General features: G+C 70.9%; 298 protein-coding genes, 3 tRNA genes and 4 pseudogenes (1 of these 305 cut by a window edge). 179 read left to right on the plus strand and 126 right to left on the minus strand.

Annotated features, from left to right (window positions below):
• Positions 1-1,026: the 3' portion of a 3-hydroxyacyl-CoA dehydrogenase family protein gene (locus tag OIE47_RS19315; protein ID WP_326562876.1), read on the plus strand. Its footprint begins 651 nt before the window's first position; the window shows 1,026 of its 1,677 coding nt (coding positions 652-1,677); its start codon lies off the left edge, out of view; the stop codon is at positions 1,024-1,026.
• Here the strand turns inward: OIE47_RS19315 and OIE47_RS19320 are convergent.
• Together OIE47_RS19320 and OIE47_RS19325 are read right to left on the minus strand one after the other, a co-directional pair.
• Positions 1,016-2,110, minus strand: coding sequence for an Ig-like domain-containing protein (locus OIE47_RS19320; RefSeq protein ID WP_326562877.1), 1,095 nt, complete (start codon positions 2,108-2,110; stop codon positions 1,016-1,018). The genes OIE47_RS19315 and OIE47_RS19320 overlap by 11 nt on opposite strands.
• A gap of 296 nt (positions 2,111-2,406) precedes the next feature.
• Positions 2,407-3,522, minus strand: a complete 1,116-nt coding sequence (locus OIE47_RS19325; RefSeq protein WP_326562878.1) for an FG-GAP-like repeat-containing protein — start codon at positions 3,520-3,522, stop codon at positions 2,407-2,409.
• Positions 3,523-3,702: 180 nt separating this feature from the next.
• Here OIE47_RS19325 and OIE47_RS19330 point away from each other — a divergent pair, with 180 nt between their 5' ends.
• Together OIE47_RS19330 and OIE47_RS19335 are read left to right on the plus strand one after the other, a co-directional pair.
• Entirely contained in the window at positions 3,703-4,029 is a 327-nt protein-coding gene (locus tag OIE47_RS19330) for a hypothetical protein (protein WP_326562879.1), read from the plus strand.
• Positions 4,030-4,110: 81 nt separating this feature from the next.
• Positions 4,111-4,932 carry an alpha/beta hydrolase gene (locus OIE47_RS19335; RefSeq protein WP_326562880.1) on the plus strand — a complete coding sequence of 274 codons (822 nt, stop codon included), beginning with the start codon at positions 4,111-4,113 and terminating at the stop codon, positions 4,930-4,932.
• A gap of 36 nt (positions 4,933-4,968) precedes the next feature.
• Here the strand turns inward: OIE47_RS19335 and OIE47_RS19340 are convergent, their stop codons facing one another.
• The 6 genes from OIE47_RS19340 to OIE47_RS19365 form a co-directional block, all read right to left on the minus strand.
• Positions 4,969-5,931 carry a glycosyltransferase family 2 protein gene (locus OIE47_RS19340; protein ID WP_326562881.1) on the minus strand — a complete coding sequence of 321 codons (963 nt, stop codon included), beginning with the start codon at positions 5,929-5,931 and terminating at the stop codon, positions 4,969-4,971.
• On the minus strand, positions 5,928-6,770 hold the full coding sequence (locus tag OIE47_RS19345; protein ID WP_326562882.1) for a glycosyltransferase family 2 protein: 843 nt from the start codon (positions 6,768-6,770) through the stop codon (positions 5,928-5,930). The genes OIE47_RS19340 and OIE47_RS19345 overlap by 4 nt, the downstream gene beginning before the upstream one ends.
• Positions 6,767-7,609, minus strand: coding sequence for a glycosyltransferase (locus OIE47_RS19350; RefSeq protein WP_326562883.1), 843 nt, complete (start codon positions 7,607-7,609; stop codon positions 6,767-6,769). The genes OIE47_RS19345 and OIE47_RS19350 overlap by 4 nt, the downstream gene beginning before the upstream one ends.
• Positions 7,610-7,634: 25 nt before the next feature.
• Complete coding sequence (locus tag OIE47_RS19355; protein WP_326562884.1) at positions 7,635-8,987, minus strand: O-antigen ligase family protein; 1,353 nt, start codon at positions 8,985-8,987, stop codon at positions 7,635-7,637.
• A gap of 35 nt (positions 8,988-9,022) precedes the next feature.
• A complete protein-coding gene (locus tag OIE47_RS19360; RefSeq protein WP_326562885.1) occupies positions 9,023-9,925 on the minus strand; it encodes a Wzz/FepE/Etk N-terminal domain-containing protein in 903 nt (300 codons plus the stop codon).
• 61 nt (positions 9,926-9,986) lie between these two features.
• A complete protein-coding gene (locus tag OIE47_RS19365) occupies positions 9,987-11,276 on the minus strand; it encodes a glycosyltransferase family 4 protein (protein ID WP_326562886.1) in 1,290 nt (429 codons plus the stop codon).
• A gap of 459 nt (positions 11,277-11,735) precedes the next feature.
• Between OIE47_RS19365 and OIE47_RS19370 the strand changes: the two genes are divergently transcribed.
• The gene (locus OIE47_RS19370; protein WP_326562887.1) at positions 11,736-15,419 is read left to right on the plus strand and encodes a PQQ-dependent sugar dehydrogenase; all 3,684 of its coding nucleotides are present in this window, start codon (positions 11,736-11,738) and stop codon (positions 15,417-15,419) included.
• A 576-nt stretch (positions 15,420-15,995) separates the two neighbouring features.
• Positions 15,996-19,679 carry a PQQ-dependent sugar dehydrogenase gene (locus OIE47_RS19375; RefSeq protein WP_326562888.1) on the plus strand — a complete coding sequence of 1,228 codons (3,684 nt, stop codon included), beginning with the start codon at positions 15,996-15,998 and terminating at the stop codon, positions 19,677-19,679.
• A gap of 66 nt (positions 19,680-19,745) precedes the next feature.
• Here OIE47_RS19375 and OIE47_RS19380 read toward each other — a convergent pair whose 3' ends face one another.
• The 5 genes from OIE47_RS19380 to OIE47_RS19400 all read right to left on the minus strand — a co-directional run bounded on the left by OIE47_RS19380 (position 19,746) and on the right by OIE47_RS19400 (position 25,063).
• Positions 19,746-20,222 (minus strand): HIT family protein, encoded by a 477-nt coding sequence (locus tag OIE47_RS19380; RefSeq protein ID WP_326562889.1) that lies wholly within the window; start codon positions 20,220-20,222, stop codon positions 19,746-19,748.
• Positions 20,223-20,371: 149 nt separating this feature from the next.
• Positions 20,372-21,883 (minus strand): lipopolysaccharide biosynthesis protein, encoded by a 1,512-nt coding sequence (locus OIE47_RS19385; protein ID WP_326562890.1) that lies wholly within the window; start codon positions 21,881-21,883, stop codon positions 20,372-20,374.
• On the minus strand, positions 21,883-22,797 hold the full coding sequence (locus tag OIE47_RS19390) for a glycosyltransferase family 2 protein (protein WP_326562891.1): 915 nt from the start codon (positions 22,795-22,797) through the stop codon (positions 21,883-21,885). Before OIE47_RS19390 ends, OIE47_RS19385 begins: the two co-directional genes overlap by 1 nt.
• Positions 22,798-22,856: 59 nt before the next feature.
• Positions 22,857-24,026 carry a methyltransferase domain-containing protein gene (locus OIE47_RS19395; RefSeq protein WP_326562892.1) on the minus strand — a complete coding sequence of 390 codons (1,170 nt, stop codon included), beginning with the start codon at positions 24,024-24,026 and terminating at the stop codon, positions 22,857-22,859.
• Positions 24,023-25,063 carry an NAD-dependent epimerase/dehydratase family protein gene (locus OIE47_RS19400; RefSeq protein WP_326562893.1) on the minus strand — a complete coding sequence of 347 codons (1,041 nt, stop codon included), beginning with the start codon at positions 25,061-25,063 and terminating at the stop codon, positions 24,023-24,025. The genes OIE47_RS19395 and OIE47_RS19400 overlap by 4 nt, the downstream gene beginning before the upstream one ends.
• A gap of 178 nt (positions 25,064-25,241) precedes the next feature.
• Here OIE47_RS19400 and OIE47_RS19405 point away from each other — a divergent pair, with 178 nt between their 5' ends.
• The 5 genes from OIE47_RS19405 to OIE47_RS19425 are packed head-to-tail and all read left to right on the plus strand — an operon-like array spanning position 25,242 to position 30,669.
• Positions 25,242-26,549 (plus strand): class I SAM-dependent methyltransferase, encoded by a 1,308-nt coding sequence (locus OIE47_RS19405; RefSeq protein ID WP_326562894.1) that lies wholly within the window; start codon positions 25,242-25,244, stop codon positions 26,547-26,549.
• A complete protein-coding gene (locus OIE47_RS19410; protein WP_326562895.1) occupies positions 26,549-27,421 on the plus strand; it encodes a sugar phosphate nucleotidyltransferase in 873 nt (290 codons plus the stop codon). The genes OIE47_RS19405 and OIE47_RS19410 overlap by 1 nt, the downstream gene beginning before the upstream one ends.
• Complete coding sequence (locus tag OIE47_RS19415) at positions 27,421-28,059, plus strand: PIG-L deacetylase family protein (protein ID WP_326562896.1); 639 nt, start codon at positions 27,421-27,423, stop codon at positions 28,057-28,059. Before OIE47_RS19410 ends, OIE47_RS19415 begins: the two co-directional genes overlap by 1 nt.
• A 22-nt stretch (positions 28,060-28,081) precedes the next feature.
• On the plus strand, positions 28,082-29,383 hold the full coding sequence (locus tag OIE47_RS19420) for a polysaccharide pyruvyl transferase family protein (protein WP_326562897.1): 1,302 nt from the start codon (positions 28,082-28,084) through the stop codon (positions 29,381-29,383).
• Positions 29,380-30,669 (plus strand): Coenzyme F420 hydrogenase/dehydrogenase, beta subunit C-terminal domain, encoded by a 1,290-nt coding sequence (locus tag OIE47_RS19425; RefSeq protein WP_326562898.1) that lies wholly within the window; start codon positions 29,380-29,382, stop codon positions 30,667-30,669. Before OIE47_RS19420 ends, OIE47_RS19425 begins: the two co-directional genes overlap by 4 nt.
• 9 nt (positions 30,670-30,678) lie before the next feature.
• Here the strand turns inward: OIE47_RS19425 and OIE47_RS19430 are convergent, their stop codons facing one another.
• From OIE47_RS19430 to OIE47_RS19455, 6 genes are all read right to left on the minus strand, one after another.
• Positions 30,679-32,007 (minus strand): hypothetical protein, encoded by a 1,329-nt coding sequence (locus OIE47_RS19430; RefSeq protein WP_326562899.1) that lies wholly within the window; start codon positions 32,005-32,007, stop codon positions 30,679-30,681.
• Between the two features lie 117 nt (positions 32,008-32,124).
• Complete coding sequence (locus OIE47_RS19435) at positions 32,125-33,144, minus strand: AI-2E family transporter (protein WP_442792171.1); 1,020 nt, start codon at positions 33,142-33,144, stop codon at positions 32,125-32,127.
• A 179-nt stretch (positions 33,145-33,323) separates the two neighbouring features.
• Entirely contained in the window at positions 33,324-34,508 is a 1,185-nt protein-coding gene (locus tag OIE47_RS19440) for a low temperature requirement protein A (RefSeq protein ID WP_326562901.1), read from the minus strand.
• 12 nt (positions 34,509-34,520) lie between these two features.
• Positions 34,521-36,761 (minus strand): hypothetical protein, encoded by a 2,241-nt coding sequence (locus tag OIE47_RS19445; RefSeq protein WP_326562902.1) that lies wholly within the window; start codon positions 36,759-36,761, stop codon positions 34,521-34,523.
• Positions 36,762-37,043: 282 nt separating this feature from the next.
• Positions 37,044-38,291: a cell division protein DivIVA gene (locus OIE47_RS19450; RefSeq protein WP_326562903.1), complete on the minus strand. Its 1,248-nt coding sequence runs from the start codon at positions 38,289-38,291 to the stop codon at positions 37,044-37,046.
• A gap of 356 nt (positions 38,292-38,647) precedes the next feature.
• Positions 38,648-39,628: a TIGR03621 family F420-dependent LLM class oxidoreductase gene (locus OIE47_RS19455; RefSeq protein WP_326562904.1), complete on the minus strand. Its 981-nt coding sequence runs from the start codon at positions 39,626-39,628 to the stop codon at positions 38,648-38,650.
• A gap of 170 nt (positions 39,629-39,798) precedes the next feature.
• On the opposite strand from OIE47_RS19455, the gene OIE47_RS19460 reads away from it, so the two are divergent.
• Positions 39,799-40,680 carry a hypothetical protein gene (locus OIE47_RS19460; RefSeq protein ID WP_326562905.1) on the plus strand — a complete coding sequence of 294 codons (882 nt, stop codon included), beginning with the start codon at positions 39,799-39,801 and terminating at the stop codon, positions 40,678-40,680.
• Positions 40,681-40,746: 66 nt separating this feature from the next.
• On the opposite strand, the gene mce is transcribed toward OIE47_RS19460, so the two are convergent.
• Entirely contained in the window at positions 40,747-41,217 is a 471-nt protein-coding gene (gene mce / locus OIE47_RS19465) for a methylmalonyl-CoA epimerase (RefSeq protein WP_326562906.1), read from the minus strand.
• A 65-nt stretch (positions 41,218-41,282) separates the two neighbouring features.
• Here mce and OIE47_RS19470 point away from each other — a divergent pair, with 65 nt between their 5' ends.
• From OIE47_RS19470 to OIE47_RS19515, 10 genes and pseudogenes are all read left to right on the plus strand, one after another.
• On the plus strand, positions 41,283-42,482 hold the full coding sequence (locus tag OIE47_RS19470) for an acetyl-CoA C-acetyltransferase (protein ID WP_326562907.1): 1,200 nt from the start codon (positions 41,283-41,285) through the stop codon (positions 42,480-42,482).
• A 2-nt stretch (positions 42,483-42,484) separates the two neighbouring features.
• Complete coding sequence (meaB, locus tag OIE47_RS19475; protein ID WP_326562908.1) at positions 42,485-43,456, plus strand: methylmalonyl Co-A mutase-associated GTPase MeaB; 972 nt, start codon at positions 42,485-42,487, stop codon at positions 43,454-43,456.
• A gap of 57 nt (positions 43,457-43,513) precedes the next feature.
• A complete protein-coding gene (locus tag OIE47_RS19480) occupies positions 43,514-44,203 on the plus strand; it encodes an ABC transporter ATP-binding protein (RefSeq protein WP_326562909.1) in 690 nt (229 codons plus the stop codon).
• A gap of 160 nt (positions 44,204-44,363) precedes the next feature.
• Complete coding sequence (locus tag OIE47_RS19485) at positions 44,364-44,816, plus strand: Asp23/Gls24 family envelope stress response protein (RefSeq protein ID WP_326562910.1); 453 nt, start codon at positions 44,364-44,366, stop codon at positions 44,814-44,816.
• Positions 44,817-45,020: 204 nt separating this feature from the next.
• A complete protein-coding gene (locus tag OIE47_RS19490; protein WP_326562911.1) occupies positions 45,021-46,709 on the plus strand; it encodes an acyl-CoA mutase large subunit family protein in 1,689 nt (562 codons plus the stop codon).
• 46 nt (positions 46,710-46,755) lie between these two features.
• A complete protein-coding gene (locus OIE47_RS19495) occupies positions 46,756-47,622 on the plus strand; it encodes an ABC transporter ATP-binding protein (protein WP_326562912.1) in 867 nt (288 codons plus the stop codon).
• Between the two features lie 119 nt (positions 47,623-47,741).
• Positions 47,742-50,876 (plus strand): FtsX-like permease family protein, encoded by a 3,135-nt coding sequence (locus OIE47_RS19500; protein ID WP_326562913.1) that lies wholly within the window; start codon positions 47,742-47,744, stop codon positions 50,874-50,876.
• On the plus strand, positions 50,873-53,875 hold the full coding sequence (locus OIE47_RS19505; RefSeq protein ID WP_326562914.1) for an FtsX-like permease family protein: 3,003 nt from the start codon (positions 50,873-50,875) through the stop codon (positions 53,873-53,875). Before OIE47_RS19500 ends, OIE47_RS19505 begins: the two co-directional genes overlap by 4 nt.
• 6 nt (positions 53,876-53,881) lie before the next feature.
• Positions 53,882-54,811, plus strand: a complete 930-nt coding sequence (locus tag OIE47_RS19510) for a tetratricopeptide repeat protein (RefSeq protein ID WP_326562915.1) — start codon at positions 53,882-53,884, stop codon at positions 54,809-54,811.
• Between the two features lie 199 nt (positions 54,812-55,010).
• Positions 55,011-55,926: pseudogene (locus OIE47_RS19515) on the plus strand (arginase family protein); the annotation flags it as partial.
• A gap of 1,092 nt (positions 55,927-57,018) precedes the next feature.
• Here the strand turns inward: OIE47_RS19515 and OIE47_RS19520 are convergent.
• Positions 57,019-58,983, minus strand: a complete 1,965-nt coding sequence (locus OIE47_RS19520; RefSeq protein WP_326562916.1) for a penicillin-binding transpeptidase domain-containing protein — start codon at positions 58,981-58,983, stop codon at positions 57,019-57,021.
• 294 nt (positions 58,984-59,277) lie between these two features.
• On the opposite strand from OIE47_RS19520, the gene OIE47_RS19525 reads away from it, so the two are divergent.
• From OIE47_RS19525 to OIE47_RS19535, 3 genes are all read left to right on the plus strand, one after another.
• Positions 59,278-64,347 (plus strand): NAD-glutamate dehydrogenase, encoded by a 5,070-nt coding sequence (locus OIE47_RS19525; protein ID WP_326562917.1) that lies wholly within the window; start codon positions 59,278-59,280, stop codon positions 64,345-64,347.
• Positions 64,348-64,511: 164 nt separating this feature from the next.
• Positions 64,512-65,468: a cyclase family protein gene (locus OIE47_RS19530; RefSeq protein ID WP_326562918.1), complete on the plus strand. Its 957-nt coding sequence runs from the start codon at positions 64,512-64,514 to the stop codon at positions 65,466-65,468.
• A gap of 256 nt (positions 65,469-65,724) precedes the next feature.
• Positions 65,725-66,351 (plus strand): hypothetical protein, encoded by a 627-nt coding sequence (locus OIE47_RS19535; RefSeq protein ID WP_326562919.1) that lies wholly within the window; start codon positions 65,725-65,727, stop codon positions 66,349-66,351.
• Positions 66,352-66,418: 67 nt separating this feature from the next.
• Here OIE47_RS19535 and OIE47_RS19540 read toward each other — a convergent pair whose 3' ends face one another.
• The 3 genes from OIE47_RS19540 to OIE47_RS19550 form a co-directional block, all read right to left on the minus strand.
• Positions 66,419-68,722, minus strand: coding sequence for an esterase-like activity of phytase family protein (locus tag OIE47_RS19540; RefSeq protein ID WP_326562920.1), 2,304 nt, complete (start codon positions 68,720-68,722; stop codon positions 66,419-66,421).
• 100 nt (positions 68,723-68,822) lie between these two features.
• Positions 68,823-69,545, minus strand: coding sequence for a class F sortase (locus OIE47_RS19545; protein ID WP_326562921.1), 723 nt, complete (start codon positions 69,543-69,545; stop codon positions 68,823-68,825).
• Positions 69,529-70,299 carry a hypothetical protein gene (locus tag OIE47_RS19550; protein ID WP_326562922.1) on the minus strand — a complete coding sequence of 257 codons (771 nt, stop codon included), beginning with the start codon at positions 70,297-70,299 and terminating at the stop codon, positions 69,529-69,531. Before OIE47_RS19550 ends, OIE47_RS19545 begins: the two co-directional genes overlap by 17 nt.
• 542 nt (positions 70,300-70,841) lie before the next feature.
• Here OIE47_RS19550 and OIE47_RS19555 point away from each other — a divergent pair.
• Positions 70,842-72,641 carry a glycoside hydrolase family 6 protein gene (locus tag OIE47_RS19555; protein WP_326562923.1) on the plus strand — a complete coding sequence of 600 codons (1,800 nt, stop codon included), beginning with the start codon at positions 70,842-70,844 and terminating at the stop codon, positions 72,639-72,641.
• Between the two features lie 80 nt (positions 72,642-72,721).
• Here the strand turns inward: OIE47_RS19555 and OIE47_RS19560 are convergent, their stop codons facing one another.
• The 3 genes from OIE47_RS19560 to OIE47_RS19570 form a co-directional block, all read right to left on the minus strand.
• A complete protein-coding gene (locus OIE47_RS19560; protein ID WP_326562924.1) occupies positions 72,722-73,087 on the minus strand; it encodes a hypothetical protein in 366 nt (121 codons plus the stop codon).
• A gap of 101 nt (positions 73,088-73,188) precedes the next feature.
• The gene (locus OIE47_RS19565; protein ID WP_326562925.1) at positions 73,189-74,031 is read right to left on the minus strand and encodes a hypothetical protein; all 843 of its coding nucleotides are present in this window, start codon (positions 74,029-74,031) and stop codon (positions 73,189-73,191) included.
• Positions 74,032-74,044: 13 nt separating this feature from the next.
• A complete protein-coding gene (locus tag OIE47_RS19570; RefSeq protein WP_326562926.1) occupies positions 74,045-74,722 on the minus strand; it encodes a hypothetical protein in 678 nt (225 codons plus the stop codon).
• Between the two features lie 334 nt (positions 74,723-75,056).
• On the opposite strand from OIE47_RS19570, the gene OIE47_RS19575 reads away from it, so the two are divergent.
• From OIE47_RS19575 to OIE47_RS19595, 5 genes are all read left to right on the plus strand, one after another.
• Positions 75,057-76,547, plus strand: coding sequence for a catalase (locus tag OIE47_RS19575; RefSeq protein WP_326562927.1), 1,491 nt, complete (start codon positions 75,057-75,059; stop codon positions 76,545-76,547).
• Positions 76,548-76,989: 442 nt separating this feature from the next.
• Complete coding sequence (locus OIE47_RS19580) at positions 76,990-79,641, plus strand: sensor histidine kinase (protein ID WP_326562928.1); 2,652 nt, start codon at positions 76,990-76,992, stop codon at positions 79,639-79,641.
• Positions 79,641-80,060, plus strand: coding sequence for a roadblock/LC7 domain-containing protein (locus OIE47_RS19585; protein WP_326562929.1), 420 nt, complete (start codon positions 79,641-79,643; stop codon positions 80,058-80,060). Before OIE47_RS19580 ends, OIE47_RS19585 begins: the two co-directional genes overlap by 1 nt.
• Complete coding sequence (locus OIE47_RS19590) at positions 80,050-80,439, plus strand: DUF742 domain-containing protein (protein WP_326562930.1); 390 nt, start codon at positions 80,050-80,052, stop codon at positions 80,437-80,439. The genes OIE47_RS19585 and OIE47_RS19590 overlap by 11 nt, the downstream gene beginning before the upstream one ends.
• Positions 80,420-81,022, plus strand: a complete 603-nt coding sequence (locus OIE47_RS19595) for a GTP-binding protein (RefSeq protein ID WP_326562931.1) — start codon at positions 80,420-80,422, stop codon at positions 81,020-81,022. Before OIE47_RS19590 ends, OIE47_RS19595 begins: the two co-directional genes overlap by 20 nt.
• Before the next feature lie 13 nt (positions 81,023-81,035).
• On the opposite strand, the gene OIE47_RS19600 is transcribed toward OIE47_RS19595, so the two are convergent.
• The 4 genes from OIE47_RS19600 to OIE47_RS19615 all read right to left on the minus strand — a co-directional run bounded on the left by OIE47_RS19600 (position 81,036) and on the right by OIE47_RS19615 (position 84,851).
• On the minus strand, positions 81,036-81,698 hold the full coding sequence (locus OIE47_RS19600; protein ID WP_326562932.1) for a LutC/YkgG family protein: 663 nt from the start codon (positions 81,696-81,698) through the stop codon (positions 81,036-81,038).
• An 18-nt stretch (positions 81,699-81,716) separates the two neighbouring features.
• Complete coding sequence (locus tag OIE47_RS19605) at positions 81,717-83,162, minus strand: LutB/LldF family L-lactate oxidation iron-sulfur protein (protein WP_326562933.1); 1,446 nt, start codon at positions 83,160-83,162, stop codon at positions 81,717-81,719.
• Positions 83,163-83,237: 75 nt separating this feature from the next.
• Positions 83,238-84,023, minus strand: coding sequence for a (Fe-S)-binding protein (locus tag OIE47_RS19610; RefSeq protein WP_326562934.1), 786 nt, complete (start codon positions 84,021-84,023; stop codon positions 83,238-83,240).
• Positions 84,024-84,164: 141 nt separating this feature from the next.
• Entirely contained in the window at positions 84,165-84,851 is a 687-nt protein-coding gene (locus tag OIE47_RS19615) for a GntR family transcriptional regulator (protein WP_326562935.1), read from the minus strand.
• Between the two features lie 186 nt (positions 84,852-85,037).
• Here OIE47_RS19615 and OIE47_RS19620 point away from each other — a divergent pair, with 186 nt between their 5' ends.
• The 3 genes from OIE47_RS19620 (at position 85,038) to OIE47_RS19630 (ending at position 89,876) form a co-directional block, all read left to right on the plus strand.
• The gene (locus OIE47_RS19620) at positions 85,038-86,102 is read left to right on the plus strand and encodes a lactonase family protein (RefSeq protein WP_326562936.1); all 1,065 of its coding nucleotides are present in this window, start codon (positions 85,038-85,040) and stop codon (positions 86,100-86,102) included.
• 303 nt (positions 86,103-86,405) lie between these two features.
• Positions 86,406-88,109: a VWA domain-containing protein gene (locus OIE47_RS19625; RefSeq protein WP_442792119.1), complete on the plus strand. Its 1,704-nt coding sequence runs from the start codon at positions 86,406-86,408 to the stop codon at positions 88,107-88,109.
• Positions 88,110-88,391: 282 nt separating this feature from the next.
• Positions 88,392-89,876: a sugar transferase gene (locus tag OIE47_RS19630; RefSeq protein WP_442792120.1), complete on the plus strand. Its 1,485-nt coding sequence runs from the start codon at positions 88,392-88,394 to the stop codon at positions 89,874-89,876.
• A gap of 101 nt (positions 89,877-89,977) precedes the next feature.
• Here OIE47_RS19630 and OIE47_RS19635 read toward each other — a convergent pair whose 3' ends face one another.
• Complete coding sequence (locus OIE47_RS19635) at positions 89,978-91,318, minus strand: ROK family transcriptional regulator (protein ID WP_326562938.1); 1,341 nt, start codon at positions 91,316-91,318, stop codon at positions 89,978-89,980.
• A 74-nt stretch (positions 91,319-91,392) separates the two neighbouring features.
• On the opposite strand from OIE47_RS19635, the gene xylA reads away from it, so the two are divergent.
• A complete protein-coding gene (gene xylA / locus OIE47_RS19640) occupies positions 91,393-92,580 on the plus strand; it encodes a xylose isomerase (protein ID WP_326562939.1) in 1,188 nt (395 codons plus the stop codon).
• Between the two features lie 76 nt (positions 92,581-92,656).
• Positions 92,657-94,114 carry a xylulokinase gene (gene xylB / locus OIE47_RS19645; protein ID WP_326562940.1) on the plus strand — a complete coding sequence of 486 codons (1,458 nt, stop codon included), beginning with the start codon at positions 92,657-92,659 and terminating at the stop codon, positions 94,112-94,114.
• An 87-nt stretch (positions 94,115-94,201) separates the two neighbouring features.
• On the opposite strand, the gene OIE47_RS19650 is transcribed toward xylB, so the two are convergent.
• From OIE47_RS19650 to OIE47_RS19665, 4 genes are all read right to left on the minus strand, one after another.
• Entirely contained in the window at positions 94,202-95,425 is a 1,224-nt protein-coding gene (locus OIE47_RS19650) for a TolB family protein (RefSeq protein WP_326562941.1), read from the minus strand.
• Positions 95,422-95,946, minus strand: a complete 525-nt coding sequence (locus tag OIE47_RS19655) for a SigE family RNA polymerase sigma factor (RefSeq protein WP_326562942.1) — start codon at positions 95,944-95,946, stop codon at positions 95,422-95,424. The genes OIE47_RS19650 and OIE47_RS19655 overlap by 4 nt, the downstream gene beginning before the upstream one ends.
• Before the next feature lie 158 nt (positions 95,947-96,104).
• Entirely contained in the window at positions 96,105-96,293 is a 189-nt protein-coding gene (locus tag OIE47_RS19660; RefSeq protein WP_326562943.1) for a DUF397 domain-containing protein, read from the minus strand.
• Complete coding sequence (locus tag OIE47_RS19665) at positions 96,284-96,823, minus strand: DUF5753 domain-containing protein (RefSeq protein WP_326562944.1); 540 nt, start codon at positions 96,821-96,823, stop codon at positions 96,284-96,286. Before OIE47_RS19665 ends, OIE47_RS19660 begins: the two co-directional genes overlap by 10 nt.
• A 106-nt stretch (positions 96,824-96,929) precedes the next feature.
• Here OIE47_RS19665 and OIE47_RS19670 point away from each other — a divergent pair, with 106 nt between their 5' ends.
• Positions 96,930-97,073 (plus strand): hypothetical protein, encoded by a 144-nt coding sequence (locus OIE47_RS19670; RefSeq protein ID WP_326562945.1) that lies wholly within the window; start codon positions 96,930-96,932, stop codon positions 97,071-97,073.
• A gap of 190 nt (positions 97,074-97,263) precedes the next feature.
• Positions 97,264-98,730: an MFS transporter gene (locus OIE47_RS19675; protein WP_326562946.1), complete on the plus strand. Its 1,467-nt coding sequence runs from the start codon at positions 97,264-97,266 to the stop codon at positions 98,728-98,730.
• 112 nt (positions 98,731-98,842) lie between these two features.
• Here the strand turns inward: OIE47_RS19675 and OIE47_RS19680 are convergent, their stop codons facing one another.
• The 9 genes and pseudogenes from OIE47_RS19680 to OIE47_RS19720 form a co-directional block, all read right to left on the minus strand.
• Positions 98,843-100,447 carry a glycoside hydrolase family 13 protein gene (locus tag OIE47_RS19680; protein WP_326563163.1) on the minus strand — a complete coding sequence of 535 codons (1,605 nt, stop codon included), beginning with the start codon at positions 100,445-100,447 and terminating at the stop codon, positions 98,843-98,845.
• A 254-nt stretch (positions 100,448-100,701) separates the two neighbouring features.
• On the minus strand, positions 100,702-101,724 hold the full coding sequence (locus OIE47_RS19685) for a LacI family DNA-binding transcriptional regulator (RefSeq protein ID WP_326562947.1): 1,023 nt from the start codon (positions 101,722-101,724) through the stop codon (positions 100,702-100,704).
• Between the two features lie 67 nt (positions 101,725-101,791).
• Positions 101,792-102,757 carry a carbohydrate ABC transporter permease gene (locus OIE47_RS19690; RefSeq protein ID WP_326556018.1) on the minus strand — a complete coding sequence of 322 codons (966 nt, stop codon included), beginning with the start codon at positions 102,755-102,757 and terminating at the stop codon, positions 101,792-101,794.
• Between the two features lies 1 nt (position 102,758).
• A complete protein-coding gene (locus OIE47_RS19695) occupies positions 102,759-103,835 on the minus strand; it encodes a carbohydrate ABC transporter permease (RefSeq protein ID WP_326556019.1) in 1,077 nt (358 codons plus the stop codon).
• Positions 103,836-103,906: 71 nt separating this feature from the next.
• A complete protein-coding gene (locus tag OIE47_RS19700) occupies positions 103,907-105,253 on the minus strand; it encodes an ABC transporter substrate-binding protein (protein WP_326556020.1) in 1,347 nt (448 codons plus the stop codon).
• 473 nt (positions 105,254-105,726) lie between these two features.
• Positions 105,727-105,870 carry a GPGG-motif small membrane protein gene (locus OIE47_RS19705; protein WP_170208550.1) on the minus strand — a complete coding sequence of 48 codons (144 nt, stop codon included), beginning with the start codon at positions 105,868-105,870 and terminating at the stop codon, positions 105,727-105,729.
• Positions 105,861-106,637 carry a metallophosphoesterase family protein gene (locus OIE47_RS19710; RefSeq protein WP_326556021.1) on the minus strand — a complete coding sequence of 259 codons (777 nt, stop codon included), beginning with the start codon at positions 106,635-106,637 and terminating at the stop codon, positions 105,861-105,863. The genes OIE47_RS19705 and OIE47_RS19710 overlap by 10 nt, the downstream gene beginning before the upstream one ends.
• Before the next feature lie 10 nt (positions 106,638-106,647).
• A complete protein-coding gene (locus OIE47_RS19715; protein ID WP_326556022.1) occupies positions 106,648-106,923 on the minus strand; it encodes a hypothetical protein in 276 nt (91 codons plus the stop codon).
• 98 nt (positions 106,924-107,021) lie between these two features.
• A pseudogene (locus OIE47_RS19720) lies at positions 107,022-107,579 on the minus strand (nucleotidyltransferase family protein); the annotation flags it as partial.
• A gap of 226 nt (positions 107,580-107,805) precedes the next feature.
• On the opposite strand from OIE47_RS19720, the gene OIE47_RS19725 reads away from it, so the two are divergent.
• From OIE47_RS19725 to OIE47_RS19740, 4 genes are all read left to right on the plus strand, one after another.
• Positions 107,806-108,555 (plus strand): dTMP kinase, encoded by a 750-nt coding sequence (locus OIE47_RS19725; RefSeq protein ID WP_326556023.1) that lies wholly within the window; start codon positions 107,806-107,808, stop codon positions 108,553-108,555.
• Positions 108,556-108,690: 135 nt separating this feature from the next.
• Positions 108,691-109,704 carry an NAD-dependent epimerase/dehydratase family protein gene (locus OIE47_RS19730; protein WP_326556024.1) on the plus strand — a complete coding sequence of 338 codons (1,014 nt, stop codon included), beginning with the start codon at positions 108,691-108,693 and terminating at the stop codon, positions 109,702-109,704.
• Positions 109,705-109,796: 92 nt separating this feature from the next.
• Positions 109,797-110,723 carry a MurR/RpiR family transcriptional regulator gene (locus tag OIE47_RS19735; RefSeq protein ID WP_326556025.1) on the plus strand — a complete coding sequence of 309 codons (927 nt, stop codon included), beginning with the start codon at positions 109,797-109,799 and terminating at the stop codon, positions 110,721-110,723.
• A gap of 395 nt (positions 110,724-111,118) precedes the next feature.
• Entirely contained in the window at positions 111,119-112,108 is a 990-nt protein-coding gene (locus OIE47_RS19740; protein WP_326563164.1) for a sigma-70 family RNA polymerase sigma factor, read from the plus strand.
• 100 nt (positions 112,109-112,208) lie between these two features.
• Here the strand turns inward: OIE47_RS19740 and OIE47_RS19745 are convergent, their stop codons facing one another.
• Entirely contained in the window at positions 112,209-112,883 is a 675-nt protein-coding gene (locus OIE47_RS19745) for a hypothetical protein (RefSeq protein ID WP_326556026.1), read from the minus strand.
• Between the two features lie 9 nt (positions 112,884-112,892).
• Positions 112,893-113,855 carry a C40 family peptidase gene (locus OIE47_RS19750; protein ID WP_326556027.1) on the minus strand — a complete coding sequence of 321 codons (963 nt, stop codon included), beginning with the start codon at positions 113,853-113,855 and terminating at the stop codon, positions 112,893-112,895.
• Positions 113,856-114,561: 706 nt separating this feature from the next.
• On the opposite strand from OIE47_RS19750, the gene OIE47_RS19755 reads away from it, so the two are divergent.
• Positions 114,562-115,110 carry a DUF6232 family protein gene (locus OIE47_RS19755; RefSeq protein ID WP_326556028.1) on the plus strand — a complete coding sequence of 183 codons (549 nt, stop codon included), beginning with the start codon at positions 114,562-114,564 and terminating at the stop codon, positions 115,108-115,110.
• Positions 115,111-115,155: 45 nt separating this feature from the next.
• Here the strand turns inward: OIE47_RS19755 and OIE47_RS19760 are convergent, their stop codons facing one another.
• Positions 115,156-116,019, minus strand: a complete 864-nt coding sequence (locus OIE47_RS19760) for a helix-turn-helix domain-containing protein (RefSeq protein WP_326556029.1) — start codon at positions 116,017-116,019, stop codon at positions 115,156-115,158.
• 304 nt (positions 116,020-116,323) lie between these two features.
• On the opposite strand from OIE47_RS19760, the gene OIE47_RS19765 reads away from it, so the two are divergent.
• Positions 116,324-116,524 carry a DUF397 domain-containing protein gene (locus OIE47_RS19765; RefSeq protein ID WP_326556030.1) on the plus strand — a complete coding sequence of 67 codons (201 nt, stop codon included), beginning with the start codon at positions 116,324-116,326 and terminating at the stop codon, positions 116,522-116,524.
• Positions 116,525-116,801: 277 nt separating this feature from the next.
• Here the strand turns inward: OIE47_RS19765 and OIE47_RS19770 are convergent, their stop codons facing one another.
• Both OIE47_RS19770 and OIE47_RS19775 read right to left on the minus strand, forming a co-directional pair.
• Positions 116,802-117,137 (minus strand): DUF3817 domain-containing protein, encoded by a 336-nt coding sequence (locus OIE47_RS19770; protein ID WP_326556031.1) that lies wholly within the window; start codon positions 117,135-117,137, stop codon positions 116,802-116,804.
• Between the two features lie 16 nt (positions 117,138-117,153).
• A complete protein-coding gene (locus tag OIE47_RS19775) occupies positions 117,154-117,567 on the minus strand; it encodes a hypothetical protein (protein WP_326556032.1) in 414 nt (137 codons plus the stop codon).
• A 134-nt stretch (positions 117,568-117,701) separates the two neighbouring features.
• On the opposite strand from OIE47_RS19775, the gene OIE47_RS19780 reads away from it, so the two are divergent.
• The 3 genes from OIE47_RS19780 to OIE47_RS19790 are packed head-to-tail and all read left to right on the plus strand — an operon-like array spanning position 117,702 to position 119,010.
• The gene (locus OIE47_RS19780) at positions 117,702-118,055 is read left to right on the plus strand and encodes a DUF6158 family protein (protein ID WP_442792172.1); all 354 of its coding nucleotides are present in this window, start codon (positions 117,702-117,704) and stop codon (positions 118,053-118,055) included.
• A 25-nt stretch (positions 118,056-118,080) separates the two neighbouring features.
• Positions 118,081-118,392, plus strand: coding sequence for a hypothetical protein (locus OIE47_RS19785; RefSeq protein ID WP_326556034.1), 312 nt, complete (start codon positions 118,081-118,083; stop codon positions 118,390-118,392).
• A 60-nt stretch (positions 118,393-118,452) separates the two neighbouring features.
• Entirely contained in the window at positions 118,453-119,010 is a 558-nt protein-coding gene (locus OIE47_RS19790) for a DUF1360 domain-containing protein (RefSeq protein WP_326556035.1), read from the plus strand.
• 58 nt (positions 119,011-119,068) lie between these two features.
• Here OIE47_RS19790 and OIE47_RS19795 read toward each other — a convergent pair whose 3' ends face one another.
• Together OIE47_RS19795 and OIE47_RS19800 are read right to left on the minus strand one after the other, a co-directional pair.
• Positions 119,069-119,275: a hypothetical protein gene (locus OIE47_RS19795; protein ID WP_326556036.1), complete on the minus strand. Its 207-nt coding sequence runs from the start codon at positions 119,273-119,275 to the stop codon at positions 119,069-119,071.
• A 393-nt stretch (positions 119,276-119,668) separates the two neighbouring features.
• Complete coding sequence (locus OIE47_RS19800; RefSeq protein WP_326556037.1) at positions 119,669-122,071, minus strand: penicillin-binding protein; 2,403 nt, start codon at positions 122,069-122,071, stop codon at positions 119,669-119,671.
• Between the two features lie 229 nt (positions 122,072-122,300).
• On the opposite strand from OIE47_RS19800, the gene OIE47_RS19805 reads away from it, so the two are divergent.
• Both OIE47_RS19805 and OIE47_RS19810 read left to right on the plus strand, forming a co-directional pair.
• A complete protein-coding gene (locus OIE47_RS19805) occupies positions 122,301-123,593 on the plus strand; it encodes a M16 family metallopeptidase (protein WP_326556038.1) in 1,293 nt (430 codons plus the stop codon).
• Entirely contained in the window at positions 123,590-124,936 is a 1,347-nt protein-coding gene (locus OIE47_RS19810) for a M16 family metallopeptidase (RefSeq protein ID WP_326556039.1), read from the plus strand. Before OIE47_RS19805 ends, OIE47_RS19810 begins: the two co-directional genes overlap by 4 nt.
• 27 nt (positions 124,937-124,963) lie before the next feature.
• On the opposite strand, the gene OIE47_RS19815 is transcribed toward OIE47_RS19810, so the two are convergent.
• Entirely contained in the window at positions 124,964-126,199 is a 1,236-nt protein-coding gene (locus OIE47_RS19815) for a phosphatase PAP2 family protein (protein WP_442791969.1), read from the minus strand.
• A 117-nt stretch (positions 126,200-126,316) separates the two neighbouring features.
• Here OIE47_RS19815 and OIE47_RS19820 point away from each other — a divergent pair, with 117 nt between their 5' ends.
• From OIE47_RS19820 to OIE47_RS19850, 7 genes are all read left to right on the plus strand, one after another.
• A complete protein-coding gene (locus OIE47_RS19820) occupies positions 126,317-126,757 on the plus strand; it encodes a hypothetical protein (protein ID WP_326556040.1) in 441 nt (146 codons plus the stop codon).
• Positions 126,754-127,857, plus strand: coding sequence for an MFS transporter permease (locus OIE47_RS19825; protein WP_326556041.1), 1,104 nt, complete (start codon positions 126,754-126,756; stop codon positions 127,855-127,857). The genes OIE47_RS19820 and OIE47_RS19825 overlap by 4 nt, the downstream gene beginning before the upstream one ends.
• A gap of 38 nt (positions 127,858-127,895) precedes the next feature.
• Positions 127,896-128,921 carry an aspartate-semialdehyde dehydrogenase gene (locus OIE47_RS19830; protein ID WP_326556042.1) on the plus strand — a complete coding sequence of 342 codons (1,026 nt, stop codon included), beginning with the start codon at positions 127,896-127,898 and terminating at the stop codon, positions 128,919-128,921.
• A 64-nt stretch (positions 128,922-128,985) separates the two neighbouring features.
• Positions 128,986-129,426, plus strand: a complete 441-nt coding sequence (locus OIE47_RS19835; RefSeq protein WP_326556043.1) for a PPOX class F420-dependent oxidoreductase — start codon at positions 128,986-128,988, stop codon at positions 129,424-129,426.
• 125 nt (positions 129,427-129,551) lie between these two features.
• On the plus strand, positions 129,552-130,877 hold the full coding sequence (locus OIE47_RS19840) for a M20 family metallopeptidase (RefSeq protein ID WP_326556044.1): 1,326 nt from the start codon (positions 129,552-129,554) through the stop codon (positions 130,875-130,877).
• Between the two features lie 205 nt (positions 130,878-131,082).
• Positions 131,083-132,231 carry a carboxylate-amine ligase gene (locus tag OIE47_RS19845; RefSeq protein ID WP_326556045.1) on the plus strand — a complete coding sequence of 383 codons (1,149 nt, stop codon included), beginning with the start codon at positions 131,083-131,085 and terminating at the stop codon, positions 132,229-132,231.
• A gap of 76 nt (positions 132,232-132,307) precedes the next feature.
• A complete protein-coding gene (locus OIE47_RS19850; RefSeq protein WP_442791970.1) occupies positions 132,308-132,970 on the plus strand; it encodes a nitroreductase family protein in 663 nt (220 codons plus the stop codon).
• 6 nt (positions 132,971-132,976) lie between these two features.
• Here OIE47_RS19850 and OIE47_RS19855 read toward each other — a convergent pair whose 3' ends face one another.
• Positions 132,977-134,620 carry an NAD(P)-binding domain-containing protein gene (locus OIE47_RS19855; protein ID WP_326556046.1) on the minus strand — a complete coding sequence of 548 codons (1,644 nt, stop codon included), beginning with the start codon at positions 134,618-134,620 and terminating at the stop codon, positions 132,977-132,979.
• A gap of 153 nt (positions 134,621-134,773) precedes the next feature.
• Here OIE47_RS19855 and OIE47_RS19860 point away from each other — a divergent pair, with 153 nt between their 5' ends.
• From OIE47_RS19860 to OIE47_RS19875, 4 genes are all read left to right on the plus strand, one after another.
• Positions 134,774-135,844 (plus strand): Gfo/Idh/MocA family oxidoreductase, encoded by a 1,071-nt coding sequence (locus tag OIE47_RS19860; protein ID WP_326556047.1) that lies wholly within the window; start codon positions 134,774-134,776, stop codon positions 135,842-135,844.
• Between the two features lie 81 nt (positions 135,845-135,925).
• Positions 135,926-136,342: a CBS domain-containing protein gene (locus tag OIE47_RS19865; protein ID WP_326556048.1), complete on the plus strand. Its 417-nt coding sequence runs from the start codon at positions 135,926-135,928 to the stop codon at positions 136,340-136,342.
• A gap of 298 nt (positions 136,343-136,640) precedes the next feature.
• On the plus strand, positions 136,641-137,015 hold the full coding sequence (locus OIE47_RS19870; protein ID WP_326556049.1) for an SCP2 sterol-binding domain-containing protein: 375 nt from the start codon (positions 136,641-136,643) through the stop codon (positions 137,013-137,015).
• Positions 137,012-139,129, plus strand: coding sequence for an amylo-alpha-1,6-glucosidase (locus OIE47_RS19875; protein ID WP_326556050.1), 2,118 nt, complete (start codon positions 137,012-137,014; stop codon positions 139,127-139,129). Before OIE47_RS19870 ends, OIE47_RS19875 begins: the two co-directional genes overlap by 4 nt.
• A gap of 27 nt (positions 139,130-139,156) precedes the next feature.
• Here the strand turns inward: OIE47_RS19875 and OIE47_RS19880 are convergent, their stop codons facing one another.
• The 8 genes from OIE47_RS19880 to OIE47_RS19915 form a co-directional block, all read right to left on the minus strand.
• Positions 139,157-139,429 (minus strand): flavin reductase, encoded by a 273-nt coding sequence (locus OIE47_RS19880; protein WP_326556051.1) that lies wholly within the window; start codon positions 139,427-139,429, stop codon positions 139,157-139,159.
• Positions 139,422-139,739 carry a DivIVA domain-containing protein gene (locus tag OIE47_RS19885; RefSeq protein ID WP_326556052.1) on the minus strand — a complete coding sequence of 106 codons (318 nt, stop codon included), beginning with the start codon at positions 139,737-139,739 and terminating at the stop codon, positions 139,422-139,424. Before OIE47_RS19885 ends, OIE47_RS19880 begins: the two co-directional genes overlap by 8 nt.
• Positions 139,740-139,855: 116 nt before the next feature.
• Entirely contained in the window at positions 139,856-141,937 is a 2,082-nt protein-coding gene (locus OIE47_RS19890; protein ID WP_326556053.1) for an amylo-alpha-1,6-glucosidase, read from the minus strand.
• On the minus strand, positions 141,934-142,308 hold the full coding sequence (locus tag OIE47_RS19895; RefSeq protein WP_326556054.1) for an SCP2 sterol-binding domain-containing protein: 375 nt from the start codon (positions 142,306-142,308) through the stop codon (positions 141,934-141,936). The genes OIE47_RS19890 and OIE47_RS19895 overlap by 4 nt, the downstream gene beginning before the upstream one ends.
• A gap of 54 nt (positions 142,309-142,362) precedes the next feature.
• Positions 142,363-143,616 carry an MFS transporter gene (locus OIE47_RS19900; protein ID WP_326556055.1) on the minus strand — a complete coding sequence of 418 codons (1,254 nt, stop codon included), beginning with the start codon at positions 143,614-143,616 and terminating at the stop codon, positions 142,363-142,365.
• Between the two features lie 187 nt (positions 143,617-143,803).
• Positions 143,804-144,496 (minus strand): ABC transporter permease, encoded by a 693-nt coding sequence (locus OIE47_RS19905; RefSeq protein ID WP_326556056.1) that lies wholly within the window; start codon positions 144,494-144,496, stop codon positions 143,804-143,806.
• A gap of 100 nt (positions 144,497-144,596) precedes the next feature.
• Positions 144,597-145,442, minus strand: a complete 846-nt coding sequence (locus OIE47_RS19910) for an ATP-binding cassette domain-containing protein (RefSeq protein ID WP_326556057.1) — start codon at positions 145,440-145,442, stop codon at positions 144,597-144,599.
• On the minus strand, positions 145,439-145,777 hold the full coding sequence (locus tag OIE47_RS19915; RefSeq protein ID WP_326556058.1) for a PadR family transcriptional regulator: 339 nt from the start codon (positions 145,775-145,777) through the stop codon (positions 145,439-145,441). The genes OIE47_RS19910 and OIE47_RS19915 overlap by 4 nt, the downstream gene beginning before the upstream one ends.
• Before the next feature lie 263 nt (positions 145,778-146,040).
• Here OIE47_RS19915 and OIE47_RS19920 point away from each other — a divergent pair, with 263 nt between their 5' ends.
• From OIE47_RS19920 to OIE47_RS19930, 3 genes are read left to right on the plus strand one after another with little or no spacing between them, the layout of a single operon-like run.
• Complete coding sequence (locus OIE47_RS19920; protein ID WP_326556059.1) at positions 146,041-146,622, plus strand: hypothetical protein; 582 nt, start codon at positions 146,041-146,043, stop codon at positions 146,620-146,622.
• Positions 146,615-147,430 carry an alpha/beta fold hydrolase gene (locus tag OIE47_RS19925; protein ID WP_326556060.1) on the plus strand — a complete coding sequence of 272 codons (816 nt, stop codon included), beginning with the start codon at positions 146,615-146,617 and terminating at the stop codon, positions 147,428-147,430. The genes OIE47_RS19920 and OIE47_RS19925 overlap by 8 nt, the downstream gene beginning before the upstream one ends.
• A 35-nt stretch (positions 147,431-147,465) precedes the next feature.
• On the plus strand, positions 147,466-148,245 hold the full coding sequence (locus OIE47_RS19930) for a lysophospholipid acyltransferase family protein (protein WP_326556061.1): 780 nt from the start codon (positions 147,466-147,468) through the stop codon (positions 148,243-148,245).
• A 16-nt stretch (positions 148,246-148,261) separates the two neighbouring features.
• On the opposite strand, the gene OIE47_RS19935 is transcribed toward OIE47_RS19930, so the two are convergent.
• On the minus strand, positions 148,262-148,660 hold the full coding sequence (locus tag OIE47_RS19935) for a VOC family protein (RefSeq protein ID WP_326556062.1): 399 nt from the start codon (positions 148,658-148,660) through the stop codon (positions 148,262-148,264).
• 113 nt (positions 148,661-148,773) lie between these two features.
• On the opposite strand from OIE47_RS19935, the gene OIE47_RS19940 reads away from it, so the two are divergent.
• The 10 genes and pseudogenes from OIE47_RS19940 (at position 148,774) to hpnH (ending at position 160,298) form a co-directional block, all read left to right on the plus strand.
• A complete protein-coding gene (locus OIE47_RS19940; protein ID WP_326556063.1) occupies positions 148,774-150,150 on the plus strand; it encodes a glycosyltransferase in 1,377 nt (458 codons plus the stop codon).
• Positions 150,151-150,180: 30 nt separating this feature from the next.
• The gene (locus tag OIE47_RS19945; protein WP_326556064.1) at positions 150,181-151,023 is read left to right on the plus strand and encodes a DMT family transporter; all 843 of its coding nucleotides are present in this window, start codon (positions 150,181-150,183) and stop codon (positions 151,021-151,023) included.
• A 170-nt stretch (positions 151,024-151,193) separates the two neighbouring features.
• Positions 151,194-152,333 carry a squalene/phytoene synthase family protein gene (locus OIE47_RS19950; RefSeq protein ID WP_326556065.1) on the plus strand — a complete coding sequence of 380 codons (1,140 nt, stop codon included), beginning with the start codon at positions 151,194-151,196 and terminating at the stop codon, positions 152,331-152,333.
• Positions 152,330-153,223 carry a squalene/phytoene synthase family protein gene (locus OIE47_RS19955; RefSeq protein WP_326556066.1) on the plus strand — a complete coding sequence of 298 codons (894 nt, stop codon included), beginning with the start codon at positions 152,330-152,332 and terminating at the stop codon, positions 153,221-153,223. Before OIE47_RS19950 ends, OIE47_RS19955 begins: the two co-directional genes overlap by 4 nt.
• On the plus strand, positions 153,220-154,569 hold the full coding sequence (gene hpnE / locus OIE47_RS19960; RefSeq protein WP_326556067.1) for a hydroxysqualene dehydroxylase HpnE: 1,350 nt from the start codon (positions 153,220-153,222) through the stop codon (positions 154,567-154,569). Before OIE47_RS19955 ends, hpnE begins: the two co-directional genes overlap by 4 nt.
• A complete protein-coding gene (locus OIE47_RS19965; RefSeq protein ID WP_326556068.1) occupies positions 154,566-155,615 on the plus strand; it encodes a polyprenyl synthetase family protein in 1,050 nt (349 codons plus the stop codon). The genes hpnE and OIE47_RS19965 overlap by 4 nt, the downstream gene beginning before the upstream one ends.
• Positions 155,615-157,759: a squalene--hopene cyclase gene (gene shc, locus OIE47_RS19970; protein ID WP_326556069.1), complete on the plus strand. Its 2,145-nt coding sequence runs from the start codon at positions 155,615-155,617 to the stop codon at positions 157,757-157,759. The genes OIE47_RS19965 and shc overlap by 1 nt, the downstream gene beginning before the upstream one ends.
• A 59-nt stretch (positions 157,760-157,818) precedes the next feature.
• A pseudogene (locus OIE47_RS19975) lies at positions 157,819-158,250 on the plus strand (5'-methylthioadenosine/S-adenosylhomocysteine nucleosidase family protein); the annotation flags it as partial.
• 87 nt (positions 158,251-158,337) lie between these two features.
• A complete protein-coding gene (ispH, locus tag OIE47_RS19980) occupies positions 158,338-159,294 on the plus strand; it encodes a 4-hydroxy-3-methylbut-2-enyl diphosphate reductase (RefSeq protein ID WP_326563167.1) in 957 nt (318 codons plus the stop codon).
• Positions 159,291-160,298, plus strand: coding sequence for an adenosyl-hopene transferase HpnH (gene hpnH, locus OIE47_RS19985; protein WP_326556070.1), 1,008 nt, complete (start codon positions 159,291-159,293; stop codon positions 160,296-160,298). The genes ispH and hpnH overlap by 4 nt, the downstream gene beginning before the upstream one ends.
• A gap of 18 nt (positions 160,299-160,316) precedes the next feature.
• Here the strand turns inward: hpnH and OIE47_RS19990 are convergent, their stop codons facing one another.
• A complete protein-coding gene (locus OIE47_RS19990; RefSeq protein ID WP_326556071.1) occupies positions 160,317-161,078 on the minus strand; it encodes an SDR family NAD(P)-dependent oxidoreductase in 762 nt (253 codons plus the stop codon).
• Positions 161,079-161,393: 315 nt separating this feature from the next.
• Between OIE47_RS19990 and OIE47_RS19995 the strand changes: the two genes are divergently transcribed.
• From OIE47_RS19995 to OIE47_RS20030, 8 genes are all read left to right on the plus strand, one after another.
• Positions 161,394-162,668 (plus strand): sensor histidine kinase, encoded by a 1,275-nt coding sequence (locus tag OIE47_RS19995; RefSeq protein WP_326556072.1) that lies wholly within the window; start codon positions 161,394-161,396, stop codon positions 162,666-162,668.
• The gene (locus tag OIE47_RS20000; protein WP_326556073.1) at positions 162,652-163,113 is read left to right on the plus strand and encodes a roadblock/LC7 domain-containing protein; all 462 of its coding nucleotides are present in this window, start codon (positions 162,652-162,654) and stop codon (positions 163,111-163,113) included. Before OIE47_RS19995 ends, OIE47_RS20000 begins: the two co-directional genes overlap by 17 nt.
• Before the next feature lie 57 nt (positions 163,114-163,170).
• On the plus strand, positions 163,171-163,515 hold the full coding sequence (locus OIE47_RS20005; RefSeq protein WP_326556074.1) for a DUF742 domain-containing protein: 345 nt from the start codon (positions 163,171-163,173) through the stop codon (positions 163,513-163,515).
• Positions 163,493-164,122: a GTP-binding protein gene (locus OIE47_RS20010; protein WP_326556075.1), complete on the plus strand. Its 630-nt coding sequence runs from the start codon at positions 163,493-163,495 to the stop codon at positions 164,120-164,122. The genes OIE47_RS20005 and OIE47_RS20010 overlap by 23 nt, the downstream gene beginning before the upstream one ends.
• Positions 164,123-164,148: 26 nt before the next feature.
• Positions 164,149-165,384, plus strand: coding sequence for a styrene monooxygenase/indole monooxygenase family protein (locus OIE47_RS20015; protein ID WP_326556076.1), 1,236 nt, complete (start codon positions 164,149-164,151; stop codon positions 165,382-165,384).
• Positions 165,385-165,499: 115 nt separating this feature from the next.
• Positions 165,500-166,003 carry a DinB family protein gene (locus OIE47_RS20020; RefSeq protein ID WP_326556077.1) on the plus strand — a complete coding sequence of 168 codons (504 nt, stop codon included), beginning with the start codon at positions 165,500-165,502 and terminating at the stop codon, positions 166,001-166,003.
• Positions 166,004-166,096: 93 nt separating this feature from the next.
• Positions 166,097-167,056, plus strand: coding sequence for a VOC family protein (locus OIE47_RS20025; RefSeq protein ID WP_326556078.1), 960 nt, complete (start codon positions 166,097-166,099; stop codon positions 167,054-167,056).
• Positions 167,057-167,103: 47 nt separating this feature from the next.
• Positions 167,104-167,856 carry a class I SAM-dependent methyltransferase gene (locus OIE47_RS20030; protein WP_326556079.1) on the plus strand — a complete coding sequence of 251 codons (753 nt, stop codon included), beginning with the start codon at positions 167,104-167,106 and terminating at the stop codon, positions 167,854-167,856.
• A gap of 6 nt (positions 167,857-167,862) precedes the next feature.
• Here OIE47_RS20030 and OIE47_RS20035 read toward each other — a convergent pair whose 3' ends face one another.
• Positions 167,863-169,143 carry an MFS transporter gene (locus tag OIE47_RS20035; RefSeq protein WP_326556080.1) on the minus strand — a complete coding sequence of 427 codons (1,281 nt, stop codon included), beginning with the start codon at positions 169,141-169,143 and terminating at the stop codon, positions 167,863-167,865.
• A 118-nt stretch (positions 169,144-169,261) separates the two neighbouring features.
• Here OIE47_RS20035 and OIE47_RS20040 point away from each other — a divergent pair, with 118 nt between their 5' ends.
• The 3 genes from OIE47_RS20040 (at position 169,262) to OIE47_RS20050 (ending at position 171,621) form a co-directional block, all read left to right on the plus strand.
• Positions 169,262-170,167 (plus strand): LysR family transcriptional regulator, encoded by a 906-nt coding sequence (locus OIE47_RS20040; RefSeq protein ID WP_326556081.1) that lies wholly within the window; start codon positions 169,262-169,264, stop codon positions 170,165-170,167.
• A gap of 336 nt (positions 170,168-170,503) precedes the next feature.
• On the plus strand, positions 170,504-171,109 hold the full coding sequence (locus OIE47_RS20045; protein ID WP_442792173.1) for a hypothetical protein: 606 nt from the start codon (positions 170,504-170,506) through the stop codon (positions 171,107-171,109).
• A gap of 167 nt (positions 171,110-171,276) precedes the next feature.
• Positions 171,277-171,621 carry a hypothetical protein gene (locus tag OIE47_RS20050; RefSeq protein ID WP_326556083.1) on the plus strand — a complete coding sequence of 115 codons (345 nt, stop codon included), beginning with the start codon at positions 171,277-171,279 and terminating at the stop codon, positions 171,619-171,621.
• A 75-nt stretch (positions 171,622-171,696) separates the two neighbouring features.
• On the opposite strand, the gene OIE47_RS20055 is transcribed toward OIE47_RS20050, so the two are convergent.
• Positions 171,697-172,158, minus strand: a complete 462-nt coding sequence (locus OIE47_RS20055) for a nitroreductase/quinone reductase family protein (protein ID WP_326556084.1) — start codon at positions 172,156-172,158, stop codon at positions 171,697-171,699.
• Complete coding sequence (locus OIE47_RS20060; protein ID WP_326556085.1) at positions 172,155-172,616, minus strand: VOC family protein; 462 nt, start codon at positions 172,614-172,616, stop codon at positions 172,155-172,157. The genes OIE47_RS20055 and OIE47_RS20060 overlap by 4 nt, the downstream gene beginning before the upstream one ends.
• Before the next feature lie 92 nt (positions 172,617-172,708).
• Here OIE47_RS20060 and OIE47_RS20065 point away from each other — a divergent pair, with 92 nt between their 5' ends.
• Both OIE47_RS20065 and OIE47_RS20070 read left to right on the plus strand, forming a co-directional pair.
• The gene (locus OIE47_RS20065; protein WP_326556086.1) at positions 172,709-173,482 is read left to right on the plus strand and encodes a TetR/AcrR family transcriptional regulator; all 774 of its coding nucleotides are present in this window, start codon (positions 172,709-172,711) and stop codon (positions 173,480-173,482) included.
• Between the two features lie 302 nt (positions 173,483-173,784).
• Positions 173,785-174,390 (plus strand): hypothetical protein, encoded by a 606-nt coding sequence (locus tag OIE47_RS20070; RefSeq protein ID WP_442792174.1) that lies wholly within the window; start codon positions 173,785-173,787, stop codon positions 174,388-174,390.
• 86 nt (positions 174,391-174,476) lie between these two features.
• On the opposite strand, the gene OIE47_RS20075 is transcribed toward OIE47_RS20070, so the two are convergent.
• Both OIE47_RS20075 and OIE47_RS20080 read right to left on the minus strand, forming a co-directional pair.
• Positions 174,477-175,163, minus strand: coding sequence for an alpha/beta fold hydrolase (locus OIE47_RS20075; RefSeq protein WP_326556088.1), 687 nt, complete (start codon positions 175,161-175,163; stop codon positions 174,477-174,479).
• 41 nt (positions 175,164-175,204) lie between these two features.
• A complete protein-coding gene (locus tag OIE47_RS20080; protein WP_326556089.1) occupies positions 175,205-175,870 on the minus strand; it encodes a lysophospholipid acyltransferase family protein in 666 nt (221 codons plus the stop codon).
• Between the two features lie 99 nt (positions 175,871-175,969).
• On the opposite strand from OIE47_RS20080, the gene OIE47_RS20085 reads away from it, so the two are divergent.
• From OIE47_RS20085 to OIE47_RS20105, 5 genes are all read left to right on the plus strand, one after another.
• Positions 175,970-176,638 (plus strand): TetR/AcrR family transcriptional regulator, encoded by a 669-nt coding sequence (locus OIE47_RS20085; RefSeq protein ID WP_326556090.1) that lies wholly within the window; start codon positions 175,970-175,972, stop codon positions 176,636-176,638.
• A gap of 411 nt (positions 176,639-177,049) precedes the next feature.
• Positions 177,050-177,655, plus strand: a complete 606-nt coding sequence (locus OIE47_RS20090; RefSeq protein WP_442792175.1) for a hypothetical protein — start codon at positions 177,050-177,052, stop codon at positions 177,653-177,655.
• 121 nt (positions 177,656-177,776) lie between these two features.
• Entirely contained in the window at positions 177,777-178,946 is a 1,170-nt protein-coding gene (locus OIE47_RS20095) for a sensor histidine kinase (protein WP_326556092.1), read from the plus strand.
• Positions 178,947-178,948: 2 nt separating this feature from the next.
• On the plus strand, positions 178,949-179,596 hold the full coding sequence (locus tag OIE47_RS20100; protein ID WP_326563168.1) for a response regulator transcription factor: 648 nt from the start codon (positions 178,949-178,951) through the stop codon (positions 179,594-179,596).
• 66 nt (positions 179,597-179,662) lie between these two features.
• Positions 179,663-181,057 carry a nitrilase-related carbon-nitrogen hydrolase gene (locus tag OIE47_RS20105; RefSeq protein ID WP_326556093.1) on the plus strand — a complete coding sequence of 465 codons (1,395 nt, stop codon included), beginning with the start codon at positions 179,663-179,665 and terminating at the stop codon, positions 181,055-181,057.
• Here the strand turns inward: OIE47_RS20105 and treZ are convergent.
• The 4 genes from treZ to OIE47_RS20125 all read right to left on the minus strand — a co-directional run bounded on the left by treZ (position 181,041) and on the right by OIE47_RS20125 (position 188,373).
• The gene (gene treZ, locus OIE47_RS20110) at positions 181,041-182,774 is read right to left on the minus strand and encodes a malto-oligosyltrehalose trehalohydrolase (protein ID WP_326556094.1); all 1,734 of its coding nucleotides are present in this window, start codon (positions 182,772-182,774) and stop codon (positions 181,041-181,043) included. The two genes, OIE47_RS20105 and treZ, sit on opposite strands and share 17 nt — an antisense overlap.
• Positions 182,771-185,080, minus strand: a complete 2,310-nt coding sequence (treY, locus tag OIE47_RS20115; RefSeq protein WP_326556095.1) for a malto-oligosyltrehalose synthase — start codon at positions 185,078-185,080, stop codon at positions 182,771-182,773. The genes treZ and treY overlap by 4 nt, the downstream gene beginning before the upstream one ends.
• Before the next feature lies 1 nt (position 185,081).
• Positions 185,082-187,199, minus strand: coding sequence for a glycogen debranching protein GlgX (gene glgX, locus OIE47_RS20120; RefSeq protein WP_326556096.1), 2,118 nt, complete (start codon positions 187,197-187,199; stop codon positions 185,082-185,084).
• Between the two features lie 133 nt (positions 187,200-187,332).
• Positions 187,333-188,373 (minus strand): sigma-70 family RNA polymerase sigma factor, encoded by a 1,041-nt coding sequence (locus OIE47_RS20125; RefSeq protein ID WP_326563169.1) that lies wholly within the window; start codon positions 188,371-188,373, stop codon positions 187,333-187,335.
• 82 nt (positions 188,374-188,455) lie between these two features.
• Here OIE47_RS20125 and OIE47_RS20130 point away from each other — a divergent pair, with 82 nt between their 5' ends.
• Complete coding sequence (locus OIE47_RS20130; protein WP_326556097.1) at positions 188,456-188,818, plus strand: VOC family protein; 363 nt, start codon at positions 188,456-188,458, stop codon at positions 188,816-188,818.
• 2 nt (positions 188,819-188,820) lie between these two features.
• Positions 188,821-189,441 (plus strand): DinB family protein, encoded by a 621-nt coding sequence (locus OIE47_RS20135; protein ID WP_326563170.1) that lies wholly within the window; start codon positions 188,821-188,823, stop codon positions 189,439-189,441.
• A gap of 256 nt (positions 189,442-189,697) precedes the next feature.
• On the opposite strand, the gene OIE47_RS20140 is transcribed toward OIE47_RS20135, so the two are convergent.
• Genes OIE47_RS20140 through OIE47_RS20150 form a run of 3 tightly spaced genes read right to left on the minus strand, consistent with a single transcriptional unit; the run spans position 189,698 to position 192,167 of the window.
• Entirely contained in the window at positions 189,698-190,114 is a 417-nt protein-coding gene (locus OIE47_RS20140; protein WP_326556098.1) for a hypothetical protein, read from the minus strand.
• Between the two features lie 31 nt (positions 190,115-190,145).
• Positions 190,146-191,450 carry an MFS transporter gene (locus OIE47_RS20145; RefSeq protein ID WP_326556099.1) on the minus strand — a complete coding sequence of 435 codons (1,305 nt, stop codon included), beginning with the start codon at positions 191,448-191,450 and terminating at the stop codon, positions 190,146-190,148.
• Positions 191,451-191,510: 60 nt separating this feature from the next.
• Positions 191,511-192,167: a hypothetical protein gene (locus tag OIE47_RS20150; protein WP_326556100.1), complete on the minus strand. Its 657-nt coding sequence runs from the start codon at positions 192,165-192,167 to the stop codon at positions 191,511-191,513.
• 380 nt (positions 192,168-192,547) lie between these two features.
• Between OIE47_RS20150 and OIE47_RS20155 the strand changes: the two genes are divergently transcribed.
• From OIE47_RS20155 to OIE47_RS20190, 8 genes are all read left to right on the plus strand, one after another.
• Positions 192,548-194,464, plus strand: coding sequence for a sigma-70 family RNA polymerase sigma factor (locus OIE47_RS20155; RefSeq protein WP_326556101.1), 1,917 nt, complete (start codon positions 192,548-192,550; stop codon positions 194,462-194,464).
• A 323-nt stretch (positions 194,465-194,787) separates the two neighbouring features.
• Complete coding sequence (locus tag OIE47_RS20160; RefSeq protein ID WP_326556102.1) at positions 194,788-195,831, plus strand: glycoside hydrolase family protein; 1,044 nt, start codon at positions 194,788-194,790, stop codon at positions 195,829-195,831.
• A gap of 48 nt (positions 195,832-195,879) precedes the next feature.
• A complete protein-coding gene (locus OIE47_RS20165; RefSeq protein ID WP_326556103.1) occupies positions 195,880-196,527 on the plus strand; it encodes a DUF305 domain-containing protein in 648 nt (215 codons plus the stop codon).
• Between the two features lie 108 nt (positions 196,528-196,635).
• Positions 196,636-197,154: a hypothetical protein gene (locus OIE47_RS20170; RefSeq protein ID WP_326556104.1), complete on the plus strand. Its 519-nt coding sequence runs from the start codon at positions 196,636-196,638 to the stop codon at positions 197,152-197,154.
• 146 nt (positions 197,155-197,300) lie between these two features.
• Entirely contained in the window at positions 197,301-197,768 is a 468-nt protein-coding gene (locus OIE47_RS20175; RefSeq protein WP_326556105.1) for a MarR family winged helix-turn-helix transcriptional regulator, read from the plus strand.
• A 111-nt stretch (positions 197,769-197,879) separates the two neighbouring features.
• A complete protein-coding gene (locus OIE47_RS20180; protein WP_326556106.1) occupies positions 197,880-198,152 on the plus strand; it encodes a hypothetical protein in 273 nt (90 codons plus the stop codon).
• Between the two features lie 146 nt (positions 198,153-198,298).
• On the plus strand, positions 198,299-199,129 hold the full coding sequence (locus OIE47_RS20185) for an FkbM family methyltransferase (RefSeq protein WP_326556107.1): 831 nt from the start codon (positions 198,299-198,301) through the stop codon (positions 199,127-199,129).
• Between the two features lie 43 nt (positions 199,130-199,172).
• The gene (locus OIE47_RS20190; protein ID WP_326556108.1) at positions 199,173-199,748 is read left to right on the plus strand and encodes an NUDIX hydrolase; all 576 of its coding nucleotides are present in this window, start codon (positions 199,173-199,175) and stop codon (positions 199,746-199,748) included.
• Between the two features lie 25 nt (positions 199,749-199,773).
• On the opposite strand, the gene OIE47_RS20195 is transcribed toward OIE47_RS20190, so the two are convergent.
• From OIE47_RS20195 to OIE47_RS20205, 3 genes are all read right to left on the minus strand, one after another.
• Entirely contained in the window at positions 199,774-200,535 is a 762-nt protein-coding gene (locus OIE47_RS20195; RefSeq protein WP_326556109.1) for a hypothetical protein, read from the minus strand.
• The gene (locus OIE47_RS20200) at positions 200,522-201,439 is read right to left on the minus strand and encodes a DNA-processing protein DprA (RefSeq protein ID WP_326556110.1); all 918 of its coding nucleotides are present in this window, start codon (positions 201,437-201,439) and stop codon (positions 200,522-200,524) included. The genes OIE47_RS20195 and OIE47_RS20200 overlap by 14 nt, the downstream gene beginning before the upstream one ends.
• 325 nt (positions 201,440-201,764) lie before the next feature.
• Positions 201,765-201,837 (minus strand) — tRNA-Arg (locus OIE47_RS20205).
• Between the two features lie 101 nt (positions 201,838-201,938).
• Between OIE47_RS20205 and OIE47_RS20210 the strand changes: the two genes are divergently transcribed.
• The gene (locus OIE47_RS20210) at positions 201,939-203,087 is read left to right on the plus strand and encodes a DUF1444 family protein (protein ID WP_326556111.1); all 1,149 of its coding nucleotides are present in this window, start codon (positions 201,939-201,941) and stop codon (positions 203,085-203,087) included.
• Here the strand turns inward: OIE47_RS20210 and OIE47_RS20215 are convergent.
• Positions 202,993-203,991 (minus strand): alpha/beta hydrolase, encoded by a 999-nt coding sequence (locus OIE47_RS20215; RefSeq protein ID WP_326556112.1) that lies wholly within the window; start codon positions 203,989-203,991, stop codon positions 202,993-202,995. The genes OIE47_RS20210 and OIE47_RS20215 overlap by 95 nt on opposite strands.
• 179 nt (positions 203,992-204,170) lie before the next feature.
• Here OIE47_RS20215 and ssb point away from each other — a divergent pair, with 179 nt between their 5' ends.
• On the plus strand, positions 204,171-205,073 hold the full coding sequence (gene ssb, locus OIE47_RS20220) for a single-stranded DNA-binding protein (RefSeq protein WP_326556113.1): 903 nt from the start codon (positions 204,171-204,173) through the stop codon (positions 205,071-205,073).
• A gap of 192 nt (positions 205,074-205,265) precedes the next feature.
• On the plus strand, positions 205,266-205,910 hold the full coding sequence (locus tag OIE47_RS20225) for a dihydrofolate reductase family protein (RefSeq protein ID WP_326556114.1): 645 nt from the start codon (positions 205,266-205,268) through the stop codon (positions 205,908-205,910).
• A 7-nt stretch (positions 205,911-205,917) separates the two neighbouring features.
• Here the strand turns inward: OIE47_RS20225 and OIE47_RS20230 are convergent, their stop codons facing one another.
• On the minus strand, positions 205,918-206,703 hold the full coding sequence (locus OIE47_RS20230; RefSeq protein WP_326556115.1) for a class I SAM-dependent methyltransferase: 786 nt from the start codon (positions 206,701-206,703) through the stop codon (positions 205,918-205,920).
• Positions 206,704-206,750: 47 nt separating this feature from the next.
• Here OIE47_RS20230 and OIE47_RS20235 point away from each other — a divergent pair, with 47 nt between their 5' ends.
• The 10 genes from OIE47_RS20235 to OIE47_RS20280 all read left to right on the plus strand — a co-directional run bounded on the left by OIE47_RS20235 (position 206,751) and on the right by OIE47_RS20280 (position 217,543).
• Complete coding sequence (locus tag OIE47_RS20235) at positions 206,751-207,317, plus strand: helix-turn-helix transcriptional regulator (RefSeq protein ID WP_326556116.1); 567 nt, start codon at positions 206,751-206,753, stop codon at positions 207,315-207,317.
• 365 nt (positions 207,318-207,682) lie between these two features.
• Positions 207,683-208,264 (plus strand): hypothetical protein, encoded by a 582-nt coding sequence (locus OIE47_RS20240; protein WP_326556117.1) that lies wholly within the window; start codon positions 207,683-207,685, stop codon positions 208,262-208,264.
• A 292-nt stretch (positions 208,265-208,556) separates the two neighbouring features.
• Complete coding sequence (locus tag OIE47_RS20245) at positions 208,557-209,162, plus strand: lytic polysaccharide monooxygenase auxiliary activity family 9 protein (RefSeq protein ID WP_326556118.1); 606 nt, start codon at positions 208,557-208,559, stop codon at positions 209,160-209,162.
• A 312-nt stretch (positions 209,163-209,474) separates the two neighbouring features.
• Complete coding sequence (locus OIE47_RS20250; protein ID WP_326563171.1) at positions 209,475-210,464, plus strand: cobalamin biosynthesis protein; 990 nt, start codon at positions 209,475-209,477, stop codon at positions 210,462-210,464.
• Entirely contained in the window at positions 210,461-212,044 is a 1,584-nt protein-coding gene (locus OIE47_RS20255; RefSeq protein WP_326556119.1) for a cobyric acid synthase, read from the plus strand. The genes OIE47_RS20250 and OIE47_RS20255 overlap by 4 nt, the downstream gene beginning before the upstream one ends.
• A 173-nt stretch (positions 212,045-212,217) precedes the next feature.
• Complete coding sequence (locus tag OIE47_RS20260) at positions 212,218-212,838, plus strand: uridine kinase family protein (RefSeq protein ID WP_326563172.1); 621 nt, start codon at positions 212,218-212,220, stop codon at positions 212,836-212,838.
• 85 nt (positions 212,839-212,923) lie between these two features.
• The gene (locus OIE47_RS20265) at positions 212,924-214,078 is read left to right on the plus strand and encodes a M48 family metallopeptidase (protein WP_326556120.1); all 1,155 of its coding nucleotides are present in this window, start codon (positions 212,924-212,926) and stop codon (positions 214,076-214,078) included.
• 21 nt (positions 214,079-214,099) lie between these two features.
• On the plus strand, positions 214,100-215,467 hold the full coding sequence (locus OIE47_RS20270; protein WP_326556121.1) for a dipeptidase: 1,368 nt from the start codon (positions 214,100-214,102) through the stop codon (positions 215,465-215,467).
• A 110-nt stretch (positions 215,468-215,577) separates the two neighbouring features.
• The gene (locus tag OIE47_RS20275) at positions 215,578-215,784 is read left to right on the plus strand and encodes a hypothetical protein (RefSeq protein WP_326556122.1); all 207 of its coding nucleotides are present in this window, start codon (positions 215,578-215,580) and stop codon (positions 215,782-215,784) included.
• A 43-nt stretch (positions 215,785-215,827) separates the two neighbouring features.
• On the plus strand, positions 215,828-217,543 hold the full coding sequence (locus OIE47_RS20280; protein ID WP_326556123.1) for an ATP-dependent DNA ligase: 1,716 nt from the start codon (positions 215,828-215,830) through the stop codon (positions 217,541-217,543).
• A 16-nt stretch (positions 217,544-217,559) separates the two neighbouring features.
• On the opposite strand, the gene OIE47_RS20285 is transcribed toward OIE47_RS20280, so the two are convergent.
• Positions 217,560-218,381, minus strand: coding sequence for an SURF1 family cytochrome oxidase biogenesis protein (locus tag OIE47_RS20285; RefSeq protein WP_326556124.1), 822 nt, complete (start codon positions 218,379-218,381; stop codon positions 217,560-217,562).
• Positions 218,382-218,601: 220 nt separating this feature from the next.
• Here OIE47_RS20285 and OIE47_RS20290 point away from each other — a divergent pair, with 220 nt between their 5' ends.
• Together OIE47_RS20290 and OIE47_RS20295 are read left to right on the plus strand one after the other, a co-directional pair.
• Complete coding sequence (locus tag OIE47_RS20290) at positions 218,602-220,224, plus strand: cobyrinate a,c-diamide synthase (protein WP_326556125.1); 1,623 nt, start codon at positions 218,602-218,604, stop codon at positions 220,222-220,224.
• Positions 220,221-220,790: a GNAT family N-acetyltransferase gene (locus OIE47_RS20295; protein WP_326556126.1), complete on the plus strand. Its 570-nt coding sequence runs from the start codon at positions 220,221-220,223 to the stop codon at positions 220,788-220,790. The genes OIE47_RS20290 and OIE47_RS20295 overlap by 4 nt, the downstream gene beginning before the upstream one ends.
• Here OIE47_RS20295 and OIE47_RS20300 read toward each other — a convergent pair.
• The gene (locus OIE47_RS20300; RefSeq protein WP_326556127.1) at positions 220,787-222,952 is read right to left on the minus strand and encodes a transglycosylase domain-containing protein; all 2,166 of its coding nucleotides are present in this window, start codon (positions 222,950-222,952) and stop codon (positions 220,787-220,789) included. The genes OIE47_RS20295 and OIE47_RS20300 overlap by 4 nt on opposite strands.
• Positions 222,953-223,075: 123 nt before the next feature.
• Here OIE47_RS20300 and cobC point away from each other — a divergent pair, with 123 nt between their 5' ends.
• From cobC to cobA, 3 genes are read left to right on the plus strand one after another with little or no spacing between them, the layout of a single operon-like run.
• Positions 223,076-224,170, plus strand: a complete 1,095-nt coding sequence (gene cobC, locus OIE47_RS20305) for an Rv2231c family pyridoxal phosphate-dependent protein CobC (RefSeq protein ID WP_326556128.1) — start codon at positions 223,076-223,078, stop codon at positions 224,168-224,170.
• Positions 224,170-225,399 carry a nicotinate-nucleotide--dimethylbenzimidazole phosphoribosyltransferase gene (locus OIE47_RS38030; RefSeq protein ID WP_442792176.1) on the plus strand — a complete coding sequence of 410 codons (1,230 nt, stop codon included), beginning with the start codon at positions 224,170-224,172 and terminating at the stop codon, positions 225,397-225,399. Before cobC ends, OIE47_RS38030 begins: the two co-directional genes overlap by 1 nt.
• 8 nt (positions 225,400-225,407) lie before the next feature.
• On the plus strand, positions 225,408-226,667 hold the full coding sequence (gene cobA, locus OIE47_RS20320; RefSeq protein ID WP_326563173.1) for a uroporphyrinogen-III C-methyltransferase: 1,260 nt from the start codon (positions 225,408-225,410) through the stop codon (positions 226,665-226,667).
• Positions 226,668-226,706: 39 nt separating this feature from the next.
• Here the strand turns inward: cobA and OIE47_RS20325 are convergent, their stop codons facing one another.
• A complete protein-coding gene (locus OIE47_RS20325) occupies positions 226,707-227,303 on the minus strand; it encodes a TetR/AcrR family transcriptional regulator (protein ID WP_326556129.1) in 597 nt (198 codons plus the stop codon).
• A 126-nt stretch (positions 227,304-227,429) separates the two neighbouring features.
• On the opposite strand from OIE47_RS20325, the gene OIE47_RS20330 reads away from it, so the two are divergent.
• A complete protein-coding gene (locus OIE47_RS20330) occupies positions 227,430-228,629 on the plus strand; it encodes a macrolide family glycosyltransferase (protein ID WP_442792177.1) in 1,200 nt (399 codons plus the stop codon).
• A 210-nt stretch (positions 228,630-228,839) separates the two neighbouring features.
• Here the strand turns inward: OIE47_RS20330 and otsB are convergent, their stop codons facing one another.
• A complete protein-coding gene (otsB, locus tag OIE47_RS20335; protein WP_326563174.1) occupies positions 228,840-231,410 on the minus strand; it encodes a trehalose-phosphatase in 2,571 nt (856 codons plus the stop codon).
• Between the two features lie 26 nt (positions 231,411-231,436).
• Positions 231,437-232,837, minus strand: coding sequence for an alpha,alpha-trehalose-phosphate synthase (UDP-forming) (locus tag OIE47_RS20340; RefSeq protein ID WP_326556131.1), 1,401 nt, complete (start codon positions 232,835-232,837; stop codon positions 231,437-231,439).
• A 311-nt stretch (positions 232,838-233,148) separates the two neighbouring features.
• Between OIE47_RS20340 and ettA the strand changes: the two genes are divergently transcribed.
• The 4 genes from ettA (at position 233,149) to OIE47_RS20360 (ending at position 236,786) form a co-directional block, all read left to right on the plus strand.
• Positions 233,149-234,825, plus strand: a complete 1,677-nt coding sequence (gene ettA, locus OIE47_RS20345; RefSeq protein WP_326556132.1) for an energy-dependent translational throttle protein EttA — start codon at positions 233,149-233,151, stop codon at positions 234,823-234,825.
• Between the two features lie 7 nt (positions 234,826-234,832).
• On the plus strand, positions 234,833-235,282 hold the full coding sequence (locus OIE47_RS20350) for an acyl-CoA thioesterase (RefSeq protein WP_326556133.1): 450 nt from the start codon (positions 234,833-234,835) through the stop codon (positions 235,280-235,282).
• Positions 235,279-236,034, plus strand: a complete 756-nt coding sequence (locus OIE47_RS20355; RefSeq protein ID WP_326556134.1) for a hypothetical protein — start codon at positions 235,279-235,281, stop codon at positions 236,032-236,034. The genes OIE47_RS20350 and OIE47_RS20355 overlap by 4 nt, the downstream gene beginning before the upstream one ends.
• Positions 236,035-236,183: 149 nt before the next feature.
• Positions 236,184-236,786 carry a YbjN domain-containing protein gene (locus OIE47_RS20360; protein WP_326563175.1) on the plus strand — a complete coding sequence of 201 codons (603 nt, stop codon included), beginning with the start codon at positions 236,184-236,186 and terminating at the stop codon, positions 236,784-236,786.
• Between the two features lie 23 nt (positions 236,787-236,809).
• On the opposite strand, the gene OIE47_RS20365 is transcribed toward OIE47_RS20360, so the two are convergent.
• The 3 genes from OIE47_RS20365 to OIE47_RS20375 all read right to left on the minus strand — a co-directional run bounded on the left by OIE47_RS20365 (position 236,810) and on the right by OIE47_RS20375 (position 240,024).
• Positions 236,810-237,274, minus strand: coding sequence for a globin (locus tag OIE47_RS20365; RefSeq protein ID WP_326556135.1), 465 nt, complete (start codon positions 237,272-237,274; stop codon positions 236,810-236,812).
• A gap of 33 nt (positions 237,275-237,307) precedes the next feature.
• The gene (locus OIE47_RS20370) at positions 237,308-238,702 is read right to left on the minus strand and encodes an MFS transporter (RefSeq protein WP_326556136.1); all 1,395 of its coding nucleotides are present in this window, start codon (positions 238,700-238,702) and stop codon (positions 237,308-237,310) included.
• Between the two features lie 272 nt (positions 238,703-238,974).
• Complete coding sequence (locus tag OIE47_RS20375) at positions 238,975-240,024, minus strand: mechanosensitive ion channel family protein (RefSeq protein ID WP_442792178.1); 1,050 nt, start codon at positions 240,022-240,024, stop codon at positions 238,975-238,977.
• Positions 240,025-240,364: 340 nt separating this feature from the next.
• Here OIE47_RS20375 and OIE47_RS20380 point away from each other — a divergent pair, with 340 nt between their 5' ends.
• Positions 240,365-240,901, plus strand: coding sequence for an HNH endonuclease (locus OIE47_RS20380; protein WP_326556138.1), 537 nt, complete (start codon positions 240,365-240,367; stop codon positions 240,899-240,901).
• A gap of 25 nt (positions 240,902-240,926) precedes the next feature.
• On the opposite strand, the gene OIE47_RS20385 is transcribed toward OIE47_RS20380, so the two are convergent.
• The 3 genes from OIE47_RS20385 to OIE47_RS20395 form a co-directional block, all read right to left on the minus strand.
• Complete coding sequence (locus OIE47_RS20385; RefSeq protein ID WP_326556139.1) at positions 240,927-241,784, minus strand: class F sortase; 858 nt, start codon at positions 241,782-241,784, stop codon at positions 240,927-240,929.
• Positions 241,785-241,797: 13 nt separating this feature from the next.
• Positions 241,798-242,325 carry a hypothetical protein gene (locus OIE47_RS20390; RefSeq protein ID WP_442791971.1) on the minus strand — a complete coding sequence of 176 codons (528 nt, stop codon included), beginning with the start codon at positions 242,323-242,325 and terminating at the stop codon, positions 241,798-241,800.
• A gap of 125 nt (positions 242,326-242,450) precedes the next feature.
• Complete coding sequence (locus OIE47_RS20395) at positions 242,451-242,903, minus strand: Lrp/AsnC family transcriptional regulator (RefSeq protein WP_326556140.1); 453 nt, start codon at positions 242,901-242,903, stop codon at positions 242,451-242,453.
• A gap of 167 nt (positions 242,904-243,070) precedes the next feature.
• Between OIE47_RS20395 and OIE47_RS20400 the strand changes: the two genes are divergently transcribed.
• The 4 genes from OIE47_RS20400 (at position 243,071) to OIE47_RS20415 (ending at position 246,332) form a co-directional block, all read left to right on the plus strand.
• Positions 243,071-244,000: a tryptophan 2,3-dioxygenase gene (locus tag OIE47_RS20400; protein ID WP_326556141.1), complete on the plus strand. Its 930-nt coding sequence runs from the start codon at positions 243,071-243,073 to the stop codon at positions 243,998-244,000.
• A 56-nt stretch (positions 244,001-244,056) separates the two neighbouring features.
• Positions 244,057-245,328, plus strand: a complete 1,272-nt coding sequence (gene kynU / locus OIE47_RS20405; protein ID WP_326556142.1) for a kynureninase — start codon at positions 244,057-244,059, stop codon at positions 245,326-245,328.
• Between the two features lie 271 nt (positions 245,329-245,599).
• On the plus strand, positions 245,600-245,914 hold the full coding sequence (gene ctaJ, locus OIE47_RS20410) for an aa3-type cytochrome oxidase subunit CtaJ (protein ID WP_442791972.1): 315 nt from the start codon (positions 245,600-245,602) through the stop codon (positions 245,912-245,914).
• A 7-nt stretch (positions 245,915-245,921) separates the two neighbouring features.
• A complete protein-coding gene (locus OIE47_RS20415; RefSeq protein ID WP_326563178.1) occupies positions 245,922-246,332 on the plus strand; it encodes a DUF5130 family protein in 411 nt (136 codons plus the stop codon).
• A gap of 83 nt (positions 246,333-246,415) precedes the next feature.
• Here the strand turns inward: OIE47_RS20415 and pepN are convergent, their stop codons facing one another.
• Positions 246,416-248,965, minus strand: coding sequence for an aminopeptidase N (pepN, locus tag OIE47_RS20420; protein ID WP_326556143.1), 2,550 nt, complete (start codon positions 248,963-248,965; stop codon positions 246,416-246,418).
• Positions 248,966-249,205: 240 nt separating this feature from the next.
• On the opposite strand from pepN, the gene OIE47_RS20425 reads away from it, so the two are divergent.
• The 6 genes from OIE47_RS20425 to OIE47_RS20450 all read left to right on the plus strand — a co-directional run bounded on the left by OIE47_RS20425 (position 249,206) and on the right by OIE47_RS20450 (position 255,592).
• On the plus strand, positions 249,206-249,811 hold the full coding sequence (locus OIE47_RS20425) for a DsbA family protein (protein ID WP_326563179.1): 606 nt from the start codon (positions 249,206-249,208) through the stop codon (positions 249,809-249,811).
• A 139-nt stretch (positions 249,812-249,950) separates the two neighbouring features.
• The gene (locus tag OIE47_RS20430; RefSeq protein WP_326556144.1) at positions 249,951-250,199 is read left to right on the plus strand and encodes a hypothetical protein; all 249 of its coding nucleotides are present in this window, start codon (positions 249,951-249,953) and stop codon (positions 250,197-250,199) included.
• Positions 250,200-250,273: 74 nt separating this feature from the next.
• Positions 250,274-251,473 carry a DUF1015 family protein gene (locus OIE47_RS20435; protein WP_326556145.1) on the plus strand — a complete coding sequence of 400 codons (1,200 nt, stop codon included), beginning with the start codon at positions 250,274-250,276 and terminating at the stop codon, positions 251,471-251,473.
• Between the two features lie 84 nt (positions 251,474-251,557).
• Complete coding sequence (locus tag OIE47_RS20440) at positions 251,558-252,028, plus strand: ribose-5-phosphate isomerase (RefSeq protein WP_326556146.1); 471 nt, start codon at positions 251,558-251,560, stop codon at positions 252,026-252,028.
• A 180-nt stretch (positions 252,029-252,208) separates the two neighbouring features.
• Positions 252,209-253,057: an ABC transporter ATP-binding protein gene (locus tag OIE47_RS20445; RefSeq protein WP_326556147.1), complete on the plus strand. Its 849-nt coding sequence runs from the start codon at positions 252,209-252,211 to the stop codon at positions 253,055-253,057.
• 3 nt (positions 253,058-253,060) lie between these two features.
• Complete coding sequence (locus OIE47_RS20450; RefSeq protein ID WP_326556148.1) at positions 253,061-255,592, plus strand: FtsX-like permease family protein; 2,532 nt, start codon at positions 253,061-253,063, stop codon at positions 255,590-255,592.
• Between the two features lie 13 nt (positions 255,593-255,605).
• On the opposite strand, the gene OIE47_RS20455 is transcribed toward OIE47_RS20450, so the two are convergent.
• The gene (locus tag OIE47_RS20455; protein WP_442792179.1) at positions 255,606-259,562 is read right to left on the minus strand and encodes a S8 family serine peptidase; all 3,957 of its coding nucleotides are present in this window, start codon (positions 259,560-259,562) and stop codon (positions 255,606-255,608) included.
• Positions 259,563-260,246: 684 nt separating this feature from the next.
• Positions 260,247-260,696 (minus strand): hypothetical protein, encoded by a 450-nt coding sequence (locus OIE47_RS38035; protein WP_442791973.1) that lies wholly within the window; start codon positions 260,694-260,696, stop codon positions 260,247-260,249.
• Positions 260,697-260,919: 223 nt separating this feature from the next.
• Between OIE47_RS38035 and OIE47_RS20465 the strand changes: the two genes are divergently transcribed.
• Positions 260,920-261,459 (plus strand): hypothetical protein, encoded by a 540-nt coding sequence (locus tag OIE47_RS20465; protein WP_326556150.1) that lies wholly within the window; start codon positions 260,920-260,922, stop codon positions 261,457-261,459.
• A gap of 66 nt (positions 261,460-261,525) precedes the next feature.
• Here OIE47_RS20465 and OIE47_RS20470 read toward each other — a convergent pair whose 3' ends face one another.
• Positions 261,526-262,011 carry a RidA family protein gene (locus OIE47_RS20470; RefSeq protein ID WP_326556151.1) on the minus strand — a complete coding sequence of 162 codons (486 nt, stop codon included), beginning with the start codon at positions 262,009-262,011 and terminating at the stop codon, positions 261,526-261,528.
• Positions 262,012-262,300: 289 nt separating this feature from the next.
• On the opposite strand from OIE47_RS20470, the gene OIE47_RS20475 reads away from it, so the two are divergent.
• Complete coding sequence (locus OIE47_RS20475; protein ID WP_326556152.1) at positions 262,301-263,446, plus strand: glycosyltransferase family 2 protein; 1,146 nt, start codon at positions 262,301-262,303, stop codon at positions 263,444-263,446.
• Here OIE47_RS20475 and OIE47_RS20480 read toward each other — a convergent pair.
• The 4 genes from OIE47_RS20480 to OIE47_RS20495 form a co-directional block, all read right to left on the minus strand.
• On the minus strand, positions 263,412-264,242 hold the full coding sequence (locus OIE47_RS20480; RefSeq protein ID WP_326556153.1) for a polysaccharide deacetylase family protein: 831 nt from the start codon (positions 264,240-264,242) through the stop codon (positions 263,412-263,414). The genes OIE47_RS20475 and OIE47_RS20480 overlap by 35 nt on opposite strands.
• Positions 264,243-264,453: 211 nt before the next feature.
• Positions 264,454-265,848: a PepSY-associated TM helix domain-containing protein gene (locus tag OIE47_RS20485; RefSeq protein WP_326556154.1), complete on the minus strand. Its 1,395-nt coding sequence runs from the start codon at positions 265,846-265,848 to the stop codon at positions 264,454-264,456.
• 432 nt (positions 265,849-266,280) lie between these two features.
• Positions 266,281-266,532 (minus strand): type B 50S ribosomal protein L31, encoded by a 252-nt coding sequence (locus tag OIE47_RS20490; RefSeq protein ID WP_326556155.1) that lies wholly within the window; start codon positions 266,530-266,532, stop codon positions 266,281-266,283.
• Positions 266,529-267,827, minus strand: coding sequence for a CobW family GTP-binding protein (locus OIE47_RS20495; protein WP_326556156.1), 1,299 nt, complete (start codon positions 267,825-267,827; stop codon positions 266,529-266,531). The genes OIE47_RS20490 and OIE47_RS20495 overlap by 4 nt, the downstream gene beginning before the upstream one ends.
• 126 nt (positions 267,828-267,953) lie before the next feature.
• Between OIE47_RS20495 and rpmB the strand changes: the two genes are divergently transcribed.
• From rpmB to OIE47_RS20530, 7 genes are read left to right on the plus strand one after another with little or no spacing between them, the layout of a single operon-like run.
• Positions 267,954-268,190 (plus strand): 50S ribosomal protein L28, encoded by a 237-nt coding sequence (gene rpmB, locus OIE47_RS20500; protein WP_326556157.1) that lies wholly within the window; start codon positions 267,954-267,956, stop codon positions 268,188-268,190.
• A complete protein-coding gene (gene rpmG / locus OIE47_RS20505; RefSeq protein WP_326556158.1) occupies positions 268,190-268,357 on the plus strand; it encodes a 50S ribosomal protein L33 in 168 nt (55 codons plus the stop codon). The genes rpmB and rpmG overlap by 1 nt, the downstream gene beginning before the upstream one ends.
• Positions 268,357-268,662, plus strand: a complete 306-nt coding sequence (gene rpsN / locus OIE47_RS20510; protein WP_326556159.1) for a 30S ribosomal protein S14 — start codon at positions 268,357-268,359, stop codon at positions 268,660-268,662. Before rpmG ends, rpsN begins: the two co-directional genes overlap by 1 nt.
• A gap of 28 nt (positions 268,663-268,690) precedes the next feature.
• Positions 268,691-270,253: an anchored repeat ABC transporter, substrate-binding protein gene (locus OIE47_RS20515; RefSeq protein ID WP_326556160.1), complete on the plus strand. Its 1,563-nt coding sequence runs from the start codon at positions 268,691-268,693 to the stop codon at positions 270,251-270,253.
• Positions 270,254-270,294: 41 nt separating this feature from the next.
• Positions 270,295-271,314: a choice-of-anchor M domain-containing protein gene (locus OIE47_RS20520; protein WP_326556161.1), complete on the plus strand. Its 1,020-nt coding sequence runs from the start codon at positions 270,295-270,297 to the stop codon at positions 271,312-271,314.
• A gap of 29 nt (positions 271,315-271,343) precedes the next feature.
• Positions 271,344-272,081: an anchored repeat-type ABC transporter ATP-binding subunit gene (locus OIE47_RS20525; protein ID WP_326563180.1), complete on the plus strand. Its 738-nt coding sequence runs from the start codon at positions 271,344-271,346 to the stop codon at positions 272,079-272,081.
• A gap of 1 nt (position 272,082) precedes the next feature.
• Positions 272,083-272,931: an anchored repeat-type ABC transporter permease subunit gene (locus OIE47_RS20530; RefSeq protein WP_326556162.1), complete on the plus strand. Its 849-nt coding sequence runs from the start codon at positions 272,083-272,085 to the stop codon at positions 272,929-272,931.
• Positions 272,932-273,022: 91 nt separating this feature from the next.
• Here the strand turns inward: OIE47_RS20530 and OIE47_RS20535 are convergent, their stop codons facing one another.
• The 3 genes from OIE47_RS20535 to OIE47_RS20545 form a co-directional block, all read right to left on the minus strand.
• Positions 273,023-274,945 carry a TIGR03773 family transporter-associated surface protein gene (locus tag OIE47_RS20535; protein ID WP_326556163.1) on the minus strand — a complete coding sequence of 641 codons (1,923 nt, stop codon included), beginning with the start codon at positions 274,943-274,945 and terminating at the stop codon, positions 273,023-273,025.
• A gap of 124 nt (positions 274,946-275,069) precedes the next feature.
• Positions 275,070-275,723: a choice-of-anchor M domain-containing protein gene (locus tag OIE47_RS20540; protein ID WP_326556164.1), complete on the minus strand. Its 654-nt coding sequence runs from the start codon at positions 275,721-275,723 to the stop codon at positions 275,070-275,072.
• Positions 275,724-275,776: 53 nt separating this feature from the next.
• A complete protein-coding gene (locus OIE47_RS20545) occupies positions 275,777-276,433 on the minus strand; it encodes a choice-of-anchor M domain-containing protein (protein WP_326556165.1) in 657 nt (218 codons plus the stop codon).
• A 164-nt stretch (positions 276,434-276,597) separates the two neighbouring features.
• Here OIE47_RS20545 and OIE47_RS20550 point away from each other — a divergent pair, with 164 nt between their 5' ends.
• Positions 276,598-276,999, plus strand: a complete 402-nt coding sequence (locus tag OIE47_RS20550; protein ID WP_326563181.1) for a Fur family transcriptional regulator — start codon at positions 276,598-276,600, stop codon at positions 276,997-276,999.
• A 7-nt stretch (positions 277,000-277,006) separates the two neighbouring features.
• The gene (locus tag OIE47_RS20555; RefSeq protein WP_326556166.1) at positions 277,007-277,876 is read left to right on the plus strand and encodes a TIGR02452 family protein; all 870 of its coding nucleotides are present in this window, start codon (positions 277,007-277,009) and stop codon (positions 277,874-277,876) included.
• Here OIE47_RS20555 and OIE47_RS20560 read toward each other — a convergent pair.
• The 4 genes from OIE47_RS20560 to OIE47_RS20575 form a co-directional block, all read right to left on the minus strand.
• Entirely contained in the window at positions 277,836-278,690 is an 855-nt protein-coding gene (locus OIE47_RS20560; protein WP_326556167.1) for a helix-turn-helix domain-containing protein, read from the minus strand. The genes OIE47_RS20555 and OIE47_RS20560 overlap by 41 nt on opposite strands.
• 220 nt (positions 278,691-278,910) lie before the next feature.
• Positions 278,911-279,114 carry a hypothetical protein gene (locus OIE47_RS20565; protein WP_121156554.1) on the minus strand — a complete coding sequence of 68 codons (204 nt, stop codon included), beginning with the start codon at positions 279,112-279,114 and terminating at the stop codon, positions 278,911-278,913.
• 212 nt (positions 279,115-279,326) lie between these two features.
• The gene (locus tag OIE47_RS20570) at positions 279,327-280,376 is read right to left on the minus strand and encodes an SMP-30/gluconolactonase/LRE family protein (protein ID WP_326556168.1); all 1,050 of its coding nucleotides are present in this window, start codon (positions 280,374-280,376) and stop codon (positions 279,327-279,329) included.
• Between the two features lie 97 nt (positions 280,377-280,473).
• Entirely contained in the window at positions 280,474-280,938 is a 465-nt protein-coding gene (locus OIE47_RS20575) for a MarR family winged helix-turn-helix transcriptional regulator (protein ID WP_326556169.1), read from the minus strand.
• A gap of 80 nt (positions 280,939-281,018) precedes the next feature.
• Here OIE47_RS20575 and OIE47_RS20580 point away from each other — a divergent pair, with 80 nt between their 5' ends.
• The 3 genes from OIE47_RS20580 to OIE47_RS20590 all read left to right on the plus strand — a co-directional run bounded on the left by OIE47_RS20580 (position 281,019) and on the right by OIE47_RS20590 (position 284,736).
• Positions 281,019-281,543 carry a hemerythrin domain-containing protein gene (locus tag OIE47_RS20580; RefSeq protein ID WP_326556170.1) on the plus strand — a complete coding sequence of 175 codons (525 nt, stop codon included), beginning with the start codon at positions 281,019-281,021 and terminating at the stop codon, positions 281,541-281,543.
• A 28-nt stretch (positions 281,544-281,571) separates the two neighbouring features.
• The gene (locus OIE47_RS20585; RefSeq protein WP_326556171.1) at positions 281,572-282,234 is read left to right on the plus strand and encodes a hemerythrin domain-containing protein; all 663 of its coding nucleotides are present in this window, start codon (positions 281,572-281,574) and stop codon (positions 282,232-282,234) included.
• Between the two features lie 228 nt (positions 282,235-282,462).
• Complete coding sequence (locus OIE47_RS20590) at positions 282,463-284,736, plus strand: discoidin domain-containing protein (protein WP_326556172.1); 2,274 nt, start codon at positions 282,463-282,465, stop codon at positions 284,734-284,736.
• Between the two features lie 101 nt (positions 284,737-284,837).
• On the opposite strand, the gene OIE47_RS20595 is transcribed toward OIE47_RS20590, so the two are convergent.
• Complete coding sequence (locus tag OIE47_RS20595) at positions 284,838-285,497, minus strand: hypothetical protein (RefSeq protein WP_326556173.1); 660 nt, start codon at positions 285,495-285,497, stop codon at positions 284,838-284,840.
• Positions 285,498-285,532: 35 nt separating this feature from the next.
• Complete coding sequence (locus OIE47_RS20600; protein WP_326556174.1) at positions 285,533-286,090, minus strand: TetR/AcrR family transcriptional regulator; 558 nt, start codon at positions 286,088-286,090, stop codon at positions 285,533-285,535.
• A 159-nt stretch (positions 286,091-286,249) separates the two neighbouring features.
• Here OIE47_RS20600 and OIE47_RS20605 point away from each other — a divergent pair, with 159 nt between their 5' ends.
• Genes OIE47_RS20605 through OIE47_RS20615 form a run of 3 tightly spaced genes read left to right on the plus strand, consistent with a single transcriptional unit; the run spans position 286,250 to position 288,527 of the window.
• Positions 286,250-286,639, plus strand: a complete 390-nt coding sequence (locus OIE47_RS20605) for a GntR family transcriptional regulator (RefSeq protein ID WP_326563182.1) — start codon at positions 286,250-286,252, stop codon at positions 286,637-286,639.
• Positions 286,636-287,526: an ABC transporter ATP-binding protein gene (locus tag OIE47_RS20610; protein ID WP_326556175.1), complete on the plus strand. Its 891-nt coding sequence runs from the start codon at positions 286,636-286,638 to the stop codon at positions 287,524-287,526. The genes OIE47_RS20605 and OIE47_RS20610 overlap by 4 nt, the downstream gene beginning before the upstream one ends.
• Positions 287,523-288,527, plus strand: a complete 1,005-nt coding sequence (locus tag OIE47_RS20615; RefSeq protein ID WP_326556176.1) for an ABC transporter permease subunit — start codon at positions 287,523-287,525, stop codon at positions 288,525-288,527. Before OIE47_RS20610 ends, OIE47_RS20615 begins: the two co-directional genes overlap by 4 nt.
• 55 nt (positions 288,528-288,582) lie before the next feature.
• Here the strand turns inward: OIE47_RS20615 and OIE47_RS20620 are convergent, their stop codons facing one another.
• From OIE47_RS20620 to OIE47_RS20640, 5 genes are all read right to left on the minus strand, one after another.
• Positions 288,583-288,858 (minus strand): hypothetical protein, encoded by a 276-nt coding sequence (locus OIE47_RS20620; RefSeq protein ID WP_326556177.1) that lies wholly within the window; start codon positions 288,856-288,858, stop codon positions 288,583-288,585.
• Between the two features lie 40 nt (positions 288,859-288,898).
• Positions 288,899-289,126 carry a hypothetical protein gene (locus tag OIE47_RS20625; protein WP_326556178.1) on the minus strand — a complete coding sequence of 76 codons (228 nt, stop codon included), beginning with the start codon at positions 289,124-289,126 and terminating at the stop codon, positions 288,899-288,901.
• Between the two features lie 50 nt (positions 289,127-289,176).
• Positions 289,177-289,422 carry a hypothetical protein gene (locus tag OIE47_RS20630; protein ID WP_326556179.1) on the minus strand — a complete coding sequence of 82 codons (246 nt, stop codon included), beginning with the start codon at positions 289,420-289,422 and terminating at the stop codon, positions 289,177-289,179.
• 83 nt (positions 289,423-289,505) lie between these two features.
• On the minus strand, positions 289,506-289,784 hold the full coding sequence (locus OIE47_RS20635) for a hypothetical protein (RefSeq protein ID WP_326556180.1): 279 nt from the start codon (positions 289,782-289,784) through the stop codon (positions 289,506-289,508).
• Positions 289,785-290,009: 225 nt separating this feature from the next.
• Positions 290,010-290,618: a GrpB family protein gene (locus OIE47_RS20640; protein ID WP_326556181.1), complete on the minus strand. Its 609-nt coding sequence runs from the start codon at positions 290,616-290,618 to the stop codon at positions 290,010-290,012.
• Positions 290,619-290,696: 78 nt separating this feature from the next.
• Between OIE47_RS20640 and OIE47_RS20645 the strand changes: the two genes are divergently transcribed.
• Positions 290,697-291,041: a VOC family protein gene (locus tag OIE47_RS20645; protein ID WP_326556182.1), complete on the plus strand. Its 345-nt coding sequence runs from the start codon at positions 290,697-290,699 to the stop codon at positions 291,039-291,041.
• Between the two features lie 184 nt (positions 291,042-291,225).
• Positions 291,226-291,621, plus strand: coding sequence for a GNAT family N-acetyltransferase (locus OIE47_RS20650; protein WP_326556183.1), 396 nt, complete (start codon positions 291,226-291,228; stop codon positions 291,619-291,621).
• Between the two features lie 40 nt (positions 291,622-291,661).
• Here the strand turns inward: OIE47_RS20650 and OIE47_RS20655 are convergent, their stop codons facing one another.
• On the minus strand, positions 291,662-292,678 hold the full coding sequence (locus OIE47_RS20655) for a glycosyltransferase (protein WP_326556184.1): 1,017 nt from the start codon (positions 292,676-292,678) through the stop codon (positions 291,662-291,664).
• A gap of 53 nt (positions 292,679-292,731) precedes the next feature.
• Positions 292,732-293,910, minus strand: a complete 1,179-nt coding sequence (locus OIE47_RS20660; protein WP_326556185.1) for an ice-binding family protein — start codon at positions 293,908-293,910, stop codon at positions 292,732-292,734.
• 287 nt (positions 293,911-294,197) lie between these two features.
• Between OIE47_RS20660 and OIE47_RS20665 the strand changes: the two genes are divergently transcribed.
• On the plus strand, positions 294,198-296,447 hold the full coding sequence (locus OIE47_RS20665) for an MMPL family transporter (RefSeq protein ID WP_326556186.1): 2,250 nt from the start codon (positions 294,198-294,200) through the stop codon (positions 296,445-296,447).
• 96 nt (positions 296,448-296,543) lie between these two features.
• Here OIE47_RS20665 and OIE47_RS20670 read toward each other — a convergent pair whose 3' ends face one another.
• Positions 296,544-297,359 (minus strand): DedA family protein, encoded by an 816-nt coding sequence (locus OIE47_RS20670; protein WP_326563183.1) that lies wholly within the window; start codon positions 297,357-297,359, stop codon positions 296,544-296,546.
• A 181-nt stretch (positions 297,360-297,540) separates the two neighbouring features.
• Positions 297,541-297,906 carry a winged helix-turn-helix transcriptional regulator gene (locus OIE47_RS20675; RefSeq protein WP_326556187.1) on the minus strand — a complete coding sequence of 122 codons (366 nt, stop codon included), beginning with the start codon at positions 297,904-297,906 and terminating at the stop codon, positions 297,541-297,543.
• Between the two features lie 130 nt (positions 297,907-298,036).
• Here OIE47_RS20675 and OIE47_RS20680 point away from each other — a divergent pair, with 130 nt between their 5' ends.
• The 4 genes from OIE47_RS20680 (at position 298,037) to OIE47_RS20695 (ending at position 302,803) form a co-directional block, all read left to right on the plus strand.
• Entirely contained in the window at positions 298,037-298,969 is a 933-nt protein-coding gene (locus tag OIE47_RS20680) for an alpha/beta hydrolase (protein WP_326556188.1), read from the plus strand.
• 111 nt (positions 298,970-299,080) lie between these two features.
• Positions 299,081-299,563 carry a (2Fe-2S)-binding protein gene (locus OIE47_RS20685; protein ID WP_326563184.1) on the plus strand — a complete coding sequence of 161 codons (483 nt, stop codon included), beginning with the start codon at positions 299,081-299,083 and terminating at the stop codon, positions 299,561-299,563.
• Entirely contained in the window at positions 299,550-300,569 is a 1,020-nt protein-coding gene (locus tag OIE47_RS20690; RefSeq protein ID WP_326556189.1) for an FAD binding domain-containing protein, read from the plus strand. The genes OIE47_RS20685 and OIE47_RS20690 overlap by 14 nt, the downstream gene beginning before the upstream one ends.
• Positions 300,566-302,803, plus strand: a complete 2,238-nt coding sequence (locus OIE47_RS20695) for a xanthine dehydrogenase family protein molybdopterin-binding subunit (protein ID WP_326556190.1) — start codon at positions 300,566-300,568, stop codon at positions 302,801-302,803. Before OIE47_RS20690 ends, OIE47_RS20695 begins: the two co-directional genes overlap by 4 nt.
• Positions 302,804-302,812: 9 nt before the next feature.
• On the opposite strand, the gene OIE47_RS20700 is transcribed toward OIE47_RS20695, so the two are convergent.
• On the minus strand, positions 302,813-303,388 hold the full coding sequence (locus OIE47_RS20700) for a MarR family winged helix-turn-helix transcriptional regulator (RefSeq protein ID WP_326556191.1): 576 nt from the start codon (positions 303,386-303,388) through the stop codon (positions 302,813-302,815).
• Positions 303,389-303,544: 156 nt separating this feature from the next.
• Here OIE47_RS20700 and OIE47_RS20705 point away from each other — a divergent pair, with 156 nt between their 5' ends.
• Positions 303,545-304,204: an FMN-dependent NADH-azoreductase gene (locus OIE47_RS20705; protein ID WP_326556192.1), complete on the plus strand. Its 660-nt coding sequence runs from the start codon at positions 303,545-303,547 to the stop codon at positions 304,202-304,204.
• A 96-nt stretch (positions 304,205-304,300) separates the two neighbouring features.
• Here the strand turns inward: OIE47_RS20705 and OIE47_RS20710 are convergent, their stop codons facing one another.
• On the minus strand, positions 304,301-305,500 hold the full coding sequence (locus tag OIE47_RS20710; protein WP_326556193.1) for a low temperature requirement protein A: 1,200 nt from the start codon (positions 305,498-305,500) through the stop codon (positions 304,301-304,303).
• Between the two features lie 195 nt (positions 305,501-305,695).
• On the opposite strand from OIE47_RS20710, the gene OIE47_RS20715 reads away from it, so the two are divergent.
• The 3 genes from OIE47_RS20715 to OIE47_RS20725 all read left to right on the plus strand — a co-directional run bounded on the left by OIE47_RS20715 (position 305,696) and on the right by OIE47_RS20725 (position 308,139).
• On the plus strand, positions 305,696-306,400 hold the full coding sequence (locus OIE47_RS20715; protein WP_326556194.1) for a TetR/AcrR family transcriptional regulator: 705 nt from the start codon (positions 305,696-305,698) through the stop codon (positions 306,398-306,400).
• 85 nt (positions 306,401-306,485) lie between these two features.
• Positions 306,486-307,073, plus strand: a complete 588-nt coding sequence (locus OIE47_RS20720; RefSeq protein ID WP_326556195.1) for a SigE family RNA polymerase sigma factor — start codon at positions 306,486-306,488, stop codon at positions 307,071-307,073.
• Positions 307,003-308,139 (plus strand): hypothetical protein, encoded by a 1,137-nt coding sequence (locus OIE47_RS20725; protein ID WP_326556196.1) that lies wholly within the window; start codon positions 307,003-307,005, stop codon positions 308,137-308,139. Before OIE47_RS20720 ends, OIE47_RS20725 begins: the two co-directional genes overlap by 71 nt.
• Positions 308,140-308,266: 127 nt before the next feature.
• On the opposite strand, the gene OIE47_RS20730 is transcribed toward OIE47_RS20725, so the two are convergent.
• From OIE47_RS20730 to OIE47_RS20740, 3 genes are all read right to left on the minus strand, one after another.
• Complete coding sequence (locus tag OIE47_RS20730) at positions 308,267-309,502, minus strand: acyltransferase family protein (protein WP_326556197.1); 1,236 nt, start codon at positions 309,500-309,502, stop codon at positions 308,267-308,269.
• Positions 309,503-309,675: 173 nt separating this feature from the next.
• Positions 309,676-311,082, minus strand: coding sequence for a glycosyl hydrolase family 18 protein (locus OIE47_RS20735; protein WP_326556198.1), 1,407 nt, complete (start codon positions 311,080-311,082; stop codon positions 309,676-309,678).
• A 449-nt stretch (positions 311,083-311,531) separates the two neighbouring features.
• Positions 311,532-311,729, minus strand: coding sequence for a CsbD family protein (locus tag OIE47_RS20740; protein WP_326556199.1), 198 nt, complete (start codon positions 311,727-311,729; stop codon positions 311,532-311,534).
• Between the two features lie 187 nt (positions 311,730-311,916).
• Here OIE47_RS20740 and OIE47_RS20745 point away from each other — a divergent pair, with 187 nt between their 5' ends.
• Positions 311,917-312,690 carry an MBL fold metallo-hydrolase gene (locus OIE47_RS20745; protein ID WP_326556200.1) on the plus strand — a complete coding sequence of 258 codons (774 nt, stop codon included), beginning with the start codon at positions 311,917-311,919 and terminating at the stop codon, positions 312,688-312,690.
• Positions 312,687-313,244, plus strand: coding sequence for a DedA family protein (locus OIE47_RS38040; protein ID WP_442791974.1), 558 nt, complete (start codon positions 312,687-312,689; stop codon positions 313,242-313,244). The genes OIE47_RS20745 and OIE47_RS38040 overlap by 4 nt, the downstream gene beginning before the upstream one ends.
• 951 nt (positions 313,245-314,195) lie before the next feature.
• Here OIE47_RS38040 and OIE47_RS38045 read toward each other — a convergent pair.
• Positions 314,196-315,404, minus strand: a pseudogene (locus OIE47_RS38045) (alkaline phosphatase family protein); the annotation flags it as partial.
• A gap of 442 nt (positions 315,405-315,846) precedes the next feature.
• Here OIE47_RS38045 and OIE47_RS20760 point away from each other — a divergent pair.
• The 6 genes from OIE47_RS20760 to OIE47_RS20785 all read left to right on the plus strand — a co-directional run bounded on the left by OIE47_RS20760 (position 315,847) and on the right by OIE47_RS20785 (position 318,486).
• Positions 315,847-316,659 carry an MEDS domain-containing protein gene (locus tag OIE47_RS20760; protein ID WP_326556202.1) on the plus strand — a complete coding sequence of 271 codons (813 nt, stop codon included), beginning with the start codon at positions 315,847-315,849 and terminating at the stop codon, positions 316,657-316,659.
• Complete coding sequence (locus tag OIE47_RS20765) at positions 316,656-317,096, plus strand: ATP-binding protein (protein ID WP_326556203.1); 441 nt, start codon at positions 316,656-316,658, stop codon at positions 317,094-317,096. The genes OIE47_RS20760 and OIE47_RS20765 overlap by 4 nt, the downstream gene beginning before the upstream one ends.
• A gap of 23 nt (positions 317,097-317,119) precedes the next feature.
• Positions 317,120-317,287 carry a hypothetical protein gene (locus tag OIE47_RS20770; RefSeq protein WP_326556204.1) on the plus strand — a complete coding sequence of 56 codons (168 nt, stop codon included), beginning with the start codon at positions 317,120-317,122 and terminating at the stop codon, positions 317,285-317,287.
• Positions 317,288-317,363: 76 nt separating this feature from the next.
• Entirely contained in the window at positions 317,364-317,684 is a 321-nt protein-coding gene (locus tag OIE47_RS20775; protein WP_326556205.1) for an ArsR/SmtB family transcription factor, read from the plus strand.
• Positions 317,681-318,214, plus strand: coding sequence for an SRPBCC domain-containing protein (locus OIE47_RS20780; RefSeq protein WP_326556206.1), 534 nt, complete (start codon positions 317,681-317,683; stop codon positions 318,212-318,214). Before OIE47_RS20775 ends, OIE47_RS20780 begins: the two co-directional genes overlap by 4 nt.
• A gap of 77 nt (positions 318,215-318,291) precedes the next feature.
• On the plus strand, positions 318,292-318,486 hold the full coding sequence (locus tag OIE47_RS20785) for a hypothetical protein (protein ID WP_326556207.1): 195 nt from the start codon (positions 318,292-318,294) through the stop codon (positions 318,484-318,486).
• 17 nt (positions 318,487-318,503) lie between these two features.
• On the opposite strand, the gene OIE47_RS20790 is transcribed toward OIE47_RS20785, so the two are convergent.
• The gene (locus tag OIE47_RS20790; protein ID WP_326556208.1) at positions 318,504-319,181 is read right to left on the minus strand and encodes a hypothetical protein; all 678 of its coding nucleotides are present in this window, start codon (positions 319,179-319,181) and stop codon (positions 318,504-318,506) included.
• Positions 319,182-319,376: 195 nt separating this feature from the next.
• On the opposite strand from OIE47_RS20790, the gene OIE47_RS20795 reads away from it, so the two are divergent.
• The 3 genes from OIE47_RS20795 (at position 319,377) to OIE47_RS20805 (ending at position 321,575) form a co-directional block, all read left to right on the plus strand.
• A complete protein-coding gene (locus OIE47_RS20795; RefSeq protein WP_326556209.1) occupies positions 319,377-320,099 on the plus strand; it encodes a transporter substrate-binding domain-containing protein in 723 nt (240 codons plus the stop codon).
• 216 nt (positions 320,100-320,315) lie between these two features.
• Positions 320,316-320,621 carry a hypothetical protein gene (locus tag OIE47_RS20800; protein WP_326556210.1) on the plus strand — a complete coding sequence of 102 codons (306 nt, stop codon included), beginning with the start codon at positions 320,316-320,318 and terminating at the stop codon, positions 320,619-320,621.
• Between the two features lie 27 nt (positions 320,622-320,648).
• Positions 320,649-321,575: an acyltransferase family protein gene (locus OIE47_RS20805; protein ID WP_326556211.1), complete on the plus strand. Its 927-nt coding sequence runs from the start codon at positions 320,649-320,651 to the stop codon at positions 321,573-321,575.
• A gap of 110 nt (positions 321,576-321,685) precedes the next feature.
• Here OIE47_RS20805 and OIE47_RS20810 read toward each other — a convergent pair.
• Positions 321,686-321,759 (minus strand) — tRNA-Gly (locus OIE47_RS20810).
• Positions 321,760-321,985: 226 nt separating this feature from the next.
• Here OIE47_RS20810 and OIE47_RS20815 point away from each other — a divergent pair.
• The 6 genes from OIE47_RS20815 to OIE47_RS20840 all read left to right on the plus strand — a co-directional run bounded on the left by OIE47_RS20815 (position 321,986) and on the right by OIE47_RS20840 (position 327,359).
• A tRNA-Pro gene (locus tag OIE47_RS20815) sits at positions 321,986-322,059 on the plus strand.
• A 115-nt stretch (positions 322,060-322,174) separates the two neighbouring features.
• Positions 322,175-323,527, plus strand: coding sequence for a trigger factor (gene tig, locus OIE47_RS20820; RefSeq protein WP_326556212.1), 1,353 nt, complete (start codon positions 322,175-322,177; stop codon positions 323,525-323,527).
• A gap of 172 nt (positions 323,528-323,699) precedes the next feature.
• The gene (locus tag OIE47_RS20825; RefSeq protein WP_326556213.1) at positions 323,700-324,341 is read left to right on the plus strand and encodes an ATP-dependent Clp protease proteolytic subunit; all 642 of its coding nucleotides are present in this window, start codon (positions 323,700-323,702) and stop codon (positions 324,339-324,341) included.
• An 11-nt stretch (positions 324,342-324,352) separates the two neighbouring features.
• Positions 324,353-325,015, plus strand: coding sequence for an ATP-dependent Clp protease proteolytic subunit (locus tag OIE47_RS20830; protein WP_121156500.1), 663 nt, complete (start codon positions 324,353-324,355; stop codon positions 325,013-325,015).
• Between the two features lie 208 nt (positions 325,016-325,223).
• Complete coding sequence (gene clpX, locus OIE47_RS20835) at positions 325,224-326,516, plus strand: ATP-dependent Clp protease ATP-binding subunit ClpX (RefSeq protein ID WP_326556214.1); 1,293 nt, start codon at positions 325,224-325,226, stop codon at positions 326,514-326,516.
• 45 nt (positions 326,517-326,561) lie between these two features.
• Positions 326,562-327,359, plus strand: coding sequence for a carbon-nitrogen hydrolase family protein (locus OIE47_RS20840; protein WP_326556215.1), 798 nt, complete (start codon positions 326,562-326,564; stop codon positions 327,357-327,359).
• The last annotated feature ends 6 nt before the right edge of the window (positions 327,360-327,365 follow it).

A 327,365-nucleotide genomic window follows, 5' to 3' on the forward strand; every position in this document is an offset into this window, starting at 1 on the left:
GCGGCGATGCGGCTCGGCTGCGGGCTGCCGATGGGGCCACTGGCCCTGCTGGACCTGATCGGCCTCGACACCGCGTACGAGATCCTGGACACGATGTACCGGCGCGGGGGTCGGGACCGCCGGCACGCACCCGTACCGCTGATCCGGCAGATGGTCACCGCCGGGCTGCTCGGCCGCAAGTCCGGCCGGGGGTTCTACACCTATGAGCGGCCGGGCTCGGCTGCGGTCGTACCCGATGACCTGACGCCGGTGGCGGTCGAGCCGGTGGCCGGCGTCGACGCGCCGGGCACCGTCGGCCTGGTCGGCCCCGGTCCGCTCGCCACCGCCCTGGCCGAGGTCTTCGCCGCGGCCGGCTACCGGGTGGTGGTCGTGTCCGGCGACGACGATCCGGACCTGGCCCGACTGGCCGAGGTCGACCTGGTGGTCGAGGCGATCGACGGCGACCTCGCCGACCGGCGGGCGCTCTTCGCCCGGCTCGACAAGGTCTGTCGGCCGGGGGCGGTGCTCGCCACCACCGCCGCCACCGGCCCGGTGATCGACCTCGCGATGGCCACCGGGCGCCCGGCCGACGTGATCGGGTTGCACTTCCCGCACCCGGCGCCGGACCGGCAACTGGTGGAGATCGTCCGTACCGTCCGCACCTCGGCGGGGACCGTCGCCGCCGGGCGGGGGGTCGCGGTGGCGCTCGGCCGGACCGGTGTGGTCAGCGACGACCGGGCCGGCTTCGTGGTCGACGCGCTGCTGTTCCCGTACCTGAACGACGCGGTGAAGATGCTGGAGGCGTCGTACGCGACCGCCGAGGACATCGACCACGCGATGCGGCTCGGATGCGCGTACCCGGTCGGCCCGTTCGAACTGCTCGACCGGGTGGGGCTGGACGTGGCGCTGGAGATCCAGCGGGGCGTCTACCGGGCGGCACGGGAGCCGGGGCTGGCCCCCGCGCCGCTGCTGGAGCAGCTGGTGACCGCCGGTCACCTCGGCCGGGGGACCGGCCGGGGCTTCCGGGAGGGGACTGTCAGCTCTTGACCCGGATCGTCACCCCGGCGACGTCGCTCTTGCCGTCGGCGGTGAGCCGGTAGACGAACCTGTCGGCCTGCGTGTGCTGGCCGTTCGGGGTGTAGAGGACCGTACGACGGCTGGTGATCTGGAGCTTGCCGTACTTCGGCTGGGTCACGATGGTGATCTTCGCGGCGTTGGTGGCGAGATCGTTCGCCAGCACCGGAATGTCGACCTTCTTGGTGCCCTTGGTCGAGGCCACGTCGTCGTCGGCGAGCGGTGCCGCGCCGAAGCCGCCCCGACCGTTGCCGATGAAGTGGGTGACCTCGCCGGTGGTGACGTCGGTGGTCCGTACGTCCGGGATGCCGTCGCCGTTGGCGTCGAGCACCGCGACGCCCCAGTAGGAGTCGCCCACGGGGTCCCCCTCGAGGTCGACCACCGCGCCGTTGTCCAGGACCACGACCACCCCGGTCTCGTACTCGCAGCCCCCGGCGTAGCTGATCACCACGTCGGTTGCGCCGTTTCGGTTGAAGTCGGCCAGCACGTAGTCGGGGTCCCAGCCGCAGGGCCACTTCACCGGACCGGGCACGAGTTGGCCGGAGGCGGTGTTGAGGTAGGTCAGGAATCCGTCGCCCTGGTCGGTCCACTCGTAGACGTCCTGGCGGCCGTCGCCGTTGAAGTCCGCCAGCCCGATGTAGCTGGGCTGGTAGATCGCGTCGAATCCGGCGACCGGCTGGTAGTCGCGCAGCACCAGCAGGTCGCTGTCCACCCCCGGTGGTCGGCCGTCGAACCAGGCCAGCACCAGTTCCACCGTGCCGTCTCCGCCGAGGTCGACGACAACCCCCATGTCCGGGCAGTGGTCGTATTCGTTGTCGGGGTTGTCATAGAGGTGGGTGGTGGCGGTGCCGTACCCGCCCGAACCGTTGCCGAGCGCCACCTGGACACCGCACTGCCCGGGACCGCCACCGGTCAGGACCGCCCGATCGACGATGCCGTCGCCGTTCAGGTCGCCGTAGAGCGGTTCACCCTGATAACCGGCGATTGCCGCCGGTGCCGCACCCACCAAGGCCATCGCCACCGCGACCGCCAGTACCGTGATCCGCTTCCTCCACATGAGGTTGCCTCCGCGCTTCGTGCCGGCCCCGCAGACCGGCTGGTTCCCCGAGATGCCGGTCCGTGACCGGCTGCTCACAGACGATGCCGGTTCGGGTGCCGATTAGGTACGCGTTGACGGTGATCTGTCTTTCAACCTGACCGGCCGGTCAGCCCGGCATCATCCGGTGCGCCGATCGGGACCGGCCGCGTCCGGGCAGACCGGCAACGGGTACGGGGTCAGGTGCCCCGTACCCGTCCCGTACCCGGCCCCGGTGAGCCGGGCGCCCGGCCGTGCCGGATCGATCCGTGACCGGCTCAGTGGGTGATCCTGACTGAGACCGCGGCCTCGGAACTGCGGCCCTGGTCGGTCAGCCGGTAGACGAACCGATCGGTCTTGCCGGTCTTGCTGTTCGGGGTGAAGACCACGGTCCGGTCGCTGGTGACCCGTACCGTGCCGTACCTCGGCGCGGTGACGATCGTGATCTTCGCCTGCCTGCTGGCGGCGTCGTTGGTGAGCACCTGGATGCTGGTCTTCTTCCGGTTGCTCACGCTGACCTTGTCCGCGGCCGCCTTGGGGGTCTTGACGAAACTGCCGTCGCCGTTGCCGACGAAGTACGTGACCTCACCGGTCGCGGTGTCCCTGGTCACCACGTCGGGGATGCGGTCGCCGTTGGTGTTCTGCACCCTGACTGTCCACGAGTGGTCCCCGTACGGGTCGCCCTGCAGGTGCCAGGCCACCCCGTCGTCACGGATCGCCACCACCCCGGAGAAGTAGTCCGCGCAGCCCTCCACGTAGGCGATGACCACGTCCATCGCCCCGTTGCCGTTGAAGTCGGCGAGGGTGTACTGCGGGCGGCCGGAGCACCAGGCGATCGGGCCCGGGGTCAGCCCGCCGTCGGGGGTGTTCAGGTAGGTGCTGAACCCGTCGCCCTGGTCGGTCCACTGGTAGACGTCCTGGCGGCCGTCGCCGTTGAAGTCGGCCAGTCCGATGAAGCTGGGCTGGAAGATCGCGTCGAAGCCGGCCGAGGGTTTGAAGTTCTCCAGGATCAGCAGGTCGTGCTCGATCGGATGGGGACGGCCCCCGAACCAGGCGAGGACGAGTTCGATGCTGTCGTTCCCGCCGAGGTCCACGGCCACCCCCAGGTCGGGGCAGTTGGCCTCCGCCCCGTCCAGGGTGAGGTACGGGTACTGCTTCGGCGGCAGGTACCCGCCGCCGGACTTGCCCAGGCGTACCGAGACCGTGCAGTCGAGCAACGGGGCGCGACTGAGTGACGGAGCGCTCTCCAACATGGCCTGGTCGACCAACCCGTCGTGGTTGAGGTCCCCGATCATGGGTTCACCCTGACCCCCGGCCCACGCGGCGGGTGCCACCCCACCCACGGCGGCCATGGCCGCCGCGATGGCCACCACCGCTAAGCGCTTTCCCCACATGAAGATCTCCTCGCCACACCGGTCAACCCCCGCAGAGCCGACCTCTATCTAGGACGTTAGGCGTCAATGGGTATAAGCGGTACTTTCTGACCTTGATCTGACATTCACCTTGTCTAGTGAATAGGGTGCATAACACCGCATAATGCCGGTCCCGCCGGAAGCCCCGTACTCTTGGTCAACGTGAGCCCCCGTCGTAATCGACCCCGCGCCGAGGACCCCGCCCCACTGGACGGCGAGCGAGCCCGGCGTGGCGTCGAGGCAGTGCAGAGCTGGCGTGACGGCGACTGGCAGGTACGTTCCATCACCGCCGGTGGCGCAGTCAAAACCTACCGTTGCCCCGGCTGCCAGCAGGAGATAGTGCCCGGCACGGCGCACCTGGTGGCCTGGCCGGCTGACGGTCGCGGCGACCTCACCGACCGCCGGCACTGGCACAGCGGCTGCTGGCGGGCACGCGAGCGGCGGGCCCCCACCGTCGAACGCTCGCGCAGCGCTCCCAGGTACGGCTGATCCCGGTACCGATCGGGGATCTTCGTCACGCTCCACCCGTCCCGGCTGACGTGATCGTCCCGATCGAGCGAGACTTGACCGGTGAGCACAGCGATCCGCGCGTCGTCCATCCTGCCCGCGCGGCGGGAAGAGATCGAACTGCACACCGCCGACGGGCTGCGCCTGGTCGGCGAGCTGGCCCTGCCGGCCGACCGGCCACCGGTGGCCACCCTGGTCTGTCTGCACCCGCTGCCCACCCACGGCGGGATGATGGACAGCCACGTGCTGCGCAAGGCCGCCTGGCGGCTGCCCGCCCTGGCCGACCTGGCCGTGCTCCGGTTCAACACCCGGGGCACCGGCAGCGTGCAGGGCACCAGCGAGGGCACCTTCGACAACGGCGTCGCGGAACGGTACGACGTCGCCGCCGCGATCGAGTACGCGGAGTTCGCCGAACTGCCCGACATCTGGCTCCTCGGCTGGTCCTTCGGCACCGACCTGACCCTCAGGTACGGCTGCGACCCGGGGGTGACCGGGGCGATCCTGCTCTCCCCGCCGCTGCGCTTCTCCTCCCCTGCGGACCTGACCGTCTGGGCCGAGTCCGGCAAGCCGCTCACCGCCCTGGTCCCCGAGTTCGACGACTACCTCCGCCCGGACGAGGCACGCCGCCGGTTCGGGGTGATTCCGCAGGCCGAGGTGGTCGGGGTCCCCGGAGCCAAGCACCTCTGGGTCGGCGACGCCGAGACCGTACTCGACGAGGTGGTCCGACGGGTCAACCCGGCCGTACCGGTCCCGCTGCCGTCGAGTTGGGACGGTCCGATGACCTCCGGCGACGCCAGCGCGTACGCCGACCGTACGGTGGCGGCCTTCGGTGAGCGGCCGGTGGGACCGCGCCCGACCGACCAGACTCCGGGTGCGGCGGGCTGAGCCGAACCGGGGGTATGCCGGTAGCGGTCGTCCGGGTCAGTTTGCGCTGGCCCGAGGCTCGACGACCTCCACCGCGGGCAGTTCCGCCCCGGCCGGCCAGCCGGCCAACCAGGTACGCCGCTCGGCCCAGACCTCGCGCCAGTAACCCGCCCGTCCGGTGAGCCGGGCACCGGCGGCGCGTACCGCCACCCCGGTGGCCAGCAGCGCCCGTCCGACCGCCGCCCGCCGCCGTGGCCAGCGCAGCCGCAGGTACGTGGTCTTGCCGCGGAGCAGCATCACCCGCTTGCCGACGCCGGTCGAGGACGCCCCGCCGACGTGCACCACCCGGGCACCGGGCACCAGGACCGGGGACGCCCCGAGCAGGGTGGCCCGGTGGCACAGGTCGATGTCCTCGCTGTACATGAAGTAGTCCGGGAGGAAGCCGCCCAGTTCGGCGAAGAGCGAGCGCTGCAACAGCAGCAGGCAGCCGGACGCCGCCGGAACCGGTGCGGGCACCGAGCGGTCCAGTCCGGGCAACTCCTCCGGATTGAACAGCCGGGACCGGCGGAACACGGTGGAGAGCCCGGTCGCGAAGCAGACGTAGCCCCAGAGCGAGGGCAGGGCGAACGCCGAGCGGCCGTCGTCGGTGTGGTCTTCGTGCAGCGTACGGCCGGTGTAGACGCGGTGCTCCGGGTGCGCGCGGGCGTACGCGACGAACTCGCCGATGACGTCGCCGACCGGCTCGGTGTCGGGGTTGAGCAGCAGGATCCAGGTGCCCCGGGCACGGGCCGCGCCGACGTTCACCGCCCGGCCGAAGCCGACGTTGCGGGCCAGTCGGACCACCCGTACCTCGGGAAACTCCGCCGTCACCGCGTCCGCCGAACCGTCGGTCGACGCGTTGTCGACCACGACCACCTCGTACGACCCGGACGGGCTCGCCGTACGGAGGGTGGCCAACGCACGCAGGATCAGGTCACGGGTCTGGTACGAGACGATGACAACACTGACCGCCGGGCTCATCGGGAGGTTCCTTCCACCGGGGTGCGACTGGACTCGTCCCGTCCCCAGCCCTGTTGGGTGGCGTTTCGTCGGCCGGCGATCCCGGCCAGGACGGTCAGCGCCGCGTAACAGACCCCGGCCGGCAGCAGCCACGGGCGCGGCAGCACCACGTCGACCAGCCAGGAGGCGCGCCTGGCCCGGCGTACCCGGTTGTCGGTGGCCCGCATGGCGGCGTTGCCGGCGCGGACCCGGCCGAGCCGGCGGAGCAGGTCCCGGGTCTGCCGCGGGGTGGCCACCACCGTGGTCACCGCCCCGATCTCCCGCTTCTCGCCCACCTCGAAGAGCGAGTCCAGGAAGAGGTCGTCCGCGACCAGGCCGGGGAACCGGTCGAACCGGGCCCGACCGGCGGCGGAGAGGACGATGGCGCCACGACCGAAGAGCGCGTCCCGGAACGCGGGCAGCCGCGAGTTGATCGCGTAGTAGCCGCGTACCGCCAGCGGGCGGCCGGACACGTCCAACCGCCGGGCCGGGGCGGCGGCCAGCAGGGTATCGGCGGTGACCGCCGAGGCGAGGGTCCGGGCACCGGCCGCGGAGAGTTCGATGTCCGCGTCGAGGTAGATCCGGGGAAACCGGGTGGCGGCCTCGTCGCCGGCGTTCAGCGCCGCCGCCTTGGACGCCTCGACCAGTTCCACGACCTGTACGCCGGGCACCGACCGGGCCGCCTCGGCGGTCGCGTCGGTGCAGCCGTTGGCCACCACGAGCACCTCGAACTCACCCGGCGCTGCACCGTCGAGCAGCCGGCGCAGGCACCGGGGAAGCACCGCCGCCTCGTTGTGTGCGGCGATCACCACGCTGGTCACCAGGGTGCCCGTCCGGTCAGGGCGAGCCGGATCCGGCGGGTGACCGTACGCCGTCGCCGCCGCCACCCCTGGTATTCCCGCAGGTCGAGCGGGGCGGCCTGGACCACCCGGGCGGAGTGGCGCATCTGCTCGGTCCACTCGGCAACCGTCGTGACCCCGGTCCGCTTCGCCGACAGGGGGCGGCGGGCCATGAAGTCGGCGTCGGTCAGGTAGATGGTGTGCGGGCTGCGCGGATCGTCCATGTGGTCCTCGGGCAGGAACGGGTGGTACCAGCCGTTGACCCAGCCGAGCCGGGCGGCGCGCAGGCACCAGGTGGTGAAGGTGTCCTGCTCGGCCAGCGGACCCACCTGGCGGATCACCTCGCGCTTGAGCAGGTAACCGCTGCCCTGCACCCAGTGGTTGCGCAGCAGCCGGTGCCCGCCCGGGTACTCGGCCAGCTTCGCGGCGACCAGGCTGTCGTCCACGTCCTCGTCCGGGAACCGCCAGGTGCCGATCACCCCGAACTGCGGTACGTCGTCGTGCGCCCGGCGCAGGGTCGAGATCCAGGTCGGGTCGGGCAGGCAGTCGTCGTCCACCTTGCTCAGGTAGTCGCCGGTCGCCTCCCGCCAGAGCCAGTTGGTCGGCTCACGCAGCCCGGCGTTGACCTCGCTGTGGTGGAACCGGTGCACCCTCGGGTGGTGGCGCAGCTCCTCGACCGCGTCGAGGGTCGCCCGGTCGGTGCCGTTGTGCCAGAGCCAGACCCGGGCGTCCGGGGGGCAGGTGCCGAGCAGGTGCGGCAGCGAGAGCCGGACGTACTCCGGCCGGTCGTACGTGATCATGAGAATGTCGATACCGGTCACGCGTACACCTCGGTGGTTCGCTCGGTCATGACGCCCCGCTGGAGTTGATGCGTTCGGCCCTGGTCAGCCGCCACAGCGCCCCGGCGAGGCCGAGCAGCAGATGCACCGTGATGAAGTAGGTCGTGAAGTAGAGGGCGTCGAAGGTGAAGGCGGAGACCGCCGCCACGCCGATCGTCACCGCCAGGACGGCGGCCAGGTCCCGGTCCCGCTCGCTGGCGGCGAACCGGCGTACCCGGCCGGCGACCACGATGCCGACCAGGAAGAACATCGCCAACCCGGCCACCCCGACGATGCCGGTGCTGACCAGGGTGACCAGCCACTGGTTGTCGAGCAACTGGTACAGCTCGGGTAACCAGGTGCCGACGCCCCGGCCGAACCACGGCCGTTCCTTGATGTACGGCGCGACGAACGCGTAGTCCTCCAGCCGGCCCTGCACGCTCGGGTCGTTCTCACCGGCGAACAGCAGTGCGCGCAGGGTGGCGAGCAGACCCGGCTTGCCGACCTGGATCAGCGCCGCGAGGAAAAACCCGATCACCAGTACGTTGAACGTGGTGCGCAGCGGCCAGACCAGGATGAACAGCAGGATCGCGGCGCCGAGGGCGAGCACCCCGGTACGGGACAGCGAGATCGGGATGACCGCCGCCTGGATCATGGCGAGGGTGCCGTAGATCTGCCGGCCGCGCCGGTTGTCGGAGAAGCGGGCGTAGTGGATCGCGACCACCAGCCCGATCACCATCAGCACGCTGAACTCGATGTAGTGCCCGGCCGTACCGGCGACCCGGACCAGCCCGCCGCCACCGCGGGCGTCGAAGCCGATCAGGTCCTTCTGGAAGGTCAGCAGCGGTGGCAGCTTGAGATAGGTGGTGAAGTCCACCCGGAGGATGAACTGGGCCAGCGCGAAGAGCGCCATCACCGTCGAGCCCCAGGCCAGCGCCCGGAGCACGTGGTCGATCCGCTCCCGGGTGAGGACCCCGTCGGCCGCCGCGAGCATCACACCCGCCCCGGCCAACGCCATCAGGATGGTCCGGTCCGCGCTGTTCGCCTCCAGCACCGACATGCCCCGCGCCTCGCCCGCGATGTACGACACACCCATCGTGGCCAGGTAGAACGCCAGAGCCCAGCGCATCGGCTGCTGGCCCCGGGTGACCAGGGTGGGGTGCAGCCGGGTCAGGCCCCACCAGACGATCAGGAAGAACCCGATGATGACGCCCGGCCGACCGAGCGTGGTCAGCGGCGGGAAGATCAGCCGGGCGGGCAGCAGGTAGGCGAGCAGGACGGAGGCGATCAGTACGGCGGTCGCGTCCGGGAAGTGGCGTACGCCCGGAGTGACGCCGTCGTACACCGTGGCGGATCGTCGCGAGGAAAGGTACGTGGGCACGTCATCCGCTCCGTCGGTACGTCATCGGGGCGTGGTTATTTGCCCGTGTCGTCGGCGGGACGGCGGACCGCTGTGAGCAGGATGGTGTCGTCGGACTGCGGTGCGCGGACGAAGTCCGCCGAGATGTGCGGCGCGCCGCTGGACCGGTCACCGGTGCCGGAGGTCGGCGCCGGGGCGCCGAGGTTGCCCACCACCTGCGTGGCGTCGCTGGAGTCCATGCTGCCCTTCGGCCCGGGGATCGGCCGTCGGGCGCCGCCGACCGTCGCCTGCCCGGCGTTCCAGGCCATCGACGGGCGCGTACCGTGCCGGTCGTCGCGCCGGGCGCGCTCCCGGCGGCGGACGATCGCGTCGTAACCGACGGCCGCCGCGGCGGCGAGCAGGAGGCCGATCGCGATCACCACGATCTGGGCGCGGAGCACGTTGGACCGGGACTGGACGATGTTCAGGCCCGGGTCGAGCACCTGGGTGGTGATCTGCTCGCCGGCCTTGGGCTTGTACTCGGCCTGCTTGCCGGCGACCTCGTCGCCGACCAGCTTGGTCACCGCGGTGACCGTGGCCAGCGCCTCGCCGTGGCTGGCGGCGGTCACGTCGATGGTCAGGATGGGACTGCGGTTGACCAGCCCGACCTCGTACTCGCTGTTGCCGCCGGCCGCCTCGACCTTGGCCCGGGCCTCGTGTGCGGAGATCGAGATCTGGACCGCCTGGGCCATCGCGTTCTCGCCGACCCGCAGCCACGGGTTACCCGGCTGGGGGCTGGCGTTCGGTGCGGGCGCGGCGGGGCTGGTCGTCGGTGGGACGAGCAGGACCGCGGCCGAGGTTTTGTATTCGGGTTGGATCACGACGCTGAGGGTGAATGCAGCCGCGAGGGTCAGGACCACGACCGGTGTCGTGACATACCATCGCCGAAACATGAGTTTCAGCAGGTCGAGAAGGTCCATCGATCGACCCCTTTGGGTGCGCGAACGGATGCGTCAGAGAAATGGCGAGGTTGGTCCGGACTCACGGGACCGCCTCTTTCGTACCATGTTGGGGCCCGGTCTGGCGTGCGGCATCCGTCCCGATTTTGGGTGAAACCGAGTTGTAACTCGCCGGGTTGCGCCGAAGCAACCGATCCCAGAGCCGGATGTACGCCTTCGCCTGATGGTCCCAGGCTAGCTGCTCGGTGAACCGACGCCGGGCAACCACGCTCATCGCGGCGCGGGCCGAGTCGTCGCCGAGTAGCTGGTCAAGGGCCTTGGCGAGCTCGTCGGGGGAGCCCGTGGGCACGTAGGTGGCCGCGCCCTCGGCGGTGCGCCGCGTCTCCAGCAGGTCCACCGCGACCACCGGAAGGCCGCGGGCGACGTATTCCACGGTTTTCGCCATCGTCGACAATTCAGCCATTCGGGTGGGTGGGTCCGGCTGAATGGCGATCGAAGCCGACCGCAGTAGTGCGTCGACCTCGTCGGCCTCCAGCCATCCGGTGAACCGGACCACATCGGAGATACCGCGTTGGCTGACCAGCTGGCGCAGTTCGGGGAGGCTGTCGCCGTCGCCGGCCACCACCATCCGCCAGTCCTCGGTGCCGCGCAGTCCGACCAGTCGCTCGGCGGCCAGCACCGCCGCGTCAACGTGATCCTGCGGGTTGATGACGCCGAGGTAGACGATGGTGTGCCGGTCCGGCGCGCCGGTCGCCGGATCCGTGGCGGCCGGTCCGACCTCGGCCACGGTGGGTCCATTGCGGACCACCACCACCCGCTCCGGATCGCACCCGCCCCGGCTGATCGCGAGTTCCCGGTACGACTCGTTGGTCGAGACCACGGCCGAGGCGCAGCGCCAGGAGAGCTTCTCGAACAGTCGCAGGACCCGCAGCACGGCCGGCCGGGGCGAGCCCGGCTTGCACTCGTACAACTCGGGGCTCAGGTCGTGGTGGTCGAAGACGAACGGCCGGCCGAGGGCCCGCATCAGGAGGGCGACCGGCCAGAACACGTCCGGCGGGTTGCACGCCTGCACGGCGTCAACCCGCTCGCGCAGCATGATCCCGAGCAGTCGGGTGGTGACCGCGATCAGGGCCCAGGCGAACTCGGCGGCGAAGGAGAGCACCCCGGAACCGGCCAGCGGTTGGGGGAAGGACCGGATCGCGGTGCTCGCGGATCCGGGTAAATGGGTCAACCGCCCTGGGCCGCGTGGGCAGATCACGGTGACCCGGTAACCGGCGGCTTCCAGCGCCAGGCACTCCCGGATCACTCGGCGGTCCCGTTCCACGGGCAGGTTGACCACCACGATGACGACATGTGGACGTGGGTTGGCCATCCCCGACTCCGATCCGCGCAGCTCGGACGACGTTTCCGATGGACGGTCGCGGCGTACGGACGCCGCGACCGGGTGGCCCCCGGGTACCGGGAGACTGTTCTACCGAAAGATTTCCCTACTGGCGCAGGATGGGCAAGCAGCGGCGATTCGCGAGTGATGTCGACTTAATTACAAGGCGGAGGCCGATCGGCCGATTGCTCTTTCATGCGTTCATCCGGACTTCATCAGTACGTACGGGTTACGTCGGCACTGGCAATCACCTGCCGTTTCCCGGCCGGCCTGCTGAAACATCCATCCGGTCGAAAGGGCCGCTCAGTCGGCTTGAGTCGGGAGTCGGAAGAGGGCATTTGTAAATGTTGATGTGATGGCTACCCTGTGCCTGCGGTCGTCCGGCTGGCACCGGCGGCCGTACGCGGTACGCGGCCCGCGTACTCCGGTGGGGGTGTGGGGAGGGGTGCGATGACGCGTCTGCGTCGAGTCATGCGACTGGCCCTGGTGGGGGCTCTGCTGGGCAGCGTGCTGGCACCGTTGCGGGCAACCGTGGCGGAGGCGGTCACGCTGCCCAGCGGATTCCAGGAACAGATCGTCTTCAGTGGGCTCAATCAGCCGACGAACATCGAGTTCGCCCCGGACGGGCGGATCTTCGTGGCGGAGAAGGGTGGGCGGATCAAGGTCTTCGACGACCTGGCCGACCCGACCGCGACCGTGTTCGCCGACCTCTCCACGAACGTGCACAACCAGTGGGACCGGGGCCTGCTCGGGCTGGCACTGCCGCCGGACTTCCCGACGACCCCGTGGGTGTACGTGCTCTACACGTACGACGCGCCGCCCGGGCAGACCGCCCCGGTCTGGAACGACACCTGCGGTGACGCCAACAACGGCCGCTGCATCGTCACCGGCCGGCTGTCCCGTCTCCAGGCCAGCGGCAACGTGATGACCGGCACCGAGCAGGTGCTGATCCACGACTGGTGCCAGCAGTACCCCAGCCACTCGGTCGGCGACCTGCGCTTCGGTGCCGACGGCATGCTCTACGCCAGCGCGGGTGACGGCGCCAGCTTCAGCGCCACCGACTACGGGCAGCTCGGCAGCCCGGCCAACCCGTGCGGTGATCCGCCGGGTGGGGCGATGACCCCGCCGACCGCACAGGGCGGCGCGCTGCGCGCCCAGGACGTACGGACCACCGGCGACCCGACCGGCCTGGACGGCGCGGTGCTGCGGCTGAACCCGGCCACCGGCGCCGCCGCGGCAGGCAACCCGCTGATCGCCTCGCCCGACCTCAACGCCCGCCGGATCGTCGGGCAGGGGATGCGGAACCCGTTCCGGTTCACCATGCGTCCCGGCACCAACGAGGTGTGGCTCGGCGACGTCGGCTGGAACGTCTGGGAGGAGATCGACCGGCTGGTCAGCCCGACCGGTGGGGTGACCAACTTCGGCTGGCCCTGTTACGAGGGCGCCGCGCGGATGTCGAGCTACGACAACGCCAACCTCAACCTCTGCGAGACGCTCTACAGCGGCGCCGGCCAGACCGCGCCCTTCTACACGTACAACCACAGCGCGGCGGTGGTGCCGGGGGAGAACTGCGCCGCCGGTGGCGACGCGATCTCCGGCCTGGCGTTCTACCCGACCAGCGGCGGCAACTACCCGGCGTCGTACGCCGGTGCGCTGTTCTTCGCCGACTACTCGCGCAACTGCATCTACGCGATGCGCCCGACCACCCCGGGTGGGCTGCCCAGCCCGACCAACATCGAGGCGTTCGGTCAGGCCGCGGCGAACCCGACCGACCTGGCCATCGGTCCGGGCGACGAGCTCTACTACGTCGACCTGGGCGGCGGTACGGTCCGGCGGATCCGCTACTTCCCCGGCAACCAGCCCCCGACCGCCGTGATCTCCGCCCAGCCCACCTCGGGCACCGCCCCGCTGACGGTCACCTTCGACGGCACCGGCTCCGGCGACCCGGACCCGGCGGACGAGGGCCGGCTGACGTACAGGTGGGACTTCACCGACGACGGCACGGTCGACGCCACCACCCCGACCGCCAGCTTCACCTACACCGGCACCGGGACCCACACCGCGCGGCTGACCGTCACCGACACGCTGGGCGTCTCGGCCAGCACGACCGTGACCATCCAGCCGGGCAACAGCGCACCGACCGCGGTGCTGGACTCCCCGACCGCGGGGACGACCTGGAAGGTTGGCGACACGCTCGGCTTCGCCGGCCACGCCACCGACCCGCAGCAGGGCTCGGTGCCGGCGGCGGGGCTGCGGTGGCGGCTGCAGATGGAGCACTGCGAGTCGGTGGGCAACTGCCACACCCACCAGCTCCAGGAGTGGACCGGGGTGACGTCCGGCTCGTTCGTGGCACCGGATCACGAGTACCCCTCGTACCTGGAGTTGGAACTCACCGCCACGGACGCCGACGGGCTGTCCAGCACGGTGGTCCGCCGGCTCGACCCGCAGACCGTGGACCTGACCTTCGCCAGCAACCCGGCCGGGCTCCAGCTCAGCGTCGGGCCGACGGCCGGGACCACCCCGTTCACCCGTACGGTGATCGTCGGCTCGACGAACACGGTCAGCGCGCCCAGCCCGCAGAGCGCCAACTCGCAGACGCACACGTTCGCGAGCTGGTCCGACGGCGGGGCGGCGACGCACGTGATCACCGCGCCGGCCGGTGCGGCCACCTACACGGCGGCGTACACCAGCATCGAGGGATGCGCCGACAGCTTCGGCTACACCTGCGCCACGACCACCACCCGACCGTTCGAGCCGGCCGACGACACGGTGCTCCCGCTCACCGGCGACGAGGGCGTCGCCCAGGTCAACCTGCCGTTCGGCTTCCCGCTCTACGGGGAGACGCACGGCACCGCCTGGGTGTCGATCAACGGTTTCCTCTCCTTCGCCGATCCGGCGTCGGGGGCCCCGGTGAACGGTCCGGTGCCGAGCGCCGATCCGCCGAACGCGGCGATCTACCCGTTCTGGGACGACCTCGTGCAACGGGCCGACTCCACCGTCCGTACCGCGGTCCTCGGTACGGCGCCGAACCGGCGGTTCGTGGTCGAGTGGCGCAACAGTGGCCTGTACGGCTCCTCCTCGGCCCGGATCACCTTCGAGGCGGTGCTCACCGAGCAGGGTGAGATCACCTTCAGCTACGCGGACCTGGCCGGGAACGGGCGGGAGCAGGGCGACTCGGCGACCGTGGCGATCGAGGACGGCGCCGGTGCGGTGGCGCTGAGCCACTCCACCAACCAGCCGGTGCTGCGCAACGGCACCTCGGTGGTCTTCACCCCGCCGGGTGTCACCCCGCCACCGACCACCGGCACCCTGTCCGGGGTGGTGACGGCGCTCGGCACCGGTCTGCCGGTGGCCGGGGCGACGGTCACCCTCACGCCCGGCGGGCGGACGGCGACGACCGGGGTGAACGGCTCCTACAGCCTGGCCGGGCTGGCACCGGGTGCCTACACCGTCTCCGGTTCGGCTCTCGGCGGGCTGCTCTCCGGCTCGACCCAGGTCACCGTCACGGCCGGCGGTACGCACACCGCCAACCTCGCGCTGACCCTGCTGGTGGGGGAGGAGGGCGGCTACGCCAAATCGACCGAGACCCGGGCGTTCGTCCCGGCGGAGGGTTCGCTGGTGCCGTTGACCGGTGACGACTCGGTGGCCCAGGTGGCGTTGCCGTTCCCGTTCACCTTCTACGGTCAGCCGTACAGCTCGGCGTGGGTGTCCAGCAACGGGTTCCTCTCGTTCACCGACCCGAGCGGCCCCCAGCCGGTCAACACGGGGGTGCCGGCGGCGGCGGTGCCGAACGCGGCGCTGTACCCGTTCTGGGACGACCTGGTGATCCGCGCGGACACCACGGTCCGTACCGCGGACATCGGTACGGGTGCGGACCGGAAGTTCGTGCTGGAGTGGCGCAACGTCGGGATGTACGGGTCGGCGTCGGCCCGGATCACGGTGGAGGCGGTTCTCTCCGTCGATGGTGAGATCGCGTTCAACTACGCGGACCTCGCCGGCACGAAACCGGCCGAGTTGGGTGGTGGCGCGACGGTGGGAATCGAGAACCCGGCCGGTACGGCAGCGGTCCAGCACTCGTTCGACCAGCCGGCGCTGGCCAACGGTACCGCCGTCGTGTTCCGTCCGGTCGACTGATTCGATACTCGGCCGACCAGGGCAGCTGACCGTTCGTTAAGTCGATCCGGTTGGCTGCCCCGGTCGGTCGGCGAACCGACAGTCCGTCGTGATTGATTCCGGTACTTCTTAGGCGGCATCATTTCGGCGGTCACCAGGTGGGCAAGGGTGTACGCCGGGCCAGGTCGGAGAAGTTACGAAGTTTCGGAAACCTCCGGACTGGATAACCCGGAAGTCACGGAAATGTGCCAACGGCAACACGGTAAGTGACGCAGGTGGTGGGGGGTGGTCCCGCACCTACCGTCCTCATTGGACGATGCCGATCGCCGATGTCGATATAGTGACGCCGGTCCGAAGTGGAGCCGCGTTTTCAGCGGGTCGACCGGACAACGTGGTTCGACTGACCGGGCGCCAATTCAGGCCGCTAAGGGGGGCGAACAGTGGATCGCCGACTGACAGTCTGACGGCGGCCCCCCAAGCGGAGGTTCGGTATCCGCCGGATGTTTCCGCGGACATTGCCGTGCCGCGCCGTGAGATAGGAGAGCAGCGATGCCGAAGCTATTCCGGCGCGCACTGTCAATGGTGTTAGCGCTGGTCATGAGTTTACCTGTGGTGACCGGGTTACTACTCGACACCGAAAAGCCCGCAGCCGCCATCCCGCCCGGTTTCACCGAGCAGGTGGTCTTCACCGGGCTGACCCGACCGACCAAAGTGGTCTTCTCGCCGGACGGGCGGATTTTCATCGCCCAGAAGAACGGCCAGATCAAGGTCTACGACAGTACCTCCGACACCACCGCCACGATCTTCGCCGACCTCCGGACGAACGTGTACGACTACGAGGACTTCGGTCTGATCGGGCTGGCCCTGCCACCGAACTTCCCGGCGGACCCGTACGTCTACGTCAGCTACAGCTACGACGGCGTGATCGGGGGCACCGCACCGAGGTACAACGACACCTGTTCGGTCACCGGCAACTGCATGTCCAGCGCCCGGGTCTCCCGGCTGCAGGCCAACGGCAACGTGATGACCGGCACCGAGCAGGTCCTCCTGCACGACTGGTGCCAGCAGATCGAGTCGCACTCGATCGGCGAGCTGAACTTCGGCCCGGACGGCGCGCTCTACGTCACCGGCGGCGAGGGCGCGTCGGCCACCTTCACCGACTACGGCCAGGCCGGCAACCCCACCAACCCGTGCGGCGACCCGCCCGCGCCGGCCGGTGGCCCGCAGACCCCGCCGACCAGCGAGGGCGGCGCCCTGCGTTCGCAGGACATCCGCACCTCCGGTGACCCGACCGGGCTCTCCGGCACCCTGATCCGGATCAACCCGGCGACCGGCGCGGCGATGCCGGACAACCCGCTGGCCAACAGCACCGACCCGAACAACCGGCGGATCCTGGCGCACGGCCTGCGCAACCCCACCCGGTGGACCTTCCGGCCCGGCACCAGCGACGTCTGGATCGGCGACGTCGGCTGGCGTACCTGGGAGGAGATCAACAAGATCCCCAACCCGGCCGCCGGACCGCTGCGCAACTACGGGTGGCCCTGCTACGAGGGGAACGCGACGCAGGGCGGCTACAACTCGGCCAACCTCACCCTCTGCGAGAGCCTCTACAGCGCCCCCGCCGGCACCGTCACCCCGCCGTACTACACGTACGCGCACAGCCAGGTGGTGGCCGCCGGAGACGGGTGCCCGACCGGTGGCTCGGCACCGTCCGGCGTCGCCTTCTACCCGGCGACCGGCGGCAACTACCCGGCGTCGTACGCCGGGGCGCTGTTCTTCGCCGACTACTCCCGCGAGTGCATCTGGGCCATGCGCGCCGGCGCCAACGGCGAGCCCGACCCGGCCAGCATCATCCCGTTCTCCAGCACCGTCTCCGGCCCCGTCGACCTGGAGGTCGGGCCGGACCAGGACCTCTACTACGTCGACCTGACCGGTGGCACGGTCCGCCGCTTCCACTACAGCTCGGGCAACCAACCCCCGGCCGCGGCGATCAACGCGACCCCGGTCTCCGGCAACGCGCCGCTGCGGGTGAACTTCGACGCGTCCGGCTCGACCGACTCCGACCCCGGTGACATCCTCAGCTACCAGTGGGACTTCACCAACGACGGGACCGTCGACTCGACCGCCACCAGGACCAGCTTCACGTACACCAGCACGGGTACGTACACCGCGCGGTTGCGGGTGTCCGACATCGGTGGCGCAAGCGACACCAAGACGATCCAGATCAGGGTCGGTACCAACGCCCCCGAGCCGGTGATCGACACGCCTCTGTCCTCGTTCAACTGGCAGGTTGGGCAGACCGTCAACTTCTCCGGGCACGCCAGCGACCCGCAGGAGGGCAACCTCGGACCGGGCGCGCTGCACTGGGAACTGATCAACCGGCACTGCTACGCGGCCGACAACTGCCATACCCACCCGGTGCAGAACCTGACCGGGGTGGCGTCCGGCTCCTTCGTGGCGCCGGATCACGAGTTCCCGTCGTACCTGGAACTGACCCTGACCGCGACCGACAGCGGCGGGCTGAGCGGAAGCACGACGGTCCGCCTCGACCCGCGTACGGTCAATCTCAACCTGGCCAGCAGCCCCAGCGGGCTGACCCTGAACGTCAACGGCGCGGACGTGACCACCCCGGCGACCCGGCAGGTCATCGTCGGCTCGACGAACACGGTGAGCGCACCGACGCCGCAGGCGGTCGGCGCCTCGACGTTCGACTTCGACCGCTGGTCGGACGGCGGGGCCCGGACGCACGTGGTGACCGCTCCGGCGACCGATACCACCTACACCGCGACCTACACGGCCGACTACGGCGACGGGGACTGCGGTGACACCTTCGGTTACACCTGCACCACCGCCACCGGCCGGGCGTTCGTCCCGGTCGACGGCGCGGTGCTGCCACTGACCGGGGACGAGGCGGTCACCCAGGTCACGTTCCCGTTCCCGATCCCGTTCTACGGGCAGAGCTACACCAGTGCCTGGGTCGACGTGAACGGCAAGATCTCGTTCACCGACCCCGGACCGTCCCCTCGGGGCATCAACTCCCCGATCCCGGAACCGGGCGTACCCAACGCCGCGATCTACCCGTTCTGGGACGACCTGTTCGCACGGGCCGACTCCACGGTGCGGACCGGTGTGGTCGGCACGGCACCGAACCGCCAGTTCGTGGTGGAGTGGCGCAACAGCGGCATGTACGGCTCCTCGTCGGCCCGGGTGACCTTCGAGGCGCTCATCTCCGAGACCGGGCAGATCACCTTCAACTACGCCGACCTGGCCGCCAGCAAACCGGCGGAACTCGGCGGTGGCGCCACGGTCGGCATCGAGAACGCCGCCGGCACCGTCGCCGTCCAGTACGGCATCAACCAGCCGTTGCTGGCCAACGGCAAGGCCGTCATCTTCACCCCGCCGAACGGCGGCCCTCCGCCGGAGCCGGAACCGCCGACCACCGGCACCGTGACCGGCACCGTCACCAGGGCCGCCGGTGGTACGGCGGTGTCGGGTGCGACAGTGACCCTGTCGCCGGGCGGCCGGTCGACGACCACCGCGGCGAACGGGTCGTACACCCTGACCGGGGTGGCGCCGGGAACGTACTCGGTTGCCGGCACGGCCACCGGTGACCTGACCGGGTCGGGTTCGGTGACCGTGGTCGCCGGCAGCACCCACACGGTCAACCTGTCGCTGGCCGCCCCGCCGGAGGAGCCACCGCCGACCGGTGACGGCGACTACACCAAGTCGACCGAGACCCGGCCGTTCGTGCCGGCGGAGGGCGCCCTGCTGCCGTTGACCGGCGACGACGCCGTGGGCGAGGTGACGTTGCCGTTCGCCTTCCCGTTCTACGGGCAGACGTACAACTCGGCCTGGGTGTCCAGCAACGGGTTCCTCTCGTTCGTCAACCCGAGCGGCGCCCAACCGGTCAACACGGCGGTACCCGACGCGGCGCCGCCGAACGGGGCGGTGTACCCGTTCTGGGACGACCTGGTGATCCGCGCGGACAGCACGATCCGTACCGCCGCGATCGGTACGGGCGCGGACCGCAGGTTCGTGGTCGAGTGGCGCAACATCGGCATGTACGGGTCGTCGTCGGCCCGGATCACGGCCGAGGCGATCCTCTCGGTCAACGGCGAGATCGCGTTCCACTACGCCGACCTGGCCACCACCAAGCCGACCGAGTTGGGCGGCGGGGCGACGGTCGGGATCGAGAACCCGGCCGGTACGGCGGCCGTGCAGCACTCGTACAACCAGCCGATCCTGGTCAACGGCACAGCGATCGTCTTCCGCCCCGAGTAGATCGTCTTCCGCCCTGAGTAGCAGAGAGGGCCCTTCCCACCGTTTCCGGGCGGGGAGGGCCCTCTCTTAGCGGCCGGCCTGACCCGCCTGACCCGACAGGTGTCCGGCCAGCGCCTCGGCCAGTTCGTCCATCCGCTCGGCGCCTACCCGTGCACCCTCGTCGGCGCCCAGTAGCCGGAACACCCCTGGCCCACGCTGGTCCGCCGGCAGGTCGGCCATCCGGGGCACCACATGGAAGTGCACGTGGCCGAACCCCTCCGCCTCGGCGAACTGGACCACGTACGTCTTCCGGCAGCCGGTCACGGCGTGCAGGGCACGGGAGAGCCGTACCTGCCACGTACCGAGGCCGGCCGCCTCGGCGTCGGTGAGATCGGCGATCGTGGTCACGTGCCGGCGGGGAAGCAGCACGAGCCAGCCCGGCAGCGCCGTGGCGAACGCGTGTGCCACCCGCCAGTGCTCGTCCGCACCGATCCGTTCCCGTACCGGCAGCGCATCGAGCCGCCGCTCGTTCCCACACGAATAGCACCCATCCCCGCCACCCATTCCCCGCCGCCTCCCACCCGCACCGCCAGAGATTCCGGGACCACTCTTGTAGAGAATGAGTGGTTTCGCAGCCCCGGATTGCCCCTCTTTCTCTACAAGAGGCGCCGCGGCGCGTGGCGCGTGGCGGCGGCGCGTGGCGCGGGTGGGGGTCAGCGGGTGGGGCGGCGGAGGCGGGTGAAGATCAGTTGGCGGGCGCGGCGGTCGGTGCTCAACAGCAGGGTGGCGGCGACCAGACCGGCGGCGGCGCCGAGGACGAACACGCCGAGCAGCGGATGGAGGTCGTTGACCCCGATCCGGTCGGTGGCCAGCGGGGTCAACGCGGCGCCGGCCGCGGCCAGCAGCGCCGGCAGGGTGGGCACGAGGAACCGGATCACCGAGGCACCGATGGCCCGGCGGACGGTGACCCAGACGGAGACGGCGTTGACCACCAGTTGCATGGCGATTCCGGCGATGGCGACCGCGCTGGCCTCGGTGACGTCGTTGCGCCCGTCGAGCAGGGTGCCGACCGCGGCCAGGGTCGCCACCCCGAGGATGCCCCGGGTCCAGAGGATCGCGGCGAGCTTCGCCGGCTGCCCGATCGCCTGCAGCGCCGGGCCGAGCAGGACGCCGTACACGTTGATCGCGCCGAAGAGGCAGAGCAGCCGGAGCGGGATCTCGGTGCCGGCCCACTCCGGGCCGAGGAAACCCACCAGCGGGTTCGCGGTGGCGGCGAGGATCCCGAGGACCGGCAGGCCGGCGATCGCGCCGAGGTGTTGCAGCTTGGTCAGGTGGACCGCGAACGCCTCCCGGTCCTCCTGCAGGCGCGACAGCGACGGGAGCGCGACCTGTTGCAGCGACCGGACCGTGACGTCGACCAGCATGTCCGGCAGTCGCGCGGCCAGCCGGTAGATGCCGGTGGCGACCGGACCGAAGAAGATGCCGGTGAAGATGATGTCGGCCTTGGAGCTGAGCATGAGGCCGAGTCCGGCGTTCGCGGAGTGGGCGGAGAAGGCCCACAGGTCGCGGATGGCCCCGAGCCGGGGCCGCCGGCTCGGTCGCCACGGGCAGACCGTCCAGAGCACGATCAGGCTGACCACGGAGGTGGCCAGTTGCTGCGCCACCAGGGCCCAGATGCCCGCGCCGGCCAGGGCGAGCGAGATACCGACGACGCCGCTGATGGCGGCGGCCAGCAGGGTACGGATGGCAACCGACCGGAACTGGAGGTCGCGGCGGAGCACCGCCTCCGGCACGATGGCCAGTCCCTGGAGCAGGACGAGCGGGGAGAGTGCGAGGCAGACCTCGGTCAACCCGTCCGGGCTGCCGTTGATGAGCGACCAGACCGGGCTGAGCGCGGCGGTGAGCGCGCCGACGCCGAGGCCGGCGAGCAGGGTCACGCCGAAGGCGGCGTCGAGGTGCTCGGGGGTGAGCTTGTCCCGCTGCACGATCGCCGAGACCAGCCCTTGCTGGATGATCGTCTGGGCGATGGTGATGAAGACCGTGGCCATCGCGACCAGCCCGAACTCGTTCGGCCCGAGCAGCTTCGCGAGCAGGAACGTGACCACGATCGAGGAACCGACCCGGCCGGCGGTGAGCAGGTATGACCAACCGATCGCCGACCGTACCCGGCCACGCGACGGGGCTGGCGGGGACTCGACGGGTGCGTCGGGCGTTGTGCTGACCACTAGGCGTTTCCCTTGGCCGTGCTGGCCCTCGATCGGCGGCTGAGCCGGCGGCGCCAGCGGCCGAGAAGCACCCGGACCCGTCGGGCCCACCAGGCGCCGAGGAAGGCGAAGGCGGAGCTGATCCGGGTACCCAGGGGGTCGTCGCCGGTCAGCAGCGTACGCAGTGTTTCCAGCAGCATCCGCTGCCGGGGTGCCCGGACCTTGCCGCTGTCCTGGGCGTACCAGGAGAGGGCGGAGGCGGGGGTGGAGTCCTTGGCCTGCCGGCTGGAGGCGCCGTGCATCCGGCGCAGGAACAGCGGCTGGTCCACCTCGTGGATCTCGCCGAGCCGGGCGACCTCGGCGACCAGGGTGTAGTCGGAGGAGAGGAACGGCCGGATCATGCCGGTACGGCGCAGGGCGGCGAGCCGGAAGACGCCGAAGTGGGCGTGGCAGAGGTTGATGTTGCTGGCCACCCCGGCGACCCGTCGCCAGGGGCGGTGATCGCGCAGGTCCAGCCGGTCGGCGTACGGACCGATCACCGAACCCTCCTCGTCGATCAGCACCGTACGAGGATAGGCGAGCACGGCCTGTGAGCCTGCGACGTCCAGCGCCGCCACGCAGGTGCTCAGGAACGTCGGCAGACAGACGTCGTCGTACGCCACCCACTTGAACAGTTCGCCCCGGGCGAGTTGGGCGACCCGGGCGTAGTTGACGTGGCCGCCGAAGTTGCGCGGGTTCTGGAAGAGCCGGAACCGTTGGTCGGCCGCGGCGTAGCGCTGGCAGATCTCCCAGGTCCGGTCGGTGGAGGCATTGTCACTCACGATGATCTCGAAGTCCTGGTAGTCCTGCGCGAGCAGCGCGTCCAGGCATCCTTCGAGGTACCGCTCGGCGTTGTAGAGGGGAACGCCGAGACTCACCCGGGGCGCTCCGTCCATCACTCTCCTCAGCTTCGAGTGATCGTGGATGAATGTCGGTGTGATCCGGTGCCCGTTGATCAGGCCACCATCAGTTCGGCCTCGACGCCGAGTTCGCGGAGCGCGGCGCCGATCTCGTTCCGGTAGGCGGGGTTGGTGATGATCACCGCACGGGTGCCCAGCTCGGTCAGGCTCGCAGGGGAGCCTACCTCGTGTCCGGTCACCGGCAGGTATCTGCCCCATTTGCGTGGGTTGACATCGACCACCGCGGCGAGCCGGCCGTCCGGGTCGGCGAGGTGCAGGAACTGCACGCCGCGCGAACCGGCGCCCCAGAGCACCGGTCGGTCACCGGCGGCGAGCAGCCGGTCGATGGTGGACCGCCAGTGCTCCCGTTCGGCGGCGTGCCGGGCGGCGAAACCGGCGATCGACTCCAGTTGCCGGTCCCGGTCCGCCGGACCGGGCAGCTCCCGCGAATCCGTGGTCGCCGGTACGTTCACCGCGATCTCCACGAACCGGAACATGCCGGAGAAGAGGGGACCGGTGTCGGTCACCTGCCACCCGGCCCGTTCGACCACCCGGCGCAGGGAGTAGGCGTCGAAGTAGGACACGTGCGGATAGATCACCTCCCACCCGGCGGTGGCGAGGTCGTAGCAGGCGTCGGGGACCTCCAGGTAGCCGCGTACCGGCCGGTCGCCGGCCAGCTCCCGGAGGCGGACCAGGAAGCCGTACGGGTCGTCCAGGTGCTCGAACCAGTGCCGGGAGGTGACGAAGTCGAAGACCGGGGTGCTGTCGTCCAGTGGTGCGTGCCCGGCGTGGAAGGTCGCGCCGGACGGGTCCGGTCCGACCGGGCCGGCGTACATCGCGTCGTAACCGTGGCCCCGGCATCCCGCCACGTGGCACAGCTCGCGGAGGAACTCACCCTGGCCGCAACCGATGTCCAGCACCGTCGCGCCGGCCAGCGGGTAGCGCTGGGCCAGGTGCTTGACCAACTCGGCGGAGAAGGTCTGGAACGCCGGGGAGTGGTGCAGGTTGGTGTCCATGGTGGTGTCGTAGACCAGCGCGGCCGGGTCGAAGGCGAGGTTGCGCACGTACGCGCACTCGGGACAGTAGGCCAGTTCCATCCCGCCCAGCGGCGAGGCGAGCGCCTCCTCCCGGCTGGCCCAGTGCACCCCGCAGAACACCGGGATCGCACCGAGGTCGGCGAACGGGACGAGGGCGGCGCCGCCGCACGCGTCGCAGGTCCGGCTCACGCGGGCACGCCGGCGGCCCAGCGCAGTTGCGCGTCCAGCCGGCCCGCGCCCTGGAGGGCCTGGATCCGGCGCAACCGCTGGTGTCGCTCGCCCCGGAACACCTCGATCGTCAGCCCGTGCCGCTGGTACGCCTCGACCAGTTCCTCGATGCCCTTGCGTACGGTCCAGCGGGGCTGGAAGCCGGGCACCTCGGCGGCGATCAGGTCGCAGCTCACCCGGTAGTTGCGGGAGTCCGTCGACGCGCCACCGGCGAACGTGACGGTGGATCCGTCGACCACCTCGGCGACCAGTTCGGCGACGTCCCGGATCAGGTAGTTCTCGGTGCTGACGCCGACGTTGTACGCCTTGCCGTGCACCTGCTCGCGAGGTGCCTCCAGCAGGGCCAGGAACGCGGCGCAGATGTCCTCGGCGTGCACCAGCGGGCGCCAGGCGGTGCCGTCGGAGAGGAGCCGGACCTCGCCGGTGAGCAGTGCGCTCGCGGTCAGGTCGTTCACCACCAGGTCGCCGCGGAGCCGGGGGGAGAAGCCGTACGCGGTGGCGTTGCGCAGGAAGACGGGGGAGAAGCTGTCGTCGGCCAGCGCGGTCAGGCCCTGCTCGGAGAGGATCTTCGACTCGCCGTACGGGGTGACCGGTGCGAAGCCGGCGTTCTCGTCCAGCGGCCGGTCGTCCAGTCCGGCGCCGTAGAGGCTGCACGACGAGGAGAAGAGGAACCGGGTCACCCCGGCGGCCTTGGCCGCCTCGGCCAGTCGGACCGTGGCCCGATGGTTGACGTCGTACGTCAGTTCGGGGTTGAGGTTGCCGATCGGGTCGTTGCAGAGGGCCGCCAGGTGGCAGACCGCGTCGAAGCCGGCCAGGTGCTCCGGCCGTACGTCGCGCAGGTCCAGCCGGAGGGACGGCACCTCGGCGGGCGCCGGGCCGAGCAGGCAGTCGGCGAACAGGTCGGTGTCGAGACCGGTGACCTGGTGGCCCGCGGCCTGGAGCAGCGGAGTCAGCACACTGCCGAGGTAGCCGTGATGACCGGTGACGAGAACGCGCACGGCAAAGCTCCCGAGGGTCCGCGGGGGTGAGAAGGCAGAGTTTATGAGGGCCGAGTGATCACCACTGAGTAGTGTCGGACTTTTTACTGAAAGCCCCGGTCGGAAAGCGCCGGAACTAGCGTGGCCGAAGCGTGCTGGCGGGCGCCGCGCGAGGTGGCGAACAATCGGGGTGGATCGCATGACCATTGCGGAATGTCGGCTCTGTGGCACGGCATTGACCGAGACGTTCGTGGACCTGGGGATGTCGCCGCTCTGCGAGAGCTACCTGACCGAGGAGCGGCTGGACAGCGCCGAGACGTTCTACCCCTTGCATGTACGGATCTGTTCCAGTTGCCTGCTCGTGCAACTGCCGGCATACGTGCCGGGAGAGGACATTTTCTCCGACTACGCCTATTTCTCCTCCTATTCCGATTCGTGGGTGGCGCACGCCAAGCGGTACGCCGACGCGATGATCGATACGCTCGGCCTCGGTCCGGAGAGTCTGGTCACCGAGGTGGCGAGCAACGACGGCTACCTGCTCCAGCACTTCGTCGCCCGGGGCGTCCCGGTGCTCGGGGTGGAGCCGGCGGCGAACATCGCCGAGGTGGCCCGCGCCAAGGGGATCCGTACCGAGGTGCACTTCCTGGGTGCCGGGACCGGTGCCGACCTGGCCGCCCGGTACGGCCGGGCCGACCTGGTCGCCGGCAACAACGTCTACGCGCACGTGCCGGACCTGATCGGGTTCACCGCCGGGCTGGCCGCGCTGGTGAAGCCGAGCGGGCTGGTGACGCTGGAGTTCCCGCACCTGCTCCGGCTGATCGAACGCCGGCAGTACGACACCATCTACCACGAGCACTACCAGTACCTCTCGCTGCTCACCGCGCAGCGTGCGCTGGCCACCGCCGGGCTGGCCGTCGCCGACGTCGAGGAACTCTCCTCGCACGGTGGCTCGCTGCGGGTGCACGCCCGGCCGGCGACCCTGTCCGCGGCCACGGCGGTCGCCGCCGAACCGGGCCGTTCCGGGGCGGTGGAGGGTTCCGCCTGGGTGCCGTCGAGCCTGGGGTGGGAACCGTCGAGCAACGTCAAGTCGGTGCTGGAGGCGGAGGCAGAGGCCGGGCTGCACACGCTCGACGGGCACCGTGGCTTCGCCGAGGCGGTCTTCACCATCAAGCGCAACCTGCTCGACTTCCTGCTCACCGCGCGGGCCGAGGGCAAGCGGGTGGTCGGGTACGGGGCGCCGGGCAAGGGCAACACCTTGCTCAACCACTGCGGTATCCGGTCGGACCTGCTGGCGTACACGGTCGACCGGAGTCCGTACAAGCAGGGCAGATTCCTTCCGGGGACGCACATCCCGATCCACGCGCCGGAACGGCTGGCGCAGGATCGTCCCGACTACGTCCTGGTCCTGCCCTGGAACCTGCGTACCGAGATCTCCACCCAGCTGGCGTACGTCCGCGAGTGGGGCGGCCGGCTCGTCTACCCCATCCCGGAGCTTGAGGTGGTCTGATGAAGGTCGTCCTGTTCTGCGGCGGACTGGGAATGCGCATGCGGGAGGGTGCCGCGTCGGCGCCCAAACCGATGGCGATGATCGGTGACCGGCCGCTGCTCTGGCACGTCATGCGATATTATGCCCACTTCGGACATACCGACTTCATTCTCTGTCTGGGGTACGGTGCCGCGGCGGTCAAGGACTACTTCCTGCACTACGACGAGACGCTCTCCAACGACTTCACCCTCACCATGGGCGGTCGGGACGTACGTCTGTTCGCCACCGACATCACCGACTGGAACATCACCTTCATCGACACCGGACTCGGCGCGACCATCGGCGAGCGGCTGATGCGGGTACGCAGGCACGTCCAGGACGAGGAGATGTTCCTGGCCAACTACGCCGACACGCTCACCGACGCGCCCCTGCCCGCGATGATCGACCGGTTCCGGGCCTCGACCGCCACGGCCAGCCTGCTCGCCGTACCGGTGCAGTCGACCCACCACGTGATCGACATCGACGAGTCCGACCAGGTACGCCGGGTCCGGCCGATCCGCGAGCTGATGCAGTGGGAGAACGGCGGCTACTTCATCCTCCGGCCGGGGATCTTCGACGAGCTGCGCGAGGGTGAGGACATGGTCCCGCACGCCTTCGACCGGCTGCTGCCGAGGCGGGGGTTGATGGCCCAGCGCCACAACGGGTTCTGGCGGGCCGCCGACACCTTCAAGGACCGGGCCGAGCTGGAGGAGCTCTACCACTCCGCCCGCTGCCCGTGGATGCTCTGGGACGCACACCGGCACGGCGGTCCGGTGAGCCCGGCCCCGTTCGACGGCCACATCGACACCCCGGCCGAGCATGCCGGTCCCGGCACCCCCGCGTTGATCCACTGATGGGGTCGCTGCGGCTGGGCGAGGTCCGATCGCTGGTCCTGGTCGGGGCGCACCCCGACGACATCGAGATCGGCGCCGGCGGGCTGCTGCTCGCGCTCGGCGCGGCCAACCCCGGCCTGCGGGTCCACTACCTGCTACTCACCGGTACGCCGGACCGGCAGGCCGAGGCGCGCTCGGCCGCCGGGGCCTTCCTGCCCACCGCCCGGATCGACTTCGACCTGCACCAACTCCCCGACGGCCGGGTGCCCGCGCACTGGGAGCAGGCAAAAGAGATCGTCAATGCGGCAGCCGCCGCGACCAGCCCCGACCTGGTGGTGGCGCCGGCCCCGGACGACGCCCACCAGGATCATCGGACCCTGGCCGAACTGGTACCCACCTCATTTCGCCGCGCGTCGGTGTTGCACTATGAAATCCCCAAGTGGGACGGTGACCTGGGCCGGCGGAACATTTACCTGCCGCTCACGGACGAGCAGGCCCGACGCAAGGTGGAGCTGCTACACACCAGTTACCCGTCCCAGAAGGACCGGGACTGGTGGGACGACGAGGTCTTCCTCGGGCTGGCCCGGCTGCGGGGCATGGAATGCCGATCCCGGTACGCCGAGGCGTTCCGGTGTGAGAAAGCGGTAATCGAGTTATGACCCAGCACAGCGAGCCGGCCCGATGAGCGGCGAGGTGCTTTCCGCCTGCCTGTTCGGCGTACCCGGATCCCACCTCAACCTCGGCGTGGGCGCGCTGCGCGCGGCCACCCTCGGCGGGTTGCTGGCCCGGGAGCCGCAGGCCGACGTCACCGTCTTCGACGACGGCTGGGGCCAGCGGTCCGGGCACGCCTTCGTCGGCGGCCGACCGGTGTCGATCTCGCTTGCCGGCGCCCGGCACTCGCGCCGGTACCACCGCCCCGAGTCGTACCTGAACATGCGGGTCAGCGCCGCCCTCGGCGGGTTCGGCAACTCCGGGGTGGCGAAGATCGACCGGGCCGACGTGGTGCTCGACGTCAGCGGCGGGGACAGCTTCAGCGACATCTACGGCGAGCACCGGTTCCGTACGGTGGCCTGGCCGAAGCGGCTCACCCTGCTGCGCCGCCGCCCACTGGTGCTGCTGCCGCAGACCTACGGGCCGTTCCGCTCGGACCGGATCCGGGCCGAGGCCGCTGCGCTCATCCGGGGGGCCGCGATGGCCTGGGCCCGCGACCCGGAGAGCTACGTCGCCCTGAGCGACCTGCTCGGAGCCGACCTGGACCCGACCCGGCACCGCGAGGGGGTCGACGTCGCCTTCGCGCTGGAGCCGCGCCAGCCGGACCAGCCCGCCCTGGACACCCTGAACCGGTGGTTCGACGCGGCCCCCGGCCCGGTGATCGGGATCAACATCAGCGGCCTGATGGCCCGCGCCGAGGGCCGGACCCAGTTCGGCCTGGCAGCGGACAGCGCCGAGGTCGCCCGCCGGCTCTGCGAACGCCTGCTCGACGAACCGGACACCCGCGTGATCATCGTGCCGCACGTGCGCAGCCCGCACGGTGCCGACGACGACACCACGGCGAGCGAGCGGCTGCATGCCGCGCTGGTCGGCAGGTACGGCGACCGGATCACGGTCAGCCCGGCCGGTCTCGACCCGCACCAGAGCAAGTGGGTGATCGCCCGGACCACCTGGTTCTGCGGGATGCGGATGCACGCCACCATCGCCGCCCTCTCCTCCTGCGTACCGGTGGCGAACATCGCGTACAGCCTGAAGGCGCGCGGGGTCTTCGCCAGCGTGGGCCAGGAGCGGCACGTGGCCGACGCCCGCAAGCTCGCCGACGACGACCTGCTCGACGCCCTCTGGAGGTCCTGGACCTCCCGCGCCGAGACCGCGGTCGAACTCACCGAATGGATCCCGGCGGCGATCGGTCGGGCCGGCGAGCAGATGGACGAGATCGTCGCCGTCGCCCGCGCCGAGCGGGCCCGGCGTACCACGGGAGCGCGACGGTGAGCCGGCCGCAGACCGTACACGACGTCGCCGCGCACAAGCTCTGCACCGGGTGCGGGGTCTGCGCGTACCTCGCCCCGGACGAGATCCGGATGGTCGACGTACTCGACCAGGGGCGCCGACCGATCCCGATCACGCCGGTCGGCGGCCCGAGCACCGGCGCCGCCGCCGCGCTGGCCTGCTGCCCCGGCGTCAAGCTGGAACACGAGGCGAGCGCGCCCGCACCGGGTGAGATCCCCGAGCTGCGGGCCGCCTGGGGCCCGGTCCGCAAGATCTGGGAGGGGTACGCCGGAGACCCGCAGATCCGGTTCGCCGGGTCCAGCGGCGGGGTGGCCACCGCGCTGGCCGCGTACTGCCTGGAGTACGAGGGGATGGCCGGGACGCTGCACATCGGCGCCCGAGCGGACGTGCCGTACCTGAACGAGACCCGGTTGTCGCGCAGCCGCGACGAACTGCTCGCCAACGCCGGCTCCCGGTACGCCCCGGCCAGCCCGGCCGACCGGCTGGAGCTGATCGAGTCGGGCGAGACCCCGTCGGTGTTCATCGGCAAGCCCTGCGACGTGGCGGCGGTACGGATGGCCCGCCGGGTCCGGCCCGCGCTGGACGCCCGGGTCGGGCTGACCATCGCCGTCTTCTGCGCCGGCACCCCGAGCACCGAGGGCACCCTGGAGATGATGCGCAAGCTCGGGGTGACCGACCCGGACCGGGCGGAGTCGGTGCACTACCGGGGCAACGGGTGGCCGGGGCTGGCCCGTACCCGGATGGTGGACGACCCGCCGGGGCAGGAGCGGACGCTCACCTACGAGCAGTCCTGGGGCGAGATCCTCCAGAAGCACCGGCAGTGGCGCTGTTACCTCTGCGCGGACCACACCGGCGAGTTCGCCGACGTGGCCGTCGGTGACCCGTGGTACAGGCCGACCGGCGACGATCCGGGGCGCTCCCTGGTGCTCGCCCGCACCGAGCGGGGCGTACGCCTGGTCGAGGCGGCCATCGCGGCCGGTGCGCTGGTGCTGGAGCCGGTGGCGGCCGAGATCCTGCCGGCTTCGCAGCCGAACCTGCTCCGGGCACGTGGTGCCGTCTGGGGACGGATGAGTACGCTGCGCGCCGCCGGCCTGATGACCCCCCGGCTGCGCCGGCTGCCGATGGCCCGGATGTGGTTCCGGCACCTCTCCACCAGGGAGAAGCTCCAGTCGACCGTCGGTACGGTGCGCCGGATCAAACGCAAGCGGCTCCGCGAACCGGCCGACCTGACCCCGTACCGGGACCAGCACCGCTCGTTGCACGACTGACCGGAAGGGTCAGCGGACCACCGGCTGTCCGCTGTCGAACCAGACGTTGCTGCCCCGGTCCCAGGTGATGCCGGCCTGTTCGGACCGGGCGATGACGCCGAAGCGGAAGTCGCGCCCGAACCGGTTGCCACGGATCACGATGTTCGACCCGACCAGGTCGTCCCTGACCCCGATCGAGTAGTTGCCGCCGTTGCAGTAGTTCTCCTCGACCAGCAGGTTGTTCACCGAGTCGCTGGTGGTCGAACCGATCATGATGCAGGCGTTCGACGGGTCCTTGGTGTTCGGGTCGTGCGGTTCCAACCGGTTGTGCCGGACCACGATGTTGCTGCCGCCGGTGGTCTGGAGGGTGTCGTTGTGCGAGTCCGGCACCCGCGACAGGTCGTGGATCCAGGAGTCGATGATGGCGGTGTTCGCACTGAGCCGGGGACCGTCGATGACGTGGTGGATGTTCACCCGGCGCAGGGTGTAGTTGGCGCAGCAGACCGCGGCCGAGTTCTTCCCCATGCCGTTGATCTCCACGTTCTCCACCACCAGGTCGCTGGCCGTGTCGTAGGTCCGGATGGAGAAGGTGGCGCTGTCACAGGTGATCCGCGAGTTCCGGATGGTCACGTTCTTCGCCCGTACGGTCACGCACCCGGTGATGTCGAGGTTGCTGATCACCACGCCCGGCTCGCGCAGGTCCAGTGAACTGGACGGCCGCAGCACCGTCCCGGCAGGTACGCCGGTGGTGTCCGGTCCCGGCCAGTAGCTCATCGGGGTGGGCGCGCCGGTGACACTCTCACCGGCGGCCGGTGGGTCGGTGCCGAAGTCCATCGGGCTGGGTGCGACGGTGGCCGGCTTGCGCTCCTCCCGGGCGAAGGGTCGACCGTTCGCGGTCGAGTCGAGGATCGTCGCGGGGGCGTCGGCGCGCTGTTCGAACGCCTGACGGCACCCGTCGACCCGGACCCGGACGGCCGAGTAGCCGCCGGGCACGATGCCGTCGGTCCGGTTGTCGGCGCAGTCGATCCGGGTGTCCTCGATGACGGTGTTGCGTACCCCGTCGCGGATCCGGACGGCGGCGGCACCGCCGGCACGGATGGTGATCCGCCGGAGGGTGACGTGGTCCGCCGCGATCTCGACCGGACGGTTGATCGTCTGTCCCCAGAGGACGGTGTTCGGCTGGTCCAGCACGAGTGGTCCGTCCCGTCCCGGCCCGGCGAGCGTGACGATCAGGTAACCGGTGCCGATGACCACGGCGAGGCAGATCCCGATGACCACCACGAGCAGGGGACCACGCCGGGGTGATCGCGGCGGCGGTTCCTCCGAGGGTGCCGGTGGTAGCGATTCGACACCGGTCATCAACGCCCCCCTCAGAGATCAAGAATGATCCTACAAGCGGGTGCGGAAGTGAAGGAATTGTTGATTCTGACAAATTGTGGACAACAATCGCGTTCGCTCACCCCGCCCGTTGCCGGGTCACCTCCGCTGCTGCCGCGGCAGCACCACCTCCCGCAGGATCAGCTGAATCGCCGCCACCGCCGGGATCGCCACCAAAGCGCCGATCACCCCGAAGAGAGCCACCCCCACCAGCGCGGCGACGATGGCCGCCACGTCGTTCACCTTGACCGAGCGCTCCATCACCTTCGGGTAGATCAGGTAATTTTCGAGTTGCTGGTAGATGACGAAGAAAACGAGACACGCGATTCCCGCCGGCAGGTCGGTGGCGAATCCGACCAGGCTGACGATGACCGCGCCGAGGGTCGCACCGATCTGCGGAACCAGGTCGCAGACGGCCACCACGACGGCCAGGGCGAACGGGTACGCCAAACCGACGATCATGGCGAAGACGAAGGTGCAGAGCCCGGCGAGTACGGCGATCGCCAGCGCACCGACCATGTACGCGCCGACCTTGGCCAGGATCTCGTCGGTGATCAGGGTGACCCGGTTCCTGCGGCTGGCCGGCACCAGGGCGTACCCGAGCGTCTTGAGCCGGTCGAAGGCGGACATGAAGTAGATGGTCAGGACCAGCACGGTCAGCACGTTGAAGATGGCGCCGAAGATGAACTGGGCGCCGCCGAACACCCCGCCGACCGCCTGGCTGATCGTTTCCGGGTTCGCCGCGGCCTGGATCCGGTCCATCAGGTCGTACCGCTCGACCAGGTCGTTGACCGTGGCGTTGCGCCGCAACTCCTCCACGTACGTCGGGACCTGTTCGAGGAACTCACCGGTCTGGGTCACCACCGGCGGGACCAGCGCGAAGATCCCACCGGCGAGCACCAGGAGCACGGTCAACGCGACCACGGTCACGGCGAGCCCGTGCGCCAGCCCCCAACGGCGCAGTCGGGCAACTGCCGGGTTGAGCCCGATGGCGAGGAAGAGCGCGATGAAGATCAGGATCAACATCGAGGCCGCACCGCGTACGGCGAGGAAGGTCGTGTACGCCACGACCAGGCCCAGGCCGCCGGTGAACCCGATCAGGAAGCTGTTGCGGCGCAGCGGTCGACCGGGCTGCCCGTACCGGCCGCCGGGGGTGTGTTCGGGTTCCCCGGGTTCGTCCGCCCGGCGCTGCTCCGGGGGCGGTGCCGCCCGTTCGACCTCCGCCGTCGGCTCTTCGACCGCCACCGGCCCCTCCCGTACTCGACCTGTCTGCCCTGGGAGGTTATCGGCCGGTTCGATCACACCGGCGGCGAGGGCTGCTCCGGCACCCGACCCCAACTGCGGGCGGTGTCCGCCGCCGCCATCCCGGCCAGCACGAGCATCGCGCCAGTGGCGATGGCCACCGGCGGCAGGAAGATCATCGCCGGGGTCATCAGGCCGAGGATCAGCAGCGCCACGATCCGGGACAGGGAGACCCGCCCGAACACCTCGTACTCGAACCGGGACCGCCCGACCAGGAACAGGACGGGCCCTCCGAGCAGCACCAGGACCATGCCCCAGCCGGTGTTCCCGACCGGGTCGTGCAGGACGATCTCGAAGCCCGCGGCGGTGACCACGATGCCGCCCACCATGGCCAGGTGGGTGTACGGCGCGACCTGGAAGAACCGTCGGGTCTCGACCACCGACCCGATGGCCAGCGGCAGCACCTCACCGGCCCGGTGGGAGTAGATCCGCCAGAGCAGCAGGGTGCTGGCGAACGAGACCACGAATCCCAGTGACCGGCCGAGGTCGAACTCGGTCCGGCTGAACGTCAGCCCGATGACCAGGATCGCGTCGCCGAGGGCGATGATGATGAACTGCTGGTACCGCTCGGCGAGGTGTTCCGCGGTGACGTTGTACTGGGTCTTCGGCAGCCGGCCGAGCAACGGCGTGGGATAACCCAGGCTGAACGCGCCGTAGTCGAGGGCCAGCGCCAGGGCCCAGAGCCCGGCCCGGCTGGTCGGGTCGTCCGCCAGCCCGCCGAGGATCCACGGTACGGCGGAGAGGGCGAACCAGAAGAAGATCCGGATCGCCCGCCCCTGCGCCTTCTGCCCGTGCAGCAGCGGCACCAGGAAGAGTCCACGACTGAAGTGGATCCCCACGTAGGCGCAGGCGAAGATCAGGCCGTACTCGGTGAAGGCGCGGGGCAGCGTGGAGGCCATCAGCAGGCTGCCCAGCATGACCGTGACCGTGATGAGCTTGATCGAGATCTGTTGCGGGTCGTACAGGTCGGTGAGGAACGCGGTGATCGACCAGACCCACCACATCGCCATCAGCAGCAGCAGCGACTGCAACGCCCCGGTCCAGGTGTGGTGCGCCGCGAGGTGACGCGAGATCAGGGCCAGCGCCACCACGTACACCAGGTCGAAGAAGAGCTCCAGCAGGCCGACCCGGCGGGATCCCTCCGGGTCGCGCTCCAGTGCCGCCTTGGTGCTGACCCTCATCTCGGTGCTGCGTTACTCGGACTCGACCGAGACCTTCTGCTCGGCGTCCACCGAAACCTTCTTCGGCTTCGCACTCCGCTCGTCCGTGGTCGGCTTGGCGGCATGGTCGTCCGTGGTCGGCTTCGCGCTGAGCTTGCCGCTGTCACCGGTGCTCGTGATCTTCGTGGCGGTCGCCTCCCGGCCACCCTCACCGGGCACCGCCGCCACCGTCGGCTCGCCGTTCACGTCGCTGGTGATCGCGTCCGCGTTGACCGGAGCCTCCGCCGGAGCGGTGGGACTGGTCCGGGGAGCCGGCCGGTCGACCGCGCTGTCCGCCGCCCGCGCCACGTCGGCGCCGGCCTCCACCACGAGCTGCTCGGCCTCCTCGGCCGACCGCTGGGTACCGGTCAACCGCTGCTGCTCGCCGGCGAGCTGCTGGTTCGCCTCGGCCAGCCGGCGCTGGATGTTGTCCGACTCCTGCCGGGACGCCACGGTCTCCTGCCGCAGGTCGGCAAGCTGCTGCTGCGCCTTCGCGATCTCCTGCATCACCTCGGCGAGCTGCTGCCGTCCGGCGGCGGCCTCCTGCTGGGTGGTGGCCAGGTGCTGCTGGGTGGTGGCGAGGTGCTGCTGCGCGGTGGCGGTGTACTCCTCGAACTGCCGCCGGGACGCCGCGGCGTGCTCCTCGGCCTCCTGCCGGGCGGTGGCGAGGTGCTCCTCGGCCTGCCGCTGCACCTGCGTGGCGTGCTCGTCGGCGGCGCGGCGGATCTCCTCGGCCTCCCGCTCCAGCTCCGCGCGCTGGGTGGCGTGCTGCTGCTCGATGTTGGTCCGCCACTGGGCGAACTCCTGCTCCGAGGCGGTACGCCGGGCGGCCAGCTCCTGCTCCGCGGCGCTCCACCGGCCGGCGATCTCCTCGTCGATGGTGGCCCGGCGCTGTTCGATCTCGTGGTCGACGCTGGCCCGCCACCCGTCCAGCTCACGCTGGGTCTGGGTACGAACCTGCTCCACGTACGCGTCGGCGTCCACCCGGGACCGCCGGACGATCTCCGTGGTCTGCTCGGTGACCCGCTGGGCCTCCGCCTGGGCCTTGGCGTGGGCGGCCTCGCCAACCTCCCGCAGCCGGGCACCCTCCTCCCGGCCCTTCGCCACCGCCGTCTCGCCGGCCTCGCGAAGCTGGGCGGCCTGGCGCTGCGCCTCGGCGAGCGCCGCCTCGCCGTCCTGCCGGGCCCGGGTGAGCAGTGTCTCGCTCTCCTGCCGGGCCTTGGCCAACTGGGCTTCACTGTCCTGCTTGGCCTTGTTCAACGCGGCTTCGCTGTCCTGCTTGGCCTTGGCCAGGGTGGCCTGGGCGGCCTCGCGGAGCCGGGTGGCCTCCTGCCGGGCCTGGGTGAGCGTGGTCTCCCCGTCCTGGCGGGCCTTGGCCAGGTGGGCCTCGCTGTCCTGCTTGGCCTTGGCCAGGGTGGCCTGGGCGACCTCCCGCAGCCGGGCCGCCTCCTGCTGAGCCTTGGCGAGCGTCGACTCGCTCGACTGGCGGGCCTTGGTCAGGGTCGCTTCGCTCTCCTGCCGGGCCTTCGCGAGCGCCGCCTCACCGTCCTGCTTGCCCTTGAGTCGGGTCGCTTCGCTCTCCTTGCGCGCCTTGGCCAGGGTCGCTTCGGCTTCCTGCCGGGCCTTCGCCAGTGCGGCCTCGCCGGCCTGGCGCAGTTGCGCGCCCTCCCGGTGCCCCTGCTCGTGCGCGGACTTCCCGGCCTCCTGGAGCCGGGCGGCCTGCTCGGTCGCGGCGGCCACCGCGGCGTCCACCTTCGCCTTCCGGGCCGCGGCGGACTGTTCCTCCTCGCGTCGGCGGGAGGAGAGGGCGAGTTCGAAGTCGCGCAGTGCGGTGGCGGCGTGGTCGCGTGCCTCGGTGAGGATCCGGTTGGCCTCGCTCCGGTGCGTCTCGGCCTCGCTCGTCGCATTCGCGAGAGTGAACTCGGCCTGCTCGTGGGCGAGGGACAGGATCTGCCCGACCACCGGGCCGACGTGCAGCAGGGACGCCTGGTCCACCGTGCCGGCCTGGCGGCGTACCTCGACGAGGTCGCGTTGCAACTGCTCGACCTGACCGGCGAGCTTGTGGATCTGGGTGAACGCCTGTTCGCGTTCGGCGGCGAGAGTGGTTATCTCGTTCTCCGCGCGGATGACGTACCGGTCCACCTGTCGTCTGTCATAGCCTCGCAGGGCCGACTCGAAGCTGGGCTCCGTAGCCACTTCCCCACCAAGGGCGAACAGTTCCTCGCCGTGCGACATGTCCCCATCCTCACATGCGGCGTGGCGCGGCGCGGCGAATACCGTCCGGCCCGATGGGATGGAAGCAGGTACTTCCTTATTGTATGGGGTGTCCGTTTCGTTGGAGTAGGCCGGGGTTGATCCGCTGACCTGTACCGGAGTCCGGACAGGCCGCAGGGCCGTACCGGCACGATCCGGTACGGCCCCGCGCACTCTCCTGCCCCGCTCGGCGGGTCCCACCCGAAAACGGGTCGGACCCGGACCGACAATCTGCCCGACGAACCCGCGTCTGACGGAACCCGGTCAGCTCGCGGCGTCGGCGGTCTTCCGCTCCTCCGCGTCGTCCGTCTTCGCGGCGGCGGCAGCGGCAGCCGGTGCCACCGGCACGATGCCGGCCAGACCGGAAAGCATCTGCCCGAGCTGCGAGGTGACCGCGTCCTTCTGCCGGGTCAGGTCCTCGACCTCGCGGCGAGCCGCCTGCGTGGTCAGGTCCGCCTCGGTACGCGCCTCGTTCAGCAGCCGGTTCGACTCCGCCCGAGCCTCGTTCAGGGTCTTGTCGGCGAGCGCCTTGGCCTTCTCCACCGTCTCGTGCGCGCTGCGCTCGGACTCGATCCTGCGCGCCTCGGCCCGCTGCTCGATCTCCTTGGCCCGCTCCTGGGCGGCCCGCGCCCGCTGCTCGGCCTCGCCGACCAGCTTCTGGGTCTGCGCCACCTGGGCGGCGTGCCGCTCGGACTCCTCGCGCTCGGACTTCTCCCGGCGCTCGGCCAACTGGAGCTCCAGCGCCTGGAGGTCCTTGTCCCGCTTGTCCCGGGCGTCGGTGAGCAGCTTGGTCGCCTCGGCGCGCTTCTCCTCGGCCTCGCGGGCCGCCTTCGCACGCTGCTGGGTGATCTCCCGCTCGGCGGTGGCGCGCAGGGTGGCGACCTCCCGCTCGACGGTGGACTTCAACTCGGCCACCTCGTGCGCGGTGACCGTACGGAGCTGCTTGGTCTCCCGGTCGGCGTCGGCGCGCAGCGTGTCCGCCTCACGGCGGGCCTGCACCCGGACCTCGGCGGCCTCACGCTCGGCGGTGGTACGGACCGTGCCCGCCTCCCGCTCCGCGTTGGCCTTCATCGCGGCGGCCTCGGCCCGCGCCTTGTCGGTGATCTCGCGCGCCTCGAGCCGGGCGGCGGAGAGGATGCCCTCTGACTCGCGCTTGGCCTCGCTGCGGTGGTCGTTCGCCTGTTCCTCGGCGAGCCGGAGGATCTGCTCGACCCGGGTGCCGAGCCCGGAGAGGGTGGGCCGGCTGTTCTCTTCGAGCTGCTTGTTGGTGTCGGTGAGCTTCTGCTCCACCGAGGTCAGCCGTTGCTCGGCCTGGCGGAGCCGACGCTGGGCGTCGTTCATCCGCTGCTCGGCCTCGGCGCGGGCCTGCTCGGACTGGGCCAGCGCCGCGGTCAGCCGCCCGAGGTGGCCGTTGACCTGCTCGCGGTCGTAGCCGCGGAGGGCCACCGTGAAGTCGGGTTGCGAGTTCGCGTTCTCGAAGAACGTAAGAGGGGAGGACTGCTGCTGGGGCATTGGGACATACTGGCAGACACACCGGGGTCCTTCGCAAGAGCTGACCGGCGTTATCACGCCCCGTTCACATGGTCAACGAGGAGTCGTCGGCCTGGCGTACCCTGGTGTGATCTTGGCAGCTCCCGGGGCCGGCGGCGGCCGTCGCGCCGCCCGCGCGACGACCGAACGCACCGGTCGTCGCTCCTTTCCCGAACGACGCGCTAACCGCTTCCCGAGTACGTCGCGACGATCGAATGGGCGCGGATCGAAGCGGACGAAAAGCAAATCCCCGTCCCTCGAAATGGTCGTCGAGGCGATGTCGTGGATAGCCCTGCGTAGCCGAACCGGTGGCGCCGACGCGGACCGGGCGGTCCCGGTCAACGGCCGGCGAGTCGCGCGACGATCGGAGCCGCGGCGTCGAGGTTGCCGCCCAGGTGCAGGTAGTTGATGCCGAACCGCTCGCGGAGCGCGAACAACCGGTCCACGCACTCCGGCACCGAACCGTGCAGCACCGACGGCGAGGCGGCCAGCGCGGACGGATCGGCGAGCGCGGCGTGACTGGAGGTGGACCGGTGCTCCACCCCCCGGTGGGTGACCCGTACGTCGAACATCCGTAGCTGGAACTCCAGTGCCGCCGGGTCCCGACCGGCCGCGACCGCCGCGTCCCGGGCCCAGGCGACCTTGCGGTCCATCCGCTCCGGACTCATCTCCGCCACCGCGGCGAGCGGATCGACGTCCGGCGCGAGCCTCGGGTTGATCCCGATGATGTCGGCGGTCCGCCCGGCCAGCTCCAGCACCCGGCGGCTGCCGCCGCCGACCAGCAACGGTGGCCGGGGCCGCTGCACCGGCTTGGGCAGCCCGTCCAACTCGGTGAGCTGGTAGTGCCGGCCCGCGAAGCTGACCGGCTTGTCGCCGAACAGACCGGTGATCACCTCGATCGCCTCGGCCAGCCGGTCGACACGTACGCCCGGCGGGTCGAACGGGAGGCCGGCGGCGTCGTGGTCGTCGCGCAACCAGCCGGCGCCCAGCCCCACCTCCACCCGCCCCCCGGAGAAGACGTCGAGGTTGGCCATCGACTTGTGCAGCAGCACCGGGTGCCGGAAGTCGTTGCAGAAGACCATGCCGAGCACCCGGAGCCGGGTGCTGGCCTCGGCCGCCACGGTCATCGCCACCAGCGGATCCATCGCCCAGCCACCGGTGAAGTGGTCGGAGACCGAGACCGAGCTGAAGCCGAGCTGCTCGATCCGGCGGATCTCGTCGCGCCACTGCGGCACCGGCCGGTTCAACGCCGGCATCGAGGCGGTGAACCGGAACGGCCGTGGCCCGGCGACGCCGGTACGGTCCGGAGGTGGGGGCATTCCTCCGACTGTAGGCGGGTCGCCGACCCGTACGCGCGGTCCGTGTGGCCAGGACCGCTACCCAGTCGGATTCTCGACAGCCGGCCCCGAGCAGCCCCGAAGTCCTTTCGGCTTCGCCCCGGTGCGGCATACCGTGACCCCCGGCTGGGATCTCTTCGCAGGAGGCCGCGATGACGGTGGTGTACTTCGATTCGCCCATGTCCGACGACGAGCGGCGGCGCAGGCTCTTCGGCGGGGACCTGTTCGTCTACTCGCCCACCCCGCACTCGATGGCCCTGGTCGCCTTCGCGCGGGAGATGGCCGAGTCGGCGTTCGCGCCGCACTTCCCGCCGGACGCCCAGCACCACCTCTCCGGGCCCGAGTACGTGCAGGTGCTGGCCGACCTCAAGCCGACCTTCATCAACCACCCGCGCAGCAAGGAACTCGTCCGGGGCATGCTCGCCGACCTGGGCGCGGACGTGGAGCAGACCTACTTCGACGTGCCCCGGCTGCGGAGCATGACCAGCGAGTACCTGAACGCCGGGCTGACCCTCCAGTTCGAGTCGCACCGGGACACCTGGTTCTCCGCGCCGATGTCGCAGCTCAACTTCTGGATGCCGGTGTACGACGTCGAGGAGGCCAACGTGATGGCCTTCCACCCGCCGTACTTCTCCAACGGGGTGCGCAACAGTTCCCGCGACTACAACTACGCGCAGTGGGTGGCGCACGGGCGTACCGCCGCGGCGCAGCAGATCGACATGGAGACCCGCAAGCAGCCCGAGGCAGAGGAGCAGATCGCGCGCGAGCCGGACATCCGGGTGATCACGCCGCCCGGGGGCGTACTGCTCTTCTCGGGGGCGCAACTGCACACCACGGTGCCGAACACCTCCGGCAGGACCCGCTTCTCCATCGACTTCCGGGCGGTCAACCGGCGTGACGTCGAGCAGCGGGTCGGCGCCGAGAACGTCGACTCCGACTGCACCGGCACCACGCTCGGTGACTTCCTGCGCGCGACCGATCTGGAGCCGCTGCCGGCCGACCTGATCGAGTCGTACGACACCGTGCCGGCCTGACCCGGTCGCGGTAACCGCCCCGGGCCGTCCGGCTCCCCCCGAACCGGCCCGGGGCGGTCTCACATCTCAGTGCCGGGCGGGCTCGACCAGTTCGACCAGTACGCCACCGGCGTCCTTGGGGTGGACGAAGTTGATCCGGGAGCCGGCGGTACCGCGCCTCGGGGTGTCGAACAGCAGGCGCATGCCGCGCTCGCGCAGCGCCGCACCGGCCGCGTCGACGTCGGTGACGGTGTACGCCACCTGCTGCACCCCCGGACCGGACCGGTCGAGGAACTTCGCGATGGTCGACTCCGGTGACAGCGGCGCCAGCAGTTGCAGGTGGCCCCCGTCGGGGGTCGGGCCGACCTGGAGCATCGCCTCGCGTACGCCCTGTTCGTTGTTGACCTCGGTGTGTACGCACCGCATCCCGAAGACCCGCTGGTAGAACTCGATCGCGGTGTCAAGGTCGGCGACCGCTATACCGACGTGGTCGATACGTTGGAGGCCGATGCCTGTGATTTTGTCCGCAGCGGTCTCGACGGGGTGCTCTTCTGCCATAGCGCTAGTCTGGCCGAACAATCGTTAAGGTGCACGATCGGCCCACCCCTCGGAGGCGGAGAGTCATGGCTTCGGTGATCGTCAGCGGTGCGCGTACCCCGATGGGGCGGCTGCTGGGCAACCTCAAGGACCTGTCGGCGAGCAAGCTCGGCGGGATCGCCATCCGGGGTGCGCTGGAGCGTTCCGGGGTCGCCGCCGACCAGGTCCAGTACGTGATCATGGGGCAGGTGCTCCAGGCGGGTGCCGGTCAGATCCCGGCCCGGCAGGCTGCCGTCGAGGCGGGCATCCCGATGTCCGTACCGGCGCTGACGATCAACAAGGTCTGCCTCTCCGGCCTCGACGCGATCGCCCTGGCCGACCAGCTCATCCGGGCCGGCGAGTTCGACATCGTGGTGGCCGGCGGGATGGAGTCGATGACCAACGCCCCGCACCTGCTGCTCAACCAGCGCACCGGCTACAAGTACGGCGACGTGACGATCAAGGATCACATGGCGCTGGACGGGCTCACCGACCCGTGGGACTGCTGCGCGATGGGGGAGTCGACCGAGCGGCACGGGGTGAAGCACGGCATCACCCGGCAGGAGCAGGACGCCTTCGCGGTGGCCAGCCACCAGCGGGCCGCCGCCGCCCAGAAGAACGGCGTCTTCGCCGACGAGATCGTCCCGGTGGAGTTGCCGCAGCGCAAGGGCGACCCGCTGGTGATCAGCGCGGACGAGGGGGTCCGCCCGGACACCACGGTCGAGACGCTGGCCCGGCTGCGCCCGGCCTTCACCCCGGACGGGACGATCACCGCGGGCAGCTCCTCGCCGATCTCCGACGGTGCCGCGGCCGTGGTCGTGATGAGCAAGACCAAGGCGATCGAGCTGGGGCTGACCTGGCTGGCCGAGGTCGGCGCGCACGGCAACGTCGCCGGACCGGACAACTCGCTGCACTCGCAGCCGTCCAACGCGATCAACCAGGCGCTGCGCAAGGCCGGGCTCGGCGTCGCCGACCTGGACCTGGTCGAGATCAACGAGGCGTTCGCCGCGGTCGGCATCAAGTCCACCCGTGACCTCGGGATCAGCAGCGAGATCGTCAACGTCAACGGTGGCGCGATCGCCCTCGGGCACCCGCTCGGCATGTCCGGGGCGCGCCTGGTCCTCACCCTCGCCCTGGAGCTGCGCCGGCGCGGCGGGGGCACCGGGGCGGCGGCACTCTGCGGTGGCGGTGGACAGGGCGACGCGCTGATCATCCACGTACCGAGCGGTGCCGGCGAGCGGGAGTGACGGTGCGACGGGGTCGGGACGTACCGCTGCTGGTCGACCGGGCCCGCGACGGTGACGCCCGCGCGGTGGCCCGGCTGATCACCCTGGTCGAGTCCGGGGACGAACTGCTGCCGCAGGTGGCCGCGGCGCTCGCGCCGTACACCGGTCGGGCGCAGGTGATCGGGCTGACCGGGGCTCCCGGGGTGGGGAAGTCGACCACGACCAACGAGCTGGTCCGGGCTCTGCGGGCCGGCGGCCACCGGGTCGGGGTGCTCGCCGTGGACCCGTCGAGCCCGTTCACCGGCGGGGCGATCCTGGGCGACAGGGTCCGGATGCAGGAGCACGCCACCGACCCGGGCGTCTACATCCGCTCCATGTCCAGCCGGGGTCACCTCGGCGGGCTGGCCTCGGCGACACCGCAGGCGGTCCGGGTGCTGGAGGGCGCCGGCTGCGACGTGGTGCTGGTCGAGACGGTGGGGGTCGGCCAGGCCGAGGTGGAGGTCGCCTCGCTGGCCGACACCACGCTGGTGCTGCTCGCACCGGGCATGGGTGACGCGATCCAGGCGGTGAAGGCCGGCATCCTGGAGATCGCCGACATCTTCGTGGTCAACAAGGCGGACCGGGACGGGGCAGACGCCACCGTCCGCGACATCCAGGGCATGATCGCCCTGGGTGAGCGGGGGCCGGGCCAGTGGCGCCCGCAGGTGCTGCGGGCGATCGCCTCGCGGGCCGAGGGGATCGACGAGATCGTCGCCGGGATCGAGCGGCACCGGGCCTGGCTGGTCGAGCACGACGAGCTGCGGCGGCGCCGGGAGGCGCGGGCCGCCGCCGAGGTCGAGGCGATCGCGTTGGGCGCGCTGCGGGCCCGGCTGGGCTCACTGCGCGACGGTACGGGGTTGGCCACGCTCGCGGCCAAGGTCGCCGCCGGTTCGCTGGATCCGTACGCCGCCGCCGGTGACCTGCTCGCGGAGCTGGACGACCGGTCCGCGGGCTAGGTCGACGGCAACCGTCGGGGGTCACGGCGCGACCGCTTCGCCGGTAACCTTCGCGGCGTGGGTACGACGGTTCGGGTCGACGGGATCACGGTCGGGTACGGCCGGGGTGAGCCGGTGCTGCGCGAGGTGTCGGTCACCGTGCGGCCGGGTGAGGTGCTCGCGGTGACCGGGCCCTCCGGCGCCGGCAAGACCACCCTGCTCTGGGCGATGGCCGGCCTGGTCCGTCCGGCGGTCGGTCGGGTCGAGGTGGACGGTGCGGCGCTGCGGGACCGGGACGACGCGGTTGCCCGCCGGGTGGTGCTGGTGCCGCAGGACAACGGCCTGGCCGAGATCCTCACCGCGGGCGAGAACCTCCAGGTGGCGTTGATCGCCGGGGGGAACTCTCCGGCCGAGGCCCGCCGGTTGACCGCGGAGTCGCTGGGCCGGCTCGGGCTGTCCGGGCAGACCGACCAGCTCGTCGAGGAGCTTTCCGGCGGGCAGCAGCAGCGCACCGCGATCGCCCGCGGGCTGGCGCTCGGCGGTGCGGTCCTGCTCGCCGACGAGGTCACCAGCGAGTTGGACGCGGGCAACCGGCAGCGGGTGATCGAACTGCTCCGGGCCGAGGCCGACCGGGGTGTGGCGGTGGTCTTCGCGACGCACGACCCGGAGGCGGCCGCCGCCTGCGACGCCGAACTGCACCTGTTGGACGGTCGCGCCGAACTGGTCCGTCCGGCTCCACCGGTGCCGACCGCCCCGGTGTCCGGCTAGCCGTTCCGGTGCGCCGAGGTTCGCCGGTCGACGACGGTTCGCCCCGCCCGTCCTGGGTGGACACTATCCGTCAGGCCATCCCGCGAACGGGTCGCGCCGAGTAGGCTCCCTCATCGCGCAGGGCGCCGGGGTCGGCGCCGAGACCAGGGGAGAAGTCAGCATGAGCGAGGTTGTGCAGAACACCGAGGGCGACGCCGCGGGCAGCGCCGTACCCGAGGCGGCAGCGGCCCCCGCGCCGGCCGCCGCACCGCGCGGAACCACCGCGGTGTCCGAGGAGGTCGTGGAGAAGATCGCCGGTACGGCGGCGCGTGAGGTGCCGGGTGTCGCCGAGCTCGGCGGCGACGTGGCGCGTTTCTTCAACAGCGTCCTGGACCGGATCGGGCTGGACGAGGTGGGTGACGCCGGCCGTGGTGTCTCGGTGGACGTGAAGGGTACGGCCGCGACCATCAACGTCGTCATCGTGCTCGAGGCCGGTCACGTGGTGGGCGAGGTGACCGAGGCGGTACGGGCCAAGGTCATCGAGGCGGTCGAGAAGTACGGCCTCCAGGTGACCCAGGTGAACGTCAAGGTCGACGACATCGAGCTGCCCGCCGCGCCGGCCGCCGGAGCCTGAGTCACCGGTCGACCGCCGGTGCCCGGTCGGCCGTGGCAGGTCGCCGGTCATCAAGCACAATTGCCGCGATTTTAGGACCTTTCGCTCCGGATCACCCTCCGATCCGGTGGCGGGAGGTCCTTGATCGTAGGCTGGCTTAGCGATCGTTCAGGAAAGCCCTCTATGCTCGACTGGCAGTCGAGGACTCGAGGAGGAGCTCTCCGGATGAACGCCGACGAGATCGATGCCGGCCGGGCCCGTTGGCAGGCCCGGTATGACGCGGCCCGCAAACGGGACGCCGACTTCACCACCCTGTCGGGCGCGCCCGTCGAACCGGTCTACGGCCCGCCACCCGGCACCGACCACCCCGGCTTCGAGCGGATCGGCTGGCCGGGGGAGTACCCGTACACCCGGGGTCTCTATCCGACCGGATACCGGGGACGGACCTGGACCATCCGGCAGTTCGCCGGCTTCGGCAACGCCCAGCAGACCAACGAGCGCTACAAGATGATCCTCGGCGCCGGTGGCGGCGGGCTCTCGGTCGCCTTCGACATGCCGACCCTGATGGGGCGCGACTCCGACGACCCGCAGTCGCTCGGCGAGGTCGGGCACTGCGGCGTGGCCATCGACTCGGCCGCCGACATGGAGACCCTCTTCGACGGCATCGGCCTGGCCGGGACCACCACCTCGATGACCATCTCCGGACCGGCCGTACCGGTCTTCTGCATGTACCTCGTCGCCGCCGAACGCCAGGGCGCCGATCTGTCCAAGCTGGACGGCACGTTGCAGACCGACATCTTCAAGGAGTACATCGCGCAGAAGGAGTGGCTCTTCGAACCCGAGCCGCACCTGCGCCTGATCGGCGACCTGATGGAGTACTGCGCCCGGGAGATCCCGCGCTACAAGCCGCTGTCGGTCTCCGGCTACCACATCCGGGAGGCCGGTTCGACCGCCGCCCAGGAGCTGGCGTACACGCTCGCGGACGGGTTCGGCTACGTCGAACTCGGCCTGTCCCGGGGACTGGACGTCAACGTCTTCGCCCCCGGACTCAGCTTCTTCTTCGACGCCCACCTCGACTTCTTCGAGGAGATCGCCAAGTTCCGGGCCGCCCGCCGGATCTGGGCCCGGTGGCTGCGCGAGGTCTACGGCGCCACCGACGAACGGGCGCTCTGGCTGCGCTTCCACACCCAGACCGCCGGCGTCTCGCTGACCGCGCAACAGCCGGTCAACAACGTCGTACGGACCGCGGTCGAGGCGCTCGCCGCCGTCCTCGGCGGCACCAACTCGCTGCACACCAACGCCCTGGACGAGACCCTCGCCCTGCCGACCGACGAATCGGCCGAGATCGCGCTGCGGACCCAACAGGTGCTGATGGAGGAGATCGGCGTCACCAACGTCGCCGACCCGCTCGGCGGCTCCTGGTACGTCGAGGCGCTCACCGACCGGATCGAGGCCGAGGCGGAGGAGATCTTCGCCCGGATCCGCCAGCTCGGCGGCGAGGGACCGCACCAGATCGGCCCGATGACCTCCGGCATCCTGCGCGGGATCGAGGACGGCTGGTTCACCGGCCACATCGCCGAGGCGGCGTTCACGTACCAGCAGGCCCTGGAGAAGGGCGAGAAGAAGATCGTCGGGGTGAACGTACACACCGGGACGACGGCCAAGGAGCTGGAGATCCTGCGCATCTCGCACGAGGTGGAGGTGGAGCAGCGCCGGGTGCTCGCCGAACGCAAGACCGGCCGGGACACCGCCGAGGTCAAGGCCGCCGTGGACCGGATGGTGGCGGTCTCGCGTACCGGGGAGAACATGATCCCGGCGATGCTCGACGCCGTACGCGCCGAAGCCACCCTCGGCGAGATCTGCGACGCCCTGCGCGCCGAATGGGGCGTCTACCGCGAACCCGCCCGCTTCTGACCGCCACGGGGTGGTTTCGCGGGTGAGCTTGTGATAGCTATCAGCGATGACTGGGTTGGCGGTGGCGTGTCGGCGGGTGGTGCACATCTACCGGGCCGAGGCGGGTGACGTGGTCGCTCTCTCCGGGGTGGACATCTCGATCAACCCCGGGGAGATGCTCGCCCTCGTCGGCCCGTCCGGGTCGGGCAAGTCGACCCTGGTCGCCCTGCTCGCCGGGCTGATGCGCCCGTCCGCCGGACGGGTCAGCGTCGGCACGTACGACCTCGGCAAGCTGAGCGACCGGGAGATCTCCCGGCTGCGCGGCACCGAGATCGGGGTGGTCCTCCAGGGTGCCGCCCGCAACCTGCTCCCGTACGCCTCGCTCCAGCGCAACGTGTGGCTGGCCCAACGCAGGGCGGCGGCCACCTCCGGCATCACCCTGGACGACCCCGAGCGGATCCTCGACCTCGTCGGCCTGCGCGGCCAGGGCGGCGTACGCATCGACACCCTCGCCCCCGGCGCCCGGCAGCGGGCCGCGCTCGCCGTCGGCATCGCCGCCTCGCCCGGGTTGCTCCTGGTCGACGAGCCGACCAGCCAGCTCGACACCCGGGGACGGGACGAGGTCCTCGACGCCCTGGAGACCGTCAACGCCGAACGCGGGACCACCATCGTGGTGGTCACCCACGACAGCGTGGTGGGCAACCGGTTCGGTCGGGCGGTGACCATCCGGGACGGTCGGGTCGGCGCCGAGGGGCGCGACGGGCAGGACTTCGCGGTGGTGGCCGGCGACGGCACCGTGCAACTGCCGCCCGAGGTGTTGGGCGAGTTCCCGCCCGGCACGCTGTTCACCGTCGACCGGACCGACGGCGTGGTGACGCTGGTGATCGGCGGCGTCGGAGTGGCGCCACCGGCGCAACGGGAGCCGGCCGGCTGAGGTGGCGGCGACCCGGCCGGTCCGATGCGCCCCGGTCCGGGTCACGGGACAGATTTTCGGTGGTCCGGGGCGATAGGGTCGGCGCTGGTCCGCATCGACGACCGTCGCCCGGAGGTGCCATGCTCGGCCTGGTCCTGAGCGCGATCCGGGTGCGCCGGGCGCAGGCCGCGATCCTCTTCGTGCTGACCGGCCTCGCCGTGGCCGCCGCCACCGCCGCCCCGTGGTACGTCATGGCCACCGCCCGTACCGTGGCGCTCGCCCAGGTCGAGGGCGCCGACCCGAGATTCCTCGCCGCCCGCGCGACCGGATCCGTGGTCAAACCACCGGCCGAGAACGTGACCGGTGAGGCACTGCTGACCGCCGCCCGGACCAACGGTGGACGGGCCCTCACCGTGCCGGGTACGAGTCCGACCGTGGCGCTGCGGTACAGCGGCAACGCCGCCGGCCCGACCGGCCGGCTCCGGCTCACCATCGCCTACCGGGACAGGGTCTGCCCCGAACTGGTGGTCGACGGGGCCTGCCCGGACGGGCCGGGGCAGGCGGTGCTGAGCCGGCGTACCGCCGAACTGCTCCAGGTGGGCATCGGGGACGAGGTCGTCTTCGAGGCCGGACTGTCGGGCGACCTGCCGGTGCGGGTGGTCGGCCTCTACGAGCTGCGCGATCCGGCGTCGGCTTACTGGGCGCTGAGCGAGCTGGGCGGTGTGACCGGCAACGAGTCGAGCGCGACCAACTCCGGCGACTCGATGTTCGTCACGGCGGAGACGATGGCAGCCCTCCCGCTGCGCGAGATCAACGCCGACTACCACCTGGAGCTGCCGGCCTCGGCCTTCCTCCGGATCGACGGGTACGACCTGGTCGCCGACATCGCCCGGCAGGGCCAGGGGGCCACCTCCTGGCGGGTGGAGACGAACGCCCGACGGCTGGCCGAGCGGGTGTACCGGGAACAGGACCTGCTCAACCTCGGGGTCACCGTCGCCGCCGTCGAGCTGCTGCTGCTCTGCTGGTTCGCCCTCTACTTCGCCGTACGGCACACCGCCGAGCAGCGCCGCGCCGACATCGGCCTGGTCAAGCTGCGCGGTGGAGCCCGGTGGCGGGTCACCGCCCTGGTGATGCTCCAGAGCGCGCTGCCGATGGTCACCGGCGCGCTGGTCGGCGTCGGGCTGGGCGTACTCGCCGCCCGCCTGCTCTCCGGCGCGATCGCCGACCCGGGACGGTCCGCGACCGCCACCGCCCTCTCCCTCGCCGCCGCCGGGACCGCGATGGCCGGGGCACTGGTCGCCGTCGTGTTCGCCGACTCGCGGGCGATCGGCTCGGGTGTGGTCGAGCTGCTGCGCCACGTACCGCCGCGCCGGCGCGGGTGGCGGGCCGACGTCGTCGACCTGGTACTCGTCGCGGTCGCCGGTGCCGGGATCTACCAGGCGGCGGTGACCGACCGGGAGCCCGGCAGCGCCACCGGGCTGGTCCTCGTCGCCCCGGCCCTGGTCGCCGTGGTGGTGGCCCTGGTGGCGGGGCGGCTGCTCGGCCCGCTCGGGGTCCGCGCCGGCCGCCGGGCGCTGCGGGCCGGTCGGCTGCCGGTCCTGCTGGCCGCCCTGCAGGTCGCCCGCCGGCCCGGCACGCACCGGATCTTCGCCCTCATGACGGTCGCGGTCGCGATCTTCACCACCGCGGTCACCGGGTGGTCCGCCAGTGGGCAGGCACGGGACCGCCGGTCGGCACAGGAACTCGGCGCCGACCGGGTGCTCACCGTCCAGGTCCGCAACCGCGCGCACCTGCTCGCCGCGGTCCGGGCCGTCGACCCCGGCGGTACGCAGGCGATGGCGGTCGTACGCAACAGCGTCAGCGGGGGCAACGGGCAGACCATGCTGGCGGTCGACTCACCCCGGTTCGCGCGGATCGCCATCGGCCAGCCGGAGTACACCCCGGCCGGCACCTCGGAACTGGTCGGCCTGCTGCGTCCGGCCGTACCCGAATCGGTGCTGGTGCCGGACGGCGCCCTGACCCTCGACCTGACCGCCGAGGCGAGCCAGGTCCCGCCCGAACCGGGTCGGGTGGCCCCGCCGCTGCTGGTGATCGCGCAACTGCTCAACCCCGCCGGTGAGCCGGTGCCGGTGCTGTTCGGCCCGGTCACCACCGGGCGGGCCGAATACACCGCGCCCGCCGCCGACTGCGGTACGGCGGCCTCGGCGGAGCCGTCCACCGCCCCGGCCGGCTGCCGCCTGGTCGGGTTCGACCTGGCCAGCCGTGACTCCTCCGGGCAGTTGATCACGGCGGCCGGGCGCAGCGTCGAACTGCACGGACTGGCCGGTCCGACCGATCCGTTGCTCACCCCGGCCGTGCTCGCCGATCCGCTGCGCTGGCGGGCCCAGGATTTCCTGGACCTGCCCGCCCCGATCGTGGCCGCCGGACCGGGCGGGCTCACCGTGACCACCCGGCCCGGGATACCGACCGGGGCGCTGCCCCTGGCACGGGCGTACGTCATCGACGCACCGGTCCCGCTGCCGGTGCTGGGGACCGGCCGGATACCGGTCGTGGTCCCGGGTGATCCGCAACTACGGCTGTTCGGCGGAACCGCCATCCCGATCCGGGTCCCTCCCTCGGCCGGGGCATTGCCACAGGTCCCGGGCACCGGGTTCCTGGTCGACCTGGAGTACGCCGACCGGCTCGCCGCCGGCGGTTTCGGTGACGAGCCACAGGTCTGGCTCGCCCCCGACGCCCCCGAGGACCTGCCCGACCGGCTCCGGGCGCAGGGACTGACCATCGTCGACACCGACTCGATGGCGTCGGTGCAGGACCGGCTGGGCCGGCAGGGGCCGCCGTCGACGCTGCGGTTCCAACTCCTCGCGGGGGTGATCGGCCTGCTGCTCGCCGCCGGTGCGTTCACCGTCGCCGCCGCCGTCGAGCGGGGCGACCGCCGGGCCGACCTGGTGGCACTGCGGGTGCAGGGTCTGCCCCCGGGCGCCGTGCGCCGGGTCGCGTACGGGGGTGACCTGCTCCTGGTCGGTTGCGCGGTGCTGCTCGGCGTCGGTGCGGCCGTGCTGGCCGGGGCGGTCCTGCGGTCCACCATGCCGCTGTTCGTGGACGGGTGGCGGCTGCTGCCGACGTCCACCGCCCCCGGTGGCCCCGCCCTGCTGCTCGCCGCGCTCGGCGGCCTGGTCGTGCTCGGCGGGGCGGCGGCGATCGCGTCGACCCAGCTGGTCCGTGCGGTCACCGCCCGAACCGCCGGTGGGGTCCGGGCACCGAGGGAGGCACCGTGATCGGGCTGGTCTGGTCGATGCTGGCGGCCCGGCGCGGGCCGGCGGTGGTGCTGCTCCTGCTGAGCATCTTCGCCACCGGTGCGGCGGTCGCCGGCCCGGTGTACCTGGCCGCCGTCGACCGGGCCAGCAGCGCCGTGGTGGTGGCGGAAGCACCCCGTCGGGAACGTACGGTCAGCCTCACGACCGTGCTCAACGAGCCGGACATCCAGGACACCCGGTTCGACTCGATGACCTCGTCGCTGCTCACCCTGCCCGGCTTCAGCCCGGTGTACTCGGCCCAGTTCGGCATCCTCGGGATCGAGGTCGGGGACGCCGAGCAGTCCTCGGTGGTGTTCCGGGAGGATGTCTGCTCGCACCTGGTCCTGGTCCGGGGCAGGTGCGCGGTGGCCAACAGCGAGTTGCTGATCGGTGAGTCGACCGGCACCCGGCGCGGGCTCGTGCCGGGGGCCGAGGTGACCGTCGTGGCCTGCATGTTCGACCCGATCCGGAACAGGTACGTCCCGATCGCCCAACCGGCGACCCTCGTGGTCGTCGGGGTCTACCGGCCGACCGATCCGGAGGAGGTCTACTGGGGACGGTCGGGCTACTTCGTGCCGGGGGCGCCGGACACGGCCCGCGAGCCGGTTTTCGTGACCCGGTCCGGGCTGGACGTGATCCCGCACCCGACCGACCTGCGGCAGGTCGACAGCATTCCGGGACCGGACGCGTTGACGCCCGACCGGCTGCCCGCACTCCGGGCCGAGTACGAGGAGCTGAAGGACGACCTGGGCGGCAGCGCCGGTGGGGCCGGGTACGCGACGATGCTGGCCGACCTCCCGGATCTGCTGGACCGGATCGAGGACTCCCGAGGGCTGGCCCGGCAGGTGGTGCCGGTGGCGGCCGTACCGCTGGTGGCGCTCTGCTGGTTCGTCATCTTCCTCGCGGTCGCGTTCGGCACCGCCGCCCGCCGGCACGAGCTGGGGCTGGTGGCGCTGCGCGGCATCCGTACGCCGACCCGGTGGTGGCTCTCCGGCGGCGAGAGTGTGCTGGCGATCCTGATCGGCGCGCCGATCGGTTTCCTGGTCGGCACGCTCGGGGTGCAGTTGATCGCCCGCTCCCGGATGGACGCCGAGTTCGGTGTCCTGCCGCCGCGATCCGCCCTGACCGCGGCCCTGGTCGCGGTCGCCGGTGCCCTGATCGCCGGCCTCCTGGCCCAGCGACGGGTGGTGGCCAGCCCGGTGGTCGACCTGCTGCGCCGGGTACCGGCCCGGTCGGTGAGCTGGCGCTCGGTCGCGGTCGAGGCGATCGCGGTGGTGCTGGCGGTGGTGGCCGCGTTCCAGTTGCGGGGTTTCGACGGTGAGCTGGTCGGGCTCTCCCTGCTGGTGCCCGGCCTGGTGGCGCTCGCGGTGGCACTGGTCGCGGCGCGGCTGCTGATGCCGCTCGCCGGTCGGCTCGGCGCGGTCGCGTTGCGCCGTGGTCGGGTCGGTCCGGCGCTGGGTCTGCTCCAACTCGCCCGCCGGCCGGGCAGTCAACGACTCTTCGTGCTGGTCACGGTCGCGGTCGCGTCGCTCTCCTTCGCCGCCGCGGCGGTCGACGTGGCGGGCCGGGCCCGCGCCGAGCGGGCCAGCGTGCAGACCGGGGCGGACCGGGCGTTGCGCGTACTGCCGGTGGACGCCGGGGTGCTGCTGGGCGCGGCCCGCGCGGTCGACCCCGCCGGGGGGTACGCGATGGCCGTCGGCGTCCTGCCGGCGCAGGACGACAACGCAACGTCGGTGCTGCTGGTGGATTCGAAGGCACTGCCACGGGTGCCGACCTGGCGGGCCGAGTTCGGGCTGCCGGCCGACCAGGCGGCGGCCCGGTTGGGCGCGCCCGTGTCGGCCCCGTTCACCCTGCGGGCGTCCCGGGCGGCGCTCACCGTGGAGGTTCCCGCGCAGCCCGAAGGGGCCGAACTGGAGGCGACCCTGGTCCTGCGGGCACTGGCCGGTGGCCCGCCGCTGCGCGTACCGCTCGGGGTGCTGGACACGGGCCGGCACGAGTATCCGGTCGACGTGCCGGGGTGCGTGTCGGGTTGCCGGGTGGTCGGGGTCCAGGCCAGGTACCAGCGCCCCGGTACGGAACCGGGCGAGTTGCTGCTGGTCGAGCTGCGGGCCCTCGACTCCGGTGAGGTGGCGGTCGGTCCGGCGGACTTCGCCGACGCCCAACGGTGGCGCGGTACGCCCGATTCGGCGCCCGACCCGGCCGGGCGGGGACTGCGGTTGCCGATCACCGGGTCGGCGTACGAGGAACTGGCCTGGGCTCTGCCGTTGGACGTACCGGTCCGGCTGCCGGCACTGGTCGCCGGAGGGCTGCCGGGCCGGCTCCCCGGACTCGACGCCGACCTGCACGAGGTGGACCCGGTCCTCGACGCCGGGGTGCTGCCCCGGGTGGGTGGTCGGGGCATCCTGCTCGACCTGGAGTACGCCGAGCGACAGTCGGTCAGCGGAACCCTGCTGCCGGCGGCCGAGGTGTGGTTGACGGCGGATGCGCCGGCGGACGTGGTCGACCGGTTGGAGGCCCAGGGGCTCCAGGTGATCGGGGAGATGACGGCGGCCGGGGAACGGGACCGGCTGGCCCGGCAGGCGCCCGCGCTCGCGGTCTGGTTCCACCTGCTCGCCGGTGGGTTCGCCATCCTGCTCGCCCTGTCCGGTCTGGTGCTGATGGTCACCGTCGACCGGCGGCGGCGGGTCGAGGACGGTCGGGCGTTGCGTCGTCAGGGTCTGCCGGCCCGGGTGGTCGGCGCCGCCGCCCGGTGGTCGTACCTACCCGTGGTGACCAGCGCGTCGCTGGCCGGGTTGCTCGCCGCCGGGGCGGCCTGGTGGCTGGCCGGTGACTATCTGCCGATCTTCGTCGACCGGGATTTCCGGCTGACCCCGCCACGCTGGCCGGATTTATTCCCGGTTTTCGGGCCATGGGCGCTGGCCGGGGTGATGTTCGTGGCCGTGGCGGTGGCTCTGGGTTACGCGTCGCGCGTGCGAGACTAGACAACCATGAGCGACCCACGGATCACCTCGTCGATCTTCACCCGCGGCGCGGTAGACCTCGGCGCGCTGCGCAGCGCCGCCCAGCCGACCGCCCGACCCGCCGGCCAGCCGCCGGCCACCCCGTCCGCACCCGCTGCCGCGCCGGCCGGCGCCGCAGGTGGAGGCGGGGTCACCGTCATCGACGTCAGCGAGGCGACGTTCCAGACGGAGGTGCTGGAGCGGTCCCTCACCACCCCAGTGGTGATCGACTTCTGGGCCGAGTGGTGCGAGCCGTGCAAGCAGCTCTCGCCGGTCCTGGAGCGGCTGGCGGTGGAGGGCGGCGGCGCCTGGGTGCTCGCCAAGATCGATGTCGACGCCAACCCGCGGATCGCCCAGATGTTCCGGGTCCAGGGCATCCCGATGGTCTACGCCGTGATCGGCGGCCAGCCGGTGGACGCCTTCTCCGGCGTGGTGCCCGAGGCGCAGTTGCGGCAGTGGCTCGACGCCGTGCTCAAGGCCGGCGGGGTGGCGGTCGACACGCCCGAGGATCCCCGGCTGGGCGAGGCCGACGAGGCGCTCATCACCGGCGACCTCGACACGGCCGAACGGGCGTACAAGAAGATCCTGTCGGACGCACCGGCGGACGCCGCGGCCGAAGCCGGCCTGGCGCACGTCGCGCTCGCCCGCCGGGTCACCGGGGTCGACCCGAACGCCGCCATCGCCGCCGCCGATGCCAACCCCGACGACGTCCCGGCCCACCTGCTGGCCGCCGACATCGAGGTGCTCTCCGGCCAGGCGGAGCAGGCGTACGCGCGCCTGGTCAACCTGATCCGGCGCAGCTCGGGCGACGACCGCGAGGGCATCCGTCGCCACCTGCTCTCCCTGTTCACCGTTGCCGGCCCGGACGACCCGGCCGTCGCCGGAGCCCGCCGGGCGCTGGCCAGCGCGCTGTTCTGACCGGTGCCCGGTCGGACGGGCGGCCGGGGTGTTCCGGGTAACGGTTGACCATGGAGCGTGAAAAGTCTGACGAGGCTAGTGCGAAATGCCTGACCCTGGGTGCGGGAAAAGTGTGATCACATGGGTTCGGAAGGCCTGACCAGGTGAGTACGAGCTGCGTACCGGTCGGCACCGGGGTCGGGAACGAGGACGGGAGCCCATGATGCGCCGGATCGCCGTCCTCGACGCACCCTCGAACCTGGGCCTGCGTCCGCCCACCGCCACGTCAGTGCCGGGGTGCGCGAAGGCCCCGGGGGCGTTGCGCGACCAGGACCTGATCGCCCGCCTCGGGGCCCGGGACGCCGGCTGCCTCACCCCGTCGCGGTACGACCCCGGCGACTGGCGCCCCGGCGACGGGGTCAGCCACGCCGGGGCGATCGGGGCGTACTCGCGATCGCTGGCCGACCGGATCGGCGCGATCATCGACCGGGGCGAGTTCCCGGTGGTCCTCGGCGGCGACTGCTCGATCGTGCTCGGCTCCGCGCTCGCCATGCACCGGCTCGGCGAGGCCGTCGGTGGCCGGATCGGGCTGGTCTACGTCGACGGCCACTCCGACTTCCGGCACCCGGGCAACGCCTCGTACGTCGGCGCCGCCGCCGGTGAGGGACTGGCCCTGGTCACCGGGCGGGGGCAGCCCGACCTCGCCTCGATCGAGGGGCGCCGGCCGTACTTCCGGGACGTCGACGTGGTGGTCCTCGGCATCCGGGCCCAGGACGAGTACCGGCTCGACCTCCAGGCGGCCGGCATCGTGACCCGGCCGGTGCCGACGCTGCGCGCCGAGGGGGCGGCCCGTACCGCCCAGTGGGCGCACGACCAGCTCGCCGACTGTGCCGGGTACTGGGTGCACATCGACGTGGACGTACTCGACCCGGCGGTGATGCCGGCGGTCGACGCGCCCGACCCGGGCGGGATCGCGTTCCCCGAGCTGGAGCTGCTGCTCGCCGGACTCGTCGACACCCCGCACTGCCTCGGCGTGGAGATCACCGTCTTCGACCCCGACTACGACCAGGACGGCGCGTACGCGGCCGAGATCGTCGCCACCCTCGCCGCCGGTCTGGCCCCGGTCGCCGCCCCGGAGACGCCTCCCGCCCGGCTGCTGCCGAACCAGTCCTCGGCGACAGGGCGTGGCGGCCTGCGCCCGGTCCGCAAGAACTCCTCCGGTACGTCGTCCGGCGCGCGGGCCTCGGCGAGCGCGTTCGGACCGGTCAGCGCCCTCGGTACGGACATGGTGAACGCCGGTACGGAACGCCACCCGTCCCGCCCGGTGAAATCGGCCAGCACACTGCGCCGGGGGCTCTCCTCGGTCGCCGGGATGGGCGTCGACGACGCGCCGGGTCCGGTCGACCCACCGGTCCAGGCAGCGCACGTGGCCGACCTGTCCCCGACCACCGACCCGTTCCCGGACGCCGACCCGACCACCGATGACGAGCCGTTCCTGGTCAGCGCCCCGACCACCGATGACGAGCCGTTCCTGATCAGCGCCCCGACCGCCGATGACGAATGGTCCCCGGTCAGCGACCCGGACGCCGTCAGTGGGCCGTTCTCGGTCGATGACCCGACCGGTGTCGGTGGGCCCTTTCCGGTCGATGATCAACCTGCCGTCAGTGAGCCGTTCCTGGTGAGCCACCCGAACGCCGTCCCGGGGTCGGTCCCGGTCGGCGAGCCGGACCCGGTCACCGACGGCGTGGTCGTCTTCGAACCCGTCGCCGCGCCAACCGAGACGATCCCGCCCGCCGATCCTCTCGGGGACCTGCCCGCCGCCCTGCAACAGTGGCGCGATGCCGGCGGCCGGGACCGGTTGGGGGGCGACGGCGACGAGCCCCGGAGCGCCGCCACCGCTGCGGCGCACTCCTGGGCACCGGAGCCGGTCGGCCCCCCACCCTCCGCCGGACCGGGCCGCCTGCGCCGCAACCCGCCCCCCGACCCGCCCTCCACACCCGAACCCCCCGGCCCCGCCGCCGCACCCGCCTGACCGCCCCACCCGCCACCCGCCACCCGCCACACGCCGCCCGCCGCCCGCCGCCCGCCACACGCCGCCCGCCCCGCTAGGCCGATACCTCGACTAATACAGAGAATGAGTGGCTATCCGAGCTGGGATAACCACTCATTCTCTGTATTAGCGCCCAGCAGCGGGCGGGAGCGGGGCGGGGCGGGCGGGGGTGGATGGGTTAGCGGGGGGACAGGTTGCGGAGGAAGCGTTCGGCGATCGGGACGGCGGTGTCGCCGCTGCCGCCGCCCTTCTCCACGAAGACCGCGAACGCGACGTCGCCCTGCCACCCGACGAACCAGGCGTGGGTGTTGGCCGGGTTGTCGTCGTACTCGGCGGTTCCGGTCTTGCCGTGGACGGGCGAGCCGGGGACGTCCTTGAGCGCGGTCGCGCTGCCGACGGTGACCACCTCGCGCATCATGGTCCGCAGCGGCTCGACCGAGGCGGCCTTGAGTTGCGGGCCGGCGGGTGCCGGTGCGCCGGGGGCGGGGTCGAGGACCAGCTTCGGCTGCTGCCACTGACCCTTGGCGACGGCGGCGGTGGCGGCGGCCATCGCGATCGGGCTGACCAGGTTGGTGCCCTGACCGAAGGTGGCGGCGGCCCGTTCGGCGGCGGAGCCCCCGGTGGAGATCTTGCCGGAGAACGCCTCCACCCCCAGATCCCACTTGGCCTCCAGGCCGAGGTTCCGGCCCGCCTCGGCCAGCCCGGTGTCACCGAGCTTCGGCGCCAGGGCCGCGAACGCGGTGTTGCAGGACTTGGCGAAGTCGGTCCGGAACGGCACCTTGCCCAGCTCGAAGTCGTTCGAGTTCTTGAACGACCGCCCGTCCACGGTGAAGTTCTTCGGGCAGTCGACCGGGCCGTCCAGGCTGACCGCGTTCAGGTCGAGCAGGCCCAGCGTGCTGACCATCTTGAAGGTCGACCCCGGCGGGACCTGGGCGGTCAGGGCCAGGTTCTCGGTGCCGCCACCGGGGCCGTTGGCGGCGGCGAGGACCGACCCGTCGCTGATCCTGATCGCCACCAGGGCGGTACGGTGCGGATCCGGGCCGAGCGCGGCGTCGGCGGCGTTCTGGGTCTTGACGTCGAGCGTGGTCTTCAGCGCCGTACCCGGCTTCGGTTCGATCCGGTACAACTCCTGGTCGGTCGGGGCGAGCTCACCCGCGGCGTTGCGCTTGCTGATCACCACGGTGCCGCCCGGTGTGCCGCGCAGCGGCTTCTCGTACTGGCCCTGTAGGCCGCCGTGGCCGACCAGGTCGCCTTCGGCGTACACGCCGGGGTTGGCGTCGAGGTCGTCCTTGAGCGCCGGGTCGACCGAGCCGAGCAGGGCGCGGGCGAACTCACGGGTGGGCGCCAACTCGCGCTGCTCCTCCCGGAACTTCGTCCCCGGCAGGTCGTAGATGCGGGGTTTGATCTGCTGGTACGCCTCTTTCCGGAGACTCACCACGTCGACGAAGGCGTCCGGTTTGGCCTCCTTCATCCGGGCCGGCAGGTCGGCGAGGTCGATCGGCGGGCTGATCGCCGGCCGGATCGCCTTGAACGCCGCGTCCAGGTTCTTGACCAGGCCCGGTACGTCGGTCACCTCGCTCGGTTGCACGCCCACCAGCACGACCGACCGGGCCGCCACGATCGGCTGGCCGGCACCGTCCAGGATCTGGCCGCGAGGTGCGGCGACCCGCCGTACGGTCAGCGTGTCGCCAGCGGTCAGCTTCTCCTGCGCCATCCGGGGTTCCCAGATGATCCGCCAGTGGTCCTCGGTGTCACGCTTGAGCCGTACCGTCGAGGGGTAGGCCCAGTGGGTGCCACCGGGCAGGGTCCAGTCGATCGTCAGGTTCGCCGTCGCGGCGTCCTCACGGACCTGCGCCTCGCCCTCCCGGCGCAGCTTCGCGGTCAGCTCGCCGGAGAGCACTTTGATCTCCTCGGCGACCTTGGCGCCGGCGACTCCCTGGCCCTGCGTGTCGACGAAGCGGAGCTGGTCGAGTTTCCCGTCCTGCCAACCGCTCAGGAAGGCGTCCACCGCCTGTTCCGGCGACTCCGATCCCGAGCAGGCGGTCAGTAGCCCGGCCACCAGGCCCAGCCCGACGAGCGCGGCGACGACGGGTCGGCGGCGGCTGATGGACGTTGCGCGGGTTCGCTGTTGGTACGGGCGCATGTGGCGGCAGCCACCTTTCGGTCGTTCGTCCCCGATTCGATCCCTGAAGGTAGTACGCCCGCGCTGCTGGTGGTGGTTGCGTGCCGGGTTCGGAGGCAACCGAGATCCAGGTGTGATGACCTGCTGAGTGGGGGTACTCAGGAACACCTGTGCTCCGTACCCACAAGGGGTGAAAGGGCGAAGTCGCGATCCGGACGTCCGGTGCGTCGGTCCGCCGATCAAGGGGCGAACCGGCAAGGCATAGGCTGGGCGCAGAGTGACCCACAACGCGGTGGGTCGAGGGGAGTGGCACCGATGGACCGGCGTCCGGCGATTAAGTTTCCGGAGTCCGATCTCCGGCAGGTCGATACCGGCCGGGACGACAACTTCGATCCCGCGAGCGACGACGACGGCCACGGCCCTCGGGTCGAGGGCGGGGTTACGGGTGCCAGCGTCGACACCCTTTACGATCTGGGACTGCCACCGGACGCGCTGACCGATGACGTCGAGGACGCGGATCTCGACGAACCGGTCCCGAACGCCGAACGGCTCGTTGCCCAGGCGGTGGCGCTGGCTGGTAACGATCATGACGTGGCCACCCTGGTCGACCGGTTCTGGCGGTTCGCGCCGGACGAGGAGCTGATCGGGTTCACCGCCGCGGAGATGCTCGCCGCCGCCCAGGCCCACCGCGACCTGGCCCAGCAGCGGGTGCCGGGCGAGCTGAAGCTGCGCATCCACGAGCCGGCACCGGAACAGCAGCACACCGTGATCGAGATCGTCACGGACGACATGCCCTTCCTGGTCGACTCGGTGACGGCCCTGCTCACCGCCCAGCACCTCGACCTGCACATGCTGATCCACCCGCTGGTCGTGGTACGCCGGGAGCCGCTCGGCCGGCTCGCCGAGGTCGCCGCCGACGTGGAGCCGGACGACGCGATCGACGGCGACGTGGTGGAGAGCTGGATGCGGATCGAGATCGATCCGGTCCGGGACGCGGGTGCCCGCGACAAACTCCGCAGCGAGCTGCAGCGGGTGCTCACCGATGTCCGCGAGGCGGTCGAAGACTGGCCGAAGATGCGGCAGCGGGCGCTCGCCCTCGCCGACGAGCTGGCCGCCGCCCGTACGTCCGAGACCCGGCCGCCGGTGCCGGAGAAGGACATCACCGACTCGGTGGAACTGCTCCGCTGGCTGGCCCACGAGCACTTCACCTTCCTCGGTTACCGGGAGTACCGGCTGGTCGACACGGACGGTGCGGACACCGCCGGTGCCGAGCAGGCGCTGGAGGCGGTGCTCGGCACCGGACTGGGCATCCTCCGGCAGGACTCGACGGCACCCCGGGCGCTCACCTCGATGACGCCGGAGGCGCACGACAAGGTGCTGGAAAAGCGCCTGTTGATCATCACGAAGGCGAACTCCCGCGCCACCGTGCACCGGTCCGCCTACCTCGACTACATCGGGTTCAAGATCTTCAACGACGCGGGTGAGGTGGTCGGCGAGCGCCGGTTCCTCGGCCTCTTCTCCACCTCGGCGTACCGGACCAGCGTCCGGGAGCTGCCGGTGGTCCGCCGTAAGGTCGCCGAGGTGCTGGACCGCTCCGGGCTGAGCCCGCGCAGCCACTCCGGCAAGGACCTGCTCCAGATCCTGGAGACGTACCCGCGCGACGAGCTGTTCCAGATCAAGACCGACGACCTGTACCACGCGGTGATCGGCGTACTGCGGATGGCGGGGCGCCGGCAACTGCGGCTGTTCCTGCGCCGGGACGGCTACGGACGGTTCATCTCCTGCCTGATCTACCTGCCCCGGGACCGGTTCACCACCCAGAACCGGCTGCGGATGCAGGAGATCCTGCTGCGCGAGCTGAACGGCATCGGGGTCGACTACACCACCCGGGTCACCGAGTCGATGCTCGCCCGGGTGCACTTCATCGTCCGTACCGATCCGTCGAACCCGCCCGGTGGGGTGGACGCGGACCTGCTCGCCGAACGGCTCGCCGACGCCACTCGGCTCTGGGACGACGACTACCGTCTCGTCCTCGAACGCAAGCTCGGCGACGAGCAGGCCAAGCGCCTGTTCAGCCGGTACTCCGACGCCTTCCCCGAGGGGTACAAGGACGACCACACGCCGTACGAGGCGATGAAGGACCTGGCCAAGCTCGAACTGCTGGAGGAGCCCGGCCAGCTGGCCATGCACATGTTCCGCAAGCAGCGCTCGCCCCGGCCGGGCAGCACCGCCGTGCCCTCCGACGAGGAGTTGGAGGTCAGGTTCAAGGTCTACCGGTACGGCGAGCCGATGGTCCTCTCCGCCGTCCTGCCCGTCCTGCACTCCCTCGGGGTGAGCGTCGTCGACGAGCACCCGTACGAGGTCGACCGGGTCGACGGCCGGATCTACCTGTACGACTTCGGCCTGCACCTCCAGGACGGCGCACGGGACCTCGCCGAGGTACGCCCACACGTGGAGAACGCGTTCTCCGCCACCTGGCGCGGCGAGGCCGAGGTGGACGGCTTCAACGAGCTGGTCCTGCGCGGCGGCCTCACCTGGCGGCAGGTGGTGGTCCTGCGGGCGTACGCGAAGTACCTCCGTCAGGCCGGGACGGTCTTCTCCCAGGAGTACATGGAGTCGACGTTCATCGCGTACCCGGAGATCGCCGGTCTGCTGGTGCAGCTCTTCGAGGTCCGGTTCTCGCCGTCGTCGCAACTCGACGCGAGCCAGCGTGAGGTGCAGAGCAAGCAGTTGGTGGAGAGCATCGGTGACGCGCTGGACGAGGTGAGCAGCCTCGACCAGGACCGGATCCTGCGCTCGTACCTGACGCTGATCCAGGCGACCCTGCGGACCAGCTTCTACCAGCGGGCCACCGACGGGCGCCCCAAGGCGTACGTGGCCTTCAAGCTCGACCCGCAGGCGATTCCGGAGCTGCCGGCACCCCGCCCGAAGTACGAGATCTTCGTCTACTCGCCCCGGTTCGAGGGTGTGCACCTGCGGTTCGGGCCGGTGGCCCGGGGCGGGTTGCGTTGGTCCGACCGGCGCGAGGACTTCCGTACCGAGGTGCTGGGCCTGGTCAAGGCGCAGATGGTGAAGAACGCGGTGATCGTGCCGGTCGGCGCCAAGGGCGGCTTCGTGTTGAAGCAGAAGCCGGGCGACCGGGACGAGGCGGTCATCTGCTACAAGGAGTTCATCTCCGCCCTGCTCGACGTCACCGACAACCTGGTCGGTGGGCAGATCGTGCCGCCGCGCGAGGTGGTCCGGCACGACGGCGACGACCCGTACCTGGTGGTCGCGGCGGACAAGGGCACCGCCACCTTCTCCGACATCGCCAACGAGATCTCGGTGTCGCACGGCTTCTGGCTGGCCGACGCGTTCGCCTCCGGCGGTTCCGCCGGTTACGACCACAAGAAGATGGGCATCACCGCGCGTGGTGCCTGGGAGTCGGTCAAGCGGCACTTCCGCGACATGGGGATCGACACCCAGACCCAGGACTTCACCGTCGTCGGCGTCGGTGACATGTCCGGTGACGTGTTCGGTAACGGGATGCTGCTCTCCGAGCACATCAGGCTGGTGGCCGCGTTCGACCACCGGCACATCATCCTCGACCCCGATCCCGATCCGGCGGCCTCGTTCGCCGAACGGCGGCGGCTGTTCGACCTACCGCGCTCGTCGTGGGAGGACTACGACACCAGCCTGATCTCCGAAGGCGGCGGCATCTTCCCGCGTACGTCGAAGACCATCCCGGTCACGCCGCAGGTCCGGGCGGTGCTCGCCCTCGACGAGGGGATCGACAGCATCTCGCCGCAGGACCTGATGAAGGCGATCCTGACCGCGCCGGTCGACCTGTTCTGGAACGGCGGCATCGGCACCTACGTCAAGGGTGCCGCCGAGTCGAACAGCCAGGTCGGCGACAAGTCCAACGACGCGATCCGGGTCGACGGCAAGGCGCTGCGGGCCAAGGTCGTCGGCGAGGGCGGCAACCTCGGTTTCACCCAGCTCGGCCGGATCGAGTACGCCCTGGCCGGCGGCCGGATGTACACCGACTTCATCGACAACGCGGCCGGGGTGGACACCTCCGACCACGAGGTCAACATCAAGATCCTGCTCGGTGCCGCGGTCGCGGACGGCGAGCTGACCGTGCCCGAGCGCGACGAACTGCTCGCCGAGATGACGGACGAGATCGCCGAGCACGTGCTCCGGGACAACTACGACCAGGCCCGCGCCATCGGTAACGCCCAGGCCCAGGCCGCGTCGCTGCTGCCGGTGCACCGCCGGATGATCAGCGACCTGGAGAAGTCCGGTGCGCTCAACCGGGAGCTGGAGGCGCTGCCGCCGGACGAGGAACTGGCGGTACGGACCGAGTCCGGACTGACCGCGCCCGAGTTCGCGGTGCTGCTCGCGTACGTGAAGATCGTGCTGGAGCGGGAGATCCTGGCCGACGGACTGCCGGACGAGCCGTGGACGGCCGAGGTGCTGGCCGGGTACTTCCCGAGCCCGCTGCGCGAGCGGTACGCCAGCCGGATGGCCGACCACCGGCTGCACCGGGACATCGTCACCACCGTGCTGGTGAACGAGGCCGTCAACCGGGGCGGGATCTCGTTCATCTACCGGGTGGTCGAGGAGACCGCCGCCTCTGCCGCGGACGTGATCCGGGCGTACGTGGTGGTCCGGGAGGTCTTCAAGCTGCGCGAGATCTGGGCCGCCGTCGAGGACCTGGACAACAAGGTCCCGACCGAGGTGCAGACCGGCGTCTACCTGGACACCCGGCGACTGCTCGACCGGGCGGTGCGCTGGCTGGTCACCAACCGGCGCTCGCCGATCGACGTACCCGCCGAGATCGCCCGGCTCCGCGACGGTGTCTCCCGGCTGCTGCCGGAGCTGGACCAGCTCTTCTGCGGCTCGGAGCGGCAGGCCCTGGACGCGCACGTCGACCTGCTGATGTCGCGCGGCATCGAGCGGGAGCTGGCCCAGCAGGTCACCCGGCTGATGTACAGCTTCGGTCTGCTCGACGTGGTGGAGACCGCGGCGACCAACGGGCGGGACGTGGGTGAGGTGGCCTCGGTCTACTTCGTCCTCTCCGACCGGTTCCGGGTCGACGCCCTCCTGTCGAAGATCTCGCTGCTGCCACGGGAGGACCGCTGGCAGACCCTGGCCCGGATGGCGCTCCGCTACGACCTGTACGCGGCGCTCGCCGCACTCACCGCCGAGGTGCTCCACTCGACCGCCGACTCGGTTCCGGCCGACCGACGGGTACGCGAGTGGGAGGAGTCGAACGCGACCTCGATCACCCGTACGCAGAAGGCGATGGGCGAGTTCGACGAGTCCCGTTCGGATCTGGCCGCACTGTCCGTACTGCTGCGTCAGATCCGTACCCTCGTCCGCACCTCCGCCGCCAGTAAGTAACGCACGGTTTCGGAGAATGAGTGGTTGTCCCGTCGTGGACAGCCACTCATTCTCAGTATCCGTGCGGTGCGTCTGATCCACCGGTCATTGCGGTCCTCGATCCGGCGGCGGGATACGCTGCCTGCGATGCCTGGAACCGCGTGACCGGAGGAGTCGATGCTGGGATGACGGCAGTGCGACCGATGCCCACCCGGGACGACGTGCTCGGGTACTTCGACACGCTGTCGAACTGGGGACGGTGGGGCGACGAGGACGAGCGCGGAACGCTGAACCACATCACCGACGACGTCCGGGTGGCGGCGGCGCGGGCCGTGCGCCACGGCAGGAGCGTGTCGTGCGCGTGGGAGGTTGGCGTACCGGGTGACATGGAGCGGTCGACGACGACGTGCCCGTGCGCCGCCGACATGCCGGGTGGCGAGAACATGCCGGTGCCCGCCTTCCACGCCGACCGGCGCTGGGGCTTCTCGTCCGAGCGGCTCGGCATCACGTTCCACGGCAACACCCTGACCCACGTCGACTCACCGTGCCATCTCTTCTGGGACGGCAAGATGTACAACGGGCGGTCGCACTCGTTGGTCGACGCCGAAACGGGGTCGGCGTGGGCGGCCGTGACGGCGGCGGCGAACGGGATCATCACGCGTGGTGTCCTGCTCGACGTCGCGAGGGCCCGCGAGGTGCCGTGGTTGGAACCGGGGGAGGGTGTGTTCCCCGAAGATCTCGAGGAGGCCGAGCGTCGCCAGGGTGTACGGGTGCGACCGGGCGATGCGGTGCTCCTGCGTACCGGCTATGGCCGTGCCCGGCACGAGGGCGGTGAGGCCAGCGGTTTCACGCAGGCCGGCTGGCACGCGTCCTGCCTGCCATGGCTGCACGAACGCGGCGTCGCGCTGATCGGGGCCGACACCCCCCAGGACGTCCAGCCGTCGGGGTACGACGACGTGTTGATGCCGGTTCACGCCGTGAGTCTCGTCGCGATGGGTTTGTGGCTGCTCGACAACTGCGACCTGGAGGCGTGCGCGACAACCGCCGCGGAACTCGGCCAGTGGGACTTCCACCTCGCAGTCGCACCGGTCCGCTTCGCCGGTACGTCCGGCAGCCCGGTCAACCCGATCGCCACCTTCTGACCCTGTACTTCATGAGCGGGTGTCAACCCGCATGTCGGGTGTGCGAGGTTTTTGGGCTTGATCAACTCTCGTCGGGGGGCCGTTCGCGGAATGCCGGCGGGCCCGGGGCGGTTATACATCGCGTACGACCGGAGCAGCGCCGGGGCAATGATCGCCTCGCCTCGTGTGTGCTGTGGCCTCGTACTTCTTTCCCCGAGCGCCAGCGCCTCCCCCTGTAGGCGCGCGTCGGGTACCCCCGATTGGAAGGTGAACCATCGTGAAGACGACTTTCACCGGTATTACTGAGACTTCGTTTGTTCGTAAGACCGCTCTGGGTGTTGCCAGCCTGGCGTTTGTTGGTGGTGCGGTGGCGGGTCCTGTGGGTCACGCGTTCGCGTCCCCGGCTGAGCATGCGGCTCCGGCGATGACCACGGTCGCCGCCGTGACCAGTGACAAGCCGGGCATGGACAAGCTGATCCCGCACGGTACTCAGGGTGCGCAGTCGAGCATTGACCTGAGCAAGGAGCAGACCGACAACGCCAAGGCCATCACGGAGACGGCGAAGAAGTTGGGTATGGGTGAGCGTGGTGCCGTGATCGCGGTTGCTACCTCGATGCAGGAGTCGAAGTTGGAGAACCTGGGTCATCTGGGTGACATGAACGACCACGACTCGCTGGGTCTGTTCCAGCAGCGCCCGTCGTCGGGTTGGGGTACGCCTGAGCAGATCACCGACCCGACCTACGCTTCGACGGCCTTCCTGAGCAACCTGAAGCAGGTTGACGGGTGGCAGGACATGCCGTTGACGGATGCGGCGCAGAAGGTTCAGGTGTCGGCGTTCCCGGATGCGTACGCGCAGTGGGAGAACCAGGCCGCGCACATCGTGCAGGACGTCTGGACCAAGTAAGCAACAGGCCGATGGCCGGGTCCCCAAACTGCGGGGACCCGGCCATCGGCGTCTGCCGAGTGGGGACCTATCGCTGGCCGAAGACCCGCTTGCTCGTACCGAGGTGCAGGAACACCGTCTCACCGGTGGCGTCCTGGACCGCGTCGTTGTCGGTGATCGCGTAGACCTGACCGTCACCGGCGACGGTCATACCCTCGAGCTTCTCCTGGGTCCAGCCGTTCGTCGCCCGCAGGTCGGGCAGCACGTCGTACGCCAGGGTCTTGGGCAGGACCCGCAGCGGACCCGGCGCCGCGGCGGTGCGCGGCAGGTCCACGGTGTAGATCCGCTTGATCCGGGCGGCCGGTCCGTTGAGCTTGTCCCGCTCGATCACCGCGAGCTTGTCGCCGACCACGGTGATCTCGGAGAGGCCGATCCAGTCACCGGGCGTGCTGGTGCTGGCCAGGCGGTATCCGAACCAGCTCCAGGTGCCCGCCGACACGTCGTACCGGCCCAGCCGGACCGTGCCGGCCGGGTCGGTGGCGACCTCCCGTTGCAGGGCGGCCCAGACCACCTCGCGACCACGCGAGTCGGTGGTCGCGGTGACGCCCTCGAAGCCCTGCTTGGCCAGGCCGGCGGCAACCTCGGCCGGCAGCTCCACCACCTGCTGGGTCACGCCCTTGCGGTCGAGCCGGACCAGCTTGTTGCCGGCACCGGTGGTGCCCTCGACGGCGAGCCAGAACCCGCCCTGCGGGCGGGCGTAGATGCCCTCCGCGTCGTAGCCGACCGGCTGGCCCGCGGCGTCCGACACGGTCAGCGCGGTGGTGATGACCGCCGGCGTACGGGTCGGGTCGACGGTGAGGATCCGGGTCGGGGTGTACGCGGCGTCGGTGACGCTGTAGAGCAGGTGCGACTTGCCGGGTACGGCCGACAGCGCGCCGAGCGCACCCCAGCCGATCGGGGCCTTCGCCTTGTCGGCGGAGACGATGGTCGGGAAGGCGGGCTTGCCCTTGCCGAGCTGGTACACGGTCACCGAGGCCCGTACGCCGACCTCGGCGTCGTCCTCCTCGCTGGAGATCGCGAGCAGGTTGCGTCCCGGAATCGGGAGCAGCCCCTCCGGTCCGTTGGTGGCCGGCAGCACCTGCTGGAAGACCGGCTTGGTCGGCCGGCTGATGTCGTAGACGGCGACGAAGTTGCTCCGCTCCGAGCCGACGAAGGCGTACCGGGTGCCGTTGTACTCGGCGACCGCGACGCCCTCGGGCTCGGTGCCCTTGTTCTCGGCCCGGTCCTCGTTGTGCAGCCCGTACGTGACGGCGAGCCGCTCGAAGGTGTTGCCCGCGTCCCAGGCCACCCGCCCGGTACGGCCGTCGAAGACGGTCCACCCACGGGTGCCGCCGTGCCAGTCGCCCTCGTTCGCGGTGGCGAGGTAGTGGTCGTCGATCCAGGCCACGGCGTCGGGCTCGCGCGGGACGTCGGTGATCGAGCCGGTCAGGTCGATCGCGCCGTCCTCGACCGTGTCGATGCCGCTGACCGAGGCGGTACCCGCGCTGAACACGCGGATGATCCGACCGGTCGGCAGGTCGACGATGGCAACGCCGTTGTTCTCCTGGAGGGTGACCGCGACCTCGTTGTCACCGTTGATGGAGACGTACTCCGGCTCGGGGTCGGTCGGTGCGGCGAAGCCGGCACCGACGAACGCGGGCAGTGCCTGGCCGTCGGCGGCGGTGAACGCCACCGGACGGGTCTTCCACCGGGTCGGGTTGTTGCCGGTCAGGTCGACGATCTGGAGGAAACCGGCCGGGGCCTGCGGCAGGTCACCCTCCTCGCCGCCGGGCGGGGCCACCTCCTCGTCCCGCTCGTTCTCGATCGCGATGGCGGCGTACCGCTTGTCCTTGCTGATCGCGATGGAGTCGGGCTGGCCGCCGAGGTCGAAGCTCGCCACCCGCTGGCGGGTGCGCAGCGCGATGACGTCCAACCGGCCGGACGGTGCGGTGAAGCTGGGGCTGGTGTTGACCACGACCAGGACGTACTGGCCGACCACGGCGACCGAGGTCGGCTCGTCTTCGGCGTCGCCGAGCTGGTCCAGGGCGAGGGTGCCCAGGCCACGGGGCTTGTCCGGGTTGGTCAGGTCGAGGAAGCCGATCCGCCGGGCCAGCGCGTCGGTGTAGATCAGCGTCCGGCCGTCCTCGCTGACCGCCGAGATCTCGGCGACGGTCGGGGTGGTCGGGTCCTCGCTCTCGGGCCGGTTCTGGAAGACCGGGTACGTGGCGGTCCGGTCGAACGACAGCGGTTGCCGGTCCGACTTCTGGTGCGCGGTGGCCGCTCCGGCACCGCTGAGGGTGCTGACGGCGACGGCCGCGACGGTGAGCGCCGTATATAGCTTTCTGGCAGGCATCAAGTCTCCGTTGCTGCTCGGGTCCCGACCATGGAAGTTCGCACGGGCAGACGAGCGGTAACGATCTCGCGGATGAACAGTGGACGAAGAAAGTTGATCCCTACCGCTTACCGGTTTCGGTGGCGGAGGCGAAGACGATGATGTTGTCCGGGTAGCTGCGTTTCTTCCGGTCGAACCTGCCACCGCAGGTGACCAGGCGCAGTCCCGCCCTGTCCGACGGTCCGTAGACCAGGTCGGTGGGAAAGGCGGTCTTCGGGTACGACTTGACGCCGTCGACGGTGAACTCGGCGACGCTTCCGTCCTTGCGGGGCACCTGGATCCTGTCCCCGGCCTTCAACGCGCCGAGATCGAAGAAGACCGCAGGTCCGGTTTCGTGGGAGTCGACGTGCCCGACGATCACCGCGTTGCCGATCTCGCCGGGGCTGGGACCGAGCCGGTACCAACCGGCGAGTTCGGCCTTGGCCAGCGGCGGCACCTCGATCATCCCGACCTTGTCGACCCCCAGCGACATCAGCTCGGCGTCAACGCCGATCTTCGGCACGGTGACCCGGACCGGTTCGGAGCGGGCCATCCCGGCCGACCGGCTCGCCGACGGGGTCGGTGCGGGCGGGGACAGGTCGGGGTCGACCGGCGAGTTGACGTACCCGGGGGCGGCTTCCGCCGCGGGCTGGGGCGGCAGTTCCGCGGTCTGGTCCTGGGCAGCGCCGAGAAGACTGGCGCCACCCAGCGAGAGTACGGCGACGAGGACGTAGCCGGCGGTACGCCGGGCGGCGACGTGTCGGCCGCCGGCCCGTCCGCTCGACCCTTCAGACGACCGAGCCATCGGTCCGACGTCGCCGCATCAGGACGATCCCGCCGATCGCCGCCGCGCCCAGCATCGCTGCTCCGCCGGTCGCGAGACCGTTGTCGCCCGCCCCACCGTCGCCGCCCTCGACCCAGCCGGTCGGTACGACCACCAGGGTTCCGAATCCGCAGGAGCCCTTGAGCTTGTAGTGCCCGGGCGTGGCGTCGGCCGGGATCTCGGTGGTGGCCCAGTAGGTGTGGGCACCGCTCTGCTCGCCGTCGGCCGGCTCCTCGACCGCTGCCGGCCCGTCCGCGTCGGCATGGCCGTCGGCATGGTCGTTCGCGTGGCTGTCGGCATGGACGTCCGGCTCGGCGATCGGCTCGGCGGTCGGCTCCACCGCCTGGGGTGCGTACTCCTCGACCGGTCCCAGGTCGGCGGCGGGCGGGGCCTCCTCGGGTGCGGGCGGGGTGTCGCCCGGTGCGGCCGGAATCCCCAGTGCCTGCGGCCTCTCGGGAGCGGGAGCGGGAGCTGCCTCTTCCGGAGCGGGCTGCGGCTCCAGTTCCAGTTTTCCGGTCACCTCGGACCAGATCCAGGGGCTCTCCTGTGCCTCCGTACAGACCTCGACGAGGGTGACTTCCTCGCCGGGCTTCGCCCACTGCGGCTTCGCCGACACCTGGCCCGGCTCGGTGGTGGGAGGGGCAGCCGCCGAGGCGATCCCGGGCGTACCGACAAGCATGCAGGCGCCACCGAGGGCGGCTCCGGCGACAACCCTGCCGAGATGTTTCCTGGGCATAACTTCCGTCACTCCTTCCCCTGTCCGCGTGGCCCGACGGCAGCCGAACCATGACCGAGGCTAACTGGTTTGTGAGCTTTGATCGGATTAATGCGCCTTTTGTTCTATCGCCCCCGTACGGGCGATGCCCTGTGCTATCCGGCCCTTGGTTGCGGTACGCGCCGTCTGTCGATCAATCGGGCCGGGGAGCCCAACCGGGCGCCAATGACGAGTTTTCCGGCAGGGTGCGAGGGGTGCGGGCAGGGGAAGGGATCGGTGGTTGTCGTTGGGGTGTTGTGGTGGAAGCGCTCCCATGCAAGAATTCATCCACTGTGTAGGGGAGCCATACCGCGCAGTGGACGTCGAGGGCATCCGGTCTCCGGACGACGTCGACCCGGCCGGGAGCTACGGCCGGCACCACCACCGTTCTTTGCTGCCCGTCCGGGCCGGGCAATCGAAGTCCCCATGGCGCCTTGTGGACCACCCCACCGGTTCACGTCCGCGAGGCCGCCGCGCGCCGGGCCCCGCCATCGCGGACCGGCTGGCCCAAGGAGATCAGTCGCATGAATTTACGGAGTAGATTGTCCGGCCGACGCAAAGCAGTGGTGCTGGCGGCCGCGAGCACGTTGGTGGCCGCCGGTCTCGTCACCCTTCCGGTCACCGTGGCCCACGCGGCCACCCAGTGCAGCGTCACGTACACCACCAGCCAGTGGCAGGGCGGCTTCAGCGCCAACCTGACCATCCGCAACATCGGCGACCCGCTGAACGGGTGGACGCTCGGCTTCACCTTCCCCAACAGCAGCCAGCGGGTGCAGCAGGGCTGGTCGGCCACCTGGACCCAGTCGGGGAGCCAGGTGACCGCGCAGAGCATGTCGTGGAACGGCTCGCTGGCCACCGGAGCCTCGACCGGCATCGGCTTCAACGGCGCCTGGAGCGGCAGCAACCCCGCCCCGACCTCGTTCACCATCAACGGCACCGTGTGCAACGGCGGTAACCCCACAACTCCGCCGACCACCCCGCCGACAACGCCGCCGACCACCCCGCCGACGACTCCGCCCACCACCACCCCGCCGCCCACCACGACCCCGCCTCCCACGACCACGCCTCCGCCGGGTGGACCTCGGGTGGACAACCCGTACGTGGGTGCCACGGGTTATGTGAACCCGGACTGGAAGGCCAAGGCCGACGCCGAGCCGGGCGGCAGCCGGATCTCGAACAACCCGACCGGCGTCTGGATGGACCGGATCGCGGCGATCAACGGTTCCGCCTCCGCCCGTGGTCTGCGCGCCCACCTCGACACCGCGCTGGCGCAGAACGCCGGCTACATCCAGATCGTCATCTACAACCTGCCCGGCCGGGACTGTTCGGCGCTGGCGTCCAATGGTGAGTTGGGGCCGACAGAGCTGGACCGGTACAAGACGGCGTACATCGACCCGATCGCGGCGATCATGGGTGAGGCCAAGTACCGCAACCTCCGGATCATCAACATCATCGAGATCGACTCGCTGCCGAACCTGGTCACCAACACGGGTAGCCGGCCCACCGCCGTCCCGGCGTGCGACGTCATGAAGGCGAACGGCAACTACGTCAACGGCGTCGGGTACGCCCTGGCGAAGCTGGGCGCGCTGCCGAACACGTACAACTACATCGACGCCGGCCACCATGGCTGGATCGGCTGGGACGACAACTTCGGCCCGTCCGCGACCCTGTTCGCCGAGGCCGCTCGGGCCTCCGGCAGCACGGTGAACAACGTGCACGGCTTCATCGTGAACACCGCCAACTACGGCGCCCTGACCGAGCCGTACTTCAACATCAACAGCGCCGTCGGCGGTACGTCGGTGCGGCAGTCCAAGTGGGTCGACTGGAACCGGTACGTGGACGAGCAGTCGTTTGCACAGGGGTTCCGTACCCAGCTCATCAGCGCCGGGTTCAACTCCAACGTCGGCATGCTGATCGACACCAGTCGTAACGGTTGGGGTGGCTCGGCCCGGCCGACCGGCCCGGGCGCGACGACCAACGTGGACACCTTCGTCGACGGCGGCCGGACCGACCGGCGGATCCACACCGGCAACTGGTGCAACCAGAGCGGTGCCGGTATCGGCGAGCGCCCCCGGGCCGCGCCGGCCACCGGCATCGACGCCTACGTGTGGATCAAGCCCCCGGGTGAGTCCGACGGCGCCAGCCGGGAGATCCCGAACGACGAGGGCAAGGGCTTCGACCGGATGTGCGACCCGACGTACGGCGGCAACGCCCGTAACGGCAACAACATGAGTGGCGCCCTGGCCAACGCCCCGCTCTCGGGACAATGGTTCTCGGCCCAGTTCCAGCAGCTCATGCAGAACGCGTACCCGCCGCTGTCGTAGTGCTCGGGTAGGCACGCCGCACCACCGCGGGATCCCTGGTCCGACCGTGACGGTCGGGCCAGGGATCCATGCGTACGGGGTCAGGGAACGGTCTTCTCGATCGCGGCCGCGCCCTGTTCCGCCAACATCCGGCGGGCTCGTTCGAGGTTGGCCGGGGTGGGGTCGGCACCCCACGCGGCCACCAGGTCCTCCGGTTCCCAGGGCTGTTCGGCCCCGGTACGCGTCTGGTCCGAACCGGGGTAGCCGCCGCCCTGTGAGTCGCCGATCAGCTCCTCGGTGGGCGGAAAGTCACCCGGTACGTCGTCCGGCCCGAGGAACTCGGGCGTGTTCGAATCCCGCCCGCCACCCGTTCTGAGCTGGGGCAGGGTGCTCTCGTCGTCGGCGGCCGAGGCCATCTCCGGGGACTCCTCCAGCGGCCGGTCCAGGCCCGGATCGCGCTCCGTCATGTTGCTGCCCTCCTGTCCGGTAGCGGCGTCGTTCCCATCGGACTCGGCTACCCGGGATCGTCGCCGCCATGCCGACCCGTACCCGGTCGGGTGGGCGGGAGTCAGCGGTCGAGCACCCGGTCGAGGAAGTCGCGGTAGCGGCGGATGCTGAGCCGGATCCGTTCGGTCTCACCGGCGTCGTCCGCGCCGGCACCGCCGTCGTGGCCGCCGTCGAGCTTGTCGCGTTGCGCGGCGAGTGCGGAGGTGAGGGACTCGACGGCCTCGCCGACCAGTTCGCGTGCCTCGCCGAGGGCGGCCTGCGGGTCGTCCACGAAGCGCAACTGCACGTCGCGCCAGCGGTCCCGAAGCCCGGCGGTGGTCTCCTGGTCGAGCAGCGGCCCGGACCCGTCCCCGTCGACCGTGGCACTCGGAGCTGCGGTACTCGGAGTGGTCGCGGCCGTACCCGGTTCGGGGGTCTGGACGTCGAACGCCTCGCCGTCGGTCTGCCCGTTGTCGGGGCCGACGGTCTCGTCCACCCGGGCGTCGAACTCGTCGGTCCGGTTTCCGCTGGCCAGCGCCGACGCGGCGACCGCGCCGCCGACCGTCGGGGCGCCGAAGGTGGTCGGCAGCGGTGCCGGCTCGTGGTACTCGGTCCGGTCCGGATCGTCGGCCCGGTCCCGGCCGTCGACCCGGTCGAGATCGTCGTCCAGCCGATCGCGGGCGAGGTCGTCGTCGAGCCGGTCCCGGTCGGGATCGTCCAGCGGGTCCCGGTCGTCGGTCCGGTCCGGGTCGTCGGTCCGGTCGAGATCGTCGACCCGCTCGGGGTCGTCGGTCCGGTCCCGGCCGTTCATCCGGTCGGCGTCGTCGGTCCGGTCCGGGTCGTCGGGCCAGTCCCGGTCGTCCACCTGTACGGGGGTGCGGGCGGTCTGCTGGTCGTCCTGGTTCTGCTGGTCGTGCTGACGCATGGGGATGTACTCCTCACCGGCTTGGCGCGTCCTGCGGCGACTGCCGCGGGGCGGGCTCTGGGGTGTGCTGAGGCTTCTGGGGCTGGGGGTCCGATTCGGTGGTCTCGGGCGGGGTGACCGGCTCGTCGGGGCGTACCGCTTCGGTTGTGGAGTCGGTGCCGAGGTCGGTGCCGAGCAGGTCGCCGAAGAGGGCCCGGTAGTGCACCAGGGCCTGACGCAGGTCCTCCGTGTCGGCTTCGCCGCGCTGGTCGCGCAGGCGGATCTCGTGGGCGTCGCGGTAGTGGGACAGGGTCCGGGCGTGCTCGACGGAGAGGGTGGCGAGCTGCTCGTCGTAGTCCCCGGTCGGGTAGCCGCGCTCGGCGATCAGGCGGGTGACCAGTTCGTCGGCCGCACCGACCGAGTCGTTGGGCGCGTCGACGAAGTTGGCCTGGATGTCCGCCCAGGTGGTGGCGTACCGCTGGCGGGACTCCTCGGAGAGCGGGGTGAGGGTCAGCTCGGCGTGCCGGCGGGTACGTTCGCGCAGTTCCCGCTCGGCCTCGCCGCGGCTCTCCCGTTCGGCGACGGCCTGGTCGTACTCCGGGCCGAACTGGCGTCGGAGCGCGGCCCGGCGGGTGACCGCCCAGATCGACGCGGCGATGACCACGACGAGTACGGCGGCCACGACAATGACGATGACCTGCGTGGGTGACATGGGATCCTCCTTCGCCCTCTGCTATTCCCGCTGCGAGGTGATCGCCAATCCCCGGTCGGGATATTTTCGTTCGATCCTCAGGCGAGTCGTGCCGTTCGTGGCGCTCTGTCTGGTATTAGGGGTGATTCGCGGCACCTCGATGGGAACCCGCCGACCCTGGTTGTTAACTTGACTCATTCCAAAAAACGCGCTTTGGTGGAGTGGTGCCGGTCGGCTCCATTGGGTTTGCGCCATCTGGGTGGGTTGACCGCTACCGGGCCGGTTCGCCGGTTTGAACCGAGATCATTTTTTGGGGCCGCCGTACGGGCTCCCAGGGATCGTCAGGAGGAGAACCATGAGCGATCTCCAGGCCGAGAAGGCAACGCTCACGACCCGTCAGGGTCACCCCGTGCACAACAACCAGCAGCAGCGCACCGTCGGGTCACGCGGCCCGGCGACCCTGGAGAACTACCACTTCCTCGAGAAGATCAGCCACTTCGACCGGGAGCGGATCCCGGAGCGGGTGGTGCACGCCCGCGGCTTCGTCGCGCACGGTGAGTTCGAGGCGTACGGCAGGATCGGTGCCGAGCCGGCCTCGACGTACACCCGGGCCAAGCTCTTCCAGGTCGAGGGCACGAAGACCCCGGTCTCGGTCCGCTTCTCCACCGTCATCGGCGGCCGGGACTCGTCCGAGGCGACCCGCGACCCGCGCGGTTTCGCGGTGAAGTTCCGCACCGAGGACGGCAACTGGGACCTCGTCGGCAACAACCTCCCGGTCTTCTTCATCCGGGACGCGATCAAGTTCCCGGACGTGATCCACTCGCTCAAGCCGGACCCGGTGACCTTCCGTCAGGAACCGAACCGGATCTTCGACTTCATGTCGAACACCCCCGAGTCGATGCACATGCTGACCTGGCTGTTCAGCCCGCGCGGCATCCCGGCCAACTACCGGACCCAGGACGGCTTCGGGGTGAACACGTACCGGATGGTCAACGCCGCCGGTGAGGGTGTGCTGGTCAAGTACCACTGGAAGTCGCGGCAGGGCATCGAGTCGCTGACCGAGGAGCAGGCCGCCGCGATCCAGGCCACCGAACTCGGCCACGCCTCGAAGGACCTCTACGAGGCGATCGAGCGCGGCGAGTACCCGCAGTGGGAGCTGAACGTCCAGATCATGAGCGACGACGAGCACCCGGAGCTGGACTTCGACCCGCTCGACGACACCAAGACCTGGCCGGAGGACATCTTCCCGCTCCGTCCGGTCGGCGTGATGACGCTCAACCGCAACGTCACCGACCACCACAACGAGAACGAGCAGATCGCGTTCGGCACCGGTGTGCTGGTCGACGGGCTGGACTTCAGCGACGACAAGATGCTCGTCGGCCGGACCTTCTCCTACTCCGACACCCAGCGCTACCGGGTCGGCCCGAACTACCTCCAACTCCCGGTGAACGCGCCGCGCGAGGACGTACGGGTGAGCACCAACCAGGGCGGCGGCCCGATGTCGTACGGGGTGGACAACCGGGGCGGCAACCCGCACATCAACTTCGAGCCGTCGTCGGTCGCCGGTCTCCGGGAGGCCGACGACTCCTACCGCGAGTACCGGCCGCACGTGTCGGGTCAGGTGCTGCGCGCACCGATCGAGCGGCAGAACAACTACGCCCAGGCCGGTGAGCGGTTCCGGACCATGCCGGAGTGGGAGCGCGACGACCTGGTGAAGAACTTCGTCAACCTGCTGGGCCAGTGCGACAAGCACATCCAGGAGAAAATGGTCTGGCACTTCGACCAGGCGGACGCGGCGTTTGGTCGCCGGGTGGCCGAGGGACTCGGCCTCACCGCCGACTCCTGATCCGATTGCTCGATGCCGGCCCCGCCATGAGCGGTCCCCGGTACGGCCCGAGTAACACCGAGTACTTGCGGGATGCCCCGGACGCATTCTCCGGGGCATCCCGTTTCTGCTGCTCTTCCCGTACGTGGTCGCTCTGCGGGGCGACGGAATGACCGGGTGTGCCGATCGCCGGCCCACCCCGTACGCCGATGGCTCACGCTTGTCCGGCAATAGCGGCGGCGTGACAGTGACAATGGCATCGGCGTGGTGGACCGATCGGGCACAGTACCGATATGGGTCGAGTTTGGACAGTGGTCGGGAAGCCCACCCGGAACGTCCGGTAGTGCATACGTCTCCGATTACGTATCCTGCCGGAGGCGCACGCTCGAATTCCGTGACCCCTCGCGAGGACACGGACCGGCCGGGCCCGGTTTTCCCTCCTGCCACCCCCGGGCGAGGTCCGATGAATAGCCGTAACTGGACGATCCGTTCAAAGATCATCGCGTTGGTCGCCGTACCGATCGCCGCGTTGTTGGCGCTGTGGATCTTCGCCACCCTGCTCACCGTCGAGCCCGCCACCCGGCTGCTCTCCGCGCAGTCCCTGCTCGACAAGATCGGCCATCCGGGCACCGCCGTGGTCGGTGAACTACAGGCCGAACGCCGGCTCTCCATTCGCTACCTCGCCGGTGGTGACCTCGCCGCCCTGAACGAGCAGCGGGCGAAGACCGACCGGTCGGTGGCCGAGATGCGGCGCCTCACCTACGGCAGCGGTCTGCTCGACTCCGGTGGCGACCAGCTCCGCGGCCGGGTCGACCAGCTCTTCGTGGCCCTGGACGCGCTCCCCTCCGGCCGGGGCTTCATCGACCGCAAGGACATGGACCGGGCCGGGGCGTTCGGCCTCTACAGCAGCACGGTCTCGCTGACCTACCGGGTCTTCGACTCGATGGCCGCGCTGGGCGTGGACGGCGTCAACGTGGAGTCCCTCAACGTGATCGCCCTCGGTCGCGCCCGCGAGGTACTCGACCAGGTCGACGCCGTACTCGCCGGGGCGTTTGTCGCCGGCCGGTTCGCCGAGGGGGAGTACCCGCAGGTGGTGCAGGCGATCGGCACCCAGCGGTTCCTCTACGAGGAGTCGGTGGCGAACCTGCCGGACGGCGACCGGGCCGCGTACCAGCGGCTGGTCGACGGTGACGACTTCATCCGGGTCCGGGCGATGATGGCCGACGTGGTCGCCAAGGGCCGGACCGGTGCCGCGGTGCCGGTCAGCGCCGAGGCGTGGCGGACCAGCTACGACAACGTCCAACGGCAGTTGCACGACTTCGAACTGGCCGCCGCGGACACGCTCACCGACCGGGCCAAGCCGGTCGCGGTCCAGGTGCTGGTCCGGCTCGGCCTCGCCGGCCTGCTCGGGCTGGCCGCGGTCATCCTCTCCATGTTCATCGCGATCCGGGTCGGCCGCTCCCTGATCGGCCGGCTGACCGGCCTGCGTACGGCAGCACTGGACCTCGCCGGCAACCGGCTGCCCGACGTCGTCGGGCGGTTGCGCCGGGGCGAGGAGGTCGACGTCGCCCGCGAGTCCCCGGACCTGGAGTACGGCCGGGACGAGATCGGCCAGGTCGGAAACGCGTTCAGCGAGGTCCAGCGCACCGCCGTACGTTCCGCGGTGGACGAGGCGGGACTGCGGCGCGGGATGAACGAGGTGTTCCTCAACATCGCCCGGCGCAGCCAGACCCTGCTGCACCGCCAGCTCGCCCTGCTCGACAAGATGGAGCGGCGGGTCACCGAGCCGGAGGAACTGGAGGACCTGTTCCGGATCGACCACATGGCCACCCGGATGCGACGGCACGCCGAGGACCTCGTCATCCTCGCCGGTGCCGCACCCGGTCGGGGTTGGCGCAACCCGGTCGCCATGGTCGACGTGATGCGCGGGGCGATCTCCGAGGTCGAGGACTACGCCCGGGTCGACGTGGCCGCCGTACAACCCGCGTCGACGGTCGGCCCGGCGGTCGGTGACGTCATCCACCTGCTGGCCGAGCTGATCGAGAACGCCACCTCGTTCTCGCCGCCGCACACCCGGGTACGGGTCACCGGTCAACTCGTCCCGAACGGGTACGCCGTCGAGGTCGAGGACCGGGGCCTGGGCATGACCCCGGAGGCGCTGGAGCTGGCGAACCAGCGGTTGGCCGAGCCACCCGAGTTCGACCCGGTGAACAGCGCCCGGCTGGGCCTGTTCGTGGTCGCCCAGCTCGGTGCCCGGCACGGGGTCAGGGTGCAGCTCCGCCCGTCCCCGTACGGCGGGGTCACCGCGGTGGTGTTGATCCCCGGTGAGCTGGTGGCACCCGGCAACGGCCCGCTCGCCCTGCCCGGACGACCGACCGAGCCGGTCAAGGCGATCGACACGGTCGAGTCCGGTGAGCTGGTGGAGCCGGGTTCCGGCCCGGCGCCCGGCGCGGTGTCGGCGACGCTCTCCGGGGCGCTGGCCGGTCGCGGCGGTGGCCCGGGTACCCGGGGCGGACTGACCGGCCGGGCCGGTTCCGCCCAACGGGCCGGCTCGGGGGCACCGGAGCGCCGGGCCCGGACCCTCGGACGGTTGACCGCGGTGCCGAGCACGGCCGACCGGGACACCCCGGACCGGACGGGCGGACCGTTCGCGGCGCCCGCCGCCGTGCCGATCGGTACGCCCGCCGAGACCCTGCCGCCGCCGCCGGCCGACCCCGCCACGGCTCCGCTGGGTGAGGACGGGCTGCCCCGCCGGATCCGGCAGACCAGCCTGGCGCCGCAGTTGCGTGAGCCGGCGCTGCCCGACGAGCCGGCCGCCCGTACCGAGGGCGCAACGGACCGGCGGACGAAGACGGCCGCCCGCTCCCCGGAGGAGGTCCGGGCGATGATGTCGGCGATGCAGGCCGGTACCGCGCGTGGCCGCCGGGACGCGGCGGGTCCGACCGACTCGCCCACCGTCCAACTGGCGACCCTCAAACCGCCCGCCCCCGCGCCGAACGCGGCTGCGGCTCCGTCCACCCCGGGGAACGACGAGCCGGTCACCGCCCCGCCGGCCAGCTCAGCCGATGCCCCGGTCACCGACCCGGGCTCCACCGATTCTGGAAGGGACGCGTAGTGGTGCACCCGACGAGGCCGGCCGATCTCGCCTGGCTCCTCGACGACCTGGTGGAGCGCGTACCGACGGCGGAACAGGCCGTGGTGCTCTCCGCGGACGGGTTGCTGATGGCCGCGTCCCGAGGGCTGTCGCAGGAGGACGCCGAGCACATGTCCGCCATGGCCGCCGGCTTCCAGAGCCTGGCCAAGGGGGCCAGCCGGCAGTTCGTCGCCGGCCCGGTACGGCAGACCGTGGTCGAGATGGAGTCGGCGTTCCTCTTCGTCACCGCCGCCGGTCAGGGTGCCTGCCTGGCCGTGCTCTGTGGCGCCGACTCCGACATCGGGCTGATCGCGTACGAGATGGCGATGCTGGTGACCCGGGTCGGCGAATACCTGAGTTCACCGAGCCGTGGTGCTGGGGTGACCGCCGATGCAAGATGACCAGCCCGGACCACACCACGACTGGCTGGATTCCGACGCCGGGCCGGTGGTCCGCCCGTACATGATGACGGGGGGTCGGGTCCGGCCGGCGATCGGCGGCTTCGACCTGGTCGCGTTCGTGGTCGCGGCCGTGCCCAGCGGTGACGGCCGGGCCGAGGCGCTCCAGCCGGAGCATCGGCAGATCCTCCGGCTGAGCCAGGAGCCGATCTCGGTCGCCGAGGTCGCCTCCTACCTCGACCTGCCGCTGGGTGTGGTCCGGATCCTCCTCGCCGACCTGCTCACGGCCGACCTGATCGCGATGTACGAGCCCTCGTCGGCGCCCAGTTTCCCCGAAGACGACATCCTCAAGGCGGTGGTCAATGGACTCCGTGCGCTCTGACCGGGACGGCTCCGCCCAGCGGATCCCGCTCGCGTTGAAGATCCTGATCGCCGGTGGCTTCGGGGCCGGCAAGACCACCCTGGTCGGTGCGGTGAGCGAGATCAAGCCGTTGCAGACCGAGGAGATCCTCACCGACGCCGGGGTGGGCACCGACGACCTGGTCGGTGTCGAGAGCAAGACGACCACCACGGTGGCGATGGACTTCGGTCGGATCTCGATCAACGAGGACCTGCAGGTCTACCTCTTCGGCACCCCCGGTCAGGACCGGTTCTGGTTCCTCTGGGACGAGTTGGCGTTCGGGGCCCTCGGCGCGGTGGTGCTGGCCGACACCCGCCGGCTCGCCGACTGTTTCCCGTCGGTGGACTACTTCGAGCGGCGGGGTACGCCGTTCGTGGTCGGGGTGAACTGCTTCGAGGGGGCGCAACAGTTCAGCCCGTCCTCGGTCCGGGTCGCACTGGATCTCGACCCGGACGTCCCGGTTGTCCTCTGCGACGCCCGCAGCCGCCAGTCCGGCAAGGGCGTACTGGTCAGCCTGGTCGAGCACGTCGCCGCGCGGCGCGGCGTACCGGTCTCGGCGAACTGATCGTCGCCGCCGGTCAGGCGGCCACGATCAGCACGTCCAGCCGGCGCGGACCGTGCACCCCCTCGACCCGGTTCAGTTCGATGTCGCTGGTCGCCGACGGCCCGGAGACCAGGGTCAGCGGCCGGGTCGGGTCGGTGAGCCGGTGCAGCGCCTGCGGCACCCCGCCGACGACCTGACCGGCCCGCACCACGCAGACGTGATGGTCGGGGACCAGGGTGAGCAGCCGTCGTCCCTGGTCGGCGCCGGTGTCGAGGATCAGGGTGCCGGTCTGGGCGATCGCCACCGCGCACCCGGTCACCACGGCGAGCCCCGGCGCGTCCAGGTCGGTCACCGTCAGGGGCCTCGGCTCGCCGTCGCGCACGACCGTCCCCGGGTACGCGGACAGCCAGCCGGCCGGCAGTCCCGCCGCCACGGCCACCGCCGGTACGCCCTCCAGCAGCCCGCCCAGCGCCTCCGCCACCCCGCCGGGGGTGCAGTGGGTGACCGTCGCCTTGTAGTCGACCAGGCGGTCCACCAGCAACTCGACCAACGCCGGATCGGTGCCACCGTCGGTGCCGGGGGCGCCCGGCCGGGCGTCGGCCGGCTCCGGGTGGACGACGTACTGCCGGGGCACGGTGACCGGGGCGATCGGTGCGACCGCCCGGAGCCGGGCCATGATCTCGTCCCGCGCGCTCATGACAGCCCCTTCATGTGTTCAGTTCCGGCCACGGCCGGCCCACCATTCGCGGAAGGTCTCCGCCGCCGGCAGTGGTGCGTCCCGGGTGGAGGTCCAGCCGGACAGCGGCCAGGGCAGGTGCCGGACCGAGGTCTGCCGGCCACCCCGGCGCAGCGGGGCGGAACCGCGCCGGGCGGCGCGCAGGGCGGCGGTGTACCGGCGACGGTCCCGCATCACCCAGGACATCGCCCGCATCGCGGTCCGTTCCGCCGACGGTCGGCCCCGTTTCGCGTCGACACCCTGCTGGCGCAGGTGCACCAGCACCTCGGGGATGTCGATCCGGACCGGGCAGGCGTCGAAGCAGGCGCCGCAGAGCGTCGAGGCGTACGGGAGGGTTCGGTTCGCGCCCGCGTCCGGCCCGGTCATCTGCGGTGACAGGATCGCGCCGATCGGGCCCGGGTAGACCGACCCGTACGCGTGCCCGCCGACCCGTTCGTAGACCGGGCAGACGTTCAGGCAGGCCGAGCAGCGGATGCAGCGCAACGCCTGTCGCCCGACCGGGTCGGCCCGGACGTCGGTACGCCCGTTGTCCACCAGCACGATGTGCACCTGCTGCGGCCCGTCGCCCTCGGTGACCCCGGTCCACATCGAGGTGTACGGGTTCATCCGCTCACCGGTCGAGGAACGGGGCAGCAGTTGCAGGAACACCTCCAGGTCGTCGAAGGTGGGCAGCAGCTTCTCGATCCCGACCACGGAGATCAGCGTCTCCGGGAGGGTGAGGCACATCCGCCCGTTGCCCTCGGACTCGACCACCACCAGGGTGCCGGTGTCGGCGATGGCGAAGTTGGCGCCGGAGACGGCGACCTTGGCGGAGAGGAACTTGGCGCGCAGGTGCCGGCGGGCGGCCTCGGCGAGCGCGGCCGGTTCGTCGGTGAGCGACGAGGCGTCCACCCCGGGCATCCGCTCGGCGAAGATGTCGCGGATCTGGTGCCGGTTGTAGTGGATCGCCGGGACCAGGATGTGTGACGGCTGGTCGTCGGCGAGCTGCACGATCAGCTCGGCCAGGTCGGTCTCCACGGCGTCGATGCCGACCGCCTCGAGCGCCTCGTTCAGCCCGATCTCCTGGGTGGCCATCGACTTGACCTTGACCACCTCGCGGGTGCCGGTCTGCTGGACCAGCCGGGTGACGACGGCGCAGGCCTCGGTCGCGTCGCGGGCCCAGTGCACGGTCGCCCCGGCCGCGGTGGCTGCGGCCTCGAACCGGTCGAGCAGTTCGGGGAGCCGGGCCAGCACGTCGTCCTTGATCGCCGCGCCGGAGACCCGGAGCGCCTCCCAGTCGGGCACCTCGCCGACCATCCGCAGCCGTTTGTCGCGGATGGTGTGGGTGGCCCGGCGCAGGTTGGCCCGCAACTGCGGGTCGGCGAGCTTGGTCCGCGCGGCGACCGGAAACGGCAGCCGCGCGACGATGTTCCCGGTGCCGGTCATCCCGTTGCCTCCACGTTCCCGGTGCCGGTCATCTCGCTGCCTCCACGTTTCCGGTGGGAGTCACCCGGTTGCCGGTCACCTGGCGCCCTCCGCCGTGCCGGCGAGTACGTCCGCGGTGCCGGCCAGGATCTCCGCGTAGTGGATGGCCCGTAACTCGGGGCGGGTGCCGCCGTCGCCGTCGGGTTGGCCGGTCCGGCGGGACAGGCCCCCGCCGATGTGCGCCAGGCAGGAGTTGTCGGCCGCGGCGACGTACCGGGCGCCGGTCGAGCAGACCGCGTCGCACTTGTCGGCCAGCATCGCGCCGGAGACCCCGGCGTTCTTGACCGCGAAGGTGCCGCCGAAGCCGCAGCACTCCTGTGCGCCCGGCAACTCGACCAGGTCGATGTCGCGTACGGCGCGGAGCAGTTGCAGCGGCCGGTCGCCGAGGCGCAGCATGCGCAGGCCGTGGCAGGTCGGGTGGTACGTGACCCGGTGCGGGAACGAGGCGCCGAGGTCGGTCACGCCGAGCACGTCGACCAGCAGTTCGGAGAGTTCGTACGTCCGTGGTGCGAGGTGTGCGACCCGCTCGGCGAGCGCCGGCTCGGAGGCGGCCAGCCGGGGGTACGACTCACGCACCATCGCCACGCACGAGCCGGACGGGGCCACCACGGCGTCGTACGCCTCGAAGGTGTCGACGAACCGACGGACCAGCGGCATCGCCTCGGCCCGGTAGCCGCTGTTGGCGTGCATCTGGCCGCAGCAGCTCTGTTCGAGGGGGAACTCGACGGTGTGGCCGAGCCGTTCCAGGATCGTCACCACCGCCTTCCCGGTGCCGGGGAACACCAGGTCGTTGACGCAGGTCACGAAGAGCGCGATGCGCACGGATTCTCCTTTCGCGGCAGGTCGGTCCGGTCCGCCACGTACGGCGGGTTGGCTGGTCGCCAGGGGTTGCCGCCCGGTCGCGGCGGGTTGGCTGGTCGCCAGGGGTTGGCTGGTGGCGGCGGCACGGCTGGGCGGGACACGTCAGGCCGTCTCGAAGAAGGGCAGGTGCCGGTCGCGGGCGGCGAGCAGGTGGGCGCGCATGGCGGCACCCGCCGCGTCCGCGTCCGCGGCGGTGACCGCGTCCACGATCCGGTGGTGTTCGCGGGCGCTGATCCCGTGGTGGGTGGCCGGGAAGTAGAGCCGGAACAGGTGCAGGTGGGACCGGAGTCGGACGATCGCGTCGTGCAGGAGCCGGTTGCCGGCCTGCTCGGCGACGAGGTGGTGGAACCGGGCGTCCTGGTTGGTGAACTCGGCGATGGCGGCGAAGCCCTCGGTGCCCGGTGCCGGGCCGGGGAGTTCGGCCGCGCCCCGGAGGGCGGCGAGTGCCTCGGCGGGTTCGGGGAGTCCGGCGATCCGGTGGGCGGCCCGTTCGGTGGCGACCGGTTCGAGGAGGAGTCGCATCTCGACCAGTTCGTCGAACTCGGCGCGGGTGAGCAGCGGGGTGGCGGTGTATCCGGCGAGGGCGCGCTTGCGGACCAGCCCGTCGGATTCGAGCCGGGCGAGCGCCTCCCGGACCGGGGTGGGGGAGACCTGCAACTGTCGGGCCAGGGCGTCGATGTTGATCCGTTCGCCGGGCGCCACCGCATGGTCCATCACCAACGTACGCACCGACTCGTAGACGTCGTCGGCGAGTGTTGTCCGTCGCGCGGGCCGCAATACCTCCACCACGATCGAAGATCCTATAGGATCGGCCACTCCGATAGGAAGGGCCCCCGTTCCACGAAAACCGGCCCGGTTCCACGGAAACCCAGGACAAGCGACTCGTCCCGCCGGGCGGAAGCGGCCGTGCTCTGGTTGGATCAAGCGGGTGCGACGGCACCGGCAACCGGGCACGGCGGCGGACGGAGCGATGCGATGACTGACGGCGGCGAGCTTGTCTACCTCGGGTGTTACACCGCGGAGGCGGACGGGCGCGGGACCGGGGTCGTCGCGGCGCGACGGGATCCGGTGACCGGGGCGCTCGAAACGCTCGGCACGGTCGCCCCGACCGAATCGCCGTCCTTCCTGGCCCGACACCCGACCCAACCGGTGCTGTACGCGGTGAACGAGCGGGCCGAGGGGACGGTCAGTGCCTGGGCCGTCGACGGCGACGCCTCCCTGCGCCCGCTCGGCACCTGGTCCACCGGTGGGGACAGCCCCTGTCACCTGGCGGTCGCACCCGACGGCAGCCACCTGTTCGCGGCCAACTACGGCAGCGGCAGTGTGTCCGTACACCCGTTGGACCTGGCGGGGGTGCCGGGTGAGCGGACCGACCTGCGGGTGCACGACGGACATGGTGTCGACCCGGACCGGCAGGAGGGTCCGCACGCCCACATGGTCTCGCCGGACCCGGACGGCGGGTCGCTGCTCGCGGTGGACCTGGGCACCGACACCCTCTACCGGTACGACCTGGACACGCTCGGCGGGCGCCTGCTGCCGCGTGAGCCGTTCACCCGGACCCGCCCCGGCACCGGTCCCCGGCATCTGGCCCGCCATCCCGACGGGCGGCGGTGTTACCTGGCCGGCGAGCTGGACGCCACGGTGACGGCGTACAGCGTGGAGGGTGACGGCACGCTGCGCGAGCGCGGGCGGGTCGCGGCGAGCGCCAGGCACGGGCTCGTCCAGCCCTCCGAGATCGCGGTACGACCGGACGGCCGTTTTCTCTACCTCGCGAACCGGGGAGTGGGCACGATCTCGGTGTTCGCGCTCGACGACGAGATCCCGAGATACGTCACCGAGGTGGCCACCGGCGGCACCTGGCCGAGGCATTTCGCATTGATCGGTACCCACCTCTATGTCGCCGACGAACGGGCCGACGTGGTGAGTGTGTTCGTGGTCGACCCGGCCGCCGGGATCCCCGAGCCGGCCGGCTCGGTCGCGGTGTCGAGTCCCACCTGCGTGCTCGGACCGCTGCCCTCGGTGGCCGTCGCGGACCGGTGAACGGTCCCGGTGATGGTGATAATTTTTACCGGGATAAATGCTAATCGGTCACACCTGTCAAATGCGCGACATGCTCCGGTTGGAAGGCATGAGCACGAAAGCTCACCCGCTGGGCGGATTACCCGACAGTTTGACGTCAATCAGCTACGCAGTGTGAAATTCGGGGTGCGATCCGTATCTCCTGCGTAACTTTCGACCGAACGTAGGTGGCATTATGCGGAGTCGTTACGCAAGATGGTCACCGTGTCGGGCCGCCATCGCATGCGTAACAGTATTCGTGGAGCAGGCGCCATCGCAGCGGCGATGGCGCTTGTCCTTGTCGTGGTGGGAGCGTGGTTCGGCTATCGGCAGTTGGCCGAGCCGGCTTGCACCGGACAACTGCGTCTGAACGTCGACGCCGCTCCCGAGATCGAACCGGCCGTCGAGGCCGCCGCCGCCCAGTGGGCGGAGAACGGCGCCGCGGCCGAGGGGGTCTGCGTCGAGGTCGCGGTAACCGCCAGCGATCCGGCCGACGTGGCCGCCATCCTCGCCGGGAAGCACGGGGTGTCGCTGTCCGGTGTGGGCCAGGCGCCCGGCACCGCGGTCGCACCGGACGTGTGGATTCCGGACTCCAGCACCTGGCTGCTGCGGTTGAGCAAGGAGGCGGCCGGTTTCGCGCCGACCAACAACGCGCCGATCGGCCGCAGCCCGGTGGTGGTCGCGATGCCGCAACCGGTGGCCGCCTCGGCGGGCTGGCCGGAGAAGAAGATCACCTGGACCGACCTGCTCAAGCAGGTCACCACCGGCACCAAACTCCGTACCGGGATCGTCGAGCCGACCCGCGACGCCGCCGGCCTGTCCGGGCTGCTCGCGCTCGGTGCCGCCGCCGGCGCGGCCGGTGGCGCGCAGGCCCAGCAGGCCACCACCTCGGCGTTGCGGGCGCTGGCGGCCGGCCGGTCCGCGGTGCGGCAGGACCTGCTGGCCAAGTTCCCGAGGGCCACCGACCCGGCGACGATCGCCTCCGCGCTCAGCGCCGCCGCGCTGTCGGAGGAGGACGTCATGGAGTACAACGCGAAGCAGCCGGCGATCCCGCTCGCCGCGGTCTACGTGGAACCGACGCCGCTGTCACTGGACTACCCGTTCGCGGTCATGCCCGGCATCGACCCGGCGCGGGTCGCCGCGGCCGAGGGCCTGTTCAAGGTGCTCACCGAGGCCAGCTTCAAGGACCGGCTCGCCAAGCAGAACCTGCGCGGACCGGACGGCACCTGGGGTGAGGGGTTCAGCGCACCGCAGGGCGCCCCCAGCCCGGCCGGTACGCCCGTGGCCACCGGTTCACCGGCCGAGGGCGGTACGGCAGCCGGCGGACCCGATCCCGCCGCCGTCACCCGCGCCCTCTCCACCTGGACCGCGATCACCCTGCCGTCCCGGATGCTCGCCGTCATCGACGTGTCCGGCTCGATGCTCGAGGTGGTGCCGACCGCCAACAACGCCACCCGCGCACAGGTCACCCTGGCCGCCGCGCAGGGCGGTCTCGACCTCTTCGACGAGTCGTGGGCGGTCGGTCTGTGGATCTTCTCCACCGAGCTGGTCGGTGCCCGGGACTACCGGGAACTGGTGCCGATCGGTCCGCTGACCAGCCAGCGTGGACAGCTCAAGTCGGCGCTCGCGGGCATCCAGCCGAAGAAGCTCGGCGACACCGGGCTGTACGACACCGTGCTCGCGGCGTACAAGGCGGTCCAGGACGGGTGGGAGCCGGGTCGGGTCAACTCGGTGGTGATGCTGACCGACGGCAAGAACGAGGACGACAACGGCATCACCCAGGCGAAGCTGCTGGCCGACCTGAAGGCGGCGGCCGACCCGGAACGACCGATCCAGGTCGTGATCATCGGTATCGGCAACGGGGTCAACCGCGGGGAACTGGACGCGATCACCAAGGTGACCGGTGGCGGCGTCTTCGTGACCGAGGACCCGGCGAAGATCGGCGACATCTTCCTGCAGGCGATCGCGCTGCGGCCGGCGCCCCGCTGACCTGAACCCCCATGGCCGGCCGGCTGAACACCGGCCGGCCATCCGGCGAAACATCCACCGTACGGCCGGACATCGGACGATTCACCGACGCGGATCGCGCGCTTCGGGGGTTAGGGTACGCCCGGCGGGTGCCCGGCCCCACGGGAAGTGACAGTAATCTGTCCGAAGCTCTCCGTAATCGGATCCGTAGGTGAAGATGTTCGAGGTGTCCCGGCACCGTCGGTCCGATGGGGAGGATCGGCGGTTGAACCGGGATTCTCCGTAAGTGCTGGGGAGGGCCGGGTGACGTCGGCAACACTGCTTAGCTCCGAGACTCTGCCTCCGGAACTGCCACCGGAGGCGTCCGCTGTCACGACCAGGTCAAGGCATCGGGCTTACCTCCGAACCACCCTCGTCTTCGACACCATCACCCTCGGGGTCGCCGTACTGGTCGGATACTTCGGCCGGTTCGGGGGGGACGATCCACGGGGCTCCGACATCTCGTACCTGATCATCGCCCCCGCGCTGGTGCTGATCTGGTTGCTCTCGCTACGCGGCATGCGCGCGTACGACGACCGGGTGCTGGGGTACGGCGCGGACGAGTACCGGCGGGTCACCGCGGCGAGCCTGAGGCTGGCCGGCGGGATCGCGATCGCCGGCTACATCGCCGACGTGGGAGTGTCCCGGGGTTTCCTCGGCATCTCCTTCGCGGTCGGCACGGTCGGCCTGGTGGTCGCCCGGTTCGCCGCCCGCAAACGACTGCACCGGGCCCGCGCCCGTGGGGTCGGGTGGGCCAGGCAGGTGCTGGTGGTCGGAGACACCCCGCACGTCCTGGAGTTGGTGCACACGCTGCGTCGGGAGCCGCACGCCGGTTACCAGGTGGTCGGTGCCTGCATCCCGGACGCCCTGCTGGCTCCGGTGCCGCAGCGGTTGGGTGACGTACCGGTGGTCGGGTCGTTGCGCGGGGTCGCGGACGCCGCGGTCGCGGTCGGTGCCGACACGGTCGCGGTGACCGCGTCCAGCGAACTCACCGCCACCCGGCTGCGTCGCCTCGGCTGGCAGCTCGAGGGGACCGGGATCGACCTGGTCCTGGCACCGGCGCTGACCGACGTGGCCGGCCCGCGCATCCACACCACACCCGTGGCCGGGCTGCCGCTGATCCACGTGGAGGCACCCGAGTTCCGGGGCGCCCGCAAGGTCGTGAAGGGTTTCGTGGACCGGGCGGCGGCCTTCGCGGCGCTCACCGTGGCCCTGCCGATCCTGGCCGTGCTGGCGCTGGCGATCAAGCTGGACAGCCGGGGGCCGGTGATCTTCCGGCAGATCCGGGTCGGCCAGGGCGGCCGGGAGTTCGGTGTCTACAAGTTCCGCACCATGGTGACCAACGCGGATGCCCTGCTGGCCGAGTTGACCGCCCGGAACGAGACCGACGGCCTGATGTTCAAGATGCGCGACGACCCCCGGGTGACCCGGGTGGGCAAGTTCCTGCGCAAGTGGTCGCTGGACGAGTTGCCGCAGCTCGCGAACGTTCTGTTCGGTCACATGAGCCTCGTGGGCCCGCGCCCGCCGCTCCCCTCCGAGGTGGCCCGCTACGACGGCGACGTGGCCCGCCGCCTGCTGGTCAAGCCCGGCATGACCGGCCTCTGGCAGGTCAGCGGCCGCTCCGACCTAACCTGGGAAGACGGCATCCGCCTGGACCTCTACTACGTAGAAAACTGGTCCCTAGCCGCCGACCTAACCATCCTCTGGAAAACCTTCGGCGCCGTAATAAACAGCCGAGGCGCCTACTAACCCCCCCAACCCCCCACCCCACCCCCGATCTTCCCGTTGATCATGAAGTTAGCGACGCGATCCGGCTCGTTGGACGTCGCTAACTTCATGATCAACGGGCTTTACGGGGTCAGCCAGGGGGCGGGGTTGGCGAGGACGGTGCGGACTATGGAGCCGGCGGCGCCTAGGACGGCGGCGTCGCGGGTGAGGAGGGACGGGCGTATGGAGACGGGGGACCAGGCGGCGGTGAGGACCCGGGTGCGGATCTCGATTTCCAGGGGTGGGCGGAGCCACTGGGCCAGTGGGGCGTAGATCCCGCCGAGCACGACGGTGTCCAGATCCAGCAGGTTGATCACCCCGGCGATAGCCACACCGAGCGCGGTGGCCGCCTCGGTCAGCGCGGCGAGCGCCGCCGGGTCGCCGGTGCCGGCCAGCTCGGCCAGCCGGGCGATCGCCGCGTCGGCGGGCAGCCCCCGGCCGGCGAGCCCGGCACCGGTCAGGATCGCCTCCTGGCCGGCGTACTGCTCCAGGCAGCCACGGGAGCCGCAGCGGCAGGGACGGCCGGTCGGGTGGACCGGCAGGTGGCCGAGTTCACCGCTCCAGCCCCTGGCCCCCCGGAACAGGGTGCCGTGCAGCACGATTCCGGCCCCGATGCCGATCTCGCCGGAGACGTACAGGAAGGTTGCCGGGCCGGGTGGCCCCGCGTGCAGCTCGCCGAGAGCGGCCAGGTTCGCCTCGTTGTCGATGGTCAACCAACCACCGTTGCCGGCCCGCCGACGCGGGTTGGCGGGGCCGGGGATCCGGGCCGCCGGCCGGGTCGGCGCCGGGATGACCGCGCCCGGTTGACCGGGTACGGACAGCCGGTGACCGGCCAGCGCCGGGTGCGTGTTGAGCCCGCCGACCAGGTCGACGTCGCGCCAACCCAGGTTCGGCGCCAGCCGTACCACGCCGGACTCGGTGACCAGCCCCGGTACGGCCAGCGCGGTCCCGGCGAGGGTCAGGCGCTGGCGAGCGGCCTCGGCGCGGGCGGTGGCGGCGAGGTCACCGAGGTCGTTGAGCACCTCGGCGGGCGAAATCGGGCGCAGGTCGACCCGGCGGACCGCCCGGTGCCGGACGGCTCCGGTCAGGTCGACCACGCAGGCGGCCAGGTAGTCGACGTTGATCTCCAGGCCGAGTCCGGCCGGCCCGTCGGTGGCCAGCACCAGGCCGAGGGCGGGTCGGCCGGCACCGGTACGGGGAGCCGGGTCGACCTCGGTCAGCAGGTGCCCGCCGATCAGGTCGTCGACCAGGGCGGAGACGGTGGCCCGGGTGAGTCCGGTGGCGGTGGCGAGATCGGCGCGCGAGGGTGGACGGGGCGCGTCGGCGATGTGCCGCAGCAGCAGGGCCAGGTTGTGCTCACGCAGGCTCGCCTGGCGTACGGCCGTGCCCGCCGTACCCACCTGGCCGTTGCCGGGTTGCGTCACGTCTTGACAATGCCACAGGCCGGTCAAATAATTCAACGGGTAAACAAATCAAAGATGTTACGTGGAGGTCATCGATGGCTGCCCAACCCACTCGCGCCGACAAGTTCTCGTTCGGACTCTGGACCGTGGGCTGGGAGGCCCGCGACCCGTTCGGTGACGCCACCCGCGCCCCGCTGGACGCGGTGGAGGCCGTGCACAAGCTCTCCGAGCTCGGTGCGTACGGCATCACCTTCCACGACGACGACCTGATCCCGTTCGGCTCCGACGACGCCAAGCGCGAGCACCACATCAGCCGCTTCCGCAAGGCGCTGGACGAGACCGGCCTGGTGGTGCCGATGGTCACCACCAACCTGTTCACCCACCCGATCTTCAAGGACGGCGGGTTCACCAGCAACGACCGCGACGTACGCCGGTTCGCCCTGCGCAAGGTCCTGCGCAACGTCGACCTCGCCGCCGAGCTGGGTGCCAAGACCTTCGTGATGTGGGGCGGCCGGGAGGGCTCGGAGTACGACGTCGCCAAGGACATCCGGGCGGCCCTGGACCGCTACCGCGAGGCGGTCAACCTGCTCTCCCAGTACGTGATCGACAAGGGCTACGACATCAAGTTCGCGATCGAGCCGAAGCCGAACGAGCCCCGGGGCGACATCCTGCTCCCGACCGTCGGCCACGCCCTGGCCTTCATCAACGAGCTGGAGCACCCGGAGCTGGTCGGCCTCAACCCGGAGACCGGGCACGAGCAGATGGCCGGCCTCAACTACGCGCACGGCATCGCGCAGGCGCTCTGGGCCGGCAAGCTGTTCCACCTCGACCTCAACGGCCAGCGCGGCATCAAGTACGACCAGGACCTGGTCTTCGGTCACGGTGACCTGATGAACTCGTTCGCCCTGGTCGACCTGCTCGAGTTCGGTGGCCCGCAGGGCGCCCCGGCGTACGAGGGGCCGAGGCACTTCGACTACAAGCCGTCCCGGACCGAGAACTTCGACGGGGTCTGGGCGTCGGCCGCCGCCAACATGCGCACCTATCTCCTGCTCAAGGAGCGGGCGGCGGCGTTCCGGGCCGACCCGGAGGTGCAGGCCGCCCTCGCCGCCAGCAAGGTCGACGAGCTGTCCACCCCGACCGTCGGTGCCGGCGAGACGTACGCCGACCTGATCGCCGACCGGACCGCGTTCGAGGACCTCGACGTGGCCGAGGTGTCGGCGCGCGGCTTCGGTTTCGTGCGCCTGAACCAGCTCGCGGTCGAGCACCTGCTCGGCGCTCGTTGATCCGTACGCCCCTTCCTATCCGTACCCCTGCCCGCTAGACCACCCACCAACCCTCAGCCAGCCACGGAGGCCGGACATGGCGCTCGTCGCCGGGGTCGACTCGTCGACCCAGTCGTGCAAGGTGATGATCCGCGACGCGGAGACCGGCGAACTCGTCCGCTCCGGACGGGCCGCCCATCCGGCCGGCACCGAGGTGGATCCGCAGGCGTGGTGGGATGCGTTGCAGGATGCCGTGGCGCAGGCCGGCGGCCTGGCGGACGTGGCTGCCGCCTCGGTCGCCGGCCAGCAGCACGGCATGGTCTGTCTCGACGAGCAGGGCGGGGTCGTCCGCCCCGCCCTGCTCTGGAACGACACCCGTTCGGCCGGTGCGGCGGTCGACCTGATCGAGGAACTCGGCGGGGCCGGTGACGGCGGCTCCGGTGGCGACCGGGTCGGTGCCCTGGTGGCCGGTCGGCACGCCTGGGCCGAGGCGGTCGGCAGCGTACCGGTGGCCAGCTTCACCGTGACCAAGCTCCGCTGGCTGGCCCGCAACGAGCCGGCGTCGGCGGAACGTACGGCGGCGGTCTGCCTGCCGCACGACTGGCTCACCTGGCGGCTGGCCGGTGCCACCGGGCTGGACGCCCTGCGTACCGACCGGGGCGACGCGAGCGGCACCGGTTACTGGTCGCCGCGCACCGGCGAGTACCGGCTCGACCTGCTGGAACAGGCGTTCGGCCGGCGACCGGTGCTCCCGGTCGTGCTCGGCCCGACCGGTCGGGCCGGCGAACTGCCCAACGGCGCCCCGCTCGGCCCCGGCACCGGCGACAACGCCGCCGCGGCGCTCGGCGTCGGCGCGCTGCCCGGTGACGTGATCGTCTCCATCGGCACCTCGGGCACCGTGTTCAGCGTGGCCGAGACACCCTCGCAGGACAGCTCCGGCGCGGTGGCCGGTTTCGCCGACGCCACCGGCCGTTTCCTGCCCCTGGTCGCCACGCTCAACGCGGCGCGGGTGCTGGACGCGGCGGCGAAGATGCTCGGCGTCGACCTCGACGAACTGGCCCGGCTGGCCCTCTCAGCGCCCTCGGGCGCGGACGGGCTGGTCATGGTGCCGTACCTGGAGGGCGAGCGGACCCCCAACCGCCCCCTGGCAACCGGCGCGGTGCACGGCCTGACCCTGCGTACGTCCACCCCCGCCCACCTGGCGCGGGCGGCGGTCGAGGGCCTGCTCTGCGGCCTCGCGGACGGCCTGGACGCGATGGTCGCCCAGGGTGCCACGGTCAACCGGGTGATCCTGGTCGGCGGCGGTGCCCGCTCCGAGGCGGTACGCCGGATCGCTCCCGAGGTGTTCGGCTGCCCGGTCCTGGTCCCCGCCCCCGGCGAGTACGTAGCCGACGGCGCCGCCCGCCAGGCCGCCTGGGTAGCCCTCGGCGGCGAAGCCCCACCCCCCTGGGCCGCCACCACCACCGAGCAGTACGACGCCCCTCCCGCCCCCCACATCCGCGACCAATACACCACCGCCCGCGACCTCTTCACCAACCGCCCCGCCCCCGCCTAACCACCCCCGGCTCACCTCGTTGATCATGAAGTTAGCGCAGGTTTGATCTCTGCTGGGCGCGCTAACTTCATGATCAACGGCAGAGGGTCAGAAGGTGGTTGCTGTGGTGGTGGGGGGGAGGGCGTTGGAGGGGCCGATGAACTGTTGTGCGGGGCGTTCGCCGGTGATGGTCGGTATCGAATTCACCACTCGTCCGGTCAGGTCGACCACGATCAGTTCGTGATTCACTTCGGCAACTGGTGTGCTGGTGGCGGCGGACGGGCCCGTTGACGGAAGCCGCCTGACGTTCGACCGGTTCAGCAGCAGGTGCTCGGTGTCGTACCAGCCGATCATCGCGTTGAAACGGGGCGTCGTCAGCGTGTGCCGTACCGCCCCGGTGGTCGGGTCGGCGATGACGATGGAGCCGGAACCGGCGCCCCCCGGTCCCATCAGGAGGGCCATGCTGTTGCCGTCGGGGGAGAAATCGGGCGGTAGGGCGACGACTCCGGGACCGGTGCTGACGTCGCGCACCAGCGCGCCGGTCAGGTCGTAGAAGCGGATGCTCGTCACCGTCGCCCTGCCCCCCTCGGCGACCAGGGTCAGCGCCAGGGCGACGTTGTTGCCATCCGGCGTCCATTCCAGACTCGGCGGGCGGTCCAGGGACGCGAGTCCGGGCAGCGGCACGAAGGTGGTTTTCAGCGTTTCCGGGTCGACCAGCGCGAAGCCGGGTTCGCCCGGTCGCGGTAACTGGGTGAAGAGGATCCGCTGCCCGTCCGGCGACCACCGGCCGTCGCCCGGATACCGCGAGCCGGCCGCGCCGGCACCGCCGAGGTCGTCGATCCACCGTACGTTCCCGCTGGCCCGGTCCATCACGCCCACCCGCCCCGGGTGGGCCGTACTGCCGTCGCCCGCGCCGACCACCACGCGGGAGCCGTCCGGTGACGGCATGACGTACCGGTAGGGCACCCGTTCGTACCGGCCGGTCTTCGGGTCGAGCAGGAGTGAGTGCCAGAACCGTGGACTCGAATCCGCGATCGTCACGTCCCGGATGCCGCTGTACGCCGTGACCACGTGCGGCTTCAGCGTGGTGCCGGCGACCGGTCCGGTGCTGTCGGGCGGGGTGGTCGTACCGCTGGTCGGGGCGACCGCAGCGACCACCCCGACCAGGGCGGCGCAGACGCCGGTGGCCACCCCGCCACCTGCCACCCGTCGGGCGACCCGTTGCCGTCGGGCGGTGAGCAGCACGGACGAGGCCAGCCCGGCCGGCGGGGAAGCCGTCTCGGCCAACTCCTCGAACGTGTTCCGGAGCGCTCCGGTGAGGTACGGATTCATCGGCTTGTCCTCTCCTTCGTACCGAGGAGGTCGAGGTCGGGGCAGAGCACACGCAGCCGGGCGAGGGCACGGGCGTGCTGGCTGCGTACCGTCGATTCGGTGCAGCTCAGGATCAGCGCGATCTCGCTGTCCGGGCGGTCCTCGAAGTAACGCAGCACCAGCACCGCCCGGTGTTTCGGGGCGAGTCGCGCCAGCGCCCGTCTGAGCGTCAGATGAAGGTCGACCGTGGCACTGTCGTCCCCCGGTGCCCGGACCTCCGGCACCCGTTCGATGCTCACCTCGCGCCGCCGCCGTACGCTGCGCCACCAGCTCGTCTGCTCGCGGTAGAGCGCGGTACGCAGGTACGCCTCGGGATTGCCGGTACGGATCCGCCCCCAGTGCCGTACGCCCCTGGCCAGCACCGTCTGGAGCAGGTCCTCGGCCTGTTGGCGGTGCCCGGTGAGGGCGAGCGCGGTGCGGAACAGCGAGTGTGAGCGCGTCTCGACGAAGTCGGTGAACTCCCGTTCGAGCTCAGCGTTCATCTAAATGCCTATCCCTCATGCCGATGACAACGCCGGACAGGGGACGGCTGCTGCTTTCCCGAAGGAGTCTTCAATCAAAGATCTGAGATCTTGGTACGGAATCGTCGTGGCGACGACGTCGCGATTCCAAGATCTCGGATCTTGCCCGGTGGTACGGGTCAGGGGTGGCGGAGGCCGGATACGAAGGTGCGCCAAGTGGCGGGCGTGAAGGTGAGGGTGCCGCCGTCCCGGTCCTTTGTGTCCCGTACCAGCACCCGGCCGGGCAGGTTGTCCGCCACCTCCACACAGGCGCCGTTGTTCGCACCGCTGCGCGTGCTGGTCCGCCACCGTGCACCGGTCAGATCCATGTCTCCGCGACCTCCATGAGCTTGTCGATCGACTGCTGGGGCGCCAGCGCCTCACCAAGTATCGCCTCCCAGACGTCGCGCACCTCGGCGATATCGGTCTCGCGGGCCACCACCTGGCCCAGCAACTGATTGTCCAGGTAGACGACCTCCTCGCCGCCGGTCACGCGGGCGATGATGAAAGGCCCGTCGAGTCCCGCGTAGGCACCGGCACTCGACGGGACCACATGGAGCCGGACCCGGGGATGTTCGGCGGCCAGATTGGCCAGGTGCAACACCTGTTCGCGCATCACCTTCGGGCCGCCGATCGGTCGGCGCAACACCGACTCGTCCAGCGTCGCGACCAGCAGGGACAGGTTTTCACCATCCAGAACCCGCTGCTGCTCCAGTCGGCGCACGACCCGCCGTTCCGCCTCCTCCGTGCTGATCCGATCGTTGCAGGCGTAGACCGCACGGACATACGCCTCGGTCTGCAGCAGGCCGGGCACCCAGCCGTGCTCGTACCAGCGCAACATGGTCGCCTCGCGCAACATCTCGGTCCGTTCACGGACCCACGGCGGTATGAGGTCCAGGTCACCCAGTTCGACCCAGAGCCGCTCGAACAGGCCGCCGTTCCTGAGTCCCCGGTCGACCGCGCGGATGTATTCAATCGTCGGTGGGCGGGTGCCGTTCTCGACCGCACTGACGTGGGACGGGGAGAAGTTGCACCTCCTGCCGAACTACTCCTGGGTCTCCTCGACCAACATCCGCGCCCGGCGGATCTCCCGTACGACGAATGCCTGAACCGATACGTCCATCTGCCGTCCAATCCCTGGATCGAGCTGCGCTGGCCAGCCATCAAGCCTAGAGATGGGGACGACTCAACGTGAACCCATGACTCCCCAGAGCTGCCCAAATCCGCCCCGTGATTCCCCACCGGGCCCGGATGCGGCCCTATCCGGGGTCGTTGCCGCATGCTGTTCGGGTGTCGGAGATGACCAAGACCGGTGGTGGAGGCAGGGTGGCCCGGGGCGGTGGCCCCGGACACCGGTTCTACAGCGTGCTGGTTTTTGTCGTGCTCGCCTCGCTGGACAACGTCGCCATCGGCCTGGTGCCACCGCTGTACGCGCCGATCAGCTCCACCCTCGGCGTCAACACCTCGGCGATCGGGCTGGTCACCGCGATCAGTTTCCTGGTCAGCGCGATAGCGGCGGTCGGCTGGGCGTACTTCGGTGATCGGACCAACCGCAAACCGCTGCTGATGATCGGCACCCTGCTGTGGGCGGTCGGTACTGCCGGCAGTGCCGCCGCCGGCAACTACCCGGACTTCTTCGGCGCCGCCGGGGGGTACCCCGCGTTCTTCCTCGCCCAGGCGGTGGCCGCGATCGGTCTCGGTGCCGTCGGCTCGGTCGGGTTCTCGGTGGTCACCGACCTCATCTCGCCCCGCCGCCGGGGACTGGTGATGAGCTTCTGGGGACTGTCGCAGGGTATCGGCACCCTCGCCGGGACCCTGCTCGGCGGCATCCTCGGCTCGACCGACTGGCGGCTGCCGTTTCTCGTACTGAGCGTTGCCGGGCTGGTCGCCACGGTTTTGTACCTGTTCACGTACGACATCCAGCGGGGGCAGAGCGAGCCGGAACTCGCGCAGGCGCTCGCCACCGGGCACGAGTACGACTACCGGATCAGCCGGGCCGACCTGCCGAGAATCCTGAACCGGCGGACCAACCGGTGGCTGATCCTCCAGGGGCTGACCGCGCAGGCGGCCTTCGGCTCACTGGTCTGGCTGCCGGTCCTGTTCCAGGAACGGGCGCAGGACCAGGGTTTCTCCAGCTCGACCGCGATCATCATCGGGAGCGTCTTCGCCACCCTGTTCCAACTCGGCGGGGTGCTCTCCATCGTCGGTGGACTCGTCGGCGACGCACTGCAGCGGCGTACGCCCAGGGGCCGGGCGTTGGTCGCGGCCGTCGGCATTCTCGCGGCCGTGCCGTTCTACCTGGTCCTGTTCTTCGTGCCGATCCGGATCGACGTCCCCGACGGCGCCGGCGCCGGTACGGTCATCAGCTCCGTGGTGGGCAGTGTGTTCACCGAACCGACGGTCGGCTTCAGTCTGCTCACCGCGCTCCTCGCGCTCGCCCTGACCTCGGCGAACTCGCCGAACTGGTTCGCGCTGATCGCCGACGTGAACCCGCCCGAGCACCGGGGCACCGTCTACAGCCTCGGCAACCTGGTCAACGGGGTCGGCCGGGCCGCCGGCAACGGCCTGGTCGGGATCGCCTTCCAGGGGCTGCGGGCGGCGTTCCCGCCCCCGCTGAACTTCGCCGTCGGCCTGGCCGCCTTCCAGCTCTTCTTCATTCCCACCGGAATCATGTACTGGCTCGCCTCCCGCACCTCCCCCAAGGACATCAAGAACGTCCACACCCTCCTCCAGTCCCGCGCCGACGACGCGGCCCCCCACCCCTGACCGCGCCGATCTTGCAGTTGTGGCGCCCAGCTCATCCCGATTCGGGGCTTATCCGAGCAACCACAACTGCAAGATCAACGCACGGAGAGGAGGGCGGGAGGGCGGGGAGGGGTCAGGGGTGGAACCAGACGGTTACGTCGGTGGGGACGTGGTTGTCGGGGTTGAGGGGTTCGGTGGATTGGAGCACGGTGGCGCCCTCGGGCAGCGGCGCCGGGTCGGGGCCGAAGTTGGTCAGGACCGAGAGGTTGCCGTTGCGGAAGTGGATGACGTCGTCGGGGCTGGTGAGCCAGTAGACGGTGCCTCGGCCGAGGGCCAGTTCGCGGCGCAGTCGCAGGGCGGTCCGGTACAGCTCGTACGTCGACCCGGCCACGCCGCGTTGCAGGTCGAGGGCGTACTCGGCGTAGAGGGCCGGCTGCGGCAGCCAGCTCCGGTCGGTGGGGCCGAAGCCGTACGACGGGGCGTCGGACTCCCACGGGATCGGCACCCGGCAGCCGTCCCGACCCTTGTGGGCGTGTCCGCTGCGCTCCCAGGTCGGGTCCTGGCGGGCCTCGTCCGGCATCGTGGTGTGCTCGGGCAGGCCCAGTTCCTCACCCTGGAACAGGTACGCCGAGCCGGGCAGAGCCAGCATCAGCAGGGTCGCCGCACGGGCCCGACGCAACCCGAGTACGGCGTCCGGCTGTGGGTCGTCGGCGCCGATCCCGTTCGGCCGGGTCTGGCCGACCGGGAGCCCGAGCCGGGTCGCGTGCCGGATCACGTCGTGGTTGGAGAGCACCCAGGTGGTGGGGGCGTTGACCGCCGCACTCGCCTCCAGTGAGCGGGTGATGACCGCGTACTGGGCGGGTGCGGTCCAGGCCGCCTCCAGGTACTCGAAGTTGAACGCCTGGTGCATCTCGTCCGGGCGGACGTACGCGGCCAGCCGCTCCGCGGGCTGCACCCACGCCTCGGCGACCAGGATCCGCTCACCCGGATAGCTGTTCAGCACCTGCCGCCAGTCCCGGTAGATGTCGTGCACCCCGTCCTGGTCCCACATCGGCGGGCGGGGACGGTCGGTGCCCTCGCCGGAGAGCGGTTCGAGCGGGTAGCTCCAGTCGGCGAGATCGGCCTGCTTGATCAGCCCGTGGGCGACGTCGACCCGGAAGCCGTCGACGCCCCGGTCGAGCCAGAACCGCAGGATGTCGAGGAACTCGGCGCGTACCTCGGGCCGGTCCCAGTTCAGGTCGGGCTGGCCGGGGTCGAACAGGTGCAGGTACCACTGGCCGGGCTGACCGTCGGCGTCCTTCGTACGGGTCCAGGCCGGTCCGCCGAAGACGCTCTGCCAGTCGTTCGGCGGCTCGTCGCCGGACGTACCCCGGCCGTCCCGGAAGATGTAGCGCTGGCGCTCCGCGCTGCCGGGGGCGGCGGCCAGGGCCGCGCCGAACCACGGGTGGGCGGACGAGGTGTGGTTCGGCACCAGGTCGACGATCACCCGCAGGCCAAGCGAGTGCGCCTTCCCGATCAGGGCGTCGGCGTCCGGGAGGCCGCCGAACAGCGGGTCGACATTGCGGTAGTCGGCCACGTCGTAACCCGCGTCGGCCTGCGGCGACGGGTAGAACGGGGAGAGCCAGACCGCGTCGGCGCCGAGTTCGACCAGGTGGTCGAGGCGGGCGGTGATGCCGGGCAGGTCACCGATGCCGTCGCCGTCCAGGTCGGCGAACGAGCGCGGGTAGATCTGGTAGATGACCGCCTCCCGCCACCACTGGGTGGGTTCCGGCTGGTCGGTGTCGACCGGTGCGGTCGGTGACGACTCGGTGGTCGACGGCGGAGTCTGCTGGCTGTTCAGGGCGTACTCCCATGGGTGTCGGGCACGGTGGAACTCGGGCAGCCGGCCGGTGGCCGGCGTGGTCCGGTGGTGGTGCGGATGCTGCCGGGTCCAGTCTGCCGGTGTTGCGCCCGGTTCGCCCGTGGGCCGGCCGGGACGACTCGCGGACGGTGTCACTCGGTCCGTGGTGGGCCGGTGGACTCGCGGACGACCAGGGCGGTGGGCAGGATGACCGAGGCCGTCTCGGTCGGCCGGGGGCGGCCTTCGAGCGGGGCGAGGAGCAGCCCGGCGGCGAGCCGGCCGTGGGTGGCGGCGGGTTGGGCGACCGTGGTCAGCCCGACGACGGCGGCGAGGTCGTGGTCGTCGAGGCCGATCACGCTCACGTCCTGTGGCACCCGGAGCCCGGCCGAGCGGAGGGTGGACATCGCGCCCATCGCCATCTCGTCGCAGGCCGCGAAGATCGCGGTCGGCGTCTCGCCCCGGCTGAGCAGTTCGGTGGTGGCCCGGCTGCCGCCGTCCACGGTGAACTCGTCCTCGACGTCGAGTCGCGGGTCGGGGACCAGGCCGGCGGCGTGCAGCGCCTCGTGGTAACCCCGCCGCCGGTCGAGGTGGGTGGTGAAGGAGAGTTCCGCGGAGGCGTCCCCGGCCAGGTGGGCGATCCGCCGGTGGCCGAGCGAGACCAGGTGGGCGGTCGCGGTCCGCGCCGCGCTGACGTCGTCGATCCGGACGCTGGGCCATCCGGGTACGGCGGCGCCGGAGCTGACCGTGACGCCGGGCATGCGCAACTGGGCGATGACGGCCAGGTCGGCGGCGCCCAGCGGGGTGGCGACCAGCATCAACGCGTCGACCCGTTTCTGCAGTTTGGTGGTCTGGAACAGACGCCGACGGTTCTGCTCGCGGTCACCGAGGTTGTAGAGCAGGAGGTCGTACCCGGCTTCGCGCAGCGTCTCCTCGGCCGCGTCGACCACGGTGCCGAAGAACCAGCGGGTGACCTGGGGGACCACCACCGCGATCGAGCCGGTCCGGCCACCGGCCAGCCGGGAGGCGCTGGGCGAGGCGGTGTAGCCGAGTTGTTCGGCGGCGGCCAGCACGCGGGCGCGGGTGGACTCCGACACCGTCGGCAGCCCGCGCAGGGCGCGGGAGACCGTGGCGGTGGACACCCGCGCCAGCCGTGCGACGTCGTCGATCTTGGTCACGGTGTTACGTGCTCCGCTCAATCAGGCCGCCGGTCGCGGCCCCCACCATCGTCGGGCGCCTCCGGCCTCAGCCCTTGACGCTGCCGGCGAGCAGGCCACGTACGAAATATCGCTGGAGGGAGAGGAAGACGATCAGTGGTACGACGATCGAGATGAACGCGCCGGAGGTGAGCCGTTGCCACTCGCCGCCCCGGGTGCCGGCCATCTCGGCCAGCCGTACGGTCATCGGTGCGGTCTCGTCCCCGCCCCCGGCGAAGATCAGCGCGACCAGGAGGTCGTTCCAGACCCAGAGGAACTGGAAGATGCCGAACGCGGCCAGCGCCGGGGTGATCAGCGGCAGCACGATCGTCCGGAAGATCTTCGGGTGGGTCGCGCCGTCGACGCGGGCCGCCTCCATCAGGTCCCGGGGGAGCTGTGAGACGAAGTTGTGCAGCAGGAAGACGGCCAGCGGCAGGGCGAAGCAGGTGTGCGCGAACCAGACCTGGATGAACCGCTGCTCGTCGGCGAGGTCCCAGGCGGGCATGAGCGTGATGCCGCCGACGTTGACGCCCTGGGAGAAGAAGCTGAGCAGCGGCACCAGCGCCATCTGCAACGGCACGATCTGCAACGCGAAGATGCCGATGTAGATCCAGTCCCGGCCCTTGAAGTTGATCCAGGCGAGCGCGTACGCGGCCAGCGCCGCGAAGGCCAGCGGGAACAGCACCGACGGGATCGTGATCACGATCGAGTTGGTGAAGTAGCTGGCGAGCTGCCCCGAGGAGGACGACCGACCGAACAGCACCTGCTGGTAGTTCTCCAGCGTGAGCTGCGGGTTGCTGAAGAAGGTCCACCAGCCGGTGGTCTTGATCGCGTCCTCGGGACGGAACGAGGAGATGAACAGACCGAAGGTGGGCAGCGTCCAGACCACCGCGATGACGATGGAGACCACGGTCGCGGTCCGGCTGTTGAGCCGCTTGCGCACCCGGCCGCCGACGGTGGCCGGACGGTCCGTGCCGATGGCGGTGTCGACGCGTACGGGAACGGCGGTGGTCATGTCATACCTCCCGCTGCTTGCGCAGGTTGCGGATCTGGTAGATCACGATCGGGATCACCAGGACGAAGAGGAAGACCGCGAGGGCGGAGCCCTGTCCGGTCTCGCCGTAGCGGAACGCCTGGTTGTACATCTCGCTGGCGATCACGTTGGTGTCGAAGTTGCCGTTCGTCGCGGTCCGGACGATGTCGAAGACCTTGAGCGTCCCGATCGAGATGGTCACCACGACCACGATCAGCGCCGGCCGGATGCTGGGCAGGGTGACCTGCCAGAACATCTGCCAGGGGGTGACCCCGTCCAGCCGGGCCGCCTCGACGATGTCGCCGGGGATCGCCTTGATCGCGGCGGATAGGACCACCATGGCGAAGCCAGCCTGGATCCAGATCAGGATCACGATCAGCAGGAGGGTGTTCAGCGGCGGTTCCTGCAACCACTGCCGGGGGACTCCGCCGAGCCACACCACTATCTGGTTGAGCAGGCCGATCTGGGTTTCGCCCTCGCCCCGGTAGGCGTAGACGAAGCGCCAGATGATGCCGGCGCCGACGAACGAGATCGCCATCGGCAGGAAGATCAGTGACTTGGCGACCGCCTCGAACCGGGCCTTGTCCACCATCACGGCGTAGAGCAGGCCGGTGGTGGTGGCCAGCAGCGGGACCAGGATCACCCAGATCAGGGTGTTGACCAGCACCCGGATGATCTCGTCCTGGCTGAACAGCCAGCCGTAGTTCTGCAGGCCGACCCAGGTGTCGCTGCCGCCGTCCATGAAGGAGAGCACCAGCGTACGGATGGCCGGGATGACCAGGCCGATGAGGAGCAGCAGCACGGTCGGTAGCAGGAAGAAGAGGCCGAAGAGTCCTTCGGCGCGTTTGGGCCGGCGTACCCGGGGGGCCGGGCCACCGCCGCCGGCCACGGCACCGCCACCGGCGGAGACCGCGACCAGCCGGGCCTCGCGCCGGCGGGCGAACCAGTTGGGTACGACATCGAGCAGGAGCAGCAGGCCGCCGACCACGACGACGAAGGCCACCAGCCCGTACAACAGCATGACGAGCTTCGGTGTCTCGTCCGCGAAGTCGAAGTTCATCCGCCCTCCCCGGGGCCGTCTACGGACCGGTGGCCCGGCCCGACGTCATCGGGCCGGACCACCGGTGGAGCTCATTTCGGCCAGGTGCTCTCGATCTGCGAGAGCGTTGCGGCGGTGTCCTTACCGTTGATCCACTCGATCATGCCCTTCCAGAACGTGCCCGCGCCGACGGCGGCCGGCATCAGGTCCGAGCCGTCGAACCGGAAGACGGTGTTCGGGTCCTGGAGGATCTGTACGGAGAGCTTGTCGATCGGGTTCGGGACGTTGTTGATGTCCAGGCCCTTGTTGGCGGAGACGTTGTTGCCGAGCTTGGCCCGGGCGTTGGCGTACTCCGGCGAGGCGAGGTAGGTCTGCACCTTCTGCACCTCGGGACGGTCGGCGAAGGCGACGGAGAACTCGCCGCCACCCAGCACCGGCTTGCCCTTGGCCGGGTCGACGGCCGGGAAGTAGAAGGCGTAGACGTCGCCGTCCTCGGCCACCCGGGTGCCCTGCGGCCAGTTGTTGGCGTAGAACGACGCCTGCCGGTGCAGGGCGCACTTGCCCTGGAGGATCGGCAGTCCGGCCTCCTGGAAGGAGGTGGCCGCGATGCTCTTGACGTCGCCGTACCCGCCGTTGACGTACTTCGGGTTCTTCAGGATCTTGCCGGCTTCGTTGAGCGCGGAGACGACCTGCGGGTCGTTGAACGGGATGCCGTGGGTCGTCCACTGGTCGTAGACCTCGGGGGTGACCGTACGCAGCATCAGGTCTTCGATCCAGTCGGTCGCCGGCCATCCGGTGGCGTCACCGGACTCGATCCCGGCACACCACGGCTTCTCACCGGTGGCGGCGATCTTGTCGCTCAGGGTGAGCAGTTCGGCCCAGGTGGTCGGGACCGTCCAGCCCTTCTCCTTGAAGGTCTTCGGCGAGTACCAGACGAAGGACTTCACGTTGGAGCCGAGCGGCGCCCCGTAGAAGGTGCCCTTGACCGTGGAGTACTTCAGCCAGTCCGCCGGGTAGTTCTTCTCGGCCATCGCCTTGGTCTCGGCCGAGGCGGGCTTGAGCTTGCCGGCCTCGGCGAAGCGGTTGAGCAGGCCGGGCTGCGGGATGAAGGTGATGTCGGGGGCGTTGCCGCCGTCCACCCGTACCTGCAACTGGGCCTCGAACTCGCCGCTGCCCTCGTAGTCGATCTCGATCCCGGTGCAGTCCTCGAACTGCTTCCACGAGTCCTGCAGGATGTCGGCCTCCGCGTCCCGGATGGACGCGTAGATGCTGACCTGCTCGCCGTCGCTGCCCTGGTATGCCTCGTAGGCGGCGCACTCCGGGGAGTCCGCGTTGCTGTTGCTGTCGCTGTCGCTTGAAGAGCAGGCGGTGGCGCTGAAGGTCAGCGCCAGCGCGCTGGCGATCACGAGGGCCTGGCGTGGTCTGGTGAAGACCGCCATGCCGTCCTCCTTCCTTCGCCGGCGCATGGGGAGACCCCCGGGGGATCCGCGCCGGCCCCGATGGGCGTCCCCACATGTAAGCGCTTGCAGGAGGGGCCGTCCAGCCCTGGAGCGGCACGAGCCCGTAACGATTCGGAAACCTGATCGTTGACCTGGGCTCGCTCCCACACGAGGCCGGGCGATCGGGCCCCGTCCCACATAGTGGATCTTGTCACATGCGGGAATCGACAAATGTGAACATTCACCCATTGCTCGGGCTCAATGGGCGGACGGCGCCGGAGACCGCCGCCGGGGGGAAGCACGCAAGACGCCGGGGCCGTCGCTCCGGGCCTTCCGTCGGGGAGGACGAAGACCCGGTACGACGACCCCGGCGGGTCGAAGGGAACCGAGGTTCCGAGGGGATGGAACGAGGAGGGAGGGTGGATCGGGAGGAGGGACGGGGGATAGGGGATAGGGGATGGTGGATCAGGCGGTTAATTGAAGATGCTGACCCCGCCCGGGCCCACCAGCAGCCCGATGATGATGAGGACGATGCCCCAGAGGAGCTGCCGCCGGAACAGTGCGAGCACGCCCGAGACGACCAGTACGACTGCGAGAATCCAAAGAATCAGGTCCATGACCGGTCAGTACCCGACCCGAATTCCGCGGAAACCTTCTCTCGTTCCGACTGCTCTGCGAGGTGGAACACACTGTAGGCCTGCTTGATCACAGGGTGTGCCACGTTGCGTACGCGTACCCCTCCGGGGGTGGTGCCGCGCTCGGTGCCGTGGTGGGCGTGGCCGTGGATGGCCAGCGCCGTCGGCGCCGAGTCGATGGCCTCGCCGAGCAGGTACGAGCCGAGGAACGGGTAGATCTCCAGCGGCTCACCGGCGAGGGTGTCCGGCACCGGGGCGTAGTGGGTCAGCGCCACCCGTACGTCGGCGTCCAGCTCCCGCAGGGCGGTGCCGAGCCGGTCCGCGACCGTGGTGGTGGTACGGATGAACGCCTTCATCTCGGGCTCACCGAACTCGCTGGCGCACCGGCCGGCGAACCCGCCGCCGAAGCCCTTCGCCCCGGCGATGCCGAGCCGGTGCTCCCCGCACTTCAGCACCACCCCGGTCCCCTCCAGCACGGTGATGCCCGCGTCCTCCAGCACCCGGACCACGGCCGGGACCTGGTCACAGTGATGGTCGTGGTTGCCCAGCACGGACACCACCGGCACGTCCAGCCCGCCGAACTCGGTGGCCACGCAGCGCGCCTCGGACTCCGAACCGTGCCGGGTCAGGTCCCCGGCGAGCAGGAGCACGTCGGCGTACTCGCTGATCTGGTCGAGGGCCGGGCGGAACCGTCCGACCACGTCCTCGTCGAGGTGTACGTCGCCCACGGCGGCGATCCGGATCACCATGTCGTCTCCCTCACGGCAGCTCCTCCACCTCGGTCGGGGCCTGGGTGCGAATCAGTCCGATGTCGACCTTCAACGGCAGGTCGGGGTACGCGTCGGCCACCCGGCGCAGGATCTCGGCCCGGCGTTGCTGGCTCTCGACCTCGCCGTACAGCACCAGCGAACCGTCGCGGCGGTCCACGGTGATGCCCTGTTCGGCGATGTCGGTGTTCTCGGTCAACAGTCGCTGTACGGCCGCTTCCAGATAGTCGTCGGATCGCTCGACGGCGACCCGGTCGGGTTCGGTCATGCCAGCACCTCCTTCTCGGTCCGTTCGGCTTCCGTCCGAGCGGCCTCGGTCCGGCCGGACTCCACCCGAGCGGCCTCGGTCCGGGCATCCGCCTCGGCGGTCGCGTCCGGTACGACGTCCAGCCGGTGCAGCAGGATCAGGAACGCCTCCGCGTACGGCGAGTGCCCCGTCTCCGCACGGACCCGGTCCCAGTCGATCTGTTCACGCAGGGAACGGGCCAGCGGCAGTCCGCGGGCGAAGTCGCAGTAGTGCTGGGAGAAGCTGAGCAGCTTGTGCACCATCAGCCGGGTGGCGGTGAGCACCGGCATGTGGATCGCGTCGACCGGGCGGACCACGGTGTCGAGCAGCGTCTCGTCGGTGACCGGGGTTTCGATCGGGCGGTGGATCAGGTCGACGAGCCGGCCGTCGTCGTACACCTTGACCAGCCAGTCCTCCGGCGGGCGTTCGGCGACGAAACCCTCTGCCACCAGGGCTTCGAGGGCGCGTTCGGCGTCCTGCTCACGAAGCAGGAAGTCGACGTCATGGTCGCTGGAGTGGCCGCCGTGTGCGTACACGGCGAAGCTTCCGCCCAGCGCGAAGGGAATCTCGGACTGTTTGAGGACGGCGGCGACCCGCTTGAGGGTGTGCAGCAGACCCTCGTCCCCGCGGTGATCCATATCGTCTCCCGTGGTGGTCGATGGCGGGCATCTGGTCGGTTGGGTGCAGATTTGTCGGTACCCGGCACCCTGCGCGTTCACACCTCGGGTGGGATTTCGGCCGGGAATCCACCCCGCTGCCAATTGCCTCATTGTCGCCTAAACCCGACGGCGATTTTCCGGAAATTCACCTCAAACGATCACGAAAATCATCGAGGGGTGCGAGCGCCCGGTACCGTTGCTGAGCGTGGCCCCATCTGCGCAGGATCGGCACGTTGAAACGGTCGGCAGGGGGCGACTCCGCGTCGTCGCACTTGTCGGCATCGATGGTTCGGGCAAGACGACCCAGGCGCACCGACTCGCCGCCGCACTCGAGCGCGCCGGAGTACGGACCACCTACTCACGCAACGCCGGTGGCCGGCGGTGGTTCGGCCGGGCCGCCCACCGGCTCGGCCGCCGCGACGCCCGACGACTGCTCGGTGACAGCGGGCTGCTGCTCGCCGAGTCGATACTCCGGTGGCTGGCCATCGCCCGCGCGCTGGTCCGGTCCGCCGTCCGCCGCCGGCTCGCGGTCATGGACCGCTACTCCTTCGACCAGTACGCCAGCATCCGGGTGCACCACGGAACCCCGCGTGCGGCACGGCTGGCCCGGCTCGGTTACCGCATCTTCCCCGAGCCCGAGGTCACCTTCCTGCTCGTGGTCGACCCGGTCGAGGCGTACCGGAGGATCGAGTTGCGGGGCACCGACCACGAGAGCATGGAGTACCTGATCGCGGCCGACGCCGCGTACCGGTCCCTACCCGAGTACGGCACCTTCGTGGTGATCGACGCGAACCGGTCGCCGGACGAGGTGACCGCCCAGATCGCGGTGTACCTGCGGCCATGGCTGTCGCCGGAACCGCCACCGGCGCCGCCGGCCCGGCTGCCCGAACCGCCACCGTCACCGCCCCTGCCACCACCCGCCGTGCTGAGTCGGGCCGCCCGTCCCGGCGCCTGACGCCCGTGGCCGCCCGTCCCGGCGGCTGACCGGCATGGTCAGCCGCCGTCGGGTGGCTGCGCTGTCGGCGTAAGCCTTCTGCTGTCGGCAGACGGGGGTGGCCGTACCCGCCCGCCGGGCAGCAGGATCGGTCGCATGCGTCTACTCGTACTCGGTGGCACCATGTTCCTCGGCCGCGCGGTGGCCCGACTCGCGGCGGCGGCCGGACACGACGTCACCTGCGCCGCCCGAGGCGTCTCGGGTGAGCCGGTGCCCGGCGTCCGGTTCGTCCGGGCGGACCGCGACGACCCGGCCGGGCTGTCCGCTCTGGACGGTGAGCGGTTCGACGCGGTGGTCGACGTGACCCGGCGTCCGAGCCACGCCCGGCACGCGGTCGCCGCGCTCGCCGACCGGGTCGGCCACTGGTCGTACGTCTCCACCTGCTCGGTCTACGCCGACAACAGCACCCCCGGTCAGCGGGCCGCGACGGCGGAGATCGTGGCACCCGCCCCGGTCGAGGTGGACAACCCGGTGGGCGAGCACGCCGAGTACTACGGCCCGTGCAAGGTCTCCTGCGAGCAGGCGGTGCTCGACACGATCGGAGCGGCGCGGTCGTTCGTCTGCCGGGCCGGCCTGATCGTCGGGCCGGAGGACCCGAGCGACCGCTTCCCGTACTGGGTCGCCCGGCTGGACCGGGGCGGCGAGGTGCTGGCCCCGGGCGCGCCGGACGAGGTGGTCCAGCTCGTCGACGTCGAGGACCTCGCCCAGTGGCTCCTGTACGCCGCCGAGACCGGGCTGACCGGCATCTTCGACGGCATGGGTGCGCCGCTGCCCCGGGCCGGGTTCCTGGCCGAGGTGGCCGCCGGAGTGGGCCGCCCCGACCCGGACCTGACCTGGGTCGAGCAGGATTTCCTGGTCGAGCGGGACGTCCGGGAATGGTCGGGTGAGCGGGCCCTGCCGCTCTGGCTTCCGCTGCCCGAATACGCGGGATTCCTGAGTAGGGACGTGACCGCCTCACTCGCCGCCGGACTGCGTACCCGGCCGATCGCGGAAACCGCGGCCAGGACCCTGGAGTGGCTGCGGACCCACCCGGATGACGTACGGCGGGGCGGGCTGGAACCCGCCGACGAGGCGAAGGTGTTGCGGGAATGGTCGACCCGGATCGCCTGACGGCGCGGCGCGCCCACCGGTTCGGCCGTATCCGCCCGGCTGTTCCCGCCGCGTGGTTGACGCTTCTCCAGGGGCGTGAGTAACTTTCGCAGGTGGGGAAGATTGCGAAGATTTCCGCAGGTCATGCGCCTCGCGGCCTGATCGTCCAGATCAGTGGTCTGCTTCCGTCGCTGTCCCCGGCACAACTGCGGGTGGCGCGGTTCATCCTCAGCGATCCGGCCGAGGCCGCCCGCCGCACCATCACCGATCTCGCCGCCGCCGCCGAGACGTCCGAGGCCACCGTCGTCCGGTTCTGCCGTTCGGTCGGACTGACCGGCTATCCACAGCTACGGATCCGGCTCGCCGCCGAGGCGGCGAGCCGGATCGATCCGCCGGACGCCCGGGTGGCCGGCGGCGACATCCCGCCCGGTGCCGACCTGGCCCAGATCATCGCGACCATCGGCTTCCACGATGCGCGGGCGGTGGCGGAGACCGCCGAGCAACTCGACCCGGCCGTCTGCGAGCGGGTCGTCGCGGCGATCCACACCGCCGCCCGGATCGAGATCTACGGCGCCGGGGCGAGCGGTCTGGTCGCCGCCGACTTCCAGCGGAAACTTCACCGGATCGGCCGGGTCGCCTTCTGTTTCCCGGACGGGCACACGGCTCTGACCTCGGCCGCACTGCTCGGCAAGGGTGACGTGGCGGTCGCCATCTCGCACACCGGCCGTACCGTCGAGGCGATCGGGGTGCTGGCGCGGGCGCGGGCGCGGGGCGCGACCACGGTGGCGCTGACCAACCATCCCCGTGCCCCGATCGGTACGGTCGCCGATTTCGTCCTGGCCACGGCGGCTCGCGAGACGACGTACCGGACCGGTGCGATGGCCAGCCGACTGGCCCAGCTCACCGTGATCGACTGCCTCTTCGTCGGGGTCGCGACCCGCAACCGGGCCCGGACCAGGCGGGCCCTCGAAACCACCGCCGAGCCCCTGTCGGTCGCCGCCGGCAGGGGTACCGCCAAACCCGACTCCGGGGCGAGTTGATCAAGGGGACTTTGCGGGCCGGCCGGATTGTTCACCAGGTACGGGGGTAATCCTCAGCCGTGGTGAACCGTTCAGGGTCCTGGTGCGTGTTGTCGGAGTGACGAGGATCGCAGGTCGGTGGTGATGCGGATCGCTGCACGTCGTTGTGTCGTGGTGTTGCTATTTATCCGGCCGAAGACTGCGCAACCGATCCGATAACCAGTACGGAAACGGGCTTCGCGGCAGCTGAAGAGGCCTCCTGACAGCAAACGTCGATCGTGCTCACAGCAACTACTCAGGCATTCGTGACACTTTCGACCCACGGGATGGAATCCCCAACGCGTCTCAACTGTTGTGTAGGTGTCAGCGCCACAGGGCACAGCAGGGGTTACGGGGGAGGGCTGATGAACGTGGGGATGGCAGGTAACCGGGCAACCGGGGTAGACGAGGGGACCGTGAGCGACGTGGAGAAGAGCATCGTTATGCGTACCGACGAGGTCGCCGAGGAGCGTGACCTGGTTGGCGTCTACCTGCACGAGATCTCCCGCACACCGCTGCTCGACGCCGCCAAGGAGGTCGACCTCTCGAAGTCGATCGAGGCGGGCCTCTATGCGGAGCACCTGCTCGAAGAGGGCCGGGTTCCGGTGGGCGTCGGTCGCGAGGAGCTGGAGCGCCTGGTGGTCGAGGGGGATCGGGCGAAGGATCTGTTCATCCGGGCGAACCTGCGACTGGTGGTTTCGATCGCCCGTCGTTACGTACGTTCCGGGATGCCGATGCTCGACCTGATCCAGGAGGGCAACACCGGCCTGGTTCGGGCGGTGGAGAAGTTCGACTACGAGCGGGGCTACAAGTTCTCGACGTACGCCACCTGGTGGATCCGTCAGGCGATCAGCCGGGCGATAGCCCAGCAGGAGCGGACCGTACGGCTGCCGGTGCACCTGGTCGAGGACGTCAACCGGATGCGCAACGTGGCACGCCAGCTCACCCGCGAGTTGGGTGCCGACCCGGAGCCCGAGCAGATCGCGGCGTCCCTGGGCGTGACCGTGGAACGGGTCCACGAGCTGGTTCGCTGGTCGCAGGACACGGTGTCGTTGGACACCCCGGTCGGCGACGACGGCGACACCAATCTCGGTGACCTGGTCGCGGACAGCGACGCGCCGTCGCCCGAGGAGATCGTGCTGACCGCACTGGAGCGGCAGCGGATCGAGGGCCTGCTCAACCACCTCGACGACCGTTCGGCCGGCATCATGCGGGCCCGCTACGGCCTCGAGGACGGGCGCGAGCACTCGCTCACCGAGGTCGCGTCGCGTTTCTCGCTCTCCCGGGAGCGGATCCGCCAGCTCGAGATCCAGGCGCTGGGCCGGCTGCGTGAGCTGGCCCGTGCGGAGGGCCTGCAGGCCGCCTGATCGCCTGCCAGGACAAACACAACGGCGAAGATGGCCGGTTTTCCCGGAGTTCCGGGAACACCGGCCATCACCGTTTTCCGGCGATCGGGTGCCGACGTTTTCAGTTGCCGAGCCGCGCCACCACGTCGCCGAGCCGGCTGTCCGGTTCGGCGGCGCAGGCCTGGGTGACGGCGGTCAGGGCCAGCGGGGTGTCCAGCTCGGGTAGACCCCGGGCCAGGGCGATCGCCCGCAGTGCCCGGCTCCGGTCCTCTCTCGGCGCCTGGCGGAAGTCGGCGCAGGAGGACTGGGTGGTGAGTCCGCCGCTGTCGTCGAGGTCACCGAGGATGTTCCGGGCCACCAGGCAGACCACCACCACCGCGACGGTCAGCACCGCCAGGGCGACGAGCAGCGTACGCCGGGACAACCGTCGTCCGCCGACGGGCGCGGGGCGATCCGGGGAGTCGTTGCGGGTGGCGGCGGGGGTGGTTTCCGGCCCGTCGGGCGGGAGCGCCGCGACGGCGCCGGCCAGCTCGGCCGCGTACGCCGGGTCGTCGTGGACGGCGGTGGTGAGCAGCCGGCGTACGAGGGAGTTGTTGCGGGGTTGCCGGACGAACTCGGCCAGCGCCTCCGCTTCGCCCATGGCCCGCAGCCGGGCGGCGAGAAGGTCGTGGAGCGATCGGGCGGCGGTGTCCCCACCCGGCTCCACCGCCCCGGTGGTGCCGATCGCCGGCAGGTACGGCGTCAGGCGTTCGATCGCCGTACCCGCCAGCGTGTCGGGACTCTCGGGCGTGGTCACCCGGGCAGGTTAGCGGACCCGCCCGTAACCGTAGGGTTTCATCATGTCCACGCTGGCGAGTTTCACGCTGTCGCCGAAGCTCGGCGCGTGGATCACCTGGTTGCCGCCGACGTAGAGCGCGACGTGCCCCAGGCCGCTGTAGAAGACCAGATCACCGGCTTGCAGTGAGCTTCGGCTGATGTGCGCCACCTGGCCCCACTGCATCTCCGCGTTGTGGGGCAGGGACTTGCCGGCCGCCTTCCACGCGGCCAGGGTCAGCCCGGAGCAGTCGTAACCGTTCGGCCCTTCGGCCGCCCAGACGTACGGTTTGCCGATCGCGTTGTACGCGTACGTCACCGCCACCCCGGCCTTGCCGGAGACCGCCGGGATCTTGCCGGTGTACTTGGTGCCGGTCGAGGTCGCCGAGCCGTACACCTTGCGGCGCAGGTCGGAGAGTTTCTTGATGTCGGCCTCGATCTTCTTCTTGCCGGCGTCCAGTTCCTTGGCCTGTGCGGTCTGCTTGGCCAGGACGCCGTCGAGCTTGGCCTTCTGGTCGACGTACTGCTTCTGCGTGGCGGTCAGGCCGGCGAGCTGCTGGTCCCGGTCGCGGGCCAGGTAGTCGAGGGTGCCGAGCCGGTCGACCAGGCTGTCCGCGGCGTTGTCGCCGAGCAACGCGTCCGCCGTACGCAGACCGCCCGCCTTGTACGCCTTCGTGGCGAGTGCCGCCACGTCGGCGCGGCTCTGCGTGGCCTGCTGCTCCAGCGGTGCGAGTTTTGTGCTCAGATCGGCGGTCGCGGCCTTGGTGCTCTTGATCTGCTCGTTGAGTTTGTTGTACGACTCGACGATCTTTTCCAGCTCGGTCGAAGCTTTGTTGATCTGCTGCGTGAGCTCGGCGGCGGATGGTTCCGCCTGGGCGATCGTTGTCGGTGCGATCAGCCCGACCGACAGACCCGCCAGGACGAGCGAGCGCAACAGGATCCGCGCGGATGGCAAGAGTGCGGAGCCCCTTCCTTTCTCATCGCCGATCGGATCTCCCGATCCACCGGTCCTGTCGGACCGGGTCGAGCCGGTGTGCCGCGCCACGGACAGCGGTGGTGACCGCTGCGGGCACCACCGGGAAACGGCAATGTCCGCTGTGGAGCGACTGCGGACCGCGACTGCGGAGTGTCACTGCGTGGTCGGGTCCGGCCGGTGCGGTTCGGCGGTGCCGGGCCGGCATCACCCAGGGGGATGACTGACCACCGGACCAGCGAAAACCAACCTAGTCGCAGGTCCGGGGCCGGCAACAGTGGGGGCCGAGCGTTCTGCGGCAAGGGCAACGGATAAGTGGAATGTCGTGATCACCCGGCGTGGCGAGTCGGAGTCGCTTGGTGACATACCGGGTGGGTCCCGTACCCGGACTCGCCGAGTGCCCCTTTGGCCGGTGTTGGCAAATGGGGTAGCGCGTGGGTGTGGGCTAAAGCATCACAAAGAAGGACATAAATCTGTCCAGGGAGCTAGCTGCCGCCTGGAAATCTGCCAGGTGGCTGAAATAGCCCTTCCCACTGCTGGCACGTCCTTCGCACAATGATTGCAGGGCCGGAATCGAATTCCGGCAACGGCATCGTTGCAAAACGATGATCGGCACCTGGCTGCCACCAAGTGCCGATCTTTACAGATCCCCCACACCAGCCCGCCTCACGAGCCGTTGGAGGCTGTCATGCATCCTACTCGCGACTCCGCGCGCCGAACAGGTACACAATCCGTCACCGGAAAACAGGCTGACCGGCCGGCGCCGATCGAGTTCTACCGGCAGCCCGGCGTACAGGTCACGAGTGAATCGTTCACCGTGGCGGGGCGCCGGTTTCCGGTCACCGAACTGACCCAGCTCAAGACCGCCCGGGGGCCGCACGACCCGCTCACCGTACGGGCCGTGGTCGTGACCGGTGGTGTGCTGGTCGCGATCGGCATCGCGTTCGGCTACACCGGCGAGTTCTACCGGCTGACCGCCGCCACCTACCTGGCCCTCGGCGCCGCCGCGTTCCTCCCGGTGGTGCTCGCCTTCCTCGGCCACCGGCTGCGCCCGCCGACCCACGAACTGTGGGGGCGGTACCGGGGGGAGATGATCCTGTTGTTCAGCAGCGACCAGGAGCGCCAGTTCGGCCAGCTCACCCGGGCCCTGCGCCGGGCCCAGGAGGTGGCCCGCTTCGGTGGCGTCGCCGAGCCGGTGGTCACCTCTTCGCAGCCCTGGGAACCGCCGGCCCGCTGACCGGTGTGGACCCGGCGACTGCCGTTTCCTGCCTCGCCGTGCCGGTCAGGAGAGGTCGCGGGCGATGGCCGCGATCCGTTCGAGGGACTCCGCCGGGCTCATCGCCGCCCGTTGCAGTCCCTCGAACGTCATCAGGTGCGAGGTGACCGACTCCGGATGGTCGAGTACGTCCTCCAGTCCGGTGCTCTCCAGGTAGACCGCGTCGGTCTCCTCCGAGCCGGCGAAGCAGACGATCACGAACTGGCCGAGCGGGGTGTAGATGGTGGAGGTGAACGGCAACACCTGGATCGTGATGTGTTCCACCCGGGCGAGGCGTACCAGGTTGAGCAACTGTTCGCGGATCACCTCGCGGCCACCGGTCTGCCGGTGCAGGGTCGCCTCGTCGAGCACCACGTCGATGGTCGGCGGGTCGGGTCGGTCGAGGACCTCCCGCTGCCGGCGCAGCCGTAGTGCCACCGACGCCTGGGCCTCCGCCGCGTCGTTGAAGTTCGGGATCACGGACTGCACCACGGCCTGGGCGAACGCCTCGGTCTGGAGCAGCCCGGGCATGCCGACCGACTGGTAGAAGCAGAGCCGGGACGCCTCCGCCTCGAGTCCGATGTAGGCGTAGTAGGCCGGCGGCACGCTGTCCCGGTACTGCGACCACCAGGTGCGCTGCCGGGCCACCCGGGCCAGGTCCACCAGTTTCGCCACCTGCGCCGGGTCGGTCACCTGGTAGTGGTGCAGCAGGGCCTTGACGTCGTTGGTGGAGATGGAGACGTACCCGGACTCGATCCGGATCAGCTTGGAGAGCGACCAGTCCATCGCGACGGCCACCTGCTCCTGGGTGAGCCCGGAAGCCTCACGGGCCCGGCGGATCGCCGAGCGGAGCCTGCGCCTGCCCACCGTCGGGCCAAATGCCGTGGTCATCAGACTCTCTCCGTCAACGGCAGACCGGCGGCTGGGCGAGGGGTCGCCGTGCCGGTGTCGTCAGGATGCCACCTGGCTATCCGCTACCTACCAGATGGGCGGGCTATCGAGCAGGCTACACCGGGCGCGCAAACGAATACCAGAGCTTTGCAGCGGCCCGCAACCGGCCGGTAGCCGTCGGTATAGCGAACAGGTGAAACACCATAATGTACGCAAATCCGGGCTATCCGCCTTGGTGGTCGACCGGTATCGTCTCCTCGGCGCGGCACCCGCCGTGCAAGGTAACGGGTCGCAAGGAGGACGCATGTCGCAGCCGGGTCCCGTCACGGGTACGTGGCGGAAGAGCACTCGATGCGAATCGCAGAAATGCGTAGAGGTATCCGAGGTCACGGCCGGAATGGCGGTCCGCAACTCCACCGACCCGGACCGCTACGTCGTCTTCCCCGCGACCGCCTGGCAGGCGTTCGTCGACACCGTCCGCGCGAACGAGTTCAACCACCGCTGACCAACCACACGGCCACCGAGGCGGCGTACCGGGCATCGGTCGGGGCGGGTCCGTGACCCGTCGACCGGGTGGATTCACGTACGCGCTCACGCTTCACTCAGGATCGCCGCCTTCTGCGGCCGGTTCCACCGTGCGACATTGGATCGACGTGGAACGTCACGCCCCGACGTCGACACCGGCCCCACCGGTCCATGATCACGGACCGGTCGGCCGGGACGGCGGGCGGTTCCACACCGCCGTACGGGAGGGGCGCCCGCGGTCGTGATCGACCCGGGGGTCAGCCGGCGACGGTCTGCGGCTGCGGCTGCTCCTCCCGTACCTGGGCGGCGATCCGGCGGCGCACCACGCGTTCGGCGTAGAACGACACGAACGGGACGGTGCCGGCGAGCATCACCAGGAGCATCTGGCCGAGCGGCCACTTCGCCCGGCGGGTCACGTCGAACGCGGCCACCAGGTAGATCATGTACAGGAAACCGTGCGCGGGACCGATCGTCTCGACCACCACCGGCTCGTCCCAGCCGTACTTCAACGGCATCCCCACGATGACCAGCAGGATCAGTACGACACCTACGACGTAGGCGATCACACGGTATCGGGTCAGGGCTGCGCCCACTTCGTTCCGTTCCTTCCTACCGGCCGGGGCCGGGGTAGTCGCCGGGCCGGGCGCCCGGATTCGCGTTCAACCACGACAGGTAGTGGTTGTACTCGCTCAGTTCGGGATCGCTCTCCTGTGCCGGCACCAGCACCCGGGCGGTACGGGCAGACCGGACCGGTCGCCGTACGCCGGGGGTGCCGGCTTTCGGCGGTGCCGGCGGGGTCGGCGCGGCCGGGTCCCCGCCGCGCAGGGTGTGCCGGGCCTCGCGGATCCACAGGAAGATCACGAAACCGGCGAAGATCGGCCACTCGACCGCGTACGCCCAGCTCAGCGTGTTGCCCGCCGCCGCCCGGCTGATCTGCCACCAGCCGAGCGCCATGAACCCGGCCACGAGCGCGATGGTGAGCACGTGGCGGCCTATCCACGCCGGTGTCCACAACCGTCTCATGGCTCTAGAGCGTACCGGCGGCCGAGCGGCTTCTCCGACGAGGCGTCGTAGTTCGCGCTCACCCGCGTGTGGTTTGGGGTGTCACCGGGATGGGCAACCGTCCAGTCGCCAACCCAGTCGAGCAACCGGGGGCGATAATGACCGATTCAGCACGTGGTGCCCAGTTCGGGGTGCCCGGATCCCCGGACGACAGTCCCGAGCAACGGGTCGGGGAGTGGGACGGCGACCACGCCGCCCACCGGGCGACGGTCCCCGCCGACTTTGTCGTCGACACCGTCGACCTCGGTATCGACCCGGCCGAACTCGGTGACGAGGACCTGATCCGGGAGCTGCACAGCCTGCACCGGACCCGGCTGGACACGCTCCGGCACGCCGCCGACACGGCACTCGCGAACCATCTGCGCCGTACCGCCGAGCTGGAGACCGAGTACCTCAGCCGGCATCCCGGCCGCGAGGTCGACCCGGCCCGGCTCCGGAACGGCGACTGACGTGGCGGCCCACGCGGAGCGTGGGATGTCCGCGCCACCCGAGGTGGTCTTCAACACCGCGACCGACCCGGACCGGGCGGACGCCTGGCTGCCGGCACCGCTGCGCCGCGACGGCGGCACCCCCGCCGGGGTCACCGAGGCGCTCGGGGCCCACTGGCGGACCAGCGGCTCGCCGGCCTGGTCGGCCCGGCTCCAGGTCCGACCCACCGATGCCGGCGGGGCCAGCGTACGGCTGGAGCTGGAGGCCGACCCGCCGGACCAGGGACTCGACCGGCTCGCCGACGAGTCGCTGACCAACCTGGCCCGCGAGGTGGCCGACAACCTGACCGCCGGCTGACCGGCACCCGAAGCTGCACCGCGCCGAAAGCTTGCACGCGAAGGATCGAGGGAGCCGGTAATGACTGTTCGGGACAGGGTGGCGCGGTTGCGCCGGGCGTACGCGCCGCACGAGCACCGCCCGCTCGGCGGTTACCTGGTGGCGCTCGGCGCGTACGCGGGGGTCACCGCCGGGCTGACCGGGGTGGTACGGGCCACCCGTACCCCGGTGCCGGACGCCCCGTCGACCAAGGACGTCGTCCTGCTCGCCATCGCCACCCACAAGCTCAGCCGGCTGCTGACCAAGGACGCCATCACCAGCCCGCTGCGCGCCCCGTTCACCAGCTACGACCACCCGATCGGCAGCGGCGAGGTGATGGAGCAGGTACGCGACCAGGGCAGCAGCACCCGGCACGCCCTCGGTGAGCTGCTGAGCTGTCCGTTCTGCCTGGCGGTCTGGGTGGCCACCGGACTGACCGGCGGGCTGGTCCTCGCCCCTCGCCTAACCCGCCTGGTCGCGACCGCCCTCACCGCCGTCGCCGCCTCCGACTTCCTCCAGCTCGCGTACGCCACCGCCCAACAGACCGCCAACGGCGGCCCGCACCCCGCCCCGCCGCCCACCCCGCCGCCCGCGATCTAGGGCAAATACGTGTGGACTGATCTCTGAGCACACGTATTTGCCCTAGATCGCGGGCGGGTCAGGTGGGGGTGGCGCCCAGGAGGTCGGCGGCTTCGTCGTTGGCGTACTCGCCCTCGGGCATGGCGGTGATCCGGGTCAGCAGCTCGGCGGGGAGGTCGGCGGCTATCGCGCGACGGTGGATCTCGCCCTGGGTGAGGCGTTCCTGGCCGTCGTAGAGGTCGTCGAGCAGGTCGTCGAGCGCGGGGCGGAGCGGATCGTCGGTCACGCAAGCCCAGCTACCCCGCCCGAGGTGGGTCAAACACGCCGGTGGCGGGCGGCGGGACGTGCTGGTGGCGCAGTGACATGAGCCACAGCGGTGGGTGGAATCCCGGACGGGGTCGGCTCGTTGTGATGACTGTCGGTGTGACCAGTGTCCCCGGGCCTCACCTAACTGCCCTCGCGGAATACCGTTCGGCTGGAGCCGCGTCGTGCCACTCGCCGAGAGGCGACCTGCACACCGACACCCGCGCCGCCCATGGCACCAGCCGTGGGCGGCGTATTTTTTGCCGTACCCCGTCCCTTATCAGCCTGTTCATCCACCCGTGCCGCCCACGACGGTGTCGTGGGCGGCATCGTGGGCGGCCTCCCCAGGCGTGGTCGGCGAGGGACGGAGGATCGGTCAGTCGGGTACGGGCACACCCGTGGTCGGCGCGAACCGCCCGTTGCTCAGCCGCAGGGTCACCACGGCACCGGTGACCGCACGGGTGCCGGGATCGGTCTCGGCGACCACACCCTCCGGGCAGTCCGAGTCGACCCGCTTCGGATACACCGCCACCCGGAAGCCGGCCGCCCGCAGCCGCTCGGTCGCCTGTTGCGCCGGAAGGCACCTCAGCTTCGGCAGGGGCAGCTCGGGCAGTCCCATCAGGGTCGCCGTCGCCTTCGGGAACTCGCGCTCCGGCCTGCCCTCCATCGCGTCGGCCAGGGTCTGCGAAACCGCCGGGCTCACCACCTCACGCGGCATCCCGGTGGTGCCTCCCGGCAAGTCCGGATCGGCGAGGATGCCGGCGACGGTGAGCGAGGTGGTCGTCTCCACCACCGAGGCCGTACGCCGGTCGTCCGTGGTGCCGGTCTTGCCGGCCATCGGGTGCCCGACGAGCCGGCGGGCATCGCCCGCGGTCGCCTCCCGGCACCGGTTCGCGGTCGACGTGTCACCGACCGGGCACCGGGCGGCGTCGATCGCCGCGTACGCCACCTCAGGCTTGACCGCGCGCCGGCAGCGCGGCGCCACCGCGTCGAGCTGACCACCGGTCCGGTCCCGGATCTCCTGCACCGGAGTGGGTACGCAGTACCGGCCCCCGGCCGCCAGGGTCGCGTACGCGTTCGCCAGGTCCAGCGGGGTGGTCGCCGACACGCCCAGGGTGAAGGCGCCCCACCGGTCGGCCGACTTCGGGTCGTCCGCCAGCGCCGCGTCGCTGCGTGCCCGGAACCCGATCCCGAGCCGCCGGGCCACGTCCACCGTGTTCGCCGCACCGACCCGTTCGATCAGCGGCACGAAGTAGGTGTTGACCGAGGAGCCGAACGCGGTCCACATGTCGTGCCGGCCGGCGATGCTCTCGTCGTAGTTCGTCGGGCAGTACCGCTGCGTACCCGGACAGGCCGCCGGACTGCCCGGCTCGACGGTGTACGACGACTCGTACCGCTGCGCCGCGTCGATCGGGTGGGACAGTGGGATGCCCCGTTCCAGGGCGGCCACCACGGTGAAGATCTTGAAGGTGGACCCGGCCTGGTACCCGGTGACGTCGGCGCCCCCGGTGAGCAGCGGATTGGTCGTACGCGGGTAGGTGCCCCTGACCCCGGCCGCCGCTTTCGCCGGATCGGTGGCGGGACCGTTGACCGGCTTCGCCGGGTCGTCCAGGGCGAAGTCACGGTTGGCGGCCAGGGCCCGTACCCGCCCGGTGCCGGGCTCGACCGCGGCCAGCATCAGCGCCTGGGACGCCCCGGTCGGCAGTTCCCGCTCGACGTTGCGGTGCGCCGCCGCCTGGGTGGGCGCGTCCAGGGTGCTGACGATCCGGTACCCGCCGCCCTTCAACCGCCGCTCCCGGTCGTACTCGGTGCTCCCGAACGTCTCCTGCTCCAGCCACCACCGGTAGAAGTAGTCGCAGAAGAAACCCCAGTCCTGCTTGCCGGTGACCGAGCACCCGTTCGCCGCCACCCGCCCCTGCACCGCCAGCGGGACCGCCCGCGCGGCGGTCGCGTCCGCCTCGTTGATCGCCGAGGTCTCGACCATCTGCCCGATCACCCAGTTGCGCCGGTTCAGCGTCTCGGCCGCACCCCGCCCGGCGGTGTCCAGGGCGTTGTAGAAGTTCGGCGACTTGACCAGCCCGGCCAGCATCGCGGCCTCCGGCACGGTCAACTCGCGGGGCCGCTTGCCGAAGTAGAACCGGGCGGCGGCCGAGACGCCGTAGGTGCCGTTCCCGAACGGGGCCAGGTTCAGATAGCGCCGGAGGATCTCGTCCTTGCTCAGGTGCACCTCCAACAGCGACGCCAGGCGCATCTCCCGCAGCTTGCGCGCCTTGGTGTCCTCGCTGGCCGCGACGACCGACCGCGGATCCGACGCCGAGTAGGTGGCGGTCATCCGTACCAGTTGCATGGTCAGTGTCGACGCGCCCTGCCGGCCGCCGACACTGTTGGCGACCAGGGCCCGCAGGAAGCCCCGCACGTCGAAGCCCCGGTGCCGGTAGAACCCGTGGTCCTCGGCCGCGATGATCGCGTCGCGCATCGCCGGGGCGATGTCGTCGAGCGCCACGTCCTGGCGGTTCTCGTCGAAGAAGACGGCCAGCGGGGTACGGCCGTCGGCGGCGAACACCCGGGTCGCCTGCGGCGCCTCGCTCACCCGCAACTCGACCGGAAGGGTCTCGAACGCCTCCACCCCGGCCTTCGCCGCCAGCCCGGTGAACGCCAGCCCGGGGAACGCCAACGCGGCGACCAGCACTCCGGCGGCCACACCGGCGACCAGCATCGTCCCGATCCTGATCAGCCGGACCTGCCGGGGCGTGCGCGTGCGGACTTGTCGCGGGGACATTCGACACCACCTTCGGGTACGACCGGACCTTCGGGTACGACGGGCAGCAGGCATCCGTGACCAGTAGATCGGCCGGGCCGACCGGTGGTGGCCGACGCGGCCAGGATCCCCCGAAGGGGATCGCGATCGCCCCGACCGGCAGCGCGCCACGACACCGCGCGCCGATGATCCGGCAGTTCGCTCGACCACCTGTGCCGTGGCGGCGTCCGGATCGGATAGCGTCGTGCCCATGCCCGAGACCGGTTACCCCTGGCCGATCGAGACCACCCGGCTGGACAACGGCCTGCGTGTGGTTGTCAGCGAGGACCGCACCGCCCCCGTGGTGGCGGTCAACCTCTGGTACGACGTCGGGTCGCGACACGAACCCGAGGGCCAGACCGGCTTCGCCCACCTCTTCGAACACCTGATGTTCGAGGGCTCGGTCAACGTGGCCAAGACCGAACACATGAAGCTCATCCAGGGCTCCGGCGGGTCGCTCAACGCGACCACCAACCCGGACCGGACCAACTACTTCAACACGGTGCCGGCCGAGCACCTGGCCCTGGTGCTCTGGCTGGAGGCCGACCGGATGGGCGGCCTGGTGCCGGCACTGACCCAGGAGACGCTGGACAACCAGCGCGAGGTGGTGAAGAACGAGCGGCGCCAGCGGTACGAGAACGTCCCGTACGGCGACGCGTGGCTGCGTCTGCTGCCGCTGCTCTACCCGCCGGGGCACCCGTACCACCACTCGACGATCGGGTCGATGGACGACCTGAACGCGGCCGACCTGACCACCTTCCAGAACTTCCACACCACCTACTACGCGCCGAACAACGCGGTCCTCACCGTCGTCGGCGACACCTCGGCCGGCGAGGTCTTCGCACTGGCCGAGCGGTTCTTCGGCGGGCTGAAGCCACGGGCCGACATCCCGTCCGCACCGGACGGGCTGGTGGTGCCGTCGACCGGCGTACCGGCACGGGAGACGGTGTACGCCGACGTACCGGCGCCGCGGGTCTTCCTGGCCCACCGCACGTACCCGTTCGGCACCCCGGAGTACGACGCGGTGACGGTCCTCGGCTACCTGCTCGGCCACGGCCGGGGCAGCCGGCTCTACCAGCGGCTCGCCGACGGGGCCCGGCTCGCCCAGCCGGACAACATCGGCTCGTACGGGGTCGACCTGGCGCACGCTCCCGCCCCGCTGATCATCACCGCCACCGCCCGCCCCGGAGTCTCCGCCGACGAGCTGACCGCCGGGCTGACCGAGGTGGTGGACGAGCTCGCCGACGGCGGGGTGACCGGGGCCGAACTGGACCGGGCCCGCGCCCTGCTGACCACCGCCTGGTGGCGTTCGCTGTCGACGGTCGACGGCCGGGCCGACACCCTCGGCCGGTACGCGCTCCAGTTCGGTGACCCGGCCCGTGCGGCCGACCGGCTGCCGGGCTGGCTCGGGGTCGGTGCCGACCAACTGGCCGAGGTGGCCGCCGAGGTGCTGCGTCCGGCCGACCGGGTGACCCTGACCTACCTGCCGGAGGAGAAGGCATGACGCTCATCGCTGACCGTCCGGAGACGGGCGAGCCGCGCCCGTACCGGTTCCCGCAGGTGGTCCGGCGGACGGTGGCCGGCGGTGACGTGGTCGCCGCCCACCTGCCCGGCCACAACCTGGCCGCCGCCACGCTGCTGCTCGACGCGGGCGCCGGCCGGGAGCCGCTCGGCCGCGAGGGGCTCGGCGGGGTGCTGGCCAAGGCCCTCGAAGAGGGGACCGCCCAGCGGGACTCGTCCGCGTACGCGCTGGCCCTGGAGGGGCTCGGTACCGAGCTGAGCATCGGCAGCGACTGGGACGCGTTCCAGGTCGGGGTCCAGGTGCCGGCGCGCCGGCTGCTGGCCGCGGTGCAACTGATGGCCGAGGCCGTCCGGACGCCCAGGCTCGACCCCGCCGACATCACCCGGGTACGCGACGACGAGGTCACCGCCCTGCGGATGTACTGGGCCAACCCCGGCCCCCGGGCCGACGCGGCGCTGCGGGCCGACCTGTTCGGGGCCGACCAGCGGCACGGGCGGCCGATGGACGGCGACCCGGACTCGGTGGCCGCGATCGGCATCGACGACGTGACCGCGTTCCACGCCGACCGGCTGCTCCGGCCCGGCACCCTGCTCGTCGCCGGTGACCTGGACAAACTCGATCTCGACGCGCTCGGCGGGGCGGCCTTCGCCGGTGCCTCCGGTGCCCCGGCCCCGGTCGAGGCGCCGCTCGACGTCGCCGTACGCGACCAGCGGCGGATCATCGTGGTGGACCGGCCCGGTTCGGTGCAGTCGACGCTGCGCATCGGGCACCCCGGACCCCACCGCGCGCACCCCGACTACGTGTCGATGACCCTGGTCGGCACCGTGCTCGGCGGGGCGTTCACCTCCCGGCTGAACCACCTCCTGCGGGAGGTACGCGGCTACACCTACGGCATCCGCGCCGACTTCGGCCTGTCCCGGCGGTTCGGCCGGTTCGTCGTCGCCGGAAACGTACAGACGGCGGTGACCGCGCCCGCCCTGGTGGACGCGATCGGTGAGATCAGCCGTACCGCGATCGAGGGCGTGACCGAGCCGGAGTTGGCGGTCGCCCGGTCCTGGCGGGCCGGTCAGCTCTCGGTGGAACTCCAGTCGCCTCGGGCGATCGTCGGCGCCCTCGGCACCCTGGTCCTGTACGGGCTGCCGGACGACTACCACGCGACGTTGCGTACCCGGTTGTTGGCCTCGACCGAGGCGGAGGTGTCTGCGGCGGCCGCGACCCACCTGCACCCGGACGGCCTGACCCTGGTGGTGGAGGGCGACGCGGCGATGATCCGGGACGAGATCGCGGCGACCGGGCTCGGCGACGTGGTCGACGCCGGGCAGTAGCCCGACCAGGTGGTGTGGCGGAGCCGGTCAGCGGGAACGCTGGCCGGCTTCCGTCGTCTGGTTGCCCGTGCCGACCCGTGCGCCGTCCTGCTCGGGTGCCTGCCTCGGCCGGGGTGTCCCGGCCGGGTCGGTCGCACCGGTGTCGGTCGCCCCGGCCGACCGGTCCGGTCCGGTCGGGGCGACGGGGCCGGCGGGTGGCTCGTCCGGACCGCCGGGAGCGGTCGGTGGGCCGGACGGACCGGCGGGACCGGTGCTCGGGCCGATCGGCGGATGGGGGCCGCCCGGGTCGGGGCCGGGGCCGGCCAGCCGTGCCCGGCGCGCGGCCCACCAGCGTTCACCCGCGCCGACCAGCAGGAACACACCCACCACGTAGGCCCAGCCGACCAGCACGTCGATCACGTAGTGCTCGCCGGTGTAGACCAGGGTGAAGGTCATCGCCAGGGGATACGCCAGCAGCAGCGGCCACCATCGGCGCTTCACCGACGGCAGGAAGAAGAGCACGACAAAGAGCGCGAACGCGGTGTGCAGCGACGGCATCGCGGCCACCGGGTTCGAGGCGAGCTGGAGCACGTTGAGCGTGTTGCCGGCACCGTGCAGGCCGAACTCCTGCCAACCCCGGTTCGAGATCCGGGCCACCTCGACCGGGAGGAAGCCCTCCACCGAGGCCCACCACGGCGGAGCCGCCGGATAGACGAAGTACGTGATCAGGCCGGCCAGGCTGAGCGCGAACCAGCGGCGCATGAAGGCGGCCCAGCGCGGGCGGGACTTCAACCAGAGCACGACCGCGGCGGCCAGCGCGGCGACGAAGTGGGAGAAGTAGACGAAGCTCGCGAGGACGTCGTACCAGCGGACGTCGGGGTGGAAGAGATGCTCCTGCAACCAGATCGTCGGGACCACGCCCCCGGTCGCCCACCCGAACATCCACTCGTCGGCGTGGATCAGCTCGGTGACGTGCGGGTCGAAGTAGTCGTCGGCGAAGCCCCGGGAGACGTTGTAGATCGCGAGCAGGATCACCACCGGCAGCCAGTCCCGGGCGAAGACCAGGTGCTGCCGCCACGGCAGGTGGATGCCCCAGGCGACGGTCGCCGCCCAGAGCCAGAAGAAGGCGTAGAGCGGGTCGGTGGGCAACCCGATCAGCAGCCAACCGGCCACGAAGGCGACGATCCAGACCGCCATCGCGCCGGCCCGCCGCAGACGCAGCTCAGCGGCGGTGCGCTCGGGGGCGGACCCGGCCGGCGACCCGGGCGGTTGCTTCCTCTCCATGGCGACCCAGGCTAGCCGTCCGGTCTGATCGCGACCGACGGCGGGGCGGGATGTCCGGGATGGGACGAGCAGGCCGGGGGAGGAATTTTCCGGGCGACGGCCAGTATTGTGCGGCGAATGGAAACGCTGACCGCCCGCGGTCGCCTGGTCCGGGTGGTGGTGACCCTGGTCGGCGCGGGCCTGTTGTTGGCCGGGACGCTGGTCGGCTCGGACGACAACTTCCCGTTCGGTCCGTTCCGCATGTACGCCACCACCGACCGGCTCGACGCCCCGGTGGCCGAGGCACTGGTGCTGGCCCGGGACGCGGCCGGGGACGAGTTCGTGCTGACCGAGCGGGAGACCGGTATCCGCCGGGCGGAGATCGAGGGGCAGCTGAGCCGCTTCGCCGCCGACCCGACGCGGCTGAACCTGGTCGTGGACGCGTACCACCGGCGCAACCCGGATCGGCCGGCGCTGGACACCGTCTCGATCGTGATCCGCCGGCACGCCATGACCGGCGGCCGACCGACCGGGGTCGACACCGACGAGACCGTCGTCAACTGGCAGGTGACCCGGTGAGGCGGGTCGGCGACTGGCTCACCACGCCGGTGCCGCTGGGCCGGGTGGCGGCGTTCCGTACGGTGGCCTACCTCCTGGTGGCGGCGGACATCGTCTTCTTCACCGGTTGGTTGCGGGGCCGGACCGCGGTCTCCGGCGAGCTGTACGCGCCACTGCTGGTCGGCCGGATGCTGCCGCTGCCGACCCCGAACGCGGCCCTGGTGACCACGCTGTTCTGGGTGCTGCTGGCGGCCACGCTCGCCGCCGCCACCGGGCGGGCACCCCGGCTGCTCGGCTGGACGGTGCTGGCCCTCTACTTCGAGTGGCTGGTCATCGCGTTCAGCTACGGCAAGGTCGACCACGACCGGTTCGGCATCCTGGTCGCCCTGGCGGTCCTGCCGACCGTCGGCCGGGCCCGGCACGGCGACCTGACGCTCAGCGCCAAGGCCGGTTGGGCGCTGCGGGCGACCCAGCTCGCGGTCATCGCGACCTACTTCCTGGCCGCCTGGGCGAAGCTGCGCTTCGGTGGGCTCGACTGGCTCACCGGCGCCACCCTGGCCCGTGCGGTGATCCGGCGCGGCACCTTCGCCAGCGACTGGCTGCTGGACGTGCCCGTACTGCTCACGATCGGGCAGTTCGGGATCATGGCGTTCGAGCTGACCAGCCCGCTGGTGTTCGTCCTGCGCGGTCGGGCCCGGTACGCCATGATCGGCTTCTTCTACGTCTTCCACGCGGTGACCTGGTCGGCGATCACCATCTCGTTCATGCCGCACCAGGCGGCGATGACCGCCTTCCTCCCGCTGGAACGGGTACGTCCGGTGGTCTGGGCCCGGCGGCGCCTCACCGGCCTGTCCCGGACCCCTTTCGGCCGTGCCGCCGACCCGCTCGGTGCACCCGTGTCCCCGGCCGATCAGGTGATACCCGTGTCCCCGGCCGGGCCGGTGATACCCGTGTCGCCGGCCGGACCCGTGACGTCGGTCGGACCGCCGTCCGGTGACCCGCCGCCGGTGGGGGCGGTGGCCGGGGCCGCCGAGCCCGGACCGCCACTCGTCGACGACACCACCGGGGCCGGTGGTGCGGGCGGTGGCGGTGGGGCCGATCGGGCCGGCGGTGGGAACTGAGTGCCGTGCCGGCCGATCTTCTGGGTAGCCTCACAGACATGAGGATTGGCATTGTGGGCGCCACCGGCCAGGTCGGCGGCGTCATGCGGCAGGTGCTGGCGGACCGGCGGTTCCCGGCGGAGCAGGTACGGTACTTCGCCTCGGCGCGCTCCGCCGGTCAGGTGCTGCCCTGGGGCGACACCGACGTGACCGTCGAGGACGCGTCGACCGCGGACTACCGGGGACTGGACATCGTGCTCTTCTCCGCCGGTAAGGGGACATCGCGCGACCTCGCCCCACGGGTCGCGGAGGCCGGCGCGGTGGTGATCGACAACTCCTCGGCCTGGCGGATGGACCCCGAGGTGCCGCTGGTGGTGGCGGAGGTCAACCCCCAGGCCGCGGCCGTACGCCCGAAGGGCATCATCGCCAACCCGAACTGCACCACGATGGCGGCGATGCCGATCCTGCGCCCGCTGCACGAGGAGGCCGGGCTGGTCAGCCTGGTCGTCGCCACGTACCAGGCGGTCTCCGGTGCCGGTCTGTCCGGCGTCGGCGAGCTGGACGAGCAGGTACGCAAGGTCGCCGAGCAGGCCAGCGGACTGACCTTCGACGGGTCGGCGGTCGACTTCCCGACCCCCCGCCAGTTCAGCCAGCCGATCGCGTTCAACGTGCTCCCGCTCGCCGGCTCGATCGTCGACGACGGGTCGGACGAGACCGACGAGGAGCAGAAGCTGCGCAGCGAGAGCCGCAAGATTCTCGACCTCCCCGGGCTGCTGGTCTCCGGGACCTGCGTACGGGTGCCCGTGTTCACCGGCCACTCGTTGCAGATCAACGCCCGGTTCGCCCGGCCGATCAGCCCGCAGCGTGCGGTGGAACTGCTCGCCACGGCGCCGGGTGTGGCGCTGGAGCAGGTGCCGACCCCGTTGAAGGCGGCCGGTCAGGACCCGACCTACGTGGGTCGGATCCGGGCGGACGAGACCGTCGAGCACGGCCTGGCCCTCTTCTGCTCCAACGACAACCTGCGCAAGGGCGCCGCCCTCAACGCGGTCCAGATCGCCGAACTGCTGGCCGGAACGCCGGCCTGAGTGACGTACGCCGGGTCGCCGGTCAGTGTCGCCCGGCGACCGGCCCGGAACAGGGGAGGAAGACATGGCTGACGACCGTTTCGACGAGGCACTGCTCGACCTGCTGGGCAGCCGACCGTACGGGGTGCTGGCGACCATCAAGCGCGATGGTCAACCCCAGCTCTCCAACGTCGTCTACCACCTCGACCGGAAGCAGGACCTGATCCGGGTCTCGGTCACCGACGGCCGGCCCAAGACGGCGAACCTCCGGCGGGACCCGAGGGCCAGCCTGCACGCCACCTCGCCCGACGGCTGGGCGTACGTGGTCGCCGAGTGCGGTGCCGAGCTGGCGCCGCCGGCCACCGACCCGCACGACGCCACGGTGGAGGAACTGGTCGACCTCTACCGCGCCGTCAGCGGTGAACACCCGGACTGGGACGACTACCGGCGGGCCATGGTGGCCGACCGGCGGCTGGTGCTCCGGTTGACCATCAGGCGGGTCTATGGCATTCCGCCCCGGAGCTGACGCCCGGCACCGTCAACCGCCGGGGATATCGCCGGAATGCTCTCTTGCCGCCCATCATGGTCGTAGGAATGCTCTCTTGTCGTTGATCGGCGATTCGGGCGCGATTCCGCTCCTACCATCAGGCAATGGTGCATCTCGATGCGATCCGATCCGCCGCCCGGTCACTCACTCCGATGTGGACCGACCGGATCGGTGAACTTGTCTCGTACGAATCACCGCCAGGAGCGCTGCCCCAGCTGAACGCCTGCGCCGACCTGCTCGCCGGCTGGGGCGAGACGATCCTCGGCCGTCCCGCCCAGCGCCTGCTCCGCGACGGGCTACCCCACCTGCTCTGGCCCGCCGAGCGGCAGAAGGTGCTGCTGCTCGGACACTTCGACACCGTCTGGCCCGAGGGCACCATCCGGGAGTGGCCGTACCGGGTGCGGGACGGGATCGCCACCGGTCCGGGGGTGTGCGACATGAAGGGCGGCATCGTCCAGCTCCTCGCGGCGCTGTCCCTGGTGACCGACCCCTCCGACGTGGGCGTGCTGCTCACCTGCGACGAGGAGACCGGCTCGACCACCTCACGGGCGCTGATCGAGGAACAGGCCCGGCGCTCGGGCGTGGTGCTGGTCTGCGAACCGTCCACGGAGGACGGAGCGCTCAAGGTGGCCCGCAAGGGAGGGTCGGTCTACCGGGTCGAGGTCCGGGGCCGGGCCGCGCACGCCGGGGTGGAGCCGTTCCGGGGCATCAACGCCACCATCGAGCTGGCCCACCAGGTGCTGGCCGTACAGGCGCTGGCCTCCGTACCGGACGGTACGACGGTGACGCCGACCGTGGCCAGCGCCGGCACCACCACGAACACGGTGCCCGAGTCGGCGACCTTCTGCGTCGACGTACGGTCCTGGAGCCGGGCCGAACTGCACCGGGTGGACCGGATGATGCACCGCCTGGTGCCCCGGCTGGCCGAGGCCGGGCTGACCCTGGGCGGGGGCCTCAACCGGTACCCGATGACCCAGGCGGTGGCGCTGCCGCTGCTCGCGCTCACCCGGTCCGCGGCCGTCGCGATCGGCCTGGAACCACCGGCGGGTGTCTCCGCCCCCGGCGCCTCGGACGGGAACTTCACCGCCGCGCTCGGCGTGCCCACCCTGGACGGACTCGGCGCGGTCGGCGGATATCCGCACGGCCGGGGCGAGTACATGGACCTGCGGCGGATGCCGGAGCGGGTGGCGCTGCTGACCGCACTGGTCGAGCGGCTGCTGACCGGCCCGCTGCCGCCGCACCTCCCGCCCGCCGCGCTGGACACCCCGGCCGGAGCCGGATCACCGGCGCCGCTCGGCGCGCCGGCCGGAGCCGGATCGCCGTCACCACTCGACGCGCCGAGCCTGCTCGACCCGTCGGCCCGGCACGGTTCGCCGGTTGCGCGGGACCTCCAGGCGGGACACGACGTGCCGGCGGGGCAGCCCGGCTGAGCGCCCCGGCCGGGGACACAGAGACGCGTACCGGCGGTTTCGTCCGGCGACACCCGCCCGCCGGATCGCCCCGGAACCCGTCCGTCTGCCTAGGATCGGAGCACCAACTGCTGTCCGCCGCTCCGGGTCCGGCGGACCGGGCCGACGCCGTCCGACGCCTCGGCGACCGGCTCGCCGAGCGCACCCGGCGAAGGTGGGCGCGGGTATGACCGGCACAGCCGAACTTCCAGTGGAGCACGCCGTCGGTCCCCGGTTCGGGGTCGAGGAGGAGTTCCTCGTGGTCGATCCGGAGACCCGGGAGGCGGTTCCGCAGGCGGAGGCGGTGCTGCGGCGGGCAAAGGCGGAACTCGGCGAACGGGTCGGTGGCGAGATCACCACGTTGCAGGTCGAGACCAAGACGACACCCTGCCACGACGTGACCGAACTGCACCGGCAACTGGTCGAGGGGCGGGCCGTACTCGGGGTCGCCGCCGGGGCCGAGGGACTGCGGGTGGTGGCGAGCGGCAGCGCCGTGCTCGGCGACGTCGTACCGCCGCCGATCGTCTCCGGCGAGCGCCCGGCCAGGGGTACGGCGACCTTCCGGGGCCTGCACGACGAGGTGGCCATCTGCTCGGTGCACGTGCACGTCGAGATGCCCGACCGGGACCGGGCGGCGCTGGTCAGCAACCACCTGCGGCCGTACCTGCCGGTGCTGATCGGGTTGACCGCGAACTCGCCGTACTGGGCGGGGCGGGACACCGGGTACGCGAGCTGGCGCACCATCGCCTGGCACCGGTGGCCGGTCGCCGGGCCGCCGCCGTACTTCACCTCGGCCGAGCACTACGACCGGGTGGTGGACACCCTGCTCGACGCCGGTGCCCTGGTCGACCTCGGCACCCTGTTCTGGGACATCCGGCTGTCGGCACACCTGCCCACCCTGGAGATCCGGGTCGCCGACGTGCCGATCACCGCCGAGGAGTCCGCGCTGTTCGCCGCCCTGGTCCGGGCGCTGGTCGTACGCGTCGGCACGGAGGTCGACCGGGGCGAACCCGGACCGGTGGTCCCGCCCGAACTGCTCCGGGTGGCCTACTGGCGGGCCGCCCGCGACGGGCTCGCCGGACACGGGGTCGACCCGCTCACCGGCGAGCTGCGCCCGGCGGTCGACCTGGTCGACCGGCTGTTCCGGTACGTCCGACCGGTGCTGGCCGAACACGGCGACCTGCCGCTGGTCACCCCCTGGCTGGACCGGCTCCTCGGCACCGCCGCCGACGGTGCGGTACGGCAGCGCCGGGCGGCGGCGCGGCGCGACCGGCTCACCGACGTGGTCGACGAACTCGTCGCGCAGACCGTCCCGGAGCTGGTCAACGCCGACTGAGCACGCTCGCGGTGGGCAGCGGAGCCGGTCCGGGTGACCCTTGTGGGGTACGGCCATACACCCCGGGGAGGCGTGGATGAGCACCACCCAGCAGGCTGAAACGAAACTGGTCCAGACGGCACGGCGACCGCCGGTCGAGATGGTCCGGACCGCACGGGCGTACGCGGAGCAGATGGTCGCCCGCCGCTCGGTCCGCGACTTCTCCGACGAACCGGTCCCACCGGAGGTGATCGAGGCGGCCGTGTCGGCCGCGGCGAGCGCACCGAGTGGAGCCAACCGGCAGCCGTGGCGGTTCGTGGTGCTCACCGACCCGGCCCGCAAGCGGCTGCTGCGGGATCGGGCCGAGGCGGAGGAGCGGGACTTCTACGACCATCGGGCCACCGAGGAGTGGCTGAGCGCCATCGCCCCGATCGGCACCGACTGGCGCAAGCCGTTCCTCGAGGTCGCCCCGGTGGTGATCGTGGTGTTCGAGGTGCACCGGGGCGGGGAGGACCCCAAGCCGTACTACGTGAAGGAGTCGGTCGGGATCGCGGTGGGGATGCTGATCAGCGCCCTGCACCTGGCCGGGCTGGCGACGCTGACGCACACCCCCAGCCCGATGCGGTTCCTCAACGAGGTCTGTGAACGCCCGGCGCACGAGCGCCCGTACCTGGTGCTGCCGGTGGGTTACCCGGCCGACGACGCACGGGTGCCGGAGCTGACCCGCAAGCCGCTGGCCGAGGTGATGATCGAACGGTGAGTGGGATCAGCGCAGTTGCGCCTCCGGTACGGCGACGTCGGCACTCAGGTGGGCCTGGAAGAACGCGTGCAGCGGAGCCACGTGCCGGTCCGGGCGGGTCCAGTGGGCGAGCAGGTCCTCCAGCAGGTGCCGTTCCTCGACGATCGAGCCGTTGCGGTACCGCCGCACGACGGGATGGATGAAGGCACTCTCCGCGGCCCGGTCCGGTGACGGGTGCCGCTCTATCGCGAACACGTCCGAGTAGTCGTCCCGGCCCCACCGCAGGGTGACCGTGTAGAAGTGCGACGAGTCGCCGAACCGCTGCACCGCATAGTCCTCGGGCAGGTCCTGGTAGTGCCGGAACTCGCCGGTCCGCTCGTCGCGTACCAGCACGTCGCAGAGGTACTCGAACTGGGTCCACAGGGCGGAACTCCAGTTCAGCCGCTCCAGCGTGAGCGAGGTCAGTTCCTTCGGCTCGGCCGGCAGCAGGTCGTAGGCCAGCGGCACCTCCTCGTACGACTCCTGTAGTAAACGGGTGAGCGTACGGAGGTTGTAGCGAAAGCCGTCGATGAAGGCCGACGACGCGCGCTTGAAGTCCCTGGCCTGGGCGATGGTTCCGGCGAAGTACAGCCCCGGCACGTTGGTCGACTGCCAGTCCGGGCCGGTCGCCGGCATCCGCCCGTTCGGGGCCAGCTCGGGGCGGCAGTTCGGGGCGAACACCGAGGTGTCCATCACGAACCCGGTGCAGCGGATCACCGAGTCGTACTCCAGCAGCTCCCGCTCGCCGTCGGCGTGGGTGTAACTGATCTCGACCTCGTACGCGTCACCCGCCGGGCGGATCACGTCCACCGTGCAGTCGAGCACCGAGTGCAGGGTCTTGAACTGGTAGCTGTCGAGCAGCGCGCCGTAGTGGGTCCGTACGTTGCCGGGGTGTTTGGTGTTCCAGGCGAGCTGGAGCGGTCGGGGGCTGGCCAGGTGCACCATCGCCGCGTGGCCGAGGATCGCCGACGCCGTCTCGAACGCCGAGTTGCCCTTGCCCAGGATGAGCACCCGCTGGTCGGCGAAGGCGGCCGGATCGGTGTCGACCTCCTCGTACCCGATCGCGTGCTCGATCCCGTCGATCTGCGGTACGTAGGGCGTGGCCCACCCGGTGGCCACGATGACACAGCCGGCCCGGATCGCCCCCCGGCTCGTACGGACCAGGAAGCCGGTGTCGCCCTCGACCCGCTCGATCCGTTCGACGGGTTCGTCGAACCGGATCGCTAGGTGGTGTTCGCGCTGGAAGTCGTCGAGGTAGCGGACCAGGTCGTCGGCGTGCGGGAAGTAGTCGCTGCTGTAGTGCGGGAAGTGCAGCTCGGGCTTGTCGTTGAGCAGCGAGTTCCAGTCCCAGCGGAGCCGGATCTCGGGGTCGTTGCTGCGGGTGTGCACCTTGTTGAGGGAGATCAACCGGCGGTGTCGGGGGTAGTGCCGGAAGAAGTGCGCGGGCGCCGGCTCGCGTTCGAGCGTGACGTAGTCCGCGCCCACCTGTTGCAGGTAGTAGCTGAGCTGGATCCCGGCCGGGCCGCCACCGACGATCACGTACTGGTGCCGTTCAGGTTCCGGTTGCGTCGTGTGGGCTGGGTCGGTTGGCCGGTGCTCGTAACGCTGCTCGCTGGTCCGGATCTCGGGCACGCCGTCATCCTCCTGTTGCTCACCGTCAGAGATCGACCATGGATGATCCGATCGAGCCTGTCAAACGGTGGCTGGGAAGGCCCCTTCCCACCCAAAAAGCGATAACAAGGGGCCCTTCCCTCCCTTTCAGGCGGGCGCTGTTTAATACCGATCATGAGTACGGACACAAGCGCTGACCTGCGAGTTGGCATTCTCGGTTACGGCATCGGTGGCCAACGTTTCCACGCCCCGCTGGTGGCGGCGACGCCCGGCCTGTCAGTGGCGGTGATCGTCACGGGTGACCCCGAGCGCGCCGCTCGGGCCGGGGCGGACTATCCACAGGCGCAGGTGGTGCCCACCGCCGACGACCTGTTCGCGGTCGCCGGGTCGCTGGACCTGGTGGTGGTGAGCACACCGAACCGGACCCACGTGCCGCTCGCCCTTCGGGCCATCGAGGCGGGGCTCCCGGTGGTGGTCGACAAGCCGTTCGCGCCGACCTCGGCGGACGCCCGGCAGGTTCTCGACGCGGCGACACGGGCCGGGGTCGGGCTGACGGTGTTCCAGAACCGGCGGCTGGACTCGGACTTCCTGACCGTACGCGGGGTGCTGGCGTCGGGGCGGCTCGGCAACGTCTACCGCTTCGAGTCGCGGTACGACCGCTGGGTGCCGACGCCGAAGGAGAACTGGCGCGAGTTCGGCGACCCGGCCGAGGCCGGCGGGCTGCTGTACGACCTCGGCGCGCACATCGTCGACCAGGCGCTGCAACTGTTCGGCCCGGTCGCCGAGGTCTACGCCGAACTCGACCGCCGCCGGGCCGGGGTGCAGGTCGACGACGACACCTTCGTCGCGTTGCGGCACGTCAACGGGGTCCGTACGCATCTCTGGGCGTCGGCGCTGGCCGGCACCCGCAACCCGCGCTTCCGGGTCCTGGGCGACCAGGGCACCTTCACCAAGTACGGGCTCGACGTGCAGGAGCCGCAGGTGCTCGCCGGCACCCGCCCGGGTGACCCCGGCTGGGGCGTCGAGCCGGCGGAGAACGCGGGAGTCCTGGGCGTGAACGACGAGGTCGAGACCGTACCGACCGAGATCGGGCGGTATGAGCAGTTCTACGCCGAGGTTCGGGATGCCCTCCTGGGCCGGGGCGGGTTCCCGGTCGACCCCGCGAGCGCGGTGGAGGGGCTGCGGGTGATCGAGGCGGCGTACACCTCCGCGACCGAGCGCCGGGTGGTCCTGCTCGACCACTGAGCGCGTCAACCGGTCGGGTTCCCTCTGTTACCCGGCGGCGGTCGCGGGTAGACGGCAACCGCCGACAGAGAGAGGAGCACCATGACGACCGTCGGAGAGTTCATGACGACCCGGTTGGTGACCATGGACGGCACCGACACGCTCACCGCCGCGGCCCAGGAGATGCGGGACAGCGCCATTGGCGATGTGATCGTGACCAGCGGGGACGCGGTGATCGGCATCGTCACCGACCGTGACATTACGGTGCGCGGGGTGGCAGATGGGCTGGATGTCGGCAGTGCGACGCTCAGCCAGATCCTGAGCCACGACGTCGTCACGGTGACCCAGTACGACGACGCCGTGGCAGCCGCCGACCTGATGCGGACGTACGGCGTACGGCGGCTGCCGGTGATCGAGGAGGGCCGCCTGATCGGGTTGGTCTCGCTCGGAGACCTGGCGGTGGAGCGGGAGCCGCAGTCCGTTCTCGCCGACATCAGCGCCGACGACCCGAACAACTAGAACACCCGCACCAAGAACGACAGGCCGTGACCGCGCTGATCCCCCTACCGGGACTCAGCGCGGTCGCGTCTCCCCCCTCCCCCGGCTGCCAAACGCGACGATCTTGCAGTTGTGGTGGCGCACAAATCCGGATAAGTGCCTTGATCCGGGGCGCCACAAGTGCAAGATCGACGAGGGAATGTCGGGGGTCGGGGGGCGGGGGGCAACCTCACCCTTTGGGGAGGATGCCTGGCCACCGGGGTGTGGGGGACGCTGCGGGGGACGTGGGCTACTCGGGCAGTACGGAAGAGGGGGACCGATGGCAGATCCGACCGCCGACTTCTTCGACGGCCTCGGCCATCGCGGGCCGGAGCCGATGCTGACGAGGGTCCGGGGCACGGTCCGGTTCGACCTCGGGCACCGGGACGGGACCGACCACTGGGTGCTGGTGATGAGCGAGGGGAACATCAGCGCCAGTCGCGGGGAACGTCCGGCGGACTGCGTGGTCAGCACCCAACTCCAGTTCTTCGACCGGGTGACCGTGGGCGAGGCGAATCCGATCGCGGCCCTGCTGCGCAACGAGATCACGGTCGAGGGCAACCTGCTGCTGTTCCACTACTTCCAACGTCTCCTACCCGGTCCTCCGGGCGCACGCGACCCCCGTGAGCTGGTCCAGGAGAGGCGGCAGAAGTGACGGACCTGGTAAGCATCCTCGACGGCAACACCTTCCTGGTCAGCGACAGCCGGGGCGACATCGACCCGTCGCCGACGTTCCCCACCGGCCTGTTCTCGTTCGACACCCGGTTCCTGTCCCGGTGGGAGCTGACCATCGACGGGGAACGGCTCAACCCCCTGTCCATCGACGATCTCCAGTACTACGAGACCCGGTTCTTCCTCGTACCGGGGGAGCCGACGCACTACGTCGACGCGAAGGTGTCGGTGGTCCGCCAGCGGACCATCGGCGGCAGCTTCGACGAGCAGCTCACCGTCCTGAACCACCAGGGCGAACCGGTCGAGCTGACCATCCGGATGGAGGTCGGGTGCGACTTCGCCGACCTGTTCGAGATCAAGGACGTGAAGGAGAAGGTCGGTGCGGCGCAGGCGTACGTCGAGGAGGGGCGGCTGCGGCTCAGCTACCGCCGGGACACCTTCCGGCGTGAAACCTTCATCACGTCGACCACCCCGGCCGAGATCGACGAGCACGGGCTGACCTTCCGGGTACGGATCGAGGCGCACGCGGAGTGGACCACCAACCTGCACGTCGAGACCATGGTGGAGGGCGCCGGTGGGCGCGACCTGCGACTCGGACTGATCAACCACACCAGCCGGATCAAGACGGAGATGCAGAGCGACCTCGCCGAGTGGATCGGACGGGCGCCGAAGCTCGCCTGCGACTGCGAGCCGCTGGGTGACACGTACGAGCGCAGCCTGGCCGACCTCGCCGCGCTGCGGTACACCCCGCTCGCCTTCGAGACGAAGGTGCCGACCGCCGGCCTGCCCTGGTTCATGACCCTGTTCGGCCGGGACAGCATCTTCACCTGCCTGCAGTCGCTCCCGTTCACCCCGGAACTCGCCGGGCCGACGTTGCGGATCCTCGCCGTGAAGCAGGGCACCAAACTGGACGACTTCCGGGACGAGGAGCCGGGCAAGATCCTGCACGAGCTGCGGTACGGGGAGTCGGCGGCGTTCCAGGACCAACCGCACTCGCCGTACTACGGCGCCGCCGACTCGACGCCGCTGTTCGTGATCCTGCTGGACGAGTACGAGCGCTGGACCGGGGACGTGGAACTCGTTCGCAACCTGGAGCAGGAGGCGCGTGCCGCCCTGCGCTGGCTCGACACGTACGGCGACCTCAGGGGCGACGGTTACCTCTGGTACGAGCGCCGCAACACCCGCAACGGGCTGGAGAACCAGTGCTGGAAGGATTCGTTCGACGCCATCTCGTACCGCGACGGGAGGCTGCCGTCGTTCCCCCGGGCAACCTGTGAGCTACAGGGTTACGCGTACGACGCGAAGATGCGCGGGGCCCGGTTGGCCCGACGGGTCTGGCACGATCCGGTCTTCGCCGACCGGCTGGAGCGGGAGGCGGCGGACCTGAAGGCCCGGTTCAACCGGGACTACTGGGTGGAGGACGGCGAGTACTACGCGCTGGCGTTGGACGCCGAGGGCGGTCAGGTCGACGCGTTGTCGTCGAACATCGGCCACCTGCTCTGGAGCGGGATCGTCGACGAGGACAAGGCCCCGAAGGTGGCCGCGCACCTGCTCGGGCCCCGGCTCTTCTCCGGCTGGGGCGTACGCACCCTGGCGGAGGGGGAGGGACGGTACAACCCGGTCGGATACCACGTCGGTACGGTCTGGCCGTTCGACAACTCGTTCATCGCCTGGGGACTGCGCCGGTACGGGTTCGACGAGGAGGCCGGAAGGATCGCCGAGGCGATCATCGACGCGTCGCAGTACTTCCGGGGCCGGCTGCCCGAGGCTTTCGCCGGCTACGACCGGGTGCTGACCAAGTACCCGGTGCAGTACCCGACCGCGTGCAGTCCGCAGGCGTGGTCGACCGGTACGCCGATGCTGCTGCTCCGGGTCATGCTGGGGCTCGAACCGCACGACGAGCACCTGGTGGTCGACCCGGCCCTGCCGCGCGGAATGGGCCGGTTGGAACTGCTCGACATTCCCGGCCGGTGGGGCAAGATCGACGCCTTCGGTCGCGGCCGGGTCGACATCCACCACGAGCAGGAGGTGGTCGACCTGGAAAGCGACCGGTCGAACGAGCCACTGATGCAGGCGTTGCCGGACAGCAACGGCTGACCCCGACCGGATCCGGGCAGCCGGCCGTCAGCTCCAGCTACGGTCGGGGTTCCGGCTGGCGCTCAGCGGGCGCTCGCTCCAGTGCACGAACCGCTCGGCGAGTTCCTCGTTGGTCAGCGCCGGCAACTCCTCCCGGGCCTGCCGCAGCAACAGGTGCAACTGGTTCTCGAGCCCGATCGGATTGCCCTGGTAGAGGTATTTCAACTGTCGCTTGCGGACGATGCACGGCCATTCCTGTCCGCAGGCGCGACACGACCAGTCGGGGCGGGCGGCTACGTGGATCCCGGGTCCGTCAGTCACCGTGGCGTTCCTGGGGGCGGCGATACGACTCGTTCGTTTCCTGCGTGCCCCGTACGTAGCAGACGCTGTGCTGGCGCTGCCAGTCCCGCAGCGCGGTCTTCATCATCGCGGCCTCCTCTCGTGCGCTCGCCAGTTCCTGGTACAGCACCGCCAGGTCCACCTCGACCAGGTCGAGGAACTCGCGTACCTCGCCCGGCGCGTAACCGCGCCGGCCGAGCCCGGTCGGGTTGAATCTCTTTCTTCGTACGTCCCTGGGGGTCAGGAGGGCGCTGCCCCGTGGGCGGCGAATCGTGTCGCGCGCGTCCTCCATGGCCCTCATCCCGATCCCATTGACGTGTCTGACGTGGGTCAAACGGAAACTGGCAGGTTGCCGTGACGGTAACCGCTGTCGCGTCCCCACTCGTAAGACAGTCGTATTTCCGGCAGTTACGCCGCGCCGTCACGACCGTTGTCGTCCGTCGCCGGCTGGGCCGCGGTACGCAACCGACCGCGCCCGAACGCGTCGATCCGCCCCCATCGGCCGGGTATGCCGAGCAGTTCGATCCGACCCAGGCTGGCCGGCACCGCGGGCCGTACGGTCAGCCCGTCCTCCTGGGGTTCGAGCCCGAGCATCGTACGGAGGAGCAGCAGTGGCGCCCCGGCCGACCAGGCCTGCGGGCTGCACGCGGTCGGGTACTGCACCGGGTAGGTGGTGAGGTCCCGGTCGTAGCCGGCGAACGCCTCCGGCAGCCGGCCCTGGAAGTACTTGGCCGCGTCGATGATGCTCTCCGCGATCCGGGCCGACTCCTCGGTGAACCCGTACTTCGCCAGGCCGGCGGCGATGATCGAGTTGTCGAACGGCCAGACCGTGCCGACGTGGTAGCCGAGCGGGTTGTACCGGCCGTTGCCCTCGGCGAGCGTACGCACACCCCAGCCGGAGAACATCGCCGGACCGAGCAGGTGCCGGGCCACCATCGGTGCCTTGTCCTCGTCGACGATCCCGCTCCAGAGCAGGTGCCCCATGTTCGAGGCGAGCCCGTCGACCTGCCGGCCGTCACCGTCGAGCGCGAGCGCGTAGTACTCCCCGTCCTCCACCCAGAAGTCGCGGTTGAACCGCATCTTCAGGTCGGCAGCCTCCCGCTCCAACCGGTCGGCGAGCACGGGGTCGTCCCAGAACTTCCGGGCCATCCGGGCGCCCCGGATCTTCGCGTCGTAGGCGTACCCCTGGATCTCGCAGGTCGCCCGGGGGAAGCTCGGCAGGGTGCCGTCCCGGAAGCAGATGGCGTCCCAGGAGTCCTTCCAGCACTGGTTCTCCAGGCCGTTGCGGGTGTTGCGGCGCTCGTACCAGATGTAGCCGTTGCCGACCAGGTCGCCGTAGCTGTCGATCCAGGACAGTGCCAGTCGCGTCTCGTCGGCCAGTTCGCGTACGAGTGCGGTGTCGCCGCTCCAGCGTTCGTACTCGTCCAGCAGGATCACGAACAGCGGGGTCGAGTCGGCCGCACCGTAGTACGGCGAGTGCGGCTGCTCCTCGAACGCGGCCGACTCGCCGTACCGGATCTCGTGCAGGATCTTTCCGGGCTCCTCGTCGCGCAGGTTGTCCAGCCTGGTGCCCTGAAGGTCGGCCAGGGTACGCAGGGTGGACGGGGCGATCTCCGGGATGAACGGCAGCGTCTGCAGGCAGGTGATCATGCTGTCCCGGCCGAACAGGGTCATGAACCAGGGCAGGCCGGCGGCGGGCAGTTTCTCCTTGCGCAGCAGACCGGTGTAGCGCAGCGCGGCCAGGTCGGTGATGCTGCGTTCGTACGAGTCGTTCAGCGGCTCGCAGTCGCAGGCCAGGTGCGGCGCCCGGGCCATCCACTCGTCCAGGCGGCGCTGCACGTCGGGGCGTCCCCGTCCCCGTTCGGACGTCGGGAGTTCCGCCGCCGCCGACTCGTCCGCGCTCGGGAAGAGGGTGACCACCCGCAGTACGGTGGTCCACTTCCCGTGCGGCTCGATCCGGATCCGGAACGTCATGCCCTGCTCGTCGATCTCGGCCTCGTGGCTCGCCGAGATGACCGTCTCGCGGTAGAAGGCGTCCCGCCGGTAGCTCAGCCGCAGCGTGCCGTCCTGCACCCGAGTGGTGATCACACCGCGCTTCGGCAGCAGGTTCTTGATCTCGAACAGGTCCGCGAAGTCGCTGCCGATCTCCATCCGTACGGTGAAGTCGACCGCTTCCTCCTGGTGGTTCAGTACGGTCAACCGCTCCTCGAAACCACCGCCGACCGTACGTTTCCGGATCACCGACGCCTTGGCGTCGATGTAGTGCGTCGGCTCGCCCGGAGCGAGGAAGAAGCTGGTCTGGAAGTACCGCAGGTCGTCGACGGAGAGCGAGTGCAGGTGCTCACCGTTGATGGTCAGCTCCCAGCGCGCGATGAACCGGGTGTCGAGCGCGAACAGACCCGTCGGAAAGCTGGGCGAGGGGTCGATGTCGCCGTTGCGGCTGCTCACCACGAAGGTGGCGCCGTCGAGGATGCTGACCGGCTCGGTCACCGGGTGTCCCGCTCCCGGACCATCCGGCGCGGGTCGACCGCGCCCGGTGCGGCGGGAAAGAACCGGCGGAACATCATCAGCAGCGGGATGTCACCGTCGAGCACACACTCGGTACGGATCATCGCGGAGATGACGTTCGCCTGGCCGGTGGTGAAGCGGTCGAACAGTTCGCTCTCGACGTGCACCACACAGTCGGCGTCCCGCAGGTCCGGGGAGACCGAGATGTTGCCGTGGTGCATGGCGACGAACCAGTGCTCGATCTCCGTACCGTGTCGCAGGTCGAAGCGGAGCGTGCCGTGGGCCCGCTTAGGCAGCAGGTCGGGTGCGCGCTCGCCGAGACCGTGGAAGAAGCTCGTTGTCACCTCGCCCATACGCGTACTCCTCCTCGTACGAAGAAGCATCACCCCGTACGCGGGGCGGGCACATCACCCGGAGGAGGTGAACTCCGTACCCCCGCCCCGGCGGCCACGGAGCAGGAGCAGGCCGCTGGCCAGGGCGGCGGCGACGGGAGCGAGCACGAATCCCACGGTGACCCGCCCGCTCGTGTCGAGCAGGGCGCCGTTGACCGCCGCGCCACCGGCGCTGCCCACGGAGAAGGCGGTGGCCGCCCAGGCGAACGCCTCGGCGACCGTGCCCACCGGGGCGACCCGGTCGATCGCCACGAACGCGACGGTGAGCAGCGGCGGGAGCGCGAGCCCGCTGACCGCCATCAGGACCAGCATCGCGGGCGGGGCCGGGGTGAGGAGCAGGGGCACGTATCCGGCTGCGAAGACCGCTGTCGCCCGGGGCAGGGTGGCGTGCCGGCGCAGGCCGGTGAAGCGTACGTAGAGCAGGCCGCCGGCCAGCGCCCCGGTGGCCTGGGCGGCGAGCAGCCAGCCGGCCCAGGAGCGGGCACCGGACGCCTCGGCGTACGCGGTGGCGGCCACCGTCACGCTGCCCACCCCGGCACCGACCAGCACCAGCGTGCCGAGGATCAACCGCAGCCGGGCGGCGCGCAGCGGACCGGCCCAGTGGCGTACGGCCGGCTCGCCCCGCCACCGGCGGACCGCACCGGTGGTGGCGAACCAGGCGGTGCCGGCGGCCTGGAACAGTGCGGCGGCGGCCAGGCCACCGGACGGGCCGACCAGGCCGACCGCGGCGAGGGTGACCACCGGGCCGAGGATGAAGATCGCCTCCTGGACCGCGATGTCCAGCGTGTACGCGGTCTGCACCTGGTGGGCCGGGAGCAGGTCGCGCCAGAGCACCCGCAGGCATGACTCGAACGGCGGTGCGCCCGCCCCGGCCAGCGCGGCGGCGAACACCGTGACCGGGAGGTTGACGTGGGCGGCGGTGAGCGCGAAACCGACCGTGGAGACGACCATGGCCAGCCACAGCACCGGCGGTTGGCGCCACCGGTCGGCGACCCGGGCGAGCATCGGCTGCCCGACCGCCATGCCGGCGGTGTACGCGCCGACCAGCAGCCCGGCCACGGTCAGCGTCATCGTCTCGCGGGCGAAGATCAGCAGGGCCAGTGGCGCGGCACCGAGCGGGATCCGGCCGAGCAGGCTGGCCGCCAGTACCCGCGCGGTCTGCGGCGCCCGGAGCACGGCCAGCGCGGAGGTGTCGGTGGGTGACGCCGGTTCAGAGCCTGGCGCGTTGGTGGACTCGGTATACGGCGTGTTGGCGGAGTTTTCGGGCATGACGGGTCGCTCCCGGAGCGGGGGAAGGGGCCGGACGGTGGTCGGTTCGGCGAACCCGTCAGGGAGCGAAGTCGGCGCGCTCGTGGTCGTTGCCGTACAGCGGCAGCGCGGGCGTGATCCAGCACCGGTACGCGGCGGCGGTGGCGTCGAGCGGGATCACGCCCGCAACTGTATCGGTCGTGGCGGCTCAGCGGATGGGGCGCAACCTCAGGTGCGACCGCTGTCGGAGCCGGATCCCGGAGGCGAGCGCGACCAGGGCGGTGAGCGCCACCGCGAAGACGACACCGTGCACCAGGCCACGGGTCAGGTAACCGGTGTCGGTGTGGTCGACCGCGTACGTGCCGATCTCCCGGCTGGCCCAGAACGGCAGGAACCGGGCGGCGGTACCGGCCGGGTCGAGCATCATCTGCAACCCGAAGACGATCAGCAGGACCAGGGTGCCCTCCAGTTCACGCGGCAGGACCGCGCTCAGCACCAGCCCGAACGGCGCCGCGGTGGCCACTGTGAGCAGCATGATCAGGGCGATCGCCCCGTACCGGACGTCGTGCTGGTCGAACCGGATGAGCAGGAAGTACGGCACCGAGAGCAGCAGGCCGACGACCCAGAGCGCGAGCAGCCGGCCCAGGTGCAGGTGGTACGCCCGGTAGCCGGAGAGCCGCAGCCGGGGTTCGATCTCCCGGGCCGCGCTGCCGGCGAAGAGGGCGGCGGTGCTCAATGCCCAGCCCAGCCCGAGGCAGACGAACCGGATCGACTGGCCCAGGTGGTCGCCGCGCCGGCTCAGGTAGAACAGCAGTGGCAGGACCAGCAGGATCACCAGGACCGACCGCCGGCGCACCATCTCCCGCAGCGCCATCTCGGCGACCGTCAACAACTTGATCATTTTCGTCCCCCACCGCTCGGCCGATTCCGCCCGCTCATCCCGCCGCCGATCCGACTCGGCCCGCCGATCCGATTCGGCCCGTTCATCCGACTCGGACCGCTCATCCGACCGGCTGCCGGACCGGGCTCAGGTCGAGCACGGTGTCGACCCGGTCGAGCTGGTTGAGCAGGTGGGTGACCACCACGATCGCCTTGCCGGCCGCGCGCCAGTCCCAGAGCTGGTGCCAGAAGTCGAGGTAGGTCCCCCGGTCGAAGCCCTGGTAGGGCTCGTCCAGCAGCAGCACGTCCGGGTCACCGAGGCCGGCCAGGACCAGGTTGAGTTTCTGCCGGGTGCCGCCGGAGAGGTGCCGGGCCTGGGTCGGCCCGGTCGGATCCCAGTCCAGCCCGGCGGCCTGCCGCCGGCCCGCCGACCGCGCGGTCTCGCGGGGCAACCCACGGCCCGCGCCCACCAGCACAAAATGCTCCTCGGGTACGAGGAAATCGCTGGTCCCGCCCGACTGGGGGCAGTAGCCGACGGTCCCGTGCAGTTGTACCTGTCCCCGATCCGGGCTGGCCAGGCCGGCGCAGATGCGCAGGAAGGTGCTCTTGCCGGAGCCGTTCGAGCCGACCACCGCCGCGATCTCGCCCGCCCGTACGGTCAGGTCCACGTCGGTCAGCACCGGATGCCGGCGGTAGCGCTTGGTGATGCCGCGCGCCTCCAGCCGTACCTGACCGGGTGCGCCCCGGTAGACCCGAGGTTCGGCCGCGCCGACGCTGTCCGCCACCGCCGCCGCGTACGTCGCCGGTGGCCCGAACACCCGCAGCGGGGCCTCGCCGCTGTCGCGCAGGTGGGTGGCCGCCTCGGCGACCACGTGTCCGGCCAGGTCCCGGTCGACGCCGTGCCGGCGCAACTCGCCGGCCAGCGCGGCCAGCCATCCCTCGTGGTTCACCGCTTGCTCGTGGCTCACCGCGTGCTCACCTCCCGCAGAATCGCGCCCACCCCGCCGCTGAACGTGGCCCAGTCGGCGGTGGTCTGGCGCAGCGTCTCGCCGCCCGCGACCGTGATCCGGTAGTACTTGCGGGCCGGGCCGGTCGTACCCTCCCGCCACTGGGCGCTGACCAGCCCGGTGCGCTGCAACCGCAGCAGCACCGGGTAGAGCGTGCCGCCCTGGATCGGCCCGACACCGGCCGCGTTCAGCGACTGGGCCAGTTCGTAGCCGTACGACTCGCGTCTGGCGAGCAGTGCCAGTACGCAGAGGTCGAGCACCCCGCGCAACCACTGCCCACGTCGCTCCTGATCCACGCCGCACAAGGTAGCAGACCTACCTAGCTAGCACCACAACCTAGCCCTCCCTCCCTCCCTCCCTCCCTCCCCTCTCCCTCTCCCGCCCCAAGATCGCGCTCTTGTAGAGAAAGAGGGCTAATCCGGGGCGGGATAGGCCCTTTTTCTCTACAAGAGCGGTTGCGGGTTCCGGGGGAGGGGTGAGGGGTTGACAGGGGTTGGAGAGTGCTTGACAGTGGGTGTCAAGTGCTTGACGGGTGGTGTCAAGAGGGGGAGTGTTCGTGGTGCCCACCGATCGGAAACAGCTCGCGGAGCAGTTGGTACGGCTGCTCGACATCCGGCTGCTCGACCCGCTGGAGATCCTGCTCGACGGGGACGAGAGCGTGGAGGCACTCCGTACCGTGGTCCGGATCCGGGCGGTGACCTGGGCGGACCGGATCGTCGCCGGGGACGACCGGGAGGCCGTCGGCGTGATCATGCGGGTGGTGTCGACCCTCTACCCGGACGACGGACCGTTCGATCCGCCGCTGGACTGGTGGCGCACCCCGCTGGGGCGGGCGGTGAGCCGCCGGGTCGGTCACCCCACCGCCACCGCCATCTCGTACGCGGTGGCCGGCGCGATGCTCGGCATCACCCGCCAGGGCGTGCACGACCTGGTGAACCGGGGTCGGCTGACCCGTCACCCGGACGGCGGGGTGGTGCCCTCGTCGGTCCGCGACCGGCTGCTCCAACTCGACGGGCAGACCGAGCCCGCGCGCTCCGACGGGCAGGCCGAGCCAGCGCGCTCACACGAGCAGGCCGAACCTGCTCGATCCGACCGGCAGGACGGGCCTGCGCAAACCGAAGGGAAGGCCGATCGTGCGTGATCTGACGGTGGCGGGCGCGGATGTGCCGCTCGCGGTACGCGACTTCGGTGGGACGGGCTCGCCGGTTCTGCTGCTGCACGGGGCGGGAGGCACCCTGTCCGCGATGGACGAACTGGCCGAGGGGCTGCGGTCGACGTACCGGGTGGTGGCGGTGGACCTGCGCGGACACGGCGGGTCCGGCGACGGGCCGTGGACCATCGACGCGGTCCTCGCCGACCTCGACGCGGTCGTGGCCGACCTGGGTCTGGACGCGCCCGCGATGGTCGGCTGGTCGCTCGGCGGGATGATCGCCACCGAGTGGGTGCGGCGGCATCCGGAGTGTCCGGCCGCGGTGAGCCTGGACGGCGTACCGCCGCCGATCCGTCCGGAACAGCTGGTCGGGCTCGCGCCCGAGCATGCGGCGGCCGAACTGGCCCGGCTGCACGCCGTCTTCGCCGAGATGAACGCCGGGATGGCCCGGTCGGGTGCCCGTCCCGGTCCGGAGACGGTCGAGCAGATGCGCCTGGCCATGGCGTCGTTCGACCTGGTCCCGGCGCTGCGGGCGGCGACCTGCCCGCTGTTGCTGGTGCTCGCCACGGCCAACATGCCCCCGCAGGAGCCGTTCGGTGAGCTGTACGACGCGTACCGGCGGGGCACCTCCGCGGGGGTCGCCGAGGTTGCCGGTGCCAATCCGAAACTGCGGGTGGTCGAGTTGGCTGGGGCGACCCACGCCATGGTCGCCATCCAGCCGCAGCGGGTCGCCGCCCTGGTCAGGGCCTTCCTCGCCGACCCAGCCGGCGGACCTCCGGACGACACGGATGGGGCGTGAGTTACGTCGTGGTGTGGTCCGGGTAACGTTTGACGATGCCAGAACTCGTGTACCCGCCCGTGATCGCGACCGCCAAGACGCTCTTCCGCGCGCTCGACCTGCGGCTGCGAGTGGAGGGCGGGCAGCACGTGCCCCGCTCCGGTGGCGCCGTGATGGCCAGCAACCACGTCAGCTACCTCGACTTCATCTTCTGCGGCCTGGGCGCCCAGCCGTCCCGCCGGCTGGTCCGTTTCATGGCCAAGCAGGAGGTCTTCACCAACCGGTACGCCGGCCCGCTGATGCGCGGCATGCGGCACATCCCGGTCGACCGGAACAACGGCGCCGGGTCGTACGCGACCGCGGTCAGCGCGCTGCGCGCGGGTGAGGTGGTCGGCGTCTTCCCCGAGGCGACGATCAGCCGGTCGTTCACCCTCAAGGGCACCAAGAGCGGGGTGGCCCGGATGGCCGACACCGCCGGGGTGCCGGTGCTGCCGGTCGCGCTCTGGGGCACCCAGCGGCTCTGGACCAAGGGCCGACCGAAGACCCTGACCCGGCGGCACACCCCGATCACCATCCTGATCGGCGAGCCGCTGGCGCCCGCCGACTTCGGCACCTCCGGCGCGCTGATGGCGGAACTGCGCCGGCAGCTCACCACCCTGATTGACCGGGCCCAGCGGGAGTACCCGGACCAGCCGGCCGGGCCGGAGGACACCTGGTGGCAGCCGGCGCACCTCGGCGGTTCGGCACCCACCCCGGAAGAGGCGGCGGAACTCGACGGCGAGACCCGTCGGCCCCGGCGGCCGAGCGTCGACCTGGTCGGGGAGGCCGAGCGCTGACCCCCGAAGGGCCGGATCAGGCCGGCTGGGTCCGGGGCTGGATCAGGTCCCACCGGTTGCCGTACAGGTCCTCGAAGACGGCCACCGAACCGTACGGCTCGTGCCGGGGCGGTTCGGCGAACCGTACGCCGGCCGCCGCCATCCGCCCGTGGTCCCGCTCGAAGTTGTCGGTGTTCAGGAACAGGGCCACCCGCCCGCCGGTCTGGTCACCGACCCGGGCGGCCTGCTCCGGCCCCGCCGCGCGGGCCAGGAGCAGCGCGGTCTCGGTCGAGCCGGGTGGGGCGACCACCACCCACCGGGTGCCGTCACCGCGCGGGGTGTCCTCGACCAGCCGGAAGCCGACCCGGTCGACGTAGAAGGAGATGGCCTCGTCATAGTCGCGGACGACGAGGGTAACCAGTCCGAGATGTGGCATCCCTTCATGATCGCCGGTCGCTCCGACGGGCCGGCGACGGGGGAGCGGGGCAGATATCCGGCCGAATGCGGATTGGCGAGGATTCTTCGCACCCGGTTTGGGTAGATGGCCGGATGCGATTGATTCGCGGTTGGCGTGGGGCGCGCCCGGCGGCCAGGCCGAACGGCGGCGCGCCGAGGCCGGCGACGTGGGACCCGTACGCCTCGGCGGGGGTTCCGTCCGAGCGTCGGCACGCTCCGCCGGAGCGGCCCGCACGGGTGGTGATCATCTCGGCCAGCGCGGGCGCCGGGCACGAGGGCGCGAGCCGCGAGCTGGCGCACCGGCTGCGGAGTCGGGGATTCGAGGTCGACTGTCGGGACCTGGCGGACATCTTCCCGTACGGGCTCGGCAAGCTCCTGCGGGGCACCTACCACGGGATGTTGAGCAGGTTCCCGTGGATCTACGGGTCGCTGTTCGCGATCGGCTGCAACTTCACCGGCGCCGGCCCGATCACCCGGGCACTGCTCCGCCCGGTCCGGGCACAGGTGCGGCAACTGGTCGGACCGGACACCAGGGCGGTGGTCTCGACCTACCCGATCGCCACCCAACTGCTCGGGCCGCTGCGCCGCAAGGGCCAGCTCGGCGTACCGGTGATCACGTACCTGACCGACTTCGCGGTCAACCCGCTCTGGGTCTCGCCCGGTGTGGACGTCTACTGCGCCGCGCACCCGACCAGCCGGGGTCAGGCCCGTGCGCTCGGCGCGACCGAGGTACGGGTGGTCGGCCGGCTCGTCTCGGCCGGCTTCGGTCCCGGTACGGCACAGGCCCGGCGACACGCCCGGGAACACTTCGGTCTGCCGGCACAGGGACGGCTCGCCCTGCTGGTCGCCGGCTCCTGGGGGGTCGGCGAGGTGGCCACCACCGCCGCCGAGATCGCCCGGACCGGAGTCGCCACCCCGGTGGTCGTCTGCGGACACAACGAGGCGCTCTACCGCCGGCTGCGCCGCCAGCGGGTGGCCCACGTCTTCGGCTGGGTCGACGACATGCCCGCGCTGCTGCAGGCCGCCGACGTACTGGTCGAGAACGCCGGTGGGCTGACCGCGCTGGAGGCGATGGCCAGCGGACTGCCGGTCGTCACCTACCGGCCGATCCCCGGTCACGGTCGGGCCAACGCCGTCACGATGGCGCAGGCCGGCATGGTGAGCTGGGTGCGTCGGGCCGAGGACCTGGGACCGGCCCTGGTGGAGCTGACCGACGGCGTACGCGGCCGTGAGCAGCGCGACGCCGGCCTGGAACTGTTCGAATCCGACCCCGCCCGGGTGGTGGCCGACGTCGCTCGGGGAGTGGAGGCGCTGCCGAACCCGTTGCCCCGGCCGTCGTCGCGTACCCGTGGCGGGCGCGGTCGCCGGGCCCGTCGGGCCGGGGTGCTGGTCTGCCTCGCGGTCGCCGCACTGAACTGGTACGCACACCACCACGCCCAGCAGCCGACGCCACCGGGACGACGCCGGTGATGTCGGGCCGACGCCGAGCGGGCTGATCCCGTGTCCCTTCTCGCGATCGTGCTCGGCCTCATATCGGCGCTGTTCTTCGCCTTCAGCTCGGCGCTCGAACAGCACGCGGCCAAGCAGGAGAAGCCGACCAGGGCCGGCGACCCCCGGCTGCTGATCCGGCTGCTGCACCGGCCACTCTGGCTCTTCGGCGGCATCCCGGACGCCATCGGCACCGGCGTGCAGGCGGTCGCCCTGCGCTTCGGCCCGCTGGCGCTGGTCGAGCCGCTGCTGATGACCGGCCTGTTCATGGCGATCCCGCTGGAGGCGGCGCTGGAGAAACGCAAGCCGCACCGCAAGGACCTGATCCTCGCGGGAGTGGCGATCGTCGGCCTGGCCACCTTCCTGGTCACCGCGAACCCGCGTGCCGGGGTCGAGCAGCCGTCGACCATGGCCTGGCTGGGCGTGGGGGTGGGGGCCGGTGGGCTGATCGCGATCTGCCTGCTCGGCGCGTGGCGCGCCCGGGAAGCGCACCGGGGCACCCTTCTCGGCATCGCCACCGGGCTGATGTACGCGGTCGCCGCGGCGCTGCTCAAGACGATCAGCGAGGACCTGACCAGTAAACCGTGGCTTCTGCTGGCCAACTGGCACCTGTACGCGCTGATCGTGGTCGGCGCGGGAGCGCTGATCCTGAACCAGAACGCGTACCAGAGCGGGCCGATCGCGGCGCCACTGACCGCTATCACGTTGCTCGACCCGTTCGGTGGAGTTGTCATCGGAGTAACCGCGTTCCACGAGACGCTCTCCACCGACGGCCCCCGACTGTTCATCGAAATCATCGCCGTGATCCTCATGATCGTCGGGATTTCGCTGGCCAGCACCACCCGGTCCAAGTAGCCCGGCGCGATCGGAACCTGAAACAGACTTCGCCGGCCTCACCGTCCAAGCGGGTGAAGTTGGGTACGCTCAGTCACGACTACTTAGCGCGAGTGATGGGTTACTGACATCTGGTGCGGCGGTCCCGGCCGGCTCGCGTCGACAGGTGGACTCTGCGCGAGAGGCTGCATGTGCTCGAATTGACCGGCAACGTCTCCAGCCAGCCGCCCGGGGATCCAGCCGCCCGGCCGCCCGGGGATCCGTCCGCGCTGCGACGGCTCCCGGACACCGCGCTGTCCGGTGAGAACTTCCCGGTTGCCCTGCGGATCCTGCCCGGCGCCATCCGCCGGCACCTGCTGGCCCTGTACGGGTACGCCCGCTACGTGGACGACCTCGGTGACGAGCCCGTACCGGCACAGGGCCGGGAACCCGCCCGCGACCCGATCAGCGAGCCACCCCGCGACCCCGGCAGCCCGCCGCCGCAGGACCCGAACAGTCCGCCCGCCCGCGATCCGGGCAGCCCACCCGCCCGCGACCCGATCAGCGTCCCGCCCCAGGACCCGAACAGCCCGCCCGCCCGCGACCCGGCACCCGGATCCCTGCGCACCGGGCCGTACGACACACCGGACGGGTGGTACGACATACCGGCCGCCCGGTCGGCGGCACTGCACCGGTTCGAGGACGAACTCCTGGCCATGTACGCCGGCCACCCGCCCACCCACCCGGTGCTGGTCGCACTCGCCCCGACGGTGGCCGATCGGGGGCTGCCGATCGAACCACTGCGCCGACTCATCGCCGCCAACCAGCGCGACCAGGTGGTGCACCGCTACGACACGTACGACGAACTGGTCGACTACTGCCACCTGTCGGCCGACCCGGTCGGCGAGCTGGTGCTGCACCTCTTCGGGGCCCAGTCGCCCCGGCGGATCGCCCTGTCCGACCGCATCTGCACCGCCCTCCAGGTGGTCGAACACCTCCAGGACGTCGCGGAGGACTACCGCCGGGACCGGATCTACCTGCCCCGGACCGACCTGGACCGGTACGGCGTGGCGCCGGACGACCTGGCCGCGCCGTACGCCGGTGACGGGCTCCGGGCGGTGATCCGGTTGCAGGCGGCACGCGCCACCGCCGCCCTGGACGACGGCGCGCCGCTGGTCGGCGAGTTGCACGGCTGGGCCCGGTTGGCGGTCGCCGGCTACCTCGCCGGCGGACGGGCGGCACTGGCCGCACTGGCCCGCTCCGACCACGACCCGCTGAGCCGGGTACCCCGGCCGACCCGGGCCGGCACCGCCGGGCAGTGGCTCAAGACCCTGATCGCGAGGCCCGGATGACCGCCCCCGGCCGGATCGCCGGCTCTCCGCTGGACCTGGCCTACCGGGAGTGCGAACGGATCACCCGGACCGAGGCCCGGAACTTCTCGTACGGCATCCGCCTGCTCCGGCCCGAGCGGCGCGGCGCGCTCTGCGCGGTCTACGCGGTGGCCCGCCGGATCGACGACATCGGCGACGGCGACCTGCCACCGGCGGCCAAGGTCGCCCGACTCGACCAGGTACGGGCGGCGCTGCACCAGTTGCCCGAGGCCGGCGGCGACCCGGTCCTGCTCGCGCTCGCCGACTCCGGTGACCGGCTGCCGATCCCGCTGCCGGCGCTGGACGAGATCGTCGACGGCTGCCTGGCCGACGTCCAGGGCACGGTGTACGACACGTTCGACGACCTGGTCGGCTACTGCCGTCAGGTGGCCGGCTCGGTCGGCCGGCTCTCGCTCGGTGTCTTCGACGTCCGCCCGAACGTGCCCCGTACCGTCGCCAGCGAGCTGGCCGACACCCTCGGCATCGCCCTGCAACTCACCAACATCCTCCGGGACATCGTCGAGGACCGCGGCAACGGCCGGGTCTACCTGCCGCGCGAGGACCTGGACCGGTTCGGGTGCACGCTGACTCCCGGCATCGACGGAGGTCTCGCCGACCCGCCGGACCGGCTCGCCGAACTCGTCCGCTGGCAGGCGCAGCGGGCCGAACGCTTCTACCGGACCGGGCTGCGGCTGCTGCCGCTGCTCGACCGGCGCAGCGCCGCCTGCGTCGCGGCGATGGCCGGCATCTACCACCGGCTGCTGGCCCGGATCGTCGCCGACCCGCTGGCGGTCACCCGGCGCAGGGTCTCCCTGCCCGGCTGGCAGAAGGCGTACGTGGCGGCGCGGGCGATGACCCGGAGCAGCGCGTGAACGGCGAACAGGTCTGCGTCGTCGGTGGCGGCCTGGCCGGCATCGCCGCCGCACTGCGCCTGATCGACGCCGGGGCGCGGGTCACCCTGCTCGAGGCCCGGCCGGAGCTGGGCGGGGCCACCTACTCGTTCCGCCGGGGCGACCTCGTGGTGGACACCGGCCAGCACGTCTTCCTCCGCTGCTACCACGAATACCGGCACCTGCTCGACCGCCTCGGTACGGCCGGCGACGCGCACGTGCAGGACGTGTTCGCGGTGCCGATCCTGCGGGTCGGCGTACCGCCGCACCTGCTCACCCGTACCCGGCGACTGCCGGCACCGGCGCACCTGCTGCCGGCCCTGATCAACTACCGGCCGTTGCGGATGGGGCAGCGGATCGCCGCGATCCGGGGCGCCGCCGCGCTGCGTACCGTCGACCCGGACGACCCGGCCAACGACAACGTCAGCTTCGGCGACTGGCTGACCCGGCACGGCCAGGACGCGCCGACCGTACGCCGGTTGTGGGAGCTGATCTGCGTCGCGGCGCTGAACGCGCCGCCGCACCTGGCGTCGCTCGCGCTCGCCGCGCGGGTGTTCCGGACCGGGCTGCTCGACCGGGCCGACGCCGGTGACATCGGCCGCCCGACGGTGCCGCTGTCCGAACTGCACGGTGAACCGGCCCGTGCGCTGCTGCGCCGGGTCGGCGGCACCGTCCGGACCGGGGTCAAGGTCCGCGAGATCGCCCCCGACCGGGGCGGGTTCCGGGTCACCGCCGACGGGGTACGCCTCACCGCCGACGCGGTGGTGCTGGCCGTCCCGCACCCGCAGGCGGCCCGGCTGGTGCCGCCCCGGGCGGCCCCGGACCGGGAGCGCTGGGCCGGGCTGGGCGCCGCACCGATCGTCAACGTGCACGTGCGCTACCGGGAGCGGGTCACCGACCTGGAGTTCGCCGCGGCGTTGGACAACCCGGTCCAGTGGGTCTTCGACCGCACCCCGCCCGGTGTCCGGGGCCAGTACCTGGTCACCTCCATCTCGGCGGCGGAGACCGTACTGCGGACGCCGTCGGCGGAACTGGGCCGCAGCCAGGTCGCCGCGTTGGCGGACCTCTTCCCGGCGGCGCGGCGGACCCCGGTACGGGACGTGTTCGTGACCCGCGAGCCCCGGGCGACCTTCCGGCAGGGACCCGGCACCCGCCGGGACCGGCCGGCAGCGGGTACCCGGCTGCCCGGGATGGTGCTGGCGGGGGCGTGGACCGACACCGGATGGCCGGACACGATGGAGGGCGCGGTACGCAGCGGCCGGCAGGCCGCCGACGTTGTGCTCGCCCATCTCGGGTCGAAGACGAGTACGACGGAGGCGCTGAGATGACCATGACCTTGCCTGGCTTCCTGGCCGAGGTGGACACGCTCGTGCAACCCGAGATCCGGGCGGCGCTCGACCGGATCGACGAACGCACCCGGCTCACCGCCGGCTACCAGCTCGGCTACTGGGACGCCGAGGGGCAGCCGACCACCCGGGGAGGTGGCAAGGGGCTGCGACCGGCCCTGGTGCTGCTCTCCGCGCGGGCCGCCGGCAAGACCGCCGAGGACGCGCTGCCCGGCGCGGTGGCGGTGGAGCTGGTGCACAACTTCTCCCTGCTGCACGACGACGTGATCGACGGCGACGCGGAACGGCGACACCGGCCGACCGCCTGGGCCGCGTTCGGCATCGGCCCGGCGATCCTGGCCGGTGACGCGCTGCTCAGCCTCGCCGGGGACGTGCTGTCGGCGATGCCGGGACACGGCGGCACCTGGGGGCTGCGCTACCTGAACGCGGCGGTACGCCGGCTGATCGCCGGCCAGGCCGCCGACGTGGCGTTCGAACACCGGGACACGGTCACCCTGGACGAGTGCCTGACCATGGCCCGGGACAAGACCGCCGCGCTGCTCTCCTGCTCCGCGACCCTGGGCGCGGTCCTCTGCGGCGGCCCACCCGCCCTCACCCTGGGCCTGGCCCTCTACGGTGACCGGCTCGGTCTCGCCTTCCAGCTCGTCGACGACCTGCTCGGGATCTGGGGCGAACCGGCGGTGACCGGCAAGCCGGTCCTGTCCGACCTGGTGGCGCGGAAGAAGTCGGTCCCGGTGGTACGCGCCCTCACCGCCGGCGGTACCGCCAGCGACCAGCTCCGCGAGCTGTACGCCACACCGGGCGAGCTGTCCGCCACCGACCTGACCCTGGCCGCCACCCTGATCGAGGAGACCGGCGCCCGGGACTGGACCGAGAAGGAGGCGGACCGACTGCTCACCGAGGCCCTGGCCGAACTGGACCGGCTGACCGAACTCGGCGCGGCCGGCGGACCGGACGCGAACACGGTGGCCGACGTACACCGGGAACTGGTGGAGATCGCCCGGTTCATGACCGGTAGGGACCACTGATGGCCACCGCCCGCTCCGAGTCCGGCGTCGACGGGGCCGTCGAACTCGGCGTCGAGCAGGCCGTCGACCTGGCCGTGGCCGAAGCGGTCGACTCGGCCGTGGTGCCCGGCATCGGCGCGGCGGCCGAAACCCCCGGCGTCGGCGCGCCCGGCGACACCCCGCCGGGCCTACCGACCGGCGGCGACCGTACGCGGCGGTTGGGCGAAGCGCTCGGCCGGGCCCGGGAGCACCTGCTCGCCGGCCAGGAACCGGGCGGGTGGTGGCAGGGGGAACTCGCCACCAACGTGACCATGGAGGCCGAGGACCTGCTGATGCGGCAGTTCCTCGGCATCCGTACCGAGGAGGAGACCGAGGCCACCGCCCGGTGGATCCGCAGCCAGCAGCAACCCGAGGGAAGCTGGGCCAACTTCCACGGTGGACCCGGCGACCTCTCCACCACCATCGAGGCGTACGCGGCGCTGCGGCTGGCCGGGGACCGGGCCGACGACCACCACCTGCGCCTGGCCCGCGAGTTCGTCCTCGCCCACGGGGGCATCGAACGCAGCCGGGTCTTCACCCGGATCTGGCTGGCCCTGTTCGGCGAGTGGTCCTGGGACAAGGTCCCGGCGGTCCCGCCGGAGGTGGTGCTGCTGCCGTCCTGGGTGCCGCTGAACGTCTACGACTTCGCCTGCTGGGCCCGGCAGACCATCGTGCCCCTGTCGATCGTCCGGGCCCTGCGCCCGGTCCGCCCGCTCGGCTTCGCCCTGGACGAGCTGCGTACGGGTGTCCGTACGGCACCGGTCACCTCGCTGCGTACGCGTGCCGGCTGGTTCCAGCGCCTCGACGGGGCGCTGCGCGGGTACGAGCGCCGCCCGGTCCGTGCCGTACGCCGCAACGCCCTGCGCCGGGCCGCAGAGTGGATCGTGGCCCGGCAGGAGGCGGACGGGTCCTGGGGCGGCATCCAGCCCCCGTGGGTCTACTCCCTGATCGCGCTGCACCTGCTCGGTTACCCGCTCGACCACCCGGTCCTGCGTACGGGCCTGGCCGGGCTGGACCGGTTCACCGTGCGGGAGGCGTCCCCGGAGGGTGAACTGCGCCGGCTGGAGGCGTGCCAGTCACCGGTCTGGGACACCGCGCTCGCGGTGACCGCGCTCGCCGACGCCGGCCTGCCCGGCGACCATCCGGCCCTGGTCCGGGCCAACCGCTGGCTGCTCGACGAGGAGATCCGGGTCGGCGGCGACTGGGCGGTACGCCGGCCGGACCTGCCGCCGAGCGGGTGGGCGTTCGAGTTCGACAACGACGGTTACCCGGACACCGACGACACCGCCGAGGTCCTGTTGGCGCTGCGGCGAAGCGACGGCGACCCGCGTACGGCGGAGGCCCTGGAACGGGGCGAGCAGTGGCTGCGCGGGATGCAGTGCCGTGACGGTGGCTGGGGCGCGTTCGACGCCGACAACACCCGTACGATCGCCCGCGAGCTGCCGTTCTGCGACTTCGGTGAGGTGATCGACCCGCCGACCGCCGACGTCACCGCGCACGTGGTGGAGGCGCTCTGCGCCCGTGGACCGTCCGACACGGCGGCGGTCCGGCGCGGGGTGGGATGGCTGCTGCGGGCCCAGGAACGCGACGGCTCCTGGTTCGGCCGCTGGGGCGCCAACCACGTCTACGGCACCGGCGCGGTGGTGCCCGCACTGGTCGCGGCGGGCCTCCCGGTCGACGATCCGGTGATCGTACGCGCGGTCGGGTGGCTGCACCGGGCCCAGAACCCGGACGGCGGCTGGGGTGAGGACATGCGGTCGTACCGGGACCGGTCCTGGCGGGGTCGGGGCGACTCGACCGCGTCGCAGACCGCCTGGGCGCTGCTGGCCCTGCACGCCACCGGGGCCGGCGACAGCGCACCGGCCCGGCGGGGTGTCGACTGGCTGCTGGCGACCCAGCGTCCCGACGGTGGTTGGGACGAGCCGCAGTACACCGGGACCGGCTTCCCCGGTGACTTCTACATCAACTACCACCTGTACCGGCTGGTCTTCCCGATCAGCGCCCTCGGCCGCATCCTCGCCGGCCTCACCGGCGCGGACACCCCGGCCACCGGGGCGGTCACCCTGACCACCGGCGCGGACGCCTCGGTCACCGCCGCCTCGGATCCGGTACGGGGGCGCGGGTGACCGGGCTCGGCGAACGAACCGACCGGGCCGGCGACTGGGTGCTCTTCGCCCCGATGCGGATGGAGGCGCACGCGTTGCGTCGTGCCCTGCCGTCGGGCGTGCCGCTGCGGCGTACCGGTCGGGGGTTGCTCCGGGCCACCCGCGCCGCCGCCGGTTACGGCGAAACCTCGGCCCTCGCGGTCGCCGGGATCGCCGGTGGCCTCGACCCGGCGCTGCGCCCTGGTGACGTGGTCGTCGCCACCGAGGTACGCCGGGACAGCCGGACCGGGGACGAGGCGCTGCCCTGCCCGTCCGCGCCGATGATCGCCGCCGCGCTGCGCCGGCAGGGGCTCACCGTGCACCTGGGACCGGTGGTGAGCAGTGACCGGCTGGTCGACGGCGCCGATCGGGCCCGGCTGGCGGCCACCGGCGCACTGGCCGTGGACACCGAGTCGTCCGCGCTGCTGGCGGGCCCACCGGGGAGGCCCACCGCCTGCGTACGGGTGATCGCCGACGTGGCGCCGGAGCCCCTGTTCCGGGCGGCGACCCTGGGTCGGATCGCGACCGCGCTGCGGACCCTGACCCTGGTCGGGCCGGTCCTGACCGAGTGGGCGGCGGCGACCACCGTACGGGAGGTGGTGCTGGCCGCGCCCCGGTCGTTCTGCGCCGGGGTGGAACGAGCCATCGCCGTGGTCGAGCAGGCCCTGGACCGGCACGGCGCCCCCGTGTACGTCCGCAAGCAGATCGTGCACAACACGCACGTCATCGACGACCTGAGCCGGCGGGGTGCGGTCTTCGTGGACGAGCTGACCGAGGTGCCGGACGGCGCGGTCACGGTCTTCTCCGCACACGGCGTCTCGACCGAGGTACGCGAGACCGCCGCCGCCCGTGGGCTGCCGGTGATCGACGCGACCTGTCCACTGGTGACGAAGGTGCACAGCGAGGCCCGCCGGTTCACCGGACAGGGCCGTACGGTGCTGCTGATCGGTCACGCCGGACACGAGGAGACCGAGGGGACCCTCGGCGAGGTCCCGGGCGCGATCACCCTGGTGCAGAGCCCCCTGGAGGCCGAACGGGTCGAGGTCCCCGACCCCGGCCAGGTCTCCTACCTCGTGCAGACCACCCTGGCGGTGGACGAGGTGAGCGGGGTCCTGGACGTGTTGCGCCGCCGCTTCCCGGCACTGACCGGGCCCTCCTCGGACGACATCTGCTACGCCACCACCAACCGCCAGGTCGCGCTCCGGGCGATCGCCGACGAGGCGGACCTGGTCCTGGTGGTCGGCTCGGCGAACTCGTCGAATTCGCTCCGGCTGGTCGAGGTGGCCAGCCGGGCCGGTACCCCCGCCCACCTGGTCGACGACGTCGGCTCGGTGGACCTGCGTTGGCTCGCCGGTGTCCGCACCGTCGGTGTCACCGCCGGGGCGTCAGCCCCGCCGCACCTGGTCGACCAGACCGTGGCGGCGCTGGTCGGGCTGGGCGCGCAGGCCGTACGGGAACGCACGACCAGTACCGAAGATGTGCACTTCACCCTGCCGAAGGAGAAACGTCCGCGATGAGTATGCCGTTGCGTCAGAGCATCCGGGTCGGCCGCTACCTGGTCGGGCAGAAGCTGCGTCGTAAGCAGTACTTCCCGCTGTTGGTGGAGTTGGAGCCGCTCTTCGCCTGCAACCTCGCCTGCGCCGGTTGCGGGAAGATCCAGCATCCGGCCGACGTGTTGAAACGCCGGATGCCGGTGGAGCAGGCGGTCGGCGCGGTGATGGAGTCCGGTGCGCCGATGGTCTCGATCGCCGGTGGCGAGCCCCTCATGCACCCGCAGATCGAAGTGATCGTCAACGAGTTGGTCAAGCGCCGCAAGTACGTCATCCTCTGCACCAACGCGGCCCTGCTGACGAAGAAGTTGGACAAGTTCCGGCCGTCGCGGTACTTCTCGTTCGCCGTGCACATCGACGGGCTGAAGGAGCGGCACGACGCCTCGGTCTGCAAGGAGGGCGTCTTCGACGAGGCGGTGGCGGCGATCAAGGAGGCCAAGCGACGCGGCTTCCGGGTCACCAGCAACACCACGTTCTTCTCCACCGACACCCCGCAGACGGTGATCGAGGTGCTCGACTACCTCAACGACGATCTCGCCGTCGACCAGATGATGCTCTCCCCGGCGTACGCGTACGACAAGGCGCCGGACCAGGAGCACTTCCTCGGGGTGCAGGAGACCCGGTCGATGTTCAGCAAGGCGTTCGGGGACGGGCGGCGGCGCAAGTGGCGGCTGAACCACTCGCCGCTGTTCCTGGACTTCCTGGAGGGGAAGGTCGACTTCCCGTGCACCGCCTGGGCGATCCCGTCGTACTCGCTGTTCGGGTGGCAGCGCCCGTGTTACCTGATGAACGACGGCTACACCAAGACGTACAAGGAGTTGATCGAGACCACCGACTGGGAGAGTTACGGTCGGGGCAAGGACTCCCGGTGCGCCAACTGCATGGCCCACTGCGGGTACGAGCCCACCGCCGTCCTGGCCACCATGAACTCCCTGACCCAGTCCATCCGGGCGCTCCGCTCGACGAGCTGAGCCCCCGGGGCAGTCCGTTCAGCCCCACCGTCGGGAGAGGGTCCGGTAGGTGTGGGGGAGGGTGGAGCGGATCGCCACCGGCAGGCGTAGCCAGTTGGGCAGGTACGCCTCGGGGCGCCCGGCGAACATGGCGGTGAGCAGGGCGGCCGAGGCCCGTGCGGCCGGCACCGGCCGGGGGGACCGGCGGTCGTAGGGGCGACCCCGGCGTACGAAGAAGGCGGTGTCCACGACGGCCGGCACGAGTTCGGTGACCACGATCCCGTGTCCGGCCGTCTCGTGGCGCAGGCTGTCGGCGAAGACGCTCAGCCCGGCCTTGGTCCCCGAGTAGACGGCCTCCTCGCGTACGCCGAGCCGGCCGGCGATCGAGCCGACGAAACCGAGGTGTCCCCGGCCCCGGGCCAGCATGCCGGGCAGTACGGCCCGGGTGAGCAGGATCGGCGCGGTCAGGTTGAGTGCGACCATCCGCGCGATCTCCGGCTCGGTCATCCCGGTCAACGGCCCGGCCCACCCCTGACCGGCGTTGTTGACCAGCACGTCGACGCGTCCCGCCTCGGTCAGCACCCGCTCGGCCAGGTCGGCCGCCCCGGCCGGCTCGGTGAGGTCCCCGATGATCGCCGTACCACCGATCCGGTCGGCGAGTTCGGTGAGCCGGGTGGCGTCCCGGCCGGCGAGGAAGACCGTGGCGCCGGCGCCGGCGAGTTGCCGGGCCGCCGCCGCGCCGATCCCGGACGACCCACCGGTGACCAGCGCCGTAGCGCCGTCGATGCGGAAAGCTCCCATCCCGGTAGTGTCGCCGCTCCGCGCCCCGAAGACCGGCAGACCGGACAAACTCGGCGCGTCGTATGGCTGTTCGTCGATGCCCGGTCCCTAGGGGTATGCACCGCGTGTGGAGCGCCAACCCCTATTGCCGTTCCCGAACGGGGCTGATTAGCTACAGCGAGCTATGACGCAAAACCCTCGAACCATAAATAAATGGTGTGCCCGTGGTGAGTTCGTCACTGATCCGGAAGAACAGGATATGTGCTGCTCAAAGGCTTGCCGATGAACCGGCCGGGTGGACTACGACGTCGGGTTGCCCGCTGGTTGGACCCGTCCGTGGACGACAGGTTCCCGCCCGGACCGACCGCGACGTACGACGTCACCACGCCCCCGCCCGTCCCCGTCCCGCCCGGTCCGGACACCGGCGCCGCGCGGGCCTGGCCGGCGCTCTGTGAACAGTTCGCGCTGCGGATCCTCTCCGCCGCCTACCAGACCGGTGGGCAGCTCGCGGCGGTCGAGGCGGACGAACAGGATCCGGGCCGGCTGGCCCAGTTCTACCGGATCGACCACGCCAACACCCGGATCCGGCGGCAGGCGGAGAACCTGCTGGTCCTGGCCGGTCGTACGGTCGACGACGCCGGACGTCAGATCACCTCGCTGCTGGACGTGGTACGGGCGGGGACCTCGGCGATCGAGCACTACCCCCGGGTACGCCTCGGCGTGATCGCCCATCTCGCCGTGGTCGACTTCGCGGCGGACGACGTGATCCGGGTGCTGACCGAGGTGCTCGACAACGCGACCCGGTTCTCCCCACCGGCCGCACCGGTGACCGTCTCGGCCCACCTGACCGAGGTGGGCAGCGTCCTGCTCCGGGTCGAGGACACCGGACTGGGCTTCGCCCCCGCGCAACTCGTGGACGTCAACAACATGCTGGCCAGTTCCGTACCGGTGACCGTGGCCGAGGCCACCGCCAGCCGGCTGGGCCTGCTGGTGGTGCAACGACTCGCCGCCGCGCACCGGATCGGCGTACGCCTGACCGCCCGACCCGGCGGCGGTACGACCGCCACTGTGCTGCTCCCCGCCGGACTGCTCTGCGAGATCCCGTCCGCCCCGGAGCCCCCACCCCGCCCGCTCCCGTCTCCCGGTCAACTCCCGCCCCCGTCCCCGGGTCAGCTCCCACCGCCTCCGCCGCTCGGTCAGGTGCCACCGCCTCCGCCGCTCGGTCAGCTTCCGCGCAACGGCAGCGACCCGTCCGGTCCCCGTATCGGCAGTGACCCGTCGGGTCAGCGTAACGGGAGTGACCCGTCCGGTCCCCGTAACGGGAGTGACCCGTCCGGTCAGCGCAACGGTCGTGGCCCGGCGGGTCAGCGCAACGGCGCCGGTGTGCCGGCGGCCGGTCCGGCCCGCAACAACCTGCCCCGGCGGGAACCGGCGAGTCTGCGCGGGGACATGCCGCCGCCCCGCCCCCTCGGACCGGGCGGCCCGACGGTCGGGTCCGACCAGCTCGCCTGGCCGGACGAGACGATCGACTTCGCCGCCGGATTCCGCGACGGCCGAGAACCGCACCCCGGCAACCGTTCTGAAGGACACCGTGATGACCAGCCCGCGTAACGACCTCTCCCGCCCGCCGGCAGTCCACTCCCCACAGGACTTCGCGTGGCTGATCGGCCGGTTCGCGGCCGAGACGTCCGGGGTGACGCACGCCCTGCTGGTCAGCCTGGACGGGCTGCAACTCGTCGCCTCCGAGGCCGTGCCCCGCGACCTCGGCGACCAGTTGGCCGCCCTGACCTCCGGGCTGCTCAGCATGGCCGACCGCAGTGCCGCCCTGCTCGACCTGGGGCTCTCCGAGTACCTCACGGTCCGCCTGCCCGGCGGGCACCTGCTGTTCATGCGGGTGGGCGACTCGGCCGGGCTCGCGGTCGCCGCCACCGCCGGCTGTGACCTGCGGGTGGTGGCGTACCAGATGACGAAGTTCGTGGGGGCGGTCGGTCACCTGCTCAGCCCGCAGATGCGCAGCGACCTGCAACGGCGTACCGCGAGCCAGGGCGCCGGCTGACCACCCCGTACCACCGCACGACCCCGACCGCGCACTCACGAGGGAGCGAACGCCACCGTGGCTACCGCACATTGGAAGGTGCGACCCTACGTGCTGACCGGCGGCCGTACCCGGACCCGGCAGCGTCTGCTCGTGCACACCCTCATCTCGGTGTCGTACTACGACCCACGGTTCGCCGCCGGTCTGCCGCCGGAGACCAGGTCCCTCTACGACCGGGCCCGCCGGACCACGTCGGTCGCCGAACTCTCGGCGTACTCCGGGATGCCGCTGGGGGTGACCCGCGTGGTCATCGACGACCTCGCCACCACCAACCGGTTGCAGGTCCACCCGGAGACCTACTCGTCCCCGTTCGACTCCCGGCTTCTGGAAAGACTCCGCGATGGCCTCCTACAGCTCGCCTGAGCGCCCCGTGCCGACCTCCGCGAAGATCGTCATCGCCGGTGGATTCGGGGTGGGCAAGACCACCCTCGTCGGGTCGATCTCGGAGATCCCGCCGGTCAACACCGAGGCATGGATGACCGCGGCGAGCGAGTCGGTGGACCGGCTCGACCCGGGCATCGACAAGACCACGACCACCGTGGCGATGGACTTCGGCCGGCGGACCGTCGCCGAGGACCTGGTCCTCTACCTCTTCGGTACGCCCGGCCAGGCGCGGTTCTGGCCGATGTGGGACGACCTGTGCCGGGGTGCGGTGGGTGCCATGGTCCTGGTCGACACCCGAAGGCTGGACGTGTCGTTCGCGGCGGTCAACTACTTCGAACAGGACAGCACCCTGCCGTTCGTGGTCTGCGTCAACCTCTTCGACGGCCGGCTCACCCACCAGTTGGCCGACGTACGCCGGGCGTTGGCGCTCGGCCCGGACGTGCCGGTGATCACCTGCGACGCCCGGGACGCCGGCTCGGTCGCCCGTGCCCTGCTCGCCGTCGTGGAGCACACCATCCGGCGTACGGGCGGCGGCACCCCGACCGGCCGCCTCACCGCCCTCGCCCCCGCTTCCGCCCACCGATAGAGCCCTACCACCCCTCGGGAGAAACGATGCGGAAAATCCTGATCGTCGGCGCCGGACAGTCCGGCCTGCAGCTCGGTCTCAGCCTGCTCGCCGAGGGCTACCAGGTGACCGTGATGTCGGCGCGTACCCCGGAGGAGATCCGCGAGGGCTGGGTGATGAGCACCCAGGCGATGTTCCACCAGGCCCTGCAGACCGAGCGCGCGTACGGGCTGAACCTCTGGGAGGACAGGGCACCCCGGATCGCCGGGTTGCACGTCTCGCTCTCCGCGCCTCCCGGCACCCGGGCGTTGAGCATCGTCGCCCCGCTCGACGAACCGGGGCAGAGCACCGACCAGCGGCTGAAGATGGCGGCCTGGCTGGAGCTGTTCGAGGAGCGCGGCGGGATCGTCCACTACCAGGGGGTCACCACCGCCGACCTGGACGGGCTCACCCGGATCGGCCGGTACGACCTGACCGTGGTCGCCGCCGGCAAGGGTGAACTCGTCGGCGTCTTCGACCGCGACACCGCCCGTTCGCCGTACGCCGCCCCGCAGCGCGGCCTGGCGGTGTCGTACGTGCACGGGCTGGCCCCGGACCCCCGGTACCCGGCGCCGAGCGTCGGCTTCAACGCCGTACCCGGGTTGGGGGAACTGTTCGTGATCCCGGCCCTGACCCGCACCGGACCGTGCGACATCCTGTTCTGGGAGGCGGTCCCGGATGGTCCCCTGGACCTGTGGCAGGAGCGTCTCGACCCGGCCGAGCAGCTCAAGCTCACCGTCGAGCTGGCCCGCCGCTACACCCCCTGGGTGTACGACCGCTGCGCCGACGTCGAACTCACCGACGCCCGCGCCACCCTCTCCGGCCGGTACACCCCGACCGTCCGGCACCCGGTCGCCGAGTTGCCCTCCGGTGGGCTGGTGCTGGGCATGGCCGACGTGGTCATCTCCAACGACCCGATCACCGGCCAGGGGAGCAACACTGCGGCGAAGTGCGCCGCCGCGTACGTGGAGGCGATCGTCCGGCACGGCGACCAGCCGTTCGACCGGGCCTGGATGGAACGGACCTTCGCCGACTTCTGGGACCGGACCGGTGCGTCGGTGACCGACTGGACCAACGCGATGCTGGCGCCGCTGCCCGAGCACGTACAGCAGATCCTCGGTACCGCGGCGAACAACCCGACGGTGGCCCGCCGGTTCGCCAACGGCTTCTCCGACCCCGCCGACTTCTCCGACTGGCTGATGGACCCGGCCAGGACCGCCGCCTACCTGACCGCCGTCGCCTGACCGGCCGCCGTTGCCCGACCTCGACGGAAGGGCCCCTTTTATCGTCTTCTGTAGAGGAAGGGGCCCCTGCCGACACGGGACAGTCGGGGACGGGTCGGCGCGGTTAGCGTGGGGCATGGAGACGATGCCGCTCACCCCGCCGTTCGGCCCGGAACTCGTCGTCACCGCCGACGAGCGTCGGGTGCTGGAAGAATTTCTCGACTTCTACCGCCGGGTCATCGTGACCAAGCTGCATGAGGTGCCGGACGCCGACGCCAAGCGCCGCCACGTGCCGTCCGAGACCACGCTCGCCGGGGTGCTCCGGCACATGTCGGTGGTGGAACGGAACTGGTTCCAGCACCACCTGGCCGGGCAGCCCACCCCGGCCGCCGACGCCGACGGTGGCTGGTCGGTCGAGCACACCACGATGGCGGAACTCCTGGAGGACTACACGCGGGAGTGTGCCCGGTCCCGCGCGACCGCCGCCGGGTACACCCTCGACGACACCGGCACCCACGACCAGCTCGGGGTGGTGTCGCTGCGCTGGATCTACGTCCACATGATTGACGAGACCGCCCGGCACGCCGGCCACATCGACATCCTGCGTGAGCTCACCGACGGGTCCACCGGTTCCTGGTGACGGCCGGGTGGCGCGTCCGGCCCGTTGGTCAGATGCGCCACATCCACCGTCGACGGCAACCATCGGAGACCACCGCGGTCTATAACTGAGCAGGTGGACGGGGACGCGCGACTCTCGGCGGAGGAATTCCTGCGGACGCGGGGCACGGAGGAGATCACCCATCCGGGCGGGACCCTCTACGACCACCTGTGCCGGGTCGCGGACCGGCTCGTCGCCTGGGGTGCGCCGCCCGATGTCCAACTGGCCGGGCTCTGCCACGCCACCTACGGCACCGACGGATTCGACAACGCCCTGCTGGCGCCCTCCGACCGGGCCACCCTGGCCGAGGTGATCGGCCAGGACGCCGAGGCCCTGGTCTACCGGTACGGATCCGGTGACCGTCGCGCCGTCTATCCCCGGCTCGGTGAACCCGGCCCGGTGCCGTTCACGGACCGGTTCACCGGTCGGGTGGACCAGCCGACCGAGGCGGAACTGCGCGCCTTCGTGGAGATCACGGTCGCGAACGAACTCGACGTACTGGCCCACAACCCTGCCCTGGCGGCCGAGCACGGCGGTGCGCTGTGGCGGCTGTTCAGCCGGGTCCGGTCCCGGATGTCGCCCGCCGCCTGGCAGTCCTGCCAGCACCTGTTCGACGACAACGGGGACTGGGCCGGGGAGCGGCCGATCGCGGCGGTCCAGATCGACGTACTCGACCATCTGGTGCTGACGGTGGCCGACCTCGACCGTACGGTCGACTTCTACCGGCGGGCCCTGGGCATGCGTCCGGTGACCTTCGGTGCCGGCCGGCGTGCCCTGGCCTTCGGCACCAGCAAAATCAACCTGCACCAGCTCGGGGCGGAGTTCACCCCGCGTGCCGCGCACGCCACACCGGGCAGCGCCGACCTCTGCTTCGTCACCGGTACACCGCTGACCGAGGTGCTCGCCCACCTGGCCCGTGAAGGGGTGCCGGTCGAACTGGGACCGGTGTCGCGTACCGGGGCGATGGGGGAGATGAACAGCATCTACCTGCGTGATCCGGACGGCAATCTGATCGAGGTCAGCAACTACCCGTAGCCGGCGAACCAGTCCGGGAAGACGACCGGTCCCGGAAGGGGAAACCGATGGCACGGATGGAGTACGCCGCCCCGCAGGCCGACGCGTTCGCCGCGAACCGGCACCTGGGCCCCGACGCGGTCGCGCACTGGCGGCCCGCCGTCGCCCGGCACCTGCGACCCCGGCCCGGAATGCGGCTGCTGGACCTGGGCGCAGGCACCGGCACCTGGGCCCGTACCTTCGCCGGCTGGTACGGGGTGGACGTGATCGCGGTGGAGCCGTCGGCCGAGATGCGGGCCCGCTGTGTACACCCCGATCCGCTGGCCGGGGACGCCGCCGCCGTACCCCTGCCCGCCGCGTACGTCGACGGGGGCTGGATGTCGACGGTCATCCACCACGTACCGGACCTGACCGCCGCCGCGGTCGAGTTGCGCCGGGTGCTCCGCCCCGGCGCGCCCCTGCTGATCCGTTCGGCGTTCGCCGGGCGGCACGAGCAGATCAACCTGTTCCGGTACTTCCCCGAAGCGGTCCGGATCCTGGACAGCTATCCGAGCGTGGCGGGGGTCTGCTCGGCCTTCGGCGCGGCGGGTTTCGGGTTCGTCGCGCTCGAACAGGTGCCGCAGGTGAGCGCCGCCTCGCTGGCCGTGGCGGCGGCCGAGTTGCGCCGGGCGGCGCACACCCCGTTGCAACTGATCACCGACGCGGAGTACGAGGCCGGTCTCGACCGGCTGCGGGCGGCGGCCCGGTCGGCCGGTCCGACCGACGCGCCCGTGGTCGACCGGCTCGACCTGCTGGTGCTGCGCCGCTCCGGGAAGCCCTGACCGGTGTCACCGCCCGGCGGTGGCCATCGGCCGGGCGGCCGTCGTGGCCGGGGTCGGGACGGCCAGCAGCCGGCGGGCGACCGCCAGAGCCCCGACCGCAACGAGTACGGCGAAGCCGAGCAGCGCCACCCGGGCACTGACGTGCTGCAACGCGATCCCGATCCCGATCACCGGTACGGACAGCGCGAGGTAGCCGGCGAGGAAGAGCCCGGCCAGCGCCTCCGCCCGGCTCTCCGGGCTGGCGATGGCGACCACGGTGCCGAGGGTGCCCCTGAACATCGCCCCGGCCCCGGCACCGGTCAGCACCCCACCGGCGAGGAAGACGCCCAGGCTGGGTGTCGGTAGCCAGGCGGCGAGTACGAGCAGCCCGATGCCGATCAGCAGGCCGACCATCCCGGTCGCCAGGCTGCGCCGGATCGACCAGTTCGGGGTGGTCAACTGGACCACCACACCGGCGCCGAAGACGAGGAAGATCGCCGCACCGGCGAGCGCCCGGGACGGGTGGTGCAGGGTGCCGGCGAGGAACGTGCCGGAGAGTCCGGCGAGCAGCCCGAGTCCGCTGAAGGCGATGAACGCGCCGGCCAGGGCGGCGTAGAACCGGCTCCGGGCGGCGGCCGGAATCGAGATCCGTTGCGTCCGGTAACGCGGGCGGGGGTTCGGCAGCTCCCGGCTGTCCGGCGACAGCAGTACGCCGACCAGGGCCACCGCCAGGACGACGAGCAGCACCGCGTACGGCAGCCGCAGCGGCTGGGGGGCGTACTCGGCGAGCAGGCCGGCGAGCAGTGGTCCGAGGCCGAGGCCGCCGAGGTTGGCGGTGGAGGCGACGAGTTGCGCCCGCCGGGGCGAGGCGTCCGGCCGGTGTGCCCGGTGCAGTTCTGCCAGCCATGCCGTGGCGGTGGCGGTCACCACCCCGACGGAGAGGCCGCTGAGCACCCGGGCGACGAAGAGGCCGGGCAGTTCCGGCCAGATCAGGAAGACAATGGCGCTGAGTGCGCTGACCGCGACCGCGGGGGCCAGCATCCGGCGCCGGCCGTGCCAGTCGGAGATGTGTCCGGCGGTGAAGACGGTGACCACGATCCCGGCGGCGTAGGCCGCGTAGATCAGGGTGACGGTGAACGTCGAGAAGTGGTCCTGTTGCTGGTAGAGCGGGTACAGCGGGGACGGCAGGGTGCCGAGCGCCATCACCGCCAGGAAGGCGAGCGCGACCGCCCAGAAGCCTCGGCCGTGCGCCCGCGCCGATGCACGGACGGTCGGTCGGGCGAAGAGGTTCAAGCTGGTTGTGGACATGTCTCGGGTGCACCTGTCTGAAGCCGTTCCTGGTCAGCTCCGATGGTGATCCGGAAAGTCATCACCAGCCACGAAGAAAACTTCTATCCATCATCTTGATCCGTGATAAACACGGGGGATGGAACTCCGGCACCTCGCCACCTTCACCGCCGTGGCCGAGGAGGGCAGCTTCACCAGGGCCGCCGAGCGGCTCCGGGTGGTCCAGTCCGCCGTCTCCGCCGCCGTACGCAACCTGGAGCGGGAACTCGGCGTACCGCTGTTCGAACGGACCACCCACCGGGTCCAGTTGACCGACGCCGGCCGGCTCCTCCTGCCGGAGGCCCGGCGTACCCTCGCCGCCGCGGCGGGCGCCCGCGAGGTGGTCGACCAGCTCCGTGGCGGCCTGCGCGGGACCGTACGGCTGGGGATGATGCAGGCCCAGCGCGCCTCGACGGTCAGCGTGGCCCGCCTCCTCGCGGCGTTCCGCGCCGAACATCCCGGTGTCGACGTCGAGCTACGGGTCGGTGCGAGTGCCGCGCACGCCGCCGACCTGCGCAGCGGTCGACTCGACCTGGCGTACCTGGCGCTGCCCGCCGGGTCGGCCGCCGGGCTGACCCTGGTCCCGCTGGAGGCAGAGACCATGCCGCTGGTCTGCCCGCCCGAACATCCGCTCGCCGACCGCACCGACGTCGAACTCGTCGACCTGGCCGACGAGACGTTCGTCGACACCCCGCCCGACTGGGGGAACCGGATCGCCACCGACCGGGCGTTCGCCGCCGCCGAGGTACGCCGGACCGTCCGCTACGAGGTGGGTGACCTGGGCAGCGTCCTCGACTTCGTGCAGTACCGGCTGGCCGTGGCGATCATGCCGGCGGCGCGGATCAGCACCGACTCCGACCTGCGCCTGATCCCCATTCGGCAGCACGCGCCGGTCTTCCGTACGTCGATCGCGGCCCCGACCGACCGCCGGCTCGGCGCACCCGCCCGCGCCCTGCTAGCCACCGCCCAACGCCAACGCACCCCCGACTCCCCACCGACCCCATAACCGGACACCGGCCTCATTCAGTGAATGAGTGGCTATCTCGTCGTGGATAGCCCCTCTTTCTCTACATGAGGGTTGACGCCTGCGTCGTGTGTCGGGTGTGCGAGGTTTTTGGGCTTGATCAACTCTCGTTGGGGGGGCCGTTGGCGGAATGCCGGGGGGCCCGGGGCGGTTATACATCGCGTACGAGCGGAGCAGCGCCGGGGCAGTGATCGCCTCGCCTCGTGTGTGCTGTGGCCTCGTACTTCTTCCCGAGTGCAGCGCCGTTTTCCCCCTGTGTGCGCGTGCTCGGAACCCCCGATTGGAAGGTGAACCATCGTGAAGACGACTTTCACCGGTATTACTGAGACTTCGTTTGTTCGTAAGACTGCTCTGGGTGTTGCCAGCCTGGCGTTTGTTGGTGGCGCGGTGGCGGGGCCTGTGGGTCACGCGTTCGCGTCCCCGGCCGAGCACGCCGCTCCGGCGATGACCACGGTCGCGCAGGTCACGGCCGACAAGCCGGCCATGGACAAGCTGATCCCGCACGGTACTCAGGGTGCGCAGTCGAGCATTGACCTGAGCAAGGACCAGCTTGCTAACGCCAAGGCCATCACGGAGACGGCGAAGAAGTTGGGTATGGGTGAGCGTGGTGCCGTGATCGCGGTTGCTACCTCGATGCAGGAGTCGAAGTTGGAGAACCTGGGTCATCTGGGTGACATGAACGACCACGACTCGCTGGGTCTGTTCCAGCAGCGGCCCAGCTCGGGTTGGGGTACGCCTGAGCAGATCACCGACCCGACCTACGCCTCGACCGCCTTCCTGAGCAACCTGAAGCAGGTTGACGGGTGGCAGGACATGCCGCTGACCGACGCGGCGCAGAAGGTTCAGGTGTCGGCGTTCCCGGATGCGTACGCGCAGTGGGAGAACCAGGCCGCGCACATCGTGCAGGACGTCTGGACCAAGTAAGCAACAGGCCGATGGCCGGGTCCCCGAAGTTTGGGGACCCGGCCATCGGCGTCTGCGACGTCGGCGGAACTCCTCCGACGGGGGACGGTGTTCAGCCCGTAATGATCTTGTCGAGGTCTCCGTCGGCCCCTAGGGTGCAGTTGATCAAAAACCACCTCGGGGGAATCATGTTTGACGCGTACACCTTCCTGCTCATGCTCAGTGGACTCCTGCTCATCGCCATCGGTGCGACGTTCGGCGGCCAGAGCATCGGGTCCCGCCTGCTGAGTGTCGCGGTCGGTATCGGGTTCTTCGGCTACGGCTTCTACCTGGAGTTCCTGTTCGAGGGCGGGACCTACCGGGTCTTCTTCTTCGCCTTCGTCTTCCCGGTGCTGCTCACCATCCGCGCGATCAAGGAGCGGCAGGAGACCCGGGCCGCCGAGGCTGCCCAAGCTGCGCAGGCCGCCAGGCTGGCCGCCGAGCGCGACCAGCCGGGGTACGTGTCGCAGGAGGTTCCGCAGGAAGGTCGCTGACCGCTCCTGCGGAGACTCGGCAGTCCGAACCCGCAATGTCCTGAGAGGGGCCATCCCAACCCGGACGGCCCCTCTTCAGATCTTCGCGCGGCTCAGCCGAACCACCGGGATGTCGCGCGGCGTACCTCGTTGGTACGTGTCCCAGCGGGCGAACACCTCCGTCAGGTGTGGCCACACACGAGCCTTCTCTTCGGCTGACAGTCGCTCGGCGTACGCGGGGAAGCGCTCTGTCCCTACCCGGAGCCGTACCTCGGGGTTCTCCTCCAGGCATCGAACCCAGAGCGGATCGGTGTCCTTGCCGCTGTTGGAGGCGACGACCAGGTACGACTCCGCGTCCCGTCCGTAGATCAGGACCGTGCGGTGCCAGGCGCCACTGCGGCGGCCCCGGTAGTCCAGGAGCAGGCACGGCGATCCGTGGATGGTGGTCGCCCGGGTTCCACCCGACTCCTCGTACGCCCGTGCCTGCTTGGCCACCCACGCGACCGGGCTGATCCGTACCGCCTCGTCTGACTGGGAGGCGATGGGGGGCTGGCTCATGCGACCGGGAACCAGTTCGCCCGTACGGCAGCGAAGCCGTCCTCGGGTATCCCGTCGGCCAGTGGTTGGGAGAACTCCCAGACGTAGCCGTACGGATCGATGCACTCGAAGACGCGATCACCCCACGCCTCGTCCATCGGTTCCGTGGTGATGGTGCAGCCGGAGGTCCGGCAGTAGTCGTAGCTCGCCTCGAGGTCGTCGACGGCGAGCCCGATGGCGACGCCGAGCCCCCGTGGTCCGACCTGGGTCCGGCGTTCCCGTTCGGTGTCGGGGAAGGGCATGCCCACCAGGGCGTCGACGATCAGGTGCACCTCTCCGCGCTGGAGGATCGTCATCACCGGACGGCCGGTCGGGTCCGGCACGGTACCCACCTCGTCGAACCCGAAGCCGCGGTAGAACCGTGCGGCTCGCTCGACGTCGGCGACCCGCAGGCCCACCCGGAATGTTGCTGCGACCATGCGACGCTCCTCTCTCCCCGCAACCCAACGAGTTTGGGTACGTCGTACGCAAACTTATTTGGGTACGGTATACGCAAACAAGGGAGCTGTCCATGGCTACTGCCCCCCAGGAGCGGTCGAACCTGGTACGGACCTTCGAGTTGCTGTGGAACCTGCGGGAGCACTCGGGCCTGGGCCGCAAGGCCGGGCTCACCGTCGACCAGATCACCTCGGCCGCGATCGAGGTCGCCGACGCCGAGGGCCTGGACAGCTTCTCGATGCGAGCGGTCGCGGACCGGCTCGGTGTCGGGGCGATGTCGCTCTACCGGCACGTACCCGGCAAGGAGGAACTGCTCGACATCATGGTCGACCGGGTCTGCGCCGAGGTCCGCTACGACAACGAGGGCCCCGCGAGCCCCGGTGACTGGCGTACGCGCCTGGAGCACATCGCCCGATCCAACCGCGCGATGATCGAGCGTCACCCGTGGCTGTTGCGACTCTTCCCGCGACGGCCACCGCAGGGACCGGGCGTGCTCGCGAAGTACGAGGCTGAACTGCGAGCCGTCGAGGGGATCGGTCTGACCGACGTCGAGATGGATTCCGCGCTCGCCCTACTCCTCGGCTACGTCCGGGACGCCACCGCCGGCGTACTGGAGTGGAAAACGGTGTCGGAGCGGACCGGGCAGAGCGATGACGAGTGGTGGATGACCATCGGCCCGCTGCTGGATCGGGTCCTTGTCAGCGAGCGCTATCCCCTCGCGATGCGCGTGGGCACCGCAGCCAGCGAACACTACAAGGGCGTCCACGACCCGGAGTACACCTACGAGTTCGGCCTACAACGCGTACTCGACGGCATCGAGGCGTTCGTACGCACGGGGCGCGAATAGGGATCTCCGCGACGCGAGCGTCAATCTCCCGGCCTCCATCCGAACGGTTGGGGCCCGTGTCGGGTGTGCGAGGTTTTTGGGCTTGATCAACTCGCGTCGGGGGCGGGTTCGCGGAATGCCGGGGGGCCCGGGGCGGTTATACATCGCGTACGACCGGAGCAGCGCCGGGGCAATGATCGCCTCGCCTCGTGTGTGCTGTGGCCTCGTACTTCTTTCCCCGAGCGCCAGCGCCTCCCCCTGTAGGCGCGCGTCGGGTACCCCCGATTGGAAGGTGAACCATCGTGAAGACGACTTTCACCGGTATTACTGAGACTTCGTTTGTTCGTAAGACCGCTCTGGGTGTTGCCAGCCTCGCGTTTGTTGGTGGCGCTGTGGCCGGTCCTGTGGGTCACGTGTTCGCGTCCCCGGCCGAGCACACCGCTCCGGCGATGACCACGGTCGCGCAGGTGACGGCTGACAAGCCGGCCATGGACAAGCTGGTCCCGCACGGTACTCAGGGTGCGCAGTCGAGCATCAAGCTCGACAAGGAGCAGACCGACAACGCCAAGGCCATCACGGAGACGGCGAAGAAGTTGGGTATGGGTGAGCGTGGTGCCGTGATCGCGGTTGCTACCTCGATGCAGGAGTCGAAGCTGGAGAACCTGGGTCACCTGGGTGACATGAACGACCACGACTCGCTGGGTCTGTTCCAGCAGCGCCCGTCCTCGGGTTGGGGTTCTCCGGAGCAGATCACGGACCCGACCTACGCCTCGACCGCCTTCCTGAGCAACCTGAAGCAGGTTGATGGTTGGCAGGACATGCCGCTGACCGACGCGGCGCAGAAGGTTCAGGTGTCGGCGTTCCCGGATGCGTACGCGCAGTGGGAGAACCAGGCCGCGCACATCGTGCAGGACGTCTGGACCAAGTAAGCAAGTAAGCAGGTACGGACAGCGAAAACGGAAGCCGGGTCCCCGTCACGGGGGCCCGGCTTTTCGCGTACCCGGAAGTTTTGGGGTCAGGGCGTACCCAGAAAGGCCCGGACCTCGGCGCTGAACTGCGCCGGTCGGGTGGCATGGACCTGGTGTCCGGCCGGGATGGTGACCAGGCGACCGGCCGGAAGCCGCTCGGCCATGACCGCGATCTGCTCCTGCGGCAGGTGGCTGGTCGGTCCACCGGCGATGACGAGGGTCGGCGCGACGATCCGCGACAGGGCCGCCGCCCAACTCGGGTCGGGCGCGTTGAGCTGGGTGATGACCGCCGGGCGCACCGCCCAGTCGTAGGGCACCGGCTGGTCCGGGCGTTGCGGCATGGTCAGGCCCAGTGGGATCGGCGGCGGCGTCTCCTCCAGCACCAACGCCTCGACCCGATCGGGATGTGCGGCGGCGAAGAGGTACGCCACCACGCCGCCGAGCGAGTGCCCGACCAGCGTCACCCGGTCGAGGCCCAGACCCTGAAGGAATCCGAGCAGGTCATCGCGCATCAGCTCGACCGAGTACCGGCCGGGTTGGTCACTGCGCCCGTGGCCGCGCAGGTCGAGCGTGTAGACCCGCCACCGGTCGGCGAAGTCGCTCGACACCTCGTCCCAGGTCGACCCGTCCCCGCCGCCGCCGTGCAACAACACCATCGGCGGGGAGCCGAGTTCTCCGATGACGCGGTAGCCAAGGTGTACGTTGCCGACGTCGAGGAGCCGATGGTCAGTCACGCCCGGAGGCTAGCAACGTACGGGTTCCAGCGCTGGCCGGATCACACCCGGCTCGGGTCGTTGTAACCGGGGGCGTACTCCTGGCCGGAGAGCGCGCCGATGGCCTGGACGATCTCGTCGGTCGCCCGGCGTCGGTCGGACGCCGACGTCGCCTCGCCGTAGTCGGGGCCGAAGTGCAGTGGGGTGCCGAACCGGATCGTCACCCGGCTGAGCCTCAGCAGCTTCTTGCCGACCGGCTGGATCCGTTCGGTGCCCTTGAGGGCAACCGGTACGACGGGTGCCCGTGCGGTCAGCGCCAGCCACCCCACACCGACCCGGCCACGGTAGAGCCGGCCGTCGACGGAACGGGTGCCTTCGGGGTAGATCCCGAAGGCGTCACCGGCGCCGAGCACCTCCAACGCCGCGTCGAGTGACGCCTGCGCGGCGCGGTTGGCTCCGCGCTGCACCGGTACGGAGCCGATCGTGAGGAAGAACCAGCGGACTACCCGTCCCTTGAGTCCTCGACCGTGGAAGTACTCCGCCTTGGTCAGGAACACCACGCGCCTGGGTGCCATCAGCGGGATGATGATGCTGTCGAAGAACGACAGATGGTTGCTGGCGAGGATCACCGGTCCCTGGGCCGGTACGTTCGACCGGCCCTCGATGACGGGCCGGAAGAAGAGTCGGACCAGTGGAATCAGCAGCAGTCTGGCGATCCGGTAGAGCACGCAGGCTCCCATCAACGGCGTGGCGGACGGTGGTGTCAGGGACTATAGCGTCCGAACGGTCGTACGCTAAAGGGGTCGCTGATCGCTATAGTGAGCGCCGTGAGCCCGCGTCGATCCAGCACCGAAGCCGGTCGAACCCGCGCCGCAATCCTGGCCCGTGGCGTGGCGGTCGCCTCGGTCGAGGGCCTGGAAGGACTCACCATCGGTCGGCTCGCGACCGACCTCGGGCTGAGCAAGTCCGGGCTGCTGGGCCACTTCGGCTCCAAGGAGTCCCTCCAGCTGGCGGTCGTCGACACGGCCGCGGAAATCTTCTTCCGCGAGACAGCCGACCACGCCATCGGTGCCGCACCGGGGCTGCCGCGTCTGCGTGCCATGTGCGAGGCGTGGATTTCCCACCTGGAGCGCGAGGTGTTTCCGGGAGGCTGCTTCTTCACCGCCGCCGCCAGCGAGTACGACGACCGCAACGGTCCCGTACGCGACGCCGTCGCCGGGCTCGTCGGGCTGTGGGAACGCGACCTGCGTCTACACGTACGCCTGGCGGTGGAGACGGGTGATCTGCCCGCCGGCACCGACCCGGACCAGGTGGTGTTCGAACTGGTCGGTCAGATGCTCGCGCTCAACCACACCCTCCGGCTGCACCGGGACCGGGGCGGGTTCGCCCGCGCCCGCCGGGCGATGGCCCGGCTGCTCGGTCAACCCGAAGCCACCATCGCCGCGCCCTCGCCCGATGCGGCGCATCCCGGCCGTACGCCGGTCGCCTCCGCCTGACGACCCGAAACGTCCCAGCCACTCCAGGACTCCGCCCCGAACCCCACCCCCGGCACCCGGGACCCGCCCCCCGAAACCTCGCACCGAACACTTTCAGTGAATGAGTGGTTATGCCGTCGTGGATAGCCCCTCTTTCTCTACATGAGGGTGGACGCCTGCGTCGGGTGTCGGGTGTGCGAGGTTTTTGGGCTTGATCAACTCTCGTTGGGGGGGCCGTTCGCGGAATGCCGGCGGGCCCGGGGCGGTTATACATCGCGTACGACCGGAGCAGCGCCGGGGCAGTGATCGCCTCGCCTCGTGTGTGCTGTGGCCTCGTACTTCTTTCCCCGAGCGCCAGCGCCTCCCCCTGTAGGCGCGCGTCGGGTACCCCCGATTGGAAGGTGAACCATCGTGAAGACGACTTTCACCGGTATTACCAAGACTTCGTTCGTTCGTAAGACTGCTCTGGGTGTTGCCAGCCTGGCGTTTGTTGGTGGCGCGGTGGCGGGGCCTGTGGGTCACGCGTTCGCGTCCCCGGCCGAGCACACGGCCCCGGCGATGACCACGGTCGCACAGGTCACGGCCGACAAGCCGGGCATGGACAAGCTCATCCCGCACGGTACTCAGGGTGCCCAGTCGAGCATTGACCTGAGCAAGGACCAGCTTGCTAACGCCAAGGCCATCACGGAGACGGCGAAGAAGTTGGGTATGGGTGAGCGTGGTGCCGTGATCGCGGTTGCTACCTCGATGCAGGAGTCGAAGCTGGAGAACCTGGGTCATCTGGGTGACATGAACGACCACGACTCGCTGGGTCTGTTCCAGCAGCGGCCCAGCTCGGGTTGGGGTACGCCTGAGCAGATCACCGACCCGACCTACGCCTCGACCGCCTTCCTGAGCAACCTGAAGCAGGTTGACGGGTGGCAGGACATGCCGCTGACCGACGCGGCGCAGAAGGTTCAGGTGTCGGCGTTCCCGGATGCGTACGCGCAGTGGGAGAACCAGGCCGCGCACATCGTGCAGGACGTCTGGACCAAGTAAGCAAGTACGAACAGCGAAAACGGAAGCCGGGTCCCCGTCACGGGGGCCCGGCTCTTCGCGTACCCGCAATCATGGGGTCGTGTCCTGGACGGCGGACAGGCCGCCGGACATACTCGGCGGCGTGTGCCGGTCCCGTGCCATCGTGGTCGACGCGGCGTTCGCCGGAGCGATCTTCGCGGCCTGCGTTCCACCGTTGCTGGTCAACAACTCACCCTGGTGGGGTTACCCGTTGGCGGCCGGCACATCGTTGCCGCTGATCTGGCGTCGGCGGGTGCCGTTCGTGGTGGGGGTCGTCGTCGGTGTGGCGGCGATCGGGTACGCACGGGTGCCGGAGATGCCGCAGGCGATGCCGTACGCCGTGCTCGTCGCCACCTACACGATCGCCGAGCGCGGTACGCGTTGGCAACGGTGGACCACCCTGGTCGCCGGCCCGCTCGGTGTGCTCGCCTCGACCAACTCCCTGCCGGACGCGTTGTTCAGTTACCAGTTCCCGATCCTGTTGAGCCTGAGCGCGTACGGCCTGGGAGCCGCCGCGCGAACCCGGCGCCGCTACGCCGAGGTGCTGGAGGACCGGGCCCGTCACCTGGACCGCGCCCGCGATGCCGAGACACGGCAGGCTGCGGCGGCCGAGCGGGAGCGGATCGCCCGCGAGATGCACGACATCCTGGCGCACGCGGTGAGCCTGATGGTCGTGCAGGCAGAGGCGGGGCCGGTGGTGGTCCGCTCCGACCCGGCGCGGGCGGAGGCCGCGTTCGAGGCGATCGGGCAGGCGGGCCGGCGTGCGATGACCCAACTGCGCTGGTTGCTGCGCGGTGTGGGCGATCCGGTGGACGGGGAGTCGCGGCCGTGCATCGCGAACGTGCCCAGGTTGGCGGGCGAGGTCGGCCGGACCGGGCTCGCGGTGTCGCTCACCGTCGCAGGTGAGGCCCGCCAGGTGTCCACCGAGGTGGACGTCGCCGCGTACCGGATCGTCCAGGAGGCCCTCACCAACGCGCTGCGGCACGCGGACGCGACCACCGTGTCGATCCGCCTGCTGTGGGGGGCCGGGGACGTCGAGGTGATGGTCGCCGACGACGGCCACGGGCTGTCGGTGCCGTCGGGCCGGCGGCCCGACGTGGCCGCCACCGGCCGGGGACTGGCCGGCATCAGCGTGCGGGCGGCGGCCTGCGGTGGCGTCGCGACGACCGGTCCCGGTCCGGGCGGGCGTGGTTTCACCGTGTACGCCAAACTGCCGGCACCGGTCGTGCCGGACCCGGTGGTGCGAAAGCCGAGGGTGGAGGCGCAGACGTGAGCATGATCCGGGTGGTGGTCGCCGACGACCAGGAACTGGTCCGGAGCGGGTTCGCGATGATCCTCGACGCGCAGCCGGACATGGAGGTGGTCGCCGAGGTCGGCGACGGGACGGCGGCGGTGGCGGCGGCGCGACTGCACCGGGCAGACGTGGTGCTGATGGACATCCGGATGCCGGGCATCGGTGGCATCGCGGCGACCCGGCGGGTGTGTACGGAAACCTCCGCCCAGGTGGTCGTGCTGACCACCTACGACATCGACGAGTACGTCTACGACGCGCTGCGGGCCGGCGCCAGCGGCTTCCTGCTCAAGGACCTCCGCCGGGACGACCTCGTCCACGCCGTCCGGGTGGTGGCCGGCGGGGAGGCGTTGCTGGCGCCCTCGGTCACCCGACGTCTGATCGCCGACGTGGTCCGGACCCGGGGCCGACCGACACCCGCGAACGCCCTGGACGTGCTCACCGCCCGCGAGCGGGAAACCCTGGTCCTGCTCACCCGGGGGCTGTCGAACGCGGAGATCGCCGCCGTCCTGACGGTCAGCGAGAGCACCGTGAAGAGCCACGTCAGCAGTGTGTTGATGAAGCTCGGACTGCGCGACCGGGTGCAGGCGGTCATCCGTGCGTACGAGACGGGACTGGTTTCTCCGTCCTAGGACCAGTGCGCCGATTGGCTCTCGCCGGCGATTCGCCGTGGCCGTCCGGCAAGGAGCATCGGAGCCATGATTCGACGCTGCCTCGCCGCCTTCCTGCTCTCCGCCGTGCTGTTCTGGTTGGGCACCGGATTGGCACCGATCCCGTGGCTGACCTGGCTGGCGCCGTTGCCGGTGCTGCTGCTGGCGGCGCGCGTACCGGCGCGGACCGCCGCCCTGGTGGCCTTCGGGGCCTGGTTGTTCGGTGGCCTGAACCTGTGGAGCTACCTGTACGGCAGCATCGGGCTGCCCGGACCGGTGCTGGCCGGCTACCTGATCGGGTTGGCGCTGCTGTTCCCGTTGGCGGTGCTGCTGTGGCGTGCGTTGGTGGTGCGTGGTCGGTATCTCCTGGCGGTCGTGGCGATGCCGGCGGCGTGGTCGGGCGCCGAGTACCTGGTCTCGCTGGTCTCACCCGCCGGTGCGTTCTGGAGTGTCGCGTACACCCAGACCGATGTGGCTCCGGTGCGCGGGATCGCCGCCGTGACCGGCATGTGGGGCATCAGTTTCCTGGTCATGGGCGCGTCCACCACGGCCGCGGTGGCGTTCGCCCCCGGGGTACGCCAGCGGCTGCCGATCGCCGGCCTCGGGCTGGCGTTCGCCACCGTGCTGCTCGCCTGCGGCCTCTGGCCCGCCCCGACGGAGCCGGGACCGACCGTGGCGCTCCTCGCCATCGAGCAGAGCGTGGATTCGCTACCGGTCGACTCGGTCGAGGGGGACCGACTGCTGGCACGGTACGCCGATCAGGTGCGGGCCGCCGGTACGGAGGTGGCGGTGCTGCCGGAGAAGGTGTTCGCGGTCGACGACCTGCCCGCGTTCACGGCGCGGTTGGCGCCGGTGGCGGTGCAGAGCCGGACCGATGTTGTCGTCGGCCTGGTGCACGACGGCTACAACTCCGCCATGCTGTTTCCCGCCGACGGCACCACCCCGACGATCTACCACAAGCAGCATCTCGTCCCCGGGCTGGAGGATCACCTGCGGGCCGGCCGGTCGAGTGTGATCGTCGACGGTCGGGGGCTCGTGGTCTGCAAGGATCTCGACTATCCGACGGTGGGGCGCGAGTACGCCCGGCGGGGTGCCCGGTTGGTGCTCGTACCCGCGTTGGACTTCGACCGGGACGCCTGGCTGCACTCGCGGATGGCGATCATGCGAGGGGTGGAGAGCGGCTTCGTGGTCGCCCGGAGCGCCGATCAGGGTTACCGCACCCTCAGCGACGCCCGGGGCGAGGTGGTGCTCGGCGACCGGGCGCCGCTGCCGGTCGGACCGACGCCGTACGCCCGGCTCGGTGACTGGTTCGCCTGGATGTGCCTGCTCGTGGCGCTGGCCACGCTCACGCGGGTCGTACGTCCGGCCGGGGCGACGGGCACGACCGCCGCGACCGTCGGGTACGACCGACCGGCCGGTGTCGGGGTCAGACCGCGACGATGACGGCGGACTCCGGTGGAAGCTCGACCCCGTTGCGGGTCACGATCGCCCCCGGGCCGGTGGCCAGCAGGACCGTGCGCACCACACTGGCGAGGTCGATCCGTTGCGACTTGCCGGCCAGGTTCGCCGCGATCACAGACCGGCCCCGGCGGACCACCACGAACCGGTCGCCGTAGCGTGCGTCGACCCGGTCCAGCCGGGGGTCGGACAGGTCGGGGCGGCTGCGGCGCAGCGCGATCAGCCGACGGTAGAAGTCGAGCATCTCCCGGTGTTCCGGTTTGTCCAACTCGGCCCAGTCGAGCCGGGACCGGGCGAAGGTCTGCGGGTCCTGCGGGTCCGGCACCTCACCGTCGGACCAGCCGTGGGCGGCGAACTCCCGGCGGCGGCCGGTCGCCACGGCGGCGGCCAACTCCGGCTCCGGATGGCTGGTGAAGAACTGCCACGGTGTGCTCGCCCCCCACTCCTCGCCCATGAAGAGCATCGGTGTGAACGGGGCGGTGAGCAGCAGGGTGGCGCCGACCCGTTGCAGGCCGGGGGAGAGCGACGCGGAGAGCCGGTCCCCGGTGGCCCGGTTGCCGATCTGGTCGTGGTTCTGCAGGTACGCGACGAACCGGTGCCCCGGCGTCCGGTGCCGGTCGACCGGGCGGCCGTGACTGCGCCCCCGGAAACTCGACCAACCACCGGAGTGGAAGAACGCCCCGGTGAGTACGTCGGCCACCGACTCCAGCGAACCGAAGTCGGCGTAGTAGCCCTGTTCCTCACCGGTCAGCAGGGTGTGCAGCGCGTGGTGGGCGTCGTCGTTCCACTGCGCGTGCAGGCCGAACCCGCCCGCCTCCCGAGGGGTGATCAGCCGGGGGTCGTTCAGGTCCGACTCGGCGATCAGCGACAGCGGTCGGCCGACGTGGGTGGAGAGCGCCTCGACCTCGGTCGCCAACTCCTCCAGCAGCGGAATCGCCCGCTGGTCACGCAGGGCGTGTACGGCGTCCAGGCGCAGCCCGTCGAGGTGGTAGTCGCGCAGCCACATGATGACGCTGTCGACGATGTAGCGGCGTACCTCGTCGGAGTGGGGGCCGTCGAGGTTGACCGAACGCCCCCAGGTGTTGCTCGTCTCGGCCAGGTACGGGCCGAACAGCGGTGCGTACGCCCCCGAGGGACCGAAGTGGTTGTAGACGACGTCGAGGATCACCCCGAGGCCACGTGCGTGGGCCGCGTCGACCAGCCGTTTCAGCCCGTCCGGCCCACCGTAGCCATGGTGCGGGGCGAACCAGCAGACCCCGTCGTACCCCCAGTTGTGCTCGCCGTTGAAGGCGTTCACCGGGAGCAGTTCGATCAGGTCGACCCCGAGTTCGACCAGGTGGTCCAGCTTCTCGATGGCGGAGTCGAAGGTCCCCTCCGGGGTGAAGGTGCCGACGTGCAACTCGTACAGCACCCCGCCGGGCAGTTGCCGTCCGGTCCACCGCTGGTCCGACCACGCGTACGCAGAGTGGTCGTAGACCCGGCTGCACCCGTGCACCCCCTCGGGCTGCCAGGCCGACCGTGGATCGGGCAGCGCCCGGTTGTCGTCGTCGAGCAGGTACGCGTAGTCGGTGCCCGGTCCGGCGGTCGGTACGTCGACCCGCCACCAGCCGTCCGGGTCGGCCACCATCTCGTGGTCACCGGCTCCGACCAGGCGCAGACGTACGCGGACCGCTTCCGGTGCCCAGACCGTGAACTCGGTCATGATGTCTCCACGGGCTCGCTTCGGGTGAGCAGTGCCACCGGGTAGTCGGCCAACAGTTCGGCCAGGAGGACCCGTCCGCCACTGTAGACGCGGCCGGTGAACAGCTCGGTTACATGATTAACGGACGGTGACAACCAGGTGCCGCCCCACCCGCCGCCCCGGGCCAGGCCCACCGGCAACCGGGTGGCGACCGCGATCACCCCGCCCCGGTCGAACGCGACCGCGTGTTCGGCGGCCGGCCCGTGCACCGGCACCGGGCGGTAACCGGTGAAGAGTTCGGGCCGGTCCCGGCGCAGGCGCAGGGTACGGGAGACGACCATCAGCTTCGCCGCGCCGCTGGCGTCGACCGGTGGCCGCCAGCCGCCGTCGAGGCGGTCGAGCAGTTCCCGCCGTACGGCGAAGTCGACCGGGCGCCGGTTGTCCGGGTCGACCAGGGAGTTCTCCCACAGCTCGGTGCCCTGGTAGGTGTCCGGCACCCCCGGCATGGCGAGCTGCACCAGTTTCTGGCCGAGCGAGTTGGACCAGCCCGCAGGGGTGATCCGGTCCACGAAACCGGTGATCTCGGCGTGCAGGTCGGGGTCGTCGTACATCCGGTCGACCAGGGCGTGCAGGGCGTTCTCGAAGACCGGGTCCGGGTCGGACCAGCTCGTCGAGGCCGCCGCCTCCCGTGCCGCCTTCTCCGCGTACGCGTGCAGCCGGTCCCGGTCGATCGGCCAGGCACCGACCGCGGTCTGCCACATCAGGTGCGCCAGACTCGGGTCGGGCAGCGGTTCGCGGGCCATCCAGTCGCGTACCTGCCGGGCCCAGTCGCGGGGAACCTCGGCGAGTACGGCCAACCGGGCCCGGACGTCCTCCCCGCGTTTCGTGTCATGGGTGGAGAGGGTGGTCATGCCCGCCGGCCAGTGCGCCTGGCGGTCGGTGGCCGCCCGGTGGAACTCCGCCGGTGACACCCCGAACTGGGCCGGGCTGCCGCCGACCTCGTTGAGCGCCACGAACCGGGTCCACCGGTAGTAGGCGGTGTCCTCCACACCCTTCGCCATCACCGCCCCGGTGAACTGCGGGAACCGCAGGGCCAACTCGTCGTCGGGGTCGCGCAGGTGGGCGGTGATCGCGTCCAGGGTGGTGGTCAGGTCGGGGCGGCGCCGCCCTGCCTCGGACCGGGCCATCGCCAGGTGCCGGGCACCGTGCGGCGGGTAGCCCCGGTAGACGGGGAAACACGCCGCCAGCTCCGCGAGCGCGGCCCGGGCGGACTCCCGTGGGACCTCCGGCACCAGCAGGGCCAGCCGGTTCAGCTCGGCGGCGAGCAACGTGGTGGCGACCACCCGCTTGCACCGGTGCATCAGCGACGGCCACGAGGTGGGGCGGCCGGTGAGGGTGGTGTCCAGGACGGTGAAGTCGCCGGCCGCCACCGGGTCGACGAACAGGCCGCAGATCGCGGCGAGGGACTCGTACCCGGTGGTGCCGTCGACCGGCCAGTCCGGCAACTCCTCGCCGTACTCCAGGATCTTCTCCACCACGAGCCAGGCGTCCGGCGCGGCGGCCCGGAGCCGGTCGAGGTACCCGGCCGGGTCGCGCAGGCCGTCGGGGTGGTCGACCCGGATGCCGTCGACGTCGCCCTCGGCGACCCAGCGCAGGATCTCGGCGTGGGTGGCGGCGAACACCTCCGGGTCCTCGACCCGCAACCCGGCCAGGTCGGAGACGGCGAAGAACCGCCGGTACCCGAGTTCGTTGTCGCCGCGCCGCCAGGAGACCAGCTCGTAGTGCTGCCGGTCGTGGACCTCGCGCGGGGTGCCGCCGGCGGTGCCGTCGGCGATCGGGTAGCGGTGTTCGTGGTAGCGCAGCTCGCCGTCGGCGAGCTTCAGGTCGGCGAGCGCGTCCGGGGTGTCGGCGAGGACCGGGAGCAGCAGCCGGGGCCGCGACCAGTCGATGTCGAACCATTTCGCGTACGCCGACGCGCGTCCCCGACGCAGCACGTCCCACCAGGCCGGATTCGCCACCGGTACGGCGACCCCGGCGTGGTTCGGGACGATGTCCACGACCAGGCCGAGCCCGGCTTCGCGCAGCGCCTGCACGAGTCGCCGCCGACCGGCCTCGCCGCCGAGTTCCGGGTTCACCGCGCGCGGGTCGACCACGTCGTAACCGTGGGCGGAGCCGGGGGAGGCGGTCAGCAGGGGCGCGCTGTAGAGGTGGGTGACGCCGAGGTCGGCGAGGTAGCCGGCGAGGCCGGCGGTGTTGTCCAGGTCGAATCCGGGGCGGACCTGCACCCGGTAGGTCGCCGTGATCCGGGGGTACGCGCCCGTCGGCATGTCACACCATCCTCTCCAGCGCTACCAGGCAACGGTCGGGCACCCGTACGGTTCCGCCGGTGTCGATCACCGTCGGTTCGTCGGGGTCGGGTTCGGCGGTGCTGACGACGCGTTCCCACTTCTGCCCGAACTCCCCGCCGGGGAGGATGAAGTCCAGTGCCGCGTCGTGTGCGTTGAACAGCAGCAGGAACGAGCTGTCCCGGTGCCGTTGGCCGTACTGGCCGCGTTCGCGGATGCCGTCGCCGTTGACGAACAGGGCGATCGCCCGGCCGAAGTCGTTGCCCCAGTCCTCGCCGGTCATCTCCCGCCCGTCCGGGGTGTACCAGGCCAGGTCGGGGATGTCGGCGTCGGCGGAACGGGTGCGTACCGGCAGGCCGGTGAAGAAACGCCGCCGGTGGAAGACCTGGTGCCGGGCCCGGAACGCGGACAGCGTACGGACGAAGTCCAGTAGCTGTTCGTCGACGTTCTCCCAGTCGACCCAGGCCAGCTCGTTGTCCTGGCAGTAGGCGTTGTTGTTGCCGTGCTGGGTCCGGCCCAGTTCGTCGCCGTGCCCGATCATCGGTACGCCCTGCGAGAGCATCAGGGTGGCCAGGAAGTTACGCCGTTGCCGGGCCCGCAGGGCGAGCACCCCGCTGTCGTCGGTCGGCCCCTCGACCCCGCAGTTCCAGGACCGGTTGTGTCCCTCCCCGTCCCGGTTCTCCTCCCCGTTGGCATCGTTGTGCTTGTCGTTGTACGACACCAGGTCGGCGAGGGTGAACCCGTCGTGGCAGGTGACGAAGTTGATGCTGTGGAACGGCCGGCGCCCGTCGTCCTGGTAGAGGTCGGCGGAGCCGGAGATGCGGGACGCGAACTCGGACAGGGTGGCCGGCTCGCCGCGCCAGAAGTCCCGGACGGTGTCCCGGTACTTGCCGTTCCACTCGGTCCAGACCGGCGGGAAGTTGCCCACCTGGTAGCCGCCGGGGCCGACGTCCCACGGCTCGGCGATCAACTTCACCCGGCTCACCACCGGGTCCTGCTGGACCACCTCGAAGAAGGTGGAGAGGCGGTCGACGTCGTAGAACTCCCGGGCCAGGGTCGCGGCCAGGTCGAACCGGAACCCGTCGACGTGCATCTCCTGCACCCAGTACCGCAGCGAATCCATGATCAGTTGGAGCGAGTGCGGGCTGCGTACGTTGAGGCTGTTCCCGGTGCCGGTGTAGTCGACGTAGTACCGCCGGTCCTCCTCCGAGAGCCGGTAGTACGACGGGTTGTCCACGCCCTTGAAGGAGAGCGTCGGGCCGAGGTGGTTGCCCTCGGCGGTGTGGTTGTAGACCACGTCGAGGATCACTTCGATGCCGGCCGCGTGCAGCGCCTTCACCATGCCCCGGAACTCCTGCACCTGCTGGCCGAGTCGGCCCATCGCCGAATAGCCGTGGTGCGGGGCGAAGAAGCCGATGGTGTTGTAGCCCCAGTAGTTGCGCAGCCCCAGGTCGGACAGGCGGTGGTCGTGCACGAACTCGTGCACCGGCATCAGCTCGATCGCGGTCACCCCGAGCCGGGTCAGGTGCTCGATGATCGCCGGGTGGGCGATCCCGGCGTACGTGCCGCGCAGCTCCTCCGGGACCTCCGGATGCCGCCGGGTCAGCCCGCGTACGTGCGCCTCGTAGATGAACGAGTGGTGGTACGGCGTACGCGGGGGCTTGTCGTTGCCCCAGTCGAAGTACGGGTTGACCACCACGGCCTTCGGCATGAACGGCGCCGAGTCGGTCTCCGACATCCGGTCCGGGTCGGCGAGGTCGTAGTCGTAGACCGCCGGGTCCCAGGTCACCTCACCGTCGACGGCTTTCGCGTACGGGTCGAGCAGCAGCTTGTTCGGGTTGCACCGGATCCCGTTCGCCTGGTCGTACGGCCCGTGCACCCGGAAGCCGTAGCGCTGCCCAGGCTGCACCCCCGGCAGGTACGCGTGCCAGACGTACGCGTCGACCTCCTGGAGCTTGACCCGCCGCTCGGCCCCGAGGTCCCACTCGTCGAAGAGGCAGAGTTCGACCGATTCGGCGACCTCCGAGAAGATCGCGAAGTTCGTACCCGTGCCGTCGTAGGTCGCTCCCAGCGGATACGGTTCCCCCGGCCAGACCTGCATGCTGCTCCTTTGCCCCACGGTCAACGAGGCGACGGGCAGCGGTAGCCCGGCGCGCACGCGGGTAATGCCCAGCCGCCGTCCGCGCCAATCCACCCGTTCGCAACACGTGCGGTGAGGAAGCCCTCGCCCCGGGTCAGGGTAGCGAGGCGGGCAGCCCGAAGGGCGCGAACTCCTCGGGACTGAGGAACGAGGTGATCTCGGCGATCTGTTCGCCGCGCAGCGTCAGCACGTTGATCCCCCAGGCCAGGTGCGTGGCGGTCGCGCTCTCGCCGACGTAGAACCCCACCGCGGGCTGCCCGTTCGCGCTGGTCGTCAGGTACCGCCAACTCGGGCACCGGGTCAGCGGGACCTCCACGGCGAAGTCCATCACCGCGTCGACGCCGTGGTACCAGTGCTCCAGCGGCGGCATCGACCAGGTGACGTCCTTGGTCAACAGGGCGACCAGGGCATCGGCGTCGCCGCGTTCCATCGCGGTGCAGAAAGCGCCGACGATCTCCCGCAGGCGTCCGTCGTCGATCTCCCGCAGGGTCTGCTGCTGGCTCGGACCGGGAACCTTCTCGGCGACGATCCGGCGGGCCCGTTGCAGGGCGCTGTTCACCGAGGCGATGGTGGTGTCCATCATGGCGGCGATCTCGGCGGCGGAGAAGCCGAGCACCTCGAAGAGCAGGAGTGCCGCCCGCTGGTTGCCGGGCAGGTGTTGCAGGGCGGCGACGAAGGCGAGTTCGACGGCCTCGCGCTGCTCGTAGCGTGCGTCCGGGGCGGCCGGGCCGGTGCCCAGGCCCGCGTCCGGGTACGGGCCGAGCCAGGCTATCTCGGTCAGCGGCCGAGCCAGTACCGCATGGTCGCTGGACGGCCCGAGGTCGACGGGCATCGCTCGCCTGCCACGGGTCTCGACCACGTCCAGGCACGTACGGGTGGCCACGGTGTAGAGCCAGGAGCGCAGCGAGCTGCGGCCCTCGAACCGGTCGAGCCCCCGCCACGCCCGCAGCAGGGCGTCCTGGAGGGCGTCGTCGGCGTCGTGGGTCGACCCGAGCATCCGGTAGCAGTGGGCGTGCAGTTCCCGGCGCAACGGCTGCACCAGGCGGGTGAACGCGGCGTCGTCCCCGCCGCGCGCCCGGTCCAGGTCGTGGTCGGAGGCATCCTGCACGCCCGGGTCCGGGATCGACCGAGAAATGTCGTTCACAACCGATGATTCTGCCCCACCACGGCGGTCTTCCTTATCGACCGAGCAGTAACAGGCACAACATAAGGACATCATGTCTCAGAACGGACAGAACCTGTCGCCCGTGTGGTTCGACATCTCCACCCCCGACGGCCCGCGAGCGCGCCGTTTCTACCAGGACATGTTCGGCTGGCCGGTGAACGTCCTGGACGAGACCTACGCCCTGGTGGGCGGGGAGGGTGGCCCACCGGCGGGCGGGATCGGCCAGGCCGGCCCCGACAGCCCGTACACCGGGATCGTGGTCTACTTCCGGGTCGAGGATGTCGACGCCGCGCTCGCGCGGGCCGAGAAACTCGGCGGCACCAGGACCCTGGAACCGGTCAGCGTGCCGGGGCAGGGGCGGATGGCCGTGTTCAGCGACCTCGACGGCAACCCCGTCGGACTGCTGGGGCCGTGACGATGACCACGGACGCCAAAGAGGATCTTCACCGCTATCTGCGGGAGGCTCGCGAGGACCTGGTCTGGAAGGTGGAAGGGCTTTCCGAACACGACCTCCGCCGGCCGCTGACGCCGACCGGGACCAACCTGTTGGGGCTGGTCAAACACCTGACCACGGTCGAGCTGCTGTACTTCGGATTCGCGTTCGGCCGGAACTTCGCCGAGTTTGTGCCCTGGTACCGGCCGGACCTGGGACCCGACGGGCTTCCCCCCAACACGGACATGTGGGCCACCGCCGACGAGTCCCGCGAGTACGTCGTGGAGCTGTACCAGCGGGTCTGGAAGCACTCGGACGCGACGATCGAGGAACTGGCGTTGGACGCGACCGGGCACGTGTTGTGGTGGCCCGAGCCGGAGAGCCGGGCGACGCTGCACCGGGTCCTGGCCCACGTGATCGCAGAGGTGCACCGGCACGTCGGACACGCCGACATCGTCCGCGAGTTGGTCGACGGCGCGGTCGGACTGCGGCGGGACGACGGTTTCCTGCCACCGGTCGACGAGGCGTGGTGGGAGGACTACCGGAACCGGCTGACGCTGGTGGCGGAACAGGCGCGGGTGGCGGAGCAGGCCGACCGGAACTGAGCCTTACCGGTGGGTGCGCGGTCGATTCGGGGAGGCCGGTGTCGCGGGCCCCGGCCCGGACCATGGCAGTGATCGGGGGTGGTCCGGGCGGGTTCGGTACACCCGGTCTCCCGGGTCGGCCGACCGGCGCCCGGCCGGATGGTCAGCCGGCGAGTCGGGCGGCGTCCAGGTCGATCCGTACCTCGACCGTGGTCGGGTGGTCCGTGCCGAGGATCCGCTCGCACCGGGCAAGGGTGCGCTCGTAGCGGGCCACCGGTCACGCCGGGGCCGCGCCGAAGGTGTTGGTCTGGGTGTTGCCGTCGCCGACCTGGACACCCTGTGAACCGGTGACGGTGACGGCGTACCTGGCGGTGCCGGGAACCCCGGCGTCGGCGAGCAGCCGGCCGATCTCGGCCGCCAGCTCCGGGTCGCCGGCCAGCACCTTCTCCACCTGCGCCCGTACGGCCGCCTGGAGGTCCTCGTCGTCCGGGTGCTCACCGAGGTCGGTGACGGCCGCCTCGATCGCCGGTCGGGACTCCTCCCGCCCGAGCAGCCGGGCGAGCAGGCGGCGGCCCACCTCGACGGTGGAGTTCGTGGCCTCGTCCTGGAGCCGCTGGAGCACCGCGCCCCCGTACGCCACTGCCACCGCGCCCAGGTACGGAAACGCCTGGCTCACCAACACGCCGATATCCACTGTGGGTCACTCCTCCGGTAGCCGGCCGTGGTTAACGGTGTACCACGTCCGCCACACCCCTGTCGGTCCCGACTGCCGGGTCGGCGGGGGACGGGGCCGGGGTCGGGGTGTCGTAGCGGCGGGTCAGCGCCCAGCCGCCGACGAGCAACGTGCCGAGCGCGGACACGCCGAGCGGGATCCGGTAGTCGAGCAGGGCCAGCAGCCCGGCCCCGGTCAGCAGGGTGATCGAGGTCGGGGCGAAGACGAGGGAGTTGGCGGTGGCGGCGACCCGGCCGAGCAGGGCGTGCGGGGTCTGCCGCTGGACCGCGGTCATCGCCGCGATCACCGTCCACGGCAGACCGGCACCCATCAGTACGGCGCTGACCAGCACCGCCGGGGTCCACGGCAGGCAGCGCAGGGCCGTACCGGCGGTGAGCAGCAGGGCGCCCCAGCCGGCGAGCGGCAGTTCGCCGTACCGGGTGAGGAGGCGGCCGGCGAGCAGACCGCCAGCGATCGACCCGGCGCCCTGCACCGAGGCGAGCACTCCGAGGAAGGCGACCGGTCGGTGCAGGCCGTCGTCGACCACCGCGTACTGCACGGCGGTGCCGAGGCCGGCCATCAGCATGCTGACCGTGGCGACCAGTACCACCGCGCGCAGTGGTCGACGCGACCGGAGGAAGCCGAATCCGGTCCGGAAGCCGCCCTGCCGGTCGTGTCCGGCGGCCGATTGCTCGTGTCCGGCGGCTGGATGGTGATGCCCGGCCGCGGAGGGGGATCCTCCTGGCGGGGCGGGCGCGAGGGTGGTGCGGACGGCGGCGTAGAGGCCGGCGGCGACGGCCAGCAGGGTCGCGGTCAGCACCGCGACCGCCGGGCCGCCGAACCGGGTGAACAGGGCGGCGCCGACCAGCGGGGCGATCAGTTTGGTGCCCTCCTGGGCGGTCATCCGCAGCCCGTTGACCTCGCCGAGCTGTTCGTCGGGCAGGGCGGCCGGCAGGACCGCCGCCTCACCCGCGTCCAGCAGGACGTAGCTGACGCCGTAGCCGAGCATCACCGTGTAGAGCAGCCAGAGCTGGTCGGGGGAGCGGACCGCGAGCAGCAGCAGGAGCAACCCGGCCAGGGTCAGGCTGGTCCAGATCAGCAGGGGTCGGCGGGGCAACCGGTCGACCAGGGCACCGAGCACCGGCCCGGCCAGGCTCGGCGCGAACACGCACGCACCGGCGACGGCGGCCAGGCTGGCCGAGCCGGTCAGGTCCATCGCCCACAGCCCGGCGGCGAGCGACATCGCCGTACCGGCGAAACCGGCGACCAGGGAGACGCCGACAAACAGGAACGTGTTGCGGTCCCGGAGCACTCCCACCGTGATACCCCCAGACTTGAGTCAAGTGGGCTCAATCCTGGATGGGGTGCGGTCGGGGTGTCAAGACGGGTTGTCTCGCCCCGCCTCGGTCGGCGGCAGCGGTCGGGCGGCGTCGGCGGCCCGACGCAGCCGGTCGAGAGTCAGCCGCAGCGGTTCCGGCAGTGGAGGGGACGGCGGGACCGCAGGGGCGGCGGCCATCGCGTCGAGATCGGCAATCGCCTCGGTGACCAGCGCATACAGCGCGCCTGGGGCAGCCGTACGGGCCACCTCGATGCTGGTACGGGCCAACGCCGCGCGCGGGTGCCGGGCATCCCAGTCGGGATCGGCGTCGACCTGCCGGTACGCGTTGACAGCGGCCGTACGGAGGCGACGGATGACCACCCCGTACGTGTTGTCAACAGTACGTTGACGTTGCAGTGCGCCCCGTACCTGGACCGGGTCACGCCCGGCCTCGCCCCGCAGCCGCAACCAGCGCTGCTCGGCCGCCTGTCGCGAGGCCAGGCCCAGCGCGGCGGCGATCCGGGCCCAACTCGTCCTTCGCTCCCGCGCCGACTCGATCAGCTCGCGTTCGATCCGATCCAGATCCCCGCGTACGCCGTCCAGCAGCGCCAGCGCCTCCAGCACCTGTTCCGGGCTCGGGTCCGTGGCGGCGGCGGTGGTCGCCAGGATCCGGTGGTCGCGCAGCGACCGGCTGGGCCGCTCACCGGGATGTCCCATGCCCGAGATGCTCCGGCCGGCTGCCCCGAATGTCAACGGATCGTTGTCACTGGTGCCGGGGTTGACAGGCCGTCAGCCGGCTGCCTAGCCTTCGCCCACCAGCCGTACCCATGGGTCCTGACCTGCGTCGCCGCCCGCCGGTGGCGAAACCGGTGGGTCCTGACCTGCGCCGACAGTCGGCGGGGTGAACCGGTGGCGGTGAAACCGTCTCGTCTCCGGTGAAACTGTGGAGGTTTCCGTAATCCGTCGGGCCCGCACCGGTCTCCTGACACGGAGAGGTCGGACGTAGTCCGGCCCGCCGCGCCCCGTGGCTCGGGCGCATCGCGACAATCGGGCGGGCAACCGCACGCGCGGTCACGATCGAAGGGGAGTGAGACACCATGTCCGGAGTCGGTCGGGGCGTACCCGATACCGGAATGGTCATCGCGGCCCAGCGTGGCAACCCGCACGCCCTCGACGACCTGGTGGCGGACTCCCTGCCGCTGGTCTACAACATCGTCGGCCGCGCGCTGCGCGGTCACGTCGACGTCGACGACGTGGTCCAGGAGACCCTGGTACGGGTCGTGCGGCACCTGTCCGACCTGCGCGACCCGGAGGCGTTCCGGCCCTGGCTGGTGGCGATCACCATCCGGCAGATCCGCAACTGGGAACAGCACCGCCGGACCGCCCTGATCCGCGACGCCGGGGTCGAGGCGATCCACGAGGTGCCCGACCCGGCCGCCGACTTCGCCGAGGTGACCATCCTCCGGCTCGGCCTCACCGACCAGCGCCGCGAGGTGGCCGAGGCGACCCGCTGGCTCGACTCCGACGACCAGGAACTGCTCTCCCTGTGGTGGCTGGAGGAGACCGGCGAACTCGACCGGGCAGACCTCGCCGCCGCGCTCGGGTTGAGCGCCAGCCACGCCGCCGTACGGATCCACCGGATGAAGGAGCAGATCCAGACCGCCCGTACGGTCGTCCGGGCGCTGCGCGGTCGCCCCGGCTGCAACGACCTGCGCGTGATGACGGCGGGCTGGAACGGCACCCCCACCCCACTGTGGCGCAAGCGCCTGGCCCGGCACGTACGCGACTGCCCGGTCTGCGGCCGTTACCGCGAGGACTTTCTCCCCATCGACCGGCTGCTCGCCGGGTTGCCGCTGCTCCCGCTGCCGGCCAGCTTCGGCGACCAGGCCGCCGCCGCTGCCGCCGCCCACGCGGGTGCGGCCACCCCGCACGTCGCCGCGACGACCCCCCAGGTCGACGCGGCGAGCGGCGGCACGTCGTGGACACCCGACCCGTCCGCCGTCGACCACTCCGGCTGGCTGGGCCACCTCTTCGCCGGCGGGGCCGGCAAGGTGATGGTCGCCGCCGCCACGGTGGCCACCCTCGTTGCCGGGGCGCTGGTGGTGACCAAGGTGACCGGATCGCCGCCGTCGTCCGCGGCACCACCGGCGGCCGAGGCCAGCGTGGCACGGCCCAGTCCCACCCCGAGCGCGCTCACGCCGACACCGAGCGCGTCGCCGAAGGCGACTCCGACCGCCAGGCCGAGCAGCAAGGCGCCGGCCGCCGGCCCGGCGGTGTCGTCGGCGAAGAAGGGTGTCGCGGTCTGGGACTTCAACGGGGCGAGTCAGGCCCTGGCCAACTCGAAGGCGAGTTGGTATTACACCTGGAACACCGGACATCCGGGAATCACCACCCCGAGCGGGGTGCAGTTCGTGCCGATGATCCGGGACTCGAAGAGTGTGACGGCTGCCGAGCTTGCCCGCGCGAAGGCCGCCGGCCCGTATCTGCTCGCTTTCAACGAGCCGGACCTGGCGGAGCAGGCGAACATGACCCCGGAGGCGGCGCTCGACCTGTGGCCGCAGTTGGTCGCGACCGGTGCCACGTTGGGTAGTCCGTCGGTCGCCTGGGGTGCTGCGGACGCGGGCGGTTGGCTCGACCGGTTCATGTCGGGGGCGAAGTCGCGGGGTCTGCGGGTCGATTTCATCGCCCTGCACTGGTACGGCGGTGACTTCAACACCACCAATGCGGTGAACCAGCTCAAGCAGTATCTGACGGCGGTCTACAACCGGTACAAGGTGCCGATCTGGCTGACCGAGTTCGCGCTGATGAACTTCGTCAACGGTGGTCAGCGTTTTCCGACGCAGGAGCAGCAGGCGGCGTTTGTCACCGCCTCTGCGAAGATGCTCGCCGGGCTGTCGTTCGTGCACCGGTACGCCTGGTTCGGGCTGCCGGCGACGGACAAGGACCAGTCCGGACTGTTCCGTACGGGCACCGAGGCGACCGCCGTCGGCCGCGCCTTCCAAGCCGCCGGCTGAACCGACCCGGCGCAGCCCACAGGGGGCGGCGGTCGGCGTACCGCCGTTTCTTCCCGCGTACGCGCCACGACTCGGGGTGTGTGTCACGGGTGCACTCGTGGATGATTGCCGGTGACAATTGTGTAAGCCGGTTATTCGTTGCCGTGTCCGCGCGCCGTCTGCTCGCGTGAGTCGGGCCGGAGCTTCGGATTACGGATTTAAGACGAAAATAAAAGACCCGGCCCGGGGCTCAGAGTTAAGTGAAAGATAAGGGATCCGAGTCGAGTTCGTCGAGGCTTTCCACGTACTGTTTCCGGCGGACAGAGAAAGGTGTGTGCCCCCGTATGACGTCACGACCCATCCTCGGAAAGCTCCGACCCGTCACCGCGGTTCTGCTGCTCAGTGCGGTGCTGTTCAGCGGTTGCAACAACGCGCCGGTCGTACCCGGAGCTTCGGGTCCGTCGGCCTCGACGTCCGCCTCGTCGTCGACCGGCTCGGGCCCCGCTGGCCCGGCGTCGCCGTCCGGCCTGCCGGGTTCGCCCTCCGCGACCGCGGGTACGTCACCCACCCCGTCGACCGGAAGTACGCCCCCGAAGGCGACCCCGACCGGCAAGCCGAGCACCCAGGCGCCCCCGGCCGGACCGGGTGTCTCGTCGGCGAAGAAGGGTGTGGCGGTCTGGGACTTCAACGGTGCGAGTCAGGCCCTGGCCAATTCGAAGGCGAGTTGGTACTACACCTGGAACACCGGGCACTCGGGCATCACCACTCCGGGTGGGGTGCAGTTCGTGCCGATGCTCTGGGGTGCGAAGAGCGTCACCCCCGGCGAACTCGCCAAGGCTAAGGCCGCCGGCCCGTACCTGCTCGGGTTCAACGAGCCGGACCTGGCCGAGCAGTCGAACATGACCCCGGAGGCGGCGCTCGACCTGTGGCCGCAGTTGGTCGCGACCGGCGCCACGCTGGGCAGCCCGGCCGTCGCCTGGGGCGGTGCGGACGCGGGCGGTTGGCTCGACCGGTTCATGTCGGGGGCCAAGGCGCGGGGTCTGCGGGTCGACTTCATCGCCCTGCACTGGTACGGCGGCGACTTCAACACCACCAACGCCGTCAACCAGCTCAAGCAGTACCTCACCGCGGTCTACAACCGGTACAAGGTGCCGATCTGGCTGACCGAGTTCGCGTTGATGAACTTCGTCAACGGTGGTCAGCGTTTCCCGACCCAGGAGCAGCAGGCCGCGTTTGTCACCGCTTCCACGAAGATGCTCGCCGGCCTGCCCTTCCTCCAGCGCTACGCCTGGTTCGGGCTGCCGGCCACGGACAAGGACCAGTCCGGACTGTTCCGTACCGGCACCGAGGCGACCGCCGTCGGCCGCGCCTTCCAGGCCGCCGGCTGAGTCGAGTACAAGCGGGTCGAGTACAAGCGGGTCGAGTACAACGCGGAAGTGGGTACTGAGCTGATGACCGGTGTGGGTGTCGCAACCGCCGCCCGAACCCGGAACTGGCGACTCGTCGGCGCCGTCGCGATCCTGGTCGCGACGGCGCTGGCCGTGGTGCTGGTGCAGGGCTGGGGGCGGGACGGGTCCCGGGCGAAGGCGAACGAACCGGCGGCGACAGCGGCGCCGATCGTCCTGAACGGAACCGATGTCGCGTACCTCCAACTGTTGATCCCGATGAACGACAGCGCGCTGGTGTTCTTCTCGTACCTCGGCACGAGCGAGGCGGCCACACCGGCGCTGCGGGAGTTCGCCGGGCGCCTCGCCGCGACCCACCGGGCCGAGGTGGGCGAGATGCGGTCGCTGCTGGCCGCCGGGGGTGTGCCCGAGGAGAACATCCACGAGGGCCACCAGATGCCCGGCATGGTCACCGAGCTGCGGCTCGCCGACCTCAAGCAGGCGCCGCCGGCCGAGTTCGGTGCCCGCGCGGTCACCCTGATCCGGGAGCACCTGGCCCAGAGCGCGGTGGTGTCCCGCTCGGAGCAGACGTCGGGCGGTGACGACCGGGTCAAGGCCGTCGCCGCCGGCCTGGAGAAGGCCAGGAACGCCGAGCTCGCCGAGCTGGAGGCGCTGCCGGGAACGTCGGGGGCGGGCTGACCGGACCGGGTACGGCGACACACCGGCCCTACCCCGTCGTTCGCACACCTGTCGGGTAACTTCGTCTTCTGGCCCTGGCAGTACCCCCGGACAGGAGAAGTTTCACGCATGGGTAGAAAGACCGTTCACGTCTCCGACTTCAGTGGCAAGGTCCTCCAGTCCGACGACGAGGTGGTTCGCGTCGTCGTCCTGGAACACCCCGACCTGGTGGCCGGACCCGTGCAGTTGGAGGCCAGGTCGGTCGAGGTGGAGAGCATCGACGACGCGTCGCTGGACGTCGCCGTCGTCGAGATCTACGACAGCCACGGTGGCGGTGAGCCGCGCCGGGTGGTGCTCACCGCCAGCGAGTTCGACGCGCTGGCGACCGACGTACCGATGGCGCAGTTGCTCAAGACGGCGGAACGGATCAAGCCGGCGCGGGCGGCCAAGAAGACCGCCGCCGACCGGCTCGACTACGCCACGCTGGAGCACGCGGGCAAGCCGCACCGGGGCAAGACCACCGAGGAAGAGGCGCAACTCGTCCGCGAGCACCTGGACGAGATCAACAAGCGGCTGGCCGACGAGGGCATCCGCCAGATCGACCCGGCCGACCCCGAGCACGCTACGCGGTACGGCTTCCCGGTCTGAGCGAACCGCACCACGTCACACCGCCGGCCGGGTATCCGTACCCGGTCGGCGGTGTGGTGTCGGTGCCCTGGTCACGCCCGGTAGCCTTCGCCCCGACATCGGTGGCACCGGAAACCGGGACCGGGCGAGCGAGCGGGGAGACGGCGATGGACGACGGGCAGGATCCGATCGACCCGCTCGCACTGGAGCGGCAGGTCTGTTTCGCGCTCTCCGTCGCCTCCCGCAACGTGGTGGCCCTCTACCGGCCGTTGCTCGAGCCGATGGGACTGACCCACCCGCAGTACCTGGTGATGCTGGCGCTGTGGCAGACCACGCCGCTGTCGGTCAAGGCGCTCAGCCAACTGTTGCAGCTCGATCCCGGCACGCTGTCCCCGCTGCTGAAGCGGCTGGAGGCGAACGGCCTGATCCGGCGCCACCGGGATCCGCAGGACGAGCGTGCGCTCGCGGTGGTGTTGACCGAGTCCGGGCGGGCGCTGCGGGCGCAGGCGGAGCTGATCCCGCCCGCGGTGGTCGAACGGCTCGGGATGGAACTCGACGAGCTGCAGCAACTGCACGGGTCCCTGACCCGCCTGATCGCCGCTACCCGGGGCGTCGCCGGTACGGCCACGGACTGAGCGGGAAACACGCCCCCAGATCACAGTCCCCGCCTCTTGCCGGGCTAATAATTGGTGTGCAAACTGTTGGCGTACCAAATATCTGGTCTCGACGGCGGGAGTGTGGTTGACGTGGGTGGATCCGGGTCGAAGCGATCGTTCTTCGGGCGGGTGGCCGGGCAGGACCGGATGTTCGACTTCCTGTTCAAGATCCTCGGGCCGCCGACGGTGGAGAACGCGGTCCAGGGCACCACCGCCGAGGCCCGCGAAGGCTGGAAGCGCGACCTCGCGGCACGCAAGCGGTACAGCGCCGAACAGCGGGCCAAGCGGGAGGAACGTCGGCGGGGGAGCCGCTCCTCGACGCCCTTCCACACCCCGGCCGAGCCGGCGAAACCGATCGACTGACCGATCTCCCGCCGCCCTCTGCTCGCCCTGCGACTGATCGATTCACGACACCGCGTCACCTTCCCGCTACCTGTCTCGTTGCGGTGAGGGCGCCGTACTCCGTACGCGTGCTCCAGGTTGCAGGTTTGAGCAGCGAGGAGGCGGGCGTGGCCACCTTCCGATCGGTCCTACGACAGGCGTTCCACATCTCCGGCGGGCAGCGGGTACGCATCGTCGCGCAGCGTACGGCGCTGCGGGCGAGATCCGGCGCCTTCCGCAACGAGATCGGCGTACGGATGCACGCCGATCCCACCGACATCCGGGGCGTACTCCTCGCGATGTACCACGGAAACCTCGACCGGAGCGCGGTCGCCACCTGGCGCCGGCTGGCCGAGGAACTCCGCCCCACCGTGGCACTGGACATCGGCGCCAACTACGGCGAGGTGGCCTTCTCCACCCGCTACCACCAGCGGCTGCGCCAACTCCACCTGGTCGAGCCGAACCCCGCCGTGCTCCACCGGCTGCGCGAGACGGTCCGGCACAGCGGTGCGGACTACCCGGACATCGTGCTGCACGAGGGCGCCGCCAGCGACGAGTCCGGAACGGCGCGGCTGAACTTCCACACGCACTCCGGGGTCTCCTCGTTGCGCCTCCCGAGCGACCGGGGGGTGTCGGTGGACTGCTTCCGGCTGGACGAGCGGATCACCCTCGACCCCGACGACTCGCTGCTGTTCAAGATCGACGTCGAGGGGCACGAACTGGCGGCTCTGGAAGGAATGGCCGGACTGCTGCGCGGACGCCAGGTCGCCGGCATCTGCGAGGTGATGCACGCGGACGACGAACTGCTGGAATTCCTCTGCGACCACTTCGCGGTCACCATCATCCGGGCCGGGGTGGAACATCCCGTCGACCTCGACGGACTGCGGGACACCATCGCGCAGGCCCGCGCGACCGGCTGGGCGGGCCTGAGCAAGGACGTGGTGCTCCGGTCCCGGTAGGTTTCCGGCACACGATCCGCTCGGAACAGGCAGGGGTACGCCGATGATCAACCTGGCTGAGGTGGTCGGCACCGTCGAGGCATACCTCGACCGGTACGGCACCGAGCGGGCCCGGCTCGCCCCACTGCTGACCGCCCTCGACCAGGGTACGGCGATCACCGCCCGGTCGACCTTCACCGGCCACGTGACCTGCTCCGCGATGGTGCTCGACGCCGACTGGCGGGCACTGCACATCCACCACAACGTGCTCAACCGCTGGCTCTGCCCCGGCGGACACCTGGAGCCGGGCGACACCACCCTGCTCGGCGCCGCGCTGCGCGAGGTCGAGGAGGAAACCGGGATCGAGGCGGATGCCCTGGCGATCCTGGACCCGCTCCCGGTCGACATCGGCGTACACCGGTTCCCGGCGAACACGGCCAGGTGTGAACCCGAACACTGGCACTTCGACCTCCGGTACGCCTTCACCGTCGCCGAACCCCCGCGGCTGAGGCTCCAGGCCGACGAGGTCGGTGGCTCCGCCTGGCTGCCGATCGAGCCCGGAGCCCTCGCCGAGAAACTGGAACCGCTGCGACACACCGCCGCAGGGACCGCCCCGGTTGCCGTCCCGTCCCGTGAATAACCGCGGCTGGGTTCAGTCGCTCGTACTACCTGTCGTCGACGGCGCAGCGGTCCATGTCAAACCAGGACGCTGCCCGTAGCCGATCGATGAGCGGCTTCGACGGGCCGTAGTCCGGATTGACGCGACGACCGATGACTACCGCCGCGACTGCCGTGGCGCCGGCCGCCTTGAGGGCGAATGCCAGGGACTGGACGCGGCCCCCCGTTGTCCATGTGTCATCGAGGAGGAGGACTCTACCCCCGGTCGCGCTGTCCGGCGGCAGGTGGAAGCGGTCATGGTGGAAGCCCCGCTCGTCCGCGCCGTACGCCGGGTTCGGGGCCGGGCGAATGACAGGGAGAGGCATTCGTCGCGTCACGATCGCTTCGAGCGGGTGTTCGCCCTGCCGGCCCCGCGTCGACGGGACAGTGACGATATGCGTGAACGTGCCGCCGAGTGCCGTGGCAAAGCACTCCCAGTGATACGCGAGGTAGAGGACCGTCAGCGACGAAAGATTTTTCATGGCGACGGCCGACGCCTGGGTCGACTTGTAGACGACCAGGCTGTGATCGTGCTGTCGGCCCTTGATCGAGTAAGCGATCGGGGCAACAACGTCCGCCTGGACGCCCCCGGACGTCGAGCGATGCTGGCTGCACTGATAGCACAACTCGAACCCACTGCCCGCGGTGCTGCGGCAGACGGCGCAGATACCGTCCCCCGGTGGCAGCGGATTGCGTAGATAGTTGCGCTGGCGATCAACTACCTGTATCTCTTCATGCTGTGCGATCGCCCATTGCCTAAAGGAGCTCAAGGCGCGGCAGACCTTCGAGTGCCTGTGGGGAGTCCGGTATTTCGCGTACGAGTTGGTTGACGGTCGTCACAAGCTCGTTGGCGTTGGATACGACGTAAACGCCCGGGCGTTTGGCGTACTCGCGTGCCCAGTCGTGCTCAAGGAGCGAGTCGGCAAGGACGACGGGGCGGCCGTGTTCCAGTGCGAGGCGAGCCTGCATGCGGGCGCCGCTACGGTATGCCGCTTCTACGACAACCGTTGCGGCGGCATAGCCGCTCATGACCGCGTTACGCATGGGGAAAGTATGCTTGCCCGGAGGCGCGTCAGGCCAGAACTGACTGAGGACCAGACCATTTTTGACGATCCGGTCCTGTAAAGTCTTGTTTGTGGCCGGATAGTACCTATTGACGCCCGTTCCTATGACCGCGACGGTGCGGCCACCCGCACGTAGGGCAGCGGTATGTGCGGCAGTGTCGATGCCCGCCGCAAGCCCCGAGACGACGGTAATACCCGACTCGGCTAGGGCGGTTGCGCAGGACTCGGCGATGCTGACGCCGTGTTCGCTGGGCTTGCGTGTCCCGACCACTGCGACTGCCCATCGATCGTCCGCGACCGCACCGCGAGTGAATATGATCGGGGGCATCTGGTGGATGTCACGCAGGCGAGCGGGGTACGTGTCATCGAACAGTGAGTGCACAGCGATGCCGTTGGCGGCCCACTCTTGTAATTCGGCGAGCGCGGCGTCCAGTGCATCTCGCGCCGGGTCGTCCGCGAACAGCGTTGCCTCTGCCCCGAGACGTCGGTGGAGGGCGGTGAGGGCATTGCCCTCGGCAAGGACATCCGTGGCTATCTCGGTCCACCGCGCGCCGGGCTGACGGAGCAGCGCAACAAGGGCTGCTACCTGGGCCTCGCGGTCGTCTGGCATGGCAATGATCCTAGGAGTGTCGGGTGCGGGCGGCAGCGACACGGGGCCCATTACCACTCCTCCCGTTGGTTGGCTCTTGACCCTAAGTCTCGTACAGGCGTACGGCAGTCTCTGTTCGGTCACGATCACGTAGTTGTCGGGCCGAGCGTTACCGGCAGGGCGGCTGCGCAGGGCGCTGACCCGCTCACACCGGGTGACTGTCGGCTCTACCTCTTCATCGTTCCGAAGCCCACCGAGCGCTGAGGTTGTCCCCAGCGCGTCCCCTGCTCAGGGTAACGCCCCTCCGGGCGATGGCCGGAGGGGCGTTTTTGCAGCTAACCGTGGGTGCGCCCGGTAGGGATCGAACCTACGACCTTGGGATTAGAAGTCCCCTGCTCTATCCGCTGAGCTACGAGCGCCTGCTGTAATACGCGCGCGAGAAGGGTACCCGCGCTGCCGGACGAGTGTCCGGCTGGACGGGGGGTCGCCGGCCCGGCCAGCACATACTAGGTTTTCACGGGTGCAGGTGACGAGCACCCAGTTTTTGCCGCTGCTTGTGTCGACCGCCGACGAGCAGCTCGGCGGAGACACGCTGCTCGACGAGTTCTCCGACGACATCGGCATCGCCTACTCGTTCGGCCCACCGTACGGTGAGCGCCTGGTGACCTGGGCGGACCTGGAGCGGAGCGGGGTCGGCCGGCGGGCCCTTCGGCGTACGGCGATGCAGAACCTCGACCTGGCGATGAACCGGTTGCGGATCTCCGGCCAGCCGCCCGCGCTGCTGCTCTCCTTCGACGGCCTGGAATCCAGCGTGATGCTGGTCGACGAGTTCTGGAACGACCTCCAGCAGTCCGTACCCGGTGAACTGGTGATCGGTGTACCGGCCCGGGACGTGGTGATCGTCACCGGCTCCCAGTCCCGACCGGGCCGGGAGAAGGCCCGCCGGGCGGTGGACCGGGTCTTCTTCGCCGGTGACCCGCATCCGCTCAGCCGTGACCTGCTGGTCTGGCGGCAGGGGATGTGGCTCCCGTTCCACCCGGCCGCACCCGCAGCCGGCCCGGCCCGTCGGGTGGGCCAGCAGCCGACCTGGCCGCCGCCGTACCAGTCACCATCGGAACGCCCGGTGTCCGCTTCACCGGCGGAACGGCCGGGACTGCGCCGGGGCCCGGAGCAGCCCGTTCCGCAGCCGCCGGCGGAGCAGCCGGTGACGCGGCCGATCTCCCGGCCGCCGGTGGACCGACCGGTGCCCCGACGGGGTGGCGACCGCCCGGGTTCGTGGCGGACCGGCGAGCAGCCGGCTCTGCGCTCACCCGACGAACGCGACCAGCCCGTGGACCGGCGGGTCTTCGAGGACCGGCCCCAGGTGCCGGACCGGCGGGTCTACGAGGAGTTGCCCCAGGCGGCGGACCGGCGGGGGTATGACGGGCAGGATCGGCGGGGTTACCAGGCGCCGGGGCCGACGGGGTACCGGGAGCCCGGCCGGCCGCCGTACCAGCCGGCGGTGGAGGAGCAGGAGCCTGCGCCGTACCGGACGCCGGACCGGGTGGAGCAGCCGGAGCCCGATGAGGAGCCGGCTACGGAGTCCGGGCCGGTGGTGCGCTGGTCGGACTCTCCGCAGCCGGGCGAGTTCGGTCGAGGAAGGCGCCGACCCACCGATCCAGCTCGGTGAAGACCTGCTCGCGTACGGCCGGGCCGGACAGGGTCAGGTCGTGCAGGCCGCCGTCGAACCGGACCAGGGTCACGTGCCGCCCCAGCATCGGCGCCCACCGGGCCATGTCCGCCACGTTGAGCACGGTGTCCGCGAGCGTCGCCGACTCGTGCCAGGTCGCACCCCGGTAGCTCCGCGTCGAGGAGGCGAGGAGCACCGGTACGGAGATGGCGAGCCCGCTCTGCACCTGCCGCTGGGCGCGACGGATCGCCGCCAGCCAGCCGGCCCGGACCGGGAAACCGCCGAGCGGCTTCCAGGCCAGGTCGTAGGTCCACTCGCCACGGTGCTCGGTGTGCAGGCTCTGGCCGTACACCGGGGACAGAGCGAGCGGGATGACCAGGTACGGCATCCGCCGGGCCAGCTGGGCGACTGCGGCGGCGAGCGGTCTGCGGGCCAGCCATGGCGCGTTGAGGTCGAAGAACGGGCTGTTGAGGAACAACCCGTCGATCAGCGGGGTGTCGCGTCTCGCGTGTGTCCAGAGGGCCGCGAGCAGGCCGCCGGTCGAGTGTCCGTTGACCAGGAGGGTGTGGTTGCCGTCCTGCTCCCGGATGATGTCGGCGGCGGCGTCGAGTTCGGGGAAGTACTCGGTCAGGTCGCGGCAGAAGTTGGGCGTCTGGTGCGGGAGCAGGCTGCGGCCGTACTTGCGCAGATCGAGTGCGTAGAAGTCCCAACCGCGTTCGACGAAGAAGTCGGCCAGGTGCGCCTGGAAGAAGTAGTCCGCGAATCCGTGCAGGTAGAGGACCGCGCGACCGGTGGGCCGCTCGGCGCGGCGGCGGACGAGCGTGGCCTGTACCGCGCCCTCGTCGTCGTGCCCGAGATCGATCGTCTGGCTCTCGTACGCTGCGCCGAGCACATCCGGTTCCACGGGCTTGACGTTATCCCGACATAGCACATCCGCGCTTGATCAGGGCTTTATCCACCGGTCGCCGAGTTGTCCACAGGTCGCGTACGGACGGTGGCGCCACGGCGGCCCGGCCGCCAGGCTCGACCGCGAGTCGACTCGAAGCCATTCATCTGATTCATCGTGATTGCTACGGAGAGAGAATGTTCGACACCTATGTAACTATCGTGGGCAATGTGCTCACCGCCCCGGAGTGGCGGCGTACCAACCAGAGCGGCACGTTGGTGACCAACTTCAAGGTCGCCTCGACCGCGCGCCGGCTCGACCGGGAGAGCGGACGCTGGGTCGACGGCAACAGCCTGCGGGTCAGGGTGAACTGCTGGCGCAAGCTGGCCGAGGGCGTGGCCTCCTCGGTGATGACCGGCGACCCGGTCATCGTGGTGGGGCGGATGTACACCCGGGACTGGGTCGACGACGCCGGCAACCACCGCACCATGTACGAGATGGAGGCGGTCGCCGTCGGTCACGACCTGTCCCGGGGACGGGGCCGGTTCGCCCGTAACCGCCCGACCACGACCACCAGTTCGATCGAGGACGCCGAAGCCGACCAGCGGGTGCAGGGCGAGGAGACCGAACCGGTGCCGAACGCCCAGGCACCGGCCCGGCCCGACGGCCGCCCGCTGGACGACGAGCCCGGCTACGCACCCGTCCCGGTCTCCCCGGCCCCCGGTTACGGCCCCGGCTTCGGGACCGGCACCGGCTACGAGCCCGACCCCGACTACACGACCGGGAACGGGTACGGCACCGGGCCGGGTTATCCGGCCGATGCCGGGGACGCCGCCGAGGACGGTACGACCCAGCGGTTCCTGACGCTGCGCGACGAGCTGCCGGGCCTCCCGCCCGCCGACGAGCCCGCCGGTTCACCGACGGAGGAGGCGCAAGCCGGTGAATCGCACGACGACGACCGGAGCGCCGGACCGACCGGGGGCGGATTCCCCGGCGACGACCTCCTCGGCGGCGAACCGGCACCGGGACCGGGGGCCGACGACCGGTCGGGGAACGGTCGTGCGCGGCGTGGGCGTGCCCGGGTGCCCGTACCGGCCTGATCGAGTGCCGGCACCGGCCTGATCGGGGTGATCGGGGCAGCGTGTCGGTGGTGGGGTGTGCGGGTGCCGGACGGGTGCCCGCCGCCCCACCTCGGCGATACCGCGGCCGGACGCGCTCTGCTGCTTGCGAAGCGTTACGGTACCGGTTGTAAGTTGCAATCAGCGGTCGGTCGTCACTACCAAGGAGGATGCGTGCCGCAGTTGTTGAGGGTGCAGAGCTTCTGCGTGTCGCGTGACGGGTTCGGTACCGGTGAGGGGCAGAGCTTGGGGCGGCCCTTCGGGCACGCGGACCCCACCCCCCTGTTCTCCTGGCGGACGGCCACCGCCAGCTTCGTGTACCGCACCGAACCCGGCGGCACCCGCGGCCTGGATGACTACATGACCCGCGACTACGACCACAACATCGGCGCGGAGATCATGGGCCGCAACAAGTTCGGCGCCCAGCGTGGCCCCTGGGAGAACCACGAGTGGCAGGGATGGTGGGGGGACAACCCGCCGTTCCACACGCCGGTCTTCGTGCTCACCCATCACGTACGCCCGTCGTTCAGCCTGGCCGACACCACCTTTCATTTCCTCGATGCGAGCCCGGCCGAGGCGCTGGCCCGGGCGAAGGAGGCCGCCGCTGGGCGGGACGTGCGCCTCGGTGGTGGAGTCGCCACCGTTCGGGAGTTCATCGAGGCCGACCTGGTCGACACGATGCACATCGCCGTCGCGCCCGTCGACTTCGGTCGAGGCGAGCGGCTGTGGGACAGCCACACCGACCTGCTCGACCGCTTCCACCTCGATTCGGTGCCGAGTCCCAGCGGAGTGACCCACCTGCTGTTCTGGCGACGCTGACCAGGGCCTAGCGGCGGGCCAGCCAGACCGTCCGTTCGGTCCGTACGCTGAGATCGTCACGGCCGCCCAGGCCCGCGACAACCTTGTCCAGGGTGGCGAGATCGGACGGCGACAGCCGCTCCGCCAACCCGTGGCGCATCCGAACCAGGGAGACCTCGGCGTACCGGGTGGCGGCTGCGGGCAGCGGCGGCCGGAGGTCGATGTCGAAGTGTCGCTCGGTCACCGCCTCGAATCCGGCCTGGGTGATCCGGTCGCCCCAGTTCTCGTGCATGTGCAGGCCCGCCTCGTGCCGACGTTTCGCCGCCTCGGCGTGACCGCGCTCCTCCACATCCTCGTCCGGGGTGCCGGCAAGGAAGTGCGGGAACGAGTCCAGCTCGGCGACCACCAACAGCCCGCCCGGCCGGAGCGCACCGTACGCCGAGGCGAGCGCACGCCCGGGGTCGGCCATGTGGTGCATCGAGGCGGCGGCCCAGATCACGTCGGTCGGTCCGAGATCGGGCCAGGGCTGGTCGAGGTCGGCCTCGACGGTACGGATCCGCTCGCCCAGCCCGGCGGCGTCGGCCCGGCTGCGCAGGTGGGCCAGCATCTCCGGGGACAGGTCAACCGCGATGATCTCGGATCCGGGCAGTTCCCGGGCGAGGGCGAGGGAACCGGTGCCGCTGCCGGCCCCGACGTCCACGACCCGGGGGCGGTCGGGGGCCTCGCGGCCGACCCAGCCGATCAGGTTGCGGTGGTATTCGTGCAGGACCTCGGCGTCCAGGTCCAGCATCTCGATGAGGTGATCGTGAGCCATGCGTCGACGGTAGCCGGACTTTGCGCTGTTGGCATAGGCTCTTGCGTATGAAGCAAGACAAGGACCTGGAGGCCCTGGTTCGGCAGCGGATCCGCGGTCTGCGGGTGGCCCGAGGCTGGTCGCTGGACGAACTGGCCACCCGCTGCCTGCTCAGCCCGTCCACGCTCAGCCGGATCGAGACCGGCCACCGGCGGATCGCCCTGGACCAGATGGCGGCGATCGCTCGTGCGCTGGGCGTCACGCTTGATCAACTGGTCGAGTCGGACGCCGACGACGACGTGGTGATCCGCCCGTACTGCAACGAGGAGCGCGGGATCACCACCTGGTTGCTGTCCCGGGACAGCAACCAGACCGTCGCCAAGCTGCGGGTCACCCGTGAGGTGCCGGAAGACCTGCGGGTGCATCCGGGACGTGACTGGTTCACCGTGCTGTCCGGCACGATCGTGCTGCGTCTCGGTGAGCGAACGATCATGGTCGGGGTGAACGAGGCGGCCGAGTTCTCCACGATGGTCCCGCACGCGTTCGGCGCCCACGGCGGGCCGGCCGAGATCCTCTGCATCCTCGACCACGAGGGCGAACGCAGCCACCTGGGTCCAGCGAGTCCCCTGCCCTGAGGTGCCCCGACGGCAGGGCGCAGGTGTTCCGCGAGGGGCGTCGCCGCCTGAAGCACTTCGATGCTCGTCGATGTTGCCGGGATGGATCCCCGCGTGTTGGAATGGCTCATATCGCCGCAGCACGGGGGCAACCGTGCTGGAAACGGCCAGCACGGGAGCATCGCAGTGCCGGCAGCGCGCCGCTTTGGCAGACGCTCGCGTGCCGCATCGCCGGGCCATCCACTACGACGACGGGCAGGCATCCTCGCCCGCCGTACGTATTCCCCGGTAGGTGTCTCCGCGACGGCCGACGTGCTCGACGTCCGACAGACCGGGGCGTCCGATGCGGTCTGCCAGCGGAACCGGCGACGAGGTGAGAGACAATCATGATTTCCCGGGAGAGTTTCGCGGGGTGGTACCGAAACCGCCTGGTGTGGGTGGCGGTGATCCTGCTGGCGGTGTCGGCCGGTGTGGTCGTACTGCGCGACCGGGCCGGTCCGGAGGTGGGGCCGGCGGATCTGCAAGGGCAGATCATGACCCGGATGCGTGCCACGCTCGAACAGGCGGACCCGGGGCAGCACAACCACGCCGGACACGGTGCCCAGCAGGTGGGCACCGGGCAGGACAAGCCGGCGGTGATCTGCGGGATCCGCGTCTACGGCTACGAGCCGGCCGAGGTCACCGCACTGACCGACGTGCAGACGGTCTACGGCTTCCACTTCTGCGGAGTCGCCGAGCGCAAGCGCCCCTGGGATGTGGCGGTCAAACTGGCCGGGCCGGTGATCATGGACATGTCCACCGAGCCTCCGGGCATCCGGGTGGTCGAGGCGACCGCCGACGTCATGTTCGTCGACCGGCTGCGGGAGATGTTCCCGGACAAGTACGCGGAACTGGCGCTCAAGGAGGCGCTGGCCGAATCGGAAATGGCCGACCTGCGTCGCCGGTACGACGTCGCGGCCGGGCTCTGACATGGTGGGCGGCCCTGTCGGCTGTTGATCCCCGGTTGCCGGCGGTTCCGAGTGTCCGATGTGGATGGTCATGGGGCTGCGCCCGGTGGCGACTCCGGGCACCTCGATCCATATCCGACCATAAATAGATCGACATTGATATTTAAGTTCATAGATGTAATAGTTGGTTTGGGAGCGTTCCCATCGATCTCTGGTACCGAGGAACGGAGGATGAACAGTGCGTTCACACAAGTCCGATCAATCCGGCGGACGATCCCGGTCAACCGTCCGTCAGTCCCTCCGGGTGGTCGTCGTGCTGCTCGCCATGGTGGTCGGTACGCTGCCTTGGACCGGCGCAGCCCAGGCCCACGGCACGATCGTCAACCCGGCAAGTCGCGCCTACCAGTGCTGGAACACCTGGGGCAGTCAACACATGAACCCGGCCATGCAGCAACAGGACCCCATGTGCTGGCAGGCGTTCCAGGCCAACCCCGACACCATGTGGAACTGGATGAGCGCGTTGCGGGACGGCCTCGCCGGCCAGTACCAGGCCCGTACGCCGGACGGACAGCTCTGCAGCAACGGCCTCTCCAGGAACGACAGCCTGAACCAGCCCGGAGCATGGAGGACGACCACGGTCGGCCGCAGCTTCACGGTCCAGTTGTACGACCAGGCCAGCCACGGTGCTGACTTCTTCCGGGCCTACGTCACCAAGCAGGGGTTCAACCCGACCACCCAGCGCCTCGGGTGGGGCAACCTCGACCTGATCACGACGACCGGGCGCTACGCGCCGGCGCAGAACATCTCGTTCAACGTCTCGGTCTCCGGACGTACGGGAAACCACGTGCTCTTCGTGATCTGGAAGGCGTCGCACGCGGACCAGACCTACATGTGGTGCAGCGGCATCAACATCGTCTGATCGGCAGGACCGACAGCGGCGGCACCACTCCGGCCCAGGACACCGCGTCCTGGGCCGGACCGTTCCTCCGGTGGTCCCTACCGTGCACAGCCGGGAGCATCACCGAGGTACCGCTCCGCCGCCTGCGCCCGCGAACAGTCACGTCCACCCGGTCCGCCCGGCTCGACGCCCCGTCGCGTCCGGCACGGATCGGCTGGCTAGGCTGCCGGCCGGGGGGTGGTCGGAGTGCGACCGAAGGCGATCGATCGTCGGACCGGACGGCGGGACGCAAACAGCGCGCCCGGAGCCAGCACCCGCGCGAGCGGGTCGTGGCTGGGCAGTGGCACCGCCAACGCGGCCGGACTCGCCGCCGGTTACGCCCTGGACGCACTGCTCGGTGACCCCCGCCGGCTGCACCCGGTCGCCGGGTTCGGGCAGGCCGCCGCCGCCCTGGAGCGCCGGCTCTACCAGCCGAACCGGTCGGCCGGTACGGCGTACACGGCGTTGGCGGTGGGCGTACCGGTGCTGGTCGCGGTGGCCGCCGCGACCGCGACCCGGCACCGGCCATTGGCCCGCGCGGCCCTGGTCGCGGCCGGCACCTGGACCGTGCTCGGCGGGCAGACCCTGCGGCACGAGGCGACGGTGATGGGCAAGAGGCTGCGCAAGGGCGACCTCCCGGCGGCCCGGGAGCGGCTCAACCACCTCTGCGGGCGGGACCCGTCCGCGCTGGACGAAGCCGAACTGGCCCGCGCCACCGTCGAGTCGGTCGCGGAGAACACCTCCGACGCCGTGGTCGCGCCACTGGTCTGGGGCGCCGTCGCCGGCCTGCCCGGACTGGTCGGCTACCGGGCGGTCAACACCCTGGACGCGATGGTCGGGCACCGCTCGCCCCGCTACGAGCGCTTCGGCACCCCCGCCGCCCGCCTCGACGACCTGCTCAACCTGGTGCCCTCCCGGCTGACCGCGCTGCTCACCATCGCCGCCGCACCCTCCGTACGGGGTGACCGCTCGCGGGCGTGGCGGGTCTGGCGCCGGGACCGCAACGACCACCCCAGCCCCAACGCCGGGCAGTGCGAGTCCGCGATGGCCGGCGCACTCGGGGTACGGCTGGGCGGGCGTAACGTCTACTTCGGGCGCTCCGAGGTCCGCCCCTTCCTCGGAGACGGTCCACGGCCGGAGGCGCGGCACATCCGCCGGGCGACCAAGCTCTCCGGCAGCGTCGGGCTCGGTGCGCTCGGCGTCGCCGTGGCGTACGCGATCACCGCCCGACCCCGACGGGCCGTGCTGCGTGGTCTCGGCCGGGCGCTGCGGGCGCGGGCATGAGCGGCGGGCTGCTCGTTGCCGGCACCACCTCGGACGCCGGCAAGAGCGTGCTGACGGCGGGTATCTGCCGGTGGCTGCGTCGCCGGGGGGTCAACGTCGCCCCGTTCAAGGCGCAGAACATGTCCAACAACTCGGCGGTGGTGGTCGGGCCGGACGGCCGGGGCGGGGAGATCGGCCGGGCCCAGGCCATGCAGGCCGCCGCCTGCGGGCTCCCGCCCGACCTGCGGTTCAACCCGGTGCTGCTGAAGCCGGGCAGCGACCTGTCCAGCCAGGTCGTCCTGCTCGGTGAGGCACTGCGCGAGCCGGCCGGGGACGCCACCGATCGGGCCGGGACCGCCTCGATCACGGCGACGAACTTCCGGGCGCTGCGGCCCCGGCTGGCCCGGACCGCCTTCGCCGCCCTGGCCGAGTTGCGCGCCGAGTACGACGTGGTGATCTGCGAGGGCGCCGGCAGCCCCGCCGAGATCAACCTGCGGGACACCGACTACGTCAACATGGGCCTGGCCCGGCATGCCGCACTTCCGACGATCGTGGTCGCCGACATCGACCGGGGCGGGGTCTTCGCCTCCCTGTTCGGTACCGTCGCCCTGCTCGACCCGGCCGACCAGGCACTCGTCGCCGGGTTCGTGATCAACAAGTTCCGGGGGGACCTCGGACTCCTCCAGCCCGGCATCGACATGCTCGGCCGGGTCACCGGCCGACCCACGTACGGGGTGCTGCCCTGGGACCGTGACCTGTGGCTCGACGCCGAGGACTCGCTCGCGTACGACCGGCTCCTCGGTCGGCCGGCGCCCCCGCGCGGCACCGAATGGCTGGACGTGGCGGTGGTCCGGCTGCCCCGGATCTCCAACGCCACCGACCTGGAGGCACTCGCCACCGAACCCGGCGTACGGGTCCGGCTCACCGTCGAGCCGAGCGAGGTCGCCGCCGCCGACCTGGTGGTGCTGCCCGGTACCAAGTCGACCGTGGACGACCTGGCCTGGCTGCGGCGTACCGGCCTGGCCGACGCGGTGCTCGCACACGCCGGTGCCGGGCGGCCACTGCTGGGCATCTGCGGCGGGTTCCAGATGCTCTCCCGAGCCATCCACGACGAGGTGGAGAGCCGGCGGGGAACGGTCGACGGGCTCGACCTGCTCCCCATCGAGGTCGCCTTCGACCCGCGCAAGACGGTGACCCGATCGGTGGGCACGGCCTACGGGTCGCTCCCCGTGCACGGCTACGAGATCCACCACGGGTACGTCTCCAGCGCCGACGCCGACCTGCCACCGCTGCTCACGTACGCCGACGGGCGGGCGGAGGGGGCGAGCGTCGGGGCGGTGCTCGGCACCCACTGGCACGGGGCGTTCGAGTCGGACGGGTTCCGCCGCCGGTTCCTGACCGAGGCTGCCCGGTTGGCCGGTCGGCACGGCTTCGAGGTCGCCCCGGACACCTCCTTCGCCGCCGCCCGGGAACGTACGCTCGACCTGCTCGGTGACCTGGTCGAGGAACACCTCGACACGGACGCGCTCTGGCGCCTGGTCGAGACCGGCCCACCCGCCGACCTCCCCTTCATCCCACCCGGCGCCCCCGCCGCCGCCTGACCCCGCACCCCCCACCCCGCTCGGGCGCTATTTCACTGAAAGAGTGGTTATTCGCGGCTGGATAACCACTCTTTCAGTGAAACAGCGGGATCGGTGGGTGGGGGGAGGGAGGAAGTAGCGTGCCGGGGGTGGGTGGGCGGGTGGAGACGTACGCGGAACTCGCCCGGTTGGTCATGGGGCGGCCGGCGCGGCTCGGGCGTACCCGGTTGGTGGCGGTCGACGGGCCCAGCGGCGCGGGGAAGACCCTGTTCGCCGGTCGCCTCGCGGCGGGGTTGGGCGGTGCCGGGGCGGAAGAGGTGCCGGTGGTGCACACCGACGACCTGCTGGCCGGCTGGGACGACCAGCTCACCTTCTGGCCCAGGCTGGACGAGTGGGTGCTCGACCCGCTGCGGGCCGGCCGACCCGGTCACTACCACCGCTACAGCTGGGTACGCGGGGAGTTCACCCCGGGCCGGGTCACCGTGCCACCCGCGCCGGTGGTGATCCTGGAAGGGGTGAGCAGCGGCCGGATCGGGATCGCGCCCGAGCTGACCCTGGCGGTGTTCGTGACCGCGTCGCCACGGCTGCGGCTGGACCGGGCGGTGGAACGGGACGGGGCGGAGCTGCTGCCGTACCTGATCCGGTGGCGGCAGGGCGAGCGCCGGCACTTCCGCGCGGACGCCACCGCCGAACGCGCCGATCTGGTGGTCGACGGCGCACCCGACCGGGCGGCGCCCACCGGCTCCGGCAGCCCGGTGCAGGTGACCGGCGGGACGGCGTACGACCCGGAAATCCACTACGTTCGATTGGCCTGACTGGCATGTCCGGCCCATGGACGGCAACGGGCCGCTGCGGCACGATCGCAGGGTAGGACGAGGGACTGCGGACGGGGAGCCCACGATGACTTCAGCCGACGACGGCGCGGCGGGCGCCCCGGCCCGTACCCGGGTGGTGCTGACCGGGATCAGCTCACGGGCCTGGGAGCATCCCGCCGACCGGGGTGCGCTCACCGCCCTGCGGGAGCTGCGCGGGTTCGACGAGGTGATCCGGTCGTTCTTCGGGATGTGGAACGAACGCGGTTTCCGCCTGTCCCACCTGGCCACCGGCATCCGGGTCGACCACCGCCAGTACCCACGGGTCTACCAGCGGTACGCCGAGGCGGCGAGCGCGCTCGACGTACTCGAACTCCCCGAGCTGTACGTGACCCAGTCGCCGTGGCTGAACGCCGAGGCGATCGGGCTGGACCGCCCGTTCATTACCGTCAGCTCCGCCTGTGTCCAGCAGCTCGACGACGACGAGTTGCGCTGCCTGCTCGGCCACGAACTCGGCCATGTCGGCAGCGGGCACGCGGTCTACAAGACCATCCTGTCGATCCTCACCCGCTGGGCGGCCAGCCTGAGCTGGCTGCCGGTCGGTGCGATCGCCCTGCGCGCGATCATCGCGGCGATGCTGGAGTGGTGGCGCAAGGCCGAACTCTCCGGCGACCGTGCGGGTCTGCTCGCCGGCCAGGATCCGGCCGCCGCGCTGCGGCTGCTGATGAAGATGGCCGGGGGCGGGGACCTGTCGCAGGTCGACACCACCGCCTTCCTCGAACAGGCCGCCGAGTACGACGGCGGCGGCGACCTCCGGGACAGCTTTCACAAGATCAGGATGACCGCGTGGAGCACCCACCCGGTGCCGGTCGCGCGGGCGGCCCAGCTTCGGCAGTGGATCGACTCCGGCGCGTACGGCCGGGTCCTCGCCGGTGACTACCCCCGCCGGGCGGACGACCAGAGCGCCTCGGTGACCGACGAGGTCCGCGCGGCGGCCGACTCCTACCGGGAGGCGTTCGGGCGCAGCCAGGATCCGCTGGTCGGGCTCTTGCGCCGGCTCGGCGACGGTGCTACCGACCTGGGTGACTGGGTGGGCGGCGGTGCCGGGCGGGCCCGCTCCTGGATGGGTGCGGCCGGCGAGGCCGCCGCCCGCGCCGCCGGACGCCCACGCCGGGGCACGGGGACCGATGCCACCGGGGGGACCGGGAACGGTTCTGCGGGCTCGGGGAGCACCGGGGCGTAAGGTCGGCCTACGATTCCGGTCATGACCAGACCGATCTTCACCGAGGCCGGGTTGCGGGCCGCGATCGAGCGGGAGCTGCCGGGCGTCCGGGCCGACCTCGAGCGCCTCGTCCGGATCCCCGGCATCGCGTTCGACGGCTTCGACCACGCACACGTGGAACGTTCCGCCGAGGCCGTCGCCGAACTCCTGCGGGCCTGCTCCCTCGACGTAAAAATCGTGCGTTCCGGCGGGCAGCCGGCGGTCATCGGTCGGCGGGCCGCGCCGCCCGGTGCACCCACCGTGCTGCTCTACGCCCACCACGACGTCCAACCCGTCGGCGACCTGAGCCTCTGGGAGAGCGACCCGTTCGAGCCCGTGGAGCGCGACGGGCGGCTCTACGGCCGGGGCGCGGCCGACGACAAGGCCGGCATCATGGCCCACGTCGCCGCGCTGCGCGCGTTCGGTGACGACCTGCCGGTGGGTGTGGTGCTGTTCATCGAGGGCGAGGAGGAGTTCGGCTCCGACTCCCTGGAGCAACTCCTGCGGGAACACCGCGACGAGATCGCCTCCGACGTGATCGTGATCGCCGACTCCGGCAACTGGGACATCGGCGTACCGGCGCTGACCACCTCGTTGCGCGGGATCGTGAACTGCTTCGTCGAGATCCGTACGCTCGACCACGCCGTACACAGCGGCATGTTCGGCGGTGCGGTTCCGGACGCGCTGACCGCGCTGGCCCGGCTGCTCGCCACCCTGCACGACGACGCCGGCGACGTGGCGGTGGACGGTCTGGTCAGCCGGGTCGGCGCGACCGTCGACTACCCGGAGGACCGGCTGCGGGGCGAGTCCGGCCTGTCCGACGGTGTCTCCTTCATCGGCACCGGTCGGCTCACCGACCGGATCTGGACCAAGCCGGCGCTGGCCGTCCTGGCCATCGACGCGCCGCCGACCGTCGGTGCGCCCAACGCCCTGGTCCCGGCCGCGAAGGCCAAGCTGAGCGTACGGCTGGCGCCGGGCGACGACCCCAAGCAGGCGTACGCGGCACTGCGGGCGCACCTGGAGAAGCACGCCCCGTGGGGCACCACGGCCGTGGTCACCTTCGAGCACGACGGCGAGCCGTGCGTGATCGACGCGACCGGGCCGTACTTCGACGCGGCGCGGGGCGCCTTCGAGTCGGCCTGGGACGGGGTCCAGCCGGTCGACATCGGTGTCGGTGGTTCGATCCCGTTCATCGCCACCTTCCAGGAGATGTTCCCGCAGGCGGCGATCCTGGTGACCGGGGTGGAGGACCCGCACGCGCGGGCGCACGGGCCGAACGAGAGCCTGCACCTCGGCGAGTTCGCCCGGGTCTGCCTGGCCGAGACGCTGCTCCTGGCGAAGGTTGCCGAGGCGGCCGCCGCCACCGCCTGACCAGCACCGGAACGCCGGGCCCGTGATCGTCGATCACGGGCCCTCGCCATGCCGGAGAAAATGGGCGAAGTTCCGGCGTACGTCCCGAGTCGTGCAGTATGGTTTCGAACATGAGTACGAACGAGGCCATTGTGCGGCTCGACGCCGCTGTCAGTGCTCTGGGGGACGTCAACGTCTCCGCGTGGTCCGAGGAAGTGCTGAAGGACCAGCTCGGCGAACTTTCCAGCGTTCTCTGCGCGCTCGACGCCGTACTTTCCCGGGTCGCCGACGAGATACGGGCCCGGGGCATGCGGATCGAGGAGCCGATCTCCGTTTAGCTTTGCCTATGGTTTGTCGCAGGGGGCTGCCAGGATTGGGGACGTGCGGTTCCTCGACCTGGCGGCCACCTCCGCCGCCGTGACAGCGACCTCCGCCCGACGGGCCAAGGTCGAGCTACTGGCCGCCGCCCTGCGGGGCCTCGCCCCGGACGAGATCCCGGCCGGCGCCGCGTACCTGGCCGGTGAGCTGCGCCAGCGGCAGACCGGGGTCGGTTACGCGGCCCTGCGCGACCTGCCGCCACCGGCGGAACACCCGTCGCTGACCGTGGCCGACGTCGACGCGGCCATCGACGCCATCTCCGCCGTCGCCGGTCCCGGTTCCCAGGCCCGCCGCCGCGAACTGGTCGGCCGGCTCTTCGGCGCCGCCACCGTCGACGAGCAACGACTCCTGGTCGGTCTGTTCGGCGGTGAGCTGCGCCAGGGCGCCCAGGCGGGCCTGCTGGCCGACGCGATCGCCCGCGCCGCACAGGTCCCGCTCCCGGCCGTACGCCGGGCGTTGTTGCTGGCCGGCGACCTGAAGGCGGTCGCGGCGGCGGCCCTGACCGGCGGCTCCGCCGCGCTCGGCGAGATCAGCCTGCGAGTCGGTCGGCCGCTCGCCCCGATGCTCGCCTCCAGCGCCCCCTCGGTAGGCGAGGCGATCGAGGCGACCGGTACGCCGGCCGTGGTCGACGTCAAACTCGACGGCATCCGGATCCAGGTGCACCGCTCCGGCGGTGAGATCGCCGTGTTCACCCGCAGCCTCGACGACATCACCGCCAGGGTGCCCGAGGTGGTGGCGGCCGTACGCGCACTGCCCGCCCGCGAACTCGTGCTCGACGGCGAGGCGATCGCGCTGGACGCCACCGGCCGACCCCGGCCCTTCCAGGAGACCGCCAGTCGGGCCGCCACCCGTGGGGCCCGCCGCAGCGCGACCGCCGGGCTCTCCGCCGAGGTGGCCGCCGAGCAGTCGGCGACCGAACCGGTCCGCTCGTTCGGCGCCGCCCCGGCCGCACCACCCGCACCGACCGATCCACCCACACCGGCCCAGCTCCCCGTGCCGGCCCGCCCGGAGCAGGCAGCCCCGGCCGTACGCGCAGCCGCCGGAAGCACCGGCTCGACCGTGCTCACGCCGTACTTCTTCGACCTGCTGCACCTCGACGGCACGGACCTGCTCGACGCGCCCGGCCGGCAGCGGTGGGCGGCGCTGGCCGACACGGTCGCCGCACCGCAGCTCGTCGGCCGGATGACCGTCGAGAGTGTGCTGGCCGCCGCCGACGCGTTCGCCGCCGCGCTCGACGCCGGGCAGGAGGGCGTGGTGGTGAAGTCGCCGGACGCGCCGTACGAGGCCGGTCGGCGCGGCGCGGGCTGGATCAAGGTCAAGCCCCGGCACACGCTCGACCTGGTGGTGCTCGCGGTGGAGTGGGGCAGCGGCCGGCGTCAGGGCTGGCTGTCGAACCTGCACCTCGGCGCCCGCGACCCGGACAACGGCGGCTTCGTGATGCTCGGCAAGACCTTCAAGGGGCTCACCGACGAGTTGCTGCGGTGGCAGACCGAACGTTTCCTCGAACTGGCGGTCGAGCGGGGCGACTGGGTGGTCCGGGTCCGGCCCGAGCAGGTGGTCGAGATCGCCTTCGACGGGGTGCAGACCAGCTCCCGGTATCCGGGCGGGATGGCGCTGCGGTTCGCCCGGGTGATCCGCTACCGCGATGACAAGAGCGCCGCCGAGGCGGACACCATCGACATGGTCCGGGCGGTCCACGCCGGCCGGGTCAGCGGATGATCCGGGAGCAGCCCAGCTAGGCGGGTGTCGGGTCGGCGGCCCGGTCCCGGTTGCGCGGGGTCCCGTCGCGGGTCTTCGGCAGGGTGTCGCCGAGGGCTTCGCGGCGGGCCAGCCAGCCGAACCCGTAGAGGGTCATCAGGGCGAACAGCCACCACTGGATCACGTAGCCGGCGTTCTGCCAGTTGTTCTCGTGCTGGATCGGCACCGCCGCGAACGTCGGGTCCGCCGCCGGGGTCTGCTCGCCGACCAGCAGGTACGCCCCGAAGAGCGGGTACGGCAGCTCCCGCGCCAACCGGGGTACGGCCACCCGACGGGTCTCCAGCTTGCCGTCACGGCGGTCGACCGCACCCGGCTTGCTCTCCGACATGTGCACCCGGCCGACCACGGTCACCTGTCCGGTGGGGATCGCCGGGATCCGGGGCTGTTCGGTGGCGGAGCCGTTCGGTGGCGGCACCCACCCGTGGTCGACCAGCACGGCGGTGCCGTCGTCGAGCAGCAGCGGGGTGACCACCTCGAAGCCGACCTTGCTGTCCACCGTCCGGCCCCGTACGACGATGGTGTTGGTGGTGTCGTAGCGCCCGGTGACGGTGACCCTGGTCCAGGCCATCTCCTTGGCCGGCGCGTTGCCCGCCGTACCGGCCGTACCACCCGCCGGGGGCAGCACCCCGGCCAGCGGGACCGGCGCGATCCGGTCGGCGGCGTCGATCCGTTCGTTGATCGCGGACCGCTCCCGGTAGCGGCTCAACTGCCAGTTACCGAGCAGCACCATCACCGCGGCGGCGGCCAGCGTCAGGGCGAGGATGCCCAGCCAGCGCGGGGTGAGCAGGAAGCGGTACACGACATGAGGTTACCCGTGTGACGGCAGCCACTACGCTGGTGCCCGGATCGGCGGCCGGCGGGTGTCTCCGACGCCCGGTATCGTCACGCCCGGCGATCCGGTTGCCGGGTTGGCCCGCCCCGTCACGGTTGCTCACGGTCCGGGTCAGGAACCCGCCGCCCCGGTAGCCGTGCCCCGCCAGTCCGACCCCGGTACCCCGTTCGCCCCCGAGGAGCCGACCATGACCGCCGTGCCGCGCGTACTGGTGAGTGCGCCCTCTTCCGGACACGGTAAGACCGCGATCGCCGTCGGCCTGCTCGCCGCGTACGCCGCCCGGGGGATGGCCGCCGCCGGGTTCAAGGTCGGCCCGGACCAGATCGACGCCGCGTACCTGGGATTCGCCGCCCGGCGACCGGGGCGCAGTCTCGACCCACGGCTGGTCGGTCCGCACCGGGTCGCGCCGATCTTCGCCCACGGTTGCGCGGGCGCGGACGTGGCGGTGGTCGAGGGGACCATGGGCCTGTTCGACAGCCTCGCCGGGCGTTCCGAAACCGACTCGACCGCCGCCGTGGCGACCGAGCTGCGGGCCCCGGTCGTGCTGGTCGTCGACGTCGCGGCGATGGGCCAGTCGGTGGCCGCGCTGGTGCACGGCTTCCGGGCGTACGACGAGATGCTGTGGCTCGGCGGGGTGATCCTCAACCGGGTCGCCTCGGACCGGCACGAACAGTTGCTCCGGGACGCCCTCGACGACATCGGCGTACCGGTCTTCGGCGCGCTGCGCCGCCACCAACTGCCCGCCGTCCTGCCGTCCCGCGAGCACGGCGTGGTGCCGGTGCTCCAGCAGGGGGTGGACGCGTACCGGGGGGTGCGTCGGCTGGGTGAGGCGATCAGCGGCACCGTGGACCTCGACCGGCTGCTGTCGCTGGCCAGTTCGGCCCCACGGCTCGCGGTCGAGCCGTGGTCGGCGGCGGCGGCGCTCGCCCAACCCAGCGGTGCGCCGCACGGCGCCAACGGCGGGCGGCGTCCGGTGATCGCCCTGGCCGGCGCCAGCTCGCTCTCCTACTCCTACCCGGAGACCGCCGAGCTGCTCGCCGCCGCCGGGGCCGAGGTGGTCCCGGTCGACCCGCTGGTGGACGAGGAACTGCCCGAGGGAACCGACGCGCTGGTCGTCGGTGGCGCGCTGCCCGAGTCGTACGCGGAGGAGCTGTCCGGCAACCGGCGGCTCGGCGCCGCGGTGGCCGACCTGGCCCGGTCCGGCCGGCCGGTGCTCGCCGAGGGGGCGGGTGTGCTCTGGTTGTCCCGCGAGTTCGACGGGCGGCCGATGTGCGGGGTGCTGGACGCGACCGGGGAGAGCACCGACCGGATAGTGGTCGGGTACCGGGAGGCGACCGCCCGTGCGGCCAGCGTGGTAGCCCCGCTCGGCGCCCGCCTGATCGGTTACAAGCAACATCGGGGGGTCCTCACCCCGCGTGCCGGGCAGACCCCGGCCTGGACCTGGGGCGGCGGTACGCCCGAGGGTTTCGTCTGGCGTCAGGTGCACGCCTCGCAGCTCATCCTGCACTGGGCCGGTACGCCGGAGATCGCGGCCCGGCTGGTCCGGGCGGTGGCGGCGGTCGGTCCGGTGGCGCCCCGCGCCGGTGCGGAACCGGTCGCCGGAGCACGGATCGGACCGGTGACCGGGCCGTTGGCTCCCCGGCCCGGTGCGGAACCCGTCGCCGGTCCGGTGGCGCCCCGAGCGGGTGCGGAACCGGTCGCCGGGCCACGGTTGGGGCTGGTGCCCCGACCGGGCGGCCCGGTGGCCACGGCGGAGTCGCCGAACGGGTCGGACCAGCAGGGCGGCCCGACCGGTGGGAAGTCGGCATGACCGGCGAGGTGGCGGTCCGCCGGTTCCCGACCCTGACCGTCTCCACCCCGAGAGCCCACGTACGGCCGCTGCTGGCGTACGACATCGCGGCGGTCGCGGAGATCTTCGCCGACAAGCTGACCCAGCGCTGGTTGCCGTTGCCGGAGTCGTCCGGCCCGATCAACGCCAGGGCCTGGTGCACGGAGATGGCCAAGGAGCGGCGGGACAGCGGCAACGGCGACCACTACGGGGTGGTCCGGCGCGAGGACGACCAGTTGGTCGGGGCGCTCTGGACCAAACGCACCGACTGGTCCGGCAAGGTGACCGAGGTCTGCTACGCGGTCGCACCGCAGGCGCGCGGCTTCGGGCTGGCCGCCGAGTCGGTCCTCGCCCTGGCCATCGCGTTGATCCTGGAGCACGGTTTCCAGCGGATCGAGCTGCGGGTGGCGCCCGGGAACGTCGCCTCCCGCCGGGTCGCGGAGAAGGCCGGTTTCAGCTACGAGGGCCTGCTCCGCAACGCCGGGTACGCCCAGGGCGGCCGGGTGGATCTCGAATCGTGGTCGTTCGTGGCGGCCGACCTCCGTTAGCGGGTGATGTTGAGCGACGGTGGGGCGAACTGGCGGACCGGTTGGTCCTTGAGCGCTTCCTTCAGGGTGTCGGAGACCGTGCTGACCGGTTTGTTGGACTGCGCGTCACCGACGGCGTTGAACGGGTTGTCCGGGTCGGCGAGGAAGCTCGCCATCGAGTACTCCGGGGTGTAGCCGACGAACCAGGCCGACCGGGTGCTGTCCGTGGTACCGGTCTTGCCGGCGACCGGGCGACCGACGGTGCCCTTGACGCTGTCGGCGGTGGACCAGCCTCCGCACGAGCCACGGGCCGGGGTGTCACCGGTCGGGCAGCGGGCCGCGTCGGTGGCGGCCCGGGCCGCGTCCGCGCTCACCTCCTGGTGGCAGCGGGGCTTGGCGGCCTCGATCTGGGCACCGCTCCGGGTGGTGATCATCGCCGGGGTGCCGTTCGGATTGGTGATCGAGGTGACCGGGATCGCCTCACAGAACCGCCCGTCGGCGGCGATAGCCGCGTACGCGTTGGCCATCTCCAGCGGTGTCACGTCCGACACGCCCAGTACGAACGCACCCCACTCCTTGCGTTTCTCCGGGGACGCCTGCCGCCGGTCGACGTCCGTACGCCACTGGAGGCCGAGCCGTTCGGCGAGAGCGACCGCCTTGTCCGCGCCGACCGCCTGCTCCAACTGGACGAAGTAGGTGTTCACCGACTTGCCGAAGCCGGACCACATGGTCTGCCGGCCGGTCATCGCGGCACTGGCGTTGGACGGGCACCACAACCCGCCGCAACTGCTGGTCGTACCACCGCCCGGATAGATCGAGGTGATCTTGAACGGTGAGTCGTACGCGGTCGACAGCGGCATCCCGGCGTCCAGCGCGGCGAGCATGACGAACATCTTGAACGTCGATCCGGCCTGGTAACCGGGGAGGTCTCCGCCGCCGAGCAGCGGGTTGACCGTGTTCGGGTAGTTGCCCTTCATCCGGGACCGTTTCTCCGGGTCGGAGTGCGGCCCGTTCTCGGTGGAGTCCAGGGAGTAGATCCGGTTGATCGCCATCGCCTTGACCCGCCCGGTGCCGGGCTCGACCGCGACCAGACCGTGCGCGAACGGGCTGCTCTCGCCCTCCTTCGCCAGTACGTTCTTCTCGGCGATCTCCTGGACCCTCGGGTCGATACTGGTAATGATCTTGTAGCCGCCCCGGCGGAGCTTGTCCAACCGTTCGAGCGAGTTGCTGCCGAAGCCGGGCTGGACCGACCACCACGATTTCAGGTAGTCGCAGAAGAAGCCCCAGCTGTTGTACTCCTTCGGCACCGAGACGCAGTCGTTCGGTGGCGTACTGAGCTTGAGTTTGATCGGTTCGGCCGCCATCGCCGCCGCCGCGTCCGGCGAGATGTAGCCCATGGTCCGCATCCGGTCGATGACGTAGTTGCGCCGGTCGGTGGCGGCCTTCTGGTCGTTGACCGCCGGGTCGTACTCGGAGGGGGCCTTGACCAGGCCGGCGAGGGTGGCCGCCTCGACCGGGCTGAGATCCCTGGGTGTCTTGGAGAAGAAGATCTCCGAGGCGGCGTAGATGCCGTACGCGCGGTGGCCGAAGTAGGCGGAGTTGAGGTACCGCTCCAGGATCTCCGACTTGGTCATCTCCTTCTCCAGGTCGAGGGCGATCCGCATCTCGCGAAGTTTGCGGATGCTGGTCTGCTCGGTCGCCTCCTGCACCTCCAGTGGCGTCTGCGCACTGTCCCGCAGTGCCATCCGGACGTACTGCATGGTCAGCGTCGAGGCGCCCTGGGAGACCCCGCCGGCCTGTTGGTTGGCGACGAACGCGCGGGCCACGCCCTTGGCGTCGACGCCGTTGTGCTTGTAGAACCGGGAGTCCTCGGAGGCGACGATCGCCTGCTGGATGTACGGCGACATCTCCCCGATCGGGGTGTACTTGCGATGCTCCTCGTAGAACGTGGTGAGCAACGTCTTGCCGTCGGCGCCGTACACGTAGGTGGTCTGCGCGGGTGAGGTGTGGCGCAGGTCGCGCGGCCGGTCACGGACCAGGTCGGCGGTTGCCTTGGCGCCGAGGCCGCCGATGGCGGCGAGTGGGTAGGCCGCCGCCGCGAGGATGACCCCCGCGATCAGTCCGGCCCGCAGGAGGGGAAGGAAGCGGTTGCCTTCGGGACGCTTGAGGGTGGGGTTCGTCACCCTCTTAAGCTATGACATGCCCCATAATAACCCGATAAAAATTCGCGAACGTCGCCGTCGAACTCCATCCGCCGGGCGTGCACACGTTGGCCAGCGATCCCACCGCCGGGCAGGATCCCGGTCATGCACCCGCAGGTAACCGCGCCGCCGCCGGCACCCGAGGTCGACACCGAGGTCGATCTGGGGCACCACGGCGACGCGGAGGTTGTCCCCGGCCTGGTCGATCTCGCGGTCAACGTCCGCCGGGCGCCGATGCCGGACTGGCTGGCCGATCCGGTCACCGCCTCCCTCGGCGACTTGGCCAGCTACCCGGACCCCGGCCCGGCCCGCGCGGCGGTCGCCGCCCGGCACGGCCGCCCGAGCGCCGAGGTGCTGCTCACCGCCGGAGCCGCGGAGGGCTTCGTCCTGCTCGCCCGGGCGCTGCACGACGCCCGCCGCCCGGTCGTGGTGCACCCGCAGTTCACCGAGCCCGAGGCGGCGCTGCGGGCCGCCGGGCACCGGGTCGAACGGGTGCTGCTGCCCGCCGGGACCGGCTTCCGGCTGGACCCGACGCTGGTACCGGCCGACGCCGACCTGGTCTTCGTGGGCAACCCGACCAACCCCACCTCGGTCCTGCACCCGGCCGGCGTACTGGCCGAACTGGCCCGGCCGGGCCGGGTGCTGGTGGTCGACGAGGCGTTCGCCGACACCACCATCGACCCGGAGGGCACCGCGGCCGAGCCGGAATCCCTCGCCGCCCGGCGGGACCTGCCCGGAGTCGTGGTGGTCCGCAGCCTCACCAAGACCTGGGGGCTGGCCGGGCTCCGGATCGGCTACCTGCTCGGCCCGGCCGACCTGATCGAGCGGCTGGCCGCCGTACAGCCGCTCTGGGCGGTCGGCACCCCGGCGCTGGCCGCCGCGCGGGCCTGCGCGACGCCGGTCGCGGTCGCCGCCGAACGGGAGATCGCCGTACGCCTCGCGGCCGACCGGGAGCACCTGGTCCGCCGCCTGGCGGCCCTGCCCGGCGTACGCGTCGCGGGCACCCCGGCCAGCGCGTTCGTGCTGATCCACCGGCCCGGCGCGGCCGACCTGCGGCTCGCCCTGCGCGCCCGTGGCTACGCGGTACGCCGGGGCGACACCTTCCCCGGGCTGGGTGCCGACTGGCTGCGGGTGGCGGTGCGGGACACTGCCACCACTGACGCGTTCGTCGCCGTGCTGGCGGAGATCCTGGAGGCATGATGTTGGAGGCGTTGATCGCGGCGGTCCGCCCACCGGACACCGAGGCGATGGCAGCCGCCCGCCTGCTGCACAGCCGGCTGACCAAGCCCGCCGGTTCACTCGGCGCCCTGGAGGAACTGTCCGTACGCCTGGCCGGGCTGGCCGGGGTCTGCCCGCCCCCGCTGCCCGCCCCGGCCGCAGTGGCGATCTTCGCCGGTGACCACGGCGTACACGCCCAGGGTGTGACGCCCTGGCCGCGCGAGGTGACCGCCCAGATGGTCGGGAACTTCCTGGCCGGCGGCGCGGTGGTGAACGCGTTCGCCCGGCAGACCGGCGCCTCGGTCACCGTCGTCGACGTCGGCGTGGCCACCCCCCTCACCGACCCCGAGGACCCGACCGACACCACCACGCCCGGATCCACCACCCACGACGAGCTGACCGCGCTGGACGACCTCACCGCCCCCGACGCCCTGGTCGACCTCGACGGCCCCACCCCGCCCGTCCCGTCCCAGCGCCGCACCGGCGCCGACCAGCCCGGCTCCGCCGGCCAGCAGCCCGACACCGAACCCGTCCTCGTCCGGGCCCGGATCCGGCCCGGCACCCGGGACATGACCGTCGAACCCGCGCTCACCCGGGAGGAGGCGCTGGCCGCGATCGAGGTCGGCTCCCGTACCGCCGGTGAGCTGATCGACGCGGGCGCCGGCATTCTGCTCACCGGTGACATGGGCATCGCCAACACCACCGCCGCCGCCGCGCTGATCGCCGTACACACGGGGGCTTCGGCGGCCGAGGTGACCGGCCGGGGCACCGGGGTGGACGACTACACGTACGCCCGCAAGGTGGCCGTCGTCACGGCCGCGCTCGCCCGGCACCGGCCCGACCCGGCCGACCCGCTCGGCGTACTCGCCGCCGTCGGTGGGCTGGAGCACGCCGCGCTGACCGGGTTCATCCTCGGCGCCGCCGCCCGACGTACCCCGGTGATCCTGGACGGGGTCAGTACGGTCGCCGCGGCGCTGGTCGCCGCCGCCTTCGCGCCGGACGCCGTCGGCGCCATGGTCGCCGGGCACCGGTCCGCCGAGCCCGGTGCCACCGCCGGCCTGCGCGCCCTCGGTCTGGAGCCGCTGATCGACCTCGGACTGCGCCTCGGCGAGGGGACCGGCGCCCTGCTCGCCCTCCCGGTGGTCGGCGGTTCGGTCCGGGTACTGCACGAGGTGGCGACGTTCGACGCGGCGGGAGTTTCGGAGAAGTGACGCAACAGATCGGTGCCAACCCCTACCCGCTCGGCCTGCGGTTGGCGGGGCACCGGGTGCTCATGGTCGGTGGGGGAGCGGTGGCGACCCGCCGGGTGCCGGCGTTGCTGGACGCGGGCGCGCTGGTGGAGGTCGTCTCCCCGGAGCTGACACCCGCCCTGCGGGCACAGGTGGACGCCGGTCGGGTGCGGTGGACGGCCCGGCCGTTCGAGCCCGCCGACGTGGACGGTGCCTGGCTGGTGCAGGTGGCCGTGGACGACCCGGCAGCCGCCGAGGCGGTCAGCGCCGCCGCGTTCGAGCGCCGGGTGTTCTGCGTACGCGCCGACGACCGGACCGCGGCGACCGCCTGGACGCCGGCGGTGGCCCGGCACGGCGCGGTGACCGTGGCCGTGCTCGGGGGCGGTGACCCGCACCGCGCGGTGACCGTCCGGGACGCCATCCGGGACCGCCTCGCCGACGGCACCCTTCCGCAGACCGGCCGGGAGTCGACGCCCGGCACGGGCGCGGGCGCGACCTCGGCCAACGGGCGCCCACCGGGGGTCGGCCGGGTGGTCCTGGTCGGCTCCGGCCCCGGTGACCCCGAGTTGATCACGGTCAAGGGGCGCCGGCTGCTGGCCGAGGCCGATGTCGTGGTGGCGGACCGGCTCGTGCCCGGACTGCTCCTGGACGAGCTCCGACCCGACGTCGAACTGGTCGACGCGTCCAAGATCCCCTACGGTCCGGCCCGTACCCAGGAGGAGATCAACCGGATCCTGGTCGAGCGGGCACAGGCCGGGGCGTTCGTGGTCCGGCTCAAGGGCGGCGACCCGTACGTCTTCGGCCGTGGCGGCGAGGAGGCGCTCGCCTGCGCGGCGGCCGGCGTACCGGTCACCGTGGTCCCCGGTGTGACCAGCTCGATCGCCGCACCTGCGCTCGCCGGCATCCCGGTGACCCACCGGGGCGTGGCGCACGAGTTCACCGTCGTCTCCGGTCACCTGCCCCCCGACGACCCCGCCTCCCTGGTCGACTGGGCCGCCCTGGCCCGACTGCGCGGCACCCTGGTGGTGCTGATGGGGCTGAAGAACCTGCCCGCGATCGCCGCCACCCTCCAGGCACACGGGCGGGCGCCGGGCACGCCGACGGCGGTGGTCCAGGAGGGTACGACCGGCACCCAGCGCTCCCTGCGAGCGACCCTCGACACCGTCGCCGAAGCCACCCGCACCGCCAACATCCGCCCTCCCGCCGTGGTAGTCATCGGCAACGTGGTAACCACCCTCCCCACCGCCTGACCCCCGGACACGGGGTTCCGGTAGTTCACGGCCCCGGCGTCACCCGCCAGAACGGGAGCCGGGAGGGGTGATGGCGGCGACGACCAGGTCGACGATGCCGTCGGCGTAGTCGTCGGTCAGTGGGCCGTTGCGGAGTAGCCAGCGGTGGTAAAGCGGGCCGAACAGCAGCTCCACCACCTGGTCCAAGGGGACGTCGGGGCGGACCTGGCCGGCCTCGCGGGCGGCCTCCAGGCGGGTGCGGACCGCGTCGAGCTGGGGACGGAGCAGGCGGTCGCGTGCCTGGTCGGCCAACTCCTCGTCGGCGAGTGTCTCGATGGTGATGGCGCGAGTGGTGGCGGACAGCCGTGGATCGGCGAACTCGGCGACCGTGGCCCGGAGGACCTGGCCCAGATCGGCCCGCAGGTCGCCGGTGTCGGGCAGGGCGGGGACCTCCGGGGTGTTGTCGACGAGCGCGTCCAGGATGACCGCACCCTTGCCGCGCCACCAGCGGTAGATGGTCTGCTTGCCGACCCCGGCGCGGGTGGCGATCGCCTCGATGGTCAGGGCCGGGTAACCGGTCTCGGTCAACAGCTCCAGGGCGGCGGTGAGGATCGCGCGGCGGGACTGCTCGTTGCGACGGGCGGGCTGTGGAGTCACACCGACAGCCTATAACGAGACGAACCGTTTCGTCTTGACCGGCCCGTGGTGCTGTGCTCTCCTTGTCGCGAGACGAAACGTCTCGGCTCACCGCAAACCTCAGGAGATTCCGTGCCGCACATCGCCATGGTCAGCATTCCGTTCCACGGCCACGTCAACCCGAGCTTGGAGATCATCCGGACCCTCGTGCAGCGCGGTCACCGGGTCACCTACGCCAATGACCCCGCCTTCGCCGAGGTCATCGAGGGAACCGGCGCCGAGCTGAAACCGTACGGATCAACCCTGCCCGGCGACGGTGGCTCGGGAACCGACGATCCGATCGAGCAGCTCACGCTCTTCCTCGACGATGCCATCGCCATGCTGCCGCAGTTGCGGGCCGCCTATGCCGGCGATCGGCCCGATCTGTTCCTCTACGACATCGCCGGGGCGCCGGCTCGGTTACTCGGCGAGCAGTGGGGGATTCCGGCCATCCAGCTGTCCTCGACGTTCGTGGCCTGGGACGGCTACGAGCAGGAGATGGCGCCCGTCGTCGAGTCGATGCGGGCTGATCCGCGCGGCGCCGACTACTACCAGCGGTTCGAGAAGTGGCTGACCGTGGAGGGTTCGTCGGTCACCGACAGCATGGCGTTCCAGGGCCGGCCGGTGCGCAGCCTCGTTCTGCCGCCGGAGGCGCTCCAGCCGAACGCGGACCGGGTGGACCGGTCGGTCTACAGTTTCGTCGGCCCGGTCCTGGGCGACCGCTCCCACCAGGGTCCCTGGGTCCGTCCGGACGGCGTCGAGAAAGTGCTGCTCGTCTCCCTCGGCTCCGCCTTCACCCGGCAGCCCGAGTTCTACCGCCGCTGCATCGTCGCGTTCGGTGACCTGCCCGGCTGGCACACCGTTCTGCAGATCGGCAGCCACGTCGATCCCGCCGAGCTCGGTCCCGTCCCGGACAGCGTCGAGGTCCGCCCATGGGTGCCGCAGCTGGCCGTGCTGGAGCAGGCGGACGCCTTCGTCACCCACGCCGGCATGGGCGGCAGCAGCGAAGGCATCTACTGCGGGACCCCGATGATCGCCGTTCCGCAGGCGGCCGACCAGTTCGCGAACGCCGAGCAACTGGCCTCCCTCGGCGTCGCCCGGGTCGTCGACTCGGCCACCGTCACCGCCGTGGAACTCCGCGAGACGCTGCTCGCCCTCACCGCAGACCCCGCCGTGGTGGCCCGCAGCGCCGACCTGAAGCGGCAGGCCCGCGAGGCCGGGGGCGCCGACCGCGCCGCCAACCTGATCGAGGCCGAACTCACCCCGGCACCCGACCGTACCGGCCACCGTCCCGCCAGCGCCGACTAAATCGCCGTACCTCACGCCCCCGACCAGCCCCGCTGTCAGGGCGTGAGGTGGCGCGGTCGCCGGCCGGACATCCCGACCGGAGCACAAACCCAAGGCGTCACCACTGAAGCAAAACCCGACGGGTAAAGGTTGGGCCCCACCGTGCCTGGCGAGGGATCAAGCTTGACGGCCCTCGCCGGGCACGGTGGGGCCCAACCCCACCTCAAAACCTCAGACCGAAGAATCCAACAACAACGCACACCGGATCAACCCGAGATGGCTGTACGCCTGCGGGTGGTTACCCAACCCCCGCTCGACCAACGGGTCGTACTGCTCCGGCAGCAACCCGGTCGGCCCGGCGGTGTCCACCATCTGCCGGAACAGCTCCTCGGCATCCGACCGCCGCCCGGTACGCAGGTACGCCTCGATCAGCCACGCCGTGCAGATGTGGAAGCCGCCCTCACGCCCCGGCAGCCCGTCGTCCCAGTGGTAGCGGTACACCACCGGCCCGCTGCGCAGGTCGGCCTCGATCTTCAGCACCGTCGACAGGAAGCGCGGGTCGTCGTCGGGGAGCAGCCCGGACAGCCCGATCCAGAGCGAGGAGGCGTCCATCTCCTCGTCGCCGTACGCGACGCTGTAGGCGTTGACGCCCTCGTGCCAGCCGTACTCGAGCACGTTGTGCCCGATCCGGTCGCGCAGCTCGACCCAGTCGGGCCGCTCCTCGCCGCCGTGCCGACGCACGATGTGCAGCGCCCGGTCCACCGTCATCCAACACATGACCTTGGAGTAGACGTGGTGCCTCGGGGGGAGGCGGGCCTCCCAGAGGCCGTGGTCGGGTTCGTGCCAGCGGCGGCTGACCGCCTCGACCATCGATTCGAGCACCCGCCACTCGGTCTCCAGCACCGAGCCGCGCAGGTCGGCCACGGCCGCGAGCAGGTCCGCGATCGGCCCGAACACGTCGAGCTGGAGCTGGTGGTTGGCCAGGTTGCCGACCCGGACCGGGCGGGAGCCGGCGTAGCCGGGCAGGGTGTCGATCACGGCTTCGGCGCCGAGTTCGTAGCCGTCGACGGTGTAGAGCGGGTGCAGCCGTTCCGGGTGGCCGCCGGTGCGCTCGACACAGCCGTCGACCCAGCGCAGGAACGCCTCGGCCTCGCCGAGTGAGCCGAGGTCGACCAGGGCGCGGGCGGTCATCGCCGCGTCCCGCAGCCAGCAGTACCGGTAGTCCCAGTTGCGTACGCCGCCCAGTTCCTCGGGCAGCGAGGTGGTCGCGGCGGCGAGGATCGAACCGGTGGCCTCGTGGCAGAGCCCACGCAGGGTGAGTGCGCTGCGGGCGACCAGTTCGCGGTCGTGGGTGGGGAGCTTCAGGCTGGCCACCCAGTCCCGCCACGGCTGTTCGGCGGCGGCCTGCCGTTCGGCGACCGGTACCCGGTGGTGGGCCAGGCTGTGCGAGCCGAAGCGGAGTTCGAGGGTGAGCGACCCGCCGGCGGCGGCGAGGTCGACCACGGCACGGGCGGTCTCGTAGCCGCCGTCGGCGACCACCTTCCACTCGATCCCGGGGGCGTAGAGGGCGATCGGCTCGTTGGAGCCGAGCACCAGCAGCCCGTCGGCGAGGGGTTGGAGCTGGACCGCGACCTGGCCGAACTCGGGCCGGGGAGCGAACTCCAGCCGGACCCGGCCGGAGCCGGTGAGGACCCGGACCAGGGTCGAGTCGCCGGAGATGACAGCCGACCCGCTGGGGACGTTGTCCGACGAGGGCCGGTCCAGCCAGTCGGTGACGGTCAGCCCGGACCAGCGGGTCTCCACCGTCATCGTGCCGGGCCGGTAGCGCTGTCCCAGCGGCAGGCCGCCCCGGTCGGGGGCGACACTGAAGTGACCGGCCGGCGGGCCGCCGACCAGGTCGGCGAAGATCGCCGAGGCGTCCGGCTTGGGGTGGCAGAGCCAGGTGACCTTCGCCTCGGGTGTGAGCAACGCGACCGTACGGCCGTTGGCCAGCATCGAGTGCCGTTCGATCGGCACCGCCCGCTCGCCGAACAGCCAGGTGCGGCGGACCTGGAGCAGCAGGCCGAGCACCCGGGCCGCCTCGATCGGGTCCGCGACCCGGTAGGCCGCCTGGGTCTCCCCGCTGCCGATCTTGATCCCGACGTCGGGGCCGTGCAGGTTGGCGAAGGCGTTCTCGTCGGTCACGTCGTCGCCCATGAAGAGCACCGCGCTGGCCGAGATCTGGGTACGCAACTGGTCGACCGCGGTCCCCTTGTGGGTGGGGATCACCGACAGCTCGATGACCTCCTTGCCCTGGGTCACGGTCACCCCGGTCCAGCTCGCCGGACCGTTCGTCACCGCCTCGACGACCTGCTTCGCCACCTCGGGCTTGGCCCCCCGGGTGTGTACGGCGATGCTGGCCGGCTTGCTCTCCAGGCGTACCCCGGGCCGGTCGGCGGCGATCCGGCGCAGCTCGTTGCGCAGCCGGGTGCGTACCTCGACCAGTTCGGGGGCGAGCCGCTCCACGAAGCCGATGTCGAACTCGGATCCGTGGCTGCCGACCAGGTGCACCTCGCTCGGCAGCCGGGAGAGCGTGGCCAGGTCCCGCAGCGCCCGACCGGAGACCACGGCGACCGTGGTCTGCGGCAGGGCGGCCAGGGCGCGTACGGCGGCAACCGACTCGGGCAGCGGTACCGCCTTGCTCGGGTCCTCGACGATCGGCGCCAGGGTGCCGTCGTAGTCGCAGGCGATGAGTAACTGGGGTGAGCGGGCGATCCTCCCGATCGCGTCCCGCAGCACGGGATCGATCGAGTCCAGGGCCATCGCCCCGGTGTCCAGTACGGACGTGCTCACACTGCCTCCGTTTCGGGCACGCCCAGCTCGTTCAGGAAAGACCGGGCCCAGTGTTCGACATCGTGGGTACGCAGGTGGCGCTGCATGATCCGCATGCGCCGCCGTGCTTCCACCTTGTCGACGTGGACCGCGCGCAACAGCGCGTCCTTCACCCCGTCGGGGTCGTGCGGGTTACAGAGGAAGGCCTGGCGCAACTCGGTGGCGGCGCCGGCAAACTCACTGAGCACGAGCGCGCCGCCAGAGTCGGCGCGCGATGCAACGTACTCCTTGGCCACCAGGTTCATTCCGTCTCGCAGTGGGGTCACCATCATCACATCAGCCGCGCAGTAGAGCGCGGCAAGTTCACTGCGACTGTACGACTGGTGCAGATAGTGAACAGCAGGCACGCCGACCCGGCCAAATTCCCCATTAATCCGGCCAACTTCGCGCTCGACCTTCACGCGTAGTGCCTGGTAGTGCTCGACCCGTTCGCGGCTCGGGGTGGCGACCTGCACCATAACGGCGTCGGGAACTGTCAACTTTCCGTCAGCCAGGAGCTCGCGGAAGGCCTTGAGGCGAAGCTCGATGCCCTTGGTGTAGTCGAGCCGGTCGACGCCGAGCACGACGGTCTTCGGGTCGCCGAGTTCGGCCCGGATCTGCTTGGCCCGCGCCTGCACCGCCGGGTCGGCGGCCATCCGCTCCATCTCCGCGACATCGATGGAGATGGGGAACGCGCCGGCCTTCACCTGCCGCCCGTCGACCTGGATCATCTGACCCTCGTACCGCAGGCCGAGCAGGTGCCGGGCCAGCCGGACGAAGTTCTGGGCGGCCAGCCGCTGCTGGAATCCGACCAGGTCGGCGCCGAGCAGTCCGCGCAGGACCTCGGCGCGTAGCGGCATCTGCATGAACAGTTCGATCGGCGGGAATGGGATATGCAGGAAGAAACCTATCCGTAGGTCCGGACGGAGTTCCCGCAGCATCGCCGGCACGAGCTGGAGCTGGTAGTCCTGCACCCAGACCGTGGCGCCCTCCGCCGCCACCTCGGCGGCGGCCTCCGCGAACCGGGCGTTGACCAGCCGGTACGCCTCCCGCCAGCGACGCTTGTAGGCAGGGGTCTCCACCGCGTCGTGGTAGAGGGGCCAGATGGTGGCGTTCGACTGGCCCTCGTAGTACCGCTCGAGTTCCTCGGAGCTGAGCGGGACCGGGTGCAGTCCGATGCCCTCGAGGTCGAACGGTTCCGGGGCCGCGCCGACGCCACCGGCCCACCCCACCCAGGTGCCCTGGTGCTGCACGAGGACCGGGTGCAGGGCGGTGACCAGGCCCCCCGGACTCCGGCGCCATTGCCGACCTTCTGGGGTGGTCACCTCGTCAACCGGCAGACGATTCGCCACGACCACGAACGAGCTACGTTCCGTCACGATCTGTGCACCTCCGGTGATTCCGCAGTCCACCGCTGAGCGTACTGAGCGTAGCTGTGGCTCCTACCTCGCGGTGCCACTCTTACTGCCCTGCGGGACGGCCGGGGCAAACCGACAAGTGATCTTGACGATATCGTTCCCTTTCGTCCCACCTCGGGTGCTCCGGCGGGGTGATGTGGGCGTACCGGGCTCCACCTGTCAGGATTGACGACGGCCCGCGCGGAGCCGACCCCGGCTCGCGCCTCGCGCTCGCAGGCTTCCGGGCCCGGGCAAAGCTCCCTGTTCCGCAGACTATGGAGGTAGGCCGCACCGTGGCCCAGTACATCTACGTTCTGGAAAAGGCGCGCAAGGCGCACGGCGACAAGGTCGTGCTCGACAACGTGACGCTGAGCTTCCTGCCCGGGGCCAAGATCGGTGTGGTCGGCCCGAACGGCGCCGGTAAGTCCAGCCTGTTCAAGATCATGGCGGGGCTGGACCGGCCGAGCAACGGCGAGGCCCGGCTGATGCCCGGCTACACCGTCGGCATGCTCGCGCAGGAGCCGCCGCTCAACGACGCCAAGACCGTCCTCGGCAACATCGAGGAGGCGGTCGCGGAGACCAAGGCCAAGCTGGAGCGGTTCAACAAGATCGCCGAGCAGATGGCCACCGACTACTCCGACGAGCTGATGGAGGAGATGGGTCGGCTCCAGGAGGAGTTGGACAACGAGGACGCCTGGGACATCGACTCCAAGCTCGAACTCGCCATGGACGCCCTGCGGTGCCCGCCGCCGGACGCCGACGTCGTCCAGCTCTCCGGTGGTGAACGCCGCCGGGTCGCGCTCTGCAAGCTGCTCCTGGAGGCGCCGGACCTGCTCCTGCTCGACGAGCCGACCAACCACCTGGACGCGGAGAGCGTGCAGTGGCTCGAACAGCACCTGGCCAAGTACGCCGGCACCGTCATGGCGATCACCCACGACCGGTACTTCCTGGACAAGGTCGCCGGCTGGATCCTGGAGCTGGACCGCGGCCGGGCCATCGGGTACGAGGGCAACTACTCCACCTACCTGGAGAAGAAGGCCGCCCGGCTGGCCGTCGAGGGTCGCCGCGACGCCAAGATGAAGAAGCGGCTCACCGAGGAACTCGAGTGGGTCCGGTCCAACGCCAAGGCCCGGCAGACCAAGTCCAAGGCGCGGCTGGACCGCTACGAGGAGATGGCCACCGAGGCGGAGAAGACCCGCAAGCTCGACTTCGAGGAGATCCAGATTCCGCCGGGCCCGCGCCTGGGCAACACGGTGATCGAGGCGAACGACCTGACCAAGGGCTTCGGCGACCGGACCCTGATCGAGCACCTCAGCTTCAGCCTGCCGCGCAACGGCATCGTCGGCATCATCGGCCCCAACGGTGTCGGCAAGACCACCCTGTTCAAGACCATCGTCGGGCTGGAGCAGCCGACCGACGGCGGGGTGAAGGTCGGCGAGACCGTCAAGCTGTCGTACGTCGACCAGAACCGGGAAGGTCTGGACGGCGACAAGACCGTCTGGGAGATCGTCTCCGACGGTCTGGACTACCTGATGGTCGGCAAGGTCGAAATGCCGTCCCGGGCGTACGTGGCCGCGTTCGGGTTCAAGGGCCCGGACCAGCAGAAGCCGACCAAGGTGCTCTCCGGCGGCGAGCGCAACCGGCTCAACCTCGCGCTCACGCTGAAGATCGGCGGGAACGTGATCCTGCTCGACGAGCCGACCAACGACCTCGACGTCGAGACGCTCTCCTCGCTGGAGAACGCGCTGCTCGAGTTCCCCGGCTGCGCCGTGGTCATCTCCCACGACCGGATGTTCCTGGACCGGGTGGCGACGCACATCCTGGCCTGGGAGGGCGACGACGAGAACATGGCCAAGTGGTTCTGGTTCGAGGGCAACTTCGACGCGTACGAGAAGAACAAGATCGACCGGCTCGGCGCGGAGGCGGCCCGACCCCACCGGATCACCTACCGCAAGCTCACCCGTGACTAGTCCGGTCGTGTCCGAGCACCCCCAGGCGGCCCGGTACGTCTACCACTGCGCCCTGCGCTGGTCGGACCTGGACGCGTACGGGCACATCAACAACGCCCGCTTCCTCACCCTGTACGAGGAGGCCCGGGTCGCGTTGATGTTCGTCGGCGGCCGGGCCTGGGGGCTCAGCTCGTTCGCCGACGGCGTGGTCATCGCCCGGCATGAGGTGGACTACCTGCGCCCGGTCGACTACGCCCTGGGCCGGGCCACCGCCGAGCAGGCGCCGACGGTCCGGGTGGAGCTGTGGGTGGAGGAGATCAAGGCCTCCCGGTTCACCATCGGGTACGAGCTGTTCGACGGCGAGGTGCTGGCCAGCAAGGCCCGTTCGGTGCTGGTGCCGTACGACCTCGAACACGGGCGACCGCGCCGGTTGACCGAGGACGAGCGGGCCTTCCTGCGGCCCTACCTGCTGCCGTGACCGGGCCCGCCGAGCCCGCTCCGGTCCCGGCCGGTCCGGTGTCGGGCGGGCACGGGCTGACCGGGGTGGCCGACGCGGGTGCCTTCCTGGCCCGGCTGACCCGGCTGGACCCGGCGGCGGTGGTACGACTGCGTCCGGCCGGGCCGGCCGGTCGTACCACGCTCTGGGCCCGCCTGCCGTGGGCGGTGCTGGTCGGCCGGACGGTGGCCGGGGCCGGTCCGGGTGATGTCACGGTCTCCGCGGACGCGCTCCTGGCCGAGCTGGCGCGGGGTGGCACGGCTCTGCCGCCCCGCCGGGACGCGGACTGGAAGTGGCCGCTGCCCGGGTCGACCGGTCAGCTCGTGGAGACGATGCCGGGCGCGGACGTACGCCGGATCGCCGTCGCCGCGGCCGGCACCCTGCGCGACGCGGCCGACCACGGGGTGGGTGGCCGGGCGGTGGGTCAGCGGGTGCTGCGGGACGCGCTGCTCGACCACGTGGCCGTGGTGGTCACCGGGTCGACGCCGGCCGGGTCGGGGGAGCGGATCGAGGTGTCGCAGCGACTGGTGCAGGCGGTGGTCCGGATGGGCTTTCTCGGTTCGGGTGAGGCGGCCGGACCGGAGCACGAGGGTCCGGTCGAATCGGGTCGGACCGGGGCGGGCGGGCCGGACCTGGTCCAGGTTCGGGTGACCGGCCGGTGGACCGGGCTTTCGGCACCCTATGGAGCTGCCTGGTCACTCAAAGCGAGTCAGTTGTCGATCATGCCGGTTTGAGATCGCCTGAACGGTTGATGCTATATAGTTCCTCTGGTCATGGGCATCCGGTGGGGGGATGCTTCGGAACGGCTATCCGGGTACCGTCGTCCCTCGGATCCAACGCACCGTAGGCGACTGGATCCGCTGGGGAGCGAGGTGTGCGAGCAATGCCGTGGTGGTCATGGCGCCCCGGTCACACCGCGACGAGCGGTGAGCCGGAGACTCGAAGCAGGATCTCCGTGGACGAGGCCGTCCGGGTCGGACCGCCCGCACCACGAGAACCGGAACACGACTCCGATTCCGCGGAACCACCCGCGGTAACCGAACGACCCACGCCGGTCGTGCCGGCCATCGTCGCGCCGGTGACCCTGCGCCGGCTCGGGGACGCACTCGACCTGCTCGACGTGCGCTACCTCGCCGACGGCGACGGCAGCCTGCTCGCGATGTGGGAGCGGCACGCGGTGCTGTTCACGCTCGAAGGTCCCGAGGACGAGATCCTGGTGATGCGCGCCCGGCCGTACTCCACCGTGCCGCCGGACTGGGCCGACCGGGCCTACCGGGTGGTCAACGAGTGGAATCACGCCCAGCGCTTCGCCAAGGCGTACGTGGGTGACCCCACCGAGCGCGGCCAGTTGCCGATCTACGCCGAGATGCAGGTGCCGATGCGGGCCGGCGCCCACGACGCCCTGCTGGTCGAGGTGCTCGACTGCGGCGCGGCGATGGCGACCACCTTCGTCGATTGGCTGCACGACGAGGGCGCCCTGCTGTAGAGATCGCCCCCGGCCCGCGCCGGTCAGCCGATCCGGGGCGGGGTGGCGGGCTCGCCGTCGTCGGTGTTCACCATGAAGTACGCGGCGCGCTCCAGGTAGTCCCAGAGCGTCTGCTCGTACTCCCGGGGCAGGTCCAGGCTGTCCACCGCCCGGCGCATCGCCCGCAGCCAGGCGTCCCGCTCGGCCGGGCCGACCCGGAACGGCGCGTGCCGCATCCGCAGCCGCGGGTGTCCCCGCTGCTGGGAATAGGTGTTCGGCCCGCCCCAGTACTGCATCAGGAACAGTGTCATCCGGTCGGCCGCCGGCCCGAGATCCTCCTCCGGATAGAGCGGGCGGAGCAGCGGATCGGTGGCGACGCCGACGTAGAACTCGTCGACCAGCTTGCGGAAGGTCGGCTCGCCGCCGATCGCTTCGAACAGGGTCGTCGGCGTACCCGCCTGGTCGCCCTCACCTGGAGACGTCACCGTTCCATCCTGCCAGGTGTGCATCGATCGGGCGCGGTGTGGGCGGCGCGGCCTTGATCACAGGGTGCTGACGCCGGTCGGCGCGCCGGGTGAGCCGGGCGCCCGCTCGCCGACCGGCTCGTCCGTCGACCGTTGCGGCGGCGTGAGGCCCTCATCCGCCCGGGACTGCCTGGTGGCCTCGGCGATGGCGGTGTTGAACTCGGCGGTGCTGGGCCACTGGGTCGCGACGACCAGCATCAGCAGTACGCCACCGGCGCTCCAGAGCCCCACCACGGTCGGGATGTCGAACCGCCCCGCCAGGACCCCGGTGACCAGTACGGCCCCGCCCTGGAGGACCTGCATCCCGCTGCTCATCACGCCGAACGCCCGAGCCCGGAAACCGGGCGGCAGCGCCTGCACGAACAGCCCGTTCGCGACCGGCAGCAGGCCGGCCACGGCGAAGCCGCTGACCAGCGCCATCAGTGCGACCAGGGGTGGGGTCGGGTTGAGCAGTGCCGGCACCAGGGCGAGGGGGGCCAGGACCGCGAACGGGCGGATCAACGTCCGGCGCAACTCCGGCCGCAGGCCCCGCCCGATGGTCAGGCCACCGAGGATGAAGCCGACCGGACTGGCGATCATGATCATCGCCTGGGTGAGCCCGCGTCCGGGATGGTCGGGATCCGAGATCGCGGCGAACTTGGCCGCCCAACCGGCGGCCAGGCCCTCCGGCACGATGGCGAAGAGCATCGAGGCGAAGACCACGATGGCGATCGCGCGCAGCACCGGCGTGCCGAAGACCAGCCGGAAGCCCTCGGCGGTCTCCCGGAGCAGGTGACTGCGGTGCGCCTCGGTCATCGCGGCCGGGCGCTGGTGGATCCGGAACCGGATCAGCACGGCCGAGAGCGCGAAGGTGCCGGTGTTGATCAGCAGTGCGACGCTCGGGTTCAGCGTGGCGACGGAGGCGCCGAGCACGTACCCGACGATCTGCGCGGCCTGACCGGTGCTGGTGCTGACCGCCAGGCCGACCACCAGGCGGTCACCGGTGAGCAGCATCGGGAGCAACGCCGACCGGGCCGCCTGACTGGGCGGGTTGGCCAGGGTCACGGCGAAGAGCAGCAACAGGATGACCGGGATCGGCAGGCCGGGGATCGCGATGATGCCGATCAGCACCATCCGGGCCAGATCGCAGACCACCATCACGGTCCGGTACGGGTGACGCTCCGCCAGCGTGGCGAGCAGCGGACCACCGACCAGCCAGGGCAGGAAGCTCACCGCGAACGCGGCGGCGGAGAGCGTCACCGACCGGGTCTCCTGGAAGACGAGTACGGTGACGGCGGCCCGGGCCAGGTAATCGCCGAGCCAGGAGAACGCGTTGGCCGTGTACAGCGCCCGGAACTCCGGCTGTGCGAACACCTCGCGGAAGGTAGCCGGCCCTTCGGGCGTACGTGTCGCGTCGGACACGGGGGCCTCCATCGTTCTCGACCGCTGACCACTCAAGATGGAGCCGTCGGGAAACGTTTGTCAGACGTAGGGGGCAACGTTGTCTTCGTCACGCTGTGAGAGGAGCTTGTCCCGGATTCTGCCCGATCGTCAGACATCTGGCTAGTGCGAAAGGGTAGATCGTCGCATGGTTGACTGAACGAACGGACGATACCTGACCACCCGTGTGGTCCGCGACCCCTGCGGGCCGGCGCCCCGGGATTCCGCCGCCCGATCCCGCGTCCGTGCCCCGGCTCCGGCCCCGCTCAGGTGGCCCCGCCCTGGCCGGTCTCGTGCCCCTCGGGCGGCGGCGACGGCGACCGCACGTACATCCGGGAGGCCGCGATCTGCGCGGTGATGCCGGAGTTCTCCAGGGCCTCGGCGAGTCGCCGGCGCAGCTCCCGCCCGACCGGCAACTGGCCGTCCGCCGTCGTCTTGATCACCGTACGGATCACCGCACCGTCCACCGTCACCTGTTCGACGCCGAGCACCTCCGGCGCCTCGACGATCTCCGGTGCGAGTTCCGGGTCCATCGCCACCGATGCCGCCGCCGTACGCAGCACCGCGGTCGCCTCCTCCGTACCGGCGAAGCCGATCGGCATGTCGACCACGACCATCGCCCAGCCCTGGCTCTTGTTGCCGACCCGGATGATCTCGCCGTTGCGGATGTACCAGAGCACACCCCGCCCGTCCCGGATCGTGGTGATCCGCAACCCGACCGCCTCCACCACACCGGTGGCCTCGCCGAGGTCGACCGTGTCGCCCACCCCGTACTGATCCTCCAACAGCATGAACAGACCGGCGATCAGGTCCTTGACCAGCGTCTGGGCGCCGAAGCCGAGCGCCACCCCGGCGATACCGGCGCTGGCCAGCAGGGGAGCCAGGTTGAAACTCAGCTCGCTCAGCACGAGCAGTACGGCGATCCCGAAGACCACCGCCGTGACCAGGCTGCGCAGCACCGAGCCGATCGCCGCCGCCCGTTGCCGCCGCCGCTCCGGAACCACCAGGGCGGGATCGACCGCGGCGGTCGGGATCCGCTCCCGCAGCGGCTTGAGTACGGTCGGCACCCCCTCCGCGGTGGCGTCGACCAGGCGGCTGATGGTCCGGTGCAGCAGCCACCTGATCAGCATCGCGACCAGCACGATCGCGATGATCCGCAGCGGCTTGATCAGGATGTAGTAGCTGCCCTCGGCGAACCAGGGGGTGTCGGTCGCGTCCAGCACCGCCCGGCACAGGAAGCTGTCCAGGCAGCTCTGGCTGGGGCCGGGGGTCGAGGTCGAGGTGACCGAGGGGCTCGGTGTCGGCACGACGGACAGGATCGCGAGATTCACGCCTGCTTTCGTACCGCACCGCCGGCCGTGGCCGCCGGGCGCCCCGCCGCGGAAGGCCGCCGGGAGGTGTGTCCGCCGCGCGCGCGTACGCCGGAAGGCCCTCGGGTTAACCGGACGGAACCGGTCATCCTGCCACGCGACACAAAAGCTTCATGAGGGACCCCGGATTAGTACGTGCAATCGGGGGTCCCATCGGGGACTATTGGCGCACGGACGCCGGTGATCTGCCGGCGTCGGCCGCGGTCGGTGACGATCCGCGCCGTCGGTCGACACACGGCAGATGACAGGAGCGGGGCGCAAGACAGAACGCGGGAGGGTGATCGCGATGCCTGACATACGACCCACGGTGGGCTCCGGCTCGTTGGTGCTCAACGCTACGTATGAGCCACTGTGTGTCGTTTCGGTGCGTCGAGCAGCGATTCTCGTGCTCTCTGCGAAGGCAGTCTGCGTCGCCGACGGCGAGGGCATGCTGCACAGCGCCCGCAACTCCCTGCCCGTTCCCTCGGTGGTCCGACTGACCCGCTTCGTCCGGGTGCCGTACCGCAGCCACGTCGGCCTCTCCCGTCGGGCGATCTTCGCCCGGGACGGCTGGCGGTGCGCCTACTGCCGGGGTCCGGCCGAGACCATCGACCACGTCTTCCCGCGCAGCCGGGGCGGCCGGCACGCCTGGGAGAACGTCGTCGCGGCCTGCGCCAAGTGCAACCACAGCAAGGGTGACAAGACCCCGGCCGAGCTGGGATGGCGGCTGCACGCCCTGCCGGCCCCGCCCAAGGGCACGGCCTGGCGGGTCCTCGGCCACCGGGCGCCCGACCCGCGCTGGGCCGACTGGCTCGACCTGCGCGACGCCGAAATAGCCGCCTGAATCATCACCCACCCGGTCGGCCGGCTCACTTGGGCGGTCGGGCGGAGACCAGTGAGGCGAACACCACCACGTTGTCGGCGTACCCGGTCGTGCCGCCCACCCACCGACCACCGCAGGTGATCAGGCGCAGGCCGGGGCGGTCGAAGTCGTCGAACACCTGCTCGGTGGGGAGTTCCGACTTGTCGTACCGCTTGACGGAGTTCACCTCGAAGACGGCCACCGAGCGGTCCATCCGGGTGACCTCGATCTCGGCGCCGGGCCGGATGTCGGCCAGGTCGTGGAAGACCGCCGGACCGGTACGGGTGTCCACGTGGCCGACGATGACGGACGGTCCGTACTGGCCCGGGGTGGGGCTCTGGTCGTACCAGCCGGCCTCCTGGTAACGGTCGGGCGGCGGTACGGCGATCGAACCGTCCGGTGCGATCCCGACCCGGTGCACCCGGGCCCGGACGTCCAGCGAGTGGATCGCGACGGCGGTCGGCGGGCTCGGCTCCATGACCGGGAACTTGCGCGGGGGTGGCCGGCTGCCGGAGCTGAAACCGGGCAGGAAGTTGGTGCCGGTCACGTACTGCACCCCGAACCCGGTGATGATCAGGCCCATCAGCACGATGATGATCGGTATCGGTCCGGGGCGTCGGCGTACCTGACGGGTCCGGGTGACCCGCTGGCCGGGCGGCCGGACGGTGCCGACCGCACGGGCCGTCCCGACGGCGTGACCCGATCCGGCCGCCCGGGCCCGGTCGGGGCGGAGCGTTCCGGGTGCGACCCGGTCGGCGGTGTCCGGGGTGACGATGCTCGCCGCCGACGCCTCGGTGGCGAGCCGCGCGGCGAGGCGGCACACCCGGCTGTGCGCCGCCCGGACCGGCGCGAGGCGACCGCCCATCGGCCCGGCTGACTCAGGGGCCCGTCGAGGGCCGACGACGGGCGCTGAACAGCCAGAGGCCGCCGCCGAGCACGATCACGGCCAGGCCGCCGACCAGCACCACGGGGCCGCCGAAGCCGCCGGCCGTACCGCCACCGCCGGTGGCCGGACCCTGGGTCGGCTTGCTCATGTTCACCACGGTCAGGGTGGTGTGCGCGGTATTACCGTTCGGGCAGGTCAGGTTCACGTCGAAGGTGCCCGGCGCCCGGTTGCCCGGAATGGTGACCGCCCCGGTGAGGAAGCCGTTGTTCGGTCGTACGACCACCCGGCCGAACGCCTGCGACTCCACCGTCGCCTGGTTGTTGTTGGTCTGGTCGCAACTGGCCCGGATGTTCACCCGGGTGCCCGGTTGGGCGGTGTTCGGGGTGACCTCCACGAAGGCGTTGCTGCTCTGCATCGGCGTCGGGGTCGGCGCCGCTGCGGCCGGCGTCGCCGGCGCGGCCAGCGCGATCACCCCGGCCGTCGAGAGGAGCGCTCGACGCACTGCTGATCGACTCTGCATGACCTCCCCCTTCCGGCCATCCGGCCGGCCACCGCGTGGTCCGCGTCGCTCAGGGTGTTCCCACCCGGCTCCGCGAATCACGCCCGATCGCGAGGTCGGTCGGCTCCGGCGGCGGACGCTCCGGCTCAGGGGGTGGACTGCTCCGGCAGCGGTGTCACCGGGTGCCAGTTCAGCGGGGACGAGAGGACCATCGTGCTCGACGGCTGGCCGTACGGGGCGAGCCGGTCGATCACCTGCTCGAACGCGTCGATCGACCCGGCCGCGACCTTCAGCACACTGCACGCGTCGCCGGTGATCCGGTGGATCTCCAGCACTTCCGGCCAACCGGTCACGGACGGGTCGCGCAGGATGCAGCGGGGGCCGTAACAGGACATCCGGATCAGTGCCACCACGCTGCGGCCGGCTCGGGCCAGGTCGACATGGGCGTGGTAGCCGGTCACCACCCCGGCCTCCTCCAGCCGGCGGACCCGCTCGGCGACCGCCGGTGGGGACAGGTGCACCCGCCGGGACAGCTCGCTGTACGAGAGCCGGGCGTCGGCCTGCAACTCGCGCAGCAGCGCCCAGTCCATGTCGTCCACGCGACCGACCTTTCCTTCGTGAGGTGATTTCTCAACCTAGCCGCTGATCCGGAGGGTCGGAACGGTCAGGTGCCGTTGGTTCGGCATTCCGTACGAGCCCCCACCGGAGAGATCATGACGCTGGGGCCGACGGAACGCGATGCCGACGGACGGAAAGGGGACTGGCGATGGGGCACACGGAGCGCGGGGCAGCGGCGGTGGCGGCGACCGGGGACCCGGTACCGACCGGCGCGGTGATCCGTACGGTGAACGCCGACGAGCGGGCCGCCCGGGCGGTTGCCAACGCGGGCGAGCCGACGCTGGAGTTCGCCGACCGGACGCCGTACGACGCGTACGTGCACGCCAGCACGCTGCACACGTTGCAGCAGACGCTGAGCAAGGACCCGGGCGAGATGTCGTTCCTGATGATCAGCCAGATCATGGAGCTCTACTTCGGGCTGACCTGCTTCGAACTGCGCGAGACCCGGGAGCGGCTGCGCGACGACGACGTCTGGGGCGCCCTGCCCTCGCTGCGCCGGGCGGCGCTGCACCTGGAGGGGCTGAACGCGGCCTGGCACGGCCTGCGCTGGATGACCCCGGCCGACTTCAACAAGTTCCGCGACCTGCTCGGCGAGGGCTCCGGTTTCCAGTCCGCGATGTACCGCCAACTGGAGTTCCTGCTCGGTCTGAAGACCGCCTCGCTGGTCCGCCCGTTCCGCCGCCAGCCGGCCGTGTACGAGGCCCTGGTCGACGCCCTGCACGCCCCGAGCCTCTGGGACGAGGTGCTGGTGCTGCTCGACCGCCGCGGCTTCGACCTGCCGGCGGCGTTGCTCGACCGGGACCTCACCGAGCCGGCCGAGCCGGACCCGGCGGTCGAGTTGGCCTGGGTCCGGATCTACCGGGACACCGGCCCGGACAACCACCTGCGGATGCTCGGCGAGGCGCTGGCCGAGGTCGGCGAGCAGTTCGGCGACTGGCGTTACCAGCACCTGAAGGCGACCCAGCGGGCGATGGGCGCGAAGGCCGGCACCGGCGGCTCGGGCGGCGTGGCCTGGCTGCAACGGAGCATGGCCCGTACGGTCTTTCCCGAGCTGTGGTCGGCCCGGACGCTGATGTGACGAGCGGCCGACCGACCGGGTACCGGAACCACCCCTTTCGTGAAGTGGACGCACAGATGCACGCTGCCGAAGAAGAAGCCCACCGTCTCGACGCCGCCGATCCGGGGCACCGGGACCTGTTCCTGATCCCGCCGGCCGAGGGCGGCCGGTACGCCGACAGCGCGTACCTGGTCGGCAACTCCCTCGGCCTGCAGCCCCGGGCGACCCGTACCGAGCTGCTGGAGGAGCTGGACAAGTGGGCGGGGCTGGCAATCGAGGGCCACTTCGAGGGGGACCGCCCCTGGACCCCGTACGTCGGTCTGCTCACCGGCCCGGCCGCGCGACTGGTCGGCGCGCTCCCGGCGGAGACCGTGGTGATGAACACCCTCACGGTCAACCTGCACCTGCTGATGGTCTCGTTCTACCGGCCGTCCGGCGCCCGCACCCGGATCGTCATCGAGGACACCGCGTTCCCCTCGGACAGCTACGCGGTCCGCAGCCAGGCCACCTTCCACGGCCTCGACCCCGACGACACGGTGGTACGGCTGCGCGCCCGACCGGGCGAGGAGAACCTGCGCACCTCCGACGTGCTCGACTACCTCGACCGGGAGGGTGACCGGGTCGCCCTGGTGCTGCTCGGCGGGGTGAACTACCTCACCGGCGAGCTGATGGACATCGAGGCGATCACCCGGGCCGGTCACGCCGCCGGTGCGGTGGTGGGCTGGGACCTCGCCCACGCCGCCGGCAACGTGCCGCTGCGGCTGCACGACTGGGAGGTGGACTTCGCCGCCTGGTGCACGTACAAGTACCTGAACTCGGGGCCGGGGTCGGTGGGCGCCGCGTTCGTCCACGAACGGCACCTCGGCAGAACCGACCTGCCCCGGTTCGACGGCTGGTGGGGAAACGAGCCGGCGACCCGGTTCGAGATGACGGCGGAGATCCGGCCGCCGGCCACCGCCGACGCCTGGCAGATCTCCAACCCGCCGATCCTCGCCATGGGCCCGGTCCGGACCTCGCTGGAACTCTTCGACTCCGTCGGCATGGCCGCGCTGCGCGAACGGAGCATCCGGTTGACCGCGTACGCAGAGCGCCTGCTCGACGAGGTGGTCGCGACCCGGCCGATCAGCGTCCTGACCCCGCGTGACCCGCAGCGGCGTGGCGCCCAGCTCTCCCTGCGGATCGGCCGGGGCAGCGCCGCCGACCTTGCCCGACGGCTCCGGTTCGAGCACGGTGTGTTCACCGACTCACGCGAGCCGGACGTGATCCGGGCCGCACCGGTGCCGCTCTACTCGACGTACCACGACTGCTGGCGGCTTGCCGACGCGCTCGCCCGTACGGTCGGGGAGTAGCCCGGCCGGGCGGTATCGCCTCGCCTGCCGGGCGGTGTCCGGTTGCCCGCTATCCGCGCAAAACCCGTCCACGGTACGGCGACGAGGGCCGATCCACGCTCTCGCCGCCGTACCGCACGCAGGTCAGCGGCGGGTGGGATCGCCACCCCGAGATACACGGCGCGCCGCACTCCGATACCGTTGACAACGTCTGAGTCGGAGCGGACCGGCAGCCTGGCCGCCCAACCCTGGGCCGGGTGTTTGGTCCCTATCACGCCTGGGAGCGTTGAGGTTGTCTGCTACCGAGCAGTGGACGGTTACCGACACCTTGCTGTATTTCGTCGGGATCCCGGCCGCCGTGGTGCTGGTGATCGCCGTGCTGGCGCTCGCCGGTAGCGGCGGACGGAGTGCTCGACGGTATCGGCCGGGACGGCCATTCGACTTCACCCCGGTCTGGTTCCTGTCCGCGCCGGAGAACCTGGCCGGATCGGCCGCCGCGGCCCTGCGGGCCAGCGGCCGGACCGCCGAGCTGACCGGCGCGGAGACCGAGACCACGGGTACGCCGAGTCAGGCGGGCACAACGGGAGGCGCAAGTGACCGCTGGTGAGCAGACCATGACGGAGTACAGCCCGGCGCAGCCGGAGCCGACCGGTCACCCGGACGTGCTCGACGGCCCGTTCTCGACCCGCCAACTGCTCCGCATCGACGAGGCGCTCCGCCTCGCCGACCAGGGCAGCGAGTTGACCTTCACGGTCTACGTCGGCGCCCTCGACGAGCCCGTACGCGAACACGCGGTGCGGCTGCTGGACCAGCTCGCCGAGCCGGACCGGTCGGTCCTGATCGCCGTCTCGCCGAACCAGCGGTTGCTGGAGGTGGTCACCGGCGCCGAGGCCCGCAAGCGGATCCCGGACCGGGACGCCAAGCTGGCCGCACTGTCCATGGTGGCCGCCTTCGGTGGCGGCGACCTGGCCGGCGGCATCATCAGCGGCCTCGACCAGCTCGCCAGCCGCGCCGGCAAGGCGTAGGGCAGACCCGCTACACCGTAGACAGAAGACCCGGCCTCGGCACCGAATCGAATCGGTGCCGAGGCCGGGTCTCTTCCGTCTGCTCAGGCGGTCGCGGCGTCCCGGGCCCGAGCCTTGATCGCCCGGACCACACCGTCGCGGCCCTCGGACACCAGCCGGCGCAACGGTGCCGGGTGACCCTCCTGGGCCAACCACTCGTCGGTGGCGGCAACGGTGTCCGCGCTGACCTGGTAGGCCGGGTAGGCCAGGATGACGAACTCCTGGGCGGGCTCGCTGTCCCGGCTCGCCCACACCCGACCGAGCGCCTCGAAGTACCTGCTGGTGTACGGCGCACTCAGCTCCACCTGCGCCGGGTGCTGGAAGCCCTGCAACAGTGCCCGGCTGCGCCAGTTCGGCAGGATCTCGTCGCCGGTCAGCGACGCCCAGACCTCGGCCTTGTGCTCCGGCGTCGGCACCAGCGCACGGGTCAGCGCCGCCTCGCGCTCACCGCTCGCGGTCCGGTCACCGGCCAGCTCGGCGTCGATCTCGGGGATGCCGGCGGCACCGGTGGCGACCAGGGCCCGCAGCAGGGTCCACCGCAGCTCGGTGTCGATGGCCAGCCCCTGCGGCACGTCGGTGCCGTCGAGCCAGCCGCGCAGCGTGGCGAGGTCCTCCTCGGACCGGGCCGCGGAGGCGTAGGCCCGGGCCCAGGCGAGCTGGAGTCCGCTGCCCGGTTCGGCCAGCCGGACCGCGGTCCTGGCCGTACGCGCCAGGTCCGCCCAACCGGTGGGTGCCCAGTCCGGGTCGGCGTACATGGCGAGCGTGCTGGCGGCCTGACGCAGGGTCTGGGTGACCAGGTTGATGTCGCTCTCGGCGGGCAGCCCGGCCAGCACCAGCGCGACGTAGTCGCGGCCGGACAACTCGGCGTCGCGCACCATGTCCCAGGCGGCGGCCCAGCACAGCGCCCGGGGCAGGGACGACTCGAACGCGCTGACGTGCTGCACCACGGTTGCCATCGAGCTCTCGTCGAGGCGCAGCTTGGCGTAGGTCAGGTCGTCGTCGTTGAGCAGCAGCACGTCCGGCGCCGCCACCCCGGCGAGCTGGGTCAGCTCGGTGGCCTCACCGGACACGTCGACCTCGAGCCGGTCCCGCCGGACCAGCCGGCCGTCGCGCAGGTCGTACAGGCCGACCCCGATCCGGTGCGTACGCAGGGTGGGGTAGTCGGCGGGGGCCTCCTGGCGTACGACCACCCGCTGGTAGGTGCCGTCGGCGGCGATCTCCACCTCGGGGCGCAGCGTGTTGACCTGCGCCGTCTCCAGCCACTGGGCGGCGAACTTGCGCAGCTCCCGGCCGGAGGCCGTCTCCAGTTCGGAGAGCAGGTCGTCGAAGGTGGCGTTGCCCCAGGCGTACCGGCCGAAGTAGCTGCGCAGACCGGCCCGGAACGGCTCCTCGCCCACGTACGCGACGAGCTGCTTGAGCACGCTGGCGCCCTTGGCGTACGTGATTCCGTCGAAGTTGACCTCGACCGCCTCCAGGTCGGGCATCTCGCAGTAGACCGGGTGGGTCGAGGAGAGCTGGTCCTGCCGGTAGCCCCAGTTCTTCCGGATGGACAGGAAGGTGGTCCACGCGTCGGAGAACCGGGTGGCGTGCGTGTTGGCCCAGTGGCTGGCCCACTCGGCGAACGACTCGTTCAGCCACAGGTCGTTCCACCAGCGCATGGTGACCAGGTTGCCGAACCACATGTGGGCCAGCTCGTGCAGGATCGTGTTCGCCCGCTGCTCGTACTCGAAGTCGGTGACCTGGGAGCGGAAGATGTAGTGCGTCTCCGAGTGGGTGACGCAGCCGAAGTTCTCCATCGCACCGGCGTTGAAGTCGGGCACCCAGAGCTGGTCGTACTTGGGCAGCGGGTAGCGGACCCCGAACTGCTCGTGGAAGAAGTCGAAGCCCTGCGTGGTGATGAGGTGCAGGTCGTCGGCGTCCATGTGCTCGGCCATGCTGGCCCGGCAGTAGTAACCCATGCTGATGCCGTCGTGGCTGTACCGGACCTCGTGGTACGGGCCGGCGCAGAGCGCGGTGATGTAGGTGCTCATCCGGGCCGACTCGGCAAAGTGGACGGTCTTCGTCGCACCGCCGTCGGTCTCCTCGGCGGTCACCGGCATGTTCGAGATCGCCCGCCAGTGCACCGGGACGGTGGCGTGCCAGGTGTAGACGCTCTTCAGGTCGGGCTGGTCGAAGCAGGCGAACACCCGCTGGGCGTCGGCCGTCTCGAACTGGCTGTAGAGGTAGGTCTCGCCGTCCACCGGGTCGACGCTGCGGTGCAGACCCTGCCCGCTCGCGGAGTAGAGGAAGTCGGCGTCGACGACCAGGGTGTTCTCGGCCGCCAGGTCGGTCAGGGTGAGGCCCGTCTCGGCGGACCAGGTGCCGAGATCGACGGGCGTGCCGTTCAGGGTGGCGGTGCGGACCGAGTCCGCGGCCACCTCGATGAAGGTGCCGGCACCCGGCTCGGCGCAACGGAACCTGACCTCGGTCACCGAACGGAAGGTGCGATTGTCGGCGGCCTGGCCGCCGGAGGTCAGATCCAGGCTGATGTCATACCCGGTGACGTCGAGCAGGCGGGCCCGCTCGGTCGCCTCGACCTGGGTAAGGTTGCGCACTCCCGGCACGTTTAGTCTCCATCCGCAGTTCGCCCGCTGTCCCCACTGACAGCGAAGATCCACCCCCGGTGGCTCCCGTCGAGTGTTTCACGTAGGGGAGCGGGCGGGGGTGGTCCAACTCACGGTCTCATCTCGGTGCTCTTCCGGTACCCCCGGGGTGAAGATTTGTTCAGGTGGGAGGCAATCCGCCTTTTTTGAATAGTGAAGGAGGTCGCCGTGCCCGAGCGCGCGAGCGTCACGATGTACTTCGATCCGGCCTGCCCCTGGGCCTGGATGACCTCCCGCTGGCTGCTGGAGGTGGAGCAGGTCCGCCCGGTCGACGTCGAATTCCGGGTGATGAGCCTGGCCGTGCTCAACGAGGGCCGGGACGAACTGCCGGAAACCTACCGGGAATTTCTCAAGACGGCGTGGGGTCCGGTGCGTCTCTGCATCGCCGTCGAACAGAAGTACGGCCAGAAGGCGGTGCGGGACCTCTACACCGCGCTCGGCAACCGGATCCACCCCGGCGGTGAGAAGCGCGGCCCGGCGCTGTACGAGGCCGCCCTCGCCGACGTCGGCCTGGACCCGTCGCTCGCCGCCGCCGCCGACTCGACCGAGTACGACGAGGCGCTGCGCGCCAGCCACGAGGCCGGCATGCGTCCGGTCGGCAACGACGTCGGCACCCCGGTGATCCACGCCCCCGGCCCGGTCGACGGCGAGACGGTCGCCTTCTTCGGCCCGGTTGTCACCCCGGCCCCCAAGGGCGACGCGGCCGGACGGCTCTGGGACGGCGTGCTCCTGGTCGCCGGCACCCCCGGCTTCTACGAGCTGAAGCGCTCCCGCACGATCGGCCCGATCTTCGACTGACCGGTACGGCCCGGTCCGCCCGGCGGCACCGGGTGGCTCGGCGGTACGGCGTGACCGGGCGGCGGCTCCACTCGTTGGACCCAGCGTCCGTGGCGGTGGTAGCCCCGCCCGGTCACGCCGACTCACCGGAGAGACCCCGATGCCCAAGCACGACCATGATCGTGAGCAGCAGACCGCCCCGACACCCGAGGTGGTGGCCCGAAACCTGGGCGGCGCCTACTGGTCGGTGGACCTCCGGTCGCCGGCACTGCCCGAGCACCTGGCGGATCTGGTCGCCCCGCCGATCGTGGTCGGGGCCGCGCCCGTACCGGCCAGTGCGCTGGTGGCCATGTCGCCCGTGGCACGTCGTCGGGGCGGCCGGCACCGCCGTACCGCACCCACCGGCTGAGGCCCGCCCAGCCGGTGGACACCCGCGGGGGATCCACGCTCCGCGCTCCCGGTGGACCGGTAGCGTCACCGGACATGACGGTCGTACACCCGATCAACCGGGCCTGGATCACCACCGGCGGCACCGGGGCGCAGAACTACGACGAGTTCGCCGACGACGCGGAGATCACCGCGATCATCGAGGCCAACCCGCACAGCGCCCTCGCCATCGAGATGCCCCACCGGGCGCCGGAGAGCCTCGGTCGCTCCTTCGCCGAGGCCCTGCCCGAGGCGGTCGCCCGGCTGGCCGAGGCGAAGGCCGACGGCAGCTACACCCCGGCCGACCGGGTGGTGGTGCTGTACCGGATCAGCTCACCGGTCGACGAGCCCGGTTACGGGCTGTTCGCCCTGGTCGACACCGACGAGATCTCCACCAGCGCGGACGAGCCGGGGCTGGTGATCCGTAACGAGGACGTCTTCATCGCCAAGGTCCGGGAGCGGGTGGCACTCGCCGAGGCGACCGGGCACCTGCTCTCACCCGTACTGCTGCTCCAGACCGGGCGGGGCGACGAGCTGCACGCCGCGCTCGCGGCGGCGACCGACGCGGCCGGGGCGCCCGCGGCGACCGACACCGACCAGGCCGGGCGGACGCACGCCATCTGGCTGCTCGGACCGGGACCCGCCCAGGACGAACTGTGCGCGTTGGCCGGCGCCGGTGAACTGGTCGTCGCGGACGGTAACCACCGCAGCCTGGCCGCACAGACCGGCGGCCTCCCGCGTTTCCTCAGCGTGATCACCACCCCGGCGTCGGTGGCGATCCAGCCCTACAACCGGCTGGTCAGCGAGCTGACCAGCAGCGCCGAGGACCTGCTCGGTCGGCTGCGGGAGGCGGGCGCCCGGGTCGAGCCGGTCGCCGGCCCACCGGCGGTACCGGCGGCCGGCGAACCGGTCCAGCTCTACCTCGCCGGTCAGGCGTACACCGTCACCCTGCCGGCCGGTCCCGGCAACGTGGTGGAGAACCTCGACCACGCCCTGGTCGAGCGGGTCCTGCTGCGCGACGCCCTCGGGCTGGATCCGGGCGACAAGCGGATCACGTACGTCGGCGGCGACTACCCGGCGCAGTGGCTGGCCACCGAGGTCGACTCCGGTCGGGCTGAGCTCGCCGTCCTGATCGCCCCGGTGACCGTGGACGACTTCGTGGCGGTGAACCTGGCCCGGCAGAAGATGCCCCGCAAGAGCACCTGGTTCACCCCGAAGGCCCGTGGTGGCCTGGTGCTGGCGGAGCTGAAGGCATGAGCCGGACGGGCGCGGGTGTGAGCCGCGCCGGCTTGTCGGCGCCTGCGCGTCGCCACCCCGGTGCGGGCTGAGAGACTGCCTGTCATGCGCGTCTACCTGGGATCCGACCACGCCGGCTTCGAGTTGAAGGTGCACCTGGTCAACCACCTGGCCAAGCAGGGCTACGAAGTGGTTGACGTGGGTCCGCACGTGTTCGACCCGGACGACGACTACCCGGCGTTCTGCCTGCACACCGGCGACAACGTGGTCGACGACCCGGACAGCCTCGGGGTGGTCATCGGCGGCTCCGGCAACGGCGAGCAGATCGCCGCGAACAAGGTCGCCGGGGTACGCGCGGCGCTGGCCTGGAGCGTCGAGACAGCCCAGCTCTCCCGGCAGCACAACGACGCGAACGTGGTCGCGGTCGGTGCCCGGCAGCACACCCTGGACGAGGCGACCGCGATCGTGGAGGCGTTCCTCACCACCCCGTTCTCCGGCAACGAGCGGCACGCCCGGCGGATCGAACAGGTCACCGAGTACGAGGAGACCGGCGCCCTGCCGCACCTGCCGTCCTGACCCCCGCCCGTACACCCGAACCGTGGCCGGTGGCCGTTGGAGCAGCATCGCTCCGGCGGCCACCGCTTGTTGGTGGTGCCTGCGCTACCCCGGATGGGCAGTGGGCTTCATTGAGGCGGGTCGCTGACCTCCATACCGTCAGGGAGTCCCCAGTGAGACTCTCTCCGGAAGGCACCCGCCATGCCAGCGACCTCGACCGACGATGCGGTCAGCATCGAACGTGTCAGCAAGACGTACGGCGGTGAGCAGCCGGTCGTGGCGCTGGCCGACGTCGACGTCCGGTTCCTCCGAGGGACGGCGACGGCGGTGATGGGCCCGTCCGGCTCCGGCAAGAGCACCCTGCTGCACTGCGCGGCGGGCCTGGACCGGCCCACCTCGGGCCGGGTACGGATCGGCGCCACCGACCTGTCGTCCATGTCCGAGAAGCAGTTGACCAAGCTGCGCCGCACCCGGATCGGGTTCGTGTTCCAGGCGTTCAACCTGGTGGGCGCGCTGACCGTGGAGCAGAACATCCTGCTGCCGTCGCGGCTGTCGGGCCACCGGCCGGACCGGGCGTGGCTGGACGAGGTGATCGGTCGGGTGGGCCTCGGCGACCGGCTGCGGCACCGGCCGTCGGAGCTCTCCGGTGGCCAGCAGCAGCGGGTCGCGATCGCCCGGGCACTGGTCGGCCGACCCGAGGTGATCTTCTGTGACGAACCGACCGGTGCGCTCGACACGCAGACCGCGGCGGAGGTCCTGACGTTGCTGCGAGCGGTGGTCGACGAGGCCGGGCAGACCGTCATCATGGTGACCCACGACCCGGTCGCCGCGTCCTACGCCGACCGGGTCGTGGTCCTCGCCGACGGCCGGATCGTGCAGGACATGCCGCAGCCCGGCGCCGAACGGATCGCCGAACAGCTGGCGCTGCTCGGCCGCCGGCAACCGGTGGGGGAGCAGCCCGTCGCCGGCCGGCAGCAGGTGGGCGAGCGGCCCGTCACGGGCCAGCAGCACGTCGACAGCCGGCAGCCCGCCACGAGCCGGGAGGGCTGAGCCGTGTTCGGACTGGCCGCGCAGATGCTGCGCTTCCGCAAGGGCAGTTTCGTGGCGACGTTCGTCGCGCTCGCCGCCGGCATCATGATCCTGATGGTGTGCGGGCTGCTGGTGGAATCGGGGCTGCGCTACCACGGCCTGCCCCAGCGGTACGCCGGCACGGTCGCCGTGGTCGCCCACCGCGACCTCACGGTGCCCGGGCCGGAGATGTTCGGCGAGACCGAGCCCCCCACCACGGTGGCGCTGCCCGAACGCGGCGGCGTCCCGGACTCGCTGGTCGCCGCGATCGCCGCGGTGCCCGGCGTGGCCGGCGCCGTGGGTGACCGTTCGATCGTGGCCACACTGGCGGCGTCGCCAGGGTTGCCGACCGCCGGCCACGGCTGGGGGAGCGCCGCGCTTGCCCCGTACCGGGTGGTCTCCGGCACGCCACCACGGTCCGACGGTGAGATCGCCGTCGACGCCCGGCTCGCCGCCGGCGGGGGACTCGGTCCGGGCGACACCACGACCATCATCACCGGGGGGAGCACCCACGAGTACCGGGTGACCGGTGTTGTCGACACGGCCGGCACGGACGGCCCGACAGCGGCACTGTTCTTCACCGATGCGCTGGCCGCCCGGCTCGACCCGCACCCGGGCCGGGTCGACGCGATCGGCGTGCTCGCCGAGCCGGGCGCCGACCGGTCGGCCGTGATCGCTGCGGTGCGCCGGGTGGCGGCCGACGCGCAGGCGAAGACGTACACGGGGGTCGAGCGGGGGCTGGCCGAGCAGCCCGAGGCGGCAGCCGCGCGGGCGCTGACCGTGGAGGCCGGCTCCGCGTTCGGCGGCTACGCCGCGATGATCATCATCTTCGTGGTCGCCGGGACGGTCGGCCTGTCGGTCCGGCACCGCCGCCGCGACCTCGCCCTGCTCCGGGCGATCGCGGCGACTCCGGGACAGGTGCGGCTGATGATCCTCGGCGAGGTGGGCCTGCTCAGCCTGCTCGCCGCCGTGGTCGGCGTACCCGCCGGTTTGGCCGCCACCGCCTGGACCAGGGACCAGCTCGTGACCCGGGGGTTCGTCCCCGACACCTTCACCCTGCGCGGCGGCGTCCTGTCCGCGCTGGCGGTGACCGTGGCGGTGGCCGCCGTCGCGCTGGTCTCCGCCTGGATCGCCGCGCTGCGTACCACCCGGATCCGGCCCACCGAGGCGCTGGGTGAGGCGGCCGTCGAGCCGGCCCGGGGCGGCCGGACCCGGCTCGTGTCCGGACTGGTGTTCCTGGCCGGTGGGGTGTCCCTGATCGGTCTCACCGGCGCCACCGACGGTCAGGCCGCGATGGGCGCCGCAGTGGGCATGCTGTACACGTTCGTGCTGGCGATCGCGCTCCTCGCGCCGTGGATCAACCAGGCCGCCGCCCGGCTGCTCGCGCCGGTCCTGGGGACCGTCTGGGGCAACAGCGGATACCTTGCCGCCGCGAACCTGCGGGCGAACGCGCGCGGCATGGTCGCCGTGCTGACCGCGCTGGTCCTCTCCGTCGGGTTCGGCGGCACCGTCTGGTTCCTCCAGGACAACCTGGAACGCCAGACGGTGCTCCAGAGCCGTGACGGCACGCTCGCCCAGCAGGCGCTGATCGGCGGCGGCGGTCTGCCCACGTCGGCCGCCGAGCAAGCCCGCCGGATTCCGGGGGTGCTCGCCGCGACCGGGGTACGCCGCACGTCGGTGATCGTGCCCAACACGTTCGAGGCCCAGGCGGTGGTCGCCCAGGGCATCGACCCCCAGGGTGCGGACCAGACCATGGACCTGCGCGTACGGTCGGGAACCCTCGCCGACCTGCGTACCGACACCGTGGCGGTGTCCAGCTCACAGGCGGAGTCCTCGGGCTGGCGGCTCGGCGGCGACGCGCGACTGTGGCTCGGCGACGGCACACCCGTCACCCTGCGGATCGTCGCGATCTACGACCGGGGCTGGGGATTCGGTGACGTCACCCTGAGCACCGAGACGCTCGCCGGCCACACCGTGACCGACCTCGACGACCACGTCCTGATCCGTACCGCACCGGGCGCCGACGTCGGCGCGGCCCTGGCCGACCTCGCCGGTGGATACCCGGCGAGCACCGTGATCGGCACCGACCGGCTCACCAGCGAACTCGCCCGGGACCTGGCGATCAGCGCCTGGCTGAACAAGCTGCTGATCACCGTGCTGGTCGGGTACGCGGTCCTCGCGGCGGCCAACACGTTGAGCATGGCGGCTCTGGCCCGTACCCGCGAGCTGTCCCTGCTGCGGCTGGTCGGGGTGACCCGAGGCCAGGTGAGGCGGATGGTCCACGCCGAACAGGCCGGCCTGCTCGGCGTGGCGATCTCCATCGGCGCGGCGATCGCGGCGGTCACCCTCTCGTCGATCGTCAACGCCGTCGCCGGGCAGCGCATCCCGTACGTGCCGGCCCCCGGCTGGATCACCATCGTCGCCGGCACGGTCACTCTCGCGCTGGTCGCCACGATGCTGCCGATCGGCCGGGTGCTGCGTACGCCGCCGGTCGAGGGGATGGGCATCCGTGAGTAGGCCCCCCGGTCCGTCAGAGGCCGCCGACGCGGGTTCCGCAGGGGCGTACCGGGTCCAGGGTGAAGTCGACCGTCGAGACCAGGCCGGCGGTCACCACCTGCCGCTTGCCCTGCGGCTTCCAGCCGTCCTGGGCGACGATCATGTCGTACCGGCCCCGGGGCAGCCAGATCGCGTACCGGCCCCGGTCGTCGGCGCTCACCGTGTAGCCGGTGCCCGGATCGCTGGCCAGGTTGATCTGCACCGTCGCCGGCACCGGCACCGGGTCGCCCGTACACGGCTGGCCGAGCACGGTGCCCTGGATCTTGCCCCAGCTCGGTGGCGGCGCGACGTTCGTCCGGATCGCCACGGTCGGCGTCGGGTAGGGGACGTCCGCCCGGATCCCGACCGCCGCGGCGTAGCCGCCCGGTTGGTCGACCCCGTTCGCCGGGGTGGCGGTCAGGCCGACCGTCACCACCTTCGACTCGCCCGGTGCCAGGGGGAAGGCGCCCGGCGCCAGGGCCAGCCACGGTACGTCGAGGTTCTCGTCACAGGACTCCAGTCCGCCGAGCCGTTCCGCCTCCCCGGACGGCTCCCACGGTTGCGGCATCCCGCCGAGCTTGTACGCCCCGCACGCACCCGCGCCCCGGTACTGCGCGAACTGCGACGCGGGCAGTTCCCGCCAGCTACCCAGCGCCGGGTTGTACGCGATGGTGCGGTTGGTGATCGCGTCCTGGTCGGCGAGGATCCCACCGTTGATCACCAGCAGCCCGCCGGCGGCGGCGTACTGGGAACCCCAGAGGGCCACCGGTGGTACGGGCAACGGGGTCCAGGCGTCGGTCGCCGGGTCGTAGACGTACGCGTCGTTGGTCGGTTCGTCGGCGCTGCCACCGGCGCAGTAGACCTTGCCCGCGACGCCGGCGCAGGAGACCCAGGAGACCTCGCGGGGATAGGCGGCCCCGGTACGGAACTCCTGCGTCGCCGGGTCGAAGATCACCAGATCGGCCGACCTTTCGCAGGACGCGTCGACACAGCCGCCGACCAGGTAGACCCGGCCGTCGACGACCGCCGTGCCGGCGGCGGCCCGGGGGGCCGGGTTCGTCACCCCGGAAAGCCGCTGCCAGGTCCCGCCGGTGCTCAGGTTGTAGACGACGACGTCCGGCAGCGGGGGTGCGTTCCAGTCGTCCTCGTCCTCCTCCCAGCCGCCGACCACGTAGATCCTGTCGCCGTACACCGTCACCGACGGCTTGGCCCGTCCGATCGGCAGGTCCGGCAGGGGACTCCAGGTGTCGGCCGTCGGGTCGTACACCGTCACCTGGCGGGCGTTGCCGATCCCGATGCCACCGCCGACTGAATAGACCTTCCCGTCGAGCACCGCGGCAGCGTTGTCGAACCCGGCCGACGGCAGGTCGGCGATCCGTTGCCAGCTCTCGTCCTCCCCCACCGTTCCGGTTCGCGCCCCGGCTCTGGGCGCGGCCGGCGATGCGAACGGGCCCGGTCGGCTGATCCGGGAGGCCGTACTGACGCCGGTGAGCTTCCGTTCGACCAGTGCCGCGCCGGGCCGGGAGAGCAGGTCGAACGTGCCGGGCCGCTCCAGCAGTTCCACCTGCGCCGGAGCGGTCCCGGTGTTGGTCACGGTCACCGTGGCGGTACGGGTGCTGCCGTACGGCTGGTGCATCTCGACACCGCCGGAGCTGACCGTGAGCCGGCCCGCCCGGAGCGCGAAGTCGGCCCGCCTGACGGCGTTCGCGACCACGGTCACCCCCGCACCCGCGGTGGCGTACGCCGACCGGCCGGCCCGGAACTGGAGGCTGCCGAGACGGTCGGAGAAGAGCCAGTAGAACCCGTCGGGCAGGTTCGGGTCGTCCGAGGTGGCCGCGGACAGCCCGTACGGGTGCCCGGGCAACCAGTCGGCCCGGATCACCCGGACGCCGTTGAGTGCCGTACCGGTGTTGTGGTCGGTGGTGAACCCGACAACCAGGCCGCCCGGCACCGGCTCGCATCCACCACCGGCGGCGGCGCGGTAACCGGGGGCAGTGCAGTCCGCGCCGACCGGCACGGCGATGTTCGCGGTCCGGCCCGTGGCCCCGACCTGGAGCGCGGTGGTGACCGGCGGGTAGCCGGGGTACCGGGCGGTGGTGGTGACCTGGTAGGTGGTGCTGCCGGGCACGGTGAAGCTGAACGCGCCGGTGAACGGGTCGGTGAAGACCGGGCCGCCGGGACGGCCGGGGATGTCGATCGCGGCGTACAGCGGCCAGCGGTGGCCGGAGCCGTCGCTGACCCTGCCCGAGACGGTCACGGTCGGCGCCGCGACCAGGGCGAAGTCGCGGGTGACGGACCCGTCGACGGGAACGGTCACCGGCTCGGTCCGGGCGACGAAGCCGTACGCGGCGGCGGTCAGCCGGTGCTGACCGGCCGGCAGCGACAACACGTAGCGGCCGTCGGGGCCGGTGGTGACCGTGTGGTCGGCGGTGCTGACCGTGGCGCCGCCGATCGGGGCGCCGTCGGCCGCCGCGGTCACCGTCCCGGTGACCTGGCCGACCGGTCCGCGGGGGGCGGCCTTGACCGCCTGGTACGCGTTCAGCCGGCCCTCGCCGAAGGTGTTGTTGTCGTCCACGGTCCCGCCGCACTCGACCGAGTCCACGTCGGTGGCGGTGTTGTCGAGCAGTGCTTCGGTGGCGGCCAGGTCACCGCGCAGCGTCGGCGACGCCGACCAGATCAGCGCCACCGTTCCGGCGACGTGCGGGGCCGCCATCGAGGTGCCGCTGAAATAGGCGTACGCGTTGCCCGGCACGCTGGAACGGATCTCCTGCCCGGGGGCGGCGATGTTCGGTTTGATGCCGCCGTCGACCGTGGACGCGCCCCGGCTGGAGAAGTCGGCGATGCTGTTGTCGATGGCGTACGCACCAGCGGAGTAGGAGTTGGGGTAGTCGCCGGGGGAGCCGGCGGTGCCGCACTCGGGGCCGGCGTTGCCGTTGGAGAAGTTCGGGAAGATCCCGACCGCCCGCCAGGCGTCGACGGTGTCGGCGTACCAGCGGTCGCCGGAGCCGCCGCCCCACGAGTTGTTGACGATGTCGGCGTGCAGGTCGGGACGGGGGTTCTGGCCGTTCGCGTCGGTCGGAGCGAGCACCCACTGACCGGCGGCGAGCAGCGAGGCGTCGGAGCAGCTACTGCTCTCGCAGCCCTTGGCGGCGATCCACTTCGCGCCGGGCGCGACCCCGATCTGGTTCTCCGGGCCGTCGTCGCCGACCATGGTCCCCATGGTGTGGCTGCCGTGCCCGTCGTTGTCGCAGGGGTTGGCGTCGGGGCAGGCCTTGGCCGGGTCGTACCAGTTGTAGTTGTGGTCGAAGCTGCCGCCGCCGAGGTTGCCCCGGTACTTGCCGACCAGCGCCGGGTGTTCGTAGTCCACCCCCGTGTCGATGTTGGCGACCACGACGTCCGCACCCCGTACGCCCAACTCGTCCCAGACCCTCGGCGCCTCGATGCTGGTCAGACCCCACTCGGCGGCGTCGACCCCGGCCCGCGCGACCGGCTTCGCCGGCTTCGGCTCGACCAGCTCGTAGCTGCGCGAGGGTGCGATCCGCTCGACCTCGGGGCGGGCCGCGATGGCGTCGACCAGCGCCCGGTCGCCCTCGACCCGGACCGTGTTGCTGATCCAGTACGCGGTGTGCCGGGCCTTCCGGTTGCCCAGCTCGGCGAGCAGGCCGCGCTGGGCGGTGCGGGCCGTGTCCGTGAGCCGGCGGTACACCTCGGCGGCCCTCACGTCCGGGTTGCCGAGCCGGGCCGCGCCGGTCAGATCGGCCCGCTCCCTCAGGTAGACCAGGAAGGTGGTGCTGGTACGGGTCGCCAGCGCGGCCGACACCTCCGGGCTGACCGGGGCCGCCGCTGTCCGCGTACCGGTGGCCAACGTTCGTCCGCCCGCCTCGGTACGGCCGGCCGGTTCTGCGCCGGCCTGCGCGGGCAGCGCCGTGACGGCGAGTACGGCGGCAAGCATCACGGCGTACCGGTGCCAGAGTCCGCCGCCGTTCCCGCCGGGTTTGGGTTGTGAAGCCGACATCCGTGCCCCCTGCCTGAGGCCCCTGGCCCCAGCGCCGGTGGCGGGTGCCGATCAGGCACGGAGCGACCACCATTGGCACGCCGGAATGTCCGGCTCGGACGGGCTTGGGACACCGTTTTGTGCGGAACGTACGGATCGGATTTACGCAGAGTCACGACTCGTACGGCAACACGAGTGACCGATCTACGACAGCCAGCCAACCCGATCGGCGCCCACCCTCCGGCAACCGGCCGCCCCACCCCACCCGATCGCCCACGCGCCGCACCCCCCACCCCACTCCGCCCTCCCCGTCCCTCCGCCCCGTCCCGCCCCGCCCCGTCCCGCCCCGTCCCTCCGCCCCGTCCCGCCCCGCCCCGTCCCGTCCCGTCCCGCCCCGCCCCGTCCCTCCGCCCCGTCCCGCCCCGCCCCGTCCCGTCCCGTCCCGCCCCGCCCCGTCCCGTCCCGTCCCGTCCCGTCCCGTCCCGTCCCGTCCCGCCCCGTCCCGTCGTCGATCTTGCAGTTGTGGTTCCCGGTAACGCCTGTTTCACGGCTTTTGGGAACAGCCATAACTGCAAGATCGACGACGGGGCGGGACGGGGAGCAGGGGACGGGGGAGCAGGGGGCGAGGGGAGGGGGACGGGGCTAGCGGGGGTTGCGGGGGAGGTCTTCGCGGGGGACCCAGTTGCGGCGGATCACGACCACGCGCTGTTCGGCCTCGGCCAGGTCGGCTTCCGTCGGGCGGGAGGCGTCGCGGGCGCGCATCGCGGCGCTGACGCCCACCTGGGAGGCACCCGAACCGATGAGACCGCGCAGCCCACGCTCACTGTCCCGATCGTCGCCGCCGTGCCCGCCGCTGCCGCCGTGCCCGCCGGTGCTGCTGCGGCTTCCGCCGGTCCCGGGGCCGTGGGCCGTGCCGCCGGTTCCACCGCTGCGATCGGTGCCGGACCAGCGGCGGGGGGCGTCCTGTTCCGGGGTCGGGTCGTGGACCTCCGAGGTGGTCGCCGTCCGGCCCTCGGTGGTTGGCTCGTCGCCACCGTCGGGACCGCCGGGATTGTGTCGGAGCCGGCGACGCCGACGCTCGGGATCAGCCATCTGCCGACCGTACCCGTCCGGCGGGCCACCTGGGCGATCCAGCGCCGGGCGGTCCATGAACCCCGATTCCGAGCCGGTAGGCGGACGGTCGGCGGGCCACCCGGGTCGCCCGATCTTGCCGGCGGGGAGGTGGTCCATCGATGCCGGCGCGGCGGATGCTTCGCGGGCTGGTTACCCTCGAATCGGGACGGGTCACCGGCCCGATGGGGGAGGACAGGGACAGATGGCAGACCAGACGCAGCCGTGGGCCGAGCAGACCGTCGAGGTGCCACCGCAGCGGGACGGCTTCCGGCGCGGAGTGGCACCGGTCGCTCCGCGGGCCCCGCGTACCGAGCGCAGCACCGAGTCGTTTCCGGTCGCTCCGCACGAGGAGACAGGCACCGGCTGGCCGGTGGTGGACGAGGAGCCACGACAGCGGCTGCCGCTCGCGTACCACCTGCGACAGTTGCGTATCGGCGGGCACTGGAGTGCCCTCGGTGGGCTCTTCGCGTTCGTCTGCTGGGGGATCTGGGCGATCTCGGCCCGTGGGGACTTCACCAGCCCGGTGGTGGCCTTCCTGCTGACGCTGCTGGTGGCGGTGGGCCTGTTCGCCCTGGCCCGGCTGCTCGGCCGGGTCGTGCTGGAGCGGCAACTGGGCCGGGTACGGCGCAGTGCCCGAGGCGCTCACCTGGTCGCCGGGGTGTTCCTGACCGGTGTGGGGGTGGCGTACCTGCGCCAGACCGAGTGGGTGGTCGACGCCTGGAACTGGGTGGCAGGTCTCTGACCCACAGACCTGCCCGGTCACTGCTCCACCCGCCTGCAAGGTCTGCGGCACGACCGGCAGGCGCGCTCAGACGTGCAGGGCCACCTCGGCCTCGATCTCGACCGGGATGCCGAACGGCAGTTCCGCCATACCGACCGCGCTGCGCGCGTGCGCCCCGACCTCCGGTCCGAAGAGTTCCAGGATCAGGTCGGAGCAACCGTTGATCACGGCCGGCTGCTGGTTGAACTCCGGGGCGCTGCGGACCATGCCGAAGATCCGTACCCAGGCCCGGATCCGGTCCAGGTCGCCGAGGGCGCGTTGCAGGCTGCCCAGCATCGACAGCGCGGTCATCCGGGCGGCCTCGTAACCGTCCGGCACGTCGAGGTCGAGGCCCAACCGGCCGAGCTTGCCGCCGATCGAACCGTCCGGATTCTGCGGCGAGTGCCCGGAGATCAGCGCCCGGTCACCGAGGACCCGTACGGGCTGGAACGGCAACTGCACCCCGGGTGGGGGTTGCATCGCCGGCGGCAGGACAAGTCCCAGCGATTCGAGCCTGCGCGCTACCTCGCCCATGTCGTCTCATCTCCGGTTCCCGGTCGCGGCTGCCGATGACCATGAAGGTACCCCGCCGTCGGACGGGGAGCGGTTGACCGGTCGACATCCTCCGGTGAAGTAACACCGCGTCGGGCCGGGTCCGCCCGCGCGAATCGACGGGACAGCGGCGACGGGGCCCGATCAATACGCTGTCGGCAACCGGACGACCGCGCAACGTTGTGGGCGTGCCGGTCGTTAAGCATGTGCCTGATTCCAGGCCAGTCGGGGTCTGACCATCCCGGCCCGCGCTCCCCGGAGGTCGAGACCGGTGGTTCTGCTCAGTGTGATCATCCCGGTGTACCGGGTCGAGGAGTACCTCACCCGGTGTCTGGATTCGGTCCTGCGGCAACCGTTCACCGACCTCGAGGTGGTCGCCGTCGACGACGCCTCGGACGACGGCTGCGCCGAGATCCTGGCCCGGTACGCGGCCACCGAGCCCCGACTCCGGGTGGTCACCCTCGACCACAACCAGGGGCTGGGAGCCGCCCGCAACGCCGGCCTGGCGAGCGCGACCGGGACGTACGTCTGGTTCGTGGACAGCGACGACTGGCTACCGGACGGCACCCTGACCGCGGTCGCCAACCGGCTCACCCAGACCCGCCCCGACCTGCTGGTCACCGGGTTCAGCCGGGTCTACTGGGACGGCCGGGTCCGGACCGAGTCGGTGTCGAGGGCCGCCGGGCCGCCCGGCTCGCCACCGGTGTTCGCGCTGCGGGACCGACCCGCCCTGCTCTCGGTACTGCACATCGCCTGCAACAAGATCATCCGGCGCCGGTTCCTCACCGACCTGGGTCTCACCTTCGCCGACGGCTGGTACGAGGACGTCTCGTTCAGCTTCCCGCTGATGATCGCGGCCGAGCGGATCAGCCTGCTCGACCGGGACTGCTACGTCTACCGGCAGCGCCGTACCGGCGGGATCACCCACACGGTTAGCGGCCGCCACTTCGAACTCTTCCCGCACTGGGACCGGGTCTTCGCATTCCTGGCCGAGCGCCCGGAGATCCCCGCCGAGCTGCGCGGACAGATCTTCCAGCGGATGATCTGGCACTTCCTCCAGGTGCTCGGGCACGCCCAGCGGGTGCCGGCAGCCCGCCGCCGGGAGTTCTTCACCGGCATGGTCGTACGGTTCCGCAAGCACCGGCCGGTGACCGGGTACCAGGTGCCGCCGGGCGCGGCCGGGATCAAGCACCGGCTCGTCGCGGGTGGGGCGTACCGGCTGTTCGAGGCGTTGCGCCGGGCGAACCGGGTCGGCGGCGTACTGGCCCGTCGGCGTACGCCGGTGCGCAGCGGTGCGGGCGTACATCCGGCGGCGACGTCCCGGGTCTGGCCGGCAGGTGAGGTCTCCATTCCGGGCGAGGTGGTCGTACCCCGGAAGAAGGTCAATCCCGGGGAGCTGCCGGACCGGGTGCGCTGAAACGACCGCCGCGCCGCCCGTCCGAGCCTGCGGTACGTCCCGTCCGGCCCCGCCCCGGCCGACGCGGGGGCAGCCCGTGCTCGCCCAGCGGACCGACCCGCCACCCCCGCCGGGCGCACTCGTCCAGCAGGTACGGCAGCGCCGCCAGACTCGACCGCCAGGCACCGGGGGCGGAGGCGCAGTCGGAGTCGTGCAACAGGATCGTCCCGCCTCCGTTCAGCCCGGTACGCAGCGTGGCGAGCACCGAAGCCGGTGTGGCGGTACGGGTCCAGTCCCGCCCCCAGCAGGTCCAGAGCACCGGGCTCAGGGCCAGCCGGTGAGCCGCCAGCAGGGCCGCCGCACTCAGCACCCCGTACGGCGGGCGGTAGAAACGGGGCGTCTGGCCGGTGGTCTCCTGGACCAGGTCCCGCGCCCGCAGCAGGTCATGATGGGTCGAGTACGGCCCGCGCAGCAGCAGGTTCCGGTGCGCCCACCCGTGCACGGCCACCTCGTGACCGGCTGCGGCGAGGTCCCGCCCCACCGACGGCGCGTCGGCCAGGGTGGAACCGAGCAGGAAGAACGTCGCCCGTACCCGGTGGGCGGCGAGTGCCTCGGCGAACCGTGGGGTGGAGGCCGGGTCCGGGCCGTCGTCGAAGGTCAGCGCCACATGGTCGGTGGTCCCGAATCCGCTGAGCCTGGGGAAGAGCCGCAGGCGCAGGCTCGGCAGCACGGTGACCGCCGGTACGGCGTTCGCCACCGCGCCGAGCGTGGCCATCAGCGCCGCCCGCCGCCCCGACCGGCGCTGACCACCGTTCATGCCGTCGGCCCGCCGGGCCCGGGGGTGGCACCGGGCCCGGAGTCAACCGCCGCCGGGCCCGCCTCGAGCCCCCCACCAGCCGTCCTCCACCAATCCACGCCCCCACTTACCCCCTCCCCACCCCCTCATGCCCCTTACCTCCCGCTTTCTCCGCTGCGCTCCTGCCGTTCTCTCCGCTGCGCCGGGACGATGCGTGCCTGATCGAGACCGTTCACTCCCGACCGGCGGGCGGCGCGGGTGGCGTGGGTGTCACGGTGACGCGTCTTTTGGCGAGGAGGGCGTCCAGGACCAGGAAGGCGAGCAGGGTCGCCCCGAAGGTGGGCAGCGCCCAGGCGAGGGCGGCCACGAGGAGCAGGGCGAGAACGAGCAGGGGACGGGGCAGGAAGCGCCAGGTGCCGCGTTCCGGTGGCGGGCCGACGAACGTACGCCGGTCGGACCGGGTGGGTCGACGCTGCCACCACATCCGGTAGCCCCACACGATGACGCAGAGCAGACCGATCGCGAGCGCGCCGAGCAGCACCTGGTTGACCCAGCCGAAGAGCCGGCCCATGTGCGCCTGGATGCCCAGCTTGCTCAGCTGGGCGAGCAGCGGCCAGTCGGCGAAGTCGCTGCGGGCGACCGGTCCGGTGACCGGGTCGACGGCGAGCTGGTCGAGCCGTACCGGCCAGGTGTAGTCCGCCTGGGTCACGGTCCAGGCCAGACCCGGCTCGGCCGGCGTGATGATCTCGACCGGCCCGGTGAGCCCGGCCTGGCGGGCGTGTCCGAGGACCCGCTCCACCGCGGCCGGGTCGATCGCCGTCGGGTCCGCCCCGGCCGAATGGTGCTGCCCGTGCGGACCCGGCGCACCCTCGGGCAGGGCCAGGTCGAGCGTTGGGGATTTCGCGTCGAGCGCGGTCAGCGCGGTGTCGAAGTGGGCGCCGGCCCAGCGGGACCAGGTCAGACCGGTCGCGGAGAGCACCAACAGGCCGACGCTGAGCCAGACCCCGGTGGCGGCATGCCAACCCCGGGTACGGCGTACGTTGCGCGCGGCCAGGTCGGGCAGCAGTGCGCGCCGCAGGCGGGACCGACCCCGTCGGTGTTGCCGGAGCCAGAGCACCAGTCCACCGGCGACCAGCACCCAGAGCCAGCTCGCCGCCAGCTCGGAGTACATCCGACCGAACCAACCGAGGTGCAGGTTGCGGTGCAGGTCGTCGAGCCAGGTGGTGAGCGGGGTCGAGCCGAACCAGGTGACCAGGGTGCCCCGGACCCGCGCGGTGTACGGGTCGACGTACACGGTGTGTTGTCTGTCGCCGAGTTCGGGCAGTGCGAAGACCACCTGCGTGGTGGTGTCCGGCGCGGTGGCCGGGATGACCGTGGTGAGCGTGCCCGTGGGATGTGCCGCCCGTGCCGAGGCCACCTGTTCGGCCAACGGCCGGGCCGGTCCGGCGACGGCGGCGACCCGCAGTTCGTCGGCGTAGACGAGGCTGTCGAGTTGCGGGGTGAACACGTACGCCAGGCCGGTCAGCGCGGCCACCACCAGGAACGGGGCGACCAGCACCCCGGCGTAGAAGTGCAACCGTCGCAGCAGCGGTACGGCGAACCAGGCCCGCTCCCGTGTCCGCTGCATCGTCCCGGGGGTCGACCCATCCGACGGCTCGGGCGATCGCTCGTGCAGTGGCTCGTCGGACAGCTCGAGCGGTGGTCTGTCATCCGGTCCGGCGGGTGGTTGGAGGTCGGCAGCGGTGGACACGGGTCGGCTCCTGTCGTCGATCGACTCAGGTGCGCACTCCGTGATCCCACGCGCCGCCGGACGGGACCCCGGACCCGGAGCCAACCGTCGGCGTGGCGGCTCGGGCCGTGCGCGGACGTACCGCAATGGACGCCCGCACCGATAGTCGCCCCCCACCCCCCTTTAGTTCCCCACCCCCCAAATCCCCCCACCACACCCGCCCCCACCGCGTTGATCATGAAGTTAGCGACCCGCCGAGCGTCAAAACTCGTCGCTAACTTCATGATCAACGGAAAGGGGTGGGGTGGGGGTGGGGGTGGGGGGTGGGGGTTAGTGGTTGTGGCGGGCGTATTTGGCGCGGAATTTTTCTACTCGGCCGGCCGTGTCCAGGAGGCGTTGGCGGCCGGTCCAGAAGGGGTGGCTGGCGGAGGAGATCTCGACGTCGATCACGGGGTACGTGTTGCCGTCGGTCCACTCGATGGTCCGGTCGCTGTTCCCGGTGGAGCGGGTGAGGAAGGCGAAGTCGGCGCTGCGGTCGCGGTAGACGACGTAGCGGTACTCGGGGTGGATGTTGGGCTTCACTGTGGTTCGGTTCCTTCCGAAGGTGATTCGAGTTCCCGTTCCTCGTCGGGGAGCGGGAAGCAGCCGGCGAACGGGTCGGGATAGGTCATCCATTCCAACTCCCCGTCGGCCAACTCGGTGTCGCTGAGCAGGCAGCCGGCGAGCAGCCGGTGGATCTCCACCGGGTCGAGGTCGAGCCCGATGAAGACCAGGTGGCTGTGCCGGTCCCCGTAGTAGGGGTCCCAGTCCAGGTCGGCGGCGAGCCGGCGCTGGTCGCTCGCCCCGGTCCAGCGTTCCGGCGGCAGGTTCACCAGCCAGCGACCGAGGGTGCCGAGGTTCAGGCCACCGCCGGCGAACTCCCAGGCGACCACGGTGTCCGGTTGGCTGGCCAGCCAGAGGTGGCCCCGTGAGCGCAGCGCCTCCCCGGTCACCGTCTCCAGCACGTCGTGCAGCCGGTCCGGGTGGAACGGGCGGCGGGCGCGGAAGACCGCGGAGACCACACCGGAGTCGGCCAGTGGTTCGTGTACGCCGAGCGGGTAGCCCTCGATGCCACGGGCCAGTACGCCGGGCGTCTCCGGACGGTGCCGGTGGGTGTGCCGCAGTTGCCGGCTCAACGCGGTGGCGTCGACGAGTCCGTCGTCGGCGGCGGTGACGTGTACGGCCCACGGCGCGATCCGGTGCAGCAGGATCGCCAGCCGGTCGGTGTCGTACGCGCCGTCCGGGGACTGTCCCCAGAGCACCACGGTGTCGGCGTACTCGATCTGTCGGGTGATCACGTCGGCGAGTGCGCGGTCGTCGTCCACGGCTGCCTCGATGCCGAGGGTGACCAGGTCGTCGGTGCTCCCCAGGCCGTCGAGCAGGTGTTCGGCGTCGACCACGGTCGCGTACGAGTCGACGCGTACGAGGTCGGCGAACGGCACTCCGTCGAGCAGGTGGTGGGCGCAGGCGGCGGCCACCGCCTCGGGTTCGACCACCTCGGGCAGCATCAGCACCAGGTCCCGCCGGGGGTGGGTGCGGGCCAGCCGGGCGACGGTGGGCAGGACGTCCTCGCGCAGGGTGCACGACACGCAGCCGTGCGCCAGGGTGACCGACTCGTCCTCGACGATCCCGGTGTGGTCCCGGACCACCCGGCGCACGTGGCCGTCCCGTACGCCGGTCAGGTCGTGCCGGACGAGCAGCAAGGTCGGGTCGTCGGCGAGCAGGGCGCGGGCGACGGCGAAGGTGGCCCCTGGCCAGAAGCCGGAGAGCACGGTGACCGCCGGTCGCAGGTCGGTCCGGGACTGCGTGACACCCGCCGGGGCAAGCGATGACGACATGCGGGTCCTTCCATCCGAAATGAAAATCGTTGTCATCATGGCATGGTGCGGGGGAGGATTCCCATCCACCCGGGGTGTGAAAATGAAAACGGTTTCCGTTAGGGTGTGGGCCGAAGGAGGAACACCATGTCCAGACGATGTGCTGTCACCGGTGCCGCACCGAGCTTCGGCAACGCCGTTTCCCACTCCCACCGGCGCACCCGCCGCAGGTGGAACCCCAACCTCCAGCGCCACCGCTACCGGGTGGCCGGCGAACGACGCTTCGTCACGCTGACGCTCACCGCAAAGGCGCTGCGTACGGTCGACCGCAAGGGGATCGACCGGGTCGTCGCCGAGCTGCGGGCTCGCGGGGTCAGGCTCTGATGGCCCGCCAGACCGACGTCCGCCCGGTGGTCAGGCTCAAGAGCACCGCCGGCACCGGCTACACGTACGTCACCCGGAAGAACCGGCGCAACAACCCGGATCGGCTGGTCCTGCGCAAGTACGACCCGCTGGTACGCCGACACGTCGACTTCCGTGAGGAGCGCTGATGGCCCGCCGGAGTCTCGGCACCCGGCAGGCCAGACGGGCCGACCTGGTGGCCCGGTTCGCGAACCGTCGCGCCGAGCTGAAGCTGCTGATCAGCCACCCCGACACCGATCCGGGAGTGCGGGCCGAGGCGGTCCGGCGGCTGGGCCGGCTGCCCCGCGACGCCAGTCCGGTCCGGCTGCGGTGTCGCGACCAGATCGACGGTCGCCCGCGCGGGGTGCTGTCCCGGTTCGGGCTGTCCCGGGTCCGGTTCCGCGAGTTGGCGTTGCGCGGCGAACTGCCCGGCATCCGCAAGGCGTCCTGGTAGCCGGCCGGCCGAGGGGACGAGAACAGGGATGAGAGCGGCCAAGCTCCTGACCGGCGCGGTCGCCGTCGTCGGGCTGCTGTCGGGATGTACGGCCCCGGTCGCGTTCACCGCGACCGCTGACCGGATCCAGGTGGTCACCACCACCGGGATCCTGGCGGACCTGGTCCGCAACGTCGGCGGCGACCGGGTACTGGTCGACTCGATCGTGCCGGACAGCGCCGACTCGCACACGTACGAGCCGACGCTGCGGGACGTACGCAACATCGTCTACGCGGATCTGGCCTTCAGCAACTACCTGCTGCTGGAGGCCCAGTCCGTGGTCAGGACACTGGACGCGAACCTCCGTCCTGAGGTACCGAACATCTCGCTCGCCGAGGGGGCGACCAAGTACGCCGCCGAGATCATCCCGATGGTCGAGGACGCCTCCCTGGACACCATCTGGCTCGGCCTGCGGGTACGCGGGACCGGCCAGCGGTACGGCGCGAACCGGTCCTCGGACATCCTGCTGTCGGCGACCGAGGTGACCGGGCCGGGCCGGCTCGTCGGATACCTCACCGAGTCGTTCGGGAACCCCGACGTGTACTTCGACTCGGCGGACGGGTTCGACCCCGGCACCGGCTACCGCGACGACACAGCCACCCTGCCACCGGACGCCCACACGCACATGAGCTGGGCATTCACCGAACCCGGCGTGTACCGGCTCACGGTCAGGGCCCAACTGCGGGTGAACCAGCGGGCCGCACCGGTCGAACTCGGACGGCAGCGGTTCACCTTCGCCGTCGGCGTCGACCCGCACTCCGTACCCGGTTTCAGCAACCCGGCCGTGCTCGGCCGGGGGCACGCCGACATCGCCGTGGACGTCGACGCCGGGCGTCTCCACCTGTACGCCGATCCGCACGGCGGTGGCGAGACCGACCAGCAGGTGTACGACCCCGCCACCACCGTGATCGAGGTGCCGAACAAGGGTCTGCTGGAAATTCCCTCCGGTCGGAGCTACCGGTTCCTGGGCCGGGCCGGTGACCGGATCTTCCAGTTGCCGCAGGCCGTACTCGGCAAACACGTGCACGGGGAGATCGACCCGCACCTGTGGCAGGACGTCGGCAACGCGCAGTCCTATGTCGAGCTGATCCGGGACACGCTCATCGGGGTGGATCCGGCGGGCGCGGCGACGTACCGGCGTAACGCCGAGGCGTACCTGGCCGAACTCGGCGCCCTCGACACGTACCTGACGGAGCGGATCGCGTCGATTCCCCCGGTCGACCGCCACCTGGTCACCACGCACGACGCGTTCGCGTACCTGGCCCGGGCGTACGGCATCCCGGTAGCCGGTTTCGTCACCCCGAGCCCGGCCACCGAGCCGAGCCTCGCCGACCGGGTCAGGTTGACCGAGACGATCAGGAACCTGCGGGTGAAGGCGGTGTTCCTCGAACCGGACCTCAGGGCGCGCTCCGCGACGCTGGTCGAGGTGGCCAGGGAGCAGGGCGTCCGGGTCTGTCCCATCTACGGCGACACCTTCAGCGCGACCGTCGACACCTACCTGAAGATGATGCGTTTCAACGCCGACTCCCTCGTGAGCTGTCTGCGGCCGTGAGTGGGACAACAACAATGCCGACGAGCGCGACAGGGGTTGAGATGACAAAGGGCATCATTCGCGACCATCCGCGGCGGCTGGCGGCCAGCGTCGCCGTGATCCTGGCGGCGGTCCTCTTGGCGCCTTCGCCAGCGGATGCGGACGACCGTCGGGGCCAGACGTTGGACCCGAACCAGCGGGAGGCGGCCGGGCGGGTCGTGCTGGACAGTGGGCACGTCGACATCGGCCCGCACTACCGCGACGGAACGTGGACGGTCCGGGTGCATGACGACACCGTCGTACCGTCCGTGTGGCGGCAGCCGTCGGAGGCGGTGATCCGGGTACGCGACACCGCCGTACTGCCGATCCCGGACGACCCGGCGTACGCGTTCCTCGGCCAGCGTCCCGGCACACCGGTGTACGTGGTGCCGCAGACGCAGAACCGGGACGTGGTGTGGGTGGGCTGGAACACCCAGGACCCCGGGGTGATGGACACGATCCAGCGCGGCGTGACCATGAAACTGACCGGGGTCCACGGGCCCGGAAGTCTGATCGTCTACCTCCAGTCCGGGAACCTCGGCGCCCCGCAGGTCCTGTGGGACTCCACCAAGACCCTCCCGCAGGACCTGTGGGTGGACACGAACACCCACACGCACGCGAACTGGGTCTTCGGCGGGCCGGGTGTCTACCTGGTGGCCTTGGAGATCACCGCCGATCTGGCCGACGACCGGCCCCTGACCGGTACCGGTGTCCTCCGGTTCGCGGTCGGGGACACCACCGGCACCGACGAGGCGTTCACCGCCGGCTATCCCGCGTCGGGCACCCCGGCCGGCGGTGACACCACCCCGGCTCCCGGTACCGCCCCGATCCCGGCCCCGGCCTCGGACGCGAAGGCCGGACCGTCGCTCGATGGGGACGGCCCGGACCCGGCCATCCTCACGACCGTGGTGATCACCGTCGCCGGGCTGGCGCTCGTCGCCGCGGCGATCCTGGTGCTGGTACGCGGTCGGCGCGCCAAGAGGCGAGCCGAAGCGGAACGCTCGGCCACGGTACCGACGGCGGAGGCGGGTGGTGAGCGGTGAACCCGGTGCTCGTGGTCGAGGGACTGAGCGTGGAACTCGGCGGCCGGCTCGCGCTGAGGGAGGTGGACCTGACGATCGACGTCGGGGAACTGGTGGGGCTGGTCGGGCCGAACGGGGCAGGCAAGACGACCCTGCTGCGGTCCGTACTCGGCCTGGTCCGGGCGGGGCGGGGGCGGATCACGGTGGCCGGCAGGCCGGCGCGGGCGGGTACGGCCACGGTCGGCTACGTGCCGCAGCGCCACGAGTTCACCTGGGACTTTCCCATCTCGGTGGAGGACGCCGTGATGACCGGCCGGACCGGGCGGATCGGCCTGTTGCGCCGCCCACGGGTGGCCGACTGGCACGCGGTAGGGGACGCGCTGGACCGGGTACGCCTCACCGACCTGCGCCGCCGCCCGGTCGGCGAACTCTCCGGCGGCCAGCGGCAGCGCGTACTCGTGGCCCGTGCACTTGCCGTGCGGCCGGAGATCCTGCTGTTGGACGAGCCGTTCACCGGCCTGGACATGCCTACCCAGGAACTACTCGGCGAGTTGTTCACCTCGCTGGCGAAGGAGAGCGCGGTCCTGATGGCCACCCACGACCTGGCGGCGGCGGTGTACGGCTGCGACCGGCTGGCCCTGCTGAACCAGACGATGATCGCCACCGGCCGACCGGACCAGCTCCGGGACCGTCACCTGTGGATGGAAACGTTCCAGGTGAGCGAGCACAGCCATCTGTTGCGGACGCTCGGCCTGGCCACCATCCCGGCCGCGAACGTGGGGGCGTGACGTGTCACCGGTCGACTTCATCGCCGATCTGCTCAACCCCGACCTGTCCTTCCTGCCCAAGGCGCTGTTCATCGCGGTGGTGTCGGCGATCGTCTGCGGGGTGATCGGCTGCCATGTGGTGCTGCGCGGCATGGCGTTCATTGGCGACGCGGTCGCCCACGCGGTGTTCCCCGGCCTTGCTGTCGCGTTTGTCGTATCCGGCAACCTGGTGCTCGGCGGCACCGTCGCCGGGATCCTCACCGCCCTGCTGATCGCGGTGTTCTCGCAGAACCGGCGGCTGCGGGAGGACTCCGTCATCGGCGTCTTCTTCGTCGCCGCGTTCGCGCTCGGTGTCGTGGTCATCTCCCGGGCACCGGGGTACGCCGGATCGCTGCAGCAGTTCCTGTTCGGCTCGATCACCGGCATCCCGGACCGGGACCTCCTCGTCGTGGGGGTGACCGGGTTGATCCTGCTCCTGGTCGCGTTCCTACTACACAAGGAGTTCGTCGCGGTCACCCTCGACCGGGAGATGGCCAGGGCCATCGGCCTGCGGGCATTCTGGCTCGACATCGTCCTCTACGTGATGGTCACCCTCGCGGTGGTCATCTCGGTCCAGACCATCGGCAACATCCTGGTGCTGGCCCTGCTGGTCACCCCGGCCTCGGCGGCCCGGCTGCTGACCGACCGGCTGGGCGTCATGATGCTGCTGGCGCCGGTCATCGGCGGCCTGTCGGCCCTGCTCGGCCTGTACGTCTCCTGGTCGTGGGACCTGCCCGTGGGCGGCACGATCGTGCTCGCCCTGACCGCGGTCTTCCTGCTCGCCTGGCTCTTCGCGCCCCGGCACGGACTACTCGCCAGGTACGTCTTCTAGTACCCGGCACGACAGTGCCGGCCCGCCGTCGCGCGGGCCGGCACTGTGACGGCCGTGGGTCAGTTCCCTCGTCCGTACCCCCGGACGATCCTCATGCCTGTCGACGTCGCCTCGTGAGCAGGAACAGGGCGCCGCCGGCCAGCAGCAGGCCCGTACCGAGGTAGATCGGCGTGACCAGCGAGTCGCCGGTGGTCGGGAGTCGACCGCCCGCGCCGCCGCAGCCGGTGTCGGTCGTCTTCGTCAGCAGCGCGGACGGATCGGCGTCACCCACGGCAACCGTCAGCACCTGCGTGTCGGTCGAGATCGTGCCCGAGGCCAGCTTCGCCGACTGGGTGAACGTCAGCCGGTACGCGCCCTGCCTGGTGAAGGCCCAGTTGCCGTGTGCGTGCGTACCGAGGGGGATGTCGTAGCTGTCCGGGAGCCCGTCTGCGCTGTTGAGGACGACAACCGGCTTGCCGAACGCGTCGAGCTGGTAGACGGCCACCGCTCCCGGCCCGTTCACCCCGGTGAGCTTCCACGTCACCGGCCCGCTGACCTGGGAGGTCTTCAGCTCCTCGGTGTTCCAGCCGGCCCAGAGGAGGTTCTGGTTCTGGGTCTGCGGGATCTGCCACACGGTCGTTGCGGCGGGACCGAGGAAGTCGAACTGCCCACCGGGCGGAACGGTGACCGCCGCGGCCGGCCTGACCTGGAACACCACCTGCGACGGGCTGCGCCAGGTGGTGCCGTTGCCGGTCGTACCGTCCTTGATCTGCGAGACCAGGCGCCCGCCGACGATGCGGGCGGCATAGTCCACGTGCCCCTGGCTCAGCACCACGCCGCTCGTCCGGGTGGTCGGCACGCAGGCCGGGGTGGTCGGGGCGGCGGTGGTCGGACGGCCGGTCGCGGTGGCCGACGCGGTCGGTGTCGGTGAAACGGTACGGGGCGAGTTGGGCGACGGGGTCGGGGTTGGGCTCGGAGGCGATGTGGTGGTACCCGTCGGTGTGGGGGAGCCGGTCGGGGGCGGATTGCCCTGGTCATCGGTGACCAGGTGAATCACCGGCGTCGACGTCGAGCGCTGGTGGTCGTTGTCGTATCGGGGTGAGAAGCGGCCGGTGATCGAGTGTTCGCCCACGGCCAGCGCGGTCGTGGTCAGCGTCGCGGTTCCGTCGGCGCCGACCTCTGCGTACCCGAGCGGCGTCTCGCCGTCGAAGAACTCGATCCACCCGGTCGCCCCGGCCGGTCCGACCGTACCGGTGAGGGCCACCGGGGTTCCCGCCGACGATGACGGGGGATCGACCGTGACCCCCGTGGCGGTCGGCTCGCCGATCACGTCGGCCGCGGAGGCGCCGCCCACGAACCAGGTGTAGTCGACCGGCCCGGAGGTCAGGGTGGCGCCACCGGCGATGGTCGCGGTGGCCTCGAAGGTGAGGGTGTAGCGCCCGAGTGCGGTGAACACCCAGTTTGCGTGTACGTGCGAGAACACCGGCTGCCGCAGCGAGGCGTACGCGGGGTCGACCGAGCTGAAGTTGCGGATGGGCATACCGACCGGATCGCTCTGGAACACCTCGACCCGTCCCGGGCCGTGCACCGCCCGCAGGTGCAGGTCCACCGCGTCGTCGGTGAACACGCCGCTCGGCAGGCTCTCGGTGTCCCAACCGGGCCAGAGCAGGCCGTCGAGCTGGGTCATCGGAGCCAGCCACAGTGGTGCGCCGGCCGGTCCCAGGAACGCGTACTCCGGCAGGTCCGGTACGCCCGCCGCCGAGAGTTCGTTGTCGAAGAGCTGGAAGACGATCTCGCTCGGATCCGCGTGTACGTGGTCCGGGGCGTTGCCGATCCGCGTCTTCAGGCACAGGTTTCCGTCCACGTACTGCACGTCGACGGCATCGGTGTGGACGTTGTTGACGACGGTTCGCTGGATGCTCGCCGGGGGTGCGGCCAGCACCTCGGTGGCGGGCAGGGTCCACGGGACCAGAGCTGTCGCCGCTGTCGCCGCGGCGGCTACCGCGGCGAGTCGGATTCTCGCCGTGCCTGACATTCCTTGTCTCTCCCTGTGTCGGGGGCGGGCGCCACGGGCGTGGCACACGCAAAACGCCGCCGACCGTGGGGCCGACTCCGGGTGGAATCGGCCCGCACGGTTTTCGTGGCGGTGCAGGTGCCGGTCAGCCGGCCTGGAAGGTGTACGTGACCGCGCCCGAGGTGGCTCCGGCGCCGTTCTGGGCGGTTGCCCTGAACGTCAGGGTGTAGGTGCCCGCGGTGGAGAAGGCCCAGTTGCCGTGCGCGTGCGTACCGGCGGCGATGCCGCCCGGCCACACCGACACCGGGCAGCCGGCGGCGGTGTTGGTGTTCAACTTGAAGCTGGGCGTGGCCGGGAAACCGCCGGTGGTGTAGAGGGCGAAACGGGACCCGGCCGGCCCGGACCAGCCGGTCAACTCCAGCTTGACCGGGCCCTGGGCGGCCGGCACGTCGGTGGTGTTCCAACCGGCGTACAGCCGGTCCGAGACGAGGGTCTGCGGGGCCACGTACATGGTGGTTCCGGCCGGGCCGAGGCACTGCCACGCGGTCCCGCTCGGGATGGTGGCCGTGGCGGCGGGGGTCACCCGGAGCACCTGCCCGGCCGGCGACAGGTCGTCGTTGTCCGGCGCGTACGTCTTGAGATCGAGGGTCAGGGTGTTGTCGGCGGCGTTGTAGTCCACGTCGAACACGTCGAGGTGTCCGGTTTCGATGGTGGCCGCCATCGCCGGTGAGGCGGTGAAGACGGTCGCCGCCACGGTCAGTACGGCGGTGAGGCCGAACAGCCGGTTCTTGAGTTTCATGAGGGTCCTCCGGAGGGGGTTCGGGCGCGCGGGGCTGCTCGGTGCGAGCTGTCTCAGGACAGGACGGCGAACTTGATCCAGACCGGCGCCGAGGTGACCGTCTCGCCGCTCGCGGCCAGGGTGGCGGTCGCGTCGATCTTGACCAGGTAGATGCCGGCCTTCTCGAACGCCCAGTTCGCGTGCAGGTGCACTCCCGCCGGCAGGGTGACCACGTCGGGCAGCCCGTCCTCGCTGTCGGCGAGCACGGTCGGCGCGCCGACCGGGTCGGTGGTGAACAGGCTCAGTCCGTCCGGGCCGAGGACCTGCTTGAACCGGATCCGGATGCTGTCTGCGGTGAAGACACCGGGTTCGATCTCCTCGGTGGAAAGGCCGGGCCAGAGCAGGGTGGGGTCCTGCGTCTCGGGCAGCACCCAGACCGGCGCGCCCGGGGCACCCAGGAACGCGTACGCCGGGTCGTCCGGCACGGTGGTTTTCGCCTGGCGCTTGGTCACCAGGAGTACGTCGGCCGGGTCCCGCTCGACGTCCGGCTCGACCGACTCGTCGTGGATCGTGATTCCCAACTCGCCGTCCTCGTAGGCGACGTCCACCGCGTCGACGTGACCCTGCGAGATCACCGTGACGGCGTTGGCCTGCGCGGGGGCTGAGAAGGCCAGGACACCCGCGGTGAGCGCCGCCGTGACGGCGACGAGCCCTGCGGTTCGTGAACGCATGCGGTTTCTCCTTCATAGACAGAGCCACCTTCCGTGACCCGGCCTAAACGATAATGATTTTCATTTGCGTGTCAAGGGAGTTGAGCCCGGAGGAGAGGCGCACGCCGTACACTTGGCCCCGCTCGTACGCCCGAGTCGGGAAGGTGTCGCTCGTGATCAATTCCATGCCCGGGGTCACTCGCAACACCCGGCAACGTGGCGAGGTCGTCGCCCTGCTCGGTGAGGTGACCGAGTTCCGCAGCGCCCAGCAGCTCCACGCCGACCTGCGCCAGCGCGGTGTCGGGGTCGGACTGACCACGGTCTACCGGACCCTGCAGACGCTGGTCGACGCGGGCGAGATCGACGTCATGCGGCTGCCCAACGGGGAGCAGCTCTACCGGCGGTGCAGCCCGACCCACCACCATCACCTGGTCTGCCGGCACTGCGCCCGTACGGTCGAGGTGGCCGGACCGACGGTCGAGACCTGGACCAAACGGGTTGCCGACGAACACGGCTTCACCGACGTGGGGCACACGCTGGAGATCTTCGGCACCTGCGCCCAGTGCGCGGCCCAACGGCAGGGCTGACGACCCGGTGAGTGGTCGGCTCCGGGAGATCGGCCGGCAGACCGTCGAGATCGCCGAGTCCGGCCACTACACGAGCCCCGCCGGTACGCGGATCAGCATCGCCGAGGCGGTCGGCGCCGCGATCGCCGGCACCCGGCACTACCTGCCGGACACCCCGTTACCCGAACCCGCGCCGCGACCGTCCCCGGCACCAGCGGACGAGGCGGGAACCGGGCAGCCGCTGGAGCGGCCGGCGGTGACGGTGACCCGTGAGTCGACCCTGGGCGCCGCCGCGCGGTTCGGTCCGGACGTGGCCTGCCTGGTGTTCGCCTCGGCGAAGAACCCCGGTGGTGGTTTCCTCGGCGGCGCCAAGGCGCAGGAGGAGGACATCGCCCGCGCCTCGGCCCTCTACCCGTGCCTGCGCAGCGCTCCGGAGTTCTACGAGTTCCACCGCAACCAGCAGGACCTGCGCTACAGCGACCGGGTGATCTACTCACCGGGGGTCCCGGTGTTCCGGGACGAGCGGGGTCACCTGCTCGACCGGCCCTTCCGGAGCGCGTTCCTGACCTCGGCCGCGCCGAACCTCGGGGCGATCGTGCGCAACCAGCCGGCGGACGCCGCCGACGTACCCGGGGTGCTGGGGCGGCGGGCCGAGCGGGTGCTCCGGATCGCCGCCGCGCACGGCCACCGCCGGTTGGTGCTCGGGGCCTGGGGCTGCGGGGTGTTCCGCAACGATCCCGGCACCGTGGCGCGGGCGTTCGCCGAGGCGCTGCGGGTGGTCGACCGGTTCGACGAGGTGGTGTTCGCGATCTACGACAAGATGCCGGGTACCCCGGTCCACGCCGCCTTCGACGAGGTCATGCGGGGGTGGCGAGACCGGCCAGGGTCGCCTGGATGATGTCGCGGGCGTCCTCGCCGTGCCGGGCCACCTCGTGCAGACGGTCGAAGATCCGCCCGAATCGCAGGGCGTCGGCGGCGGTCTGCCAGGTCTGTTCCTCGGCCCAGGTCTCGACGGTGACGGTGTCGTCGAACATGACAAAACCGTGCAGCGGGGCGAGCGGCAACCGGGCTTCGGTGGGGATGACACCGAGTTCGACGTTGCTCATGCCGGTCAGCGCGGTGAGCCGGTCGAGCTGCCCGCGCATCACGTCGACCGGGCAGAGCGACATGCGCAGTACGGACTCGGTCACCAGGAACCGGAACTGCTTGGTCGAGTCGTAGAGCACCTGCTGGCGCTGGATCCGCAGCAGCAGCGCGTCCTCCAGATCGTCGCCGGGGGCACCGTGGAACTCGACGTTCTCGGCGAGGCGTACGCGGGCGTAGTCGGCGGTCTGGAGCAGGCCCGGCACCACGCCGAGTTCGAAGTTGCGGACCAGGGTCGCCTCCGCGGCCAACTCCATCATGGAGCGTTGGGTGCCGGCCTGTGCCGCGTCCGACGCGCCGCGCCGCCAGGCGATGTGTTCCCCGCGCAGTGCGCGCAACTGTCGCAGCAACTCGTCGAGGAGGGGTTCGTCGGCGTCGATCACCGCGCCCCAGGCCCGTACGTCGTCCTCGGTGGGTAGTTGCCGACCGGTCTCGATCCGGGAGACCTTCGACTGGACCCAGCCCAGCCGGCTTGCCAGGTTGATCCCTGAAATGCCCTCGCGTGCCCGAAGCTCTCGCAGCCTCGCCCCAAGCGCTCCTCGGTCGCTGCCGGTCTGGTTGCTGGACATCACCTGCTCCTAAGCTGCGCTTGGGTAGGCGTCACGGTACAGCTCACAAGGCATCGCAGGTGGTAGAGCGGCCGAGTGACCAGCCAATGTCGGGCTGACCGGTCCGGGTACGGCACCGGCCCGGTGGTGGATCCTCCGCTGTCCAGCTTAGGTCGATCGGCTCACCGGCGGGATCCTCGCGGGTGCGCGTACTCCTGTTCGGTGAGCCGATCTCAGATAACTACAAAGCCTTGGCGATCTCCGCCAGTACGTCGACCGGCACCTCGACCACAGTCTCGTGCGCGGGTACGTCAAGCTGTGCCAGGGCTTCGGGGTCGGACACCCGCCATCCCTGTACAACGAAGGTGTCGCGGTCGGTGCGATATAGCGACGGGCAGTTGTTTACCTGTGACAACGCAGTCTTGCGAACGAAGGTGAGCTTCACGGCTCCACCTCTCACTCTCGATATGCCGCTTTTGGCCGGATGCCAGGCGACCTGCGTTGCATTATGCGTCTGCGCGATGGGCGGCTAACCCAGTTTGCGGCGCGACACGGCATTAAAAGTGCCTTAACTTTGGCTCAGTCGAACATATCCGACACGTACCGCAATGATGCATGATCCATTCAGGATCGAACATGCATGATTCGCGCATTCGGTCAGAGGTGGTCGTTCGGAGCGGGGGCCGCGCCGACGTGCATCTTGTAGATCCACACCGGATACTCGACCGCCTGCACACCACCGTTGAAACCCGCGGTGCGGTTGAGTTGGGGGACCGGAATCCACAGGTCGCCGGCGCTGTCGAGCCACATGGCGTCGGCCCAGACCAGGCGCGGATCGGCGACCACCGTCTCCACCTCCCGGTCGGGGCTGATCGCCAGCACCCGCCGCTGGTTGGTGTCGCTGAGGTAGATCACGCCGTTCGCGTCGATCGCGGTGCCGCCGGTGGTCGGCGTGTCCAGCCAGGGTTCGACCTGGTCGGCCAGGTCGCCGGGGGTGACCGAGGGGTCGTCCAGCCACCGGGTGCCGATCCGGGACATCGGTCCGGACGCGGGCTGGTAGTAGAGCTGCCCACCATCCGGGGAGACCTCCAACTGGTCGGCGTGGACCAGCACCTCGTCACCCTCGGGGCCGCGGGCCTTGCGGTGGTCGGCGTACAGGGGGCGCTGGTCGGTGGTGCTGGGATGATCCTCCAGCACCCGGCGCAGCTCGCCCGAGCCCAGGTCCAGGACGACCAGTCCCGGCTCACCGGCGTCGGTGAGGTAGACCTGGTCACCGTTGAACCGCAGGTCGTCGAGGTAGCTGCGGGGGCGGACCGCCGGACCGAGGTCGTAGATGTCGGCGACGCTGTCGGTGGTCAGGTTCACCACGATCAGCCGGGCCCCGCCCGGAATCGCGGCCCGGCCGATGCCCGGCGCACCCGCGTCGATGATCCAGAGCCGGCCGTCCGGCCCGATCCGCAAACCGTTGACCTGGACAAACGCGCCATCGGGGTGGTGGTCCTCGCGGACCGAGTTCCAGGCGGCGTCCGGGTACGGCACGTGCTGGCCGTCCGGGCCGAGTTCGGCGACCTGGATGCCGGGGCGGTCGGCGTTGGGAAAGCTGACGAACACCCGTCCGTCGCCGCTGGTGGTCACGCCGCTCCAGACCCGGTCGGACCGGTACGTCGCCTGCAGGCGCGGGTCGTTCTCGGTTGGCAACTCGATCATCCGCCGACTCCTCCCCCGTACGACCGGGGGCGATCGGCGCGCCCCGGTGCTGACGGTGGGGGCGTACCCGCTGTGGGTCGGCGTACCCCTGTCGGGGTCAGTGCTCGCGGCAGGCGTCGTCGTCGACGGCGGTGTTGATCCGGCTCAGCAGCCGGTGCAGGGTGGCGACCTCGTCGGCGTCGAGGTGGGCGAGCAGTTCGCGCTCCACCGCGTCCATCGCGGCGTCGACCCTGGTCAGAACCGAGCCGCCGGCGTCGGTGAGGACGACGATGTGTCGTCGTCGGTCGGCCGGGTCTCGGCGCCGTTCGACCAGGTTGTCCCGTTCGAGGTCGTTGAGGATGGCCACCAGGGCGCTGGGATCGACACCGAGTGCCTCGACGAGCGCCTGCTGCCCGATCGGACCGTTCTCGGCCAGGTGCATCAGGGTGATGCCCTGCCGGGTGCTCAGGCCGGTGGCCTCCAGCGCGTCGCGCATCCGGGCGTTGCTGATCCCGCCGTGCCGGGCCAGCAGCAGGCCGATGCGGTCCGTTGCCCGCCGGGACCGGGTCTCCTCGACCGTCATGCGGGTTATGTTAGCAGAGCCAAAATGATTTGCCGCCACGGATTATTTGTCGAAACAAACGATCTGGTACGGTCGTCCGCATGAGTCGCGCTCGCGCTCCCCGGCAGGCGAAGGCACCGGGTGAGCATCTGGTCGAGGAGCTGAGGTGGATCCACGGCGTACTGCGCCGTGACCTCAACCAGCTCCGCACGCTTGCCGACCAGATCGGCCGGGGCGCCGCACCGGACCGGGTCCGCTCGACCGTCCGCTCGTTGCAGACCCGTGGCCCGCTCTGGCAGCTTCGCACCAACTGCCTGAGCTACTGCCGGCTGGTGCACTCCCACCACGGCAACGAGGACGTACGGCTCTTTCCGGCCCTGCGCCGGTCCAATCCGGCCCTGGTCCCGGCGGTCAAGCGGCTGGAGGCCGACCACCGTCGGATCTCCGACCTGCTCGACCAGGTCGAGGCGCTGGCCGACCTGCTCCGCGGCGACGACCGGCCGGAGACCAGGAAACGGCTGATCGCCGCCCTGGAGGCGGTCGGCACCGACCTGCTGGCCCACCTCGACCTCGAGGAGAAGACGGTCATCCCGACGCTGCGGCAGTGGCGGGACTGGCCCCGCTGACCCGTCAACCAGCTTGATCGCCGACCTGATGACCAGCAGAGACAGGAAGATCGTGACCGACACCGACCACTGGCTGACCGGCCGTACCGGACTCGCGCCCACTCCGCCGCCGCGCACCCGGCACAGCAGCACCGAGGTCTGGGACGAGAGCACCCGGCCGACCGCGCCCGAGCCGGAGCAGGAGGTGCGGTTCACCGGCCGTGGCGTCTCCGCCGGCAAGCACCTGATCGACGTGCACAACCACTACCGGGAGGAACTCGCCCGGGTACGCGACATCCTCGACCAGGTACGCGCGAACGCCCTCGACATCGGCGCCGCCCGGGGCGAGGTCAACGCGATGACCCTGCGGTCCAACAACTGGACCCTCGGCTCCTTCTGTCAGTCCTACTGTGTGTCGCTGACCCAGCACCACACCATGGAGAGCGGCAGCATCTTCCCGTACCTGAAGGCCTCCGACCGGGGGCTGGCGGCGGTGATCGACCGGCTCGACCAGGAGCACCAGGTCATCCACGAGGTGCTCGAAGCGGTGGACCGGGCACTGGTCGACCTGGTGAGCCACCCGGACGACCTCTCCGGGATCCAGGAGGCGGTCGACGTGCTCACCGACGCGCTCCTGTCCCACCTGGCGTACGAGGAACGCGAGCTGATCGGGCCGCTGTCCCGGTACGGCTTCTTCGGCGGCCAGGTCTGACGGTCTGACGCCCAGGTCATCTGAAACAGTTCAATCTTCGGAAGTTACCGGCGACTTTGTAGGCAAGTCAACCGATCACGCCTTCCCACTGGCAAAAGCACGCGCCGGATTGGGGAAGGCGTTGTTTTCCTTGACACCTTCGTAACGTCCTGGATATCTTGACCGCGGGCTATTGAAACGGTTCATCTCCTTTGCGGAATCCCCCCGCTCCCTTCAGGAGGCTCCGACATGCCGCACTCACCCCTGTCCCGCTCCGCCCGACCCCGGTCCTGGCCCTGGCGGGCCGCCGGCTCGGCCGTGGCGCTGCTCGCCGTACTCGCCCCACCGGGTCTCGCCCGAGCCGAGTCCCCGCAGGCCCCGGTCGCCGCCCCGGCCCAGATCGTGCCGACCGTGGTGACCACATTCGACACCAGGGCAGCCGGTGGCGGAGCCCGCCCACTGTTCGGCGACGTCACCGGCGACGGTCGGCTCGACATCGTCTACATGCAACCGCACTACGTCGCCGACGACCGGTACGAAGGCGCGCTGGTCGCCGCGCTGACCACGTACGACCTGGACGGTCGGCTGCTCTGGCAGGCCGGCACCCCCGACCCCCGGGGTCGCAACAACGGCAGCGACATCCCGGCCCAGGTGCACGACGTCGACGGGGACGGGGACAACGAGGTCGTCGCGATCATGCACCCGGGCGGCGACACCCGTCAGCCCGGTCGGTTCATGATCTTCGACGGTGCCACCGGGCAGCTCGTACGCGACTTCGCGCTGCCCGATCGGCTCGCCCACGACGCGATCATCTTCGCCAACCTCAGTGGCCGGAACACCGCCCAGGAGATCATCCTCAAGGACCGCTACGACACCGCGTGGGCGTTGTCCGGCGACGGCACCCTGCTCTGGACCCACCGGGGCAACACCGGTCACTACCCCTGGCCGTACGACATCGACAACGACGGCCGGCAGGAGGTGATGATCGGCTACGACATGGTCGGCCCGGACGGGCAACTGCTCTGGCAGCACCGGGGCGACGGACACGCCGACACCATGTGGATGGCCGACATCGCCGGTGACGCCGAACCCGAACTCATCCTCGGCGGTGACGCGGCGGTCGCGCACGACCTGCGTACCGGTGCCGAACTCTGGCGCAACAGCGACATCGTCGAGACGCAGAACATCATGACCGGCGACTACCTCCCGGAACTGCCCGGTCTGGAGTCGCTCGGCCTGGACCGGATCGACCGGACCGCGAACGGGTACGACGGGCTGTTCCTCCTCGACGAGCAGGGCGGCATGGTCTGGCAGGAGGCGCGGACCACCCGAGGCTGCTGGGGGTCGATCCCGGAACCGATCCACAACTGGACCGGCGACCACAGCGACCTGATCATGGTGTGGAACCGGGGTTGCGGCGAGCCGACCACCATCATGAACGGCAGCGGGGACGTGATCAGCGTTCTCGACCCGGCCGCCCGGCTCTGGCACGCCGACTTCTGCGGCGACGACAAGGAAGAGGTCGTCGAGTACATCCAGGGCGCCTCCCTGACCATCAAGAGCAACGGCCCGTGCGACCTGGCCGCGAAGGTGACCGGAACCCCGTTGCCGCAGGCGAAGCGGCTCTACAACTACACCCGCTACACCGCGGGGGACACCCCGGTCGACGTCTCCGCCGGCCGTCCCGCCACCGCCACGGGTGCGCTGCCCGGACACGCCGCCGCACTGGCCACCGACGGCGACCCGGCCACCGCCTGGAAGGCCGCCAGCACGTCGGTCGGTCAGCGGTGGCAGGTCGACCTGGGACGCTGGCGCACCCTCGCCGGGATCGAACTGACCTTCCCGCGTACGGACGTGCGTGACGCCTGCACCCGTACGGTCGGTGGCACCCATCCCGGCCCGCTCACCGTGACCGACGGGGTCACCTGCCTCACCGGCACGGTCAGCGGTCCGGTGACCGTACGCCCCGGCGCCTCGCTGGTCGCCGACAACGCCACCATCGCCGGTCCGGTCTCCGCGACCGGGGCGGTCGTGGTGCGGGTGACCGGCAGCCGGATCGCCGGCCCGGTCTCGGTCGGCGGCACCACCGGCCAGGTCGTGCTCACCGGCAACCAGGTCGCCGGCCCGGTCAGCCTCTCCGGCAACCGCACCGGAAACCGGCCGGTGGTGGTGTCGGCGAACACCGTACGCGGGCCACTGGCCTGCACCGGGAACCAGCCGGCTCCGGTACGCGACGGCGATCCGAACGCGGTCTCCGGTCCCGCCACCGGCCAGTGCGCCGCCGTCCCGACCGGTCCGGCCGAGGCCGCCCAGTTCGGCTACGGCTACACGGTCGAGGTGTCCAAGGACGGCCTCACCTGGACGAAGGTGCTCGACCGGGCGGCCGATCCGGCTGGCGCGCAGATCCAGCGGGGGCTCTTCACCGGCCTCGGACGTCATGTCCGGGTCACCCTCACCGACCTCCCCGACCTTCCGTTCGCCCGACCCGGGCTGGCCGGGGTCAGCGTGCTCGGCAACCGCTGACCGACCCCGGAGATGTCCGCCCACGGACATCGACGCCGGGAAGAAGTGGGGTGTGCGGGCCCGTTGTCATCGCTGCGGCGGTGGCAACGGGCCCTTCCTCGTCACGGGGCCGGGCGGGTCGCCGCCGGTTGCCGCCAGAGGGTCAGGGCCAACCAGGCCAGGCCGACCGCGACCAGTACACCGTGGCCGATCCGAACCGCCGATGGTGTGTAGAACTGGGGCAGGAAGAGGGCGAAACCGAGCGCGAGCGGGATGCCGGTGGCCCGGGGGAGCAGGCCGGAGCGCCAGATCGCCACCGCCGCGAGCACCGCGCCGACCCCGAGCAGGACCAGGCCGATCCCGAAGGTGGTGATCGCGACCGGGCCGTAACGTACGGCGTCGACCAGGTCGAGCAGGTCCAGCGGCTGCCCGTCGGCGGAGCGGCCGGCGATCGCGTTCAGGGCGAAGTCCTCGGCGCCGTAGTAGGGCAGGGTCAGACCCGCGCCGATCCAGGTGGTCACGACACCGGCGGCGGCGAGGGCTTCGCCGGGCGTACGGGCGACAAGCGACCGTACGGCGAGCAGTGCCAGCGGCAGCAGGATGAACCCGATCATGGCGAACAGGTGGGAGGCGACCCACCGCCCGGAACTCATCGCCTCGGTGGCACCGGCAACCGTGGTCTCGTCCGTCCACGGCCGTACGGCGGGGTAGAGCAGGAACATCAGCGCGGCGACGGCGGCGGCGAGCGCACCGAGCCGGATGCGCGTGTCTGGGGTGGACATTCCGGTGTCTCCTTCGGTGGAGGGGCGGAGCGCGGTCACGGCCGGGGCAGGCTCGCGACGAACATCCGGATCAGTTGCTCGTACGTCTCGTCCAGGTCCTGGGGCAGGCCGAATCCGCCGCCGGCCTCGATGGAGACGAACCCGTGGCCGATCGAGCGCAGGCACCGGGTGGCGTGGATCGCGGCGTTCCGGTCGAGCCCGTAGCCGCGCAGGACCGCGAGGAAGACGTTGAGCAGCCGGGTGGCGGCTTCGACCACGGCGGGATCGTGCAGCGGGTCGGCCGGCATGGCGGCGTACCGGGCGGGGTGTTCGCGTACGTAGTCGCGGTAGGTGTGCATCAGCACGGTCACCGCCTCGTCGCCGCTGCGCCCGATCACCGCGTCACCGAAGCGTTCGGCCATCTCCGTCATCACCCGTACGCCGACCAGGGCGCGCAGTTCGGCGATGTTGCCGACGTGTTTGTAGAGCGAGGGGGTGGCGACCCCGGTGCGGGCGGCGACGGCGGCGAGGGTGAGGGCGCCGGCGCCCTGTTCGTCGACCACGTCGAGCGCGGCGCTGACCACGGCCGGGGTGGAGAGCCCGGCCCTAGGCACCCGGTGCTCCGGTGGCGCGACGGCTGACCGGGACCGTCTGGCTATCTCCCATAGCCCAAAAGCTAATGGCCGTAGCCGAGAACTGTCAAGTGGCGGTTCTTGACATCCGGGGGAGGGAAATAGCTATTGTGCTAGTAACCTAGTTGAATCGAGATGATGGTGATCGAGTTTCACCTGGACGGCCGCTCCGGCGTCTCGCCGTACATGCAGTTGATCCACCAGGTGCGTCAGGCCATGCGGTTGGGCCTGCTGCGCGAGGGTGACCGGCTGCCCACGGTCAAGGACGTCGTGGCGAAAGTGGCGATCAACCCGAACACGGTGCTCAAGGCGTACCGCGAGCTTGAGTACGAGGGACTCGTGCAACCCCGGCCCGGCGTCGGGACGTTCGTGACCCGGACGCTGAGCGACGAGTCGCTGGCCGCGCACGGCCCGCTGCGCCTGGAACTGGAGCAGTGGCTGACCAGGGCCCGAGCAGCAGGCCTGGCCGAGGAGAGCATCGAGGCCCTCTTCCTCAGCACCTTCCGCGCGCCCGCCGAGGAGAAGGCATGACCCCGGTCATCGAGACCAACGGCCTGGGCAAGCGGTACGGCCGCCGCCAGGCGTTGTCCGACTGCACCCTGAGCATTCCGCCGGGGCGGGTGGTGGGACTGGTCGGCCCCAACGGCGCCGGCAAGTCGACCCTGTTGCAGCTCGCCTGCGGCCTGCTGGCACCGACCTCCGGCACCATCGAGGTCCTCGGTGCGCGTCCGGCGTCCGGGCCGGCGCAGGTGGCCAGGGTCGGCTTCGTCGCCCAGGACACCCCGACGTACGCCGGACTGTCCATCGCCGACCACCTGCGCCTCGGCGCCCGGCTCAACCCCGGCTGGGACAACGACCTGGCGACCGGCCGGATCAGGCAACTCGGCCTCGATCCCGGTCAGAAGGCCGGCAAACTCTCCGGCGGTCAACGGGCCCAGCTCGCCCTGACCCTGGCCATCGCGAAGCGGCCCGAGCTGCTGATCCTCGACGAGCCGGTGGCCAGCCTCGATCCGCTGGCCCGGCGCGAGTTCATGCGGACCCTGATGGAGTTCACCGCCGAACACGAGGCCAGCGTCGTGCTCTCCTCGCACCTGGTCGCCGACCTGGAGCGGGTGTGCGACTACCTGATCGTGCTGGCCGCGTCGAAGGTGCAGGTCGCCGGGGAGGTGGACGAACTGCTGGCCACCCATCACCGGCTCACCGGGCCCACCCGTGACCCGGCCACGTTCCCGCCCGGTCACCAGGTGATCCAGGCCAGCCACACCGAACGGCAGTCGACCGTGATCGTACGCAGCTCGGCACCGATCGACGATCCGTCGTGCACCGTGGACAGGCTCGACCTGGAGGACCTCGTCCTCGCCTACATGACCCAGGCCGCCACCGTCGGCCGTACACCCGTGCTGGAGACGTCCCGATGACCTGGCTCACCTGGCGCCAATTCCGTATCCAGGCGTGGATGGCGCTCGCCGCCCTGGCCGCGCTCGTGGTCGCGCTGACCGTCACCGGACCGAACCTGGCCCGGCTGTCCCGCAGCACCGGGCTGGCCGCCTGCCAGGCGAACTGCACGGCAGCCGCCGACACCTTCGTCAACGAGGCGATGACCGTGGTGAACAGCCGCGTCTACGTCGTCGCCCTCGTGTTCATGTTCGTGCTGCCCGGGATCATCGGGGTGTTCTGGGGCGCGCCGCTGATCGCCCGTGAGCTGGAGACCGGCACCCACCGGCTGATCTGGAACCAGAGCGTGACCCGTACCCGGTGGTTGGCGGTGAAGCTCGTCGGAGTCGGACTGGTCAGCATGGCCACGGCCGGTGTGTTCAGTCTCGCGGTGACCTGGTGGGCCGCGCCCATCGACAAGGCCAACCTCGACCGGATGCTGCCGCTGGTCTTCCCGGGCCGGGGCATCGTCCCGATCGGGTACGCCGCCTTCGCGTTCGTGGTCGGGGTGACCGCCGGCATGCTCGTACGTCGCACCATCCCGGCCATGGCCGTCACCCTCGTGGTGGTCGTCGCGGCCCTGGTCGCCTCGCCCCTCTACCTCCGCCCGCACCTGGTCACCCCGGTCAGCTTCACCGCGCCGCTGGACACCTCGGCCATGCAGTCGGTACGCATCACCGAGAGCGACATGACCGTCACCGGCCAGGTGAATCAACCGGGCGCCTGGGTGGTGTCCAACAGGACCGTCACCCCGAGCGGCCAGCAGTTCACCGGCCCGGCCGATCTTCAGACCTGCGGCCGGAAGACCTTCTCCAAGGAGGGATGCACCGCCTGGCTCGCCTCGCTCGACCTCCGGCAGCAGGCCGCCTACCAACCGGCCAACCGGTTCTGGGCCCTCCAGTGGTACGAGACGGCCGTCTTCGTCGCCCTCAGCGTGCTCCTGTCCGCCTTCTGCTTCTGGTGGGTACGCCGCAGGCTCGCCTAGCCCCGCCGGTCAGCCCGGGAACGGAGAGCGCACCGTCCGGTGCCGGTGCCGGTGCTCAGATCGCGCGGAGTCGGCGACGGGTCGGGGGATCCTTGATCCAGCCGATGAACCGAGCCTCCACCTGCTTGGCGGTCAGTTCGGGCAGGGCGGGTGCCGCCTTGTCGCGGAAGTGACGCATGAACGCGGCCAACCGATGGGGGTCGTTCGGGTAGAGGATCCACATCCGGCGCCGGAAGATCGGACAGGGCCACTCCAGGCCGTCGTCGCGGCAGAGCCAGTCGTCGCCGGGGCGGTGCGGGGCGCTCAGGTCGTCGTCGATCTCGTCGGTCACGCCGGCGCTCCTTTCATCGTGAGCCGTGGTCCGTTCCCCATCAGGTACGGCGCACGGGCACCCAGCCGATGAAGCGTTCGTCGAGAACGCGGGAATCGGGCGGGGTGCGGAGCTTCGGGGCGATGGTGTCGAGGTCACCGAGCGCCTCGACGAACTGGCCGGCGAGGAGCAGGGTCAGGCTCGGCGTCCTGTCGCGGAAGCCGTCGACCAGGGCGAGCCGCGCATCGGCGCAGGGCCAGGGCTGGGCGACGAGGCGGCAGATCCACAATGGACGTAAGGGTAGATGTAGGGCAGGCGCGATGATCGACCGGGCCACCCTCACACCCCACACCCTCCGGGTACGGCAACCGCCTGCGCTGGTGCGTACCCCGGGAGTGCCTGCACCCGGACGATCAGCGCGCGGTCCGGTCCATCGCCTCCACCAGGCAGGATCTCCACGCCGATCAGCCCCTGCCAGGCGTCGGCGCCCTCGGGCACGTGCGTGACCCGCAGCCGCAGGGTGCCCTCGCCGAGGTCCTCGGCCTCGTCGCGTACGCCGAACAGCGCCGACCCGACTCGGCGCATGTTCTTTGTGGGGCGGAACGCTCGGCAGGGATGCCGCCCTGGTCGAGCGTTCCGCGTGGTCCGCCGTCGGGTCCCGCCGTGGACTAGAGCGGGCGGCGGTGGTCGCTGAAGGTGTAGACGGATGGCGCCCCATCGGCAGCCCGGCGGTACCACAGATTTCCAGCCGTACTGGTGCAGACGCCGTTGATGGTGTAGGTGTACTCGTCGAAGGCGTAACCAGTTGGGTCGGCGCTGGCGGCATACCACTCGCGGAACGGTGCCATGTCCTTGAACCGCATTTGCTGCCACTGGATGGATTGGCAGCCGGCAGCACTCGCAGGTTGAGGAATGGCGACGGCACCCATCGAGAGTGTGGCGGTCACGACCGCTACCCGTAGTAGACGCCTCATGATTTCTCCCCGCTGTCGGTAGTAACTCCACATGGCTCTGAATGAGTCCATGGGTACGTGATCTGGCTCAGCGTATTGACGCCGGACGGTTGGGTGCCAGCGTCGATGCGCGTCCCGGACAGCGGGGGCGTGTCCGGCCTGATTGCAGGCTTGTCCGGTGGTTGTCCCGGACAGGAACTGCCGATCCGAGCAAGCCTGTCAGTAGGAAGGCTCCGGAGGTGTGGCGAAGATACGGGCGTAGATGGCATCGATCACGTCGTTCTTCGCCAGGTTATAGTCGCCGGGTCGGTCTGCGGTGTTCCGGGCGAGGCGCCGCTTGGTTGTCGCGTACAGTTCCCGGTCCTCCGGATGCGAGCGCAGCCAATCGCGGAACAGCCGGTGCCGTACGGGTTCCGGCGCGTCCTGGGGCCACACGTGCAGGTTGACGTCCTCGGCGGTGCTGACAAGCATCCGGTGCCCGTGCCACCACGGCTCGCGGAGGACGAGTCGGTAGCCGAGCGTTTCCAACGCGGGGACGTAGCGGGACTCGTCCGTCGTGTCCTCGACGAGGAGATCGATGTCGATGATGGGCTTCGCCGCCAGTCCCGGCACCGACGTGGACCCGACGTGTTCCACTCCGACGACCAGGCCGCCGAGCGCTTCGGTGAGCGGCGAGCTGGCGGCGGCGAACCGGTCCACCCAGGCCGGGTCGTAGTCCTCGATGACGATCGACTGCCACCTCGCCGGCGGATCGCCCACCAGGGCGGCGGCCATTTGCTCGGGGGTGCCGTGATAGCGCTGCGTGACGTCCTGCGGGTACTCGGCCAACTCAACCTCCGGAGATTGCAAAGTTGGCCAGACTACGACATCCGAGACGGCTACCCCCATGCGACCTAGCATGACCTCGTGACGACCATAGATCTGTTCGCGGGAATCCCGGTCCGCGACTACGCCTCGGCGGCTGCCTGGTACGAGCGACTTCTCGGCGCCCCGCCGGCATTTCTGCCCAACGACGTCGAAGCGGTGTGGGAGCTGGCCGAGCACCGGTACGTCTTCATCGAGGTACGGCCCGAGCACGCGGGGCACGCCATGCACACCGTTTTCGTGGACGACTTCGACGCCCGCATCCCCCAGATCGCCGAACGGGGTCTGGAGCCGGACGAGCGCGAAACCTACGACAACGGCGTACGCAAAGCCACTTTCCGCGACCCGGACGGCAACGAACTCGCCTTCGGCGGCGCCCCGCTCTAACCCCCCGCCCCCGCCCCCGCCCGGCGATCTTGCACTTGTGGCGGTACGCAAAACCCAATAAGTCAGGCATTCCCGGGCGCCACAACTGCAAGATCGACAAGGGGAGTGGGGTGGGAGACTCAGCTACGTGAGGATCGGGCGGGCGGGTGTGGGTGACGTTGTGGGCTTGGGCCGGCTGTTGTGGGTGGACACTCTTGAGGAGGAGCCGGCGCGGGGGGCCGTTGAGGCGTTCGGGGTGGAGCTTGCGGGGTGGTGGGGTGCGCACGAGGACTCGCATGTGGCGTTTGTTGCTCGGCTGGGCGGACCGGAGATCGTCGGCATGGCCTGGGTCGCGCTCGTACCCCGCGTCCCGAGACCCGGCGCGACGAGTCGGCTGTCCGCGGACATCCAGAGCGTTTTTGTCATGCCGGAACATCGAGGCCGGGGGATCGGCTCGGCGCTCGTACGGGCTGCTTCGGAACATGCGACCGACCTCGGTGCCGTTCGCGTGACGGTCCATTCCGGCCGCAGGGCGGTGCCGGTGTACGAACGGCTGGGCTTCGAGTCGTCCCGGCAACTCCTCCAGCGACCGCCGGACTAGCGCGGCGCTCAGGTGTGTGGCCTCCGGTCAGGTCGGAAATTCAGCCACGTTCGGCGTACGCCGGTAGGTGGCGGGCGACCTCGTCCGGGGAGGGCATCCGGGCGATCTCGTCGGCGATCGTACGGGCCGCGTCGCGGTGGTAGTTGTGTCCGTCGCGCGGCAGCAGCTTCCGTACCTGCTCGGCGACCGCGTCCGGGCTCACCTCGTCGGGGAGCAGGCGCAGCCCGGCGCCGGCCGCGCTGACCGCGTCGGAGTTGGCGAACTGGTCGGCCCCCTGGGGCAGGAACAGCTGCGGGGCGCCGACGCCGAGCGCGCCGAGGGTGGTGCCGCTGCCGCCGTGGTGCACCACCACGTCGACGTACGGCAGCAGTTCCGCCTGGGGTGACCAGGTCTGCACGGTGACGTTGTCCGGCAGGTCGCCGAGCTGCTCGGGGCGTACCCGGCCGGCGGCGACCACCACGCGCGCGTCCAGCGTCGCCAAGCCCTCGATGGCCGTGGTGAGCAGCTCGGGGGTGCCGAACGCGGTGCCGAGGGTCAGGTAGATCAGCGGCTGCGAGCCGCGCTGGATGGCCCCGGTCGCCGCGGCGGCCGGGGCGGAGAACGGGACGGGGCGCAGGACGAGGCGTTCCTCGGTGGCGAGGAAGTGCTCGTCCTGTAGGGAGGGCGGGCAGATGTCGACGTGCGGGCGTCCGGGAGCCTCGGTGTTGTTCGTGGGCAGATCGAAGCCGATGCCCTCGGGGATCAGGCGTCCGAATCCGTGCCAGATGCCGGGGATGCCGGCCCGCGCGGCGGCGACGGCCGCTCCGGGCAGACCCCATTCGTGTACGACGAGATCGGGCTTCAGTCGTGCCAGTTCGGGTTCCAGGTCCTCGGCGTAGATCTCGTAGAACGAGTCCGCGGGGCGGAAGGGCCGCAGTCCGTTCGCCGCCAACGCCCCGTGCACGTCCTCACCGGCGGCGAAGTGGACCTCGTACCCGGCGTCGCGTGCGGCGATCGCGAGCGGGATCAGCGGATAGGTGTGTCCCACCGAGGCAAGGCTGGCGAACAGTACGCGCATGCCGAGAATCTACGCAGGACACCGTGCCACCCGGTCCGGGCGGGCTCGGGGGATCAGGCGACGGAGAACGTGATCGTTCCGGTGTAGGAGCCGGCGACGGCGGACAGGGGCACCTCGATCGTGACGGTCGGATCCCAGGTCGCGGTGTTGTTGCCGACGCCGTCCGTGAGGGTGTAGGCGATACGTTCCTCGTCGATGATCTCGGCGTCGTCCTCCGTGGGTTGGCCCGAGGTGAACGTCCCCGCGCCCGTGGTGTCGGCGATTCCCGACCAGTAGGAGATGTACTCGTTCGAGATCGTCGCGAGCGGGATGTCGGTGTTGGTGAAGTCCGTGGCGACGACCGTCGCGATCCACGACGGTTCCGACAGGAGGCGCTCGTCCGTCACCGTCACCGGGCCCAGGTTGTCCGACAGGATCCCGTCGGGGCTGGCGCTGCCCAGGTCCACCGGTGCCGGCGCGGTGATCGACAACTCGCCCGGTACGGCGCAGGTCGATGCGGTGATCGTCGTGGTGTCCAGGCTGACCTGGCCGCTGCTGGCCAGCGCCCGACCGTCGACCTCCGCTCCTCCGGCGCTGCTGATCGAGGCGGACGCGAGGATGTCACCGCGCAGTACGGAGTCGATGCCGAGCGTCGCGGAGCTGCCGACCTGCCAGAAGACGTTGCAGGACTGCGCTCCGTTGGCCAGGGTGACCGTGCTCGAGGTGCCGGTGGTGAGGGTGGAGGCGGCCTTGAAGATGAAGACGGCGTTCGGGTCACCCTCGGCGTCGAGGGTCAACGCCCCGGAGAGCTCGAACGCTCCCGAAACGGATTCGTACACGCCGGTGGGCAGGGTGGTTCCGCCGAGGTCCTCCGCCACCGTGCCGGTGGTCGTACGCCCCGCGGCGTTGTTGTACGCGGTGGTCAGATCGATCTGGGCCTGTATGGCCGGGGCGTCGTCGGGGTGGATGTCCCCGTTGACCACGCCGGGAGGGAATCCGCTCACCGTCGCGCCCGGGCTCACCCCAAGGTCGCCGTTGACCACCGACAACCCGGTGTTCGTGACCGTCGTGCCGGCGAGCACCGCGAAGTCGGCGGCTGTGCCCAGCGGCACCGGCACCGTGAGCGCGCTCGCCACGGGTGACCTGACCAGGACGATCGCGACCGTCGTCGCGAAGATCAAGGTCAGTGCCAGTGCGGTCCGGACAGCGGCGGTGATCGTCCGGCGGGCACCCGTGGGTCTGGGGGGCGGCATGGGTCTCCCCTCGGTGCCGGCATACGGAAGGAACGGATAATTTCACCTTAAGGACCTGAAGTGGGCTAAGTGTCCGAAACTCGCTCAATTGAGCCCTTACCGTGCGGTCAGGTGTCCAGCGGCACGATGTCGTGGTCGGCGTCGCCGTGCGATCAGCGGGTACGGACCGGCGGAACGGCCCGGCCCTACGGTCGGGTCTGCCCTACCCCGGTGGCCCGGACAGCCCTACCCGCAACCGGGGTGTGAGCCGGATCGATCGAGGACCGCCCAGCTCATAGCGTCGAAGCATGACCACGACGACCGTTCTCCCGCCGCCGGCACCCCGGCCGGACCCGTACACCCGACCGGGCCGGCACCGGCCCGGCAACCTCGCCGCGCGGGTCGCCGGATGGAGTGCCCGGCACCGCACCACCGCCATCGTCGGCTGGCTGCTGTTCGTGGTGGTCGCGACCGCCCTCAGCGCCATGCTCGGCACCGTGCAGGCCGCCGACAGCTCGTACGGACACGGCGAGTCCGGCCGCGCCACCGAACTGATCGCCGCCGCCGGTTTCCCCGACCGGGCCGGGGAGATGGTGTTGATCCACAGCGACTCCCAGGTCGCCGGCACACCCGCGTTCACCGACGCCGTCACGGCCACCGTCGCCGCCGTCGAGGGGACCGGCCGGGTGGAGAACGTACGCGCCGACGCGGTCTCGGAGGACCGGCACTCGGCCCTGGTCACCTTCGACCTGTCCGGGCCCTCCGACACCGCCGCCGACCGGGTCGGTGCCGTACGCGACGCCGTTGCCGGGGTGCAACGGGAACACCCGGACCTGATGGTGGCCCAGACCGGGGACGCCAGCCTGGATAAGTCGATCAACGAGATCCTGGCCGGGGACATGCACCGGCTGTCCATGCTCTCCATCCCGGTGACCCTCGGCATCCTGATCGTGGCGTTCGGCGCGCTGCTGGCCGCCGTACTCCCGATGGGCCTGGCCCTGACCGCGTTCCTGGCGTCCCTCGGCCTGCTCGCCGCGGCCAGCCGGCTGGTGCCCGCGGTCGACACCACGATGCACCTGATGCTGCTGATGGGTCTCGCCGTCGGCGTCGACTACTGCCTGTTCTACCTGCGCCGGGAACGGGAGGAACGGGCGAAGGGCGCCGACCCGGAACGGGCCCTGGCCATCGCGGCGGCCACCTCCGGCCGGGCCGTGCTGATCTCCGCGCTGACCGTCATCATCGCCACCTCGGGCATGTTCCTGACCCGCGACACCGTCTTCGCCAGCCTCGCCACCGGCACCATCCTGGTGGTCGCGATCGCCGCCCTCGGCTCGCTCACCGTGCTGCCGGCCGTGCTGTCCAAGCTCGGCGACCGGATCGACCTCGGCCGGGTGCCGGGGCTCTACCGGCGCGACTCGAACGGCCGGGGCTGGGCCCGCTTCCTCAACGCGGTGCTGCGTCGGCCGGGGCTCTCCGCGGTCCTGGCCACGGCGGCGCTGCTCGCGCTCGCCGTGCCGGCACTCGGCATGCGCACCGCCGAGGAGGACATCACCGCGCTGAAGACCTCCGCGCCGGCACTGGACACGTTCCTCCGGGTCGAGTCCGCCTTCCCCGGCGGCGGCGACCCGGCCGTGATCGCCGTCCGGGCCGACGACGTGACCACCCCGGCGGTCACCGCCGCCATCGACCGGTTCAAGACCGAGGCCCTGGCCGCCGGTGCGCTGCACGAACCGATGACGGTCGAGGTCAACCCCGACCGGACGCTCGCCGTGGTCAGCGCCGGACTGTCCGGCACCGGCATCGACACCACCTCGGAACAGGCCGTACGCACCCTGCGCGAGGACGTCATCCCGCGCACCGTCGAGGGTGTCGACGGTGCCGAGGCCCTGCTGACCGGGCGGGCCGCCGACTCGGTCGACTACAACTCCGCGATGGGACGCAGTGCCCCACTGGTGTTCGCGTTCGTCCTCGGCCTGGCGTTCCTGCTCCTGCTCGTCTCGTTCCGGTCGCTGGTGGTGGCGCTCACCGCGATCGTGCTCAACCTGCTCTCCGTCGCCGCCGCGTACGGCCTGCTGGTGCTGGTCTTCCAGCACGGGTGGGGCGAGGGGGTGCTGAACTTCGAGTCGGCCGGAGCGGTCACCAACTGGGTGCCGCTGTTCCTCTTCGTGATCCTGTTCGGGCTCTCGATGGACTACCACGTCTTCGTACTGAGCCGGATCCGCGAGGGCCACGACCGGGGGTGGCCGACCAAACTCGCGGTCTCCCGGGGCATCCGCGGCACCGCCGGCACCATCACCAGCGCCGCCCTGGTCATGGTCGCGGTGTTTGGGCTGTTCACCACCGGCTCGCTGGTCTCGATGAAGGAACTCGGGTTCGGCCTGGCCGTCGCGGTCCTGATCGACGCGACCATCGTCCGGGCCGTCCTGCTGCCGTCGGTGATGGTCCTGCTCCGGGAACGGAACTGGTACCTGCCGGGATGGCTCGGCTGGCTGCCCACCCTCTCCCACGGCGAGGCGCACGACGAGGACGACCGGGTACGACAACCGATCGGAGTCTGATCGGCGTCAACGGGGGAGGACGGACGTCGTACGGGGCCGGGGGGCTCGTACGGCGTCCGTCCTCGTCCACTGTCTACCGGTGCGGTCGGTGGTGCCTCACCACTGGTCGGTCGGCCGGCGCGGGGTGCCGTAGAGGGTGCCCCGGGAGGCACGGGCGCGGGCGACCGGATCGGTAGCCTGCCCCTGGTATCCGTCCGGTGCCGGGTAACCGGCGTACGCGTCCGGCGCCGGCCGGGCCTGCGGCAGGTCCGCCTCGTCCACCTGGTCCGGGGAGAGTCGGGCGCGCCGGGCCCGGAGCAGCCGGGTGGTCACGAACCACCCCACCGCAAGTACGCAGACCACGATCACGACGTTCTGGAGGATCCCGACGTAACCCTCCACCACGTGCCAGTTCTCGCCGAGCAGGTAACCCGCCATCACGAAGACGGTGTTCCAGATCAGGCTGCCCAGCGCGGTGTAGAGCAGGAACGTGGTGACCCGCATCCGTTCCACCCCGGCGGGAATGGAGATGAGGCTGCGGAAGACCGGGATCATCCGGCCGAAGAAGACCGCCTGCACCCCGTGTCGGAGGAACCACGCCTCGGTCCGGTCGACGTCGGCGAGCTTCACCAGGGGCAGTTTCGCGGCGATCGCGCGTACCCGGTCCCGGCCGAGCAGCGCACCCACGTAGTAGAGGGCGAGCGCGCCGACCACCGAACCGATGGTGGTCCAGATGATCGCGCTGGCCAGGCTCAGGTTGCCCTGGCTGGCGGTGAATCCCGCCAGCGGCAGGATCACCTCGCTCGGGATCGGCGGAAACAGGTTCTCCAGGGCCACCGCCAGACCGGCACCCGGACCACCGAGTTTCTCCATCAGACCGGTCACGAAGCCCACGATGCCGCCCGAGTCGGGCGAGGGATCGGCGGCGAGCAACGAGCTGGTGTTCCACTCCCAGGTTCCATTCACCCGGAAAACGGTACGGGGCCATCCTGAGCGTCACCATGAGGTGCACCGCCCTCCTGGGCGGTGGAACCTCAGCGCCCGGTTGCGGTAAACCGCACCCCCTCGGGACACCTCGTCGAACCGGCAGCAGCGGCGGATGAGCGCCGGCCGGTCATGGCCCGACCCCGCCTGCCGTCCCCGGTGCCGGGTCGCTGCCGTGTTCGGTCGCCCAGGCGCAGATCGCGGCGAGTGGTTCCCGTAGCGTCTGGCCCAGGTCGGTCAGGGCGTACTCCACGTGCTGGGGTGCCGTGTCCTTGAGGACCCGTCGCTGCACCAGTCCGTCGGCCTCCATCCCGCGCAGCGTCTCGGTCAGCACCTTCTGGGTGATTCCGGGCAGCCGGCGGCGCAGCTCGGCGTGCCGCTGCGAGCCGGCCAGCAGTCCGTAGATCACCAGCACCCGCCACTTGGCGCCGAGTCGCTCCAGGGCCTGCCGTGTGGTGCAGCTCTCCACCAGCACGTCCGGGATCACCAGGGTCATCGTTACCTCCTGCGGGCGCGACGGGTGAGCGGGCGGACGGAGGGGATGGGCACCGGAAAGTGCCTTCTGGGCAACGGATCGGGACGCGCCTACCGTCGGGATCAACGCTAGCCGATGGCAGGGGAGTGGGATGTCCGAGCCGATCGAGATCCGTACCGAGCGGATCAGTTTTTCCTGTGAGGGCATCGAACTGGTCGGCGTCCTGCGGTTGCCGGTCGCCGATCGACCGGTGCCCGCGGTGGTTCTCACCGGCCCGTTCACCGGCGTCAAGGAGCAGGTCACGGGTGGTTACGCCGACCGGCTCGCCCAGGCCGGGTTCGGCACCCTCGCATTCGACCACCGGGGTTTCGGGGAGAGCGGCGGACGCCGGGGGCACGAGGACAGCCAGGGAAAACTGACCGATCTGCGGGCGGCGGTCGGGTTGCTGGCGGCGCGGGACGAGGTGGACCCGGCCCGGCTCGGTGTGGTCGGGATCTGTCTCGGTGGCGGGTACGCGGTCCGGGCCGCGGCGGCGGACTCCCGGCTCCGGGCGGCGGTCGGCATCGCGGGTGCCTACAACAGCCCGGAGTGGTTCGCGCGGCAGTCGGGGATCGGGGGGTACCGGTCCGCGCTCGGCTCGTTCCTGGACCGGTACGACGAGTACCTGCCGGCCGTGGCGCCGGACGGCGGCGAGGCGGCGATGGGCGGTGCGGAGCCGTACGCGTACTACGGCACCGCCCGCTCCGCCTCGCCGTCCTGGGAGAACCGGGTGACCAGGGGATCACTGCACTCGCTGATGACCTTCGACGCGCTCGGCGCCGCGCCGCTGCTCGGGGCGACGCCGCTGCTGGTGGTGCACGGCCGGGTCGACGACTACTGCCGGCCGGAACTCGCGACGCGGTTGTACGAGCAGGTGACCGGCGTGAAGGAGATCGTCTGGCTGGATACCGACCGGCACATCGACCTGTACGACACCGAGCCGTATGTCTCGGGGGCGGTCGAGGCCTGTGCCGACTTCCTTCACCGGAACTTGGCGACCGCACAGGACCCACAGCGTTCGAGGTTTTTGTCCGATACAAGGTGATTTCTGGATACCCTCCCCCTGGACCGGAAGCGGGGGTGGTGTGCGGTGAAGTCGTACGTCGGAGAGGTGGGGACCGCCGACACGGCGGTGGTACGCGGCCCGGGAGAAGTGATGATCACGCTCTCGGTGAACGGCGTCCCGCGTACGCTCCCGATCGAACCCCGGGTGAGCCTGCTCGACGCGCTACGCGACCGGCTCGACCTGACCGGCACCAAGAAGGGCTGCAACCAGGGCGCCTGCGGGGCCTGCACGGTCTGGGTGGACAAGCGCCGGGTGCTGGCCTGCCTCACCCTGGCGATCACCTGCGAGATGCGGGAGATCACCACGATCGAGGGGCTCGCCGGCGACGGCGAACTGCACCCGATGCAGACCGCGTTCATCGAACGGGACGCCTTCCAGTGCGGCTACTGCACCCCGGGACAGATCATGTCGGCGGTGGCCTTCCTCGCCGAGGGACACCAACCGGACGACCCGCAGATCAAGGAATGGATGAGCGGGAACCTGTGCCGGTGTGCGGCGTACCCGCACATCCGGGCCGCGATTCGCCAGGTACACGAGGCCAGCATCGCCGGGGGCAGCGATGCGGCCGGTTAGTTACTCCCGCGTCCCGGACGTCGCCACCGCCATCGGCGCGGTCAGCGCCGACCCCGACGGCACCTTCCTGGCCGGCGGCACCACCCAGGTCGACCTGCTCCGGATCTACGTCGAACAGCCGGGCCGGCTGGTCGACATCAACGACCTGCCGCTGCGCCAGGTCGAGTCGGTCGACGGCGGCGGGCTGCGGATCGGCGCGGTCGCCCGGATGAGCGACGTGGCCCAGGCACAGGTGGTCCGGCACGGGTTCCCGGTCATCTCCCAGGCGCTGCTGCTCGGTGCCTCCCCGCAACTGCGCAACATGGCCTCCATCGGCGGCAACCTGATGCAGCGGGTCCGCTGCGGTTACTTCCGCGACCTCGCCGCCGGCTGCAACAAGCGGGCACCGGGCAGCGGGTGCGCCGCGCTGCACGGCATCAACCGGGGTCACGCCATCCTCGGTACCAGCGAACGCTGCATCGCCACCCACCCGTCCGACCTGGCCGTCGCGCTGGTCGCGCTGGACGCGGTGGTGCACACCCAGAGCGCCTCCGGTGGGCGGGCGATCCCCGTCGACGACTTCTTCCTGCTGCCCGACGACACCCCGGAACGGGAGCACCCGCTCGACCACGGCGAGCTGATCGTGTCCGTCGAGGTGCCGGCCACGAGGTCCGCCGCCAGGTCGCTCTACCTCAAGGTCCGGGACCGGGAGTCGTACGAGTTCGCGCTGGTCTCGGTTGCCGTCGCGATCGACCTGCACGGCGGGGCGATCAGTGAGATCCGGCTGGCGCTCGGCGGTGTCGCGACCAAGCCGTGGCGGGCCCGGCAGGCCGAGCGGATGCTGATCGGGGCACCTCCCACCACGGAGAACTTCACCGCCGCCGCCCGGGAGGAGTTGCTGCCGGCGGTCCCGTACGGGATGAACGAGTTCAAGATCGAGCTGGCCCGGCGCAGCATAGTGCGCGCCCTGGAGGCGATCACCGCCGACAACTGGCAGACCGCCACGGCCACCGGAGGTACGGCATGAGCCCCGCCATCGGTCTCGCTCTCGACCGGGTCGAGGGACGGGCGAAGGTCAGCGGTACGGCCCGCTACACCGCCGAACTGGTGCTCCCCGGACTGGTGCACGCGGTCCTGGTCGGCGCCCGGATCCCCAGCGGCCGGGTGATCGGGATCGACACCGGGAAGGCGGAACGGGCCGAGGGGCTGATCGCCGTACTGAGCCACCTCAACCTGCCGCCCATCCCCGGAAAGCCGCGCCTGCTGCCCTCGCTGGTGGGGCTCGCCGCACCGGGGGAGAGCTTCTTCCCGATGCAGGACGAGGTGGTGCACTACGCCGGGCAGCCGGTCGCGATCGTCGTCGCCGACACCATCGAGCGGGCCGAACACGCGGCCAGCCTGCTCCGGATCGACTTCGCGGAACTGCCCGCCCACACCGTGCTCGACCAGGTACGCGACCAGGCGTACGAGCCGCAGCGGATCTTCGGCGGGATGCTGCCGGGTCGGAACTCCCGAGGGGACGTCGAGGCCGGGCTCGCCCAGGCGGAACACCGGATCGACCAGACGTACGCGTTCTCGCCCAACCACCACAACCCGATCGAGCCGTCGGCGACCACGGTGGTCTGGGACGACGTCGACCGGCTCACCGTCTACGACAGCACCCAGGGGCCGACCGCCACCCAAATGACCGTGTCCCACCTGCTCGGCCTGCCACCCGGGCAGATCAAGGTGATCAGCGAGTACGTCGGAGGCAGCTTCGGCTCCAAGGCGATGATCTGGCCGCACGTCACCCTGGCCGCGCTCGCCGCCCGCGAGGTGCGACGGCCGGTCCGGCTCGCCCTCAACCGGGAGCAGATGTTCCACTCCTGCGGCCACCGGGAGGAACAGGAACAGCGGATCACCATCGGCGCCCGCGCCGACGGCCGGCTGACCGCGCTGCGCCACCACAAGCTCTCGCTCACCTCGCCGTTCGACGACTGGGCCGAACCGTCGCTCCAGTCGCCCGGCATCTTCTACGACTGCGCGAACTACGAGGGCGTCTACCACCTCGCCCGGGGCAACACCATTACCCCGACCTTCATGCGCGCCCCCGGCGAGGCCTCCGGCATGTTCGCCCTGGAGTGCGCGATGGACGAACTGGCCGAGCTGGTCGACATCGACCCGGTCGAGCTGCGGCTGCGCAACCTCGCCGAGTCCGACCCGAGCACCGGCAATCCGTGGTCGAGCAGCGGCCTGCGGGAGTGTTACCAGCGGGCCGCCGAACTCTTCGGTTGGGACGGTCGGGACCGGGCACCGGGGACCCGGCGCGACGGGCAGTGGCTGATCGGTACGGGCATGGCCGGGGCGGCGTACCCGCACGCGGTGCCGCCCAACCAGCAGCGGGCCCGCGCCCGGCTCTACGCCGACGGCAGCGCGGTGGTCGAGGCGGGGGTGTCGGAGTTCGGGACCGGCGTCACCACCGCCATGCGGCAGGTCGCCGCGGACGGACTCGGCCTGCCCGTGGACCGGGTCCGGTTCGTCGGTGGCAGCAGCGACCTGCCGAACATCACCGCCGCGGTCGGGTCCGCCGGCACCGGCGCGGTCAGCGCCGCCGTGCACCTGGCAGTCACCGAACTGCGTACCCAACTGATCGCGCGGGCCGTCGCCGACCAGCGGTCACCGTTGCACGGGGCGGACCCGGGGACGGTGACGGTGGAGGACGGCCGGATGCGGCTGCACGACCGGGCCGAGGTCGGCGAGACGTACGCGGAGATGCTGGCCCGGGGCATGACACCCGACGTCGAGGCACTCGGGGTGTGGACCCCGCCGCCACTGACCACCCCGTACGGCATGCACACCTTCGGGGCGCAGTTCGCGGAGGTCGCCGTCGATGCCGACCTGGGCCTGGTCCGGGTACGCCGGATGGTGGGGGTGTTCGCACCCGGTCGGGTGCTGAACCGGAAGACCGCGCACAGCCAGTTGATGGGCGGGATGTTGTGGGGGATGAGCCAGGCACTGCTGGAGGCCACCCTGATGGACCCGCGTACGGGCCGGTGGGCGAACCCGAGCTTCGGCGACTATCTGATCCCGGTGAACGCCGACGCGCCGGACGTGGTGGTGGAGACGATCGAGGTCACCGACACCGTGGTCAACCCGCTCGGGGTGAAGGGGGTCGGTGAGATCGGGATCGTCGGTGCCGCCGCCGCGATCGCGAACGCCGTACACCACGCGACGGGGCGGCGGATCCGCAAGCTGCCGATCAGCCTGGAGGATCTGCTGTAGGCGGGCCGGTCAGGTGCGGCGGGGGTGGCGGCGTGGGCGCGGGCCCCGGTCTTCGCTGATCTCCTCCACGACCTGGCAGGCGTTGTTGACCGGGTCGAGCTGGTCCGCGTGGATCGCCACCTGCTGGAGCAGGCTCTTGAAGGTCTCCTGGTCGCCGCCGAGGACCGAGAGGATGTCCGCCTCGGCCTTGGCGAAGGCGTTCTGCCGGTCCTGCCAGAGGGTCTGCCCGGCCTCGGTGGCGACCACCCGGCGGCTGCGCCGGTCGGCCGGGTCGGGCTGGCGGGAGACGAGTCCGGCGGCTTCCAGGTCGTCGATCAGGTAGGTGAGCACGGTCCGGTCGATGCCCAGTTGCGCGGCCAGGGCGCCCTGGTTCATGGCGAGGTTCTGGCTCGCCGACGCGACGACCTGGTAACCGCGGGGACCACCGGGCACGTCGTTGACGATCTCCTCCACCGCTCGCAGGTAGCGCCGGAGGATCACCCCGAGGGTCCACCCGAAGTCGTCCTTGAGCAGCTCGGCAGCGATCTGCTCGCTGCGGTCGGCAGACCCTGGAGCGCGCTGGGCGGTAGCTGCATCGTGGGGCACGGGACCAGTGTACCCACGGCGAAGATAATCTGTTAACAAGATGTTCTTGGGTGCCATAGTGTTGTAATCAAGATGATATAAGTCACAGCCTGGCGGATGGGGAGATGTTCTGTGCTTAATTTAATCGTCAACGCAGAACATCTTCTGGAGGTAGTAGTGAGCTTGTTCCGACTCGACTCGAGCATCCTTGGCGAGCGGTCCACGAGCCGCGCGGTCGCCGACACGGCCGAGAAGGCCTGGAGCCGCACCCACCCGAACGGCCGGATCGTCCGGCGCGACCTGGTCACGTCGCCCATCTCGGCGGACGTCTGGACCACGGCGGTCTCGGCCGGCTTCGTCCCCGCCGACCAGCGCACCGACGAGCAGGCTCGGGCCAAGGCGCTCGTCACGTCGCTGGTGGACGAGCTGCTCGACGCCGAGGCGTACCTGCTCGCCGTCCCGCTCTACAACTACGGCGTCTCCCAGCACGTGAAGTCCTGGATCGACCTGCTCCTGACCGACCCCCGGATCCAGGGTGCGGCCACGCCGCCGCTGGCCGGACGCCCGGCGGCACTCGTCACCACCCGCGGCGGCGGCTACGGCCCCGGAACTCCCCGCGAGGGCTGGGACCACGCCACCCCCTACTACCGCCGGATCTTCGGCGACCTGCTCGGGCTGGACCTGCACGTGAGCGAGGTCGAGCTGACCCTGGCGGAGTCCAACCCCGCGATGGCCGAGCTGCGCGACCTGGCCAAGCAGCAACTGGAGGCAGGCCACTCCTCCGCCGGCAAGCACGGCGAACTGCTCGCCCAGCACGTCCTCAGCCAGGCACGCTGACGTACGTCCTCGGGTCATGCCCCCGCGCCCGGTTCGGGCGCGGGGGCAGCGGCGGTTGACCACCACCCCTGCCAACGCCGGCGGCGGACGCGACCGTCAGGTGGGTGGGGTGGGGGTTTCCGGCACGGTCCGGCCGCGCGACCGGAGCGCGTCCGCGATCGCCACCCCGGCCAGTACGCCCGCGGCGGCGGCGCTGACCCCCAGCGGCGGTACGTGCAGCAGGCCCGGCACCAGCAGGGCCAGCGCGATCAGTCCGCCGATGCGGGACCAGGACACCCGGGCGAACACCTGGTATTCGAACTGGGACCGGCCGGCGAGGAAGAGCGCGGGACCGCCGAGGATGGTGTAGAGCCAGACCGGGGTGGTGTGCCCGAGCGGGTGGGCGATGGAGAGCTCGTAACCGACCGCGGTGAGCACGATGCCGGCGATCATGAACAGGTGCGAGAAGGACATCGACCGTCCGAACCGGCCCGGCTGCCGGGCCGTGGTGATCGCCAGCGGCAGCAGGTGACCGGCCTGGTGGAAGTAGACCCGCCAGATCAGCACGCTGGTCAGGAACGCGACCAGGAACGCGGTGGTCCGGTCGATGGCGAAGCTGGACCCGCTGAAGGTCAGCCCGATCACCAGGATCGACTCGCCCAGGGTGATCAGGAGGAACTGCTGGTAGCGCTCGGCCAGGTGCTCGCCGGCGATCGGGGTGTCGGTGGTGAGCGCCCGGCCCAGCACCGGGAGGGGCCAGCCCGCGATGGCCCCGCCGTAGTCGAGCAGGATGGCGATGGTCCAGAGCACCCCGCGTACGGCGACGTCGTCGACGACCCCGCCGAGCAGCCAGGGCACCGCGCTGAGTCCGAGCCAGACCGACACCCGGACCCCGACGTCGCGTGCCGCCCGGTGGGCGAAGAAGAGGAACACCGTACGGCCGATCTGGATCGTCACGTACGCCCCGGCGAAGATGATCGCCCGTTCGCCGAAGCCCTTCGGCACCGCGACCGCCATCACCATCGCGCCGAACATGGTGCCGACCACCACGAGTTGGATCGCCGGCTGGTCCGGGTCGAGCCGGCTCGTGATCAGCGAGGTGAACGTCCAGATCAGCCAGAGGGCCAGGAAGAGCAGCAGGGTCTGGCCGGCCTCGGACAGCAGGATCCGCCGCTCGGAGTTGAAGTCCGTGATCAGCCGTTGCGAGATCCGGGTCAGCGCGAAGACGAAGACCAGGTCGAAGAAGAGTTCGAGGAACGTGGCCCGTTGTGAACTCTCCGCGTCACGGAGCAGGCCGGCCTCCCCGGCACCGGTCACGGGGCGGCCATGCCGAAGACGTGCACGGCGCCCCCTCACCGATCGGCGATGTCCCAGTCCCAACGAGCCAGGACCCGTACGGACGTTGGGCCGCCTGCCGGTCGGTGGGCTGCGCCGGATCGGGCAGGTTCTGCTGTCATCTAACGATCCTCTGGTCTCCTAACAAGAGACCAGGGGTCTGCTAGCCTGGCCGGCATGGCTGACGAGGTGGTCGGGTTCCAGCGGGCACGCCGTCCGGAGCAGGTGAAACTCCGTCGCAACACCATCCTCGACACGGCCGCGGCGATGCTCGCCGAACGACCCGTGGCGGAGATCAGCCTGCGGGAACTCAGCGACCGGGTGGGTCTGGCGAAGTCGAACGTCCTGCGCTACTTCGACAGCCGCGAGGCGATCTTCCTCGAGGTGCTGGACGCCACGTGGACCACCTGGCTCGACGGTGTCGAGGTCGAGTTGGGGGCGGCCGTCGAACCGGGGAACCCGGCGCCGTACCAGCGGGAGACCCGGGTCGCGACCCTGATCGCCGACTCGCTGTCGAAACAACCCCTGCTCTGCGAGCTGATCAGCACCATGGTCGGCACCCTGGAACGGAACATCTCGCTCGACTCCGCCCGTACGTCCAAACGCCGGGCCGCCGCGAACACCGACCGCCTCACCGACCTCGTACGGGCACAACTGCCCCACCTGGGTCGCCCGGCAGCCGCGCACTTCGCCGGGGCGGCGCTTGTTCTCGTCGCCGGCCTCTGGCCCTCCGTGGCCCCCACCGAAGCCGTCGCCACCGTCACCGCCGAACTGGGTGCCCCACCCGCCGAGGTCTCCTTCCCGCACGACCTCCGCGAAGCCCTGGCCAACCAGCTCATCGGACTGTCAGTACGGGCCACGCTCGCGCCCGAGCACCCGTAGACCGGGTTCGCCAACTTTTTCCCCGGTTGGTGCAACCAGCCGGCCACCCGCGCCCGTCTTTGGGCGACGAAAGGAGCCGGGACGGGTGAGAGAGCAGGACGAGGAGGACTTTCGGCAGTTCGTCACCGCGCGGATGGACTCGTTGCGCGGGGTCGCGTACCTCACGTGCGGTGACTGGCACCGTGCCGAGGATGCGGTCTCGAACGCGCTGACCAAGCTCTACACGCGCTGGGGCCGGGTCAGCTCGCCGCACAGCTACGCGTACCGGATGGTCGTCCGGGCCGCGATCGACGAGGTGCGGCGGCCCTGGCGACGGGAGCGCTCCGCCGGCCACACAGTGGTGGAGCAGGCCGAGTCCGACCGGTCCGACGTGGTCGCCGAGCGACTCCGGATCCAGGCCGCGCTGCGCCGGGTGCCACCGGGTCAGCGCGCGGTGCTGGTGCTGCGCTTCTTCGAGCAGCTCAGCGTCGAGGAGGTGGCCGAGGTGATCGGGCGCAGTCCGGGGACGGTCAAGAGTCAGACCGCGCGGGGTCTGGCGACCCTGCGCTCGGTCTTGTCCGCGCAGGACGTCACGTTCGTTACAGGGGAAGGAGACGGAGAGAATGACAAGCGATCTGCACCAGTTGTTGACCACCGCGCAGTCGGACCAGCCGGCCGCGTCGTACACCGTTGACGACATCGTCGCGGCCGGACGTCGGCGTCGCAGCCGGCGGAAGTTCGGGCAGTGGACCGGGGCGACCGGCGGCCTCGCGGTCGTCGCGGTAGCCGTGGCCCTCGTCTCCCAGACGGGCACCGCGACCCCCGGCCGTGCGCCGGTGAACACGGCGGATGCCGGGCTCGCCGCGGCGGGGGCGGGAAGTGCCACCGCCGGGCCGACGCCGCTGACGTACACGTTCGCCGGCTACCGGGTCGGCGACTTCCGGGTCACCGACCCGTCGATGGCCACCCCCGGATACCAGAGTTCCATGATCTTCCAGGACAACGTGTACGTCGGCGACGGTCCGCCGATCGAGGACCACCTCGGCACGATGACGGTCTACCGTCCGGGGGTCTTCCGGCCGGACCTGTTCCGCGCCGGCACGCCGATCACCGTCGGCGGACGCCCCGGCTTCCAGACGGAGCTGCCGCGGAAGATCAGGGTGGGCAGCGGCGACCCGAACAGTCGTGAGGTGATCACCAAGCCCATCTCCGCTCCCGCCGTCGCCTGGCAGTACGGCGACGACGCCTGGGCGGTCATCGAGGCGCACGGGATCGGCCAGCGGAGCCTGCCGGTCACCGCGATCCGGCAACTGGCGGACGCGTTCCGGACCGCCGCACCGGCGCCGGTCCGGACGCCGTACGAGATCACCTACGTGCCGGCGGGGTGGCAGTTGGTGGCGGCGGGCAGCCACAACCTCATTCTCGGCGACGACGCGATCTCCCGGGTGGTGCTGGTCCGTACCGGCACCTCGTTCGACGCGCTGACCGCGCCGCTCAACTTCGAGGACGGGACGACGCCGACCGTGCAGATCATGGTCGCGCGGTCGGGCACCGAGGGTCCGTACCCGCACCCGGTGACGCCGGCCTGCCCGGAGGGGCAGTTCTTCTGCGACCTGCCGATCGGTACCAGCGGCTACTACGTCGAGGTGCACGACCAGTCGAGCACCCTGTCCGGCACGGAGATCCGGAAGATCGCCGACGGCCTGGTCTTCGCGACCGTCGACCAGCCGAACACCTGGCACGACGCAGTGACCGGCTGATTCCCGGCTGCCGGTGCCCCTACCGGCGGCGACAACGGGCCGGAGCCAGGGAAAATCCCACGGCTCCGGCCCGTTGTGCGTCTTGACCGGGCCGCCGGAACAGACCTTCCGGCGCACCGCCCCGGTTCTAGTCGGCGCGTTCCGGCAGCCGGTCCGCCCCGTCGAACGAGCCGGTGAAGGTCGAGGGACCGGCGGCCCGGCCGGCGACCACCGGCTCGTCGGTGCGGCGTTCCGGCTCCACGCCGTCCGCCCGGCGGATGTCGGCGAAGGCCCGGCGCAGCGACGTCCGCAGGGCGCGGCCCACCGGCTGTTCGACCAGGCGGTGGATGACGTACCCGACGGCGAGGACGGTCGCGACGGTCAGCACCAGCAGGACCGCGTCCGGGAGACGTCCGTGCAGTTTCCGGAGAATCGCGTACGCGAGGAAGAAGTGGACCAGATAGACCGGGTACGTGAGTGCGCCGATCGTGGTCGACCCGCGCCAGCGCAGCCAGGAGAACCACCCGAGGGCAATGGCTGTCATGACGGCGAAGAACACGGTCAGCAGCACGAGTGCGACGTTGAACCGCATCGGCACCTGGTGTTCGGCGAACACGATCCGCAGCGAGTTCGTGCTGAATATCCACGACGCCACGAGCATGCCCCACAGGAGCGGGTTGGGGCCGAACCGGTGCATCAGGTAGAGCACGATGCCGGCGACGAAGAAGTAGGTGTAGGTCGGTTCGAGAACGGTGGAGAGAATCCCGATGTTCTTGACCTGTACGAGGAGCGAGGCGGTCGTCCAGAGGAGGCAGAAGGCGACCACGCGTCGGTAGGTCAGGCCGAGCCGTACCACGATGGCGAAGAGCAGGTAGAACTTCAGTTCCACGAGCAGCGTCCAGTACACGGTGTCGATGTTCGGGACGCCGAGCAGGCCCTGCACCATGGTGAGGTTCGCGAGTACGGCGACCGGCGACGGACGTTCTGCGGCGGGCCACCAGAGCGTCAGCAGTGCCGTCGTGAGCAGCACCGCCAGGACGTACGCGGGCATGAGCCGGGTGACCCGGGAGATGAAGAACTCACTGGCGGACCGACCCCAGGAACTCATGCAGATGACGAACCCGCTGATGATGAAGAACAGGTGTACGCCCATCCAGCCGTACCGGAAGCCCTGGGCGATCAGGCGACCGAAGTAGGCGTCGGCGTCGACGCCGTAAACGAACTCCACGATCGGGATCAGGTGGTAGCCGAGGACCATTATGGCGGCGGAGAAGCGCAACAGGTCCAGCACGTACAGTCGCTGGTTCGTTGGTTTGCCCGTTTTTGTCGCGGTGGCCGCTGGTACGGCTATTCCTCGGGTGGCGTCCTCGATGGTCGCTGTCACTGGTCGCCGCCCTCCGCTTACTACCCGGCCCGCTTCGAAGCAGCACACTAGAGGCGCCGCCGGCTTTGCCACAACCCGACTTGACCACCGGGTGAACCGGGAAGCAGCGGAGCCCCGGTCGACCTGTACGGGTCGACCGGGGCTCCGCCGAGCGGGGCCTTCCTTCAGTCAGGTCAGGGGAGCTGCCAGATCTGGTTGCTCGTGTTGTAGCAGTCCCAGATCTGGAGCCGGGTGCCGTCGGCGGTGTTCTTGTCCGTGATGTCGAGGCACTTGTTGGACGCCGGGTTGATCAGCGTGCCGTTGCTCTGGCCCCGCCAGACCTGGGCGCCGCTGCCGTTGCAGTCCCAGAGCTGGATCTTGGCGCCGTTGGTGGTCGACGCGCTGGTGACGTCCATGCACTTGCCCAGGCCCCGGATGGTGCCGTCGGTGCTGACCGTCCAGCGTTGCGCGGTGCTGCCGTTGCAGGTGTAGAGCTGGATCGCGGCGCCGTTGGCGGTGCTGGCCGCCGCGATGTCGACGCACTTGCCGGCCAACCCGGTGATCTGACCGGTACGGCCGGTGGGCGGCGGCGTGGTGCCACCCATCACCGTGTCGTAGATCGCGCTGACCAGCGAGGTCGAGGTGTTCGTGTCCTGGGACAGCTCCCAGTTCATCATGCCGCCGGCGTTCGCCAGGGCCCACTGGGTCTTGCGCTTCACCGTCGGGATGCCGTTGTAACACTGCTGGGCGCCGTTGGCGGTGGTGCAGTCCCGGTTGGCGTTCGCCGGGTCCAGCGCGACGAGCTGGGTGTAGGTGAGGTAACCGGGGCGGCTGTAGAACGGCACGCCGAGGACCGTCTTGCTCGCCGGCAGGCCGCGGTTCTTCCAGCCCTGGGCGTTGCTGATCGACCAGTCGTAGTTCGCGTGCGGCTCACCGCCGTCGTACAACATGATGTTGAGGAAGTCGACGTAGCCGAAGACGGCCGGCTGGATGCCGTTGGCGGTGCCGCCACCCGAGACGACGGCGGCCGTGAGCAGCTTGCCGCGGCTGTGCATCGCGGTGCTGAGCTGAGACATGAGCAGGGTGTAGTTGTTGGCCGAGGTGCCCGGGTCGGGGTACTCCCAGTCGATGTCGACGCCGTCGAGGCCGTACTGGTTGACGAAGTTGACCATGTTGTTGACGAACGTCGTACGGGTGCCGGAGTTGGCCGCCAGCGCCTCGAAGGCGGAGTCGTTGCCGTCGTTCCAGCCGCCGACCGCGATCAGCACCTTGACGTTGTTGGCGTGCCCGAGCGAGACCAACTGCTGGAGCTTGCCCGGCTGGTCGACCGCCTGGAGGCTGCCGTTGGAGTTGGGCAGTACGAACGAGTAGTTGATGTGGGTCAACTTGTTGTACTGGATGTTCGCCACGTTGCCGGCCCACGAGGGCATGTAGCCGACGCTCTTGAAACCGTTGGGCAGGACCGCGGCGGCGGCCGGGGAGGCCGGCGCCACGGCGGTCACCGAGCCGGCGAGCGCGGTCACGAGAGCGAGCGCTCCGGTGAGGAGTCGGGACTTGCGAGTCCGCCCGGTTGGGCTGGAAGCGGGGGATGTGTCGGACATGTTTGACCTTTCGCGGCGTACACGCCATCGGCCCCACGCCAGGCGGGGCGGTGTCTTCGAGCGCTCGGCCGACCAGGGCCCGGGGCCGGATCGAGGCGGGGGTTTGGGGGTACTGCGTGGTGCTTCGCCTCAGGTGGCTGAAAGCTTAGGAAACTTAACTATTAAAAGTCAATGGATGTGAATTCCTCGAACCCGACGGCGGCGGGTACGTGCGGGGCAGAGCGTGCGCTACGCGGAGTCGCTACGGAGTGGACTCGACGCGGTGAGCGACGGCGAACACGGCCCTCGGGCCGACGACGATCACCCGCAACCCGGGCGCGGGTGCGGGTGCGATCGGGACCTGGCACGGTCGACCCCCGAGGCGTACCCGGTGCGGTCGACGGACGCGAAAAAGCCGGGTGGGGTGCTCCGAAATCGGAGCACCCCACCCGGCAGATCAGATCTGGACGTCAGGGGTTACGCAGTGCGTCCCTGGTGTCGTGGGCGGCGTCCTTGACGTGGTCGCCGGCCTGCTTCATCTGCGCCTCGGTACGCTGCGCGGCGCCCTCGGCCTGCAGACGCTCGTTGTCGGTGGCGTCGCCGACCTTCTCCTTGACGGTGCCGGTGACTTCCTCGGCCTTGTGCTTGATCTTGTCGCCAACGCTCACGGTGTCCTCCAAGTTTCGCTTCGAACAGTTTCGGTCTCCGCTGCCGGCATTAGTGCCCAGGACCGTCGGCGACGAAACACCCCCGCAACACGAGTGCCCGAGGACACCGCGGCACGAGCGACCCGAGGACACCGGTACGCGAGCGCCCCGAAAGCCCGGTTCCGGGCCGAGCCCGTACGGTGGCGGGGTGACATCCACGGTCAAGGTCACCTGGTGGGGGCACAGCACGGCCTGGATCGAGGACTCCGGGGTCCGGCTGCTGACCGACCCCGTCCTGCGTGACCGGGTCGCCCACCTGCGCCGGATGCGGGGGCCGACCCCGAAACTGCCCGGCGACCCGGACGCCGTACTCGTGTCGCACCTGCACGCCGACCACCTCGACGTCGCGTCGCTGCGCCGGCTGCCGGACCGGGTCGCGCTGATCGTGCCCGCCGGATCGCGCCCGTTCCTGCGGCGGCGGATGGGTACGGCCGCCGCCTCCCGCGCGGTGGAGCTGGCGCCCGGCGAGGAGTTCCGGCTCGACGCGATCACCGTCCGGGCCGTCCCGGCGGCGCACGACGGCGGCCGTGGCCCCTGGTCACGGCACCGGGCGATGGCGATCGGCTACACCGTCCACGGCGAGGCCAACACCTGGTTCGCGGGCGACACCGGACTCTTCGACGGCATGGCCGACCTCGGGCCGCTCGACCTGGCCCTGGTCCCGGTCGGCGGCTGGGGGCCGACGCTGGGGCTCGGTCATCTCGACCCGGTACGGGCGGCCGAGGCCGTACGACTGGCCGCCCCCCGGTACGCGGTACCGGTGCACTTCGGCACATTCTGGCCCGCCGGGCTGGTCTTCCGCCGGGGCATGTTCCACGAGCCCGGCCGACGGTTCGTCGAACACGTCGCCACCGCCGCACCCGGCACCCGCGTCACCGAACTGCAACCCGGGGAGACGCTGACGGTGGACCCGGCACCGTGAACAACGCCATCGGGGTGCTGACCTCCCTCTTCGCGCTGGTGGCCTTCGGCGCCGTGCTTCCCGTCGTACCGACCGGTGCCGCGGTCAGCGCGGCGGCGGCGCTCGCCTTCCACCAGCACTCGCTGATGGTCGTCCTGGTGGTGCTCGCCGGTGCCGCGGGCGCGTATCTCGGCGACGCCGTCACCTACGTCGCCTGCCGGTACGGCGGGGAGAAGCTGGCCCGCCGGCTGCGGTGGCTGCGCAACGGGCAGCGGCTCGACGGCCTCGCCGCGCGGCTGCGCGAGCGCGAGGTGTCGGTGCTGCTGATCTCCCGGCTGGTTCCCGGCGGGCGGATCCCGGTGCTGCTCACCATCGCCCTGGCCGGTCTAGGCTGGCGGCGCTTCGCGCTGGCCAACGCCCCGGCCTGCGGGCTCTGGTCGGTGGTCTACGCCGCCTTCGGAGTGCTCGGCGGTTCGATCTTCCCCGAGCCCTGGCAGGGAGTCCTGGTCGCGGTGGTCATCGTGCTGGTGGTCACCCAGGTCGTCGCACTCGTCCGGCGCCGCTCCGGCGACTGACCGGCCGACGGCCGACACCTGCGCCGGTACGACGGCCAGGTCCGGAACCACCGCCAGCTCCGTGGTCACCAGGTGGTCCGGTACGACCTTGTCCTCCGGTACGGCCTCCTCGCGCAACCCGAGCTGGTGCAGCCAGGTCACCAGTTGCCGGTGTACGGCGACCGGGCCGTCCAACGGCTCCTCGGCGACCGGCCACTCGGCCGGGTGGAGCAGGAACGCGTCGGTCTGCCAACCGCCGAGCCCGCCGTGGCTGCCGACCAGCTCCTCGAACGCGGCCACCTCCTCGGTGCCCGAGTCGACCGCGCTGATCAGCACCAGGTCGCCGACGTGCTCGACCTCCTGGTGCCGCAACAGGTCGGCGCGTGCCCTCGGCCCGTACGCGGACAGCGGGTCCTCACCGCTGACCCGCCCGTCGCGCAGGTGGTGCTCGCCCCGGTTGCCGATCGCCACCGGACCGGTCCCGTCGTCGACCACCACCAGCCCGATGCCGGGGTGCGCGGCGAGACCGTCCACCAGCCCCGGATAGGCGGCGTCGATCTCCGTACGGGTGGGTTTGCCGGGGTGCCGGGTGAAGTAGATCATCGCGAGGTTGCCGGAGGCGACCACCAGCACGTCCGTACTGGAGATCTCGTGCGCCTCGCCCGCGCCGGCCAGCCCGATCGGCGACTTGCGTTCGCCGGCCGGGCCGAGGGTCACCTCCCGGTCGACGGTGCGGGACCGGACGGCGGCACGGGTCGCGGCAGCCCCGGCCCCCGGCCGACCGCTGATCTCGGTGAGCAGGGTGTTCACCGGTCCCCACGGCTCGACCGGCCCGGTCGCCGCCGACGCGGTACGGTCCGCCCGAGCCGACCCGTTCACCTCGCTCCGGCCGGTCTTCGCCCCGCCGGCCGTGGCCGGGGCGTCGGCCTGTGCCCGACCGGAGCCGTTCACGATCCGGTCCACCGTCTGGGCCAGCGACTCGCCGTAACGCTGGCGGAAGGTCTCGCCCTGGCTCTGGCCGTGGTCGGAGAGGACCACCAGGTGATAGGTGCGGTCGGCCTCGGCGGAGAGCCGCTCCAGCACGCCGAGGACCTGGTCGAGCCGGCCGAGGGCGTCCAGCGACTCCGGCCGGGCGGGACCCGCGTGGTGGGCGACCTCGTCGTAGTCGACGAAGTCGCAGAAGATCACCGGGGCGCCCAGCGCCATCTGCTCGGCGATCAGCGAGACGTTCATGTCGCGCAGCATCCCGGCGAGCGGGCGCAGCACCAGGAACGCCCCGGACCGGCTGACCCGGGGCCGGATGTCGCGCAGCCGCTGCCCACGGGCCTGGTGCAGCTCCTTCAGGATCCGGCCCAGGCCCAGCACGATCGCGCGGGCGAACCCGTACGGGCTGATCATGAATTCGGCGTACCCACGGGACGACCGGCCGGGCAGGGTGGCCCGGCTGACCGTGAACAGGGTGGCCGGGGCATCGCCGGAGAAGACGTTGCTGATGCTGACGCCGCCGTACCGGAGCAGCCCCGCACCGTCGGTGATCTGGCGCTCGACCTCGGCCGCGTCCCGTGGCCGGTTGGCCACCATCAGCCGGCCGGTCCCCTTGTCGTACCAGCGGAACGCCGGCACCGACCGGTCGTCGCCGTGCAGGATCCCGGCCTGCGCGCCGGGTGTGGTCGCCGGCAGCCCGGTGTGCCAGGTGCCCAACCGGTGGCTGCGCACCCGCAGCCACCGGCCGATGTTCGGCAGGTTCCCGGCGTGGATCGCCCAGCGCAGCAGCGGAGCCGACACCCCGTCGAGCTGCACGACGAGCAGCCCCTCGCCGCGCGCCGCCGTACCCCGTTTCTGGGCCGCCCGGCTGACCTTGTGCATCAGCCGCAACGCCTCGCTGACAAAGGCGTCGTCGGTGCCCGAATCGGTCAGCCAGCTCACGATCGCGGCCAGCGCCACCGCGAACCAGGACGCCGCGAAGGCGGCCGGCAGACCGGACAGGTCCGCGTCCGGGGCGAGCCGCAGCGCCACGTACAGGATGATCGTCTGCAGGCTGGCGCCGACGATCATCGCGCCCAGCCCGCCGAGCACGGTCGCCAGCGCCAGGAGCAGCGGTCGCAGCAGGGCCCCGACGATCGCGACCAGGACGACCACCCAGAGGATCGCGGTCAGCCCGTTCACGTCGATGCCCGGCATCAGCCAGAGCGTGCCGGCGAGCACGACGAACGAGGTGACCGCGCTGCGCAGCAGGCCGGTCACCCGGGCCAGGGTCGGGCGCCAGGACCGCAGCTCCCGCAGCACGAGTCGCACCCGACCGGGCCGGGGCGGGCTCGACGGGCGGGCGGGGGTGGGGGCGGTCACCGCCCCACCTTGGCACAGTGGCGCAGCCCGGAGTCCGGTGGCGAGGTACGGGCCCGGCTCGATGTGACCAGTGCAACAGCCGCCCGCTCGCGGCGCCGCCGCGACGGTGACGCCACCCCATCCCGATCGACCGGGAATTCCGCCCGGCGCGCGGCCCTGAGGTGACGGGTACGCCGCCGGGCCTTACGGTGAGTCCAGCTTCATCACGGTACGAAGGCGGGGCTGAATGGCCGAGGCTGTCCGGGTAGACGAGCTCACGCTCGGGGATCACGGGTGTTTGACCTTTTCCGACCCACAGGAGCGGCTCGATCTGCTGGCCGCGTTCGTCCGTGACGGCCTGCGCCAGGGGCAGAAGGTCCTGTGCTGGACCGACTCGGTCGACCCGGAGCAGTTGGGCCGCCAGTTGGTGGCCCGGTCGGTGCGTACCGGCGGGGCGGTCCGGCGCGGGCAACTGCGGTTCGCCCCGGTCGAGGCGACGTTGCTGGACGGCCGGCAGGCGGACGCGCAGCAGATGGTCGACCTGCTCGCCGAACAGCTCGACCTCGCCGGACGGGAGGGATATCCGGGACTGCGGGTCACGGCCGACATGTGCTGGGCCACCCGACCGCTCACCGCTCCCGAGGAACTGCTCACCTTCGAACAGGAGGTCGGCGCGTTGTTCGCCGACGGCCGGCTGTGCATGATCTGCCAGTACGACCGGGAGCGGTTCGACGCCGTCACCCTGGCCTTCGCCGCCAAGGCCCATCCGCGTACGGTCGCGGCGCTGGCGTACCACGACGACGCGCTGCTGCGTATCTGCCGCCAGTACAGCCCGCCGGGGATCCGGATCGCCGGCGAGTTGGACTACCAGCACCTGGACGAGCTCAACCGGGCGCTCACCGAGACGGTACGGCTCGACCGGCACCCGTACGTGAACCTGACCGGGCTGGACTACATCGACGCCGCCTGCGCGTCGGCGATCGCCCACGCCGCGCTGAAGCTGCCCGGCACCCGGCGGATGACCGTCACCTGCCGTGGTCTCGTACACAAGATGATGGACCTGGTCGGGTCGGACGGCACCGGCCGACTCAGGGTGACAGCGGTCCGATGAGCGGCCCCGACCCGCGTACGGCCGCCTCGGAGCTGGGGGAAGTCCCCGCGCCGGAGGAGGTCACGCTCGACCACTCCTTCGACGGCGACGGCCTGTACGGCATGCGGGCCACCATCGCCGCGCACGCCGAGCGCCTCGGTGTGGACGACGAGCAGTTGCAACAGTTGCTGATCGTCGCGGGTGAACTGGCGAGCAACGCGGTTCGTCACGGCGGCGGTAGCGGACGGCTGCGCCTCTGGCGGGCGGACGGCCGCATCCACTGCCAGGTTCGGGACGCGGGGCCGGGCATCGACGAGGCGGCCACCGGGACCACGCAGCCCGCGGCCACCCAGATCGGTGGCCGGGGCCTCTGGATCGTACGGAGCCTGAGCGCCGCCATTTCGATTACCAACAACGATCCCGGCACCACCGTCACGGCGGTCATCGGCCCCGGCTGACGCGGGGTCCTACCGTGCGGGGCATGGAAATCACGTCGGCGAATGGGTCGCTGCCCCAACTGATCTTCGGCCTGGTCCTCTGGCTCGGCGGGCTGTTCCTCCTGTACTGGGTGATCCGGCTCGCCGTACGCCACGCGATCGAGGACGCGGACCGTCGGCGGGCCGCCGAGCGCCGCCGGCGCGGCGTCTGACGGTCGAAGTTCCGTACCTCCGTCCGGGGTCGTTTCGGGGTTGACATGTGACCTTTGGGTCACATAACTTGGAGTCATGACGGACGACGATCGGGTCTTCAAGGCGCTGGCCGACCCGACCCGTCGCTTCCTGCTCGACCTGCTCTTCGCACGCGAGGGCCGGACCCTCACCGAGCTCGAATCCGAGCTGGAGATGACCCGGTTCGGCGTGATGAAGCATCTGAAGGTGCTGGAAGAGGCGGGTCTCGTCATCGCACGCCGTTCGGGCCGGGAGAAGTTGCACTTCCTCAACCCCGTGCCGATCCGGCTGATCCACGACCGGTGGATCGACAAATACACGGAGCGTCACGTGACGGCGCTCGTCGACCTGAAAAACCAGCTGGAGGACCAAGAATGACCGCGAACACCGACACCCTGGCCGACGTGACCACCCAGGTCTACCGGGTCTACATCAAGGCGACGCCGCAGAAGATCTGGGACGCCATCACCGAGCCCGAGTGGAACGCCCGCTACGGGTACGGCGCTCCCGCCACGTACGACCTGCGGCCCGGTGGTGCGTACACCTCCACGGCCAGCGACGAGATGCGCAAGTACGCCGCCGAGAACGGCCTCCCGATGCAGGACGTCGTCGTCGACGGCCAGGTGCTCGAGGTCGACCCGCCGCGCAAGCTCGTGCAGACCTGGCGACTGCTGATGGACGAGAGCACCGCGAACGAGCCGTTCACCAAGCTCACGTACGAGATCTCCGAACTGCCGGCACAGCCGGGCGTCTGCCGGCTCACCGTCACCCACGACGTGACCGGTGCCCCCGCAACCGGGGCCATGACCGGCGGCGCCCTCGAGGAGTCGGGTGCGGGCGGCGGTTGGGCCTGGGTGCTCAGCGACCTCAAGACCCTCGTCGAGACCGGCTCGGCCTTCTCCTCCTGACCGACGCCCGACCGTGGGGACCCGTGGCGCGACACCGTCACGGGTCCCCACGCTCGTTGTCGATCTACTCTGTGGGGATGACGCTGGTGGGAGTGGCACTCGGAATCGCCGCGGTCCTGATCGTGGCCTCGATCGCGTACGTCGGCCGGCGTGATCGCGGTCGGCTGTCCTCGGCCGACGACAGCGCCGCACACCGACGGGCGACCACGGAGGCGGGACGCTACGCCGCCGAGGGCCAGGTCAGGAATCCGGACACCGGCGCGGGCTGGTAGAGGTAGCCACCCTCCGCTCACCGGTTGAGGAATGCATCGACGCCGAACATGTAGCCGGCGAAGAGGGCGAGAAAGATGACGATGCCGTACCGCATCGGCCCGCTCTCTCCACACGTCGGGTACCTGCTCGCCATCGCCGCGTCGAGACCCATCGCGGTGCCGGCCCTGGCCGAGATCCGGGTGCGCGTACCCGGGCTCGTCGCTGCCTCGCGCAGCCAGCCCAGTGCGAGTTCGTCACGCAACGGGATGCCGATACGGACCCGGCTCGCATCCCTGACGATGACGTAGTGGCCCAGGAAGTTCAGCCGGCCGGCGTAGTCCCGCACGCCCATGTCGCGGAACCGGATCGTCATGATCTGGTCGAGGTCGATCGTCCGCCAGCCCGTGAGGGTCTTCGCCGTCAACAGGTGAGCGTCCCGACCCGCCCCGCGCCGGGCGGGCCACTCGCCTTGGCAGGAGTGCGCGGGAAAGATGACCACGGCCAGTCCGCCGAGGAAGGCGAACACGATCGATACCCCGCTCGGCTCCCGGTTCCGTACCAGTTCGAAGATGCTCGACCCGTAGCTGACGGCGGCGAGCGCGGCCACGGCGAGGCTGTTCCTGACCAACGATCGTCGTCTCGTCCGGAGCGGCGGCAGCACCTTCTCGGCCACCCGGTGCTCCATCTCCTGCCAGGGTTTTGTCCGCTTCGCCAACCGGTCGCCTCCGCTCCTGCCCGCCCCGACCCCGCCGAGGTGGCGATGACACTGTCGCTGACCAGCGTTCCTCGATCTCATCCGGCCGCGATCTCATCCGGCCGCCCGTGCCGGTTGGGACCTAACCCACCGGGGACGGTGCCGGAGTGGTCGAGACCTTCTTTGGCCGACTCCGCGCGCTCTACGCTCGGTCGCATGGGGAAACTGACCGCTGCTGTCAGGGAGGACCTGGCGCCGACGGGCGTACTGCGGGCCTCGATCAATCTGGGCAATCCGGTGCTGGCCCAGGGCACACCGGCGGCGCCGACGGGCGTCACGGTCGACATCGCCCGTGAGGTCGGCGCACGGTTGGGCGTACCGGTGGAACTCGTCTGTTTCGACGCGGCGCGGAAGTCCTACGAGGCGATGGCGTCGGGCCGCGCCGACATCTGCTTCCTGGCCGTCGAGCCCGCCCGCGAGGCCGAGGTGGCGTTCACCGCGCCGTACGTCGTGATCGAGGGTGTGTTCGCCGTGCCCCGGGACTCGGCGATCGTCACCCCCGCCGACGTCGACCGCCCGGGCGTACGGATCGGTGTGAAGAGCGGATCCGCCTACGACCTGTACCTCACCCGCACCCTGGAGCACGCCACCGTCGTACGCGGGGACGAAGGGGTTGACGAGTTCCGCGCGCAGGGACTGGAGGTCGCGGCCGGCATCAGGCAACCGATGGCCGAGTTTGTCGCGACGCACCCGCAGGTACGGCTGATCGGGGAGCGGTTCATGCAGATCCGGCAGGCGGTGGGGACGACCAGGACCCGGCGGCCCGCGAGTCTCCAGTTCCTCCGTGACCTCGTCGAGGAGCTGAAGGCCGACGGATTTGTCGCCGAGGCCCTCGGACGCTCGAACCAACCCGACGCGACGGTCGCCCCACCCTGCTAGAAAAGGACCGGCGCGGTAACTGGTGACAACCGGGACCACTCGGTACCCACAAGGTACGAATCCTGGGCTCAACCAGGCAATCAGCAGAAATCGATCATGGGGCGGGTGCGCCCGTGGACGTGTTCCGAAGCTGTGCGAGGCTGTCACGCCCTCGTTCCTCCGCTAGGACGGTCCTCCTTGCTTGCCACGCTCCAACGCACCGTTCGACGAGCAACGATGTCCGTGCCGTTGGCCGAGTCGTACTCCGGACGCGCGAACAGCTTCGGTTTCCTCCGGCTCGCGTTCGCGTTCGCGGTGGTGCTGACCCACACGGCCGCGCTCGGCTACGGACGGCTCCTCCTGCCGGGAATCGACGCAGGGAGCCTGACAGCCGGCTTTTTCGTGGTTTCCGGGTTCCTCATCACCCGCAGCGCCCGGCGGATCTCCGTACCCCGCTTCTTCTGGCACCGCGCCCTTCGACTCTGGCCCGGCCTCTGGGTCGGCCTCCTGTTCATCGGCCTGGTCGTCGCGCCCCTGCTGTAGCACCAGCGGCACGGCACGCTCGACGGGTTGTGGCGCAGTCCGGGCGGCGTGCTCGACTACCTGCGGCTGAACTGGTGGGGCGGCCTCCGGCAGGCGGGCATCGCCGACCTGTTGGTGGGCGACACACCGTTCTGGCGGTGGCGGGGCGGCAACGCGCTGAACGGCGCCCTCTGGACCCTCGCGTACGAGATCTTCTTCTACCTCGTGGTGGCAGTCCTGGCCGCTCTCACCATCCTGCGCCGGCAACTCCGCTGGCTGCCGCTGATCGCGCTCGTCGTCCTGTTCGGCGTGCTCTGCTGGAACTACTACCAGCAGGTGACCGGTGGTCAGGGGGCGATCTGGACCACGGGCGATATCGGTCCGCTGCCGCTGTTCGGTGCGCTCCAGCGAAGCTACATCCTGTGGTTCGGGTTCATGTTCCTCACCGGCTGGGTCGCCGAGCTGTACAGCGAGCGGTTGCCGATCAGCGACCTCCTCGGCGTGCTCGCCCTCGCGGTCATCGGCTGGTTCGCCTACCACGGGGTGGTTTTCGGTCCCGGTCTGCTCGCGTACGCGTACGTCATGATCTGGCTCGCGGTGCGCCTGCCGAAGGCCCTGCACCGGGTCGGGCGGGTCAACGACTACTCGTACGGGGTGTACATCTACTCCGCCGTGGTGCAGCAGGTGATGGCCAAGGCGGGGGTGCAGGCGATCGGCTTCGTCGGCTTTTTCCTGGTCAGCGCCCTGGTGAGTACCGGGTTCGCGATGCTCTCCTGGCACCTGGTGCAGAAGCCGGCGCTGCGGCTCAAGGACTGGACGCCGACGATGCTGCGGGAGCGACCCGACAACCCGGGCCCACCGAAAGCGGATCGCCCGATCGCCGACGTACGGGATGAAAGCGCCGCCGCGCCCCCGGCCGCCTCCGGCGCATCGGACATCGTCCGGGACCCGGCCGCCGCACCAGCGGCTGTCTGACACCGACACCGACACCGACCGGTACCGGGCCGCGCCCGGTGCCGGTGGGGTCACATGGCCGGAAAGTAGCTGGGCCCGGACCGGGGAACTCCCCGATCCGGGCCCAGCACTGGAGCGGGCGACGAGAATCGAACTCGCGTAGTCAGTTTGGAAGACTGAAGCTCTACCATTGAGCTACGCCCGCGTACGCCCCGGTGACCCGTGACGTCCCGCCAGCTTACTGGAGGCGCCCCGACGAGTGCCAGGCGGTATCCGCCCGGCTGCGGCAGGCAGGCGATTTCGCGTACAAATAGATCTTGAAAAGGCCTGGTCACGGCGGTGGCCGCGGGCCGGTCGGAGCGCGGCCGGGCGTGGCGCACGGATACCAGGCGGCGGGGGTGGGCGCCGACGGCATACACTGCTGGTCGCCACGGGGTGTGGCGCAGCTTGGTAGCGCACTCGCTTTGGGAGCGAGGGGCCGTGGGTTCAAATCCCGCCACCCCGACTGTGATCCACCACCGCGGTGTCGGGCGCCGCAGGGTCTTCCAGACAGCTCGCCTACACTCGATGGGCTGAATCACGCCCATGACAAAGACTGAGATCCGTCAAGGAGTACGCCTGTGAAGAGCACCGTCGAGACTTTGAGCCCGACGCGCGTGCGGCTCGCCATCGAGGTGCCGTTCGTCGAGCTCGAGCCGAGCCTCAGGAAGGCGTACCGGGAGATCGCCCAGCAGGTCACCGTCCCGGGCTTCCGCAAGGGCAAGGTTCCATCCAACGTGATCGACCAGCGGGTCGGTCGGGGCACCGTGCTGAACGAGGCCGTGCAGGAAGCCATCCCGGAGAACATCCTGGCTGCCGTCCGTGAGCACGACGTGAAGACGCTGGGCCGACCCGACGTCGAGATCACCGAGTTCAACGACGGCGACGCGCTGAAGTTCACCGCCGAGGTCGACGTACGCCCCGAGATCGCGCTGCCCGACTTCACCACCGTCGAGGTGACCGTCGACGAGCTGAAGATCGACGACAGCGAGGTCGACGAGCAGGTCAAGGGCCTGCGGGAGCGCTTCGCCACGCTGAAGACGGTCGAGCGGGCCGCCCAGGACGGCGACTACACCCAGATCGACCTGGCGGCGACGGTCAACGGCGAGGAGGTCCCCGGCGGCTCGGCGACCAACATCTCGCACGAGGTCGGCAGCAAGCAGCTCCTTCCGGGGCTGGACGAGGTCCTGGTCGGCCTCTCGGCCGGCGACTCGACCACCTTCGTGACCCAGCTGGTCGGCGGCGACTTCGCCGGTCAGGACGCGGATGTCGCGGTGACCGTCCGGACCGTCAAGGAGAAGGAGCTGCCCGAGCTGGACGACGACTTCGCCCAGCTCGCCAGCGAGTTCGACACCCTGGAGCAGCTCCGCGACGACCTGCGGGACCGGATCACCCGGAACAAGCAGGTCGAGCAGATCTACGCGGCCCGGGACAAGGCGCTCAAGCAGCTCGTCGACGCCGCGGAGGTGCCGGCGCCCGAGGGTGTCGTCCGCGACGAGGTGGACAACCGCAAGCAGGCCATGGTCGACCAGCTCGAGCGGATCGGCGCCTCCCTGGAGGAGTACCTCGCCGCCGAGGAGAAGACCGAGGAGCAGATCGACACCGAGCTGACCGAGGCGGCCACCGAGGGGGTCCGGGTGCAGCTGTTGCTGGACACCCTGGCCGACGCCGAGGAGGTCCAGGTGTCCGACGACGAATTCGGACACGAGATCGTGCACCGGGCACAGCGGGCGGGGATGGCTCCCCAGCAGTACTACGACCAGCTCGTCCGCTCCGGCACGGCCGGTGCGGTCTTCGGAGACGTACGGCGCGGCAAGGCGCTCGCCTCGGTGATGGATCGGATCAAGATCACCGACTCGGCGGGCAACGCGGTCAGCCTCGACGCGCTGCGCGCGGTGGCCGACGAGGAACACAACCACGCGCACGAGCACTGATCGACGGGCGTTCTCCGGCCGCCGCGCGGGTCTCCCGCACGGCGGCCGGAACCCTTCCGGCGTACGTCTCCGGGTAGCTGCGCTGAGAGCGAACAGTGCCCGGAGGAGGAAGCTCGGACCCCTCGCAGCGGTTAGTGTCGGCGTAAGACGGTACGGAGAGCGAAGGGCTGCCATGACCGAAATGAACATCCCAGCGATGCCCCTGCGGGCGATCGAAGCCCGCGGTGGGGACTCGATTGGCAACCTCGACGACTCGGTCTACAACCGGCTGCTCAAGGAACGCATCATCTTCCTGGGCAGCGAGGTGACCGACCAGGTCGCCAACCGCATCTGCGCGCAGCTCCTGCTGCTCGCCGCGGAGGATCCCGACCGCGACATCAACCTCTGGATCAACTCGCCGGGTGGCTCGGTCTACTCCGGCATGGCGATCTACGACACGATGCAGTTCATCGACAACGACGTTTCGACCGTCGCGATGGGCATGGCCGCTTCCATGGGCCAGCTGCTCCTCTGCGCCGGCACCAAGGGCAAGCGGTACGCGCTCCCACACGCGCGGATCATGATGCACCAGCCGTCCGGTGGGATGGGCGGCACGGCGTCGGACATCGCGATCCAGGCCGAGCAGATGCTGTACACGAAGCGGATGTTCCAGGAGCGGGTCGCGTTCCACACCGGCCAGGACCAGGCGGCCATCGAGGCCGACTCCGACCGGGACCGTTGGTTCACCGCGGCGGAAGCCAAGGACTACGGCTTCATCGACAAGGTGATCACCGGAGCCACGCAGGTTCCGGAAGGCGCCGGGACCCTGAGCTGAGGAGCTTGACGATGACTGACCTGACGCTGCCGCCGCAGTTCGCACCAGTGCACAACCGATACGTGCTGCCGTCGTTCGTCGAGCGCACGTCGTACGGGGTCAAGGAGTCGAACCCGTACAACAAGCTGTTCGAGGACCGGATCATCTTCCTCGGGGTCCAGGTGGACGACGCGTCGGCGAACGACGTGATGGCCCAGCTGCTGACGCTGGAGGGCACCGACCCGGACCGCGACATCATCATGTACATCAACTCGCCCGGCGGTTCGTTCACCGCCATGACGGCGATCTACGACACCATGCAGTACGTCCGCCCGGACATCCAGACGGTCTGCCTCGGGCAGGCCGCCAGCGCGGCTGCGGTGCTCCTCGCCGCCGGCACGCCGGGCAAGCGGATGGCGCTGCCGCACTCTCGCATCATCATCCACCAGCCGGCCACCGAGGGTGGCTACGGGCAGGGCTCGGACATCGAGATCCAGGCCCGGGAGATCCTGCGGATGCGTACCCAGCTGGAGGAGATGCTCTCGCGGCACTCGAACCAGCCGGTCGACAAGGTCCGCAAGGACATCGACCGTGACAAGATCATGACTGCCGAGGAGTCCCGCGAGTACGGCCTGGTCGACACCATTTTGACCAGCCGCAAGAAGGGCCTGCTCGCGGCGAACGCCGCCAGCTGACGAGTGTTGTCCGGGGGTGGCCGGGGTGCTTTGGCCCTCCGCCTCCGGACACACCCGGTTTTGGGGGTCGGAGAATGCTCCGGCAGCGAGTAACGTCGGGTCTGCACCGCTTCGCCGGTCAGCCCGGCGAGCGATCTAGACCAACGAGGCGTACCGTCCTCAGGCCAGGGCCGGGTTGATCCGGCCGATGAGCGCAGGGAGAACGTAGGTGGCACGGATCGGCGACGGCGGCGACCTACTTAAGTGCTCCTTCTGTGGCAAGTCACAGAAGCAGGTCAAGAAGCTCATCGCAGGCCCAGGGGTCTACATCTGTGACGAGTGCATCGACCTCTGCAACGAGATCATCGAGGAGGAGCTGGCCGAGTCCGGCGAGGTGAAGTGGGAAGAGCTTCCCAAGCCGATGGAGATCCGCCAGTTCCTCGACAACTACGTGGTGGGCCAGGAGCAGGCCAAGAAGGCGCTCTCGGTCGCGGTCTACAACCACTACAAGCGGATCCAGGCAGAGGCGGCCGGAGCCCCCGGTGCCGGCAACGACGCGGTGGAACTCGCCAAGTCGAACATCATGCTGATCGGCCCCACCGGATGCGGCAAGACGCACCTGGCGCAGACCCTGGCCCGGATGCTCAACGTCCCGTTCGCCATCGCCGACGCCACCGCACTGACCGAGGCCGGCTATGTCGGCGAGGACGTCGAGAACATCCTGTTGAAGCTGATCCAGGCGGCTGACTACGACGTCAAGCGCGCCGAGACCGGCATCATCTACATCGACGAGGTCGACAAGATCGCTCGCAAGTCGGAGAACCCGTCGATCACGCGGGATGTCTCCGGCGAGGGCGTGCAGCAGGCTCTCCTCAAGATCCTCGAGGGTACGGTCGCGAACGTACCGCCGCAGGGGGGCAGGAAGCACCCGCACCAGGAGTTCATCCAGATCGACACCACCAACGTGCTGTTCATCTGCGGTGGCGCCTTCGCCGGCCTCGACCAGATCATCGAATCCAGGACCGGGCAGGGCGGGACCGGCTTCGGCGCCCACCTCCGCGCGGTCTCGGAACGGTCGACCGACGACATCTTCGGCAAGGTGATGCCCGAGGACATGCTGAAGTTCGGCCTGATCCCCGAGTTCATCGGCCGGCTCCCGGTGATCACCAACGTCCGGAGCCTGGACCGTGAGGCCCTCGTACGGATCCTGACCGAGCCACGCAACGCCCTGGTCCGGCAGTTCCAGCGTCTGTTCGAGCTGGACGGGGTGGAGCTGGAGTTCGAGCCGCCCGCGTTGGCCGCGATCGCCGACCAGGCGATGCTGCGCGGTACGGGCGCCCGTGGCCTGCGCGCCATCCTGGAAGAGGTCCTCCTCTCCGTGATGTACGAGGTCCCGAGCAACCCCGACGCCGCCAGGGTCCTGATCACCCGCGAGGTGGTCCTGGAGAACGTCAACCCGACCATCGTGCCGCGTGAGTTCACCGGCCGGCGGCGGCGTGACCGCGAGGAGAAGTCGGCCTGAGCGCAGGCCTGGTCTGAGGTGGGCGGCGGCCCGTACGCTCGTTGCATGCGTGTCGCCGTCTGCCAGCTCAACGCCCGCGCTGACCGGCAAGCCAATCTCGCCGCCGCGTCCGACCTGCTCGACCGGGCCGCGGCGGCCGGAGCCGATCTGGCGATCCTGCCGGAGTACGTCGACTATCTCGGTCCAGCCCCGGGGCAACCCAAGCCCGAGCCCGTCGACGGCGAGTTCGCCGAGTTCTTTGCCGCCGCCGCGCGCCGGCTCGGCATCTTCGTCCACGCCGGGTCGTTCCACGAGGTCGGCCCCGACCCGCAGCACACCTACAACACGTCGCTGGTCTTCGACCGCGCCGGCGAGCTGATCGCGACCTACCGCAAGATCCACCTGTACGACGTGGAGATCCCCGGTCGCGTCTCCTACCTCGAGTCCAGGGGAGTGGCGCCGGGCCCGGAACCGGTGACCGTCACCATCGACGGCGTACGCGTCGGTCTCTCGATCTGTTACGACCTGCGCTTCCCCGAGCTGTACCGGGAGCTTGCCGTGGCCGGAGGGGCCCAGTTGCTGGTGGTGCCCGCCGCGTTCATGACCCACACCGGTCGGGACCACTGGGAGGTGCTGCTGCGCGCCCGGGCGATCGAGAACCAGTGTTTCGTGGCGGCGGCCGGCCAGATCGGTGACCACGACCCGGGGCGGAACTGTTTCGGCCGGAGCATGGTGATCGACCCCTGGGGGACGGTCCTCGCCCAGGCCCCGGACACCATCGGCGTGGTCTGTGCCGATCTCGATCTCGACCGGCTGCACACCATCCGGGCAGAGCTGCCCAGCCTGGCCAACCGCCGGCTCTGACCCCGC

The sequence above is a fragment of the Micromonospora sp. NBC_01796 genome, assembly GCF_035917455.1.
Taxonomy (GTDB): Bacteria; Actinomycetota; Actinomycetes; order Mycobacteriales; family Micromonosporaceae; genus Micromonospora_G.

Bases quoted from the DNA above. Each gene is read 5' to 3' on its own strand.
- OIE47_RS20825 (WP_326556213.1), top strand. From the start codon at position 323,700: ATGACCGAAATGAACATCCCAGCGATGCCCCTGCGGGCGATCGAAGCC.
- OIE47_RS20725 (WP_326556196.1), top strand. From the start codon at position 307,003: ATGACAAGCGATCTGCACCAGTTGTTGACCACCGCGCAGTCGGACCAG.
- OIE47_RS20040 (WP_326556081.1), top strand. From the start codon at position 169,262: ATGGAACTCCGGCACCTCGCCACCTTCACCGCCGTGGCCGAGGAGGGC.
- kynU (WP_326556142.1), top strand. From the start codon at position 244,057: ATGCACGCTGCCGAAGAAGAAGCCCACCGTCTCGACGCCGCCGATCCG.
- OIE47_RS20440 (WP_326556146.1), top strand. From the start codon at position 251,558: ATGCGCGTCTACCTGGGATCCGACCACGCCGGCTTCGAGTTGAAGGTG.
- OIE47_RS19550 (WP_326562922.1), bottom strand. From the start codon at position 70,299: ATGCCCAGGAAACATCTCGGCAGGGTTGTCGCCGGAGCCGCCCTCGGT.
- OIE47_RS19525 (WP_326562917.1), top strand. From the start codon at position 59,278: ATGGACCGGCGTCCGGCGATTAAGTTTCCGGAGTCCGATCTCCGGCAG.
- OIE47_RS19545 (WP_326562921.1), bottom strand. From the start codon at position 69,545: ATGGCTCGGTCGTCTGAAGGGTCGAGCGGACGGGCCGGCGGCCGACAC.
- OIE47_RS19605 (WP_326562933.1), bottom strand. From the start codon at position 83,162: ATGACCGGCACCGGGAACATCGTCGCGCGGCTGCCGTTTCCGGTCGCC.
- OIE47_RS19420 (WP_326562897.1), top strand. From the start codon at position 28,082: ATGAGCGGCGAGGTGCTTTCCGCCTGCCTGTTCGGCGTACCCGGATCC.
- OIE47_RS20105 (WP_326556093.1), top strand. From the start codon at position 179,663: ATGATTCGACGCTGCCTCGCCGCCTTCCTGCTCTCCGCCGTGCTGTTC.
- OIE47_RS19590 (WP_326562930.1), top strand. From the start codon at position 80,050: ATGCAAGATGACCAGCCCGGACCACACCACGACTGGCTGGATTCCGAC.
- OIE47_RS20015 (WP_326556076.1), top strand. From the start codon at position 164,149: ATGCGGAAAATCCTGATCGTCGGCGCCGGACAGTCCGGCCTGCAGCTC.
- OIE47_RS20655 (WP_326556184.1), bottom strand. From the start codon at position 292,678: ATGCGCGTACTGTTCGCCAGCCTTGCCTCGGTGGGACACACCTATCCG.
- OIE47_RS19405 (WP_326562894.1), top strand. From the start codon at position 25,242: ATGACCATTGCGGAATGTCGGCTCTGTGGCACGGCATTGACCGAGACG.
- OIE47_RS20175 (WP_326556105.1), top strand. From the start codon at position 197,301: ATGGACGACGGGCAGGATCCGATCGACCCGCTCGCACTGGAGCGGCAG.
- OIE47_RS19740 (WP_326563164.1), top strand. From the start codon at position 111,119: ATGGCAGGTAACCGGGCAACCGGGGTAGACGAGGGGACCGTGAGCGAC.
- OIE47_RS20270 (WP_326556121.1), top strand. From the start codon at position 214,100: ATGACCAGACCGATCTTCACCGAGGCCGGGTTGCGGGCCGCGATCGAG.
- OIE47_RS20770 (WP_326556204.1), top strand. From the start codon at position 317,120: ATGGAAATCACGTCGGCGAATGGGTCGCTGCCCCAACTGATCTTCGGC.
- OIE47_RS19820 (WP_326556040.1), top strand. From the start codon at position 126,317: ATGGAAACGCTGACCGCCCGCGGTCGCCTGGTCCGGGTGGTGGTGACC.
- OIE47_RS20035 (WP_326556080.1), bottom strand. From the start codon at position 169,143: ATGTCCACAACCAGCTTGAACCTCTTCGCCCGACCGACCGTCCGTGCA.
- OIE47_RS20800 (WP_326556210.1), top strand. From the start codon at position 320,316: ATGTCCGTGCCGTTGGCCGAGTCGTACTCCGGACGCGCGAACAGCTTC.
- OIE47_RS20775 (WP_326556205.1), top strand. From the start codon at position 317,364: ATGACGGACGACGATCGGGTCTTCAAGGCGCTGGCCGACCCGACCCGT.
- OIE47_RS20385 (WP_326556139.1), bottom strand. From the start codon at position 241,784: ATGGGCGGTCGCCTCGCGCCGGTCCGGGCGGCGCACAGCCGGGTGTGC.
- OIE47_RS19900 (WP_326556055.1), bottom strand. From the start codon at position 143,616: ATGCCCGAAAACTCCGCCAACACGCCGTATACCGAGTCCACCAACGCG.
- OIE47_RS20050 (WP_326556083.1), top strand. From the start codon at position 171,277: ATGTTTGACGCGTACACCTTCCTGCTCATGCTCAGTGGACTCCTGCTC.
- OIE47_RS19365 (WP_326562886.1), bottom strand. From the start codon at position 11,276: ATGGCCAACCCACGTCCACATGTCGTCATCGTGGTGGTCAACCTGCCC.
- OIE47_RS19810 (WP_326556039.1), top strand. From the start codon at position 123,590: ATGACGCTCATCGCTGACCGTCCGGAGACGGGCGAGCCGCGCCCGTAC.
- OIE47_RS19870 (WP_326556049.1), top strand. From the start codon at position 136,641: ATGGCAGATCCGACCGCCGACTTCTTCGACGGCCTCGGCCATCGCGGG.
- OIE47_RS20415 (WP_326563178.1), top strand. From the start codon at position 245,922: ATGACGGAGTACAGCCCGGCGCAGCCGGAGCCGACCGGTCACCCGGAC.
- OIE47_RS19540 (WP_326562920.1), bottom strand. From the start codon at position 68,722: ATGCCTGCCAGAAAGCTATATACGGCGCTCACCGTCGCGGCCGTCGCC.
- OIE47_RS20370 (WP_326556136.1), bottom strand. From the start codon at position 238,702: ATGGAGGCCCCCGTGTCCGACGCGACACGTACGCCCGAAGGGCCGGCT.
- OIE47_RS19840 (WP_326556044.1), top strand. From the start codon at position 129,552: ATGGTGCATCTCGATGCGATCCGATCCGCCGCCCGGTCACTCACTCCG.
- OIE47_RS20690 (WP_326556189.1), top strand. From the start codon at position 299,550: ATGCGGCCGGTTAGTTACTCCCGCGTCCCGGACGTCGCCACCGCCATC.
- OIE47_RS19715 (WP_326556022.1), bottom strand. From the start codon at position 106,923: ATGACCGAACCCGACCGGGTCGCCGTCGAGCGATCCGACGACTATCTG.
- OIE47_RS20200 (WP_326556110.1), bottom strand. From the start codon at position 201,439: ATGCCAGACGACCGCGAGGCCCAGGTAGCAGCCCTTGTTGCGCTGCTC.
- OIE47_RS19555 (WP_326562923.1), top strand. From the start codon at position 70,842: ATGAATTTACGGAGTAGATTGTCCGGCCGACGCAAAGCAGTGGTGCTG.
- rpmB (WP_326556157.1), top strand. From the start codon at position 267,954: ATGTCCAGACGATGTGCTGTCACCGGTGCCGCACCGAGCTTCGGCAAC.
- OIE47_RS20435 (WP_326556145.1), top strand. From the start codon at position 250,274: ATGACGGTCGTACACCCGATCAACCGGGCCTGGATCACCACCGGCGGC.
- OIE47_RS19370 (WP_326562887.1), top strand. From the start codon at position 11,736: ATGACGCGTCTGCGTCGAGTCATGCGACTGGCCCTGGTGGGGGCTCTG.
- OIE47_RS20060 (WP_326556085.1), bottom strand. From the start codon at position 172,616: ATGGTCGCAGCAACATTCCGGGTGGGCCTGCGGGTCGCCGACGTCGAG.
- OIE47_RS19755 (WP_326556028.1), top strand. From the start codon at position 114,562: ATGCATCCTACTCGCGACTCCGCGCGCCGAACAGGTACACAATCCGTC.
- OIE47_RS20255 (WP_326556119.1), top strand. From the start codon at position 210,461: ATGAGCGGCGGGCTGCTCGTTGCCGGCACCACCTCGGACGCCGGCAAG.
- ssb (WP_326556113.1), top strand. From the start codon at position 204,171: ATGTTCGACACCTATGTAACTATCGTGGGCAATGTGCTCACCGCCCCG.
- OIE47_RS19600 (WP_326562932.1), bottom strand. From the start codon at position 81,698: ATGAGCGCGCGGGACGAGATCATGGCCCGGCTCCGGGCGGTCGCACCG.
- rpmG (WP_326556158.1), top strand. From the start codon at position 268,190: ATGGCCCGCCAGACCGACGTCCGCCCGGTGGTCAGGCTCAAGAGCACC.
- otsB (WP_326563174.1), bottom strand. From the start codon at position 231,410: ATGGCCCTGGACTCGATCGATCCCGTGCTGCGGGACGCGATCGGGAGG.
- OIE47_RS20365 (WP_326556135.1), bottom strand. From the start codon at position 237,274: ATGCACACCTGGCAGGATGGAACGGTGACGTCTCCAGGTGAGGGCGAC.
- OIE47_RS20065 (WP_326556086.1), top strand. From the start codon at position 172,709: ATGGCTACTGCCCCCCAGGAGCGGTCGAACCTGGTACGGACCTTCGAG.
- OIE47_RS20615 (WP_326556176.1), top strand. From the start codon at position 287,523: ATGACCTGGCTCACCTGGCGCCAATTCCGTATCCAGGCGTGGATGGCG.
- OIE47_RS19655 (WP_326562942.1), bottom strand. From the start codon at position 95,946: ATGAACGCTGAGCTCGAACGGGAGTTCACCGACTTCGTCGAGACGCGC.
- OIE47_RS19340 (WP_326562881.1), bottom strand. From the start codon at position 5,931: ATGAGCCCGGCGGTCAGTGTTGTCATCGTCTCGTACCAGACCCGTGAC.
- OIE47_RS20190 (WP_326556108.1), top strand. From the start codon at position 199,173: ATGATCAACCTGGCTGAGGTGGTCGGCACCGTCGAGGCATACCTCGAC.
- OIE47_RS20675 (WP_326556187.1), bottom strand. From the start codon at position 297,906: ATGACCCTGGTGATCCCGGACGTGCTGGTGGAGAGCTGCACCACACGG.
- OIE47_RS19575 (WP_326562927.1), top strand. From the start codon at position 75,057: ATGAGCGATCTCCAGGCCGAGAAGGCAACGCTCACGACCCGTCAGGGT.
- OIE47_RS19580 (WP_326562928.1), top strand. From the start codon at position 76,990: ATGAATAGCCGTAACTGGACGATCCGTTCAAAGATCATCGCGTTGGTC.
- OIE47_RS20830 (WP_121156500.1), top strand. From the start codon at position 324,353: ATGACTGACCTGACGCTGCCGCCGCAGTTCGCACCAGTGCACAACCGA.
- OIE47_RS20515 (WP_326556160.1), top strand. From the start codon at position 268,691: ATGAGAGCGGCCAAGCTCCTGACCGGCGCGGTCGCCGTCGTCGGGCTG.
- OIE47_RS20330 (WP_442792177.1), top strand. From the start codon at position 227,430: ATGGTCAGCATTCCGTTCCACGGCCACGTCAACCCGAGCTTGGAGATC.
- OIE47_RS19595 (WP_326562931.1), top strand. From the start codon at position 80,420: ATGGACTCCGTGCGCTCTGACCGGGACGGCTCCGCCCAGCGGATCCCG.
- OIE47_RS19565 (WP_326562925.1), bottom strand. From the start codon at position 74,031: ATGCGTCAGCACGACCAGCAGAACCAGGACGACCAGCAGACCGCCCGC.
- OIE47_RS19410 (WP_326562895.1), top strand. From the start codon at position 26,549: ATGAAGGTCGTCCTGTTCTGCGGCGGACTGGGAATGCGCATGCGGGAG.
- OIE47_RS20000 (WP_326556073.1), top strand. From the start codon at position 162,652: ATGACCAGCCCGCGTAACGACCTCTCCCGCCCGCCGGCAGTCCACTCC.
- OIE47_RS20160 (WP_326556102.1), top strand. From the start codon at position 194,788: ATGACGTCACGACCCATCCTCGGAAAGCTCCGACCCGTCACCGCGGTT.
- OIE47_RS19380 (WP_326562889.1), bottom strand. From the start codon at position 20,222: ATGGGTGGCGGGGATGGGTGCTATTCGTGTGGGAACGAGCGGCGGCTC.
- OIE47_RS19850 (WP_442791970.1), top strand. From the start codon at position 132,308: ATGAGCACCACCCAGCAGGCTGAAACGAAACTGGTCCAGACGGCACGG.
- OIE47_RS19660 (WP_326562943.1), bottom strand. From the start codon at position 96,293: ATGGATCTGACCGGTGCACGGTGGCGGACCAGCACGCGCAGCGGTGCG.
- OIE47_RS19835 (WP_326556043.1), top strand. From the start codon at position 128,986: ATGGCTGACGACCGTTTCGACGAGGCACTGCTCGACCTGCTGGGCAGC.
- OIE47_RS19665 (WP_326562944.1), bottom strand. From the start codon at position 96,823: ATGTTGCGCGAGGCGACCATGTTGCGCTGGTACGAGCACGGCTGGGTG.
- OIE47_RS20545 (WP_326556165.1), bottom strand. From the start codon at position 276,433: ATGCGTTCACGAACCGCAGGGCTCGTCGCCGTCACGGCGGCGCTCACC.
- OIE47_RS19695 (WP_326556019.1), bottom strand. From the start codon at position 103,835: ATGAACTTCGACTTCGCGGACGAGACACCGAAGCTCGTCATGCTGTTG.
- OIE47_RS19830 (WP_326556042.1), top strand. From the start codon at position 127,896: ATGAGGATTGGCATTGTGGGCGCCACCGGCCAGGTCGGCGGCGTCATG.
- OIE47_RS20765 (WP_326556203.1), top strand. From the start codon at position 316,656: ATGAGCGGCCCCGACCCGCGTACGGCCGCCTCGGAGCTGGGGGAAGTC.
- OIE47_RS19955 (WP_326556066.1), top strand. From the start codon at position 152,330: ATGACCGCCCCCGGCCGGATCGCCGGCTCTCCGCTGGACCTGGCCTAC.
- OIE47_RS19625 (WP_442792119.1), top strand. From the start codon at position 86,406: ATGGCGCTTGTCCTTGTCGTGGTGGGAGCGTGGTTCGGCTATCGGCAG.
- OIE47_RS19790 (WP_326556035.1), top strand. From the start codon at position 118,453: ATGACTGTTCGGGACAGGGTGGCGCGGTTGCGCCGGGCGTACGCGCCG.
- OIE47_RS19930 (WP_326556061.1), top strand. From the start codon at position 147,466: ATGCCAGAACTCGTGTACCCGCCCGTGATCGCGACCGCCAAGACGCTC.
- xylB (WP_326562940.1), top strand. From the start codon at position 92,657: ATGGCGCTCGTCGCCGGGGTCGACTCGTCGACCCAGTCGTGCAAGGTG.
- OIE47_RS19445 (WP_326562902.1), bottom strand. From the start codon at position 36,761: ATGTCGCACGGCGAGGAACTGTTCGCCCTTGGTGGGGAAGTGGCTACG.
- OIE47_RS19520 (WP_326562916.1), bottom strand. From the start codon at position 58,983: ATGCGCCCGTACCAACAGCGAACCCGCGCAACGTCCATCAGCCGCCGC.
- OIE47_RS20290 (WP_326556125.1), top strand. From the start codon at position 218,602: ATGACCGCCGTGCCGCGCGTACTGGTGAGTGCGCCCTCTTCCGGACAC.
- OIE47_RS19390 (WP_326562891.1), bottom strand. From the start codon at position 22,797: ATGGACGGAGCGCCCCGGGTGAGTCTCGGCGTTCCCCTCTACAACGCC.
- OIE47_RS20570 (WP_326556168.1), bottom strand. From the start codon at position 280,376: ATGATCGAGTTGCCAACCGAGAACGACCCGCGCCTGCAGGCGACGTAC.
- OIE47_RS20715 (WP_326556194.1), top strand. From the start codon at position 305,696: ATGGCTGACGAGGTGGTCGGGTTCCAGCGGGCACGCCGTCCGGAGCAG.
- OIE47_RS19455 (WP_326562904.1), bottom strand. From the start codon at position 39,628: ATGCCCCCACCTCCGGACCGTACCGGCGTCGCCGGGCCACGGCCGTTC.
- OIE47_RS20535 (WP_326556163.1), bottom strand. From the start codon at position 274,945: ATGTCAGGCACGGCGAGAATCCGACTCGCCGCGGTAGCCGCCGCGGCG.
- OIE47_RS20540 (WP_326556164.1), bottom strand. From the start codon at position 275,723: ATGAAACTCAAGAACCGGCTGTTCGGCCTCACCGCCGTACTGACCGTG.
- OIE47_RS20150 (WP_326556100.1), bottom strand. From the start codon at position 192,167: ATGGGACATCCCGGTGAGCGGCCCAGCCGGTCGCTGCGCGACCACCGG.
- OIE47_RS20010 (WP_326556075.1), top strand. From the start codon at position 163,493: ATGGCCTCCTACAGCTCGCCTGAGCGCCCCGTGCCGACCTCCGCGAAG.
- OIE47_RS19450 (WP_326562903.1), bottom strand. From the start codon at position 38,291: ATGCCCCAGCAGCAGTCCTCCCCTCTTACGTTCTTCGAGAACGCGAAC.
- shc (WP_326556069.1), top strand. From the start codon at position 155,615: ATGGCCACCGCCCGCTCCGAGTCCGGCGTCGACGGGGCCGTCGAACTC.
- OIE47_RS19805 (WP_326556038.1), top strand. From the start codon at position 122,301: ATGCCCGAGACCGGTTACCCCTGGCCGATCGAGACCACCCGGCTGGAC.
- OIE47_RS20590 (WP_326556172.1), top strand. From the start codon at position 282,463: ATGCCGCACTCACCCCTGTCCCGCTCCGCCCGACCCCGGTCCTGGCCC.
- OIE47_RS20735 (WP_326556198.1), bottom strand. From the start codon at position 311,082: ATGTCCGACACATCCCCCGCTTCCAGCCCAACCGGGCGGACTCGCAAG.
- OIE47_RS20630 (WP_326556179.1), bottom strand. From the start codon at position 289,422: ATGCGCCGAGTCGGGTCGGCGCTGTTCGGCGTACGCGACGAGGCCGAG.
- OIE47_RS20100 (WP_326563168.1), top strand. From the start codon at position 178,949: ATGATCCGGGTGGTGGTCGCCGACGACCAGGAACTGGTCCGGAGCGGG.
- xylA (WP_326562939.1), top strand. From the start codon at position 91,393: ATGGCTGCCCAACCCACTCGCGCCGACAAGTTCTCGTTCGGACTCTGG.
- OIE47_RS20795 (WP_326556209.1), top strand. From the start codon at position 319,377: ATGGGGAAACTGACCGCTGCTGTCAGGGAGGACCTGGCGCCGACGGGC.
- OIE47_RS19815 (WP_442791969.1), bottom strand. From the start codon at position 126,199: ATGGAGAGGAAGCAACCGCCCGGGTCGCCGGCCGGGTCCGCCCCCGAG.
- glgX (WP_326556096.1), bottom strand. From the start codon at position 187,199: ATGCAGGTCTGGCCGGGGGAACCGTATCCGCTGGGAGCGACCTACGAC.
- OIE47_RS20585 (WP_326556171.1), top strand. From the start codon at position 281,572: ATGACCAGCAGAGACAGGAAGATCGTGACCGACACCGACCACTGGCTG.
- OIE47_RS20155 (WP_326556101.1), top strand. From the start codon at position 192,548: ATGTCCGGAGTCGGTCGGGGCGTACCCGATACCGGAATGGTCATCGCG.
- OIE47_RS19675 (WP_326562946.1), top strand. From the start codon at position 97,264: ATGACCAAGACCGGTGGTGGAGGCAGGGTGGCCCGGGGCGGTGGCCCC.
- OIE47_RS19320 (WP_326562877.1), bottom strand. From the start codon at position 2,110: ATGTGGAGGAAGCGGATCACGGTACTGGCGGTCGCGGTGGCGATGGCC.
- OIE47_RS19490 (WP_326562911.1), top strand. From the start codon at position 45,021: ATGAACGCCGACGAGATCGATGCCGGCCGGGCCCGTTGGCAGGCCCGG.
- OIE47_RS19885 (WP_326556052.1), bottom strand. From the start codon at position 139,739: ATGGAGGACGCGCGCGACACGATTCGCCGCCCACGGGGCAGCGCCCTC.
- OIE47_RS19700 (WP_326556020.1), bottom strand. From the start codon at position 105,253: ATGGCGGTCTTCACCAGACCACGCCAGGCCCTCGTGATCGCCAGCGCG.
- treY (WP_326556095.1), bottom strand. From the start codon at position 185,080: ATGCCGACGGGCGCGTACCCCCGGATCACGGCGACCTACCGGGTGCAG.
- OIE47_RS20390 (WP_442791971.1), bottom strand. From the start codon at position 242,325: ATGCAGAGTCGATCAGCAGTGCGTCGAGCGCTCCTCTCGACGGCCGGG.
- OIE47_RS19325 (WP_326562878.1), bottom strand. From the start codon at position 3,522: ATGTGGGGAAAGCGCTTAGCGGTGGTGGCCATCGCGGCGGCCATGGCC.
- OIE47_RS19895 (WP_326556054.1), bottom strand. From the start codon at position 142,308: ATGGGCGAGGTGACAACGAGCTTCTTCCACGGTCTCGGCGAGCGCGCA.
- OIE47_RS20695 (WP_326556190.1), top strand. From the start codon at position 300,566: ATGAGCCCCGCCATCGGTCTCGCTCTCGACCGGGTCGAGGGACGGGCG.
- OIE47_RS20055 (WP_326556084.1), bottom strand. From the start codon at position 172,158: ATGAGCCAGCCCCCCATCGCCTCCCAGTCAGACGAGGCGGTACGGATC.
- OIE47_RS20780 (WP_326556206.1), top strand. From the start codon at position 317,681: ATGACCGCGAACACCGACACCCTGGCCGACGTGACCACCCAGGTCTAC.
- OIE47_RS20275 (WP_326556122.1), top strand. From the start codon at position 215,578: ATGAGTACGAACGAGGCCATTGTGCGGCTCGACGCCGCTGTCAGTGCT.
- OIE47_RS20580 (WP_326556170.1), top strand. From the start codon at position 281,019: ATGAGTCGCGCTCGCGCTCCCCGGCAGGCGAAGGCACCGGGTGAGCAT.
- OIE47_RS19495 (WP_326562912.1), top strand. From the start codon at position 46,756: ATGACTGGGTTGGCGGTGGCGTGTCGGCGGGTGGTGCACATCTACCGG.
- treZ (WP_326556094.1), bottom strand. From the start codon at position 182,774: ATGACCGAGTTCACGGTCTGGGCACCGGAAGCGGTCCGCGTACGTCTG.
- OIE47_RS20560 (WP_326556167.1), bottom strand. From the start codon at position 278,690: ATGTCCAGCAACCAGACCGGCAGCGACCGAGGAGCGCTTGGGGCGAGG.
- OIE47_RS19940 (WP_326556063.1), top strand. From the start codon at position 148,774: ATGCGATTGATTCGCGGTTGGCGTGGGGCGCGCCCGGCGGCCAGGCCG.
- OIE47_RS20470 (WP_326556151.1), bottom strand. From the start codon at position 262,011: ATGGGCGAGGTAGCGCGCAGGCTCGAATCGCTGGGACTTGTCCTGCCG.
- OIE47_RS20235 (WP_326556116.1), top strand. From the start codon at position 206,751: ATGAAGCAAGACAAGGACCTGGAGGCCCTGGTTCGGCAGCGGATCCGC.
- OIE47_RS38035 (WP_442791973.1), bottom strand. From the start codon at position 260,696: ATGGCTGATCCCGAGCGTCGGCGTCGCCGGCTCCGACACAATCCCGGC.
- OIE47_RS20575 (WP_326556169.1), bottom strand. From the start codon at position 280,938: ATGACGGTCGAGGAGACCCGGTCCCGGCGGGCAACGGACCGCATCGGC.
- OIE47_RS20685 (WP_326563184.1), top strand. From the start codon at position 299,081: ATGATCACGCTCTCGGTGAACGGCGTCCCGCGTACGCTCCCGATCGAA.
- mce (WP_326562906.1), bottom strand. From the start codon at position 41,217: ATGGCAGAAGAGCACCCCGTCGAGACCGCTGCGGACAAAATCACAGGC.
- OIE47_RS20400 (WP_326556141.1), top strand. From the start codon at position 243,071: ATGGGGCACACGGAGCGCGGGGCAGCGGCGGTGGCGGCGACCGGGGAC.
- OIE47_RS19510 (WP_326562915.1), top strand. From the start codon at position 53,882: ATGAGCGACCCACGGATCACCTCGTCGATCTTCACCCGCGGCGCGGTA.
- OIE47_RS20360 (WP_326563175.1), top strand. From the start codon at position 236,184: ATGCCGTGGTGGTCATGGCGCCCCGGTCACACCGCGACGAGCGGTGAG.
- OIE47_RS20550 (WP_326563181.1), top strand. From the start codon at position 276,598: ATGCCCGGGGTCACTCGCAACACCCGGCAACGTGGCGAGGTCGTCGCC.
- OIE47_RS19905 (WP_326556056.1), bottom strand. From the start codon at position 144,496: ATGATCAAGTTGTTGACGGTCGCCGAGATGGCGCTGCGGGAGATGGTG.
- OIE47_RS19430 (WP_326562899.1), bottom strand. From the start codon at position 32,007: ATGACCGGTGTCGAATCGCTACCACCGGCACCCTCGGAGGAACCGCCG.
- OIE47_RS20295 (WP_326556126.1), top strand. From the start codon at position 220,221: ATGACCGGCGAGGTGGCGGTCCGCCGGTTCCCGACCCTGACCGTCTCC.
- OIE47_RS20240 (WP_326556117.1), top strand. From the start codon at position 207,683: ATGATTTCCCGGGAGAGTTTCGCGGGGTGGTACCGAAACCGCCTGGTG.
- OIE47_RS19485 (WP_326562910.1), top strand. From the start codon at position 44,364: ATGAGCGAGGTTGTGCAGAACACCGAGGGCGACGCCGCGGGCAGCGCC.
- OIE47_RS19360 (WP_326562885.1), bottom strand. From the start codon at position 9,925: ATGGACCTTCTCGACCTGCTGAAACTCATGTTTCGGCGATGGTATGTC.
- OIE47_RS20495 (WP_326556156.1), bottom strand. From the start codon at position 267,827: ATGTCGTCATCGCTTGCCCCGGCGGGTGTCACGCAGTCCCGGACCGAC.
- OIE47_RS19570 (WP_326562926.1), bottom strand. From the start codon at position 74,722: ATGTCACCCACGCAGGTCATCGTCATTGTCGTGGCCGCCGTACTCGTC.
- OIE47_RS20785 (WP_326556207.1), top strand. From the start codon at position 318,292: ATGACGCTGGTGGGAGTGGCACTCGGAATCGCCGCGGTCCTGATCGTG.
- OIE47_RS19620 (WP_326562936.1), top strand. From the start codon at position 85,038: ATGACTGACGGCGGCGAGCTTGTCTACCTCGGGTGTTACACCGCGGAG.
- OIE47_RS19730 (WP_326556024.1), top strand. From the start codon at position 108,691: ATGCGTCTACTCGTACTCGGTGGCACCATGTTCCTCGGCCGCGCGGTG.
- OIE47_RS20260 (WP_326563172.1), top strand. From the start codon at position 212,218: ATGGGGCGGCCGGCGCGGCTCGGGCGTACCCGGTTGGTGGCGGTCGAC.
- OIE47_RS19865 (WP_326556048.1), top strand. From the start codon at position 135,926: ATGACGACCGTCGGAGAGTTCATGACGACCCGGTTGGTGACCATGGAC.
- OIE47_RS20840 (WP_326556215.1), top strand. From the start codon at position 326,562: ATGCGTGTCGCCGTCTGCCAGCTCAACGCCCGCGCTGACCGGCAAGCC.
- OIE47_RS20020 (WP_326556077.1), top strand. From the start codon at position 165,500: ATGGAGACGATGCCGCTCACCCCGCCGTTCGGCCCGGAACTCGTCGTC.
- OIE47_RS20520 (WP_326556161.1), top strand. From the start codon at position 270,295: ATGACAAAGGGCATCATTCGCGACCATCCGCGGCGGCTGGCGGCCAGC.
- OIE47_RS20380 (WP_326556138.1), top strand. From the start codon at position 240,365: ATGCCTGACATACGACCCACGGTGGGCTCCGGCTCGTTGGTGCTCAAC.
- OIE47_RS20230 (WP_326556115.1), bottom strand. From the start codon at position 206,703: ATGGCTCACGATCACCTCATCGAGATGCTGGACCTGGACGCCGAGGTC.
- OIE47_RS20680 (WP_326556188.1), top strand. From the start codon at position 298,037: ATGTCCGAGCCGATCGAGATCCGTACCGAGCGGATCAGTTTTTCCTGT.
- OIE47_RS19990 (WP_326556071.1), bottom strand. From the start codon at position 161,078: ATGGGAGCTTTCCGCATCGACGGCGCTACGGCGCTGGTCACCGGTGGG.
- OIE47_RS19705 (WP_170208550.1), bottom strand. From the start codon at position 105,870: ATGGACCTGATTCTTTGGATTCTCGCAGTCGTACTGGTCGTCTCGGGC.
- cobC (WP_326556128.1), top strand. From the start codon at position 223,076: ATGCACCCGCAGGTAACCGCGCCGCCGCCGGCACCCGAGGTCGACACC.
- OIE47_RS19785 (WP_326556034.1), top strand. From the start codon at position 118,081: ATGTCCGCGCCACCCGAGGTGGTCTTCAACACCGCGACCGACCCGGAC.
- OIE47_RS19375 (WP_326562888.1), top strand. From the start codon at position 15,996: ATGAGTTTACCTGTGGTGACCGGGTTACTACTCGACACCGAAAAGCCC.
- OIE47_RS19460 (WP_326562905.1), top strand. From the start codon at position 39,799: ATGACGGTGGTGTACTTCGATTCGCCCATGTCCGACGACGAGCGGCGG.
- rpsN (WP_326556159.1), top strand. From the start codon at position 268,357: ATGGCCCGCCGGAGTCTCGGCACCCGGCAGGCCAGACGGGCCGACCTG.
- OIE47_RS19775 (WP_326556032.1), bottom strand. From the start codon at position 117,567: ATGAGACGGTTGTGGACACCGGCGTGGATAGGCCGCCACGTGCTCACC.
- hpnH (WP_326556070.1), top strand. From the start codon at position 159,291: ATGAGTATGCCGTTGCGTCAGAGCATCCGGGTCGGCCGCTACCTGGTC.
- OIE47_RS19765 (WP_326556030.1), top strand. From the start codon at position 116,324: ATGTCGCAGCCGGGTCCCGTCACGGGTACGTGGCGGAAGAGCACTCGA.
- OIE47_RS19500 (WP_326562913.1), top strand. From the start codon at position 47,742: ATGCTCGGCCTGGTCCTGAGCGCGATCCGGGTGCGCCGGGCGCAGGCC.
- OIE47_RS20265 (WP_326556120.1), top strand. From the start codon at position 212,924: ATGACTTCAGCCGACGACGGCGCGGCGGGCGCCCCGGCCCGTACCCGG.
- OIE47_RS20660 (WP_326556185.1), bottom strand. From the start codon at position 293,910: ATGCCGCCCCCCAGACCCACGGGTGCCCGCCGGACGATCACCGCCGCT.
- OIE47_RS19530 (WP_326562918.1), top strand. From the start codon at position 64,512: ATGACGGCAGTGCGACCGATGCCCACCCGGGACGACGTGCTCGGGTAC.
- OIE47_RS19650 (WP_326562941.1), bottom strand. From the start codon at position 95,425: ATGAATCCGTACCTCACCGGAGCGCTCCGGAACACGTTCGAGGAGTTG.
- OIE47_RS19760 (WP_326556029.1), bottom strand. From the start codon at position 116,019: ATGACCACGGCATTTGGCCCGACGGTGGGCAGGCGCAGGCTCCGCTCG.
- OIE47_RS19845 (WP_326556045.1), top strand. From the start codon at position 131,083: ATGACCGGCACAGCCGAACTTCCAGTGGAGCACGCCGTCGGTCCCCGG.
- OIE47_RS19560 (WP_326562924.1), bottom strand. From the start codon at position 73,087: ATGACGGAGCGCGATCCGGGCCTGGACCGGCCGCTGGAGGAGTCCCCG.
- OIE47_RS19935 (WP_326556062.1), bottom strand. From the start codon at position 148,660: ATGCCACATCTCGGACTGGTTACCCTCGTCGTCCGCGACTATGACGAG.
- OIE47_RS19440 (WP_326562901.1), bottom strand. From the start codon at position 34,508: ATGAGGGTCAGCACCAAGGCGGCACTGGAGCGCGACCCGGAGGGATCC.
- OIE47_RS20445 (WP_326556147.1), top strand. From the start codon at position 252,209: ATGCCAGCGACCTCGACCGACGATGCGGTCAGCATCGAACGTGTCAGC.
- OIE47_RS19710 (WP_326556021.1), bottom strand. From the start codon at position 106,637: ATGGTGATCCGGATCGCCGCCGTGGGCGACGTACACCTCGACGAGGAC.
- OIE47_RS20425 (WP_326563179.1), top strand. From the start codon at position 249,206: ATGTACTTCGATCCGGCCTGCCCCTGGGCCTGGATGACCTCCCGCTGG.
- OIE47_RS20135 (WP_326563170.1), top strand. From the start codon at position 188,821: ATGACCACGGACGCCAAAGAGGATCTTCACCGCTATCTGCGGGAGGCT.
- OIE47_RS20455 (WP_442792179.1), bottom strand. From the start codon at position 259,562: ATGCTTGCCGCCGTACTCGCCGTCACGGCGCTGCCCGCGCAGGCCGGC.
- OIE47_RS20465 (WP_326556150.1), top strand. From the start codon at position 260,920: ATGGCAGACCAGACGCAGCCGTGGGCCGAGCAGACCGTCGAGGTGCCA.
- OIE47_RS20665 (WP_326556186.1), top strand. From the start codon at position 294,198: ATGACCACGACGACCGTTCTCCCGCCGCCGGCACCCCGGCCGGACCCG.
- OIE47_RS19470 (WP_326562907.1), top strand. From the start codon at position 41,283: ATGGCTTCGGTGATCGTCAGCGGTGCGCGTACCCCGATGGGGCGGCTG.
- OIE47_RS20030 (WP_326556079.1), top strand. From the start codon at position 167,104: ATGGCACGGATGGAGTACGCCGCCCCGCAGGCCGACGCGTTCGCCGCG.
- OIE47_RS20480 (WP_326556153.1), bottom strand. From the start codon at position 264,242: ATGAACGGTGGTCAGCGCCGGTCGGGGCGGCGGGCGGCGCTGATGGCC.
- OIE47_RS20485 (WP_326556154.1), bottom strand. From the start codon at position 265,848: ATGCAGCGGACACGGGAGCGGGCCTGGTTCGCCGTACCGCTGCTGCGA.
- OIE47_RS19800 (WP_326556037.1), bottom strand. From the start codon at position 122,071: ATGTCCCCGCGACAAGTCCGCACGCGCACGCCCCGGCAGGTCCGGCTG.
- OIE47_RS20595 (WP_326556173.1), bottom strand. From the start codon at position 285,497: ATGTCCACCCCAGACACGCGCATCCGGCTCGGTGCGCTCGCCGCCGCC.
- OIE47_RS20130 (WP_326556097.1), top strand. From the start codon at position 188,456: ATGTCTCAGAACGGACAGAACCTGTCGCCCGTGTGGTTCGACATCTCC.
- OIE47_RS19690 (WP_326556018.1), bottom strand. From the start codon at position 102,757: ATGACCACCGCCGTTCCCGTACGCGTCGACACCGCCATCGGCACGGAC.
- OIE47_RS20610 (WP_326556175.1), top strand. From the start codon at position 286,636: ATGACCCCGGTCATCGAGACCAACGGCCTGGGCAAGCGGTACGGCCGC.
- OIE47_RS19860 (WP_326556047.1), top strand. From the start codon at position 134,774: ATGAGTACGGACACAAGCGCTGACCTGCGAGTTGGCATTCTCGGTTAC.
- OIE47_RS19670 (WP_326562945.1), top strand. From the start codon at position 96,930: ATGTATTCAATCGTCGGTGGGCGGGTGCCGTTCTCGACCGCACTGACG.
- OIE47_RS20170 (WP_326556104.1), top strand. From the start codon at position 196,636: ATGGGTAGAAAGACCGTTCACGTCTCCGACTTCAGTGGCAAGGTCCTC.
- OIE47_RS19415 (WP_326562896.1), top strand. From the start codon at position 27,421: ATGGGGTCGCTGCGGCTGGGCGAGGTCCGATCGCTGGTCCTGGTCGGG.
- OIE47_RS19965 (WP_326556068.1), top strand. From the start codon at position 154,566: ATGACCATGACCTTGCCTGGCTTCCTGGCCGAGGTGGACACGCTCGTG.
- OIE47_RS20430 (WP_326556144.1), top strand. From the start codon at position 249,951: ATGCCCAAGCACGACCATGATCGTGAGCAGCAGACCGCCCCGACACCC.
- OIE47_RS38030 (WP_442792176.1), top strand. From the start codon at position 224,170: ATGTTGGAGGCGTTGATCGCGGCGGTCCGCCCACCGGACACCGAGGCG.